431 protein-coding genes, 2 tRNA genes and 2 pseudogenes (2 of these 435 cut by a window edge) are annotated in these 453,875 nt (G+C 63.1%); 248 read left to right on the top strand and 187 right to left on the bottom strand.

Features of this window, described 5'->3' with window-relative positions; translation table 11 throughout:
* The 4 genes from ABVQ20_RS23175 to ABVQ20_RS23160 all read right to left on the bottom strand — a co-directional run.
* Window positions 1-428, bottom strand: the 5' portion of a protein-coding gene (locus ABVQ20_RS23175) for an ABC transporter ATP-binding protein (RefSeq protein ID WP_354461794.1). It extends 298 nt beyond the left edge of the window; the window shows 428 of its 726 coding nt (coding positions 1-428); the start codon lies at window positions 426-428; its stop codon lies off the left edge, out of view.
* A gap of 164 nt (window positions 429-592) precedes the next feature.
* Complete coding sequence (locus ABVQ20_RS23170) at window positions 593-1,177, bottom strand: helix-turn-helix domain-containing protein (RefSeq protein ID WP_354461793.1); 585 nt, start codon at window positions 1,175-1,177, stop codon at window positions 593-595.
* Between the two features lie 71 nt (window positions 1,178-1,248).
* Window positions 1,249-2,052, bottom strand: coding sequence for an N-formylglutamate amidohydrolase (locus ABVQ20_RS23165; RefSeq protein ID WP_354461792.1), 804 nt, complete (start codon window positions 2,050-2,052; stop codon window positions 1,249-1,251).
* A gap of 17 nt (window positions 2,053-2,069) precedes the next feature.
* The gene (locus tag ABVQ20_RS23160) at window positions 2,070-3,479 is read right to left on the bottom strand and encodes an aldehyde dehydrogenase family protein (RefSeq protein ID WP_354461791.1); all 1,410 of its coding nucleotides are present in this window, start codon (window positions 3,477-3,479) and stop codon (window positions 2,070-2,072) included.
* Between the two features lie 156 nt (window positions 3,480-3,635).
* Between ABVQ20_RS23160 and ABVQ20_RS23155 the strand changes: the two genes are divergently transcribed.
* Entirely contained in the window at window positions 3,636-4,394 is a 759-nt protein-coding gene (locus ABVQ20_RS23155) for an SDR family NAD(P)-dependent oxidoreductase (protein ID WP_354461790.1), read from the top strand.
* A gap of 57 nt (window positions 4,395-4,451) precedes the next feature.
* Here ABVQ20_RS23155 and ABVQ20_RS23150 read toward each other — a convergent pair whose 3' ends face one another.
* The 3 genes from ABVQ20_RS23150 to ABVQ20_RS23140 form a co-directional block, all read right to left on the bottom strand.
* Window positions 4,452-5,099, bottom strand: a complete 648-nt coding sequence (locus ABVQ20_RS23150) for a TetR family transcriptional regulator C-terminal domain-containing protein (RefSeq protein WP_354461789.1) — start codon at window positions 5,097-5,099, stop codon at window positions 4,452-4,454.
* A 100-nt stretch (window positions 5,100-5,199) separates the two neighbouring features.
* The gene (locus ABVQ20_RS23145) at window positions 5,200-6,594 is read right to left on the bottom strand and encodes an aminotransferase (protein WP_354461788.1); all 1,395 of its coding nucleotides are present in this window, start codon (window positions 6,592-6,594) and stop codon (window positions 5,200-5,202) included.
* 200 nt (window positions 6,595-6,794) lie between these two features.
* A complete protein-coding gene (locus tag ABVQ20_RS23140; RefSeq protein ID WP_354461787.1) occupies window positions 6,795-7,787 on the bottom strand; it encodes a sugar-binding transcriptional regulator in 993 nt (330 codons plus the stop codon).
* 204 nt (window positions 7,788-7,991) lie between these two features.
* Between ABVQ20_RS23140 and ABVQ20_RS23135 the strand changes: the two genes are divergently transcribed.
* Complete coding sequence (locus ABVQ20_RS23135) at window positions 7,992-8,759, top strand: 5'/3'-nucleotidase SurE (RefSeq protein ID WP_354461786.1); 768 nt, start codon at window positions 7,992-7,994, stop codon at window positions 8,757-8,759.
* 51 nt (window positions 8,760-8,810) lie between these two features.
* Here the strand turns inward: ABVQ20_RS23135 and ABVQ20_RS23130 are convergent, their stop codons facing one another.
* Complete coding sequence (locus ABVQ20_RS23130) at window positions 8,811-9,656, bottom strand: metallophosphoesterase family protein (protein ID WP_354461785.1); 846 nt, start codon at window positions 9,654-9,656, stop codon at window positions 8,811-8,813.
* A 189-nt stretch (window positions 9,657-9,845) separates the two neighbouring features.
* Between ABVQ20_RS23130 and ABVQ20_RS23125 the strand changes: the two genes are divergently transcribed.
* The 9 genes from ABVQ20_RS23125 (at window position 9,846) to lpdA (ending at window position 20,604) form a co-directional block, all read left to right on the top strand.
* Window positions 9,846-10,946, top strand: coding sequence for an ABC transporter ATP-binding protein (locus tag ABVQ20_RS23125; protein ID WP_354461784.1), 1,101 nt, complete (start codon window positions 9,846-9,848; stop codon window positions 10,944-10,946).
* 80 nt (window positions 10,947-11,026) lie between these two features.
* On the top strand, window positions 11,027-12,316 hold the full coding sequence (locus ABVQ20_RS23120) for an ABC transporter substrate-binding protein (RefSeq protein ID WP_354461783.1): 1,290 nt from the start codon (window positions 11,027-11,029) through the stop codon (window positions 12,314-12,316).
* A 77-nt stretch (window positions 12,317-12,393) separates the two neighbouring features.
* Window positions 12,394-13,269 carry a carbohydrate ABC transporter permease gene (locus ABVQ20_RS23115; RefSeq protein ID WP_354461782.1) on the top strand — a complete coding sequence of 292 codons (876 nt, stop codon included), beginning with the start codon at window positions 12,394-12,396 and terminating at the stop codon, window positions 13,267-13,269.
* Complete coding sequence (locus ABVQ20_RS23110; protein ID WP_354461781.1) at window positions 13,266-14,114, top strand: carbohydrate ABC transporter permease; 849 nt, start codon at window positions 13,266-13,268, stop codon at window positions 14,112-14,114. The genes ABVQ20_RS23115 and ABVQ20_RS23110 overlap by 4 nt, the downstream gene beginning before the upstream one ends.
* A gap of 231 nt (window positions 14,115-14,345) precedes the next feature.
* Window positions 14,346-15,674, top strand: a complete 1,329-nt coding sequence (locus tag ABVQ20_RS23105) for an NAD(P)H-dependent oxidoreductase (protein ID WP_354461780.1) — start codon at window positions 14,346-14,348, stop codon at window positions 15,672-15,674.
* 2 nt (window positions 15,675-15,676) lie between these two features.
* Window positions 15,677-16,705: a thiamine pyrophosphate-dependent dehydrogenase E1 component subunit alpha gene (locus tag ABVQ20_RS23100; protein WP_354461779.1), complete on the top strand. Its 1,029-nt coding sequence runs from the start codon at window positions 15,677-15,679 to the stop codon at window positions 16,703-16,705.
* Window positions 16,705-17,703, top strand: a complete 999-nt coding sequence (locus ABVQ20_RS23095) for an alpha-ketoacid dehydrogenase subunit beta (RefSeq protein ID WP_354461778.1) — start codon at window positions 16,705-16,707, stop codon at window positions 17,701-17,703. The genes ABVQ20_RS23100 and ABVQ20_RS23095 overlap by 1 nt, the downstream gene beginning before the upstream one ends.
* 3 nt (window positions 17,704-17,706) lie before the next feature.
* The gene (locus tag ABVQ20_RS23090; protein ID WP_354461777.1) at window positions 17,707-19,110 is read left to right on the top strand and encodes a pyruvate dehydrogenase complex dihydrolipoamide acetyltransferase; all 1,404 of its coding nucleotides are present in this window, start codon (window positions 17,707-17,709) and stop codon (window positions 19,108-19,110) included.
* A gap of 48 nt (window positions 19,111-19,158) precedes the next feature.
* Window positions 19,159-20,604: a dihydrolipoyl dehydrogenase gene (gene lpdA, locus ABVQ20_RS23085; RefSeq protein ID WP_354461776.1), complete on the top strand. Its 1,446-nt coding sequence runs from the start codon at window positions 19,159-19,161 to the stop codon at window positions 20,602-20,604.
* A 102-nt stretch (window positions 20,605-20,706) separates the two neighbouring features.
* On the opposite strand, the gene ABVQ20_RS23080 is transcribed toward lpdA, so the two are convergent.
* Window positions 20,707-21,381, bottom strand: coding sequence for an HAD family hydrolase (locus ABVQ20_RS23080; RefSeq protein ID WP_354461775.1), 675 nt, complete (start codon window positions 21,379-21,381; stop codon window positions 20,707-20,709).
* A 110-nt stretch (window positions 21,382-21,491) separates the two neighbouring features.
* Window positions 21,492-22,133 (bottom strand): hypothetical protein, encoded by a 642-nt coding sequence (locus ABVQ20_RS23075; protein ID WP_354461774.1) that lies wholly within the window; start codon window positions 22,131-22,133, stop codon window positions 21,492-21,494.
* Between the two features lie 209 nt (window positions 22,134-22,342).
* Here ABVQ20_RS23075 and ABVQ20_RS23070 point away from each other — a divergent pair, with 209 nt between their 5' ends.
* The 5 genes from ABVQ20_RS23070 to ptsP are packed head-to-tail and all read left to right on the top strand — an operon-like array spanning window position 22,343 to window position 27,067.
* Window positions 22,343-22,780, top strand: a complete 438-nt coding sequence (locus ABVQ20_RS23070) for a transcriptional regulator GutM (protein WP_354461773.1) — start codon at window positions 22,343-22,345, stop codon at window positions 22,778-22,780.
* A gap of 55 nt (window positions 22,781-22,835) precedes the next feature.
* A complete protein-coding gene (gene srlA / locus ABVQ20_RS23065; protein ID WP_354461772.1) occupies window positions 22,836-23,603 on the top strand; it encodes a PTS glucitol/sorbitol transporter subunit IIC in 768 nt (255 codons plus the stop codon).
* 17 nt (window positions 23,604-23,620) lie between these two features.
* A complete protein-coding gene (gene srlE, locus ABVQ20_RS23060; RefSeq protein ID WP_354461771.1) occupies window positions 23,621-24,625 on the top strand; it encodes a PTS glucitol/sorbitol transporter subunit IIB in 1,005 nt (334 codons plus the stop codon).
* Window positions 24,626-24,649: 24 nt separating this feature from the next.
* A complete protein-coding gene (locus ABVQ20_RS23055) occupies window positions 24,650-25,030 on the top strand; it encodes a PTS glucitol/sorbitol transporter subunit IIA (protein WP_354461770.1) in 381 nt (126 codons plus the stop codon).
* A gap of 57 nt (window positions 25,031-25,087) precedes the next feature.
* Window positions 25,088-27,067, top strand: a complete 1,980-nt coding sequence (gene ptsP, locus ABVQ20_RS23050) for a phosphoenolpyruvate--protein phosphotransferase (protein ID WP_354461769.1) — start codon at window positions 25,088-25,090, stop codon at window positions 27,065-27,067.
* 3 nt (window positions 27,068-27,070) lie between these two features.
* Here ptsP and ABVQ20_RS23045 read toward each other — a convergent pair whose 3' ends face one another.
* Window positions 27,071-27,877 carry a hypothetical protein gene (locus ABVQ20_RS23045; RefSeq protein WP_354461768.1) on the bottom strand — a complete coding sequence of 269 codons (807 nt, stop codon included), beginning with the start codon at window positions 27,875-27,877 and terminating at the stop codon, window positions 27,071-27,073.
* Window positions 27,878-28,035: 158 nt separating this feature from the next.
* Here ABVQ20_RS23045 and ABVQ20_RS23040 point away from each other — a divergent pair, with 158 nt between their 5' ends.
* Window positions 28,036-29,043: a sugar-binding transcriptional regulator gene (locus ABVQ20_RS23040; protein WP_354461767.1), complete on the top strand. Its 1,008-nt coding sequence runs from the start codon at window positions 28,036-28,038 to the stop codon at window positions 29,041-29,043.
* A 174-nt stretch (window positions 29,044-29,217) separates the two neighbouring features.
* Here ABVQ20_RS23040 and ABVQ20_RS23035 read toward each other — a convergent pair whose 3' ends face one another.
* From ABVQ20_RS23035 to ABVQ20_RS23020, 4 genes are all read right to left on the bottom strand, one after another.
* Complete coding sequence (locus ABVQ20_RS23035) at window positions 29,218-29,982, bottom strand: SDR family oxidoreductase (RefSeq protein ID WP_354461766.1); 765 nt, start codon at window positions 29,980-29,982, stop codon at window positions 29,218-29,220.
* Window positions 29,983-30,113: 131 nt separating this feature from the next.
* A complete protein-coding gene (locus ABVQ20_RS23030; protein WP_354461765.1) occupies window positions 30,114-31,148 on the bottom strand; it encodes an AI-2E family transporter in 1,035 nt (344 codons plus the stop codon).
* Window positions 31,149-31,609: 461 nt separating this feature from the next.
* Window positions 31,610-32,854, bottom strand: coding sequence for an arginine deiminase (gene arcA / locus ABVQ20_RS23025; protein WP_354461764.1), 1,245 nt, complete (start codon window positions 32,852-32,854; stop codon window positions 31,610-31,612).
* Between the two features lie 18 nt (window positions 32,855-32,872).
* Window positions 32,873-34,306, bottom strand: coding sequence for a basic amino acid/polyamine antiporter (locus ABVQ20_RS23020; RefSeq protein WP_354461763.1), 1,434 nt, complete (start codon window positions 34,304-34,306; stop codon window positions 32,873-32,875).
* A gap of 263 nt (window positions 34,307-34,569) precedes the next feature.
* Here ABVQ20_RS23020 and ABVQ20_RS23015 point away from each other — a divergent pair, with 263 nt between their 5' ends.
* The gene (locus ABVQ20_RS23015) at window positions 34,570-36,000 is read left to right on the top strand and encodes a basic amino acid/polyamine antiporter (protein ID WP_354461762.1); all 1,431 of its coding nucleotides are present in this window, start codon (window positions 34,570-34,572) and stop codon (window positions 35,998-36,000) included.
* Between the two features lie 97 nt (window positions 36,001-36,097).
* Here the strand turns inward: ABVQ20_RS23015 and ABVQ20_RS23010 are convergent, their stop codons facing one another.
* Entirely contained in the window at window positions 36,098-37,153 is a 1,056-nt protein-coding gene (locus tag ABVQ20_RS23010; protein WP_354461761.1) for a helix-turn-helix domain-containing protein, read from the bottom strand.
* Window positions 37,154-37,631: 478 nt separating this feature from the next.
* On the opposite strand from ABVQ20_RS23010, the gene ABVQ20_RS23005 reads away from it, so the two are divergent.
* The 8 genes from ABVQ20_RS23005 to ABVQ20_RS22970 all read left to right on the top strand — a co-directional run bounded on the left by ABVQ20_RS23005 (window position 37,632) and on the right by ABVQ20_RS22970 (window position 48,073).
* On the top strand, window positions 37,632-38,825 hold the full coding sequence (locus tag ABVQ20_RS23005) for a M14 family metallopeptidase (protein WP_354461760.1): 1,194 nt from the start codon (window positions 37,632-37,634) through the stop codon (window positions 38,823-38,825).
* A gap of 79 nt (window positions 38,826-38,904) precedes the next feature.
* Window positions 38,905-40,347 carry a metal-dependent hydrolase family protein gene (locus tag ABVQ20_RS23000; protein ID WP_354462254.1) on the top strand — a complete coding sequence of 481 codons (1,443 nt, stop codon included), beginning with the start codon at window positions 38,905-38,907 and terminating at the stop codon, window positions 40,345-40,347.
* Between the two features lie 290 nt (window positions 40,348-40,637).
* Window positions 40,638-41,336 carry an MgtC/SapB family protein gene (locus ABVQ20_RS22995; protein ID WP_354461759.1) on the top strand — a complete coding sequence of 233 codons (699 nt, stop codon included), beginning with the start codon at window positions 40,638-40,640 and terminating at the stop codon, window positions 41,334-41,336.
* 19 nt (window positions 41,337-41,355) lie between these two features.
* On the top strand, window positions 41,356-41,937 hold the full coding sequence (locus tag ABVQ20_RS22990) for an HdeD family acid-resistance protein (RefSeq protein ID WP_354461758.1): 582 nt from the start codon (window positions 41,356-41,358) through the stop codon (window positions 41,935-41,937).
* A 22-nt stretch (window positions 41,938-41,959) separates the two neighbouring features.
* Window positions 41,960-43,099 carry an efflux RND transporter periplasmic adaptor subunit gene (locus tag ABVQ20_RS22985; protein ID WP_354461757.1) on the top strand — a complete coding sequence of 380 codons (1,140 nt, stop codon included), beginning with the start codon at window positions 41,960-41,962 and terminating at the stop codon, window positions 43,097-43,099.
* Window positions 43,096-46,254, top strand: coding sequence for an efflux RND transporter permease subunit (locus ABVQ20_RS22980; protein ID WP_354461756.1), 3,159 nt, complete (start codon window positions 43,096-43,098; stop codon window positions 46,252-46,254). The genes ABVQ20_RS22985 and ABVQ20_RS22980 overlap by 4 nt, the downstream gene beginning before the upstream one ends.
* A 103-nt stretch (window positions 46,255-46,357) precedes the next feature.
* On the top strand, window positions 46,358-46,966 hold the full coding sequence (locus ABVQ20_RS22975; protein WP_354461755.1) for a L,D-transpeptidase: 609 nt from the start codon (window positions 46,358-46,360) through the stop codon (window positions 46,964-46,966).
* Window positions 46,967-46,969: 3 nt separating this feature from the next.
* On the top strand, window positions 46,970-48,073 hold the full coding sequence (locus ABVQ20_RS22970) for a helix-turn-helix domain-containing protein (RefSeq protein ID WP_354461754.1): 1,104 nt from the start codon (window positions 46,970-46,972) through the stop codon (window positions 48,071-48,073).
* A 55-nt stretch (window positions 48,074-48,128) separates the two neighbouring features.
* Here the strand turns inward: ABVQ20_RS22970 and ABVQ20_RS22965 are convergent, their stop codons facing one another.
* Both ABVQ20_RS22965 and ABVQ20_RS22960 read right to left on the bottom strand, forming a co-directional pair.
* Window positions 48,129-48,410, bottom strand: a complete 282-nt coding sequence (locus ABVQ20_RS22965) for a hypothetical protein (RefSeq protein ID WP_354461753.1) — start codon at window positions 48,408-48,410, stop codon at window positions 48,129-48,131.
* 87 nt (window positions 48,411-48,497) lie between these two features.
* Complete coding sequence (locus tag ABVQ20_RS22960) at window positions 48,498-48,647, bottom strand: BA14K family protein (protein ID WP_354462253.1); 150 nt, start codon at window positions 48,645-48,647, stop codon at window positions 48,498-48,500.
* Window positions 48,648-49,695: 1,048 nt separating this feature from the next.
* Between ABVQ20_RS22960 and ABVQ20_RS22955 the strand changes: the two genes are divergently transcribed.
* From ABVQ20_RS22955 to ABVQ20_RS22925, 7 genes are all read left to right on the top strand, one after another.
* Window positions 49,696-51,159, top strand: a complete 1,464-nt coding sequence (locus ABVQ20_RS22955) for a Do family serine endopeptidase (protein ID WP_354461752.1) — start codon at window positions 49,696-49,698, stop codon at window positions 51,157-51,159.
* Between the two features lie 510 nt (window positions 51,160-51,669).
* Window positions 51,670-52,650 (top strand): helix-turn-helix domain-containing protein, encoded by a 981-nt coding sequence (locus ABVQ20_RS22950; protein WP_354461751.1) that lies wholly within the window; start codon window positions 51,670-51,672, stop codon window positions 52,648-52,650.
* Window positions 52,651-53,294: 644 nt separating this feature from the next.
* On the top strand, window positions 53,295-54,455 hold the full coding sequence (locus ABVQ20_RS22945; protein ID WP_354461750.1) for a helix-turn-helix domain-containing protein: 1,161 nt from the start codon (window positions 53,295-53,297) through the stop codon (window positions 54,453-54,455).
* Window positions 54,456-55,059: 604 nt separating this feature from the next.
* Window positions 55,060-55,602: an HdeD family acid-resistance protein gene (locus ABVQ20_RS22940; protein ID WP_354461749.1), complete on the top strand. Its 543-nt coding sequence runs from the start codon at window positions 55,060-55,062 to the stop codon at window positions 55,600-55,602.
* Window positions 55,603-55,803: 201 nt separating this feature from the next.
* Window positions 55,804-57,483, top strand: coding sequence for an alpha/beta hydrolase (locus ABVQ20_RS22935; protein ID WP_354461748.1), 1,680 nt, complete (start codon window positions 55,804-55,806; stop codon window positions 57,481-57,483).
* 207 nt (window positions 57,484-57,690) lie between these two features.
* The gene (locus tag ABVQ20_RS22930; RefSeq protein ID WP_354461747.1) at window positions 57,691-58,212 is read left to right on the top strand and encodes a DUF1269 domain-containing protein; all 522 of its coding nucleotides are present in this window, start codon (window positions 57,691-57,693) and stop codon (window positions 58,210-58,212) included.
* Window positions 58,213-58,333: 121 nt separating this feature from the next.
* Complete coding sequence (locus ABVQ20_RS22925; protein WP_354461746.1) at window positions 58,334-58,678, top strand: hypothetical protein; 345 nt, start codon at window positions 58,334-58,336, stop codon at window positions 58,676-58,678.
* A 277-nt stretch (window positions 58,679-58,955) separates the two neighbouring features.
* On the opposite strand, the gene ABVQ20_RS22920 is transcribed toward ABVQ20_RS22925, so the two are convergent.
* The 3 genes from ABVQ20_RS22920 to ABVQ20_RS22910 form a co-directional block, all read right to left on the bottom strand.
* Window positions 58,956-59,150: a hypothetical protein gene (locus tag ABVQ20_RS22920; protein WP_354461745.1), complete on the bottom strand. Its 195-nt coding sequence runs from the start codon at window positions 59,148-59,150 to the stop codon at window positions 58,956-58,958.
* 71 nt (window positions 59,151-59,221) lie between these two features.
* Window positions 59,222-60,403 (bottom strand): alpha/beta hydrolase, encoded by a 1,182-nt coding sequence (locus ABVQ20_RS22915; protein WP_354461744.1) that lies wholly within the window; start codon window positions 60,401-60,403, stop codon window positions 59,222-59,224.
* A gap of 204 nt (window positions 60,404-60,607) precedes the next feature.
* Window positions 60,608-61,219, bottom strand: a complete 612-nt coding sequence (locus ABVQ20_RS22910; protein WP_354461743.1) for an META domain-containing protein — start codon at window positions 61,217-61,219, stop codon at window positions 60,608-60,610.
* A gap of 154 nt (window positions 61,220-61,373) precedes the next feature.
* Here ABVQ20_RS22910 and ABVQ20_RS22905 point away from each other — a divergent pair, with 154 nt between their 5' ends.
* The 6 genes and pseudogenes from ABVQ20_RS22905 to ABVQ20_RS22880 form a co-directional block, all read left to right on the top strand.
* A complete protein-coding gene (locus ABVQ20_RS22905; RefSeq protein WP_354461742.1) occupies window positions 61,374-61,643 on the top strand; it encodes a hypothetical protein in 270 nt (89 codons plus the stop codon).
* Between the two features lie 51 nt (window positions 61,644-61,694).
* Entirely contained in the window at window positions 61,695-62,852 is a 1,158-nt protein-coding gene (locus tag ABVQ20_RS22900) for a helix-turn-helix domain-containing protein (RefSeq protein ID WP_354461741.1), read from the top strand.
* Between the two features lie 8 nt (window positions 62,853-62,860).
* Window positions 62,861-63,919 (top strand): helix-turn-helix domain-containing protein, encoded by a 1,059-nt coding sequence (locus ABVQ20_RS22895; protein ID WP_354461740.1) that lies wholly within the window; start codon window positions 62,861-62,863, stop codon window positions 63,917-63,919.
* Between the two features lie 252 nt (window positions 63,920-64,171).
* On the top strand, window positions 64,172-65,719 hold the full coding sequence (locus tag ABVQ20_RS22890; protein WP_354461739.1) for a hypothetical protein: 1,548 nt from the start codon (window positions 64,172-64,174) through the stop codon (window positions 65,717-65,719).
* 681 nt (window positions 65,720-66,400) lie between these two features.
* Entirely contained in the window at window positions 66,401-67,192 is a 792-nt protein-coding gene (locus ABVQ20_RS22885) for a transporter (protein WP_435528426.1), read from the top strand.
* A gap of 139 nt (window positions 67,193-67,331) precedes the next feature.
* Window positions 67,332-67,530: pseudogene (locus ABVQ20_RS22880) on the top strand (esterase); the annotation flags it as partial.
* 274 nt (window positions 67,531-67,804) lie between these two features.
* Here the strand turns inward: ABVQ20_RS22880 and ABVQ20_RS22875 are convergent.
* The 4 genes from ABVQ20_RS22875 to ABVQ20_RS22860 form a co-directional block, all read right to left on the bottom strand.
* A complete protein-coding gene (locus ABVQ20_RS22875) occupies window positions 67,805-69,808 on the bottom strand; it encodes an acetyl-CoA carboxylase biotin carboxylase subunit (RefSeq protein WP_354461737.1) in 2,004 nt (667 codons plus the stop codon).
* 9 nt (window positions 69,809-69,817) lie between these two features.
* On the bottom strand, window positions 69,818-71,350 hold the full coding sequence (locus ABVQ20_RS22870; protein ID WP_354461736.1) for an acyl-CoA carboxylase subunit beta: 1,533 nt from the start codon (window positions 71,348-71,350) through the stop codon (window positions 69,818-69,820).
* 121 nt (window positions 71,351-71,471) lie between these two features.
* The gene (locus tag ABVQ20_RS22865; protein ID WP_354461735.1) at window positions 71,472-71,909 is read right to left on the bottom strand and encodes a RidA family protein; all 438 of its coding nucleotides are present in this window, start codon (window positions 71,907-71,909) and stop codon (window positions 71,472-71,474) included.
* The gene (locus ABVQ20_RS22860; RefSeq protein WP_354461734.1) at window positions 71,906-73,120 is read right to left on the bottom strand and encodes a pyridoxal phosphate-dependent aminotransferase; all 1,215 of its coding nucleotides are present in this window, start codon (window positions 73,118-73,120) and stop codon (window positions 71,906-71,908) included. The genes ABVQ20_RS22865 and ABVQ20_RS22860 overlap by 4 nt, the downstream gene beginning before the upstream one ends.
* A gap of 125 nt (window positions 73,121-73,245) precedes the next feature.
* Here ABVQ20_RS22860 and ABVQ20_RS22855 point away from each other — a divergent pair, with 125 nt between their 5' ends.
* Window positions 73,246-74,112 carry a LysR family transcriptional regulator gene (locus ABVQ20_RS22855; protein ID WP_354461733.1) on the top strand — a complete coding sequence of 289 codons (867 nt, stop codon included), beginning with the start codon at window positions 73,246-73,248 and terminating at the stop codon, window positions 74,110-74,112.
* 62 nt (window positions 74,113-74,174) lie between these two features.
* Here ABVQ20_RS22855 and ABVQ20_RS22850 read toward each other — a convergent pair.
* From ABVQ20_RS22850 to pxpB, 8 genes and pseudogenes are all read right to left on the bottom strand, one after another.
* A pseudogene (locus tag ABVQ20_RS22850) lies at window positions 74,175-74,861 on the bottom strand (fumarylacetoacetate hydrolase family protein).
* A gap of 24 nt (window positions 74,862-74,885) precedes the next feature.
* Window positions 74,886-76,088, bottom strand: a complete 1,203-nt coding sequence (locus tag ABVQ20_RS22845; protein ID WP_354461732.1) for a M24 family metallopeptidase — start codon at window positions 76,086-76,088, stop codon at window positions 74,886-74,888.
* Window positions 76,089-76,111: 23 nt separating this feature from the next.
* Entirely contained in the window at window positions 76,112-76,744 is a 633-nt protein-coding gene (locus tag ABVQ20_RS22840; protein WP_354461731.1) for a GntR family transcriptional regulator, read from the bottom strand.
* Complete coding sequence (locus ABVQ20_RS22835) at window positions 76,741-78,012, bottom strand: hydantoinase/carbamoylase family amidase (RefSeq protein WP_354461730.1); 1,272 nt, start codon at window positions 78,010-78,012, stop codon at window positions 76,741-76,743. Before ABVQ20_RS22835 ends, ABVQ20_RS22840 begins: the two co-directional genes overlap by 4 nt.
* A complete protein-coding gene (locus tag ABVQ20_RS22830; protein ID WP_354461729.1) occupies window positions 78,009-78,959 on the bottom strand; it encodes a hydroxyacid dehydrogenase in 951 nt (316 codons plus the stop codon). The genes ABVQ20_RS22835 and ABVQ20_RS22830 overlap by 4 nt, the downstream gene beginning before the upstream one ends.
* Complete coding sequence (locus ABVQ20_RS22825; RefSeq protein WP_354461728.1) at window positions 78,956-79,618, bottom strand: GntR family transcriptional regulator; 663 nt, start codon at window positions 79,616-79,618, stop codon at window positions 78,956-78,958. Before ABVQ20_RS22825 ends, ABVQ20_RS22830 begins: the two co-directional genes overlap by 4 nt.
* 16 nt (window positions 79,619-79,634) lie before the next feature.
* Window positions 79,635-80,654, bottom strand: coding sequence for a 5-oxoprolinase subunit C family protein (locus ABVQ20_RS22820; RefSeq protein WP_354461727.1), 1,020 nt, complete (start codon window positions 80,652-80,654; stop codon window positions 79,635-79,637).
* Window positions 80,651-81,403: a 5-oxoprolinase subunit PxpB gene (pxpB, locus tag ABVQ20_RS22815; protein WP_354461726.1), complete on the bottom strand. Its 753-nt coding sequence runs from the start codon at window positions 81,401-81,403 to the stop codon at window positions 80,651-80,653. Before pxpB ends, ABVQ20_RS22820 begins: the two co-directional genes overlap by 4 nt.
* 172 nt (window positions 81,404-81,575) lie before the next feature.
* Here pxpB and ABVQ20_RS22810 point away from each other — a divergent pair, with 172 nt between their 5' ends.
* From ABVQ20_RS22810 to ABVQ20_RS22755, 12 genes are all read left to right on the top strand, one after another.
* Window positions 81,576-82,346, top strand: coding sequence for a LamB/YcsF family protein (locus tag ABVQ20_RS22810; RefSeq protein WP_354461725.1), 771 nt, complete (start codon window positions 81,576-81,578; stop codon window positions 82,344-82,346).
* Window positions 82,347-82,357: 11 nt separating this feature from the next.
* Window positions 82,358-83,215: a D-amino-acid transaminase gene (locus ABVQ20_RS22805; protein ID WP_354461724.1), complete on the top strand. Its 858-nt coding sequence runs from the start codon at window positions 82,358-82,360 to the stop codon at window positions 83,213-83,215.
* Window positions 83,216-83,411: 196 nt separating this feature from the next.
* Complete coding sequence (locus ABVQ20_RS22800; protein ID WP_354461723.1) at window positions 83,412-84,017, top strand: DUF1989 domain-containing protein; 606 nt, start codon at window positions 83,412-83,414, stop codon at window positions 84,015-84,017.
* Entirely contained in the window at window positions 84,010-84,858 is an 849-nt protein-coding gene (locus tag ABVQ20_RS22795) for an amino acid ABC transporter ATP-binding protein (RefSeq protein ID WP_354461722.1), read from the top strand. Before ABVQ20_RS22800 ends, ABVQ20_RS22795 begins: the two co-directional genes overlap by 8 nt.
* Window positions 84,855-85,508 (top strand): amino acid ABC transporter permease, encoded by a 654-nt coding sequence (locus ABVQ20_RS22790; protein WP_354461721.1) that lies wholly within the window; start codon window positions 84,855-84,857, stop codon window positions 85,506-85,508. Before ABVQ20_RS22795 ends, ABVQ20_RS22790 begins: the two co-directional genes overlap by 4 nt.
* 112 nt (window positions 85,509-85,620) lie before the next feature.
* The gene (locus ABVQ20_RS22785) at window positions 85,621-86,415 is read left to right on the top strand and encodes a transporter substrate-binding domain-containing protein (RefSeq protein WP_354461720.1); all 795 of its coding nucleotides are present in this window, start codon (window positions 85,621-85,623) and stop codon (window positions 86,413-86,415) included.
* 79 nt (window positions 86,416-86,494) lie between these two features.
* Complete coding sequence (locus tag ABVQ20_RS22780) at window positions 86,495-87,670, top strand: M24 family metallopeptidase (protein WP_354461719.1); 1,176 nt, start codon at window positions 86,495-86,497, stop codon at window positions 87,668-87,670.
* Window positions 87,671-87,853: 183 nt separating this feature from the next.
* Window positions 87,854-88,711 carry an EamA family transporter gene (locus tag ABVQ20_RS22775; protein WP_354461718.1) on the top strand — a complete coding sequence of 286 codons (858 nt, stop codon included), beginning with the start codon at window positions 87,854-87,856 and terminating at the stop codon, window positions 88,709-88,711.
* 359 nt (window positions 88,712-89,070) lie between these two features.
* Window positions 89,071-90,426 carry a tyrosine-type recombinase/integrase gene (locus tag ABVQ20_RS22770; protein WP_354461717.1) on the top strand — a complete coding sequence of 452 codons (1,356 nt, stop codon included), beginning with the start codon at window positions 89,071-89,073 and terminating at the stop codon, window positions 90,424-90,426.
* A gap of 160 nt (window positions 90,427-90,586) precedes the next feature.
* Complete coding sequence (locus tag ABVQ20_RS22765; RefSeq protein WP_354461716.1) at window positions 90,587-91,207, top strand: GIY-YIG nuclease family protein; 621 nt, start codon at window positions 90,587-90,589, stop codon at window positions 91,205-91,207.
* Window positions 91,208-91,324: 117 nt separating this feature from the next.
* Window positions 91,325-91,504 carry a hypothetical protein gene (locus ABVQ20_RS22760; RefSeq protein ID WP_354461715.1) on the top strand — a complete coding sequence of 60 codons (180 nt, stop codon included), beginning with the start codon at window positions 91,325-91,327 and terminating at the stop codon, window positions 91,502-91,504.
* Window positions 91,488-92,051, top strand: a complete 564-nt coding sequence (locus ABVQ20_RS22755) for a hypothetical protein (RefSeq protein ID WP_354461714.1) — start codon at window positions 91,488-91,490, stop codon at window positions 92,049-92,051. The genes ABVQ20_RS22760 and ABVQ20_RS22755 overlap by 17 nt, the downstream gene beginning before the upstream one ends.
* 28 nt (window positions 92,052-92,079) lie before the next feature.
* On the opposite strand, the gene ABVQ20_RS22750 is transcribed toward ABVQ20_RS22755, so the two are convergent.
* Entirely contained in the window at window positions 92,080-92,607 is a 528-nt protein-coding gene (locus tag ABVQ20_RS22750) for a hypothetical protein (protein WP_354461713.1), read from the bottom strand.
* A 53-nt stretch (window positions 92,608-92,660) separates the two neighbouring features.
* Window positions 92,661-93,521 carry an Ea47 family protein gene (locus tag ABVQ20_RS22745; RefSeq protein WP_354461712.1) on the bottom strand — a complete coding sequence of 287 codons (861 nt, stop codon included), beginning with the start codon at window positions 93,519-93,521 and terminating at the stop codon, window positions 92,661-92,663.
* A gap of 260 nt (window positions 93,522-93,781) precedes the next feature.
* Between ABVQ20_RS22745 and ABVQ20_RS22740 the strand changes: the two genes are divergently transcribed.
* Genes ABVQ20_RS22740 through ABVQ20_RS22715 form a run of 6 tightly spaced genes read left to right on the top strand, consistent with a single transcriptional unit; the run spans window position 93,782 to window position 105,494 of the window.
* Window positions 93,782-94,960, top strand: a complete 1,179-nt coding sequence (locus ABVQ20_RS22740) for a DNA cytosine methyltransferase (RefSeq protein WP_354461711.1) — start codon at window positions 93,782-93,784, stop codon at window positions 94,958-94,960.
* A gap of 5 nt (window positions 94,961-94,965) precedes the next feature.
* Window positions 94,966-97,374 carry a hypothetical protein gene (locus ABVQ20_RS22735; RefSeq protein ID WP_354461710.1) on the top strand — a complete coding sequence of 803 codons (2,409 nt, stop codon included), beginning with the start codon at window positions 94,966-94,968 and terminating at the stop codon, window positions 97,372-97,374.
* The gene (locus ABVQ20_RS22730; protein WP_354461709.1) at window positions 97,371-98,231 is read left to right on the top strand and encodes a hypothetical protein; all 861 of its coding nucleotides are present in this window, start codon (window positions 97,371-97,373) and stop codon (window positions 98,229-98,231) included. The genes ABVQ20_RS22735 and ABVQ20_RS22730 overlap by 4 nt, the downstream gene beginning before the upstream one ends.
* Window positions 98,228-103,873: a DEAD/DEAH box helicase gene (locus ABVQ20_RS22725; protein ID WP_354461708.1), complete on the top strand. Its 5,646-nt coding sequence runs from the start codon at window positions 98,228-98,230 to the stop codon at window positions 103,871-103,873. Before ABVQ20_RS22730 ends, ABVQ20_RS22725 begins: the two co-directional genes overlap by 4 nt.
* Window positions 103,791-105,032: a PD-(D/E)XK nuclease family protein gene (locus ABVQ20_RS22720; protein WP_354461707.1), complete on the top strand. Its 1,242-nt coding sequence runs from the start codon at window positions 103,791-103,793 to the stop codon at window positions 105,030-105,032. The genes ABVQ20_RS22725 and ABVQ20_RS22720 overlap by 83 nt, the downstream gene beginning before the upstream one ends.
* Entirely contained in the window at window positions 105,033-105,494 is a 462-nt protein-coding gene (locus ABVQ20_RS22715) for a very short patch repair endonuclease (protein ID WP_354461706.1), read from the top strand.
* A 41-nt stretch (window positions 105,495-105,535) separates the two neighbouring features.
* Here ABVQ20_RS22715 and ABVQ20_RS22710 read toward each other — a convergent pair whose 3' ends face one another.
* Window positions 105,536-106,369, bottom strand: a complete 834-nt coding sequence (locus tag ABVQ20_RS22710; protein ID WP_354461705.1) for a hypothetical protein — start codon at window positions 106,367-106,369, stop codon at window positions 105,536-105,538.
* Window positions 106,370-106,473: 104 nt separating this feature from the next.
* Here ABVQ20_RS22710 and ABVQ20_RS22705 point away from each other — a divergent pair, with 104 nt between their 5' ends.
* Window positions 106,474-106,944, top strand: coding sequence for a transposase (locus ABVQ20_RS22705; protein WP_354461704.1), 471 nt, complete (start codon window positions 106,474-106,476; stop codon window positions 106,942-106,944).
* 664 nt (window positions 106,945-107,608) lie between these two features.
* Here ABVQ20_RS22705 and ABVQ20_RS22700 read toward each other — a convergent pair.
* From ABVQ20_RS22700 to ABVQ20_RS22690, 3 genes are all read right to left on the bottom strand, one after another.
* Entirely contained in the window at window positions 107,609-108,553 is a 945-nt protein-coding gene (locus ABVQ20_RS22700; RefSeq protein ID WP_354461703.1) for an AbiV family abortive infection protein, read from the bottom strand.
* Between the two features lie 5 nt (window positions 108,554-108,558).
* Window positions 108,559-111,639 (bottom strand): SIR2 family protein, encoded by a 3,081-nt coding sequence (locus tag ABVQ20_RS22695; protein WP_354461702.1) that lies wholly within the window; start codon window positions 111,637-111,639, stop codon window positions 108,559-108,561.
* Window positions 111,640-112,447: 808 nt separating this feature from the next.
* Window positions 112,448-112,729 (bottom strand): DNA -binding domain-containing protein, encoded by a 282-nt coding sequence (locus ABVQ20_RS22690; RefSeq protein ID WP_354461701.1) that lies wholly within the window; start codon window positions 112,727-112,729, stop codon window positions 112,448-112,450.
* Window positions 112,730-112,911: 182 nt separating this feature from the next.
* On the opposite strand from ABVQ20_RS22690, the gene ABVQ20_RS22685 reads away from it, so the two are divergent.
* The 3 genes from ABVQ20_RS22685 (at window position 112,912) to ABVQ20_RS22675 (ending at window position 114,362) form a co-directional block, all read left to right on the top strand.
* The gene (locus ABVQ20_RS22685) at window positions 112,912-113,118 is read left to right on the top strand and encodes a helix-turn-helix domain-containing protein (RefSeq protein WP_354461700.1); all 207 of its coding nucleotides are present in this window, start codon (window positions 112,912-112,914) and stop codon (window positions 113,116-113,118) included.
* 81 nt (window positions 113,119-113,199) lie between these two features.
* Window positions 113,200-113,727 carry a gamma-glutamylcyclotransferase family protein gene (locus ABVQ20_RS22680; protein ID WP_354461699.1) on the top strand — a complete coding sequence of 176 codons (528 nt, stop codon included), beginning with the start codon at window positions 113,200-113,202 and terminating at the stop codon, window positions 113,725-113,727.
* Window positions 113,724-114,362 carry a hypothetical protein gene (locus tag ABVQ20_RS22675; protein ID WP_354461698.1) on the top strand — a complete coding sequence of 213 codons (639 nt, stop codon included), beginning with the start codon at window positions 113,724-113,726 and terminating at the stop codon, window positions 114,360-114,362. Before ABVQ20_RS22680 ends, ABVQ20_RS22675 begins: the two co-directional genes overlap by 4 nt.
* A gap of 282 nt (window positions 114,363-114,644) precedes the next feature.
* On the opposite strand, the gene ABVQ20_RS22670 is transcribed toward ABVQ20_RS22675, so the two are convergent.
* The gene (locus tag ABVQ20_RS22670) at window positions 114,645-115,592 is read right to left on the bottom strand and encodes an MvdC/MvdD family ATP grasp protein (protein ID WP_354461697.1); all 948 of its coding nucleotides are present in this window, start codon (window positions 115,590-115,592) and stop codon (window positions 114,645-114,647) included.
* Between the two features lie 62 nt (window positions 115,593-115,654).
* Window positions 115,655-115,879, bottom strand: a complete 225-nt coding sequence (locus ABVQ20_RS22665) for a hypothetical protein (protein ID WP_354461696.1) — start codon at window positions 115,877-115,879, stop codon at window positions 115,655-115,657.
* Between the two features lie 137 nt (window positions 115,880-116,016).
* Here ABVQ20_RS22665 and ABVQ20_RS22660 point away from each other — a divergent pair, with 137 nt between their 5' ends.
* Together ABVQ20_RS22660 and ABVQ20_RS22655 are read left to right on the top strand one after the other, a co-directional pair.
* Window positions 116,017-116,844: a hypothetical protein gene (locus ABVQ20_RS22660; RefSeq protein WP_354461695.1), complete on the top strand. Its 828-nt coding sequence runs from the start codon at window positions 116,017-116,019 to the stop codon at window positions 116,842-116,844.
* A 179-nt stretch (window positions 116,845-117,023) separates the two neighbouring features.
* A complete protein-coding gene (locus tag ABVQ20_RS22655; RefSeq protein ID WP_354461694.1) occupies window positions 117,024-118,007 on the top strand; it encodes a glycosyltransferase in 984 nt (327 codons plus the stop codon).
* A 57-nt stretch (window positions 118,008-118,064) separates the two neighbouring features.
* Here the strand turns inward: ABVQ20_RS22655 and ABVQ20_RS22650 are convergent.
* Window positions 118,065-118,141, bottom strand: a tRNA-Arg gene (locus tag ABVQ20_RS22650).
* Window positions 118,142-118,551: 410 nt separating this feature from the next.
* On the opposite strand from ABVQ20_RS22650, the gene ABVQ20_RS22645 reads away from it, so the two are divergent.
* Entirely contained in the window at window positions 118,552-119,139 is a 588-nt protein-coding gene (locus ABVQ20_RS22645) for an IMPACT family protein (protein ID WP_354461693.1), read from the top strand.
* Between the two features lie 111 nt (window positions 119,140-119,250).
* On the opposite strand, the gene ABVQ20_RS22640 is transcribed toward ABVQ20_RS22645, so the two are convergent.
* Window positions 119,251-120,177 carry a DUF1003 domain-containing protein gene (locus tag ABVQ20_RS22640; protein ID WP_354461692.1) on the bottom strand — a complete coding sequence of 309 codons (927 nt, stop codon included), beginning with the start codon at window positions 120,175-120,177 and terminating at the stop codon, window positions 119,251-119,253.
* A 240-nt stretch (window positions 120,178-120,417) separates the two neighbouring features.
* Window positions 120,418-121,314 carry a D-alanyl-D-alanine carboxypeptidase family protein gene (locus ABVQ20_RS22635; RefSeq protein ID WP_354461691.1) on the bottom strand — a complete coding sequence of 299 codons (897 nt, stop codon included), beginning with the start codon at window positions 121,312-121,314 and terminating at the stop codon, window positions 120,418-120,420.
* 185 nt (window positions 121,315-121,499) lie between these two features.
* On the opposite strand from ABVQ20_RS22635, the gene ABVQ20_RS22630 reads away from it, so the two are divergent.
* The 3 genes from ABVQ20_RS22630 to ABVQ20_RS22620 all read left to right on the top strand — a co-directional run bounded on the left by ABVQ20_RS22630 (window position 121,500) and on the right by ABVQ20_RS22620 (window position 124,018).
* Window positions 121,500-122,603 carry a hypothetical protein gene (locus tag ABVQ20_RS22630; protein WP_354461690.1) on the top strand — a complete coding sequence of 368 codons (1,104 nt, stop codon included), beginning with the start codon at window positions 121,500-121,502 and terminating at the stop codon, window positions 122,601-122,603.
* Between the two features lie 368 nt (window positions 122,604-122,971).
* Window positions 122,972-123,601 (top strand): nucleoside triphosphate hydrolase, encoded by a 630-nt coding sequence (locus tag ABVQ20_RS22625; RefSeq protein ID WP_354461689.1) that lies wholly within the window; start codon window positions 122,972-122,974, stop codon window positions 123,599-123,601.
* 72 nt (window positions 123,602-123,673) lie between these two features.
* Window positions 123,674-124,018 carry a hypothetical protein gene (locus ABVQ20_RS22620; protein WP_354461688.1) on the top strand — a complete coding sequence of 115 codons (345 nt, stop codon included), beginning with the start codon at window positions 123,674-123,676 and terminating at the stop codon, window positions 124,016-124,018.
* Between the two features lie 40 nt (window positions 124,019-124,058).
* Here the strand turns inward: ABVQ20_RS22620 and ABVQ20_RS22615 are convergent, their stop codons facing one another.
* The 3 genes from ABVQ20_RS22615 to ABVQ20_RS22605 all read right to left on the bottom strand — a co-directional run bounded on the left by ABVQ20_RS22615 (window position 124,059) and on the right by ABVQ20_RS22605 (window position 126,432).
* Window positions 124,059-124,763, bottom strand: coding sequence for a glutathione S-transferase family protein (locus ABVQ20_RS22615; RefSeq protein WP_354461687.1), 705 nt, complete (start codon window positions 124,761-124,763; stop codon window positions 124,059-124,061).
* 205 nt (window positions 124,764-124,968) lie between these two features.
* A complete protein-coding gene (locus ABVQ20_RS22610) occupies window positions 124,969-126,177 on the bottom strand; it encodes a beta-ketoacyl-[acyl-carrier-protein] synthase family protein (protein WP_354461686.1) in 1,209 nt (402 codons plus the stop codon).
* Window positions 126,178-126,432, bottom strand: coding sequence for an acyl carrier protein (locus tag ABVQ20_RS22605; RefSeq protein ID WP_354461685.1), 255 nt, complete (start codon window positions 126,430-126,432; stop codon window positions 126,178-126,180).
* A 203-nt stretch (window positions 126,433-126,635) separates the two neighbouring features.
* Here ABVQ20_RS22605 and ABVQ20_RS22600 point away from each other — a divergent pair, with 203 nt between their 5' ends.
* From ABVQ20_RS22600 to ABVQ20_RS22540, 13 genes are all read left to right on the top strand, one after another.
* Window positions 126,636-127,478 carry an urease accessory protein UreD gene (locus tag ABVQ20_RS22600; protein ID WP_435528397.1) on the top strand — a complete coding sequence of 281 codons (843 nt, stop codon included), beginning with the start codon at window positions 126,636-126,638 and terminating at the stop codon, window positions 127,476-127,478.
* Between the two features lie 28 nt (window positions 127,479-127,506).
* Window positions 127,507-127,809 (top strand): urease subunit gamma, encoded by a 303-nt coding sequence (locus ABVQ20_RS22595; RefSeq protein WP_354461684.1) that lies wholly within the window; start codon window positions 127,507-127,509, stop codon window positions 127,807-127,809.
* A gap of 10 nt (window positions 127,810-127,819) precedes the next feature.
* Window positions 127,820-128,074, top strand: coding sequence for a DUF1272 domain-containing protein (locus ABVQ20_RS22590; RefSeq protein WP_354461683.1), 255 nt, complete (start codon window positions 127,820-127,822; stop codon window positions 128,072-128,074).
* Between the two features lie 32 nt (window positions 128,075-128,106).
* Window positions 128,107-128,694, top strand: coding sequence for a HupE/UreJ family protein (locus ABVQ20_RS22585; protein ID WP_354461682.1), 588 nt, complete (start codon window positions 128,107-128,109; stop codon window positions 128,692-128,694).
* A gap of 7 nt (window positions 128,695-128,701) precedes the next feature.
* A complete protein-coding gene (locus ABVQ20_RS22580) occupies window positions 128,702-129,007 on the top strand; it encodes an urease subunit beta (protein WP_354461681.1) in 306 nt (101 codons plus the stop codon).
* Window positions 129,007-130,722, top strand: coding sequence for an urease subunit alpha (gene ureC, locus ABVQ20_RS22575; RefSeq protein ID WP_354461680.1), 1,716 nt, complete (start codon window positions 129,007-129,009; stop codon window positions 130,720-130,722). Before ABVQ20_RS22580 ends, ureC begins: the two co-directional genes overlap by 1 nt.
* Before the next feature lie 95 nt (window positions 130,723-130,817).
* Window positions 130,818-131,411 (top strand): hypothetical protein, encoded by a 594-nt coding sequence (locus ABVQ20_RS22570; protein WP_354461679.1) that lies wholly within the window; start codon window positions 130,818-130,820, stop codon window positions 131,409-131,411.
* A 56-nt stretch (window positions 131,412-131,467) separates the two neighbouring features.
* Window positions 131,468-132,073 (top strand): glutathione S-transferase family protein, encoded by a 606-nt coding sequence (locus ABVQ20_RS22565; RefSeq protein WP_354461678.1) that lies wholly within the window; start codon window positions 131,468-131,470, stop codon window positions 132,071-132,073.
* Window positions 132,070-132,657 (top strand): urease accessory protein UreE, encoded by a 588-nt coding sequence (locus ABVQ20_RS22560; RefSeq protein WP_354461677.1) that lies wholly within the window; start codon window positions 132,070-132,072, stop codon window positions 132,655-132,657. Before ABVQ20_RS22565 ends, ABVQ20_RS22560 begins: the two co-directional genes overlap by 4 nt.
* A complete protein-coding gene (locus ABVQ20_RS22555) occupies window positions 132,650-133,321 on the top strand; it encodes an urease accessory protein UreF (protein ID WP_354461676.1) in 672 nt (223 codons plus the stop codon). Before ABVQ20_RS22560 ends, ABVQ20_RS22555 begins: the two co-directional genes overlap by 8 nt.
* Window positions 133,318-133,758 (top strand): DUF3995 domain-containing protein, encoded by a 441-nt coding sequence (locus ABVQ20_RS22550; protein WP_354461675.1) that lies wholly within the window; start codon window positions 133,318-133,320, stop codon window positions 133,756-133,758. Before ABVQ20_RS22555 ends, ABVQ20_RS22550 begins: the two co-directional genes overlap by 4 nt.
* Window positions 133,755-134,384: an urease accessory protein UreG gene (ureG, locus tag ABVQ20_RS22545; protein WP_354461674.1), complete on the top strand. Its 630-nt coding sequence runs from the start codon at window positions 133,755-133,757 to the stop codon at window positions 134,382-134,384. The genes ABVQ20_RS22550 and ureG overlap by 4 nt, the downstream gene beginning before the upstream one ends.
* A 98-nt stretch (window positions 134,385-134,482) precedes the next feature.
* The gene (locus ABVQ20_RS22540) at window positions 134,483-135,250 is read left to right on the top strand and encodes a class II aldolase and adducin N-terminal domain-containing protein (protein ID WP_354461673.1); all 768 of its coding nucleotides are present in this window, start codon (window positions 134,483-134,485) and stop codon (window positions 135,248-135,250) included.
* 77 nt (window positions 135,251-135,327) lie between these two features.
* Here ABVQ20_RS22540 and ABVQ20_RS22535 read toward each other — a convergent pair whose 3' ends face one another.
* Window positions 135,328-135,960 carry an HAD family hydrolase gene (locus tag ABVQ20_RS22535; RefSeq protein ID WP_354461672.1) on the bottom strand — a complete coding sequence of 211 codons (633 nt, stop codon included), beginning with the start codon at window positions 135,958-135,960 and terminating at the stop codon, window positions 135,328-135,330.
* A 278-nt stretch (window positions 135,961-136,238) separates the two neighbouring features.
* Here ABVQ20_RS22535 and ABVQ20_RS22530 point away from each other — a divergent pair, with 278 nt between their 5' ends.
* Window positions 136,239-137,198, top strand: coding sequence for a sugar-binding transcriptional regulator (locus ABVQ20_RS22530; RefSeq protein ID WP_354461671.1), 960 nt, complete (start codon window positions 136,239-136,241; stop codon window positions 137,196-137,198).
* Between the two features lie 21 nt (window positions 137,199-137,219).
* Here the strand turns inward: ABVQ20_RS22530 and ABVQ20_RS22525 are convergent, their stop codons facing one another.
* Window positions 137,220-137,405: a hypothetical protein gene (locus ABVQ20_RS22525; protein ID WP_354461670.1), complete on the bottom strand. Its 186-nt coding sequence runs from the start codon at window positions 137,403-137,405 to the stop codon at window positions 137,220-137,222.
* A gap of 110 nt (window positions 137,406-137,515) precedes the next feature.
* On the opposite strand from ABVQ20_RS22525, the gene gcvA (ABVQ20_RS22520) reads away from it, so the two are divergent.
* From gcvA (ABVQ20_RS22520) to ABVQ20_RS22480, 9 genes are all read left to right on the top strand, one after another.
* Window positions 137,516-138,421 (top strand): transcriptional regulator GcvA, encoded by a 906-nt coding sequence (gene gcvA / locus ABVQ20_RS22520; RefSeq protein ID WP_354461669.1) that lies wholly within the window; start codon window positions 137,516-137,518, stop codon window positions 138,419-138,421.
* Window positions 138,422-138,644: 223 nt separating this feature from the next.
* Entirely contained in the window at window positions 138,645-139,955 is a 1,311-nt protein-coding gene (locus tag ABVQ20_RS22515; RefSeq protein WP_354461668.1) for an ABC transporter substrate-binding protein, read from the top strand.
* A 128-nt stretch (window positions 139,956-140,083) separates the two neighbouring features.
* Window positions 140,084-140,956 (top strand): carbohydrate ABC transporter permease, encoded by an 873-nt coding sequence (locus ABVQ20_RS22510; protein WP_354461667.1) that lies wholly within the window; start codon window positions 140,084-140,086, stop codon window positions 140,954-140,956.
* Window positions 140,957-141,164: 208 nt separating this feature from the next.
* Window positions 141,165-141,989 carry a carbohydrate ABC transporter permease gene (locus ABVQ20_RS22505; RefSeq protein WP_354461666.1) on the top strand — a complete coding sequence of 275 codons (825 nt, stop codon included), beginning with the start codon at window positions 141,165-141,167 and terminating at the stop codon, window positions 141,987-141,989.
* An 82-nt stretch (window positions 141,990-142,071) separates the two neighbouring features.
* A complete protein-coding gene (locus tag ABVQ20_RS22500) occupies window positions 142,072-143,076 on the top strand; it encodes an ABC transporter ATP-binding protein (protein WP_354461665.1) in 1,005 nt (334 codons plus the stop codon).
* Window positions 143,073-143,843, top strand: coding sequence for an L-iditol 2-dehydrogenase (locus ABVQ20_RS22495; protein ID WP_354461664.1), 771 nt, complete (start codon window positions 143,073-143,075; stop codon window positions 143,841-143,843). The genes ABVQ20_RS22500 and ABVQ20_RS22495 overlap by 4 nt, the downstream gene beginning before the upstream one ends.
* 144 nt (window positions 143,844-143,987) lie before the next feature.
* Window positions 143,988-145,466 carry a mannitol dehydrogenase family protein gene (locus tag ABVQ20_RS22490; protein ID WP_354461663.1) on the top strand — a complete coding sequence of 493 codons (1,479 nt, stop codon included), beginning with the start codon at window positions 143,988-143,990 and terminating at the stop codon, window positions 145,464-145,466.
* Window positions 145,467-145,481: 15 nt separating this feature from the next.
* The gene (locus tag ABVQ20_RS22485) at window positions 145,482-146,165 is read left to right on the top strand and encodes an HAD family hydrolase (protein ID WP_354461662.1); all 684 of its coding nucleotides are present in this window, start codon (window positions 145,482-145,484) and stop codon (window positions 146,163-146,165) included.
* Window positions 146,162-147,748: an FGGY-family carbohydrate kinase gene (locus tag ABVQ20_RS22480; RefSeq protein WP_354461661.1), complete on the top strand. Its 1,587-nt coding sequence runs from the start codon at window positions 146,162-146,164 to the stop codon at window positions 147,746-147,748. Before ABVQ20_RS22485 ends, ABVQ20_RS22480 begins: the two co-directional genes overlap by 4 nt.
* A 16-nt stretch (window positions 147,749-147,764) precedes the next feature.
* On the opposite strand, the gene ABVQ20_RS22475 is transcribed toward ABVQ20_RS22480, so the two are convergent.
* From ABVQ20_RS22475 to ABVQ20_RS22415, 13 genes are all read right to left on the bottom strand, one after another.
* Entirely contained in the window at window positions 147,765-148,850 is a 1,086-nt protein-coding gene (locus ABVQ20_RS22475; RefSeq protein WP_354461660.1) for an ABC transporter ATP-binding protein, read from the bottom strand.
* Between the two features lie 6 nt (window positions 148,851-148,856).
* The gene (locus tag ABVQ20_RS22470; RefSeq protein ID WP_354461659.1) at window positions 148,857-149,903 is read right to left on the bottom strand and encodes an NAD(P)-dependent alcohol dehydrogenase; all 1,047 of its coding nucleotides are present in this window, start codon (window positions 149,901-149,903) and stop codon (window positions 148,857-148,859) included.
* Between the two features lie 15 nt (window positions 149,904-149,918).
* Entirely contained in the window at window positions 149,919-150,731 is an 813-nt protein-coding gene (locus tag ABVQ20_RS22465; RefSeq protein WP_354461658.1) for a carbohydrate ABC transporter permease, read from the bottom strand.
* A complete protein-coding gene (locus ABVQ20_RS22460; protein ID WP_354461657.1) occupies window positions 150,728-151,594 on the bottom strand; it encodes a carbohydrate ABC transporter permease in 867 nt (288 codons plus the stop codon). The genes ABVQ20_RS22465 and ABVQ20_RS22460 overlap by 4 nt, the downstream gene beginning before the upstream one ends.
* A 94-nt stretch (window positions 151,595-151,688) precedes the next feature.
* Window positions 151,689-152,960 carry an ABC transporter substrate-binding protein gene (locus ABVQ20_RS22455; protein ID WP_354461656.1) on the bottom strand — a complete coding sequence of 424 codons (1,272 nt, stop codon included), beginning with the start codon at window positions 152,958-152,960 and terminating at the stop codon, window positions 151,689-151,691.
* Window positions 152,961-153,201: 241 nt separating this feature from the next.
* Complete coding sequence (locus tag ABVQ20_RS22450) at window positions 153,202-154,119, bottom strand: AraC family transcriptional regulator (RefSeq protein WP_354461655.1); 918 nt, start codon at window positions 154,117-154,119, stop codon at window positions 153,202-153,204.
* Between the two features lie 204 nt (window positions 154,120-154,323).
* Window positions 154,324-156,102 carry an ABC transporter ATP-binding protein gene (locus ABVQ20_RS22445; RefSeq protein ID WP_354461654.1) on the bottom strand — a complete coding sequence of 593 codons (1,779 nt, stop codon included), beginning with the start codon at window positions 156,100-156,102 and terminating at the stop codon, window positions 154,324-154,326.
* A gap of 211 nt (window positions 156,103-156,313) precedes the next feature.
* Window positions 156,314-157,258 (bottom strand): acetamidase/formamidase family protein, encoded by a 945-nt coding sequence (locus tag ABVQ20_RS22440; protein WP_354461653.1) that lies wholly within the window; start codon window positions 157,256-157,258, stop codon window positions 156,314-156,316.
* A complete protein-coding gene (locus ABVQ20_RS22435) occupies window positions 157,248-158,843 on the bottom strand; it encodes an ABC transporter substrate-binding protein (protein ID WP_435528425.1) in 1,596 nt (531 codons plus the stop codon). The genes ABVQ20_RS22440 and ABVQ20_RS22435 overlap by 11 nt, the downstream gene beginning before the upstream one ends.
* A 100-nt stretch (window positions 158,844-158,943) precedes the next feature.
* Window positions 158,944-159,864: an ABC transporter permease gene (locus ABVQ20_RS22430; RefSeq protein ID WP_354461651.1), complete on the bottom strand. Its 921-nt coding sequence runs from the start codon at window positions 159,862-159,864 to the stop codon at window positions 158,944-158,946.
* Complete coding sequence (locus ABVQ20_RS22425) at window positions 159,861-160,769, bottom strand: ABC transporter permease (protein ID WP_435528396.1); 909 nt, start codon at window positions 160,767-160,769, stop codon at window positions 159,861-159,863. The genes ABVQ20_RS22430 and ABVQ20_RS22425 overlap by 4 nt, the downstream gene beginning before the upstream one ends.
* Window positions 160,747-161,346 carry an ANTAR domain-containing response regulator gene (locus ABVQ20_RS22420; protein ID WP_354461650.1) on the bottom strand — a complete coding sequence of 200 codons (600 nt, stop codon included), beginning with the start codon at window positions 161,344-161,346 and terminating at the stop codon, window positions 160,747-160,749. The genes ABVQ20_RS22425 and ABVQ20_RS22420 overlap by 23 nt, the downstream gene beginning before the upstream one ends.
* Entirely contained in the window at window positions 161,343-162,437 is a 1,095-nt protein-coding gene (locus ABVQ20_RS22415) for a transporter substrate-binding protein (RefSeq protein WP_354461649.1), read from the bottom strand. Before ABVQ20_RS22415 ends, ABVQ20_RS22420 begins: the two co-directional genes overlap by 4 nt.
* A 363-nt stretch (window positions 162,438-162,800) precedes the next feature.
* On the opposite strand from ABVQ20_RS22415, the gene ABVQ20_RS22410 reads away from it, so the two are divergent.
* The 3 genes from ABVQ20_RS22410 (at window position 162,801) to ABVQ20_RS22400 (ending at window position 165,480) form a co-directional block, all read left to right on the top strand.
* Window positions 162,801-163,655, top strand: a complete 855-nt coding sequence (locus ABVQ20_RS22410) for a MetQ/NlpA family lipoprotein (RefSeq protein ID WP_354461648.1) — start codon at window positions 162,801-162,803, stop codon at window positions 163,653-163,655.
* 99 nt (window positions 163,656-163,754) lie between these two features.
* Complete coding sequence (locus tag ABVQ20_RS22405) at window positions 163,755-164,843, top strand: methionine ABC transporter ATP-binding protein (protein WP_354461647.1); 1,089 nt, start codon at window positions 163,755-163,757, stop codon at window positions 164,841-164,843.
* Window positions 164,824-165,480 carry a methionine ABC transporter permease gene (locus tag ABVQ20_RS22400; RefSeq protein WP_354461646.1) on the top strand — a complete coding sequence of 219 codons (657 nt, stop codon included), beginning with the start codon at window positions 164,824-164,826 and terminating at the stop codon, window positions 165,478-165,480. The genes ABVQ20_RS22405 and ABVQ20_RS22400 overlap by 20 nt, the downstream gene beginning before the upstream one ends.
* Window positions 165,481-165,728: 248 nt before the next feature.
* On the opposite strand, the gene ABVQ20_RS22395 is transcribed toward ABVQ20_RS22400, so the two are convergent.
* The 4 genes from ABVQ20_RS22395 to ABVQ20_RS22380 all read right to left on the bottom strand — a co-directional run bounded on the left by ABVQ20_RS22395 (window position 165,729) and on the right by ABVQ20_RS22380 (window position 171,684).
* On the bottom strand, window positions 165,729-166,844 hold the full coding sequence (locus ABVQ20_RS22395) for an aminomethyl transferase family protein (RefSeq protein ID WP_354461645.1): 1,116 nt from the start codon (window positions 166,842-166,844) through the stop codon (window positions 165,729-165,731).
* A gap of 170 nt (window positions 166,845-167,014) precedes the next feature.
* Window positions 167,015-167,791: an ABC transporter substrate-binding protein gene (locus tag ABVQ20_RS22390; RefSeq protein ID WP_354461644.1), complete on the bottom strand. Its 777-nt coding sequence runs from the start codon at window positions 167,789-167,791 to the stop codon at window positions 167,015-167,017.
* Between the two features lie 112 nt (window positions 167,792-167,903).
* The gene (locus ABVQ20_RS22385; RefSeq protein ID WP_354461643.1) at window positions 167,904-169,598 is read right to left on the bottom strand and encodes a hydantoinase B/oxoprolinase family protein; all 1,695 of its coding nucleotides are present in this window, start codon (window positions 169,596-169,598) and stop codon (window positions 167,904-167,906) included.
* 1 nt (window position 169,599) lies between these two features.
* Window positions 169,600-171,684 carry a hydantoinase/oxoprolinase family protein gene (locus ABVQ20_RS22380; protein WP_354461642.1) on the bottom strand — a complete coding sequence of 695 codons (2,085 nt, stop codon included), beginning with the start codon at window positions 171,682-171,684 and terminating at the stop codon, window positions 169,600-169,602.
* A gap of 219 nt (window positions 171,685-171,903) precedes the next feature.
* Between ABVQ20_RS22380 and ABVQ20_RS22375 the strand changes: the two genes are divergently transcribed.
* The 5 genes from ABVQ20_RS22375 to ABVQ20_RS22355 all read left to right on the top strand — a co-directional run bounded on the left by ABVQ20_RS22375 (window position 171,904) and on the right by ABVQ20_RS22355 (window position 178,457).
* The gene (locus ABVQ20_RS22375; protein WP_354461641.1) at window positions 171,904-172,731 is read left to right on the top strand and encodes a ferredoxin--NADP reductase; all 828 of its coding nucleotides are present in this window, start codon (window positions 171,904-171,906) and stop codon (window positions 172,729-172,731) included.
* Between the two features lie 212 nt (window positions 172,732-172,943).
* Entirely contained in the window at window positions 172,944-173,999 is a 1,056-nt protein-coding gene (deoC, locus tag ABVQ20_RS22370; RefSeq protein ID WP_354461640.1) for a deoxyribose-phosphate aldolase, read from the top strand.
* A gap of 77 nt (window positions 174,000-174,076) precedes the next feature.
* A complete protein-coding gene (locus ABVQ20_RS22365; protein WP_354461639.1) occupies window positions 174,077-176,449 on the top strand; it encodes an aldehyde dehydrogenase family protein in 2,373 nt (790 codons plus the stop codon).
* Window positions 176,450-176,636: 187 nt separating this feature from the next.
* A complete protein-coding gene (locus tag ABVQ20_RS22360; RefSeq protein WP_354461638.1) occupies window positions 176,637-177,368 on the top strand; it encodes an SDR family oxidoreductase in 732 nt (243 codons plus the stop codon).
* Between the two features lie 243 nt (window positions 177,369-177,611).
* A complete protein-coding gene (locus tag ABVQ20_RS22355) occupies window positions 177,612-178,457 on the top strand; it encodes a fumarylacetoacetate hydrolase family protein (protein WP_354461637.1) in 846 nt (281 codons plus the stop codon).
* A gap of 12 nt (window positions 178,458-178,469) precedes the next feature.
* On the opposite strand, the gene ABVQ20_RS22350 is transcribed toward ABVQ20_RS22355, so the two are convergent.
* Together ABVQ20_RS22350 and ABVQ20_RS22345 are read right to left on the bottom strand one after the other, a co-directional pair.
* Window positions 178,470-178,694 carry a hypothetical protein gene (locus ABVQ20_RS22350; RefSeq protein WP_354461636.1) on the bottom strand — a complete coding sequence of 75 codons (225 nt, stop codon included), beginning with the start codon at window positions 178,692-178,694 and terminating at the stop codon, window positions 178,470-178,472.
* A gap of 138 nt (window positions 178,695-178,832) precedes the next feature.
* Window positions 178,833-180,836: a PhoX family protein gene (locus ABVQ20_RS22345; RefSeq protein WP_354461635.1), complete on the bottom strand. Its 2,004-nt coding sequence runs from the start codon at window positions 180,834-180,836 to the stop codon at window positions 178,833-178,835.
* A 249-nt stretch (window positions 180,837-181,085) separates the two neighbouring features.
* On the opposite strand from ABVQ20_RS22345, the gene ABVQ20_RS22340 reads away from it, so the two are divergent.
* The 4 genes from ABVQ20_RS22340 (at window position 181,086) to ABVQ20_RS22325 (ending at window position 184,317) form a co-directional block, all read left to right on the top strand.
* On the top strand, window positions 181,086-181,427 hold the full coding sequence (locus ABVQ20_RS22340) for a hypothetical protein (protein ID WP_354461634.1): 342 nt from the start codon (window positions 181,086-181,088) through the stop codon (window positions 181,425-181,427).
* 13 nt (window positions 181,428-181,440) lie between these two features.
* Window positions 181,441-182,139 (top strand): phosphatase PAP2 family protein, encoded by a 699-nt coding sequence (locus ABVQ20_RS22335; protein WP_354461633.1) that lies wholly within the window; start codon window positions 181,441-181,443, stop codon window positions 182,137-182,139.
* A gap of 92 nt (window positions 182,140-182,231) precedes the next feature.
* On the top strand, window positions 182,232-182,489 hold the full coding sequence (locus ABVQ20_RS22330; protein WP_354461632.1) for a helix-turn-helix domain-containing protein: 258 nt from the start codon (window positions 182,232-182,234) through the stop codon (window positions 182,487-182,489).
* A 91-nt stretch (window positions 182,490-182,580) separates the two neighbouring features.
* Entirely contained in the window at window positions 182,581-184,317 is a 1,737-nt protein-coding gene (locus tag ABVQ20_RS22325) for a SulP family inorganic anion transporter (RefSeq protein WP_354461631.1), read from the top strand.
* An 8-nt stretch (window positions 184,318-184,325) separates the two neighbouring features.
* On the opposite strand, the gene ABVQ20_RS22320 is transcribed toward ABVQ20_RS22325, so the two are convergent.
* The 3 genes from ABVQ20_RS22320 to ABVQ20_RS40515 form a co-directional block, all read right to left on the bottom strand.
* Window positions 184,326-184,844, bottom strand: a complete 519-nt coding sequence (locus ABVQ20_RS22320) for a hypothetical protein (RefSeq protein WP_354461630.1) — start codon at window positions 184,842-184,844, stop codon at window positions 184,326-184,328.
* Entirely contained in the window at window positions 184,837-185,184 is a 348-nt protein-coding gene (locus tag ABVQ20_RS22315; protein WP_354461629.1) for a hypothetical protein, read from the bottom strand. The genes ABVQ20_RS22320 and ABVQ20_RS22315 overlap by 8 nt, the downstream gene beginning before the upstream one ends.
* A gap of 172 nt (window positions 185,185-185,356) precedes the next feature.
* Window positions 185,357-185,968 carry a hypothetical protein gene (locus tag ABVQ20_RS40515; protein ID WP_435528395.1) on the bottom strand — a complete coding sequence of 204 codons (612 nt, stop codon included), beginning with the start codon at window positions 185,966-185,968 and terminating at the stop codon, window positions 185,357-185,359.
* A gap of 23 nt (window positions 185,969-185,991) precedes the next feature.
* On the opposite strand from ABVQ20_RS40515, the gene ABVQ20_RS22305 reads away from it, so the two are divergent.
* Window positions 185,992-186,405 (top strand): helix-turn-helix transcriptional regulator, encoded by a 414-nt coding sequence (locus tag ABVQ20_RS22305; RefSeq protein ID WP_354461628.1) that lies wholly within the window; start codon window positions 185,992-185,994, stop codon window positions 186,403-186,405.
* A 21-nt stretch (window positions 186,406-186,426) separates the two neighbouring features.
* Here the strand turns inward: ABVQ20_RS22305 and ABVQ20_RS22300 are convergent, their stop codons facing one another.
* The gene (locus ABVQ20_RS22300) at window positions 186,427-187,083 is read right to left on the bottom strand and encodes a DUF6622 family protein (protein WP_354461627.1); all 657 of its coding nucleotides are present in this window, start codon (window positions 187,081-187,083) and stop codon (window positions 186,427-186,429) included.
* 126 nt (window positions 187,084-187,209) lie between these two features.
* Between ABVQ20_RS22300 and ABVQ20_RS22295 the strand changes: the two genes are divergently transcribed.
* Entirely contained in the window at window positions 187,210-188,070 is an 861-nt protein-coding gene (locus ABVQ20_RS22295) for a LytTR family DNA-binding domain-containing protein (RefSeq protein WP_354461626.1), read from the top strand.
* A gap of 62 nt (window positions 188,071-188,132) precedes the next feature.
* Here ABVQ20_RS22295 and ABVQ20_RS22290 read toward each other — a convergent pair whose 3' ends face one another.
* Window positions 188,133-189,077 (bottom strand): CHAD domain-containing protein, encoded by a 945-nt coding sequence (locus ABVQ20_RS22290; RefSeq protein WP_354461625.1) that lies wholly within the window; start codon window positions 189,075-189,077, stop codon window positions 188,133-188,135.
* Window positions 189,074-189,547: a CYTH domain-containing protein gene (locus tag ABVQ20_RS22285; RefSeq protein ID WP_354461624.1), complete on the bottom strand. Its 474-nt coding sequence runs from the start codon at window positions 189,545-189,547 to the stop codon at window positions 189,074-189,076. Before ABVQ20_RS22285 ends, ABVQ20_RS22290 begins: the two co-directional genes overlap by 4 nt.
* A 93-nt stretch (window positions 189,548-189,640) precedes the next feature.
* Between ABVQ20_RS22285 and ABVQ20_RS22280 the strand changes: the two genes are divergently transcribed.
* From ABVQ20_RS22280 to ABVQ20_RS22265, 4 genes are read left to right on the top strand one after another with little or no spacing between them, the layout of a single operon-like run.
* Window positions 189,641-190,342 (top strand): CerR family C-terminal domain-containing protein, encoded by a 702-nt coding sequence (locus tag ABVQ20_RS22280; RefSeq protein ID WP_354461623.1) that lies wholly within the window; start codon window positions 189,641-189,643, stop codon window positions 190,340-190,342.
* Complete coding sequence (locus tag ABVQ20_RS22275) at window positions 190,339-191,289, top strand: HlyD family secretion protein (RefSeq protein ID WP_354461622.1); 951 nt, start codon at window positions 190,339-190,341, stop codon at window positions 191,287-191,289. The genes ABVQ20_RS22280 and ABVQ20_RS22275 overlap by 4 nt, the downstream gene beginning before the upstream one ends.
* Complete coding sequence (locus ABVQ20_RS22270; protein ID WP_354461621.1) at window positions 191,286-192,221, top strand: ABC transporter ATP-binding protein; 936 nt, start codon at window positions 191,286-191,288, stop codon at window positions 192,219-192,221. The genes ABVQ20_RS22275 and ABVQ20_RS22270 overlap by 4 nt, the downstream gene beginning before the upstream one ends.
* On the top strand, window positions 192,218-193,354 hold the full coding sequence (locus tag ABVQ20_RS22265) for an ABC transporter permease (protein ID WP_354461620.1): 1,137 nt from the start codon (window positions 192,218-192,220) through the stop codon (window positions 193,352-193,354). The genes ABVQ20_RS22270 and ABVQ20_RS22265 overlap by 4 nt, the downstream gene beginning before the upstream one ends.
* A gap of 8 nt (window positions 193,355-193,362) precedes the next feature.
* Here ABVQ20_RS22265 and ABVQ20_RS22260 read toward each other — a convergent pair whose 3' ends face one another.
* Complete coding sequence (locus ABVQ20_RS22260) at window positions 193,363-194,340, bottom strand: threonine/serine dehydratase family protein (RefSeq protein ID WP_354461619.1); 978 nt, start codon at window positions 194,338-194,340, stop codon at window positions 193,363-193,365.
* A 119-nt stretch (window positions 194,341-194,459) separates the two neighbouring features.
* Window positions 194,460-194,783, bottom strand: a complete 324-nt coding sequence (locus ABVQ20_RS22255) for a hypothetical protein (RefSeq protein WP_354461618.1) — start codon at window positions 194,781-194,783, stop codon at window positions 194,460-194,462.
* Window positions 194,784-194,958: 175 nt separating this feature from the next.
* Here ABVQ20_RS22255 and mbfA point away from each other — a divergent pair, with 175 nt between their 5' ends.
* Entirely contained in the window at window positions 194,959-195,942 is a 984-nt protein-coding gene (mbfA, locus tag ABVQ20_RS22250) for an iron exporter MbfA (RefSeq protein WP_354461617.1), read from the top strand.
* 157 nt (window positions 195,943-196,099) lie between these two features.
* Here the strand turns inward: mbfA and ABVQ20_RS22245 are convergent, their stop codons facing one another.
* The 3 genes from ABVQ20_RS22245 to ABVQ20_RS22235 form a co-directional block, all read right to left on the bottom strand.
* Entirely contained in the window at window positions 196,100-196,444 is a 345-nt protein-coding gene (locus tag ABVQ20_RS22245) for an antibiotic biosynthesis monooxygenase family protein (protein ID WP_354461616.1), read from the bottom strand.
* Window positions 196,441-196,773 carry an NIPSNAP family protein gene (locus ABVQ20_RS22240; RefSeq protein ID WP_354461615.1) on the bottom strand — a complete coding sequence of 111 codons (333 nt, stop codon included), beginning with the start codon at window positions 196,771-196,773 and terminating at the stop codon, window positions 196,441-196,443. Before ABVQ20_RS22240 ends, ABVQ20_RS22245 begins: the two co-directional genes overlap by 4 nt.
* 89 nt (window positions 196,774-196,862) lie before the next feature.
* Window positions 196,863-197,072, bottom strand: a complete 210-nt coding sequence (locus tag ABVQ20_RS22235; protein WP_354461614.1) for a DUF1127 domain-containing protein — start codon at window positions 197,070-197,072, stop codon at window positions 196,863-196,865.
* 68 nt (window positions 197,073-197,140) lie between these two features.
* On the opposite strand from ABVQ20_RS22235, the gene ABVQ20_RS22230 reads away from it, so the two are divergent.
* On the top strand, window positions 197,141-197,815 hold the full coding sequence (locus ABVQ20_RS22230; RefSeq protein WP_354461613.1) for an ArsR/SmtB family transcription factor: 675 nt from the start codon (window positions 197,141-197,143) through the stop codon (window positions 197,813-197,815).
* 215 nt (window positions 197,816-198,030) lie between these two features.
* Here ABVQ20_RS22230 and ligD read toward each other — a convergent pair whose 3' ends face one another.
* The gene (gene ligD, locus ABVQ20_RS22225; RefSeq protein ID WP_354461612.1) at window positions 198,031-200,541 is read right to left on the bottom strand and encodes a DNA ligase D; all 2,511 of its coding nucleotides are present in this window, start codon (window positions 200,539-200,541) and stop codon (window positions 198,031-198,033) included.
* A 12-nt stretch (window positions 200,542-200,553) separates the two neighbouring features.
* Window positions 200,554-201,420, bottom strand: a complete 867-nt coding sequence (gene ku, locus ABVQ20_RS22220) for a non-homologous end joining protein Ku (RefSeq protein ID WP_354461611.1) — start codon at window positions 201,418-201,420, stop codon at window positions 200,554-200,556.
* Between the two features lie 355 nt (window positions 201,421-201,775).
* Between ku and ABVQ20_RS22215 the strand changes: the two genes are divergently transcribed.
* The 4 genes from ABVQ20_RS22215 (at window position 201,776) to ABVQ20_RS22200 (ending at window position 204,370) form a co-directional block, all read left to right on the top strand.
* Entirely contained in the window at window positions 201,776-201,922 is a 147-nt protein-coding gene (locus tag ABVQ20_RS22215; protein WP_097576576.1) for a hypothetical protein, read from the top strand.
* Between the two features lie 179 nt (window positions 201,923-202,101).
* Complete coding sequence (locus tag ABVQ20_RS22210) at window positions 202,102-202,551, top strand: thiol-disulfide oxidoreductase DCC family protein (RefSeq protein WP_354461610.1); 450 nt, start codon at window positions 202,102-202,104, stop codon at window positions 202,549-202,551.
* Between the two features lie 200 nt (window positions 202,552-202,751).
* Window positions 202,752-203,126, top strand: a complete 375-nt coding sequence (locus tag ABVQ20_RS22205) for a YciI family protein (RefSeq protein WP_354461609.1) — start codon at window positions 202,752-202,754, stop codon at window positions 203,124-203,126.
* Window positions 203,123-204,370, top strand: a complete 1,248-nt coding sequence (locus ABVQ20_RS22200) for an RNA polymerase sigma factor (protein WP_354461608.1) — start codon at window positions 203,123-203,125, stop codon at window positions 204,368-204,370. Before ABVQ20_RS22205 ends, ABVQ20_RS22200 begins: the two co-directional genes overlap by 4 nt.
* A gap of 30 nt (window positions 204,371-204,400) precedes the next feature.
* On the opposite strand, the gene ABVQ20_RS22195 is transcribed toward ABVQ20_RS22200, so the two are convergent.
* The 6 genes from ABVQ20_RS22195 to hrcA form a co-directional block, all read right to left on the bottom strand.
* Window positions 204,401-205,027, bottom strand: coding sequence for a glutathione S-transferase family protein (locus ABVQ20_RS22195; protein ID WP_354461607.1), 627 nt, complete (start codon window positions 205,025-205,027; stop codon window positions 204,401-204,403).
* A 139-nt stretch (window positions 205,028-205,166) separates the two neighbouring features.
* Complete coding sequence (gene cysK, locus ABVQ20_RS22190) at window positions 205,167-206,147, bottom strand: cysteine synthase A (protein WP_354461606.1); 981 nt, start codon at window positions 206,145-206,147, stop codon at window positions 205,167-205,169.
* A 180-nt stretch (window positions 206,148-206,327) separates the two neighbouring features.
* Window positions 206,328-206,945: a LysE family translocator gene (locus tag ABVQ20_RS22185; protein ID WP_354461605.1), complete on the bottom strand. Its 618-nt coding sequence runs from the start codon at window positions 206,943-206,945 to the stop codon at window positions 206,328-206,330.
* A gap of 98 nt (window positions 206,946-207,043) precedes the next feature.
* Entirely contained in the window at window positions 207,044-208,390 is a 1,347-nt protein-coding gene (locus ABVQ20_RS22180) for a PQQ-dependent sugar dehydrogenase (RefSeq protein WP_354461604.1), read from the bottom strand.
* A gap of 84 nt (window positions 208,391-208,474) precedes the next feature.
* Window positions 208,475-208,672, bottom strand: a complete 198-nt coding sequence (locus ABVQ20_RS22175) for a hypothetical protein (protein WP_354461603.1) — start codon at window positions 208,670-208,672, stop codon at window positions 208,475-208,477.
* Window positions 208,673-208,847: 175 nt separating this feature from the next.
* Entirely contained in the window at window positions 208,848-209,933 is a 1,086-nt protein-coding gene (hrcA, locus tag ABVQ20_RS22170) for a heat-inducible transcriptional repressor HrcA (protein WP_354461602.1), read from the bottom strand.
* A 178-nt stretch (window positions 209,934-210,111) separates the two neighbouring features.
* On the opposite strand from hrcA, the gene rph reads away from it, so the two are divergent.
* The 5 genes from rph (at window position 210,112) to ABVQ20_RS22145 (ending at window position 214,061) form a co-directional block, all read left to right on the top strand.
* Complete coding sequence (gene rph / locus ABVQ20_RS22165; RefSeq protein ID WP_354461601.1) at window positions 210,112-210,828, top strand: ribonuclease PH; 717 nt, start codon at window positions 210,112-210,114, stop codon at window positions 210,826-210,828.
* A gap of 200 nt (window positions 210,829-211,028) precedes the next feature.
* Window positions 211,029-211,439: a VOC family protein gene (locus ABVQ20_RS22160; protein ID WP_354461600.1), complete on the top strand. Its 411-nt coding sequence runs from the start codon at window positions 211,029-211,031 to the stop codon at window positions 211,437-211,439.
* Window positions 211,439-212,101, top strand: a complete 663-nt coding sequence (gene rdgB, locus ABVQ20_RS22155; RefSeq protein ID WP_354461599.1) for an RdgB/HAM1 family non-canonical purine NTP pyrophosphatase — start codon at window positions 211,439-211,441, stop codon at window positions 212,099-212,101. Before ABVQ20_RS22160 ends, rdgB begins: the two co-directional genes overlap by 1 nt.
* The gene (gene hemW / locus ABVQ20_RS22150) at window positions 212,098-213,261 is read left to right on the top strand and encodes a radical SAM family heme chaperone HemW (protein ID WP_354461598.1); all 1,164 of its coding nucleotides are present in this window, start codon (window positions 212,098-212,100) and stop codon (window positions 213,259-213,261) included. Before rdgB ends, hemW begins: the two co-directional genes overlap by 4 nt.
* 476 nt (window positions 213,262-213,737) lie before the next feature.
* Window positions 213,738-214,061, top strand: coding sequence for a low molecular weight protein tyrosine phosphatase family protein (locus ABVQ20_RS22145; RefSeq protein WP_354461597.1), 324 nt, complete (start codon window positions 213,738-213,740; stop codon window positions 214,059-214,061).
* A 424-nt stretch (window positions 214,062-214,485) separates the two neighbouring features.
* Here the strand turns inward: ABVQ20_RS22145 and ABVQ20_RS22140 are convergent, their stop codons facing one another.
* Window positions 214,486-214,671 carry a hypothetical protein gene (locus tag ABVQ20_RS22140; RefSeq protein ID WP_354461596.1) on the bottom strand — a complete coding sequence of 62 codons (186 nt, stop codon included), beginning with the start codon at window positions 214,669-214,671 and terminating at the stop codon, window positions 214,486-214,488.
* A 148-nt stretch (window positions 214,672-214,819) separates the two neighbouring features.
* Between ABVQ20_RS22140 and rsmI the strand changes: the two genes are divergently transcribed.
* A complete protein-coding gene (gene rsmI, locus ABVQ20_RS22135) occupies window positions 214,820-215,731 on the top strand; it encodes a 16S rRNA (cytidine(1402)-2'-O)-methyltransferase (RefSeq protein WP_354461595.1) in 912 nt (303 codons plus the stop codon).
* Complete coding sequence (locus ABVQ20_RS22130; protein ID WP_354461594.1) at window positions 215,724-216,101, top strand: YraN family protein; 378 nt, start codon at window positions 215,724-215,726, stop codon at window positions 216,099-216,101. Before rsmI ends, ABVQ20_RS22130 begins: the two co-directional genes overlap by 8 nt.
* Window positions 216,102-216,197: 96 nt before the next feature.
* Here ABVQ20_RS22130 and ABVQ20_RS22125 read toward each other — a convergent pair whose 3' ends face one another.
* The gene (locus ABVQ20_RS22125) at window positions 216,198-217,493 is read right to left on the bottom strand and encodes a nucleotide sugar dehydrogenase (protein ID WP_354461593.1); all 1,296 of its coding nucleotides are present in this window, start codon (window positions 217,491-217,493) and stop codon (window positions 216,198-216,200) included.
* A 506-nt stretch (window positions 217,494-217,999) separates the two neighbouring features.
* Between ABVQ20_RS22125 and ABVQ20_RS22120 the strand changes: the two genes are divergently transcribed.
* From ABVQ20_RS22120 to ABVQ20_RS22105, 4 genes are all read left to right on the top strand, one after another.
* Entirely contained in the window at window positions 218,000-219,070 is a 1,071-nt protein-coding gene (locus ABVQ20_RS22120) for an NAD-dependent epimerase/dehydratase family protein (RefSeq protein WP_354461592.1), read from the top strand.
* Entirely contained in the window at window positions 219,067-220,347 is a 1,281-nt protein-coding gene (locus ABVQ20_RS22115) for a glycosyltransferase family 2 protein (protein ID WP_354461591.1), read from the top strand. The genes ABVQ20_RS22120 and ABVQ20_RS22115 overlap by 4 nt, the downstream gene beginning before the upstream one ends.
* Window positions 220,344-223,154: a DUF3131 domain-containing protein gene (locus ABVQ20_RS22110; protein WP_354461590.1), complete on the top strand. Its 2,811-nt coding sequence runs from the start codon at window positions 220,344-220,346 to the stop codon at window positions 223,152-223,154. The genes ABVQ20_RS22115 and ABVQ20_RS22110 overlap by 4 nt, the downstream gene beginning before the upstream one ends.
* A gap of 219 nt (window positions 223,155-223,373) precedes the next feature.
* On the top strand, window positions 223,374-224,777 hold the full coding sequence (locus tag ABVQ20_RS22105; protein ID WP_354461589.1) for an MATE family efflux transporter: 1,404 nt from the start codon (window positions 223,374-223,376) through the stop codon (window positions 224,775-224,777).
* 41 nt (window positions 224,778-224,818) lie between these two features.
* Here ABVQ20_RS22105 and ABVQ20_RS22100 read toward each other — a convergent pair whose 3' ends face one another.
* The 4 genes from ABVQ20_RS22100 to speB all read right to left on the bottom strand — a co-directional run bounded on the left by ABVQ20_RS22100 (window position 224,819) and on the right by speB (window position 228,076).
* The gene (locus ABVQ20_RS22100) at window positions 224,819-225,466 is read right to left on the bottom strand and encodes an amino acid ABC transporter permease (RefSeq protein ID WP_354461588.1); all 648 of its coding nucleotides are present in this window, start codon (window positions 225,464-225,466) and stop codon (window positions 224,819-224,821) included.
* The gene (locus ABVQ20_RS22095; RefSeq protein WP_354461587.1) at window positions 225,463-226,119 is read right to left on the bottom strand and encodes an amino acid ABC transporter permease; all 657 of its coding nucleotides are present in this window, start codon (window positions 226,117-226,119) and stop codon (window positions 225,463-225,465) included. The genes ABVQ20_RS22100 and ABVQ20_RS22095 overlap by 4 nt, the downstream gene beginning before the upstream one ends.
* A gap of 6 nt (window positions 226,120-226,125) precedes the next feature.
* Complete coding sequence (locus ABVQ20_RS22090) at window positions 226,126-226,932, bottom strand: transporter substrate-binding domain-containing protein (protein WP_354461586.1); 807 nt, start codon at window positions 226,930-226,932, stop codon at window positions 226,126-226,128.
* An 82-nt stretch (window positions 226,933-227,014) separates the two neighbouring features.
* Entirely contained in the window at window positions 227,015-228,076 is a 1,062-nt protein-coding gene (speB, locus tag ABVQ20_RS22085) for an agmatinase (protein ID WP_354461585.1), read from the bottom strand.
* 195 nt (window positions 228,077-228,271) lie between these two features.
* Here speB and gcvA (ABVQ20_RS22080) point away from each other — a divergent pair, with 195 nt between their 5' ends.
* The 8 genes from gcvA (ABVQ20_RS22080) to ABVQ20_RS22045 all read left to right on the top strand — a co-directional run bounded on the left by gcvA (ABVQ20_RS22080) (window position 228,272) and on the right by ABVQ20_RS22045 (window position 236,943).
* On the top strand, window positions 228,272-229,246 hold the full coding sequence (gene gcvA / locus ABVQ20_RS22080) for a transcriptional regulator GcvA (protein ID WP_354461584.1): 975 nt from the start codon (window positions 228,272-228,274) through the stop codon (window positions 229,244-229,246).
* Window positions 229,247-229,408: 162 nt separating this feature from the next.
* The gene (gene pncB, locus ABVQ20_RS22075; RefSeq protein ID WP_354461583.1) at window positions 229,409-230,713 is read left to right on the top strand and encodes a nicotinate phosphoribosyltransferase; all 1,305 of its coding nucleotides are present in this window, start codon (window positions 229,409-229,411) and stop codon (window positions 230,711-230,713) included.
* Window positions 230,714-230,771: 58 nt separating this feature from the next.
* Window positions 230,772-232,172 (top strand): hypothetical protein, encoded by a 1,401-nt coding sequence (locus ABVQ20_RS22070; RefSeq protein WP_354462250.1) that lies wholly within the window; start codon window positions 230,772-230,774, stop codon window positions 232,170-232,172.
* Window positions 232,173-232,325: 153 nt separating this feature from the next.
* Entirely contained in the window at window positions 232,326-233,630 is a 1,305-nt protein-coding gene (locus tag ABVQ20_RS22065) for an ABC transporter substrate-binding protein (protein WP_354461582.1), read from the top strand.
* Window positions 233,631-233,649: 19 nt separating this feature from the next.
* A complete protein-coding gene (locus tag ABVQ20_RS22060) occupies window positions 233,650-234,531 on the top strand; it encodes a branched-chain amino acid ABC transporter permease (RefSeq protein WP_354461581.1) in 882 nt (293 codons plus the stop codon).
* Entirely contained in the window at window positions 234,528-235,490 is a 963-nt protein-coding gene (locus ABVQ20_RS22055) for a branched-chain amino acid ABC transporter permease (protein WP_354461580.1), read from the top strand. Before ABVQ20_RS22060 ends, ABVQ20_RS22055 begins: the two co-directional genes overlap by 4 nt.
* On the top strand, window positions 235,487-236,212 hold the full coding sequence (locus ABVQ20_RS22050; protein WP_354461579.1) for an ABC transporter ATP-binding protein: 726 nt from the start codon (window positions 235,487-235,489) through the stop codon (window positions 236,210-236,212). Before ABVQ20_RS22055 ends, ABVQ20_RS22050 begins: the two co-directional genes overlap by 4 nt.
* A complete protein-coding gene (locus ABVQ20_RS22045) occupies window positions 236,209-236,943 on the top strand; it encodes an ABC transporter ATP-binding protein (RefSeq protein ID WP_354461578.1) in 735 nt (244 codons plus the stop codon). Before ABVQ20_RS22050 ends, ABVQ20_RS22045 begins: the two co-directional genes overlap by 4 nt.
* Here the strand turns inward: ABVQ20_RS22045 and ABVQ20_RS22040 are convergent, their stop codons facing one another.
* Window positions 236,944-238,404, bottom strand: a complete 1,461-nt coding sequence (locus tag ABVQ20_RS22040) for a sodium:proton antiporter (protein ID WP_354461577.1) — start codon at window positions 238,402-238,404, stop codon at window positions 236,944-236,946.
* Between the two features lie 157 nt (window positions 238,405-238,561).
* Window positions 238,562-239,176 carry a bifunctional nicotinamidase/pyrazinamidase gene (gene pncA, locus ABVQ20_RS22035; RefSeq protein ID WP_354461576.1) on the bottom strand — a complete coding sequence of 205 codons (615 nt, stop codon included), beginning with the start codon at window positions 239,174-239,176 and terminating at the stop codon, window positions 238,562-238,564.
* Window positions 239,177-239,450: 274 nt separating this feature from the next.
* Here pncA and ABVQ20_RS22030 point away from each other — a divergent pair, with 274 nt between their 5' ends.
* Genes ABVQ20_RS22030 through ABVQ20_RS22005 form a run of 6 tightly spaced genes read left to right on the top strand, consistent with a single transcriptional unit; the run spans window position 239,451 to window position 246,812 of the window.
* Window positions 239,451-240,314 (top strand): FAD binding domain-containing protein, encoded by an 864-nt coding sequence (locus ABVQ20_RS22030; protein ID WP_354461575.1) that lies wholly within the window; start codon window positions 239,451-239,453, stop codon window positions 240,312-240,314.
* Complete coding sequence (locus tag ABVQ20_RS22025; protein WP_354461574.1) at window positions 240,311-243,355, top strand: molybdopterin-dependent oxidoreductase; 3,045 nt, start codon at window positions 240,311-240,313, stop codon at window positions 243,353-243,355. Before ABVQ20_RS22030 ends, ABVQ20_RS22025 begins: the two co-directional genes overlap by 4 nt.
* Window positions 243,352-244,893, top strand: a complete 1,542-nt coding sequence (locus tag ABVQ20_RS22020; protein ID WP_354461573.1) for a 6-hydroxynicotinate reductase — start codon at window positions 243,352-243,354, stop codon at window positions 244,891-244,893. Before ABVQ20_RS22025 ends, ABVQ20_RS22020 begins: the two co-directional genes overlap by 4 nt.
* A complete protein-coding gene (locus ABVQ20_RS22015) occupies window positions 244,893-245,777 on the top strand; it encodes a UPF0280 family protein (protein WP_354461572.1) in 885 nt (294 codons plus the stop codon). The genes ABVQ20_RS22020 and ABVQ20_RS22015 overlap by 1 nt, the downstream gene beginning before the upstream one ends.
* Window positions 245,770-246,354 carry an amino acid synthesis family protein gene (locus ABVQ20_RS22010; RefSeq protein ID WP_227344022.1) on the top strand — a complete coding sequence of 195 codons (585 nt, stop codon included), beginning with the start codon at window positions 245,770-245,772 and terminating at the stop codon, window positions 246,352-246,354. The genes ABVQ20_RS22015 and ABVQ20_RS22010 overlap by 8 nt, the downstream gene beginning before the upstream one ends.
* Window positions 246,351-246,812: a MarR family winged helix-turn-helix transcriptional regulator gene (locus ABVQ20_RS22005; RefSeq protein WP_354461571.1), complete on the top strand. Its 462-nt coding sequence runs from the start codon at window positions 246,351-246,353 to the stop codon at window positions 246,810-246,812. Before ABVQ20_RS22010 ends, ABVQ20_RS22005 begins: the two co-directional genes overlap by 4 nt.
* 270 nt (window positions 246,813-247,082) lie before the next feature.
* Here ABVQ20_RS22005 and ABVQ20_RS22000 read toward each other — a convergent pair whose 3' ends face one another.
* The 3 genes from ABVQ20_RS22000 to ABVQ20_RS21990 are packed head-to-tail and all read right to left on the bottom strand — an operon-like array spanning window position 247,083 to window position 250,950.
* On the bottom strand, window positions 247,083-248,051 hold the full coding sequence (locus ABVQ20_RS22000) for a substrate-binding domain-containing protein (RefSeq protein WP_354461570.1): 969 nt from the start codon (window positions 248,049-248,051) through the stop codon (window positions 247,083-247,085).
* On the bottom strand, window positions 248,048-249,364 hold the full coding sequence (locus ABVQ20_RS21995) for an ABC transporter permease (RefSeq protein WP_354461569.1): 1,317 nt from the start codon (window positions 249,362-249,364) through the stop codon (window positions 248,048-248,050). Before ABVQ20_RS21995 ends, ABVQ20_RS22000 begins: the two co-directional genes overlap by 4 nt.
* Window positions 249,361-250,950, bottom strand: coding sequence for a sugar ABC transporter ATP-binding protein (locus ABVQ20_RS21990; protein WP_354461568.1), 1,590 nt, complete (start codon window positions 250,948-250,950; stop codon window positions 249,361-249,363). The genes ABVQ20_RS21995 and ABVQ20_RS21990 overlap by 4 nt, the downstream gene beginning before the upstream one ends.
* Window positions 250,951-251,169: 219 nt before the next feature.
* On the opposite strand from ABVQ20_RS21990, the gene ABVQ20_RS21985 reads away from it, so the two are divergent.
* Window positions 251,170-252,189 (top strand): LacI family DNA-binding transcriptional regulator, encoded by a 1,020-nt coding sequence (locus ABVQ20_RS21985; protein ID WP_354462249.1) that lies wholly within the window; start codon window positions 251,170-251,172, stop codon window positions 252,187-252,189.
* A 34-nt stretch (window positions 252,190-252,223) separates the two neighbouring features.
* Here ABVQ20_RS21985 and ABVQ20_RS21980 read toward each other — a convergent pair whose 3' ends face one another.
* The 5 genes from ABVQ20_RS21980 to ABVQ20_RS21960 all read right to left on the bottom strand — a co-directional run bounded on the left by ABVQ20_RS21980 (window position 252,224) and on the right by ABVQ20_RS21960 (window position 257,440).
* The gene (locus ABVQ20_RS21980) at window positions 252,224-253,003 is read right to left on the bottom strand and encodes an inositol monophosphatase family protein (protein ID WP_435528394.1); all 780 of its coding nucleotides are present in this window, start codon (window positions 253,001-253,003) and stop codon (window positions 252,224-252,226) included.
* 152 nt (window positions 253,004-253,155) lie between these two features.
* Complete coding sequence (locus tag ABVQ20_RS21975) at window positions 253,156-254,157, bottom strand: LLM class flavin-dependent oxidoreductase (RefSeq protein ID WP_354461566.1); 1,002 nt, start codon at window positions 254,155-254,157, stop codon at window positions 253,156-253,158.
* Between the two features lie 3 nt (window positions 254,158-254,160).
* Entirely contained in the window at window positions 254,161-254,988 is an 828-nt protein-coding gene (locus ABVQ20_RS21970) for an arylamine N-acetyltransferase family protein (RefSeq protein WP_354461565.1), read from the bottom strand.
* Window positions 254,989-255,058: 70 nt separating this feature from the next.
* Window positions 255,059-256,225 (bottom strand): AI-2E family transporter, encoded by a 1,167-nt coding sequence (locus tag ABVQ20_RS21965; protein ID WP_354461564.1) that lies wholly within the window; start codon window positions 256,223-256,225, stop codon window positions 255,059-255,061.
* 153 nt (window positions 256,226-256,378) lie between these two features.
* Window positions 256,379-257,440: an LLM class flavin-dependent oxidoreductase gene (locus ABVQ20_RS21960; protein ID WP_354461563.1), complete on the bottom strand. Its 1,062-nt coding sequence runs from the start codon at window positions 257,438-257,440 to the stop codon at window positions 256,379-256,381.
* Between the two features lie 289 nt (window positions 257,441-257,729).
* Here ABVQ20_RS21960 and ABVQ20_RS21955 point away from each other — a divergent pair, with 289 nt between their 5' ends.
* A complete protein-coding gene (locus ABVQ20_RS21955) occupies window positions 257,730-258,158 on the top strand; it encodes a DUF6481 family protein (protein WP_354461562.1) in 429 nt (142 codons plus the stop codon).
* A 141-nt stretch (window positions 258,159-258,299) separates the two neighbouring features.
* On the opposite strand, the gene sugE is transcribed toward ABVQ20_RS21955, so the two are convergent.
* Window positions 258,300-258,614, bottom strand: coding sequence for a quaternary ammonium compound efflux SMR transporter SugE (gene sugE / locus ABVQ20_RS21950; RefSeq protein ID WP_354461561.1), 315 nt, complete (start codon window positions 258,612-258,614; stop codon window positions 258,300-258,302).
* Between the two features lie 221 nt (window positions 258,615-258,835).
* Window positions 258,836-258,961 carry a hypothetical protein gene (locus ABVQ20_RS21945; protein WP_013528464.1) on the bottom strand — a complete coding sequence of 42 codons (126 nt, stop codon included), beginning with the start codon at window positions 258,959-258,961 and terminating at the stop codon, window positions 258,836-258,838.
* Window positions 258,962-259,172: 211 nt separating this feature from the next.
* Between ABVQ20_RS21945 and ABVQ20_RS21940 the strand changes: the two genes are divergently transcribed.
* From ABVQ20_RS21940 to ABVQ20_RS21930, 3 genes are all read left to right on the top strand, one after another.
* A complete protein-coding gene (locus ABVQ20_RS21940; protein ID WP_354461560.1) occupies window positions 259,173-259,982 on the top strand; it encodes a transglutaminase-like domain-containing protein in 810 nt (269 codons plus the stop codon).
* Window positions 259,983-260,162: 180 nt separating this feature from the next.
* Window positions 260,163-261,131, top strand: coding sequence for a cation diffusion facilitator family transporter (locus ABVQ20_RS21935; protein WP_354461559.1), 969 nt, complete (start codon window positions 260,163-260,165; stop codon window positions 261,129-261,131).
* Window positions 261,132-261,187: 56 nt separating this feature from the next.
* Window positions 261,188-261,592, top strand: a complete 405-nt coding sequence (locus ABVQ20_RS21930) for a GFA family protein (protein WP_354461558.1) — start codon at window positions 261,188-261,190, stop codon at window positions 261,590-261,592.
* A 15-nt stretch (window positions 261,593-261,607) separates the two neighbouring features.
* Here ABVQ20_RS21930 and ABVQ20_RS21925 read toward each other — a convergent pair whose 3' ends face one another.
* A complete protein-coding gene (locus ABVQ20_RS21925) occupies window positions 261,608-262,879 on the bottom strand; it encodes a DNA recombination protein RmuC (protein WP_354461557.1) in 1,272 nt (423 codons plus the stop codon).
* A gap of 103 nt (window positions 262,880-262,982) precedes the next feature.
* Between ABVQ20_RS21925 and def the strand changes: the two genes are divergently transcribed.
* From def to truA, 4 genes are read left to right on the top strand one after another with little or no spacing between them, the layout of a single operon-like run.
* Window positions 262,983-263,513 carry a peptide deformylase gene (gene def, locus ABVQ20_RS21920; protein WP_354461556.1) on the top strand — a complete coding sequence of 177 codons (531 nt, stop codon included), beginning with the start codon at window positions 262,983-262,985 and terminating at the stop codon, window positions 263,511-263,513.
* A gap of 4 nt (window positions 263,514-263,517) precedes the next feature.
* On the top strand, window positions 263,518-264,453 hold the full coding sequence (fmt, locus tag ABVQ20_RS21915; RefSeq protein ID WP_354461555.1) for a methionyl-tRNA formyltransferase: 936 nt from the start codon (window positions 263,518-263,520) through the stop codon (window positions 264,451-264,453).
* Window positions 264,450-264,956, top strand: coding sequence for a GNAT family N-acetyltransferase (locus ABVQ20_RS21910; protein WP_354461554.1), 507 nt, complete (start codon window positions 264,450-264,452; stop codon window positions 264,954-264,956). The genes fmt and ABVQ20_RS21910 overlap by 4 nt, the downstream gene beginning before the upstream one ends.
* Window positions 264,957-264,973: 17 nt before the next feature.
* On the top strand, window positions 264,974-265,744 hold the full coding sequence (gene truA / locus ABVQ20_RS21905; protein WP_354461553.1) for a tRNA pseudouridine(38-40) synthase TruA: 771 nt from the start codon (window positions 264,974-264,976) through the stop codon (window positions 265,742-265,744).
* Between the two features lie 26 nt (window positions 265,745-265,770).
* On the opposite strand, the gene ABVQ20_RS21900 is transcribed toward truA, so the two are convergent.
* Together ABVQ20_RS21900 and dapE are read right to left on the bottom strand one after the other, a co-directional pair.
* On the bottom strand, window positions 265,771-266,376 hold the full coding sequence (locus ABVQ20_RS21900; protein WP_354461552.1) for a transporter: 606 nt from the start codon (window positions 266,374-266,376) through the stop codon (window positions 265,771-265,773).
* Window positions 266,377-266,382: 6 nt separating this feature from the next.
* Window positions 266,383-267,570: a succinyl-diaminopimelate desuccinylase gene (dapE, locus tag ABVQ20_RS21895; RefSeq protein ID WP_354461551.1), complete on the bottom strand. Its 1,188-nt coding sequence runs from the start codon at window positions 267,568-267,570 to the stop codon at window positions 266,383-266,385.
* Between the two features lie 116 nt (window positions 267,571-267,686).
* On the opposite strand from dapE, the gene ABVQ20_RS21890 reads away from it, so the two are divergent.
* The gene (locus tag ABVQ20_RS21890; RefSeq protein ID WP_354461550.1) at window positions 267,687-268,715 is read left to right on the top strand and encodes a 2-dehydropantoate 2-reductase; all 1,029 of its coding nucleotides are present in this window, start codon (window positions 267,687-267,689) and stop codon (window positions 268,713-268,715) included.
* On the opposite strand, the gene ABVQ20_RS21885 is transcribed toward ABVQ20_RS21890, so the two are convergent.
* The 3 genes from ABVQ20_RS21885 to dapD form a co-directional block, all read right to left on the bottom strand.
* A complete protein-coding gene (locus tag ABVQ20_RS21885; protein WP_354461549.1) occupies window positions 268,696-269,400 on the bottom strand; it encodes a hypothetical protein in 705 nt (234 codons plus the stop codon). The two genes, ABVQ20_RS21890 and ABVQ20_RS21885, sit on opposite strands and share 20 nt — an antisense overlap.
* Before the next feature lie 21 nt (window positions 269,401-269,421).
* A complete protein-coding gene (locus ABVQ20_RS21880) occupies window positions 269,422-269,799 on the bottom strand; it encodes a DUF805 domain-containing protein (protein ID WP_354461548.1) in 378 nt (125 codons plus the stop codon).
* Between the two features lie 149 nt (window positions 269,800-269,948).
* A complete protein-coding gene (gene dapD, locus ABVQ20_RS21875; protein ID WP_354461547.1) occupies window positions 269,949-270,803 on the bottom strand; it encodes a 2,3,4,5-tetrahydropyridine-2,6-dicarboxylate N-succinyltransferase in 855 nt (284 codons plus the stop codon).
* Window positions 270,804-270,949: 146 nt separating this feature from the next.
* Between dapD and ABVQ20_RS21870 the strand changes: the two genes are divergently transcribed.
* A complete protein-coding gene (locus ABVQ20_RS21870) occupies window positions 270,950-271,795 on the top strand; it encodes an LOG family protein (protein ID WP_354461546.1) in 846 nt (281 codons plus the stop codon).
* Window positions 271,796-271,908: 113 nt separating this feature from the next.
* Here ABVQ20_RS21870 and ABVQ20_RS21865 read toward each other — a convergent pair whose 3' ends face one another.
* Window positions 271,909-272,613, bottom strand: coding sequence for a pyrimidine 5'-nucleotidase (locus ABVQ20_RS21865; RefSeq protein ID WP_354461545.1), 705 nt, complete (start codon window positions 272,611-272,613; stop codon window positions 271,909-271,911).
* A 161-nt stretch (window positions 272,614-272,774) separates the two neighbouring features.
* On the opposite strand from ABVQ20_RS21865, the gene ABVQ20_RS21860 reads away from it, so the two are divergent.
* The 3 genes from ABVQ20_RS21860 to ABVQ20_RS21850 all read left to right on the top strand — a co-directional run bounded on the left by ABVQ20_RS21860 (window position 272,775) and on the right by ABVQ20_RS21850 (window position 275,349).
* The gene (locus ABVQ20_RS21860) at window positions 272,775-273,536 is read left to right on the top strand and encodes a GGDEF domain-containing protein (protein WP_354461544.1); all 762 of its coding nucleotides are present in this window, start codon (window positions 272,775-272,777) and stop codon (window positions 273,534-273,536) included.
* A 224-nt stretch (window positions 273,537-273,760) separates the two neighbouring features.
* A complete protein-coding gene (locus ABVQ20_RS21855; RefSeq protein ID WP_354461543.1) occupies window positions 273,761-273,913 on the top strand; it encodes a hypothetical protein in 153 nt (50 codons plus the stop codon).
* Window positions 273,910-275,349 carry a GMC oxidoreductase gene (locus ABVQ20_RS21850; protein WP_354461542.1) on the top strand — a complete coding sequence of 480 codons (1,440 nt, stop codon included), beginning with the start codon at window positions 273,910-273,912 and terminating at the stop codon, window positions 275,347-275,349. Before ABVQ20_RS21855 ends, ABVQ20_RS21850 begins: the two co-directional genes overlap by 4 nt.
* 193 nt (window positions 275,350-275,542) lie before the next feature.
* Here the strand turns inward: ABVQ20_RS21850 and ABVQ20_RS21845 are convergent, their stop codons facing one another.
* Complete coding sequence (locus ABVQ20_RS21845) at window positions 275,543-275,710, bottom strand: hypothetical protein (protein WP_354461541.1); 168 nt, start codon at window positions 275,708-275,710, stop codon at window positions 275,543-275,545.
* Window positions 275,711-275,803: 93 nt separating this feature from the next.
* On the opposite strand from ABVQ20_RS21845, the gene ABVQ20_RS21840 reads away from it, so the two are divergent.
* The gene (locus ABVQ20_RS21840; protein WP_354461540.1) at window positions 275,804-276,295 is read left to right on the top strand and encodes a MarR family winged helix-turn-helix transcriptional regulator; all 492 of its coding nucleotides are present in this window, start codon (window positions 275,804-275,806) and stop codon (window positions 276,293-276,295) included.
* 140 nt (window positions 276,296-276,435) lie between these two features.
* A complete protein-coding gene (gene bchE, locus ABVQ20_RS21835; protein ID WP_354461539.1) occupies window positions 276,436-277,983 on the top strand; it encodes a magnesium-protoporphyrin IX monomethyl ester anaerobic oxidative cyclase in 1,548 nt (515 codons plus the stop codon).
* 14 nt (window positions 277,984-277,997) lie between these two features.
* Here bchE and argB read toward each other — a convergent pair whose 3' ends face one another.
* The gene (gene argB, locus ABVQ20_RS21830; protein WP_354462248.1) at window positions 277,998-278,891 is read right to left on the bottom strand and encodes an acetylglutamate kinase; all 894 of its coding nucleotides are present in this window, start codon (window positions 278,889-278,891) and stop codon (window positions 277,998-278,000) included.
* Window positions 278,892-279,099: 208 nt separating this feature from the next.
* Window positions 279,100-280,593: an amidase gene (locus ABVQ20_RS21825; protein WP_354461538.1), complete on the bottom strand. Its 1,494-nt coding sequence runs from the start codon at window positions 280,591-280,593 to the stop codon at window positions 279,100-279,102.
* A gap of 150 nt (window positions 280,594-280,743) precedes the next feature.
* Here ABVQ20_RS21825 and ABVQ20_RS21820 point away from each other — a divergent pair, with 150 nt between their 5' ends.
* The 4 genes from ABVQ20_RS21820 to msrB all read left to right on the top strand — a co-directional run bounded on the left by ABVQ20_RS21820 (window position 280,744) and on the right by msrB (window position 283,491).
* On the top strand, window positions 280,744-281,283 hold the full coding sequence (locus tag ABVQ20_RS21820; protein WP_354462247.1) for a sigma-70 family RNA polymerase sigma factor: 540 nt from the start codon (window positions 280,744-280,746) through the stop codon (window positions 281,281-281,283).
* Window positions 281,280-281,996, top strand: coding sequence for an anti-sigma factor (locus ABVQ20_RS21815; protein ID WP_354462246.1), 717 nt, complete (start codon window positions 281,280-281,282; stop codon window positions 281,994-281,996). The genes ABVQ20_RS21820 and ABVQ20_RS21815 overlap by 4 nt, the downstream gene beginning before the upstream one ends.
* Window positions 281,997-282,220: 224 nt before the next feature.
* Window positions 282,221-282,778 carry a fasciclin domain-containing protein gene (locus ABVQ20_RS21810; protein WP_354461537.1) on the top strand — a complete coding sequence of 186 codons (558 nt, stop codon included), beginning with the start codon at window positions 282,221-282,223 and terminating at the stop codon, window positions 282,776-282,778.
* 209 nt (window positions 282,779-282,987) lie between these two features.
* Entirely contained in the window at window positions 282,988-283,491 is a 504-nt protein-coding gene (msrB, locus tag ABVQ20_RS21805) for a peptide-methionine (R)-S-oxide reductase MsrB (RefSeq protein ID WP_354461536.1), read from the top strand.
* 177 nt (window positions 283,492-283,668) lie between these two features.
* Here msrB and ABVQ20_RS21800 read toward each other — a convergent pair whose 3' ends face one another.
* A complete protein-coding gene (locus tag ABVQ20_RS21800) occupies window positions 283,669-285,222 on the bottom strand; it encodes a DHA2 family efflux MFS transporter permease subunit (RefSeq protein WP_354462245.1) in 1,554 nt (517 codons plus the stop codon).
* Window positions 285,223-285,289: 67 nt separating this feature from the next.
* A complete protein-coding gene (locus tag ABVQ20_RS21795) occupies window positions 285,290-286,471 on the bottom strand; it encodes an HlyD family secretion protein (protein ID WP_354461535.1) in 1,182 nt (393 codons plus the stop codon).
* A 122-nt stretch (window positions 286,472-286,593) separates the two neighbouring features.
* On the opposite strand from ABVQ20_RS21795, the gene ABVQ20_RS21790 reads away from it, so the two are divergent.
* Window positions 286,594-287,325: a TetR/AcrR family transcriptional regulator gene (locus ABVQ20_RS21790; RefSeq protein ID WP_354461534.1), complete on the top strand. Its 732-nt coding sequence runs from the start codon at window positions 286,594-286,596 to the stop codon at window positions 287,323-287,325.
* Here ABVQ20_RS21790 and yihA read toward each other — a convergent pair.
* Both yihA and ABVQ20_RS21775 read right to left on the bottom strand, forming a co-directional pair.
* Window positions 287,322-287,981: a ribosome biogenesis GTP-binding protein YihA/YsxC gene (yihA, locus tag ABVQ20_RS21785; protein WP_354461533.1), complete on the bottom strand. Its 660-nt coding sequence runs from the start codon at window positions 287,979-287,981 to the stop codon at window positions 287,322-287,324. The two genes, ABVQ20_RS21790 and yihA, sit on opposite strands and share 4 nt — an antisense overlap.
* Before the next feature lie 175 nt (window positions 287,982-288,156).
* Window positions 288,157-288,471 (bottom strand): hypothetical protein, encoded by a 315-nt coding sequence (locus tag ABVQ20_RS21775; protein WP_354461532.1) that lies wholly within the window; start codon window positions 288,469-288,471, stop codon window positions 288,157-288,159.
* 175 nt (window positions 288,472-288,646) lie between these two features.
* Between ABVQ20_RS21775 and ABVQ20_RS21770 the strand changes: the two genes are divergently transcribed.
* From ABVQ20_RS21770 to ABVQ20_RS21760, 3 genes are read left to right on the top strand one after another with little or no spacing between them, the layout of a single operon-like run.
* A complete protein-coding gene (locus tag ABVQ20_RS21770) occupies window positions 288,647-289,111 on the top strand; it encodes a MarR family winged helix-turn-helix transcriptional regulator (protein ID WP_354461531.1) in 465 nt (154 codons plus the stop codon).
* Window positions 289,104-290,414: an HlyD family secretion protein gene (locus ABVQ20_RS21765; RefSeq protein ID WP_354461530.1), complete on the top strand. Its 1,311-nt coding sequence runs from the start codon at window positions 289,104-289,106 to the stop codon at window positions 290,412-290,414. The genes ABVQ20_RS21770 and ABVQ20_RS21765 overlap by 8 nt, the downstream gene beginning before the upstream one ends.
* Complete coding sequence (locus ABVQ20_RS21760) at window positions 290,411-291,958, top strand: DHA2 family efflux MFS transporter permease subunit (protein ID WP_354461529.1); 1,548 nt, start codon at window positions 290,411-290,413, stop codon at window positions 291,956-291,958. The genes ABVQ20_RS21765 and ABVQ20_RS21760 overlap by 4 nt, the downstream gene beginning before the upstream one ends.
* 154 nt (window positions 291,959-292,112) lie before the next feature.
* Here the strand turns inward: ABVQ20_RS21760 and ABVQ20_RS21755 are convergent, their stop codons facing one another.
* The 4 genes from ABVQ20_RS21755 to rpmH all read right to left on the bottom strand — a co-directional run bounded on the left by ABVQ20_RS21755 (window position 292,113) and on the right by rpmH (window position 295,178).
* Entirely contained in the window at window positions 292,113-292,673 is a 561-nt protein-coding gene (locus tag ABVQ20_RS21755; RefSeq protein WP_354461528.1) for a fasciclin domain-containing protein, read from the bottom strand.
* Between the two features lie 170 nt (window positions 292,674-292,843).
* A complete protein-coding gene (gene yidC / locus ABVQ20_RS21750; RefSeq protein WP_354461527.1) occupies window positions 292,844-294,658 on the bottom strand; it encodes a membrane protein insertase YidC in 1,815 nt (604 codons plus the stop codon).
* Between the two features lie 14 nt (window positions 294,659-294,672).
* Entirely contained in the window at window positions 294,673-295,026 is a 354-nt protein-coding gene (gene rnpA, locus ABVQ20_RS21745; RefSeq protein ID WP_354461526.1) for a ribonuclease P protein component, read from the bottom strand.
* 17 nt (window positions 295,027-295,043) lie between these two features.
* On the bottom strand, window positions 295,044-295,178 hold the full coding sequence (gene rpmH, locus ABVQ20_RS21740; protein ID WP_008833937.1) for a 50S ribosomal protein L34: 135 nt from the start codon (window positions 295,176-295,178) through the stop codon (window positions 295,044-295,046).
* Window positions 295,179-295,480: 302 nt separating this feature from the next.
* On the opposite strand from rpmH, the gene ABVQ20_RS21735 reads away from it, so the two are divergent.
* Window positions 295,481-296,968 carry an ATP-binding protein gene (locus ABVQ20_RS21735; protein WP_354461525.1) on the top strand — a complete coding sequence of 496 codons (1,488 nt, stop codon included), beginning with the start codon at window positions 295,481-295,483 and terminating at the stop codon, window positions 296,966-296,968.
* A 205-nt stretch (window positions 296,969-297,173) separates the two neighbouring features.
* Window positions 297,174-297,250 (top strand) — tRNA-Arg (locus ABVQ20_RS21730).
* Between the two features lie 87 nt (window positions 297,251-297,337).
* Here ABVQ20_RS21730 and ABVQ20_RS21725 read toward each other — a convergent pair.
* The gene (locus ABVQ20_RS21725) at window positions 297,338-298,579 is read right to left on the bottom strand and encodes an ATP-binding protein (protein ID WP_354461524.1); all 1,242 of its coding nucleotides are present in this window, start codon (window positions 298,577-298,579) and stop codon (window positions 297,338-297,340) included.
* Window positions 298,576-299,304 carry a response regulator gene (locus ABVQ20_RS21720; RefSeq protein ID WP_354461523.1) on the bottom strand — a complete coding sequence of 243 codons (729 nt, stop codon included), beginning with the start codon at window positions 299,302-299,304 and terminating at the stop codon, window positions 298,576-298,578. The genes ABVQ20_RS21725 and ABVQ20_RS21720 overlap by 4 nt, the downstream gene beginning before the upstream one ends.
* 214 nt (window positions 299,305-299,518) lie before the next feature.
* On the opposite strand from ABVQ20_RS21720, the gene ABVQ20_RS21715 reads away from it, so the two are divergent.
* The 6 genes from ABVQ20_RS21715 to ABVQ20_RS21690 all read left to right on the top strand — a co-directional run bounded on the left by ABVQ20_RS21715 (window position 299,519) and on the right by ABVQ20_RS21690 (window position 306,811).
* Window positions 299,519-300,205: a hypothetical protein gene (locus ABVQ20_RS21715; protein ID WP_354461522.1), complete on the top strand. Its 687-nt coding sequence runs from the start codon at window positions 299,519-299,521 to the stop codon at window positions 300,203-300,205.
* Window positions 300,206-300,317: 112 nt separating this feature from the next.
* A complete protein-coding gene (locus ABVQ20_RS21710) occupies window positions 300,318-300,560 on the top strand; it encodes a hypothetical protein (protein WP_354461521.1) in 243 nt (80 codons plus the stop codon).
* 8 nt (window positions 300,561-300,568) lie between these two features.
* Complete coding sequence (locus ABVQ20_RS21705; RefSeq protein ID WP_354461520.1) at window positions 300,569-300,889, top strand: hypothetical protein; 321 nt, start codon at window positions 300,569-300,571, stop codon at window positions 300,887-300,889.
* Window positions 300,855-302,123: an efflux RND transporter periplasmic adaptor subunit gene (locus tag ABVQ20_RS21700; RefSeq protein WP_354461519.1), complete on the top strand. Its 1,269-nt coding sequence runs from the start codon at window positions 300,855-300,857 to the stop codon at window positions 302,121-302,123. The genes ABVQ20_RS21705 and ABVQ20_RS21700 overlap by 35 nt, the downstream gene beginning before the upstream one ends.
* Before the next feature lie 4 nt (window positions 302,124-302,127).
* Window positions 302,128-305,307, top strand: coding sequence for an efflux RND transporter permease subunit (locus ABVQ20_RS21695; protein WP_354461518.1), 3,180 nt, complete (start codon window positions 302,128-302,130; stop codon window positions 305,305-305,307).
* Window positions 305,308-305,317: 10 nt separating this feature from the next.
* Entirely contained in the window at window positions 305,318-306,811 is a 1,494-nt protein-coding gene (locus ABVQ20_RS21690) for an efflux transporter outer membrane subunit (protein WP_354461517.1), read from the top strand.
* A gap of 60 nt (window positions 306,812-306,871) precedes the next feature.
* Here ABVQ20_RS21690 and ABVQ20_RS21685 read toward each other — a convergent pair whose 3' ends face one another.
* The 9 genes from ABVQ20_RS21685 to ABVQ20_RS21645 form a co-directional block, all read right to left on the bottom strand.
* Window positions 306,872-307,528 (bottom strand): 4'-phosphopantetheinyl transferase family protein, encoded by a 657-nt coding sequence (locus ABVQ20_RS21685; RefSeq protein WP_354461516.1) that lies wholly within the window; start codon window positions 307,526-307,528, stop codon window positions 306,872-306,874.
* Window positions 307,525-307,974 carry a GNAT family N-acetyltransferase gene (locus ABVQ20_RS21680; RefSeq protein WP_354461515.1) on the bottom strand — a complete coding sequence of 150 codons (450 nt, stop codon included), beginning with the start codon at window positions 307,972-307,974 and terminating at the stop codon, window positions 307,525-307,527. Before ABVQ20_RS21680 ends, ABVQ20_RS21685 begins: the two co-directional genes overlap by 4 nt.
* On the bottom strand, window positions 307,971-312,101 hold the full coding sequence (locus ABVQ20_RS21675; RefSeq protein WP_354461514.1) for a Pls/PosA family non-ribosomal peptide synthetase: 4,131 nt from the start codon (window positions 312,099-312,101) through the stop codon (window positions 307,971-307,973). The genes ABVQ20_RS21680 and ABVQ20_RS21675 overlap by 4 nt, the downstream gene beginning before the upstream one ends.
* 402 nt (window positions 312,102-312,503) lie before the next feature.
* Window positions 312,504-313,352 carry a carboxylating nicotinate-nucleotide diphosphorylase gene (gene nadC, locus ABVQ20_RS21670; RefSeq protein WP_354461513.1) on the bottom strand — a complete coding sequence of 283 codons (849 nt, stop codon included), beginning with the start codon at window positions 313,350-313,352 and terminating at the stop codon, window positions 312,504-312,506.
* Between the two features lie 3 nt (window positions 313,353-313,355).
* Window positions 313,356-314,906 carry an L-aspartate oxidase gene (locus ABVQ20_RS21665; protein ID WP_354461512.1) on the bottom strand — a complete coding sequence of 517 codons (1,551 nt, stop codon included), beginning with the start codon at window positions 314,904-314,906 and terminating at the stop codon, window positions 313,356-313,358.
* Complete coding sequence (gene nadA / locus ABVQ20_RS21660; protein WP_354461511.1) at window positions 314,903-315,877, bottom strand: quinolinate synthase NadA; 975 nt, start codon at window positions 315,875-315,877, stop codon at window positions 314,903-314,905. The genes ABVQ20_RS21665 and nadA overlap by 4 nt, the downstream gene beginning before the upstream one ends.
* A gap of 66 nt (window positions 315,878-315,943) precedes the next feature.
* Window positions 315,944-316,906, bottom strand: coding sequence for an NUDIX hydrolase (locus ABVQ20_RS21655; RefSeq protein WP_354461510.1), 963 nt, complete (start codon window positions 316,904-316,906; stop codon window positions 315,944-315,946).
* A 149-nt stretch (window positions 316,907-317,055) separates the two neighbouring features.
* Window positions 317,056-317,856: an inositol monophosphatase family protein gene (locus ABVQ20_RS21650; RefSeq protein ID WP_354461509.1), complete on the bottom strand. Its 801-nt coding sequence runs from the start codon at window positions 317,854-317,856 to the stop codon at window positions 317,056-317,058.
* Between the two features lie 26 nt (window positions 317,857-317,882).
* Entirely contained in the window at window positions 317,883-318,689 is an 807-nt protein-coding gene (locus ABVQ20_RS21645) for an IclR family transcriptional regulator (protein WP_354461508.1), read from the bottom strand.
* 257 nt (window positions 318,690-318,946) lie between these two features.
* Between ABVQ20_RS21645 and ABVQ20_RS21640 the strand changes: the two genes are divergently transcribed.
* The 3 genes from ABVQ20_RS21640 (at window position 318,947) to ABVQ20_RS21630 (ending at window position 321,719) form a co-directional block, all read left to right on the top strand.
* Window positions 318,947-319,780, top strand: a complete 834-nt coding sequence (locus ABVQ20_RS21640) for an ABC transporter permease (protein WP_354461507.1) — start codon at window positions 318,947-318,949, stop codon at window positions 319,778-319,780.
* Window positions 319,777-320,598: an ABC transporter permease gene (locus ABVQ20_RS21635; protein WP_354461506.1), complete on the top strand. Its 822-nt coding sequence runs from the start codon at window positions 319,777-319,779 to the stop codon at window positions 320,596-320,598. The genes ABVQ20_RS21640 and ABVQ20_RS21635 overlap by 4 nt, the downstream gene beginning before the upstream one ends.
* An 83-nt stretch (window positions 320,599-320,681) precedes the next feature.
* Window positions 320,682-321,719, top strand: coding sequence for an extracellular solute-binding protein (locus ABVQ20_RS21630; protein WP_354461505.1), 1,038 nt, complete (start codon window positions 320,682-320,684; stop codon window positions 321,717-321,719).
* 67 nt (window positions 321,720-321,786) lie between these two features.
* On the opposite strand, the gene ABVQ20_RS21625 is transcribed toward ABVQ20_RS21630, so the two are convergent.
* Complete coding sequence (locus ABVQ20_RS21625; RefSeq protein ID WP_354461504.1) at window positions 321,787-322,701, bottom strand: LysR family transcriptional regulator; 915 nt, start codon at window positions 322,699-322,701, stop codon at window positions 321,787-321,789.
* Between the two features lie 98 nt (window positions 322,702-322,799).
* On the opposite strand from ABVQ20_RS21625, the gene hglS reads away from it, so the two are divergent.
* From hglS to fghA, 4 genes are all read left to right on the top strand, one after another.
* Complete coding sequence (hglS, locus tag ABVQ20_RS21620; RefSeq protein WP_354461503.1) at window positions 322,800-324,197, top strand: 2-oxoadipate dioxygenase/decarboxylase HglS; 1,398 nt, start codon at window positions 322,800-322,802, stop codon at window positions 324,195-324,197.
* A 2-nt stretch (window positions 324,198-324,199) separates the two neighbouring features.
* Window positions 324,200-325,621 (top strand): FAD-binding oxidoreductase, encoded by a 1,422-nt coding sequence (locus tag ABVQ20_RS21615; RefSeq protein WP_354461502.1) that lies wholly within the window; start codon window positions 324,200-324,202, stop codon window positions 325,619-325,621.
* 31 nt (window positions 325,622-325,652) lie between these two features.
* Window positions 325,653-327,167: an L-piperidine-6-carboxylate dehydrogenase gene (gene amaB, locus ABVQ20_RS21610; protein ID WP_354461501.1), complete on the top strand. Its 1,515-nt coding sequence runs from the start codon at window positions 325,653-325,655 to the stop codon at window positions 327,165-327,167.
* Window positions 327,168-327,351: 184 nt separating this feature from the next.
* Window positions 327,352-328,188 (top strand): S-formylglutathione hydrolase, encoded by an 837-nt coding sequence (fghA, locus tag ABVQ20_RS21605; protein WP_354461500.1) that lies wholly within the window; start codon window positions 327,352-327,354, stop codon window positions 328,186-328,188.
* 40 nt (window positions 328,189-328,228) lie between these two features.
* Here the strand turns inward: fghA and ABVQ20_RS21600 are convergent, their stop codons facing one another.
* Entirely contained in the window at window positions 328,229-330,055 is a 1,827-nt protein-coding gene (locus ABVQ20_RS21600; RefSeq protein ID WP_354461499.1) for a dipeptide ABC transporter ATP-binding protein, read from the bottom strand.
* Between the two features lie 192 nt (window positions 330,056-330,247).
* Between ABVQ20_RS21600 and ABVQ20_RS21595 the strand changes: the two genes are divergently transcribed.
* The 5 genes from ABVQ20_RS21595 to ABVQ20_RS21575 are packed head-to-tail and all read left to right on the top strand — an operon-like array spanning window position 330,248 to window position 335,941.
* Window positions 330,248-331,606 (top strand): LLM class flavin-dependent oxidoreductase, encoded by a 1,359-nt coding sequence (locus ABVQ20_RS21595; protein WP_354461498.1) that lies wholly within the window; start codon window positions 330,248-330,250, stop codon window positions 331,604-331,606.
* A 10-nt stretch (window positions 331,607-331,616) separates the two neighbouring features.
* A complete protein-coding gene (locus ABVQ20_RS21590) occupies window positions 331,617-332,390 on the top strand; it encodes a DUF427 domain-containing protein (RefSeq protein WP_354461497.1) in 774 nt (257 codons plus the stop codon).
* Window positions 332,391-332,433: 43 nt separating this feature from the next.
* On the top strand, window positions 332,434-334,083 hold the full coding sequence (locus tag ABVQ20_RS21585) for an ABC transporter substrate-binding protein (protein WP_354461496.1): 1,650 nt from the start codon (window positions 332,434-332,436) through the stop codon (window positions 334,081-334,083).
* A 14-nt stretch (window positions 334,084-334,097) separates the two neighbouring features.
* Window positions 334,098-335,057, top strand: coding sequence for an ABC transporter permease (locus ABVQ20_RS21580; protein WP_354462244.1), 960 nt, complete (start codon window positions 334,098-334,100; stop codon window positions 335,055-335,057).
* On the top strand, window positions 335,054-335,941 hold the full coding sequence (locus ABVQ20_RS21575) for an ABC transporter permease (RefSeq protein ID WP_354461495.1): 888 nt from the start codon (window positions 335,054-335,056) through the stop codon (window positions 335,939-335,941). Before ABVQ20_RS21580 ends, ABVQ20_RS21575 begins: the two co-directional genes overlap by 4 nt.
* Window positions 335,942-335,985: 44 nt before the next feature.
* Here ABVQ20_RS21575 and ABVQ20_RS21570 read toward each other — a convergent pair whose 3' ends face one another.
* The gene (locus ABVQ20_RS21570) at window positions 335,986-337,110 is read right to left on the bottom strand and encodes a LacI family DNA-binding transcriptional regulator (protein ID WP_354461494.1); all 1,125 of its coding nucleotides are present in this window, start codon (window positions 337,108-337,110) and stop codon (window positions 335,986-335,988) included.
* A 559-nt stretch (window positions 337,111-337,669) separates the two neighbouring features.
* Between ABVQ20_RS21570 and ABVQ20_RS21565 the strand changes: the two genes are divergently transcribed.
* From ABVQ20_RS21565 to ABVQ20_RS21540, 6 genes are all read left to right on the top strand, one after another.
* A complete protein-coding gene (locus tag ABVQ20_RS21565; RefSeq protein ID WP_354461493.1) occupies window positions 337,670-338,632 on the top strand; it encodes a sugar-binding protein in 963 nt (320 codons plus the stop codon).
* Window positions 338,633-338,805: 173 nt separating this feature from the next.
* A complete protein-coding gene (locus ABVQ20_RS21560; RefSeq protein ID WP_354462243.1) occupies window positions 338,806-340,344 on the top strand; it encodes a sugar ABC transporter ATP-binding protein in 1,539 nt (512 codons plus the stop codon).
* A gap of 56 nt (window positions 340,345-340,400) precedes the next feature.
* Complete coding sequence (locus ABVQ20_RS21555; RefSeq protein ID WP_354461492.1) at window positions 340,401-341,396, top strand: ABC transporter permease; 996 nt, start codon at window positions 340,401-340,403, stop codon at window positions 341,394-341,396.
* Between the two features lie 83 nt (window positions 341,397-341,479).
* Window positions 341,480-342,259, top strand: a complete 780-nt coding sequence (locus tag ABVQ20_RS21550; protein WP_354461491.1) for an SDR family NAD(P)-dependent oxidoreductase — start codon at window positions 341,480-341,482, stop codon at window positions 342,257-342,259.
* Window positions 342,256-342,852 carry an SDR family NAD(P)-dependent oxidoreductase gene (locus tag ABVQ20_RS21545; protein ID WP_354461490.1) on the top strand — a complete coding sequence of 199 codons (597 nt, stop codon included), beginning with the start codon at window positions 342,256-342,258 and terminating at the stop codon, window positions 342,850-342,852. The genes ABVQ20_RS21550 and ABVQ20_RS21545 overlap by 4 nt, the downstream gene beginning before the upstream one ends.
* A gap of 182 nt (window positions 342,853-343,034) precedes the next feature.
* Window positions 343,035-344,075: a LacI family DNA-binding transcriptional regulator gene (locus ABVQ20_RS21540; protein ID WP_354461489.1), complete on the top strand. Its 1,041-nt coding sequence runs from the start codon at window positions 343,035-343,037 to the stop codon at window positions 344,073-344,075.
* Window positions 344,076-344,187: 112 nt separating this feature from the next.
* Here the strand turns inward: ABVQ20_RS21540 and ABVQ20_RS21535 are convergent, their stop codons facing one another.
* The 4 genes from ABVQ20_RS21535 to ABVQ20_RS21520 are packed head-to-tail and all read right to left on the bottom strand — an operon-like array spanning window position 344,188 to window position 347,971.
* Window positions 344,188-345,369 (bottom strand): mandelate racemase/muconate lactonizing enzyme family protein, encoded by a 1,182-nt coding sequence (locus ABVQ20_RS21535; protein ID WP_354461488.1) that lies wholly within the window; start codon window positions 345,367-345,369, stop codon window positions 344,188-344,190.
* A gap of 8 nt (window positions 345,370-345,377) precedes the next feature.
* A complete protein-coding gene (locus tag ABVQ20_RS21530; protein ID WP_354461487.1) occupies window positions 345,378-346,367 on the bottom strand; it encodes a transketolase family protein in 990 nt (329 codons plus the stop codon).
* Complete coding sequence (locus ABVQ20_RS21525; protein WP_354461486.1) at window positions 346,364-347,212, bottom strand: transketolase; 849 nt, start codon at window positions 347,210-347,212, stop codon at window positions 346,364-346,366. The genes ABVQ20_RS21530 and ABVQ20_RS21525 overlap by 4 nt, the downstream gene beginning before the upstream one ends.
* Window positions 347,213-347,215: 3 nt before the next feature.
* Complete coding sequence (locus ABVQ20_RS21520) at window positions 347,216-347,971, bottom strand: SDR family NAD(P)-dependent oxidoreductase (protein WP_354461485.1); 756 nt, start codon at window positions 347,969-347,971, stop codon at window positions 347,216-347,218.
* 154 nt (window positions 347,972-348,125) lie between these two features.
* Between ABVQ20_RS21520 and ABVQ20_RS21515 the strand changes: the two genes are divergently transcribed.
* The 11 genes from ABVQ20_RS21515 (at window position 348,126) to ABVQ20_RS21465 (ending at window position 361,460) form a co-directional block, all read left to right on the top strand.
* A complete protein-coding gene (locus ABVQ20_RS21515; protein ID WP_354461484.1) occupies window positions 348,126-349,346 on the top strand; it encodes a mandelate racemase/muconate lactonizing enzyme family protein in 1,221 nt (406 codons plus the stop codon).
* A gap of 131 nt (window positions 349,347-349,477) precedes the next feature.
* Window positions 349,478-351,874: a thiamine pyrophosphate-dependent enzyme gene (locus ABVQ20_RS21510; protein ID WP_354461483.1), complete on the top strand. Its 2,397-nt coding sequence runs from the start codon at window positions 349,478-349,480 to the stop codon at window positions 351,872-351,874.
* A 32-nt stretch (window positions 351,875-351,906) separates the two neighbouring features.
* A complete protein-coding gene (locus ABVQ20_RS21505; protein WP_354461482.1) occupies window positions 351,907-352,917 on the top strand; it encodes a C-terminal binding protein in 1,011 nt (336 codons plus the stop codon).
* An 8-nt stretch (window positions 352,918-352,925) separates the two neighbouring features.
* Complete coding sequence (locus ABVQ20_RS21500; RefSeq protein ID WP_354461481.1) at window positions 352,926-353,633, top strand: E3 binding domain-containing protein; 708 nt, start codon at window positions 352,926-352,928, stop codon at window positions 353,631-353,633.
* 141 nt (window positions 353,634-353,774) lie between these two features.
* Window positions 353,775-354,545 (top strand): GntR family transcriptional regulator, encoded by a 771-nt coding sequence (locus ABVQ20_RS21495; protein WP_354461480.1) that lies wholly within the window; start codon window positions 353,775-353,777, stop codon window positions 354,543-354,545.
* Between the two features lie 265 nt (window positions 354,546-354,810).
* On the top strand, window positions 354,811-355,875 hold the full coding sequence (locus ABVQ20_RS21490; protein WP_354461479.1) for a substrate-binding domain-containing protein: 1,065 nt from the start codon (window positions 354,811-354,813) through the stop codon (window positions 355,873-355,875).
* Between the two features lie 64 nt (window positions 355,876-355,939).
* Entirely contained in the window at window positions 355,940-357,007 is a 1,068-nt protein-coding gene (locus ABVQ20_RS21485) for a substrate-binding domain-containing protein (RefSeq protein WP_354461478.1), read from the top strand.
* Window positions 357,008-357,073: 66 nt separating this feature from the next.
* Window positions 357,074-358,576: a sugar ABC transporter ATP-binding protein gene (locus ABVQ20_RS21480; protein WP_354461477.1), complete on the top strand. Its 1,503-nt coding sequence runs from the start codon at window positions 357,074-357,076 to the stop codon at window positions 358,574-358,576.
* 57 nt (window positions 358,577-358,633) lie between these two features.
* Window positions 358,634-359,611 (top strand): ABC transporter permease, encoded by a 978-nt coding sequence (locus tag ABVQ20_RS21475; RefSeq protein WP_354461476.1) that lies wholly within the window; start codon window positions 358,634-358,636, stop codon window positions 359,609-359,611.
* Window positions 359,608-360,576, top strand: coding sequence for an ABC transporter permease (locus tag ABVQ20_RS21470; protein WP_354461475.1), 969 nt, complete (start codon window positions 359,608-359,610; stop codon window positions 360,574-360,576). The genes ABVQ20_RS21475 and ABVQ20_RS21470 overlap by 4 nt, the downstream gene beginning before the upstream one ends.
* 2 nt (window positions 360,577-360,578) lie before the next feature.
* Window positions 360,579-361,460: an SMP-30/gluconolactonase/LRE family protein gene (locus ABVQ20_RS21465; RefSeq protein ID WP_354461474.1), complete on the top strand. Its 882-nt coding sequence runs from the start codon at window positions 360,579-360,581 to the stop codon at window positions 361,458-361,460.
* A gap of 1 nt (window position 361,461) precedes the next feature.
* Here the strand turns inward: ABVQ20_RS21465 and ABVQ20_RS21460 are convergent, their stop codons facing one another.
* From ABVQ20_RS21460 to ABVQ20_RS21375, 18 genes are all read right to left on the bottom strand, one after another.
* Window positions 361,462-362,154 carry an amino acid ABC transporter permease gene (locus ABVQ20_RS21460; RefSeq protein ID WP_354461473.1) on the bottom strand — a complete coding sequence of 231 codons (693 nt, stop codon included), beginning with the start codon at window positions 362,152-362,154 and terminating at the stop codon, window positions 361,462-361,464.
* 3 nt (window positions 362,155-362,157) lie between these two features.
* On the bottom strand, window positions 362,158-362,823 hold the full coding sequence (locus tag ABVQ20_RS21455; RefSeq protein WP_354461472.1) for an amino acid ABC transporter permease: 666 nt from the start codon (window positions 362,821-362,823) through the stop codon (window positions 362,158-362,160).
* Between the two features lie 73 nt (window positions 362,824-362,896).
* Window positions 362,897-363,706 (bottom strand): transporter substrate-binding domain-containing protein, encoded by an 810-nt coding sequence (locus tag ABVQ20_RS21450; RefSeq protein ID WP_354461471.1) that lies wholly within the window; start codon window positions 363,704-363,706, stop codon window positions 362,897-362,899.
* 508 nt (window positions 363,707-364,214) lie between these two features.
* Entirely contained in the window at window positions 364,215-364,430 is a 216-nt protein-coding gene (locus tag ABVQ20_RS21445) for a hypothetical protein (protein WP_354461470.1), read from the bottom strand.
* Window positions 364,427-365,182, bottom strand: coding sequence for a COG4280 domain-containing protein (locus ABVQ20_RS21440; RefSeq protein WP_354461469.1), 756 nt, complete (start codon window positions 365,180-365,182; stop codon window positions 364,427-364,429). The genes ABVQ20_RS21445 and ABVQ20_RS21440 overlap by 4 nt, the downstream gene beginning before the upstream one ends.
* 80 nt (window positions 365,183-365,262) lie before the next feature.
* Entirely contained in the window at window positions 365,263-366,306 is a 1,044-nt protein-coding gene (locus tag ABVQ20_RS21435) for an ABC transporter ATP-binding protein (RefSeq protein ID WP_354461468.1), read from the bottom strand.
* Window positions 366,303-368,123 (bottom strand): ABC transporter permease, encoded by a 1,821-nt coding sequence (locus ABVQ20_RS21430; RefSeq protein ID WP_354461467.1) that lies wholly within the window; start codon window positions 368,121-368,123, stop codon window positions 366,303-366,305. The genes ABVQ20_RS21435 and ABVQ20_RS21430 overlap by 4 nt, the downstream gene beginning before the upstream one ends.
* Window positions 368,124-368,148: 25 nt before the next feature.
* A complete protein-coding gene (locus ABVQ20_RS21425; protein ID WP_354461466.1) occupies window positions 368,149-369,153 on the bottom strand; it encodes an ABC transporter substrate-binding protein in 1,005 nt (334 codons plus the stop codon).
* Between the two features lie 74 nt (window positions 369,154-369,227).
* Window positions 369,228-370,121 carry a MurR/RpiR family transcriptional regulator gene (locus ABVQ20_RS21420; RefSeq protein ID WP_354461465.1) on the bottom strand — a complete coding sequence of 298 codons (894 nt, stop codon included), beginning with the start codon at window positions 370,119-370,121 and terminating at the stop codon, window positions 369,228-369,230.
* A gap of 210 nt (window positions 370,122-370,331) precedes the next feature.
* On the bottom strand, window positions 370,332-370,961 hold the full coding sequence (phnN, locus tag ABVQ20_RS21415; RefSeq protein WP_354461464.1) for a phosphonate metabolism protein/1,5-bisphosphokinase (PRPP-forming) PhnN: 630 nt from the start codon (window positions 370,959-370,961) through the stop codon (window positions 370,332-370,334).
* Window positions 370,958-372,097 (bottom strand): alpha-D-ribose 1-methylphosphonate 5-triphosphate diphosphatase, encoded by a 1,140-nt coding sequence (locus ABVQ20_RS21410; RefSeq protein WP_354461463.1) that lies wholly within the window; start codon window positions 372,095-372,097, stop codon window positions 370,958-370,960. Before ABVQ20_RS21410 ends, phnN begins: the two co-directional genes overlap by 4 nt.
* A gap of 57 nt (window positions 372,098-372,154) precedes the next feature.
* The gene (locus tag ABVQ20_RS21405; RefSeq protein WP_354461462.1) at window positions 372,155-372,862 is read right to left on the bottom strand and encodes a DUF1045 domain-containing protein; all 708 of its coding nucleotides are present in this window, start codon (window positions 372,860-372,862) and stop codon (window positions 372,155-372,157) included.
* Between the two features lie 254 nt (window positions 372,863-373,116).
* Window positions 373,117-373,929: a 5-deoxy-glucuronate isomerase gene (iolB, locus tag ABVQ20_RS21400; protein WP_354461461.1), complete on the bottom strand. Its 813-nt coding sequence runs from the start codon at window positions 373,927-373,929 to the stop codon at window positions 373,117-373,119.
* A 5-nt stretch (window positions 373,930-373,934) separates the two neighbouring features.
* Complete coding sequence (locus ABVQ20_RS21395) at window positions 373,935-374,153, bottom strand: DUF3329 domain-containing protein (protein WP_354461460.1); 219 nt, start codon at window positions 374,151-374,153, stop codon at window positions 373,935-373,937.
* Window positions 374,154-374,197: 44 nt separating this feature from the next.
* Complete coding sequence (iolE, locus tag ABVQ20_RS21390) at window positions 374,198-375,115, bottom strand: myo-inosose-2 dehydratase (protein ID WP_354461459.1); 918 nt, start codon at window positions 375,113-375,115, stop codon at window positions 374,198-374,200.
* A 118-nt stretch (window positions 375,116-375,233) separates the two neighbouring features.
* The gene (gene iolD, locus ABVQ20_RS21385; RefSeq protein WP_354461458.1) at window positions 375,234-377,084 is read right to left on the bottom strand and encodes a 3D-(3,5/4)-trihydroxycyclohexane-1,2-dione acylhydrolase (decyclizing); all 1,851 of its coding nucleotides are present in this window, start codon (window positions 377,082-377,084) and stop codon (window positions 375,234-375,236) included.
* Between the two features lie 20 nt (window positions 377,085-377,104).
* The gene (locus tag ABVQ20_RS21380; protein WP_354461457.1) at window positions 377,105-379,039 is read right to left on the bottom strand and encodes a bifunctional 5-dehydro-2-deoxygluconokinase/5-dehydro-2-deoxyphosphogluconate aldolase; all 1,935 of its coding nucleotides are present in this window, start codon (window positions 379,037-379,039) and stop codon (window positions 377,105-377,107) included.
* Between the two features lie 142 nt (window positions 379,040-379,181).
* Window positions 379,182-380,027: a MurR/RpiR family transcriptional regulator gene (locus ABVQ20_RS21375; protein ID WP_354462242.1), complete on the bottom strand. Its 846-nt coding sequence runs from the start codon at window positions 380,025-380,027 to the stop codon at window positions 379,182-379,184.
* Window positions 380,028-380,181: 154 nt separating this feature from the next.
* On the opposite strand from ABVQ20_RS21375, the gene ABVQ20_RS21370 reads away from it, so the two are divergent.
* Window positions 380,182-381,291 carry a Gfo/Idh/MocA family protein gene (locus ABVQ20_RS21370; protein ID WP_354461456.1) on the top strand — a complete coding sequence of 370 codons (1,110 nt, stop codon included), beginning with the start codon at window positions 380,182-380,184 and terminating at the stop codon, window positions 381,289-381,291.
* A 24-nt stretch (window positions 381,292-381,315) separates the two neighbouring features.
* Here ABVQ20_RS21370 and ABVQ20_RS21365 read toward each other — a convergent pair whose 3' ends face one another.
* Window positions 381,316-382,014 carry a helix-turn-helix transcriptional regulator gene (locus tag ABVQ20_RS21365; RefSeq protein WP_354461455.1) on the bottom strand — a complete coding sequence of 233 codons (699 nt, stop codon included), beginning with the start codon at window positions 382,012-382,014 and terminating at the stop codon, window positions 381,316-381,318.
* Window positions 382,015-382,142: 128 nt separating this feature from the next.
* Here ABVQ20_RS21365 and ABVQ20_RS21360 point away from each other — a divergent pair, with 128 nt between their 5' ends.
* Window positions 382,143-382,778, top strand: a complete 636-nt coding sequence (locus ABVQ20_RS21360) for a LysE family translocator (RefSeq protein WP_354461454.1) — start codon at window positions 382,143-382,145, stop codon at window positions 382,776-382,778.
* 42 nt (window positions 382,779-382,820) lie between these two features.
* Here the strand turns inward: ABVQ20_RS21360 and ABVQ20_RS21355 are convergent, their stop codons facing one another.
* From ABVQ20_RS21355 to ABVQ20_RS21325, 7 genes are all read right to left on the bottom strand, one after another.
* Window positions 382,821-383,912 carry a 3-deoxy-7-phosphoheptulonate synthase gene (locus ABVQ20_RS21355; RefSeq protein ID WP_354461453.1) on the bottom strand — a complete coding sequence of 364 codons (1,092 nt, stop codon included), beginning with the start codon at window positions 383,910-383,912 and terminating at the stop codon, window positions 382,821-382,823.
* A 221-nt stretch (window positions 383,913-384,133) separates the two neighbouring features.
* The gene (locus tag ABVQ20_RS21350) at window positions 384,134-384,928 is read right to left on the bottom strand and encodes an SDR family oxidoreductase (protein ID WP_354461452.1); all 795 of its coding nucleotides are present in this window, start codon (window positions 384,926-384,928) and stop codon (window positions 384,134-384,136) included.
* Window positions 384,929-384,952: 24 nt separating this feature from the next.
* The gene (gene iolG / locus ABVQ20_RS21345; RefSeq protein WP_354461451.1) at window positions 384,953-385,954 is read right to left on the bottom strand and encodes an inositol 2-dehydrogenase; all 1,002 of its coding nucleotides are present in this window, start codon (window positions 385,952-385,954) and stop codon (window positions 384,953-384,955) included.
* A gap of 124 nt (window positions 385,955-386,078) precedes the next feature.
* Window positions 386,079-386,846 (bottom strand): ATP-binding cassette domain-containing protein, encoded by a 768-nt coding sequence (locus ABVQ20_RS21340; RefSeq protein ID WP_354461450.1) that lies wholly within the window; start codon window positions 386,844-386,846, stop codon window positions 386,079-386,081.
* A gap of 2 nt (window positions 386,847-386,848) precedes the next feature.
* Window positions 386,849-387,925 (bottom strand): ABC transporter permease, encoded by a 1,077-nt coding sequence (locus tag ABVQ20_RS21335; protein WP_354461449.1) that lies wholly within the window; start codon window positions 387,923-387,925, stop codon window positions 386,849-386,851.
* Between the two features lie 111 nt (window positions 387,926-388,036).
* Window positions 388,037-388,978: a sugar ABC transporter substrate-binding protein gene (locus tag ABVQ20_RS21330; RefSeq protein WP_354461448.1), complete on the bottom strand. Its 942-nt coding sequence runs from the start codon at window positions 388,976-388,978 to the stop codon at window positions 388,037-388,039.
* Window positions 388,979-389,278: 300 nt separating this feature from the next.
* Window positions 389,279-390,310 carry a LacI family DNA-binding transcriptional regulator gene (locus ABVQ20_RS21325; RefSeq protein WP_354461447.1) on the bottom strand — a complete coding sequence of 344 codons (1,032 nt, stop codon included), beginning with the start codon at window positions 390,308-390,310 and terminating at the stop codon, window positions 389,279-389,281.
* Window positions 390,311-390,481: 171 nt separating this feature from the next.
* Between ABVQ20_RS21325 and ABVQ20_RS21320 the strand changes: the two genes are divergently transcribed.
* From ABVQ20_RS21320 to ABVQ20_RS21310, 3 genes are read left to right on the top strand one after another with little or no spacing between them, the layout of a single operon-like run.
* Window positions 390,482-391,588: a fatty acid desaturase family protein gene (locus ABVQ20_RS21320; protein WP_354461446.1), complete on the top strand. Its 1,107-nt coding sequence runs from the start codon at window positions 390,482-390,484 to the stop codon at window positions 391,586-391,588.
* A 41-nt stretch (window positions 391,589-391,629) separates the two neighbouring features.
* Window positions 391,630-391,944 carry a Rieske (2Fe-2S) protein gene (locus tag ABVQ20_RS21315; protein WP_354461445.1) on the top strand — a complete coding sequence of 105 codons (315 nt, stop codon included), beginning with the start codon at window positions 391,630-391,632 and terminating at the stop codon, window positions 391,942-391,944.
* A gap of 4 nt (window positions 391,945-391,948) precedes the next feature.
* Complete coding sequence (locus ABVQ20_RS21310; protein WP_354461444.1) at window positions 391,949-393,178, top strand: NAD(P)/FAD-dependent oxidoreductase; 1,230 nt, start codon at window positions 391,949-391,951, stop codon at window positions 393,176-393,178.
* Window positions 393,179-393,417: 239 nt separating this feature from the next.
* Here ABVQ20_RS21310 and ABVQ20_RS21305 read toward each other — a convergent pair whose 3' ends face one another.
* From ABVQ20_RS21305 to hslV, 5 genes are all read right to left on the bottom strand, one after another.
* Entirely contained in the window at window positions 393,418-394,377 is a 960-nt protein-coding gene (locus ABVQ20_RS21305; RefSeq protein ID WP_354461443.1) for a DUF1402 family protein, read from the bottom strand.
* A gap of 161 nt (window positions 394,378-394,538) precedes the next feature.
* Window positions 394,539-395,852, bottom strand: a complete 1,314-nt coding sequence (hslU, locus tag ABVQ20_RS21300) for an ATP-dependent protease ATPase subunit HslU (RefSeq protein ID WP_354461442.1) — start codon at window positions 395,850-395,852, stop codon at window positions 394,539-394,541.
* 4 nt (window positions 395,853-395,856) lie between these two features.
* Window positions 395,857-396,450: a DUF2585 domain-containing protein gene (locus ABVQ20_RS21295; RefSeq protein ID WP_354461441.1), complete on the bottom strand. Its 594-nt coding sequence runs from the start codon at window positions 396,448-396,450 to the stop codon at window positions 395,857-395,859.
* Window positions 396,451-396,455: 5 nt separating this feature from the next.
* Entirely contained in the window at window positions 396,456-396,977 is a 522-nt protein-coding gene (locus tag ABVQ20_RS21290; RefSeq protein ID WP_354461440.1) for a GNAT family N-acetyltransferase, read from the bottom strand.
* A gap of 50 nt (window positions 396,978-397,027) precedes the next feature.
* A complete protein-coding gene (hslV, locus tag ABVQ20_RS21285) occupies window positions 397,028-397,579 on the bottom strand; it encodes an ATP-dependent protease subunit HslV (protein WP_354461439.1) in 552 nt (183 codons plus the stop codon).
* Between the two features lie 259 nt (window positions 397,580-397,838).
* Between hslV and hisB the strand changes: the two genes are divergently transcribed.
* From hisB to coaA, 9 genes are all read left to right on the top strand, one after another.
* Window positions 397,839-398,438 (top strand): imidazoleglycerol-phosphate dehydratase HisB, encoded by a 600-nt coding sequence (hisB, locus tag ABVQ20_RS21280; protein WP_354461438.1) that lies wholly within the window; start codon window positions 397,839-397,841, stop codon window positions 398,436-398,438.
* Window positions 398,439-398,441: 3 nt separating this feature from the next.
* Window positions 398,442-398,918, top strand: coding sequence for a DUF2628 domain-containing protein (locus tag ABVQ20_RS21275; protein WP_354461437.1), 477 nt, complete (start codon window positions 398,442-398,444; stop codon window positions 398,916-398,918).
* 1 nt (window position 398,919) lies between these two features.
* Entirely contained in the window at window positions 398,920-399,570 is a 651-nt protein-coding gene (gene hisH / locus ABVQ20_RS21270) for an imidazole glycerol phosphate synthase subunit HisH (RefSeq protein ID WP_354461436.1), read from the top strand.
* Between the two features lie 89 nt (window positions 399,571-399,659).
* Window positions 399,660-399,950 carry a DUF1330 domain-containing protein gene (locus ABVQ20_RS21265; RefSeq protein WP_354461435.1) on the top strand — a complete coding sequence of 97 codons (291 nt, stop codon included), beginning with the start codon at window positions 399,660-399,662 and terminating at the stop codon, window positions 399,948-399,950.
* A 4-nt stretch (window positions 399,951-399,954) separates the two neighbouring features.
* Entirely contained in the window at window positions 399,955-400,704 is a 750-nt protein-coding gene (gene hisA, locus ABVQ20_RS21260; RefSeq protein WP_354461434.1) for a 1-(5-phosphoribosyl)-5-[(5-phosphoribosylamino)methylideneamino]imidazole-4-carboxamide isomerase, read from the top strand.
* Entirely contained in the window at window positions 400,701-401,537 is an 837-nt protein-coding gene (locus ABVQ20_RS21255) for an arginase family protein (protein WP_354461433.1), read from the top strand. The genes hisA and ABVQ20_RS21255 overlap by 4 nt, the downstream gene beginning before the upstream one ends.
* Window positions 401,534-402,328, top strand: a complete 795-nt coding sequence (gene hisF, locus ABVQ20_RS21250; RefSeq protein ID WP_354461432.1) for an imidazole glycerol phosphate synthase subunit HisF — start codon at window positions 401,534-401,536, stop codon at window positions 402,326-402,328. Before ABVQ20_RS21255 ends, hisF begins: the two co-directional genes overlap by 4 nt.
* Window positions 402,329-402,398: 70 nt before the next feature.
* Window positions 402,399-402,722 (top strand): phosphoribosyl-ATP diphosphatase, encoded by a 324-nt coding sequence (locus tag ABVQ20_RS21245; protein ID WP_354461431.1) that lies wholly within the window; start codon window positions 402,399-402,401, stop codon window positions 402,720-402,722.
* A gap of 21 nt (window positions 402,723-402,743) precedes the next feature.
* Window positions 402,744-403,703, top strand: a complete 960-nt coding sequence (gene coaA, locus ABVQ20_RS21240) for a type I pantothenate kinase (protein WP_354461430.1) — start codon at window positions 402,744-402,746, stop codon at window positions 403,701-403,703.
* A gap of 57 nt (window positions 403,704-403,760) precedes the next feature.
* Here coaA and ABVQ20_RS21235 read toward each other — a convergent pair whose 3' ends face one another.
* The 4 genes from ABVQ20_RS21235 to ABVQ20_RS21220 form a co-directional block, all read right to left on the bottom strand.
* The gene (locus tag ABVQ20_RS21235; RefSeq protein WP_354461429.1) at window positions 403,761-404,747 is read right to left on the bottom strand and encodes a phosphatase PAP2 family protein; all 987 of its coding nucleotides are present in this window, start codon (window positions 404,745-404,747) and stop codon (window positions 403,761-403,763) included.
* Between the two features lie 93 nt (window positions 404,748-404,840).
* Window positions 404,841-405,464 (bottom strand): alpha-ketoglutarate-dependent dioxygenase AlkB family protein, encoded by a 624-nt coding sequence (locus ABVQ20_RS21230; RefSeq protein ID WP_354462241.1) that lies wholly within the window; start codon window positions 405,462-405,464, stop codon window positions 404,841-404,843.
* Between the two features lie 79 nt (window positions 405,465-405,543).
* The gene (arfB, locus tag ABVQ20_RS21225; protein ID WP_354461428.1) at window positions 405,544-405,981 is read right to left on the bottom strand and encodes an alternative ribosome rescue aminoacyl-tRNA hydrolase ArfB; all 438 of its coding nucleotides are present in this window, start codon (window positions 405,979-405,981) and stop codon (window positions 405,544-405,546) included.
* An 85-nt stretch (window positions 405,982-406,066) separates the two neighbouring features.
* A complete protein-coding gene (locus ABVQ20_RS21220; protein WP_354461427.1) occupies window positions 406,067-407,677 on the bottom strand; it encodes a phosphoenolpyruvate carboxykinase in 1,611 nt (536 codons plus the stop codon).
* A 342-nt stretch (window positions 407,678-408,019) separates the two neighbouring features.
* On the opposite strand from ABVQ20_RS21220, the gene ABVQ20_RS21215 reads away from it, so the two are divergent.
* From ABVQ20_RS21215 to ABVQ20_RS21155, 13 genes are all read left to right on the top strand, one after another.
* Window positions 408,020-408,721, top strand: coding sequence for a response regulator transcription factor (locus tag ABVQ20_RS21215; protein WP_010912942.1), 702 nt, complete (start codon window positions 408,020-408,022; stop codon window positions 408,719-408,721).
* A 56-nt stretch (window positions 408,722-408,777) separates the two neighbouring features.
* Window positions 408,778-410,562 (top strand): sensor histidine kinase, encoded by a 1,785-nt coding sequence (locus ABVQ20_RS21210; protein WP_354461426.1) that lies wholly within the window; start codon window positions 408,778-408,780, stop codon window positions 410,560-410,562.
* 149 nt (window positions 410,563-410,711) lie between these two features.
* Window positions 410,712-411,188, top strand: a complete 477-nt coding sequence (locus ABVQ20_RS21205) for an HPr kinase/phosphorylase (protein ID WP_354461425.1) — start codon at window positions 410,712-410,714, stop codon at window positions 411,186-411,188.
* A gap of 164 nt (window positions 411,189-411,352) precedes the next feature.
* Window positions 411,353-411,754, top strand: a complete 402-nt coding sequence (locus ABVQ20_RS21200) for a PTS sugar transporter subunit IIA (RefSeq protein ID WP_354461424.1) — start codon at window positions 411,353-411,355, stop codon at window positions 411,752-411,754.
* Entirely contained in the window at window positions 411,751-412,047 is a 297-nt protein-coding gene (locus tag ABVQ20_RS21195) for an HPr family phosphocarrier protein (protein ID WP_227343832.1), read from the top strand. The genes ABVQ20_RS21200 and ABVQ20_RS21195 overlap by 4 nt, the downstream gene beginning before the upstream one ends.
* 167 nt (window positions 412,048-412,214) lie before the next feature.
* Window positions 412,215-413,615 (top strand): adenosylhomocysteinase, encoded by a 1,401-nt coding sequence (gene ahcY, locus ABVQ20_RS21190; protein WP_354461423.1) that lies wholly within the window; start codon window positions 412,215-412,217, stop codon window positions 413,613-413,615.
* 198 nt (window positions 413,616-413,813) lie between these two features.
* Window positions 413,814-416,369 carry a sensor histidine kinase gene (locus ABVQ20_RS21185; protein ID WP_354461422.1) on the top strand — a complete coding sequence of 852 codons (2,556 nt, stop codon included), beginning with the start codon at window positions 413,814-413,816 and terminating at the stop codon, window positions 416,367-416,369.
* An 8-nt stretch (window positions 416,370-416,377) separates the two neighbouring features.
* Window positions 416,378-417,877: a tRNA (adenosine(37)-N6)-threonylcarbamoyltransferase complex ATPase subunit type 1 TsaE gene (tsaE, locus tag ABVQ20_RS21180; protein ID WP_354461421.1), complete on the top strand. Its 1,500-nt coding sequence runs from the start codon at window positions 416,378-416,380 to the stop codon at window positions 417,875-417,877.
* Complete coding sequence (locus ABVQ20_RS21175; protein ID WP_354461420.1) at window positions 417,874-418,641, top strand: nucleotidyltransferase family protein; 768 nt, start codon at window positions 417,874-417,876, stop codon at window positions 418,639-418,641. Before tsaE ends, ABVQ20_RS21175 begins: the two co-directional genes overlap by 4 nt.
* Window positions 418,642-418,701: 60 nt before the next feature.
* Window positions 418,702-421,824, top strand: a complete 3,123-nt coding sequence (gene addB / locus ABVQ20_RS21170; protein WP_354461419.1) for a double-strand break repair protein AddB — start codon at window positions 418,702-418,704, stop codon at window positions 421,822-421,824.
* Window positions 421,821-425,339, top strand: coding sequence for a double-strand break repair helicase AddA (gene addA, locus ABVQ20_RS21165; RefSeq protein ID WP_354461418.1), 3,519 nt, complete (start codon window positions 421,821-421,823; stop codon window positions 425,337-425,339). Before addB ends, addA begins: the two co-directional genes overlap by 4 nt.
* A gap of 74 nt (window positions 425,340-425,413) precedes the next feature.
* Window positions 425,414-425,737 carry a thioredoxin gene (gene trxA, locus ABVQ20_RS21160; RefSeq protein WP_111545430.1) on the top strand — a complete coding sequence of 108 codons (324 nt, stop codon included), beginning with the start codon at window positions 425,414-425,416 and terminating at the stop codon, window positions 425,735-425,737.
* A gap of 230 nt (window positions 425,738-425,967) precedes the next feature.
* Complete coding sequence (locus tag ABVQ20_RS21155) at window positions 425,968-426,249, top strand: cupin domain-containing protein (protein ID WP_354461417.1); 282 nt, start codon at window positions 425,968-425,970, stop codon at window positions 426,247-426,249.
* A gap of 158 nt (window positions 426,250-426,407) precedes the next feature.
* Here the strand turns inward: ABVQ20_RS21155 and ABVQ20_RS21150 are convergent, their stop codons facing one another.
* From ABVQ20_RS21150 to ABVQ20_RS21130, 5 genes are all read right to left on the bottom strand, one after another.
* On the bottom strand, window positions 426,408-427,733 hold the full coding sequence (locus ABVQ20_RS21150; RefSeq protein WP_354461416.1) for a bifunctional folylpolyglutamate synthase/dihydrofolate synthase: 1,326 nt from the start codon (window positions 427,731-427,733) through the stop codon (window positions 426,408-426,410).
* Window positions 427,734-427,849: 116 nt separating this feature from the next.
* Window positions 427,850-428,776, bottom strand: a complete 927-nt coding sequence (gene accD, locus ABVQ20_RS21145; protein WP_354461415.1) for an acetyl-CoA carboxylase, carboxyltransferase subunit beta — start codon at window positions 428,774-428,776, stop codon at window positions 427,850-427,852.
* A 93-nt stretch (window positions 428,777-428,869) separates the two neighbouring features.
* Window positions 428,870-429,709, bottom strand: a complete 840-nt coding sequence (trpA, locus tag ABVQ20_RS21140; RefSeq protein WP_354461414.1) for a tryptophan synthase subunit alpha — start codon at window positions 429,707-429,709, stop codon at window positions 428,870-428,872.
* Between the two features lie 2 nt (window positions 429,710-429,711).
* Window positions 429,712-430,962 carry a tryptophan synthase subunit beta gene (gene trpB, locus ABVQ20_RS21135; protein WP_354461413.1) on the bottom strand — a complete coding sequence of 417 codons (1,251 nt, stop codon included), beginning with the start codon at window positions 430,960-430,962 and terminating at the stop codon, window positions 429,712-429,714.
* 85 nt (window positions 430,963-431,047) lie between these two features.
* A complete protein-coding gene (locus ABVQ20_RS21130) occupies window positions 431,048-431,707 on the bottom strand; it encodes a phosphoribosylanthranilate isomerase (RefSeq protein WP_354461412.1) in 660 nt (219 codons plus the stop codon).
* Between ABVQ20_RS21130 and ABVQ20_RS21125 the strand changes: the two genes are divergently transcribed.
* On the top strand, window positions 431,694-432,038 hold the full coding sequence (locus ABVQ20_RS21125; RefSeq protein ID WP_354461411.1) for a hypothetical protein: 345 nt from the start codon (window positions 431,694-431,696) through the stop codon (window positions 432,036-432,038). The genes ABVQ20_RS21130 and ABVQ20_RS21125 overlap by 14 nt on opposite strands.
* A gap of 30 nt (window positions 432,039-432,068) precedes the next feature.
* On the opposite strand, the gene ABVQ20_RS21120 is transcribed toward ABVQ20_RS21125, so the two are convergent.
* From ABVQ20_RS21120 to ABVQ20_RS21105, 4 genes are all read right to left on the bottom strand, one after another.
* Window positions 432,069-432,827 (bottom strand): M48 family metallopeptidase, encoded by a 759-nt coding sequence (locus tag ABVQ20_RS21120; protein WP_354461410.1) that lies wholly within the window; start codon window positions 432,825-432,827, stop codon window positions 432,069-432,071.
* Between the two features lie 98 nt (window positions 432,828-432,925).
* Window positions 432,926-433,399: a DUF2852 domain-containing protein gene (locus ABVQ20_RS21115; protein WP_354461409.1), complete on the bottom strand. Its 474-nt coding sequence runs from the start codon at window positions 433,397-433,399 to the stop codon at window positions 432,926-432,928.
* Window positions 433,400-433,514: 115 nt separating this feature from the next.
* Window positions 433,515-434,657, bottom strand: a complete 1,143-nt coding sequence (locus ABVQ20_RS21110; protein ID WP_354461408.1) for a benzoate/H(+) symporter BenE family transporter — start codon at window positions 434,655-434,657, stop codon at window positions 433,515-433,517.
* 23 nt (window positions 434,658-434,680) lie between these two features.
* Window positions 434,681-435,445, bottom strand: coding sequence for an alpha/beta hydrolase (locus tag ABVQ20_RS21105; protein ID WP_354461407.1), 765 nt, complete (start codon window positions 435,443-435,445; stop codon window positions 434,681-434,683).
* Between the two features lie 206 nt (window positions 435,446-435,651).
* Between ABVQ20_RS21105 and infC the strand changes: the two genes are divergently transcribed.
* From infC to ABVQ20_RS21065, 8 genes are all read left to right on the top strand, one after another.
* Window positions 435,652-436,188 carry a translation initiation factor IF-3 gene (gene infC, locus ABVQ20_RS21100; protein ID WP_140491142.1) on the top strand — a complete coding sequence of 179 codons (537 nt, stop codon included), beginning with the start codon at window positions 435,652-435,654 and terminating at the stop codon, window positions 436,186-436,188.
* A gap of 106 nt (window positions 436,189-436,294) precedes the next feature.
* Window positions 436,295-436,924 carry a methyltransferase family protein gene (locus ABVQ20_RS21095; protein ID WP_354461406.1) on the top strand — a complete coding sequence of 210 codons (630 nt, stop codon included), beginning with the start codon at window positions 436,295-436,297 and terminating at the stop codon, window positions 436,922-436,924.
* Between the two features lie 391 nt (window positions 436,925-437,315).
* Window positions 437,316-437,519 carry a 50S ribosomal protein L35 gene (gene rpmI / locus ABVQ20_RS21090; RefSeq protein WP_006201248.1) on the top strand — a complete coding sequence of 68 codons (204 nt, stop codon included), beginning with the start codon at window positions 437,316-437,318 and terminating at the stop codon, window positions 437,517-437,519.
* Between the two features lie 93 nt (window positions 437,520-437,612).
* A complete protein-coding gene (gene rplT, locus ABVQ20_RS21085; RefSeq protein ID WP_023672281.1) occupies window positions 437,613-438,014 on the top strand; it encodes a 50S ribosomal protein L20 in 402 nt (133 codons plus the stop codon).
* A gap of 195 nt (window positions 438,015-438,209) precedes the next feature.
* Window positions 438,210-439,262 (top strand): phenylalanine--tRNA ligase subunit alpha, encoded by a 1,053-nt coding sequence (gene pheS, locus ABVQ20_RS21080; RefSeq protein ID WP_354462240.1) that lies wholly within the window; start codon window positions 438,210-438,212, stop codon window positions 439,260-439,262.
* Window positions 439,259-439,681, top strand: coding sequence for a GFA family protein (locus tag ABVQ20_RS21075; RefSeq protein WP_354461405.1), 423 nt, complete (start codon window positions 439,259-439,261; stop codon window positions 439,679-439,681). The genes pheS and ABVQ20_RS21075 overlap by 4 nt, the downstream gene beginning before the upstream one ends.
* A complete protein-coding gene (gene pheT, locus ABVQ20_RS21070; protein WP_354461404.1) occupies window positions 439,678-442,086 on the top strand; it encodes a phenylalanine--tRNA ligase subunit beta in 2,409 nt (802 codons plus the stop codon). Before ABVQ20_RS21075 ends, pheT begins: the two co-directional genes overlap by 4 nt.
* 93 nt (window positions 442,087-442,179) lie before the next feature.
* A complete protein-coding gene (locus ABVQ20_RS21065; protein WP_354461403.1) occupies window positions 442,180-442,782 on the top strand; it encodes a nucleotidyltransferase family protein in 603 nt (200 codons plus the stop codon).
* A 123-nt stretch (window positions 442,783-442,905) separates the two neighbouring features.
* Here the strand turns inward: ABVQ20_RS21065 and ABVQ20_RS21060 are convergent, their stop codons facing one another.
* The gene (locus ABVQ20_RS21060) at window positions 442,906-443,901 is read right to left on the bottom strand and encodes an aldo/keto reductase (RefSeq protein WP_354461402.1); all 996 of its coding nucleotides are present in this window, start codon (window positions 443,899-443,901) and stop codon (window positions 442,906-442,908) included.
* Between the two features lie 96 nt (window positions 443,902-443,997).
* On the opposite strand from ABVQ20_RS21060, the gene ABVQ20_RS21055 reads away from it, so the two are divergent.
* The 9 genes from ABVQ20_RS21055 to dapA all read left to right on the top strand — a co-directional run bounded on the left by ABVQ20_RS21055 (window position 443,998) and on the right by dapA (window position 451,443).
* Window positions 443,998-444,888, top strand: coding sequence for a LysR family transcriptional regulator (locus ABVQ20_RS21055; protein WP_354461401.1), 891 nt, complete (start codon window positions 443,998-444,000; stop codon window positions 444,886-444,888).
* Window positions 444,889-445,146: 258 nt separating this feature from the next.
* On the top strand, window positions 445,147-445,725 hold the full coding sequence (locus ABVQ20_RS21050) for a cytochrome b (protein ID WP_354461400.1): 579 nt from the start codon (window positions 445,147-445,149) through the stop codon (window positions 445,723-445,725).
* Between the two features lie 69 nt (window positions 445,726-445,794).
* Window positions 445,795-446,370, top strand: coding sequence for a YceI family protein (locus tag ABVQ20_RS21045; protein WP_354461399.1), 576 nt, complete (start codon window positions 445,795-445,797; stop codon window positions 446,368-446,370).
* A 288-nt stretch (window positions 446,371-446,658) separates the two neighbouring features.
* Complete coding sequence (locus ABVQ20_RS21040) at window positions 446,659-447,645, top strand: Gfo/Idh/MocA family protein (protein WP_354461398.1); 987 nt, start codon at window positions 446,659-446,661, stop codon at window positions 447,643-447,645.
* Between the two features lie 81 nt (window positions 447,646-447,726).
* Window positions 447,727-449,385 (top strand): FAD-binding dehydrogenase, encoded by a 1,659-nt coding sequence (locus tag ABVQ20_RS21035; RefSeq protein WP_354461397.1) that lies wholly within the window; start codon window positions 447,727-447,729, stop codon window positions 449,383-449,385.
* Between the two features lie 201 nt (window positions 449,386-449,586).
* Window positions 449,587-449,778, top strand: a complete 192-nt coding sequence (locus tag ABVQ20_RS21030) for a hypothetical protein (RefSeq protein ID WP_354461396.1) — start codon at window positions 449,587-449,589, stop codon at window positions 449,776-449,778.
* A gap of 20 nt (window positions 449,779-449,798) precedes the next feature.
* A complete protein-coding gene (locus tag ABVQ20_RS21025; protein WP_354461395.1) occupies window positions 449,799-450,020 on the top strand; it encodes a hypothetical protein in 222 nt (73 codons plus the stop codon).
* 42 nt (window positions 450,021-450,062) lie between these two features.
* Window positions 450,063-450,500 (top strand): hypothetical protein, encoded by a 438-nt coding sequence (locus ABVQ20_RS21020; protein ID WP_354461394.1) that lies wholly within the window; start codon window positions 450,063-450,065, stop codon window positions 450,498-450,500.
* Window positions 450,490-451,443: a 4-hydroxy-tetrahydrodipicolinate synthase gene (dapA, locus tag ABVQ20_RS21015; RefSeq protein ID WP_354461393.1), complete on the top strand. Its 954-nt coding sequence runs from the start codon at window positions 450,490-450,492 to the stop codon at window positions 451,441-451,443. The genes ABVQ20_RS21020 and dapA overlap by 11 nt, the downstream gene beginning before the upstream one ends.
* Here dapA and ABVQ20_RS21010 read toward each other — a convergent pair.
* Window positions 451,402-451,722, bottom strand: coding sequence for a hypothetical protein (locus tag ABVQ20_RS21010; protein WP_354461392.1), 321 nt, complete (start codon window positions 451,720-451,722; stop codon window positions 451,402-451,404). The genes dapA and ABVQ20_RS21010 overlap by 42 nt on opposite strands.
* 749 nt (window positions 451,723-452,471) lie before the next feature.
* On the opposite strand from ABVQ20_RS21010, the gene ABVQ20_RS21005 reads away from it, so the two are divergent.
* Window positions 452,472-453,146, top strand: coding sequence for a response regulator transcription factor (locus tag ABVQ20_RS21005; protein WP_354461391.1), 675 nt, complete (start codon window positions 452,472-452,474; stop codon window positions 453,144-453,146).
* Window positions 453,143-453,875: the 5' portion of a sensor histidine kinase gene (locus ABVQ20_RS21000; RefSeq protein ID WP_354461390.1), read on the top strand. The gene runs 668 nt beyond the window's last position; the window shows 733 of its 1,401 coding nt (coding positions 1-733); it begins with the start codon at window positions 453,143-453,145; its stop codon lies off the right edge, out of view. Before ABVQ20_RS21005 ends, ABVQ20_RS21000 begins: the two co-directional genes overlap by 4 nt.

The raw sequence follows: 453,875 nt of genomic DNA, 5'->3' as shown, positions 1-453,875 counted from the left end.
CGCTGGCTGCCATAGGACAGCGTGCCAGCCGGCACGTCGGCGAAGCCGTCCAACTGATACTGGGCAAGCAACTGGTCGACGCCGATGCGCGCTGCCGCGTCGGGGCGAACCGCCTGGCACGTGATATGGGCGACCTCGACATTCTGCCGGACGGTCAGGTCCTTGAACAACCGGATGGTCTGGAAGGTGCGGCCGACGCCGGCCCGTGCGCAATGTTCCGGGCCGCGTCCGGTGATTTCCTTTCCCGCCAGCCGGACACTGCCGGTGTCGGGCTTGAGCACGCCGGAGATGGCATTGACCAGAGTGGATTTTCCGGCGCCATTGGGGCCGATCAGGCCGAGGATCTCGCCGGCCTCGCACGACAGCGAAGCACTGCGCAAGGCCTGCACGCCGCCAAAGGTCTTGCTGACTGACTCAACCGACAGCATCGGTCATCTCTCCCATCCCGGCCGATGGCTATTTCTCCTGTCGGCCGGTCAAAGGGATGCTAACCCCCGGACTTTTCCATAACAAGTATTTTTTTCCATTTTAGAAAATATTCTTGGGACGCGACGTGTCCAACCAAACATCCAGCCGATCTGGCCGGTTGGGATCAGGCCCCGGCGCTGGCCGGAAGCCCGTCGCGCGGGACGGTGTTCGACATCAGCATCACCACCGGCGCGTCGCCCAGCGCGATATAGGCGTGCTGCATTTCACCGTCGAACAGGATGCTGTCGCCCGGCTGCAGCACGGTCGGATCGTAGTGGATCGTGTGCAGTTCCAGCCGGCCGCTCAGCACATGGATGAACTCCTCGCCCGAATGGCTGCGCCAGCCGCCATTCTCCTCGAGGCTCCTTGCACGCAGCGTCACGCGCCAGAAAATGTTGGTCTTGTCACGAAAATCGCTGCACAGGACCTCGAATTCCATGGCGTTGCCCTGGTGCAGGATGCCGCTGCCGGCGCGCGTGATCGATCGGCGCGCCTGCATGCCGGGCTTGGGGCTGAACAGGAAGGACGCCACCGGCACGTGCAGCACGCCGGCGATCATCAGCGCGACGTCGACCGTCAGCCGGGCCTTGCCGTTCTCGAGTTTCGACAGTTGCGACACCGAAAGGCCGGAGCGTTCGCTGAGATCGCGCAGCGTGATGTTCTGCTCCTTGCGCGCATCGCGGATCTTGCTGCCCACATTGCCCTGCATCATCCACGCCCTTGGCTGCCGTGTTTCCAATTCGACAAGCTCTAGCGGCGCGCCTCGGGGGCGTCCAGCCTTTAGACGGCTACGGCTGGTTTCGGCCATAGCGAGATCGCAACAGTGGCGAAGACGGTCTCGAGCGTGCGGCTGACGAGCTCGAATGTTTCCGGATCGGAAAGCAGGTCGTTGCGGACTTCCAGATAGAGGCAAGGCCGGCCTTGCTCCAGCCCGTGCTGGTTCAGCGTGTAGCCGATCGCCTGGCGCCAGTCGTAGGGCTCGTTGTCGCCGATCCTCAGGCCTGCCGCCGCGCCGTGCGCACCAAGGGTTTTCAGCACCGAAGTGACGAAGGGCGACTGCTCCCGCCAGAGTACACCGATGTCGACATTGCGCGTGATGCCGCCCATCACCGGGGTGAAGGAATGCACCGACACCAGCGCCTGCCTGCCCACAGCGGCCTCGACGATTGCCTGTTCGAGCGGCGCCCAGGCAATGCGGGTGCGCAACTGGCGGTCCGCCGTATCAGCGGCCAGATTGCCGGGCACCGGAATGCCGCCGAGGTCCGGGCGCATGAAATCCCACTCACCGGCCGGGCGGTTGTAGTCGAGGAACAGCCGCGAATAATGCGCGATCACGGCCGGCGCCCGAAGCGTCTGCGAGAGCCGGCGCGTCAGGGCATCGATGCCGATATCGACAGCGAAATGCGTGCCGAGATAGGGCACTGCCAGGCCAAGGTCACGCCATGGCGCGGGCACGAGATTGCCGGCGTGCTCGGCGATCAGCAGATAGGGGCTCGCCGCATCGATCCGCAGCCACTCCACGCTGGCGTCGGCCAGTGCGGCGACGGTTGCATCATCAAGCTTTCCAAGGCTCGCCGCGTTCAACAGGCCGCTCCCCCCGCTCAGCCGATAACCGAGCGGACATGGTACGACTTCGCCGCTGTCGCCTCCACCAGGCCGGCGCGGCCATTGGTGCGTCCCAACCCGGAATTCTTGATGCCACCCCAGGGCAAATGCAGGTCGGCATGGTCGCAGCGGTTGAGATAGACGGTGCCGGCCTCGACCTCGTCGAGCAGCGCCACGCCGCGATCGATATCCTTGGTCCAGATCGAGGCGCTCAGGCCGAAATCGCTGTCGTTCATCAGGCGGATCGCCTCGTCGTCGCTGTTGACCGACTGGACGCAGGCCACCGGCCCGAACAGCTCGTCACGCATGATCTGCATGCTGTGGTCAACGCCAACCAGCACTTCCGGCGCGACATAGGCGGCGCCCAGGCCAGAGGCCTTGAGCGTTCCATCCTGCGGCATCAAGCGCCTGGCCCCTGCCCGCACCGCGCTGTCGGTGAGACCACGGATGGTGTCGGCGGCACTCGCCCGCACCACCGGACCGACCATCGGCTTCTCGTCAAAGGGATGGCCGATGGACCATTTCGCCGTCTCGGCGACCAGCGCATCGACGAAGCGGTCATGGATCGCCTTGTCGACATAGATGCGCTCGACCGAGCAGCAGGACTGGCCGGCATTGGAATAGGTGCCTTCGGCGATTTGCCGGATCACTGCGTCAAGATCCGCGTCGGCGCGGACATAGGTCGGGTCCTTGCCGCCGAGCTCGAGATGCACCTGCGTGAACGTGCCGGCGGCGGCGGCATGCACGCGACGGCCGCCATTGACGGAGCCGATGAAATTCACCGCGTTGAAGGCGCCGGACGCGATCAGCTTCTCCGCATCGGCATGGTCGAGATGCAGGCTCTGGAACACGCCTTCGGGACCGCCGGCGGCGCGGAAGGCTTCCTCGGCCTGCTCGGCGATCAGCGGCGTCTGCGGCGAATGCTTGAAGATCACGACATTGCCGGCAGCAAGCGGCGACGTGACCAGATAGCCCAGCATGGCGGTGGGATAGTTCCAGGCGCAGATCGAAAGGTGCAGCCCGCCTGCCATCGGCTTGGCGTAGCGGCGGATGTTCTCATCCGAGGGGTATGGGATATCGGCCAGCGTTTCCGGCGCGACGCCGGCCAAAAGCTCGCCAACCAGCGCCAGGCGTGGCGTCTCGTCGGCCTGCCACAGCGGCCGGCCGATCTGCCACGCCACCATCTCGGCCAGCGGTGTTGCCCGGGCCTTCATCTCCTCGCCGAAGCGCAGCAGGATCGCCAGCCGGTCGGCCAGCTTCATGCGTCGCCAGGATGGCAGCGCGGCGCGCGCCCGGGTAAGCGCGCCCTCGATGGCTGCGCCATCCGCATAGGCGCGCGTCGTGTAGGTCGAGCCGTCGACGGGAGAGGTCACGGAAAAGATGCGCGCGCCGGAATGCAGGTTCATCGTCTTGAAATCCATCCGAGATGAGAGGTCATTGCGAGGCACGATATCGTGATTTTCCATTTTGGCAAATTTTTTCTAATCCCGCTTGATGGAATTTTTATCCACCCCTATTGTCCGCTCCATCGGCATTTCAGCAGAAGCAGACGAGGGGTTCAGATGATCGCTTACGATTTCACCGGCAGGCATGCGGTCGTCGCCGGCGCGGGCGGCGGCATGGGCGAGGCGATCACGCTGGCCCTGCTCGAGGCCGGTGCCTCCGTCACCGCCATCGACGTCAAGGCCCGTCCGGCTTCGCTGGCCTCCTATGACGACAGGCTCACCTTCGCCCAGGGCGATCTCACCGATGCCGACTTTGTTGGACAGGCGATCGGTGCGGCGGGCCGCGAACGTGGCGGCATCGACTATCTCGCCAATGTCGCGGGGGTGCTGTGGTTCGGCCGCGACAAGTCGGCGCTGGAGATGGATCTCGACGTCTGGGATGAGGTCTTCAACATCAATTTGAAGTCCTTCGTGCACACCGCGCGCTCCGTCGTTCCGCATATGCGGGCGGGCGGGCGCGGCGGCGCCATGGTGCATTTCTCGACCATCCAGTGGTATCGCGGCGACGCCAACCCGCAGGACGCCTACCAGGCATCGAAGGCCGGCGTCTGCGCGTTGTCGAAATCACTCGCCATGCAACTGGCCGGCGAGCGCATCCGCTCCAACGCCATCTGCCCGGGCATGGCGCTCACCCCGCTGCAGGCGCGCTGGGATACCGAGGAAAAGCGCTCGGCCGTGGCTAGCTACGCCCCGCTCGGCCGCATCGGAACGCCGCAGGACATGGCCAATGCCGCGCTGTTCCTGCTCTCGGATGCCGCGAGCTACATCACCGGCATCGAGCTTGCCGTCGATGGCGGCCTGCTCATGCGCATGTAGGTCGCCCGACCCGGTCCGGTATCCTGCCTCGGCCTCCGGCGGAGACGGGTGAACCGGTCAGAAATCGTTGGGAAAGATGGCCTTGAGATAGAACCGGCATGCCCGCTTCGCCATGTCGCGCCCGGCGGGGCCGGGGGCTGTGAACACCTGGCCGGAAATCCACAGCCCGTCGATCAGGGCGTTGAGGCTGCGGGCGACCAGGGCCGGGTCGAGATCGATCCGCCTCAGCTCGGCAAGGGCGGCGACATCGGCCATCACGATGGCATCGTAGCGGGTCTTCAGCTCGGCGCAGCGCCGGCGATACTCGGGATTGCGCGCCGACTCCGCCCAGAAGTCGGTGAAGACGGCGATGCGCCCGGCATTCGACATTTCGGTGTCGAAATCGAGTTCGATCATCCCCAGCAGGCGTGCGGCCGGCGAGTCGTTTTCGGGCCGGTTCAGGCTGCGATCGTACTCCTCGACCATGTGGTCGAGCGCGGCCAGCGTGATGCCTTCCTTCGATTTGAAATGGAACGACACGACGCCGTAGCTGCAGCCGGCTTCCTGGGCGATGTCGTTCATCGTGAAGCCGGCCAGGCCCTTGCGGGCGATGACCGTGAGCGCCGCCTCGATCAGCGAGCGGCGCCGCTCCAGCACCTGGTCCTCGCGCGTTGGCGCGCGCCGCTTGTCGGTCCGGTTCTCAGCGTGTGCCGCGGCTTGGTTCATGATCTCTGGTCTTGACCGGGATGTGCCGCGTCTGGATAGCAGCTTCGGCGAAGCCGGCACAAGACTTTGCCGCCCGGAGCCCGGGAAAGACGCTGTCGCGCTAGACGAGTTCGCCGGCCATGATCTCGGCCGCCGCCCGCTCTATGCCCTGGCGCAGGATGCCGATCATGTCGTCGATCTGCTCCCTTGTGATGATCAGCGCCGGCGACATCACGCACATATTGCCGAGCGGGCGCACGATCAGCCCGAGTTCGGCGCAATGGATGTCGATGCGGGCGCCGATCCGCTTGTCGAAATCGGTCACATTCGGCGACGACGTATCGACCAGGCATTCGACGCAGCCGACCAGACCGGAGGCGCGGACATTCGCCACCAGCGGCAGGTCGGCCAGGCTGTGAAGGCGCTCGGCGAAGTAACCGGAGATGTCGCGCACATGTTCCAATATGCCGTCCTTCTCGATCACCGCGATGTTGGCGAGCGCGGCGGCACAACTCACCGGATGGCCGGAATAGGTGTAGCCGTTCGAATAGTTGCTTCCCCTGGCGTTGTCGCCGCTGACCTTGTCCAGCAGGCGCTCGGAAATGGCGAAGCCGCCCAGCGGCACATAGCCGGAGGTGACGCCCTTGGCGAAGGTGATGATGTCGGGGACGACGCCGAACACCTTTTCCGACGCGAACCATTCGCCGCAGCGACCGAAGCCGGTGACCACCTCGTCGGAGATGTAGACGATGTCATGCTCCTCGCACACCGCCTTGAAGCGGGCGTGATAGCCCTTTGGCGGGATGATGACGCCGCCGGACGCCAGCAAAGGCTCGGCCAGGAACACCGCCACCTTGTCGGCGCCGACACGCGCGATCTCCTGCCGGAATTCGTCGACCAGAAAGTCCAGGAACGCCGCCTCGTCCTTGTCGCCGGCAAGGCGGATGTTGGGGCTGGAGATGAACGAGATCCTGTCGGAGATGATGTCGAAATTCGGCCAGTTGCCGGCGCGGCCCGAGCAGGCCGCCGTCAGCGCCGTGCTGCCGTGGTAGCCTTCGCGCCGCACGATGATGTGCTTTTTCTCCGGGCGGCCCAGCACATTGTTGTAGAACTCGACGAAGCGCAGCGCCGAATCGACCGCGGTCGAGCCGCCGGTGGTGAAGAAGACGCGATTGAGATCGCCCGGCGTCATCGCGGCGATGCGCGCCGCCAGTTCCGCCGACGGAGAATTCACCGTGTACCAGGGCGAATTGTAGGCCAGCTGCAAGGCCTGCTCGGCGATGGCGTCGGCGATCTCACGGCGGTTGTAGCCGATCTGCGTGCACCACATGCCGGCCGGGCCGTCGATCAGCCGGCGTCCCTTGGCGTCGATCACATAGATGCCGTCGCCACGCGAAAGCAGCGGGCGTGCCGACTGGCCGAGCTTTTCCATGGCTTCGGACGGCGACAGCAGATGCCGCCGCGCAGCCTCTTCCATCTCGGTGGCATTCCACTGCGACCCGACCGCCTTGTTCATGAAATTTCCTCCCTGTCCGTCGTTGCGCATCCTCGATCCCGACGCACATGACCTGGCGCTGCCGATCGCACTGCGATCCGCCGACGCTACAAGGAAGCTCACAAATTGATTGTCCAGTCAATCAGTTTTGGAGGTTGAAGGAATTGGAGCTGGCGATGATTGCCGCCGAGATTGTGGGGCTGAGCCGCCCCGAGCCTGCTTCAGGACTGCGAAAGAGCAGGCAGTTCCAGCAAGGCCTGGGCGGCGGCGACGTCGGTGATCAGCAGCTTGGCGTTGGTCGCGGCGATGCCGGCGCGGATGGCGTGGATCTTGCGCACGCCGCCGGACGAGATGATCACCTTCGGCACCTTGCGGATATCGGCGGGATTGATGGCCATGGCGCGATGGTTGACGGGATGATCGATGACATTGCCGTCGGCGTCGACGAAGTGGCACAGCACGTCGCCGACCGCGCCCGCATCCTTCAGGCTCTTGGCGTCCGACCAGTTCAGGATGCCCCGGCGGAAGATCGAGGCCTGCGTGCTGACGTCGCCGACGCTGAGCAGCGCGATATCGACGGCCCGCGCCCGCTCGTAGAGCTGCTTGAGGTCGTCCTGCTTCCACAGCGCATCGGCCAGTTCGCGGTCGGGCACGAACACCGGCGCGGTGATCTGGTAGAGTTCCGTGCGGTAGAATTCTGCGAAGCGCCAGGCCACGGCCGAAGGGTTATGCGCGGTGGCGTGGGTCAGGCCGCCGAGCAGCGAAATGACCGTCATGTCGTCGACCTCGCGCCAGATCAGCGAGCGCATGCAGACCTGCAGCGTGGCGCCCCAGCCGACCCCGATCGACAGCCCGTTGGTGACCTGCTCGGAAATGTAGCGTCCGGTGGCATGGCCGACGACGGCCGCGACGCTCTCTTCGTCCGGGCTGGATGCCGGGACGACGATCGCCTCGGAGAGGCCAAGGTGCCTTTCCAGGTCGCGCTGCAGGCGGATCAGTGATTCGGCGTGCGAATTGATGGTGATCTGGACAGTGCCGTCCTCGCGTGTCGCCGCCAGCAGGCGCAAGGCCTTGATGCGGCTGATGCCGAGATGCTGGGCGACCTGTTCCTGGGTCAGCCCTTCGACATAGTAGAGATAGGCGGCCCTGAGCTTGAGCTCGTCCTGGTCGGACTGGAATTTCGTCCGCCTCGGCTTCTTTTCAGAACCTGTCATGCCGCGTCCCCCAAGATAACTCCCATTAGACGATTTGCCGGCGGAGGGAAATCGCGCTGCCCGTTCGCGCCGGTCGGCCGATGGAAATCTGGCAAACTGAAAATAGCCGCGCCGAGCCTATGTTACAGAATTGTACAATAATTCTCAATATGGCATAAATGTTCGAATTATGAAGGCGCTTTGGCTCGGCCAGAAGGATACGATATGCGAATACTGCTCTCCAATGATGACGGAATCGACGCGCCCGGCCTGGCGATCCTGGAACGGGCGGCGGCGCTGTTGAGCGACGATGTCTGGACCGTGGCGCCCAGTGGCAACCGCAGCGGCTTCGGCCATTCGATCACGCTGCGGCAGGCCTTTACCGTCGAAGAGGTCTCGGCGCGCCGCTATTCCTGCACCGGCACTCCGGCCGATTGCGTCATCGCGGCGATGCACTGGGTGTTCCGTGACGGCGCGAAGCCCGATCTGGTGCTGTCGGGCATCAATGAAGGCCGCAACGTTGCCGAGGATGTTTCCTATTCCGGCACCATGGCGGTGGCGCGCGAGGCGGCGCTCTGCGGCATTGCCGGTGTCGCCTTCTCCATGCCGCGCGACAGCCAGGCCTATGGCGACGACGATGTGGCCTGGCTGGCCGCGCGCATTGAAGGCTTCTGGAACACCCGCGATGAATGGGCTCAGGAGGGGCATTGGCTGAGCGTCAACCTGCCGCGCAATGTGCCGGCGCCCATGCGCGCGGCGCGTATCGGCCGCGACAAATGCGCGACGCGGGTCGTCATCCATGCCGAGGACGCTCGCAGCGCCCGCATCGAGCCGCTAGCCGACCGCACCTACGCCACGACGCCGGGCGACGAGAACAGCCTGATCGATTCGGGCGTCGCCTCGGTCACCTGCCTCAACTGGATGGGGCATGCCGCGGTGCCGGCGGGCGCCTTGTCGGAGTTCGACGGCGCGTTTGAACAGGCGGTCGCCTGAAAAACAAAGGGCGCCGACATCAGCCGGCGTCCTTTCACTTCCGTTGTGACGTCAGTATTTCGGGTAGACCTCGAGCAGGCAATCGTCGAGATAGCTGTTGACGAAGCCGGGGATGGTCATCGCGCGGGTCTCGATGCTGCCGTCATCGTGAAGCACGTGCTCGAGATAGCCGACCTCGCGATTGCCGCCCATTTCCGGCACCAGCTCTTCGCGGGTCGTGAAGGCGATGGAAGAGCACCATTCGAGTCGGACGCCATCATGGCTGCGTGAGCGCTGCTGGTGCAGATGCCCGCTGGCGATCATCTTCAACTGCTTGTGCTCCATCAGCGCGCGCAATTTCTCGCGGCCGATCGGGTCGACGGTCCAGTAGGTCAGTTCCGTGCTTTCGGGCGTGTCGACGTAGAGCGGCTGGTGCGAGAAAACGGCCAAGTGCCTGTCGCCCATCGTCGCCAGCTGTTCGCCCATCCAGTCATATTGCTGCTGTTCGCCGTCGAGCCCCGAGCCGACGCGCAGCGAATTGATGCCGAGAAGCCGCCAGTTGCCGCGGTCGATAACCCATCTGTCGGCGCCATAGTAGCGCTCGTAGCGTTCGAGCCGGGTCGGGCTGATGGCGCTGCCCATGACGGTTTCGGGCTGCGACAGGCGCGGATTGTCGCCCACATCGTGATTGCCCGGGATGTAGCGGATGTCCTTGCCAGCCCGCTGCAGGAATTCGCGGCAGAACGGATAGTCTTCCTCGAAACGGATACCGTCGAGCGTGATGTCGCCAGTATGGACGATCAGATCGTGATCGGCGGCCTTCAGTACGTCGATCATGAGTTCGTTGTTCTCGTGAAAGCGGTGCGTTCGCGGCGACAGATGCGTGTCGGATATCTGCATAATTCGAATCGAGGCCATGGATCTCTCTTTTGCGGTGGGTCGTGGATCTGATGCGTAGCCGGCTCAGAAGTGTACAATTGTATTGACTTATAAAAGATAGTTCAATATTGGATTTTCAGCGATCGGCGGATCGCCAGCCTGATCGCGCATTTGCTGCGCGGGTTCCAGAGGGAACCGGGCGGGAGGCTACTGGAGGGGGAGGCGACCATGTCCGGCATTGAGATCAGGAATCTCAACAAGAGGTGGACGACCTTTGACGCCGTCAAGGATGTCAACTTCGAGGTGAAGCCCGGCTCGTTGACGGTCCTGCTCGGGCCGTCCGGCTGCGGCAAGTCGACGACGCTGCGTCTGATTGCCGGCCTGGATGCCGTCACCTCCGGCCAGATATTCATCGGCGGCAAGGATGTCACCGGCCAGCCGCCGGCCAAGCGCGGGCTGGCCATGGTGTTCCAGTCCTATGCGCTGTTCCCGCATCTCAGTGTCGCCGAAAACATCATTTTCGGTCTCAAGGTGCGGCGAGTACCGGCCGGGGAGCGGACGCGCCGCCTGAAGAAGGCTGTCGACATTCTCGGGCTGGGGGCGCTTCTTGACCGCAAGCCTTCCCAGCTTTCGGGTGGTCAGCAGCAGCGCGTCGCCCTCGGCCGGGCGATCGTCGCCGAAGCGTCGGTCTGTCTCATGGACGAGCCGCTGTCCAATCTCGACGCGCAGCTTCGCCACGAGATGCGCAAGGAAATCAGGACCATCCAGCAGGCGCTGGGCATGACCATGGTCTATGTCACCCACGACCAGATCGAGGCGATGAGCCTGGCCGACCAGGTCATCCTCATGCGCAATGGCCGCATCGAGCAGAAGGCGGACCCGGTCGGCCTGTATCTGCGGCCGGCGACGTCGTTCGCCGCACGGTTCATCGGCACGCCGCCGATGAACCTCGTCTCCCTGGCCGACGGGCCGGCCGGCGCCATCGTCAAGGGATCGTCGGGTCCGGCATTGATAGAAGGCAAGGGCGAAGGACTGTCTCTGGGCCTGCGGCCCGAGGAGATCAGGATCGAGCAGGATGGCGTCGTTCCCGCCGTCATCCGCAGCATCGAATATCATGGCGCCGACAGCATCCTCGAATGCAGCGTTGGCGACCAGATCCTGCAGGTGCGCGTCGAAGGCATCCGGCGGCAATCGGTCGGCGACCAGATACGGCTGGGCTGGCTGCCCGACGCCATGCATGTCTTCGACGAGAGCGACGGCAACCGTGTCGAGCGCAGGGTTCTGGTCGGCCAGGCGGCCGGCGAGCGTGCGCTGCGCGTAGTGCCCTGACCTTCAGGCTAGCTCCTGCCAGCCTTCCGATTTGCGGATCGGCTGAGAGGGTCAAAACCATCAGAAAACCGGAGGAAACGATGCTGAATATCAGTGGTAAATGGATCGGCGCCGCACTGTTGGGGGCAGGCCTGAGTTTTGGCGTGGCGCAAGCGGCGCCCGTCGAGATCAGCCTCTACTATCCCGTGGCCATTGGCGGCCCGGTGACCAAGATCGTCGACGACCTGATCACGCGGTTCGAGGCCGCCAATCCCGACATCAAGGTCAAGGCGATCTATTCGGGCACCTATTCCGAGACGATCAGCAAGTCGCTGACGGCGTTCAAGGCCGGCCAGCCGCCGGAACTGGCGGTCATGCTTTCGGCTGACGTCTTCACGCTGATCGACGAGGGCGCGATCGCGCCGGTCGACGACTTCACCAAGACCGACGACGACAAGGCCTGGCTCGCCGGCTTCTCGCCGGTCTTCATGCTCAACAGCAAGAACGAGGACAAGACCTGGGGCATCCCGTTCCAGCGCGGCACGACGATCTTCTTCTGGAACAAGGACGCCTTCAAACAGGCCGGCCTCAACCCCGATGTCGGTCCGCAGAACTGGGACGAAGTCGTCGACTTCGCCACCAAGCTCACCAAGCGCGACGCCGGCGGCAATGTCACGCAATGGGGCATGCAGGTGCCCTCGTCGCTGACCTCCTACTGGCTGCTGCAGGGCTATGTCGCCCAGAATGGCGGCACCATCGCCGACATTTCCGGGACCAAGACCTATTTCGACGCGCCCGAAGTCGTCGAAGGCCTGCAGTACTGGACGGACCTGGCGCTCAAGCACAAGGTGATGAAGCCAGGCGTGATCGAATGGGCGACCAACCCGAAGGACTTCTTCGAGGGCCGCGCCGCCATGATCACCATCACCAGCGGCAACCTGACCAACGTCAAGGCCAACGCGCCCTTCCCCTTCGGCGTGCAGATGCTGCCCGAGCACAAGAAGCGTGGCGCCCCGACCAGCGGCGGCAACATCTTCATCTTCAACGGCACCGCACCTGAAAAGCAGCAGGCCGCCTTCCAGTTCGTGAAGTGGCTGACCTCGGCGGATCAGGCGGCCGAATGGAGCATCAAGACCGGCTATATCGCGCCGCGAGACGATGCCTGGAACACCCCGGCCATGCAGGCCTATGTCAAGGAATTCCCGGGTGCGGCCGTCCCGCACGACCAGATTCCCTACATGGTGCCGGAGCTCTCGACGCATGAGAACCAGCGCGTCGCCCGCGTCATCGACGACGGCATCGAGGCCGCACTCACCGGCTCCAAGACGCCGGCACAGGCGATGAGCGACGCGCAGCAGGAAGCCGATCGCATCCTCAAGCAGTACCGCTAAGCAGGACGACGATCGGGTGGCGGGTCGAAGCCGATCCGCCGCCCGACCGATCACCGCCGACAGGAAAGGCTGTTCCCGTGACACAGGGACGAAATCAGATCACCGCATGGCTGCTGCTGTTGCCGGCCGTCGTGCTGCTGGCGGCGTTCACCCACATCCCGGCGGTGATGACGCTGGTCAACAGCTTCTACAACACGCCGCGCGGCGCGCGCCCGGCCAAGTTCGTCGGCGTCAGCCACTACACCGACATGCTGAGCGACCCGGTGTTCCTGGCCGCCCTGAAGAACAACGCCATCTATGCCATCGGCACCGTGCCGGTGGCGATCGGCCTGGCGATGCTGATGGCGCTGATCGTCAATTCGTCGATCCGCGGCAAGGGCCTGCTGCGCATGTCCTTCTTCCTGCCCACCATCCTGCCGATGATCGCGGTGGCCAACATCTGGCTGTTCTTCTACACGCCCGGCTACGGCCTCATCGACCGCTTCCTCGGCCTGTTCGGCTTCGCCGAACGCAACTGGCTGGGGGATGGTTCGACGGCGCTTGGCAGCCTGATGGTGCTGGCCGTCTGGAAGGAAGCCGGCTTCTTCATGATCTTCTACCTGGCGGCGCTGCAGCAGATCAGCCCATCACTCGGCGAGGCCGCCGCGCTCGAAGGCGCGGGCCGCTGGTATTTCTTTCGCCGCGTCACCTTTCCGTTGCTGATGCCGACGACGCTGTTCGTGCTGATCAATGCCATCATCAACTCGTTCCGGCTGATCGACCACGTTATCGTCATGACCCGTGGCGGCCCCGACAACGCCAGCACGCTGCTGCTTTACTACATCTACCAGACGGCGTTCCGCTTCTGGGACACCGGCTATGCCGCCGCACTGACCATGGTGCTGCTGGCGCTGCTCGCGGCGCTTGCGTTCGTGCAGTTCGGCATTCTCGACCGGAGGGTCCATTACAAATGACCGCCACCGCGCTTCCCCAGCCGATCCAGTCCCGCGAGCACGGTTTTTGGCACGCCGTCGAGGTCATCGGCTGCTATCTGCTCGGTGCGCTCTGGATCCTGCCGCTGCTCTATGCGGTCTGGATGGCGTTCCATCCGGCCGAATACGAGGTGCGCTTCGATCTGACGGCGCCGCTGACGCTCGCCAACTTCGTCCAGGCCTGGAACGCGGCACCCTTCGCGCGTTATTTTCTCAACACCTTCGTGCTGATCACGGTCATCCTGGTCTCGCAATTCGTCATCTGCACGCTCGCCGCCTATGCCTTCGCCCGCTACGATTTCCGCGGCAAGACGCTGGTGTTCATGCTGGTGCTGATCCAACTGATGATCATGCCCGAGGTGCTGATGGTCGAGAACTACCGCACCATGGTCAAGCTTGGGCTGGTCGACACCGTGTGGGCGATGGGCCTGCCCTACATGGCTTCGGCCTTCGGCATCTTTCTGCTGCGCCAGGCCTTCCTGACCGTGCCCAAAGAACTTGATGATGCCGCGCGCGTCGAGGGCGCGGGGCCGCTCGGCATCCTGCTCAAGGTCTATGTTCCCCTGTCGCGTCCGATCTATGTCGCCTACGGGCTGGTCTCGGTCAGCTACCACTGGAACAATCTGCTGTGGCCGCTGGTGATCACCAACTCGGTGTCGACCCGGCCGCTGACCGTCGGCCTGCAGGTCTTCGCCTCGCCCGACCAGGGCGTGCAGTGGAGCATCATTTCGGCCGCCGCCCTTATGACATCGGCGCCGCTGCTGATCGGCTTCCTGCTGTTCCAGCGCCAGTTCGTCCAGAGCTTCATGCGGGCCGGCATCAAATAGCCGGCTCCAAACAGACATCGGAGCCTTCCGCCTCGACGGTCTATTCTTAGCCGCACCGACAAGGCGAGCCGTTTGACAGCCGGCTTTCCAGCGGACCCGTTTTGGCTCGCGGCAGGCCTCCCAAAAGGGTCGCGAAAGCGCGGAATTTTGGACATTAGTCTTGACAGAAATACAGATGTTCAATACCCGTCATGCACTTGAACAGCCTGTATTGTGGGAGGAATGATCGCTATGGCTTCCAATGTTTCGTTGACGGGCCTCGCCCGCGATCTCGAGGAACGCGCCAAGTCCGGCAAGCCGATTCGCATCGGCCTGATCGGCTCGGGCGAGATGGGCACGGACATTGTCACCCGCGTCGCCCATATGTCCGGCATCGAAATCGGCGCCATCTCCGAACTCAACCTTCCCGCCGCCAGCAAGGCGGTCGATATCGCCTTCCAGGAAACCGGGCACGCCCGCGAAGTGTCGAACGCATCAGCGATGACCGCGGCGATGGAGGCCGGCAAGATCGCCGTCACCAACGATGCCAGCCTGGTCATCAACAATGATCTCATCGACGTCGTCATCGATGCCACCGGCGTTCCTGCCGTCGGCGCCGAGATTGGCCTGCGTGCCATGGAGCATGGCAAGCATCTGGTGATGATGAATGTCGAGGCCGACGTCACCATCGGCGCCTATCTGAAGAGCGAGGCCGACCGGCTCGGCGTCACCTATTCGCTGGGCGCCGGCGACGAGCCGTCCTCCTGCATGGAATTGATCGAATTCGTCTCGGCGATGGGTCATCCGATCGTCGCCGCCGGCAAGGGCAAGAACAACCCGCTCAACATCGACGCGATCCCGGATGATTATGCCGAGGAAGCCAAGCGCCGGCACATGAATGTGCGCATGCTCGTCGAATTCGTCGACGGTTCGAAGACCATGGTCGAGATGGCGGCGATCGCCAATGCCACCGGGCTGGTTCCCGACAAGGCCGGCATGCATGGCCCGGCGGCGACGCTTGGCGAACTGTCCAAGGTGCTTGTTCCCGAGAAGGATGGCGGCGTGCTGTCGCGCGTCGGCGTCGTCGACTACACGATCGGCAAGGGGGTCGCGCCCGGCGTCTTCGTCGTCGCCGACATGTCGCATCCGCGCATTTCGGAGCGCATGGAAGATCTGAAGATGGGCAAGGGCCCGTACTTCACCTTCCACCGCCCCTATCACCTGACCTCGCTCGAAGTGCCGCTGACCTGCGCCCGGGTCGTGCTCTACGGCAAGGCCGACATGGTGCCGCTGGCCAAGCCCGTGGCCGAAGTCGCGGCCGTCGCCAAGAAGGACATGCAGCCGGGCGAGAAGCTCGATGCGATCGGCGAGTACTGCTACCGCGCCTGGATCATGACAGCGCCGGAAGCACGTGCCGCCAAGGCCATTCCCTGCGGCCTGCTGCAGGGCGGATCGGTCACCGCGCCGATCAAGAAGGGTGAGCTCATCACCTATGCCAACGCCGCCCCCGCGCCGGGTTCCAAGATTGCCGAGCTGCGCGCGCGCCAGGACAAGCTCGTCTACGGCACAGTGGGAGCCTGATCATGCCCGAAGCCATCAAAGCCGTCGCGGACAGCCGCGCCAACCTGCCTTTCGTCTATCGCCAGTACAGCGCCGAGCAGCTCAGGCAGGTGCTCCACAAGATGTACCTCATCCGCCGCTTCGAGGAGGGCGCGGAAGAGTCCTACACGCGCGGCCTCATCCACGGCACCATGCACCTGTCGATCGGACAGGAAGCCAGCGCCATGGGAATCTGCATGCCGCTCGGCGATAATGACCAGATCACCTCGACCCATCGCGGCCACGGCCACTGCATCGCCAAGGGTGCTGAGGTGAAGCGCATGTTCGCCGAGTTCTTCGGCAAGACCACTGGCTACTGCAAGGGCCGTGGCGGCTCGATGCACATCGCCGATGTCGCCAAGGGCAATCTCGGCGCCAACGGCATCGTCGGCGGCGGCATTCCGATCGCCGTTGGGGCAGCACTTTCCTCCAAGATGATGAAGACCGGCAAGGTCGTCGTCTCCTTCTTCGGCGACGGCGCCAACAATGAAGGCGCCTTCCACGAGGCGCTGAACATGGCCGCGATCTGGAAACTGCCGGTCATCTTCGTCTGCGAGAACAATGGTTACGGCATGTCGACGTCGACGGCGCGCTCCACCGCGGTCAAGAACATCGCCGACCGCGCCGCCGCCTATTCGATGCCCGGCGTCATCGTCAACGGCAACATCTTCTCGGAAGTCGCCGAGGCCTCGCACAAGGCCGTCGAGCGTGCCCGCGCGGGCGAAGGGCCGACGCTGATCGAGTCCAAGACCTACCGTCATCGCGGCCACTCCAAGAGCGACCGCAACCGCTATCGCACCAAGGAGGAGATCGAGGACTGGATGTCGAACCGCGACCCGATCACCCTGTTCGAAAACGAGCTGCGCGAGTTCGGCTTCATCGACGACAAGGGCATCGAAGCCGTTCGCGAGGCCGTGGCGAAGGAAATCGCTGACGGTATCGAGTTCGCCAAGGCGAGCCCTTCCCCGGATGTCCGCGACACCGGCAATTATGTTTATACGGAGCAGGCGTGATGGACGCGATGGTGCGTGAGCTGAGTTATGCCCAGGCGATCCAGGAAGCCATGGCGATCGCCATGGACATGGACGAACGCGTCTTCCTGATGGGCGAGGATATCGGCGTCTATGGCGGTGCCTTCCAGGTCACCGGCGACCTGGTCGAGCGTTTCGGTCCGGATCGGGTGCTGGACACGCCGATTTCGGAACTGGGTGGCGCGGGCGTCGCGGTGGGTGCCGCCGTCACCGGCATGCGGCCGATCTTCGAGTTCCAGTTCTCCGATTTCGCTACGCTGGCCATGGAGCAGATCGTCAACCAGGCGGCCAAGATGCGCTTCATGCTTGGCGGCGAGGTTTCCGTTCCCGTGGTCATGCGCTTTCCCGCCGGTTCCGGCACGGGTGCCGCCGCGCAGCACAGCCAGAGCCTGGAGGCCTGGCTCGGCCACGTCCCCGGCTTGAAGGTCATCCAGCCGGCGACGCCCTACGATGCCAAGGGCATGCTGCTGGCGGCCGTCGCCGATCCCGATCCCGTCATGATCTTCGAGCACAAGCTGCTCTACAAGACGAAAGGCCCGGTGCCAGAAGGCTATTACACGGTGCCGATCGGCAAGGCCGACATCCGCCGTGAGGGCCGCGATCTGACCATCGTTGCCACCTCGATCATGGTGAACAAGGCGCTTGAGGCCGCGGCCACCCTGGAAGCCGAAGGCATCGACGTCGAAGTCGTCGATCTCCGGACCATCCGGCCGATGGACAAGCAGACGGTCATCGACAGCGTCAAGAAGACGTCGCGGCTGATGTGCGTCTACGAAGCGGTCAAGACGCTGGGCATCGGCGCCGAGGTCAGCGCGATGATCGCCGAGAGCGACGCGTTCGACTATCTCGACGCACCGATCGTCCGGCTGGGCGGCGCGGAAACCCCGATCCCTTACAATCCCGAACTGGAAAAGGCTTCGGTGCCGCAGGTTCCCGACATCATCGCCGCCGCGCGCGACCTCGTGAAGGGGGTTCGCTAGCTCATGCCGACCGAAGTCATTCTACCCAAGGTCGACATGGACATGGCGACCGGTCAGATCTCGCGCTGGTTCGCGACCGAGGGCGCGACCGTCAAGAAGGGCGACCTTCTGTTCGAGATCGAGACCGACAAGGCCGCGATGGAAATCGATGCCCCGGCCAGCGGCATCCTGCGCGATGTCACCGGCAAGGAAGGCGTCGACATTCCGGTCGGCGCGCCCGTGGCCTGGATCTATGCCGAGGGCGAGGCTTATAGCGACAAGGCGCCAATCTCCCCCCTCGAGGGGGAGATGTCGGCAAAGCCGACAGAGGGGGTCGCCTCAGAAGGCACCTCCTTTGGGCCGAGTCCGGTCGAACCGACCCCACCCGACCGGCCTGCGGCCGGCCACCCTCCCCTCGAGGGGGAGGGGAGAACCCGCGCGACGCCTTTGGCTCGTCGCTTGGCCCGAGAGGCAGGACTGAGCCTCTCCGGCATATCAGGCACCGGCCCATACGGCCGCGTCGTGAAAGCCGACATCGACGCAGCGCTTTCCTCCCCCCTCGAGGGGGAGGTGTCCGCGAAGCGGACGGAGGGGGTCGCCCCAGAAGGCACCTCCTTTGCGCCGAGTCCGGTCGAACCGACCCCACCCGACCGGCCTTCGGCCGGCCACCCTCCCCTCAAGGGGGAGGGGGACGTGCTTCGCCTGTTCGAGCAGGGTTCCTACGACCTCGTCCCGCACGACAACATGCGCAAGACCATCGCGCGGCGCCTGGTCGAGGCCAAGACCACGATCCCGCATTTCTACCTGACACTCGACTGCGAACTCGACGCGCTGCTGGCGCTGCGCACGCAGCTCAATGCGGCGGCACCGACGAAGAAGACCGACAAGGGCGAAGCGCCCGCCTACAAGCTGTCGGTCAACGACATGGTCATCAAGGCTTTTGCCGTGGCGTTGAAGGCGGTGCCGGATGCCAACGCCTCTTGGACCGAAACCGCCATGGTCAAGCACAAGCATGCCGATGTCGGCGTCGCCGTGTCGATCCCCGGCGGCTTGATCACGCCGATCATCCGCAAGGCGGACGAGAAGACGCTGTCGGTGATCTCCAACGAGATGAAGGATCTGGCGAGCCGTGCCCGTAGCCGCAAGCTGAAGCCGGAAGAGTACCAGGGGGGCACCACGGCGGTGTCCAACCTCGGCATGTTCGGCATCAAGGACTTTGCCGCCGTCATCAACCCGCCGCATGCGACGATCCTCGCGGTCGGCGCCGGCGAACAGCGGGCGGTGGTGAAGAACGGCGAGATCAAGATTGCCACGGTGATGTCGGTGACGCTGTCGACCGACCATCGCGCCGTCGATGGCGCGCTTGGCGCTGAACTGCTCGTTGCCTTCAAGGGCTTGATCGAAAACCCGATGGGTATGCTTATATAGTCCATCGTCGGTGTCGACCATCAAGCATGCGCGAGCAGGGGAATTCCCATGGCTGAGAACTATGACGTCATCATCATCGGCTCGGGGCCTGGCGGCTATGTCGCCGCCGTGCGCGCCGCGCAGCTCGGCTTCAAGACGGCGATCGTCGAGCGCGAGCATCTCGGCGGGATCTGTCTCAACTGGGGCTGCATCCCGACCAAGGCGCTGCTGCGCTCGGCCGAGATCATGCACTATTCGGACCATCTCAAGGATTATGGCCTGAAGATCGACGGCAAGGTCAGCGTCGACACATCAGCCGTGGTCGACCGCTCGCGAAAAGTGTCGCTGCGCCTCAACAACGGCGTCGGCTTCCTGATGAAGAAGAACAAGGTCGACGTCATCTGGGGCGAGGCCAAGCTGACCAAGCCCAATGAGATCGTCGTGTCGAAGACCTCCAAGAAGCCGATGGAGCCGCAGCCGCCGGTACCGAAGGGCGTCAAGGGCGAGGGTACCTACACCGCCAAGCACATCATTCTCGCCACCGGCGCCAGGCCGCGCGCGCTGCCCGGCGTCGAGCCGGACGGCAAGCTGATCTGGACCTATTTCGAGGCCATGGTTCCGCCGGAAATGCCGAAGTCGCTGCTGGTCATGGGTTCCGGCGCCATCGGCATCGAGTTCGCCTCCTTCTATCGCACCATGGGCGTCGACGTGACCGTGGTCGAACTGCTGCCGGCGGTGATGCCGGTCGAGGATGCCGAAGTCTCGAAATTCGCGCAGAAGCAGTTCGAGAAGCAGGGCATGAAGATCATTCTCGAAGCCAAGGTGACCAAGGTCGAGAAATCAGCCAATTCGATCACCGCTCATGTCGAGATGAAGGACGGCAAGGTCGAGAAAATCACCGCCGACCGGATGATTTCGGCCGTCGGCGTCCAAGGCAATATCGAGAATCTCGGGCTGGAAACGCTGGGCGTCAAGACCGAGCGCGGCTGCGTGGTCGTCGACGGCTACGGCAAGACCAATGTTGCCGGCATCTATGCCATCGGCGACGTCGCCGGGCCGCCGATGCTCGCCCACAAGGCCGAGCATGAGGGCGTCGTGTGCGTGGAAAAAATCGCCAATTTCCCCGGCGTGCACGCCATCGACAAGCTGAAGATCCCCGGCTGCACCTATTGCAACCCGCAGGTCGCCTCCGTCGGCCTGACGGAAGCCAGGGCTCTGTCGGAAGGCAAGGAGATCCGCGTCGGCCGCTTCCCCTTCGCCGCCAACGGCAAGGCCATTGCGCTGGGCGAAGACCAGGGTTTCGTCAAGACCATCTTCGATAAGAAGACCGGGCAGTTGCTGGGCGCGCATATGGTTGGCGCCGAGGTGACCGAGCTGATCCAGGGTTTCGTCGTGGCAATGAACCTCGAGACCACCGAGGAAGAGCTGATGCACACCATCTTCCCGCATCCGACACTCTCGGAAATGATGAAGGAAAGCGTGCTCGACGCCTATGGTCGTGCGCTGAACGCATAGGTCAAGGCCGGGTCGTAGTCAGAACGGCCAAATTGCTGCAGCCGCATGCGGGTGCCGTCCTTGCGGCACCCGATCAATCATCGAAAACTATGCCGGCGAAAACTATGCCGGAATGCCGAATTCGGCCAGTTGCAGGCTGACTTCCTGCCAGTCCGAACAGATGATGGAAGCACCCGCCGCCGCCAGCCGCGCCGCGTGCTCGGGATAGGTATGTCCGCCACCCGTGTAGCCGATCGCCATCATGCCGGCGGCAACCGCGCCCTGGATGCCGAAGGGCGAATCCTCGATCACCACGCAATCCGCCGGATCGGCGCCCATTTTCTCGGCGGCGAACAGGAAAATGTCGGGCGCCGGCTTGCCGTTCTTGACCATGGAGGAGCTGTAGATCGCGTCTCCGAAGAATTCAGCCAGTCCAGTCACCGCGAGACTGTGGTTTATGCGCTCGACGGAGGAGGACGAGGCAACGCAGCGGTCGCCCTTGAGCGCCTTCAGGAAGGTGGTGATTCCCGGCGTCGGCTTCAGTTCCTCGGAGAAAAGAATCTTGGTTTCCGTCCAGATATCGCCGTCCGCGGCCGCCGGAAACTGATGGCCGGTCAATTCCTTGATCCGGACGATGATGTCCGACTGCTTCATGCCGACGCATTGGGCGATGATACCGCCATGGACGCCGCTCATGCCGTGCTTTTCGTAGACACGTTCGTAAGCCTTCGCGGCCAGCGGCTCGCTGTCGACAAGAACGCCGTCGCAATCGAAAATGATGAGCTTTGAACGCGCCACGCGCTTCTCCCGAACCTCAATAGAATCCGCACATCGCTATCGATAAAAAGTCAAATGTTCAATAGCTGGCGCGCTCCGGCGCTTGGGGGAATGGCGGGAACGTTCAAAAATCAGAGCTGGCGGATGGCGTCGGTCGGGCGCTGTGTCCCAAGCGCCCGCTGCATGGCCTGCCGGGACTGCGCATGGTCCGGCGTGATCCAGTTCGGTTCGGCGCCGAGAAAACGGTCGAGGAAGGCCACGGCATAGGCCGGCATCTCCGTCACATTCTCACGATAGGACCACCAGGTGCGCAGATCGTCGGCGCATTTGTCGATGCTGGGCGCGCTGCCGAATTCCTGCTGATAGACGGCTGAAATCGCCGATACACAGTAGTTGGTATAGAGAAAGCCCTCGGGCCAGAAGCGGACGATCTCCATCGTCTTGGCGTTCGCCTCGGTTTCGATCAGCTGGGTGAGCCCGGATATCTCCTTTGCCGGCGCCTGCCGGATCAGCTCGCGCAGAACCAGCCCGGCGGCAAACACGATGAAGTCCGCTCGGTCGATCTCGGCAAAGCGCTTCTGCGCGTCCATGATCTCGATCCAGTCGAGAAAGGCCCTGGTGAGCTTGGTTTCGTCGATGTCGTAGCGCACGCCGAACGTGTCCGAGACCACCTTGGCGCTGCTGCGGAAGGTGGCGCGAAACCAGCGCAACTGCCGCAGCCGATGACCAAGATCGGGCATCAGGGCCAGTTCATCCTTGAAGGGCAGATCCATCTCTCATCCATCCTGTTTCGGCGGAAGCCAGGGCCCCGACCCTAGCACGCTTGTGTGATCGCCGAAATCAATCCGCGTTTCCTGTGGATGACGATCGCTGACGATATTATCATACATATTGACATTCTCGGAAACAAATGTTCTCACTTTGACGTTGCCTCGCACTGCTACAAGCTGCGAGTCGACGGAGCTTCGGGAGGAAAACCGAAATGGCGATCTGGCAGTGGGGACTGCTTCTGCTGGTTATTGTCTGGGCGCTGCAATCGCTCGGCGTCTGGCTGCAGATGAGACACTATTCCGATGTCTTCAGGGGCGTCACGGATCAGTACAAGGATGGATTTGTCGGCGCCGGCAATTTTCGCGGGCGGTTCGCCAAGGGCACCATAGCCCTGGTTGTGGTGACGCCCGATCTGGTCGTGCGTCGCCTGATGGTGATGACCGGCCGCTCGGTGTTCACCAAATTCAAGCGCCATGAAGAATTCGAGGGCGTTCCCCTCGATCGACTCCGGTCCAACCCTGCGATCATGGGGGAGGGGGAACCCGGTGTGGCCGAGGCCGTGAAACGGGCGATCGAACAGATCGACAAGACACGGTCGGAGCCGGGGACGAAGCCGGGCCTGTCCGGCTTGAATGTAGCAAGGGTATAGAGGACGCCGCGCGCCGACTGGGATCAAACCGGCAGGCGCGGCATAAGGAGGAGAAATGTCTGTATTTTCGTTGTTGGCGCAGCATGCCGACCTGGCGGTGCACAATCTGCATGTCGCAGGCACCATGGTTTCGGATGCTGCCTTGCATGGCAAGCTCGCTGTCGAGCATGCCTCTGATCATCTCGTGGTTCTGGCGCAGGCGCAAACCGACAGCGCGCCAGTCACCGCCGATCAGCTGAAGGAACAGCTGAAAAACGTGCAGCAGGAAGAGCAGCTCGGCTGGCTGACCGCCATCGGCAAGCACTTCATCGGTGTCTTCCAAAAGGGCGGCGAAGTATTCGCCGGTTTCGTCACCGGCATCATCCCCACGCTTGTGGTGCTGATGACGGCGTTCTACGCCATCACCGAACTGGTCGGCGAAGAGCGTGTTCACGGTCTGGCGCGTGGTGCTGGCCGCATCGCGCTGACCCGCTATACCGTGCTGCCACTGCTGGCGGTGTTCTTCCTAACCAACCCGATGGCCTACACGTTCGGCTCGTTCCTGGAAGAAAAGCACAAGCCCGCCTTCTACGACGCGGCCGTGTCCTACGTGCATCCGCCGCTCGGTCTGTTCCCGCACATCAACCCTGGTGAATATTTTGTCTGGGGCGGCATGCTCGTGGCCTTGCTCGACCTTGAGAAGCGGGGCGTCATCGCTCCCGGCTACCACGTCAAGGTGGCGATCTGGTACGCGATTGTCGGCCTCGTCGTCATCCTGCTCAAGGGCATGCTGACCGAGCGCATCACCGCCATCATGGCACGCCGCCAGGGCGTCGAGCTGTAAGGGCGGGGGAGGACATCATGGCCAAGACATACAAAGCAGTAAAGATCTCCCGGGGCAACACCGGCTGGGGCGGTCCGCTCGTGATCGAGCCGACCGCCCAACGCAACAAGGTGGTTTCCGTGACAGGCGGGGGTATTCACCCCGTGGCGCAGCTCATCGCCGATATGACCGGCGCAGAGGCAGTTGACGGCTTCAGGGCGCCGCCGATCGAAAGCGAGATGGCGGTCGTCGTCGTCGACTGCGGTGGTACCGCACGATGCGGCGTCTATCCGCGCAAGCGTATCCCGACCGTCAATTTGACGCCGGTCGGACAGTCTGGGCCGCTCGCCCAGTTCATCACGGAGGATATCTACGTTTCGGGTGTGAAGCCGGCCAACATCACAATGGCGGACGGATCCGAGGCGGTCACCACTGCGGGGGGAGCAGCATCGATGAGTTCAAGCAACAGCAATGCGCCCACCGCGCCGACACCTCTGCCCAGCGAAGGCGGGCTTATCGGCTTCATCAGCACGGTAGGCCGTGCCATGGGTCGTGTCGTCGGCATCTTCTTCAATGCCGGCCGCCGCACCATCGATCAGGTCATTCGCAACGTGCTGCCGTTCATGGCCTTCGTGACCATGCTCATCGGCCTGATCCTCTATACCGGCATCGGTGATATACTGGCGCAGCCGATGGGTCCGCTGGCCAACAACATCGTCGGCCTGCTGATCATCTCCGCCATCTGCGGCCTGCCGTTCCTGTCGCCCATTCTCGGGCCAGGCGCTGTTATCGCGCAGGTCATCGGCGTCGCCATCATCGGCCCGCAGATCGCCAACGGCACGATTTCGCCGGCAATGGCGCTGCCGGCGCTGTTTGCCTACAACACCCAGGTGGGGTGCGACTTCGTGCCGGTCGGTCTTGCGCTCGGCGAAGCCAAGCCGAAGACCATCGAGATCGGTGTTCCGGCGGTGCTCATCAGCCGCCAGATCATGGGCCCCGTGTCCGTGCTGATCGCATGGGTCGTCAGCCTGTTCGTTTTCTAGGATAACAAGAATGAGGTTCGCCATATGACGGTTCTGTTGAGAACACGGGTCACTGCCATCGGGCCCGAAGTGGCGGATCTCGCCGAAGGGGGCGTTGTCATCCTGTTCGCGGATGGCTCGCCGCCGGAGCTTGCCGAGGTTTCCGTGCTCCACAAGACGGAGCACGGACCGAGCGACGGCGCGCCCGCCAAGGGCGCGTCGATCACGCTCGGCGATGTTTCGGCCGTTATTACCGCCGTCGGCTCCAGCGCATGGAGCAAGGTCCTCGAGATGGGCCACGTCGTCATCTCGTTCAACGGCGCCACCGAGGCCGAGAGGCCGGGCGAGATCTGCGCGTCGCAAGTCGACAGCCAAGCGCTCGTGGCCGCCCTGAAGACCGGCGCGATCATCACCATCGCCGCCTGAAACCACCCGCGTCGCCACCTGAGTTGTGACGGCGCCAAGAAAAGCAGAGTATTTGCCATGGAACGCTCGACCATCGTCAGAGTGCATGAAGGTTTGCACGCCCGTCCCGCCACCCGCTTCGTCAAGCTGGCGAAGGGTTTCGAATCCGATGTCGAGATCATCAAGGACGGCAAGGCCGTCAGCGCCAAGAGCTCGGTCAAGCTGATGCTGCTGGGCGTCAAGGAGAACCAGGAAGTGGTCGTCCGCGCAACCGGCGCCGACGCCATCGAGGCCGTCGAAGCGCTGATCGGCTATCTCGAGAACCCCAAGGCGGGTCTCGACGATGAGTCGGAGTCACAGAGCCCGGCGAGCGGTGCAGCGGAAGCAGCAAGGCCTGTGCCAGCGCCCGAGTCGCCAAAAACTGCGCCCGCCGGCAGCCTGCGAGGCGTGGCTGCCAGCGAAGGCGTGGCCATCGGTCCGGCCTTCGCGCATTTTCCGCCCCAGATCACGGCCCAGGCACACCAGCTCAAGGCCGATGAGATCGACGGCGAGATCGAGCGCTTCCGCGCCGCCGTCTCTGCCGTCCAGGCGCGCATGGACCGCGCGTTGGCGCAGGACAGCCTGTCGGCCGGCGATCGCGGCATCATCGCGGCACTCAGGGATATCGCCGCCGACGACACCTTGACCGGCGAGGCCGAGAAACAAATCAAGGGCGGTACCGATGCGGTGTCGGCTGTCGTCACCGCCGCCGCCACCATCGCCAGCGATTTCAGCGCGGTCGACGACCACTATCTCAACGCGCGGGCCGACGACGTGCAGGCTGTCGGGCGCCAGCTGTGCCTGGCGCTGCTCGGGCAGGACGACGTCAGCCTCGAAAATATCCCTGAAGGCGCGATCCTCATCGCCGACGACATCGGCGCCTGGGACCTGGCGCGCGCGCCGCTCAAGCGAATCGGCGGCGTGGTCTGCGGCCATGGCGGCGCCACCTCCCATATCGCCATCATCGCCCGCTCGCACGGCATACCGGCGGTGCTGGGCCTCGGCGACAAGGTCAACGCGCTGCGCACGGCCCGCCAGGTGGCCCTCGACGGCAACTCCGGAGCCGTGATCATCGATCCCGACGCGGCCACGTCAGCTGATTTCGCAGAGCGGGTCGAGGCCGCCGCCAGGGAGCGCGCCGGGCTGACCGTGTTCAAGGGCGTGACGCCGAAGCTTGCCAACGGCACGGTGATCGAGGTCGCCGCCAACATCGGCTCGCTCGAGGAGATCGAGGCGGCGCTCGACGCCGGCGCCATGGGCATCGGCCTGTTCCGCACCGAACTGCTGTTCATGCGCCACATGCATCTGCCCTCGGAGGACATGCAGGCGGAAACCTATTCGGCGCTGGCCAAGGCCTTTGCCCGGCATCCGGTCATCGTGCGCACGCTCGACATTGGCGGCGACAAGCCGATTGCCGGCATAGAATTTCCCGAAGAGGAAAACCCCTTCCTCGGCTGGCGCGGCATCCGCATGTGCCTCGACCGTCCCGACATCTTCAAGCGCCAGCTGCGCGCGCTGCTGCGCGCCGCCGTGCACGGCAACATCAAGGTGATGCTGCCGATGGTCTCCGACATCGGCGAGGTCCGGCAGACCCGCATTCTGGTCGAGGAATGCGCGGCCGAGCTCAAGGCCGAGGGCGTTGCGCATGCCATGTTCGACCTTGGCGTGATGATCGAAACCCCGGCCGCCGTGCTGATCGCCCCGGCGCTGGCGAAGGAAGTGTCGTTCTTCTCCATCGGCACCAATGATCTGACCCAATACATCATGGCTGCTGACCGGCTGAACCCGACGGTGGCGAAACTCAACGATGTCACCAATCCGGCTGTCATGTCGGCGATCGAACTGACGGCGCGGGCCGGCGTCGCCGCCGGCATCATGGTCGGCATGTGCGGCGAGGCGGCGGGCCGTCCCGACCTGATCCCGATCTTCGTCAAGATGGGCCTGACCGAACTCTCGATGAGCCCGGCCTCGATCCAGCGCGCCAAGAAGACGATATCGGCGATGGTGGGCTCGGCCTGACGACTACGGCAGATGGGCGAGCAGCGTGGCGAAAACCGCCGTCAGCTCGCTCATCAGGTCGGCCTTCGCGCAGGCCTGAAGGATGCGGTCGTGGCGCACATTCGCCGCCAGCACCGCGATCTCCAGCATGTCGGGCTCGGACGAACCGTCGGTGGCGATGGTTGCCAGGCCGCAGGCCAGCGCCAGCGGCGCGAGGCAGCGTATATCCATAGCGTTACGCTGCACGACGGCCGGCGTGTCCACCGCCGCCTCGCTGAAGCGGATCGGCCGGTGGCCGAGAAATTCCATCAGCAGCGCCGAGCAGGCGGCCGCGACCGGCGAAAGCTGGCCGGATGGTTCGGCATTGTCGGCGAGGGCGGCAAGCAGATCGGCATGCCGCTTGCGCATCGAGGCGTGAACGGCGGCAAAATTCGCCTCATGGATGCGGGCGTCAACAACCTTCAGCTCAGCCAGTACGGCCTTGGCCAGATAATACATGTCGCGCCGGAACAGGCGCTCGCCGCCGAGCTGCTGGTCCTTGTCACCGGCCGGGAAATAGCTGCGCAGGCTCTTCACCGTCGTGCCGTCCACCTTGGCCGGGCGTTCATGCGGGACCAGCGATTCGGCCAGCGACAGCGCGTCATCGACGGCGCTCGCGGCATGGCTGAGCAGACCTTCGATGCCCTTACCCGGAAACGGCGGCAAATGGCTGGTGGCTTCGCGCAAGGCCTCGCCGGCGCCGTCATGGCGGCTCTGCCGGATGGCGTCGCGCACCTCGCGCAGCCGGTCCTTCAGGTTGACGCGGACATCCTCGGATATTTGTCGCAGCATCGCGGATCGCCTCAAAATTGTCTGCCAGGTGCGGCCATCGTGCCTGCCGCTAACCCTACATTGTTCCTATCGATTGGTCGATCAATAGGCGATACTAGACGCGCATGCAGAATCGGTGACAGCGGGTTGGCTGGCGCCGCAGGGGAGAGGGGACGGAATTGGGCAGGCGGCGACAGAGCGAAACCGAAGGCGTGGCCGAGACGCCAGAGCATCTCGTGAGCGAGAGCCGCACCGACCGCCTGAGGATCCGCGCCGCCTGGATGTATTTCGTCGAGCAGATGACGCAAAACGAGATCGCCGACGTGCTCGGCGTCGGCCGCGTCACCATCGTGCGCATGCTGGCCGAGGCGCGGTCACGCAACGAGGTCAAGATCAGCATCGAGAGCGAACTGTCGGAAATCGTCCGGCTCGAACGCGCGCTGGAGAAGACTTTTGGCCTGCAGCAGGCGCTGGTGGCGCCGCTTTCGGCCCCCAATGCCGACCCGATCCCGGCCATCGCCGCCAAGACCGGCAGTTTTCTGTCCGACATGATGAAATCCGGCATGCGCGTCGGCGTTGGCTGGGGCAGGACGCTGTTCGCGAGCCTACCCTTCATCAGCGCCAAATCGCTCACCGACTTCAAGGTCATTTCGCTGCTCGGCGGTGTCGGCGTCGTGCGGCGATACAACCCGGCCGAGTTCTCCTGGCGCTTTGCCCAAATCTTCCAGGGCGACGGCTACCTGATCCCGACGCCAGCTGTCGTCGACAGCGTCGAGACCAAGATCGCGCTGGTCGAGCGCTGCGGCCTGCAGGAGGTTTTTGAAATGGCCAACGTGCTCGATGCTGTTCTGCTGAGCGTCGGCGGCATCGCTTCGGCCACCACTTTCTCGCGCGGCGGCTTTCTAAAGGAAGCGGACCGGGAGACCCTGCTTGCGCGCGGCGCGGTCGGCGACCTTCTGTTCCACTTCTTCGACCGCAACGGCGACCTGGTCGACCACCCCATCAACAGTCTGGTCATGTCGGTGGATGTCGACCGGCTGCGCAAGGCGCCGATCCGCATCCTCACGTCGGGCGGCCCTGAAAAGATCGAAGCCCTGCTCGGCGCCATGCACCTCATCGCGCCGACCATTCTCATCACCGACGAGGACAGCGCACGGCGGATGCTGGAGGCGCATGGCGCTGCCTGAAGCAATTTCAGGAAAAGCGCAAAACGGTTCCGTCCGGAATTGCGTCAAAACAAGGAGATGGAGCGTTTCCGTGAAACGATGAAGCATTCCAGGCTGGCGCGCGGCAGGCGGGCTGCCCTTGATTGCACGAAGCCGGCTTACCAATTGCGACCACAAGTGAGATCCTGAAACCCGTCAGCCCTTGCGTTCGTGCAGGCTGTTGCCGCCGTCGACCACCAGCAGGGTGCCGTTGACATAGCTGGCGGCTTCGGAGGCCAGGAACACCACGGCGGCCGCGACCTCGTCAGGCTGTCCAGCCCGCCCAGGCGGCGTATGCCGCGCCGCCATCCGCTCCATCTCGCTCGATGCACCCGTCTCGATCCAGCCCGGCGCCACGGCGTTGACCGTGATGCCGCTTTTCGCCACTTCCAGCGCCAGTGTCCGTGTCAGGCCGACCATGCCGGCCTTCGCCGCCGAATAGGCGGCGGTGCCCTCGAACGACACCAGCGGCCCGGTGACCGATGCCACATTGACGATGCGCCCATAACCCGCAGCAACCATCGCCGGAAGAAACGCCTTTGTGACCAGAAACGCGGTCTTCAGGCTGACATCGATCCCCTGGTCCCACTCGGCCTCGGTCATCGACAGGAACGCCTTGTCGACAGAAGGCGAAGCCAGCGACCCCATCCCGGCATTGTTGACCAGAATATCCACCGCCCCGACGGCCTCCCGCAACCCAGCGACATCGGCGGCGACAGTGAGATCGGCGACCGCTGCAGCGGCATCGATACCTTCGGCCGAAAGCGCCGCGGCCCGATCAAGCACCCGCATGCTGGCGCCGGTGAGGAACACGGAATGCCCGGCCTTGCCGAGCTGGCGGGCAATGGCAAAGCCGATGCCGTCCGGGGCGCCGGCGCCAGTGATGAGGGCGCGCCGGGTGCTGGTGGTGCTTGCGGTCAAGTCGGGCTCCTTGGCGGGTAGCGCCGATCCGGCGCTAACAAAGCCGCTACGTGGAACGGCGACCACAATCAACCGGTTTCGACACAGCCTTTGCGGTCAGACACCACGCTATCGAGCGCGTCTTTGCGGGCTTAGGTTTCATCCCTGTTTTGGCTCGGCGGGCCAAGCAATTGAGCGATCCAGCGTGTCGATGGCGATTGCGTGCAATAGGTGAGCACTGCGATCGTGATGGGAACGCCTATGAACGCACCGAACGCACCCCACAGAAACGACCAGAAGAATACCGAGAACAAGACCACGAAAGGCGACACCGCCAATGCGTAGCCGGCGACCCGTGGCTCGATGTAGCTGCCGATCGCGAACTGGATGACATTGAGGCCGGCAAAGATCGATATGGCGGCCTGCGGCGAGCCGAATTGCGCCAAAGCGTAAAGCGAGGGCAAAGTTGTCGCGATGAACGGGCCTATGAACGGAATATAGTTCAGCGTGAAGGCGATAACGCCCCATTCGGCTGCAAATCTCAGGCCGAAGGCGGCTGACAGCGCCCAAACCATCAAGCCCGTTGCAAGGCTCATCAGCGTCCTGACCAGCATGTAGCGGCGCAGCTTCGATGCCGTCTGGGCACTTCCATTGATCAGCACGCTCGCGGTGCCGGGGCTTAACGCCGCACGGGCATTGTCAGCAATCGTTTGGGTGTCGAGCAGGCCCAGCAAGACATAGACGACAACCACGATCCAGAACGAGATCATGGTGTTCAGCCGCATCGTCACGCCTTGCGCTATCCGCACGAGCCAGCCGACGTTGAAATGGTCGGCCCATGCGCCGGCCACCATGATGCCGTGGCCCTCCAACCACTCGGCAAGCTGACCGTAAAGCAACTGGAAGCGGGCGCTGTCGGCTATGACCGATCGACCTATGCGGCTGAATCCCCAGGTCGCGGCCGATGCGAACACGAAAAAGCCAAGGACGACGAGGCAGACGACAACGGCCAGGGCGAGCAGCTTTGGGAGGAATCGTTGCAGGTTCCGTTGCAGAGGCCACACCAGCGCTATCAGGAACAGTGCACAGGCGACGGGCGCCAGAACCGCGGCCGCGGTATAGAGCGCTGACACCACGGCGATTATCGCCAGGATGTAGATAGGTGCGACAAGCGCTCGCTCTGTCATGATGTGGTTTTGGACCTCGCATGCGGCGATTGCAGCACAGATACTTCTAGGACATCGCGGGAAACAGTCGGGCTTTCGGAGCAACGATACAAGACAGCGCTATCACTGCGCAATCATACGATGACACCTGCTTCCAAAAGCCGGCAAACATAGCGTTGTTCGGGTCATTCGCGGCAGTATTAATTGCCGCTACGCGAAGGAGAAGAGGAGCCGACGATGCTTTGGCTCCAGTTCCGCCAAGCGCTCAGCAACGCACCATGACAGGTCGTCCGTTGCGGTCACGCATCTTGTGGCCCGACCGGTCGCGGGCCCCGCATTCGCGAGGTGCCGTGGCGGCGCCGACGATGGCGCCCGTGCCTCCGCCGATTGCCGCGCCCACGAGCGCGCCACGACTACCGTTGGCAAGGCCGCACCGGTGCCTGCTCCAGCCAAGGCGGTGCCTGCGGTCCGCTGTTCAGTGGTCAGTAATCGACAGCGTCGCGGATGATCGGGCAGGTCATGCAGTGACCGCCGCCGCGTCCACGCCCGAGCTCGGCGCCGGTGATGGTGATGACCTCGATGCCTTCCTTGCGCAGCAGCGTGTTGGTGTAGGTATTGCGGTCATAGGCGAACACCACGCCCGGCGAGGCACAGACAAGATTGGCGCCGCTGTCCCATTGGGTGCGTTCACGCATGTAGTCGTTGCCGCCGGTTTCAACGACGCGCATCTTCTTGAGACCAAGCGCGTCACGCACGGTCTCGACGAAACTGCCCTTGTCCTTGTGGAGTTCGACGCCGCCCTTTCCGTCAGGGCGATAGGAGAATGCGTCGATGCTATTGACGATGTCCGGATACAGCAGCACGCAGTCGCGATCGGCAAAAGTGAACACCGTGTCGAGGTGCATCGCCGCGCGCAACTTGGGCATTGCCGCGACGATCACGCGTTCGGCAGCCCCTTTCTCAAACAGGGCGGCCGCCACCTGGCTGATAGCCTGGCGCGAGGTGCGCTCGCTCATGCCGATAAGCACATTGCCCTTGCCGATCGGCATGACGTCCCCACCCTCGAATGTGGCAAGCCCCCAATCCTTGGTCGGGTCACCCCACCAGACATTGACCTTGCCGGCGAAGTCGGGGTGGAACTTGTATATCGAGGTGGTGAGGATGGTCTCCTCGTGGCGCGCGGGCCAGTAAAGGGCGTTCAGCGTCACGCCGCCATAGATCCAGCAAGTGGTGTCGCGGGTATAGAGCGTGTTTGGCAGCGGCGGCAGCAGATATTCATTGACGCCAGCCGCGTCACGGATCAGCGCCAGTTGTTCGCCGCCGATGTTCTCCGGGAATTCGAAGGTCGACAGCCCGCCGATCAGCGTTTCGGCGAGTTCGCGATTGGAGAGGCCCTCGAGATAAGAGCGGACCTCGTCGATCAGGCCGAGGCCGACCTGGTTGGGGACGACCTGCTGGTCGAGGATCCATTTCTTGGCTTCCGGAATGGCGACCGTCTCGGCCAGCAGATTGTGCATCTCGACCACCTCGACGCCTCTGTCGCGCATCTTGGTCATGAAGTCGAAATGATCGCGCTTGGCATTGTCCACCCAGAGCACGTCGTCGAAGAGGAGAGCGTCACAATTGCTGGGTGTCAGCCGCTGGTGGGCCCGGCCGGGGGCGCACACCAGGACCTTGCGCAACTGGCCAACCTCGGAATGAACGCCGAATGGAGTGTTGTTTGTCATGACCTTCCTGCTTTCTGTTCAAGGTGCGATGGTGCCCGTCAGCAGCCCGTAGGCTCCGACCAGGCCGGCGATGAGCGTGACGGCGAACACGAAGAGTTCGGCGAGCGTGAACAGCTGCAATTTCTGCTCGCGCCGCGCCCAGACGTAGAGGATGGTTCCGGGCACGAAGAGGACGGCGACGAGCAGCACGTATTTGAGCCCGGCGGCGACGAACATGAAGATCGTGTAGATCGCCGCGATCCAGGCGAAGATCTGGTCGCGGCCGCGCTGATCCGGCGTCTTTTCATAGCCAACGCCGCTGCGGGCGAGCAGGATGCCGTAGCCGGCCACCAGCAGGTAGGGCAGCAGCGCGGTGACGCTGGTCATATCGAGCATGAAGTTGAACGCGTCCCGGGACCAGTAGGTGGAGATCACGAAGAGCGAGACGACGATGTTGGTCAGCCAGAGTGCATTTGCGGGGACCCTGTTGCCATTCTGCGCCGCGAAGAGCTTTGGCATGTCCTCCGACTTCGCCGCCGCGAACAGCACCTCGGCGCAGATGAGGGACCAGGCAAGATAGGCGCCGAGCACCGAGATCAGAACGCCGATCGAGATGAAGACCGCGCCCCAGTGACCGACGACTGCTTCGAGAGCGCCGGCCATCGACGGCTGCTGGACACCGGCGATGGCCGATTGCGGCAGCGCCGCGTAGGGCAGCAGCGTGACCGCCACCATCAGGCCGGTGACGCCGACGAAGCCGAGGATCGTCGCCGTGCCGACGTCGGAACGCACCTTGGCAAAGCGGGAATAGACGCTCGCGCCCTCGATGCCAAGGAAGACGAAGACCGTGATCAGCATCGTGTCGCGGATCTGGGCGATCAGGGTCTTCGGCGGCATGTCGACGCCGCCGAAGAAATTCTCGCGGAACTGCCCGAAATGGAAGAAGAAGATCAGGAGCAGGATGAAGACCAGGATCGGCACGATCTTGGCGATCGTCACGATAGTGTTGATGAAGGTCGCCTGCTCGACGCCGCGAAGGATCATGAAGTGGAAAGCCCAGATGCCGATCAGCGACACGATGATGGCGAGGGCGCTGCTGCCGTCCCCGAAGATCCCGGGAAAGAACCGCCCCAGCGTCGAGCCGATGAGCACCCAGTAGAAGACGTTGCCCAGGCAACTGCCAAGCCAGTAGCCGAAGGCGGACAGGAAGCCCATGTAGTTGCCGAAGCCGGCCTTGGCATAGGCGAAGACGCCCGAGTCGATGTCCGGCCTCTTCTCGGCCAACGCCTGGAACACCCGCGCCAGCATGTACATGCCGGTTCCCGCAATTACCCAGGCGATGATCGCGCCGAACGGACCTGTCGCAGTCGCGAACCGGCCAGGCAGATTGAAAATGCCCGCGCCGACCATCGATCCGACAACCATGCTGGTCAGCGCAAACAGCGAAAGCTTCTGAGTCTCGTTTGAAGCCATGAACCTCTCTCCTGGCTGCGCGAACTGAAGTTCGCGATCAGACGCCTCGCCGACACGTCTCGATCCAGCAAGGTTATGTACGATCAGAAGCAGTAAATCCGGACGGCGGCAATCGGTGAAACGAGTCGCGGCAAAGGTTTGGGACGTCAGGTATACTGGCGGGATTTTATGCCAATCACATGGCCGTCAGACTCGAGCTAGGTTGCAGGCATGACAAAAACACCTCCTCGACCGCCATCTGCCAAAGCAATTGATCCGATTCGATGAATTCAGCCGTTCAGCAAAAATTCTCGATATGGACCCTGACGGCCATGGTCGTCGGCTCGATGGTTGGCGCGGGCATCTTCTCGTTGCCACAGGCCTTCGGTCGCGAAACCGGCCCGTTCGGAGCCTTGATCGCCTGGGCTATCGCCGGCGTCGGCATGCTGATGTTGGCTTTCGTCTTCCAGACCCTGTCGCTTCGCAAGCCGGATCTCGATGCGGGCGTATACGCCTATGCCAAGGCTGGCTTTGGCAACTATCTCGGCTTCCTCTCGGCCCTCGGTTACTGGTCAGCCGCCGTGCTTGGCAACGTTTCCTATTTCGTGCTGATAAAGTCGACGCTAGGCCTCTTCTTTCCTGTGTTCGGCGATGGCAATACTGTCGCGGCGATCGTCATTTCCTCGATGCTTCTGTGGATCGTGCATTCGCTGATCCTGCGGGGAGTCAAGGAAGCGGCGGCGATCAATACCGTCGTTACCTACGCCAAGATCATTCCGATCTTTCTGTTTATCGTCTTCGTGATCTACGGCTTCAGCGCCGACATCTTCACAGCCAATTTCTGGGGCGGGGAAGACGTCAGCGTTGGCAGCGTCGCGAGCCAGGTTCGCGGGACGATGCTGGTGACCGTATTCGTCTTTGTCGGAATCGAAGGAGCGAGCGTCTATTCGCGTTACGCACGCAACCGCGGGGATGTCGGGGTCGCGACGCTCCTTGGTTTTCTCGGCGTGCTCTGTCTGCTTGTGCTGGTGACCACCCCGTCCTACGGCATCATGCTTCGTCCCGAGTTGACGGCGCTGCGCAATCCATCCATGGCCGGGGTGCTGGAGGCGGTGGTCGGGCCATGGGGCGCCAAGTTCGTCAGCTTTGGCCTGCTGATCTCCGTTGCCGGCGCCTATCTGTCCTGGGTGCTGCTGGCCGCTGAAATCCTGTTCACCGCATCACATCACCAGACCATGCCGCGTTTTCTTGCGCACAAGAACAAGCATGGCGTGCCGTCGAGTGCGCTCTGGCTGACCAATATTGTCGTGCAGGTCTTTCTGGTCCTCACGCTCTTTGCTCAGCAGGCGTTCCGGCTCGCGCTCGAACTGACCAGTTCCATGATCCTCATCCCTTATCTTCTGGTCGCCGCCTATGGATTCAAGCTCGCATGGAGTGGTGAGAGTTACGAGAACGCCCCCGCGGCGCGGCGTGTCGATTTCGCAAGGGCAGCGATAGCATTGGTCTATACGGCCGGTCTCATCTACGCCGCCAGCGCCAAGCACCTGTTGCTCTCGGCCGCCATCTACGGACCGGGCACGATCCTCTTTGTCATGGCTCGGAAGGAGCGGGGGCAGAGGGTGTTTACTCCCGTCGAGATGGGGATATTCGTCGTCGCCGCACTTGGCGCGGTCGCGGCAATCTACGGCATCGTCGCGGGTCTCATCGCGGTCTAATGCATGTCGCCCAAAAGTGACCTCGGTTTTGGGAAGACGACATGCACAAACAGGGACCTAAAGCGCGGCGCATGAATCCGTTTCGACGCGACGCGCTTTAGTGCCCAAAGCTGTTTCGCAGCAGAAGACCGCTCAACGTGTGCACCCTACTGTCTGGCTGACTGATCTGCTGCAAGGTCGCTGCCTGGGCGCCTTGCCAGCCTTCCACGCGTGCCTCCTTTGGCGTAATGCCGAATTCCTTCCTGAACATCCGGCTATATGCAGATGGATCCATGAAGCCCCAATCCCCGGCAATGGTGGAGATCGGTCGCCCGTCCAAGCTGTCAGAAAGTATGTCGCGTGTCTTGAGCAGGCGTTGGTGGCGGATATAGTTAGAAACACCTCCAACCGGTTCAAACATCCGGTAGAGGCGGGAGCGGGACACGCCGAGGTCGCGGCAAAGCTTGTCGGGTGCCAAGGACTGATCATTCAACCTTTGTGCAATGATTTTGGCGGCGCGCTCGACGATCACGGCATCGATCACACGCTGCGCCTCGGTGACGCGGTCATGCGATGGTGACACGCACGCAGCCACCAGATTGGTGGTCGCAGTGGCAATGTGCGATACGCCCACCGCCCTCAGCTCGGAAAAAGAACGGTGCAGTAGAAGCATGTAGTCTGCCAAGAGCCTTTTCGACTCCTCGCGTAATTCAATCCTGGACGATTGGATGAAAGGCAGGTCGCGTGGCAAGAAAAGAGCAAGGAGGGCATCGTTCTCCGTCACGCACTCATAGGGCTCCGCAAAGGATTGCAGGGTCGTTTTCACGACCTGCCAATTTCCAGGATGCCTGCCCTTGGCCAAGGGCAGGCTCAAATACCAATTGTCTACCGAAGGGTTTTTCAAATGCCGCCAGCGACAGCGGTAGCCATTGCCAGGCAATTCCAGGAACATGACAGCCAAGGTTCCCAGATCCCATACCGTTTCATGTGCTGGAAACGAATGGCTCCGTTCTTGCAGAAGTTCAGTGTCGGCAACATCTTGATACCAGCTTCGAAACAGGTCGAATTGCTCGGCGGGTGGTGCCGAAGAGGTGTCGATGTCGACGGCGCATTGCAGGGGCTGCTCGGCATCTTCTCTTCCGGATCGCCCGGCTGCATCAACCCTGGCATCCATGGCAACTCTCCGTCTTATTGGCGCAACACGGATTATGGCGGCACGTCTGCTTCATGATAACGTAACCACTTCAAGCAGACCAGTCGCCAAGAACTGGTGTAACGCTTGCTTATTCACAGCATATAAATCCTATTAACCAATCGTTAACATGCTGTCCGGCCCGTCTGACCGGTCTGCTGGAAAATCCGCTGATCGATCCCGATCGCGCACGACGGAAGCCGCGGAGTGGTTGTGGTGGTTGTATAGTACCCGACGCTTTCACATGAGTTGTGGATGGCTGTCCTGTCAGTATGCAAAGCATCCCAATCATAGACCGCCAGTCCATTTTTGTTATTTGAGGCTGTACTCGCTGAAACGTCCGGTGGACTAATGCCCGGACATCACGCTCTCAACGGGAATCGGCAGGGATGATCTGGCCGCCCTTGTAGGCGTCATCGCGAGACCTCCAACATGATCCTCATCGGCAAGGGCCGCAGTCATGGCGAATGAAACCAGCGAGGGCCTCGGACGTCGCGACTTCATGATCGCGTCGGTCGCCACGATCGGCGCTGCCGCTGCGCTCATGACCGGACCGGCGCAGGCACAAACCGGCTCGGCATCTGCAAGCGCGTCACCCGCCGGGACATCGGGGACCGTCTACACTGGCGATGTCATCGACGGAAAGAAGGTTATCAGTTCGCTTGACATCTCGGATCTGGGACCAGGCAAGCACGGCTTCTATTTCCAGGGCGTACAGATGCCCACGGGCCAGCACTGGTACGTCTCGGTGATGGTGGCCAAGGGAGCGGCCCCGGGCAAACGGCTGGGGCTGATGAGCGGGGTGCATGGCGATGAAATGAGCCCCATTCACACCGTGCAATCCGTGATGCGGGAACTCGATCCGGCCGCCATGTCCGGATCCGTGATGGCGGTATTCGACATTTCGCGCCCCGCAATGGAGGGCATGGAACGGCGATGGCCGAATTCGGGGCGCGGGATCGACCTGATCGACATCAATCGGCTGTTCCCCGGCAATGAGGGCGCTCCCGACGCGCCGTCGCGCCACGCCGGCCTGGTGTTCAACCGGCTTCTGCGGTCAAACCTCGACTACGCGATCGATTTTCATACAGCCGCCACAGGTATGGACGCGACGGCGTTCCATCTTGCGCGCATGGATATCCCCGAAGTGCGGGCGATGGCGGAACTCTATCCCGTCGATCAGATCTTCGACAACTTTGGCGAGCATGGCCTTCTTGCCAATGCCCTCATCGATGCCGGCATTCCGGCCTTCACGCCCGAGATCGGCAAGCCGCGGATCTTCGATCACGCCATGATCGCCCTGTTCGTGGAAGGGACGATGAACGTCATCAAGCATCACGGAATAATTTCAGGCCCCATAGGCAAGACCAGCAAGGATTCGAATGTTTTCGTCGCGGACGGCATGTTTCCCGTCATCGCGACGCATGGCGGCTTCGTCGAGTTGCTGGTCGAGCTCAATGAAACCGTGCAGCCCGGCCAGAAAGTCGCCATCCAGAGGAACACCTTCGGTGAAGTCGTCGCGGAATATTCCGCGACCTTCGGCGGCAAGGTCGGCGCCAGGCGGACCGATGCAACAGCCGAATCCGGAACTCCGATCGTATTCCTCATCTTCGATAGCGCCAACCCTGTCGGCGGAGACGCGCTGGTCGAGTGAGGGGCCTGAAACAACAAGAACCGCGACACGAAGCGCCGTTCCGCAACGTGCCAGTGTCGCCCAACCGAAAGCAAAAGACATGCTGCGGCTAGGCTCGAAGTACAGTCACCTGGTTCACAGTTCCGGTTGCGGCTGTTTCAATCCCGATCTTCAAAAGGCTTCCCGTCGCCTGGAGGCCTTTTCACGGCGCAGTTTTCTTTCGGGCATTGGGGCGGCAACCATTGCCGGCGTGCTGGCCAGGCCCTCGTTCGCGCAGACGGCCGCGGCCCCCACCAAGACCCTGTTTCGCGAGGTCCGGCTCTTCGACGGCAAATCGGGCACGGTGAAGGATGGCGCTCAAATCCTGGTGGAAAACAACAGGATCTCCAGCATCGATATGACGAATGCGCCCGCGCCCAGCGACGCTACCGTCATCAAATGCCGCAACGGCGTGCTCATGCCAGGGCTCATCGACGCGCATTGGCATGCGATCTTCGCGGCGGTCCCGGTCAACATCCTGCTTAACGGTGATCCGGGGATTATCTTCGCCGCGTCCACCGCCGAGGCGGATCGCACGCTCAGTCGCGGCTTCACCACCGTACGCGATCTGGGAGGCCCTTCCTTCTCCTTCAAGCAGGCAATCGACACTGGGCTGATCCCTGGCCCGCGCATCTATCCCTCCGGCGCGATGATCACGACCTCCGGGGGGCACGCCGATCTTCGCCTGCCGAGCGAGATTCCGCGCGACGGCGGCAAGCTCAGCAAAGGTGAGCTTCTGGGGGGAGCGGCCATCGTCGACGATATCGGTGACCTGAAGATGCGGATCCGGGAGCAGCTTCTGCAAGGCGCGTCACAGATAAAGTTGGTGGGCGGCGGTGGTGTATCGTCGCCCCGCAGTCCGCTGGACATAGTTACCTTCAGCGAAGAAGAGTTGCGGGCAGGCGTCGAAGTGGCACAGGATTGGAACACCTACGTTACCGTGCACGCCTATACGTCTCGCGCGATACGACGCGCGCTGTTAGCTGGGGTGCAGTCAATCGAGCACGCGCATCTGATGGATGAGGACACGGCGGCGATGATCGCCGAGAAGGGCGCATGGCTCAGCACCCAGCCTTTCCTGACAGTGGACGACACCGGCCAGCTGACGGGACCTAGCGCCGACCGCGCCGAGCAGCTTTTCTCAGGCACGCCGAGGATATATGCCTTCGCTCGCAAGCACGGCATCAAGACGGCCTGGGGCTCCGACGTGCTATTCTCGCCTGCGTTGGGTCCGCGCCAGAGCATAATGCTCACGCATTTGGCCAACTGGTACAAGAACGCTGAAGTCCTGCAGATGGCTACCTCCGGCAATGCCGAGCTGCTTGGGCTTTCCAATCTTCGAAATCCATACCCCGGCAAGATCGGTGTCATCGAGGAGGGGGCGTTTGCGGATCTGCTCGTCGTGGACGGCAATCCAGTCGACGACATAAAGCTGCTCGAAGATCCGCAGAAGAACCTTGTGTTGATCATGAAGGATGGTCGGCTGCACAAGAGCGCCCTGTGAGCGTCGGCGGAAATTCCACATGCCGCATCCGCTTTACAGCGATCAGTTGACCCCTCTCGACTTCACGGTCTTGAGGAGCCGGCGATCGCGGAAAAGTCTCGGCGAACCAGTTGGTTCATCGAGAAATATCAGCACTTGCCTGCCCGATCGGCGCCCGGTCCGCCGGCCGGCGGACTTCTCGCTGAAATTGATCTTTGAACGCGTGGGCCAGCCGATGGCTCTCTTCGATACACCAGACATGACGATGTGCTCGTCTTCGACGACTGTGACATGAGGCATCGGCACCGCGAATGATAGCCAATCTGATAGCAGACCACTCGATCATGCTGAAGCTGGCGCTATCCCTGCTGCTTGGCATTCTGATCGGTGTGGAGCGCCAATACAAGCAGCGCCATACCGGGCTCGTGACCCATGCCCTGGTCGCGCTGGGCGCGGCGTCCTATGCGTCCTTGCCCGGTGCGCTTGGACTGGAACTGGATCTGCGCATGGGGTCCCAGGTGGTAACGGGCATCGGCTTTCTGGGCGCCGGCCTGATCATGAGGGACGGCACCAGCATTAGGGGGTTGAGCACGGCTGCTACCGTCTGGAGCACCGGGGCCGTGGGTGTGTTCGTCGGCTACGGCTTCCTGCTGCTCTCGGTGGAAACGACCTTGTTCGTGATCCTGTCGAATATCCTCCTGCCTCGGCTCGCTCTCCATGTGGCCGGATATTCTTCCCTGCCTACGAATAATGAAAAAGTCTATTTTGTAAAAATACAGTGCGATTTGCAGAAAGCAGACGTCGTAAAGTCTTCTATCGTCCAGGCAATAGCATTGAAAAATCTTCGGCTCATGTCCATGGATAGCGATATTGATGAAGAGAAAAGCATTTCAGAGATAAATGTCTCTGTTATTTCAGAAAAAGGGGAAGAAAGATCTATTGATGCGCTAATTGGTTTCTTGGCCATGAAAGAAATTGTTCATTTCGTCGGCCGTGAGGCCGATATCTAGGCGGGCGTGGAGCGGAGAGATGACCGGAAAATCAGATCAATCGCCTGCGACGCCAGCTGAAAGAGCCGAAATCGAGCAGGGCAAATGGCGCAGGTTTCTGCTCTTTGGGCTTCTCTTGCTTGCGGGTGGCGTGTTTTCCGTCTCTGTCCCGGCCGTTTCCAACTTCGCATCCAGTGTCGTGTTCGCCGTGGCATTGATGGCGGTCGGCGTCGTCAAGGTCATACAGTCCCTTTGGATCAAGAGCTGGGCCGGTTTCGTATGGCAAGAGCTGACCGGCTTCTTCGAGCTCATCGGCGGCATCATGATTTACTTCAATCCCGTAAAGGCGTCGGCTGCGATATCGCTATTCATAGCGTTTGTATTGTTAGTGCACGGAATTCTTCAGATCATGATCGCGATTGAGGTCAGGAAGTCGAGTCATTGGTATTGGTTCGTTGTTTCCGGGATTGTCGCTATATTTGCAAGCGTTTCCATAATTCTGAAGTGGCCAATGGTCAGAGAGATGCCGACTGGTCTTGTGGCCGGCTTCTCCTTGATGATTGCCGGGCTGGCGTATCTCGTCATTGCGCTGAGCGTGCGCAGGACGAAGATCTTGTCTTGAGAACAGGATGCGAGGATCCACGATGAGACGCAGTTTCGATTTTCGACCCACGGTCGTGGTGGCCGTATTGCTGGTCGGAGTGGCCGGCTTCGCGGGAACGGCGCGTACACAGAGCGCGCAACCGGCGGCGGCAATGCCGGTGGTGGTGCAAAAAATCCTGTCCGGCCCTGCAAGCCCACCGCTGACATATAACGCGCAGGTCGAGGCGATCGAGGCGGTCGACCTTCAAGCACGCGTCTCCGGCCTGCTGAAGGAGGTCAAGTTCTCGGAAGGCCAGGGCGTCAAGGAAGGCGATCTGCTTTTCGAAATCGAGCCGGATCAACTGTCGGCGGCGCTGATGTCCGCCCAGGCGCAGGTGGCAAGGATGGAGGCTACGCGCAATGCAGCGCAACAAAGCCTGTCACGCGCCAGGGACCTGTTCAACCGCAAGACCGTTTCGCAGGCCACGCTGGACGATGCGCAGGCAGCATTCGACATAGCCGCGGCGGACGTCCAAGGCGCCAATGCAGCGCTCAACACGGCCGAACTCAACCTTTCCTACGCCCAGATCAAATCGCCTATCGACGGGACCATCGGCCGCTCCCTGGCGACTCCCGGCAATCTCGTGGGGCCGGGCTCTGGACCCTTGGCGCGCATCGTGCAACTCGACCCTGTCCGCGTCGCATTCTCGATCGCCGACAGCACCTTGGTCGACATCAGGCAGAAACTCGCTGGCGGCCACAAGATCGACCCGAACAAGTTCGGCCTCACCCTGTCGCTTGCCAACGGCACGCAATTCACTTCGCCGGGCCGGGTGCAGTTCATCGACAATGAGGTCAACCAGCAGACCGGTACCGTCGCCGTGCGCGCTGTGTTTTCCAACCCCAACCATATATTGACGCCTGGCCAGTTCGTCCGGCTCACCGTCGTCGACGAAGAGGCCAAGGAACTGCCGCTGGTGCCGATGGCATCCGTGCTTCAGGACCGCCAGGGCAAATTCGTCTTCATACTCAACGACAATGACACGGTGACCAGGCAGGCGATTACGACCGGCGCGCGCATCGACAATCGCTGGGCGGTGACGAGCGGACTGAAGGGCGGCGAAACAATCGTCGTCGAGGGACTGCAACGCATTTCCGATGGTCAGCAGGTCACACCCCGTGAAGCGGAGAGCGCGCAATGATCTCCGATCTCTTCATCACCCGCACCAGGCTCGCGATCGTTATCTCGATCATCATTTCGATCGCCGGAGCGATCGCGGTGTTTTCCCTTCCCATACAGCAATATCCGCAGATCACGCCTCCGACGGTTACCGTGTCGGCTTCCTACCCGGGAGCAAGCGCGGAAGTCATTGCCGATGTGGTCGGCGGCCCCCTCGAGACGGCCATCAACGGCGTGGATCACATGATGTACATGTCGTCCACCAGTTCCAACGCCGGCCAGTACACGCTGTCGGTGACCTTCGAAGTTGGAACCGATCCGGAGACAGCGCAGATCAACGTGCAGAACCGCGCCCAGTTGGCGATTTCACGCCTGCCGGCGGCGGTCGCCCAGCAAGGGGTCTCCGTGCGTGCCCGCTCGCCGGATTTCGTCCTTGGCATCGCTTTCTATTCTCCGGACGACAGCCTCGATGCCTTGGCGATCACGAATTTCATCACCACGACGGTCGCCGACGCGATATCGCGCGTGCCGGGCGTGGGCGAGGCTTCCGTTGCCGGAGCTTCGGAATACTCGATGCGGGTGTGGCTCAATCCGCAGCGCATGGACGCGCTTGGGCTGACGCCCGACGATGTTTCGGCCGCCATCCAACGGCAGAATATCCAGGCGACGCTCGGGCAGGCGGGCGCGCCGCCGCAGGCACGGGGCTCCGAACTGCAATACACGCTGGTCGCGCAGGGGCGGCTGAGGAGCGCCGAGGACTTCGGCGACATCGTCGTGCGCACGGGCGAGTCCGGGGCCAAGGTCTACCTGCGCGACATAGCGCGGCTCGAGCTTGGCGCGCTGAGCTATGCTTCGAGCGCCAGCTTCGCCGGGCACGCGTCGGCGATGATGCAGGTCAACCAGTCTCCCGGTGCCAACGCCATCCAGACCGCAACGGCGGTCCGCGCCGAACTGGAGCGCCTTTCGCCGCGCTTCCCCAAAGGCATGCAGTATCACATCGTCTACGATGCGACCCGCTTCGTGAATGCCAGCATCTCGCTGACGACCAGAACCCTGCTTGAAGCCTTCCTGATCGTTCTCGCCGTCACCTATGTGTTCCTGCAGGATTGGCGCGCCACATTCATCTCGGCGCTTGCCATCCCTGTCTCCATGCTGGGCGCCGTGGCGGTGCTGTTTGCCGCCGGCTATTCGCTGAACATGATTTCTCTTCTGGCACTGGTGCTGGCAATCGGCCTGGTGGTGGACGATGCCATCCTCGTCGTCGAAAACGTCAAGCATGTGCTGGAGGATACGCCTGACATTGGAGTCGCCGACGCCACACGCAAGGCGATGCATCAGATCACCGGGCCGATCATTTCCACGACCCTGGTGCTGCTTGCCGTGGTGACGCCGACGGCGTTTCTCGGCGGCATAGGCGGCCAGCTCTACCGGCAGTTCGCTGTCACCTTGTCTTCGTCGCTGGTGATTTCCTCTTTCGTCGGCCTGACCCTGAGTCCCGCGCTGGCCGCACTGCTTCTGCGGCGCGATGTGGGCTATTTCAAACGTGGCCCGCTGGCCTGGTTCACGGCATTCATGAACAAGACGCGCGACGGCTATGGGCGCCTCGTCGGGTTTCTGGTGGGGCATTGGTATGTGCCGTTGGCGGGATTGCTTGCCTGTTTCGTTGCCGCCTATCTGATCTTCACCGGGCTGCCGTCGACTTTCTTGCCCGACGAGGACCAGGGGGCGCTGTTCGTCGACATCCAGCTGCCGAATGCCGCTTCACTCGACCGCACGAAGGCCATCGTGGAGGACGTGCGCAAGATTCTAACCGACACCGGCGGCGTGCAGGACGTCATCACGGTTGCCGGGTTCAGCATCCTTCAGTCGACGAGTTCGCCAAGCGGCGCAATGGCGGTCGCGGCGCTGAAGCCGTGGGACGAGCGCACGTCCAGGGAACTGCAGCTCGCCGGCATCCTGCAGGCGCTGCGGATGAAGTTTTCCCAGATCCCGGGCGCCAATGTCGCCGTCTTCGCTCCACCGGCGATTGCCGGCATCGGCTCGGTCGGTGGCCTGGACTTCCGCCTGCAGGCGCTTGAGGGGCAGCCACCGCAAGAGATCGCGCAGGTCGTCGGCGCCCTGCTTGGCGCCTTCAATCACCTGCCGGATCTCGGCGGGGCCGCTACCACCTTCAGCGCGAATGTCCCGCAGGTCTATGTCGACGTCGACAGGACGCGCGCCGAGGCACTTGGGGTAAGCGTATCGGACGTCTATTCCACCATCGGCGCGGCCTTCGGATCGCGCTATGTCAATGATTTCACGCTCAATGGCCGCGTGTTCCAGGTCAATCTGCAGGCCGATGCCGATTTCCGCGCCCATGCGGAGGACATTTTCAAGCTGCATGTGCGCAGCCGGAACGGCACCATGGTGCCATTGAGCAATCTGGCGTCGTTGACGACCATCCTGTCGCCGTTCGCCATCCAGCGCTACAATCTGTCGGTCGCCGCTCCCATAAACGCCATTACAGCACCCGGAAGCAGCAGCGGCGCCGCCATGGATGCCATGGAGAAGACGGCGGCCCAGGTGTTGCCGAACGGCTATGGCTTCGAGTGGTCGGGGCTGTCGTTTCAGGAGCGGCGCGGCAGTGGACAGGAGGGGCTGGTCTTCGCGCTGGCGTTCCTGTTTGCCTATCTCTTCCTTGTCGCCCAGTATGAGAGCTGGTCGCTTCCGCTGGTCGTCATCCTTTCGCTCGGAGCCGCTCTCTTTGGCGCCGTGGCGGCATTGTGGGCCTTCGGGTTGCAGAACAGCCTCTACGTGCAGATCGCCATCGTGCTGCTGATCGGGCTGGCGGCGAAGAATGCCATCCTGATCGTGGAATTCGCCAAGGAGCGGCGTGGTGAGGGACTAAGCATAATCCAGGCCGCGCGGACCGGAGCAGAGCAGCGCTTCAGGGCCGTCATGATGACCGCGGTCTCCTTCATTCTCGGCATCATTCCCCTTGTCGTATCGACAGGCGCCGGCGCGGGTGCGCGGCAGGCTGTTGGCGTTACGATCTTTGGAGGCATGATCGCAGCCACGACGATCGGCTTGCTGATCGTTCCCGCGATCTACTTTCTCGTGCAGGCAGCAACCGAACGCCTGTCATCGAGGGTGCCGGAAGATCATGCCCAACGAAATTCAATAAATCCACGGAATTGAATGTATAAAAAATTGCCTGAGGACTTGTCTGGGCTGAGATCAGGTTATGAACCCAATACGCTTTCCTCGGCTGACGCGATCTGATCGAGGGTAGGAGATTCATTTGGTAAATTCTTTAAACAGACGATCCGTGATTGTTGGAGGGATATCATTTCTGGCACTATTCGGTCGCGCGGAAGCCTCCCAGAAGAGTTGGTATATCGGGAGAATACCAGACAAGCCGTTCGACATTCCTCTTGTCGACAAGGCACGTGTTCCCCAGCACCTCCATCGGCAAATGGTGCCTTATTCGGGCAAGGAATCCCCCGGAACAATCCTTATCAACAAGCAAGAACGCTTCCTGTATTATGTCGAAGATGCCGGCAGGGCGATCCGCTTTGGGATTGCAGTCGGTCGGGACGGACAGAGATGGAGTGGAGAGGCAATAGTTGGACGAAGAGCCAAATGGCCAACCTGGACTCCTACCGCCAACATGCGACGCCGCAATCCAAGCTTACCGCAGCGCGTCCCCGGTGGCCCAAACAACCCTCTCGGAGCACGGGCGCTGTATCTGTATCGCAATGGCAGGGATACGCTCTATCGCATTCATGGGACCAATGAGCCGTGGACTATTGGCAAAGCCGCATCGTCCGGTTGCATCCGGATGTTGAACGAACACATTTTTGAACTCTACGGCACGGTGCGCAACGGCGCCCGTGTTATCGTTCTCTAGCGCATGATCCCGGAAAAGAGCCGGTTTTCGGAAAAGATCATGCTTGAACAAAGAGATAGAGCCTCATCTGGACAACCTGCCGAGGTAGCAGGCATTCACGAGACACTGAAACGCGCCATTGATCTCGATACCTTCTCGGCTCCATCCGCCGAGCAATTCGACCTGTTTCGAAGTTGGCATGAAGGTGTTTGCGAATTCGAGCCCGTGCAGGAAAAGTTCCAATCGTTTCCAGCGCGCCAAGTGGCGTGGAATCTCGGAACGATAACAACCGTGCGGCTAGGTTTGCCAGGTGAAGGCAACCGCTACCGTTGGCGCCACTTGAAAAGGGCCACAATTGACAATTGGTACTTGTTTTTACCGTTGTCCAAGGATCGGAGTTCCGGCGGGAAATGGAAGGCTGGGAAGCCGGTTATGGAGTCCTTGGCCGAACCTTTCGAGTATGTCGCGGAAGATAACGGCTGCGTTGCCCTTATGATGCCTCGCAGCCTGCCGTTCATCCGATCGTCTAGAGTTGAAATACGTGAAGAGTCGAGCCTGTTCCTGGTCGATTTCCTGCTTCTGCTGGATCGTTCCCTGCCCGATTTGAGGGTCGCGGACGCTCCACACATCGCTGCCGCGACGACAAACCTGCTCGCGGCCTGTCTGACCCTGTCGCGTGACCATATCGTCGAGGCCCGGAATGCGATCGACGCCGTGATCGTCGAACGTGCCTCCAAGATGATCGCACAGAAGTTGAACGACCCCGACCTGACGCCCGACAGGCTCTGCCGCGACATCGGCGTGTCCCGCTCCCGCCTTTACCGGGTTTTTGAGCCGGTCGGAGGCGTTTCGAACTATATCCGCCGCAAGCGCCTCCTCAAGACGCGCGACATACTGGCCGACAGTTCCGATGGGCGGCCGATCTGGATCGTTGCCGAGGAATGGGGCTTCACGGACCCCTCGATGTACAGCCGCATGTTCAGGAAGGAGTTCGGCATCACGCCCAAGGAGGCGCGCGCGGAAGGCTGGCGAGGCCGGTCGCCCGCGCTCTTGCAGCAGAGTAGTCCGCCGCATGACAAGGCGCACACGCTGGGTAACCTCCTGCTGCAGAACTCTTTTGGGCTCTAGAGCAATTCCAGGAAAAGTGTGAACGGTTTTCCGTCTGGAATTGCGTCAAAGATGCTCAACCGCCGGCGCATGCGGACGGCACAGCCCGGCCAACGCCCCACGACAGCTGTCCCTGTATGATGGTGAGTGTCCATTGGCCGTTCGAAAAAATCGTGCCTTCTGGCCCCATCGAGGGCAGATCAACCTCGGCCGCGTCGTTGACGGATACCGAAGCGCGATCACCGAGGAGACGCACTGCCAGACGCGTGCCGTCCTGGCATGTGTAGTTGCTGACGGGATAGGGATTGCCCGCGCCAATGGACGCGCCAGACGCGGAATGCTTGAAGCTTGCAATCATCAGGGCGCCAATTACCGCGATTGATAGGTTTCGCAGCACAATAGTCCTCCCAAACTGGCGCTCTCGAGAAGACCTGCGGGACATTGCTCAGAAGGGCGAGATGCACTGCCGGCGCGGGCCATTGTTGGGTTGCCAGCTATTGTCCGAAACCCGATAGGAGCGATAACGCTGCGAGCACCAGTTCACGTGGTTATTCCACGCGGTGTGATCGCGCTGGCGGGCAGCCGAGACCGCCATACCGCCGAGCAGCATCCCGCCAATCACGCCCGCCGCGACGGCGCCACTATTGTTCCTCGAATGACGGTGATGACGGTGGGGCCGATGATGGGGAGGCCTGTGGTGCGGTGGCCGTGCTCCGTGTCCCGGTCTATGGCGGGGAGGCCTCCTTAGATCGACGTTCGTGACCGTATCGGTAACTGACGGCCTCAGCGCTCCGACCGGCATTGCCCATGTAGGTGCTGCCATGCTTGCGATGAGCGCGGCGATGATGATGCGCTTCATATGCCTCTCCGTTAACTGTGTCCGCCGCCGTCCAACCTGTCGCCGCGGATGAGGTCAAATCGAAGTAATTTTAAGCCAGCACTTCGTCCTTTTGGAATATGCCGTGAATCCCAAACGTGGATAGGGCGTTTATTTTTTGCACTGCCTCTCCGTTAACTGTGTCCTCCGCAGTAGTCTGGCATGGGGGATGTATGGCAGCGATCTGTCGCAAGACCTTGAAACCGTATGCGCGTCCTCGATGCCCGCGACAGGCCGCCCGACCCCTCTCTCGTTGAGACGAAGATCACCCGTTAGACAGCGCCCTCATCCCACGAGAAATCACAGTCTAGAGCGGCTTTCTGGCGTCCTCGGGGAATGGCGGCAAAGACGAGCCTGATGCTATGCGCGCCGCTTTCAAATGCGCCGCCATACAATCGACGTATAGATAACTTGTGACGAAATTTGACCTGAAATCGCCATCGCACGATCCTCGAATCAATGTCGAGTAAACACCGAACAGATCGGATGGGATATTTGGTTTTTTTGATTTCGATATTGATTTTCGGGACATCGAACAATCATCGCTTTCGATGTGCTTGAATTACATATTATTCAAATATCCAAGTTACAATTTTGCAATCTTTCCCAAAAATAAGCCGATAGTGTCTTTATATACATGTGCTCTCAGTTTTTGAAAAATAACAAAACTTTCATGCAATGGAAATGGCGCCGTAATGTGCGCCCCTCTAGTCCTCCTGCCAGGACGCTCATCTGGAGCGCATCCCTTCCAAGAGGATCCCAACTCATGAATATCGCCCCCAATTCATATTCCAGCACCCGTCGGCGCCTGACGCTGGCTGCGGCGTCACTCGCCGTCATCGGCACTGTTGGCGCCACTGCGGTTCTCTCCGGAACGGCTCCCGTTCAGGCGGATGCCGTGCATGTCCAGGCGCCGCAGTCGACCGGCTTTGCCGATATCGTCGAACGCGTCTCGCCCGCGGTCGTCAGCGTCAAGGTCAAATCCACGATTCAGCCTGCGGCCGATGAAGGCTCCGACGACCAGGATGGGTCCGACAACCCGCAACAACGCGGCTTCAAGCATGGCGATGGCAAGCCGCGCCCGGTGGCGCAAGGCTCGGGCTTCTTCATCTCCGAGGACGGCTACCTCGTCACCAACAATCACGTCGTCTCGGAAGGCTCGTCCTTCACAGTTGTCACCAGCGACGGCAAGGAGCTCGACGCCAAGCTGGTCGGCACTGATCCGCGCACCGACCTTGCGGTGCTGAAGGTCGACGGCGGCGACAAGTTCACCTACGTCAACTTCGCCGACGATTCCAAGGTTCGTATCGGTGACTGGGTGGTGGCCGTCGGCAATCCGTTTGGCCTTGGCGGCACCGTTACGTCCGGTATCGTCTCGGCTCGCGGCCGAGACATCGGCGCTGGCCCCTATGACGATTTCATCCAGATCGACGCTCCGGTCAATCACGGCAATTCGGGCGGTCCGACCTTCAACCTCAACGGTGAGGTGATTGGCGTCAATACAGCCATCTTCTCGCCATCGGGCGGCAGTGTCGGCATTGGCTTCGACATTCCGGCCTCGACCGCCAAGCAAGTCGTCGAGGACCTTATGAAGGACGGTTCCATCAAGCGCGGCTGGCTCGGTGTTGAAATCCAGCCGGTCACCGCCGACATCGCCGACTCGCTTGGCCTGAAATCGGACAAGGGCACGCTGGTTTCGAACGCCCAGGACGCTGGTCCCAGCAAGAAGGCCGGCATCATCGCCGGTGACGTCATCACCCAGGTCAACGGCAAGGACGTCGACTCGCCGAAGGGACTCGCCCGCCTGATCGGCGCCTATGCGCCAGGCAAATCAGTCGATGTCACCGTGTGGCGCGATGGCAAGAGCCAGACGGTCAAGGTCGATCTGGGCACGCTGCCCTCCGGCGACAAGCAGGGCTCAAGCGATGACGGCAAGCAGGCCGCACCCGCCAAGGCCGACGCCTTGGCCGATCTCGGGCTGACCGTCACCAAGTCGGACAAAGGCAAGGGGCTGGTCGTCACCGATGTCGATCCCAGCAGCGACGCGGCCGACCGTGGCATCGAGCCCGGCGACGTCATCACCACGATCAACTCGGCCAAGGTGGGCACCACCGGCGACGTCGCCAAGGCCATGTCGGATGCCGCCAAGGCTGGCCGCAAGGCCGTGCTTATGCAGATCACCCGTGACGACACCAACCGATTCGTCGCTCTGCCCGTCGGCAAGGGCTGAGAGCGCACGCCTCGAGACCGCGCCTCCGAGACCACGCATGGCTTTCGGGGGCGCTTCAAAGCGCTGAAGCATCGCTGGCGTACTCACGCGGTGTGGGCGGCGCTTTCTGCCAACGACCTTCCTCGCAGCGATGTCTGCCGCCAAGCCGTTGCGGGGGAACAAGGAGCCGAACACATCAGTCAGTCGTGGTGTTTCGCTCCTGGCGGCAGCGGGCTCCCCTACGCCCGCTGCCGTTTCGGCGCCGATGTCGGCCGGTCCGTCCAGAACATCTGTCCAGCGCATGGCGTATCTGCTGGCCGGCATCAGTCACGTGGTTTGGCGTTATGTATCGTAACCTTGATTTGACCTCACCAACGACGAGCGGTTGATGATTTGTTTGCTGTCGCGGGAAATCGGCCTGTTGCGCGAAAGTAGGCCCGGTCGGCGAAACAAACTGAGGGCCGAGTTGGGCAAGAAAAGCGATTGCGTCCGGTATCACCCCACTTCGGACGACACGTGTGGAGACCATGGATGTTGGAGGCACCGAACTGGTACGCGCGTAAATACAACTCCGTCGTGGCCCGCACCCGCGAATCCGATCCCGATGCCGAATTCCATATCCAGCAGATCGGAGCACAGCGCCATGCATCGCGCCTGGCGACCATCGACTATGGCGACGCGTTCGTCCTCGACCTGCAGGACAAGGGTGGCATCGCGATGTCGGGGGCGATCAATGACGATGCGCTGACGGCGGTGTTCCTTTGGGGTGAAGGCACCACCTTCAACGGGCAACGCAGTGAAGTACCGCGGTTGCGGGTCATCGGCCCGGGAACGGAATTCAACCTGGAGATGCCCGGTAGCTATCGCCTTATGCGGATCGGCCTGCGTGGCTCTGCGCTCGATTCTCTGCGTACGGCATCTGCCTCCCACCCGGACCGGCGGGACTGGCTGATGCCTGGGGTGCACGGGCAGCGCTTCGCCCCGGCAACCGAACTGGAGCTTCAACAGAAGCTGCTGCTGACCGTCGGGTACGCGCAGGCTGCCGCGCGGCGTGGCCACGACCTTAGTGCCGGCCTGGCGGTTGCGGCGAGCGAGGCAGGCGCCGCGCTCGCGCAGGTGCTCTCCCGCACGCAGGGGCCGCCCGCCCGCGGCCTCGGTTCCGGCGATCGACGCGAAATCGTTGATGCCACTCTCGCCATCCTCGAGACGAAACCGCACGGTCCGGTTTCGGTCAGCGCCGTCTGCGGGATACTGGGCGTCGGCGAGCGAACGCTGGAACGCGCGTTTCAGGAACGCCTGGGGATCAATCCTCGCGCCTACGAGCGTGAGCGGCGGTTACGGGCGGCGCACGGTCTCATCCTGACGGAGGGCGATCGCCTCTCGATCACCGATATCGCCATGAGCTTTAGCTTCTGGCACCTGGGCCGCTTCGCCGGGGCCTATTCGGCGCTCTTCGGATGCTCGCCCAGCGAGACGCGGCGGCGCATCTGGGGGCATGCGCCGCAAGATTGATGGATGTCGTCGAACCTGCTGACGTGAGGAGGATTGGCACGTAACGCGGCCTGTCCCGGTGCATCTGATCGGGCATTCGAAGGGTTCATGTCCGGGGAAGGCCGGCTGCGAAAAGGCGAGGACGATCGGCCCAATCCAGCAGCGATCGGATCTTGAATTTCGGTCGCGCGCCTCGCGGCAATCGGCACAGGCATCGGGGAACAGGTGATCCCGTGATCATGCCGACACCATCCGCGCCATGATCCGCAGGATGAGGCAACGAAACGCATCACAGGTTCATCGCCATCCGACAGCCTCTGCGTCCTGTCGGAAAGTGGATAGAGATTGGCTGACCCTCAGGAGATTCTAGGGTGCGGCGTCGTTGACGCCGCACCCGCGCCGCTAATCCGCGGATGCCGGGAGCCAGTTTCGGCCGAGATGCAGGAGGGCAGAATGGTGCTCGATCAGCCTTTGTAGGCGCAGCCGCCTCGCCGTTCCCACCCACGTGCCCGCAGCGGCGCCGGCATCATCCTGATTACACAACGCTCGAATCCCGAGGCTGGAAGTCGGTGGGGCCGAAACGCCCACCGACAGATGGCTGGAAGCACGAAATGCAGTGGGTGCCCGACATGGGCCTCCATGGCGGCGGCGGGATAGGAGTCACAATGGACGCCAGACTAAGCGCACCCGGCATTCCCACCGATCCCTTCGCCGATGAGCATCTGAGATGCGCCATGGCAATGGACACCGCGTCAGCGCCGCCGGCCGAACAATTCGACCTCTTTCGGACGTGGTACACGGAGCTTGCCGAAATTCAGCTTCCGCGGGCCGAGCGCCACATATTCCCAGCCCGCCAGCAGGTATGGCAGTTGGGAGATCTGGCACTCGGCACAATCAGGCTTCCGGGTTCCGGCTTCGACATCCGATGGGAGCATCGCAGGCGGCCGCTGCTGGATCACTGGGTGCTGTCGATGCCGTTTTCACGGTCGCCCAGCGGTGCGATGGAAGCAGGAAAGCCCCGCATGAGGTGCCTGGCGTTGCCAGATGTCGGGCTGACCCACGATGACCTGATCGTCGCGCTCTTTCTGCCGCGCACCTTGCCGGCAACCAATTCGTCAAGACTTGAAGCCAGCGACGCCACTTTGAACTTCCTGGCGGACTATATGCTTCTGCTGCATCGCTCCCTCCCCAGCCTCAAGAAGGGGGATCTGCCGCACATCATGACGGCGACGGCCAATCTCTTCGCGGCCGCCCTTACGCCCTCAAAGGATCATCTTGCCGGGGCGCAAGGGCCAGTGGACGCCGTCACCACCGCTCGCATCACGAAAATCCTCATGGAGCGGCTGGCAGACCGGAATCTGACGCCCGACAAGCTCTGCCGCGCGGTCGGCGTCTCGCGGTCACGTCTTTACCGGATCTTCGAGCCGGCAGGCGGGATAGCCAACTATGTACGCCGCAAGCGGCTGCTCAAGACGCGCGATGTCCTGGCGGACAGTTCGGACAGACGATCGATCTCGATCATCGCCGAGCAATGGGGCTTCAGCGACGCCTCCGCCTACAGCCGGATGTTCAAACTCGAGTTCGGCCTCTCGCCCAAGGAAGCGCGCGAACTCGGATGGCAGGGCGTCAAGCACGCCACCTGGCTGAACATAGATCAGCCGATCGAGGACGCCTGTACCCTGAGCAGCCTTTTGATCAACAACTCTTTGGGATTGTCGCCTCAAGGCGATCCGGAAGCGGCGAAATCGAAACCGAAGCGCCTGGTCGGCATCGACACTTCGCCAGCGACTGAGATTACATTGCTAGCCGGCACAGCCACCTGCTAGCCGCGCCGGTCACGACCCAAATTACGCAAAAACCACGCGCTGGATTTCTTCGGTCTCGGCTCCCGGGACAACGGGCGGACCTCCGGACGAACAATTCGCAAAAAGCCTTCCGAGTCTCAGCCTTTTTCCGCCAAGCATGGACAGATAGTCCAGATCCTTGGCCTGGCGTCCCTAAAGCATCAAGGCACCATGCCAGCTTATTGACATCAGAACGGCCTGTGAACTGATGGTTCTCACAGTGCTTTCGTGGTGAGGCGAACATGTTCAGAAATACCCTGGCAGCTCTAGCAATCGCCATCAGCCTTACGGTGCCGACCGCGGTTCCGTCATTCGCGGAGATAGCGACGTTCAACATGCCGATCGGCTCCAGCCTCAACAGCGGCAGGGCGATCACATGCAGCCAAGGCCAGAGGCTGCTTCAAAACCGTGGCTTCCGAGATGTCCGCCGAACGAGCTGCCGGGGACCATTTTTCAAATATCACGCACGTCGTGGCGGCGGCCGATTTGAAGTGACGCTTAATTCCCGAACGGCTCGCGTCGTGGATATCCGCCGTGTCCGTCGGTGAGTTGCATTGCATTCGAAAAAGTCGGGAAGCCATCGACAATGACGGACCGGTCCACCGTTGAACAGCCAGCGCGATCCGCTTCCGCCAATTCTGCCATAGGGGTGGTGTTTATCCTTGCGGGTTTTTTCGTCTTGGCCGACGTGACCCTTGCCACCACCATAAGTACCCTTCTTCTTGGTGTCATCGTCATATGTGCCGGGTTCGTTGAGATCGCCATGGCCGTATGGGCCGGAGGATGGCGTGGCTTTCTGTGGCAGACGTTTCTCGGTATCCTGTATGTCATTTTCGGTTGCGTGCTGTTCAGCATGCCCGCTCTTGGATCTGTGATTCTTACGTGGATTTTGGGGGTCGCCCTTCTGGTTTCGGGGAGTGGAAGAATACTCCTGGGAAATCGCTACTTGCGTCATGGCAGGCGGCTGATGTTTGTTTCCGGCTTGTTCGGTCTGGCGGCAGGCCTCTTGATACTGGTTGGATGGCCCTCGACCGGAATCTGGGTGATAGGGGCACTTCTGGGGATCGACCTCATAGCGCACGGGCTGGGTTGGCTAGCCGCTGCGAGAGGGCCTGCTGTTTCGGCATGAAAGCGCGGTCTCATTTGGCGCTCCCGCTGTCTGGCGGCGTTGGTCATGAGTGCGCCAAGGCTGCTTGCGCTGTCCCTGGCGGCGCGATAATGCGGCGGTGACTGTGAATTGATTTCGGTGTTCCGAACTGTATCTTGAGATGCAAGGTAATTTCTGCCGAACACCTCTCCTATCCGACAAAGTAAAACTGGCAACGCAGGCATGGTAGCATTCGTCGCAACGCGGCTATCTGCCGACCTCATGGTGAGGTTCTTGCGCTCGCTTTCGGCCGGAGGCGTTGTCCTCGGCACCTTGTTCTTCGTGGCCTCGCTGACGCCCACGCTCATTCCCCGAACTTATGTGACACAGGGCATTCTCTCCGGCGGCTGCTTCGCAGCCGGATATGGGATTGGGGTCACGTGGCGGTGGCTATGGCGGTATATGGAATTGCCAGAGCCCCGTGGTCGCATCCAGAGATGGCTCAAGATCGCCTCGGCGCTGGTGTGTGCCGTCATCGCCGTATCATTCCTATGGCGAACGACCGAGTGGCAGAACTCGATCCGCGGGCTGATGAAACTCGAACCCGTGACGAGCGCCCACCCGTTCGAAGTCTGCCTGATCGCGGTCATCACCTTCGTGGCACTCATCGTGCTGGCCCGCCTCTTCAAGGCTGTCTTGCGCTTCACGTCGAACACCGTCGGCCGCTTTGTGCCGCCGCGGATTTCGCAAGTGATCGGCTTCGCCGTGAGCGCCCTGTTGTTCTGGACGATCGCGAACGGCCTTCTCATCCGCACAGCCCTGCATCTTCTCGACTCGTCCTTCGCGGCGTTCGACGCGCTCATCGAGCCCGACCGGGTACGTCCAACGTCCCCCCTCAAGACGGGCAGCGCGGCCTCATTGGTCGCGTGGGAGAAACTTGGGCGGGCGGGCCGCGAATTCGTCGCGGCCGGACCCAGTGCGGCGGAGATCCAGGCCTTTGCTCAAAGGCCTGCGCTCGAGCCGATCAGGGTCTATGTCGGGCTTGGGGCAGGCGATACTGTCGAAGAACGCGCCAAGCTGGCCCTCGATGAGCTGATACGCGTCGGTGGTTTTGACCGCTCGGTGTTGATCGTCATCACGCCGACGGGGACCGGCTGGATCGATCCCTCGGCGATGGATACGGTCGAATACCTGCACAATGGCGACGTGGCGAGCGTCGCCATGCAGTACTCCTATCTATCGAGCCCGCTGTCGCTGCTCGTGGAGCCGGGCTACGGCGCGGAGGCGTCGAGGGCGCTGTTCGCCGCTGTCTACGGTTATTGGACGACCTTGCCCAGGGACCATAGGCCGAAACTCTATCTGCATGGACTAAGTCTTGGCGCGATGAATTCCGAACGTTCGGCTGAACTCTTCGAAATACTCGGCGATCCGATCCAAGGTGCTGTGTGGAGCGGGCCGCCTTTCGAAAGCAGGATTTGGCGGCGGGCCACCGATGCGCGAAACGCCGGGTCGCCTGCGTGGCTGCCGCAATTCGGGGACGGCTCGGTTGTCCGCTTCATGAACCAGCATGGCGGCACGGTCGTGCCAGATACACGATGGGGACCCATGCGCATCGTCTACCTGCAGTATGCAAGCGACGCCATCACCTTCTTCGACTATCGGGATATCTACCGGCGCCCCGACTGGATGAACGCACCGCGCGGTCCCGACGTGTCACCGCAATTGCGGTGGTATCCGGTGGTGACGATGCTGCAACTGGCACTCGATATGGGCACGGCAACCTCCACGCCGATGGGGTACGGGCATGTCTACGCTCCCGAGCACTATGTTGATGCCTGGCTTGCCGTGACGGATCCCCAGGGCTGGACGCCCGACCGGATAGAACAGTTGAAACGATATCTCGTCCACCGCAGTGGAAGATAGCCGCACCCGGTGCAGCGGAGCGACGTGCAATCGCGATTAAAACGCTTATCAGAGATACCGTACGAAAAGCCGCCCAGCGGGAACTCGCCGAGCCTGATCCCAAAAATGGGACTGACGGCACATTGCTTGGATTTACGGCTCAATCCTTCGGCGTCTCGGCTGTGTAAGAAACCTCTACTGCGTACAGTCTCACCTTAGGGAGTTCACATGTCCGACTTGGTTGTCATCGTTTATCCGACCGAGGCCAAAGCTGAAGAAGTGCGCCAGCTCCTTCTGGCATTGCAGAAGGAATACATCATCAAACTGGGTGACGCGGTGATCGCGACCAAAACCGAAGCAGGCACGATCAAGCTGAACCAGCTGATGAATACGACTGCCACAGGCGCGATATCCGGCAGCTTCTGGGGGATGCTCGTTGGTCTCCTCTTCCTCAATCCGCTGGTCGGTCTTGCTGTCGGCGCCGCATCCGGGGCCATTGGCGGTGCGCTGACCGATGTTGGCATCAACGATGCGTTCATGCGCGATCTGTCGACCAGCATCCAGCCGGGCAACGCCGCGCTTTTCGTCCTTGTCCAGGACATGACGGCAGACAAGGTGCTCAAGGAAATCCAAGGTTTCGGTGGCGTGGTGCTCAAAACATCCCTGGACGAAACCAAAGAACAAGTCCTGCGCGACGCACTTCAGCGTGCGTCGGCGACGGCCGGGCAGGAGCCTGGCTCAAACGCGTGATGATCCGCTGCGTTGGAGTTTTTCCGGGACGCAGCCTCCGGCTTCCTAGAGCAATTACAGGAAAAGTGCGTAGCGGTTTTCCGTCCGGAATTGCGTTGAAACAAGGCCGCATCGATTTGACATGTCCGGCCCTGAAATAGCGATCCTGCTTCTGTTCGAAGCGGTTTGCGGAACCGCCGGAGCCGTGGCAGTGGCTCGGCTTTGGCGTACAATCGGCTTTGAATGGAAATCCATCGCTGCCATTGGCGCGTTTGGGGGCTTGATCCTGGCACTTCTTGCCATGCTGCTTCCAGGCCTGGCGCGCTTCGTCGGCTATATGGGGAGTGCTTTCGACGCCTTGTCACGTGGCTCCGGCGGGCTCACGCTCGAAGTGTTGATCGGTGTGGGTATTGCCGGACTTTTGGGCGGCATCATTGCGATCTGCATTGTTCGCCTTGCCCGGGGCACGAATCCTCCAGACCGATAGGCCGGCTCGAAAGGGGATCGACGGCATTGGCCGTCGTCGTATCAGCACCAACCGGCACCGTCGGAGCAATGGCCGGGCACGTAAACCCGGTCTGCGCCGGGATGGCTTGCGGATTGCCGTCGAGGACGCTTCCCAGCGAGCCTCGTGTCGAGCTGGCGCACCATCGAGCCGGAGCCGTTCAGCGATTGGTGGAATCTCGCGGAAACGCCGAACCGCTCCATCTCTTTGTTTTACGCAATTCCGAACGGAAAATCGCCGCGCACTTTTCCGGAGTTGCTCAAGGCATCTCGCTATTTCGACGGGCGATCTTCAGGATCAAGAGAATGACGCCGATAGCCAGGATAAGGCATCCACCCACCAAGGTTGAGGGCGAGCCATACCGGTAGCCAGATGCAAGAATGAGAAATCCCACAACCACGAAAACGATAGCGGTCAATTTGTTGACCAGCAGAGATCCTGAATTTGCAGCCATAGTCACCTCCATAGAAACGATGAGAGAAATTGAACACTTGTCATTTGCATTCCCGATCAGTCCTTCAAGCCCTATCTCGACACATTGCCAGCATCCGGAACCGGCCGAGATTGTCCGGTGCCCAGCCCTTCCAGAATTCTGACCGGTAGGTGGATCGCCAGGGCGGCATTTTCGAATACGGCCTGTCCCGCCTCCGCAACCTTGGTGCTAGCGGGTGCGTCTTCGTCAGTGATGAGGCGGCGCAGGAGACGGTTCGAGCCTAGCAAATGGATCAGCGTGCCCGAGCTCGCGAACCCGCTGTGTCCGCCTCCGTCGATGTCGGAGATATCGATCACCTGAACATTTTTCCTCTGGAGAAGCGGAATATTGGATCCGCTGCCGATCCTGGGGCCGCCGCCTGTCAGGCGCCTTGAAACGCTCAATGCGCGGTCGCGGCGCGAGACAACAATGGTAAATGGCTGCGGGAGCATTGGAATATCGTTGACCTGGCTGCTGAAGACATCCGGATCGATGTCTGGCGCGGCAAGCATGACGCCGCGGATCTTCGGAAAGATGTAGCCCTTGCCGCTCAGCGCCAGAGTACGCAGCGCCTCCATCACCACATACGCGCCCATTGAATGACCAACGATGACGATCCCGCTTGCGTTGGAGCGCGCCGCGATTTCGATGGTTTCCGCAAGGCCGGCCCTGGCCTGCAAAGCGCTGTCTCGGTCGAAAAGGTAGCCACTGAAGGATGCGGCGGACGCCCACGAAAAATGGAGCGGCACGGAGGAAATGTTGTAATCGTGAACGATCTGGGCGTTGCGAAACAAACCCTCGGCAAAGTTGTTGTTATAGCCATGAACAAAGATGAATATCTCCCGCTGTGACGGCGGGCGCTTTGCCAGCCGGGCGTTCAACAGGGACAGAAAGGACTTTTCGTCCGCAATACGGGTCAGATTGCGTGCCGAGAAATGCCGGGCGGGATCAGGTATGCCCGATGAGGTTTCGACCGAACCGGGCCTATGCGCCGCCGGCACCAGAACGTTCACCTGCGCAAAATTCAACGCCAAGGAGCGATCGCGGGAGTAAGGCGGTTCGGCTGTAGCGGACGCCGCCCGCGTGGTGGCTACCAGGATGGGGATCGTCGATAGATGCTGCGCATCCGACTGAGTGGGAGAGGCGAGGCCAGTGACGGCCCTGGAACCGGCGCAACCCTGCAGCAGCGCCGCCAACAAGGCGGCCAGAACGGCCCATATTGCGGCTTTCTTCATGCCGCTAACGGCACAGACCGTGCGGCTGCCCCGTGACCCCGTTCAGTTGCCGGCACGGCCATGACAAACTGGAAACACATAGTAGTCGTGCCACTAGGGAAAGACGGAGTGCGGAGTTCTTGATGAAGTGGTCATTCCCTGTACCCTTTCGCTGCGCGACCAGCCCAGCCCGCCTGGCGTTCGGGCTCTCCATGCCAAGAGTGTCTATTTCCCCAGGCTTATGAGCGTCTGGCCGTCCTTACCGAGAAGTCGCAATTGCCCCGTCGATGCGACCTCGAAGCGGCGAACTGCTTCGAGAGCACCCAGAAGACTGCGCTCCTGGTCCATGAGCGGTTGATCGCACATCATCATTGATGCGCCCGTCTCCGAAATCGTCAAACCTTCCCCGGTCACGGTGAATTTGCCAAAAAATCGGTTGCACGAGCCGTTCCCGTGGATGCTTCCGCCCGGATCGAAAGCAAGAGTGGGCTGGGACCCTGCAACAAGGCCCTTTCCGGCTATCATTCCGACAGGCCAGTCCCCGTGAAGCAGGTCCGCCGGTTCGCCGGCGCACCCTGCCAACTTGCGGTCATCCATCATCACGGTCGCGGTTTTCGGATATGGCATTCCCGTCATCGTGTCGGCGCACACCGCGGCCGCAACCGTCAGCGTGAAGTGTCGGCCATCAACGGTTGCTGTGTATACATCGGTGCCGTCCTTTGTCGTGGGCGTCGGCAGCGGTTCAATCGTGAAAGTCTCTCCCCCTAGTGCATGAAAGGTAATTGCCTTGTCGGACACCCTGATCTGCCAATTCGGCTCGTTGCCGCGCGCCGTCAAGGTGGCAGCCTGAGCACTGTCTGCCGCTGCAAGACAGAGTGCCAAAAATGGCGCGGCGATCCTAAACGGGGAGCACGGCTTTCTGGACAGAATTGCTACCTTCCATGATCGCCAGCCGACCATATTTTTCTGAGCGCGGATCGGGACCAGCCAAATGGCGGCCAATCACCAGCGGCTGTTCCAACCGAATGTTCCATGTCCGGACAAGAGTCCACGCTGCCGACTGGAGAACAAGCCAGGAACTGAAAAAATGGATGGAATGCCTAGACTTGGGATAGCCAGCGTACTGGCCGGATTTCCAGATCGTGAGCCACGAGAGGTCGATATTTTGCTCGATTGGCCTCATTCCGGCGTGCAAGAAATAAACGCCGGGTCCACGTTTGGGATTTACAGCATATTCCAAAAAAACGCGGTGCTGGCGTAAAGTTACCTCGATTTGATCTCATCCGCGGCGGCAGGTTGACGATCCGATTTGTTGTTGGTTTTCCTTGGCGGGAAATCGGCCTGTCGCGCAATGAACTGCCTAGATCATGGCAGTTCTCGTGCGGAACAGGAGTTTGTCATGGACGCAAGAGTAAGCGCAGCCGGTATTCCCACCGATCCCTACGCTGATGAGCCTCTGAAATGCGCCATCGACCAGAGCACCGCGTCGGTGCCTCCAGCCGAACAGTTCGATTTCTTCCGGACCTGGTACGCCGGAGTTGCCGAAATGCAGCTTCTTCGTGCAGAGCAGCCCCTGTTCCCGGCCCATCAGCAGGTGTGGCAGTTGGGAGATCTGGCATTGGGCACCATCGAGGTTCCCGGTTTCGGCTACGACATTCGATGGGAGCACCGGAGACGACCGTTGCTGGATCATTGGGTCCTGTCCGCGCCGGTTTCACGATCCCGCGGCGGCGAGATGGCCCTTGGAAAGCCACGCCTGAGATGCCTGGCGCTGCCCGATGTCGCGGTGACCAATGATGACCTGTTCATCATGCTCTTCCTGCCGCGTACGTGGCTGGCGGCCCGCTCGTCAAAAATCGAAGCGAGCGACGCGACGTTGAACTTCCTGGCCCACTACGCGATCCTGCTCCACCGCTCTCTGTCCGATCTGAAGGAAGGGAATCTGCCGCATATCGTGACGGCGACCGCCAATCTCTTCGCGGCGGCACTGATGCCCTCAAAGGATCATCTCGCCGCCGCTCAAGGGCCGGTAGACGCCGTTACCACCGCGCGTATCGCCAAAACCATTGTGGAAAGATTGACCGACCCCGATTTGACGCCCGCCAAGCTGTGCCGTGCGGCAGGCATCTCACGGTCGCGTCTCTATCGGATCTTCGAGCCGGCAGGCGGGATATCCAATTATGTGCGCCGCAAGCGGTTGCTCAAGACACGCGATGCCCTGGCCGACAGTTCGGACAGACGATCGATCTCCAGCATCGCGGATGAATGGGGCTTCACAGATCCCTCGACCTACAGCCGGATGTTCAAATTGGAATTCGGCATATCGCCCAAAGAGGCACGCGAGCTCGGATGGCAAGGGGTCAAGCACTCCACCTGGCTGAGCATCGATCAGCCGATCGATGGTGTCGGCAGCCTGGGCAACCTTCTCATCAACAATTCCCTGGGGTTGTCACTTTCTTCCAAGCGATGAGTTGCCTGATGCAGGACAAGGCACGAGTTATCAACGCAAGCGCCAAGATTGGAACCACGGAGCCTCTGAGGTGCGTCGTCGACATCGACACCTCGTCGGCGCCGCCCGCTGAACAGTTCGACCTTTATCGAAGCTGGCACTCCAACATTGCCGACATCGAATTGCTTCGAGACGAGTTTGATTCGTTCGCCGCGCGCGAGCGGGTGTGGCAGCTGGGCGGCCTCGTCCTGGCCTCCATCGAATATCCCGGAACCGGCTATCATCGCCGCTGGAGCAGCAAGAAGAATCCGGTCTTCGATCATTGGCTTCTATGCGTGCCGCAGACAATCCCTTCAGGCGGCGGGCCGCCCCGGACAGGACAGTTGCGTTGGCAGTGCCTGGCGGCGCCACATCAGGGTCAGGGCAAGGATGATGGCGTTATTTGTCTGTTCCTTCCGCGAGATTTCGCGTTCTCGCAGCCCTTCACGCTAGACATCCGCCAGGAGATGGCGGCGTTTGTCGCGGATTACATGCTTCTGCTTTATCATTCCCTTCCCAACCGCACGGACAACGATGTTCCCTACATCGCGGCAGCGACCACCAGCCTGCTCGCCGCGTGCATCTCTCCATCCCGGGATCACTTTTTCGAGGCCCAGGAACCGATCGATGCCGTCATCATGGCCCGCGCGAACAAGCTCATTGCCGCCAAGCTTGCCGATCGAGACCTGACGCCGGAAAAGCTCTGCCAGGAACTCTCCATCTCACGCTCCCGTCTTTATCGGATTTTCGAACCGGCTGGAGGCGTATCACACTATATCCGGCGCCAAAGGTTGCTGAGGACAAGGGATGTTCTGGGTGACAGCACGGACGGACGTGCGATCTCCAGTATCGCGGAGGAATGGGGTTTTGTAGACCCTTCGACGTACAGCCGAACATTCAGGAGAGAGTTTGGAATTTCACCCAAAGAGGCACGCGAAGCCGGTTGGCTGGGCATCAAGCATCCGCCTTTGGCGGAGCGGTCGGGCGACAGCAGACCTTCGTTAAACAGCCTTCTGGCCAGCAACTATCTACTCGGTCGCCACCTGTAGGCCCGCGCGAGCGCAACGCGCTGCAGCAATCAATGCCGCTGGATCACTGTCGGCTCCCTAAAATGAGCTGGTCCGGCCATTTTGAGAATGAAATCCAGTAATTCTGGGCTCTGTCCAATTTGTCCCAAACCTATGCATGGAGTTCATTTTTCCCGGATTGATGGTTAATCTCCATAAATCTCGAATTCCATGGCTTTCGACTTTCCGCGATGGGAAATATGCTTCCTAGTAACCTTATATGGGAGCTATCGAATGAAAAGGCGCACATTTCTGACTGGAAGCGCGGCTGCCGTTACCGGGCTATCCGTAGACCCCGTCTTTTCACATGCGGCCACCGCCGACCGCCAGCCGCTCACCGTCACGGACCTTGAAAACTCGGCCGCCCAGCTCCGAAGCCGTTTTTCTCGGGACTTCGATCCCGCTTATGTCGAAAACGCAATCCTTCCCTTCTTCCTGGTCAGCGTCTATCAGGGGGAGCGTGCGATGCTGCCGATGATCGATGAGGCGCTGAGCAAGGAAAACGCCCTTCCCACATATCTGTGGGGCCTGATCAGCGAGAGTTGGCGACCCGCTCCGGAGAAAGGCGTAACCGTCTTCCTTCAGGGTTTGGACAAGCGCGGCCCAGACAATCGCCGCAAGCGCATCTACATGAGCGCCGTCACACCGGATCTCTATCAGGAGATGTATAGCGACAAGGTGACGGCGTTCTTTGAAGGACTGCTGTCGAAGGGCAATGCCGGCAAGCCGTTGATGCGCCTGTACCTCGATACGTTCTGGGACATGTACTGGGACCTGCATCTGGGAGTCAGGGGCGATGCGATACCCCCGCAGGTGCGCCAAATCGGCATGAGCTTCAACACGGTTCTCGCCTATCTCGATCCGACCCAACGCATCGTCTACGAAAACTACATGGTCGTTCGGGACAATCTCGATTTCCTGAAGTCATGGATTGGGGAGCGGCTTGCCGATCTTGAGACGGGAAAGACGCTCGATCCACACAAGACATTTGCCTGGTACTGGCTCAAGAATGGCGAAGGTGACGACAATTTCGCTCACAAGGACGTGGTCTTTGAGTGCTTTCACAACTTCGTGGCGTTCAGCCAGTGGGGCAACTCGCTCTACAACATGATGTTGAAGCTCGGTGCGGCGACCGGCGACCCGGACACGCGGCAGTCGTTTGCAAAGACGATGGAGGGCAGCTTCGATAGCGCCGGCGAATCCGCGTTCAGCCCACTTGAGCGTTTCGTCATGGAGCTTTTTCGTATTATTTCGCCCAACAGCGGCAGCATCTCGTCGTTGCGGGAAACCTCTGCACCTGTGTTCGAGCGGTCCGGCTACATCATCAGCCCTCACACCTCGACCAGCCTCGACCCGGTTCACTGGAAGAATCCGGAAGAGTTCGATCCGTCACGATACGAGCGTGTCCCGACGAGTGCACAGATCGATGAGAAGCATGTCGAGCGGCTAGGGATGGCTCGGTGTCCCTTCGAAAAAACCAGCTTCGACGTGAAGGACGGCCGGAAGGCATCGATGCAAAACAGCGCGTTCGGAACCGTTTTTGGTGTTGCTGGAGGCAAGCCCCTGCCGGTGTGCGACCACGCGGGTTTCGCGCCTTTTGGTTTCGGCTACCGGCGTTGCCCCGGCGAGCAACTAACCATCAATGCGTTCGAGGACTTCCTTCGCACAGTCTGGAAAAACAAGATCGACTTCGTGAAACTCAACCTGGCCCAGGCAGAGGTGCTGCCCATCGGCCCGATGACAGTAATCCGCGATGACCTGGGATTCGCCAGATCCGCCTGACGGTGCGCGTGCGGTGGCTCCTAGCGGGTGTGGGATCAAATCACGCTCTGGAAAGAGCATTCGCAAGCGATGTGGCCAATTCCTGAGGTGACACGCCAGAATTCCGCGCGTTCCAATGTTCGTGGTTTGGTACCGAGATGGCGCGCCGGACGAGATGAAACTGGGCACAGCTATGTAACGGCTATGTAGTTTTTGCAACAGCGGTCCGCTTTGGATGGAAACGACCTCGCCGCGCTGGAAATACACGAAAGCAGGAGCCCGGCCCACCCCGCGGATCGGGTCCAGTTGGGCGATCGTGGCCAGCCGACTCTGGTCTCGTGCCTCCTAGGAGCGTCTCCGTCGGAGCGCCGGTATCGTCGAGGATGCCCACGAAAGGGCAGTAGGAACTGGCCGCGCGTCAAGGGATAGCCATCGGACCTCGCTGCAACCGGGATGATGCTTTTCCCAAAGCCGAAGCACGGGGGGTTCGCGACCGGCGAGAACGGAGCATAGCTGGTCGCGATTGGCGCGAAACGGCAAGACGGCCAAGCTGCGCATGCACAAAGTGCTCGCAGTGGGATTCGCCTGCCGATGACCGGGCCTTCATGCGTTTGCTCTGCGGCCAGGCCCTGGCGCAGGCGGACGAAGCTCAGCCCAAGGTGGCCGATGCGCGCCAGCCGGAAAATTTCAATCGAGGACATCATGAATCCGAAATCGCTCTTGCTCCTGATCGCAGCGACTATCCTGGCCGGTCCGGCTGCCGCGGATGATGCCGATCTTGCCAAGCAACTATCGAATCCCATCGCGTCGCTGATCAGCGTTCCGCTCCAGTTCAATCATGACAGCGGCTACGGTCCCACTGGCGGCCACAAGTCGGTTTTGAATATCCAGCCGGTTATTCCGTTCTCGATCAATGAAGACTGGAATGTCATTTCCCGTACGGTTGTTCCGGTCATCTCGCAGAACGATATCGCGGGGAATTCGGGCAGTCAGGCCGGTATCGGCGACGTCGTGCAAAGCCTCTTCTTTTCACCGAAGAAGCCGACCGCTGGAGGCCTGATCTGGGGCGTCGGGCCTGCCATTCTACTGCCTACTGCAACCGATCCGCTTCTGGGCGGAAAAAAATGGGGCCTCGGTCCGACGGCGGTCGTGTTGAAGCAGGAGGGGCCCTGGACTTATGGAGCGCTTGGCAACCATATCTGGTCCGTCGCCGGCAACAGCGATCGGCGCGACATCAGTTCCACGTTCCTGCAACCCTTCATCTCCTATACGACGAAGGATGCCTGGACGTTCGCGCTCGATACCGAGAGCACCTATGACTGGAAAAGCGAGAAATGGAGCGTGCCAATCAACCTTACGGTGTCGAAGCTCGTAATGTTCGGCAAGCAGCCGGTGAGTTTCTCGGGTGGCCCGCGCTACTGGGCTGTAGCACCCGAAAATGGGCCGAACGGTTGGGGCGTTCGCGGCAGCATCAGCCTTCTCTTCCCCCGGTAGTTCGCTCCTTCATGGGGCCACGCGCACCCTCGTTTCCTGTGGCGCATACTACGCACCCAGGGGACGGAGACTCCATGTGAAGAAGCTCATCCTTGCATGCCTCGCCATTCTGTCCGGGTGCGGTCAACCGACCAGAGTGATGGAACCGGTCGCCCTGACGGCGTCGACACCAAGACGTCCCAGGTCGATATGCTCGTGGTGACCACGCGCCAGCCGTCGGGCATCCGGCAACTTTGTTCAATGGCGAGCGCAGCCCGAAGCCCTAGATGATGGATATCACCGTTTCGATCCCGGCGAATCGCGACGCCGGGACGGTGCAGTGGCCAGAACGCCTGCCGGCGTCCTGCTAAATTATTGAATTTGGCGCGCCCGACAGGATGAACCCGAGAACTTGTATGTGATTGTTTCTGCTAAGTATCTTTAAGAACGCCGCGACGTTCGCGGGTGTCGCAGAGAGGTTGCATCTATAGCCGAGGAACTGAAACCCAACTTGCCCAGAAGACGGCTTAGCTGGGAAAGCCTTGCTGTTCCAACCGAAGGGGCACGCCAATCCCGGGTCAACTCTCAACGGAAATCAACATTAACCGCTTGTTGTGCAAAGCCCCAACCCTCTCACTCGAATTCCAGGATGAGTTCATCGACACCAAGGTTGACTCCGGTCTTCGCCCCGATCCTTCTGACAATTCCTTTGCGCTCGGCTCGCAGCACCGTCTCCATCTTCATCGCCTCGACGGTGGCAAGCGCCTGCCCCGCCTCGACCTGATCTCCCACCTTAACGGCAATGCTGGTAAGCATGCCTGGCATCGGGCACAGAAGCATTCTGGAGGTGTCCGGCGGCAATTTCACCGACATCAGCAGTGCGAGTTCGGCGACACGTGGCGCGCGCACATGCGCCACGACATCCATGCCACGCCAGCGCAGGCGCATGCCGGCGCCGATTGTCTCCACCTTGATCCCCGCCGCCTCGCCGTCGATGATGAAGCGCGCATGGACGTGGCCCGGTAGCCAATCGCTGACGATGCCGACTGACGGCCCTCCCTCGAAATCGACGATCGCACCGACGGCTTGCTCGCCAACAGTGAGCCTGAACCGGAAGCTGGCTAGTGTTGCCACCCAATTCGCCTCGACCTTGCGCCGATGGTCGTCCATCGTACCGGAAATCAGCACCGCGCGCTGTTCGGATCGCAGGCGCATGAAGGCCGCGGCCGCGGCCAGTTTTCGCGCATCCGCCTCGTTGGGAGCAACGCCGGCAAAGCCGGCTGGAAATTCCTCGGCAATGAAGGCCGTGGTCAATCGGCCTTCGCGAAACCGCGGATGGTCCATCACAGCCGAGAGGAACGGCAGATTGTGACAGATGCCTTCGACTTCGAAATCATCGAGCGCATGCGCCATGGCGTCTATCGCCGACAATCGGTCAGGAGCCCAGGTGCATAGCTTGGCGATCATCGGATCGTAATACATCGAGATTTCGCCACCCTCGAAGACGCCTGTGTCGTTGCGGACGACCGTGCCGTCATCACGCATACCTTCGACAGGCGGACGATAACGCGTCAGTCGTCCGATTGAGGGGAGGAAACTGCGATACGGGTCTTCCGCATACAACCTGCTTTCCACCGCCCAGCCGTTCAGCTTCACGTCACCCTGGGAAAGCCGCAGTTCTTCGCCGGCGGCGACACGGATCATCTCTTCGACCAGATCGATGCCGGTGATCAGTTCCGTTACCGGATGCTCGACCTGAAGCCGGGTGTTCATTTCGAGGAAGTAGAATCTCTTGTCCTGATCGACGATGAACTCCACCGTGCCGACCGAGAAATAGCCGACGGCCTTCGAAAGCGCGACGGCCTGCTCGCCCATCGCCTGGCGGGTGGCGGCGTCGAGGAAAGGTGACGGCGCTTCTTCGATGACCTTCTGGTTGCGGCGCTGGATCGAGCATTCGCGCTCACCCAGATAGACCACGTTCCCATGCTGGTCGCCCAGAACCTGGATCTCGATGTGGCGTGGCTGCGTCACGAATTTCTCGATGAAGATGCGGTCGTCGCCGAAGGACGATTTCGCCTCGTTTCTGGACGACTGAAAGCCTTCGCGGGCCTCGGCGTCGTTCCAGGCTATGCGCATGCCCTTGCCGCCGCCGCCGGCGGAGGCCTTGATCATCACCGGATAACCGATCGAGGCGGCGATACGGGCGGCCTCGTCCGCATCTTCAATCAGCTCCATATGGCCAGGCACCGTCGAAACGCCGGCGCTCGCCGCGATCTTCTTGGAGGTGATCTTGTCGCCCATCGCCTTGATCGCGACCGGCGGCGGGCCGATGAAGGCGACGCCCTCGGCCTTCAGCGCCTCGGCGAAGTTCGCATTCTCCGACAGGAAGCCATAGCCCGGATGAACGGCGTCCGCGCCGGTCTGACGGATCGCGTCGAGTATCTTGTCCATGACGATGTAGGATTGGTTCGACGGCGGCGGGCCGATATGCACCGCCTCGTCCGCCATCTTTACATGCAGCGCCTCGCGGTCCGCGTCGGAATAGACGGCGACAGCGGTGATGCCCAGCTTCCGCGCCGTCTTGATGACGCGGCAGGCGATCTCACCGCGATTGGCGATCAGGATTTTCTTGAACATCAATGGTCCTCAGAGCGGAATAGTGTCGTGCTTCTTCCAACGCGTTTCGACGCTCTTGCCGCGCAGTGTGGCGAAGGCACGGGCGATGCGCTTGCGCGAGGAATGCGGCATGATTACCTCGTCGATGAAGCCACGCTCGGCGGCGATGAACGGATTGGCGAAGCGCTCCTCATGGTCCTTCGTACGCTCGGCGATCTTCCCGGGATCGCCGAGTTCCGAGCGATAGAGGATTTCCGTCGCGCCCTTCGCGCCCATCACCGCGATCTCCGCGGTCGGCCAGGCATAGTTGACGTCCGCGCCTATATGCTTGGAGGCCATCACGTCATAGGCACCACCATAGGCCTTGCGGGTGATCAGCGTCACCATCGGCACCGTCGCCTGGCTGTAGGCGAACAATAGCTTGGCACCGTGCTTGATGAGGCCGCCATACTCCTGTTCCGTACCCGGCAGAAAGCCCGGAACATCGACAAGGGTGAGGATCGGGATCGAGAACGCGTCGCAGAAGCGCACGAAACGCGCGGCCTTGCGCGAACTGTTGATGTCGAGGCAGCCAGCCAGCACCCTCGGCTGGTTGGCGACGACGCCAACCGTCTGGCCTTCGATGCGCAGGAAGCCGGTGATGATGTTCCCGGCGAAGGCTTCCTGGATCTCGAAAAAATCGCCCTCGTCGGCAATCGCCAGGACCAACTCCTTCATGTCGTAGGGGCTGCTGGCGCTGACAGGCACGAGCGTGTCGAGCCGCATTTCGATACGCGACGGATCGTCGAAGAAGGGTCGCTCCGGGGGCTTTTCCCGGTTGTTGAGCGGCAGGAAGTCGAACAGTCGGCGGACCTGCTCCAGCGTCTCGATGTCGTTTTCATAGGCACCGTCGGCCACCGAGGATTTTTGCGTGTGGGTGTCCGCACCGCCCAGTTCTTCCGCCGTCACGACCTCGTTGGTGACGGTCTTCACCACGTCCGGGCCGGTCACGAACATGTAGGAGCTGTCGCGCACCATGAAGATGAAGTCGGTCATGGCGGGCGAATAGACAGCCCCCCCGGCGCATGGCCCCATGATGACCGAAATCTGCGGGATGACCCCGGACGCCTCGGCGTTGCGTTTGAAAACGTCGGCGTAGCCGGCGAGCGAGGCGACGCCCTCCTGGATGCGCGCGCCGCCACTATCGTTGAGACCGATAACCGGGGCGCCGTTGCGCACCGCCATGTCCATGATCTTGCAGATTTTCCGCGCATGCGTTTCCGACAACGAGCCACCAAGAACGGTGATGTCCTGGGAGAACACATAGACGAGCCGGCCGTTGATCGTACCCCAGCCGGTGACGACGCCGTCGCTCGCCATCTTCTGGCTCGCCATGCTGAAATCGGTGGCGCAGTGGGTGACAAGCATGCCGTATTCCTCGAACGACCCTTCGTCGAGCAGCACGTCGATGCGCTCGCGCGCGGTGAGCTTGCCTTTGGCATGCTGGGCGTCGATGCGTTCTTGCCCGCCGCCGCGGCGCGCCTCCGCGCGTCGGGTTTCAAGCTGATCGAGGATCGTGTGCATCAGGATGTACCCTTGGATCTGGTCCTCGCCACGCAGGCTGAAAGACGAGAGCGGCGATCATGGCCATGACAATGTCGGAGGCGGCGCGATCGCCACACCAGCTGCCTTGTTTTCCGCCGCTTCAGTTGGAAACGGTGGCGATCAGCTGGATTTCGACCGGTGCGTTTCCCGGCAGGGTCGCCACGCCAACAGCCGCGCGGCTGCCGATGCCGGCCTCGCCAAGCTCCTCGCATAGAAAAGCCGAGGCAAAATCGGCCAACCTGGAATGGAGGGTAAAGCCCGGCTCGGCGGCGATGAAGACCGTGAGACTCTGCACCGACGCAATCCGCTCTCCGGGCGCAAGCCGGTGTTGTGCGGCGGCGAGCGCGTTGCGGGCGGCCAATCGCACCGCCTCGCGCCAGTTCTCCACCGGATCGGCCGCTCGCACCGGCCCGGTGAACCGGAGTTCCCCGTTCAGGCGCGGCGTCATGCCAGAGGTGAAGATCAAATCACCGAACCGCGAGGCTGGGAGATATTGACCTTGTGGAACGGGCGAAATGGAAGAAGACTCGCCGCTCATGCTCGATAGCGACCAACGAGTTCGACCAGGCGTTCGACCGCATTCACGGCCGCCGCGTGGTCCTGCGAGAAGTTCAACCGCACGCTGTTTGCTGAATGTGGTCCGAATTCGGTGCCAGGCGTGACGATAACACCGGCCTGGAGCCGCAGGATGCGCACGAAGTCTGGCGGGGCCACGGCGAGTTCAGGCAGGCGCGGGAACAGGTAGCTGCCTGCCTGAGGGGCGCGGGCTTCGACGCCATCCGCGGCGCGCAGCACCTTCAGCAGATCATCACGGATGGCCTGGTGCAGGCGGATCCGCTCATCCATCCAGTTCCCGGGTTCCGAAAACCATGTTTGCAGCACGGCTTGATTGTAGCCGGCGGCGCGTAACGACACGATCGCCTGGAGCTTCTCCATGCGCTCGATCAGCTTCGGCGCGCCGAAGGCCACGCCAAGCCGGTAGCCGCTCAGCGATTCCGTCTTGGACGGACCCATGATGGTGATGACATTGGCGGGATTGATGCCGGTCGCGCGCAAGTGGGCATAGGCCACATCCGTATAGCGAAGGCGTGAATAGAGCTGATCGGCGATGACGGTGGCACCATAGATGTTCGCCAGGTCAGCGATCCGCCGGATCTCGGCTTCGGAATAGACCACGCCCGCCGGATTGTTCGGGTTGGAAAAGACGAACACCTTCGCCCCCTGCCGGAAGGCATCTTCCAGCTGATCGAGGTCGAGCCCAGCCGCGGCATCGGACTTCATGTAGTCGAGCCGCACAGGGACGATCTCGCCTTCAAAGAACTCGACCAGCTTGCGGTTGGCGAAATAGTCGGGCTGGACGATGGCCACCTTGTCGCCGCGCGTGACCGTGCTGGCGACGGCCAGAAACAGCGCGCCCTGCGTGCCGGGCGTCAGGATCATTCCGTTCGCCGCATCGACCGGAGCGCCGGTGAAGGCGGCCAGCTTGCCGGCCAATTCCTCACGTATCCGGCTGGCTCCGCGATATTCTGTATAGGCCTGCTGCCCGCCGCGACGAACACCGTCGGCGAAAATCTCGAAGGCGCCGGGCGTCGGCGTGAAGGCATCGACATCGCCATGCGAGAAATCGACGGGCACGCCCGGCAGAGTCTCGCCGCGCAACAATGTATTGAGGTCGCTCGACTGCTGGCGCACCTCCTGGCCGGGAGCATTGTCGGTGCCGAGCTTGCTGAACTTGTCCTGGATGGACATCGGGAACTCCTTGGATCTTGGGCCGGGGCATGGGCCGGTCAGCCCATTTGCCAACCATTGTAGATTGCGGCAACAGGCAGTAAAATCTCTGTTGTGCTAGCATTAGAAGATAGAAAATGTGACGTATGGACATACGCTTTCTGGAGAGCTTCGTGGAGGTTGCCAATTGCGGCTCCATTGCCGAGGCGGCGCGACGACTGAACCTCACCTCCGCGGCGGTGGCGCAGCGGCTGAAGGCGCTCGAGCAGGAACTGGGCCATTCCTTGGTTGGCCGCGCAGGGCGGACGGTACGGCCAACAGCCTCTGGCCTAGCCGTCCTGCAGAAGGCTCGCCAATTGATCGAGGGCGCGCGTGACCTGCGTGCCATCGCCGCCAATGATCTGCCCGCCGGGGAATTGCGGCTCGGTTCGACGGCGACGGGACTGACCGGCCTTCTGCCGGAGGTCATCGCCTCGATGAGCCAGCGCTATCCGCGCATCGAGTTCTTCATTCGGCCCGGCTCTTCCATGGACCTTTACCGCAGCGTTCTATCGGAAGAGATCGATGCTGCGGTGATCGTGCAGCCGCCTTTCCAGATTCCGAAGTCGACTGGGTGGATGACCCTGCGCGAAGAGCCACTTGTGCTGATCGTGCCCGAGGCTATGGAGGTTAGCCACCCCGAGGCAGCGATCAGGACCGCGCGCTTCATCCGCTACGACAGAAACCAGTGGGGCGGCCAGATCGTCGATGGTTACCTGCGGCAGCACAGGCTGAAGGTGCGCGAATGGCTGGAGCTTGACGCGCTGGACTCCATTGCCGCGCTGGTCAGCCGGGGACTAGGGGTGTCCATCGTGCCGGACTGGTCACCGCCCTGGCCCGAGGGGCTGCGGCTGCGCAAGATCCCCCTTGTCGAAAGCGAGCGCCGAAGGGTCGGCGTGCTCTGGACACGCTCCGGCCCCCGAATCGCTGCAATACGAGCTTTCGTTGAGACCTGCGAAGAAACCCGTTGGTAGGTGCCGGATCATCAAAGCCCGCCGATTTCGCTGCCGCAAACCAGTGCGAGGCCAGTCCCCCGTCAGACGACGGGGGTGATCAGGCTGCCGAGGCCCGCAATATCGACCCGCACGGTCTGGCCCCGTTCCACCGCGCCTACCCCGGCAGGGGTGCCGGTATATATCAGATCGCCGGGTTTCAATGTGACCGAGGCAGACAGCGCCGATATGATCTCGGCCACGGACTAGATCATGTCGGAAAGATCGGCCTCCTGCCGCTGAGCGCCGTCGACCAAAAGGGCGATCCGTCCGCGACCAAGATGGCCGACTGCCGCCACTGGGAACAGCGTGCCACAGGCTGCCGAAAAGTCGAAGCCCTTGGCAAGATCCCAGGGGCGTCCGAGCTTTTTCGCCGCGGCCTGAAGATCACGCCGCGTGAAGTCATTGCCCGCCGCATAGCCCCAGATGTGCTCCAGCGCTGCATCTTGCGGAATATCCTGACCGCCGGTCCCTAGCGCGACCACCAGTTCCGCCTCGAAATGCAGGTCATGCGTTTGCGGCGGATAGGGCATGCCCTGCCCATCGGTCAGCAGTGCATCCGCCGGCTTCGAGAAGAAGAATGGGGGCTCGCGCTCCGGGTCGTGGCCGAATTCGCGGGCATGTTCGGCATAGTTGCGCCCGACGCACCAGATGCGCCGCACCGGGAAACGCGCGGTTTTTCCCGCCACGGGAAGCGAAGGTTGTGCAGGTGGTGAGAATACGAAATCCATGTCGTGGCTCATGCGTCTGTCGGGTCAGCGAATTGTCATGGCCCGGGGTAAGTCGGACAGTGGCTCGACCCCCTTATTCGTCACGATGACGGTTTCCGACGCGCCTACTGTAAAGGCGCCGTAGCTACGCAGCGTAGCGGGCAGATGGAAGACCATGCCTGGCTCAAGCGGGCGCGACACATCTGAAAACAGCGATAGGATCGCACCTTCGCCCCAATCCGGCGCGAAGGCCGCCCCCATGGAATAGCCGATGCGCTTGCGGAAAGCCGCGTTATATCCTGCCGCGTCGATAACCGCCTGTGCCGCATTGTGCGCGGCCGCACAGGGTTCGCCCGGCCGCATGGCCGCCAGCGCTGCATCGAGTGCCCGCAAAGCGGCATCCATCATCGCCTGGGCCTCGGCGGGAGGGGGGCCTATCCAGGCGCTGCGCATCAGCGCGGCATGGTAGCGGTCGTGGCTGGCGGCCAGTTCCAGGAAAACCCCGTCGCCCGCATCCATCCTGCGCCGACGCCAGGTGGCGTGCGGAATGCCCGAGCGCGGACCGGATGAAACAAGTGGTTCCATTGCCATTGCCTCGGAGCCCGCGGAGATAGCAGCGGCCATCATCGCTGCCGCCACGTCATTTTCGCTGGCGCCCTCCCGGCAGGCCTCGATCGCGGCGACCATGCCGGCCTGCGCGTAGGCCGCCGCGCGACGAATCGCCTCCAGCTCGGCGGGCGACTTGATCGCCCGCAGTCCCTCGACCAGGCCAGAGCCATCGGAAACGCGAACCGTCGCCAGCGCTTCAGCGATCCGCTCGGCCAGTGCCTGGCTGACGAACCAGCCGTTCCGTTCGACCGCCAGATGGCGCAGGCCCAGCGCCGCCACCAGCGCGCCAAGCGCCTGTGCCGGGTCCTCGCCGTCCTGCCAGGCGCGGATGTCCGTCAACCAGGTCGAGGCCTGCGCACCCGTCATCTCCAGTTGGCGAACCAGTAGGACGGGCTCGCCCGAAAGCGGCACCACAAGCGCCTGAAAAGAAAAGTAGCCGGCGGTCTGCCGGCCAGTCGTCCAGAAGATGTTTTCCGGGCCGGTCAGCAAGAGCGCCTCGGCTCCGGTGGGGCGCAGCGCCTTCTGGATATTGGCGACGCGTTGCCTGAATTCGGCGGTGGAAAACACCGCCTGACTGCCCGTCAGTTCGTCGGGCGGTCCGACGGACAAGGCTGGGGCGTGAAGCGGGGCATGTGGCATTTCATCTCTCTCGAATGGGAAGGTCAGCGCGAGAGCCAGCCCAGGAACCGGGACCGGACATTCTCGAAATGCAGCTTCATGGCAGTGCGCGCGGCTGCACCGTCACCGGCAGCAATTGCGTCGATCACGGCGATATGCTCGCGCGCCTGGTCCGCGAAGCTGTCATGGGTGCGGGTGATCGTGCAGCGCCTTGCGATGGCACGCTGTTCGGCGAGTATGGCCGGCAGCAATTCCAGCCGCGCGGCGTGCGCGACGGCAAGATGGAACTTGTCATCCTCGGCCCAAAAGTCGTCGAAGGCAACGGTGCGGCCATTGGCGTAGGCCGCCATGACCTCACGCAATTCGACCAGTTCGGCCGTCAGGCCGAATTCGGCGGCGCGGGCGGCCGCGGCGCTTTCAAGCGTCTGGCGCAGCTGCACGATCTCGATCAATTGCTCGACGGAGACGGAGCGCACCAGCAGGACGCCATTCTGCAGGCGGCTGATGACACATTCCCTCTCCAGGCGCGAGAGCGCCGATCGCAGCGGCGTGCGTGAAATGCCCTGTTGCTCGGCAAGCTCGCGCTCGGACAGAACAGTGTCCGGCTTGATACGGCCCTGCAGGATATCCTGTTTGATCCGGCGGTAAGCCGCCTGCGCGAGCGTTTCCGAACTCATAAGCGCCCCTCCAAGCGTATGGCTTCATGCACGGATTCGACGGCGAGGGCGAGGTCTTCCAAGTCCATTCCCTCGTCGGGACAATGGCTGCCGTTCCAATTGCGGATGAACACCATGACGCTGTCCCAACCCGCGGCGGCAAAAGCGGCCGCGTCGTGCCCCCCGCCCGAAAGCATGCGGCGCGGGCTAACCCCCCGGGCCTCCGCGCCGCCCGCTATGAAACCCGCCATGGCCGCGGAAAGGTGCGCCGGCTGGCTACGGCTCTGCTGGCCGAGCTCGAAGCAGATGCCTGGACGAGCCGCCTCGATGCGGGCAATCTCGGCGCGAAACCGGCCATCTGCCTCGTCGAGCGTAGAGGCGTCGGACGAACGCATGTCGAGACAGAAGCCCAGCGTTCCGGCAACCTTGGCCATGGCGTGGGCAGGGCTGGTGGCATCCACGCGGCCGAAGGTGACGGTCAGGTCGGCTCCTTCGGCGAGCTTCTCCGCCCAGACCCGATCCATCGCCATGACAAGCTCCGAGAAGGCGACGACGGCATCCGCGCGTCCGTCGTAAGGGGCCGCGCCGGAATGCGCCCACACCCCATTCACCCGCGCCGAACGGTAGCGCAACCCACCGCGGATCGCAGTCACGATGCCGTAGGGTTCGCCCGCCATGTGCAGGACCGGCCCCTGTTCGATGTGGAACTCAAGGAAGCGGGCCGGCGGCGGCGGCACGAGATTGGCCACGGCTTCGGGATCAAAGCCCTGATCGCGCATATGCGCGGCCAGGCTGCGCTGCGTGTCGACCCGCTTCGCCTCCATCTCCTCGCGCGCGAGGCGTCCAAGTGCCGCGCGGGAACCGACATAGGAGACCGGAAACCACACGCTTTCCTCGGCCCGCGTGACTGTTATCACGAGGTCCGCCTCGGGCGTGTGGTCCTCCGCGCGCAGCGCGGCGGCGAGGGCCAGGGCACCGGCAACTCCGGCCTGCCCGTCATAGGCCCCGCCTTCCGCGACCGTATCCAGATGGGACCCCGCATAGAGCGGTATGGCTTGGGGGTTGCGGCCCTTCAACAGGGCAAAGAGATTGCCCGCAGCATCGCGAGAGACGGCCAGCCCCAACGCGAGAGCCTCTTCCTCGATCATCGTGTGGGCAGCACTTTCGAGATCGCTGTAGGACGGGCGGGTCCAGCCCGGTCCGCCAGCCGAAAGCGTGTTCACCCGGGTAACGACGCGCTCGACGGTTGCGCGGATGGTCTTGGCCGCAAGGGCGGAACGCGCGCTCATGCCCGAACCTTCCACACTTCAGGATTGAGAGTCGTCGGGGGAAAGGCACCAGCGAGCGCCGTCACCACGTGACCGGCCGCGGTCTCGGACACGCGGCGAAGCGCATCCTCGGTCGTCGCACCCAGATGAGGGGTGAAGATCACGTTCGGGAACGCCGAAAGCGGACCGGTGGGAGCGCCAGCCGAATAGACATCCAGCGCTGCGCCGCCCAATCGCCCGGTTCGCAGGGTCTCACACAGGGCATCCTCATCCACCAGGCCGGCCCGCGCCACATTCACCAGAATGGCTCCGGGTTTCATCAGGGCGAGCGTCTCGCGCCCAATCATGTGGGACGTCTCGGCCCGCATCGGGGTGTGAAGCGAAACGAGATCCGCTTCTGCGAGCCCCGCGGCGAGGGTGGCGGCGCGCTCGTAGCCGCCGATGTCCGGAGCCCTGGGAGAATGGACGACGATCCTCATACCGAAGGCCTGCTCCAGCATGCGGCCGACATCACGCCCGATAGCGCCCCAGCCAACGATCAATGCCGTCTTGCCCGAAAGCTCCGTGAACCGCGCCGATTCCCGGAAGCCCGCGCGGCCCGCGCGTTCGCCGCGGTCGGCTGCGGGAATACCGCGGGCCGCGGCTATCGCGAGGCCGACCGCCAGTTCCGCCACCGAGCGCGCATTGGCACCGGGCGTGTTGGCGACCAGAACACCCTTCGCTGCCGCTGCTGTCTTGTCTACCGAATCATGCCCGGTTCCGTGGATCACCACGATGCGCAGACGGTCGGCCGCGGCGAAGGCGACAGCCTTCAACCCGGCATCGCGGGTAATCACCGCGTCGCAACCGGGGATGTGGGCGGCGACGGTCTCCATGTCCGAGGAAGGGCAAAGGACAGGTTCGATCCCCTGCGTCTCGAGCAAGATCAAGCCAGCCTCGTGAATGGGCTGGACAACTAGACATTTCATGACGGACCCTGTGGTTGGGTTTGGATCTTCTGCAGGCGCGCGAGGATCGCGTCCCTCGCATGAGCAAGGTGCAGGGCCATGGCGGCCTCGGCCGCCGCACCGTCGCCGAGGCGGATAGCCTCGAGGATCTGGAGATGCTCCTGGCAGCCCTTCAGGAAGCGCTCCGGCACTTGCGTGTGATCGAAAATACACGTCCTGCGCTGCAGTCCGGCGATGACATCGGCAACGGTGCGATTGCCGCCCGCCCGGGCGATCATCTCGTGCAAGTCGTTGTCGATATGCCATTGCACGTCGTCTGGTTCGGCTTCCAAACCATCATGCATCAGGGCGCGCACACGTCTTTCGACCTCGGCTGTGTCGGACGGTGGCGTTGCAGCAGCAGCACGGGCGCAAGCTGGTTCCAATTCGAGCCGCAAGAAGAAGATTTCCTCGATCTCGGCCGCGCCCAGCCGCCGAACCCGGGTGAACCGGCCTTCGGTCACGGCCAGCCCCTCGCTTTCGATGCGCTTGATGGCCTCGCGTACCGGGGTGCGGGACATGCCTAGAACCTCGCCCAGGGATGCCTCCTGCAAGGCGTCTCCGGGTTTGAGCGCGCCTGCCAGGATCATCTCGATGATCCTGTGGTGAGCATCGCGTGCAAGACTTGGGACTGTGGTCATCGTGCCTCCTGTCCAGCTATGAGACGAATTCCTCTGACACGAAAACACCGCTGATCAGATTGCATGACAAGAGATATTCCGACTGCAAAACGCCCTCGGGTTTTGCTTGCAGGTCGGCAAGCCGAGCCCGCAGGGTTCTTGCCCGCGCGATCACGGCTTCCTCGGCTTCCTCGCGAGACACAACCGCGAAGCGGAACCGCGCTCCAACGGGCAGTTGCGCCAAGCGGGGCAGATCCGGCGTAATGACGGTGGCGATCTTTGGATAGCCACCGGTCGTCTGGCTTTCGGCCATGAGGACCATGGGCTGATGCGAGCCCGGTACCTGGATCGAGCCGGGAACGGTCGCGTCGGACACGGTGTCATGTCCGCGGGCAGCCGGGAGCTCCGCGCCGGCCAGAATCATGGCCATGCGGTCGCGTTGCGGCGTGACGGTGAACTCCGTTTGGGTCAGCCGAGCTATGATATCAACGGAGAAATAGTCGTCCTGGGGGCCCAGCACGATACGGATCGGACCGCCTGCTTCAGGCGCAAGAGGGTTTGCAAGGCGCAGGCAGCGGTCCACCGTCTTGTCCTCCCCTAGCGGTAGGATAGCGCCCACGCGCAGGGCGCGGCCCTGGAATCCACCCAATCCGCTGCGCAAATGAGTCGCGCGGGACCCCAAGACAGGCGGCACGTCGATGCCGCCGGCGAACGCGATGTAGCCCCACACGGCATCCCCCATCGCCCCGACTTTAAGCGTTTCGCCAGGGTTCAGCCGATTGCTCTCGCCCGGCAGGACGCGCCGGTCCTCGACGCGTATGTCGCAATCTCCCCCCGTCACGGCAAATCGGATCGGGCAGCTTGCGCTGAAACGGCCACCCATGCCGGCAAACTCCAAGGCCGCGGCATCCGACGCGTTGCCGCACAGCGCGTTGGCCAGCGCCATGGCGGGACCATCCATCGGCCCCGCCGTCGAAACGCCAAAACGCCTGAGCCCCTTCCTGCCCGCGTCCTGCACGGTCAGCATCGGGCCGGCGGCAAGAATCTCGACACTCATGCCGCTTCCTCAGGTTCGATCACGGTCTCGCCCGCGGCGGCGCGCGCTGCGAGCCGCTCACCGGCCTCCGGATCGATCGACGTAAAGCGCACTCGGTCGCCGCCCGCCAAAAGAAAGGGAGCTGCTCGCTGCGGGTCGAATACCCTGATCGGCGTCCAGCCAATAAAGCGCCAGCCCGAAGGTCCCGCGACCGAATTTACGCTAGCCTGCTGACCGCCGATACCGATGCTCCCGGCCGGGACGTATTGGCGCGGCTTCTGCAGGCGCGGCGTGTGAAGGATCGGCGGCAATCCGCCCAGATAGGCAAAGCCCGGCGCAAATCCGATCATGAACACGCGGTATTCGACGCTCGAATGCAGCGAGACCAGTTCTTCCGGCGAGAGGTCCTTCATGGCCGCGATCTCTTCCAGGTCCTGGCCGACTTCGCCACCATAGACGACGGGGATGGACCATCCGCGGCCCTTCTTCCCCGCTCCCTCGCCAGGTCGGGAGAACCCCGCCAGGCGTTGCTCGAGTTCCCGCCCCCGAATGATCTCGGGGTCATAGCGAACCAGAAGCGAGCGATAACTGGGCACGATCTCGACCAACCCGGGGATCGCCGCGGCGTCCACAGCCGCCGCGATGGCGAAAATGTCGGCATTCACCCGTGCGTCGATGCAGTCGCCCAGCTGGAGTACCAGCGCGCTGTCGCCGCAGGGCAGGAAGGCGGGAGCCACGGCCTCAGCCATGCCGCGCATAAGTCGCATCATCCATCGGCTTTCCTGCTGCTTTGGAGTGATCATCAAAAAGGCTTGCGATTTCAGTATACCACATGTATCCATTGTGAAACAGCCGGTGGCATCCTGTCAATCAGGACTGGTGCCGGCTCCCGCTTTTAACAGCCCTCAGGCGCGCGACGCGCCCGCCCCACAGGACCTAGGGATGACCAGGAAGCTCGATCTCAACTGCGACATGGGCGAAAGCTTTGGTGCCTATACGATCGGCGACGACGCGGCGATGCTTAAGCTGGTCAGCACGGCGAACATCGCCTGCGGGTTCCATGCCGGCGACCCGGTGGTGATGCGTCGCACGATCCGAATGGCACGCGAAAACGGCGTCTCGGTCGGCGCCCACCCCTCCTTCGCCGACCTCTATGGCTTCGGTCGCCGCCGCATCTCCGGCGAGAAGCCCGAGGACCTGGAGGCGCAGCTGATTTATCAGATCGTCGCCATGCAAGGCATGTGCGCGCTGGAAGGTCACCCGATGACCCACGTCAAGACCCATGGCGCACTGGGGAACATGGCCGCAGTGGATCCCGACCTCGCGGCGCTGTGCGTGCGGGCGGTAAAGGCGGTGAACCCCGCTCTCGTCTATGTCTCGCTGCCCTATTCCGAAACCTTCAAGGCCGCCGAGAAGGCGGGGCTTCGCGTCGCCTGCGAAGTCTATGCCGACCGCAGCTACACCGATGCGGGCGAACTGACGCCGCGCGGCCAGCCCGGCGCTGTCATCCACGATCCGCGGCAAAGCCTTGACCAGGTTCTGGAGATGGTCGTCGGCGGCCATATCCCCACCACGGGAGGCAAGCGGCTTCCCGTCGAGCCGGCAACGCTTTGCGTCCATGGCGATACGCCGGGCGCGGTTGAGATCGTCCGCACCCTGCGCGCGGCCCTTGTCCTGAACGGCGTGCAAATCGCGCCGTTTGCCAAACCCTGAAGGATACCGAGATGAGTCGAGTTGTTTACCTCAACGGCGCCTGGCTAGCCGAGGCGGAGGCTAAGGTCTCGGTCTTCGATCGCGGCTTCCTCATGGCCGACGCCATCTATGAGGTGACCTGCGTGCTTGACGGCAAGCTTGTCGAATACGCCGGCCATGCGGCACGGCTTCAGCGCTCGGCCCGCGAACTGGGCATCGTTGTTCCGCTGGACGATGAAGCGCTTCTGGCGGTTCATCGCGAGATCGTGGCGCGCAATTCGCTCGATCAGGGCATGATCTATTTGCAGCTGACCCGTGGCGTGGCCGATCGCGATTTCGCCTATCCGCCTCCCGATACGCCCCCCACGCTGGTCCTGTTCACGCAGGCGAAGAACGTACTGGAAAACCGCGCCGCCGAAACCGGCATCGCGGTCTCGCTGCTCCCGGACCTGCGCTGGGGGCGTCGCGACATCAAGACGATCCAACTGCTTTACCCGTCCATGGCCAAGATGGAGGCCAAGGCCCGAGGCGCCGATGACGCCTGGCTGGTCGAGGACGGTCACGTGACCGAGGCCACCGCCGCCAGCGCCCACATCGTCACCGATCAGGACGTGCTGGTCACCCGCGATCTCTCGCACGCGCTGCTGCCTGGGATCACCCGCGCCTCGGTGCTGGAACTGGCCGCACGACACGGCATCCGTGTCGAGGAACGCGCCTTCACCCCAGAAGAGGCCAAAGCCGCGCGCGAGGCCTTCATCACTTCGGCCACCAATTTCGTCGTGCCCGTCACCCGGATCGATGAGGCAGCCATCGGCGAGGGCGCACCCGGCCCGCTGACCCGCGACCTGCGACGGCTCTATGTCGAGTCTCGCCGTGGCGCAGCGATCTGAGCCGACAAAATCCCACCGGCCGGCGCCTGCAGCAAAGGGGCCGGCCGGGTTTCGCCTCTTTCCACCCACGGAAGCGGCCAGGTTCGGGAAAGCTGTCCGGAATTGGGAATTCTTTCGTTTGCGGCAAAAGAATTCCAGTGGTATACTGAAATAGGTCAATCGACGGAAGATCGAGGGCCCATCGGGGAACCAGTGCATGGAATGTCCAGGTCAAATCCTTCCAGCGGCACGAGGCGTCGCTGTCATGCTGCGGAGAGGGCAGGCGATCCGTATCGAGAACATTTTCGGCTCGCAGGTCGTCGACGCATGGGCGCTTTCGGCGGAGGACCCGCTGGAATATGCCTCGATCGAGCATACCCGCTCGTGGAACAGCAGCATCTTTGTCGAAAAGGGCATGGCATTGATCAGCATCAGGCGCCGGCCGATGTTGACCATGGTGGCCGACAGTTCGCCGGGTCGGCACGACACCCAGCTATGCCCGTGCAGCGCCGAGCTCTACCAGCAATTGAATTGCGGCGGACCGCATCGCAGTTGCACCGACAATTTCCATGAGGCGCTGGGGCGACTCGGCGTGACATTGCCTTTCACGCCCGCATCGCTGAACCTGTTCATGAACGTCCCCATCGCCGAGGATGGCGGTGTCACCCGGGTGCCGCCGGTCAGCAAGGCGGGTGACAGCGTGACGCTGCGCGCCGAAATGGACGTGACCGTCGTTCTTTCAGCCTGCCCCCAGGACATAACGCCCATCAACGGAGCCGACCATACGCCCCGCGACATTGGCTTCGCAGTGCTCGATGGCTGACAATCAGGATACAGCAATGACTGAAACTGAACACAAACCCTTGCTGCGGCTTCGAAATATCCGGAAAAGCTTCGGTTCGCTCGAGGTCATCAAGGGTATCGATATTGACGTGAAGGCCGGTGAGGTCGTCTCGATCATTGGCGCCAGCGGCTCGGGCAAAAGCACCTTCTTGCGCTCGATAAACGCCATCGAAATGGCAGATGGCGGGCTAATGGAGTTCGAGAACTTCCGTTTCGATTTTGCTGCTGGCTCCGCCAAACACCCAACCCGTCGCCAGTTGCAGGATTTGCGCTCACGCATCGGCATGGTGTTCCAGAGCTATAATCTCTGGCCGCATCTGACAGTGCTGCAAAACGTCATCCATGCTCCGATCAAGGTGCAGGGCCGTTCCAGGGCAGAAGCGATAGAGACCGCCGACGCGCTGTTGAACCGCATTGGCCTCTATGACAAGCGAGACAGCTATCCTTCGCGGCTTTCTGGCGGCCAGCAGCAGCGTGTGGCGATTGCCCGAGCGCTGGCGATGAAACCCAAGTTGATGCTTTTCGACGAAGTGACCTCAGCTCTCGATCCCGAACTGGTGCATGAGGTGCTTACCCTGATGGCATCGCTCGCCGCCGAAGGGATGACCATGCTTCTGGTGACGCATGAAATTTCATTTGCCCGTGACGTGTCATCCCGGGTGCTGTTCTTCGAAAACGGCGTCATCGCCGAGGACGGTCCCCCCAATGACGTGTTGCATAACCCCCAAAGCCCGCGGCTGAGGCAATTCCTGCACCGCATTCTGCACGACAATGTGAAAGCAGGCGCCGATGCGGCCGACAAGGAGCCCGTGCTGAAATGACGTTCTGGTCCGATGTGTCCACCTATGGCCCTGGTTTCATGGCCGCCGCCTGGACGGTGCTGTGGGTAACGATCCTGACCATTCTGCTCAGTTGGGTCTGCGGCCTCGCCGCGGCGCTGGGGCAAAGGTCACATTTTAAGGTTGTCCGGGCAAGCGCCGCATTTTACATTTGGTTCATTCGCGGCACACCTGCCCTGATCCAGATCTTCATCGTCTATTTCGGCTTGCCGCAGCTGGGCATCCGGCTTTCGCCCTTCACGGCGGGCGTGCTGGCGCTCGGCGTCAACAGCGGCTCCTATGTGGCGGAGATCATCCGATCGGGTCTGTCGGCAATTCCGCGTGGCCAGATGGAATCCTCGCTGGCCATGGGCTTCAGCCCGGCACAGACCATGCGCACCATCATCCTGCCGCAGGTCTTCCGCATCATCCTGCCCGCCCTGACCAATGAGGCGATCTCGATCCTGAAAAACACCTCGCTGCTCTCCACCATCACGGTGGTCGAACTGACGCTTTACGCGCAGACGCTGATTTCGGCGACATTCCGTCCCTTCGATTTCTACATCGCGGTCGCGGTGATCTATCTGGTGCTGACCTCGATGCTGACCCAATTGGCCAGCTGGCTGGAACGCCGTTACGGAAAGTTGAGCTGATCAAGCAACCCATTGCCGACAGTCGGTCGGCGACGGGTAACGAAAGGCGTTGCGCGGCCCGCCGCGCCCCGCTGGATAACTGTTAGCAAAACCTCAAAGGGGAATTATCGACATGAAACTCAAGATGCTTCTCATGGCGCTTGCCGCCATGGCACTCCTGCCCGTCGCCAATGCCGCCAAGGCGGACGACAAGCTGGAATTGCTTGTGCCCGGCGAAATCAGTGTCGCGACTGAAGGCACCTACCCACCCTTCTCGATGCGCGCCCCGAACGGCGATCTCGACGGTCTGGAAATCCGGGTGATGAAGGAGATCGCCCGCCGGCTCGGCCTGAACTACAGGCCAGTCCTGGTGAAATGGGAATCCGTGCTGATCGGGCTCGAGGCCGACCAGTATGACATCATCAGCGACGGGATGGACATCACCTCCGAGCGGCAGAAGAAGGTCACCTTCGCCGATGGCTGGCTGGAGTCGGGCGGGCGCATCATCGTCCACGATGGCTCCAATATCACCAAGCCCACTGACGTGAAGGGGCGCACCGTAGGAGCCCTGGTCGCCTCCAGTTGGACGAAGCTCGCCGAGGGCCTCGGCGGCGATGTGAAGACCTACAAGTCTGAATCCGATGCCATTCAGGACCTCGCCAACGGCAATATCGACGCGGTCATCACCGATTCCATCGCCGGCGCCTACGACATCAAGACCTCGGGCCTGCCGCTGAAGATGGTTGAGGAACCCATCAGCTCCATCCAGAAGGGCTTCGCCGTCAAGAAGGGCAAGCCGCACCTTGTGGCGGCCGTCAACAAAGCACTGGCCGACATGATCGCCGATGGCACCTATGCCAAGCTGACCATCGACCTGATCGGCGTCGATCCCGCGCCGAAAGATCCGATCCGCACCCTGGCCGACTAACTCGTCCGACCACCCAAGCGCGCCCAAGTTTCTTTGGATCTGGGCGCGCTTGGTTACCAAGCCAATCAGGACACAGGCCATGCTGCGCTATTTTCCGATCGAAGAATACCAGGACCGCTGGTCGAGAACCCTTGCCATCATGGAAGCGCAAGGCTTTGAAACCGCTGTCGTCTTTGGCCGTGGAGGTGGCACAACGGACAATTGTGGCGATGTCCTCTATCTGACCAATCACTACTCGGTCAGCGGCGGGACGGATTCCCTGATCTGGTCGGCGCGCTCGTTCTCCGGCATCATCCTGCGCAAGGGGCGGGAACCCGAGTTGCACATCGATGAGCCCGAGCCACGCGACGATCTCTTGTCGCTGACCAACGTCCATTGCGACAATCATCCCTTCCTCAGCATAGCAAAGGCGCTGCGGAAAAAGGGGGTTACCGGCCGCGTCGCCTTCTGCGGCAGCCAGTTCCTGCCGGTGAAATACTATCAGCAGCTGATTGAGAACACGCCCGACATCGAATGGGTGGCCTGCGACGATCTCGTTCGCCGGGCTCGCGCGGTCAAAAGCCCGCGTGAACTCGACTGCTATCGCATAGCGGGAGGAAGCGCGACCGAGGCCATGACCGTGCTGATGCGGGCACTGGTCGCCGGCGGGTCGGAGCGCGAGGCCGCGGGTGAGGCCGCCCGCGTCGTGGTTCGCCGCGGCGGGCGTATTCAGGCCATCGGCGCCAACCACGGCGCGACCATGGACCATGACTATCGCTTCCCGCTGACCGGCTCCAGCGCAGACACCCCGGCCGTCGGAGACATGGTGCGCGGCACGGTCCACGCTGCCTTTTGGCAGGGCTACTATCTGGACCCGGGCCGCACCGCGGTGCGCGGTCCTGCCAATCCGGAGCAGGCCCGCCTGATCGAGGCCACGGTCAATATCGTGGAGCGGCTGAGCGACATGATGCGACCCGGCATTCGTCTGCTTGATGTCGCCGCCGAGGGCGATCGTCTGACGGCCGAATTCGGTGGCGATGTTTCGCCGATCATGAAGAACTTCCCGTTCTTCGGTCACGGGATCGGTCTTTCCTTCGAGCAGCCTCGCATATCGACCGTGATGTCGCTGGCCGACGACATCGTGCGTGAGAACATGGTCTTTGGCGTCGAGGCTTTCCTCGCCACCGCGGGCATCGGCTCGGCCTTCGTCGAAGACATCATCATCATCGGCAAGGACAAAAACGAAGTGCTCACCAAGTCGCCCTATTTCTACTGAGCCGTCAGTCCATGAGACGATCTTCGCTGCTGCAGAGGCGGGCCGACGAAGCACCCGGCGCCTTCTCCAGCGATAGGAGCTGTGCTGGTCCATGGACGTGGTGTCAGCTGTTCAGCGATCGCCAGGCTGATGACATCGCCTAGTGAGCGTCGTCCGAATTCAGCCTGGCATGTGAAGGCTCCAATGTCCTCATTCGTACCTATTTTGGCGCTACTGGCCGCGATGCTGTCCTTCCAGGTCGGAGCAACGCTGGCAAAGACGCTGTTTTCGATATTCGGCGCCGAGGGAACCGCCGCCCTGCGGCTTTGCTTGGGCTCCTTGATTCTAATTGTCACATTGAAAGCCTGGAAAGCGCGGATAGACGCATCCAACTGGCAAGCCCTGCTTGGCTACGGCATCACGCTCGCGGGCATGAATCTCATGTACTATATGGCTGTGAGCCGGCTACCACTCGGCATCGCATCTGCGATCGCATTCCTGGGGCCACTGTCCGTTGCAGTCATCTTCTCGCGCAGGCCGATGGATTTCCTCTGGGTAGGCCTGGCTGCTATCGGGTTGCTGCTGCTGACCCCGCTGGGGGGACCGGCTCAAAATCTTGACCCCATCGGTATTCTGTGGGCATTGGGCAATGCGATCTGCTGGGCGCTGTACATCATTCTCGGGAAGAAAGCTGGCCAGCAACACGGCGGGCGTACAACGGCATTGGGCATGACGATCGCAGCCCTCATAGCCCTTCCCATAGGTTTGCATCAGACGGAAACATTCATGTTGGATTTCGGCCTCGTGCCTTTGGTGCTCGGCATGACGATCTTGTCGACCGCAATTCCTTTCACGCTGGAAATGTTCGCGCTCCGCAACCTGCCCTCTCGTTCGCTCGGTACTTTGATGAGCCTTGAACCCGCCATCGGCGCCTTGGCGGGCTTCGCCATCCTTAGCGAGCGGCTGACGATCTTGCAGGCACTGGCAATCGGCCTGATCGTTCTAGCATCCGTCGGGACAGCGATCTCGACACGGTCCCGTGAGATCAAGGCCGTTGGGTGAGACTTCCGGGCCGGCCTGGTGGCGCAGAAGATTCGCCGCAAACTCTGCGACAACCTTGGCTGCGGCATGAGAGCCCATGCTCGCGATGAACACGCCGATAAAGTTCGCAGTTTCGTCTCGACTGGCAGGGAGAATGGCGCACCCGACAGGATTCGAACCTGTGACCTCTGCCTTCGGAGCAATTTAGGTTAGCCCTCCGAATAACGCGAGAGGGTACGCCATGGTACGCTATCTATTTGAAAAAACTAGATTTATAGGAACTCTGCTTTCACGATCCTATCCGAAACTACGCTGCGATTTCCGCCCGCGTGCTTACGTGGTGCTTACGCGAGAAATCGGAGCCAATCGGAGAGAACGTCATGGCTAAGATCACCAAACGGGTCGTCGACGCCGCAGCGCCCGGCGAAAAGGACTACGTCATCTGGGATGACGACCTACCCGGTTTTGGTCTCCGCGTCTTCACCTCGGGCAAGCGGAGCTACGTCATCCAGTATCGCGCGGCCAGACGCTCGCGACGCTATACCATCGGCCTCCATGGGGTCTGGACACCAGAAACCGCCCGCCAGGAGGCGAAGGTTCAGTTCGGTCGTATCGCCGGCGGCGACAACCCCGCAGAAGAGCGGCAACTCGACCACAAGGCGATCACCGTCAAAGAACTCTGCGCTCTTTACATCACCGACCTCGGAGCCGGTCTCATCCTCGGGAAAGGTGGACGCCCGAAGAAGCCGACCACCGTCGGCACAGATACGGGCCGCATCCATCGGCACATCATCCCTCTGATAGGCACTCGAAGAGTGAGGGATCTCACCAAAGCCGACATCAACAAGGTCCTAAAGGACATCATGGCCGGAAAGACGCGCGGGTCCGTCAAGACGAGCAAGTTGCGTGGCCGGGCGATCGTGCGGGGTGGCGCCGGAACCGCGACCCGTACGGTCGGGCTGCTCGGTGGGATCCTCACCTACGCCGTCGAGGCCGGCATAATCGAACACAATCCCGCCCATGGTTTGCGGAAGCCGAAAGACCATGTCCGGGACCGCCGGCTCACAGAGGACGAATATCGCACCCTCGGCAAAATGCTCCGCGAAACCGCCGAGGACGAGAAGTATGCGATGACCGTGGATATTATTCGGCAGATCGCCCTGACCGGTTGCCGTCGAACCGAAATGATCAAGCTCATGTGGACGGAGGCCGACACAGCTTCCAGCTGCCTGCGCCTCGCCGACAGCAAGGAAGGAGCCTCAGTGCGCCCCATCGGTCTCCCAGTGGTCGAGTATCTGGAGAAACGAAGAAAGCACCGAGCCGGCACCTATGTCTTCCCCGGTCCGCGAATGGATGACGGCGCCTTTGGCAGTTTCGCCAACCATTGGGAACAGATCTTCGCCGGCTCGTCGCTAGCCGATGTAACACCCCATGTGCTGCGTCACAGCTTCGCCAGCATCGGCAACGACCTTGGCTTCACCGAGGTCACAATTGCGGCGCTGATCGGCCATTCAAAGGGGTCGGTCACAAGCAAGTACATCCACACCATCGACACGGCATTGATCATGGCAGCGGATACGATCGCGGGCTATATTCAGGGGCTTCTCGAAGGTGTTGAGTTCAAGCAAACGACCTACGCCCTCGACTTTGAGTCCCGCAAGGCGGCGCTCGCTCGCTTCCTCTTGCAGGCGGCGGGCGGAGATACCGGAACCGCCCCTTCTCGACTGGCGGCATAATCCGTAGGCGTGGAAGTTAACCTTTCAGCGACTGAGGATATGTGCGACGAATGCCAACCAACCGTTACTGCCACAAGAGGTCGGCGAGGATGGACCGAGTGCCGAACACGATGCCGCAACAGCCCGAGCGTCACGCGCTGATGTCGCACCTCGGCCGCAGATGAGGCCCGCCTCTTCCGTAATTGAAGCGCTGGAGACTAAGAGCGACAAAATCCGCGCGCTGTTACGCGAGGGCTACCTAAGGACCCAGGTCGCGGAGTTCCTCAATATTCGATACCAGCACGTCCGAAAGGTGGCAGTCGACGCTGGCATCGAGGCCGGCCTCCAGCGCGGCATCGTTGTCGTACCCAAGTCGAAGCCGATTCCCAAGGTTCGCGCGGACGTTGCGATCGATGTGCTTATTGACGCGGGGTTCGAGCGTCTGGGCATGTGGATCACCGACGGCGCTGGTGGAATCTCGCTCGACACCTCGGCGCCGCGCGATGCTGGCGTCTACGCCTTCGTGGTCGATGGTCTCATCAAGTACATCGGCGTGAGCAGAGCCGGCATCCGCAGCCGCATGTCGAACTACCGGCTCGGCCAGACCGGACAAAAGACCAGCGCCCGAGTGAACCAGATAATCAACGAACACATAACGGCTGGCATGGTGGTCGAAGTCTACATCGCGATGCCGCCCGCGCTCGAGTGGAACGGCTTGCCGGTGATCACCGCCGCTGGGCTGGAGGCTGGTCTGATCAAGATGATCCAGCCGCCTTGGAACAAGATGGGTGTAGAGGGCTAAATGGCGAAGCGGTGGCGACGAGTGGCTATAGATGCTGACGTAGTGGATCTCGGTGGACTGACGATCATTAGGATCACACGCGGGTCGAAGGGCGATGCCATGGCGAGCGTCCAACGCATGCACTGGTTCGAACCGGACGGCCACGAAAATACTGGCTATGCCGATGCCATGACGGACCGACGGCGACCCGCGGCAGAAGTGCTCGCCGAATATCGAAAAGCGGCGGCCGCGGTTGCCCTCGAAAGCGAGGACCTCTGGGACACGGCCTGGGGAGAATTGGATGACGAACTTGGCTAAGGTGAACAAGCTGGTCGAGATCTTTGCCAAGGCCAACTACGCGGTCGAGATGGTTGAGCAGGCGCAAGATTCTGCCCACCATCCCGGAGGCCTCTGGTACCATGCGATCGCGATGTTCAACGGCTACTATGCGATCATCGAGGAACTGCTGAATAGGACAAAGAACGGAAGCGACTCCGACCTCTCTGCCGCCGTGGATTCCTGGTGGGACGCAAATCGCCAGAAGGCCAATTCATATTTCCAGCGGGAACGAAACGTTGTGACTCACCAGGGTGAGATCGAGGTCGAGTACATCAACCAGTGGGAGATCGATCACTGGAACGACACCGAACGACCATTCCGAAGTGCCCGCGTGTCGATCAAGAGTTCCCTGTCCATTCAGGACATGCCGGCGACGGAATTCCTCGCGTTGTGCAAGCCCGCCATGGAGTTCATCCGAGGTGGCATCATTGCAATCGACAAGGACTACAAGTCACGGGGCGGGCAAAAGCACGCACTGCCGGAACCCGGGGATCTCTCTTTGATGTTCAACGAACTCAAACTCTAGGGCTAGCGTTCTATGAAGGTCGCCCAGCCTACTTAGCCCCAGATCGCTTGCGAGCGACTTCGAGCTCGATCGCTGTAAGCTCCCCATCCCACCACTCGATGGCGTCACTCAAGACGTCCCTAGCATCGATTCCTTCCCACGCGCCGCCGAGAAACGGTCTGTAGATATTCTCATCAATTTCAGCGATTTGAGCATATCTGACGGGAACACCGCCGCTCGCGGGCTGTGCCGAGAACTCGAATGCCAAGGCAACCTCCGCGTCCGGGTGAACATCGCTGCGATACTCCTTGAGCAGGTTGTTGCGCTCGCGCTCGATGAACTCGCGGAAGATCTCGTGCCTTGGATCCGCACCCTTCCACTGTTTGAACGCGGCGCTTGCTGCCTGCTTGATGATCGGATCCTCGCCATCCACTTTGTCGAGCACGTGGCCAACCGCACGTATCAGCGCGACGGACGCCGCCCAATGAACGCGCCACCTACGAACGTCTGTTTCATCCTCGAGCATTGACAGCCCGACACGGCAGTCATCAAGAACGTTGCGTGCTCTGAAGGTCACGACGTGCGATCCTACTTGTTGTCATAGTCCACTGGCTGGACGAGGGTTTACGGTCACGAGTCTCTCGCGCTGGCGTCGGAACCTCCACCAAGAAGCAGCTCCGCCGCGAGCTCAGCGGTAATAACGCGCCGCTCAGATCCTTCGAGCTGTCGTACCAACGATGTAAGGATCTGCTCGGAGAAAGTGGACGCAGGCACATCCGATGGCGGCGCTGCTTTCGGCTTCCAGTTCGCCTGTCGACTGATTGCAGCGAAGTCGACACCGTCCACATGTTCGCGCAGAACCTGGATGCGCCGGTCGCGGCTTGTTGGATCGCCGGTCTCCGTCCACCCGCGCGGAAATCCGAGCGACTCCTCTACCTGCTCTAGGGAAAGCTGCAGCGCAACGACTCCTTCGGGTGTCAGCGCCATCCGCGGGCAGCTCTGATACGGGAATGCTTCTGCACAGGACAGGACAACTCTTGCAAGCTTCCCTACATGCTCGTGGCAGCAGTCCGCGACGTCACGATGTAGCAAGGACGCCGGTACACGCTCTGAGTTTCCTGCGAACCGGTACGACCATCGGCCCCGGCCAAGTGAGCCGCCGACCACGGACACACGTCCCTCCTTCTGGGAAAAGTTACGCAGCTCTAGAAAGAACCTCGCGGCGGAGTCGTTCGAAAGATCGCGCCGCTGGCCGTCCCACCAATGGGCAAACCCGGGGACTCTGACCATCTCTTTCTGCACCAGGAAGGTTACGCTGCGTGCGGCCGCTAGGAACGCATTCAACTCGTAGCCGAACCTGTCCCTATCGTTCTGCTTCGCGAGCCGACGAGCAAAATACTTGGCTTCTAGGAGGCGCTCCTCAACCAGAAGGAGACTCGTAAGACGAGTTGGGGACAATGAGGCCACCGTATTATGCGGGCTGGAGAACATAGAGTTCTTCAGTCTATACTGTTTCGTGGGAAAAGCGCCTAGGATCACCACACGGATATCATTGCCTCGGGAAAGCGCCGTTCTACCGGCGCGCAGTGCGTCTGAAGTTTCGGGGGCCAGGCGCGGCTTGTAGCGAGGGAGGATCTGCGGGAGCCAAAGACTCGCAGGTCGTGATGGGGGACTATGGGGCGTAGCTCGTTCAAACGAATTCCAAACATCGGTCGCAGTAGACGCGGGCAAAGTCTAAAGGGCAGCACACAATGACGCTGACCGCTGTATCGCTGTTCAGCGGAGCGGGCGGATTCTGTGAGGGGGTGCGACTCGCAGGCTGGGATGTTGTTTGCGCTGTAGAGTCGGACGCTCAGGCGTGCCTGACTCACGCAGCCAACTTCGGCGACGTCGCGCTCTTCAAGGGCGACATTGTCCGCTTCCTGCACGATGAGCAGCCCGGCGTGCCGAACCTGGGCGAACTGGCTGCTCGACAGATCGACATGGTCTACGGCGGTCCGCCCTGCCAAGGTTTCAGCCAGATCGGCCCCCGCAACTTGGACGATCCGCGGAATCGCCTCTACGAGGAGTTCGTGCGCGTTGTGCGGGTTTTGCAGCCGCGCGCCTTCGTAATGGAGAATGTTCCCAACATGGTGGCCATGAAGAATGGCCACTTCAAAACGAAGATTGTCGACGCGTTTCGGGAAGCTGGATACTCGCGGACGGCGGTCCTTCCCGCTGTCGCTTCGGATTTTGGGGTTCCGCAACACCGGCGGCGCGTATTTGTATTTGGCATCCGGGATAACCAGCCGTTCACTGGGAACTTTGACGAGGTTCTTAAGGCTCTGGTCGAGCGTGAAAAGACTGGTGGCACCGTCACTGTCCACGAAGCACTATCCGACCTTCCTGGAGCGGTATCAGCAGACGACGGGCCACTCCGCTATCCAAAGAAGTCTGGCGGGCGGTATTCCGATTTCCAGAAACTCATGCGGCTGGACTGGGACCACGCCTTGCTCAGCTCCGCGAGCAAGCGGGCGAACATTTCCGAGGACGTGCTTCACAATCACCACACCAAGGGCATCGAAGCTCGGCGCAAAAAGATAATCGCGGCAATCCGGCCAGGCGCCCGTGGCGATTCACTTCCGGCAACCCTCTGGACAGGCACTCGCGGCCACAAGTGGCGCCGTCTCGATCCTAAGAAACCTTCCTACACAATCCTGGCCCAGATGCACCGCGACCTTTCGGAGTGGATACACCCGAAATTCGACCGGTGGATCACCGTCCGTGAGGCCGCGCGACTCCAGTCCTTTCACGACGGCTTTGTCTTCCACGGGAGCGAACGCCAGCAGTTGAAGCAGGTCGGCAACGCCGTTCCCCCTCTTATGGGGCGTGCTGTCGCCCGTGTCGTCTCGGGCCTGCTCATCCAACAGCCAGCGAACGCTGGCCGATAGCACTCATGGAGAAGCTTCTTCTTGTTTTTGGCGGGTTCTTGGAGGCGCTCACGAAAGCACTGGGCCGACGGGCTCCACGCTGGCTGACGCGCCTGAACGGCCTCAAGACAGGAGCGCGCGTTGCGACGGTCGCGGTTACAGCACCTGCCGAGCGTGCCGCCGACGACGGCGACGCAGACGGAAGCGACCACCTTGGCGGCGTATACCTGCGTCGAACGCAGAGTAGCGTAAGCGAGCCTGCATTGCGTTCTCCCATGAACGTCGTCCCTATCAACTCATGGACCGCAGTCTCGGTCGAAGCGGTCCTCGAGCAGGAAGTCGCTAACAGCGGATCCCTTTCAGTCGAGCCTATCGCGTCCGGCCCGCCACCAGGATCGCCGCCGATGGCAGTAGCCGAAGCGTCACTGGATCGGACGCCCACTCGCACCAGCGCGATCCGCATCGAGCAGGATATCATGTCGGCCGACCTCGACGAGGTCCCTCAGGTTCCCTTGGAGGAAATCCCGAGCATCCCAGAAGCGGCAGACCCGACGCGGGATTTCCCCAAGCGGGAATTGGCTGGTGGCTCGTTCCACCCGCCCGTACCGAGCATCTATGACCCGTCTCCAGAGTCGCCGGCAGGACCTGTCGCCGAAATACCGTTGGGTCCGATGCCCACGAGCACCGCGATGGTCCAAACCGAGCCGGCCCTGCTTCCTACCGACACCGGTAAGCCGCCTCAGCAAATGGAAGGCCCCGGCGTCGCAGCCGCGGCGGCCGGTGAGACCGCAACTCCCCTCGATGAGGATGTTGCCGCCCCGGTGGAAGCGGTGGACGATGGGGCGCTGCAGCTGGACTACACCACCATTGCGGCCGCAGATTGCATACCCGATCTCCCACACGACAATCTCGCCGACGATCTGGCCAGCTCCATTCACCAGGAAGCGCCGGACGTAGAATTGCAAGCCAGCGTCGATGCTACCGATGGGTCAACGCTGTCGGCCGTCGATGATCGCTCGACAGAAACTGACAACCTCGCCGGAAACGGAGCCACCGAGCCTCCGCCGGAAGCTCCCGCCCTGTTTGAGCCCCAGTCCAGACAGCCTGCCGTTCATAGGGACCGCCGAGGAAAACGCCGGACGGTTGCGCCGAGTGATCCACCAGCACAGCCCTACGCAGGTGCTCCGGGGCTGGCGCTTCCTCCACCAGCCGAAGCCAAGCTGCGCCTATCCCTTCGTCCGATCCGCCGCACGGCAAGGCTATCCGTGGTGATGACACGTCCAGATGGATTTCCCGCGCGCGTCACCGTTGTTGCGGCCGCCAGCCATACCGTGGAGGCGTATGACGAAAGACGCTATGATGACTTGGATCTCCCGTGGACGAGTGAGCTTCTGGAAGGCGAACTCCGCCTAGTAAGCACTGAGCGTCTCCAGTGGCTGCGCAGCGCACGACAGGTTCACGTTTTCGCTGCAGACCCCAACGAGCCCGACTTGATTTCAGTCAGCGCGGTAAGCGCTGGCATTGCGCATACCCTGCTTTGCCGTTCCACTGACGCGGAAGCCGTACGCGTCGCCGCGGAATCCACCGGGTCACCAGCCCCGCAACTGCTTGAGCACTGGCACGGCATTCCAGAAGGCTGGATAGTGCTCTCGGGCTATACGCCGATGCGTTCCGCCACGCCGCCGCTCCCGGCTGGCCTCCGTCCACTCGACCCGGGGAAGAACCTTGAGATCGTCTTTGATGGAGGTCTCGCGATCCGGCCGCGGGTCTATGCTGCCGGCCATCCGCCCGGCATTTCCATCAATCCAGCGCCGGGCGGCGCTTCGGTGACGATCGGCGACCAGCCAGCCACGCTTTCTTCCGACGGCACGTGGGTCGCACCTGGATGGGACACCCCTGGCCAGCACATGGTCGACGTCGTACCAGGCCCGTCCGTTTCGTACGAGATCGCGGCCGACCCCTGGCTGTCTGGCGGCTGGGATTTTTGGGATGCTTACCCGGCGCGCTTCGGAGAAAATGCCAAGGGTCCTTGGGCTCGGGCGCGAATTTGTGGTGCCCTAGTCCTTGGCCCAGCTGGCGAGATGGTAATCGCGCACGAGGCGTTGCACACGCTGGTAGCGCTAGGCGCAAGATCGGGTGCAACGCAGCTTAGGCAGCGCGACGATTTAGCCGTGTCTGTCGGCCTCACGGCTGAACCGCCCGCGTTCCTTCTTTCGGCGACAGGAGCGAGGCGGAAGCAAGGCCGGGTCGTCTGGCTCGGCTCGGCGCCAACACAGAACGCGTCCAAGCAGCATGACGCGGAGTGGGTTGCCACAGTGCGGAATGCGACTGCGCGACGCCTGCCGCTCATCAAGGCCGATGCACTCGGCGAGGATGCGTGGCGGAAGGCCAAGAAACGAGCCCGCCAGCTTCGGAGCAGGAGGCCTCACACATGACGGACCGCCTGCTCGAATGGATGTCCTTTCGCCGGACCGGCCGGCTGAGCGACGTACCCGCTGACCTTGCTGATGCTGGTGCTGTTCGCCGGACTGTCGACAACCTCGCGACGCTCGGGCATCTGGAAGTGCTGCCAAACAGCAACTGGAGGATTGCACCGCCGGTGCTCGCTGGCCTGCCCGAGCGTGCAGACGGTCTGGTCTCAGCGGTTCTGTGCGGAGCACGCACGCCGAGCGTCTTTGATTCGCTCGCAAGGGCAGGCGCGCAACTCGCAATCAACACGACCGGCACGCGTCCCGCGGTTGTCCGGCTGACAGGGGCTTCCAATGGAGAGCTCGCGGCTGTTGCGGCTGCGGCAGGCATTCCCCTGCAGATTGATGCCGCGCTTACCCTTCTGGCTTGCACCCCTACAATCCGCGACTGGCCCCGCATTCCGTGCCAAATGGTTGGCGGGCGCGTGGAAACAGTCCTCCGCTTTTCTCGCTCACGGATCGGCTGGGTCGAGTCCACAATCGGAGAGGCGTCAGCCGCCCAATCCGGTTTTTTTCGCATCAAGCGCGACTGGGACTGGGTGAGCCTCCTTAAGATGGACGTATCAGACTGTGCATATATTGATGACCGAGCCGGCCGTCTTGCTGCCGTCGCGAAGCTCAAGGCCGTTTCCTGGTCCTCCGCGTCGGAAACGCTCGATCTCCCCGGCCAGCTGCTTCCACCAGCCCCAATCGCCCGAGCCCTTGCTCTCTGCAGTGGGGCGCTGCCGCACTATGATGTCGCCGCCCGGCGAATTTCGTTCACCGGCATCCCGCTTGAAATCTTGAGACTGACGCTTGCCATCACGGGGCTAAGACTCGCATGAGCGATCCAATCCAGACGTTCCAAAGCCTAAAGGCTGCATATCTGCGCTATTTCGACAGCCCCTTCGACCTGCGCTTTGAGGAACTAGTCCAGGCGCGGCGACAGCTGCTTGACCGCGATGGCGTACTCTACCGCGAGCCGCTTATCGAGCCGCAGCCCCCCTACGCTGGCAGCGGACATGACGTCCGGTCCGCTGTTACCACCGAACTTGGCTCAGCTGCCGGCTGGGCGGCGTCGTCAGTAGGCGACTTTGCGGGCATTGCCGAGCGGGGCCTCTTTTTGCCTCGAGCTAGCGTTCCGATCGAACTGTACACACACCAAGTTGAAATGTTGCGTTCGAGCGTGGTCAACGGCGACGATTCCGTCATTCTTACCGGAACTGGATCGGGAAAGACCGAGTCGATCTATCTTCCTGTCCTCGCAGCACTCACCAAAGAGTCCGCCGCCTGGCCCGTGCTTCCAGCTGCACCGCGGAACGACTGGTGGACGATGCCACCGCCACCCGGTTCGGGGAACCGGCGCTATCATCCAAGAATTTCCCAGCGCGCGCATGAGCAAGGGGGCCGTCTGCCTGCGATGCGGGCGCTGGTTCTCTACCCACTGAACGCCCTTGCCGAAGACCAGATGGCCCGGCTGCGGCTGGCACTCGATGGCGATCAGGTTCGTGCTTGGCTCGGCGCGAACCGTCCAGGCAATCGCTTCTGGTTCGGCCGCTATACCGGCTGGACGCCGATCGCCGGGCGGCCCGACCGCAATAGCGCGGAAGGCGATCTGCGCACCGAGCTGCAGCGGCTCAGCGGGCTGGCTGCGAGGGTCGCGGGCACCGACGCGGAACGCTTCTTTCCGCGCTTCGACGGCGGCGAGATGTGGAGCCGGTGGGATATGCAGGATGCACCACCAGACGTGCTCATCACCAACTACAGCATGCTGAACATCATGCTGATGCGCGACGTCGAGGTTCCGATCTTCGAACAGACTCGCCAATGGCTGGAGGCTGACGAGGCCAACATCTTCCATCTCGTCGTCGATGAGCTCCATAGCTATCGAGGTACCCCGGGCACCGAGGTAGGTTACATTCTGCGTGTTCTCTATGATCGCCTCGGGCTGCATCCAGACCATCGGCAGCTGCGCATTCTGGCGTCCAGCGCGTCGCTGGGCGAAGACGAACCCCGTGCGCAGGACTATTTGCAACAGTTCTTCGGACGGTCACGCCCCTTCAACCTGGTAAGAGGCGGCGCAATTCCTCTGTCGCCCGGTGCCACGGACCGGCTGCGCCCCCTCGGGGCCTCGCTGGCGCACCTTGGACATCAAGTCGCCAATGGCGGGGGGATAAGTCTCGCCGCCGCCGCCGGCACTTTCGCGGCCGCGGCAGGTCTCCCGGCCCCCGATCCGGCCCTGCCGGAAGCACAGCAGCTTGGCGCTGTGCTAGACGCCGCGGGAGTTAGCGAAGCCGTTCGCGCTGCCTGCAACGGCGGGTCGGATGAGAGTCCAACCATTGTGCCCCAAACTCTCGGTGCGCTCGGCGCCACACTCTTTCCCGCCGACTCGCCTCAAGATGCGACAGCCTCGGCTGCAGGCATCGTGGCGGCCATGGCACCTGCACAGTCCGCCGGCAGCACACCACTGCTTCCGGTTCGGGTACACCTCTTCTTCCGCAACGTCCAAGGGGTCTGGGCGTGCAGCAATCCCCAGTGCACCCAAGCGTCCTGGGCAGATGCAAGTATTCCTGTCGGACGCCTTTTCGACCGGCCGACAACCACGTGCGCGTGCGGATCGCGTGTGCTCGAAATGCTCTACTGCGAGCCCTGCGGCGATATCTTCCTCGGCGGCTACCGCCGCACGCTACAGCCAAACGTCTGGTCGCTCGTGCCGGATGATCCGAACATCGAAAAAGCTCCGGATCATTCGGCGAACGACCGCGACTACGACAACTACGCCATCTATTGGCCGGCTCGGATGCCCGACGGAACGTTGCGCCAGCCGCAGCGCGACAGCTGGGTCCAGGAGGGCGTCACGCGCCGATGGCGCATGGCTGCCTTCGACCATCGCACGGGGGAGATCCAGGTCGCGAGCAGGCGCACGGACGCGACGGGCTGGATCTACCATGTTCCCGACCTTCATCAAAATCCCGTGCCGCTCCGCGCTGCCGTTCCGAGTGCCCGCAACGAGCGGCCATCGGTGTGTCCCCACTGCGAGGCCAATTGGAGCGGAATGGCTAGCTCGGCTCCGATCCGGACCCAGCGTACCGGCTTCCAGAAGGTCGCGCAGGTGCTGTCGGACTCGCTGCTGCGCGAGATCGCACCGCCTCAACCAACTGCCGGGTCGCCACCTGAGGATGTGCGCCGCAAGCTGGTTCTTTTTTCGGACAGCCGGCAGGACGCGGCCAAGCTTGCGGTCGGCGTCGCCAAATCTCATTGGCTCGATGCCTTGCGGCAGACGCTGGTCGACGGCATGGCCGATAGCGCGCGTGCGGTGCTGCTCTTCGAGCGCCAGGCGCAAGGCGGCGCGCTGAACCCGGAGGAGACGGTACTCGCCGGCCGGTTTGCGGTTTCGCGGCAAAGCGAGGCCCAGGCCATCCTCTCTGCCCAGCATCCCGTCATGCGCACGTTGCCCTCAGCCGTCGGCGGCCTGACGATGGAGCAGCTTGCGGTTCAGGTGCTGGCACGCGCAAGTGCAGGCCTCTCCCGCGTCACGGATCTAGAGGACGAAGCATCGCGCCGCCTGCTTACCACCGGGATGAATCCCGGCGGTGTCGACCGCAGCGTCATGTGGACCGATCTCGACGAGCACCAGGGCGAATGGCAGCGTCTTTTCGACTGGACCCGGTTCCCCCCAGACTACCGGCCCGCTCTATCGGGAGAGGAGCAGGCTCACCGCACCCGCATCCAGGTCGCGGCCCGCGAAGCCGTTGCCGAAACTCTATTCTCGGGGGGACGGCGGGACCTTGAATCGCTGAAGTTGGGGTACCTCACCTTCGACCGCATGCGTTACGCTGGCGCGTCCGCGGTCATGCAGGAGGCAGCGGACAGCTGCATCCGCATGCTGGGCAAGCGGCGGCGGATCGATACCCATCGAGCCACAGTTGATGACACGCGACTTCCGAAATACGCACGGGATTATCTTGAAGCCGTCGCACTCCTGAACGGCCTGGTCGTTGCTGATTTCGAGCGCGACGTCACCGACCTTCTGACCAGGGCGGGTGTATTCGATCAGGGGCTGCTTCTCTTCCGCGGCCTCTTCGTCGCCGACGCGGGCGACATCTATTATGAGTGCGACCGTTGCTCACGCATCCACCTACACGCAAGTGGCGGCATCTGCAGCGGGTGCCACGCCCATCTCCGGACACCGTTGCACATTGGCGTCGACGATGCCGGTCAGGAAGCGGACTATTACCGGTGGCTCGCAGTGAGCGCGGGCCCTGTTTTCCGCCTCAACTGTGCAGAATTGACCGGCCAGACCGATAAGCTGCTCGCGCGCGACCGCCAGCGGCTCTTCCAGAACATAACGGTCGGCGCTGAGGTGCCCCTCACAGACAATGTCGACCTGCTCAGCGTCACCACGACCATGGAGGCCGGCGTCGACATCGGCTCCCTACTTGCGGTGATGATGGCCAACATGCCGCCTATGCGTTTCAACTACCAGCAGCGCGTAGGGCGTGCAGGACGTCGCGGTGCTGCGCTTTCGCTCGCGCTCACGCTGTGCCGCGGCCGCAGTCACGACGACTATTACTTCCAGCGCCCCGAGCGGATCACCGCTGATCCGCCGCCACCACCCTATGTCGATACGAACCGGCCGCAGATCCTTCTACGTGTCCTGGCGAAGGAAGTGCTTCGACGTGCTTTCTCAGAACTGAACCTGTTCACAGGCACAGCCGGCGACAGTGTGCACGGCGAATTCGGGGCCTACGACGCTTGGACACTGCCACCGCCCAATCCGCCTGCCGGCTACATAGGAACCACCGTCGCCGACATCATTCAGGAATGGATCGGAAACAATGGCGCGGCTGTCACACACATCTGCGACGCACTGCTCGTCGGGACACGTCTCTCCGGATCCGCTGCTCAGCAGCTCGCCGCGATCAACTGGATCGCAACTCGGCTTGTTGGTGAAATCACGGCTGCGACGCAGGATCAAAGCCTCATACAGATTCCGCTAAGCGAACGTCTCGCAAATCGCGGCATCCTTCCCATGTTCGGCTTTCCGACCCGCGCGCGGCTGCTCTATCACAAGCAGCCGACGAACTGGCCGCCACGACAGGTCGTTGACCGCGACCTCGAGCTGGCGGTCAGCATGTTCGCGCCCGGCGCGGAGACCGTGAAAGAGCGCACCATCTACACCGCCATTGGTGTCGCACACTATCGGCCTCAAGGACCCCGCGCTGTCGAGGATGCCAATCCACTAGGGCCATCCGTCCGCATTGGGCTTTGCGGCAACTGCCAGCATGTCGAAACTGCAACACCCGACGTACCCGCCTGCCCAGTATGCGCGTCGCCAGCAGGGCCCAACGACCGCGACTATCACCCCATGGATCTCCGGCAACCAAAGGGATTCGTGAGCTATTTCACGAAGGCCCGCGACTATGACGGGGTGTTCGACTTCGTTCCCCGCGCGGCGCGTCCGAAAGTAGGAAGACCCGCTTTCGCCATTGCGCCGCACCTCAATTTCGACGTCGGTGCCGGTCAGGGACGGCTGCACGTGGTCAACGACAATGCCGGCAGGCTCTTCCAATTCTCGCAGGAGCGCTGGGCGGGCACAGATGCAATGATTGACGTCGCTGCGGCCACGGCGGCCGAGGAAAAGCATGCCGCCTCGGTGGGCCGGCGACCGGCCCGTCCGCTTGCGCCGACAGCTCCCATAGTGGAGTGCGCGCTGGCAGCAATCAGCGAGACCGACATGCTGCTGCTGGGCATCCGCGACTACGGCCCAGGACGAAGTGCCGATCCGAGGACGCCACAGGGACGTGCGGCTCTATACTCCCTAGCCTTCATGCTCCGGCGCGCCGCTGCTGTGTACCTTGATATTCAGGACTATGAGCTGAAGGCCGGCATTAGGAGCCAGGAGGATCCAGCCCTAGGCACCGTCGTGGGTCAGGTGTTCCTCTCCGACACACTAGAAAATGGTGCGGGCTATGCCACCCACCTCGGGACTCCGGTGGTCATGCAGGAGCTCCTGGAAATGATCGCGCAGCCGACACCGCGCGAATTTCACGACCATCTGGTTGCCCATGCTCATGCAGACGCCTGCGATACATCCTGTCCAGACTGCCTGCGTAGCTACAGCAATCTCGCCTATCACAATCTGCTCGACTGGCGCCTCGCCGTTGATATGGCGCAGCTTGCTCTCAATCCCGCAGTGCCCCTGCTGCTATCGTCTCCGAGGTGGAGCCGCGTCGCCGATGTCGCGGCAGTCACGCTGGAAGCGGCGCGACCTGGCTTTACCCGGACGGTTCTCGGCGGCTTGCCCGCCCTGACGGATGGAACCGAGGCGCTCATCGTCACGCATCCGCTGTGGAACACGGACAGGGCAGCGCTAGGCCCCGAACTCGCCGCCGCTTGGGACGATGCCGAGCGCGGCCGTGGTCTCAGGGTCGACCCGCAGCGCAGCTTCATCTCCGTTTTCGAGGCGTTACGGCGTCCGGTATAGTATGCTCAACCAGATTGTCCTCGCGCCTCTCGACCGGACGGGTCCAACGCTGTGGTCCCACATGCGGCTGTGCGCCCTGCGAGGAGCCTTGAGTACATCGCACGCAGCGAACACCTGGGTCTTGCATGACCCGCGCGTATGGCTCGGAACGGCGTTCCACAGGGTGATGGAGGTTGCAGCGCGGCCGGACGCGACGGACGCAGCCGTTGAGCAAGCATGGACCGAGGCCGTCGCGGAGGCAGCTACAGCCGCCGCTGCTCATCCTCTGGACGCGCGCTATTCGGTGCCGGACCGCTGGCCGAACTATTTTCTCGTGCGTCAGCGTGCAATGTCTTCGGCACGGAGTGCCATCGCGGCGAATATCGGGAGCAAGCAGGGAGCACTGCGCGGCGGCACCTCGTTTACGGAACGCCTGCTGGTCGCACGAGGAGGCCGCCTTGCCGGTCGTCCGGACCGATTCGATGGCCGCGTCCTTACCGAATACAAGTCTTCGATCCCCGATACCGCGTGGCGGGGAGCCGCGGCGGTTCTTGAGGGGTTCCGCCGGCAGCTGCGGCTCTACGCGGCCATCATCGCGGACGGACGGGGTAACTGGCCGATAGAGGGACGGGTTGTTGCTGCATCCGGCCAGACCATGAACGTCCCTCTCGAGCCTGCGACCTGTGAAGCGGAAGCCGATGCCGCGCTCGCTGCATTGGACGAGTTGAATCACCACCTTGCAGCAGGCGGGCCGCCCGAAGCGCTCGCGCAGCCCGGTGAGGAAGCTTGCGGCGGCTGCCCGTTCCAAGCGCTTTGTCCGGCATTCTGGCCCTGGTTAGCGGCTTCGGGTTCCGAACGCCTGCCCGAGACCGCGGCCGCGGGCATGCTTGACCGGATCGAACTGGGCCAGGATGGGGATCTCTATACGGCATATCTTGCTGTCCACCAGCCAGCCATGCCACCGGGACTACACCCGCTCGTTCTGCGCCGAAGCATTCACGGGGATCTCACCGCTTCGTCGAGAGGTGCGAAATGGAGAGTTGTCTCAGCTAACTTAAAGCCCGACGGAAGGCTCCGCGCGGACTTGTCGACCTGCGTCTTCTCCCTGGATGACCTTCCGGACATCGTAGCGTCAAATGCGCCCGCGGGTGCGATTCAACCCCGATCAATGGGCAACTGAATGGCCAAGTCGTCCCCGGTCGCCAAGATCCTACCACGACGGATGCGCGAGCCACTTACGCGCTCCCAGATGATGGGGCGGATCCGTTCCAAGAATACTAAACCAGAGGTTCTTGTCCGATCCGCTCTGCATGGCCTCGGACTTCGCTTCCGCAATCACGCCGACGACCTTCCGGGCAAACCGGACATTGCGAACAAGACTCACAAATGGGCAATCTTCGTCCACGGCTGCTTCTGGCACTCACACGCTGGCTGCAGGCTGGCATCGTCGCCGAAGTCGAACGTCGGCTACTGGATCGAGAAGCTTGCTCGCAACCAGGCTCGCGACACGGAAAAGATTGCAGCGCTAGAATCCCAAGGCTATCGGGTTCTCGTTGTCTGGGAATGCGAGGTTCGCGACGGCGATCAGCTGCAGCGCGCGCTTGAAGCATTCGTAGCTTTCAAAGTCGGCCAGAGATCGTGAGGGAGCTGCGTGCGTCGCCGCTCGTCTCCGCGCGGCCACGGTCATTGTGCGGCAGGCGTTCGCGCTGCCTCGAGTGCCCGAGACAGGTTCAGAAACATCCATTCCGCCTTACGGTCGGCGGTGAGAAACCCGTCGTAATACGTCCCGTACACCACAAAACTCAAGTCGATCAGGTCATTCCGTATCCGGTCGATGCGCTCCAGTTTCGGGCTGCCAGTCCTAATCCACCAGAGGAGATGGATGACGAGACCTAGGGCGTACCGGAAAAGATAGGCGCGCATGGTGTGGTGGCGGAGCATCGATCTCCAGGGCAGACCATACCCCTCCGCCAATGTTTCCCAGATCTGCTCGGCGGCACCGAAGATGCTAGCGAACATCTCCTCAGTGTAGCGCCCGTTGGTGCGGATGATCCTTATCTCGTGGTGCGAAAACATCTGCTCAGACATCTCCGGGAGAGACGCCACGATGTCGATCGCTCCCTCATGCATGGCATCGAGACTGACGGCAGCCGAGCTCCACAGATTCCTCAATTGCTGGAGGACGATTGGATCGCCACGTCGTGGTCCGTTCATGATGTCGGCCATTTCGCGGATCAGCGGCGCTACACCCTGATGCTCCATGACCGCGATCTCGCTCGGAGGGCCAAGGTTCAGTCTCGCGATCTCTCCTCCAGATTTCAGAACGATGATCTGCTCGGGAAAATCGCCGATGACCGAGAGAAGGGCTACGACTGCATCCACGGTCTCCTGCTTGTAGACTTCGAACCACACGAAGTCCGGAAGCACAGCTAGGTTCGCCGCGTTTGCGCTGAGGAACTCGCGCAACTCGGCCGATTGCAGCTTGCTGCTGTCGATGATCAACCTCGTACCGGTCAACGATAACCCCTGCTTTACGATGCGACGAGCGACCTTCGAGCGCTTCGAAGGTTGTACAAAGTGCTCTTGAGGTTATCCAGCATGAACAGACCTGCCGTCGGTTGATGACAGTGCCAAGCGTGGATCCAGTTGCAGCAATGTCGTTTAGAGTTGGCGTCGATAACCCCAGTCGTTTCGCGCGTTCGCGAACAGTCGGGGCGCCCTTTGGCTTGACACCGATGCGACATCAGTCAGGAACATCCATCGACTACGAAGGTCACATCACAAAGCAAGGTGACATAGCTGCACGGGAGGCGCTGTGGGAAACGGCTGCGCGTCTTCTGCTGCGGGACAGAGAACGGTCGACCCTGCGCGCATGGGCGCCTCGCATTCGCCAAGCGGTCCAGGATGTTGTTCGCGATCGTCGCGGTCGCACGCAAACTTGCAGGAATTCTGCACCGGATGTGGATCAACGAAACCGACTTCCACGTCGGCTTCGGCGCCAAGATCACGCAACGCCTCAGATTGAGGCCGGCGCAATGACTGCGACTTCAACGAAAAGGAAGATCAGCGCCGGCCTGCAGTCCGCCTGCTGAGGAGAAGCGAAAACTAGAAATCCGCGCGCGCGGTGAGCGTCCCCTGGCGGGGCTGCGAAATGGGGAATGTCCGCTATTTTCTCGCCTACTGCCATCCTTGGAATGAGCGCCATGCTGCTTGGACAGCCCTGTTTGCGAACCCGATGAAGAGTATGCGACGGCCTTGGTGCTGATCGCGAAAGAGCGCATGGAAGCCGCCTGGTGAATGCAGACCGTCGTCGCGGCTGTGGCCAATTTTGTGCTCGATCGATGCAAGGACGCAGAGATGGCTCGAATACGAGATGTCGTAGAAAAGCGTAGGAACGGTCTGACTTTAGATGCCCGATTAGGACGGCAAGATAAAAGCGCATGCACACAAACCGCCAAGTCTCTGACGAGACTTGCGTTTTGGCGTGCACACTTGTCGGTCGCGGGCATGCAGCCCGGTTTTTCTCAGGAAATACAAAGCTCGCGCATGCACAGGCCCTAAAGTGGCCTCGCGGGGGCCGCGGCAACAGCGATTTCTCAGCGTCTTCCTGGCTTGGTGCGATGGGCGTCGGCTCGACCGGCCCTTGAAAGGGCTGGGATCGGGAAAGGGGGCGTGGTGAGATGACCTCTGAGATGGGCCTTCTTCCACCGATAACGAACTGGTGGATAAACAACGTCAGAATCACTTCGACCAAGCCTAGCGACGCTCGATCTTCTTCTCGGGCAGGCCGAGCTGGCGTTCAAAGGCGACGACGTTCACCATCATCCGCTCGAATTCCCACGGAAAGTGCCCGAGGATCTCGGCCATCAGCTCGCCTGCCAGGATGGTAAGCTCGCGCGCACGAGGCTCGCCGATCCTCTCGGTTGGGGTGACGGCGCGCCCCTCCGCCATGTCGATGTAGAGGCACCGTTGCCGTGTCTTCTCCAGCTCGTCGCTCTCGGCCTCATGAAGCACGCGTCGGACGGTGTTCTTCCCCAGGATGCGCTCCAGTCGGGCGTTGACCAGCGCGCCGGACATGACGCTCATGAAATGCTTCCTGCGATGACTCTTCTCGACGACCGGGTGGCCGGCAATCGGCAACGGCGCATCGAGATAGATCAGCTCATCTGCCAGCCGCGTGAGCTTGCCAACTTCCTCGATGACGAGGATCGACATGAACGCCGTCATTGGGAAGTTGCCGCGATGGAAGAGCTCGCAGGCATCCGCCCAGAGCTTTTCGACGTAAGCGATGAGACCCGTGTACTGCTCAAGCCGTTCGGGAAAGGTCTTCGCTGTGAGCAACGAAGCCTGCGTGTTGATGGCATCGGCTCGCTCGGAGAGCAATTTGGGGAACCGTCTTGCGCCGTCCTTGCGCGCGAGTTCGTTGTCGATGTCGCGGTTGTCCGGGTCGGCGCCCGCTTCGATCATCTTACCGCGCATCTCCACCATGAGGCGTTCAAGGACACGACGGTCCGCCATCAGCATCCGGGACAAGCGTGCCTGCTGCACGAAAGCGAAATAGTCGCCCTCCGGCGCGGAGCGCATGATCTCCATCACGGACACACGGCCCGCGGCGATCTCTTCGACCAGTTCGTTGAGCGGCGCCATGGCATCCGCTGTGTCGGGCGCGGGCGGTTCCATCTGTACTGTCTCGGTCGCCATCGCCACTACATCAACAGCCGGTAGTCATAATTCGCCTCACCAAAATTTTCCATCAAACGCCCGATGCGCGCGATCTGACCGGACGTCTCGAGGGTGGCGGGCACCTGGGTGTAAAGATCGAAACTGTTCCAGTTCATCTTTGACAGGCCGAGGATCTCGGTCGCCAGCGTCTGCAGGTCGGTCGCACCGGCGTGCCGGCGGATCCGCAGCGGCGCGGGGATGCGTCGCTTGCCTTGGTAGTAGCGCCAGTTGTTGCGTATCGCCGCGGCGCTGCCATGCACCCACAGCAGCGCTTCCTGGTCGCCTATTGGAATGACGGTTCCTCGGGCAACCGGGAACTTGTCGACCTCAAGCTTGCCCGAATACATCTTGGAATTCACGTAGCGGAACGCATCGTCGACGGTGATCTCAACCATATCGACCTCGGCTATACCGGTGAGGCCTTCAAGCAAGCCTTCGCGCTCGTCCCGCCGGAACTCGAAGCGCTTATGGATGACGACGCGGCGAGGCAGGGCGCTGCGAGCCTCAAAGAATAGCTGGCGAATGGATTCGCCAACGCGCCGCGCATCGTCGCGGGACAGGAACGCGTTGCGCTGGCGGCGGTCGAAGCTTGGGTTCTCGACCTTGCTCAGACGGTACTGCAGGCCTTGGCCCTGCTGGTTGAAGATGTGGCTGCAGCCGAGCACGACCTTGCGGCCGTGTGGGCCGTGACGGTCGATGCTGGTACCGAGGCCGACATAGGCGGTGTCGGCGCCTGCCGCCTGCAGGACGAACGGGGTGCGGAAGCTCTTCGCGTACAGGGCCAGCGACAGCCACCACCGGATGCGGCAGGTCTGCGGATCGGTCAGGGTATCCTCGTCGAGGAATTGCGTCGCGATGCCTTTGCGGGCGCAATAGGCCTTGACGAAATCATGCAGGTCGAAGCGTTCGTCGTCGGTCTCGAAGGAGCGCCAATTCGCCCAGCGCAGCGGCGTGACGATCAGGATGACGTTCACGCGCTGTGCGCTGCGTAGTTCATCGATGGCCTGTATCACAGCACGCGCCGCGAAGCGGGTGCCGCGCTCCTTCGTCAGGTCCGGGGACGGCTCATCGGGCGCGCGCCATGACAGGTCCTGCGGTCGCGGGATGACGAGCGGTAAGCCGAATGCCTGCGAGAACCCCGGAAAGTCCAGGAGGTAATCCTTTTCAGTTTCACTGGGGCTTGCCGCTTGCTCCAGCATGGTCAGCCGCGCCGCCGTGGTGGAGGCCTCGGGCTGTGGGCAGATGACCCCGAGCTTGATGTCGTGCGCCATGCCAGAACGCGTGAGGCTGAAGTCGAACGGGCGGTTCGACACCAGGCCCCGCACCGGGTGCGGGTCATTAACCATGCCTGTGTTACCCTTGCTGGCGAATAGCAGGTTTGGCTCCCTGATCCTGAAACCCTTCTGCACCGATTTCGCGGCGGCCTTGTCGGGGATCGCGGTCTCTCCCGGCGCTGCCACAATCGCCGCGGACACGGGCGCGCGGTCGATCGTGAAGACGAAGCCGCTATCCTCGCCCGGCGGGCAACTGAACAGCGTGCCCTCGCCGAACAGCTGGCGGCGCCAGCGTTCGACGGCCGCGTCGAACTTGTCGTTGTGCTGATAGCCGAAAATGCCGAGCTTGATCGCCTTCTCGTCCTCCTTCGGGGCCGGCGAGCCATCGGCAGCAAGGACCTTCACCGTAGGCTTCAGGACCAGGAACGTGTCCCGGCCGGCGCGACGGATGAACAGCAGGACCGCGTCATGGACCTTGTAGCTGCGGCCATCGAGCTGCCTGCGCTGTGGCTTTTCCGGATCCCACAGCAAGGGTCCCTCCGATGGCAGGTTCCGGGCGCCGGCGACCGCAAGGGCGAGGGAATGCACAAGCAGATGCGTGACCGCGCCGTCCTCATGGCGCAGTTCGCTGATGTCGATCGGGACGCGAATAGGCGCTTCGGCCATAGGGTCCTCGAACACCTCATGGATACTGGTCAGGGTGCCAAGCGCCCACACCCTTCCCCTGTAGGGCACGGCCACTAGGTCGCGGCGTTCACCGATCGCCTCGCGCACCCATCGCCATACGCCCTGCTCGGGCATCGAGGCGGGTTTGAAGGAGTAAGCTTCGACCGGGCAGCGGAGCCTGAAGGCTGTGCTCTTGACGATACCGCCGATCGCCCCCGCCGGCACGGTGAAGGGCGTCGAGGACGGCTGTTCTGTGCCCGTTTTGGCGATGATGCCGAGCACATCCTCGCGGTCCGCACCACTCAAGGTGGCCAGGGCCAGGCGACGCATGACATCATCGAAGGCGGCACCCGGGACATAGAACGCGGTACGGCCGGCCTTGCGCGCAGCGACGATGAGGGTGGCAACAGCTTCCGGCGGCGGCCCGTCGCCGAAGCCACACCAGTAAAGCACGCCCGCACCGGAACGCGAGTAGCAGTCGGTCAGAGCTTCCATGATCGAGTTGTCGCGGCCGCTATAGCCGAGCACGATAAGCGGGGAGGCGACTGACTGGTCGACAAGTGCCTGCCGCAATTCTCCGTCGAGGCGCTGCACTTCGGAGTCGGTGTTGCGAAGGGCGTCGTAGCGGTAGTCCCCATGCAGAGCGACGCAGTTCAGTTCGCCGGCGCGGTTGGTGCGCACGATCCTGTTGGTCGAATCGAGCCCGATCTCCACCGGGGTGACGGACGTCTCGGCGAGCGCTCTTGCAATGAGGCCGTCGAAGTTGGTGGTCCAGGCCAGCCGGAACAGGTTGTTCTTGGCTAGGCGCGCAACAATCCGGTAGCCGCTGCTCAGTTTCGCGCCCTGGATGTGCCGCTGGAAGAACGAGCGGCGATCCTCGATGCGCGGATAGCAGCGGTCGATATAGAACCCGTACTCCTCTGCATCGCCGGCACGCGGGAAGCCCGGCTGCGTGTCGAGCCAGTCCTGGATACGTTCCTGCACCATGCCGAGTGACAGCTCATCGAAATTGCGCTCCATCCCGGGATGGTTGGACAGGAAGATCGATCGCTTCCATTGCCAGATACAGGTCGACGCGGACGGAATGCGCGATGATATCGACGCGCCAGCGCCGAGCAGCAGCATGTGGCCCACCTCGGTGTTGACGGAGATCGAACGGACGAACGCGTCGAGGGGGAGGACGCTTTCATCGCGACCGGCGGTGCGAGCGAGGGTATGATCCTGGTGGTTCATCGTCACTCCGCCGGCTCAAGCAAATGGCCAAATTGTTAGGATACCCGCGCGATTCCTTCCAGTATTGCCACTCGGAGCATGCTTTTCGGATCGGATAGTTTCAATCCCACATCAGAGAATCGGCGGAGCCCCGCAAGAATCGCAGCAGTAGTCTCGTCGAAATAGCACCCCGAGCGTCGGCTTTCGTCAAGGTGGAACGACAGCTTCTCGCGACTTCATCCCCAAAACCTGTCAGTCCGCTCCCGGCCAACTACGGTCATTCAAGAGCTCGGGGCGGATTGACCGGCGCGTATCCTACGCATCGAGGCTGCGGATTTTTGCTACGGCTGCGGGAACCGTTGGCCAAGTGAAATCACATCAGGACAGAAAGCTACCGTCAGTTGATGTTGCCGGCGCCTTCGCTGCAAGGCCAGTTCATACCTGCGCTGCGCCTGCTGCCACCGTCTCGGGGCGTCGTTTTCAACAACGCGCGCCCTCTTAAAAGTTAGATTCTATGTTAGATTAAGTTAAGGGGCCGATTTTCGTTGCCCATTCAGTGGGTTAATCCCTATTTCGGTTCCCGATAGCACGTGTCTGGCGTTCCCGATAGCACGATAGTCCGGTTCCTGATAGCACGAGTCTGTCCACAGGTTCTGACTGGCTCTCAGGGAAGACCTCGCGTGGACAACATCGGATGCGAATTCGATATCGCCCCGTTGAGCTAGTGGAGGGCCACGCGAGCCAGTTCGCGGTAGCCGTGCTCCGTCATCCAGCGGGCGCGGGCAAGATGGGTGTCGTAGACGCGGCGGGCCCGTTCGGGTTCGAGGGCAGTGGTGATCCCGAAGAGGATCGAAACCGCTTCTTGCCAGTCCGCGCCATCGGCCGCTGCATCCAGAAGACGGATGTACAGTTTCATATGTGCTCGATCGTAAGCGGTGATCTCTGGGCTATCTGGTGGCTGGTCGAGGAAGGTTGGTGTCATGCCGATCTCCCGCTTGCTCATGTGAAGATTAAACCTGTCGGCAGCGCGTCTCGGGACGAGCTGAACGTGACCCTTACCCCTTTGTTTGGGTGAGAATGCCATAATACCCGATTTTGGGGTACATCGATTTGGGGTTTTATTGAAGAGCTGGTTTCCACGCTGGCGCTTCCGTGTCCTCACTTCGTTCGGATCTCTACCGCAAAATGATCGAGCTTCTCGTCGAAGCGCGAAAGGACGCTGGCGTTACCCAGGTAGAACTAGGTAAGCGGATCGGGCGGCGGCAGACATTTGTATCGAAATTCGAGCTGGGTGAACGCCGCCTGGACGTCGCAGAGTTCGTCACGGTGACCAGGGCGGTCGGCGCGGACCCGCTTGCGATCATAAAGGCGGCGGAAGCAGACCGTCGCTAGTTGACAGGCCTTCGCTGAAGGCGACCGGGCCTGGCAAACCTGTCAATACGGTTAGGCCGGCTTCCGTGGTAGTCTCGTCAAATGGCTACGCTGCTGTACTTTGCTTACGGCTCAAATATGCTCACAGCCCGTCTTCAGGCGCGCTGCCCTTCGGCAAAGGTCAGGCGGGTTGCGACCGCAGACAACCATTCGCTGGCATTCTTCAAGCGGGGCCAAGACGGGTCTGGGAAGGCCACGCTTGCCCCCGACACTCGCGTTGGGCAGCGGGTTGTGGGGGTGGTGTTTGAGCTTGATGAATGCGAACTGTCGCAGCTTGACCGCTTCGAGGGCGCAGGCAAGGGATATGATCGAATTGAACGGTTTTGCGTGCAAACTGACGACGGAACGGGAAAGCTCGAGGCCTTCACTTACATTGCCAGTGATGGCTTTCTCGATCCCGGTTTGAAGCCTTATGACTGGTATCTGCGCCTCGTGGTGGCCGGAGCCCGCGAACACGCCTTGCCTGAGGAGTATGTCGCTGCAATCGAGAACACTCAGACGGCAGGCGACCCAGTCCAGGATCGTCCATCGCGAAAAGAGGCTCTGGCGCTGTTGGGAGGAACCTGGTGAGGCTTCACAGAGATACCCGCATCGCCGGTGACAAAACGGTAGGCGATTGGTCCGCAGCCAGGCGCCGGCTCTTAAGATCGAAGAACCCGCAGCTCTGGAGGGACGCTTTCGATGACTTCTTCTTGGCGCGCCTGAACAGCAGGTACTTTGAGCCGGTTAGGGCATTGGACAATATGCCCGAGAAGGCGGGCGAAGGATTTGCTATAGTCACCCTTCACTGTTCGCTGATTGAATTTCTGGCCTCGACGCTGGAGGGTAAATCTTATCGCTACCGGCGAAAAGGTGATCCGCCATTGGGTGCCGACGAATATTCGGATAGTGCCAATATGTTTGTGGGCTTCCTTGAGGCGAATGAGCCCTTCAAAACTATGTTTGCGCGCGCCGGAACTGCGAGGGAGTTCTATGCTTTTGTCCGGTGTGGGCTGCTACATGAAGCGCGGACAAAAGGGCGGTGGCGTATACAGGTAGATTCGTCAGCGAAACAGGCTATCGATACAAGCGTTCCGGTCATTTATCGGAATCGTTTGCAACCTGCGTTCAATGATTTCGTCAAATCGTACGGACGTCAGCTCACGAGCGACAAGTCACTTCAAGAAGCCTTCATTCGAAAGTTCGATAGCCTCTGCAAAGGCTAGTTCGCACCTTCTCAGGTCAATTGGCGCGCCCGAGAGGATGAAACTGGGAACCGCTATATCATTATTTGCGCTATATAGTTTTGGAGCGCGTATTCTATAGCTGTTCGGGTCGCTCGCCACTAACACTCCGGCGTGGCGACCCTGGCTCCGTGCGGGACCGCCTTTTCAGTACTGTCGCGCCGAACGCTTCGTTTCCCAGAATTTCTTGCCATTGTAGATCGAGAGAAACAGTTCACGGTTTGGGTCGGCGGGCGAAAACCGAATGAGCTCATTCGCGATTGCCTAGCCAATGTCTTGACCTGTCCGCAACTGAACCCAAAGCCACTGGCCGTTGGGGTTCATCTCTAGGAAGACCGGCTCCCCGCCGCCTTTCGGCACGATGAAATCGAAGCAACCGAAATGTAGGCCGAACGCTTTCATGTACGCATGCATGCGGTCGGTGAGGTCGGGGCGCTCCACCGCCTCGTGCGGGAGGTTCGGGGTGTCAAAGCGGTAGTCGTCGTTCGTCACGTCTCCCGGTCTGCCGCGAATCTCGCACGCGAAGACCTCGTCGCCAACGCATGTGATTCGCAACTCCGCCTCCTTCTCGATGAACTCCTGAAAGAGCGTCGGCATGTGGCCGATCTTGTCGCGGTGCTCCTTCATCTCGTTGTCGGTGATCCGGCGCGTGAAGATACCGTACTGTCTCGCCTGCTCAGCCTCCATCCGAGTTACGCAGATTGCGCCGAGGGACTTGATTGCCAAGTCACCATTGACCTGGTGAGCGAAATCCAAAGCCGCCGCGGGCCGATTAGTCACGATCGTCTGAGGGACGGCAAAGCCGACTTTCGCTGCCGTCTTTAGCTGAAGCAGCTTCCTATGGGCGATGCGGGTGCGGAGGGGGTTGTTGATCCAATAAGCGCGATCCAGCAACGCATACAGCCCATGGACGACTTCGTTAAACTCCGCCTCCACATAGTCCAACGCTGCGGGGTCCCCTATCTCGAAGTGCTGAACGGCCACTGGGTCGGGCTTTCTGTACCAGACGGCTCCTATGTCCTCCAACATGACCTCTTTGCCACTGTCCTTTACAAAGAGTCTGCCGGCTCCCTTGGTCGGGTGAACGTCGACTTCGACGTTGGTTGCGAAGTCCTCGATGTTGATGCGGACCCAAGGAACGCGGGTCTCGCTTATATGTTTGGCCACAGCGTCTACGTGACCGTCACGCTTGCTTGTCACAATCAAGATCATGGTAGTGTTCTCCTTGATGAATGTGTGCCGCCGGGCGGTGCTGCACCCGGCGGCGATGAGAACTAGTCGTCCTTCTTGGTATCGGACCTCGACTTACCGAAGAACGGATTGACGCTTTCGTCCTCCCGGCTGGTCGAGAAGTTACGGCCGGCGTAGACGGTCAACTGGGTGCCGGGATCATATTGGACAGCTCTCTCCTGAGGCTCGTCCGCCATGATGGCGTACGGTAGGGCCGCCATGAGCGGGACAATCGCATTTGTGGCAATTGCCAAACGTTGTGCGTTCATTTCTAATTCTCCCTTCTTGGGACCGCTGGTCGCACAATTGCTTCCAGTCAGCAGCTAGATGCTAGTTTTGGATTGGTGCGCACCGATACGCGCGATTTAGGCATTGATGCGCACGCAAGATCGACGGAGGGGGTGTGGTGCGCAAAGGCAAGCAGCCTCAGAAAAAGGTCCGACTCCCGGAAGGCTGGTGGCCTCGCTTCAACAGCCTTTACCGATCACGCTGGATGAAGCACGAGCCGCTTGCGTCGCGGCCCAAGGTGCATCTGGATATCTTTGCGGCAACAGAAGTTAGCCGGCGGTCGTTTTCGTCTGCCAGAAAAAGCAACGAGATGACCGAATCGCTCTTCGGGAGACTGGCGGATAAAATCGGGCTTGATCCAGACTTCCTACTGGAGAATCTACGACCGAAAGGCAGCCGCCTACGGATGTCAAAGCCTCCTCCTTCGGAATTCATACTAGCAACGCAAAAGTCAAACCCACAGGGGGCGGACTATCGAGATTTTTCAGTTGGCTTGGCACGCCCTTGGGTTCTGCGGTGTGATATCTCAACGGAATCGCCGTACTTCAGATTCGGTTTCAAGCTGCTTACCGAAGATGGACGCTTGTTTGGTGACGCCCTCATCATTTCCTTCGATGAGAACCTTGTAGTGCATATCGGTCGCAACAATTGGCACCGTCACCACCTGGGTATCGCGGCCGATGACATCTTTATTGTCGCGTATATGAATGGGATCGCAATCGAGGATGACCGGTTTCTGTTCAAGTCGACGGGAAGACTCGTGCTTCCAGTCGAACTGATGATCGACAGAGCCTATTGCGCGATTCTCTCTATCGCCGGGAAGGAGTGCTTTCGGCGAATTGTCCCCCCCGCCCTCTGCCATCGCGTCGCCATGTACGCCTGGGGTGACCGAGAGGAATTTCTGGTTGAGGTAACGGACATCGCGTTAGAGGCGAAAGACGCATAACAAACGAAACAGCACCAATGCGCGGACAAACGGCAATCCCTCGGAAGCCCATTGCACACGTATCCACGTTCCCCCCGTTGAGGTGCGGAATAGCATCCTTCGCCTCTGACCTCGTTGCGGCGACGCCTGACTTCGAGCACATTTGCCACGCGCTGCGCTACGACGACGCTGAGGTCCATATGAGCACCTCCGCGAACGTAAACTCACGGGACGCGTTGGCCGATCTTGCAACCGCAATCTCGGAGAGTGGCTGTGTACTTGTCAGCATTCAGCACGAGTTCGGGATTTGGGGTGGGAATGAGGGCGAGAATATTCATGCATTTCTAGACAACTTGACGAAGCCGTTTGTGACTGTATTGCATACTACCTTTGGGCCGAATGTTAGGACCCAACGCCAAGCTGGCATCGTCCGTCGGCTTGTTGAGCAAAGCACGAAGGTTGTCGTCCTTACCGAGAAGTCGAAGGAAAGCACGGAGGCGCTTCTCGGAAGGCTCGAACCGAAGGTAGTGGTAATTCCGCATGGCGTCCCCGATCTCCCATACGTCCCACCACCAGCAACATGGATGAGCGTCGGACACGATCAGGCTCGTCCTATTCGTATGATCACGCCCGGCTTCTTTCGAGAAGACAAAGGGCTGGAGGTGATCCTCTGTGCACTGCACATTCTGCGGAATCACGGCTACAGCGTATCGTACTGCATCGCTGGGGAGGCACAGCGCCAGTTCGAAGGTCAGGCCCAATACCGAGCCCGAATAGAAGGCATGATTGAATCGCTTGGCCTGAGCGGCGAAGTTCACATCGAGGGCCGCTATTTGACAGTTTCGGAGCAGGCTGCGGCCATTCAATCAGCTCATCTGGGGATATTTGGCTACCAGGAGCCGACACAGGCATCGAGCGGGACCGTGCCGCTCGTCTTGAGCTTAGGGCGGCCGGTACTATGCACGCCATTCGAGTATGCAGTGGCGAAGGCGAGAGAAGGCTCGGGGGTTTTCCTCGCGAGCGGTTTTGATCCTTCCTCAATCGCTGACTCGATCGAGCGGCTTATCCAGAGTGGCGAATGTGCGACCCTTGCTAAGTCAATATTCGACAACACGCGACTATGGACGTGGACGTTAGTAGGCGAGCGCTATAGCGAGTTATTTTCAGATTGTCTTGAGCGTTAGCGTCTGCGCCGCAGCGGAAAATGGAGTTCCCAGTTTTGTTCTGGAGTGGTGGGAATTTGGCGCACCCGACAGGATTCGAACCTGTGGCCTTCGCCTTCGGAGGGCGACGCTCTATCCAGCTGAGCTACGGGTGCATCCTGCTTACGCAATGCTTACGCGGGATTTCCGCATTTGTGAAGGGCTGGACACCCTTTGCGTAAGTCATTGAACTCCTAAGTACTTTTTCTCTTCCGTCGCGGCCCAGCGGACTTGACACATGCCTTCGGAGGGCAGCGCTCTATCCAGCTGAGCTACGGGTGCTTTCAGGATCGGCGACCCGGAAAACGAACCAGCCGGTAAACCGGCAAGTCACGGCTTCTTAGCGGAAGCCGGCGCAGGCTTCAACGGTGAAATGGAATGGCGCTGTCTACTCAGGTCACTGGCTCGAATCCTGTCGGGTGCCGTGATGTGCCGGATGTCATTCGGACTGCGCTGCCAATGGACCAGGCGCTACCAATGGGGCGTGGGCTGCGGTATCTGCGGTTCGGCAACGGAAAGGGGCGCGATGTTCAGCATTGAGCAGCCTGTGACCTTCAGGCAGGAGATAAAGAAAAGCCGGTTCCTCGCGGTCGCTGGACCTGTGTCAACCGAGGAAGCCGCAAGGCAATTTGTCGCCGCGCACTCGGATCTCGGCGCGAACCACAATTGCTGGGCATGGCGCATCGGTGTGAATTACCGGCTCTCAGATGACGGCGAACCAGGCGGGACGGCTGGAAAGCCAATTCTCCAGGCGCTCGACGGTCAGTCGCTGGACAGTATCGCCATCGTGGTCACGCGCTGGTTCGGCGGCACCCTGCTCGGCAGCGGCGGGCTTATGCGCGCCTATGGCGGCACCGCCTCTGCTTGTCTTCGAGCGGCTATCAAAATTCCAATCGTCGCGACCGTCGAAGCGACTATCACATGTGGGTTTTCCGATCTGGCCCTGGTCCAGGCGCGGCTGGCAACATCGCCTGGGGTTAGAGTCCTGCATGAGAACTTCATCGCGACTGGTGCGGAACTCACCGTGGCGATGCCAGCAGCTGAGGCCGTTTTGATCGGGCAAATGGTCACCGATCTCTCCAATGGTCGCGCAACGGTCCTGCTGCCGGATTGAGATCCTGCGGTATGGCGCCGAGATGAGTGCCGGAGAATGTCTGACAAAGATGGGATGATCCCGCTCGTCAGCCGCATCCGCGAGGTCAGCGACAGCGCGTTAGCTTGGCGCCTACTGCACCGCCTTGCTCTTCAGCGCCCGCCGCCGGCGTGGCGCGCGCTTCTGCGTCTTGGCGCCGGTCAGTTCGTGCATGGCGTCGAGTTGCATCTGCTGCATTTCGGCCAGCCGCGTCCACTGGCGCGAGATCAGATAGTCCAGCTTCTCGTGCAGGTGCCGCACTTCGAGCTCGGCCTTGAGGTTCACCCGGTAGTCGTTGAAAGAGCGCAGGCGGTCCTTGGTCTCCTGCCGCTTCTGGCTCATCATGATGATCGGCGCCTGGATGGCGGCAATGCAGGAGAGCAGCAGGTTGAGCAGGATGAAGGGGTAGGGATCGAAGGCGCTCACCGTGCCTTCGATCAGGTTGATGCAGATCCACACCAGCAGCACGCCGCCGAACGAGATCAGGAACCACCAGCTGCCGCCAAAGGCGGCCATGTTGTCGGAGACGCGGTCGGCAAAAGTCCGGTGCTCCTCGAACTCCTCCTCGCTGTTTTCGGAAATCGTGTCCTGCCGGGCGATCGATTCCACCACCTGCCGGTCCAGCTCGGAGAATTCGCCGTGTTCCTGCTGAAGCAACTCCTCCGTGTAGCGCATGCGGTAGCGGCCGAGCTCCTCGCGGCTGATGCGGGCGCCGGCCGGCAGGTCCGGATGATCGGTGCGGATCCGGTGCGCCAGGCTTGGGCGCAGGTCGTCGACCCGCACGAGGTCGCGCTTGTGGAATTTCTTGCCTGATATCGCCGATGACAGCTTCTTCGGCTTCCCGCGTGTGGCTCCGGGTCCGGTTGGCTCCGAGTCCGGCACCTCCGGCGCCTCCAGGTGTTCGTCCGAAATCCCGCTCGCGTCGTGCGACCCGATGGTGGGCGCCTCCAGATATTCGCCGCCGGTGTCATTTTGGTTGGCCGCGGCCTTCGCCTCGGGCGCCTTGGGGACGGTGCTCATGGTGCGGGCTCCTGCTGTCGCGCTGCGAGAGACAATACGCCAATGGCGGATGATATCCACCGCCGGCGCGTATTCCATGCCCTATGCCATGTTTTTTAGTCGGTTATATGAACGTCGCGGCCGCGAGGCCGCCAGCCCCTTCAAGAGGTCCGTCGGGCTTTTGATGGGCGCCTTCCCACCAGCCGCTCGGAATGCTCGGCCATGGGCTTCTCGACCGGCCGCCGCCGTGAACTTAACGGACTATTGCTGCTCGGCGAACATCAGCCTTGTCTTTGCGTCCGCCGTCGCCGGCGACAGGCTGCGCTGGATCAGCGCCTCGACATGGTCGTTGCGCTGGCGCGCGCTGTCGGCGCCCATCACCACCACGATCAGCTGGCGGCCGTCGGCATCATAATGGGTGACGATGTTGAAGCCGGAGGCGCGGATATAGCCGGTCTTGATGCCGTCGACGCCGCGCACGCGGCCCAGCATGTCGTTGTGGCCGCGCACCAGCTTGCCGCGGAACATGAAGTCGCTTTCGGAGAAATAGTGGAAATGCTGCGGGAAGCGGCTATGCAGCGCCATGCCCAGCACCGCCATGTCGCGCGCCGTCGTGTGCTGGTCATCGTCGGGCAGGCCGGATGCATTGCGGAACACGGTGCTGGTCATGCCGATCTGGCGCGCCTTGGCCGTCATCATGGCGGCGAACTGGTCCTCGCTGCCGCCCAGATATTCGCCGACGGCCACCGCCACGTCATTGGCCGACTTGACCACGATCGCCCGAATCGCCGAATCGACGTCGATCGTCTCGCCGCGCCGGAAGCGCATCTTCGTTGGCGGCTGCGCGGCGGCACGGTCGGAAACCGGGATCTGCGTCGTCTTGCTGACGCGGCCGGAGTCCATCGCCTCGAACAGGAGATACAGCGTCATCATCTTGGTCAGCGACGCCGGATAGCGCTGCGCCGTCGAATTCACCTCGAACAGCTGCTTGCCGGTCTTGGCGTCGACCACGATCGCCGCATAGCGCGCCGCCGGCGCCGGCACGGACAGCACCGCTTCCGGCGGCGGCGCCGTGGTCGCGCAGCCGGCGACGAACGCGGCCAAGGCAAGCGCCGCGAAGAGTTTCGGGAAGATCGAAAGGAAGCGCGAATGGGGCAAGGCGTATCTGTTCTGGAAGCAGGCTGTTTGCTGGGCGAACGCTAGCGTAACCCATCCGCTGCGTCCATTTGGTTAACGCGCGGTCCACCGTTCGCTTCCGGTGCTTGATGTGAAATGCGGGCCATGGCGCTTGCACAATGAGCATCGAACGGGTTCTGCTGGCGGCATCAGAATCGAGGAGCGCAATGGACACCATCACGATCAAGGCAGAGGGCATCTCGGTTTCGGTCGACCTCGCGGTTGGCCATCTCGCCGACATGGTCATCGACAGGGACGGGCGCCAGCTGAAGCCGCTGCATCGCGCGCCCTGGGTTGGGGAACCGCGCGCAACGCTGCCGCAGGACCTGCCGGAAGGCACGGTGCATCTCTCCGGCGATTTCCTCTGCGCGCCGTTTTCGCGCAGCGATGTCGAGGCTGCCCCCCTGCATGGCTGGCCGGCCAACAGCGCCTGGGATGTCGTCGACAGCAAGGCGACGGTGGACGGCTGGCGTGCGGTGTTCCGGCTTCAGCGCAAGGTCATGGGCGCCAGCGTCGACAAGATCCTCACCTTGCGCGACGACCATCCTTTTCTTTACCAGGAGCATGTCTTTACCGGTGGCTCCGGCGCGATTTCCGTCGCCCATCATCCGATGACGTCGATGAAGGACGGCGGCAGGCTCGCCTTCTCGCCAAAGCGCTTCGCCGAGACACCCGCCGACCCGCTGGAACCGGATCCTTCGCGCGGCCGTTTCCGGCTCGCCTATCCAGCGCGCTCCGCCGACCTCGCCCATTTCCCGGCCAAGGACGGCGGCACGATGGACCTTGCCGATTATCGCATGGACCAGAAACGGGAGGATTTCATCACGCTGGTCGAGGCCGACCATGGCGGGCCGGGCTGGACGGCACTGGCGCGCCATGCCGAGGCCGATCTGGTGCTGGTGCTGAAGAACCCGGCCGAACTGCCCATCACCATGCTCTGGGTCAGCAATGGTGGGCGCGACTATGCACCGTGGAACGGCCGCCACATCGGCGTGCTCGGTATCGAGGACGGCCGCACCGCCGTTGGCCACGCCGCATCGATCGGCGACAATTGGCTGAAGCGGGAAGGGGTTGCGACGGCCTTTGCGCTGGGCGAAGGCCGCGATGTCTCGTTCCGGCATGTCATTGGCGCCGTGCCTCTGTCCGGCGGGGAGCCGCCGCGGGAACTCACGATGGCGGATGGCCGCATGCGGCTGGCGGCTGGCGGCTCAAAATGGGAGGTTGCCTTCGACAGCGATTTCCTGCGCATTGGCCGGCCGGTGGCTGGTTGATTGGCTATTCGTTCCGAACGATGGCGCCGCCCCTCACCGCCTGCCGGCGTTCGTCGTTCGAAAAGCCAATTGCTTGGCTTTCGTCCGCCGCGCGGACCACTCCTCAACTCCCCGTATAGTGACGGGAGAGGTGCGCTCTCATCGATGGTTTCGCCAATTGCCAGCGTTGCAAGAAGAACGCCAGCGTTGCGGCCGGCTACTTTCTGCCCGTCACTATACGGGGAGAAATGCCCGGCAGGGCAATGAGGGGCGGCGCGGATTTTCACAATTGACCGTCCTACATTGAGTAAAATCCCGGTTTGAAATTTCCGCGAACTGTCGCCAAGATGCGGCCGCAAACATCGCGCCGACCAGGCAAGAGAGGCCCCATGTCCGAAATCGCCCATCTCGCCGCCACCATCTTCAAGCGCGCCGGCAAGGCGCCGCGCTTCATTGTGGCCATTGCCGGCCCTCCGGGCGCCGGCAAGTCGACGCTCTCGGCCGGGCTGCACGGCCTGCTGCCGGAAGGCACGGCGGAAGTCGTGCCGATGGATGGCTTCCACTATGATGATGTCGTGCTCGAGCAGCGTGGCCTGCGGGCCCGCAAGGGCGCGCCCGAAACCTTCGACTTTGCCGGCTTCGAAACCTTGCTGAAGCGTATCCGGGCGGCCGAGCCGGACATCGCCATCCCGGTGTTCGACCGCGGCATGGAGCTGTCGCGCGCTGCCGCCGCCATCGTCTCCGCCAATACCAAGTTCATCCTGGTCGAGGGCAATTACCTGCTGCTCGACGAAGAGCCCTGGTCGCGCTTGGCGCCGCTGTTCGATTTCTCGATCTTCGTCGACGTGCCGCGCGCCGAGCTTGAGCGCCGCCTGCTTGAGCGCTGGCACGGCCATGGCCGTTCCGACGCGGATGCCCGCGCCTGGATCGCCTCCAACGACATGCCCAACATCGACCGCGTCCTTGCCCGCCGTCGAGCGGCCGATCTGGTGATCGACGATTCGGTAGGATTTGCCTGAAACCGTTGCAGGAACCTTAAGACTTTCCAGTCGTTATCCCGACACGGCATGGTGCCGGGACAAGGGACTCTCATGGCTACCAAGGCAAGAAAACCCGCGCTCGCCAAAGCCAAGGCAGTTCAACCGAAAACAGCTGCCGGTGATGCTTCCCGCGCCAAGGATGCGGCAAAGCCCGCCTTCGGCAAGGCGGCGCCAAAGAAGGTGATCCCTGCTGCCGCCAAGGCCGCGCCGAAGTCCGCGAAGCCGAAAAAGCCGGCCGGTGCCGACGGTTCGTTGGCGGGCAGCGCCATGCGCACGGTCAAGGCCACCGCCAATGTCGCGGCTGGTGCCGTCGTCGTTGCCGCTCGCGGGGCCGCCTCGCTTGCTGCCTCCGTCATGGGCAAGGGCGGCTCGAAAGCCAAGGCGAAGTCCAAGTAGCGGACTACCGTTTCCGACAACCCCGGCCGGTCGGCCCGCGTCAGCCCCTGGTTGGAATATTCAGGCCAGATTGCACCGCAGGCCGCGCAAGGCCCCGCTCCAGCCACGCCGCCACATTGGCGAAATCGTCGAAACCGACCAGCTCGCGTGCGTCGTAGAAGCCGATCAGGTTGCGCACCCAGCCGAGCAGCGAGATATCGGCGATCGTGTAATCGTTATCCATGATCCACTTGCGACCCTTCAGCCTGGTATCGAGGACGCCGAGCAGACGTTTCGATTCGTCTCGATAGCGCTCCAGCGGCCGCTTGTCGGCGATTTCCCGTCCGGCGAATTTGTGGAAGAAGCCGACCTGGCCGAACATCGGCCCGACCGAGGCCATCTGGAAGAACACCCACTGGATGGTCTCATAGCGTCGTGTCGGATCGGCCGGGATCAGCTTGCCGGTCTTGTCGGTGAGGTAGAGCAGGATCGCGCCGGATTCGAACAGCCCGATCGGTTTGCCGCCCGGTCCTTTGGGATCGATGATCGCGGGTATCTTGCCGTTGGGGTTGAGCGACAGGAATTCCGGCGTCCAGCTCTCGTTCTTGCCGATGTTCACCGCATGCGCCTCATAGGGCAGGCCGAGTTCCTCGAGCGCGATCGAAATCTTCACTCCGTTCGGCGTCGGAGCCGAGTAAAGCTGGATACGATCGGGATGGCTGGCCGGCCAGCGCGTCGCGATCGGAAAAGCGGACAGATCGGTCATCGAAACTCCAGGATGAGATTCGCGCCGAACGGCGCGATCATGGCGGGTGTGCAAGAACTAGGCCGGCGTCGCATCATGATCAATATGGCGATCAGCGTTTCGCCGTGCGCGCACAGTCAACCCCAAGCGGACAGCCTCGAGTCTGGCCGCCCTTGGATCAAGCTACCCCGGAATCAGGCTACCCCGGAATCAGGCTGCCCCGGAATCAGGCTGCCTTGAACGCCAGCACCGCATTGGTGCCGCCGAAGGCAAAACCGTTGCTGAGCGCGGCGCGCACCTTGCGCTCCCGCGCCACGTTCGGCGTGATGTCGAGATCGCAATCGGGATCGGCCTGCCGGAAATTGGCGGTTGGTGGCACGACGCCTTCGCGGATCGCCATCACGCAGGCGATCATTTCCAGCGCGCCCGAAGCGCCCAGGCAGTGCGCGTGCATCGACTTGGTCGATGACACCGAAAGCTTGTAGGCATGGTCGCCGAACACACGCTTGATCGCCGCCGTTTCGATCTGGTCGTTGGCCTTGGTACCGGTGCCATGGGCGTTGAGGTAGTCGACATCTTCGGGATTGAGCCCGGCGTCGGCCAGGCAGGCGCGCATCGCCGCCTCCGGTCCCTCGATGGTCGGCGCGACGATGTCGGACGCATCGGCGGACAGGCCGGCGCCGGCAATCTCGGCAAGAATGGTGGCGCCGCGCGCCACGGCATGTTCATAGCTTTCGAGCACAGCCATGCCCGCGCCCTCGCCCAGCACCAGGCCCTGGCGGTCGGCTGAGAACGGCCGGCACGTGTCAGGTGACAGCACCCGCAACGCTTCCCAGCCCTTCAGGATGCCCCAGACCAGCGGTGCGTCAGTGCCACCGGCAAGCATGACATCGGCACGGCCGAGACGGATCTGGTCGATCGCCGACGTAATGGCGTGGTTGGAAGAAGAGCAGGCGGAGGTGATGCCGAAGACCGGCCCACGCAGGCCGAGATGCATGCTGACCTGGCCGGCCGCGGCGCCAGGCATCACCTTAGGCACGGTGAAGATACCGGCGCGGTTCTTGCCCTCGAGCAGGATGGCGCGGTAATTCTCCTCGATCGCCTCCCAGCCGCAGACGCCGACGCCGACGATGGCGCCCATCCGATAGGTGTTGGCCTCGTTCGAGGTCAATCCGGCCTGTTGGGCGGCTTCGCGCGCGGCGATCGTCGCCAGCAGGCTGAAACGGTCCATCGACACCAGCTGCTTGCGCTCGATGCCGTGCTCGGGAAGCGTCTTGATCTCGCAGCCGACCCGCACTTTCAGGTCATGGAGTTCCGAGTTGGTGATCGGGCCGATGGCAGAGCGGCCATTGCGCATCTCGTCCCAGATGGCGGACGTATTGGTGCCGAGTCCGCAAATGCCGCCCAGGCCGGTGATGACGACGCGTTTGCGCATTCAGGCTTTTTTCGCAATCAGCGCGCGAACAGCCTCGATCATGTCGCCGACATTCTTCAGGTTGCTCCAGGCGTCGACCGTGTTCATCTCGATCTCGATGCCATATTCTTCCTCGAGGTCGAAGATGATCTCGGTCAGTTCCAGCGAATGGATGCCAAGCGCGGTCAGTTCGGTACTGGGGGTGATTTCCTCGCCGCCGGGCTCAGCGTGAGCCTTGATCTTAGCGATGATATCCGTTGCCAGCTGGTCAGCCATTCGGTTTCTTCCCCAACCTTGTCGTTTCCTGACGCCATCTGATGAGCGCGTCTTTCGTCCTCGGATCAATCCGCAATCGTCGCCTTTTACGCCCTCCAGGCGCTGCACGACCGTTCCAAGGTGGCTCCCTCTATAGAAAGGGAAACGCCGTCAAGCAACAAGCTATATATCGACAAAGCCGCCGGAGTGCTTAACGTTGTGGCGTGGACACGACGGAACATACGAGGATTTCGGCGCCGGCGGCCCAGCGTGTCGCCGGCCTGGCGAGGCTGGCATGCGGCCAAAGCGTCGGGCGCACACGCCTGCTGCGCCTCTATCAGGACGGTTCCGCCAAGATAAGGATGCCGGCCGTTTCGGCCGATCCGCTGGAAGCCGTGCTGATCAACACCGCTGGTGGCCTGACCGGCGGCGACCGTCTCGGCTGGGAGATCGATGTCGGCGCGGCTGCCTCCGCGACGATCACAACCCAGGCCTGTGAAAAGATCTACCGCGCAGCATCCGACCGAGCCGAAGTGCGGGTCAGGCTGACCGTTGGCGAACAGGGCCGCATTGCCTGGCTGCCGCAGGAAACCATCGTCTTTGACCGGTCCGATTTTGCCCGCACGCTTGATGTCGAGCTTGCCCCCGGCGCGGAAGCGCTTGTGCTGGAGGCCACCGTCTTCGGCCGGCTGGCAATGGGCGAACGCGCCGCGCAGGGCAATTTCCATGACCGCTGGCGTGTCCGGCAGGGCGGGGCGCTCGTCCATGCCGAGGATTTTCGAATTGGACCCGACATCGCGACCACTCTCGGCCGCCCTGCCGTGGCAGGCGGCGCCATCGCGGTGGCGACGCTGCTGATGGTTTCGTCCCGCGCCGAGACCTTTCTGGATACGGTCCGTGACATCATTGGCGACCACGGCGACGCCAGCGTCTGGAGCGTGAACAAATCTGGCAAGCTTCTTGCGAGGCTTTACGCCGGGGATGGCTACCAGCTCCGCAAGCGGCTGGTGCCGCTGGTCGAATTGCTCAACGGGCGGGCGGGTCTGCCCAAATTATGGTCACTTTGATTCTGTCCGCATCATTTCAGGGAAACGCATGAACCTGACGCCAAGGGAAAAGGACAAGCTGCTCATCGCCATGGCGGCGATCGTGGCGCGCAGGCGGCTCGAACGCGGCGTCAAACTCAATCATCCGGAGGCGATCGCGCTGATCACCGACTTCGTCGTCGAGGGTGCTCGCGACGGGCGCCCGGTCGCCGAGCTGATGGAGGCCGGTGCCCATGTCGTCACCCGCGCGCAGGTCATGGAAGGCATCGCCGAGATGATCCACGATGTGCAGGTCGAAGCGACCTTTCCCGACGGCACCAAGCTGGTGACTGTGCACGAACCCATCAGGTGAGGAGAGAAAAATGCTTGAGCTGCGCCCCAATTGCGAATGCTGCGACAAGGACCTGCCGCCCGAGGCCGCGGATGTCATGATCTGCACCTTCGAATGCACCTTTTGTGCCGACTGCGTTGAAACCGTGCTGGGCGGCGTCTGCCCCAATTGCGGCGGCAATTTTTCCGCGCGGCCGATCCGCCCTGCTTCGAAGCTGGGAAAATATCCCGCTTCGACCAAACGCGTCCTCAAGGCCGAAGGCTGTGGTCCCCGCAAGGCTGCGTGAACACCCGACACCGCAAACGAAAGGCACGTAGAATGATCCCTGCCAAACGCCTATGCCTCTCGGCGATCCTGCTTCTGGCCGCTTCCATGCCCGCCTATGCGCATGTCGGCATCGGCACGACGTCTTCCTTCGCGGCCGGCTTCATGCACCCGCTCTCCGGCCTCGACCATATGACGGTGATGATCGCGGTCGGCCTGTGGGCCGCGCTCAAGGGCGGCAAGGCGATATGGGCCTGGCCGCTGGCCTTTGTCGGCGTCATGCTGGTCGGCGGCGCTCTCGGCATGCTGCATATGCCGTTGCCCTTCGTCGAACCGGGCATACTGGCCTCGGTCGTGGCGCTCGGGCTGCTGGTGGCGCTGGCGGTCGATCTGCCTGTCTTGGCCGGCGCCGCCATCATCGGCCTGTTCGCCCTGTTCCACGGCCACGCCCATGGCACCGAGGTTCCCCAGAACGCCGGCGGGCTTGAATACATGGCCGGCTTTGCCGCTGCCACTGTCTTGCTCCATACCACAGGCATCGCTGTCGGCCTTGGTCTCGGCATCAGATTCCGCGGTCTTGCCCGTGCGGCGGGTGCGGCCTGCGCGGCTGTTGGTGTCGGCCTCGCCTTCGGCGTCCTGTGAGGCCGCGATGATCCCGGGCGAAGTCATCACCAGGGACGGCGATATCGAGCTGAACAAGGGCTTGCCGACCGTCACCCTGAAGGTCGCCAACAGCGGCGACCGGCCGATCCAGGTTGGCAGCCACTACCATTTCTTCGAGACCAACGAGGGGCTGAAGTTCGACCGCGAGCGTGCGCGTGGCATGCGCCTGGACATCGCCGCCGGCACCGCCATGCGCTTCGAGCCGGGGCAGGAGCGCGATGTCACGCTGGTGCCGCTTGGCGGCAAACGCGAGGTCTATGGATTCCAGCGGAAGGTGATGGGAAAACTCTGATGCCAGCAAGGATTTCCCGCGCCGCCTACGCCCAGATGTATGGCCCGACCGTCGGCGACAAGGTGCGGCTTGCCGACACCGAACTGTTCATCGAGGTCGAGAAGGATCTCACCATCCATGGCGAGGAGGTGAAATTCGGCGGCGGCAAGGTCATCCGCGATGGCATGGGCCAGAGCCAGGTGTCGCGGGCACAGGGCGCGGTCGACACCGTCATCACCAACGCGCTGGTCGTCGATGCAAGTGCCGGCATCTTCAAGGCCGATATCGGCCTCAGGGACGGGCGCATCGCGGCGATCGGCAAGGCCGGCAATCCGGACACGCAGGATGGCGTCACCATCATCATCGGCCCCGGCACCGAGATCATTGCCGGCGAAGGCAAGATCCTCACCGCCGGCGGCTTCGACGCCCACATCCACTTCATCTGCCCGCAGCAGATCCAGGAGGCGCTGATGTCAGGCATCACCACCATGCTTGGCGGCGGCACCGGCCCGGCGCATGGCACGCTGGCGACCACCTGCACGCCGGGGCCATGGCATATGGCCCGCATGATCCAGTCCTTCGACGCCTTCCCGATGAACATCGGCCTGTCCGGCAAGGGCAATGCCTCCCTGCCGGCCGCACTTGAGGAAATGGTACTGGGCGGCGCCTGTTCGCTGAAGCTGCACGAAGACTGGGGCACGACGCCGGCGGCCATCGACTGCTGCCTGTCGGTCGCCGACGACTACGACGTGCAGGTGATGATCCACACTGACACGCTGAACGAGTCAGGCTTTGTGGAAAATACAGTTGCGGCGATCAAGGGCCGCACCATCCACGCCTTTCACACCGAGGGTGCCGGTGGCGGCCATGCGCCGGACATCATCAAGGTCTGCGGCCTGCCCAACGTCATCCCGTCCTCGACCAATCCGACGCGGCCCTACACCGTCAACACGCTGGCCGAGCATCTCGACATGCTGATGGTCTGCCATCATCTGTCGCCGTCGATCCCCGAGGACATTGCCTTTGCCGAAAGCCGCATCCGCAAGGAGACCATCGCGGCGGAGGACATCCTGCACGACATCGGCGCCTTCTCGATCATCTCGTCGGACAGCCAGGCGATGGGCCGTGTCGGCGAAGTGGCGATCCGCACCTGGCAGACCGCCGACAAGATGAAGCGCCAGCGCGGTTCGCTGCCGCAGGAAACCGGCGACAACGACAATTTCCGCGTCCGCCGCTACATCGCCAAATACACGATCAACCCGGCCATCGCGCATGGCCTGTCGAAGGAGATCGGCTCGATCGCGGTGGGAAAACGCGCCGACCTTGTGCTGTGGAATCCCGCCTTCTTCGGCGTCAAGCCGGATATGGTGCTGCTCGGCGGCATGATCGCCGCCGCCCCGATGGGCGACCCCAATGCCTCGATCCCGACGCCGCAGCCGATGCACTACCGGCCGATGTTCGGCGCCTTCGGGAAGGCTAGGACCAACTCGTCGGTGACCTTCGTTTCGAAGGCCGCGCTCGAGTCCGGGTTGCATGGCAGGCTTGGCGTCGACAAGCAGTTCGTTGCCGTAGAAAACACGCGTGGCGGCATCGGCAAGCACTCCATGGTGCTCAACGACGCCACTCCACATGTTGAAGTCGACCCCGAAACCTACGAGGTTCGCGCCGACGGCGAACTGTTGACTTGCGAGCCGGCAACCGTGCTACCGATGGCGCAGAGGTATTTTCTGTTTTGATGTGAAGGGGCGATACAGCCGACCAAGCAAATCCGTTGCAGGCTGTTTCGCGACACAGCAATATGCGGTCACGAGCATCCGCATCGGGATCAAGCATGGCCACCGAAATAGCATCAGCCCACGACGTCTTTCCGCATATCCGCATCGTCATGGGCATGGTGATCGGTCTTGGTCTCGCCCGCCTGCTGTCCGGGGTCGCCCGCATCGTCCAGCATCCCGGCCAGTACCGGCTCTATACCGTGCATCTGGCCTGGGTGGCCTCGGTGCTGTTGATGCTTGTGCATTTCTGGTGGTGGGAGTTCGGGCTCTACACCATCGAGACATGGACGTTCGGCAAATACCTTTTCATCATCTTCTACGCCATCACGCTGTTCCTGCTGTGCGCGCTGCTGTTTCCGGATTCCATGCTGGACTACACCAGCTACGAGGATTTCTTCTATTCGCGCCGCGCCTGGTTCTTCGGCCTGCTGGCCGCGACCTATCTGCTAGACGTCATCGACACGCTGCTGAAAGGGCCGGAGCATTTCGCCCATTTCGGCAACGAGTACCTGTTCCGCACGCCGGTCTTCGTCGGGCTGTGCATCGCCGCGATCCTGGTGCGCGATCGGCGGTTTCACATTACCTTTGTCGCGGCCACTTTGGTCTATCAGATCTCGTTCATCCTGCGGCTCTTCGACACGATCGTCTGAGCGGCATTGGGCTAAGGTTCGCTATCGTCTAGGCTCGGTTGGAAAAGGCAGTTTGCATGTACAAGGCCGTCGGATCGCGCGGATCCCGGGTCAGCCGCGTTCTCTGGATGCTCGAGGAACTCGGGCAGCCCTATGAGTTCGTCGAGGTCAAGCTTCGCTCGCCGGAAGCCTATGCGCTCAACCCGTCGGGCAAGGTTCCTATCCTGATCGACGGCGATCTCAAGGTCACGGATTCGGCGGCAATCTGCGTCTATCTCGCCGACAAGCATGCCGAAAAAGACATGGGCGCCAATCCTGGGCTCGCCGGCCGCGCCGAGATGGATTCCTGGACGCATTTTGCCCAATCGGAGTTCGAAGCGCCGCTGTGGAACAAGTTGCGCCATCGCTTCCTGCTGCCGAAGGATGTGCGGGTCGATGTCGGTCCGGCCGCCGCGTATGATTTTGCCTCGGAGGTCAAGGCGCTGGATCGCCGGCTTGGTGATCGGCCGTTTGCACTAGGTGACCGGTTTTCCGCTGTCGATGTGCTGCTTGGCGATATGGGTGGCTGGGCACGCGCCGGCCGTTTCCCGATCGAATCCGATCGCGTCAGCGCCTATTTCGACCGCGTGCTGGCGCGACCCGCCCGCGCAAGGGCGCAAGCCAATGGGGGATCCATGAAATGAAGCTCGATATCCGCACCGACTTCACCAAATTCCCGCGTGCCGTATCCGTGCTACCAGCCGGCGAAGCAGGAGCAACCGTGCCTTATGGCCGTGCCGTGCTCGCCCATGACGAACGGCATCTGCGCCGCCGGGCCATCGAGCTTTCCGGCGGCGGCAAGGTGCTGGTCGACCTTGCCGAGCCCGTTGCCTTGAACGATGGCGACCGGCTGGTGCTGGAGGACGGTCGCCATGTCGAGATCATCGCGGCGCGAGAAGAGGTCTACGATATCCGCGCCCGCGATGGCGTGCATCTGACCGAGCTTGCCTGGCATATCGGCAACCGCCATCTGGCGGCGGGCATCGAGGCCAACCGCATCATCATCCTGCGCGATCACGTCATCAAGGCGATGCTCGAAGGGCTGGGCGCCACGGTGACCGAGGTGTCGGAACCATTCAGGCCGGTGCGCGGCGCCTATTCCGGCGGGCATGATCACGGCCATGCGGATGCCGAGGCGCATGCGCACAGCCATGCGGAAGGGCATTCCCACGCGCACAGCGAATCGCATTCGCACAGTCACGCCGGCCACCACCACGATCATGACTGACCAGCCGTCGAACATCGCCTTGCTGCGGCTGATGGCGTGGCTGTCGCCGGCCTTTCCGGTTGGCGGTTTTTCCTACAGCCATGGTCTTGAGCGTGCGGTGCATGACGGGCTGATCGTCGATAGGGAGAGTCTGGCCGGTTGGCTGGAGACGCTGGTCGAAATGGGCTCGGGCTGGAACGATGCGGTGCTGTTCGCTGAAAGCTGGCGCCGTGCGCGCGAAGATGGTGATCTCGATGAGATTGCAGCGCTCGCCGAGGCCCTGGCCGGCTCGCGCGAGCGTCACGCCGAGACCATGCTGCAGGGTGCGGCCTTCGTGAAAGCGGCTGCTGCCTGGCCAACCCCGGTGCTGCGACGTCTGCCCGCCGAATGCGCCTACTGTGTTGCCGTCGGCTCCATTGCCGGCGGCAATGGCATTGCGCTTCAGGACGCACTGTCGGCCTTCCTGCAGGCTTTTTTCTCCAACCTTGTCCAGGCTGCTATCCGGCTCGGCGTCGTCGGCCAGCATGCCGCAACGACCTTGCTCGCCGGTTTCGAGCCGTTGGCCCTGGCGACCGCCACGCGGGCTGCGGGCTCGACGCTCGATGATCTCGGCGGCTGCGCCTTCGTCTCCGACGTCATGGCGATGAAGCATGAAACCCAATACTCGCGGCTGTTCCGTTCATGATCATTCTCGCCTTCGCGCTTTCGTTCGTCTTGCTGCTGATCACCACACTGCATGTCTATTGGGGCATTGGTGGTATCTGGCCGGGCAGGGATGCCGCCTCCTGCGCCCGCGCCGTCGTCGGCTTTCGCGGCGTCGACGAGATGCCGACGCCCTTCGCCAGCTTCGCCGTTGCGGCGTGCCTTGCCTTGGCGACGCTGTGGCCGATGGCGCTCGAGGGCGTATTTGCCTCACCCTTTCCCAAGGAGGGGCTTGCCGCAACTTCGTTGCTCATCGGGCTGGTTTTCCTCGGGCGCGGCATTGCCGGCTTCACGCCGTGGTGGCGGCGGCTGGCGCCGGAACAGCCTTTCGCGCGGCTTGATGTCCGCTACTATTCACCGCTGTGCCTGTTGATCGGGCTTGGCTTCGCCGTTCTTGCCATCACGGAGTTCCCCGCATGACGCAGACCAATGGTCCCCTTCGCATCGGTATCGGCGGCCCCGTCGGCTCTGGCAAGACGACGCTGACCGAAAAGCTCTGCAAGGCGCTGCGCGACGAGTTCTCGATCGCCGTCGTCACCAACGACATCTACACCAAGGAAGACGCCATGATGCTGGCCCGGCTGCAGGCGCTGCCCGAGGACCGCATCATGGGTGTCGAGACCGGCGGCTGCCCGCACACCGCCATCCGCGAGGACGCCTCGATCAACCTGCAGGCGATCGCCGAGATGAACCGGAAGTTCCCGGATCTCGACATCGTCTTCATCGAATCCGGCGGCGACAACCTCGCCGCCACCTTCTCGCCGGACCTCGCCGATCTGACACTCTATGTCATCTCGGTCTGCCAGGGCGAGGAGATCCCGAGGAAGGGCGGCCCGGCGATCACCCGTTCCGACTTCCTGGTCATCAACAAGAGCGATCTTGCGCCTTATGTGAACGTCAATCTCGACGTCATGGAAAGCGATGCCGCCCGCATGCGCGGCAAGCGCCCCTTCGGCTTCACCGACCTGTCGCGCGGCAAGGGCCTGCAGGAGGTCATCGATTTCATCGTCGAACATGGCGGGCTGCGGACCCGTTCGGCCGCCTGACGCATCGTGGCGGTGGGGCGTAGTTCCTGCACCAACCGAAACCGGTTGCACGTGCATTCGGCGCACGGCATCCTGCGGTCTTTCACGGAGTATTCTCGATGAGCATCGCGCGCCTGCAGAAGGAAACGCTGACCAACCTGCCGTTCTACGAAGAGCGCGTCGATCTTGCCGCCGCCTTCCGCTGGACAGCGCGGCTCAACATGCACGAGGCGGTGGCCAATCATTTCTCGCTGGCCATCAATGACGACGGCACGCAATTCCTGATGAATCCCAACCAGATGCATTTCTCGCGCATCAAGGCGAGCGACATGCTGCTGATCGATGCCAATGATCCGGATACGCTCTCGGGCCCGAATGCGCCTGACCCGACCGCCTGGGGTCTGCATGGCGCCATCCATCGCAATGTGCCCCAAGCGCGCTGCGTCATGCATGTGCATTCGATCCACGCCACCGTGCTCGCTTCGCTGGCTGATTCGAGGCTGCCGCCGATCGATCAGAATTCAGCGACGTTCTTCAACCGTCACGTCGTCGATGCCCACTATGGCGGGCTGGCCTTCGAAGAAGAAGGCGAGCGTTGCTCGCAGCTTTTTGCCAATCCGAAGGACAAGGTGATGATCATGGGCAACCATGGCGTGCTGGTCATCGGCGATACCGTCGCCGACGCCTTCAACCGCATGTTCTATTTCGAACGCGCCGCCGAGACCTACATCAAGGCGCTGTGGACAGGCCGTCCGCTGCGCGTGCTCTCTGACGAGATCGCCGAAAAGACCGCCAAGGAAATGGATGACTATCCCGGCCAGGCCGACCGGCACCTTTCCGAACTCAAGGCGATCCTCGACGAGCAGGAGCCGGCCTACAGGAACTGAATATTCTTACCTCTCCCCGTTTACGGTAGAGGTGCCGGCAGGCGGATGAGGGTCGGCGCCGGCGTGGGCGGGTTTCTTCAGAGTCCTAATTGCTTCCGCAACTCTTCGGCGCTGTCGATGACGATGGCGCCGGGCGGTCCGGCCATCGGCGCTTCCGGCCAGAAGATCGTCTTCATCCCTGCCGCCAGCCCTGCCATGGCTCCCGTCCAGCTGTCGTCGACGGCGACCGCCTGCGAAGGGTCAACGTCCGCCAGCCAGGCGGCGCGCAGGAAGGGCTCCGGATGCGGCTTGCCTTCGCGCACGTCATTGCGGCTGACCGTCTTCATGCCGGGATAGCTCAGCCCGACCACCCGCAGATTGGCGTCGACGACCAGGCGGTCGGAATTGGACACCACCGCCTGCGCCACGCCAAGCGCGCGCAACTCGTTGAAGATCTCGATCGCACCGGGGCGCGGCTTCAGCGTCGCGGTCAGCGGCAAATAGTGATCGTATTTCCGGCTGATCCACTCGTCGAACGGCACGTCCAGGCCGAACTCGTCGCGCAGCATCTCGTAGACGGGCCATGCGGCGACGCCGAGCACCCGCTGATGCAGGTCGGCTGGCGGCGCGACGCCGGCGTTTCGCAGCGCCGCGATCAGGGCGGCTTCGTGCAGCGGCTCGCTGTCGACCAGCGTTCCGTCCATGTCCCAGAAAACCGCTTTCGGCGTCATGCTAGATTCCTCTTTGCGATTCCCTTAATGCATGTCGCCCAAAAGTGCTCGCGGTTTTGGGAACACGACATGCACAAAAATTCAGATCTGTGTCGCGAGATAAACCGCCGGACCCGCCCATGCGGTTCTTTCCTTCGTCTCTGGAATGGTTGCCAGGATACCATGCTCCATCGAAAGCATCAGGCAATTGCCCTGCTGATTGGCAATTGCGCGCCAGCGCATTCCCTGCGAGACTATAGCACCGTCTCGATATTCGGCGGGCTCTCTGGAGGCAGGACTTGAATTCCCGGCAGGACGGCGGCAGCAACAGGTTGGACGACGCGGCGCGCGCCGGCTGGCTTTATTATGTTGCCGGCAACACACAGGACCAGATCGCCTCCACGCTCGGCATCTCCCGGCAGACGGCGCAGCGCCTGGTGTCGCTGGCCGTGTCGGAAGGCCTGATCAAGGTCCGCGTCGATCACCCGATCGCCAATTGCCTCGATCTCTCGGCCCGGCTGAAGTCGCGCTTCGCGCTCGATCTGGTCGAGGTTGTGCCGAGCGATCCCTCTTCGTCCTCGACCACGATCGGCATCGCCGAGGCTGCCGCCGCCGAGATCGAGCGTCGCTTGCGCTCGCCGACCCCGATCGTCATGGCGATCGGCACCGGCCGCACGCTGAAGGCCGCGATCGAACAGTTGCCGCCGATGGAATGCCCGCAGCACAAGGTCGTGTCGCTGACCGGCAACATCTCGCCCGACGGCTCGGCCGCCTTCTACAACGTCATCTTCACCATGGCCGACAGGGTCAAGGCACGATCCTTCCCGATGCCTTTGCCGGTCATCGCCTCTTCGCCGGAAGAGCGCGAGATGCTGCTCAACCAGTCGATGATCCAGCCGACGCTGGCGCTTGCCGCCGAGGCCGACGTCACCTTTGTCGGCATTGGCGATCTCGGCCCCAAGGCGCCGCTCTATGAGGACGGCTTCATTTCGGAAGGTGAACTGAAGGCGCTGCAGAAGGCGGGCGGGGTCGGCGAAATCGTCGGCTGGGTGTTCGATCGTGATGGCCGCATGATCGACGGCATCACCAACGACCGCGTGTCATCGGCGGCGCTGCCGTCGCGCGAAAAGTCGCTGGTCATCGCGCTTGCCATGGGCGAACGGAAACTGCCGGGCATCCTCGCCGCCGTGAACCGGCGGCTGGTCAATGGCCTCATCACCGACGAGCGGACCGCATCCGCCCTGCTTGCAGCCGGCTGATCCGGGATAAGGCCAGCGAGGCTATTTGTGCCGCCCGAAAGGGTCGTTGCCATCGAGGAAACCCAGGTCACGCTGCAGATGCGGCGACAGGTCCCTGATATCGAGATGCGCCCGTTTCCGGATCGCGAACCAGCCAAATCCATCCGCAAGCCACGAAATCCAGCGATGATCTGGAGCGGGAGTGCACTTCTGCTGCGCCATGGTCATGATCGTCAACCTCCGCTATCCTGGACCCGAATGACGGGTTGACCCTGAATGTCGGTCCTGACGGTCGCCTTTGCCAATCGAACGTCGATAACGACCCATAAGGAGGCCTTATGCCGGACCTCGGCTCGCGACAGGTTTCGCAACTCCCTCCGCTGCAAGCGGTCAGGGTGTTTGAAGCGGTCGCGCGGCATCTTTCCTTCACCAAGGCGGCGGCCGAACTCGGCATGACGCAGGCGGCGGTCAGCTACCAGATCAAGGTGCTGGAGGAGCGCGTCGGCGCACCGCTGTTCCTGCGCCGGCCGCGACAGATCGCATTGACCGAGGCCGGGCAGCGCCTTGCGCCCGCCGTCAGCGAGGCCTTCGCCATTCTCGGCCAGGCCTACGCCGCGGCGCGCGGCGGGGCAGACGGGTTGCTGTGCGTTACCACGGTGCTGACCTTCGCCTCGAACTGGCTGGCGCATCGGCTGGGCTCGTTCCAGATCGCCCATCCCGCCCTTGCCGTGCGGCTGGAGACGTCGAGCCGGCTGACCGATTTCGCCCGCGAGGATGTCGATATCGCCATCCGCTCGGGCGGCGGCAATTGGCCGGGCCTTGAAGCGTACAAGCTGCTCGACGCCGATTTCACGCCGATGCTGAGCCCGAAGCTCGCGGCGAGCATAGGCGGCGTCAACGAGCCCGCCGATCTCCTGCGATTGCCGATCCTCGACCCCGGCGACATCTGGTGGAATCAGTGGTTTGCCACTGCCGGTGTCCACACGCACGACCTTGCCAGCCGGCCCGGCAGCAGCATGGGCGCGCAAGCCTATGAGGCCAATGCGGCCATCGCCGGCCATGGCGTGGCGATCCTGACCAGGGCACTGTTCAAGAACGAGCTCGCCGACGGTCGCCTGTTCCAGCCTTTCGACCTGGTCGGCGACGATGGCCATGCCTATTGGCTGGTCTATCCCGAAGCGCGACGCAATGTGCCCAAGATCCGCGCCTTCCGCGACTGGGTCCTGGCCGAGATCGCCTGCTGACAAAGGCCTTCGGCCAACGTGCTGAAATCCGGCAAGCCCTTCCGCAAATCATTCCTTGCCGTTCCAGTGACGGAACGAACCTGCTTCGTCATGCCCTCGTGCCCCGCCATTCGGCGTCATGTGCTGCGCTGCAGCATCGAATCCGGCTTGACATAATTAACGCCAAGTGAGTAATTGCTCAAAGCCAAGGCAAATGCTCATCTTGGTCCATGGGAGGAATTTGATGAAACTTCGCACGCTCACCTTGGGCTTGTGCTCGGCCAGCGCTTTAGCGTTCGCCGCACACGCCGAATCCATCACCATCGCCACCGTCAACAATGGCGATATGGTCCGCATGCAGAAGCTGACGGACGACTTCACCAAGGCGAACCCCGACATCCAGCTTCAGTGGGTCACGCTCGAAGAGAACGTGCTGCGCGAGCGCGTCACCACCGACATCGCCACCAAGGGCGGCCAGTATGACGTGATGACCATCGGCACCTATGAAGTTCCGATCTGGGCCAAGCAGAGCTGGCTGTTGCCGCTCGACAAGCTCGGCGCCGACTATGACGCCAAGGACATCATCCCGGCCATCGCCGGTGGCCTTTCGGTCGACGGCAAGCTTTACGCAGCGCCCTTCTACGGCGAGAGCTCCTTCGTCATGTACCGGAAGGATCTGATGGACAAGGCGGGTCTGAAGATGCCCGACGCGCCGACCTGGGACTTCATCCGCCAGGCCGCCGACAAGATGACCGACCGCGCCAATGGCGTGAACGGCGTCTGCCTGCGCGGCAAGGCCGGCTGGGGCGAGAACATGGCCTTCCTGACGGCGATGTCGAACTCCTTCGGCGCGCGCTGGTTCGACGAGAACTGGAAGCCACAGTTCGACCAGCCCGAGTGGAAGAAGACGCTGCAGTTCTATGTCGACCTGATGAAGGCCGACGGCCCCGAGGGCGCATCGTCCAACGGCTTCAACGAGAACCTGGCGCTGTTCCAGCAGGGCAAGTGCGGCATGTGGATCGACGCCACCGTCGCCGCGTCCTTCGTCTCGGATCCGAAGAACTCGACCGTTGCCGACAAGGTCGGCTATGCCTTGGCGCCAGACAATGGGCTGGGCAAGCGCGGCAACTGGCTATGGGCATGGTCGCTCGCCGTTCCCGCCGGCACCAAGAAGGCTGACGCCGCCGAGAAGTTCGTGTCCTGGGCAACCAGCAAGCACTACGCCGAGCTCGTCGCCTCGAAGGAAGGCTGGGCCAACGTGCCTCCGGGCACGCGCTCCTCGCTCTACGCCAATGCCGACTACCAGAAGGCGGCTCCGTTCGCCAAGATGACGCTGGACTCCATCAACGCGGCTGACCCGACCCATCCGACCGTCAAGCCGGTGCCCTATGTCGGCGTCCAGTTCGTCGCCATTCCTGAATTCCAGGGCCTTGGCACCACGGTTGGCCAGCTCTTCTCGGCGGCGCTTGCCGGCCAGTCGAGCGTCGACGATGCGCTGAAGCAGGCTCAGGACGCGGCCACCGCGACCATGACCGAAGGCGGTTATATCAAGTAAGGCTCCTCCCGGTGCCGAATGCCGGTCGCATACCATGACCGGCAACGGCCGCCCGAGTTCCCAGTTCGGGCGGCCGCCTTTATAGTCCCAATTCTGAAAATTCAGTCTGACCTTGAAGGGTGACCGTCATGGCTACTCAGCAGACCCGTTCGCTTGCCCGTTTCATGATGGCGCCATCCGTGGTGTTGCTGCTGGTGTGGATGATCGTCCCGCTGGCGTTCACGCTGTGGTTCTCCTTCCAGCAATACAATCCGCTGAACCCGATCCGTGACGGCTTCGTCGGCTTCTCCAACTACGCCCTGTTCTATTCCAACCCGGCGTTCCTGCAGTCGATCCTCAACACGCTCACCATCGTGGTCAGCGTGCTGCTGATCACGGTGATCGGTGGCATCCTGCTGGCGCTGTTGCTCGATCAGCCGATGTGGGGACAGGGGATCGTGCGCATCCTCGTCATCTCGCCGTTCTTCGTCATGCCGCCGGTGGCCGCATTGGTCTGGAAGAACATGATCATGCATCCGCAATACGGTGTCTTTGCCGATATTGCGCGCTTCTTCGGCGCCCAGCCGATCGACTGGTTCGGCCAGCATCCGCTCACCGCCATCATCATCATCGTCGCCTGGCAGTGGCTGCCCTTCGCAACGCTGATCCTCTTGACCGCGCTGCAGTCGCTTGATGGCGAACAGAAGGAAGCCGCCGAGATGGACGGCGCCGGCTTCGTCAGCCGCTTCATCTATCTGACGCTGCCGCACATGTCGCGCGCCATCACCGTCGTCATCCTGATCCAGACGATCTTCCTGCTGTCGGTCTATGCTGAAATCCTCGTCACCACCAATGGTGGCCCGGGTTACGCCTCCACCAACCTGCCGTTCCTCGTCTATCAGAAGGCATTGCTGGAGTTCAAAATCGGCCAGGCATCCGCCGGCGGTATCATCGCCGTCATCCTCGCCAACATCGTCGCCTTCTTCGCCATGCGCGCCGTCGGCAAGAACTTGGACAAATAAGGGAGGGTACGATGTCGCGTGCGCTGAACCACCCCCACTCCGTCCCGCTGCGCGGGACACCTCTCCCCCTGCCCGGGGGAGAGGAAACGCCTGCATCGAAGCCGCGCCCTTCCTCTACCCCGTCGATCGGGGGAGAGGTGGTTTGCGCAGCAAACCGGAGTGGGGGTCGACCTTGCCGCCAACATCGCCCATACGGGAGGACCTGATCATGGCACGTGCAGTCACCAACCGGCACAAGACGATCGCGACCGCGGCCGCCTGGATCGTCGCGCTGCTGATCTTCTTCCCGATCCTCTATACGATCATCACCTCGTTCAAGTCGGAGCAGGAGGCTATCCAGGGCTTCAGCCTGATCCCCTCGGGAACGTTCGAGAGTTATTCCGAGGTCCAGGCGCAGAGCGGCTATTTCAAGTTCTTCCTCAACTCGGTGATCCTGTCGGTCGGCTCGACCATCATCGCTTTGCTGGTCGCCATACCGGCGGCCTGGTCGATGGCCTTCTCGCCGACCAAGCGGACCAAGGACATCCTGATGTGGATGCTGTCCACCAAGATGATGCCGGCGGTCGCCGTGCTGTTCCCGATCTACCTGATCTTCCGCAACCTCGGCCTGCTGGATTCCCGCATCGGCCTGATGATCATGCTGATGCTGATCAACCTGCCGATCGTGGTGTGGATGCTCTACACCTACTTCCGCGAGATCCCCGGCGAGATCCTCGAAGCGGCCCGCATGGACGGGGCATCGCTGTGGAACGAGATCATCTATGTGCTGACGCCGATGGCAGTGCCCGGCATCGCCTCGACCATGCTCTTGAACATCATCCTGGCCTGGAACGAGGCGTTCTGGACGATCCGGTTGACCACCACCGACGCCGCGCCGCTCACCGCCTTCATCAGCTCCTTCTCCAGCCCGCAAGGCCTGTTCTGGGCCAAGCTTTCGGCGGCCTCGACGCTGGCCATCGCGCCGATCCTGATCATGGGCTGGTTCAGCCAGAAGCAGCTGGTGCGCGGCCTGACCTTTGGCGCAGTCAAATAATGGGCGGTGCCGTGAAGTAGCGGCAGGCACGGTCAAACACGAGCAAAAAGACGACGGACAATAACCCCTCGGGGAGGAAACCATGGGAAACATCACGCTCAAGAACGTCTCCAAGTCCTTCGGGGCGACGTCGATCATCCCCGGCCTCGACCTGGTGATCGAGAACGGTGAGTTCGTCGTCTTCGTCGGCCCGTCGGGTTGCGGCAAGTCCACGCTGCTGCGGCTGATCGCGGGCCTGGAGGACACCAGCGGCGGCACCATCAACATCGATGGCCGCGACGTCACCGGCGAGGCGCCGGCCAAGCGCAAGCTGGCCATGGTGTTCCAGTCCTATGCGCTCTACCCGCACATGACGGTGGCCAAGAACATCGGCTTCCCGCTGAAGATGGCGGGCGAGGATCAGGCGACCATCGACAAGAAGGTGAAGGACGCAGCACGCGTCTTGAACCTCACCAATTATCTCGAACGCCGTCCCGGCCAGCTCTCCGGCGGCCAGCGCCAGCGCGTTGCCATCGGCCGCGCCATCGTGCGCCAGCCCTCGGCCTTCCTGTTCGACGAGCCGCTGTCCAACCTTGATGCAGCGCTTCGCGGCACAATGCGGCTGGAGATCAGCGAACTGCACCACCAGCTCAAGACCACCATGGTCTATGTCACCCACGACCAGGTCGAGGCGATGACCATGGCCGACAAGATCGTGGTGCTGAACGCCGGCAACATTGAACAGGTCGGCTCGCCCATGGAGCTCTACAAGACCCCGAAGAACCTGTTCGTCGCCGGCTTCATCGGCTCGCCGAAGATGAACCTCATCGAAGGCGCGCCCGCCGCCAAATACAGCGCCAAGACCATCGGTGTCCGTCCCGAGCATATGCAGATTTCGACGACGGCCGGCGACTGGAAAGCGGTCGTCGGCGTCGCCGAGCATCTCGGCTCCGACACGTTCCTGCATGTGCAGGCGGAAGGGGTCGGTCCGTTGACGGTGCGCGCCGATGGCGAACTGGCCGTCCGTCACGGCGACACGATCTACCTGACGCCCGACAAGGCCAAGCTGCATCGCTTCGGCCCCGACGGCAAGGCGATGGCGCAGTGAGGCTGAACGGCAAATCGGCGCTGGTCACGGGATCGGCGCGCGGCATCGGCAGGGCCTTCGCCGAAGCCTATGTGCGCGAGGGCGCCACGGTCGCCATTGCCGACATCAATCTGGAAGCAGCGGAAAAGACGGCTGCCGAGATCGGCGACAAGGCCTACGCGGTCAAGCTCGACGTCACCGATCTCGTCTCGATCGAGGCGGCGGTGAAGGCCGTCGAGGAAAAGACCGGCGGGCTGGACATACTGATCAACAATGCCGCCCTGTTCGACCTGGCGCCGATCGTCGAAATCACCAAGGCGAGCTACGACAAGCTGTTTTCCGTCAATGTCGCCGGCACGCTGTTCATGCTGCAGGCGGCGAGCCGCTCGATGATCGCGCGGGGCAAGGGCGGCAGGATCATCAACATGGCGAGCCAGGCCGGGCGGCGCGGCGAGGCGCTGGTCGGCGTCTATTGCGCCACCAAGGCCGCCGTCATCTCGCTCACCCAGTCGGCGGGGCTCGACCTGATCAAGCATCGCATCAACGTCAACGCCATCGCGCCGGGCGTGGTTGATGGCGAGCACTGGGATCACGTCGATTCCCTGTTCGCCAAATACGAAAACCGCCCCAGGGGCGAGAAGAAAAAACTTGTCGGCGAGGCGGTGCCTTATGGCCGCATGGGTACGGCGCAGGACCTCACAGGCATGGCGGTCTTTCTCGCCAGCGAGGACGCCGAATACATCGTCGCCCAGACCTACAATGTCGATGGCGGCCAGTGGATGAGCTGAGGGGGATGGCCTCTGTTGCTCGTTCCTCCACGGGTAGCAGAGGCCGCTATCAAGATGAAATGCCGCACTGACCTTGGGACGTGTGGCACCCCGACCTTGTTCTCGTGAACGAAGGCCGTAGCCCGGCCAAAAGGGTAAAAACAGATGACCGTGAAACTCTCCTCCTCCAATCTCTCCAGGCTGCCCGCCAAGGTCGCCGGTCCGAAATACGACCGCTCCAGCCTGAAGGCCGGCATCGTGCATTTCGGCGTTGGCAATTTTCATCGTTCGCACCAGGCCGTCTATCTCGACGATCTGTTCAATTCCGGCATCGGCCATGATTGGGCACTGGTCGGCGCCGGCGTGTTCGAGGGGGAGAAGGTCGGCCGCGTCAAGCTGGAAGAACAGGATTGGCTGACCACCGTGGTCGAGCAGGACAGCGGTCACATGAGCGCCCGTGTCACCGGCGCCATGATCGATTTCCTGATGCCGGGTGATGCGGCTGGCACCATCGAGCGTTTGGCCGATCCGGCGATCAAGATCGTCTCGCTGACCATCACCGAAGGCGGCTATTTCATCGATCCGGCTTCCGGCGTGTTCAACCCGACGCATCCCGATATTGTCGCCGACGCTCAGCCAGGTGCGACGCCCAGGACGGTGTTCGGCATCATCCTCGCCGGACTGGTGCGCCGCCGCGACGAAGGCACCGCGCCGTTCACCGTCATGTCCTGCGACAACATCCCCCACAACGGCCATGTCACCTCGGACGGCGTCATAGGCCTCGCCCGGCTGATCGACGAGGACCTGGCGAACTGGGTCAGCGATCATGTCGCCTTTCCCAATGGCATGGTCGATCGCATCACGCCGGCCACCACCGACCGCGAACGCGGCATTCTGGCTCAAGATTTCGGGCTGGAGGACAACTGGCCGGTGTTCTGCGAACCGTTCCGGCAATGGGTGCTGGAAGACCATTTCACCGCGGGACGCCCGGCGCTGGAGAAGGTCGGCGTGCAGTTCGTCAAGAATGTCGCGCCTTACGAGCTGATGAAGATCCGGATCCTCAATGGCGGCCACGCGACCATCGCCTATCCCGCCGGCCTGATGGACATCCATTTCGTCCATGAGGCGATGCAGGAACCGCTGGTCAGCGGCTTCCTGGCAAAGCTCGAGCGCGAGGAAATCATCCCGACCGTGCCGCCGGTGCCGGACACCGTGCTGGAGGAGTATTACCAGCTCATCGAGAGCCGCTTCTCCAACCCCAAGATCGGCGACACCGTGCGCCGGCTGTGCCTCGACGGCTCCAACAGGCAGCCGAAATTCATCATTCCGACCATCGCCGACAGGCTGAAGGCGGGAAAAGGCGTCGCCGGCCTCGCGCTGGAGTCGGCGCTCTGGTGCCGCTACTGCTTCGGCACGACGGATTCGGGCGCTGTCATCGAGCCCAACGACCCCAGCTGGGACCGCCTGAAGGCGACGTCGAAGGCGGCGAAGGATACGCCGGCCGCGTGGCTCGCCATGGAGGACATCTATGGCGATGTCGGCCGCTCCACTGTCTTCGCGCAAGCCTTCGCCCATGCGCTCGACGTGCTGTGGTCGAACGGCGCGCGCGCTACCCTGACGCGCTACCTCGCCGGCCAGCTCTGAGAACCATTCCAGGCCATGGCGCCCGAACTGGTCATCTTCGACTGCGACGGCGTGCTCGTGGACAGCGAAGGGCTCTCCGTCTCCGCCCTGCTCGGCATGATCAAGCTTGCCGGTGGCACCATCGACGAGGATACCGCCTACGAGCATTTCCTCGGCAAGAGCATGAAGAGCGTCCGCGAGATCCTTGGCCGTGACTTCGGGCTTGATATCACCGACAGGCAGCTGACCGAGATGCGCGTCGAGCTGATGCGCAGGTTTCGCGAGGAACTGAAGCCGGTGGCAGGCGTCAGGGAGATGCTGCCGAGGCTCGTCACGCCCTGCTGCGTCGCCTCTTCCGGAACCCTCGACCGCATCCGCCACGCACTCGACGTTACCGGGTTGCTGGGCCTGCTGGAACCGCATCTGTTCAGCGCGGCCATGGTCGCGCGAGGCAAGCCAGCGCCCGACCTCTTCCTGCACGCCGCCAAGGCCATGGGTGCTGAACCACAAAATTGTCTGGTTATCGAGGACAGTCCGGCGGGCGTCGAGGCGGCGCGGGCGGCGGGCATGCACATCTTTGCCTTCACCGGCGGCTCGCATGCCGGCCAACCGGCGCTTAAAGCACGGCTTGCGTCGATGCAACCGGACTTTATATTCGCTGACATGCTGCAATTGCCCGATCTCATTGCAGGCCTGGGAGCGAGAGTCAGAGCATCTTGACGAAACAGTTTGTTTGCGCGGTCGATGTCGGCACCGGGAGCGCCCGCGCGGGCATTCTCGACACAAGGGGCGCCTTGCTCGGCCGCGCCGAACATCCGATCGCCATGAATCAGCCGAAGCCGGATCACGCCGAGCATGATTCTCGTGATATCTGGTCGGCGGTCTGCACCGCCGTGCGTGCCGCCCGGGCCAAGGCAGGCGTCGCCGCCGAGGATGTCGTCGGCATGTCCTTCGACGCCACCTGCTCGCTGGTTGTGCGAGATACGCATGGCGGCCAGCTCAGCGTCTCCGTCACCGGCGACAAGCGCTGGGACACCATCGTCTGGCTTGACCATCGTGCCATTGCCGAGGCCGACGAATGCACGACAAGCGGCCACGCCGTGCTCGACTACATCGGCGGCGTCATGTCACCGGAAATGGCGACGCCGAAGCTGATGTGGCTGAAGCGAAACCTGCAGAAAACGTGGAATGAAGCCGGCTATCTATTCGATCTGGCCGATTTCCTCACGTGGCAGGCGACAGGCTCACTGGCCCGGTCGCAATGCACGCTGACCGCCAAATGGACCTATCTCGCGCATGAAGAAACCGCGTGGCAGCGCGACTTCTTCGACATCGTTGGTCTTGGCGACCTTTTCGAGCACGGCAACCTGCCGGAGAAGGCGAGCCCCGTCGGCGCCGATATCGGCCCGCTGACCGCGCGGGCGGCAGCGGAGCTTGGCTTGACGGAGAAATGCCGCGTCGGCGCCGGGGTCATCGATGCCTATGCCGGCGCGCTCGGCGTGCTCGGCGGCTTTGCCGGCGACGCTGAGAATATCGGCCGGCATCTGGCGCTGATCGCCGGCACATCGAGCTGCGTCATGGCGATGTCACCGGATCCGCAGCCTTTCGCCGGCGTCTGGGGTCCCTACTATGGCGCGGCGCTGCCGAAGCTGTGGCTCTCGGAAGGTGGCCAGTCGGCCACCGGCGCCTTGCTCGACCACATCATCCGCTGGCACGGCGCCGGCGGCGAGCCGGACGCCGCCATGCACGCCAAGATCGCACGACGCGTCGCCGAACTGCGCGCCGCCGAGGGTGACAATCTCGCCGCAAGGCTGCACGTGCTGCCGGATTTCCACGGCAACCGCTCGCCGCTCGCCGATCCGCATGCCGTCGGCGTCGTCAGCGGGCTGACGCTGGATTCCTCCTTCGACAGCCTGTGCAAGCTCTACTGGCGTACCGCCGTCGGCATCGCGCTCGGCGTACGCCATGTGCTGGAGGCGCTGAACGAAAACGGCTATCTGATCGACACGCTGCATGTCACGGGCGGCCACACCAAGAACCCGCTGCTGATGGAGCTCTATGCCGACGCCACCGGCTGCACGGTGATCGAGCCGCTGGCCGACGAAGCCGTGCTGCTCGGCACCGGCATGGTCGCCGCAACCGCCGCCGGGCTTTTCCCCGATCTCAACGCCGCCTGTCTTGCCATGCAGCAGGGCGGCCGGACACGCGCTTCGAACCCGGCCTCAGGCCCGCGCTTCGAGCGCGACTACCGGATTTTCCTGGAGATGCACCGGCAAAGACAGATGCTGGATGCCATCAGGTAGAGCCCAACCGGCGACATCACCTCAGCAATGATACGCCGGATTTCGCATCGAACAGATGAATGCTGGTTTCGTCGATCGTGTAGCGCACGCGGCTGCGAATAGCCGGGCATTCGCGGCTTGGCACCAGCGCACTGATTTCCTTGCCGCCCAGGCTAAATGTCACCAGCGCATCGTTGCCATGAAACTCGATCAGGTCCGCCGTACCCTGCAGAAGGTTGCGACCATCATCGTGGGCGGCCGTCTTCAGGTCGGGAGGCCGGATTCCGAGGACGGCCTGTTCGATGCCGCCGAGACTGAAGCGGGAGCCTTCGATGGAAAAGACCGTTCCGGCGGCGGTCAATGTCCATTGGTTGCCGCTTCGGCCGACCGTCACGTCGATGAAATTCATGTTCGGCGTGCCGATGAACCCGGCCACGAAGAGGTTGCCTGGCCGCTCGTAGATCTCCGCCGGCGAGCCGATCTGCTCGATCCTGCCGTCGCGCAGCAGCACGATGCGGTCGGCGAGCGTCATCGCTTCGAGCTGGTCGTGGGTGACATAGACGGTGGTCGTCTTCAGCGACTGGTGCAGCCTGGCGATCTCGACGCGCATGTGGTTGCGCAGCTTGGCGTCCAGATTGGACAACGGCTCGTCGAACAGAAACACTTTCGGTGTCTTGATCATGGCGCGCGCGATCGCCACGCGCTGCTGCTGCCCGCCGGACAGTTCGGCCGGCTTGCGGCCGAGATAGGGTTCGAGGCCCAGCGTCTTCGAAACCGCTTGGACACGCTGCTGTATCTCGGCCTTCGGTACCTTCTGCCGCTTCAGGCCGAAGGCGATGTTGTCGAAAATCGTCATATGCGGATAGAGCGCATAGTTTTGGAACACCATGGCGATACCACGGTCGCCCGGATCGAGATCGTTGACCACTTTGCCGCCGATCGAAACCTCGCCACCGCTGATGTCCTCAAGCCCCGCCAGCATCCGCAGCAAGGTCGACTTGCCGCAGCCGGAAGGCCCGAGGAAAACGACGAACTCGTGATCCTCGATCGACAGGTTCAGGTCGCGGATGACCGTGGTTGCGCCATAGGATTTGGCGACATGGGAGCAGACAATCGCGGACATGGTCGTTCAGCCCTCCTCGCCTGACATCAGTATCTGCAGCTTGACGTCGTCGGGGCGTGCCGATGCCGCGCGTTCGAACGCCTCTATGCTGTCGCCGAAAGCATAGGTGCCGGTGATCAGCGGATTGAGATCGACCTTGCCCGACGCGATGAGCTGCAGCGCGCGGTCGAAGATATTGGCGTAGCGGAACACGGTTTCGATCCGCACTTCCTTGGAGATCGCAGCCGGCACGTTGATGTCCACCGGTTCGACGGGGAGGCCGACCAGAACGACCGCGCCGCCCGGGCGCACGATGTCGAACAGGTTGGCGAATGCCTTTGGATTGCCGCTGGCCTCGAACACGATGTCGGCACCCCAACCGTCCGTCGCCACCCGGATGGCATCGACAAGCGACTGCTCGCCGATATTCACCGGGACGATACCGGGATACTGCGCGGCGATCTTCAGCTTTGGCGCGGAGAAGTCGGAGATGAACACCCTGGAGCAGCCGCCGGCGAGCGCCGCAAGCGCGATCATGATGCCGATCGGCCCGCAACCGACGACAACGGCCACGTCGCCCGGAACGATGCGCGCGCGGGCGGCCGCCTGCATGCCGATGGCGAAGGGCTCGACCATCGCCCCCTCGGCGAACGAGACATTGTCCGGCAGCCTGTAGGTGAACGCTGCCGGGTGGACGGCATAGGGCGCCAGCACGCCGTGAACCGGCGGCGTCGCCCAGAAGGTCACGTCCGGGTCGACATTGTAGATGCCGAGCTTCGTCGCTCGCGACGACATGTTCGGCACGCCCGGCTCCATGCAGACGCGGTCGCCGACCTTCAGCGTTCTGACATTGGCGCCGATCTCCACCACAGTGCCGGACGCTTCGTGCCCGAGCACCATCGGCGCGCGCACCACATAGCTGCCGATCGCACCATGGGTGTAGTAGTGCACGTCGCTGCCGCAGACGCCGACCGTATGGATGGCTATCCTGACGTCGTCAGGCCCGACGTCGAGCGGCAGCGCGATGTCGCGCAAGGACAGCTCGCCCTTCTTCTCAAGAACCAATGCCCGCATCGTATCGTCCTCGCTTCAAGTCTTTTTCTGCCGGAAAACGGAATTCAGGAAGCCGCTGAGCACGCCGAGAAACAAAAGTGGCGGCAGCGACAAAAGCACCACCGAGGCGTTCAGGATTCCCCACGGCACGTTCATGCCTTGCTGGGACAGTTCCGAGGCGACGATCGGCAAGGTCTTGGCGTTCGAACTGGATAGCATCAGCGCAATCAGAAACTCGTTCCAGACCAGCACGAAGCTGAAGGCGACCGCACCTATGAGCGAGCGCGCCGCGACCGGCAGCGCGATCTTCCAGAACACCGAATAGGCGCCATAGCCGTCGACAAAGGCGGCTTCTTCGACCTCCTTGGGCACGGCCTGGAAGGCGGGAATGGCCAGCCACATGATCACCGAGATGGTGAGCAGCGAATAGGTGACGATCAGCGCGGCCAGCGTGTCGTAGAGCCCAAATTGCAGCCAGATCACCATCAGCGGAATCGCCACCGCCACCGGCGGCAGGAAACGCAGCGACAGCACGAAGAACTGGATGTCGCCGGCCCAGCGGTTCGGGTAGCGGGCCACCGCATAGGCCGCGGGCAGGCCGAGCACGATGCCGATCAGCACTGCGACGCCGCAAGCGACCATCGAATTGTAGAGGCCGGTCATGACGCTGTCGCGGCCGAGAATGTAGCTGATGTTGGCAAGCGTCGGCGTGAACACCACGCGCGGGACGCGGGTGATGATGTCGACATTGTTCTTCAGCGAATTGAGCGCCGTCCACAACAGCGGAAACACCGCCATGAAGCCGGCAAACGCCAGCACGGTCTTGCCGATCAGGCGGCCGGGCCTCATGATTGCACCCGCTTCCACAGCATGGTGAAAGTGATGACGGTGGCAATCATCATCAGCACGGCCATCGCTGAGGCATAGGACACTTTGCCCGACTCGATGAACCCTTGCGAGAACGCGTACATGTCGAGCGTTTCGGTGGCCACGCCCGGTCCGCCCCTTGTCATCACATAGATCAGGTCGAAGGAACGCAGCGACTCGATCATCTTGACGAACATCAGGCTGATCAGCGGCGCCTTGAGCATCGGCAGGGTCACGTAGGCATGGATCTGCCAGCGCTTGGCGTGGTCAAGCCGGGCCGCCTCGATCGGCTGGGGTGGCAGGGTCTCCAGTAGCTTCAGCACGATGACGGCGAAGAACAGGCCCCATTGCCAGACATCGACCGACGCGACGGCGAACAGTGCCGTTGACGGCTTGGACAGAGGATCGAAGATCAGGCCGCCGGTCAGCAGCCGATAGGGGTAGGTGGCGATGCCGTAGAGCGGGTGGTAGGCGAATTTCCACACGAAGGCCGCCGAGACGCGCGGCAGCAGGACCGGGATGATGAACAGCAGGCAATAGACATTGCGCAGGCGCGGCGACGCGACCTCGAACATCAGCACGCCAAGGCCGATGGCAACGGCCATCGTCGCGATGACGGTGACGAACTCCCATTTCACCGACACCCATACGGCGTTCAGGAAGCGGCGATCGAAAAACAGGTCGGCGAAGTTCGAGAACCAGACATAGGAATAGTCCGGAGAGCTCAGCTCACGGTTCTGCAGGGCGATGATGATCGCATAAAGCGTCGGCACCATCGACAGCACCAGCAGGATGAGGAGCGTCGGCACAACGAAGGTGACCGGCAAGGATGAACGTCGAGGCATCTGTATGATCTCGATTGCGTCTCAAAGACCTGCGACACGCAATCCCGACATTCGATCGAATGCCGTGGACCGCGCGCCGCAGGGGGAGGATGGCTTATTTCTTCACCAGCTGATTGGCATAGGCATCAAGCTCGTTGAGGCTGCCCTTGATGTCGGTGCGCGTGCCGGCAACCAGTTCCTCCAGGATGATGCCCCAGCGGTCGCCGAGATCCGGCCAGCGCGGGTCCTGCCAGAAGTTGACCGCCGTGACCTTGCCCGTCGCGGCCAGCGCCTGGCCGAGGTCGGCGCCGTAGATATCGGCGAATTCCTTGCTGGCCAGGATGCTGGTCCGGTTCAGCTCACCGAACTGGTGGGCGTCGAGCCGGCGTTTCTCATTCTCCTTCGACGTCGCCCAGGCGATGAACAGGCCCGCGCATTTCTTCGAAGCATCGTCGGCATTGGCTTTCGCCGCGATGGCAAGGCCATGGCCGTAGCCGCCGCCGGGTAGCGGCGAGGGCGGCGGCAGGAAGCCGATCTTGCCGACCACCTGTGACGTCTTCGGATCGACCGCCATGCCCGACAGCGGCGTCGACTCGACGAGGATGGCGACCTGGCCGGACAGGAACGCGCCGGTCGATTCATCCCAGCTGCCGGTCTGCGTGCCCGGAGCCGAATCCTTGAACAGCTTCAGATAGGTCTCGGTCGCCTTGACGGCGGCGTCCGAGTTGAAGACCGGCTTGTCGCCGTCGAACCACTGGCCGCCATAGGCTTTGAAGAAGGGCATCCAGCGCCAGACATTGGCGCCCGAACCGCGTGCGCCACGTAGCGCAATGCCATACATGCCCTTGTCCGGATTGGTCAGCTTCGGCACGTCGGCGATCAACTCGTCCAGCGTCTTCGGCGGCTGGATGCCCGCGGCTTCCAGCACATCCTTGCGATAGACCATCAGGTCGCCGCCGCCGGTCAGCGGTGCGAACCAGACCTTGCCGTCATAGGTGGCGACCTTCTGGCGGCCCGGATCGAAGTCGGCGTAGTCATAGTCCGGCGGATAGTAATCGGTCAGCGGCACGATCCATTTCGACGAGGCAAACAGCGCGACGTTGGCCTCGTCGACATAGTAGACGTTGTAGTTGCCGACGGTGGATGCATCGGCGCGCGATTTGGCCCGACGGTCGTTCTCGTTCAGATAGTCGATCTGGAAGCTCGCGCCGGCAAGTTTCTGGAACTCGGCCTTCGAGTCCTCCAGAAGCGTCAGGCCGTCGCGTGGCTGTGCCAGAACCTTGACCGGCGCCGAGCAGACCGGCGCCTGTGCCAGGGCGATGGTGGAAACGGTAGCGGAAAGCATAAAAGCTGCGCTCAAGCTCGCAGCGAGCCGAATTGGTTTCATGGTCGTTCTCCTCCAGGAACACTTCGCGGGAAGCCGAAGCCCTCGGATTATGCGATCCTCACCATCGCCCGAGTGACATGCCACCCATCGCCAAGATGCGGAGTTGCAGCAGACGTTGCTAGAAGCATCGTTGCATGCGACCTGTACTTTTATGCATTGTGCGCTGCAAAATACTGGATCCGGATGCGGAGCCCATCACATGAGTATCGATCGGGTCTGAAACGGTCTTTTCAGGAAGCGCTTATGCGCGAAGTGTCAGCCGCTGGCGTGACAGCCGTCGATAGGATGACGGCGTCATCCGGTGCTTGCGCATGAAGGCCCGGTTGAAGTTCGAGATGTTCATGTAGCCGACCTGGAAACAGATGTCGGTGATCGGAATATCGGTGTCCGCCAAGAGCTTGCAGGCCTGCCAGAGTCGGAGCTTCGCAAGGTGGTCGCTAAAACTGTTGCCGGTGTTCTTCTGGAAGAAGCGCGAGAATGTGCTTTCGGTCATGCCGGCGATTTCAGCCACGTCCGGCAACTTCAGATCGTCGGTGAAATGCTGGAACAGATAGGTCAGCGTGCGCTGGATGATGTCCAGCGACGCAGCATCGAGAAGCGGCGAGAAATCCGGCGAAGACAACAATTCATATTCATCGGTCCGGGCGAGAAGATCGACCAGGCGCAGGAAGAGACAGAACCTGCCTAGCCCGCTAACCTCCCCCATCCGCTCCATCAGTTCGGCGCCTTCCAGCGCCGTCCGGCCGTGAAAGACCATGCCGCGCAACGATCGTTCGAGAAACGGCTCCAGTTCGCGCAGTTCCGGCAACAGGCCCGCCGAGCCCCGTAACCTCTCGGCGTCGAATTGCAGGACGATGTCACGGCCCTGGATCAACTCGCCCGGCTGCACCGCTGTCACCCAATCGTGCGGCAGCCCGCCGCCGACAATGGTCAGGTAGCCCGGCCCGAACTCGCCGATATGGTCGCCGACCAGCACCACGCCGGAAGACTTTCTTAGCAGGTGGATCTCGTACTCCGGATGGAAGTTCCAGACATTGCGCTCCCACGGATAGTCGTCGAGCCGCCAAAGGAAACTCTCGCTTGCCTCGGTGACGATATGCTCGAAGGCCGGCGCCGTCCGGGGGATGGCGGCCGTGTTCTGCCTGCGCCTGAACTGCATCCTGGATGTCCTCCCGGCACATTCGGTCGTCGAACCTGCCCCCGCGCAATTCGTAGCAGCCTGTTGCTTACTTGTGAAACAGCCGGGCCATGTTCCGAGATGGGAGCCGGCTTCCGGCCTTTGGCGACGGGGCGCGATCGGTGGCCAATATCCGCGATCGAAACCGGTATGCGAACCACGGAAAACACTGGAGTTATGCGGACCTCAGGCCTCGGCGGCGACCAGGTGCCCGTTGCCAAAATCCTGCAGGATCAGCTTCATCGGCGCCTCGCCGATCTTGCGGGTGGCGCTCGGGATCTCCTGCTCGAGCCGGGCGAAGCGGCTCCTTCGCCTCGCGGGATCGGGCACCGGCACGGCTTCGATCAGGCGTTTCGTGTAGGGGTGGCGTGGGTTGGTGAAGACCTGGTCGCGTGTGCCCATCTCGACGATCTGGCCGAGATACATGACGGCGACACGGTCGGAAATATTCTCGACCACCGCCATGTCATGCGAAATGAACAGATAGGCGACGCCGAACTCGCGCTGCAGCTCTTTCAGCAAGTCGAGCACGCGCGCCTGCACGGAGACGTCGAGCGCCGAGACGCTCTCGTCGGCGATGATCAGCTTCGGCCGTAGCGCCAGCGCACGCGCAATGCAGACGCGCTGGCGCTGACCGCCTGAGAATTCGTGCGGATAGAGTTCCATCTGGTCGGCCGTCAGGCCGACGCGCTCGAAAAGCGCCGCCACACGCTCTCTGCGCTCTTCCTTCGAAGCGATGCCGTGGATCACCAGCGGCTCGGCGACGAGGTCGCCGACGCGCATGCGCGGGTCGAGCGAGGCGAAGGGGTCCTGGAAGATCATCTGCACGTCGCGGCGCACCGCCTTGCGCTCGTCGCGGCCAAGACCCGACAGGTTGCGCCCGCCAACGACGATGTCGCCGCTGTAAGGCACCAGCCCGGCCAGCGCCTTGGCGGTCGTCGACTTGCCGCAGCCGGACTCGCCGACCAGCGCCAGCGTCTCGTTCGGTGCGATCGAAAAGCTGACGCCTTCGACGGCGTGGACACGGCGGTTGACTCGGCCGAAGAAGCCGCCATGCAGGTCGAAGCGGACATGCAGGTCCTTGACCTCGGCGACATTTGCCGATGCCGCCGCTTCAGTGTCCCTGGATTCCTGTCGGCCAACGCCGGCGCCGATGCGCGGCACGGCGGCCAGCAATTCCCTGGTGTAGGCGGCCTGCGGCCGGGCAAAGATGTCGGCGGCCTTGCCTTCCTCGACCATGCGGCCATGCCGCATGATGATGACGCGGTCGGCCATTTCGGCGACCACGCCCATGTCGTGGGTGATGAGGATGACGCTGGTGCCACGTTCGCGCTGCAGGTCGCGCAGCAGTTCCAGCACCTCGCCCTGAACGGTGACGTCGAGCGCCGTCGTGGGCTCGTCGGCGATCAGCACGTCGGGCTCGAGCGCCAGCGCCATGGCAATCATCACGCGCTGGCGCATGCCGCCGGAGAGCTCGTGCGGAAACTGTTTCAGCCGGCTTTCGGCTTCGGAAATACGCACCGCCTTCAGCGCGTCGATGGCGCGCCTGCGCGCCTCGGCTGGCGACAGGCTGGTATGCGCCTCGATGGATTCGGTCAGCTGGCGGCCGATCGACAGCACCGGGTTCAGCGATGTCATCGGCTCCTGGAAGATCATTGCGATGCGGTTGCCGCGGATGCGCCGCATCTGCCGTTCGTTGAGACCAGTCAGTTCGGTATCGCCCAGACCCTTGTCGTGAAGCCGGATCGTTCCGGCGGAGATGCGGGCCGCCGGCTGCGGCAGCAATTGCATGATCGCCAGCGACGTCATCGATTTGCCGGAGCCCGATTCGCCGGCAATGCAAAGCGTCTCGCCGCGCGAAAGCCGCAGCGAAAGACCGGACACGACCTCGCGCTCACCATCCTCGCCGCGCACGCTGACGCAGAGGTTGGCGATGTCGAGGATTGTTTCGCGAGCTGAGGTCATTGGGAGTGTGGTCCGGAGAGGAATTTACTCCGGCACGCCCCCCTATGGCCTGCCGGCGATCTCCCCCGCAAGGGGGGAGATCGGAGGTCACCCCGGCTTTCGCCAATCACCACCGCCTGAGAAAAGGCGCAGCGGACAAATTGCCAATCTCCCCCCTTGCGGGGGAGGTGCCCGGCAGGGCAGAGGGGGGTGCCTTGGCGCCGACGCAGCATCATTCAAACACGCAGCGCGGGAAGTAGAACGACACCACCCAGTTCGGCATGTCGACGATCTCGCTGATGCGCAGGTCGCCGCAGACCGAGGCCAGCATATAGGCTTCGACGGGGTCGATCTGGTAGCGGCCGGCAAGCAGGTCGACCATCTGGGCGACCGCTTCCTTGGCGCCCGCCATCAGGTCCGGCCCGATGCCGGTCGTCACCTCATAGCCCTTGGCGTCGAGATGGCGTGTCACCGGCCCGGGCGTGGTGAAGCGCGGCGTCTTCAACCTGGCGTCCTTGACGAGATCGAGTTTGAGCACGACGTCCATCGGGCTTTCGATCGCCGTGCCGCAGACCTCGCCGTCGCCTTGCGCGGCGTGCGTGTCGCCGACCGAGAACAGGGCGCCCGCCACTTCGACGGGCAGGTAAAGTGTAGTGCCGGCGGCGAGATCGCGGATGTCGAGATTGCCGCCGACACGCCGCGGCGGCACCACCGAGTGATGGCCCTTTTCACCCGGCGCATTGCCGATGGTGCCGGCAAACGGCTTCAGCGGCACGCGACCGTTCTTGCCGAACAAAGCCGGCTCGAGCGAGGCGGGATCGTACTTCCAGATGTTCAGCGCCGGCTCCTTGAAGTCGTCGGCGAGCAGGCCGAATCCCGGAATGTTCGCCGTCCAGCCGAAGCCGGACGGTTTGAACATCTCGATCGTCACCTTGAGCGCATCACCCGGCTCGGCGCCGTCGACGAAGATCGGCCCGGTCACCGGGTTGATCTTGCCGAAGTCGAGCTTGGCGATGTCGCCGACCGTGCTGCCCGGCGTCAACTGGCCGCCTGACGAATCGAGACACTGGAATTCGATGGTCGAACCGGGCGCCACCGTCTCGGCCGGGACGAAGGAATTGTCCCAGCCGAAATGATGGTGGCGCCCGTGGATGGTGTAATCGCAGTTATTGCACATCTTTTACGTACACATTGTCATAGTTGATCGGGATATGGACCGGGTCGACATAGAGGTTGTCGGCGCCGCCCATGCGCGCGGATTTCATGGTGAAGCGCTGCTCGTTGAACACCGGCGCCCAGGGCGCGTCCGCCATCACCTTTTCATAGATCGCGCTCCACATCTTGTCGCGCTCGCCGGCCTTGGCCGGGTCGACCATGGCGTCGGCCTCGGCCGCCTTGGCGTCGAGATCCTTGTTGCAGTACCACGACCAGTTCCAGCCGCCCGGAACAGCACCCGCGCAGCCGAGGATCGGGCCGTAGAAGTTGGACGGATCCGGGAAGTCGGCGATCCAGGCCATGCCGCCGGACCAGATCATCGGCGCGCCGGCCTTATCGCCGCCGGCGGCGATGACGTTGGCTTGCGCCAGCGACTGGATGCTGGCCTTGATGCCGATCGCCGCCAGATCCTGCTGGATCGCCTGGGCGATACGCGGGTTCGGGTCGGTGTTCATGACGAACAGTTGCGTCTCGAAACCATCGGCGTGGCCGGCCTCGGCCAGCAGCGCCTTGGCCTTGGCGACGTCATAGGGATAGCCCTTGAATTCCTTGTCGTAGCCCGGCATCGACGGCGGCAGCGGCTGGTTGGCCGGCACGGCGCGGTTGTTGATGATCTGGACGACGCGTGCCTTGTTGATCGCCATGTTGACGGCCTGGCGCACCTTCACATTGTCGAAGGGCGCCATGGTGGTGTTCATGGTGACATAGCCGGTGTGCAGTTGGCCGCCCTCGACGACGCGCGCCTTCTGCTCGGGATCGGCCATCACTTCCTGGAACTTGGCCGGCGGAATGCCGTCGCCGGGCACGTCGATCTCGCCCTTCTGCAGGCGCAGCAGCGCCACGATCGGCTCCTGGCCGATTTCGAAGGTGATCTTGTCGAGATGCGGCAGGCCCTTGTGCCAGTAATCCGCATTGCGCTCGAAGACGATGCGCTGTCCCAGCGTCCACTCAGCGAGCTTGAAGGCGCCGGTGCCGACCGGATGCTTGCCGAAATCGGCGCCATATTTCTCGACCTCTTCCTTCGGCACGACATGCGAGAAGTTGATGGCCATGACATGCAGGAAGGTGGCGTCGGGGCGGGTCAGCTCGAACTTGACCGTATAGGGATCGACGACGGTGACGCCGGAGAGGCTTGTCGCCTTGCCGGCGGCGACATCGTCATAACCCTTGATCGAGCCGAAGAAGCCGGCGCCGGGGCTCTGCGTCTTCGGATTGGTGACGCGGTCCAGCGAATATTTCACGTCGTCGGCGGTCATCTCGCGGCCATTGTGGAATTTCACCCCATGGCGCAGCTTGAAGGTGAAGGTCTTGCCGTCGGGCGAGATGTCATAGCTTTCGGCGAGATCGGGCTTCAGGTTGGTGGTGCCCGGCTCATAGTCCATCAGCCCGTCGAACAGGCTCTTGATCATCGACCAGTTCTGCCAGTCATAGCCGATCGCCGGATCGAGGGTCGCGACATCGTCCTTGTAGGTGATGGTGATGGCGCCGCCCTGCTTGGCGTTGGGATCGATCGTGTCTTCGGCGCGAACGCTTGTCATGCCGAGCATCAGCGCCAGCGCCGATGCCGCCACGGTGGAGGCCAGAAACTTCTTCATTTTATGTTCCCTTTCATTGGCTTGTTTTCTTGGTTTCATCTGAGCTTGATGCTCATCTCAGTTTGATACGGGGGTCGATGAAGGGCGCGATGATGTCGGCCAGGAGGTTGCCGAGCACGATGGCGCAGGCCGAGACCAGCGTGACGCCCATGATGATTGGAATGTCGACGCGCTGGATGGCCTGCCAGGCGAGCTGGCCGATGCCCGGCCAGCCGAACACGCTTTCGACCACCACGATGCCGCCCATGAAGATGCCGATGTCGATGCCGATCATGGCGATCACCGGCAGGATGGCGTTGGGCAGGGCGTGGCGGAAGAGGATGGCGCGGCGCGCCAGGCCCTTGGCGCGCGCGGTGCGCACATAGTCCTGCCGGAGCACGTCGATCATCGACGAGCGCATCATGCGCGCGTACCAGCCGGCGCCGAGTATGCCCATGGTCAGCGACGGCAGCACCAGGTGGCGCCAGGTCCCGTAGCCGCCGATCGGAAACCAGCCGAGCCGCACGGCAAACACGTAGAGCAGCAGCAGGCCGACGACGAATTGCGGCGCCGACACGCCGACGAAGGAGGCGACCATCAGCGACTGGTCGGTTGCGGTGCCGCGCTTGATGGCCGCGATGAGACCCATGGTCAGGCCGATCGCCAGTTCGCACAGGATGGCGCCGACCATCAAAAGCAGGCTCGCCGGCAGCCGCGAGACGATGAGCTCGGTGACCTGCGAGCGCTGGATGTAGGAGCGGCCGAGGTCACCGCTGAGCAGGCTGGTCAGGTAGTGCCAGTACTGGACGACGAAAGGCTGGTCGAGGCCGAGCTGGCGGCGGATATTCTCGACGGTTTCGGGCGTGGCGCTGCGGCCGGCGATTTGCCTCACGGGATCGGCGGGCAGCAGATAGAGCAGCGCGAAGGTGATCAGCGAGACGCCGAGCAGGATCAGCGCCGACTGGATGATGCGGCGGCCAAGATAGGCGATCATGCCCGGCCTCTTTGCGTCGGGTCGAGGATGTCGCGCAGCGCATCGCCGATCAGGTTGAAGGCCAGCGCCAGCGCCAGGATCGCCGCACCCGGGAAGAACACCAGCCAGGGCGCTGCCTGGAAATAGGTCTGGTTCTCGAAGATGATGTTGCCCCAGGATGCGGTGGGCGGCTGCACGCCTATGCCGAGGAAGGAGAGCGTCGCTTCCAAAAGCACCGTGGTCGAGATGCCCAGCGTGCCCCAGACGATGATGGTCGGCAGCAAATGCGGCAGGATGTGGCGAAACAGGATGCGCGGTGCGCTGGCGCCGATGGTGCGCTCGGCGTCGATGAACTCGCGCTCGGACAGCGAACTGGTTTCCGTGTAGATGACGCGTGCCGTCTGCACCCAGTTCACCAGCGCGATGACCATGGCGACGATCCACAGGCTCGGCTGGAACACCGCCGCCAGACAAATCGCCAGCAGCAGCGCCGGAAAGGCCATCATCAGGTCGGTGAACCGCATCAGCACGCTGCCGATCCAGCCGCGGAAATAACCGGCGGTCACGCCGACCAGCGTGCCGATCAGCAGCGCCACGCCATTGGCGACGACGCCGATGATCAGCGATGTGCGCGCGCCGTAGAGGATGCGCGTCAGCAGGTCGCGGCCGAGCAGGTCCGTGCCCAGCCAGAAATGAGCGCTCGGCGGCAGCGGCGAGCCCTCGATGGTCAGGCCGTCGAACATCTGCTCGTTGGGATCATAGCCGGTCAGCCACGGCGCCAGGATGGCGCCACCCACCACGATGGCGACGATCAGCAGGCCGATCAGCGCCAGCGGACGCTGCAGCAGCCGACGCCAGACGCCGGCCCTTGGCTTGCCCGGCATGCGCGCTGCTGCCGGAAGATCAGGCGCGATGGGATTGGTCATCGCTGCCCTCCTTATCCGTCATCGCCACGATGCGGCGCGCGGCCTCCTCGATGCTGATCTGCCAGCTCATGGCCAGCGAGCGCAGCTGTGCGTAGGCGCGGCCGTCTTCCGCGCCTTTCGACAGCGCCTCGACCGCGCGCACGATGGTCTGTCGCTCCGCGACACGCTGGCGAAGCGCTGCAATCTCGCTAGCCAGGTGTTTTCGCGCTTCAAAGCTCTGGCGCGCGATCAAAAGCGCGCTGTAGACGCCGGCATTGCCGACCGGCTTCAACAACTGGGCATCGGCCTTGTGCGACAGCGCCCATTCGATGCGGCCCGGCGCCTCCGAGCCGATCAGCGCCACCAGCGGCATCGGCGCCTCGCCCGGCTTCCAGGGAAACTGTTCGTCGAAGCCGAGGTCGGCGTCGAAGAAGACGAAATCGGCGGCCAGCGCCTCGGCCGGCAGCTCCGGCCAGCAGTCCACTGTGTTCAGGCCGATGGCCGACAATTGCCGGGTGATCGCCTGCACCGTCGGATGCGGGCGATGCAGGACGAAGGCCCTGGCGCCGCCCAGATTGGGAATGCGTGTCCTGGTCACGACACCACCCTCAGGCGCGGGCGGCCGAACGTCTTGGCGGGGTCGTAGCGCGACAGATACGGGTCCGGCGCAACCTCGTCCTCGCGGCTGACGACTTCGAAGAACCCGTCCGCGATCCGGCCGATGATCACCGGCAGCGTCGCGTGCTGGGTGTTGGCGTCGATGGCGATCGGTCCAAGCCGGGTGGAGAAGCGCCGTTCGGCGAAAGCTTTTGAAAACTCCGCCGGACCGGCCTCAGGATCGCGGGAAAGCACGTCGGCCATCACTTGCACGGACGCATAGGCGGATGCCTCGAAGGACGAGGCGAAGGCGGCTGGCCGCGGCGCGAAATACGGCCCGACCGACAGATGTCCTTTGCCGGATTCGCCGATCGCCGGCAGCTCGCCTTCGGTGAGGTTGCAGGAGATGACGGGACAGGTTTCGGGGCTGAAGGCCGCATCCTCACCCGCCAGCTCGCGATAAGCAGCCAGGAAGGCATAGGACGATGTGCCGATCAGGTTGTTGAGGATGAAGTTCGGCCGCGTGGCCCGGATTTCAGCGATCAGGCGCGACACGTCGGTCTCGCCGATGCGCAGATAGCGCTCGCCCAGGACCTTGCCGCCGGCATCCGCGATCAGGTCGCGCGCGACGCGGTTCATCTCCCAGCCCCAGATATAGTTGGAGCCGAGCAGGAAGCCGTTGGCGCCGAAGCGCGGCACGACATGGGCCATCAGCGGCACCAGGTGCTGGTTGGGGCAAGCGTGCATGTAGACGACGTGCTCGTTGGCCTCGAAGCCTTCATAGGGGCAGGCGTACCAGAGCATGCCGCCCGCCTTCTCCAGCACGGGGATCGTTTCCTTGCGGCTCCAGGAGGTAACGCAGCCGACGACATGGCGGGCGCTGCTCGTCTTGAAGATGTCCTCGCACAGCGTCGCGTAGCGGTCGGCATTGCTTTGCGGATCGCGCTCGACCGGCACCAGTTCGATGCCTGAGCTGCGGTCGGCGTTGATGTCGGCGATCGCGCGCATCGCGCCCATCCGGCACGCATCCGACACGAGCTGATAGCTGCCCGAGCGGGAATAAAGGATGCCGATCTCGATACGCCGTTTCAAACGAGGCCCCAAAATGAACAATGCCCCGCAGCCGCCGCCGTGGAAGGCGAGGCATACGAGGCATTCTTGCCGTCCGGCGGTCAGAGCCGGTATTTTCGATCAAAGCGCGATGCGCTTCGGAAACTTTCTTTCATTAGCCTATTCGGAACGGCCCGCCAGTCAAGCGGTAAAGTGCCGCGCCTGGGGTGCCAACCCTGGAATGCCGCTGTGCTCTCAGTCCGGGAATCTTTGAGAGAATATTCCCGGCTATCCGATCGTTTGGGGAACAGCGTTCTTTGATAAAATCGATAGAGTTTGTGATTTTGTGATCAAGCTCGGGCAATCCGCCCGGCTGCCACGACTTGACAACCACAGAGATCAATCATGTCCGACTTCAGAAACACTTTGCCCTCTCTCTTTGCGTCAACCCTTACAAGGCGCGGTGGTCTTGCGTTGCTGTTCGCGTCAGCGGTCGCCCTTGGCGGCCTGGTGGCGCCCAAGGCGTCGTTCGCCGAGGACAAGAAGGCGATCAAGGTCGGCATCATCAGCGGCGAGGACGAGGATGTGTGGCGCGTCGTCACCGCGCAGGCGGCCGAAAAGGGCCTCACCATCGAGACCGTGGTGTTCAACGATTACACCCAGCCCAACGAGGCGCTGGAGCGCGGCGAGATCGACGCCAACGCCTTCCAGCACCAGCCCTATCTCGACAACCAGATCAAGACGCAAGGCTACCATATCGTGCGCGTCGGCTATACCGGCGTCTGGCCGATCGGCCTTTACTCCAAGAAGTTTACGAAGGTCGCCGACCTGCCCGAGGGCGCGGTCATCGGCGTGCCCAATGATCCGTCCAATGAAGGCCGGGCGCTGCGTGTGCTGCAGAACGAGGGCGTGATCAAGCTGAAGGACGGCACCGGCATCCTCGCCACCACCGCCGACATCGCCGAAAACGCCAAGAAAGTCGTGATCAAGGAGCTGGACGCCGGCATCGTCGGACGCTCGGTCGAGGATCTCGACGCGGCCGTGGTCAACACCGACTGGGCGCTGAAAAGCGGCCTGACGCCGGAAAACCGCATCGCGCAGGAGCCCATCGCCGACAACCCGTACCGCAATTTCATCGCGGTGAAGGCCGGCAATGAGAACGAGGCCTGGGTGAAGACGCTGGTGGCTTCCTACCAGAACGATGCGGTGAAAGCCGAGTTCGACAAGGTCTACAAGGGCACGGGCCTGAGCGCCTATTGAGGCCGTCAGCGTCGACGCGCCTGGTTCGATAACGATTGCGGTCCGCGCTCAACGCGCGGGCCGCGATCGTGTTTCCGGCGGGCTGAATAGGGAGCACATATGAACCAGCATTTCATCGCAACCGCTGATGGGAAGCCGGCCACGGCCGGATCCGCGGAGGATGTCGTGCGCCTTGTCGACCTGAAGCGCCGCTTCGGCGCCACGGCGGCCCTGGACGGCATCTCGCTGACCGTGCGCAAGGGCGAGATCCTCGGCATCATCGGCCGCAGCGGCGCCGGCAAATCGACGCTGATCCGCTGCCTGAACGGTCTGGAGCGACCGGATTCCGGTCAGGTCTTCATCGAGGGCCGCGAGATCAGCCGGCTCGGCGAACGCGACCTGCAGCCGCTGCGGCGACGGATCGGCATGATCTTCCAGCACTTCAACCTGCTGTCGGCCAAGACCGTCGAGGACAATGTGGCCCTGCCGCTGAAGATCGAGGGCCGCCCCAAGGCCGAGCGGCTGGCGCGTGCGGCCGAACTGCTCGACCTCGTCGGCCTATCGGAGAAGGCCAAGGCTTACCCAGCGTCGCTGTCGGGCGGCCAGAAGCAGCGCGTCGGCATTGCCAGGGCGCTGGCAGCGCGGCCGGCACTGCTGTTGTCGGACGAAGCCACCTCGGCGCTCGACCCGGAGACGACGCGCTCCATCCTCGCCCTACTCAAGGACATCAACCGCCGGCTTGGCCTGACCATCCTGCTGATCACCCACGAGATGGAGGTGATCCGCTCGATCGCCGACCGCGTGGCGGTGATCGACGCCGGACGCATCGTCGAGGAGGGGCCGGTCTGGTCGGTGTTTGCCGATCCGCGCTCGGATATCACAAAAAGCCTGCTCGGCGCCATCCGGCCGCAGCTGCCGCCCGAACTGGCAGCCCGTTTGGCGCCGTCGGCCGGCGCTGAAACCATCCTGCGTGTCGACGTGGCAGGCGAGGTCGCGAGAGGTCCATTGCTCTCGGATCTGGCGGCAATCGTCCCTGGTCCATTCCGCCTCGTCCATGGCGGCATCGACCATATCCAGCAGCAGCCCGTCGGAACGCTGTTTCTCTCTGTCCCCGGCAGCGATGCAAGGCATCTCGCCGAGGTGATCACATTCCTGAAATCCCGCCAGGCGCGGGTGGAGGTGCTTGGCCATGTCGCCGGTTCTGTTTGAGCTCCTTCTGCGTTCGATCTGGGAGACCGTCCTGATGACCGGCGCCTCCGGCCTCATCTCGCTGGTCTTCGGCCTGCCGCTGGGGCTGGCGCTGATCGCCACCGAACGCGGCGGCATCGCCGAAAGCCTGTGGGTCAACCGCGCGCTGGGTGCGGTCATCAACGGCTTCCGCTCGGTGCCTTTCATCATCCTGCTGGTGGCGCTGATCCCGGTGACTAGGCTCATCGTCGGCACCTCGATCGGCACCTGGGCGGCCATCGTGCCGCTGTCGATCGCCGCCACGCCCTACTACGCGCGCATCGCCGAAGTGTCGTTGCGCGAGGTCGACCACGGCTTGATCGAGGCGGCGCGCGCCATGGGCGGCAATCGCTGGACCATCATCCGCGAGGTGCTGGTGCCCGAGGCGCTGCCCGGCATCGTCGCCGGCTTCACGGTGACGTTGGTGACGCTGATCGGCGCCTCGGCCATGGCCGGCGCCATCGGCGCCGGAGGGCTGGGCGACCTCGCCATCCGCTATGGCTACCAGCGTTTCGAGACGTCGGTGATGGTCGCCGTGGTCATCGTGCTGATCATCCTGGTCTGCGGCATCCAGTGGGTGGGCGACCGGTTGGTGGCGCGGCTGGATCGGCGGGGCTAGGGAGCAATCTTACCGTTGGCGCCGCCCCTCACTGTCCTGCCGGACATCTCTCCCCGTAGAACGGGGAGAGATGGGCTGGCCGCAGCGCTGGCGTTCTTCCTGCAACGCCAATGGCTTGCGAAGTCGGTGATGAGAGCGCCCCTCTCCCCGTCACTATACGGGGAGAGGATGCCGGCAGGCAGGTGAGGGGCAGCGCCGATAGCTGGCCACTATGACGCTGTAGGAACTATTCGCCTGCCAAGCCCAGGCTACCCCCGCAACCGCGCCCCTTCGGGATCAAAGAACGGCATCGGCGCCACCACCGCGCGGGTCGGCACGCCATCGATGTCGATGCTGAGTTCGGTGCAGACGGCCGTGAACGGCAGCCGCAGATGCGCGGTCGCCAGCACCTTGCCCAGCGAATAGCCATGGTCGCTGTAGGTGACGACGCCCGCGTCCTCGCCGTCAGCCAGAACCCGGGCATCCGTAGCAGCCGGCTTGTCACCGTCGAGGATCAGTCCGGTCCAGCGTTCATCGAGCCCCTTGTCGCGGATCTTGAGCAAGGCTTCGCGGCCGATGAAATCGCCCTTGTCGAACTTGATCCAGCGATCGAGCCCGACATGGAACGGCGTGCGGGTCTCGTCCATGTCGATGCCGTGCGCCGGATAGGCCTTTTCCAACCCCAGCGTGAACATCGCCAGCACGCCGTAAGGTTTCAAACCGAAATCCCCGCCAGCATGCATCAGTCTTTCCCAGACTGAGGCCGCCTCGTCGGCCGGCACGAACAGTTCGAAACCGAGTTCGCCGGTCACCCCGGTGCGCGAGATCAGCAGCTTGGTGTCGCCGATGCGCCCTGAGGTGAATGCCCAGCGCTTCAGCCCGTCCAGATCGGCATCCGAAACCAGCGCCTTCAGCAGTTCGCGCGAGCGTGGGCCCTGGATGGTCGGGAAGGCGACGGCCGCTGTGATGTCGGTGACATAGGCCTTGCGCCCCCCGGCATGATGCTGCAGCCAGGGCAGCATCTTCAGGCGATTGACGGAGCCGGTCACCAGCATGAAGTGCTCCGGCGCCAGCCGGAACACGGTGAGGTCGTCCATGATGCCGCCATCGTCGCGGCAGATGGTGGAGTAACGCACCTGCCCCGGCTTCATCGCGGCGGCGTCGTTGACGATGACATGGTTGACCAGCGCCTCGGCGTCCGGCCCCTTGATGTCCATCTTTCCCATGGTGCTGAGATCCTGCACGCCGACATTCCTGCGCGTGTTCAGATGCTCGTCGGCAATGCCGGAATAGTACTTGGCCGAGATGAAATCGCCGCCGACCCGACCCATGGTCGCGCCCAGTCCGACAATGCTGCTGTAGAAAGGGGATCGCCGCTCAGCCAAGAAAATCTCCATTATTTAATTGCGGTCCAGAGACTGTTTCGAAACTCGCTCTGGTGAGCCATATGACGGTGATTTCGAGAACCGGAGCGCAGCGGACATTTGGGTCCGTGAGCACCGGAAGCGCAGAAATCGCCTTCAGATGGCCGCCAGAGTAGAGTTTCCAAACGATCTCAGTTGCCGTAGACATCGAAGGCAAAATACCTGTCGTTGATGTCCTTGTATTTGCCGTTGGCGCGCAGCGTATCTATTGCCGCATTGAGCTTGTCGGCCAGCTCCTTGTTGCCCTTCTGCAGCGCGATGCCGACGCCGGGGCCGTGAATGGCCGGGTCGGCCGTCAAGGTGCCAAGCAGCTTGCAGCAGGCGCCGTCGGGCTTCTTCAGCCATTCTGTCAGGATGATCGAGCCATCCATCATCGCATCAAGCCGGCCATTGGCCATGTCGGTGCGGGCGTCGTCGCCGGTCGGATAGGCCTTGATGGTCGAACCGCTGTATTTCTGCTCGGCGAACTTCTGGTGGATGGTCGCGGTCTGCACGCCCAATGCCTTGCCCTTCAAATCGTCCGGCGACGTGCCGGTGATGGTCGAATCCTTCGGCACCGCGATGGCCGGCGGCGTCTGGTAGTATTTGTGGGTGAACTCCACCTTCTCGGCCCGCTCGGGCGTGATGGTGATGTTGATGATCGCATCGAACTTGCCGGCCTGAAGTGCGGGGATCGAGCCGTCGAAATCCTGCACGATGAACTCGCACTCGGCCTTCATCTCAGCGCACAACGCCTTGCCGAGATCGATGTCGAAGCCGCCCAGCGTGCCGTCGGCATTGGCATAGTTGAAGGGCGGATAGGCGCCCTCGGTGCCGATCCTCAGCTTCTTGTCCTGGGCGGAAGCGGCCCCCGTGGCCAGCGCAAGGGCGACGGAAGCGGCAAGCACGAAACGACCGAAAAGACGCATGTTCCAGATCTCCGTTGACCCGGGAAGTCTACGGGCTTTCAAGCTCTCGGCGGAGACGGAAACGACATGCGCTGCGGCGATCACGGCGCGGCGAGAGCGCTGCTCAGTCCAGTCACGTCCCTTGTGCCGTGACCCCGAACATGTCTCGGGCCTGCTCGGCCGTATAGTAACCAAGCCTGACGTCCTGGGCGACCAGGTCCGGGTCGCGCTCGCGCGGATCGCCATAGCCGCCACCGCCTGGCGTGCCGACGCGCACGCGGTCGCCGGCCTTCAACGCGATATCCTGTTCCTTGGAGAGGTGCGGCGGCACATGCGCCTCGCCATCGCGAAAGACGGTCACCGTGTTGACCGCGCCATCCCGGCCGCCGAGCGCGCCCTGCGGGCCAAAACGACCATGGTCCATGACGAAGGAGGCGCGGGCGTCGCCGCGCAGGATTTCGACCTCATAGGCGAGCCCGAAACCGCCGCGATGCTTGCCGGCGCCGCCTGAACCCTCACGCAAGGCATAATGACGATAGAGCACCGGAAAGGCCTGCTCCATGATCTCGACCGGCGGCGATTTTGAGATGCCGATGGTCGAGCAGCCATTGGTCAGTCCGTCATGGCCAGCATTGCCGCCATAACCGCCGCCGGAGATCTGGTACATGACATAGTCGCGGCCGCGCGCCGGATCGTTGCCGCCGAGCGCGAAATTGCCGCTGGAGCCGGCGGGAGACGCCGTCACCTTGTCCGGCAGCGCCTGCACCATGGCCGCGAATACCGCCTCGGCGATGCGCTGGGAAACCTCTGCCGCACAGCCCGATACCGGGCGCGGATACTTCGCATCAAGGAAGGTGCCTTCCGGCCGCTTGACGATCAGCGGCTCAAACGCGCCGGCGCTGATCGGCACATCCGGGAAGATATGGCGCATGGCGAGATAGACCGAGGACAAGGTCGTCGCCAGCACGCTGTTCATCGGCCCGGCGCAGGGCTTTGACGAGCCGGCGAAATCGAAGGTCAGCGTATCGCCCTGCTTCTCGACGGCGAGCGCGATGGTCAGCGGCTCGTTCACCACGCCGTCGGAATCCACAAACGCCTTGGAATGGTAGGTTCCATCAGGAATGTCTGATATGTTGGCGCGCATCTGCTCGGCGGCACGACGGCGTAGTTCGGCGATCGCCTCGACGACGGTTTCGTCACCGTAACGATCCAGGATTCCATTGAGCCGGTCCTGGCCGATCAGCAGCGCCGCCGCTTGGGCGCGGATGTCGCCGATGCGCTGGTCGGCGACGCGGATGTTCGAGCAGATGATGGCGTAGATCTCGCGGTCGAGCACGCCCTTCTTGAATAGTTTTACCGGCGGCAACCGCAGGCCTTCCTGCTCGACCGCCGTCGCGGAGGCCGAGAAGCCGCCGGGCACCGAGCCGCCGATGTCGGGCCAGTGGCCGGTGTTCGACAGCCAGCAGAAGATCTTGCCGTCCCGGTAGACCGGCATGGCGAAGCGCACATCCATCAGATGCGTGCCGCCGAGATAAGGATCGTTGACGATGTAGATGTCGCCGGGCTCCGGGGCCAAGCAGCGGCCATCGGTGATCATCTCGATCACCGTGCTGGTCGAATATTGCATGACGCCGACGAACACCGGCAGGCCTTGGCTGCCTTGCGCGATCAGCGAGCCATCGACGGCCGAATAGATGCCGTCGGAACGGTCATTGGCCTCGGCGATCACCGGCGAGAAGGCGGCACGCGAGAAGGTCAAATCCATCTCGTCGCAGACCTGCTGCAGCGCTGCCTGGAGAACCGAAAGCGTGATGGCGTCGAGCTTCATCTCATGCCTCGCCAATGTCGATGATGATGTTGCCGTCGGCGTCCGCGCGTGCCCGGTCGCCGGGCTCGAGCACGGTCGTCGCGTCCATCTGTTCGAGGATCGCCGGCCCTTCGATCACGGCATCGAGCGGCAGCTTTTCGCGTGAGTACACCGGCGTATCGTGCCATTGGCCGGCGTACCAGACCGGCCGGATCTCGCGCCGCGCTTCGTCCAGCGTCTTGGCGCGCCCGGCCGGGTCGATCAGTCGTGACAGGTCGATCGCCGGACGCACGCCGGTCACCGACGTGTTGAGGTTGACCAGGTTGGCGCGGATTTCCGGCAGTTCGACCTTGAAGCGGGCGAAATAGGCTTTTTCGAACAGCTGCTGCAGCGTTGCGCGCGTCACCGACGACGACGGCAGCGGCACGTTGATGATATGGGTCTGGCCGACGAACTGCATGTCGGCGGAGTGGGTGACACGGATCGTCTCCGGCTTCACCGCTTCCTTGCCGATCAGATCCTCGCCTTCGTTCCGGTGCCGTTCCAATACAGCGTGAAGCTGGGCTTCGTCTAGCATGGCTACCGGTTGGTTGACCGTGTTGACGAAGTCGTGGCGCAGGTCGGCGACGACGCAACCGAGCGCGTTGGTGATGCCGGGACGCGCCGGCACCAGCACGCGGGGCAGGCCGAGTTCGCGCGCCAATGCTGTCGCATGCAGCGGACCCGCACCGCCAAAGGCAAACAGCGCGAAGTCACGCGGATCATGGCCGCGCGACACCGAGACCATGCGGATCGCACCGGCCATCTTCATGTTGCCGAGACGCAGCACCGCGCCGGCAGCTTCGACGCCGGACAGGCCGGTGGCCTTGCCGATCTTGTCCTCGAATATGCCGGTGACCCGATCGACCGTGACCGGGTTTTCGACCGCCAGCAGCTTCTTCGGCGCCAGCCGTCCCAGCACCAGGTTGGCGTCGGTGATGGTCGGCTCCAGGCCGCCGCGCCCGTAGCAGATCGGGCCGGGATTGGCGCCGGCACTTTCCGGACCGATCTGGATCAGGCCAGCGGCATCGACGCGGGCGATCGAGCCGCCGCCGGCGCCGACCGTGTGAACCGCCACCATCGGCACATGGATCGGCATCGCGTACTCGATCTCGATCTCGTTGGAGACGGCGGGTTCGGCGTTGCGGATCAGCGCCACGTCGGTCGAGGTGCCGCCCATGTCGTAGGTGACGAGGTTTTCGAAACCGGCGCGTTTTCCCGTATAGGCGGCGGCGATGACGCCGGAGGCCGGGCCGGACATCACCGTCTTGGCCGATTCGCGGGTGACGAAGCGGGCAGAGATCATGCCGCCATTGCCGTTCATGATCAGGAAGTCGCGGGCATAGCCTTTTGCATCCAATTCCTTGCGCAGTCGCTCGACATAGCGCTCGAGGATAGGCTGCACCGAGGCGTTGACCGAGGCCGTCACGCCGCGCTCGAACTCGCGCGCTTCCGACAGCAGCGCATGGCCAGCCGTGATGTAGCCGTTCGGCCAAAACTCGGCGGCGATCTCGGCCGCGCGGCGCTCATGCGCCGGGTTGGCGTAGGAATGCAGGAAGTGGATGACGAGGGATTCGCAGCCGGCCGCAATCAGCGTCTTCACGGCATCGCGCATTTCGGCTTCATCGAGCGGCGTGCGCACGGTCCCGGAGGCCTCGACGCGCTCCGACACTTCGAGCCGCAGATTGCGCGGGATGATCGGCACGAAGCTGCCGGTCATGCCATAGGCCTGCGGCCGTGTTCGCCGGCCGAGCTCGATCACATCGCGAAAACCGCGCGTGGTAATCATGCCGGTTTTCGCCAACCTTCGCTCAAGCACCGCGTTGGTGGTCGTCGTCGTGCCATGCACGATGAGGTCGATGCCGTCGATCGGAAATCCGGTGGCGCCAAGTGCCGAAACGACGCCGAACGCCTGATTGTCGACCGTGGTCGGGGTCTTGGCGATATGCACCCGGCCACCGTCGCGGCCATCGATCAAAAGCAGGTCGGTGAAGGTTCCGCCGACATCGATGCCGGCGACGACGTTGCCCAGGGAATCCTGCGGCTGCACCGAAAAATTCTCTTTCATTGTCGAAACCCGAAATGCACGGACTACGGATATGCAGCAGTTTGGAAAGGTGTTTCGCGGCGGTATCTTGACGCAAATATCGTTTGTATACTAATAAATTCCCGACACAAGAGCTTACCGCTTCGGAGTGTGCCGAGCACGCCGGGACCTGAACGGTCCGGACGCGCAGGAGAAGGTTTGGCGCCAACGCCCGAAGGTTGCGCCGGAAGGTTGGATTTGATGAACACCACACCCGCGTTCAACACCGCCGACGCCCGGCCGCTGCAATTCCCGATTCCGGCCAATGTCTATGCGCAGACCGTCGTCTCGGTGAAGCACTATACCGACCGGCTCTTCTCGTTCCGCATCACCCGTCCGCAATCACTGCGCTTCCGCTCCGGCGAGTTCGTCATGATCGGCCTGCCCAATGCCGAGAAGCCGGTTTACCGCGCCTATTCGGTGGCCAGCCCCGCCTGGGACGAGGAGCTGGAATTCTTCTCGATCAAGGTGCCGGACGGCCCGCTGACCTCGGAGCTGCAGAAGATCCAGGTCGGCGACACCGTCATCATGCGCCAGAAGTCCACGGGCACGCTGGTGGTCGACGCGCTGACTCCGGCCAAGCGCCTGTTCATGATCTCGACCGGCACCGGCATCGCGCCCTTCGCCAGCCTGCTGCGCGACCCCGACACTTATGAGAAGTTCGATCAGCTCATCCTGACCCACACCTGCCGCGACATCGCGGAGTTGACCTATGGCCAGGAGTTGGTCGCGGCGCTCGAAAACGATCCGCTGATCGGCGAACTGACCGGCGGCCGCGTCACCCTCTACAATTCGACGACCCGCGAGGAGTCGCCACGCATGGGCCGCATCACCGCACTGATCGGTTCCGGCAAGTTCTACACCGATCTCGGTATCGAGAAGCTCAATCCGGAGACGGACCGCATCATGATCTGCGGCTCGATGCACATGCTGAAGGACGTCAAGGAACTGGCCGAAAGCCTCGGTTTCCACGAAGGCTCGCTCAGCCATCCGTCGAGTTTCGTCGTCGAGCGCGCTTTCGTCGGCTGAGGTCCCGAAGGCTTCGCTCGAAAACCGGGTTTTGACCTTCCGGTCAAAAATGTGCTGCCGTCGCGGCCTTTTTCAGCTATCACTCGCCTGAGGACTCGTGAAGCGTGGCTTCGCGGGCTATCTTCGTGCGTGTCGCCCAAAAGCGTCGAGCGGTTTTGGGACATGAAGCGGGCCAAGAGACAAGCGCACGCCGCTGAACGAAAGGGCAGGAGATGAGCAGCACGATCCGCGAAGCCGATCTCGGCGCCAGCGCCTCCAAGGTGACCTCGCTGCCGGCGCGCGCCGCGGCCAACAATCCCGTCCAGCTCGGCCACGGCATTGCCCGCAATCCCGGCATGAAGCTCGACCTCGGCTTCATGGAATCGATGCGCAGCGTCAACCGCTCGGCGCTGGAACGGCGTGTCGCCAGCCTGACCAAGCGGCGCTCGATCAAGGCCGACAACCAGGCGGCCTGGCTGTTGCGCGCCATCGCCTGCATGGACCTGACCACGCTGAACTCCAACGATACCGAAGAGCGCGTGCGCCGGCTCTGTGCCAAGGCGATCAATCCCCTGCGCCGCGATATCATCGAAGGCCTCGGCATTGCCGGCGAGATCATTCGCCCGGCCGCCGTCTGCGTCTACCATCCCTTCGTCGCCACCGCCGTCGACGCTGTGCGTGGCACCGGCATCCATGTCGCCGCCGTCTCCACGGCCTTTCCGCATGGCCTTACGCCGCTGTCGACCCGCCTGCAGGAGATCGAGGCCTCGGTAAAGGACGGCGCTGACGAGATCGACGTCGTCATTCCGCGCGGGCTGGTGTTTGGTGCCAAGTGGCGTGAGCTTTACAACGAGATCGTCTCGATGCGCGCCGCCTGCGGTGACGCGCATCTGAAGGTCATCCTCGGCACCGGCGACCTCGCCACGCTGCGCAATGTCATGCTGGCCTCGATGGTGGCGATGATGGCGGGCGCCGATTTCATCAAGACCTCGACCGGCAAGGAAAGCGTCAACGCCACGCTGCCCGTCGGCCTCGCCATGGTTCGCGCCATCAGGGCCTATTTCGAGGAGACCGGCTATCTCATCGGCTTCAAGCCGGCCGGTGGGATTTCGACCGCGAAGGTCTCGCTCGACTGGCTGGTGCTGATGAAGGAAGAACTGGGCCGTCCGTGGCTCGAGCCGACCCTGTTCCGCTTCGGCGCATCGAGCCTTTTGACCGACATAGAGCGGCAGCTCGAACACCATTTGACTGGTCACTATTCAGCCAATCATCGCCACGCGATGGCGTGAAGACCGGGTCAGGGATTTGAACGTGGAGTTCCTTCGGAGCACTCCCTAGAAAGAAATCTCCTCCCAACGGAGCACCCATGAACATCCTCGAACGCTATCACGCCATGGAATACGGCCCGGCCCCGGAAGCCCGCAACGAGGCCGATGCCTGGCTTGCCGCGCGCGACTTCTCCAAGGCGCTGTTCATCGGCGGCGACTGGAAGGCGGCCACAAGCGACAGGACCTTCGACACCAGCGATCCCTCTTCCGGCAAGCTGCTGGCCAAAGTGTCTGACGCGGGTGCCGCGGATATCGACGCGGCCGTTGCGGCCGCCACCAAGGCGCTGCCGAAATGGTCGGCGTCCTCAGGCTACCAGCGCGCCAAGGTGCTCTATGCCATCGGCCGCGCAATGCAGCGCCACCAGCGCCTGTTCGCGGTGCTGGAATCGATCGACAACGGCAAGCCGATCCGCGAAAGCCGCGACATCGACGTGCCGCTGGCCATCCGCCATTTCATCCATCATGCCGGCTGGGCGCAGGCGCTGGACAGGGATTTTCCCGGCCAGAAAGCCGTTGGCGTCGTCGGCCAGATCATCCCGTGGAATTTTCCGCTGCTGATGCTGGCCTGGAAGATCGCGCCGGCGCTCGCCGCCGGCTGCACGGTCGTGCTGAAGCCGGCTGAATTCACGCCGCTGACCGCCATCCTGTTCGCCGAGATCTGCGAGCGCGCCGGCGTACCCAAGGGCGTCGTCAACATCGTCCAGGGCGGCCCGGAAGCCGGCGTGGCCATCGTCAATCATCCCGGCGTCCAGAAGATCGCCTTCACCGGTTCTTCCGAGGTCGGCAAGATCATCCGCAAGGCCACGGCGGGATCAGGGAAAAAACTGTCGCTGGAGCTTGGCGGCAAGTCTGCCTTCATCGTCTTCGAGGATGCCGACCTCGACAGTGCCGTCGAAGGTCTGGTCGATGGCATCTGGTTCAACCAAGGCCAGGTCTGCTGCGCCGGCTCGCGTCTCCTGGTGCAGGAAGGCATAGCGGACGCCTTCATCGCCAAGGTCAAGGCGCGGATGAGCCGGCTGCGCGTCGGCGCGCCGCTGGACAAGAACACCGATATCGGCCCGCTGGTCGATCTGAGCCAGCTCGACCGCGTCAAGGGCCTGGTCGCCGAGGGCGCCAGGCAGGGCGCCGTGTGCTGGCAGCCGGATGTCGCGTTGCCGCCCTCCGGCTACTACCATTTGCCGACGCTCGCTACGGGTGTTTCGCCGGCTAATATTCTTGCTCAGGAAGAAGTGTTCGGGCCGGTTCTGGCGACCATGACCTTCCGCAACACCGAGGAAGCGATCGAGCTTGCCAACAACACGCGCTATGGGCTGGCCGCCTCGGTGTGGAGTGAGAACGTCAATCTCGCCCTCCACGTTGCACCCCAGCTGAAGGCCGGCGTCGTCTGGGTCAACGGCACCAACATGTTCGACGCCGCCTGCGGTTTTGGCGGCTACCGTGAAAGCGGCTTTGGCCGTGAAGGCGGCCGCGAGGGCATGTTCGAGTATCTGGTGGCAAAGCTGCCGCTTGGCCCGGTCATCAAACCGGCAACAATTTCGGCCCAACCGGTAGAGCAATCGGACGGCGGCGCCATCGACCGCACGGCAAAGCTCTTCATCGGCGGCAAGCAGGTGCGCCCGGACGGCAATTATTCGCTCGCTGTCGCCACCGCCAAGGGCAAGCTGGCCGGCGAAGTCGGGCTGGGCAGCCGCAAGGATATCCGCGACGCCGTCTCGGCCGCGCGGGCCAGCAAGGCCTGGCCGGAGGCGACGGCCTACAACCGTGCCCAGGTGCTGTACTATCTGGCCGAGAATCTTTCCGGCCGTGCCGACGAATTCGCCGCTCGCCTTGTCCAACTCACGGGCGTTGCCGCCAAGGCCGCGCGTGAAGAGGTAGACCAGTCGATCGAACGCCTGTTCCTCTATGCCGGCCTCGCCGACAAGTTCGAGGGTAGGGTACATCAGCCGCCGGCTCGCGCCGTGACACTGGCGCTGCACGAGCCGGTCGGTGTTATCGGCATCGTCGCGCCCGACAATGCGCCCTTGCTTGGCCTGATCTCGCTGGTCGCACCGGCGCTTACCATGGGTAACACGGTCGTTGCGGTGCCTTCGGAAAAATACCCGTTGCTGGCCACCGATCTCTATCAGGTCATCGAATATTCCGACGTGCCGGCCGGTGCCATCAACATCGTCACCGGCCGCACAGCCGAACTTGCCGGCGTGCTGGCCAAGCATGACGACGTCGACGGGCTCTGGATATTCGCCGATGCCGAGACCTGCGCCAAGGCGGAAGCCGAGTCCATCGGCAATCTCAAGCGCGTCTGGAGCGGCAATGGCCGGACCCTCGACTGGGCATCGGAGGAGGCTGCAGGCGACGCCTTCCTGCGCCGCGCCGTCGAGGTCAAGAACGTCTGGGTGCCCTACGGCGACTGACGTCTTGGTTGCCATGCAAGTGATCCCTGTTCGGGCTTGACGCCCGGACAGATGTTCTTTAACGAGAAAAAACATCTTTATCTGTGAGCACAGTGGCGCAGGCCGCACAATGGTGCCTGACTGGTACAGGACGCCTTGGCCGGCTGCCGATAAACCCGGACGATCACAAGCGGCGAGGAGAAGAAACATGGCGGATCTGGCAGGCAAGGTGGTTGTCGTCACGGCGGCGGCGCAAGGCATCGGCAAGGCGAGCGCGCTGGCCTTCGCCAAGGCTGGTGCCACCGTTTACGCCACCGACATCAACGAAGTGCTTCTCGCCGAACTCGGCAAGACGCCGGGCATCAAGACCCGCAAAGTCGATGTGCTGAATGACGCGGCCGTGACCTCGGCCTTCGCCGAGATCGGCACCGTCGACGTGCTGTTCAACTGTGCTGGCTTCGTCCATTCCGGCTCGATCCTCGAGATGAAGGACGCCGATCTCGATTTCGCCTTCAACCTCAATGTCCACGCCATGATCCGCACCATCCGCGCCGTGCTGCCCGGCATGCTGGAACGCGGCGACGGTTCGATCATCAACATGGCGTCGCTGGCGAGCTCGACCAAGGGTGTGCCGAACCGCTTCGTCTACGGCTTGACCAAGGCGGCCGTCATCGGCCTGACCAAGTCGATCGCCGCTGATTATGTCGGCAAGGGCATACGCTGCAACGCCATCTGCCCCGGCACCGTCGAGAGCCCGTCGCTGCAGGACCGCATGCATGCGCAAGGTGACTATGACGCGGCGCGCGCGGCCTTCATCGCCCGCCAGCCCATGGGCCGTCTTGGCACGCCCGAGGAAATCGCCGACCTCGCCGTCTATCTGGCCGGCGCCACCTATACGTCCGGGCAGGCCTACAATATCGATGGCGGCTGGTCGATCTAGAGCATGATCCCGAAAGGTGGAATCCGGCTTTCTCGGACAAACGGTCCCCGTTTGTTCAGAGATCATGCTCAAACAAACAGATAGAGCCCCATCCCGATTTCATCGGGATGGAAAAGGCTCTAGAGCAATTGCAGGAAAAGTGCGTAGCGGTTTTCCGTCCGGAATTGCTTTAAGACAAAGAGATAGAGCGGTTCCGTGAAACGATGAACCGCTCCAAATCAATCTGACTGAGGAGAGGTTACCATGAAACTGCTGCGCTATGGCGACGTCGGGAGCGAACGCCCCGGCCTGCTCGATGCGGATGGAACGATCCGCGATCTCTCCGCTCATGTCGCCGATATTGCCTGCACCACACTTCATCCGGCCTCGCTGGACATGCTGTCGAAGCTCGATCCGAAGTCGCTGCCGGTGGTTTCGGGAAAGCCTCGGCTCGGCGCCTGCGTCGCCGGAACCGGCAAGTTCATCTGCATCGGCCTGAATTATTCCGACCACGCCGCCGAAACCGGCGCCACCGTGCCGCCGGAGCCGATCATCTTCATGAAGGCCAGTTCGGCCATTGTCGGTCCGGACGATGACGTGCTGATCCCGCGCGGTTCCGTGAAGACCGACTGGGAAGTCGAACTCGCCGTGGTCATCGGCAAGACAGCCAAATATGTCAGCGAGGCCGATGCGCTTGATTATGTAGCCGGCTACTGTGTTGCGCATGACGTCTCGGAACGCGCCTTCCAGGCAGAGCGCCAGGGCCAGTGGACCAAGGGCAAGAGCTGCGACACCTTCGGCCCGACCGGCCCGTGGCTGGTGACCAAGGACGAAGTGGCCGACCCGCAGAACCTCAAGATGTGGCTGACGGTCAACGGCAAGACGATGCAGAACGGCTCGACCAGGACCATGGTCTATGGCGTCGCCTTCCTGGTGTCCTATCTCAGCCAGTTCATGTCGCTGCACCCCGGCGACATCATCTCCACCGGCACGCCGCCCGGCGTCGGCCTCGGCATGAAGCCGCCAGTCTTCCTCAAGGCTGGCGACGTCGTCGAACTCGGCATCGAAGGGCTCGGCCAGCAGAAGCAGACGTTCAAGGCGGACGTGTAGCGCGGGGGTTCGTCAGGCCGATTTAGGCTCGAGCCGTCGGAAGCCGACGGCTTCCATCAGCATGTCCTCGTCGACCATGCCGGCATTGTGAAGGGCAAGCAGGGTGAGCGCGATTTCGCGGGCTTCGGGCGATTCCGGCTGCGCTTCGCGGCGCCGGCAGGCCTCGTCGAACACGCGCTGCAGCCTGGCGATATCGGCAGGCTTGAGCAGGCCACGGTCATAGACGGACTTCGGCATGGTGACGGTCTCCTGATCATGACCTAGGGCACTACATGTAAATTACCAATCTTTCCCGAGGCTTGAATGATTCGTGCGAAAAAGGGGGACTTCGGATCGCCGAAGTCCCCCTTCCAGATCGCAACGTCTCGCCGGATATCAGACCGCGATCTTGCCGCCGCCCTGCTTGGTGATGGCGACGACCGCCGGCCGCACCGGCATGTCCTGCTTGAAGTCGGGCCAGCGGGTCGACGGGTCCTCATAGTAGGACGGACGGCCGAACGCTTCCCAGTCCTCGCCGCCATCGCCGGGATGCTGGACGGCGACGAAGGCGGTCTGGTCGTCCGGCGCAAACAGCGGGCCGCACATTTCGGCGCCGATCGGCACGCGGAAGAACAGTTTCGAGGTCGCCCGTGCCGCGCCCTCGGTGTCCACCGCCCACAGGCCATCCGTGCGGCCGGTGGCCTTCGGGCCCTGGCCGTCGGTGGCGACCCAGAGACGGCCCGCCGAATCGACCGCGCAATTGTCGGGCATGCCGAACCAGCCATTGGCCGTCGTTGCCGTCGAGAAGGTGGCGCCGACATCGGCCACGGCCGGGTCGCCGCATTTCAGCAGCACCTCCCACTTGCCCTTGGCGGCAGTGAAATCGCCATCGTTCTCGGCGATCTCGATGATATGGCCGAAGGCATTCCCGGCACGCGGGTTGGCGGCATCGACCTGATCGGCCTTGCGCTTCGAATTGTTGGTCAGCATGACATAGACCTTGCCGTTGACGGCATTGGGCTGGATGTCCTCGGGGCGGTCCATCTTGGTGGCGCCGAGCAGGTCTGCGGCACGCCGCGTCTCGATCAGCACGTCGGCTTGGCTGGCAAAGCCGTTTTCGGCGGTCAGCGGGCCCTGGCCGAAGACGATCGGCAGCCATTCCACCGTGCCGTCCTCGGCGAACCTGGCGACATGCAGCGTGCCGTCGTCGAGCAGGTCCTTGTTGGCGTTGCGATCGTTGGCGTTGAAGGTGCCCTTGGTGACGAACTTGTAGACATAGTCAAAGCGCTCGTCGTCGCCGAGATAGAAGACGACACGGCCATCCCTGGCCACGATCGATTCGGCACCCTCATGCTTGAAGCGGCCCATGGCGGTGCGCTTCTTCGGCACGGATGTCGGATCGTCGACATCGATCTCGACGATCCAGCCAAAGCGATTGGGCTCGTTCGGTTCCTTGGCGAGGTTGAAGCGATCATAATGCGCCGCCCATTCATAGGCGCCTTCGGGAATGCCCAGACGCTTGTAGTTGGCGGCTTCCTTGTGACCCTCCGGCAGGTCGCCGGAGAAATAGCCATGGATGTTTTCCTCGGCCATCACATAGGTGCCCCAGGGCGTGACGCCGCCGGCGCAATTGTTGACGGTGCCGAACACCTTGTGGCCGGACGGGTCGGCATTGGTCTTGACACGGTCATGGCCGGCGACCGGGCCCGACAGCGCCATTTCGGTGTTGGAGGTGATGCGGCGGTTGAGCTTGCCGTCTCGGACCACCTGCCATTTGCCCGAGGCCTTGCGGACCTCGACGATGGTGCCGCCATGCGCCGCCATCTCGACATCGACCTGCTCCTTGCTGAGCGGTGCGACCTCGGCCGACTTCTTGCCGTCCTTCTCGACGATCTTGACGATGCCCGGAAACATCAAATGCGGGTTGGTGTATTCGTGATTGACCACCAGCAGGCCATGTTCGGCCGAGCCGTCGATCGGAATGTAGCCGACATAGTCATTGTTGTAGCCGAACTGTCTCGCCTGGGCCTGCGCCGACTGTTTGGTCGGGTCGAATTCCGGCGAATCGGCGAACAGCGGATCGCCCCAGCGCAGCAGCACATCGGCGTCATAACCCGGCGCGACATGATGCTTGTCGTCGATGCCGGCTTCGAGTTCGTCGAACTTGAAGGCCGAGCCTTCGGCGGCGCGAGCATCGTCTGCGGCGATCATGGCCAGCGGGCTGACGGTGGCGGCTATGGCCGCGACAGCCAGGGAACCCCTCAGAAAACCCCGGCGTGAGAACCGCGCGGCGATGATCTCGCCCATGGTGCGGTTGTCGGTCGGGTTGGTGCCCGCGCCTTCGTTTTCCTCGAGCAGGCTGGTGCGGAATCTTGTGTCGGGGGAGCGATCTTCGGTCATAGGCGTGCCTCTGGCTTTTGAGTGGCTGGAGCGGGGGGTGCCTGTTCAACCCCTTATTATCGATCGATCACATTTTCGTGACAATGCCGGGTTCTTTCAACCGCGACTGGCATTCGCCGGGCAAAGCCGCCGGTTGCAGCATTCGGCCGCGGTCTGTCCGGCACCTGGACTTGGCCCGATGGACCTTGCTTGACGTTCCCGCACGGTTCGGAAACAAGGACTGCCAAAACTGTCATTGAGGGGCGAGAAGTGAGTTTTTCCGGATTACTCCAGCTCGGAATTTCAACGGTCATCTTCCTGCTGGCTGCCACGGCGGCAAAGCAATGGGGGCTGGCGCCGAGCCTGGGCAAGATCGTGCTGACGCTGGCGCTCTATTCGCTGGGCAATCTGATCATGCTGAGGCTGATCCGCGAATTCGGCATGTCCGTTTCCTTCAGCCTGTCGGCGGTCATCCAGCTTGTCTCGGTGAACGTCGTGGCGCTTATGTTCTTCGGCGAGCGTGTCAATGCGCTGCAGGCAACCGGCATCGTGCTGGCGATCGCGGCGGTGGCGCTGATCACGCTCGGGCCCTATCTGCAGGGAAGATTGTAGGACGACTGGCCCTATGAAGACTGCCGCACGCACGCTAACCAGCTGGATCGAATTCCCGGTGCTGTTGGCCGGTCTGGTCATCGCCGGCGCGTTGTGGGGTTTCGAGGAACTGATGGAGGTGGCGCGTGCCACCACGCCGCACGCCTTCGACACAGAAATCCTGCTCGCCTTCCGCGAACCGGGCCTGCCAAACAATCCGATCGGACCGCCCTGGCTGGAGGGCGCCGTGCGTGACATCACCAGTCTCGGCAGCGCCAGCGTGCTGGTGCTGATCACGGCTGCGGTGATCATCTATCTGTTGCTGGCGCGCCGGTGGGGAACGGCGCTTTTCATGTTCGTGGCGGTGGCGGGCGGACAAGTGCTGTCGAGCCTGCTGAAGTTCGGGGTCGACCGGCCTCGACCCGAACTCGTCTCGCATCTTGTCAACGAGACGTCGCTGTCCTTTCCGAGTGGCCACGCCATGCTGTCGGCGGTGACTTATCTGACGCTGGGTTCGCTCGCGGCCCGCTTCCTGCATGGCCGGGCGACGAAGATCTATGTTTTGTCGCTCGCCGTGCTGACGACAGTGCTGGTGGGCGTCAGTCGCATTTATCTTGGCGTCCATTGGCCGTCGGATGTGTTGGCCGGCTGGTGCGCCGGCTTCGCCTGGGCGATGCTGTGCTGGTTGGTGGCACGGGCCTTGCAGCGGCGCAAGGTGGTTGACGATGCGTGAGTCCATGTTTGATATATGCATTATGATGCTTGAAACATCATAATGATCGTATTATACATTCATACTGCAGACTCAGACGGGAGTTTCGACCGATGATCACTGCCGCGCAGATGCGCGCCGCAAGGGCGCTGGCCGGCATCGATCAGAAGACGCTCGCCGAGCGCGCCGGGGTTTCGCTTCCCACCATCCAGAGGATGGAGGCAAGCGACGGCGTGGTCAGGGGCGTGGTCGATACGCTGATGAAGGTCATCCAGGCACTCGACGAAGCCGGGGTGGAACTGATCGGCGAGAACCAGACCAGCGAGCGCGGCGGCAGGGGCGTACGTCTCAAGCCAGTCGCGCCGCGCTAAGGCTCCCGCGCTCGGGTCGGCAGAAAAGTCGCGACGGCGACCGCCGACACCCTGCCGACGATCCCGCCGCCTTCAGAGCGGAAGGCAGTCCATGGATCAGGTTCGGCAGACAATCCCTCAACCGGCCCATCAATCGGCGAGACCGACATTTTCAGAACTGTTCACACCGAAGCTGGTGACGGTGCTGCGCGAGGGCTACACGCTCGAGCACTTCAAGGCCGATTTCATCGCCGGGTTGACCGTCGCCATCGTCGCATTGCCGTTGTCGATGGCGATCGCGATTGGCTCCGGCGTGACACCGGAGCGTGGGCTCTACACGTCCATAATCGGCGGTTTCATTATCTCGGCGCTAGGTGGCAGCCGCTTCCAGATCGGCGGCCCGGCCGGCGCCTTCATCGTGCTGGTGGCGGCCACGACTGCGCGCGTCGGCGTCGACGGCTTGCTGCTGGCGACGATGATGGCCGGTGTCTTCCTGCTTGCCATCGGTTATCTCCGCCTCGGCACCTACATCAAGTTCATCCCTTATCCGGTGACGGTCGGTTTCACCGCCGGCATTGCCGTCATCATCTTCTCCGGGCAGATCGTTGAACTGTTCGGGCTCACCTTGCCGGGCAAGGAGCCCGGGCCGTTCGTGCCGAAGCTGATCGCGCTTGGCGAGGCAGCCGGCACGATGAACATCGCCGCCACTTTCGTGGCGGCGCTGACCATCGTCACCATTGCCTTGTTGAAGCGGTGGCGGCCGAAATGGCCGGCCATGCTGATCGCCATTGGGCTGGCGTCGCTCGCCGTGGCGATGTTCGCGCTTCCGGCCGAGACCATCGGCACGCGTTACGGAGGCATCCCGCGCAGCCTGCAATGGCCGGTGCTCCCGCCCGTCAGCCTCGGCCGGATGGTCGACGTCCTGCCGGACGCGATAGCCTTCGCGCTGCTCGGCGCGATCGAATCGCTGCTGTCGGCCGTCGTCGCCGACGGCATGACCGGACGGCGGCACCGATCCAATTGCGAGCTCGTGGCGCAAGGCTTCGCCAACATCGCCTCGGCCCTGTTCGGCGGCATTTGCGCCACCGGCACCATCGCCCGCACCGCGACCAATGTGCGGGCCGGCGCGCATGGGCCGGTCTCCGGCATGATCCACTCGGTCATCCTGCTCGTCCTCATGCTGGTGGCGGCGCCGCTCGCCAGCTACATCCCGCTCGCCGCCCTTGCCGGCGTGCTGGCGGTCGTCTGCTGGAACATGTTCGAAAAGCAGGCCTTCGCCACGCTGCTGCGGGCTTCGCGCGGCGACGCGCTGGTGCTGATGGCGACCTTCCTGATCGTCGTCTTCCGCGACCTGACCGAGGGCATCGTCGTCGGCTTCGTGCTCGGCTCGATCCTGTTCATCGACCGCATGTCCAAGTCCATCGCCGTGGAAGTGGATCAACCGCTGGTGCAGGAAGACATAGCGGATGGTTCGACCGCCTATGATGCCGGCGAGGCGAGCGATGCCAACACCGTCGTCTACCGCATCTCCGGCGCGTTCTTCTTCGGCGCCGCATCCACGGTCGGCACGGTGCTGGACCGCATCGCCGACCAGCGCAAGAACTTCATCCTCGACTGCTCGGCCGTACCGTTCTTCGATTCGACCGCCGCCAATGTCATCGAGGGCGCGGCGCACAAGGCCAGGCGCGCCGGCGTGCGCTTCATCATATCCGGGGCGTCGCCGCGGATACGCCGTATGCTGATCAATCACGGTGTCAAGCGACCGCTGGTGACCTACGCCGCCTCGATCAAGGATGCGCGGGCGCAATTGGCCAGCGAAAGCGCGGGCATGGCTGGCCGTGCCGGTTGATCGGCAGGCTATTGCTGCCGAATCGTCGGATCGAGGATGAGGTCGCGGATCCTTGGTGTCAGGGGTCTCACGATATCCGCGAAGGGACGGCCCTCGGCACGCAACACCATCAGGCCGTCGATCTGTTCGTCGATGGCAGAGATCGTTTCACCCTTCTGCGTGTCGCTTAGCTCCCCCATGTCGGAAATCGCCTTCTTCATCCTGCCGAGGATCGGATCGAGTTCCGCGATCGGGATAGTGGCCAGGAACCCTCGCACGGTCTCGCCCAACGCGACCTCCCAGCTTTCGGCGGTAAAGCCGGCGGCGGCGATCAGCCCCTTGTCGGCCGCGTCGCGTTCGTACCAGTCGGCGGCGATCTCCTCGTCATAGGCGAATTGATCGAATTCAGGCTGAAGAGCCGCGATCAGGCCGACGACGGCGGAGGCATCGCGCGAGGTCAGCGCCACGGCCCGGGAGGTTGGAAATATGATGCCGAGAACCAGTATGAGCGCCCCCACCCGGCATATTGTCGCCGGGAGATCAACCATAACAGTTCTCCGAGATGCCGGCCGGGGTCTTGCCGGCGGCCTGCGACTGCAGCACCGAGCCACCGATCGAGGCGGCCTGGCCGGCAATGACCCCACCATTGCCAGCCAGACCGCCAAGGCCCCCCGCCACTGACAGAACACCGCCAAGCAGGGCCGCATTGGTCTTCGCCTGCGCCGCCTTCTGGGCGGCCTCGGCGCAAGCAGCTTCCTTTCTCGTCGCCTTGTGCTGGATCTTCTTGCTGTTGCCCGCGCTCGGGGCCGGCGATGGTTCAGCCTCGATCTGGCCCGTTTGGCATCCGGCCAACGCGATGGTCAGCGCCAGGAAAATTCTCTTCGTCATGTCGGTCCTCATACCCGGACAGCGGCGCCTGCTTCACGTCGTGATGATCGCCGCTGTCTTGCCCCCCGCGCGGTTCCGTGTTCGGAAGCGCGCCGCAAACTAGGTTCGACGAAAGACGGGTGCTTGGACAAAACGGCCCCAAACACGGCCAAAATGGCCCTGCATTGACGTTTCAGGGGCCTCGGCGCATATCAGCGCCCTCCTGGGCATGGGGGTGCCGATGACTGCGACGATGGGGCCGTCCGCTTCGTTCCGACTGACCACGGACATGGTTCCGGAGCGGGATCGTGTCGAGGTCATGCGTGAGGTCTATGGCCGCACGGTCCTGAAGGTCGACCTTGATCCTCTCGCACCCGCGGAGGTCGACATGCGGGTGCGCGCGTTGCCCGGCCTCGGTATCGCCACCGGCAGCTCCTCGGAATTCAGGGTGCATCACTCGACATCGCTGATCGACAGCGATGATCTCGTTCTTCTGGCGGCGCTCGACGGAATGAGCCTGATGAAGCATCGCGGTCGCGAGGAGCCAGTCGGCAATGGCCAGGCGCTGATGATGAGCGGTGAAGAAGTCGGCCTCAACCTGATCGGCCCCGGTGGGTTTCGCTTCGTCAATATGAGCTTCTCGCTGAAGCAGCTTTCGCCGCTGATCGGCGATCCGGCATCCGTGCTGATGCGGCCCCTGCGGACGGATGCCGGGGCGATGCGGCTGCTGCTCGACTATGTCCAGTCGGTCCAGGATGCCGGCGATACATTGACGGCCGAGGCCTGGCACCTTGCGACGACCCATATCTTCGACTCACGGCGCTCGCTTTGGGCGCGACAAGGGACGCGGCCGAAATCGCCAGGGGGCGCGGCGTGCGTGTCGCCCGGTTGCGGGCGATCAAGGCCGACATCGTCGCCCATGGCGGGCATGTCACCCTGTCGGCCGAGGACGTCGCCGCCCGCCATCGTCTTTCGTCGCGCTATGTACGCAAGCTGTTCGAGAGCGAAGGCACGTCGCTGTCGGATTTCATGCTGCGCCAGCGGCTGGTTCGCGCGCATCGCATGCTCGGCGACATCAGCCATGCCGGCAGCAGCATCACCGCCATTGCCTACGAGGCCGGCTTCAACGACCTCTCTTACTTCAACCGGGCATTCCGAAGACGCTACGACGCCACGCCTTCGGATGTGCGCGCCGCGCTGGCCAGGTCGCTGCGCGCGGCGACGGACGAGGGCAAGCCGTAACCTCTATCCCGCTGGGCAAATCTACAGCGAGTTGGCGACTTCATCCGACCGCCTCGCTTCGTTGCGCAAGAAGCCCGACGGAAGGACGCCGATTGTGCGAGCGATCATCATTGCGGCGAAGAAGCCCGACAGGAAGGCGCTCGCCAGCACGAAACCGGGCACTTCAGCCAGTGCGGGGTCCACGCCCAGGGCGACGCCCTTGGCATAGCGGATGACGATGATGGCAGCGATGAGGGCCAGCGGCACCCAATCGCCCTGCAGCGCCAGCCGGCCGTCGGCGAGCATCGTGGCGGGACGGCGACGCGCCACGGCAATACCCGCCAAGGCGCCGGCCACGGCGCCGCAGGCGAAACCGAGCAGCCCGCTGGCCGAGACACCGGACGAAGCCAGATTGTAGAGTGCAAGACCCGTGATGAGCGCTGGCATGACGAAAAGCCGCTGCGGCGCCACGATGCGAGCCTGGGTCCGTTTCCAGCCGATGAGCAGGGCGTAGAGGATCAGCGGCCACACCCAGATCGGCGTGTGGGACAGTATGCTGGCCGCGCTGGGGACATCTGTCCCGGCGGCAAGGGCACCGCCACTGAAGGCCAGGACGAGGGCACCAACAAGACCGGGAAAGGCCAGCCTGCCGACAGGGACCGAAATCATCCGGCAGCAACGGGCGAGATGAAGGGACATTGCGCATCTCCGTCTGATGTTGAAGGGTTGCCGCCGGCGCGATATCAGCTTGGCGGGTTCGCCTGGCACCATGGCGGCGCGGAGCCGGCGTATCAAACGCCTCTTCGGCAAGGGACGGACGGCTACGTGAAAGACACGCTGTTGCATTCCACGCTTCGCCAAATGCAGGCTTTGCTGTTCTCGCCGCGCTTCTGGGGCGCTCTTGTGGCCGTATCGGCGATCCTTGGTCTCACCGGGCCGTTCGGCACCTACCAAGAGCTCGAGCTTCTGCCGCGCTTCGCTTACTGGCTGGCGTTGGCCCTGGTGACGTTCGTCGCCGGCTATCTGGCCATGCGGCTGACGCTCGGTATTCTATTCGGCAATGCCGGTGCGCAGCCGGTCCGTACCGTGGTGGCCGGCATCGCGGCTGGGGTGCCGGTGACGTTGGTTGTGCTGCTGTTCAACCACGCGCTGTTCGGCGGGCCTGTTCCCCAAGTGGCCGAGGTTGCAAAACTCTTCGTCAATTGCAGTCTGATCGCGGCGGCGATTTCCTTCCTTTCCACCTTGGCCGGCAGAGGCGCGCGGGACGTTCCGGCCAATGCCGATGCACCCGCCACCGAGCCCGCCGGCAATGATGCGAAGGAAGGTCCGCCGGAGCGATCCCCGCCTTCAGTCTCGCCTCCGTCGCAATCCGCGCAATCGGCCCTGAACGACCGGTTGCCGCATGCCATACGCGGAAAGCTCGCCTATCTGTCGATGCAGGATCACTATGTCGAGGTGCACACCGACAAGGGGACGACGCTCGTCCTGATGCGGCTTGCCGATGCCATCCGCGAGGCCGGCGATATTCCCGGCCTTCAGATTCATCGTTCGCATTGGGTGGCGTTGGATGCCGTCACCGGCAACCGGCGCAAGGACGGCAAGCTGTTCCTGAAACTGGGAGAGAGCGTGCTGTTGCCGGTCAGCCGGTCCTATGCCAATGCCGTGCGCAAGGCAGGGCTTGCCTAAAGGCTGATCGGCGGGTTTTGCCTGTGAGGCCTCAGGCGCGTCACTCCGGCCCGCGACAGCGATCAGGCCGCGGCTGGTGTATCCTCTTCATGCATTGTCGCACCAGCCAGATCGTCGCGCGCCTTGCGGGCAAGCTTCCTTGCCGACCGCTTGGGGCTGTCCCCGAACAGCTCGGCGGCCTCTTTAAGACAGGCTTTTTTCAAATGCTTTTCCGAGCGCTTCAGCAGCTTGGCCAGCAGCCGCGTCTCCTTTGGCGGTCCGAGCGGCCGGTCCTCCGCATCGAGAAGGGCGCGCATGACCAGCACATCATGGAGTTCGCCCAGTCTTTCGCCGAGTTCGTCAACCGCCTTGCGCCTGGCCTTGATCGGCGTCGGCCAAAGCCGGCCAAGCAGCGACAGATGCATGCCGTGGGTCTTGGCGGCCTTGCGCAGATCGTGGAAATCGTTGGCCTCGCCACGCGATCCCGCCGTGTCCAGTGCCTTCCTGGCGCGACGCAAGGTAAGGCGGGCGCCCTCGGCCAGTATATCTGCGGCCTGTTCGGGCAGATCGGGCAAGGAAAGCATGGCGATGCGGCTCCTGCCGGCCTCGCAGGCGGCGATTGCGGTGTCGATCGTCGCGGCGAGGTCGTCGCCGGCGTGCAGCGCCTGCTGGCGTGCGACGAGCCGCTCGCGCACCGCATCCAGTCCGCCATCGGCGCAATCTTCCGGGAAAGCCGCTGCCAGCCGGTCGACGGTCTCGATCAGTGCCGTCGCTTCGCGCGGTCCAGCAAGCAGTCCCGCCACATCGCGGTAACACTGGTTTTCGGCCACGCAGAATGTTTCATCCCCGGAATGAACAAGGCGCAGCAACGCGCGCACGTTCTTCAGCCGCTTGCGGCATTTGTGCAGCGCCTGGTCCAGCTGGCCGGGCGCCGCGTCCAGATGGACAAGCGCCTTGCCGATTTCCTCGGCGAGGATACGCCTGACCTCGCCGGTCAACGGCAGGCGCGGATCGATGCGGAAGCTCATGCGGCGATCTCCGGAATCCCCCCGAGGGCGAGCGACGCGTTGTAAAATCCCTGCTCGCCGGTGACTTCGCGGCCGAGCCAGTCTGGCAGCATTTCGTCCTGTACGTCGTCGGGTGTCTCAAGCTCGGCGACCACAAGCCCTGCAAGCGCGCCGCCAAAGACATCGACTTCATAAAGGTAGCCGCCATGCCTAACATGGTGGCGTGTCTTCTCGATGACACGCCCGATGGCGAAAGCCAGCATCTCCTCTGCCTCGGCCAGCGGGATCACATATTCGAATTCGTCGCGCTCCCGGGCCTTGCTGCCGAATTTGAGCGTCAGCTTGGCTGACGTGCCATCGCTGATGCGCACGCGCACCGTACGACCGGGCGCGGCGGCAAGGTAGAATTGCCGGATGCGGATATCCGCCTCGGCCAGCGTCCGCCATGCGACGCCAGAGACCAGGAACTTGCGCTCGATTTCCTTTGCCATGGGCCGGCACTAAAGCGCGCGCTGCCGGAGATGGCAAGTCGAAGATGGTCTAGTTGGATTGACTTTAATCAATCGATTGATTAAATATTTTGTATGAACAAGACAGAAGGCGCTGGGGTTCCATTGCGGGAAACGACGCAACCTCCCGCCGAACCAACGCGCGCGGCCCTTGTCCAGGCCGCGCTCCGGCTTTTCGGCCAGCAGGGCTTTGACGGCACCTCGACACGCGAGCTCGCGGCCGAAGCCAAGGCCAATATCGGGTCGATAGCCTATCATTTCGGCGGCAAGGAAGGGCTTCGCATCGCCACCGCCGACTACATTGTCGAAACGATGCAGAAGATCGCCGGGCAGGCAATCGGCGATCTGCCACCACTGGCGGCGGGAATATCCAGTCGCGAGGCGGCCCAGGCGCAGCTGTTCATGGCCCTGGAGCACATGGTGGGTTTCGTCGTGGTAAGCCCGCAGGCAGGCGCGATCGTGCAGTTCGTGCTGCGTGAGCTCTCGCACCCGACCGCGGCGCTCGATCGCATCTATCAGGGCGTGTTCGAGCCGACGCACCGGCGGCTCTGTCTGATCTGGGAACAGGCGACCGGCGAGCCGGCCGAGAGCGAGACGACCCGGCTCACCGTGTTCACGCTCATCGGTCAGGTCATCTATTTCCGCATTGGCCGCGAGGCCGTGATGCGCCGCATGGGCTGGCAGGCAATCGGCGGCGCCGAGGCAAGCAAGATCGCGGCGGTGGTGACGGGCAATCTCGGCGCCATACTGGCCGCCAGGAAGGGATATGAACCATGAGCTTCCTCTGTTCTCTCCCGCTCGCCGCCCAGCTTTTCAGTGCCTGTTCGCAGGCGCCGCTCGCTGTCGGCTATGTCGAGGGCGATTACGTGCTGCTGGCGCCGATCGAGGTAGCGCAAGTCGAAACGGTGTCGGTGAAGCGCGGCGATCGCGTCATGCCGGGCACGCCGGTGGTGACACTGGAGGATGCCGACGCCAGGATCGCGGTGGCGCAGGCCCAGGCGGCCCTTGCACAGGCCCAGGCGCAACTCGCCGACCTGCAGGTGGGCAAGCGGCCTGAAGAGATCGCCGCGCTCAAGGCCGCCCTCGACATGGCCAAGGCGCAAGCCGCCGACGCCAAGCGCAAATATGACCGCGCCAGCGACCTGTTCAAGCGTGGCGCCGGAACGCAGGCCGACTATGATACGGCCGCCGCCACGCTGGAGACGGCCGACGCGCAGGTCGGCCAGGCCGAGGCCAATCTGGCCGTCGGTGGCTTGCCGGCGCGTCCCGCGACGATCAAGGCCGCCGACAACCAGGTCAAGCAGGCCCAGTCGGCGCTGGACCAGGCGCAGTGGCGGCTGTCGAAGCGCTCGCTCGCCGCACCGTCCCCCGGTCGCGTCAATGATGTCATCCGCAACCCCGGCGACACGGCGGGGCCGACCGCGCCGGTGATCTCCATGCTGCCGGACGGCGCCGTGAAGCTCAGCGTCTACATACCCGAAAGCGCGTTCTCGTCGGTGAAGATAGGCACGATGCTCAGCGTCCGGTGCGATGGCTGCGAGGCCGGGCTCAAGGCGCGCGTCAGCTATGTCTCGCCAGACCCGGAGTTCACGCCGCCGGTCATCTACTCGCTCGAGAACCGGCAGAAGCTGGTCTATCTGGTCGAGGCGCGGCCGGAGGGCGACAAGGGTGTGCTGCAGCCTGGGCAGATCGTCGATGTCGATCTCGCGGATCTCGGAAAATGAACGCCATCGACGTCCACGGCCTGGTCAAGCGCTTCGGCGACAAGACCGTCGTCGACCACGTGACGATGTCGGTGGCCGAGGGCGAGATCGTCGGCTTTCTTGGCCCGAACGGCTCGGGAAAGACCACCACCATCCGCATCATGTGCGGTCTGCTGACGCCCGACGAGGGCGAAGGCACGGTGCTCGGTTTCAACATCCGCACCGACAGCCTGAAGATCAAGCTCGAAGTCGGCTACATGACACAGAAATTCTCGTTCTACGAGGACCTGACGATTGGCGAGAACCTCGAATTCGTGGCGCGGCTCTACCGGTTGAAGCCCGTTGGCGACTATGTCGACAGGACGTTGGAGGAGCTTGGCCTGACCTCGCGCCGCAACCAGCTGGCCGGAACGCTCTCCGGCGGTTGGAAACAGCGGCTGGCACTGGCTGCCTGCATCATGCACAAGCCCAGGCTGCTGCTGCTCGACGAGCCGACGGCGGGCGTCGACCCCAAGGCCAGGCGTGAATTCTGGGACGAGATCCATCGGCTCGCCCGTGGCGGGCTGACGGTCCTGGTCTCCACCCACTACATGGACGAGGCCGAGCGCTGCCACCGGATCAGCTATATTTCCTACGGCAAGATGCTGGCCAGCGGCACCGTGGACGAGGTGGTGAAGAATGCCGGGCTGACAACCTATGTCGTGCAGGGGCCGCGTCTCGATCTGGTCTCGGCGGCATTGGAAGGCCGCGCCGGCGTCGACCAGGTGGCGCCGTTCGGCGCGACGCTGCATGTCGTCGGCTCCGACAAGGCCGCACTTGAAGCAGCTCTCGCCGATGTCGAGAAAGAGCACGAGGGTGTCACCGTGACGCCGGGCGAAACCAGCCTGGAGGATGTCTTCATCCAGTTCATGGCCGGCTCCAAGGACAATATGGCCAAGGATAGTCCGGGATGAACGCCATATTCTCCTTCGCCAGGCTTGGTGCGCTGCTGATGAAGGAATTCATCCAGATGCGGCGCGACCGCATCACCTTCGCCATGATGCTGGGCGTTCCGCTGATGCAGCTGGTGCTGTTCGGCTTTGCCATCAACAGCGACCCAAAGAGCCTGCCGGCGGCACTCGTGGCCATGAGCAACGACCAGTACACGCGCGCCATGGTCTCCGCCCTGCAGGTGACCGGCTACTACCGGTTCGACTATGTCGCTCACAGCGCCGAGGAGGCCGAAGAGCTGATGGCCAAGGGCGCGGTCTCCTTCGTCGTCACCATTCCGGCCGATTTCGCCAGACGGGTCGAGCGCGGCGACAACCCGCAGATCCTGATCGAGGCCGACGCCACCGATCCGTCGGCGGCGAGCGGTGCCGTCTCGACGCTGAGCACCGTCGCCAGCCAGGCATTGCTGCGCGCACAAGGCATGCAGGAAACGGCCGCTGAAAACGCCAGGGGGCAGCTGCAGGTGGTGGTTCACCAGCGCTACAATCCGGAAGGCATCTCGCAATACAACATCGTGCCCGGCCTGCTCGGCGTCATCCTGCAGATGACCATGGTGATGATGACGGCCATGGCGCTGACGCGCGAGACCGAGCGCGGCACGATGGAGAACCTCCTGGCGATGCCGGCAAGCCCGGCCGAGATCATGCTGGGCAAGGTGCTGCCGTTCCTCGTCGTCGGTGCTGTTCAGGTGGCGGTGGTGCTGGTGGCGGCGAAGCTGCTGTTCGCCATCCCCTTCGTCGGCTCGCTGACGCTTCTCCTGTCGGCGGTGCTGGTCTTCGTGCTGTCGCTGGTGCTGCTCGGCTATACGATCTCGACCATGGCGCGCACGCAGATGCAGGCGATGCAGCTGACCTTCTTCTTCTTCCTGCCGTCGCTGCTCCTGTCCGGCTTCATGTTCCCCTATCGCGGCATGCCGGGCTGGGCGCAGGTTCTCGGCGAGATCTTCCCGCTCACGCACTTCCTGCGCATCACCCGCGCGGTCATGCTGAAGGGCGCCGACTTCAATGCGATCGGCGGCGAGATCGCCTGGCTGGTGCTGTTCGTGGCGGTGTTCGCCGGTACCGCACTGCTGCGCTTCCGCCGGACGCTGGATTAGCTTGTCAGCTAGGCTGCGGCCATGATCCGCGCATAGGTGCTGTAGTCGACATTGCCGCCGGACAGCACCACCACGATGCATTTGCCTGACAGCTCGATCTCGCCGGACGAAAGTGCTGCCAGCCCCACGCACCCACCGGGCTCGACCACCAGCTTGAGATAGGCCATGGCGTCGCGCACTGCCTGTTCGGTCGCTGTGTCGGAGACGGCAATGGCGCCGGCGAGGTTCCTGCGGTTGATCTCGAAGGTGATCGCGCCCGGCTCGGCAGTCAGGATCGCGTCGCAGATCGATGTGTGACCCGGTTCGTTCGAAACTCGCGCACCCTTGGCCAGCGATCGGCGGGTGTCGTCGAAATGCTCGGGCTCGACTGCCCAGACGGCCGTGCCAGGCGAAGCGTCCTTGACAGCGACGGAAATGCCGCTGATCAGACCGCCGCCGCCGCATGGGACCACCACCGCGTCGAGGCTCACCCCGAGCGCCTTTGCCTGTGCCGTCAGCTCGAGGCCGATCGTGCCCTGGCCGGCGATGATGGCCGGGTCGTCGAAGGGTGGCACCAGGACCATGCCCTGTTCCATGTAGGGGCGAACGACGGTCATGCGGTCATCGCGAAAACGGTCGAACGGCACCACCTCCGCGCCCATCTTGCGGACATTGCCGATCTTCATCGCCGGCGCGTCGGCCGGCATGGCGATGACGGCCTTGACGCCGAACATTGCCGCCGAGGCGGCCACGCCCTGCGCATGGTTGCCCGACGAGAAGGCGACGACGCCATGGCTGCGCTCCTCTTCGCTCAGCGACGACAGCTTGTTGTAGGCGCCGCGAAACTTGAACGAGCCGGTGCGCTGCAGCGTCTCCGGCTTGAACAGGATACGGGCACCGAAACGCTTGTTCAGCTCCGGCGACTCGATCAGCGGTGTCTCGACGATCAGCCCGGAAAGCCGGGCTGCGGCGTGGCGGATGTCGGCGATGCCGGGAAGCGTGGTCATGGCGGATCCTGCGGAGATGCAATCCGCCCATGGTGCACGGAAAGGGCCGAGCGACGCCAACGAAAAAATGTGACCGTTACAAAGTCTGGGGGGCGCTGCTCCGCGGGCGCCCGCAAGTCTCACCCCAGCAATGCCCGTTGCCGCTTCGTCCCACCCAGCTTGCGCCAGTTGTTGAAACGGTGGGTCGCCGCGGCAAAGGAGATCTTCATCTGCTGGGCGACCGTGTAGCGCGACTTGCCTTCGTCGAACAGCCGGTAGCAGCACTCGACGCCCTCCTCCGTCAGCTTGCCGTCGGGAGCCTTGTTGTGGGGATTGGCGGGATCGAATTTCTCGACCTGCTGTTCGACCAGGCCTTTCAGGCGCTGCAGATCGGCTTCTATGCTGGCGATGAGGTCGAGAACGGGCTTCGGATCAAAGGCTTCTTCATGCGGTTTTGCCGGCATCCGCGAATTCCTTCTTCTTGGTTGATGTTTGCTAATATAGGTGAACATTAACCGATAGTGAAGAGACGGTCACCGCGCCCGACTTCAACAATTCTTGACATCGGCCAACCGTGCGGTTGACCGGGAGCACGTCAAACCCTAGTTTAGAACTATTCTAAACTAGGGTGAATTCCTCATGCTTTCCCGTGTTTTCGGCTTCGGCCGCCGCCCCTTCGAATCGCTCTCGGAACAGGAGATCCTGGCGCTTGCCATCTCATCCGAGGAGGATGACGGGCGCATCTACCGCGCTTACGCCGACGGGTTGTTGGAGCGTTTTCCGCAATCGGCAAAAGTGTTCGAGGAGATGGCCGAGGAGGAGGATAGCCATCGCGACGCGCTGATCGAACTCTTCCGCAAGCGTTTCGGCGAGCGCATCCCGCTGATCCGACGCGAGCATGTGAAGGGCTATTTCGAGCGCAAGCCCGACTGGCTGGTGAGGCCGCTTGGCATCGAGCATGTGCGCAGCCAGGCCGAGGCGATGGAGCGGCGCGCCTATCTTTTCTACGTCGAGGCGGCAAAGCGCACCACCGACGCTTCGACGCGAAAGCTGCTCGACGATCTCGCGGTGGCCGAACAGGGTCACGAAACACTGGCGCAGCGCCTGGAACAAAAGCACGTGCCGGGCGAGGTGAAGGACGAAGAAGCAGCGGCCGAGCAGCGCCAGTTCATCCTGACCTATGTGCAACCAGGATTGGCCGGACTGATGGATGGATCGGTGTCGACACTGGCGCCGATCTTCGCCGCCGCCTTCGCCACGCATGACACCTGGCAGACCTTCCTGGTCGGGCTCGCCGCCTCGATCGGCGCCGGTATCTCGATGGGCTTCACCGAAGTCGCTTCCGACGACGGCAAGCTTTCTGGCCGGGGCTCGCCGATAAAGCGCGGCATCACCACTGGCGTCATGACGTCGGCGGGCGGCCTTGGTCACGCGCTGCCCTATCTCATCCCGCACTTCTGGACGGCGACCGCCGTGGCCGCGGTGGTCGTGTTCTTCGAATTGTGGGCCATAGCCTTCGTCCAGAACCGCTACATGCAGACACCGTTCCTGCGCGCTGCCTTCCAGGTGGTGCTGGGCGGCGCCCTGGTGTTCGCGGCCGGCGTGCTGATCGGGAATGCGTGAGCGGCCTTTTTACCTTCTCCCCCCTGTGGGAGAAGGTGGATTGGCGCGCAGCGCCAAGACGGATGAGGGGTGTTGCAAGGAATGAGGCATTGGTGCTTTCTGGAGCACCCCTCATCCGTCGCCTTCGGCTCCCCCCACAAGGGGAGAAGGGGGAGCTTCACCCATTCACCGCCCGGCTATCCGCGGGCGCCTCGGCTCTTTCCGTCAGCCCATAGTCGCGCACCACGTGCGCGATCCGCAGCCGATAGCCGGCAAAGATACCGCCGCGCCCGGCCTGCTGCGCCTGCCGGTGCTCCTCGGTGTTGCGCCACGCCTTCACCGCCTCCTCGTCGCGCCAGAACGACAGCGACAGGATGCGGTTCGGGTCGACCAGACTCTGGAAGCGCTCGATCGAAATGAAACCGTCGATGCCGTCGAGCAGCGGACGAAGGTTTGCGGCGATGCCCAGATAGGCATCGCGTTTGCCCGCCGCCGGCTCGACCTCGAAGATGACGGCGATCATACTTTCACCAGAGGCGCGTGTGGTCCGGACGCCAGTTTCAGGAACATGCGATCCTCCTTGAGGATGAATCTTTCGCGGCGGGCGAACTCGTAGTTTGCCTTGCCGGCGGGATCGGCGGCAAGCCGTGCGCGATAGGCTTCGTAGGCGGCCAGGCTTTCGATGTTATAGGCGGCATAGGCTGTCGTGGCCGAGCCCTCATGCGGCGCGAAATAGCCGATCAGGTCGGCGCCGCAGCGCGGAATGGCCTGGCCCCAGTTGCGGGCATATTCCTCGAACGCCGTTTTGCCGAACGGGTCGATCTCGTAGCGGATGAAGCAGGTGATGGTCATGGTCGTCTCCTTGAGCGTGTCTTGCGTCGACAATTCGAGCGGCGTCGAAGCTTCCGGTGGGCGGATCTGCTAGGCAATTCCCTGGCTGGTCATGTCCGCCAGAAGGACTTCGCGCATTCGCGACGCACGTCCTGCGGCGTCAGGCCAAGGTCGCGCAGCAGGTGGTCGTCGATCTCGGCGAGGTCGCGACGCTGCAGGTGGCGGTCATACCACCGGGCCAGCAGCCGCGAGCGGAACCAGGTGACGAACGGGAGCGATCGGCGGCTTTCGAACGGTGCGGAGGTGGAAGCGGGCGTCATCGTCGTCTCCTTGATCTGGCCGGAGAATAGTGATTATCTGACAAGAATGCTTCGATGGAGAACGAACTATGCGTGAGGGACCCGACATTGCCCGCATCGCCAGCCTGGTCGGTGACCCCGCCCGGGCAAACATGCTGACCGCGCTGATGGGCGGCACGGCGCTGACCGCAAGCGAACTGGCGCTCGAAGCCGGCGTGTCGCTCCCGACAGCCAGTTCGCATTTGTCAAAACTGATGGAGGGCGGCTTGCTGACGTTGGCCAGCCAGGGGCGGCATCGCTACTACGGCCTCGCCGGCCCGCAAGTGGCCGGCATGATCGAGTCCATCATCGGGGTTGCCGCGTCGGTCGGCCCGCAGCGTGTGCGGCCAGGCCCGCGCGACACGGCCATGCGCGTGGCCCGCGTCTGCTACGACCATCTCGCCGGCGAGCAGGCCGTGGCAATGCTCGACCGCCTTGTCGCCAAAAACGTGCTGGTCCGAGACGACAACGAGATCAGCCTGGCGCCGTCGGCCGCATCGCATTTCGCCGCCATCGGCATCGATGTCTACACCAAGCCGCGGCGGCCTGTCTGCCGCGCCTGCCTCGACTGGAGCGTGCGGCGCTCGCACCTCGCCGGCACGCTGGGCGCCGCCATCCTCGACAAGATCCTCGCCGAAAAATGGGCCCGCCGTGAGAAGGATAGCCGCGCGGTGATCTTCTCGCCGCCGGGCAAGCAGGCGTTTGAGAGGGTGTTTCTGGCTTGATGGTCTGCGGAGACGTCGGCGGGACAGAGCCCCTCTCTGTCCTGCCGGACATCTCCCCGACATGGGGGGAGATCGGACGTCACACCAGCTTTTGCCAATCTCCTGCGGTGCAAGGAGTGCGAAGCGCCGAAGCTGCCAATCTCCCCACTCGTGGGGGAGATGGCCGGCAGGCCAGAGGGGGCGCGAAGGATCGCTACGCTGACAAATTGCGCTGCCTACCCCCGCTTCAGCACCTTCCCCTGCTTGAAGAAATCCGCCCACGGATCGGCTTCCGCCAGCCGCTTCAACGTCGTCTTGTCGCCCATCGGGAACGCGTTCGGCGCCAGCCCGGCCTCGATCTCCGCCCAGGTCACCGGCATCGACACGGTGGCGCCCTTCTTGGCCCGCGACGAATAGGGCGCGACCGTCGTCGAGCCCCTTCCATTGCGCAGATAGTCGACGAAGATCTTTCCCGTGCGCGCCTTCTTCGACAGCGTCGCTGTGTAGCGGTCTGGCGCGCCTTGCTCCAATGCCTTGGCAAAATCATGGGCGAAGGTTTTAACCTGATCCCAATCCGCCGAAGGTTTCAGCGGCACCAGGACATGGTAGCCCTTGCCGCCCGAAGTCTTGACGAAGTTTGGCAGCGACAGCTCGTCAAGCTTGCCCCTGATATCGAGCGCCGCCTCGCGCACTGCCTTCACGTCCACGCCTTCATCGGGGTCGAGATCGAAGATGATCTGGTCGGGCTTCTCCAACTCGTCGACGGTGCAGCCCCAGATATGGATCTCGACCACGCCGTACTGCACAAGCGCGGCGACGCCATCGAAATCGCGGATGAACAGGATCTCCTCGCCATCCGTCGGGTCTTTCATCCGGGCGATCTTGTCGTTCATGCCGGCCGAGGCGTGCTTTTGGAAGAAACGCGGGCCGCCGACGCCTTCTGGCGCCCGCACAAGGCTGAGCGGCCGGTTCACGACGAACTGTTCCATGCGCGGCCACACAAGCGCGTAATGGTCGAGCAGTCCCTGCTTGGAGATGTTTTCCTCGGGCCACAGCAGCTTGTCGGGATGGGAAAGCTTTACCGTGGTGGTCATCGCTCCGGCGGGTTTGGCCGCACTTGGCGCCGACCTTGTCTTGGCCGGCCCTTTGCCTGTCGCTGCCTTTGGTTTTTCCTGCACGACTTCCTCCGCCGGCTTGTCCTCGCGCAACCCCTGGAACGAGGCATGGCGTATTATACGGTCGGACGTCCAGCTGCGAAACTCCACTTCGCCGACAAGCTCAGGCTTGACCCAGACCAGGCCCTTGCCTTTCGGCACGGCGGCATCGAAGGGCGATGACTCTGCCTTCAGCGCGTCGAGTCTTGTCTTCAGATCAGCAGCGCCTTTGGTGGAGAACCCGGTGCCGACGCGACCGGCATAATGCAGCTTGCCGTCTTCGTGATAGCCGACCAGCAGCGAGCGCAGCCCACGTCCTGTCTTTTCCGACGGCAGATAGCCGCCGATGACGAATTCCTGCCGCGCCGTGCATTTCGACTTCACCCATGACCGGCCGCGCCCGCTGCGATAGGGCGCATCGGCGCGCTTGGAGACGACACCTTCCAGCCCCATGCGGCAGGCATGCTCCAGCATGACCTTGCCGGGTTCGGCGAAATGGTCGCTGAAACGGATCGCGGGATTTTCGGCTTGCTTGCCGAGCAGTTCCTGCAAGGCCTGCTTGCGCTCGACCAGCGGCTCGCCACGCAAATCCCGGCCGTCGAGCCGCATCAGGTCGAAGACATAATAGATGAAGCGGTTGGTTCGATTGGCGGACAGGTCCTGCTGCAGCAGCGAGAACGAGGACACACCGCTGTCGGCCAGTACGACGATCTCGCCATCGATGATCGCATCGCTGCATGTCAACGCCGCGAGTTCCGCGACGATCTCGCCGCCGAATTTCTCCGTCCAGTCGAGACCGGTGCGAGTCAGCAGCCGCACATCCGTGCCGGCGATTTGCGCCTGCATGCGATAGCCGTCAAACTTCACTTCGTGCAGCCAGTCCTTGCCCGGCGGTGCGTCCCGCTCCAGCGTCGCCAGCTGCGGCTCGATGAATTCGAGTTTGCGGCCTGCGGTTTTTTCCTTCCCGGCGGCCGACTTGTTGGAATGCCAGACCTTCGGCTTCTGGCCTCCGGCGGTCTTGCCCTCGCCGACCTCCTCGATCGTCAGGCCGGATTTCACCGATTCCGGCGCTTCCTTGAGAATGTCCTCGCCGGGACGTGCGGCGGCATCATCCGACTTGATCAGCAGCCAGTTTTCACGTTTCTCGCCGGCGCGGGGCTTCAGCCGCACCAGGTGCCACAGACCATGCAGCTTGTGGCCGTGCAGCTCGAAGCTGATATGGCCCTTCTTCATCGCCTTGGCCGGATCCATTTCGGGAACCCAGGTTCCTTCATCCCAGACAATGACCGAGCCGCCGCCATATTCGCCCTTGGGAATGATGCCCTCGAACGGCGCGTAGTCGATCGGATGGTCCTCGACATGCACGGCCAGCCGCTTCTCATGCGGATCGAGGCTCGGGCCGCGCGTCACCGCCCAGCTCCACAGCACGCCGCCGTGTTCGAGGCGAAGGTCGTAGTGCAGCCGGGTCGCCGCGTGCTTGTGGATGACGAAGATGCCGCCCGCCTTGGCGTTCTTGCCGCGCGCGACCTTGCCTGCCGGCTCGGACGTCTTCTTGAAATCGCGCTTGGAATGATACTGATCGAGGCTGGCCATCGCTTCGCGTCCTCAGGCCGATTTGCGGTTCGACGCGCCGGCTTTCGGCTTGGCGCGTTTGGCCGCCGGTTTGGTTTTCGACGATGCAGCCTTCGCGGAGCCTGCATCCGCCGAAAGGCTCTTCTTCAGCGCATCGAACAGATTGACGACGTTGGAGGGCTTGGGCGCTGCCTTGGCCTTGGGCGCCTTGCGTCCCGCTTTCTTGGCGCGGATCAGTTCGAGCAGGGCGTCTTCGTATTTGTCGTCGAACTTGGAAGGATCGAACGTCGCCTTCTTTTTGTCGATGATGAGTTCGGCGAGATCGGTCATCTCCTGGTCGGTCTTCACCGCCTTGATATCGCCGAACACGGTGTCAGGCTGCCGCACCGTGTTGTCGTAGCGCAGCGTCGTCAGCACCATGCCCTTGCCCAGCGGCTCGATTACCACCGGGCGTTCGCGGCTGTAGAGCACGATGCGCGCCAGCCCCGCCATCTTCTTGCCCGCCATTGCGTCGCGGATCACGGCAAACGCCTCCTCCGACACCTTGTCGGCCGGCGCAACATAATAGGGCGTGTCGAGATAGATCTGCTGGATCGAGGCTTTGTCGACAAAGCCGTCGAGCGCCATCGTGTGCGAGGATTCGATCTGGACGGCCTCGATCTCGTCCTCCTCGATATGGATGAAATCGCCGTCGTCCTCATAGCCCTTGATCTCGTCGCCGTCGTCGAGCGGCTTGCCGGTCTCGGAGTCGACATAGATGCGTTTCACCGTGTTGCCGGTCTTGCGGTTCAGCACCCGGAACGAGACCTTCTCGGTGTGGGTGACGACATTGGTCAGCTCGACCGCACAAGTGACCAGCGAAAGCTTCAGATAGCCCTTCCAGGCAGGACGCGGCGCCATGACAAATCCTCTCCGTGAGAGGCGAGAACGGGCAAATTCCCATCCAGTTCCGGCCCGACGTTTCGGCAAGGCCGGCCACACGAACCGCAAGGCGGAGAATTTTCGCAGCCGTCGAAAAAACTGAAACAAAATCGCGCGCAGGCGACATTAAAACGAAACATATGTGATGCAAAAGTCACAGCGGCCGGAATGCAGCCTTACTGCACGGAAAGACCCCGAAACAGCCGCATTCCAGCCACGATGCACGGCATTTTTGGGCAAAGATTAACATCGCGTTCACCGACTATTCACGCCTAGACGCTATGATGCCGGTAATTCGGAAAGAGATCCGAAAATCGGACAGGGACCTGGTACTATGAACTTCCTAACGCACCTCATCGGCTATGCCGCCGCCATCCGGGAATTCGTCGCGCCGACCTATCGGCCCGAGCGCTACTACATGCGTGGCCCAGGCCCGGCTTGCGCCCGTCGCGGCAACTCGCTCGGCATCAGCGCGCACTGATCATGACGTTCGAGAGCCGCCACAACAGCCGGATCTGCAGGCCGGCCGCCGATTCCCGGGCAACCACCTATCGCGCCGAACGTCCAACGTTCGTCGCCAGACAGCGTGCGACATCGCCACGGCTTTGATGCCGCGATCGGCTGGCTTAATGTCTTGGGGCATAAGCCGCCGAGGCCCGCGTGACCGACCTCACCAAGCCGACCCATTTTCCTGAACCACCAGCCTTCGATGCAAGCCATCCGCTGATTGTCTTCGACGGTGTCTGCGTGCTGTGCTCCGGCTTCGCCCGCATGGTGGTCAGGCTCGATCGGCAAAACCGCTTCCGCTTCGCCACCGCGCAGTCGCCACTCGGCGAGGCGCTGTTTCGTCGGCATGGGCTGCGGACGGACAGCTACGAGACCAATCTCGTCATCATCGACGGTGCCGCCTTCACACGCCTGGAAAGTCTCGTCGCGGTCATGTCCGAACTCGGCTGGCCGTGGCGGACGGCAAGGCTGCTGCTCCTCCTGCCGCGCCCGCTTCTCAACTGGCTCTATGAGCGCATTGCCCGCAATCGCTATGCACTGTTCGGCAGGAAGGACAGCTGCGATATTCCTTCCGCCGAACTGAGGGGGCGTTTGGTCGGCTAGACACGATCCCGAGACGCGAAAGCGATTTCGCCAGGGATCATGCCCAGGCAATAGATTGATGCCGATGCCGGAAAGCTGCGTCTTGCGCAACGCGTGGCCAAGGGCGAAGATTTTTCCGATGCCTGTCGAAATCGGACACGCCCGCGCGACATACGTTCGGCCCGCAACGACGCGGTCCCTGAAAAACACGGGAGATGACCATGCAGTACCTGCTTCTTATCTACAACAGCGAGGCCGGAATGGCAGCTGCCTCAAAGGAGGCGGCCATCCAGATGAGCGCCGCTTATGGCGCCTACACCGAAGCGATGAAGAAGGCCGGCGTGTTCGTTGGCGGCGAGCGGCTTAGGTTCACGTCGACGGCAACCTCCGTGCGGGTGGCCGGCGGCAAGACCAACGTGATTGACGGTCCCTATGCCGACACCAAGGAGCAGCTCGGCGGCTATTACATGATCGACGTGCCGGACATGGATGCGGCTATTTCCTGGGCGGCACGCTGCCCCGGTGCCGGCACCGGCACGATGGAGGTGCGGCCGGTCTGGCCGATGGCGGAATACATGACAGAATATACTTCGTGACAGCGATCGGGTCAGATATCGCGCGGGCGGTGGCGGAGGCGGCCGCCCGGCAAAGCTACGGCAAGCTGATCGCCTATCTCGCCGCACGGTCCCGCGACGTGGCTGGCGCCGAGGACGCGCTGGCCGACGCCTTTGCCGCGGCGCTCGAACAGTGGCCGCGATCCGGCGTGCCCGAGAGGCCGGAGGCCTGGCTGCTCGCGGTGGCGCGGCGGCGCAGCGTCGATGCCGTCAGGCGGCGGCTGACCAGGGAGGCCAACCGCGACCATCTGAAATTGATCGCCGAAGAGATGGAGGCGCGCATGGTCGACGAAGACCTGCCGGACGAACGTCTGAGGCTGATGTTTGCCTGCGCCCACCCGGCGATCGAGGCGAGCATACGCGCGCCTTTGATCCTGCAGACTATCCTGGGCTTCGATGCGGCGACGATCGCCTCAGCCTTCCTGGTGTCGCCGGCGGCGATGAGCCAACGCCTGGTGCGCGCCAAGGCCCGCATCCATGAGATCGGCATTCCATTCCGGATACCCGAGCGCGCCGAACTCGGCGAGCGGCTGGACACGGTGTTGGAGGCGATCTACGCCGCCTTCGCCGAAGGCTGGTCCGATCCGGCCGGCACCGAAACACAGCGCCGCAATCTCGCCACCGAAGGCATCTGGCTCGGCCGCCTCGTTGCCTCGCTGATGCCGGATGAACCGGAAGCGCTCGGCTTGCTGGCCCTGATGCTGTTTGCCGAGGCAAGGCGGCCGGCGCGTCGCAATGCGGCGGGAGACTACGTGCCGCTGGCCGAGCAGGATCTTGCGCTGTGGGACGGCGCCTTGATCGACGAGGCGGAGGCCTTGCTTAGGCACGCGGCGACGATGGAGCTTATCGGCCGTTATCAACTCGAGGCGGCGGTTCAGTCCGCCCATGTAGCGCGACGGCTGACCGGCCACACCGACTGGGTGGCGATCCGCGAGCTCTACGACGCGCTGCTTTCGATCGTGGGATCGCCGGTGGTGGCGATCAACCGCGCGGTGGCGATCGCCGAGGCTGAGGGCGCGGTGGCGGGACTGGCGGCGCTTTACGTGTTGGGCGACGACAAGCGGCTCAATGAGTATCAGCCCTACTGGGCGGCGCGAGCCGGGCTTTTGGCCAGGCTTGGCAATGTATCCGAGGCGACCGAAGCCTATGACCGGGCGATCGGCCTTGAACGCGACCCGGCGGTGCGTCGGTTCCTGCAGGGAAAACGGGCAGTCCTCAGAAATTGAGCCTCGCGGGACTGACCGCCCTCAGTCCGTTCAGGCCGGCCACATCTCGTGCGACGTGTTGAGCTTCTTCAACAGCGGATGCTCGCGCAGCGCGGACCACAGGCGCTCGATGTTCGGCCACGCCGATCGCGCTTTGTCGACGTCGGGATGCCAGGCCACCAGCATGACGAGGTAGATGTCGGCCAGCGACAGCTGGCCGCCGACCAGCCAGTCACGGCCCTGCAACGCTGCATCGACAATGGCGAAACCGCGATCCATCTCGGCGACGGCGGCCTGCTTGACCGCTTTCGTGCCGTCGGCATCGGCCGTGTAGCGCGGGGCATAGTAGAAACGCAGGACGGCCGGGTAGAGCACCGACGACATGAACGCCATCCAGCGCAGGAAGTCGGCGCGGGCAGGGGCGTCGACGGCGGGCGCCAGATTGGCCTGCGGATGACGCTCGGCAAGCAGAATGCAGATCGCCGCCGATTCGGTCATGGAGCGGCCGTCCGGCAAGGTCAGGACGGGAACCTGGTTCAGCGGGCTGATGGCCAGGAAGGCCTCTCCGGGCTGGTCGGTCTTGGGAACATCGATCTGGTCGAAAGGTGCTCCCGCCAAGGCGAGTGCCGCCTCGACGACGAAGCCGCCGCTGCCGGGACGTGTGTAGAGCTTGTACATGAAATCCTCCGCCGGTACGCACAAAGCGCCCGGCGGCGATATGACAGGTAAGTGGTGAACCGCTCAAGCGAGCGCCGGTTGCCACGAGCGGTATTTTCGGCGGTCCAGCCCGATCCCACGCTGCCTGATATGAGGCAGGCTAGGCGCCCAGTCCCTCGAACAGGATCGTCGACAGGTAGCGTTCGGCGAAGGACGGGATGATCACGACAAGGTTCTTGCCCTTGTTCTCCGGCCGCGAGCCGACGACGATGGCCGCCTGCAGCGCCGCGCCCGACGAGATGCCGACCGGCACGCCTTCGAGGCGGGCGACTAGCCGTGCATTGGCGATCGAATCCTCGTTGGAGACCTTGACGATCTCGTCATAGATCGTCGTGTCGAGGATCTTTGGCGCGAAGCCGGCGCCGATGCCCTGGATCTTGTGCGGGCCAGGCTGGCCGCCCGACAGCACCGGCGAGGCCTCCGGCTCGACGGCGACGACATGCACCGAAGGCTTGCGCTTCTTCAGCACCTGGCCGACGCCGGTGATGGTGCCGCCGGTGCCGATGCCAGCGACGAAGATGTCGACATCGCCCTGCGTATCGTTCCAGATCTCCTCGGCCGTGGTCGTGCGGTGGATCTCCGGGTTGGCCGGATTTTCGAACTGCTGCGGGATGATGGCGTTGGGGATCGTCGCGGCCAGTTCGTCGGCCTTGGCGATGGCGCCCTTCATGCCTTTGGGTCCTTCGGTCAGCACCAGCTCTGCGCCGAGCAGCGCCAGCATTTTCCTGCGCTCGATCGACATTGTCTCCGGCATGGTCAGGATCAGCTTGTAGCCCTTGGCGGCGGCGGCGAAGGCGAGCGCGATGCCGGTATTGCCCGATGTCGGCTCGACCAGCGTCGTCTTGCCGGGGGAAATCTTGCCGGCCGCCTCCAGCGCCTCGATCATCGCCACGCCGATGCGATCCTTGACCGAAGCGATCGGGTTGAAGAATTCGAGCTTCGCCATGAGATTGGCGACGATGCCCTTTTCCTTGGCGAACTTGTCGAGCCGCACCAGCGGGGTGTCGCCGATGGTCTCGGTGATCGAATTGTAGACGCGGCCTCTGCCGGGCACGCGTGCGGAGGTGACGGGCTTGTTCATCGGTTTCGCTCCCAGGATTTCAGGCAGGTGGATTCAAGCCTCGCAAGATACGGCTTTCAGCCGCGCAAGATAAGCTGTCGGTCGAAAATATCCGAGTGGGGCATGTGCCTAAAACACGCCCGCCTCGGAAAAGCATTTCCTGAAGCGGGGCCCATCTGGAATGATTTGGCGAGAAGGGCCCTATTGGCGCGCGGCGATCGCGGCTGCGGCGCCAACCATGAAAACGGCGGCGGTGCGGTTGAGCGCCCGCAAGGCGCGCGGCGATTTCAGGAACCAGCGGGCCTTGGCCGCCAGCGCCAGATAGGGAACCAGCACGACCAGCAGCACGACGATGGTGATCGCGGCGAGAATGCCGTAATCGGCCAGCGTGATCGTCTTCAGGTCGACGATGGTGGGCGTGATGGCGAGATAGAAGATCATCGTCTTGGGGTTGCCCAGCGTGACGGTCAGCCCCGCGATGAAACTCGACACCAGCCCGCCCTTGGCCCTTCTTGCCTCCACCGTTTCGGGCGTGATGCCGCTGGTCCAGAAGCGCCAGCCGAGGAAGGCAAGGTAGGCGACGCCCAGCCATTTGATCGCCAGGAAGACCATGCCGAAAGTGTGGGCGACAAAGGCAAGGCCAAGCACCACGGCGGTGAGATAGGTGAGGTCGCCAAGCATCAGTCCGAACGACATGGCAAGTGACGAGCGGAAGCCGGAGCCGAGCGCGCGCGCAATCAGTGCGGTCAGGCCTGGACCGGGAATGGCGGCGGCAACGCCGAGCGCCGCACTATAGGCAAGGAATCCGGTGAGGGTCATGGCGGTCACTTTTCAGGAGGACCGCTCACGTGTCGCACATATGCGGCAAGAGGTGAATTGCCTGCGGGCTGGATTCGTTTGCACCAGCGGGCCGACGTTCAGGACGGGCCGTTGCCATGGGTGATGCGCCAGATGGTGCCGTTGCCGTCCTCGGTGACGATGAGCGCGCCATCCTTGGCCACGGCAACGCCGACCGGCCGACCCCAGACGTCGCCGCTGGGGGTGACGAAGCCGGTCATGAAGTCCTCATATTCGCCGGTCGGCTTGCCGTCCTTGAACAGCAGCCTGACCACCTTGTAGCCGGTCCTGTTGGCTCGGTTCCAGGAGCCGTGCAGGGCGACAAACGCGTCTCCCTGATACTGCGCCGGAAAATTCTTGCCGGTGTAGAAGGCGATGTTGAGCGGGGCGGAATGCGCCTGCATCAGCACATCGGGAATATCGGCCTTGCCGGCGAGGTCGGGGCGCTCGCCCTTGTGGCGGGGGTCCTCATTGTCGCCGATATAGTACCAGGGCCAGCCATAGAAGGCGCCTTCCTTGACCGCCGTTGCATATTCGAACGGCACATTGTCGCCCAGCGCGTCGCGCTCGTTGACGACGCACCAGAGCGTGCCAGTGGCCGGCTGCACGGTCATGCCCGAACAGTTGCGCAGGCCCGTCGCGACGATCCGTCCATTCTTGCCGTCAGGGTCGAAAGCCATCACATCGGCCCGGCCGTATTCCGAACCCCAGGTGGCGCCGAGAGGCTTCGACTTGATCCATGCGTCGAGCCCGCCCTCCGGTTTCTTCGCCATGCCTTCGGCGACGTTCGATCCCGAACCGACCGACAGATAGAGCGTCTTGCCGTCGGGCGAGAAGGCAATATCGCGCGTCCAGTGATGGTTCGAAGGGATGGCGTCGACGAGGACTTCCGGCGCGCCGGAGGCCTTCATGTCTCCAGCATGATAAGGAAAGCGAACGATGCTGTCGCTGTTGGCGACATAGACCCATTGCGGGTTGTCCGCCGGGTAAAAGGCGATGCCGTAGGGTTGGGTCAGGCCGTCGGCGAAGATTGTGTCGACAGGCGTCGCACCGCCCTCGGCGAGACGGTAGACGCGGATCTGGTTGGCCTCGCTGTCAGCGACGAACAGGTCGCCATTCGGTGCGACGCGAACGACGCGTGGGTTGTCGATGCCCGACGCGATCAGCTGCGCCGAGAAACCAGGCGGCAGTTGCGGCATGGCGCCTTTCGGCCTGTCCACGAGTCCGGCGCCGTTCGACGCCGATTTCGTGGCATAGGCCTTCGGCAAATCTTCCGGCTTGATGAAGCGGCGCACGCCCGGCCTGTCGGCACGCCAGTCGCCAAAGGCGGCTTGCCCCTTCAGCACAGGCTGATCCGCCTGTTGGGCGAATGCCGCCGTGGCGAGAAACAAGGCGGAAATTGCTGTCGGGCCTGCAAACCGGATCATCCTGTCCTCCAAGGATCGGTCGCGAAGACAGGAAACGGGCGGCACCGGCGGTCGTTCCAACTCACACGAGGAGTTGAATGTGGCTCAATTCCCGGCCGCGTAGAAATCGTCGTCGAGGCGCTTTTCCAGTTCCACCAGATCGGCCGGCAACGGCAGGCCCATGGCGCGCATTGCTCTCAGCTTTTCGCGCAACTGCTCCTGCACTTCGTGCTGGTCCTCGGGCTGGTTGACCATCTCCTCGAGCAGCAGGCTGATCTGGGCCTTGATCTCTTCGAGCGCCATTGTTTTTCTCCTTGTCAGCCTTCCGCTAGGGATAAGGTGTATTGAGATACAGGTCAGGCCGCGCCGAAAATGGTGGCTTCCGAAAACCGGAGCGGAGCGTACTTCTCGTACGCGAGCACCGGAAGCGCAGGTATCAGCCGTTTGCGGGCCGGCATCACCTGAATACCAATACACCTTAGCGCAGCATGCGGGAAATAAGTTGCGCCGTATAGTCGACCATCGGCACGATGCGCGCGTAGTTCAGCCGCGTCGGGCCGATGACGCCCAGCGCGCCGACGACACGGGCATCCTTGTCGCGATAGGGCGCGACGACCAGCGACGAGCCCGACAGCGAAAACAGCTTGTTTTCCGAGCCGATGAAGATACGCACGCCCGATCCCTCCTCGGCCAGATCGAGCAACTGGATCAGCCCGTCCTGCGTCTCCATGTCCTCGAACAGATGCCGCAACAATTCGATGTCGGCCTGGGCCGTGACGTTCTCCAGAAGATTGGCGCGGCCGCGTACGATGAGACGCGCCGGCAGGCCGCTATCGGCGCCGGCCCATACCGCCAGTCCCTTCTCGACCAGATCCTGCGACAGTGTGTCGAGGGCCGCCCTGGTCTCTTCCTTGATGCGGGCGATCTCGACCCGCGCCTCGGCCAGCGTGCGGCCGCGAATATGGGCGTTGAGGAAATTCGAGGCCTCGTGCAGTTGCGAAATGGTGATGCCGGCGGGCAGGTCGACAACCCGGTTTTCGACATCGCCGTTCTGCGACACCAGCACCGCCAAGGCCTTGGTCGGTTCGAGCTGGATGAACTCGATATGCTTCAGCGCCACCTCGTTCTTGGCAGCAAGCACGAGACCGGCGCCGCGCGACATGCCCGACAGCATCTGGCTGGCTTCGGTCAGCATGTGTTCCAGCGTGGCGCCTGAACCGGACGCGCGCACCTGCGCCTCGATGGCGCGGCGCTCCTCGTCCGAGAGATCGCCGAGTTCCATGAAGGCGTCGACGAAGAAGCGCAGGCCAGCCTGGGTCGGCAGCCGGCCGGCCGAGATGTGCGGCGCGTAGATGAGGCCGAGATGTTCGAGGTCGCTCATCACGTTGCGGATGGTGGCTGGCGATAGCGAGGACGGCAGGATGCGCGACAGGCTGCGCGAGCCCACGGGCTCGCCATCCTTCAGGTAGGAATCGACGATGCGCCGGAAGATGTCGCGCGAACGCAAGTCCAGCGATTGAAGAGCGGGCGATTGCACAATGGGATCGGCGACTGCTTTGGTCATGCGTGCCAAAAACCTCCTTACCAAGGATATAGACTTCGGCCATGCCCGCGCAACCCGGTGTCTGTGTCAGATCGCCCGGTGTCTGTGTCGGATCGCTCGGCCATTTTCCTTTGCGCCATGCGCCTCGTGCGGCTACAAGCCGGCCACGATTCCGAAAAATGACAAGAAAGAAGCCTGAATGCGCCCTTCCAAACGCCAATTCGACGAAATGCGCGCCATCTCCTTCGAGCGCGGCGTCTCCAAGCACGCCGAAGGCTCATGCCTGGTGAAGTTTGGCGATACGCATGTTCTGTGCACGGCGAGCCTGGAGGAAAAGGTGCCGGGCTGGATGCGCAATTCGGGCAAGGGCTGGGTGACGGCCGAATACGGCATGCTGCCGCGCTCGACGGGCGAGCGCATGCGCCGCGAGGCCTCCGCCGGCAAGCAGGGCGGCCGCACGCTGGAGATCCAGCGGCTGATCGGCCGTTCGCTGCGTGCGGTTGTCGATCTGCAGGCGCTGGGCGAACAGCAGATCACCGTCGACTGCGACGTGATCCAGGCCGATGGCGGCACCCGCACGGCATCGATCACCGGCGGCTGGGTGGCGCTGTATGATTGCCTGCGCTGGATGGAAGCCCGGCAGATGGCCAGCGTTTCCAAGGTGCTGAAGGATCATGTCGCGGCGATTTCCTGCGGCATCCATGATGGCCAGCCGGTCATCGATCTCGACTATGTGGAGGATTCCTCGGCTGGCACCGACGCCAATTTCGTCATGACCGGCAAGGGCGGCATCGTCGAGATCCAGGGCACGGCCGAGGGCGAACCCTTCTCCGAAGAGCAGTTCGCGTCCTTGATGGGCCTGGCCAAGAAGGGCATCCAGCGCCTGGTCAGCCTGCAGCAGATGGCGGTGGCTTAGGTTCCGATTGTAAGGCGATAAAGGTTGGCGATCCTTCCCACCCCCCTCTGGCCTGCCGGCCACCTCCCCCGCAAGGGGGAAGATCGGCTGTCGCCGAAGCTTTCGCTAAACCCTAGCGCTGCAGAGTGGGCTGTGACGCTGAAGCTGCCAATCTCCCCCCATGCGGGGGAGATGCCCGGCAGGGCAGAGGGGGGTGTCTCGTGACTCCTTCCACAATCTTGGAATCCGCCCTCTACGTCACCGATCTGGCGGCGGCCGAAAATTTCTACACCGATATCCTCGGCCTCCGCCTCCTCGGCAAGGTCGACGGCCGGCACCTCTTTTTCCGCTGCGGTGCCGGTGTCCTGCTCATCTTCAACGCCGAAGCGACGAAAGTGCCGCCCGCGCCCGACGCGAGACTGAAAGTGCCGCCGCATGGCACTGTCGGCGAAGGTCATCTCTGCTTTGCCGCCAGCGCTGTGGAAATCGCGGGCTGGAAGGCGCATCTAGAGGCGAAGAAGATTGCCATCGAAAGCGAATTCGAATGGCCGCAGGGCGGTCGTTCGATCTATATCCGCGATCCCTCGGGCAATTCCATCGAATTTGCCGAGCCACGAATCTGGGGCCTTTGATGCATACGCTTGACGGGAAAAAGATCGTTGTCGCCAGCCACAATGCCGGCAAGCTGCGCGAATTCGCCGACCTGATGGGGCCGTTCGGCTTCGAGGCGAAATCGGCCAGGGATTATGGCCTGCCGGAACCGGACGAGACCGGCACCACTTTCGAGGAGAACGCCTACATCAAGGCCTTGGCCGCGGCCAAGGCCACGGGCCTGCCGGCGCTGTCGGATGATTCCGGCCTTTGTGTCGATGCGCTCGACGGCGCGCCGGGCGTCTACACCGCCAACTGGGCTGAAAAAGCCGACGGTTCACGCGATTTCGGCATGGCCATGCAGCGCACAGAGGTGGCGCTGCATGAAGTCGGCGCGGCCTCGCCGGAGCAGCGCAAGGGCCGCTTCGTCGCCGTCATCTGCCTCGCCTTTCCCGACGGCGATGCCGAATACTATCGCGGCGAGGTCGAGGGCACGCTGGTGTGGCCGCCACGCGGCGAACTTGGCTTCGGCTATGACCCGGTGTTCCTGCCTGGTGGATTCGAAAAGACCTTCGGCGAGATGAGTGCCGAGGAAAAGCACGGCTGGAAACCCGGCCAGCCGACGGCGCTGTCGCACCGCGCCCGCGCCTTCCAGAAATTTGCCCAGGCACGCTTGAATCTGGCCCGATTGGGTTCGACATGAACATGCTGCTCGACCGTAGCCCCGGCTTCGGCGTCTACATCCATTGGCCGTTCTGCGCGGCCAAATGCCCCTATTGCGACTTCAACAGCCATGTCCGCCACCAGCCGGTTGATCAGGATCGCTTTGCCAGCGCCTTCGAGGCCGAACTGGCAACAATGCGCCAGCGCACCGGTTCGCGCGAGGTGACCAGCGTTTTCCTCGGCGGCGGCACGCCGTCGCTGATGAAGCCGGAAACGGTGGCCAGGGTTTTGGACGCCGTGGCGAAGAACTGGACGGTGCCTGATGGCATCGAGGTGACGCTGGAGGCCAATCCGTCATCGGTCGAGGCCGAGCGTTTTCGCGGCTACCGGGCAGCCGGCGTCAACCGCGTCTCGCTCGGCGTGCAGGCGCTGAACGACAAGGATTTGCGTTTCCTTGGTCGGCTACACAATGTGTCGGAGGCACTCCATGCGATCGGCCTGGCGCGCGAAATCTTTCCGCGCCTCTCCTTTGATCTGATCTATGCCCGGCCCGGCCAGACCCCGGAAGACTGGCAGGCCGAGCTCGAACAGGCGATCGGCCACGCGGCTGATCATCTGTCGCTCTACCAGCTGACCATCGAGGAAGGCACGCCCTTCCACGCCCTGCACGCGGCGAAGAAATTCATCATTCCCGACAATGACCATGCCGCCGACCTCTATGCGTTGACGCAGGAGATTACATCGGCGCACGGCCTGCCGGCCTATGAGATTTCCAACCACGCCAGGCCGGGCGCCGAGAGCCGGCACAATCTGACCTATTGGCGCTATGGCGAATATGTCGGCGTCGGTCCCGGCGCGCATGGCCGCTTCGTCGAAAGCGGGCGTCGCGTGGTGACGATCGCCGAGAGGATGCCGGAAACCTGGGCCAATCTGGTCGAGGCCAAGGGCCACGGCATCACCGGCGGCGAGATCCTGACCCGTTCGGAAGAGGCCGACGAATTTCTGCTCATGGGGCTGAGGCTGGCCGAGGGTATCGACCTTTCCCGCTACGAGGCGTTTTCCGGGCGGGAGCTTTCGACGAGGCGCCTGTCGACCCTTCAGGAGGAAGGGCTGGTGGCGCCGATCGGCAATGCTCGCCTGCGCGCCACGCCGGCGGGCATGATCGTGCTCGATGCCGTCGTGGCCGATCTGGCGAGGTAAGCCCAGAGGTCAATTGGCTTGACTGTGGTGGACGATTTATCGGCTCGACCAAGGATGCTAGGAGTTCGGTTTACTCAGCCGAAAGGCCATTGCGCCGCATCCAATAGGTCTTGCCATGAAGTTCCTGATCCATGAGACGCTGCGGACATTGAACACGGATGATGTGTTCGAGTTTGGATTGACCGAAATTTGGAAGGCCGACGACGATTTTTATCAAGCCGATGCCGTGATTATAAAAAATCAGAAGGTTATATCGAAAGTGAAGCCCTCAGGCATGACGGAGTTCGATGTAATTCGGGGGTTTTCTTACCTATGTCGGTATAAACCTGAGGGTACTGCCGCGCGAGCATGCGGTAGAATTTCAACTCTACGGACTGACGTTTGACGAGTACATACCGCTGTCCAAATCGGTACGCGAAATCTTAGATGAGTAGTATCGTAGCCGAAGTGCCGCTGTACCAGGAGGCCGCGAGCCGGTGAAGAACGTCCTCTTCGTCTGCAGCCAGAACCGCTTGCGCAGCCCGACCGCCGAGCAGGTGTTTTCCAAACGCAGGGACATCGAGGTCGCATCGGCGGGAACAAACCACGATGCCGATACGCCGCTGACGAACGAGATGGTCGCGTGGGCCGACATCATCTTCGTCATGGAAAAGGCGCACCGCGCCAAGCTGCAGAAGAAATTCAAGTCGAGCCTGAAGAAGGCCAGGGTCATCTGCCTCGATATTCCCGACGATTATGAATTCATGGACCCGGCTCTTGTTCGCCTGCTGGAGGCGAAGGTCCCGCGATATCTCGGCTGAGGATATGGCCGAGTGCCGGTAACCGCGCCTTCGTCATCCTCGGGCTTGACCCGAGGAACCAGGCCGCGACCCTTGCCGAGGAATGCGGCGGCATAACTCTGATCCGTCGCGACGCTTCGATGTCGCGGCATGGATCCCGGGGTCTGCGCCGCGTCGCTTCGCTCCTTGCTACGCCCCAGGATGACGAAGAGGCTGTGGTCTCCGCCGATCTCGGACGTTTGCGGTAGCTCAGGCATCGTGCTTGTGGCGGTGCTTGGCGCGGCCTTTCTCTGAAGGGGCCTCGCCCGAACGGGTTTGCTTCGGGTCGTTCTTGTCGCGGCGGGCCCGTTGTTGATCGCCTATCGGATGCGGTGGGGCGCCATTGCGGGCGGTCTGCGTTTCAAGGCGGGTGATGAAAATATCGAATCTATTGGGCATCGTCCGGTCAGTGCTCCGTCGTGCTATAGGTTTCGGTCGAAAGCCTGATTTCAGATGGCAAACGGCTCGTTGGCGGTTTGCTGGCTCGGCTTTCATCGACTTTGGCAGGCCGGGCCTTGTCTGCTGGTGAGGCAAAGCGCCGGCGGCCGACATAATAGGGCTCGAAAGCGTCCTGTATCTTCAGGCTGTCCATCCTGTCCTCCTTGGGAATCAGGGGCTAAATCTGCCAATCCCGGTTTCGTTCCCTACTGTGGCAAAGGAATGGCGGTCACTTTACATCGACATGGGCTTTTGCAAGCGGCCATCAGCCATGCCAAACAGAGCCGAACGGAGAATGTTTGGTGACCGGTGAAATCGTAAAACGCAGCTATGTGGTCGGACAGGCCGAAATACCAGCCCGGCCGCTCGAGCCTGCGCTCTATCTGGTGGCGACGCCGATCGGCAATCTCGGCGACATCACGCTGCGCGCGCTGGAGACGCTGGCCGCCGCCGATATCGTCGCTTGCGAGGACACGCGCGTTTCGCGCGTGCTGCTCGATCGCTACGGCATCCGCCGCCGCACCACCGCCTATCACGAGCACAATGCCGGCGAGGCCGGGCCGAAGCTGATCGCAGCGCTTCAGGCCGGGCAGAGCGTGGCGCTGATTTCGGATGCCGGCACGCCGCTGGTGTCCGATCCCGGCTATCGGCTGGTCGGCGAGGCCCTGGACGGTGGCATTCGCGTTGTGCCGATCCCCGGCCCATCGGCGCCACTCGCGGCGCTCACGGCATCCGGCCTGCCATCCGACGCTTTCATGTTCGCCGGCTTCCTGCCGGTGAAGACAGGCCAACGGCAAACCCGGCTGGAAGCTCTGAAAGCCGTGCCGGCGACGCTGATCTTCTTCGAATCGCCGCGCCGGCTGGCCGAGACGCTTGTCGGGATGGTCGAAGCGCTGGGCGGCGACCGCAAGGCGGCGATCGGCCGCGAGCTGACCAAGACTTTCGAGGAAATGCGAACGGGCACGCTGCAAACGCTCGCCGACCATTACGCGGCGGCCGATACACCGAAGGGCGAGATCGTCATCTGCGTCGGTCCGGCGGAGGCCAAGGCCGACCAACCAGCGGATATCGACCGGCTTCTGCTGTCGCTCGCCGCCGAGATGCCGGCTTCCAAGGCCGCGGCCGAAGCCGCGAAGATGACCGGCGGACAGAAGCAGGCGCTCTACCGGCGACTGCTCGAACTCAGGGATGCCTCTGGAGAGGGCGGTGACTGAACGCACCAGCGCCAGCCGCCAGAAGGCTTATCGGCGCGGCCATCGCGGCGAATGGCTGGCGGCAGCGTCGCTGATGCTCAAGGGGTATCGCATCCTCGCTCGCCGCCACCGCACGCGCTTCGGCGAGATCGACCTGATTGCGCGGCGTGGCGACCTTGTTGTCTTCGTCGAGGTCAAGGCTCGTCGCACGTTGATGGAAGCCATGGAGGCGATCAGCCATGAATCGGAACGCCGTATCGAGGCTGCGGCCGATGTCTGGCTCTCGCGTCAATCCGATTATGGCAGACTGTCGATGCGCTTCGACATGGTGGCGGTGCTGCCGTGGCGCTGGCCGGTGCATGTCGAGAATGCGTTCTACGGGCGAAGCTGAGGCGCTTGTCGTGCGTCCGCTCGGTATTGCCCGCTTCTCCGTCAGGTTGAGCGCAGCGTCACGGCTGTCCGGGGCCGGACAGTCGGGGCTCAGAACCTACGCCTTCACAACACGATCACAGACAATGCCGTTGCGCTGCATGGCGTTGCGCGTGTCGATGATCAGCCGCGAATGGTTTGCCAGCAGTCCATAGTCGATCCCGTCGTGATCGGTGACGATGACGACCGCGTCATAGGCGCCGATCGAATCCCGGCTGAGGCGAATGCAATCCTTGCCGGCAAGCATCGGATGCTTGCGCGTCTTCGGTATGCGCGCGACGTGGGGGTCATGGTAGGCGATGTCGGCCGCCCGTGATTCCAGCAACTCGATCAACTTCAGCGCCGGGCTTTCGCGCACGTCGGAGACATTCTTCTTGTAGGCGACACCCACGATCAGGATGGACGCCTGGCTGAGGGGAATGCCAAGACGCGTGTCCAGCGCTTCCGACAGCTTCGACATCACATAGTGCGGCATGGAGACATTGATCTCGCCGGCAAGCTCGATGAATTTCGTCGAAACCTCGAACTCGCGCGATTTCCATGTCAGGTAGAAAGGGTCGATCGGTATGCAGTGGCCGCCGAGACCTGGCCCTGGGTAAAACGGCATATAGCCGAAAGGCTTGGTCTTGGCCGCTTCGATCACTTCCCAGATGTCGATCCCCATGGCGCCGTAGATGACCTTGAGTTCGTTCACCAGCGCGATGTTCACGGCACGGAATATGTTCTCCGTGAGCTTTACGACTTCCGCCACCTTGATCGTCGATACGGGCACGACCGTCTCGACGATGGCGCCATAGAACAGCGCGACCAGTCTGGCGGCGACCGGACCGTCACCGGCGACGACCTTAGGAATGGTGGCGGTTTCGAAGCCTGCGCTTCCGGGGTCCTCCCGCTCGGGCGAATAGCCGAGGAAAAAGTCCCGCCCGGATCTGTATCCGCGCGCTTCGAGAATAGGTTTCATCACTTCATCGGTCGTGCCCGGATAGGTGGTGGACTCCAGAATGATCAGTTGGTCCTTCCTCAGATACGCGGCGATGGCGCGCGTCGTATTCTCGACGAAGGAGAGATCGGGCTCGCGTTGCTTGGTCAGTGGCGTCGGCACACAGATCGAGATGACATCGCATTCGGCAAAGACCGAAAAGTCGGACGTCGCCCGCAACGATCCATCGGCCATGACCGACTGCAGTGCCTCGTCGCTGACGGCGCCTATATAGGATCGGCCCGTCTTCAACTTTTCAATCTTGCTGTGGTCCACGTCGAAGCCGATCACCTTGAAGCCGGCGCGAGCCGCCGCCGCCGCGAGCGGCAGCCCGACATAACCAAGTCCAACGATTCCGACCGTGGCCGTACGCATATCCAGTTTCGAAAGAAGTATCGCCCCTCGGGCCTGATCCGCCAGAATGTTCAATTGCGCCTCCACTGATGCAGCCGGCCGCTTGCGGCTGCTGTCATGCGATGCCCGCGAGTCGCTGTAGCGGGATTTGACGAGCCTTTCCCGGCACCACGGCTTCACGGTTTTCGAGATGACCAGCGCAACCTTTGTGCCAGTTGTTCCCAGCGCGGGGCGCCGGCTCAAGAAAGGGCTCAGGAGGTAGGGTTGCGGCATTTTCAGCTGCGTCGGAAGACAGGTGGTGTCAAGTCCGCCGCCTGTCCCATTTTTGAACACTATTGTTGCAAGATAGCTCATACAAGGAGTGATGACCGAAAAAAATCAACAATTACAATGCGGTAATTAACCACTGTTGTTTAGCATATTGTTAACTATCAGTTGCGTTGTCTGTGGAAATGCCCTTTCCATGCACAAAAGCGCACATTGAGGGGTGCGGCTTTCCTTCCTATTCAACGCAGGATTGTCGCCATATGAATACGTGCAAGACCGAAGAAATCAGATGCCTTGTCGCTGGCGGCGCGGGGTGTCTGGGAACCAACCTGACGCTCCGCCTGCTCGATCAGGGCGCCTTCGTGGATGTCGTCGACAATCTTTCGACCGGGCGAAAAGCCAATGTCGAGGAGTTGTCGCGGTATCCAAATTTCAGGTTCATCAAGATGGACATCACGGACGCGGCCCTCTGCACGCGATTGCAGCGGCGGCGCTATACCCATGTCTACAATCTGGCTTGCCCGACCGGCGTTCCCAACATCGCCTTGCTGGGCGAGGAAATGCTCATGGCCTCGTCCGTGGGAGCGCTCAATCTTCTCAAGGTCGCGCGCCGGTCAAAGGCAAAATACCTGTTTGCCAGTACAGCGGAGGCCTACGGCGACCCGGAAGTCTTTCCGCAGCCGGAGACCTATGTCGGAAGGGTCGACCCGGTGGGCCCGCGCAGTCCCTACGAGGAGGGCAAGCGGTTCGGCGAAGCGCTGACCCGCTTCTGGGGCCGCAAGCACAAGGTCGATGTCCGCATCGTGCGCATTTTCAATACCTACGGCCCAGGAATGTCGCCGGCCGACCAGCGTGTCATTCCGCAGATGCTCTCGCATCTCATCGCCGGGCAGCCTGTTCCACTCTTCGGCGACGGCTCGCAGACTCGTACATTCCTGCATGTCGACGACCTCGTCGACGGCCTGCTGACGGTGATGGAGAAAGGCGAGTGCGCCGAGGTCTATAATATCGGGGGTGCCACCCAGCTCTCCATCCGCGAATTGTTCGACCTGATCAAGGAGGCAACCGGCCTTCCCGGCAGCGTCGTCTTCAAAAAGCACTTCATCGCCGATCATCGCGGCCGTTGGCCGGACACCGGCAAGATCGAGGCGCTGGGCTGGCGCCAGAAGGTTTCGCTCACGAAGGGCATCCGCCAGAGCTACCAGGACCTGCTGGCTTCGATCCAGGAGGCAAAGCGCGCCAAGGCAAGGACTGCATCGTCCGAACGCAGGTTCGTCGGTTATCAGGAACGGCCCAGCGGTCGGGGTCAGGTGGGAACGATGCTTCCATGACCGGGATCGCCGCCACCAACATCACGATGATGGTTCTCAGCGCATCGCTGGGCATCAACATCGCGTTCTGGTGCGTCGTCGGCGTCATCCGGTTTGTCAGCGAGATCGGTTCGAATGCGAAAGCCGGTCACTTTCAGGAAGCGGTACGGGTATCCGATGTTGCCGTGGTCATTCCCGCCCACAATGAAGCAATCGCACTGCCGAAATGCATCGGAGCGCTGAAGGCCATCATTCCGGCAAGGCAGATCTATGTCGCCAGTGACGGGTCGCGCGACGCCACCGTCGCCATCGCGCGTGCTGCCGGCTGCAGGGCGCTCGACATCCAGCCCAACCGGGGAAAGGCGCGCGCAATCGACAAGGCGATCCGCAAGTATCGACTGTGCGACCGCTACAAGGCGGTGCTGATCCAGGATGCGGATTCAGAGATCGACCCCGGTTATTTCGAACACGCACTGCCGCTGTTCAACGACCCCAAGGTGGTGGCCGTGGCTGGCCATGTGTTGTCACGCTGGCGCGACCAGCGCTGGCCCACCCTCGACATGCTTTTCGCTGCTTACAGGACACGTCTCTACCGGATCCTGCAGACGGCCTTCCAGTACGGCCAATCCTGGAAATGGACGAGTGTGAGTTATATCGCGCCCGGCTTCGCCAGCATCTACCGAACAAGCGCGCTACGCCAGATCGACATCACCGCGCCAGGGCTCGTCATCGAGGATTTCAACATGACATTCGAAGTCCAGCACAAGCAGCTGGGTCGTGTTGCCTATTCGCCCAGGGCGCGGTGCTCGTCGGAAGATCCTTTCACGCTCGGCGATTACCGCAAGCAGGTTCAACGCTGGTATCTCGGCTTCTGGCAGACCGTGCGGCGTCATGGCTTTTGGCCCAGCCGCTTCTGGCTGTCCCTTGGCGGGCTGCTGGCCGAACTTCTGATAATATCCGTCTTCGCCCTGGGCTTGCCGATTGCCGCGGTCGCCTACCTTGTCACAGGTATCGAGGTCCCGGCGATGTCGCTTGGGGACCTCGCGGTAAGGCCGGTCTCGCCACTTGAGCTGTTGGCCCTGTTCCTCGCGGTGGACTACGCGCTCACCGTCATTGTCGCGGTGATAGAACGCAGGCCGATCCTGCTCCTCTATGGCCTCGCGTTTCCCGCGATCCGGCTCCTCGATGCCGCGCTTTTCCTGCGCGCTTTGTTCAAGTCGTTTTCAGCGAAGTCCGACGGCCGCTGGATCAGTCCGCAACGTTACGCCGTTTCCGTTCCCCATGGGAGGCAAGCATGAACATAACCCGCCGCTCCGTTCTTCTTGGTGGCCTGACTGTACCGCTGCTGGCATCGGCCGGCAAAGGCGTCTCATGGGCCGCAGCCAAGGAGAAACTGCCCAACCCGCTGGTCGTCACGATCAGTGGCGTGGACGCACAGACAACGCCGACCAGGCTTTCCGCCGTCGCCGACCCGTTCTTGACTCGCAAGGTGCCGATCACCGTAACGGTCGCCCCCATCGATGCCGCTGGGAAAATGCTGGATTACAATTCCAGCCTGGCTCTCCGGCTTCGCCAGGCGGTTCGGCTCAATCCGGACGGTATCGAATTCGGCGCCCATGCCGACCTGATCCAGTCGGACGTTCCCTATCTGCAAGCGCGCCAGGCAAGTGAAATCCAGGCGGCGTTTTCCTACCTGATCAATGAGTACCAGAGGTACCAGTCGAAGGCCGTGCTCACGGCCTTGACCTTGACCACCAATTCACCATTGCGTTCGGCGCAGGATGCGGCGTCGATGCGCATGGCGGGTTTTCGATCGGTCATTCGTCTTCGGGCAGGGATAAAGGATCCGGTGGGCCTGCAGCCCGACAGCGGTGGTTATTGGTCGACCGATACAGGTCTGGTGAACCTTTTCGCGTCCCCGCTCAGTTCAACGGGGCTGCAGCCCTCCGGCGGCCGGCTTCTCGGTGCGCCTGCCCTAGGCGCGAACATCGCAAAACTGGGCGCCGGCGACGATCCGATCATTGTCGACCTTCCGTTCGCGGCGCTGGCGGGGCTGAGCGACAGCGATGCGGCCAGCTATGCGGCCGAGATCGCCCAAACCGTGCTTGCCGCATCCGCCGGCGGCGGGTTCCGAAGCATTCTTCCACAACAGCTCTATAAGCAAAGCCGGGATGTAAGCCGGCTCATCGTCGTCCGCGTCGATGATCTCAGGGTGGATACCGACACAGATCCAAGCCACATGGCGTTTGTGCGCCATCTCATCGGAGCCGGCTACCCGGTTACGGACGCTATCATCCCGGCACCGAAGTCTTTCCTGCTCTCGGCGGACAAACCAGCCAAGTCATACCTGCAAGCCATGTCCGTCGATAAACGCTTCGATATTGCCGCCCATGGCTGGAACCACACGCCCTCGGAACTTCTGGGCAATTCGCCCGGGAAGGATCTGGACCTGATCCGGGGTGGTATCAGCGAGATCTATCGCTCGACCGGCAGGTTCCCCACGTCCTACATTCCGCCCAATGACGCATTCGACGACAATACGCTCGATGCACTGGCCGCCACCGGAGCGCCTGTATTCAGCGCCGAGAAAGGCGATCTGCGCTGGTTCAATGGTTTGGACAGCCGAGGCATCCTCCACGTCTCGAACACGATGAAATTCGAGAAGGCCTGGAGCGAAGATATCCCCTACTTCACGAAGGACGAGGTCTTCAGCTATTTCGGGACCGACAATGATGCTGTTTTCTGCATCCATCCCGATACCGCCAACTCGCCCAAAAAGAAGGCGGTCATCCTTGAGACGCTTGCTGAGCTGTCCGCTCAGCGTGGCACCAGGCTGGTGAACTTCGACGAGTATTACCGCGCCGTCACGCCTTCCATGCCGGAAGTCCAACGCATTCAAGGCGCGCGCGCCGACGTCGCGGTGCGCGATTGGAGGAAGCCGGATCAGGACCTGCTGGACCGTGGCATCCTCAAGGCCGACGCCGAGCTCGCATGGACCTATTTCGATTGGGGCGCCAGGAACTTCAACGGCATCGTGCCGGCGACGTCATGGATGGAATTCGGCAAGCAGGCGGGCTACCCGTTCACCACGATGTGGGACGTGGGAACACATATTCTTGCCACTCTGTCCGCCCAGCAGCTGGGCATCATCGATCAACGCGAATTCGAAACGACGATCAGTCGAATCCTGGAGTTCCTGGGCCAGACGAGCTTCCAGTATGCCGGCGGGAACCTGCCGCATACCGAGCGCGCGTTGAGCGCGAAGGATGACGAGCGCGAAGGTTTCGACAGCGCCGATACCGGACGTCTTTTGATCGCGCTCAAAATTCTCGATCAGCATACGGCCGGCGCCTTCCCCGTCTTCAAGCTCGTTTCCAACTGGTCGTTCGGGCCGATCCTCAAGGACGGCGAAATGCACGTTGTGAGCGCGAACGGCAAGATTTCGTCCGTGCACGCAAACAGCTACGCCGGCTATGCCGGTCGCGGCTACAGCCTTTGGGGCCAGTCGATCAAGCCCGTCTTTGACACTGGCGATCCCGATCGCAGCATGGATGCCGCGACCGCCGCTCTGGCGGAAATTCAGCGGCGAGGGCGGATTGCCACCGAACCCCACGTTACCGAGGAAATCGAACTTGGAGGGTCGCCGCACGGCCGCCTCATGGCCGACATTCTCTACGCCGCCCAGATGAAACGGTATCGCGAGACAGGCATTCTCACTTGCGTTTCGGAATCGGCGATGGCTGGCCCTCCCTACTTCACCTACCAAGGCTACCAACTGACGGACGATGGCGGCGACTTCGCGGTCGACACGATGAAGACCTCCGACAAGGAGGCGACGGCAAAGCAGGCGAATTCGCTTCGTCTGGTCAGTGCGAAAGGTGCCTATCTCTGGCACGCCACGCGGCCAGGCGACTATTCGCAGAAGCTTGTCGCCTTTGTGAGGAATCGGGCCAAGATGCCGGGAATGGGTTTTTCATCCGGCGTGTCCGAGCGGACCGGAAAGCTGATCCAGGTGACCGATGTGAACACAAATGGCATCATCCTTGAATCCATTGCGTACATCTTGGGCGGCCGCAAACCGCTTCTTCCGACGGAAGAGGCATAGCCTGCGGCTCTTCTGGTCGCGGTGCGCACGGTAGGACGGAGCCGGTGTCTGCCCTGCCGAGTCTCGCCCTGGCTCAATCGCTCGTTGCGCCTCCTCTCTTGCCTTCATGTCGCGTTTCGTCCAAAAGCTGGCGCAAACGCTGCGAGACCGAAGGTTTTGCCGTTTGAAATGCGGCTTCCGGCTCGATGCCGACGCGCCGCACTCGGAAAGAGCGGAACAATGTCTGCGATCGAAGCCGGCGCGCGCGCGCCGGGAAGCCTTTGGCGTCAGGAAATCAGGGCGACGCTGGCGCTCGCCTGGCCGATGGTGCTGACCAATCTCGGCCAGACAGCGATGACCGCGACCGATGTCATGATGATGGGGCGTCTCGGGGCCGATACGCTGGCCAGCGGCGCGCTCGGCGCCAACCTCTATTTCATGCCGCTGATCTTCGGGCTCGGCCTCATGCTGGCGACCTCGCCGATGATCGCCACCGAGCTCGGCCGCAACAGGCATTCGGTGCGCGACCTGCGCCGCACCGTGCGCCAGGGCCTGTGGCTGGCGATCCTCATCTGCATTCCGATCTGGATCGTGCTTTGGCACGGCGAGGCAATTCTGCTGGCCATGGGCCAGGAGCCGGCGCTGGCGCATCAGGCCGGCATCTATCTGCGCTGGCTCGAATGGGCGGTGCTGCCCTTCTACGGCTACATCATCCTGCGTTCCTTCATCTCGGCGCTGGAGCGGCCGGGCTGGGCGCTGGTCATCGTCTTCGTCGCCGTCGCCTGCAACGTCTTCTTCAACTGGGTGTTCATGTTCGGCAATCTCGGCGTCAGCGCCATGGGCATTGCTGGGTCCGGCCTCGCAACCTCGCTGTCCAGCGCGCTGATGTTCTTCGGCATGGTCGCCGTGGTGATGCTGGAACCGAAATTCCGTCGCTACCGCCTGTTCGGACGCTTCTGGCGCTCCGATTGGCCGCGCTTCAAGGGATTGCTGCGGCTCGGCCTGCCGATCGCCGGCCTTCTCGCCTTCGAGGTGACGATCTTCAACGTGGCGGCCCTGCTCATGGGGCTGATTGATGCGGATTCGCTTGCCGCGCACGCCATCGCCATCCAGATCGCTTCGGTCACCTTCATGGTGCCGCTTGGCCTCAACCAGGCGGTGACGGTGCGTGTCGGGCTTGCGCATGGCGCCGGCAATCCGGCTGGCGTTTCGCGCGCCGGCTGGACCGCCTATGTCATCGGCGTCTCGTTCATGGCGCTGATGGGGCTGGTCATGATCCTGTGGCCGCATCTGCTGATCGGCGCCTTCATCGATCTCGGCGATCCGGCCAATGCAAGGGTGATCGCGCTTGCCGTATCGTTCCTGGTCTTTGCCGCGCTGTTCCAGATCTTCGATGGCGCGCAGGCCGTCGCTGCCGGCATGCTCAGGGGTCTGCACGACACCAAGGTGCCGATGATCTACGCGGCCATCGGCTATTGGGGCGTTGGCCTGCCGCTTGGCGTGGTGCTGGCCTTCCATTTTGGCTTGCACGGCGTCGGCATCTGGATGGGGCTGGCGCTGGGACTGGCCGTGGTGGCGGCGATGCTCCTGGCGCGCTGGCTGCGGCGCGACAGGATCGCCTCGCCGCTCACCTTTGGTCGCTGAAACAAAACGCCGCCGGGTGTCCGGCGGCGTTTTGTGTGGGGTCAGCGGGCCGCCGCGCGTTGCTCGAGCTTGCGTGCGTACTGTGTCAGCGGAAAGCACATGACGAAGAAGATCAGCGCCACCAGCCCGTAGACCTTGAACGGCTCGAAGGTCGCGTTGTTGATGGCGTTGGAGGTCCGCACCAGTTCCTCGAAGCCGATGATCGATGTCAGCGCCGTCGATTTGATGAGCTGAACCAGGAAACCGACGGTCGGCGCCCGGGTGATCGAAAACGCCTGCGGCAGGATGATCAGCCTGAGCTCCTGCAGGTAGTGCAGGCCAAGGCTGGCGCCGGCGTCCCATTGGCCGAGCGGCAGTGCGTCGACGCCGGAGCGCCAGATCTCGGCGAGATAGGCGCTGGCGAAGAAGGTGAGGCCGAGCACCGCCGCTGTCCACGGCTCGATGCGCAAGCCCAGCATCGGCAGGCCGAAGAACATCAGGAAAAGCTGCATGAGCAGCGGCGTTCCCTGGAAGAGCGCGATGTAGCCGGAGGCAATGCGCCGGCTCCATTTATTCTTGGCGATCCTGAAGAACAGGATGACCATGCCGACCACCGCGCCGCCGACGAAGGCGGCCAGCGACAGAAGCACCGTCCAGCGGGCGGCGAGCAGAAGATTGCGCACGATATCCCAGAAGGTGAATTCGATCATGACACACCAGCCCCGAGTACGCGCCGTCCGCCGGTGACCAGCAGTCGCCGCAATGCCATCGACAGGACGAGATAGACCACCGTCACGACAAGATAGGTCTCGAAGGAGCGGAACGTGCGTGCCTGCAGCATGTCCGCTTCATAGGTCAGTTCGCGCACGGCGATCTGCGACACGACGGCGGACTCCAGCATCATGATGACGATCTGGCTGGTGAGCGCCGGATAGATCACCTTGAGCGCCTGCGGCAGCACGATCTTGATGAAGACCTGGCGTGGCCTGAGCCCAAGTGCCAGAGCTGCTTCCGTCTGCCCGCCAGGCACGGCGTCAAGCCCGGCGCCGACGATCTCGATCGTGTAGGCCGCCATGTTGAGCGTCATGGCCAGCATGGCGGCCAGCACCGGGTCGAGCCGTATGCCGAGGCTGGGCAGCCCGAAGAAGATGAAGAACAGCTGCACCAGGAACGGCGTGTTGCGGACGACCTCGACATAGACGCCGATCGCCCGCTTGAGCAGCACAGGGCCGTTTCGTCGTCCCGCGGCACCGAGGATGCTGAGGAACGTTCCCGCGAGCGTGGTCACGGCGATCAGCAGGATCGTCGTGGCCGCGCCGCGCGCTATGTCGCCTAGAGCACCCGGGAGCCAGGCAAAGGCCACGGGAACTCAATCCTTGAGATTGTCGGGATTGAGCGGGGTCTTCAGCCAGGCTTTCGAGCTTTCGTCCAGCTTGCCGTCCACCAGCATCTTGGCGACGGCGTCGTTGACCGCCTTCTTGAGGCTGTCTTCACTCTTGTTGAGACCGATATGCGAGGGCGATGTCAGAAGCTGGAACTTCTGCTCGGGCTTCAGTGCGTCCTGCTTTGCCAGAACCTGCGCGCCGACATCATTGCCGACGACCATCAGCTGGGTCTGGCCGGAGATGAAGGCCTGGATCACGGCGTTGTAGTTGTCGAAGCGCTTGATGTCGGCCGATGCGGGTGCCGCCTCGGTGAGCGAGGTGTCCTCCAGCGTGCCGCGATTGACGGCGATCGACTTGTCGGCGAGGTCTTCCTTGCCTTTGACCGTCATCGCCGCGGGCCCGATCACCGCGATGTAGTAAGGCGCGTAGGCGGCGGCGAAGTCGATGACCTGTTCACGCTCCTTCGAGTAGCCGACGCTCATCAGGATGTCGACGCGATGGTCGTTCAGATAGGGAATGCGGTTCTGGCCGGTGACGGCGACCGGGTTGAGCTTCACCTTCAGCGTGTCGGCGATGTATTGCGCGACGTCCATGTCGTAGCCCTTGAGGCTCATGTCGGCGCTGGCCGAGGAGAAGGGCGGGAAGTCGGCGAAGACGCCGACATTGATGGTGCCGGCCTTGGTGATGTCTGCCAGCGCGTCGGCGTTGGCGGCCTGGATGGCGAGGCCGAGACCGGCGGCTCCCATGAGGACGGCGGCGATGGATGATCTGAGTGTCGTGTGTATCGTCATTTTTATTCCCCTGTCTGGAAGCTTTGTTTGTTTGGGTCGGCCGCCGGCTCCAGTGCGGCGGCCGCCTTTTCTGTTTTAGACGTCAGGCTCCCTTGCCGGTGATCGCCGGGCTGAAAACCATCAGGCTCAGTATCTCGAACAGCACCTGGGCGCCGGCATGGGCGGTGTTGGTGGTCGCGTCATATTGCGGCGCCACCTCGACGACGTCACCGCCGACGATGTTGAGGCCCTTCAGGCCGCGCAGCAACTCAAGAACTTCCCGCGTCGTCAGCCCGCCGACTTCCGGCGTGCCGGTGCCCGGCGCGAAGGCCGGATCGACGCTGTCGATGTCGAACGACACATAGGTCGGGCCGTCGCCAACTATTCTACGCGCCTTCTCGATGATGGCGGGAATGCCGAGCCCCGTCACCTCTTCGGCGTGAACCACGGTCATGCCGGATTCGTAGGTGAACTCCCACAGATACTCGGCCGAGCCGCGAATGCCGATCTGGATGGTGCGCGACGGGTCGAGCACGCCGTCCAGCACTGCGTTGCGGAACGGCCCGCCGTGGTGGAACTTGGTCATGTCGAACAGGCCGCTGGTGTCGCAGTGGGCGTCGATATGGATCAGCCCGACCGGAGCCTTCTTGCCGACAGCCTTCAGGATCGGATGGCTGATCGAATGGTCGCCGCCGACAGACAGCGGGATGACGCCGGCGTCGACGATCTGGTTGGCGCGCCGCTCGATATCCTCATGGCTGGTCTCCAGCCTGTAGCGGCTGCGGAACGGCACGTCGCCGATGTCGGCGACCCTGAGTTCATGCGTCGGGGCGCATTCCAGCACGTGGTTGTAGGGGCCGATGCGCTCGATGGCGCGCAAGGCCCTGGGCCCGAAGCGCGATCCCGGCCGGTTGGTCACGCCGAGGTCCATCGGCACGCCGATGATCGCCACCTGCAGATCGCCGAAATCCGGATTGTCGGCGGCAATTTCACGGTAGGGCGCAGCGAGGAATGTCGGGATGCCCGAATAGGGCGCCAGGCGTGTGCCGCTCTTGGAAAAGATCTTGTCCGCCACGCGCTGGAACTTCGGGTCGAACATTTCGCCGCCATGGCTTTCGCCATATTTGCGACGCAACGCTTCGAGCTTGCCGCGATCATAACCCATGTCTGTCCTCCTGCATGGCTTGATGCCGCAGCCCGTGGCGACGCTTGCGGCCGTCGTTCGGCCTGGTCGTTTTCCGTGGGCTGCGTGCCGATTTCATACTATTCCCAGGCAAAGTGTCGGGTAGGCGCATTGAAAAATCAATTGATATTGTTAGGCTGTTGTGCGTGAGAAAAACTCACAAACTTCTGAAAGCCAATGGCCAAGCGTCTGCCTCCCCTCAATCCGCTGCGTGCCTTCGAGGCAACGGCGCGGCATGCCTCGCTGACCAAGGCGGCAAGTGAGCTGAGCGTCACCCATGGCGCCATCAGCCACCAGATCAAGGCGTTGGAACAGTCGCTCGGCGTCAAGCTGTTCGAGCGCGTCGGCCAGCGGCTGAAACTCACGCCGCACGGCGCCGAATTGCTGCCGGCGGTATCCGCGGCCTTCGATGGCATCGCCGCCGCCACCCAGCGCATGACAAGGCCGGCCAGCACCGGTGCCCTGTCGGTGTCCTGCGTGCCGGCGCTGCTGTCGCTGTGGATGATCCCGCGACTGGGCAGCTTCACGTCCCAATATCCGGATGTCCGGCTGACGCTCATTCCGTCCAACGATGCCAGGGACATCCGCGCTGCGCATATCGACGTCTGCCTGCATTATGGCGACGGCGGCTGGACCGACTGCTGGATGCGCAAATGGTCGGGTCTCGAGTTGTTTCCCGTGGTCAGCCCGACGCTGATCAACAATCGCCCGATACGCGCGGTGCGCGATCTAGCCGACCATGTCTTCCTGCATGGCGACGACGGCCGGGAATGGCATACCTGGCTGGCTGCCGCCGACGGGCTCGACCTTGAACGCGGCCGCCGCCACTATCTTGGCGACGCGCGCATGGCGACCGAGGCTGCTGTCCACGGCCACGGTGTGGCGCTTGGCGATACGGTGACGGCGAGCGCGCTGCTTGCCAGGGGCCAACTGATCGCGCCGTTCAGCCTGTCGGTGCCGGCGGTCGACGATTTCTATGTCGTCTGCCGCAACGAGATGAAATCGGCACCGATCGCACAGGTCTTCATCGATTGGCTGTTCGCCGAGAAAGCGCTGGATGACGGGCGCGCCAGCGCGCCGGTGGCAGGCCGGATCGGGGTCCGCCGGAAGCGGCCGGCACTCAGGGTCGTTGGCGCCAGGACCGCCTCCTGACAACGGCTTGCGGCGGCGTCGCTGTTGCCGCCTTGCTTGCGGTCGACGGCAGGGTTTCCTTTTTGTCGGGCCAGCCAGCAAACCGGGCAGCGCTTTGCCCAATTCGATGCTATGAGGCCTGTCGCGGTTGTGGATGGCAGGCAGCGAAGGCAGCATTGAGACATGGCAAAGACCGATATAGCGCGGCGCGTCTACAACCACACCTGGAAGCTTGACCCGATCGTCCGCAGCCTGCTCGACACCGATTTCTACAAGCTTCTGATGCTGCAGATGATCTGGGGCATGTACCCCAAGGTCGACGCCACCTTCTCGCTGATCAACCGCACCACCTCGGTCCGCCTTGCAGATGAGATCGACGAAGGCGAGCTGCGCGAACAGCTGGATCATGCCCGCACGCTGCGGCTCAGCAAGAAGGAGATGATCTGGCTCGGCGGCAACAATTTCTATGGCCGCAAGCAGATCTTCGAGCCGGAGTTCCTTGCCTGGCTGGAAGATTTCCAGCTGCCCGAATACGAGCTTTCCAGGCGCGACGGCCAGTATGAACTCACCTTTGGCGGACCGTGGATGTATACCACGCTGTGGGAAATCCCGGCGCTCGCCATCATCAACGAATTGCGCTCGCGCGCCGCCATGCGGGCATTCGGCCCCTTCGCGCTCGATGTGCTCTATGCCCGCGCCAAGGCCAAGATGTGGGCCAAGACCGAGCGCCTGAAGGCGCTGCCCGGCATCCGCATTTCGGACTTCGGCACGCGCCGCCGCCACTCCTTCCTGTGGCAGCGCTGGTGCGTCGAGGCGCTGAAGGAAGGCATCGGCGATGCCTTCACCGGCACCTCCAACGTGCTGCTGGCCATGGACAACGACCTCGAGGCGCTCGGCACCAACGCGCATGAATTGCCGATGGTGTTCGCCGCACTCGCCAATTCCGAAAAGGAATTGAAGCAGTCGCCCTACAAGGTGCTGCAGGACTGGCAGCGCTACTATGGCGGCAATCTGCTGATCGTTCTTCCCGACGCCTTCGGCACGGCGTCGTTCCTGCGCGATGCGCCGGACTGGGTCGCCGACTGGACGGGCTTCCGTCCCGACAGCGCGCCGCCGATCGAGGGCGGCGAGAAGATCATTTCCTGGTGGCGTGAGAAGGGCAGGGATCCCCTGCAGAAGCTGCTGATCTTCTCCGATGGGCTCGAGGTCGAAACCATCGAGGAGACCTATCGCCACTTCAAGGGCAAGGTGCGCATGTCCTTCGGCTGGGGCACCAACCTCACCAATGATTTCGAGGGCTGCGCGCCAACCGAAACCAGCAGGCTGGACGCCATATCGCTGGTATGCAAAGTCACCGAGGCCAATGGCCGGCCGGCGGTCAAGCTTTCCGACAATCCGGCCAAGGCCACCGGCGACGAAAAGGAGATCGAACGCTACCTGCGGATCTTCGGAGAAAAAGATCGCGTGGAGCAATTGGTCAAGGTGTGAAGCGAGGGGACGCTTGGGCAGGACAGAGGGAAGCGCCGTAGAAGGCAGTCGTACGTCAATTCAATTTTTTTACCGTCTCGCTCCGGCCGCGCTGTTTGCCTGGCCCGTGGCGGCCTTTGCTCACGCCTCCGACCGTGGCCATGTCCTGCTTCTGCCCACCGGCTACTACGTGGCCGCTGGCGCCTTTGCCGTCGCCGTCAGCTTCCTCATGCTCTCGGCGCTGTCGCCAGATGTCCTCGATCGCTTCGGGCGGCGGCGCCTGTGGCTTTTCGCATTCGGCGACGGCGCCCGGGTGGCCGTCAGCACGATATCCTTTGCCGGCTTCGCAATTCTGGTCGCCGCCGGTATCTTCGGCAGCCGCGATCCGCTTTCCAATCCGCTGCCGCTGACCATATGGACGCTGCTGTGGGTCGGGCTGGCGTTGATGCAGGGGCTTCTCGGTGACCTCTGGTCATGGCTCAACCCGTGGTATGGGCCGTGCCGTATCGTCTCGCTCCTGCCTGGCAGGGACAAAGGACCGGTGTGGCGGCTCCCCCAATGGCTCGGCTGCTGGCCAGCCTTCGTGCTCTTCTTCGCATTCGCCTGGTTCGAACTCATCGACCCGGCTCCCGACGATCCCTGGCGGCTGGCGGTGGTCGCCGGGCTCTACTGGCTGCTCAGCTTCCTGTGCATGCTGGCGTTCGGCCACGACGACTGGCGCCGGCGGGGTGAATTCCTGAGCCTCTTCTTCTCGATGGTGGCGCGCTTTGCCGTCGTGGAACGCATCGGGGACGGTCGGGTCAGGCTGTGCTGGCCGGGCGCGAAACTGCTCGATGCCGAGCCGCTGCCGGTGAGCGGCATTGCCTTCCTGTTGCTTGCCTTGTCATCGGTATCCTTCGACGGCCTGTCGAAAACCTTCTTCTGGTTGGGCCTGTTCGACATCAATCCGCTCGAGTTTCCGGGACGCACGGCGGTGATGGGCATCGGCAGCCTGGGGCTGGTCGTGTCGTTTGTCCTGCTGGCAGCCATATTCATGCTTGCCGTTTTCGTGGGACAGCGGCTTGCCGGCAGTCCCGATACCCTCGAGCAGGCCGCCGGGCTGCTGGTCTGGTCGATCGTGCCGATCGCGCTCGCCTATCATTTCGCGCACTATCTGACGGCGCTGCTCGTCGATGGGCAGTACGCGGTTGCAGCGCTTTCCGACCCGTTCGCGCTGGGCTGGAACCTGTTTGGAACCGCCGACATGCAGATCGAGGCCGGCGTCATCGCAGGCGCTGCTTCCGCCTGGTGGCTGTGGAATTTTCAGGCCGGCGCCATCATCCTCGGTCATATGCTCGCGGTGCTCCTCGCCCACGGCTTCGCCTGGCGGTTGCACCCAGGCCCCGCGGGCGCCGCGATCAGCCAGTTTCCGCTCACCCTGCTGATGATCGGCTACACGGTGTTCGGTCTCTGGTTGCTTGCCACGCCGACTGCCGGGTGAGACAAGAACCGGCTTTCGTTGCCCCAGGGGAAGCGTGCTTGCCAGGCCTCGGCTTTGGTGATTTAGTTTGTACACATGCAATCTCACCCTCATGTCCGGGGTGATCCGTTTCGTCCCAGCCATTGGTCAAAACTCGAAAACAGGGGAACTGCCGTGACTGACAAGAATGGGTTCTTTGATCTCTCGAAAACCGGTCTCACCCGCCGCACGGCGTTGAAGGGACTGGCCGCGGGCGCCGGCCTCGCGGTGGCGCCGGGCTTCGTCCGCTATTCCCAGGCGCAGAGCTCCGCACCGGTCAAGATCGGCTTCCAGTCGCACCGCACCGGTATCGGCGCCGCCTACGGCCGCTGGTACGAGAAGACAACCGCGGCCGCCATCAAGGCGATCAACGCGGCCGGCGGCATCAATGGCCGTCCGGTCGAAGTGGTCATCGAGGATGACGGCACCGATCCGGCGCGTGGCGCCGAAGTGGTCGCCAAGTTCGCCACCCAGCACAAGACCGACATCGTTTTCGGCACGCTGTTCTCGCATGTCGTGATCGGCTCGGCGCCCGCCGCCGGCGAGGCCAAGATCCCCTACTTCGTCGTCAGCGAAGGCCATCATGTCGCTTCGACCAAGCTGAACCGCTATGTCTTCCAGCCCGGCATCACCGACGTGAAGAGCCAGATCCAGTCGATGGCGCCGTGGATCTCCGCCAATGTCGGCAAGAAGGTCACCATGATCTACCCGGATTTCGCCTTCGGCTACGATCACCGCGACTATCTGCCGCCGGCGCTGAAGGCGCAGGGCGCTGATGTCATCGCCCAGATCGCCATCCCGCCGACGGAATCGTCCTTCACCAAATACTTCCCGCAGATTCCCGCCGAGACCGAGGTGATCTACCACGTCATGGTCGGCCCGGCGGTGCTCACCTTCGTCAAGGAGCTCGGCGAGTTCTACGGCTCCAGCCGGCCGCAGCTGTTCGGTTTCATCGATTCGCTCGAAGCGACCGACATCAACAGCCCCGGCCTCGAATTCCTCGACGGCAGCCATTTCTGGGAGGGCTCGCCGCGCTACGCCCAGCCCGATGATTCCGCCGCCCAGAAGGCCTATCGCGCCGCTGTCGGCATCGACGACAATGGCGCGGCCGTCGGCGACCCCAAGGACGTCTCCACCGCCGCGCACATGTTCGGCTGCTGGGAGACTCTCTATGTCGTCAAGAAGGCGATGGAAGACGCCGGCTACAAGGGGCCGGAAGACCGTGCCAAGCTGGTCGAGGCGACCGAAGCGCTGACCGCTTTCGCCGAAGGTCCGGAGCATCCGCAGGGCGCAAAAACCTTCAACGGCAAGATCCACCAGTGCTTTGGCATCCAGAACATCTCGAAAGTCGAAGGCGGCAAGCTGAAGGTCGTCCACAAGACCAAGATCGAGGACGGACTTTACGAGGCAGAAGGGGATTATACGACGCAGGCGCTGTGAGCTTGGCTCTTTAAGCACAGTGCACTTCGGACCCCACCTCCTCCTCGCCACCCTTGAAGGCCTCGTCACCTCCGCCGTGCTGGCGCTGACGGCGCTCGGCCTGTCGCTGGTGTTCGGCGTCATGCGCGTGGTCAATGTCGCCCATGGCGAGTTCTTCATGCTCGGCGCCGTGCTCGCCTGGGCGATCACATCAGCCATCGGTGGCCACCCGGCGCTCGGCTTTCTGGCCGCCCTCGTCCTGGCGCCGCTGATCGTCGGCGCCATTGCGCTTGTCGCCGAACGGCTGGTGCTGCGCCGGCTCAACTACAATCCGGAAGCCACCATCGTCGCCACAATCGGCATGCTTTACATCATCCAGCAGCTGGCGCTGACCTTCTACGGTCCTGAGGCCAGGCCGGTGCAGCCGCCGTTCAGCTATCGCATCCTGCTGCCATGGTTCGGCTATTCCGGCTACAAGCTGTCTGTTATCGCCGCCTCCGCGCTTCTACTCATCGGGACCTGGCTGGTGCTGACCCGCACGAAGATCGGCCTCATCATGCGTGCCACGCAATATGACAGCGAGACGGCGCAGGCCTTCGGCATTCCGGTGGGCCGTGTCTATGGCGGCGTCTTCGCGCTTGGCGCCATGCTGGCGGCCGTTGCTGGCGTGCTGATCGTGCCGATCAGCCAGGCGCATTATCTGATGGGGCAGGACCCGCTGCTGCTGTCCTTCATCGTCGTCATCATCGGCGGCCTCGGCTCGTTGCGCGGCACCGTCGTCGCCGCCGTGCTGATCGGCATGTCCGACGGCATCATCTCGATGTTCTTCTCGCCGACGCTGGCCAAGATCATCGCCACGCTACTGGTCGCCATGGTGCTGGTGTTCCGGCCGCAAGGCCTGTTCGGGACACAGGCACGATGAGCGAAGCTTCGCCGGCAAAGGCCTACGCCCTGCATTTCGGCGTCATCGCCCTGCTCTTCGTGTCGAGCTTCCTGCTGCCGGAATACTATCACGGCCTGCTCGCCCGCATCATGGTGCTGGCGGTCTTCGCCATGGGCTACAACATGCTGTTCGGCTATGTCGGCCTGCTCAGCCTCGGCCACGCCATGTTCTTCGCCGCCGGGCTCTATGGTGCCGGCCTTGCCGTCATCCAGCTCGGCTGGAGCGTGCCGGCGGCATTCGCCGCGGGCCTTGCCTGTGGTGTTGTTCTTTCCCTGGTCATTGGCCTGCTGGCGCTGCGCACCACGGGCGTAGCCTTCATGATCGTCACCATGATGTTCGCCCAGGTGTTCTATCTCGTCATCCTCTATTTTTCCGTCTGGACCGGTGGAGACCAAGGCATGGTCGTGCCGCAGCCGGCACGCGTCCTCACTTTCGGCGCCACCGCGCTGGACCTCACCAATCCGACCGTGCGCTACATGAGTGCGCTGTCGCTGTTCTCGCTCGCGCTGCTCGTTACCCTCGCAATCGTCCGTTCGCGATATGGCCGCGTGCTGGTCGCCATCCGCGAGAATGAGGAGCGCACGAAGATGCTGGGCTACGACACGTTTTCCAACAAGCTCGCCGCCGTCATTGTCTCCGGCACCATCTGCGCGGCGTCCGGTGCCGCCTATGCGCTGCTGTTCGGCTATGTCGGCTCGAACTTCGCTTCGGTGCAATATTCCATCCTGCCGCTGCTGTGGGTGCTGCTCGGCGGCGCCGCCACGACGCTTGGACCGCTGCTCGGCACGCTGTTCATGTATTATGTCATCGACGTCACCAGCGGCTACACCTCCGCTTATCTGCTGATCGTCGGCATCGCGCTGATCCTGCTGGTGCTGTTCTTTCCGAAGGGCATTTTGGGCACCGCCCGGCAGCGCTGGCTCGGGTGGCTGCCATGATGCCGCTGCTGACCACCAAGGGCCTGTCGCGCAATTTCGGTGGCCTGCGCGCCGTCGACAATGTCGATTTCACTTTGATGCCGGGCGAGGTCCGCGCCGTCATCGGTCCGAACGGCGCCGGAAAGACCACTTTCGTCAGCCTGGTCAGCGGTCGCATTCAGCCATCCTCGGGCACGATCGTCTTCGACGGCGCCGACATCACCGGCCTGCCGGCATACGCCCGGGTTCGCCTCGGCATCGCGTATACCTTCCAGCTCACCAGCGTCTTTGCCAATCTTACCGCCTACGACAACGTCGCGCTGCCGGTGCAGCTCACGCTGAGCGACCGCCGCTCGAAGGGCGCCGTAGATGCCGGGGTCATGGCGGCGCTCGAGCGCACCGGCCTTGCCGACCGCGCCCGCATGCCGGCCGGGCAGCTGTCCTACGGCCACCAGCGCCTGCTGGAAGTGGCAATGGGACTGGCGCTGACGCCGCGCCTGTTGATCCTCGATGAGCCGACGCAAGGCCTGTCCGATAGCGAGATCGACAATTTCATCGGGCTTGTGCGCGAGATCGCCAAAAACGCCACCGTGCTTCTGATCGAGCACAACATGCCCGTCGTCATGCAACTGGCCGACCGCATCACCGTCTTCAACGCCGGCAAGATCCTGGCCGAAGGCACGCCCGAAGCGATCCGAAAAAACGCTGCGGTGCAGGAAGCCTATCTGGGGACGGCCCCATGATTGAAACAAACAGGACCGAGGCGAAGTCTCAAGCACTTACCATCTCGGGGCTGGACTGCTTCTATGGCGCGGTCCAGGTGCTCTATGGCCTCGACCTCGCGCTGAACAAGGGCGAGGTGCTCTGCCTGTTCGGCCGCAACGGCGCCGGCAAGACGACCACGCTGAAGGCCATCATGGGCCTGGTTCCGGCCAGCGCCGGCTCGATCAGGCTCGGTGACCAGGAATTGACCGGCCTGCCGGCGCATGAGGTGCCGAAGGCCGGCGTCGCCTATGTGCCGCAGGGAAGGCGGCTGTTCGCAGAGATGACGGTGGCTGAGAATATCGAGATCGGGTTGATGGCACGCGGCAAGGGCAAGACGACGCGCGAAAGCGTGCTCGACCTCTTCCCGCTGCTGCGCCAGCGGCTGAGGCAACGCTCCGGTACCCTGTCGGGCGGCGAACAGCAGATGCTGGCCATGGCGCGTGCGCTCTGCCTGGAACCAGAGGTGCTGCTGCTCGACGAGCCGACCGAAGGGCTGATGCCGTCGATGATCGCAAAAATACGCGAGACGGTGTCGAAGCTCCGCGACATGGGTGTATCGACCATTTTGGTCGAGCAGCGGGTCGATGCCGTGCTGTCGGTCGCCGACCGCGTTGCGTTCATCGAGAACGGCCGCAACCGCGAGACGGTCGATGTCGAAGAACTGCGCGCCGACCCTTCGGCGGTTCGGCGATACGTGGGCGTCGGTTGATCACCCGAAGAACAGAAAACCCGCAACCAAAAATGTCGGGATCAGCACCAGCCCGGACCACAGCATGTAGCCGAAGAAGCTGGGCATGTTGACGCCACGCTGCCGGGCGATGGCATAGACCATGAAGTTGGGCGCGTTGCCGACATAGGTGTTGGCGCCCATGAACACGGCACCCGCCGAGATCGCGGCAAGCGTCGAGGCCAGCTCGGTCATCAGGTGGCGTGGATCGCCGCCGGCAAGCTCGAAGAACACCAGATAGGTCGGCGCATTGTCGAGGAAGGATGACAGCGCCCCGGTCAGCCAGAAATAGGCGAGGTCGTTGGGCGCGCCTTGCGGCGAGGTGACGAGCGCGACCAGCGGCGCCAGCGCGCCGTCGTGGCCGGCTCTCAGGATCGCGACCACCGGCACGATGCAGATGAAGATGCCGGCAAACAGTTTCGCCACCTCCGCGATCGGCCCCCAGTTGAAGCCATTCGCCTCGCGATACTCCTTGCGCGAGACGCCCAGCGAGATGAAGGCAAGCGCCAGGATGATGGCGTCGCGCACCAGGTTCTGCAGTTCTAGGGTCACGCCCTGGATGGAGAAACTCACGCCGGGTTTCCAGGTGGCTGAAAGCAGGATGGCGCCGATGACGCCGGCAAGCAACGGGATGTTGGGCAAGCCACGGACGCGGATCTTCGTATCCGGTGTCGGATCCTTGATCTTCGGCGCTCCGGCCTCGCGGCGATGCAGGATGATGTCGACGATCAGGAACACCGCCAGCACCACGCCACCGACGAACAGGGTCTCCCGGTAGAGATTGGTGGTCGTCCAGAAGAAGTCGACGCCACGCAGGAACCCGACGAACAGCGGTGGGTCGCCCAGCGGCGTCAGCGAGCCGCCGATGTTGGAAACCAGGAAGATGAAGAAGACGACGACATGGGCATTGAACGGCCGGTTGTCATTGGCGCGGATGATCGGCCGGATCAGGATCATCGAAGCGCCCGTCGTGCCGACGACCGAGGCGAGCAACGCGCCAACCAGCAGCAGTCCGGCATTGACCAGCGGCGTGCCGTGGATGTTGCCGGCCACCAGAATGCCGCCCGAAATGGTGAACAGCGCAAACAGCAGGATGATGAACGACATGTATTCGGTGAGCAGCGCATGCAGCACCGCTTCGGTGGCAGATGGAGTGCCGAAGGCCAATGCCAGCGGCACGATCACCAGCGCCGCCCACAGTGCCGATATCTTGCCGTAGTAGTGTTCCCAGACATGCTGGAACAGCAGCGGGCCGGTGGCGATCGACAGCAGCAGGCCGGCAAAGGGCAGCGCCCACCACAGCGACATCGAGGCGCCTGGCAGGCCGTGTTCTTCTGCGGCTAGGGCATGCTCGGGAAATAGGATCGCAAGAGCCGTCACGACGATTGCGGCCAAGGCGTTCAAGGAGCAGAGGCTGATCTCGTATGAGAAAAGCCGCCTCATCCGGCCGCTGCGCGGCCACCTTCTCCCCAACGGGGAGAAGAGCCAAGCGCCACCGCTGCCGGCATCCTCTCCCCTTGGGGAGAGGTCGGATTGCTCCGAATTGCCCTTTGCAATTCGGTTGGCAATCCGGGTGAGGGGGTTCTGCCCCACGATCCGTTCAGTCCGACAGATGGTCTTCAAGCGTCACGCCGGCGTCGCGCATCCGATGCAGCATCGTCTCGACCGAACCGTTGAGATCGATGCCTCGACAGGCATCGAGCCGCACCGTGGTCTTGAAACCCTGGCTGACGGCATCCAGTGCCGAAAAGGCGACGCAGAAATCGGTCGCCAGCCCGACCAGGGTGAGCGTGTCGATGCCGCGCTCGCGCAGGTAGCCGGCAAGACCGGTCGGCGTCGTCCGGTCGTTCTCGAAGAAGGCCGAGTAGCTGTCGATGGCAGGCCGAAATCCCTTGCGGATGACGAGTTCGGCCTTGGTCCAGGCAAGGCCGGAGTGGAAATCCGACCCGAGGCTTCCCTGGATGCAATGATCTGGCCACAGCGTCTGCTGGCCGTAGGGCATGTCGATCATCGTGAAAGGCTGCGCGCCCGGATGGCTGGAGGCGAAGCTCGAATGGCCGGCGGGGTGCCAGTCCTGCGTCAGCACGACGTGCTCGGCACGGCGGATCATATCGTTGACCAGCGGCACAATCTCGTCGCCACCGGCCACCGCCAGCGCGCCGCCTGGACAAAAGTCGTTCTGCAGGTCGATGACAACAAGCGCTTCGTCGGCCATGCGGCCTCCTTCTTCTCTGTTGGGATCAGGCTCCAGGTGAAAGATGCCGCTGACGCGACCGGACGCAGAAACTTGACCAGATGGCCGGCTGCGTCAACCTCCGATGGCCAACAAATGCTTGCCGGCGGCGCGGGCGGGAGCACGACGCAAAACTCTGGCTTTGACAATTCGTGCCGGCTTGATATCATTTGCATACGAATGAATTTGGCCGGCTCGAAGTACCGGAAAGATTGCTCGGCAAGTTTGCGAAGGCCTCTTTTCTGGAAGGCAAAGCGTGATCCGTTACGCCAAACCCACCACGGTCGACGAAGCGCTCGCTTTGCTTGGCGATGGCGCGTGGCGCATTCTTGCCGGCGGCACCGATTTCTACCCCGCACAGGGCATCAAGCCCTTCCGCGATGATGTCCTGGACATCAACGGCCTCGCCGAATTGCGTGGCATCGCCGAGACGGACGGCCATCTTGTCATCGGCGCGCGCACGACCTGGACCGATATCATCCGCCATCCCCTGCCGCCGGCCCTCGACGCGCTGAAACAGGCGGCACGGGAAGTCGGTTCCGTGCAGATCCAGAACGTCGCTTCCGTCGCCGGCAATCTCTGCAACGCTTCCCCGGCCGCCGACGGCGTCCCTAGCCTGCTCACGCTCGATGCCGAGGTCGAATTGCGTTCGGCTGCGGTGACACGTCGTCTGCCGCTGCAGGATTTCATTCTCGGCAACCGCCGCACGGCCTTGCAGCGCGATGAGATGGTCACGGCCATCCGCGTGCCGAAGCCTGCGTCCACCGGCACCTCGGCTTTCGTGAAGCTCGGCGCGCGGCGCTACCTGGTTATATCCATCGCCATGGTGGCGGCGCGTCTGGTCGTCGAGAACGGTATCGTGAGAGAAGCGGCGGTCGCGGTCGGCTCCTGTTCGGCTGTCGCCAAGCGGCTTGCCGGTGTCGAGGCTGCGTTGCGCGGGCGGGCGGCGGACGGCGGACTCGCCGATGCGGTTCAGTCCGCGCCGATGGCTGAGCTGTCACCGATCGCCGATGTGCGCGGAAGCGCCGAATACAGGCTCGATGCGGTGCGCGAGATTGTTGCCCGCGCTGTTCTGCAAGCCTCCGGACAGATGAGCGACCACGGGATGGTGGCGGCATGAGCCAGGTCTTGCCTGAAGAAATCAGTGAAGCTCTCCCGGACCTGGGTGGGATTCAGCCGGGTCTTGGCCTTCAGCGCGCTGACATCGCCTTCGAGGTCAATGGATCAGCCATCTCGGTCAACGTGCCGCCGTTGCGCCGGCTGTCCCTGGTGCTGCGTGACGAATTGCTGATGACCGGCACCAAGGTCGGTTGCGACGCCGGCGATTGCGGCGCCTGCACCGTGCTGGTCGATGGCGATCCTGTCTGCGCTTGCCTGATGCCGGTGGCGTCCGCTGCCGGAGCGTCGGTGACGACGGTGGAAGGTCTAGCCAACGGCAGGCTGTCGGCCTTGCAGGCCTCCTTCCTCGCGCATGGCGCGGCGCAGTGCGGCATCTGCACGCCGGCGTTGCTGGTCGCGGCGACGGCATTGCTGGACAAGAAGCCTAGCCCGACCGAGACCGAGGTGCAGGATGCGCTGGGCGGTATTCTGTGTCGCTGTACTGGCTACCGGAAGATCATCGCGGCGGTGATGGATGCCGGGCGGTTCGCAATTGCATCATCGACTGCCGGCGCTGCCCCTCATCCGCCTGCCGGCGTTCGTCATTCGGAAAGCCAAGCAGTTGGCTTTCCTCCGCTGCGCGGACCACTTCTCACCTCCCCGTATAGTGACGGGGAGAAGGGACAAGCTCCAGCGTCGACGCCCCCTCTCCCCGTCTCTATACGGGGAGAGGGTAAGGGTGAGGGTGAGGGGCAGCGCCAACGCTATTCATTTGACCTCGGTCTTGATCGTAGAATGCCACTTTCTGGTAGCGCCGTAGGCTCCTCACCGGTCCGGCTCGACGGCATACCAAAGGTCACCGGCGGCGAGAAATTCGGCGGCGATTCCTTCCCGGCCGATGCGCTTTCCGTGCTGGTGATCCGTTCGCCGCACTACCATGCCAGCTTCGCTTTCGGCGACTTGGAAGGCTGGGCAAAGAGGCATCCCGGCATCGCCGGTGTCTTCACAGCGGCCGACATTCCCGGGAAAAACTGTTTCGGCGTCATCGGGCCGTTCGCCGACCAGCCGGCGCTTGCCGAAGGCTTTGCGCGGCTTCGCGGCGAGGCGGTGGCGCTGGTGGCTGGCGAGCGTGAGGCGATCCTCGATCTCGACCTGTCGGATTTCCCTATCCGCTGGACCGAATTGCCGCATTTTCTGCAGCCCTGTGAAGCGCAGGCCGAGGGCGCGGCACTGATCCATGACAGCCGCCCAGCCAATCTTTTGACCAAGGGCTTTGTCGAGCGTGGCGATCCCGAGGCAGCCCTTGCCGATGCTGCCGTGACCGTGTCTGGCACGATCGACACCTCCTATGTCGAACACGCCTATATCGAACCGGAAGCCGGCTATGCATACCTGGACGGCGATACGCTGGTCGTCTTCGCCTGCACGCAGGCGCCCTATATGGACCGCGACGAAACCGCAAAAATTCTCGGCCTTGCCGTTGACAAGGTGCGTATCGTGCCGACCGCGACCGGCGGGGGTTTCGGCTCGAAGCTCGACGTGTCGCTGCAACCGCTGATCGGCCTTGTGGCGCTGAAGACCGGGCGGCCGGCAGCGCTCGCCTACACCCGCAATGAATCGATGATGTCGACCACCAAGCGCCATCCCGCCGAGATGAAGGCGACCATCGGCGCCGATGCCGATGGCCATGTCACCGGCATGATCTTTACCGGCGATTTCAACACGGGCGCCTATGCCAGCTGGGGGCCGACCGTGGCCAACCGCGTGCCGGTTCACGCGTCAGGTCCCTATGCGACGCCGAACTATCGCGCTGAGGGCCGCGCCATCCACACGCATGGGCCGATCTCCGGCGCGTTCCGTGGCTTCGGCGTGCCGCAAGCGACCATCATGCAGGAGACGCTTTATGACGAGTTGGCCGGCAAGCTCGGCATGGACCGGCTCGACTTTCGCTTGAAGAACTGCCTTCGCGATGGCTCCGAAACAGTGACCGGCCAGCGGCTGGAATCGGGCGTCGGCATTGCCGAATGCCTGGAATCGCTGCAACCGCATTGGGATCGTGCGAAGGCCGATACTGAAGCATTCAACATTGCCAATACGAACAAGAAACGCGGCGTCGGCGTCGCGTCCTGCTGGTATGGCTGCGGCAACACCTCGCTGCCCAACCCGTCGACCATCAGGGTCGGCATCGCGGCTTCGGGCGACATCATCCTGCACCAGGGCGCCGTCGATATCGGCCAAGGCTCGAACACCGTCATCACCCAGATCTGCGCCGACGCACTCGGCCTGCCGCTGGAAAAATTCCGACTGAAAAGCGCCGACACGGCGATCACCCCGGACGCCGGCAAGACATCGGCCTCGCGCCAGACTTTTGTGACCGGCAAGGCCGCGGAAAAGGCCGGTCGCGCATTGCGCGAAAAGATCCTGCGCTTCGCCAATGTCTCCGAAAAGGCCGCGCTGCAACTCGACGGCTCGGCGATCGTCATTCGCGAAGGCGAGGCCGCCCGCCGCATCGATCTCGCCGCCCTCGACGCGGATGCCGACGGCTTCGTCTTCCGTGCTGAAGAAACCTATGATCCGCCGACGCTGCCGCTCGATGCCAAGGGTCAGGGCAAGCCTTACGCTGTTTACGGCTATGGCGCGCAGATCGCCGAACTGGAGGTCGACCTCAAGCTCGGTACGGTGAAGCTGATCAAGATCACCGCCGCGCACGATGTCGGCAAGGCGATCAACCCGCTGCTGGTCGAAGGCCAGATCGAAGGCGGCATCGCCCAGGGCATCGGCATGGCGCTGATGGAGGAATACATCCCCGGCCGCACCGAGAATCTGCACGACTATCTCATCCCGACGATAGGCGACGTGCCGCCGATCGAGACCATCCTGATCGAGGTTCCCGATCCGGAGGGGCCGTTCGGTGCCAAGGGTCTGGGCGAACATGTGCTGATTCCGACGGCGCCAGCGATCCTCAACGCCATCCGCCACGCCACCGGTGTTCTCATCACCAAGGTCCCGGCGACGCCGACGCGTATCCGAGCCGCCATCCGCGAGAAGGATGCCCGCACATGAGCGAGCTTGCCGAACGCTTCGAAACGCATGATCCCGGCGAGAAGCTGGTAGCGGAGAAGATCCGCTGCGATGCTTGCCCGGTCATGTGCTACATCGCCGATGGCCGCACCGGCGCCTGCGACCGCTACGGCAATGTCGGCGGCAGGATCGTGCGCATGGACCCGCTGACCATCCTCGACCATGCGGCGGAGACGGGCGCCGCCATGGTGCCTTTCGTCGCCGAGGGCGAGGCATGGGACGGCGAACTGATCAACACCGGCCGCCGCTTCGTCACGGCAATAGGCGCCGGCACCACCTATCCCGATTACAAGCCGGCCCCGTTCATCGTCAGCCAGCAAGTCGAGGGCGTCGATCTCGTCACCGTCGTCACCGAAGGAATCTTCTCCTACTGCGGCGTCAAGGTGAAGATCGACACCGACCGTCACATCGGCGATGAGACAGCCATCGTACGATCGCAAGGCGAGGCGATCGGCCATGTCACCACGGGCGAATATGGTTCGCAGATGCTGTCGCTGGGCGGCGTGCACCACCTCACCGGCGGCTCCAAGGCGGAAGGGCGCGCCACCTGCGACGCGCTGCTCAATCTGTGCAACCGCAAGCCGGTCGAACTGGCCATCGATGGCGGCGCCACCATCATCGTCGAAGCTGGCAAACCACCGGTCATCGACGGCAAGGTCGAGCACCGCATGCGTGTCGGCTGCGGCTCGGCCACCATCGGCATGTTCGCCACGCAATGGCGCGGCCTGGTCGACGAGGTCGTGGTGGTCGACGACCACATCACCGGCGTCGTCTCCGAGCATCAGGCCGGCAAGGTGCTGGGCTGGCAGGACACCGGCATAAAGATCATCGGCCGCCGCTCGACGCCGGGCCGCTATTTCAAAGTGTCCGACCCCGGCCTTGGCTGGGGCGGCACCAGCATTTCCGATCCGCTGTCTATCCTTGGCGAATGGAACGCCAAGAAAGGAGCGCGTCCTGGCCTGTCGCTGCTGATGGTTTCGACGACCGGCGAGCAGTTCGCCTATTATGAACTCGATGACGATCTGAAGCCGGTCGAAAAGCCGTTTCCCGAGCGGCTGCAAAAATCCGTAGGGCTGATCGAGGACAATTGCGAGCCGGCGCTGTGCACGGTGCTGTTCATCGGCGGCGCCGGCGGTTCGCTGCGCGCCGGCGTCACCGAAAACCCGGTCAATCTCACCCGCTCTGTGCAAGGCTTGAAAACCTATGTCACGGTCGGCGGCGCCCCGGTCTATGTCTGGCCGGGCGGCGGCATCACGCTGATGGTCGATGTCACACGGGTGCCGGAAGGCGCCTTCGGCTATGTTCCGACGCCGGCATTGGTGGCGCCGATCGAGTTCACCCTGCGCCGCGACGACTATGTCGGGCTTGGCGGCTACGAGGCCGAGATCCGCAGCGTCGATGACATTGTCGCCAAGGGTGGCGAATACCTCAATCCGCGCCGCGGCACCGGTGCCGCGGTCGGCAATCCATGGCCGCCGCTGGCGCAGTTGCGGCGCGCGGCGTCGAACGAGGCCAAATGATGGACGGCCCGCAAGCGCATTGGCTGCAGGACGGCAAGCGGCTGCATCTCAACCATGGGCCGATCGACCTGATCGTCGAGGCTTTCGGCGAGGTGCAGGAATGCCGCTTGGCCTATGAGCAGGCCGTCGCGCGGTTCCAGACGATCCTGATCGAACTGGTCAAGGAACTTCCCGAACTACGGCTCCCGGCGTTTTTCTTGGCGCCGCGCGCCTTTGATGGCCCGACGGCGCGTCGCATGGAAGCGGCCGTCATCCCCTTGGCGGAATGTTTCATAACGCCGATGGCCGCCGTTGCCGGATCGGTAGCCGACGAAATGATTGCCGCACTGCTTGCTGGACGCAAGCTCGATCGAGCCTATGTCAACAATGGCGGCGATTGCGCTCTTCACATCGGCAAGGGCCAGTCGATGGGCTTGGCGGTCGCCGGCACCGGCCCCGACATCGCCGACCGGATCACGATCCGCTCGTCGGATAATGTTCGCGGTGTCGCCACCAGCGGTTGGCGCGGCCGCTCTTTCTCACTTGGCATAGCCGACGCCGTCACTGTGCTCGCGCGGACCGGCGCCGAGGCCGACGCGGCGGCGACGCTTATTGCCAACGCGGTAAATCTGCCCGGCAATCCCGCGATCAAGCGCACTCCCGCATGCGAATTGTCGCCCGACAGCGATCTCGGCGCGCGGCTGGTGACACAAAGCGTTGGCACGCTTGCGCTTGGCGAAGTGGCGCGGGCGCTGGACAACGGCCTTGCCGTCGCAGAAGATTTTCGCCGACGCGGCTTGATTGCCGCAGCGGCGCTGTTTCTTGGCGGTGAGACCCGCATCAGTGGTTCGATGGCGCTTGCCGCGCCCAACAAAAGTCCAGGGAAGGAAGTTGCCCATGCCTGAGTTTCCGATCCGCAAGATCGCGGTTCTGACCGAAGAGATCTTTCACGAGGGCGGGCCGGTCGCCAAGGTGCCGCGCCGGCGCGCCGCCGCCATGGCGCTGGTGAAAAATCCCTTCGCCGGACGCTATGTCGAGGATCTGCAGAGCGCCATGGACGACCTCAAGCCGCTTGGCCTGCTGCTCGCCGACAGGCTGATCGCGGCGCTCGGTGGCGACGTCAAGCAGATCGACGGCTATGGCAAGGGTGCTATTGTCGGCACGGCGGGTGAGCTGGAGCACGGCGCGCTCTGGCACGTGCCGGGCGGCTACGCCATGCGCGAGCGGCTCGGCGACGCCAAGGCGATCGTGCCGTCGGCCAAGAAGGTCGGTGCCTTCGGTTCGCGGCTCGACGTGCCGCTCGGCCACATCAACGCCGCCTATGTGCGCAGCCATTTCGATGCCATGGAAGTCGGCATCAGCGATGGGCCCCGTCCCGAGGAAATCCTGTTCTGCCTTGCCATGACCTGCGGCCCACGCGTGCACGACCGCATGGGCGGTCTGGCGGCCGATGGTATCAAGGCCTGGGACGGGCTGCGGTGAGCGGCGAGGACAATCTGCTGAAGCTGGTCGAGGTCGAGGAGGCCGACGATCACGATTACCACCTGCAGGAGCAGGTCGGCTTCATCCTGCGCAAGGCGCACCAGCGCCACGTCTCGATCTTCGCCGCGCATATAGACGACCTGACGCCGCCGCAATTCGCCGCACTGGCCAAGCTGCGCGATGTCGGCGAGACCTCGCAGAACCAGTTGGGAACGCTGATCGCCATGGACGCAGCGACGGTGAAGGGCGTCATCGACCGCCTCAAGGCGCGGGGTCTGGTCGATCTCTCCAAGCATGAGGTCGACAAGAGGCGGCTGCTGGTCAACCTGACCGCCGAGGGCCGCGACGCGGTCGAGCGGCTGATCCCGCTGGCACGCCAAATCACCCAGGAAACGCTGGCGCCGCTCTCGCCCAAGGAGATCGCCATTTTCATGAAGCTGCTGGCCAAGCTGGCGTAGGTACTGCCTTTTGCGTGGGTGCGTTAAGGCAGGAGCATCTACATTGTCATGTTGGCGCCGCCCCTCATTGTCCTGCCGGACATTTCTCCCCGTATAGTGACGGGGAGAAAGACGCTGTCATCGACGGTTTTGCCAATTTTCAGCATCGCAAAAGGACGCCGGCGTTGCGGCCGTCTCCCTTCTCCCCGTTCTACGGGGAGAAGGTCCTGGCAGGGGGATGAGGGGCAGCGCTAAGCTATGCCCCTCTGGCGCTTGTCTCCGGCGAAAACCTCAGAGGCCGTTATCCTTCAGCACCTGCGCGGCATTCTCCTTGGTGATCTTCTGCGTCGGCAAGGTGATGGTCTTTTCCACCTTCTCGCCGTTCAGGAACTTGATCGCCTGCCGCAGGCCTTCGGCGCCTGGCGTCACATAGGTGAAGGTCGCCGTCAGTTCACCCTTGTTGACCAGTTGCACGCCCTCATTGGGCAGGCCGTCGATGCCGATGAACTTGATGTCCTTCTCGCGGCCGACATCCTTGGCGGCGAGATAGGCGCCATAGGCCATCGGGTCGTTGTGGCCGTAGACGAGATCGATCTTCTCGTTGTTGCGCAGCGCGGTAGCCATGATGTTGTAGGCCTGGTCCTGCTTCCAGTCGCCGGACTGCTGATCGAGCAGGTATTTGATGCCCGGCTCCTTGTCGGTGAATTCATGGAAGCCGTCATGGCGGTCATGCGCCGGCTCGGTGCCCATGCCGCCCCAGATCTCGACGACATTGCCTGATGCCTTGCCCTTGCCGCCTAAAAGCTCGACGGCATATTCGCCGGCCGCGCGGCCGATCAGCTTGTTGTCGCCGCCGACGAACTGGGTAAAGTCCTTGGTGTCGACATTGCGGTCGAGCACGAAGACCGGGATCTTGGCGTCGATCGCCTGCTGCACGACGCCGGTCAGTCCGGCCGACTCCTTGGGCGAGATCAGCAGCGCGTCGACTTCCTGGCGGATCAGGTTTTCGACATCGGCGACCTGCTTCTCGGTCTTGTCCTCGCCGTCGGTGACGATCAGCTCGACATTCGGGTGTTTGGCGGCTTCGGCCAGGATGTCCTTGTTGAACTGGGCGCGCCAAGGTTCGATGGTGGTCACCTGCGAAAAGCCGATCTTCCACTTCTTGTCCTGCGCATAGGCGTTGCCGGTGGTCAGCAGCGCGGTCGTGGTCAGCAGTGCCGCGCCAAAGGCGGCAAGCTTCAGCATGTCACGTCGTTTCATTTCTTGTTTCCTCCAAGATTCAGAGACGGGGTCTCTTGTGACGGCCGCTTTGTCGCGGTCGTTTCCTTGTGCGCCGCTTGTCCGCCGGGCAGGCGCAGATAGGCCAGGAGATCACCGGCGTTGCGCTCCTGCACGAGCACGGTGCCGATGATGATCATCCCCTTCAGCACCAGCTGAAGGTTTGAATTGATGTTGTGAAGCTGCAGGATGTTGGACAGCAGGCCGAAGATCAGCACGCCGCAGAAGGTGCCGGTGAGGCTGCCGCGTCCGCCCATCAGGCTGGTGCCGCCGATGACCACGGCGGCGATCGCATCGAGCTCCAGCCCGGCGCCGGCATCGGGCTTGCCTTGCCGGTACTGCGCCACATAGAGCACGGCGGCGATGCCGGCGAGCAGTCCGGATACGGCATAGGTGACGATTTTCACGCGGCCGGCGGCGATGCCGGAAAGTCGCGCTGCCTCCTCATTGCCACCAATGGCATAGACATAGCGGCCGAAGGGCGTGAAGCGCAGCACCGCGCCGTAGATCAGGATCGCGCCGAGGAAGAACAGGCCGGGCATCGGGATCACGCCGAACACCAGCGAGCGCAGCATCTCGAAATCGGCGGTGGCGTTCGAGCCGGTATAGACCGGCAGCACCGCATTGTTCTGGCCGGCGGTCAGCCGCGCGATACCGAGCGCCGTCACCATCATCGCCAGCGTGACGATGAAGGGCTGCAGCCGCCCGGCGACGATAATGAAGCCGTTGAGCGCGCCGAACAGCAGGCCGACGCATGGCGCCACCAGCAGCACGCCGAGCACGCCGAATTTCGGTTCGATCTGCGGCAGCAGGAACCACAGCGCAAGGCAGCACAGGATCACGCCGACGATGCCGGGCGTGACCAGTCCGCGAACGCCATCCAGCCTGACGTCGCGAACGGCGTCGGCGCCGGCGCGGGATTTTGCAAGGTTGAGGAAGATGAAGCGGGTGACGACGAAACCGAGGCAGAGCGCGACCACGGCGACCGTCGGCACGCCCAGAACCACCGCCGGCGTGACGCCGGGAACCGTCAGCAGCATGGCGCAGACCACCGAGCAGATCGCCATCAGCGAGCCGACGGAAAGGTCGATGCCGCCGGTGATGATCACCGCCGTCATGCCGGTGGCTATCAGGCCGGTTGTCGACACCTGGCGCAGCACGTCGAGCAGGTTGCCGTAGGACAGGAAAATGTTGTTGCCCTTGGAACTGATCGGCGATCCCAGCACGCCGATCAGGAAGATGGCGATCAGGCCCCAATAGAGCTTGGTCCGGGACAGGAGTTTCAAGGCATTCATGCGGCTGGTCTCGAGATCGTCCGGCGCGGCGCCGCGAGGCGCATGATCGCCTCTTCGCTCGCCGCCTCGCGGGAAAGAATGCCGGTCTGGCGGCCGTCGGCCATCACCAGGATGCGGTCGGAAAGATGCAGCAGTTCCGGCAGTTCGGAACTGATGACGGCGATGGCAAGCCCGTCCCGTGCCAGCTTGAAGATGAGGTCGTAGATCTCGCGCTTGGCGCCGACATCGATGCCGCGCGTCGGCTCGTCCAGCAACAACACTCTCGGCCTTGTCGCCAGCCATTTGCCGATGACGACCTTCTGCTGGTTGCCGCCGGACAGCGTGCCGGCCGGCTGGTCGATGGTCCCGCAGCGTATGCCAAGCGCCTTCACCGCGTGCCGCGCCAAGCCTTGTTCGCCGGCTATTGATCGGATTCCGAACCGCGCCAGCGCGCCGACAAGCGGCAGCGCGACATTGTCGGTGATCGATGCCTGCAGATGCAGTCCCTGCGTCTTGCGGTCCTCGGTCACCAGCGCGATGCCCAGCCGCCTAGCGTCGCGGGGCGACCGGATATCCGCGGGCGCGCCGTCGAGCCGGATTTCGCCGCCGGTCCTGCCGTCGCTGGAACCGAAGATCGCTTCCAGGATTTCCGTGCGGCCCGAGCCCAGCAGCCCGCCAATGCCAAGGATTTCGCCTGCGGCAAGATCGAAGCTGACGCCGTCGATCACCGCTCGCCAGCCTTGGCGGTCGGACTTCGCCAGCGACAGGTTGCTGACCGAAAGCACGGTCTTGCCGCGGGGACCCCGCTCGTCTTGGGAGGATGCGAGCAGGTCCCGCCCGACCATCGCCGAAATGATGGCATTCTCGTCCAACTCGGCCATCGGTTCGGTCAGCACATGGCGCCCGTCGCGGAACACGGTGACTCGGCCGGCCAGATGCATGACCTCGTCGATGCGGTGCGAGATGTAGACGATGGCGACGCCGCTTTCGGCAAGCTGGCCGATAATGCGGAACAGCCGCTGGCATTCGGCCGGTGACAGCGCCGAGGTCGGCTCATCCATGATCAGGATGCGCGCCGACATCGACAGCGCCTTGGCGATCTCGACCAATTGCTGTTCGCCGACGCGCAGGGAGCCGACCCGCGCCTCCGGATCGAGTTCGATGCCAAGCCGTTGCAAAAGCGCGGCGGCGGCACGGCTGCTCGCCTTGCGATCGACGATCAGCCCGGCGATCAGCTTCTCGCGCCCGAGAAAAATGTTGTCGGCGACACTGAGCTCGGGAACCAGGTTGAGTTCCTGGTGGATGATGGCGATGCCGGCATCCTCGGCGTCGCGGACGCCGGCGAAGCTGACCGGGCGGCCGTCGATGCGGACCGTGCCTTCGTAGCCGGTATAGACACCTGAAAGGATCTTCATCAGCGTCGACTTGCCGGCGCCGTTTTCGCCCATCAGGGCGTGGACCTCGCCGCGGCGCAGGTTGAAGCCAACGTCGGTAAGCGCTGCTATGCCGCCGAAGCTCTTGGAAATATGCTCCGCGCTCAGAACCGTGTCCGAACGATCCGGCGCTGCGGCATTGTGCTGCGAGGAAAGGGAACGGCTGTGTTCCATGACAATGGCGGCCTCCCTTCCGTCGTCGTCAACGTCCTCAAACGCTAATCTAAACGTTTCGATCGTGTCAAGCCGATATCTGATAACCCAGGATTGACCCATTTCAATTCTTGCGAAAAACCGCGCTATTCCGTAGGTATAGCGTACGGAAGGGTGGCGAAACGTTTCGAAATGGCAGCATCCAAACGGACAAGGCAGCGGAAATCCACCGCCCCCACCATGCTTCATGTGGCTGAAGCGGCGCGTGTCTCGGTCGCCACTGTGTCGGCGCTGATCAACGGCACGGCGACCGTCAGCCCGGAGCTTAGCCAGCGCATCGAACAGGCGATCCGCGACATCGGCTACAAGCGCAACGCGATCGCCCGCAGCCTGAAGATGGGCACGACGCGCACCATCGGCTTGACCGTGCCGCACATCACCAACCCGTTCTTCACCGACGTCGTCTCGGTCATACAGCAGGCCTTCGACCGCGCCGGCTATGCCGTCATGCTGTGCTGCACGGACGAGGACCTGAACACCCAGGACGACCAGATCAGGCTGCTGCTCGACCGCATGGTCGACGGTCTGATCGTGGCCCGCGTCGGCGACGGCGCGATCCTCAAGGGGATCGTCGATGACGCCAATGTGCCGGTCGTGCTGCTCGACCGCGTCTGCGAGGGTGTCGACACCGACACGGTGGTCCTCGACAACCAGCGCGCGGTGTTCGACGCCATCACCTACCTGATCAATCTCGGCCATCGGCGCATCGGCTACATCACCGGAACATCCGACATTTCGCCCATGCATGACCGTATGACGGGATATCGCGAGGCGCTTCACGCAGCCGGCCTGCCGGTGGCCGAGGAGTTGATTCGCTCAGGCAATTTCCACGAGATCGACGGCTACAACGCCACCATGCAATTGCTGTCCTCGCACGATCGGCCAAGCGCGATCTTCTCGGCCAACAATCCGATGGTGATCGGCACCATGAAGGCGATCCGCGACATCGGCCTGTCCTGCCCGGATGATATCTCGGTTGCCTGTTTCGACGATTTCCCGTGGTCGGATGTCTTTCAGCCGCAACTGACCACCGTGGCGCAGCCGGTGCAGGCGATCGGCGAACAGGCGGCCAATCTCCTGCTCGACCGTCTCGCCGGCAACAGGGACGCGCCGCCGCGCAAGCTGGTCCTCAAGGGCCGCCTGATGATTCGCAATTCATGCCGCCCGCTGGGGACAATGGTGCAGAGCGCGAGCGCGTAGTTCCTCTTCGCGCTCGTCATCCTCGGGCTTGACCCTACGATGACGAAGCCGCGAACACCCCTGAACAAAGCTCCCGCAGTTTCGGAAAGATGTCCTTTCCACCGGCGATCACCATGGTCCCGTCCTGCAGCACCGTCTTCGGATCGGGCTTGACGATCGCGCCGCCGGCTTCCTCGACCAGCAGCAGGCCGGCCAGGCAATCCCAGGCGTTCATGTGCTCTTCGACATAGCCAAGCAGCCTGCCGGCGGCCGCATAGGCCAGCATCAGCGCGCCCGACGCATTGCGGAAGAAGACGCCGCCTTCGGCCAGGATGAGGCGGATCAGCACGCCGATATTGTCGGCCTCCGCCCGGTTCGAAAACCCGGTTCCCACCGAGCCGTCCTCGAGGCTGGCGGCGATGCTGGCCTTGATCGGCCTGCCATTGACGAAGGCGCCGCCGCCACGCCGGCAATGGAATGTCTCGCCGGTCGAAGGCTCATGGATCACGCCGACGACGGTCTCTCCATCCTTGGCGCAAGCAATCACCACGCACCAGGCCGGAATGCCGCGCACGAAGTTGGCCGTACCGTCGATAGGGTCGATCACCCAGACATATCCCGTCGATCCGGCAACGCTGGCATGTTCCTCGCCGACGATGCCGTCCTGCTTGTATTCGGCGGCGATCGCGGCGCGCACGAACAGCTCCACCTCGCGGTCGCCATCCGAGACCAGGTCCTGATGGCCCTTGCTCTCGATGATCAGGCTGTCGAGGTCGCGGAAATACTTCAGCCCGAGTTCGCCCGCGCGGCGCGCCAGTTCGATGGCGAATAGCATTCGCGCGTCATGGTCATTTTTCACAGGCGGGACTCGATCTTGAGGGAGATGTTCCGCCCTTAGCAAAAGGATGCCGTCGGCAAAAGTGTCCTGAAGCAATTCCGGGAAAAAGAGCGAATGCTCCGCGCCCGGAATTGCAGGAAAACAAATAGTTAGGCGGCTTGCGCCAGGGATTTGTGAGCGTCGGCCAGGATCTCGAAGGACCGCAAGCGGGCGGCATGGTCGAAGATCTGCGCGGTGACCATCAGCTCGTCGGCGCCGGTGCGCCGCACGAAGGCGTCGATGCCTTGCCGGACTGTTTCGGGGGAGCCCACGACGGCGCAGGACAGCGCCTGGCCAAGCATGCTCTTGGCCATCGGGTCGAGGTCGCGTTCATAACCTTCGACGGGTGGCGGCAGCCTGCCGGGGCGGCCGGTGCGCAGATTGACGAAAGCCTGCTGCAACGAGGTGAACAACAGCCGCGCCTCGGCGTCGGTGGCAGCGGCAAAGACATTGAGGCCGAGCATGACATAGGGTTTGTCGAGCTGTTCCGACGGCTGGAACCGCGAGCGGTAGGTGTCGAGCGCTTGGTCGAGCTCGGCGGGCGCGAAATGCGAGGCGAAGGCGTAGGGCAGGCCGAGCATGGCGGCAAGCTGCGCGCCATAGAGGCTGGAGCCGAGTATCCAGACCGGCACGTTCTGGCCTTCGCCGGGCACGGCGCGGATGCGCTGGCCCTCCTCGGCCGGCTGGAAATAGCCCATCAACTCGATGACATCCTGCGGGAAATTGTCGACGCCCGCTTCAAGGTTGCGGCGCAGTGCGCGTGCGGTGCCCATATCGGTGCCGGGCGCGCGGCCGAGGCCGAGATCGATACGGCCGGGATAAAGAGCCGCCAGCGTGCCGAACTGCTCGGCAATGACCAGCGGCGAATGGTTGGGCAGCATGATGCCACCGGCGCCGACACGAATGGACTTCGTGCCGCCAGCGACATGGCCGATGACGACCGCCGTGGCAGCACTCGCGATGCCGGGCATGTTGTGGTGCTCGGCCAGCCAGTAGCGTTTGTAGCCCAGCCGCTCGGCATGGCGGGCAAGGTCGAGCGAATTGGCCAGCGACTGCGAGGCATCGCTGCCTTCGACTATCGGTGACAGGTCGAGAACGGAAAGAGCGGCCATTGTCTAGGTCTCCACGATTTTCTTCTGCCGTAGCTTGGCCTCGAAGGCCGCACGGTCTGGGATGATGATCTCGAGCAGATGCTCCAGCGTCTCCGTCAGCTCGACAGCTGTCGTCAGCTCCTTCTGCTCGGTGCGGCCACCAAGATGATGGATCGACAGCCGGTTGCCGCGAAGCGCGTAGCGCCGGTCGGGCAAGGCGCGCGCCGCGACGATGGTGGACAGGAAATGCGAGGTCGGATGAGTCGACAGGAAGTAATTGGCGACCGAATAGTCGATCTCATACTGCTGCTGCATGTCGAAGCGGTAGAGCGTGCGCCAATCGCTGCCAACATTGGCCTGCAGCCGGAAATGGTCGCCCGTCTCTACGATGCGGTACGTTTCATGGGGCGTCTGCTGTTCCAAGCCCGGTTCGAGCAGCAGCGGCGCGGTCAGGGTCATCCCGCCAAAGCCGACATCGGCGATATGGGTTCGGCCGCCGAGTTCGACACGCAGCAGCATGTGGCTACGCGCGGTGACGGCATCCTCAGGCTGGCCCCATAGCACGCGTGCGGCAAGGCCGCTGACTTCAAGACCGAGTGCCTTCAACGCATGCATCAAAATCAGATTATGTTCGAAGCAGTAGCCGCCCCGGCGATCGGCGATGATTTTCTTCTGCAGCGACGCGAGGTCGAGCTGAACCGGCTGGCCCAGGAACGGATCGACGTTTTCGAAGGGGATCGCTTGCGGATGCAGCCGATGCAGCGCCTGCAGCGTTGCCAGCGACGCGTCACTCCCGCCGGTGTGGCCGATGCGGGCGAAATAGGCGTCGATATCGAAGACGGCATCGGTCATGGGGGGATCCGGACTGTGACCGGCTCGATATAGGCATTCGGTCCGGGCCTCGCAAACAACCGGTGCCGATCTATCCGGCTTTGTGGGCCTCTTCGACGGGCTCGTCCTCGACCACGGCCGTCTGTTGCGCGGCCAGGAAATTGCCGACATGGGTCAGTCCGTCGAAATGGTCGCAGAACACCTTGATGACGACCAGCAGCGGCACCGCCATCAACGCGCCGACGAAGCCCCACAGCCATGACCAGAAGGCGATGGCGATGAAGATCGCCACCGCGTTGATCTCGAGGCGTCGGCCGACCACCATGGGCGTCACGAACTGGCCTTCGATGATGTCGCACAGCAGCACGAAGGCCGGCGCCAGCAGGGCATAGGAGATCGTGTCGAAGCTGATCAGGGCGATGACCGCGACAAGCACGAGCGTCATCAGCGCGCCGACATAGGGCAGGAAATTGAGCAGGGCCGCGGCAGCACCCCATACCAGCGGATTGGGCATGCCGAGCGCCCACAGGCCAAGGCCGATGACCGTGCCAAGCCCGGCGTTGATGATGGTGACGGTGAGCAGATAGTGCGAGATTTCGCGCTCGACGTCGAAGACGACGCGCAGCGCCCGCTTCTTCTCACTCAGGCTGGTGAAGGACTGGATGATCTTTTCATAAAACATCGTGCCCGAGGCGAGCAGGAACAGCGACAGTACGAAGATGATGGTAAAACTTGTTCCCGCCGACAGGACATTGCTGGCTGCCGAGGACAGAATGCCGGACTGCGCCATCGCGACCCTCTGGATGCCGGGTTCCTGAGTTGTCTCGGTCAAACCTTCCAGCTGGTGCGAAATCTCCATGATCTTCTCGAACGGACGGCGCAGCTGCGCCAGGCGCTCCGTCAATTGCTGGCCGATCGTGGAGGTGTTGTTGATCAGATCGATGACAGGGCCGCTCAGGAGATAGCCGGCGCTGACGACGATGAAGAGTGACAGAACCACCAGAAGCGTCGCCGACAGCGCTTCGGGGATGCCGCGTTTGCGCAGGAAGCGGACGATCGGCGTCAGCGTCAGCGCCAGCAGGAACGCCAGGATCACCGGCATGAAGAAGGCCTTGGCGAAGTCGAGCGCGTAGATGGCCATGAAGATGAATATGCCGATGAGCAGCGAACGCATCAGCTGCATGTCCGCGCGCGCCTCGCCCCGGGCGTCCTCGGAAATATGGGTTCCGGCCCCCGGGGCCGCGGATTCAGCTTTCATGGTACCCCTCGCGGCCCATCGCGTGTCGACGCGTGACAGGCTTGCGTCAAAACGCGACATTCCTTGCAAGGTTCCATGAGCCGGCTTGGGACGTGGTCTTGTTCCCACGTCCCTCCCAGAGCGCTTCGCGCTATCTGGCGCGCCGTGCTGAAATCAGGCGGCCGGGGCGGCCACGGCGGGAGTGGCCTTTGCCGTTTCCCTGCGCACGATCGGCGCCACCCTGGTGCCGTAGAGTTCGATCGCCTTCATGATCTTGGCGTGCGGCATGGTGCCGATCGCCATCTGCAACAGAAATCGGTCGTTGCCGAAGATCTTGTGCTGGGCGACGATCTTCTCGGCCACCTGTTCGGGATTGCCGACGAACAGCGCGCCCTTCGGGCCACGCGACTGGTCGAAATGGGCCCGCGACGTCAGGCCCCAGCCACGCTCGCGGCCTATGCGGTTCATCACTTCGGCCTGCGGGCCGTAGAAATCATCAGCCGCCCGTTCCGTCGTCTCGGCGATGAAGCCGTGCACATTGATGCTGGTGGCTAGTCCCGCCGGGTCACTGCCGGCCCGCTTGGCCGCCTCCCGGTAGACATCGAACAACGGCGCGAACCGCGCCGGCTCACCGCCAATGATGGCAAGCGCCAAGGGCAGGCCGAGCGCGCCGGCGCGAGCGGCCGATTGCGGCGTGCCGCCAATCGCGATCCACACCGGCAACCTGTCCTGGAAGGGACGCGGATAGACGCCGCGATCGTTGATCGGGGAACGCAGATTGCCGGACCACGTCACCTTCACGCTGTCGCGGATGGCAAGCAGCAGGTCGAGTTTTTCGGCGAACAGCTCGTCATAATCCTCGAGATTGTAGCCGAACAGCGGGAAGGACTCGATGAACGAGCCGCGTCCGGCCATGATCTCGGCCCGTCCGCCTGACAGAAGGTCGAGCGTCGCGAATTGCTGGAAGACGCGAACCGGATCGTCGGAAGACAGCACCGTGACGGCGCTGGTGAGCTTGATGCGCTTGGTGCGCTCGGCTGCCGCGGCCAGAGCCACGACTGGCGCGGAAGCGGCATAGTCGGGGCGATGGTGCTCGCCCAGCCCAAAAACGTCGAGCCCGACCTGATCGGCCAGTTCGACCTCCTCGATCAGGTTGCGCAGCCGCTCATAGGGGCCGACTGCATCGAGGCCCGGTTCCGGGCTGACGTCAGCGAAAGTGTAGAGACCGAGTTCCATGTCGTATCATCCTGGTGGGCGAATCCCATAATTCGCACAGTGTGAAGCAGATGTGACGAACGGATGCCCGGTTCGACACACCAGTGTCTTGTTTGTCGCGCTAGAGGTAGCGAGCCGCCCGCGGTGCTGCCAGAGGGCGGCGGTGAACAGTGGATGTCGGTTTCGGTCGAAAAAGGCGTCTCCCGCCTGCAACAGCCCAGAATTTCATGGCTGGCATGCCGTTTTGGCGCTTGAACTCTCGGTTTTCGGGCGTATGTAAGCCTCGCGAATTGACTTCAGGGAAGTGGACTTGGCTATCTACAGGGAAAAAGACGTTTTCGAGCGGCGCAATGCCGCAAACGAGGCAAAGAAGGCGCTTCTGGAGCGCTTCAAGTCAAAGCCGGCGGCGGATGATCCCGCAGTGCTGGCGCGACAGGCCGAACGCAAGGCAATCCTCGAGGCTCGTGCGATACGTGAGGCCGAGAAGGCCAGGCTGAAGCAGGAGAAGCTGGCACGCGAGGCGATCGAGAAAGCCGAGCGCGAAGCTGCGGCCGAAGCAGCGCGCATCGCCGCTGAAGAGGCGGCGCAGGCGGAAGCCAGGCTTCGGGAAGCTGATGAGAACGAGCGCATTGCCCGTTTGCTTGCCGACGAGGCCGAACGCAAGGCCAAGCGCGACGCACGCTATGCGGCGCGCAAGCAGCGCACCGGCAGGACGCCTCCGGGCTTCTCCGCCCGCTAGCGTTTCCAGGCAGTTGAAAGATCAGGGTCGCCTTGCAGCGGCCCTGAACGTGTTTGTGCTCCAAACTGGAGCCGGTCCATCACGGCAGGATCATGGCCAGCCTGGTTGACCATGATCTTTCCGCGGGCATGCCTTTTGGGGTTACGCCGCGAGCTTCAATCCCATGATGCCGCAGACGATCAGCGCGATGCAGCCCAGGCGGATAGCGGTCGCGGGCTCGCCCAGCAACCAGATGCCGAGCAGTGCCGTGCCGACAGTGCCGATGCCGGTCCACACCGCATAAGCCGTGCCGACTGGCAGCGCCTTGAGCGCCAGACCGAGCAAGGCAAGGCTGACGATCATCGAGGCAACCGTCAGAACGGTTGGCAGCGGTTTTGAAAATCCGTCAGTGTATTTGAGGCCGATCGCCCAGCCGATTTCGAACAGGCCAGCGATAAAAAGAAAAATCCAGGACATTGGAACGCTCCGTTGAGTTAGCGGGTCGTCCCGGCCGGTTTTCGGGGGAGAGCGCGAGGCCGTCCTCGCCGCGTCGATATAGGAGGTCTTGCGCGCTCAATCAACAATTTCGGCGGGGCACACCGAACGTCGAAGCGGCGCATAAGGCTTCCGAAAATCAGAGTCTGATTTTCGGGCCCATGCGCCGCCTCGGATCAAAGCATGTAGAAGAAATGGCCGGCTTACTTGTCCTTGAGCTTCATCGCCTTGACCGGCGGCGCCTTCAGGGCCGGGGCCGGGGCGGGCTTCTTCGCATCCTTCTTCGGCTTGCGGGCTTCCTTGCCTGCCTTCATCGCGCCTTTAGCCATGATTCGTTCCTCCGTTGATGATGTCGAAGTGAAACAAGAGATTGGCCGCGCCGCAAGAGGTTGCTGGCCGTCATCGGCTTGGCTCGGTCTCCGTCAACGACTTTTCTATTCCCCTCGCAAACGACGCGGGTCCGTGTCATGGTCTTCTTTCGCACTGCAGCATCGATCGTGCCTTCGCCGGCGATGAACGGGCAGTCCGGTCAGGATGACAATGCGAATCCATATCGGCTGCGAGATGAGCTTCGACTTTCCGCAGGAAACGCCGCTGATCGCGATGCTCAACGTCCACTATTCCCGCGCCTCCGATCTTGAGCGGCCGGATTTCCTGGTCTCCAATCCACCGGTGCCGATCCAGAGTTATCGCGACAGTTTCGGCAACTGGTGCAACCGTTTCGTCGCTCCGCCGGGAAGGTTTACTTTCGGCACCGACGCCGTGATCCGCGATCCCGGCACCTTCGAGATGGGCGACCTGATGGCCTGGCAGCACGAAGTGTGGGACCTGCCTTCGGACACGCTGCTGTTCCTGTTGCCCAGCCGCTTTTGCGAAAGCGATCTGCTGGCGACCGAGGCATGGCGGCTGTTCGGCCACACGCCGCTCGGCATTCCACGTGTGCGGGCGGTCTGCGATTTCGTCCACAATCATATCATCTTCAACTATGGCAATGCGCGGCCGACGCGCACCGCGGCCGAAGCCTATCGCGAACAGAGCGGCGTGTGCCGCGACTTCGCGCATCTCGCCGTCACCTTCTGCCGGGCGCTCAACATCCCGACGCGCTACTGCACCGGCTACATCAGCGACATCGGCATGCCGAAACCGTGGTCGAGCATGGATTTCGCCGCCTGGATGGAGGTCTATCTCGGCGGCCGCTGGCATGTCTTCGACCCGCGCAACAATTCGCCGCGCATCGGCCGCGTCCTCATCGCCTCCGGCCGCGATGCCGCCGATGTGCCGCTGACCCATATTTTTGGACCCGGCACGCTTGCCGGCTTCAAAGTGTGGACCGACGAACTCGTCGAGTAGCCGGCGTTTTCGCCCGCAAGTCTTTGACGCCGACGTGAACGTCCCGACAGTTCGCGCGTTGTGATGCCTGTGGAGCATCGGCGGCAGGGCCGCTAGAGTTTGTTTTGACGCAATTCCGGACGGAAGACCGTTTCACGCTTTCCTGGAATTGCTCTGGGCGCCTCGGAGGGACGACACGGCATGGCCGGGCATGGCGGCTCGAAAAAGGTTATCTACGCGGCGCTCGCCGGCAATCTTGCCATCGCGCTGACCAAGTTCGCCGCCGCCTTCTTCACCGGCAGTTCGGCGATGCTGTCGGAAGGCGTGCACTCACTGGTCGATACAGGCAATGGCGGCCTGCTGCTCTACGGCATGCATCGTGCCGCGCGGCCTGCAGATCGCACGCATCCGCTGGGTCATGGCCGCGAGCTCTATTTCTGGAGCTTCATCGTTGCGCTGCTGGTCTTCGCGCTCGGCGCTGGCGTGTCCTTGTACGAAGGCGTTGTGCACGTTTTGGCGCCCGAACCGGTCGTCAACGCCAAGGTCAACTACATCGTGATCGCGATATCGGCGCTGTTTGAAGGCGCCTCGTGGCTAGTGGCGCTGAAAGAGTTCCGCAAGAGCAAGGGCAAGCTCGGTTGGTTCGCCGCGATACACCGGAGCAAGGATCCAAGCGTCTATACTGTTCTGTTCGAGGACAGTGCGGCGCTTTTGGGCCTGGTCTTCGCCTTTGCCGGGATCCTGGCGGCGGAACTTCTGGACATGCCGGCGCTCGATGGCGCTGCCTCGGTCGGTATCTCGCTGATCCTCGCGGCGACGGCAATCTTCCTGGCACGCGAGAGCAAGAGCCTGCTGATGGGCGAGCCGGCGTCACCCGAGGTGCAGAGGAAAGTGCTGGCCATCGCCCAGCAGGATTCGGCGGTACAGCGCGCCAATGGCGTGCTGACAGTTCATATGGGACCGGATGAGATTGTTGCGGGCCTTAGCATAGAGTTCGAGGATCATCTGTCGGCGCCAGAGATCGAGGCCTGTGTCGAGCGCATCGAGGCGCGGCTGAAAGCGGAGATGCCGGAGATCACCAGGTTGTTCGTCAAACCACAGACAGGCGGCACGTGGGAGAAACGGCGCAAGGTCATTGAAGCCGCCTCTGGAGAAGAGCTGGCAGGGTGAAAATTGCATGGCGCGGCCGACGCCGGCTATCATTGCGAGGACGAGGAGAAGCAGACATGAAAATCGACGGCGGCTGCCATTGCGGCGCTATCACTTACGAGGCCGAGGTCGATCCTGAAAAGACCTCGATCTGCCACTGCACGGACTGCCAGAAGCTGACCGGTACGGCTTTTCGTGTATCGGTGCGGGTGCCCGAGGAGAACTACCGGATCACCAAGGGCACGCCAAAGGTCTACGTCAAGACCGGGTCCAGCGGCGCCAAGCGCGCCCAGGGCTTTTGCGGCGAGTGCGGCTCCCATCTCTACGCGACATCGGTTGGCGATGGGCCGAAGGTCTATGGCATCCGGGTCGGCACGGCACGCCAGCGCGATGAACTGGTTCCCCGAACGCAGTACTGGCACCGTTCGGCACTGCACTGGCTACCGGAACTTCAGGGCACGACGATCGTGGAGGAGCAGTAGCGGACCGCCGGCGGTTCAGTCGTCGCCTTCGACGACCCTCAGCCTGAGCTGTCCTGTTTTGGAATCTGCCGTGCGCGCGCCTGCATCGACCTTTGCAGCGGCAGCCCGTGACGCGGCGCCCTGGCCCGCATCGCCGTCGGGTTGCGCGCCGAACTCCAGCGCCTCGATCTTCTGGCCGCGCTTGGTCACTTTGGACGTCGAAACAAGGATGTCGTCGACATCCTTGGCGGATTGGCTGAAATGCACCTGCAGCTTGCGCACGCGCTCGTCGAGACGTCCGACATCCTCCATCAGCCGGATGACCTCACCCTGGATCAGATGCGCCTGTTCGCGCATGCGCGCGTCCTTGAGGATCGCCTGGATGACCTGGATCGACAGCATCAGCAGCGACGGCGAGACGATGACGATGCGGGCGCGGTGCGCCTTGTGGACGATGGCCTCGAAATTCTCGTGGATTTCGGCGAACACCGATTCCGACGGCACGAACATGAAGGCGGTGTCCTGCGTCTCGCCCTGGATCAGGTATTTTTCCGAGATATCGCGGACATGGATCTCGATGTCGCGGCGGAAGGCCTGCGCCGCGACCTTCTGCAGGTCGGCGCCATCGGCGGCGCGGATGGCATTCCAGGCTTCCAGCGGGAATTTGGCATCGATGGCAAGCGAGGGCGCGCTGTTCGGCATTTTCACCAGGCAATCGGGCCGGCTGCCATTCGACAAGGTCGCCTGGAACTCATAGGCGCCATGCGGCAGTCCGTCGGCGACGATCGCCTCCATGCGCGACTGGCCGAAAGCGCCGCGCGTCTGCTTGTTGGAGAGGATCGCCTGCAGCTGCACGACCTGCCCGGCGAGCGACTGGATGTTACCTTGCGCCGTATCGATGATCGCCAGCCGCTCCTGCAGTTTGGCCAGGCTTTCATGTGTCGATTTGGTCTGCTCGGTCATGGTCTGGCCGATACGGCCGGTCATGGCGTCGAGCCGCTGTCCGATTGATTGCGTCAGTTCCGCTTGCCTCGCGCCGAACACTTCGGCAATGGCCCCCATGCGGCCCTGCATCTCGGCTTGGCTCTGCAAAATGCCGGCCATGCGGGCCTCGGCATCGCGGGCAAGGTCGGCGGCATCCGTTGCGGCAATGGTCCGCGCCCGGGCTGACCGCCACAACGCGACGACGAGCGTCACGAGCAGGCCAACAAACAGGATCGCGCCGAAAGCCAGGGCGAGGCCAAGCGTGACCGTGGTGGCACCAAGCCGGGCGATGGGCTGCGAAAGGATCGGTGCTAGGTCATTCATGTGGACAGCATAGATGATTCGGCATGCCCGGACAGATCAAAACGTGAACGTTAGCCGGACGCCCCGGTTGACGCTTTTCGCGGGAGGTCTTAGGTGGAACGCCATGTCGATCAAGCCGCTCATCATCCTTCCCGATCCCATCCTGCGCCAGCTTTCCAAACCGGTGGAGCGCGTCGACGACGCTTTGCGCAAGCTTGCCGACGACATGCTGGAGACCATGTATGACGCGCCCGGCATCGGGCTGGCGGCGATCCAGATCGGCGAGCCGCTGCGCATGCTGGTGATCGACCTTGCCAAGGAAGACGAGACGCCGGCGCCGCATGTCTTCATCAATCCGGAAGTCCTCGAAAGCGCCGATCAGCGCTCGGTCTACGAGGAGGGCTGCCTGTCGATCCCCGACTATTATGCCGAGGTCGAACGCCCGGCCGCCGTCCGGGTGAAATATCTCGATCGCGACGGCAAGCTCGCGGAGATCGAGGCCGAAGGCCTGATGGCGACGTGCCTGCAGCACGAGATCGACCATCTCAACGGCGTGCTGTTCATCGACCACATTTCGAAGCTGAAGCGCGACATGGTGGTGAAGAAGTTCAAGAAACTCGCCAAGGACAAGGTGCCGGGCAAACTGGTGGGATAGGGCAATGCCCCTTCGCGTCATCTTCATGGGCACGCCGGAATTTGCCGTGCCGACGTTGCGCGCGATCGCTGAAGCCGGGCATCTGATACCAGCCGTCTATACGCAGCCGCCCCGCGCCGCCGGCCGCCGCGGGCTGGAATTGACGGCGTCGCCGGTCCAGCGCGAGGCGGAGCGGCTGGGCATCGAGGTACGCACGCCAGTGTCGCTCAAGGGCGAGTCCGAGCAGGCCGCGTTCCGCGCCGTCGAGGCCGATGTCGCAATCGTCGTGGCCTATGGCTTGCTTTTGCCCAAACCCGTTCTCGATGCGCCGAGACTCGGTTGCCTGAACGGCCATGCCTCACTCTTGCCGCGCTGGCGTGGTGCAGCTCCCATCCACCGCGCGATCATGGCCGGCGACAGCGAAACCGGCATGATGGTGATGCGGATGGAGGAAGGTCTGGACACGGGTCCGGTGGCAATGGTTGAAAAACTGGTCATTGGACCCGATATAACAGCCGGCGATCTGCATGATCGGCTGATGGATGTTGGCGCTGCGCTGATTGTGGAAGCGCTGGCGCGGCTGGAAAGGAACGCCCTGACATTTACCACGCAGGCAATGTCGGGGGTGACCTATGCCAGAAAGATCGATAAATCCGAGACGCGCGTGGACTGGACACGGCCTGCCGCCGAAGTCCACAATCATATTCGCGGCCTGTCGCCCTTTCCCGGCGCCTGGTCGGAGACTGAAATTGGCGGCCGTATGGAGCGGCTGAAACTGCTTCGCTCGACGCTTTCGCAAGGCGCCGGCGAGTCGGGAGGAATTCTCGATGACCGGCTGACGGTCGCCTGCGGGGCAGGCGCGATCAGACTGGTCGAAGTTCAACGGGCGGGCGGAAAGCCCGCCGCCGCGCAGGAGTTTCTGCGCGGGGCCAAGATCGAAAAAGGAATGAAGTTCTCATGAGCATGATGTCAATACGCGCGGCGACGCCGCGGGACCGCGAGGCTATTCGCCTCGTCGAGGAACACGCTTTCGGCCAGCAGGCGGAGGCCGGACTGGTCGACGCGCTGGTCACCGGCGGCGATGCTGTTGTTGAGCTGGTGGCGGAAGAAGATGGACAGGTCGTCGGACATATCCTGTTTTCGCGGCTTTACGTGCGCAATGGCGGCAAGAGTTTCCCGGCTGTGGCGCTAGCGCCCCTGGCGGTGGAGCCGTCGTTCCATGGCAGCGGCATCGGTGGTGCGCTGATCCGCGAAGCGCATATCCGCTTGAAGGATGCCGGCGAGACACTGGCCGTGGTGCTGGGCGATCCCACCTATTACGGCCGTTTCGGCTATAGCCACGCTCGCGCCGAACACTTCGAAAGCGAGTACCAGGGCGAGGCGCTGCAGGCGTTGGCATGGGGCGAAGCGCCCGAAGCCGGCAAGCTGGTCTACGCCTCTGCCTTCACCGCGCTCGCTGCCTAGGCGAGCGCTCATCGCCTATGCCGCGTTTTCGCCTCGACATCGAATATGACGGCAGCCTCTATGCCGGCTGGCAGCACCAGGCGGATCAGCCTTCGGTGCAGCAGGCGATCGAGCGGGCGGTCGAAAAATTCTGCGGCGAGCAAGTAAGATTGCGCGCCGCCGGCCGCACCGATGCCGGCGTCCACGCGACCGCCCAGGTCGCGCATGTCGATCTCGTCAAGGCGTGGCCCAATGACAAGGTACGCGACGCCATCAACGCGCATCTGCAGATTTCCGGCGACCGCATCGCCATTCTCAGGGCCGCCGCGGTACCAGACGGTTTCGATGCGCGCTTCTCGGCGACCGGCCGCCATTATCTCTACCGCATCGTCAACCGCCGCGCGCCTGCCGCGCTCGACAAGGGCAAGGTGTGGTGGGTGCCGAAGCGGCTCGATGCCGCTGCCATGCACGAGGCGGCAAAACAGCTGCTGGGGCGGCACGACTTCACCACCTTTCGCTCGACCCAGTGCCAGGCCAACAGCCCGGTCCGCACGCTGGAGCGGCTTGAGGTGAATCGCATAGGTGACGTGATCGAGATCCGCGCCTCGGCGCGGTCATTCCTGCACAATCAGGTGCGATCGATGGTCGGCTCGCTGAAACGCGTCGGCGAAGGTGGCTGGACCGCCGCCAAACTCAGGGCTGCCCTCGACGCCCATGACCGCGCCGCCTGCGGCCAGGTGGCGCCGCCGGACGGGCTCTTTCTGGTGGGTGTCGATTATCCCGATACGGAGAGCGTCCACCCGGATTGAACGCTGCTCGCGCGGGCAGTTTCTTGTCAGGCGCTCGTATAGTCGGGCACGTCGATGCCGAGCAAAAACTGCAGGCCGAACAGCACCAGAAGCGAGGCTATGAACATGCCGACGAAAACGGCGGTTCCGACAGCCGCACCCTTGCCGATGGCCGCATTGGTCATGCGCCAGGTCAGCACCATCGACAGGGCGAACAGAAACAGTGAAACAAGGCCGGAAAACGCGTTGGAAGGCGGCAGGAAAAGCCTGATCAGCGCCGACGGCAGCATCAACCAGGCGGTAATGGCCGAGGCCCAGTTGCTGGCCACGACATAGTGGACGAAACGCCCACCCACCCCCAGACGCGGCGCGACCAGCGCCAAGCCGACGAGGGGCAGAACCCAGGAGCCGATGTCGACCGTCGCCAGGCGGATCAGCATGCTGAAACGTCCGGCGAAAGCATCGGGATCGCCGATCTCGTTGGCAACGCCGACCCAGCCGACGATCAGTGCCGGCGCGGCAACGACGATGGCGAAGAAGGAATTCCAGAAGCCGTCCGCCGACAGATCAAGCAGGCGCAACCCATCGGTTTTGCCCAGCATCAGCCGCCAGGCGCCGTTGAGCGAAGCATGTGTCTCGTCCGCCGAAAGCATGCTGTCCTATCCGAACCAGTCTTCGATGAAGCGCAGGTAGATTTGTGTCAGCGTCTCGAGATCCGCAACTGCGACACGTTCGTCGACCATGTGCATCGTCTTGCCGACCAGCCCGAATTCGACGACAGGGCAATGGTCCTTGATGAAGCGTGCGTCGGAAGTACCGCCTGATGTCGAGAGCGCCGGTTGCCTGCCGACCACCGCCTTGACCGAACCGCTGAGCGTCTCGATCAGCTTCTCGTCGCGGGTGAGGAAGACATGGCTCGGCCTGTCGCGCCAGATGATGTCGTAGTCGACTGGCGTCTTCTTGCCCGTCCGGTATTTCTTGCGCTTGGCCGCCTGGTCGAGGCGGTTGTGGATTTCGGCCTGGATGGTCTCGGCCGTCCAGCTGTCGTTGAAGCGGATGTTGAAGGTCGCGGTTGCCTTGGCCGGGATCACATTGGTGGCGGGATTGCCGACATCGAATGTAGTCACCTCCAGGTTGGTCGGCTGGAAATCCTTGGTTCCCTTGTCGAAGACCGGGTGCAGCAGGGCGTCGACCAGCGTCATCAGCCCGCGCACCGGATTGTCGGCAAGATGCGGATAGGCGACGTGCCCCTGGCGTCCATTGACGGTGATGCTGCCGGACAGGGAACCGCGCCGGCCGATCTTGATCATGTCGCCAAGCGCGTCCGGGTTGGTGGGCTCGCCGACGATCGCGGCATCCCACGTCTCGCCCTTGGCAACGGCCCAGTCCAGGAGCTTGACCGTTCCGTTGATCGCCGGCCCTTCCTCGTCGCCGGTGATCAAGAGCGACATCGAGCCTTTCGGGCCGCCCTTCTGCTCGACATGACGCGCCACCGCGGCGATGAAGCAGGCGATGCCGCCCTTCATGTCGACGGCGCCACGGCCATACATCTCGCCCTTGGCAATCTCGGCGGCGAAAGGCGGGTGCGTCCATGCCGCTTCGTCGCCCACCGGCACCACGTCGGTGTGCCCGGCAAACATCAGGTGCGGGCCGTTGCCCGAGCGCCGCGCGTAGAGGTTCTCGATGTCCGGCGTGCCGTCCTCGGAAAACACCGGGCGCTCGACCGAGAAGCCGAGCGGCTTCAGCATTGTTTCCAGCGCCGTCAGCGCGCCGCCTTCGGCGGGCGTCACGGAAGCGCAACGAATGAGGGCGGCGAGGTTTTCGGCGGGATCGGTCGGCAGAGTCATGGCAAAAGCGATAGTCGAAAGCGCGGGGCCTGTCACGGCCAGACATGAGGGCCAGTGATGGCGCCGACAATATGGTTTTCATGTCGTATAGTCGCGGGATCGGGCGGAATCACGTGATGATCAGCGCAAGGAGCACGATCGCCATTGCCGGTGCCGGCAGCATCGGCTGCTATGTCGGCGGCTGCCTGGCGTTGGCCGGGCGGCAGGTGATTCTGCTGGCGCGCCCGCGCATCCAGGCAGCGCTGCGCGAAGGCGGATTGCACATCACCGACCTTGACGGCCTTGACCGATTGCTGGGGCCGGGAGAGCTTTCGGCCACCGCCGATGCGGCGGTTGCGTTGGCCAGGGCGGACGTGATCCTGGTGACGGTCAAGAGCGGCGCGACCAGGGAGATGGCCGGAATCATCGCGGCTCATGCTCGCCCGGAAGCGATCGTGGTCACTTTCCAGAACGGCGTCGACAATGCCGAGACGCTGCGGGCCGTGCTTGGCCAGCGGCGTGTGTTGGCTGGCATGGTGCCGTTCAACGTGGTGCAGTCGCCGGAGGGTGATGTGCCGCTTCGCGTGCACCGCGCCAGCGACGGCAAGGCGCTGGTCGAGGATGGCGCGCCCGGCCTTGTCGAACTCCTCGATGTCGATGGGTTCGGGGTCGAGCTTCACGCCGACATGAAGGCGGTGCAGTGGGGCAAACTGTTGATGAACCTCAACAACGCGCTGGTGGCGCTTTCCGGCCTGCCGCTGGCGAGCGAACTCGCCGACCGGCGCTGGCGGTCGATCCTGGCTGGCCAGATCGACGAGGCGCTTGCGGCGATGAAAGCCTGCCACATCGTGCCCGCTGGGATCACCGGCCTGCGTCCCGCGCTGTTGCCGAAAGTGCTGCGGCTGCCGGACTGGCTGTTCAAGCTGCTGGCGCGTCGGATGCTGGCCATCGATCCGCGGGCACGCTCGTCGATGTGGGACGATCTCCAGCGCGGCCGGGCAACAGAGGTTGACGAGCTGCAGGGCGCGATCCTGCGGCTGGCGCAGACGGCTGGCACGCCCGCGCCCTTGATCGCGCGGGTTGCGGCGTTGGTGCGCGAGGCGGAAGCGCGCAATCATGGCCCGCCCTGCTTGATGCCGGAGGAAGTTAGCGCAACGGCGCGTTGATCAGCGTGATCTTCTGCCAGATTTTTCGCGACAGGTTGGAGCTCAGGTTCTCGATGTCGTTGACGCCGTCGATGACAACGTCGTCATTGACCGACTGGGCGAAGAGCGCGGCGATCTTGCCGGTGATCGACAGCATCTCGGAACAATAGTCGAGATAGCGCGCCAGGTCGGCGGCGTTGGTGATGCGGGCGGGCGAACTCGCGGTCGGCTTGAAGTTGGCCGAAAGCGTTGCCGGGTCCTTGGTCAGCTGGTGCATGTCGATGACGTGGATCAGCGAGCGCAGCCCGTGCAGCTCGCGGAAGACCCGCTTGCGCTTGATGCGTTCCTCGGTGCGGATCAGGGCGAGGAAGCCGAGCACCGCCAGGATGATGGTGTTGAGCGAGGCCTCGATGCCTTGCACCGACTGGACCGCGTCGTCGGCTCCCGAGATACGGTCGAGCGGCAGGATGGTGCCGACGAACAGGAACATCAGGACACCGGCGAGGAAGGCCGCGCTGATGACGCCGCGCAGCCACCAGATCGGCGCTTCCAGCGCTTGCGCGGCCTTGGCCAGATCGCGCGACAGCGACACCAGCTCGGCCGCGACGCCACGCAGGCCGGCTTCCGGAAAACGATCGGCGATCCGCCCTTCCAGCCGCTCCGCCGTCTCGATGATCAGTTTCGGATCAAGCGTGCGGTAGCGCATGGCGGATGTCCGGTCGCTTCCCTATGATTCGGCTGGCGCGTTGGTGCGTCTGCCGTAGCGGTTGGGGCCTGGCTGCCCCGGAAACAGGCAAAGCACCAGGAAGGCGATGATCGAAACGACGGGCACGAACAGGATCAGCGACGCGATGCCTGGCTTATCGAGGTCATGCAGTCGCTTCACCGCCAGCACGATGTTGGACCAGAGCGAGGCGATGAAGGCGATGAAGAAGATGAACGACCACATATTGCTCTCGGGGGAGCCTTCCGGCACCAGCGTGAAGCGATAAAGCGGAAAGGCCTGTATTATGGCGACGAGCAACCCGCCGAGAAAATAGGCCGCGCGGCTGACGCGGCCCGATGTCTTGAAGAAAAGCCAGGTAAGGTCTGATTTGTCAGGCAAGCGGGTCCGATCCATATTGATTGGCACCCTTTGTGCCTGGGATGTCGAGACATATCGGAATGCATCTCATTCCATGCCACCCCTTTGATCGACATCCTGGCGCGACCCTTGGCCGCGCTGGCTGAAGGTGCGCTCGCCCTTGGGAAAGATCAATCGCGCAGCAATTCGTTGATCGAGGTCTTGGAACGGGTCTTGGCATCGACGCGCTTGACGATGACGGCGCAGTAGAGACCTGGGCCTGGTTCACCATTGGGGAACGGCTTGCCTGGCATCGAGCCGGCGACGACGACCGAATTGGGGGGCACCTCGCCGTAGAAGACTTCGCCAGTGGCGCGGTCGACGATCTTGGTCGACTGGCCGATGAAGACGCCCATGCCGAGCACCGAGCCTTCGCGCACGATGCAGCCTTCGACCACTTCCGAGCGCGCGCCGATGAAGCAATTGTCCTCGATGATGGTCGGGCCTGCCTGCATCGGCTCCAGCACGCCGCCGATGCCGACGCCACCCGACAGATGCACATTCTTGCCGATCTGGGCGCAGGAGCCGACCGAAGCCCATGTGTCGACCATGGTGCCGGTATCGACATAGGCGCCGACATTGACGAAGGACGGCATCAGCACGGCGCCCGGCGCGACATAGGCCGAGCGGCGCACGATCGACGACGGCACGGCGCGGAAGCCCGCCTTCTCGAAATCGACAGCACCCCAGCCGTCGAACTTCGACGGCACCTTGTCCCACCACACAGCCTCGCCCGGGCCACCCTTGATGATCTCCATCGGGTTGAGCCGGAAGGACAGCAGAACGGCCTTCTTCAGCCACTGATTGACATGCCACTTGCCGTCGGCCTGACGCTCGGCGACGCGGGCAGCGCCGCGATCGAGCAGGTCCAGCGCCGACTGGATGGCGTCACGCGTCTCGCCGCGCGTCGCCGTCGAAATCGTGTCACGCTCCTCGAAGGCCTTTTCGATGGTCTTTTCGAGGCTCGCCAGATCGGGCTTCGACATGAATTCGCTCCATTACCAAGCTGTTAAGGGGCAACGCCTTAACCTGTTTTCAAAGTCGCGCGGACCCTATGTGAAGCCATGGTGAGGGTCAATCGCGGGTGCGTCATGGGACGGCGCAAGTGAAAGAATTGGACGGGTAAAAGCATATGACACCTATGGAAAAGGCGGGATGGACGCCGCTGCCGCATTCGGACGAGGATCTGGAGCGGTCAAAGAGCGTGCCGGACACGCCGCAGACACGCGCCGAAACGTACCGGCTGGCATGGAACGATCCTGATTTCATGACGCGGCGCGAATTGCGCGCGGTGCGGCTGCAGCTTGAGCTGCTGAAACCGGAAATGATCCTGGCCGAGCGCGGCATCCGCTCGACGGTGATCCTGTTTGGCGGCGCGCGCCTGCCTGAGCCCGGCGGCGAGGCCTGGGCGGCCAAGAACGAGACGCAGAAGAAGAATCTCGAGGAAAACAGCAAATATTACGAAGAGGCGCGCAAATTCGCGCGGTTGTGCTCGCAGCAATCAGCCGGTTCCTATTACCGCGAATATGTCGTGGTGACCGGCGGCGGCCCAGGCGTCATGGAGGCGGGAAACCGCGGTGCCGACGATGTCGGCGCACCATCGATCGGCCTCAACATCGTGCTGCCGCACGAACAGGCGCCGAACATCTACGTGACGCCGGAGCTCTGTTTCAACTTCCACTATTTCGCCATCCGCAAGATGCATTTCGTCATGCGTGCCAAGGCGGTGGCGGTGTTTCCGGGTGGCTTCGGCACGATGGATGAGTTCTTCGAGACGCTGACCCTGATCCAGACCGGGCGCATGGAGCGCGTGCCGGTGATCCTGTTCGGCAAGTCGTTCTGGAAACGGGCGATCGACCTCGATTTCCTCGCCGAGCAGGGCACGATCAGCCCCGGCGACCAGGATATCATCGATTTCGTCGACACCGCCGACGAGGCCTGGGGCATCATCAGCCGATTCTATAAATTAGGGGAGTAGGCAGTAGGCAATAGGCAGTAGGCAGCAGCGGAAATTGTCTGCTAGGCGGAGACGGCAAGCGCCTTATTCTTCTACTGCCTACTGCCTACTGCCTACTGCCTACTGCCTACTGCCTATTCCCTTCCAACTATCGTCGTGAGGAAAGTGGCGAGATCGTCGGTGACGAAATCCACATCGTCTTCCTCGGCGGCGTCGCGCTCCCAGATTTCCGAGAAGGTCGGCTCGAAATTGCGGGGCACGATCAGCACCGTGGTCATGCCCAATGACTTCGGCACGGACAGGTTGCGGGCGAGATCCTCGAACATCACCGCATTGTGACCGGTCACGGCGTGGAGCGCGGCGAACTTCTCGTAGGTCTGGCGCGCCGGCTTGGGGTTGAGCCCGGCGGCGACGATGTCGAAGATGTCATCGAAATGATCGAGGATGCCGAGCTGGCGCGCGGTGCGTTCGGCGTGCCGCCTGTCACCGTTGGTGAAAATGAACTTGCGGCCCGGAAGCTGCCGGATGGCGGTGCCCAGAACCGGATCCGGCACCAGCCAGGAATAATCGATGTCATGGACTTTTTCGAGAAAATCGTCGGGATCGATGCCGTGGCGGGTCATCAGCCCGTTCAGCGTCGTGCCGTACTCGCGATAAAGCTCTTTCTGCAACTTGCGCGCATCGTCGCGCGGCAGGGACAAAAGCTCCCCGACATAGGCGGTCATCTTCACGTCGATCTGCGAAAACAGATTCGAATGGTGCGGATAAAGCGTGTTGTCGAGGTCGAATACCCAATCGGTGACATGGGCGAAACGGGCGGGATCAGGGAGCGTGGTCATATGATCCTTATGGCATGAATTGGCGGTTCCGCCAGAGGCTTTATCCACAACTTGCACGCGCTGGGAGTGGCAAAATCGCTCTCACGATTCAAATTTTAGCCATCCCGGAAAGGCTGCCTTCAGGCCTTGCTGGCACTTAGGCAGTCCAGTGGGAGCAAGCGATGAATCGCATATTTCTGAAGTCCGCCGCCATTGCTTTCGCTTCCGTCGCGGCTTCGCTTTTGTTGACGCTGATCGTCGTCCCCGCCATGGGTTTCTCCGTCAACCGCACGATCTGGTTGACCTCCACGGTGTGCCCGCTCGTCCTTGCCTGGATCGCCGGCGCCTACACGTTCTGGCAGAGCGACAAGCTGAAGTCAGCGCATCGCGATCTCGCCCGCACACACGCCCAGCTTGCGGCCACGCATCGCCGCCTGGCGGAGAAGGCGAGCCGCGACGACATGACCGGCATGCTAAACCGTGAGAGCTTCTTTGCGGCGCTCGACGGCTCCCGGCGCAAATCCGATCGCGGCGCGCTGCTGATCATCGACGCCGACCACTTCAAGGCCATCAACGACAGCTACGGGCACCTGACCGGCGATGAAGCGCTGCTGCTGATCGCCAGCGCCATCGAACGCGGCGTGCGCAGCGGCGATGTGCTGGGCAGGATCGGCGGCGAGGAATTCGGCGCGTTCCTGATTGGCGCCACCGAACAGGAAGCCAAGCGCGTCGCCGAGCGCATCCGCCGCGAGGTCGAGCTGATCCGCTTCCGGCCGGTCGACGAACGAACGGTTCCGCTCACGGTCAGCATCGGCGGCACGGTTTGCGGCGAAGACAGCAATGTCTCGGAACTGATGCGTGCCGCCGACCGACGCCTCTACCAGGCCAAGCATCGGGGCCGCAACCAGACGATCCTCGACAAGGATATTTCCGAGGCCGCCTGAGTTTCGGATGGCCGCCAGGGCGCAAGCGCACCATTGAGGAGTTCGAGGTTTGCGATGCCAACCGCCATTAAGAAAGCCCTAACCCTGTTCGCATTCGGCCGTGCCGTTTATCCGGTTTGAAGCGGGTTCATGGCTAGGCTTGGCACGAAATTGGCTTCTGCCTCGGCGCGTGTGCCGTTCGGGGAACGCCATGCGTGGATCGAAGCCCCATCGAGAGACGTGTCATGAGTTTCTTCAAGAAAATATCGCGCCGCGGGGTCGTGCAGGCGCTTGTCGCACTGCCCGCCTTGTCCCTGTTTCGCAAGCTTCCCGATACCGCCCCCGATGAGATCGTCGAGGTCAATGGCTGGATCCTGAAGCGGAGCGACCTCGCATGATCTTCGGCAGCTACGAGGCGTTTCGCGCGGCTAATTTCAAACCCAGGGTCTGCATCCTGGGTTCAGGCCCGGCCGGCACCACAATTGCCAGGAAGCTCGGCGCCGCCGGCGTCCCGGTCGTGGTGCTGGAGGCCGGCTCACGCGAATTCAGCGATGAATCGCAGGATTTCTACCGCGGCACCACGGTCGGCGATCCCTATTTCGATCTCGACATCACCCGGCTGCGTTTCATGGGTGGCAGTTCCAACCATTGGGCCGGCTGGTGCCGCGTGCTCGACAAGCAGGACTTCGAGCCGAAGGCCTGGGCGCCTGATACAGGCTGGCCGATCAGCCGTGCCGACATCGAGCCCTTCCTGCCGGAGGTGCACGACATTCTTGAACTGCCTGACTTCCGGCCAGACGTGCCGATCTCCGATGACATTCGCTGGGTGCAATTGATCAAGAGCCCGGCGGTGCGGTTCGGCGAGAAGTTCGCCGACGAACTGGACAAGAGCAGCAACATTGCCGTCGTCCTCAACACCTATGCCACCGAGCTTGCTGGCGACGGCAAGCGAGTGACCGGCGCCAGGCTGTGGTCGAACGGACAGGACGCCGGCTCCTTCACTGCCGATTATTTCATTGTCTGTACCGGTGGGCTGGAGAATTCACGCCTGCTCCTGTGGTCGAACCAGCGTTCGAACGGCGGCGTGGTGCCGAACGCAACAGCACTCGGTCGCTATTGGATGGAGCATCCGACCTTCGAGGGCGGCAATGCCATTCTGGCTGACTACGGCGAATTCGACGTCGATGCCGTCAACGAGGCGTTTTTCTCGCCGACGCTTTCCGCGATGGAACGGCTCCAGATCATGAATTTCGGCATCAGGCTGATCGAGACGCCTTATGCCGGGGTCAAGCATGTCATCGCCGACCTCGCCTGCACGGCCCCGGACATGGCCGAATGGGTGGCCAACAAGCTCAGCCAGAACCTGCGCTGCGCGGCCCAGCTCTATGTCGCCTGGGAGCAGGCGCCGCTGGCCTCCAACCAGATCGAATTGTCAAAGACCGATGTCGATCATGCCGGCGTGCCGCGCATCGAATTGCATTGGAAGAAGTCGGCGCTGGAACGCCGCACCATCCTGGAAGGCCTGAGGCTGTTCGGCGCCACGCTTATCGACAAGAATCTCGGCCGCGTCCGCCTCATCGACTGGCTTGCCAATGGCGAGGACTATCCGACGAACGAGGAAACCGCTGGACACCATCACATGGGCGGCACGCGCATGGGCACGGACGTGACCAGGAGCGTCGTCGACAGCAACTGCAAGGTCCATGGCATGGACAATCTCTATGTCGGCGGCTCATCGGTGTTCTGCACGTCTGGTCAGGCCAACCCGACGACGACGATCACCGCCCTGGCCTGCCGGCTGGGCGAGCATCTCAGCAAGATCCTCGCTGTCTGATCGGATGCATGTCGCCCAAAACTGCCCGGCGGTTTGGGGCGAGGCCATGCACGGAACCGATGATCTCAGAAGGCCGGCCTTCCGAGTGAATTGAGGTCGGCGCGATAACGCGTTGTCGCCCGCGTCGTGCGCGAACCCTGCCGGATGAAGAACGCCGGCGCCGATGATGGCAACCGGCAATGCTTCGCCATTGCTATAGGCCGTAGATGGCGATGCGCACCAGGACAGCGGCGGCGGCCAATGCCACCAGCAAAATGCCGAGCCCAATAGGGGATCCCCAGCCATACCATTCCATGGCCAGTTTGGCGTATTTGAACTCTTCCTCCTGCGAGAGGGGTGCGCGCTGTTGAATCAAGCTCATTTTTCGCTCCTTGTTGGCGGCGGCTCTTGTCTTGTCCGAGGTGCGGCCGCATATTGCGGCGGCGGTCTAAATGTTAGACAGATTGATAGTTAGATGATAGAATTAAATTCGTCAAGCGAAAATCGCGACGAAATGGCCAGGGACATCGGCCTCGCCATCATGCAGTGGCAGGACGCGACGCAGGCCTATGACGAAGCAGTTGGGGCGAGGCTTGGGCTGAACATGGCCGAACGCCATTGCATCGGACTGCTTTACGGCGGCCCGCAATCGGCCGGTGCGATCGCCAGAGTGACTGGATTGACGCCGGCCGCGGTGACCGCACTGATCGACCGGCTGGAGGCGCGCGGCCTGTTGACGCGCACGCGCAGTCTCGAGGACAGGCGCAAGGTGGTGATAGAGGCAACCGAGGCCACGCGGGAATTGTCGGCACGCTACTATGGCGCTATCGCCAGGGAAGGTGAAAAGGTCATCGCCACGTTCAGCGACACCGAGCTTGCCACGATATCGCGCTTCGTCAACGCCGCACTCGACCTGCAACGTGACCAGTTGGCACGGCTGAAGGCCGAGGCTCCCGAAAAACCCTGAGGCAGCACCGCCTCGAACGCGGGCGTGACTTTGCCCGCCCTTGCGCATTCTTGCGGAAAAGCTGCACGCTAACTGCTGAAACGAGCCAAGCGCACGTCGATATCGCTGGCCAGCATGCGCGGACCCATTGGAGGTCCGCCATGAAAATCGTCCTGATCAATCCACCGCACACCGCCATAGGCAGCCGCGTTCCCGACGATCATCTGCCGCCGCTTGGCCTCCTGGCGCTTGGCGGGCCGCTGATCGATGCCGGTCATGAGGTCCGGCTGGTCGATGCCGAGTTCGGGCCGATGGGCTTGCCCGTTGTCGTCGAGAAGGCCTTGAGCGATCATCCCGATTTTGTCCTGATCGGCCATTCCGGCTCGACCTCGGCGCATCCGACTGCCTTGCTTCTGGCTGGGATGATCAAGGAACGCGAACCGGCCACCATCATCATCTATGGCGGCGTGTTCCCGACCTATCACTGGCGCGACATCCTGGCTGAGACGGACGTCTTCGATTTCATCGTGCGCGGCGAGGGCGAGGCGACAGTGGTCGCGCTGGTCGAAGCGCTGGAAATGCACCAGCCGCCGGCGAGCGTGGCCGGCATCGCCTTTCGCGACGATTTGCGCCGGCCCTTCGCCACCCAGCCGGCAAGCACGATCAGCGATCTCGACGCCTACCGCGTCGGCTGGGAATTGATCGACCACAGACGCTACAGCTACTGGGGCGGCAAGCGCGCCGTGGTCATGCAGTTTTCGCGCGGCTGCCCGCATCTGTGCAATTATTGCGGCCAGCGTGGTTTCTGGACCCGGTGGCGGCATCGCGATCCAAAAAAGTTCGCGCAGGAGATCGCCTGGCTGCATCACGAGCATGGCGTCGAACTGGTCAACCTCGCCGACGAGAACCCAACGGTGTCTAAGAAGGCCTGGCGCGCCTTTCTCGATGCGATGATCGCCGAGAGCGTGCCTGTGCTGATCGTCGGCTCGACCCGCGCCGACGACATCGTGCGCGATGCCGACATCCTGCATCTCTATCGCAAGGCGGGCGTCATCCGCTGGCTGCTCGGCATGGAAAACACCGACGAGCACACGCTTCAATTGATCCGCAAGGGCGGCAGCACCTCGTCGGACCGCGAAGCGATCCGGCTCTTGCGTCTCAATGGCATCCTGTCGATGGCGACCTGGGTGGCCGGTTTCGAGGATGAGGGCTTTCGCGATCTTTGGCGCGGCTTTCGCCAGCTCATTGCTTACGATCCCGACCAGATCCAGGCGCTCTATGTGACGCCGCATCGCTGGACGCCGTTCTTCCGGATCGCTCGGGATCGCAAGGTGATCCAGCAGGATGTCCGCCTGTGGGATTACAAGCACCAGGTGCTGAAGATGACCCGGCTGAAGCCGTGGATGCTGTTCTTCAGCGTCAAGCTGATCGAGCTCGCCGTGCAGTCGCGGCCGAGAGCCCTGGCGCGCATCCTGTTGCACAAGGACCCCGAGCAGCGCCATTCGATGCGCTGGTACACGCAAATGGGCCGCCGTGTCTGGTTCCGCGAAGTCTGGGGGTTCCTGGCCCGCGACCGCCGGGTGGAAGACGGACCGACGCTTGCCGAATTCTGGGGCGCGCCGCAGGACGCGGAAGAGGAATCGATGGTGGTTGCGCGGCGGGTCCCAAAACCCGCCGATGCCGCCGTCAGGATTTCACGCAGCGCCTGAGATGACCTTCCCGCTCAGGGCACGATCAGCGTACCGGCGCCGTGTTCGGTGAACAGTTCCAGCAGCACCGCGTGCGGCGTCTTGCCGTTGAGGATGACGACGCCCTCGACGCCGCGCTCGATCGCCTCGATGCAGGTCTCGACCTTCGGGATCATGCCGCCCGACACCGTGCCGTCCTTGATCAGGGCCCTGGCCTCAGTGACGGTCAGCTCATCGATCAGCTTCTTGTTCTTGTCGAGCACGCCAGGCACGTCGGTCAGGAACAGCAGGCGCGTTGCCTTGCAGGCGCCGGCGATGGCGCCGGCGAAAGTGTCGGCATTGATGTTGTAGGTGTGGCCATCGCGGCCGGGCGCCACCGGCGCCAGCACCGGGATCATTTCGGAGCGCGCCAGAAGATCGAGCAAGGTGCGGTCGACCTCGACCGGCTCGCCGACGAAACCAAGGTCGAGCACGCGCTCGATGTTGGAGTCCGGATCGATCATGGTCTTGCGGGCCTTTTCGGCGAACACCATGTTGCCGTCCTTGCCGCACAGGCCGATCGCCCACTCACCCTCGGCGTTGATCAGCGCCACGATCTCCTTGTTGATCGAGCCGGCCAGCACCATCTCGACGATCTCGACCGTCTTCTGGTCGGTGACGCGCAGGCCGCCTTCGAATTTCGATTCGATGCCCATCTTGGCCAGCATCGCGCCGATCTGCGGGCCTCCGCCATGCACGACGATCGGGTTGACGCCGGATTGCTTGAGCAGCGCGATGTCGCGTGCAAACGCCTTGCCGAGTTCGAGGTCGCCCATGGCGTGGCCGCCATATTTCACCACGACCGTCTTGTGCTCGTAGCGCTGCATGTAGGGCAGGGCTCGTGAAAGCAGGGCGGCCTGCATTTCGGCGGTGGCGGTGATCTCCGTCATCGGCATGGTTCCCGGCTTGGTTTCATGCATGTCATTACCCAAAACCGTTGGGCGACATGCACTTGGCTTATGCATGTCGTTGTCCCAAAACCGCTAAGCACTTTTGGGCGACATGCACTTGGAAAGGACGGCGGCGTCTTAGCGGGAAACGGGGCAGGCCGCAAATGGCATTGCTGTCATATTCCATGGCCTCACGACGACGTCATCATCAGGGCACCATCAGTGGCGCTCGACGGGCCTGCCAACCTGAGATCTTCTCCATCTGCGCGGCAAGCGACAAGAGCGTTTCCTCGTCGCCCGGCCGCCCGGCGGCCTGGATGCCGAGCGGCAGGCCGGCATCGGTGACGTGGACGGGCAGTGCGATCGACGGCTGGCCGGAGACATTCTGGATCGACGGCCAGTGCGTGAACCACAGGCTCTTGTCCATCAATTGCCCGAACAAAGGCTTGATCTTCAGCAAGGGCGTGAGGTGCAGTTTATCGAGCACGTTTTCGATGAATTCGTCGGCGCCCTTCGGGTCCATGGCGCCGCAGGCGAGCGGCGGGTGGGCGATGATCGGCATCAGCACCGCATCATATTGCGTGGTCTCGGAGATCAGCCGACGAGCAGCGGAATGCAGCCGCTGGACGCCGGCATAGACCTCCCCGGCCGACAGCATTTCGCCCAGGCGGCCGAGCACGCGCGTGGCGCGCTCGACGTCGCCGGAGACCGATCGGCCGACGCGTTCGGCTTCGCCTCGCATGGCGCCTGCGACCGCGGCGGCGACCGTCCTGGCGAAATCGGCGATGAAATCACGACCGATATAGGGCAGGTCAATCTCTTCCACGCTGTGGCCGCCCTCACGCACCAGCGCCACGGCGGTGTCCAGCGCCTTCAGCGTCTCGCTGGAGATCGGCAGGCCAAGCGGTGACCCTCTGTAGACGGCGAGATTGAGCCTGCCGGGGTCGCGCGCCGCCGCTGCGGTGAAAGAGCCCTTCGGGGGTCGGGCGGCGTAGGGCGACAGCGGATCGGGCCCGTGGGTCAGGTCGAGCAGCAATGCGCAATCGCGCACCGAGCGGGTGACGGCGTGGTCGACGACCATGCCGTACCAGCTTTCGCTGACCAGTGGCGTCAGCGGCACGCGGCCGCGCGAAGTCTTCAGCCCGACCAGCCCGGTGCAGGCGGATGGAACGCGGATCGAGCCGCCGCCATCCGAGGCATGCGCCACAGGCACCACCCCGGCGGCGACAAGGGCTGCTGCCCCGCCGGACGAGCCGCCTGTCGTGTGGCCGGTGTTCCACGGGTTGCGGGTCACGCCGAACGCGGCGGATTCCGTCATCAGCCGCAGCCCGTGTTCGGGCGTGGTGCTGGTGGCGATCGGGACAAGGCCGGCGGCGAGGTAGCGTTCGGTCATCACCGAGTTGAAATCGGCCGTGAAAGCCGGAATGCGGCTGCCGCCATGCACCGGCACGCCCTTCATGACGATGCCGAGGTCCTTGATGGCAAAAGGAATGCCGGCGAGCGGCAGCTTGCGGTCGACGGTTTTCGCGCGGGCCCGGGCCGCGTCGTACAGCGGCTCCGCGATTGCATTGATTTCAGGCCGGGTGGCCTCGGCGCGTGTGATCGCTGCCTCGGTCAGCTCCGCCGGTGAAATCTCGCCCTTGTGGATCAACTCGGCGAGGCCGGTTGCATCTTGTTCCCAAAGGACACGTTCAACCGACATGCTCGTTCTCCCGCTATTCGGCACGCTAGCGGGTGGCGATTTCCTTGGCAATCGAAGCAGATAACCCATGTGGGCCGAAGCCGGGAACTTTAGGTGCACAAGGCTGTTTCCGTCGTTGCAAATACATCGCAATTGCCTAATTTGGTTCACATGACGCCGCAGGACATCACCAAGCTGATCGTCCGGACTTCAATGAAGGATCGGGCTGCGTTCGACCTGCTCTACCGGCAGACCAGCGCGAAACTTTTCGGCGTCTGCCTTCGTGTATTGAATGACCGGGGAGATGCGGAAGAAGCGCTTCAAGAGGTCTTCGTCAAGATTTGGACGAAGGCCGACCGTTTCGCTGTTTCCGATCTGAGCCCGATTTCCTGGCTGGTGGCGATCGCACGCAATCACGCGATCGATCGCATCAGGGCGCGGCGCAAGCCTGCCGCCGATATCGATGCCGCGCTCGATGTGGCCGATCCGGCGCCTGGACCGGAAGCAATGGTGGTCGCAGGCGGCGAATCCGAGCGTATCTATCACTGCCTGGATGAACTGGAAAAGGACCGGGCGGCGGCTGTCCGGGGAGCCTATCTCAAGGGCGAGAGCTATGCCGAACTGGCGGAGCGCTACAACGTGCCGCTGAACACGATGCGTACCTGGCTGCGCCGCAGCCTGCTTAAATTGAGAGAATGTCTGGAAAGATGACGCTGGAACAGGACAACGGACCGGAACATGGAGGCGACGACCTGCTTGCCGCCGAATATGTTCTTGGCGTCCTGCCGGCGAACGAACGCCAGACTGCTTCCCGCCGCATCGACACCGAAGCTGTTTTCGCGCGGATGGTGGATGGCTGGGAGGTACACCTCTCGCCGATGGGCGCTGCCTATCCGGAAATCGAGCCGCCGGCTTCGGTCAAGGTTGCTGTCGACCGCCGGCTGTTTGCGTCGCCAACAACCGCGCCGGTACAAACGCGCGCCAGCCTTTGGTCCAGCCTCGCCTTCTGGCGCGGCCTCGCCACCGCGGCGATCGCGGCATTGGCGATTTACATTGCCTTGCCCTACATCAATCCGCCGGTCGAACAGCCTCGTCTTGTCGCATCGCTGGCAGCCGAAGGCAGCGATGTCAAATATCTCGCCGTCTACGACGCCGCCCATCACGAGGTCAGTCTGTCTCACGTCTCTGGTGAGCGCGCTTCGGGCAAGGATTTCGAACTCTGGATGATCGAGGGCAAGAACGCGCCGGTCTCGATGGGTGTTATCCCCGCTGGTGCGACCACGCGTCTGACCATCTCGCCGGCCGTCCAGCAGAAGCTCGCGCAAGGCGCGGTGCTGGCGGTCAGCCTCGAGCCCGCCGGCGGTTCGCCGACCGGCCAGCCGACCGGACCCGTGGTTGCCGCGGGCGATCTGAAGAGCATCTGATCGGTCTCTTCGCGCCGGGAAAATCACAAAAGAAGACTCAAAGTCTATCTGCGGCTGTGCATGTCTATGCGTGCATGTGAGCCGGCAAATCGTTAAACGCCGAAAATCTCGTTTGTGGCGCAAATAAAATAAAAAATCCTGATATTCTGAAACTCACGCATTTGTTTTCCGTATCTCCTCGCGTCCCCAGGAATGGGAAGAGAAACCCCGAGGAGTTTGACATCATGCGTAATTTCGCCACCCTTTTGCTTGCCGGCACGATCGCCGTTTCCGCTCTCGCGACCGCGGCCTATGCCGAGAACCCGATGGTCGGCGGCGCCGCCATGTACGCCAAGAAGAACATCGTCGAGAACGCCGTCAACTCGAAGGACCACACCACGCTCGTCGCCGCCGTCAAGGCTGCCGGCCTGGTCGACACGCTTCAGGGCGCTGGTCCCTTCACCGTCTTTGCGCCAACCAATGAAGCCTTTGCAGCGCTTCCGGCCGGCACGGTCGACACGCTGCTGAAGCCGGAGAACAAGGACAAGCTGGTCAAGATCCTCACCTGCCATGTCGTCGCCGCCAAGGCGATGTCGGCCGACGTGATGAAGATGGTCAAGGATGATGGCGGCGCCCACAAGGTCAAGACCGTCGGCGGCTGCGAACTGACGCTGAAGGACACCGGCGGCAAGGTCACCGTGACCGACGAGAACGGCAACGTCGCCAATGTGACGATCGCCGATGTCGAACAGTCGAATGGCGTCATCCACGTCATCGACAAGGTTCTCCTGCCGAAGATGTAACAAACGGCTGGTTGCCGACGAAGATGTCGGTAACGGCTCCCTGTTGATTGCGCGGCTCTTGCTCCCGTGGCCACGCAATCGCTCCGCACTCCGCGCCGTCCATGCAAAACATGGGACCGGCGCGGAGTGTCGCTTTCAGGGCCTGTCACCGGCTTTTGATTTCCGTGTGACGGCAGAATTTGGCAAAGGACAACAGAAGGAATTGTGTCATGAACCGTCGCGACTTTCTTTTGAGCGGTGCCGCGACCGCCGCATTGCTGGTCAGCACCGCGGCACTTCTGCGCATGGGTGGACCGCAGGATGCCCGCGCCGCGGAAACCTTCGAGGTCACCAAGACCGACGCCGAATGGAAAGCCATCCTCTCTCCCGCCGCCTTTGACGTGCTGCGCAAGGAAGGCACCGAATATCCCGGCACCAGCCCGCTGCTCAACGAGCACCGCAAGGGCGTTTTCGCTTGCGCCGGCTGTGACCTGCCCGTCTATCCGTCCGAGACCAAGTTCGATTCCGGCACCGGCTGGCCGAGCTTCTGGCAGGAGATTCCCAATGCCATCGGCAAGACGGAAGACCGGTCGCTTGGCATGACCCGCACCGAGGTGCACTGCCGCCGTTGCGGCGGCCATCTCGGTCACGTCTTCGATGACGGCCCGGCACCGACCGGCCTGCGCCACTGCATCAACGGCGTGGCATTGACCTTCAAGCCCGCCACGGCCTGACAAAAATCCACCTGGAATAATAAAAACTCCGGGCTTTGCGGCCCGGAGTTTTTTGCGTGGTCAGGGCTTGCCGGCCTGGACTGGAGGAGCAGGCCGAAAGCCGCTGCGCACGTTTGGTGTTCTTATTTTGACGCAATTCCGGACGGAAAACCGCCGCGCACTTTTCCTGGAATTGCTTTAGTGCCCGCCGCCACCTCCGCCGACTGCCGCCGGCTTCTTGATCAGCATGGCGAACAGGCCAAGCGTCGCGAACAGCACAGTCAGCATGTAGAACACGTCCATGAAGGACAGCAGCGCCGCCTGTTGCTGGACGATGCCCGACAGCTTGGAGATCGCAGCACTTGTAGCGTCCAGGCCGTTGGTCTGCTGGAAGGTAAGCGTCATGTTCTGCAGCTTGGTCTGCGCGGCGGCACTTCCCCATTGCACATGCTCGGAGAGCCTTGCGTAGTGGAAGGCGTTTCGGTTGATCAGCACCGTGTTGATGAGGGCGAGGCCGACGGCACCGCCAAGGTTGCGGGTGAGGTTGAACAGGCCCGATGCATTCTTCAGTCGCTCTGGCGGCAATGTGCCGAGCGCGATGTTGTTGATCGGCACCATGCACAGCATCATCGAACAGCCGCGCAGGATCTGCGGTATCAGCAGTTCATAGAAGTCCCAGTCGGCGGTGAGATGCGTCATCCACCACGTGCCCGTGGCAAAGCCGAAGAAACCGACCATCATCATCACGCGCAGGTCCATCTTGCTCGACAAGAACCCGGAGATCGGCGCGGTGAAGAACATGGCCAGGCCGCTGACGAACAGCGCTTGGCCGATCATCATCGAATCGTAGCCGCGGATGCGCCCGAGGAACACCGGGTAGAGATAGGTCAGGCCGTAAAGGCCAATACCGATGACGAAGGAGAATACGGACCCGAAGGCGAAGTTGATATTGGTGAAGGCCTTCAGATCGACGATCGGTTCCTCGGCGGTGAAGGCGCGCCAGAAGAACAGCACCGCGCCGACGGTCATGACAATGGCGCAGATGAACACGGCCTGGTCTTGCAGCCAGTCATTGTTCGGTCCTTCCTCGAGCACGTACTCCATGCACCCCAGGAAGGCCGCCATGCCGGCGAGGCCCCACCAGTCGAACTTGCTGAACAGCTTGAGATTGGGCTTGTCGAAATCGATCAGCGACCAAGCGGCCGTCGTCACCAGGATGCCGGGCACGACATTGACCAGGAACAGCCAGTGCCATGAAAAGGCATGGCTGATATAGCCGCCGACGGTCGGGCCGATGGTCGGCGCCAGCGTCGCCACGAGGCCGATCATCGGCGAGACGATGGCGCGCCGCGACGGTGGAAAGATGGTGAAGGCTGCCGCGAAGACGCTGGGGATCATGCCGCCGCCGATAAAACCCTGGACGGCGCGATAAACGATCATCTGGTCGATGTTGGTCGCCGTCGCCGCCAGCGCGCTGGCCGCGGTGAAGCCCGCCGCGGCGACCGTGAACAGCACGCGGGTCGACAGCATCCGGCTAAGGAAGCCCGACAGCGGGATCATGACCACTTCGGCGATCAGGTAGGCTGTCTGCACCCACGGGATCTCGTCGGAGCTGGCACTCAGGCCAGCCTGGATCTCGGCCAGCGAGGCCGACACGATCTGGATGTCCAGGATCGCCATGAACATGCCGAACACCATCGCCAGGAAGGCGATGACGCGCCGCGTCGAGATGGTGTCCGGCACGGCCGGCATCGCCGGCGGGGGCGCCGATCCTGCTGTAAGGGTTGCCGTTGCCATTGCCTTGCTCCCGGAAGATCGCTCAGTTCGAGGCGGCAGGCGCGGTGCGGCTGTCGACGGCGACGATGACGCTCAGGCCAGCGCGCAGCTTGCCCGACTTCAGCACGTCGGCTGGCACGTCGATGCGGACCGGCACGCGCTGCACCACCTTGGTGAAATTGCCGGTGGCGTTTTCCGGCGGCAGCAGCGAGAACACCGCGCCCGAGGCTGGAGCCAGGGACGACACGGTTCCCTCGAACGACGGGCCGTCGATGGCATCGACCGAGACCCGGACCTTCTCGCCGGGTACGATCCTGGCAAGCTGGGTCTCCTTGAAGTTGCCGACGATGTAGAGCTTGTCCATCGGCACGATGACGGCGAGCTTCTGGCCGGGGCTGACGAGGTCGCCCTGTTCGACGGAGCGGTTGCCGACGACGCCGTCATACGGCGCCTTGAGAACGGTGAAGGAAAGGTCGCGCGCGGCCTTGTCCTTGCTGAGTTGCAGCGAAGCCAGCGTGCTTGCCGATTCCGCGCGCTGCGCCTGCAGCACGCCGATATTGGCTTGCGCCGTGGCGATCTGCGCGTCGGCCCCGACGAGGGCGGCATTGGCCTGGTCCAGCGCTGTCTGGGCGTCGTCCAGTTGTGCCTGCGTGCCGACATGCGTCTTGAGCAACTGCGCGGCGCGTTGCTGGGCACGGGCGGCATTGTCGGCCGCGGCCTGGTCGGCGACTTTCTGAGCCTGTGCCTGCTTGAGCGATGCGCGTGCGGCCTCGGTCTGTGCATCGATGCGGTCGAGTGTCTTGCTCAAGGTGGCGATCTGGGCCTCGGCCTGGGCAACCGCGATCTTGTAGTCGCCGTCATCGACCACCAGCAGCGGATCGCCGGCCTTGACCTGCTGGTTGTCGATCACCTTGACCTGATCGACATAGCCGGAAATCTTTGGCGAGATAAACGCCATGTCGGCCTGGACATAGGCATCATCCGTTGAAATCATGAAGCGTCCGTCGACCCAGTAGTCATAGCCGTACCAGGCGCCGCCACCAAGCAGCCCAAGCGCGATGATGGGCAGCAAGAACGAGCGCACCGAACGCTTCTTCTTGGCCGGCGCTTCGGCCGGAGGCGCGGTCACGGGCTCGATCGGGGCACTCGGCGCTTCGATCGCGGGGGCGACTTTGGCGTTTGGGAACGGACGGACCTCGGCGGTGGCTGGCGTGTTCGAAGACATTGGGATCTCTCTATAACGGACTGAACCGTTCGGTTCGAATTGGACATTGACTTAGCGCGTAAAGAGGCCCATATCAAGGGGCAATCGAACCGGTTGGTTCGAATTATTTTCGAGGTGACGTTATGGGCGAGATATTACCCAAAATCGGCGATGATCCGTGCGACCTGCTGGAAATCCTTCCTCGCGGTCGTCCGGCGGCGGGACAGGATCCCATCAAGCGCGGGCAGATCATCGACGGCGCGCGCCGTGTCTTCATCGACAAGGGCTTCGAAGCGGCGTCGATGAACGACATCACCCGCGAAGCCGGCGTTTCCAAGGGCACGATCTACGTCTACTTCGCCAACAAGGAAGAACTGTTCGAGGCGCTGATCGAGGAAGAGCGCAGCACGATCTTCAAGAACATGTATGATGTTCTCGATCAGATCGGCGATCTTCGGGCGACGCTGGTGAAGTTCGGCAAGGTGCTTTCGGCCAAGATCACCTCGGCCAAGGTCATCCAGGCGCAACGCACCGTCGTCGGCGCGGCGGACCGAATTCCGGAACTTGGCACGCGCTTCTACGAGCGCGGTCCCAAGCGCGGACACGACAAGATCGTGATCTTTCTCAACGCCGCCATCGAGCGCGGTCTGCTGAACATAGCCGATGTTGACCTGGCCGCGTATCAGTTCACCGAACTCTGTCTGGCCGGTCTTTTCCGCCAGTGCATCTTTAACTATCGCACCAAGGCGCCGAGCTCAGCCGAGATCGAGCATATCGTCAGTTCGGGTGTCGATATGTTCCTGAAGTTCTATGGCACCGAGCAGCTTGCAACGGAAGAAAGCGACCAGGTGATCGCAAAAGAGGCAAAGCTCTAGCCGCCATTGGCGGCAAGCACGATCGCAGCCTGCAACTCTTCGAGACCTTCGGCTTTTTCCGAGGACGTCGCCAGAACGAACGGGAACGCCGCGGGCCGTCGCTTGATCTTCAGAAGCGTTTCCTCGATCAGTCTCGGCACGCCCGCGGCCTTGATCTTGTCGGTCTTGGTCAGCACGATCTGGTAGGACACGGCCGCCTTGTCGAGCAACGACAGCACCTCGTCATCCTTGGCCTTGATGCCATGGCGGGCATCGATCAGCACGTAAACGCGCTTCAGCGTGACGCGGCCCTTGAGATAGTCGAAGACCAGCTTCGTCCACTCGTCGACCTTTTCCTTGGGCGCGGTCGCATAGCCGTAGCCGGGCATGTCGACGAGCGCCAGGGGTGGCAGATCCGCGCCTTCGCCCGAAAACCCATCCGGCACGAAATAATTGAGCTCCTGCGTCCGCCCCGGCGTGTTGGAGGTGCGCGCCAGTCCCTTCTGATTGACCAGCGCGTTGATCAGCGACGACTTGCCGACGTTCGAGCGGCCGGCGAAGGCGATTTCGGGCGGCCCTTCCGGCGGCAGGAATTTCATCGCCGGCACGCCGCGGATGAAGACCCACGCCTTGGTGAACAGTTCGGTGCTGATCGTGGTCCCGTTCAAAGTGTTCAAACCGTTGCCTCCAGAAGAGAGATGTTGGCGCCACGAATGGCATCGAGGTTACGGCTGATTTTGTCCACCGGCCAGTCCCGCCAGGCTGATGCGGCGAAATTCGCATGCATTCAAAATAGCGTGATCCGCCCTATAGCACCAATCGGCTGATGAGCTAGCCTTACGCGGCTTCCGCTCAATTGGCATCCCTGCAGATCACGATCGGATCGGACAGCGCGCTGTCGAAACCACTGCCCTGGTAGATTGTGACGTTCGCGGCCCCTGGCGGCAACATGAAGGTGCCTTCAACGACTTTCTGGTCACCAGCCGTTGTGTGCAAGGCCCAGCTAAAGGTGCAGAACTGGTTTGGCGCCTTGGGATTGACGTGGCTGCAGTTCAATTGCGCCCCACCCAGCATGGCGGCGCCACCGCAACTGGCAGCACCCTGCGCGACCGCTAGGCTCGGGTATCCTGCCAGGGTCACCAGGGTCGCGATCTTGAGCCAATTCATCATCATGTCCTCGCCGGAAATCCGACATTACCGCAACTTTTGCTGCACGCAGCACGTGCGACATTTTTTACCAAACGGGTTAATCCGTCTTGTGCGCGGCGTCCAGCAGGATTATAAGCATAGGTGATAATAAGCATGCCTACTAAAAGTCGCGTCAACAACCCCGACACTCCCCATGGCATCTTCACCCAACATCAGCTTCGTGCTGCACGATGTGGCGCGCCTGCTCAGAAAGCGGTTTGAGCAGCGTTCCCGGACCTTCGGACTGACCCGGACCCAATGGCAGGTCCTGGCCTATCTGTCCCGCAACGAAGGCATCCACCAGACCAAGCTGGCCGACCTCGTCGAGACGATGCCGATCACGCTCGCCCGGCTGCTCGACAAGATGGAAGCCAAGGGGCTCATTGAACGGCGGCCCAATCCCGCCGACCGCAGGGCATGGCTGCTCTACCTCACCCCCAAGGCGCATCCGCTGCTCGATATCATGCGCGACAACGGCCAGAAAACGCGAAACGAAGCCTTTGTCGGCCTTTCGGATGATGAGCAGCAGCACCTGCTGCAAACCCTTTGCCTGATGAAATCCAATCTGTTCGAGGCTTGCGTCCAGCCAGTCGTCGGCCGGGAGAAAGTACATGACTGATTCAACCTCACCCAAGAAATATGAAGAGGAACCGGTCGAGGGGGCCTCATCCGCGCCCCGCGCCGGCGATCAGGTGATCCGGCTCGACAGCGAGCGCGAACAGAGGAAGGCCAGTCCCGTCATCGTTGACGACGAGCCGGAAACACCCGTTGCACTGGCGCCGGCGGCACTGGAGGCTCCGGCCACGCAGCCCCAGCAAGCACCGGTTGCCGTTGCACCGCCGCCGGCACCGGCGCCGGTCAAGCCCAGGCGCAGCCTGAGGCGACCGATCCTTTTTGCCCTGCTTCCGGTCGCGCTGGTCATCGGCGGCTATTATTATGTTACCGGCGGCCAGGTGATGACGACCGACAATGCCTATATCCAGGCCCAGTCGCTCGGCGTTTCCACCGATGTCTCCGGCACGGTCTCCGAAATCAATGTGCACGACAATCAGGCGGTCAAGAAGGGCGACGTGCTTTTCCGGTTGAGGCCGCCCTCTTTCGAAACCGCTCTCGCCGCTGCTCAGGCCCAGCTCGGAACTGTGCGCAACCAGGTGCTGACCTTGCAGGCGAGCTACCAGCAGTCGCAGGCACAGATCGAGCAGGCTGAGGCCGATATTCCCTATTACGAGGCCGCCTTCGCCCGCCAGCAGGATCTTCTCAAGACATCCACGGCCTCCAAAGCGACCTTCGACAGCGCCCAGCACGACCTCGTGGCGGCCCGCCAGAAAGTGTCTGTCGCCAAGGCACAGGCACAGGCGATGCTTGCCCAGCTCGGTGGCGACGCCAACCAGCCCATCGAGAAGAACCCCTTCTATCTCCAGACCCAGTCGGCCGTTGACGACGCCCAGCGCAATCTCAATGATTCCATCGTCAAGGCGCCGTTCGACGGCATCGTCACCAATGTCGACGCGCTTCAGGTCGGTCGGTACCTGCCGGCTTCGCAGCCCGCATTCAGCCTGGTGTCGTCAACCGACCTGTGGATCGCGGCGGAGCCGAAGGAAACCGAGCTGACCTATGTCCGTCCCGGGCAGACGGCGACCATCAGCGTCGACACTTATCCTGGCACGGTCTGGCATGGCACGGTCGCCAGCATCAGCCCGGCTTCGTCGTCGAGCTTCTCGTTGCTTCCCGCGCAGAACACCACCGGCAACTGGGTCAAGGTCGTGCAGCGCATTCCCATGCGCGTCACCGTCGATGATCTCCAGGACAAGCCGCCGCTCAGGGGCGGAATGAGCGTCGTCGTCGGCATCGATACCGGCCATGCGCGCGGCCTGCCGGACTTCGTGACGGATCTCATGAAAAGGTTCGGGTTGGCATCATGACCAGCACGTCCGCGACAGGTGGCACATCGGTGATCGCCAATCGCGGCGCCATCACCGCCTGCGTGATCCTGGCCGTCATCATGCAGGCGCTGGACACGACCATCGCCAACGTCGCGCTGCCCTACATCCAGGGCAGCGTGTCGGCGAGCGCCGACCAGATCAATTGGGTGCTGACCTCCTACATCGTCGCGGCGGCCGTCATGACGCCGCCTTCCGGCTACCTTGCCAATCGCTTCGGCCGCAAGCGCATCCTGCTGACGTCCATCACCGGTTTCGTCGTCGCCTCGGTGCTTTGCGGCTTCGCGCAGTCGCTGCCGCAGATCGTCGGCTTCCGTCTGCTGCAGGGTCTGTTCGGCGCCGCTCTCGTCCCGCTGTCGCAGAGCATCCTGCTGGATATCTACAGCGTGGAAGAACGCGGCTCGGCCATGGCGCTGTTCGGTGTCTCCGTCATGGTCGGACCGGTGCTCGGGCCGGTCATCGGCGGCTGGCTGACCGAAAATGTCAGCTGGCGCTGGGTCTTCTACATCAATGTGCCGATCGGCGCCCTGGCTTTCGCGGGCGTGTGGATGTTCGTCCAGGAAACGAAGGTGGACATCAGGGCAAGGCTCGACTGGCTGGGGTTCAGTATGCTCAGCATCGCCATCGCGGCCCTGCAGATGTTTCTCGATCGCGGCGAGCAGCTCAACTGGTTCTCATCGTCCGAGATCATCATCGAGGCGCTGGTTTGCGCATCGGCCTTCTATATCTTCCTCGTCCACACCTTCACCGCCCGCAACACCTTCGTGAATCCAAGACTGTTCCTCGACAGGAACTTTGCTGTCGGCATGGTCTTCATTTTCATCATCGGCATCACCTATCTGGCCTCGCTGGCCTTGATGACGCCCTATCTGCAGACGCTGATGGGCTATCCTGTGGTGACCGCTGGCATCGTCATGGGTCCGCGTGGACTTGGCACCATGGCGTGCATGTTCCTGGTCGGCAAGCTGATCGGCAAGGTCGACACGCGCTGGCTGCTGCTGACCGGCCTGCTGGTTACCGCCTGGGCCATGTACGACATGACCGGCTGGACACCCGACGTCTCGCAATGGACGATCATCAGCACCGGCTTCATTCAGGGTGCGGGGCTCGGCTTCCTGTTCGTTCCGCTGACGACCATCACCTTCGCCACGCTGGCTCCGGAGCGGCGCTCTGAAGGAACCGGCCTCTACAATCTGTCGCGAAACATAGGCTCCAGCGTGGGCATATCGGTCGTCACCGCGCTTCTGACGCAGAACGTGCAGATCAACCATGCCAACATCGCCACCTATGTGACGCCCTACAACCACGCGTTCGGCAACCCGGCGATCTTCCAGGCCATGAACCCCTATACCGCGGCGGGTCGTGCCGCGCTCGACGGCGTGGTCACGCTGCAGGCGACGATCATCAGCTATATGAACGATTTCAAGCTGATGATGATCCTGTCGCTGGCCGCCATCCCGCTGGTTCTGCTGCTGCGCAAGCCGACGACGCCGGCCAAGGTCGACCACAGCGCCATCGCGGAATAAGGCTGCCGCATCATCGACGGCACACAAAAAACCGGGGCTCCGCAGGATATGCGGAGCCCCGACCGTTGCCGAGACGGCTCCCCCAAACCTTGCCTCTCGCGAAGCTGGGAAGGCGGCCCAGGAGGCCGAGGGGCGCCTTCCCCCACTGGAGCCGTTACTTCGGCAACAGCACCTTGTTGACGACGTGGATGACGCCGTTCGACTGGTTGACGTCGGCGATCGTCACGCGGGCTTCACCGCCGGAATCATCCACGATGTAGAGCTTGCCGCTCTTGACCTCGGCCGTCAGCGTATCGCCGCTGACGGTCTTCATCTCATATTTGCCGCCCATTGCCTTGGCCTTCTTCATCATTTCGGCGCCCGAAATCTTGCCGGCAACGACATGCGCGGTCAGGATCTTGGTGAGTTTGCCTTTGTTCTCAGGCTTCAACAGTGTGTCGACCGTGCCCTTGGGCAATGCGGCAAACGCCTCGTTGGTCGGCGCAAAGACGGTGAACGGGCCGGCGCCCTGCAGCGTGTCGACAAGCCCGGCGGCCTTGACCGCGGCGACCAGCGTCGTGTGATCCTTGGAGTTGACGGCGTTCTGGATGATGTTCTTGTTGGCGTACATCGCCGCGCCGCCGACCATCGGATCCTTGGCATAGGCGGGGGCGAGCATCGTGGCGCTGGCGATGAATGCCGAAAACGCAATGGTTCTGAACGACTGGAAACGCATGACTTCCTCCGTGCAATGGCTCGCCGAAATTGACGGCCCTGGAATTTTGCTACGGAAGCAGTCACGGCATGCGGCGAGGCAAAGTTTCACGGCTCGCCAGAAACATCGGCCGCCGTGCCAACAAAAAAGCCCCGGGCGGACCGGGGCTTTTGGATTATCGGGAGCGCGGTCTATTCCGCCGGTGATGGTTTCTTTCGAAACAGCGCGACCAGATTGTCCCACAATTCGATCTTGGCACCCTGGCGCTTCATGATCACGCCCTGCTGCAGGATCGACAGCGTGTTGTTCCAGGCCCAGTAGATGACGAGGCCCGCCGGGAAACCGGCCATCATGAAGGTGAAGATGACGGGCATCCAGGTGAAGATCGCGGCCTGCGTCGGATCTGGCGGCGTCGGGTTCATGCGCATCTGCAGGAACATGGTGACGCCCATGATCAGCGGCCAGACGCCGATCATCAGCATGTGCGGCAGGGTGATCGGAACGAGGCCGAACAGATTGAAGATCGAGGTCGGATCCGGCGCCGCCAGATCCTGGATCCAGCCGAAGAACGGCGCGTGCCGCATCTCGATGGTGATGTAGAGCACCTTGTAGAGCGAGAAGAAGACCGGAATCTGCAGCGCCACCGGCCAGCAGCCGGCGAGCGGGTTGATCTTCTCGGTCTTGTACAGCTCCATCATCGCCTGCTGCTGCTTCATCTTGTCGTCCGCGTATTTCTCGCGGATTTCCAGCATCTTGGGCTGCACCTTCTTCATGTTCGCCATCGACGCGTAGGACTTGTTGGCGAGCGGGAAGAAGATGGCCTTGACGATGACGGTCGTCGCCAGGATGGCGAGGCCGAAATTGCCCAGGAATTTGTAGAGCGTATCGATCAGCCAGAACATCGGCTTGGTGATGAAGTGGAACCAGCCCCAGTCGATCAAGAGGTCGAACCGCTTGATGTGGCGGTCTTCGGCATAGGCGTTGATCTTGGCGACTTCCTTGGCGCCGGCGAAGACCGCGGTCTCGACGGTCGCGGACTGGCCGGCATCGATATTGATCGGGTCGGTGAGGAAGTCCGACTGGTAGCGATGGCGGCCGTCCTCGAAAAAGGCGAAGCGCGGCTGGAACGGCTGCTTCTCGCTCGGAACTAGCGTCACCGCCCAGTATTTGTCGGTGATGCCCAGCCAGCCATCGGTCGACTTGCCCGGCGTTACCTGCTTGTCCTTCTCGATGGAGGCATATTTGTGCTCCTGGAGGCCCTCGGTGCCGGTGAAGCCGATCAGGCCCTCATGCAGCACGTAGGTGCTGGCCACGGCCGGCTTGTCGTAGCGGGTGACGCGGCCATAGTTGAACAGCGAAACGGCGCTGCTCCCGGAATTCTGCACCGTATCCGAGACCGTGAACATGTAGTTGTCGTCGACGGAGATGGTGCGCTTGAAAGTCAGGCCCCTGTCGTTGGTGTAGGTGAGCGTCACCGGCGTCGACGGGGTCAGCGTCGGATTGCCGTCCACGCTCCACACCGTCTCCGCGCCTGGCACCGCACCGGTCTTTTCGTTGCCGACAAAGCCTATCTCGGCGAAATAGCCGGTGGGCAGTGCCTGCGGGTTCAGCAGCGATATCTCGGGCGAATTCTTGTCTACGGTTTCGGTGTAGTGCTTGAGCTTGAGGTCATCGAGACGCGCACCGACCAGGTTGATCGAGCCTTCCAGGCTCGGTGTGTCGATCTTGACGCGCTTTGAAGCCGTCAGCGCCTGGTCGCGGCTGGCCGCGGTCACGGCTTCGCCGCCGGACGTGTTCGGAATGGTGCCTTGCGGCGTCGGCGTCGGCGTCCCGGAGGCGCCTGGATTGGCGCCAGTCGTCTTCTTCTGCTCCTCCACGCGCTGCTGCTCGACCTTGGCGGCCTCGCGCTGCGCCTCCACGCGCGGGTTCATGTAGAACACCTGCCATAGAGTGAGGATCAGCACCGACAGCGCGATGGTGATGAAGAAGTTACGGTTGTTTTCCATCGAGAGCCCTTGGCCTATCGTGTTCCGCGAATTCGGCGGGAGAGTTCGGCCTTCAACTGGCCGAAGGGGGCGGAGAGCACATCTTCGCGTCCGACGATGACATAATCATTGCCGGGCACCATGTCATCTGCGGCATGGATGCGTACGGCTTCCCTGAGCCGCCGCCTGACGCGGTTGCGCACGACTGCGTTGCCCACCTTCTTGGTGACGGTGTAACCGACGCGCGGCGCCTCGCGGTCGCCGCGGTCGAGGACCTCGACGAGGAAAAGCCGCCCGCGTCGCTTTTCACCACGACGGACGGCCAGGAATTCCGCGCGTTTCAGAAGCCGCTTGGGATTTGGCCCCACTGGCTTGCCGGTTGCGGACAACGATTTCGTCTTCCGCTTTAGGCGCTGAGCCGCTTGCGACCGCGATTGCGGCGAGCTGCGACGACGCCACGACCACCCTTGGTGGCCATGCGGGCACGGAAGCCGTGCCGGCGTTTGCGGACGAGTTTGGACGGTTGGTAGGTACGCTTCATTTGTTTTAATACCGCGGGGTGCGGCCCTTCTTGTGTCTGTCACTTTGTAACAGGAGCTTTGCCGGGCCGGTTTTGGCGCGATCGAAACCGCGCCGGGACGAATGGCCCGAGCGTGTGCGGGCTTATAGAAAGAAGGCTTTTGGAAGTCAATCCAGCGTTGACAGGGTCGATCGCCCGACGTCGTCACGTCGATGGCACCAGATGCTTGCCTGTGCGTTTGTGTCTCGATGAAGGATGAAATTGGCAAAAAAGCCGTAATCGCCTAGTCTTGGCTGATCAAGTGATCGTGAAGACAGAATCGCATGAGTGAAACCGTCCCCGCGGAAGAAGGCACCGGACCGGCGAAAACCGCCGCCCGGCGGGTGCCCTTGTCGCGCGGACTGTCGACAAAGCTGCTGCTGCTCACCATCGTTTTCGTGCTGCTGGCGGAAGTTCTGATCTTCCTGCCCTGGATCGCCAGCTACCGGCTGAGCTGGCTGAAGGAGAGGCTCAGCACCGCCGCCGCCGTGTCCATCGTCCTGGTTGAGGGTGAATCCCCGTCCCTGTCACGAGCGGCCCAGAACGACGTGCTGATGTCGATCGGCGCCAAGGCCATCGCGGTGCGCGACGGCGGCGTCTCGCGGCTGCTGGTGGTGGCCGAGATGCCGCCGCAGGTCGACGAGCACATCGATCTCGCCAGCATAGGCATGATCAAGGGAATGACCGGGGCGCTGGATACGCTGTTCTTCGGCGGCGACCGCATGCTGCGCGTCTTCGGGCCGGTCGGCGAGAGCGACAAGGAGTTCGAGCTGATCATGCCGGACTACAGGTTGCGCAACGCCATGCTCGTCTATTCGCGCAATGTCGCCTTCGTCTCGCTGCTGATCTCGCTGTTCACCGCGATGCTGGTCTACGCAGCCATCGACCTGATCATGATCGGGCCGATCCGGGCGATGACGCGCTCCATGCTGTCCTTCTCCGAGGCTCCCGACGATCCCAGACGCATCATTCATCCGGCTGATCGCGCCGACGAGATCGGCGTCGCCGAGCGTGAACTGTCGCAGATGCAGGAGCGCCTGCAGAAGATGCTGTCCGAGCAGAAGCATCTCGCCGACCTTGGACTCGCCGTGTCGAAGATCAACCACGACATGCGCAACATCCTGGCTTCGGCGCAGCTGATGTCGGACCGCCTGCGCCAGGTGAAAGACCCCACCGTGCAGTCGTTCGCGCCGAAACTTCTGCGCGCGCTCGACCGGGCCGTCTCCTATTCGGAAGGCGTGCTGGCCTATGGTCGCACGCAGGAGCCGGCGCCTTCGCGTCGCAGGGTGCGGCTGCGCCAATTGGTCGAGGATGTGCACGGCCTGCTCGACATCGGCGAGGGCATCGAGTTCGTCAATGGCGTCGAACCGGCCTTCGAGGTGGATGCAGACTCCGACCAGCTGTTTCGCGTGCTCACCAATCTGTGCCGCAATTCCGTGCAGGCCATGGCGGCGGACAGCGAAAACGCGCTGATCCGGCGTCTAGCCGTGTCGAGTGAGCGCCTGGGCAGTGTCAGCCGCATCGTCGTCACCGACACCGGGCCGGGCCTGCCGCCAAAGGCCCGCGAGAACCTGTTCGCGGCGTTCCGTGGCTCGGCGCGCAGCGGCGGCACTGGGCTGGGCCTGGCGATCGCCCATGAATTGATCCGCGCCCATGGCGGGACCGTGGAGCTTGTCGAGAGCATTGGCGGCCGCACCACATTCGCGGTCACCATCCCCGACCAGCCTGTCCGGCTCGATCAGGCCCGCAACGGCCTGCGCCGCCCGGCCTGATCAGTTATTTCGTGCGGCGCCTGTCGCGCGGCCTCTGATGCTGGCGCCGGCTCCGTCAGCCTTGCCGTCATTTGATTGACACATCCCTGGCAAAACTTTTGCACAGCGGCTTGCTTTTCGCAAAATCAGTCGCTAGTGAACGCTTCATGTTCGTGACCGGTCGTCAGGATCGGTTCGCGAGGCCATGCAATGTATGGCCTGTTGCGCGCCCGTAGCTCAGCTGGATAGAGCACCAGACTACGAATCTGGGGGTCAGGAGTTCGAATCTCTTCGGGCGCGCCATTTGACTCTGCAAACTGTCCCCTTGGGTCAAACCGGCTTTGCTTGCTTCCAATAAGCCGTCCGTCCGTGGGGCCGTAGGGCGCCCGTTCAAACAGCGGCGAAAACGACCTTCTGGGAGAGGCCGCCGCCAGGGCGGTTCTCCAACACAATGGTTCCGCCATAGCGTTCGATGATTTCCTTGGCGATGGCGAGGCCGAGGCCCGCGCCCGGGACGGATTGCCGGCGGGCGGGATCGACGCGGAAAAACGGCTCGAATGCCTTGTTCAGCAGTTCCGCCGGGATGCCCGGCCCGTTATCGGCAATGGTGAGCACGGCCTGTCCGCCCGTGGCGGACAGCGAGACGTCACAGCCCTTGCCATGCGTGGCGGCGTTGACGATCAGGTTGCGCAACGCCCGGCGCAGGCCAAGCGCGCCGGCCCGCACGAAGACCTTGTCGAGATGCCGCATCGATACCGCATGTCCAAGCGAGGTCATCTCGGTTTCGAGATCGCGGACCACTCTTTCCAGATCCACCGGCTCGACCGCGTCCTGGTCCACCTCCTCGCGGACCAGCCGGATGGCGCTGTCGGCGATGCGGTCGAGCTCATCGAGATCGTGAAGCCATTTGTCGCGTTCCTCTTCGAGGAACTCGGCGCGCAGGCGCATGCGCGTCATCGGCGTGCGCAGGTCGTGGCCGGCGGCGGCGACCAGGCGCATGCGGCTCTCCATGGCTGTCCGCAGCCTGGATGACAGCTGGTTCAGCGCATGCGCCGTCGCCTTGACTTCGGCCGAGCCCACTTCCGGAACCGCCGCCAGCACGCCATCCGATCCGATCTTGGAGACAGCGGTTTCCAGCATTTCGAGTGGCCGGATGAGCACGGCGGTGAAATAGACCGAGACGGCCGTGGCGCCGGCGACGATCAGCGAGATCCAACCGGCGAGAACCAGCCACTCGCGCCTTGGCGGACTGATGTGGGGAACTTCCAGGATCGCCCAGCGATTGTCGGGCAGGCGCACCGATGCAAGCTGCCCGGGTTCATCCCCCTTGTCGGTGACAAAAGCCAGAAGGTCGAGACCCCGGCGGCGCAGTATGTCGTTGAGCATCCCCGTTTTTGGGCGGTCCACCTTGCCGCTTGCGGGATGGTCGCTCAGTTGTACCCGCAGAACGTCCGGAATCTGATCAGGCGCAAGCCGGACCACGAGTTCCATCTGTTGGGCAACCCATGGCACGGTCAATTCCGGGGGCGGTCCTCCACCCCGGACGCTGAGTACTGCGACTGTTGCCAGGCCGACCACGCCGACGATCGAGGCGACCAGCAACAGGATGAGGCGCCGGCGTAGCGAGTTCATGCCCCGGTCTCCGCCGCCTCGACGCGCGCGGTGAGCTGGTAGCCGCCATTGCGCACCGTCTTGAACAGCGGCCCGTCGCCGGTTTCCGTGAATTTGCGGCGCAGCCGGCTCATCAGCACATCGACGGAGCGTTCGAGCGGATCGCGCCCGCGGCCTTGCGTCAGATCGAGAAGCTGGTCTCGCGACAAAAGCCGGCCGGGACGGTCGAGAAACACCTGCAGCAGGTCGAACTCGGCGCCGGTGAGATCGATGGCCACGCCTTGCGCATCCGTCACCTTGCGGGTGTCCGGCTCCAGCCTGTAGCTGGCGAAGCGATAGATACGTGGGCGTGGTGGCGCTGGCGCGTCGTCGGGCGCCGAGCGCCTCAGCACGGCGCGGATACGGGCGGTGAGTTCGCGCGGATTGAAGGGCTTGCCGAGATAGTCGTCGGCCCCAAGCTCCAGGCCGATGATGCGGTCGACATCCTCCTTCAGCGCCGTCAGCAGGATGACGGGGATATGCGGTTTGCGGTCACGCAGGCCGCGGCAGATATCGAGCCCCGAGCCGTCTGGCAGCATGACGTCGAGCACCATCAGGTCGAACTGGCTCGAGCCAAGCTTCTGCTCGCATTCGCGCCGGTCCGCGGCCGCCGAGACGCGAAAGCCCTGCCCGTCGAGATAGCGCTGGAGAAGTGTCCTGATCTCGCGGTCGTCGTCAACGACGAGGATATGGGGTTGTGACTGCATTGCCCTGCCGTTCTGCCTTGCCTGCTCTCGATTATAGGGAGAGTGGCGCCCCGCGGCATGGAAATTTGCAACGCAATGTTTCCGGCTGGGCACGGGAAACATTCGGAAACAAATTGCCCTTTTGCGGAAACCTTCGGCAACAAACCGACGCGAAGCGGAAAAAGTCGCCTCCTATCTTCCTGCCCACCGAAGCATGAGAGAAAGGAACAACATGATGCGAAGCAGACTTCTTGCGCTCGGCCTGTTTTCTGTCGCGGCCGTCCATCCGGCGCTGGCGGCGCAGCCCGATCCCGGGCCGGGTGAGCAGCCACCCGCCATGGCAATGCAGGATGGACCGGATCATGGCCCGATGGCTTGGTTCGGCCAGAATGGGGTTGGCCCGCATGGACCGATGCGGGCCGGTCCGCAAGGTTTTAGGCCCGAAGGCTTTGGACCCCGCCGCATGGGGCCGCCGCCGGAATTCATGCTCGCGGCCCGGCTTTCGGCGCTGGAGACCCGCATTGGCATCCGTGCCGAGCAGCTCGATGCGTGGCGCGACTACACCAGCGCGCTGCAGGCCGTGCTTTCACCGGCACGGCCCGACCATGGTCGTGGTGGACCAGGCGACCCGGATGCCGCAGGCCCGGAAGCCAAGCGTGACCCCTTTGCCTTCCAGGAAAGGCTGGCTGACGACGTCACCGCTCGCGCGGTTTCGGCCGCCAAGCTGAAGGATGCGATCACGGTGCTGCGCACCACACTGACACCCGAACAGCTCGAAATCCTTGCTTCGGCGGATAGGCCACATGGACCACCCCCCGGTCTGTTGGCCAACCCGCCGGATGACGCAGCCGGCTCCGAAGGTCCGTCCGACAATGGCAGACAGCTTCCGCCTCCCCCACCCCGGGAAGGCGAGCAGCTCTGACCGGCTGCGCCGGCCGGCCCGTGGGCCCAACCGTGTCGGGCCGGCCGGCTCTTCGCCAGATAGCGGCGTATCCCGCTATCGGATCGTTCAAATCATGGAATGGAGCACGTCAATGTGGGAAGCCATGATGATGCTGCGGCTGATCGCATCGGCCAGTCCAAGGTTGTCGGTCAGTCGTGCCGGCCGCGGCCTGCCGCTGGCCGGACGCGGCTTGCCGCTGGCCGGACGCATCACACCCCCGGCCTTGCCGGTCGACACGCTAAAGGGCGCGATCCGACTGAACTTCGCCGCGTGGCGCCTGTCGCTTCCGCTTTCGCAGCCGCCCCACGGACATCATGACCGCAAGACCGCGTAAGGCTTGGCATGTCGCCGCGGATCGGGATATTGATGGCGATGGGCATCGCGGCCGGGAACTCGATCATCGAGTACGCCCCGGCCGCGAAGAAGGAGCGTGACATGAGCCGCTTCGAAGCATTGCTCGGCACCGCCCATAGAGGGGCGCGGCCTGTCGTCATGACATCGACTGCCTTGACCGGCAGGTTCACCCGCTCGACCTCGCCTCTGTTGGCCCGCATCCAGGCTCCGCTCCTGGCGGAGCGGTCCGGTGCCGGCGGCCACGCGACCGCAACTCCAGGGAAAGATCCAGGACATGCCCATCCCCAGCCCGTTTCCTTTGTCGGCTAATCCATTCAGGCGCGCGCCCTGGGCTGCAATGCTTGCCGCCGCCGTTTTCCTGGCTGCCTGTTCGCAGGAACAAAGCAAGGCTCCCGCCGGCATGGGCGGTGCAGGCAAGCCCGAGGTCGGCGTCGTCACCGTGCATCCGCAATCGGTGGCCATCACCGCCGAGTTGCCGGGACGCACCACGGCCTCGCTGACCGCGGACGTGCGTCCGCAGGTGAACGGCATCATCCAGGCGCGCCTGTTCAAGGAGGGCAGCGAGGTGGTGGCCGGGCAGCCGCTCTACCTCATCGACCCCGCGAGCTACCAGGCAGCCTATGACAGCGCGGTCGCGGCCCAGCAGAAGGCCGAAGCGGCAGTGCCTACGGCGCAGGCCAAGTTCGACCGCTATGCCGGATTGCTGAAGCAGAATGTGGTCTCGAAACAGGATTACGACGATGCCGCGGCCACGCTGGCACAGGCCAACGCGGATGTGGCGTCCGCCAAGGCCAGTGTCGAAGCCGCGCGCATCAATCTCGACTACACCAAGATCACCGCGCCGATCGCCGGCCGCATCGACAAGTCCTCGCTGACGCCAGGAGCCCTTGTCACCGCCAACCAGGATACCTTGCTCACCACCATCCGTGCGCTCGATCCGATCAATGTAGATGTCACGCAATCGAGCACCAATCTGCTCAATCTGCGCCAGGCGATCTCGGCGGGCCGGCTGAAGTTCAGCGGCCCCAATGTCAGCGTCAAGCTGAAGCTCGAGAACGGCACCATCTATTCGCAGACCGGCAAGTTGGAATTCTCCGGCGCCAATGTCGACCAGACCACCGGCACCTTCGCGCTGAGGGCCGAGTTCCCCAATCCGGACCGCCTGCTTCTGCCCGGCATGTATGTGCGGGCCCTGGTCGAGGAGGGTGTCGCCCAGAACAGTTTCCTGGTGCCGCAGCGCGCCGTCAGCCGCAACACCAAGGGCGAGGCGACGGCCATGGTCATCAATGCCGCGGGGAAGGTCGAGACGCGCGTCCTGACCGTGCGCAACACCATCGGCAACAATTGGCTGGTCGACGCAGGCGTCGGCGACGGCGACCGCGTCATTGTCGAGGGCATGCAACTGGTGCGCCCCGGCGGTGATGCGACGGGCGTCGAAGTGACGATCGACGAGACGACCGGAGAGGTCAAGGACCGCGCGCAGGGGACCTCGCAGGCATCGTCTCCATCCAAGATGGCCAGCAACCAGTCGACCGGGAACTGAGCCGATGTCCGCATTCTTCATCAACCGGCCGATCTTCGCCTGGGTGATCGCCATCGTGATCATGCTGGGCGGCCTCCTGGCGCTCACCACGCTGCCGATCTCGCAATATCCGCAGATCGCGCCCACCACGGTGAGCATCAGCGCGACCTATCCGGGCGCCGACGCCCAGACCGTCGAGAATTCGGTGACCAAGGTCATCGAGCAAGGCATGACCGGCATCGACAATCTCGACTACATGACGGCGACCTCGACCTCGACCGGCGCGGCCTCGATCATCCTGACGTTCACCAGTGCCGCCGATCCCGACACCGCCCAGGTGCAGACGCAGAACAAGCTGCAGCTGGTGCAGTCGCAACTGCCGCAGGTGGTGCAGAGCAACGGCATCACCGTCTCCAAATCCTCGACCGGCTTCCTGATGGTCATCGGCTTCGTCTCGAGCGACGGCAAGATGAACTCGACCGATCTCGCCGACTATATCAACGCCACCGTCAACGACACGCTGAAGCGCGTCGCGGGTGTCGGCTCGACGCAGCTGTTTGGCTCCGGCTATGCCATGCGCATCTGGCTGGATCCCGACAAGCTCGCCAAATATGCCTTGATGCCGAGCGACGTGGCCGCGGCGATCCAGGCGCAGAACACGCAGGTCTCCGCAGGCCAGCTCGGCGGCCGGCCGGCGCGCAAGGGCCAGCAGCTCAATGCCACGGTGACGGCCAAGAGCCGGCTGCAGACCGCCGAACAGTTCCGCAACATCATCCTGAAGAGCCAGACGGACGGCTCGCTGGTCCGCCTCAACGATGTCGCCACTGTCGAGCTCGGCGCCGAAAGCTATACGACATCGGCCAACTACAACGGCAAACCCGCGGCCGGCGTCGCCATCAATCTGGCCACCGGCGCCAACGCCATCAACACCGCCGAGGCCGTGCGCTCGACGATCAACCGTCTGAGTTCGACCTTCCCGCAAGGGGTCGAGGTCGTCTACCCCTACGACACCTCGCCTTTCGTTCGGCTGTCGATCGAGGAGGTGGTCAAGACGCTGGCCGAGGCGATCGTGCTGGTGTTCCTGGTGATGTTCATCTTCCTGCAGAACCTGCGCGCGACGATCATCCCGACCATCGCCGTGCCCGTGGTGCTGCTCGGCACGTTCGGCGTGCTCTCGCTGTTCGGCTATTCCGTCAATACGCTCACCATGTTCGCCATGGTGCTGGCCATCGGCCTGCTCGTCGACGACGCCATCGTGGTGGTCGAGAATGTCGAACGCGTCATGCAGGAGGAAGGGCTGCCGCCGAAGGAGGCGACGCGCAAGTCGATGAACGAGATCACCGGCGCGCTGATCGGCATCGCCACCGTGCTGTCGGCCGTTTTCGTGCCGATGGCTTTCTTCGGCGGCTCGACGGGCATCATCTACCGGCAATTCTCGGTGACCATCGTCTCGGCGATGGTGCTGTCCGTGCTGGTCGCGCTGGTGCTGACCCCGGCGCTGTGCGCCACGATCCTGCGGCCGCCCAAGGACCATGCGACGCAGACGGGTCCATTCGGCTGGTTCAACCGTGTCTTCGACCGCGGCACGACGGCCTACCGCGACGGCTCGCACGGCATCATCAACTGGGGCAAGCGCTTCCTCGTCGTCTTCCTGGTCATCGTCGTGGCGATGGGCTGGATGTTCGCCCGGTTGCCAAGTTCGTTCCTGCCGGAAGAGGACCAGGGCATCCTGATCACCAGCGTGCAATTGCCGGTCGGCGCGACGCAGGACCGCACCGACCGTGTGCTGGCGGAGGTCACGGATCATTATCTCAAGGAAGAAAAGGACGCGGTCGAGGGGGTCTTCACCGCCTCTGGCTTCGGCTTCGGCGGCGCCGGGCAGAATGTCGGCATCGGCTTTGTTCGGCTGAAGGATTTCAGCCAGCGCAAATCGCCGGCTTTGGCCGCACGGGCGATCGCTGGGCGCGCGATGGGCGCCTTCTCCAAGATCAGGGATGCGCAAGTCTTCGCGCTCGCTCCTCCCGCCATCCAGGGGTTCGGCAACACCAACGGTTTCGATTTCTACCTGCAGGACGTCAATGGCGCTGGCCATGACGCACTGATCCAGACGCGCAACCAGCTTCTGGGTCTTGCCGCGCAGAGCAAGCTGCTCACCAGCACGCGCCCCAACGGGCAGGAGGACCAGCCGCAATTCTCGGTCGACATCGACCAGGAGAAAGCCAGCGCGCTGGGCGTCAGCCTCGCCGACATCAACAACACGCTTTCGACCGCCTGGGGCAGCAACTACGTCAACGATTTCATCGATCGCGGGCGGGTGAAGCCGGTCTATATGCAGTCGGACGCGGACTTCCGGATGCAGCCGGAAGACCTCGACAAATGGCAGGTCCGCAATGCCAACGGCGCCATGGTGCCGTTCTCGGCCTTCGCCTCCAGCCACTGGACATTCGGCTCGCCCAGGCTCGAACGCTACAATGGTTCGGCGGCGGTCGAGATCCAGGGCGCGGCGGCCGCCGGCGTGAGTTCAGGTGCCGCCATGGACGAGATCGACAAGCTCGTCGCGCAACTGCCTGCCGGATATTCCCACGAATGGACAGGGCTGTCGCACCAGGAGCGGCTTTCGGGCAACCAGGCGACGTCGCTCTATGCGATCTCGGCACTGGTCGTGTTCCTGTGCCTGGCCGCGCTCTATGAGAGCTGGTCGATCCCGTTCGCGGTCATGCTGTCGGTGCCGATCGGCATCTTCGGCGCGCTCGCGGCGGCCACTCTGTTCGGTCAGACCAACGACGTCTACTTCAAGGTCGGCTTGCTGACCACGATCGGTCTCGCCGCCAAGAACGCCATCCTCATCGTCGAGTTCGCCATCGAGCGGCAGGCGGCCGGCATGGGACTTGTCGAGGCGACGCTGGAGGCGGCGCGACAACGTCTGCGACCGATCCTGATGACCTCGCTGGCCTTCATCCTCGGTGTCACGCCTCTCGCCATTGCCAGCGGCGCCGGCTCGGGGGCGCAGAACTCCGTCGGTATCGGCGTGATGGGCGGCATGATCGCGGCGACCGTGATCGGCGTGTTCCTGGTGCCGCTGCTGTTCGTCACGGTGCGCCGCATCTTCAAGGGCAGGGCGGCCAAGCCGGAGGCTGGGCCGAATACTGGGCCTGAGACTGGGCAAGATAAGGGCGAGACGCCGGCACCAGCCAACCAGCAATAAGGGTTTTCACATGACAGGTTCAGAACGTGGCCCGGTGGCCGCGAGGCGGCTCCTTGCGCCTATTTTCAGCGCAGCCCTTCTCGCCGGATGCGTCGTCGGCCCCGACTATCAAACGCCCATCCTGCCGATGCCGGCGAACTGGAGCGGCCAGAAGCCGGCGAAGTCTGCTCAACCGGCGCAGCTGGCGCGATGGTGGCAGCGGCTGCGCGATCCCGAGCTGGACAGTCTTGTCGAGGAAGCGGTTGCCGGTAATCTCGACGTTGCCACGGCGAAAGCCAAGATCCGCGAAGCGCGGGCAAGCTATCGCCAGAGCGCCGGTGCATTGCTGCCCTCGGTGGACGACTCCGGATCGGTCACCCACAACAAGTCGGCCGTGACGACGTCCGGCAGCAACGACATCTACAGCGAATACCAGGCGGGCTTCGACGCCAGCTGGGAACTCGACCTGTTCGGCGCCAACCGCAGGGGCGTCGAAGCCGCCCGCTATGGTTTGGACGCGTCCCAGGAGGAGCTGCGCTCGACCCTGCTGACCCTGGTTGGAGATGTCGCATCTTACTATGCCCAGGCGCGCGGCTATCAGGCGCGCATTGCGCTGGCCCGGCGCTCGGCCGCATCGCAAAGGCAGACCGCCGAACTGACCCGGCAGATGGCGCTGGCGGGCACGGCAACCGCGGCCGATGTCGCCAAGGCCATGGGGCAGGCCAGCAGCACGGAAGCCGCGATTCCGACGCTGGAAGCAAGCTATGCAGAGGCCATGCACCGTCTTTCGGTGCTCATCGGCCGGCCGCCGGCCGCACTTAGCGAGCGGCTGAAGCGCGGCGCCCCGATCCCGGCGCCGCGCCTGCCGATGCCGACCGGAATTCCCGCCGACATTCTGCTGTCGCGTCCCGACGTGCGCATGGCGGAACGCCAGTACGCGCAATATACCGCCAAGATCGGCCAGGCCGACGCGGCTCGCTATCCCTCGGTCAGCCTGACGGGAAACATCAGCACGGCCGCGCTGAAGCTCGGCGACCTCGGCAAGAGTTCGTCGATCGGCTGGTCGTTCGGGCCGGAGCTCAGCATGCCATTGTTCAACGCCGGCCAGTTGCAGGCGGCCGTCGATGTCGCCAAGGCCCAGCGCGACCAATATTTCATCGCCTACCGCTCCTCCGTGCTGACGGCGCTCGAGGATGTGGAGAATGCTCTTGTCTCGCTGTCGCAGGAGCGCATCAGGGTCGGCAAGCTTGCCTCCTCGGCGAAATCCTATGGCGAGGCGGCCCGCCTCGAAACCACGCTTTTCAAGGCCGGCGAGGCGAGCCTACTCGAAGTGCTCGACGCCGAGCGTTCGCTCTACACGGCCGAGGACACCATGCTGCAAAGCCGCGTCCTGGTCGCCACGCAATACATCGCGCTCAACAAGGCGCTGGGCGGCGGTTGGGACGGGACGGTCGACGCCGCGAAGCCCGAGATCGTCGACGTCAAGACCGGTCCGCGACTGGCGTCCAAGTCGGCGACGCAGTGAAAGGCCCGCGGTCCAGTCCTGTCGGGGCAGGCCCTGATGGTGCTGACCGGAACGCGGGACCTAACCGGGGACAAAGGCCAGGACAACCACGCGCGGAGCAACGCAGTAAGCGAGCCTCGCCCTGCGCCCCGTCGTCGTCGTGGCGAACCCTGCGTTCAGGTCGACGGCGATATCCTCATAGCCCAGGATCTGGCGATCAAGCGGATAGACAGCCTTGTAGACGGCTTCCTTGGCTGAAAACAGGATGCGGCCGGCAAGGTCCCGGTCCAACGCGTCCGTCACATCCGCATGGGTTGCAACGAGTGCCAAAATGTCATCCGGGAGCGGCTGCGCGGGCTCGACGTCGATGCCGAGGGAACCGATGTCGGAGGCAGGCGCAACCGCCGCCACGGCCATTTCGTTGTCATGCGCGAGCGAGCCCGTTATCCCACGGGGCCACGCCGGCGCGCCCGACGGCGCGCGCAGGATGGTGAAGTCGTTGAAGCCGATATCCGCCAGCAGCCCATGCGCGATCCAGCGTGCCGCACCGCTCGCGCGCCGCATGGCCGGCTGGCGAGCCGGGATCGAAAGCGCTTCCTCGGGCAGCAGATGGGCTTCATCGCCTTCGCGGATCAGCCGGCATCCGACCTGGACACCGCTCGGCGCGATCGCGGCCATCGCCCGCAGCAGGGCTGTTTCTTCCAGTGAACTCGCCACGGAAGAGGGCGGCGGCGTCAACGATCGCCCACCGGCAGGATGGCGATCATTTCGCCGTCCTCGTCGAGCCCCTGTTCCACGAAGCCGGCGGCGCGATAGAGCTGTCGCGCGGCCTCATTCTCGGGCTCGTAGCAGATCGATATCTCTCTCACGTGGCCGAGGTCCCTGATCTCGTCGAGCAACGCGCGCAACGCTGCTTTGCCATAACCTTTGCCCTGGTGGGCGCGGTCGATCATGAAGCGGTAGATCTGCGCGTCGTCCTCCGACGCGTCATACATCAGGAAACCGACGACACGGCCGTCAGCCATCACGACACGTGGCCGCGCGTCCTTATCACTCTTGGCCTCTTCCAGGGAGTCGGCATTGCCAGCGACAAGATCCATCTGTTCGGGGGCGAGTTGCAGAGCCGTGACCAGGGCCCGGTTGGCCCTGGTCACGGAAACGAGGCGGATTTCGGCGGGCTTCAAGCCGTTGTCCCGGAACCGCCGTTCGTAACCGGCGTGACGAACCGGTGCAATTTGGCCGGATTGCCCCGCCATAGGGAATAGGGCTCCAGCTCTTCGCCCTTCATCACGAAGGAATCCGTATCGGCCACGGACCCTTCGCCCATCACGACGCCGTAATGGATGAAGGCGGACGGTCCGAGCGTGCAGTCCTTGCCGATGCGGATGAAATCGGACTTGAAGGCGCCTTCCTCCAACGAATGGGCCTGGATGACGCAGCCCTCGTTGAGGGTGACGTCATCGCCGATCTCCACCAGGGAGCGTTCGGTCAGGTTGCTGCCGCCGTCATAGACCCGCTTGCCCACCTTGACGCCCAGCAGGCGCAGGATGATCGGCCGGAACGGCGTGCCGCCGAACAGCCGCGTAATCGGCGAGTCCGACAGTTTCCAATGACGTTCGTGGCGCCAGAATTTGACGTCATAGATCGTCGTCATCTGCGGCTTCAGCCTGCCAAAGCCGAGGCTGGCCCGCTCGATCAGGATGTAGAACGGAATGCTGATCGCCGAGGTCAGCAGCACGGCGACGAACAACGCCACCTCCGCCCAGTCGGTATAATAGTTGAGCGCGCGGTCCCAGATCACCAGCGTGGCGAACAGCGTGGTCCACTGAACCGCCACGAACAGAAGCACCGTCACCGCGTTGTAGAAATTCTTGTACCGGATGCGTTTGCGCCGCTCTTCCTCGCTTATGCCGGCGATCAGTTCCTTGTCGCGGTTCACCATGCGCGGGATTTCAAAGGAGGGCGAACCCAGCAGGCCGACATTCTCGCGCATCGGCCCGTCGATCGGCACCATCACCTTGGTGCCGAGCAGGCAGTTGTCGCCGGTGCGGCCGTCCGGGGGATAGTAGATGTTGTTGCCGAGATAGTTGCGCTCGCCAATCCGGGTCTGCTCCAGCCTGAACGCGGTGGCGGACTTGTGCATATTGATCATGAACAGACCGTCCGACACCATGGTCTGGCTGCCGATGTCGCAGAGCAGCGGATTTTCATGCTGCTGGTTGCTGCCGAAGTTGGAGCCGGTCTGCACCACCGTGTTCAGGTTCCAGCCGATGGCGCGCATGTAGTGCACGATCGCCGAGCTGTCGCCGAACAGGAGATTGAGGACGCGGGAATTGCTGGAGAATTCGGCGACGGTCTGCAGCCAGTAGCGGAAACCGTAGAGCGTGTAGGTGCGGCCGGGCTTCAGAAGCAGGCTCACCACCCGTGGCACCAGCGTTGCCGCGAGGAAGGCCACGGCGATATAGCCGAAAAGCGTGACCACGGTGCCGATCGCGACAATGCCGATCGTCTCCTGATAGTCGTCGCTGACATTCTGCCAGTAGCTGTGGAACAGAAGCGGCAGCGGGGTGACGAGGGTAAACAGCACCACCAGTTGCGCCGTCTCGTAGAGCACGCGCCGGACATGGGACGGATTGACGTTGCGGACCTTGCAATAGTCGGCCGTGGTCGGCACCGGTGGCGATCCATGCCAGTGCTCGCCGTCCGGAATGCTCTGCCCACGCTGCAGCGAGGATGAATGGCCGAGCTGGGCGTTGTCGCCGATCCTGGTGTCGATATCGATCGTGCAGCCCACGCCCACGAAGGCACCGCGGCCGATGGCGATCGGCCCGGTATGGATATAGCCGGACTGGGCGCGGTAGCCGAGAACCATCGATTCCTTGCGCAGGATCGTGTTGTCACCAATCGAGATCAGATCCGTGCAGACGGGCACGGAGCGGGATTCGATGACGGCGTTGCGCCCAAGCCTGGTGCCGAGAAGCTGCAGATAGATGCTGTAGAGCGGGCTGCCGCGGAACAGGACGACGGGCGCCGTGCGGATCAGTGTCTTGACCACCCAGAAGCGATAATAGCGCAGGCCCCAGATGGGAAATGCTTCCGCCTTCCAGCGGCCGACGAGCACCCATTTGGCAAGCACGGCAAAGCCCGTCATGCCGAAGAACACGCCAGCCGAAAGCAGCACGCAGCGCAGGTAGAGTTTCAGCGGTTCGTCGAGGGCATCATAGACCCAGTTGAGGCCGTAGTTGAGCGACCACAATCCAACGTAGCTGTAGAGCCCGTAGAACGCCAACTGCGCCATTCCGCAGGTCCAGTAGACGAGGTTCGATGTCCGGTGGGTCAGGACCGGCTCGTTGCTGGCCATCGTCATCTCTTCCGGCACGCACAGATGTTTCGCCAGGCGCGCCACTGTCGGATAGAGGTAGATGTCGCGCATCGACGTCGTCGCCCATTCCTTCCTGGTGCGCACGCGCGCGCAGAAATGGGCCATCAGCAGCGAGTTGGCGCCGAGATCGTCGAAGAAATTATCCTCGACGGACACCTCGTCGAATTTCAGCACGTCGGCCAGCGCCTCGGCCAGGAAGCGCTCATCGTCATTGCCGGGGGGCACCATCGCCTGGTCGGCCGACAACCGAACGCTCGTCGGCTTCGGCAACTGGCGAAGGTCCACCTTGTTGGAGACCGTCATCGGGATCGCCGGCAGTTCCTCCAGATAGGAGGGCACCATGTAGTCCGGCAGGCGTCGCTTCATCGTCTGGGCAATATCGGCACGCGATATCGCCGCTACGCCGGTCTTGGGTGCATAGTAGGCGACGAGTTCGACGCGGCCGGGCTCGATCTCCCAGGTGGTGACGGCGGCCTGCGCGATGTCGGGCTGCTCCAGCAGCACCGCCTCGATCTCGCCGAGTTCGATACGGTAGCCGCGGATCTTCACCTGGGTGTCGATTCGCCCGTTATACTCGATCTCGCCGTTGTCGTTGATCCGCCCAAGGTCACCCGTCCGGTAGATGCGCTTCGACGGGTTGTTCGGCAGGTCGAGGAAGTCGGCAATGAACTTCTGTTCGGTCAGGTCGGGCCGGTTGAGATAGCCGACGGCGAGCCCGATGCCGGCAATGCCGATCTCGCCCAGTTCACCAGGCGCGGCAAGTTCCGACACTGTTGGGTCGAGAATGACGATCGAGTAGGTCGGCAGCGGAGCACCGATCGTGACAGCGCTGTCGGGCGTCAGCACGCCCGTTGTTGCCGTGACGGTCGCCTCTGTCGGGCCATAGGTGTTGAGGATTTGCCGTCCGGGCTTCGTCCAGCGCACCACCAGATTGTGCGGGCAGGCCTCACCGCCCACCAGCAGGGTGCGCAGGCTCGGCACGTCGCTCGCCATCGACGACAGAAGCGTCGGGCTGCAGGCCATGCAGGTGATGTCGTGGTGGCGCAGGAAATCCGCGAGTTCCTCGCCCACGAGGGGCAACTGGCCGGGCGCCGGCACGACAGTCGCGCCGGCGACGAAGGGCACCCAGATCTCCTCGGAGGAGAAGTCGAAGGCGATGGTCATGCCCTGATAGACGCGATCGCCCGGCCGGTATCCGTAGGAGGCGGCGGCGACCCGTACGAAGTTGACGAAGCTCTGGTGCTTGACGACCACGCCCTTGGGACGGCCGGTGGTGCCCGACGTGTAGAGGATGTAGCAGGTGTCGTCGGCTGCAGCGGGCACCTTGTGCGGCTTCAGCGGCGCGTCGGACTGCGCGGAGATCTCGGAAGCGGCGCTGTCGATCAACACATGGGGGACAGGCAACTGGTCGGCCCGCGACGCATAGGCGGCGATGGTGACGATCAATCCCACGCTGGCGTCTTCGATGATGAGCGTCATGCGCTCTTGCGGGAAGGCGGTGGCCAGCGGAACGAAAGCCGCGCCTGCCTTCATCACCGCAAGCACGGCAATATAGGTTTCGGCCGACCGGTCGAGAATGAGCCCGACACGGTGCCCCGGCCGCACGCCGCGCTTGATCAGCAGGCGGGCGAACTGGTTGGCCCGCTTGTTCAGCTCCTGATAGGTCCAGGTACGCCCGTCCGAGATCACCGCCGGCAATGAAGCAAAGGTCGTGGCCAGTTGCTCGAAGACTTTATCGAGCCGCTCATCGGGCTGTCCTTCCCCGGCAAAGTCGGCGCCGGTCAGAATCTGGGCGCGCGCGGTCATGCCGGGAGCAGCGATAACCCTTGCCGTGGCATCCGAGCCGGTCTTTCCTTGGGGCTGGCCGCCAGAAATTGACGCTGCGCTCCGGCCGAGTTCGGCCCCATCAACACTATGGTCCATTTCCATACTTTCCAGTCATAAGCCGAACTTCGTCGGTCATATGTTTTCACGCGGAGCGTTGTGCCGCTTGTCCCAGCAAGCATCGTCTGTCGGCTGACTTTGCCCAACTGTACTTGATCTCTCCTCCATGGCGATCCGCATGGAAGAAGAGTTCGCAATTCTAAGCGGCAACTGTCGGTCCACCCCCGACTCTCGCCCATCTGAGGCGGCCGATATCACAAAAAACGATGATCGGGAACGCGATGGGCTGTCCGAAAGCAGTATTCTATGGCCGATTCTTGACCGACTGAGACATTTCTGCGCGCCTTCGTCGCTGAAGGGCGGGTAGAGGCTCTGAAACACGGAAGTGTGAAGCGGCCTCCCGTCCGGAATTGCGTCAAAACAAGAGCCCTAGTCAAAACAAGAGCCCTAGCGGCAATCCAGCCCGATATCGAGCACGGGCGCACTGTGGGTCAGCCAGCCGATCGATATGAGATCGACGCCGGTGGCGGCGATGGCCGGCGCTGTCGTGGGGGTAACTCTTCCGGACGCTTCGGTGATCGCCCGACCGTCGACCATCGCAACAGCCTTGCCGAGATACTCCAGCGACATGTTGTCGAGCAGGACGGCGTCAACGCCGAGGCTCAAGGCCTGGTCGAGCTGATCCAGCGTATCGACCTCGACTTCGACCTTGACCAGATGGCCGACGCTGGCGCGCACCCGTTCGATCGCCGGGCGGATGCCCTTGGCGATGGCGACGTGGTTGTCCTTGATCAGCACCGCGTCGTCGAGGCCGAAGCGGTGGTTCGAGCCGCCGCCGGCGCGCACGGCGTATTTCTCGAGCGCCCGCAGGCCGGGTGTCGTCTTGCGGGTGCAGACGATCCTGGCCCTGTGTCCACGCACGGCCTCGACCACCGAGCCGGTGGCCGTGGCGATGCCGCTCAGATGGCTGAGGAAATTGAGCGCCGTGCGCTCCGCTGTCAGCAGACCCCGGCCAGGACCGCTGACGGTCGCGATGACATCGCCCGCCCGGACCGCACTGCCGTCGGGTCGCTCGACGTTGATCTGGATGGCCGGGTCGATCAGCCGGAAGGCAAGGGCCGCGAGGTCGAGGCCGGCGACGATGCCCGGCTGGCGAGTGACCAGCACCATGGTTTCCAGATGATCCGCTGGGACGATGGCATTGGTCGTCACGTCGCCAGCACGACCAAGGTCCTCCAGAAGTGCCGCGCGCACCAGCGGTTCGAACATGATCGCGGGAAGTGGAGGAAGGCTCATGGTTCAGGCGCTCCGGGCATGTGGGAATGTCGTTTCAGAGGACAAGGCGCGCGCCGTGTCGAGCGCCTCGTCGAGGCGCAAGCGCGAGCGCTGCGCGTTAGTGGCCTTCTGCGGGAAATCCGTCCTGAAATGCGCGCCCCGGCTTTCCTCGCGTTGCAAGGCCGCGATCGCGATCATCAGGCCGACGATCGCCGGGTCTGACGCAGCGGTGTGACCCTGGGCGATGGGAAGCAGAGAGGCGATGGCGCTGCCGAGGTCCTCACCGGTTCGCAGAACGCCGAGGGCACGTGACAGGATCGGGCGTATGGAGGCGGGATCGGGCCGCGGTGGCATGGTCGTGGCGACTGGTTGGCGTGCGCTCTGGCGCACTGTGCCGGCAACGCTTTGCGCCACCTGTCTGGAGCAAACCACGGCCTCCGTCAGAGAATTGCTGGCCAGCCGGTTGGCGCCGTGAAGACCGGTGCAGGCCGCTTCGCCGCAAGCCCACAGTCGGTTGACGGAGCTCCGCCCGTCCCCATCCACCGCGATGCCGCCCATGTGGTAGTGCGCGGCGGGGCGGATCGGGATGGGGCCGTTCGCCGGGTCGATGCCGACACTCCTGCAGAAGGCATGGATGGCCGGAAAGCGGGACGCGAAGTCGCGGCCGGGTCTTTGGCGTGCATCGAGATAGACCTTGTGATCCTCTGCCAGATGTTTCCAGACCGCGCGGGCCACGACATCGCGCGTCGCAAGATCGGCTCCCGGCACACCCTCGAGAACACGCCGGCCGGCCTCGTCGATCAGGATTGCGCCTTCGCCGCGCACGGCCTCGCTGACCAGAGGCATGGGCCGTGCCGGACCATCGAGCGCCGTTGGATGAAACTGGATGAACTCCATGTCGGCGAGGTCCGCGCCGGCCCGCGCCGCCAGCGCCAGGCCCTGGCCGATGCAGCCAAGCGGGTTTGTCGTATCGCGGAACAGGCCGCCAATGCCACCGGTGGCGATGACGACACGCTGCGTGGCCAACAGCACCGGACCTTTGGCACCTTCGGCAAGCACGCCTGCGATGGCGCCATCATGCGTGATGAGCCGCCGCGCCTCCATGCCCGTGACCACTGTGATGCTCGGCGTGTTGTGGACGGCGGCGATCAATGCCCGCACGAGTTCGCGGCCGGTGCCATCTCCAGCGGCATGAACGATGCGGTGCCGTGAATGCGCGGCCTCCAGGCCAAGCTGTGGCCTTCCGCCCTGATCGCGATCGAAGCGAACGCCAAGACCGGCCAGCGCTTCGACCTCGGTTGCGGCTGCGTGCACGATGCTGCTTGCGGCATGGATGTCACAGAGACCATCGCCGGCGGCGAGTGTATCGGCGAGATGCAGAGCCGGATTGTCGTCGACGCCAAGGCTGACCGCCAGGCCACCCTGTGCCAGGGTGCTCGATGCCTCCGCGCCCAGCGCGGATTTCGACAGGAGGAGCACGGGCTCCGGCGCCAGGCGAAGCGCCGTCATCAGCCCCGCGATTCCCCCGCCGATGATGACCGGTCGGCCGTCACCTGCATGAACATCCACGTTCATATCGCCAGCATCCGCTCGACGGCGAGCCGCGCCCGGCCGGCGATCCGGGGATCGATGCTCACGATATGCCGGTTTTGCTCCAGGGCCTCGCGGATGTTGCCCAGCGTGGTTCGCTTCATGTGCGGGCACAGGTTGCAGGGGCGGATGAACTCGACGTCGGGATGATCGACCGCGACATTGTCGCTCATCGAGCACTCCGTCATCAGCACGACCCGCGTCGGCTTTTTTTGTCCGACATAGTCGGACATGGCGGCCGTGGAGCCGGAGAAATCGGCTTCGGCGACCACTTCCGGCGGACATTCGGGATGGGCCAGAACGGTCACGCCAGGATGGTCTTCGCGCAATTGGCGGATATCGGCCGGGCTGAACCGCTCATGCACCTCGCAATGGCCTTTCCAGGCAATGATCTTCACGGCGGTCTGGGCGGCGATATTCTGGGCCAGATATTCATCCGGCAGCATGATCACCTGCGGCACGCCGAGCGCTTCAACGATCGCCTTGGCATTGCCCGACGTGCAGCAGATGTCGGACTCCGCCTTCACGGCGGCGGATGTGTTGACATAGGTGACGATCGGCACCCCGGGATAACGCTGCCGCAGGAGCCGGACATCCGCGGCGGTGATGGAGTCGGCCAGCGAACAGCCGGCTTGCGTGTCCGGAATGAGCACGGTCTTGTCCGGGTTGAGCAGCTTGGCCGTCTCGGCCATGAAATGCACCCCGGCGAGAACGATCACGTCTGCTTCGACCGTCATCGCCTTGCGGGCGAGCGCCAGGCTGTCGCCAACGATGTCGGCGACGCAGTGGAAGATCTCCGGCGTCTGATAATTATGCGCCAGGATGACCGCGTTTCTTTGCCGTTTGAGGTCAAGGATGGCCTCGACATCCCCCGCAAACACCGGCCATTCGATGGGAGGAATGACGCGCTTGACCCGATCGTACAGGGCGGCGCTGCGTGCGGAAGGGGTAGACATCATGGCTCTCATTATGCTCCGGTTGAGTATAACAAGGGCATATGCTTAACTTGAGCATAAGGAAAGTCAAGCGCGCGAAAGTGGTAATTTCGTACCTGCGACAGCCCGTTCCGCCAGCACCGTCTGGCGGAAGCGGAAGCGCTTGGCGGGGCGTCCGCCGGTGTCGGACATCGTCTCGCCGGTTTCCTCGACAAGGTCCTGCTGTTCGATGAGCCGCCTGAAATTCTGCTTGTGCACCAGCCCGCCGGACAGCGCCTCCACGGTGCGTTGCAGTTGCAGCAGGGTAAATGCCGGCGGCATCAGTTCGAACACGACAGGGCGGTATTTGATCTTGGTTCGAAGCCTGGCGATGCCCGTCGCCAGGATACGACGGTGGTCGGCAATCATCGGCTGGCCTGGGACAGCCGGCGTGCTGCCGGCAGCTGATCCTCGCAAGGCCTCCGCCACCAGCGCGGCCTCGTAGAGCAGTTCATAGCGCTGCAGGACAAGTTCCTCGTTCCAGGCACGGCCGTCCAGGCCAAAGGCGATCGCCGCACGCTGCCAGCGGTCATGCCGCATGTCGGGGTGTTCAGCATCGTCGGCCCATGCCTGCAGCCGAGGCATCAAGATAGCCGGCAAAACAGCCGGCACGCCGGCACGGTGATCTTCCCAGGGGAAGTAATCATACCAGTTGCGCCAGCTATGTGTTGTCGGTCCGACAGCCGGCTCCTCGCGCGTCAGTCCGAGATAGCTGATCGAGATCACCCGTTGCACGGGTTCGTCGCCGGCCCGGTCGCGGTCGGCGAATGTATAGAGCTGTTCGATGTAGCCCAGCGGATGGTGGGTCAGCCGCTCCACCCATGCCCTGAGGCCGGACTGCAGGGAGCGATGGCCGAGTTCGAACGGACCAGATGGCAGGGCGCCTTCGTGGCCAACGGTCAGCACGCGTGGCTTGCCATCCGTCACGGCGATCACGACGGCGATCAGGTCTGCGCTGACAGTCTGGCTGCGGTTATCTCCAGCGGGCTGTTTGGCGGCTTGTCTGGTCATGTCCTGCACTGGTTTCAACGGAATTGCGGGTATGAAATCGCCCGAGGGAGCGAGCCAGGCAAAAAGTGGACTGCTGCCTTGCGCCCGTCAACATTGCAGCCGTTTCAGACCCAGCTCCGCATATGATGGCATTTACCGCCTGCCTAGGGTTACCTTGTCTTTCCCCGAGCATCGACGATCGCGCGCAACGGCGCTCCGATGCCCGGCGTGCAGGCGAAAACGGCCAGGCCGTGCTGTCCGTCCCCGACAAGCGGAAAACCGGTCGTGCAGCCGCCGGCCTCTTCCACCAGCAGCAACCCCGCCAGCACATCCCAGGCGAAGAGATGGGCTTCGACATAGGCGTCGATACGCCCCGAGGCGACCTGCGCAAGGCCGCGCGCCGCCGACCCGAACTGCATGAATTCGCAACCGGCATCGAGAAGACGGTCGAGCAGGGCCAGATAGTCGGCCAGCGGTGCCTTGCGCGAATAGCCGGCTTCCACGGCAGCCTGCCGGATGTCCTGCGTAGCGCTGACATGCATCGGCGCGCCATTGCAGAAAGCACCGTGGCCGCGCCATGCCGTGAACATCTCATCCGCCACGGGATCGAACACGATGCCGATCCGTGCGATGCCTCCGACGCAGAAGGCGATGGAAATCGCGAAGCTTGCTATGCCGCGCGCGAAATTTCCGGTGCCGTCGATCGGGTCGATCACCCAGGTAGCTTGCGCGATCTTGCCTCCCGATTCTTCGGTGAGAATGCCGTCATCGGGAAAGTGCTCCCCAATCGAATGGCGGATCAGGCAATCGACGTCATGGTCCGCGATGGTGACTAGGTCCTGCGGGCCTTTCTCGACCGTCCGCAAATCTCCACCCTTGCGAAAGTAGTGCATGGCGACGGCGCCCGCCTGCCTGGCCAACGCAACGGCGAAGTCGAAACGCTGAGCAAGCTCGATCTCATTCGAGGGCATTGGCTGATAGTCTCCGGCAGGTAGGGTCATGCCTTCGCCGGCCATGACGCCGCTGCCGGCAAGCCGCCAAGCGCCACCGAGATTCGGTCCGCGTGTTCTATCAGCGCGTGGGTCAACGGCGGCAAAGCGTGGTCCGGCAGCAATTGCTTGAGCGTGGTGACGCTGATCGCGCCGATGGCCGCGCCGTCATGGCCGAAGATCGCGGCCGCGATGCAGACGACCCCTGCATGATCTTCCTCGTCGTCCAGCGCAAAATGGCGGGAGACGACCGTGTCGAGCGCTGACGTGAGCGCCGGTATCGTGCTGAGGGTCTTGGGTGTCCGTGCCGGATAGCCGACACGCTCAAGTATGTCGATCGCCTGCTGGCGAGGCATTGCCGCGAGAAAGATCTTGCCGACCGCCGAACAGTGCGGCCGCTCGCGTCGTCCGAGCGCGGCATCGAAACGAATGGCGTCGGGCGCATCGGCGCGGCCGACGACGACAGCCGCATCCTCGTCCCATATCGCCACACGCGAGGTGATGCCGGTCGCCTGCGTCAGCTGGCGCAGGATCGGCATCGCGACTTCGGCCACGCCTGTGCCGGCTGCCGCAAGATCGCCAAGCCGAACCAATGCAAGACCGAGCCGGTAGCGCTTGCTCATGCCTTCACCGGTGTCGGACACGATGCCTGCCGCCTTCAGGCTGAGCAGGATCGCATAGGCGGCTGCCTTGGTGATTCCCGCCGCCAGCGCCAGGTCGGTCAAGCGGGCACCGTCTTTTCCCGCGTTGGCGATCTTGTCGATGATGTCGAGCGCGCGGCCGACACTTTGCACCCGATATCGGTCTCCGGTCATCGAACAATCCTGTCGGGCGTCATCAAACAGACATGCACCTCATGCATTAATAATAAACACTATTTAGTATTACTAAACAATAGCGCGATCCATCATTTTTGACCGGTGCAGCGCCGGGCCTGAAAAACCACGGAACAGATCATGCTGTTGATAGTCGCGACATCGCGGATTGGGCATTCCGCTGCCGACCAAAGCCATTTCGATGATCGCTTTGACAGCAACGGCAACGCCCTTGCGGTTGCATGATGATACGCCGCATGAATCGTCATTGGCTCACCTGGATCGGTCTGGCGCCGTTCCTGGCTTTTGTCCTGGCTTTCGAAATCCTGCCGGTCCTCACCCTGCTGCGGTCCAGCCTGACCGGAGAGGGCGGCCCGACGCTGGACAATTTCGCACGCGCCCTGACGCCGACGACGCTGACGGCTTTTACCAACAGCCTGAAACTGGCCGTCGCTACGGCATTCGGCGGCACGCTCTTCGGCTCGGTGGTCGCCTACGCCATCGTCACGTCCCACAGTCCCGCGATGCGGCATGCCATGACGGCGCTCGCCAATGTCGCGGCGAATTTCGGCGGTGCGCCACTGGCTTTCGCTTTCGTGATCACGCTGGGATCCACCGGTTTCGTCACGCTTCTGCTCGGCTATCTCGGAATTCAGCTCTATCCGGATTTCCGCATCTACTCGATCACTGGGCTCGGCATCGCATACCTCTATTTCCAGACCCCACTCGCCATCCTGCTGGTGATGCCGGCGCTTCTGGGGCTGCGGCCGGAATGGCGGGAAGCCGCCGAGATACTCGGCGCCACGACATTGCAATATTGGCGGCGTGTCGCCCTGCCGATCCTGGCGCCGGCGATATCGGCAAGCTTCTTCCTGGTGTTTGCCAATGCCTTTGGCGCCTACGCGACCGCCTGGACGCTGACCGGGTCCGACGTCAATCTCATACCCGTGCAGATCGCCGCTCTGGTGCGCGGGGAAGTCGTGCTCGATCCGGCGCTCGCGGATGCACTTGCCATTCTCTCGCTGCTGGTGATGGCCGCCTGCCTGCTCGCCTACCAGTATTTCGCGCGCCGGATGAGGCGCACGGCATGAACGCGGGCTCTCTAACATGGCGAGCGCCGGTCATCGGCGTCTTCGTCGCCTTCATGACCGTCCCGGTGGTCGCCACCGCGCTGTTTTCCGTCGCGACGCGCTGGGACCGCACTCTGTGGCCGGAGGGCCTGACACTGAATTGGTGGATCAAGGTCGCGTCGCGCTCCGCCTTCACCGATACGCTGCTGAATTCATTCTGGGTCGCCATGACATCGATGCTGGTTTCGCTGATCATCGTGGTGCCGGCGGCCTATGTCGCTCACACAAGACTTCCGCATGCGAAACCATGGCTCGAATTCCTGTCGATCGTGCCGTTTTCCCTACCGGGAGTCGTGCTGGCGCTCGGCCTGATCCGGCTCTACTCGAAACTGCCGCTGCCGCTCATCAACACGCCCAACATCCTGATCGCGGCCTATGTGATTGTCACGCTACCCTTCATGTACCGCGCCGTCATGAACACGCTGGAAAGCGTGGACACGCGCCTGCTTGTCGAGGCGGCGCAAAGCCTTGGCGCGAATCCCCTGCAGGTCCTGGCCTGGGTCATCGTGCCCAACATCGCCTCCGGCATCGTCAATGGCAGCCTGCTGGTGCTCTCGGCGGTCTTTTCGGAGTTCGTCCTGGCCAACCTGCTGATCGGCACTCGGCTGAAGACATTCCCGATCTATCTCGTCGAATTCACGCGTTCCGATGCGCGGCAGGCCAGCGCGCTGGCGCTGATGAGCTTCGTGATCGCCTGGATCATTTCGCTCGCCATCCTGTGGACGGCCGGGCGGCCGGCCAAGCGGCGACAAGCCGACAGCCCAGTCCGAGGCCGTTAGCGCGGAAACCCAGCATCCCAGACATGCCGTCGCGAGCGGGCGCGAAGGCAGACCGAGATCGACCCGCATTTGGAGAGACGAAAATGAACAAGAGACTGTTAGCCGTGCTTCTTGGCGCCAGCGCCTTTGCGTTTCAGGCGTTGCCGGCAATGGCCGAAGACACGCTCACGGCAGCCAAGGCCGAGGGGCAGTATGTCAGCTACGGCATGTCGGATGACTGGGTCAATCTCGGCGCGATCTTCGGCGAGATCGAGAGCAAGTTCGGTCTCAAGCATGTCGACACCGACATGACCTCGGCCGAACAGATCACCCATCTCCTGGCGGAAAAGGACGCGCCGGTGATGGACATCGCTGATATCGGCTATGATTTCACCGAACGTTTGCTGGAGAACGGCCTCGCCGCCAGCTACAAGAATGCGTCGTGGGACAGCATCAAGCCGCAATACAAGGATGCCGATGGCCGCTGGGCCTCGTCCTACTGGGGCGCCATCGCCTTCCTGGTCAACACCGACAAGGTCAAGGTCGCGCCGCAGACGTGGAACGACCTGCTGAAGCCCGACTACAAGGACATGGTCTGTAGCCGCGACCCGCGCATCTCCAGCTATGCGACTGCTTCGGTGCTGGCCGCGGCCTACGCGAATGGCGGCGGCGAGGACAATGTGCAGCCGGGCCTCGACTGGTTCAAGCAGCTGCGCGACAGCGGCAATCTGCGCAACGGCGTAGTGCTGAACGTGGCCTCCGTGCAGAAGGGCGAATGCCCGATCTCGATGGTCTACGACTTCGACGGCTTTGCCAAGCGCGACGCCACCGGCCTGCCGCTCCAGGTGATCATACCAACCGACGGCACCGTCGGCATGCTGTTTGCCCAGTACATCAGCACGGCCGCTCCGCACCCCAATGCCGCCAAGGTCGCCATTGACTTCCTGTTCTCGGACGAAGGCCAGCACCTGCTGGCCGAGGGCTATGCGCACCCGACCCGCGATATCGCATTGTCCGACGCGGTGAAGGCCAAGATGCTGCCGGCAAGCGCCTATGAGAGGGTTCGCTTCCCGACCAACCTCGCCAGCTTCTCCGGCGCGATCAAGAACATCGCCGAAGGCTGGGACAAGCTCGCGAAGTAAGACTTGTTGGCTGATACCGCCGCCCGCGCACTAGACTGCGCGGGCAGTGCGGTCGGTAATTTGCCGGCTACAGAGTTGGAGGAGCCTCGGTCTGTGAAACCTTGCCGGCGATCCAGTCATAGAACCGGTTTGCCAGGGGATGTTCGAGCTTGCCTTCCGGCATCACGAAATAATAGCTGTTCTCGGTCGTCATCGGCAGGTCGAACACCACCTGCAACTGGCCTTCATCAAGCTCCTTTTCGATGAGATAGCGTGGCAGCAGCGCGAAGCCTAGCCCTGCCGCGGCGGCCTCGATGACCATGGTGAACTGGTCGAAACGGTGACCGTGATAGGCCCCGTCGCCATCCATGCCGGTCGACTGGAACCAGTTGACCCAGGCCTTCGGCCGCGTCGCCAGATGCAGCAATGGCCCGGCTGCGAGATCGGTCGGGCTGTCGACGGACTGGCCGGCGAGGAAGCCGGGACTTGCCACCGGTAGGATCACCTCGCGGCAGATGTAGCGGCAGCGCGCATTCGCCCAGACCGGCTTGCCATAGTGGATGGCGGCGTCGAAGGCTTGCTCCTCCAGGTCGAACGGCGCCGAACGTGATGCAACATTGACGACCACGCCGGGATTGCCGGCCAGGAAGTCCGGCAGGCGCGGCACCAGCCAGCGGCTGCCGAATGTCGGCAAGGTCGCTAGGCTGAGGGAGGTCGCTTGCGATCCGGTCATGGCGCGCAGCATGGTTTCTTCCGTGTCGGCAAGCAGCCTGCGCACCTCCGGCAGGAATCTATGCCCAACGCTCGACAGAACCACGCGCTGGCGCACGCGCTCGAACAGAAGCACTCCCAGCTGCGCTTCCAGCTCCTTGATCTGGCGACTGACGGCGCTCTGCGTCAGGCTGAGTTCCGCTGCCGCCTGCGTGAAACTGCCGTGCCGTGCCGCGCATTCGAAGGCCTGCAGCTTTTCGATGTCGGGGATCAGTCGCCTGTTGGAGATCATTCCATTCTCGCATCAACCCAGTCGAATCTATCGCAACTTGACGATTAAGGAAAACGATATGATCGCGTCACGGAATGATCATAGCGAGAAGTGCGCCCATGACCAGCAACCAGTTCATGTCGTCGGACGACATCCGCGCCGCCTTTTCGGCTGCCATGTCGGCCATGTACCGCGCCGAGGTGCCGGCCTATGGCTCCCTGCTGTCGCTGGTGGCCGAGGTCAATGCCCGCACGCTCGCGCAAAAGCCGGCCCTGCGCGCCAGTTTGGCGGCGACCGGCACGCTAGACCGCGTCTCGGAGGAGCGCCATGGCGCCATTCGCCTTGGTACGGATGCCGAGCTTGCCATGATGCGCAGGGTTTTTGCCGTGATGGGCATGTTTCCCGTCGGCTACTATGATCTGAGCGAGGCCGGCGTGCCCGTCCATTCGACCGCCTTCCGTCCGGTCGGTGATGCGGCATTGCGGCAAAACCCTTTCCGTGTCTTCACCTCGCTGCTGCGGCTCGACCTGATCGAGGACGAAGGGCTGCGCGAGGAGGCTCGGAAGGTACTGGCGAAGCGGGGTATCTTCTCCGATGCCGCCGTATCGCTGGTGGAAAAGGCGGAAGCCGATGGCGGCCTGGATGCAGGGGATGCCACACGCTTCATCACGGAAGTGCTGAACACCTTCCGCTGGCACCAGCAAGCGAGCGTCGATCGTGAGCTCTACGGCCGGTTCCATGATGCGCACCGGCTCGTCGCCGATGTCGTTTCCTTCAAGGGACCGCATATCAATCATTTGACGCCGCGCACGCTCGACATCGATGCCGTGCAGGGGCTGATGCCCGATCACGGCATCGCGCCCAAGGCGGTGATCGAAGGCCCGCCGGCGCGCAATTGCCCGATCCTGCTGCGCCAGACCTCCTTCAAGGCGCTCGAGGAAAGCGTCTCCTTCCCGGATGCCGACGGCTCGTTCCAGGCGGGTTCGCATACCGCTCGTTTCGGCGAGATCGAGCAGCGCGGCATCGCCCTGACACCGAAGGGTCGTGCGCTCTACGACCGCTTGCTGAACGAAGCGCGGACCCATGTGCGCCCTGCGCCGGATGGCTCGAATGCGGACGAGTATCGCGCGGCGCTGCAAGTTGCGTTCCGGGCCTTTCCGGATGATTGGGACGAGATCCGGCGGCGCGGTCTCGGCTATTTCACATATCGCCATGCCGGTGCCGATGGCCGCATTCCCGCGGATGGCGGTGATCTGGAGGTGATGGTGGCGGCAGGAATCATCCGCTTCGACCCTATCGTCTACGAGGATTTCCTCCCGGTCAGCGCTGCCGGTATCTTCCAGTCCAATCTTGGCGATGGCGCCGGGCAGGATTTCGTCGCCAGCCCCAACCAGAGGCGCTTCGAGCAGGCGCTTGGCGCCAAGGTGCTCAACGAGTTCGACCATTATGCCGGCATCGAGAAGGCATCGATCGCGCAGTGCCTGGCGCGGCTGGAGACAGCCGGCAGCCCAAACTGACCATGGTTCTTGAAACGCACATCGCCGAACTACGCGGCCTGCTCGGTGCGGGCGGCTTGCTCAGGCAGCCCGAGGACTTGGCTGCCTACCAGACCGGCGCCCGCCACGATCGCGGGCTGGCCGCCTTCGTGGCGCGGCCGGCGACGACGGAGGACGTGTCCGCGCTGCTGGCGTATTGCTGCCGCCACGGAATCGCGCTCGTCCCGCAAACCGGCAATACCGGCCTCGTCGCCGGCTCGACACCGGATATGAGCGGCCTGCAGGGCGTCCTCAGCCTCGACCGCCTGCGAAGCGTGTTCGATCTTGATCTCGACAATCGTTCGGTGCGTGTCGGCGCCGGGCTCAGGCTGTCGGAGATCAACGGCCGGCTTGAACCGCACTCGCTGTTCTTCCCCATCGATCTCGGCGCAGATCCCTGTGCCGGCGGCATGGTCGCCACCAACACCGGCGGCGCCCGTTTCCTGCGCTTCGGCGACGTGCGCCGCAATACGCTCGGCCTCAAAGTCGTGCTCGCGGACGAGCAGGGCACGGTGCTCGATCTCGGCGATGGCCTGCGCAAGAACAACACCGGCGTCGACTGGAAGCAGTGTTTCATCGGCACGTCCGGCGCCTTCGGCGTCATCACCGAATGCGTCTTCAACCTGGAGCGCCTGCCACGGCAGACCGCCACCGCTTTCCTGGTGCCGAAAAGCGATGGTCATGTCATGGGCATTCTCGCTGACATGGAGGCGCAGCTTGGCGCTTACCTCTCGGCCTTCGAGGACATGTCCAAGGCCGCCATCAGTTGCGCGCTGGAACATGTGCCTTCGCTGCGCAATCCGTTCCCGGGCGGCGCCATACCGGACCATGTGATCCTGGTGGAAATCTCCCGCTCCTGGGCTCCGCGCGAGGGCGAGCAGTCGCTCGACGCCGTGCTCGAAGCGGTGCTGGGCGAGATCTGGTCGCGGCCGGATGAGCCGCTGGCTGACGCCTTTGTCGGTCGCCCGCACGAGATGTGGGCACTGCGGCACGCCCTTTCCGAGGGCGTCAAGGCGGCCGGCCATCTCGTCGCCTTCGACCTCTCCTTCCGGCGCGGCGACGTCATGCGCTTTCGCGAGCATATGCGCACTGAGCTTGCAGCGAGCATGCCCGCCGTGCGGGTCTGCGATTTCGGCCATGTCGGCGACGGTGGCCTTCACTTCAATCTTCTTGTTGGTTCGCGCGACGCGGAGCCACCAAGTGCTGCAACCGTTTCGGAACTGCGCGACCGCGTCATTCGTGTCGCCGTCGAGACGTTTGGTGGCAGCTTCAGCGCCGAGCATGCTATCGGCCGGACCAACCAGCCCTTCTACGACCGTTACGCCAGCGACAAGCTAAAGGCGATGGCGTCGGCGTTCAAGCAGCAGACATCGCCGGGGCCTATCGGCGCGGCGCGATTTGGTTAGAACAGATTTCAGGAAAAAAGGAAGAAAAAACATGACGATAGCGAAGGAAACGGCAGAGCTTCTGGGCAAGCTTGGTGTTGCCAGTGATGTGCTCAAGGGCGGCGACCTGATCGTGCGGAGCCCGGTGACGGGCGAAAAGATCGCGGCGCTGAAGACGATCTCGCCGGCCGATGCGGCCAAGGCGATCGATGGCGCCCACAAGGCGTTCCAGACATGGCGGCTGGTGCCTGGTCCCAAGCGCGGCGAACTGGTGCGGCTGCTGGGCGAAGAACTGCGCGCCCACAAGGCCGAGCTCGGCCGCCTGGTGTCGATCGAGGTCGGCAAGATACCGTCCGAAGGTCTGGGCGAAGTGCAGGAAATGATCGACATCTGCGATTTCGCGGTTGGTCTGTCGCGCCAGCTCTACGGCCTCACCATCGCCACCGAACGTCCGGGCCATCGCATGATGGAAACCTGGCATCCGCTCGGTGTCGTCGGCGTCATCTCCGCCTTCAATTTCCCTGTCGCTGTGTGGTCGTGGAATACGGCACTCGCCCTGGTCTGTGGCGATGCCGTGGTGTGGAAGCCGTCGGAGAAGACGCCGCTCACCGCACTCGCCTGCGAGGCCATCTTTGCGCGCGCGGTCAAGCGTTTTGGCACTGACGCGCCAGAAGGCCTGCTTTCAGTGCTGATCGGCGACCGTGCCGTCGGCGAGATCCTGGTCGATCATCCAAAAGTGCCGCTGGTGTCGGCCACCGGCTCGACGCGCATGGGCAGGGATGTCGGCCCGCGCCTGGCCAAGCGCTTTGCCCGTGCGGTGCTGGAGCTTGGCGGCAACAATGCCGGCATCGTGGCGCCCTCCGCCGATCTCGACATGGCATTGCGCGCCATCGCCTTCGGCGCCATGGGCACCGCGGGACAGCGCTGCACCACGCTGCGGCGCCTGTTCGTCCATGACAGCGTCTATGACCAGCTCGTGCCGCGCCTGAAGAAGGCCTATCAGAGCGTCTCGGTCGGCAATCCGCTGGAGACCACGTCGCTGGTCGGCCCGCTGATCGACAAGGCGGCGTTTGACGCCATGCAGAAGGCGCTCGCCGAAGCCACCGCCCATGGCGGCAAGGTGACCGGCGGCACGCGGGTCGAGAACGGCCATCCCGATGCCTATTATGTGCATCCGGCCCTGGTCGAGATGCCCAAACAGGTATCGCCGGTGACGGAAGAGACCTTTGCGCCGATCCTCTATGTGATGAAGTATTCCGACTTCGACGCGGTGCTCGACGAGCACAATGCGGTGGGGGCTGGTCTTTCCTCCTCGATCTTCACGCGCGACCTGCAGGAATCCGAGCGGTTCCTTGGTGTCGATGGATCGGACTGCGGCATCGCCAATGTCAATATCGGCACGTCCGGCGCCGAGATCGGCGGTGCGTTCGGTGGCGAGAAGGAAACGGGCGGCGGTCGTGAATCGGGTTCGGACGCCTGGAAGGCCTATATGCGCCGCGCCACCAACACGGTGAACTACTCCAAGGCCCTGCCGCTCGCCCAGGGTGTTTCGTTCGACATCGAGTGAGGGCGCAGAGCCTGACTTGCAGCCGTGATGGGCTGACGTTGGCTTCGCGCTGGCCAGCCCGTCACGATCCCCTGCAACGTTGACCAGCGGCGCGAACGATGGTTCTAGAGCATCGTCTTCGCGCTCCGGTCATTCTCTTGTGGCCGGCTCGCTTCCCGCAGGTCCGAGATGAGAGGAAAGCCGCATGAAAACCATTTCCCAGGCGAAGTCGCACGGCGGCGTGCAGGGCGTCTATTCCCATGCGTCCGATGTCTGCGCCTGCGACATGACCTTCTCGGTTTTCGTGCCGCCGCAGGCAGCACAAGGTCCGTTGTCGGTCGTCTGGTATCTGTCCGGTCTTACTTGCACCCATGCCAATGTCATGGACAAGGGCGAGTACCGCCGCATGGCCGCCGAACTCGGCCTGATCATTGTTTGCCCCGACACCAGCCCGCGCGGCGCTGATCTTCCCGACGAGAAGGACAATTGGCAGTTCGGCAGCGGCGCCGGCTTCTATGTCGATGCCACGCAAGAGCCCTACGCGAAGAATTATCGCATGTACTCCTATGTCACCGAGGAACTGCCGGCGCTGATCGCACGGGAGTTTCCCGCCGACATGACGCGCCAGGCGATCTTCGGCCACTCGATGGGCGGTCACGGTGCGTTGACGATTGCGCTCAAAAATCCCGAGCGGTTCAAGAGCTGTTCCGCCTTCGCGCCGATCGTCCAGCCCAGCACCGCGGGCTGGTCGAAGCCGGCTTTCGAAAAGTATCTTGGTGGGGATGAGGCATCATGGCGGACCTACGACACCACCTCGCTCATCGAGGATGGACGCCGCTTCCCGGAATTTCTCGTCGACCAGGGCACGGCTGATGGCTTCCTCAAGGATGGGCTGCGGCCGTGGTTGCTGGAAGAGGCCTGCGCCAAGGCCGGCATCCCGCTGACCTTGCGCATGCAGGACGGATACGATCACTCGTATTTCTTCATCTCGACCTTCATGGACGACCATCTGAGATGGCACGCGCAGAGACTGTCCGCATAGGCATTTGACAGCTGAGGCGCGCCGAATATGGTTCGCCTCATCACAGCTCCTCGACCTGCCTCCAGCACGCGATCAGGTGACCTGGACCGGCCTGCCGGATCGGCGGCTGCGCCGTTCTGCAGTCGGCGACAGCCAGCGGGCATCGATCGGCGAAGGAACACCCGCCTTGCGGGGCATCGGCGGCCAATACTTCGGTCTGGGCCGAAATCTTCGGCGCGGCTTCATCGGACGAAGCTGCCAGCAACAGTTTGGTGTAGGGATGGTTCGGTCCCAGGAAAATCTGGTCGGATGAACCGACTTCCACGAGCCGGCCGCGATAGAGCACGCCGATCCTGTCGGCCATGTAACGGATGACCCGAAGATCGTGGCTGATGAACACGTAGGTCGTATTCTTATCCCGCTGCAGGTCGTTGAGCAGGTTGAGGACCGTCGCCTGCACGGAGACGTCGAGTGCCGAGGTGGGCTCGTCCAGCACGACGACCTTCGGTGCGCCGGCGAAGGCGCGCGCGATGGCCGCCCTCTGCCGCTGGCCGCCTGATAGCGACCGCGGCTTCTGGTCGGCGGTGGTGCCGGTGAGGCGAACCGACGCCAGCAGGTCGCCGACACGCTGCCGCACTGCGCTCCGCCGCAGGCCGGAGAGCCGGCGCAACGGGCGGCCGAGGATCCTGCCGATCCTGTGGCGCGGATTGAGCGTGCGATCCGGCGACTGGAACACCATCTGCACGTCGCGCCGTTCGTCAGGGTTTCTCTTTTCCACACGCGCCGCGACCGGGTTGCCGAACAGTTCGACCGACCCGGCACTCGGCGTCTGCAGGCCGGTGATGATCCTTGCCAGCGTCGATTTGCCGGAACCGGACTCGCCGATCAGCCCGAAGGTTTCCCCCTGGCCAATCTCCAGGTCGATGCCATGCAGCACGGCCTGGCTGCCGAAGGAATGGGTCACCGCGCGGCAGGCGATTGCCATATCACGTTCTTTTGCCGGCAAATCATCACGCTGGGCTTCGTGAGTCCGAGAGTGCGAAGACAGCCCATCCTCATTGATGGTCCCCTCCGCCAATCGTCCGTCTCGCTTCGTGAAGCTGAGCGCAGGAATGGATGCGATGAGCGCCCTCGTATAGGCGTGGCGGGGGTCGTCGAAAACCTCGTTTGCCGCGCCGCTCTCGACCACCGTTCCGGACTGCATGACGGCCACCCGGTCGCAGGAGCGGCGTATCATGTTGATGTCGTGGCTTATCAGAAGGATGCTTGTCCTGTGGTCCCGGCGCAAATCGTCGAGGACGGCGATGATCTCGGACTGGACGCTGGCGTCGAGCGCCGTCGTTGGCTCGTCCAGCACCAGCAGCGACGGATCGAGTGAAATGGCCATGGCGATGTTGGCCCGCTGCTGCATGCCACCGGACAGTTCGTGCGGATAAAGCTCCAGGACTCGGCCGGGATTGCTCACCCTGACCCGCCCCAGCAGGTCGGCTGCCCGCCCATGCGCTTCCTCGTGACGAACCTTGCGATGCCGCATGATTGTCTCGGTGATCTGCCTGCCAATCGTCATGCTCGGGTTGAGTGCCGCTCCCAGATGCTGGTAGACGGCGGCAATATGGTCGCCCCGCAACCGGCGCAGTTGCTCGGCCGAAAGATCGCGGATTTCGCGGCCCTGGAAGGTGAGCGCCGAAGCCTCGATCCTGGCACCCTTCGGCAGATAGCGCAGTATGGCCATGGCCACCGAGCTCTTGCCCGATCCCGACTCGCCGACCAGCCCGAGCGCTTCGCCCTCCCTTATGTGAAGCGACACGTCCTTGACGGCCGGATGTGACCCCTTGCGACCGCCATAGGAGACGGAGAGGCGCTCTACGTTCAGAATTGAGGAGGACATTGTTGGGCTTGAAACCACTTTCTTCCGGCGTCGCCATCCAGGGCAATCGCTTCCGCTTTCCTACAATATAATCTCTATAAAATTACTCGAATTAAGCCGGAAGGCAATCTAGCTTTTGCCAATCAGGAGATTGAAGGGTCGCTGACTGTGTCGGTGCCCGGGGTCTCCAGCCAAGATTGGAAGGAAGCTGGCATGGCTCGAGACCACATGATCCTGAGCGCGTTCTTCTTCAACCCGCAGGGCGATCATCGCATGTCATGGCGCCATCCGCGCGCGCCGGGGCGGGATGTGTTCGACTTCGACTATTATCGTGAGCTGGTGCAGACGGCGGAGCGGGCGAGGATCGATACGATCTTCGTCGCCGACCACGTCGCCATCTGGGATTCGGTAAAGAGCGGCGTTGCGCATTACGCCAATGCCCGCCTCGAACCGCTGACGCTGCTGTCGGCGCTGGCCGGCGTGACCAGGCATATCGGCCTGATCAGCACGGCGTCGAGTTCCTACAGCGAGCCCTACAATGTCGCGCGCATGTTCGCTTCGCTCGACCATATCAGCAAGGGCAGGGCGTCGTGGAACGTCGTCACCTCGGCGATGGACGAGGAAGCCCGCAATTTCGGCCGCGACGGCAACATCGAACACGCCTTCCGCTACGAACGCGCCGGCGAATTCCTCGATATTGTCAAGGCGCTTTGGGACAGCTGGGAGGATGAGGCGCTCCTCATCGACAAGGCGACCGGCTATTTCGCCGACCCCGACAAGGTCCATCCCATCGACCACAAGGGCAGGCACTTCAAGGTGCGCGGGCCGCTCAACGTGTCGCGGCCACCGCAGGGCCATCCGCTGATCGTCCAGGCCGGATCGTCCGAGGACGGCAAGAATTTCGCCACCGCCCAGGCGGACGTGCATTTCGCCATCTTCAGCACCAAGGAAGACGGCATCAAGTACCGGCAGGACATCAACGAGCGACTGGCCCGCCATGGCCGGCGGCCGGAGAGCTTCAAGATCCTGCCGGGCATCCTGCCCATCGTCGCGGCCTCCGAAGCCGAGGGGCGCGAAAAGCAGGAGTACCTGCAGACGCTGCTCCCTGACCAGGTCGGCATCGACCTGCTGTCGAGCTGGAGTGGCATCGACCTCTCCGCCTATCCGCCGGACGGGCCGCTGCCGCCGCTGCCGGACGAAAGCACCTTCAATGGCGGGCGCACTTCGCTCAACCGGGTCAAGCAATGGTCGCAACAGAATCTGAGCCTGCGCGACATAGCCCGCAAGCTGGCCAACAGTGGTTCGGTGCCGACGGTTGCGGGTACGCCAAAACAGATCGCCGACCAGCTGGAGGACTGGTTCGTTTCCGGTGCGGCCGACGGCTTCAACCTGATGTTCCCGCTGCTGCCCGAGGACTGGGTGAACTTTGCCGAGCAGGTGGTGCCGGAACTGCAGCGGCGCGGCGTCTTCCCGACCGAATACGGGCCAGGCACTTTGCGCGACCGCTTCGGCCTCGCCCGTCCCGCCAACCGCTTCGCCGAGCAGCGCGCCAACGCGCGCGCCGTATCCTGAGGGAACAGCCATGACAGCCGCGCCAAACCTTCAACCCCGCGAAGCGACCGCTCCGCGTCTCGTCAACGTCCTGCACAGCCCCAAGCGCATCCGCGTGAAATTTGGCGGCCGCACCATCGCCGACAGCCGCAATGTGCTGGTGCTGCGCTCCAACCATTTCCTGCCGATCTATTTCTTCCCGCCGTCATCGGTCGACCCGTCTGTGCTGAAACCCTCGTTGCATCGCGAGCCGCACGCGGTCGGCGGCGAGACCGCCTACTGGGACATCGACACCGGCGACATAAGTGCCGCCAATGCGGCGTGGTCGTTCGTCTCGCCGCCGGATGAAAACCTGTCGCCGCTCGCCGGCCGCATCGCCTTCACCTGGAAATCGGTCGACCAGTGGTTCGAGGAGGAAGAGGAAGTCTTCGTCCATGCCCGCGATCCCTATGCGCGCATCGATGTGCTGCAAGGTTCCAGCCATGTGCAGGTCTGGTTCGACGGGGACATCATCGCCGACAGCCACCGCCCGGTGCTGCTGTTCGAGACCCATCTGCCGACGCGCTTCTACCTGCCCGCGGAAGACATCCGGCTTGAGCGGCTGACGGCGTCGAATTCGACGACGCGATGTCCCTACAAGGGCATCGCCTCCTACTGGTCGGGTCTTTTGAAGGACGGTTCGGTTCGCCCCGACATCGCCTGGAGCTACCGCGACCCGATCGACGAAATGCCCAAGATCAAGGGACTGATCGCCTTCTATCCGCAGGCGGTCGACCGCATCCATCTCGACGGCCAGCCGGTCTGACGGCGGCTTTCTCCCCCATCCTCCAATTCAAGAGAGACAGACAATGACGAAACGTTCCGACATCGATTTCCTGCGCAACCAGTCCGGGCACAATCACACCGGCGACATCTGGAATGTCGCGGTCGACGAATATGCGCAAGGCTTCCTCAAGCGCCGCGACCTTCTGAAATACGGCGCACTGCTCGGTCTGACCGGCTTTGCCGCCTCGCAGGGGCTCTTCACATCAGGCGCACGTGCGGCGACCACAGGCGGCACGGTCCGCGTCGGGCTCGGCCAGCCGACTAAGGCGATCGATCCTGTCTCTGTCACCGATCCGGCCAGCATCGGCGTGATCAGCCAGGTCGGCGAATACCTCATCCTCGACGATCCGAAGGACGGGCTCGAGCCGAAGCTCGCCTTGTCGTGGGAAGCCGATGAGACGGCCAAGCGCTGGACGTTCAAGCTGCGGCCCGGGGTGAAATTCCACGATGGCCGCACTGTTACCGCCAAGGATGTGGTTGCGAGCTTCGAGCGGCTTGTCGACCCCGCCAGCGGCTCGTCGGCGCTGTCGGCCTACAAGGGCATCCTGTCCAAGGGCGGCGCCAAAGTCGTCGACGACGAGACCGTCGCCTTCGATCTCGATGGTCCAAACAGCAACTTCCCCTTCTATGTCTCCTCCGACGTCTACAACGCTGTCATCCTGCCGGCCGACTATGCCGGCGATTTCGAGAAGAATTTCAACGGCACCGGGCCGTTCAAGCTCGAATCCTTCCGTCCCAAGCAGGGCGCCAGCTTCGTGCGCAACACCGACTATTGGGGTGACAAGGCACTGCCCGACCGGGTCGAGATCAAGTTCTTCGATGACGAGCAGGCGCAGGTGCTGGCGCTGCAAGCCGGCCAGCTCGACGTCATCCCCAGCACGCCGCGCCTGGAATTGTCGATCGACGGCAACCCCAATTTCAAGCTCCTCAGCGTGCAGGCGAGCTCGCATGACCAGGTGCATCTCAGAACCGACCAGGCGCCATTCACCGACAAGCGCATCCGCCGCGCGCTGGCGCTCACCATCGATCGCGAGGCGGTGGTCAAGGGCCTGTTGAAAGGCCGCGCCATCGTCGGCAACGACACGCCATTCGCGCCGATCTTCCCCTCGGCCGACACGTCGGTGCCGCAGCGCAAGCAGGACATTGCTGAAGCCAAGCGCCTGCTTGCAGAGGCGGGCGTTCCCAACGGCTTCCAGGTGACGCTGACCACCGAACGGGCCTACGACATTCCCGACTACGCGGTGCTGATCCAGAACTTCGCCAAGAAAGCCGGCATCGACATCAAGCTCAACGTTCTGCCGCAGGATGCCTATTACGGCTCGGCCACGTTCGGCAGCTCGCCATGGCTGGATTCCAATCTCGGCATCACCGATTTCGGCCACCGCGGCACGCCCGACATCTTCCTCAATGCCACGCTGAAGAGCACGGGAGCCTGGAACGCGGCGCATTTCAACAACCCGGCCTATGACGCGCTGCTGCTCGACTACAGCAAGGCGCGCGACCTCCAGGCGCAGAGGGTTGCCGCCGGCAAGATCCAGACCCTGCTGCTCGACGAAACGCCGCTGATCATCGGCTATTTCTCGCAATACAGCCGCATCGTCAGCACGAAAGTCGAGGGCGTGCGTTTCACCGCCATTTCGCACCTGCTGCTCGACAGGGTGTCGTTCGTGTGAGCGCCACCCGCTCAATGGCGGTCGCCCGGCATTTGACGGCACGCGCAGGCTCGCTGCTGCTCACGCTGTGGCTGGTCAGCATCCTCGTCTTCTGGGCCGGGCAGGTTCTGCCCGGCGATGTCGGCCGCGTCATGCTCGGCCCGTTCGCGGATGCGCAGGCCGTTGCCGAGTTGAACAAGCGGCTGGGGGCGGATCAGCCCGTCCTCGTCCAGTATTGGCACTGGTTCAGCAAGGCGATTGCCGGTGATTTCGGGGATAGCCTGGCGATGCGCGCGCCTGTCGCGCCGTTCGTGCTCGAAAGCATGCGGAAGTCCGCCGCCCTTGCCGGCGTCATCCTGGTCTTCCTTGTCCCGCTGGGTGTCGGCGCGGGCGTGATTGCCGGTCTCAATGCCGGCCGCCTCGTCGATCGCCTGATCGTGCTGGCGGGCGTCTCCTTGGCCATTGTGCCGGATTTCGTGTCCGGCCTGCTGCTTCTGATTGTTTTCGGCCTGTGGCTGAGCTGGTTCCCGATCAATGGCGTCGCCCCGGACGGGGCCGGTTTCTGGACCAACGGCTACTACCTGATACTGCCGGCACTTCCCCTCGTGTTGAACCTTGCCGGCTACATAGCGCGGATGACGCGAGCCGGTGTGATCGAGGCGATGGCCGCCGACTACACGCGAACAGCCGTCCTGAAGGGGCTCGACCGCCGCGAGGTCGTCGTCAGGCACGTGCTGCGCAACGCGCTGACGCCGACGATCGCGGTGCTGGCGACCCAGAGCGGATTCCTGCTGGGCGGGCTTGTGGTGATCGAGGCGCTGTTCGGCATCCAGGGTCTTGGCAATCTGGTCCTGAATGCCGCCAAGGCGCGCGATTTCCCCATGCTTGAAGCGGGCGTCCTGGTGATGGCGGCGATTTTCGTGCTGTCGGCGGCTGTCGGCGATGTCCTGCAGGCGTTGCTCGATCCGCGACAGCGGCGCCGGGTGTCGCCATGATCGAGCTTGTGGGGTTTCCCGTGCCGCAAGGCGCCACATTCACAATGCAGGCTGACACCAGGATTCGCGCCGCATTTCAAAGACTGTCGCCGTCGGTCGTGATCGGGTCTCTGCTACTGCTGTTCTGGGTCGCATGCGCCCTGTTCGGCAATCTCTTCGTTCCCTTCGATCCCTATGCCGAAGACTTCCTCGCCATGCTGACGCCGCCCGACGCGATGCATTGGTTCGGAACCGACCAGCTCGGCCGCGACGTGTTGTCCAGGATCATCGTCGGCTCCCGCGACATCCTCGTGGTCGCACCGCTTGCGACATTGACCGGCGTCACCGCCGGCAGCCTGATCGGGCTTGTGCTCGGTTATTTCGGCGGTCTCGTCGACGCGGTGGGTGCCAGGCTGCTGGACTCGGTCATGGCGCTTCCCTTCATCGTCCTGGTCACCATGACGCTGGTGGCATTGGGACCATCCAACGCCACGGTCATCCTGGTGATAGGCATCGCCTATGCGCCGCTCGTCGCAAGAACCGTCCGGGCCGCCGTACGCGAGCAGCGTGAGCGCGAATATGTCAGCGCCGCCCGGCTCGCCGGCGAAGGCCCATTGGGCATCATGTTCCTGGAAATCCTGCCCAATGTGAGGGAAACCATCCTCATCGAGCTCGTCACCCGGCTGGGCTATGCGTTCTTCTCGATCGCCACATTGAGCTTTCTCGGCCTCGGCATCCAGCCTCCATCCGCGGATTGGGGACTGGCCATCGCCGAGGGCTACGGTTTCCTCACCGGCGGGAAATGGTGGATCGTCGTCTTCAATTCCGGAGCGATCATTTCGCTGGTCATGGCAACCAACCTCGTTGCCCAGGGCATAGGCGCTTTTGAAAGCAAGGACGGGTGAATTCGAGGCCGGCTCTATTGTTGGGCGGGCAGCGCAGCCAGGTGTCAGATATGTGAGCTGGTGGACGTGCCGGCCACGGTGCTGACCGAGTCCCGCTCCACCAGCGGGCATTCGAGCTTGGTGATCGGGTAGCGGCCACGTCCGGGAGGTGCCGGGACTTCCAACTGCTCGATCGCCCATTGTCCCATCGCCATATGCGGCAGGATCGACGTTGTCAGCGGCGGGAACAGATGGCGAGCGATTTCCTCGTCATCGTAGCCGATGACGGAAATGTCCTGCGGAATGTGCAGGCCGGCTTCCTTCAACGCCTCGTAGCAGCCGATCGCGGTGCGGTCGTTCTGGCAGAAGATCGCGGTCGGCCGGTCCTTGAGGGTCAGCAGCTTGACGGTCGCGGCATAGCCGGCACTGGCCGACCAGTCGCCCTCGACCACCAGTTCCGGGTCGAAGGGAATATCGGCGGTTGCCAGCGCGCGGCGATAGCCCTTGAGCCTGTCCTGCGCGGCCTGCATCCAGGGTTCGCCGGTGATGGTGCCGATGCGGCGGTGGCCATGGTTGATCAGATGCCGCGTGGAGCTCTGGCCGCCGGCGATCTCGCTGGGCACCACGGCGGGGAAGGCATAGTCGGCGGTGTAGCAGTTGAGCAGGATGACCGGGATGTCGAGGCCGTAAAGATAGTCCGGCGCTGATATTTCGCGGGTGAAGATGGTCATATAGATCAGCGCCGAAATGCCCCGCTTGGTCAACGCCTGTATCGCTCGCGGCTCCATGACGGAATCGCCCAGTGTCTGCGCCACCAGCAGCACATTGCCGGCATTCCATGAGGCCTGCCGCGCCCCTTCTATGGCAACCACGGCTTCGGGGCTGGTCGCCAGCTGGTCGACGGCGAAGCCGATCACCCCATCCAGTCCGTCGAATGCGGGAAGCGGCTTCTGCAGCGCCAAGAAGGCCGGCGGCGAATAGCCGAGCGTGCGCGCGGCCTCGATCACCCGTTCGCGGGTCTGCTGCGACAGCCTGATGCCTGGCGTGTTGTTGAGGACGAACGACACGGTTGCCTGCGAACAGCCGGCGGCCCTGGCGATGTCGGTCATGGTGACGCGACCCTTGGGCTTTGCCGGCACCTTGCGGCGCCTCGACGTGTCGGGATCGCCTGGATCCGTCGGTTCGCTCATGCCACTCCCCATCCCGTCTCAGTGTCTAGACAGCCGCCGTCGGCACCGCAAGGCCATCGGACACCGATTGCTTATAGTTCGGCGAGGTACAATAATAAATATTATCATCCATTAGAGGTCGAGATTCCAGCCTGAGTTAGGGGTCGTCAGCTGCGGCGCGGGACGGTTTCTGGTCAAATGCTCAGCTTTCGCCTGACCTCGGCGGTCGGGCCGACGCCTGACGTCGTTCAGCCTGACCGTTTGTTTGATGATCCCTCCGGTCAAAACTAATAACTATTTACTGATACCCGGAAGCCCTATAATGTCAAATCGTCAAGTCCGCTTCGGGTCGATCTGGATGCGACGAGCAGGCAGGCATGAAGCCCATTTCCGGTGGAGGATAGCCGACATGGCATCGTGTCTGCCAATCAAATGTCAGACAAATCAGATTATTTACGAGCGCCGCATGAGTCTGTAAGGTCAACATCGTGACTGGCTTCCGGGAGGAGGTCGAAGCCACATCGGCGAGTTCTGCTCAAGCGAATATCCAACGGGCGAAATGCCAAACGGGAGGTTGAACATGAAATCTGTCATTCGAAATGCGTCGGTCGCTGCTGCAGCCCTGCTGCTCGGCCTGTCGGCGACTGCAATCGCGCGCGCCGACGACAAGCCGACACTGGCCTTCGTCGTCAATGGCGCTTCCGATTTCTGGAAGGCCGCCGAAGCCGGCGTCAAGAAGGCGCAAGGCGAACTGCCGGGCTATACTCTGGAGCTCAAATATCCCGAGCAATCCTCGGTCGCGATCCAGCAGCGGCTGATGGACGATCTGGTGACGGCCGGCGTCAAGGGCATCATGGTCTCGGCCGTCGACCCCAAGACCTCCACCGACGGGCTCAACAAGATTGCCTCCGAAACGGCGCTGTTCACCACCGACAGCGACGCCCCGCAGACCAAGCGTGTCGCCTATATCGGCTCGTCCAATGTCGATGCCGGCAAGCAGGCGGCCGAGATCGCCAAGAAGGCAATGCCCAACGGCGGCAAGTGCCTCGGCTTCGTCGGCCTGCTCGGCGCCGACAACGCCAAGGAGCGCATCCAGGGCATGAAGGACGGTCTTGCCGGCACCAAGATCGAGCTCGTCGACGTTCGCGGCGACGACATCGATCAGGCCCGCGCCAAGAAGAATGTCGAGGATGCACTCGTCGCCAGCCCCGACGTCACCTGCATGGTCGGCTTCTACTCCTACAACACGCCGCGCATCTATGAAGCGCTGCGTGATGCCGGCAAGCTCGGCTCGATCACCGTCGTCGGCTTCGATGACGATCCGATCACGCTGGGCGGCGTCAAGGAAGGCACCATTGCGGCAACCGTCGTGCAGCAGCCCTTCGAATGGGCCTATCAGGGCATGAAACTGATGGCCGCCTATCTCAAGGGCGACAAGTCGGGCATCCCGGCCGGCAACCTCATCATCATCCCCACCAAGATCATCGGCAAGGATGACGTCGACGCCTATGCCGCCAATCTGAAGGCGATGGCTGGAAACTGAGACCACAAACAGTTCAGCCGGCTCAAGGTCGCCTTGAGCCGGCTGCTCGCATTGACGAACCCGGGCGGGTTCGTCAGTCTGCCTAAAGGCCACGACATGATCCCGAAAAGTGGGAACCGGTTTTCGGAAAAGATCATGCTCAGGAATTGGCCCGCCAACTGCTGTCAGGCATGATGAATTATACCGACACATCCATTGCCGCGACCACCCCGTTCCTCAGCCTCGAGAACGTGCGCAAGACCTATCCGGGCGTTGTCGCGCTGGACGGTTTTTCGATGGAGGTCAGGCCAGGCGAGGTCATCGGCCTGGTCGGTGAGAACGGCGCCGGCAAATCGACCTTGATGAAAATCCTCGGCGGCGTCACCACGCCGGACACCGGTACCATCACGGTCGACGGCGCAACTCACAAGGGCCTGACCGTCGAAGGTAGCCTGGGTTCCGGCATTGCCTTCGTTCACCAGGAACTCAACCTGTTCGAAAACCTCGATGTTGCCGCCAACATCTTCTTCGGCCGCGAGCCGTTGCGCGCCGGCCCGCTCAAGCTCGTCGACCGCGCAAAACTGCGCACCATGGTGGCGCCGCTGTTGAAGCGCGTCGGTGCCAATTTTTCGGCCGATACGCAGGTCGCCGACCTGTCGCTGGCCCAGCAGCAGATGGTCGAGATCGCCAAGGCGCTCTCGATCAAGGCAAGGCTGGTCATCCTCGACGAGCCGACCTCGAGCCTGCCGATCGCCGAAACCGACAAATTGCTCGACGTCATCAAGGCGCTGAAGGCCGACGGCATCAGCGTCATCTTCATTTCGCACCGCTTGCACGAGATCGAGCGTGTCGCCGACCGCGTCGTCGTGCTGCGCGACGGCATGCTTGCCGGCACGCTGCAAAAGCGCGACATCAACCACGACCAGATGGTCAAGCTGATGATCGGCCGCATGCTGAAGGAGCGCGAAAAGGCCTCCGAGGCCGCGCGCGCGCCCGGCGCCGTCGCTCTCTCGGCCAAGGCCATCCGCACCCCAGCCTATCCCGGCCGGCCGGTCGATCTCGACGTCAGGCACGGCGAAATCCTTGGCCTTGCCGGGCTCGTCGGCTCTGGCCGCACCGAACTGGCGCGGGTGTTCTTCGGCATCGATAGTGCCCTTGGCGGCGTAGTTGAGCTCGATGGCAAGCCGTTTGTGTTCGGTTCCGCGGCCGATGCCGTTGCGCACGGCATCTTCCTGGTGCCGGAGGACCGCAAGCTGACCGGCATCCTGCTCGATTTGTCGATCGCCCAGAATATTTCCCTGCCCAACCTGCCGGCGCATGCGCGGCGCACGCTGGTGTCGGCAAGCTCCGAGGCCGCCACGGCGGAGAAACAGAAAAGCAATCTCGGCATCAAGGCGCCGTCGGTGCAGACGCGCACCGGCACCCTGTCGGGTGGCAACCAGCAGAAAGTCGTGCTCGGCAAGTGGCTGGCCATGAACCCCAAGGTGATGATCCTCGACGAGCCGACGCGCGGCATCGACATCGGCGCCAAGGCGGAAATCTATGGGCTGATGCGCGCTCTGGCCGATGCCGGCGTCGCCGTGCTGATGATCTCCAGCGACATGGAAGAGGTGATCGGCGTGTCCGACCGCATCGCCGTCATGCATGAGGGGCAGATCTCCGGCATTCTCGACAAGGACCGGTTCAGCCAGGAAAACGTGCTGCTGCTGGCGGTGGGCAAGCAGCCGAAATAGTTTTGCAGGTTTCGCGCTGGCGCGAGCGCGCCCGGGCGGGCATTGGGGAGAAGACGATGACCAAGAAAGATCTCGGCCTGCTGATCCTGATCCTGGTGGTCGGTGCCATCGTGGCGATCATCAATCCGCGCTTCCTCTTGCCGATCAACCTGGCCAACACCTCGAACCTCATCGGTCTCTTCGGCATCCTGTCGATCGGCCAGGCCTTCGTCATCATCACCGGCGGCATTGAGCTGTCGGTCGGCTCGGTTGTCGCGTTGCTTGGAACCCTGTTCATCGACTTCATAGCCACGCGTGGCATGGGATGGCCGGTCGCCTTCGTGCTCATCCTGGTGCTCGGCGCCATCATCGGCATGGCGCATGGCTGGCTGATCACAAGGCTGAAATTGCAGCCCTTCGTCGTCACCCTGTGCGGTCTTCTGATCTATCGCGGCGTCGCCCGCTTCTACACCGCCGACGGCACCGCCGGCTTTGCCTTCGGCCAGAATTTCCCAGAGCTGGAATTCCTCACCGCCGGCCGCTCATATGGCGTGCCCAACAGCTTCATCGCGCTGATCGTCATCGCCATCGTCATGTGGGTGGTGCTGCACCGCTCGGTGTTCGGCCGCTACCTCTACGCCATCGGCAAGAATGAGGAGGCGGCGAAATATTCGGGCATCCGCACCGGTCGTGTCGTCATGGCGGCCTATGTCATCTGCGGCGTGCTGACGGCGCTGTCGGCGATCTATTTCGCCATGTACACGCGCTCGATTTCGCCGGCCAGCCACGGCCAGTTCTACGAGCTCTACGCCATCGCCGCCGCCGTGCTCGGCGGCTTCTCGCTGCGCGGCGGCGAGGGGTCATTGATCGGCGTGATCCTGGGCACAGTGCTGCTGCAGGAGCTCCAGAACCTCGTCAACCTGCTCGGCATTCCGTCCTCGCTCAATTTCGCAGTGATGGGCGGCGTCATCCTCATCGGCGTCCTGGTCGACCAGCAATGGGGCGTGTTCCGGGCCCGGCGGCTGATGGTCGATGCCGCCCGCAAGAACGTCGCCGGCGCGGCGGCGGAATAACGCCTTGGAACCACGCAACTGCTTGTCCGCGCTTTGAGATTATTATAATAGCATAACCCGGACTGGTCGGGGGCGGACGGGACATGCGCTGCGATTTGCGAGGCAAGGTGGCGTTGGTTACTGGAGCCGCGGGCGCAATAGGCAGTTCCATTGCCAAGCGCCTGTCCGACAATGGCGCCGCGGTGGTTGTCGCCGATATCGACAGCGAAGGCGCGGCGCGGGTCGCGGCAGGTTTGGGCAATGCGATGGCGTGTGCCGCCGACATCCGCAATGCAGCATCGGTGGACAGTGCGATCGCGGCCCTCATGGATCGCTACGGCCGGCTCGACATCCTCGTCAACAACGCCGGCGTCAACACGCTGGCGCATCGGGTCACCATCGACGAATTTCCACCGGACGAATGGGACCGTATCACCGGCATAGATCTCGACGGCCTCTACATCATGAGCCGCGCGGCGCTAGGGCCCATGCTCGCGGCCGGCAAGGGCGGGCGCATCGTCAACATCGCCTCGGTGGTCGGCCTTGCCGCCATGCGTCTGCAAAGCCCGTTCGTCGCCGCCAAGGCCGGCATCATCCACCTGACGCGATCGATGGCGATCGAACTCGGAGGGAAGGGCATCCTCACCAATGCGGTTGCGCCGGGCTCGGTGATGACGGCGCTGACCGCGAAACTGTTTTATGGCGATGACGGCAAGTTTGCCGGACGCACGCAGGAATTCCTCGCCCACGTGCCGCTCGGCCGGCCGGCCCAGCCGGAGGAGATCGCCGAGGCGGTGCTGTTCCTTGTCTCTCCCGCCGCCAGTTACGTCAACGGCCAGGTGCTGGCTGTCGATGGTGGCTGGACGGCGGGATACATGATGTGAGCGTTGACATGGAAATCGATCTCGCCGGTGCGACAATAGCCCTGGAAGGCGCAGGCAATCCGGTTGTCGAGGCGGCGCTCGCCGCCTTGCGCGCCAATGATGGCCGACTTGTCGAAGGGATGCAGGCGCGGTTCGCCGACATTCTGCTGATATCGTGCCCATTGCGTCCGGGAGCGACAGCGGAAAATCCCGGCACCTTCTATACGGCCGCACGCAGGGCTGCAGTCGCCATGACCGAGCGCGGCAGCGGCCGTATCATCTTCCTGCTCTCGGCGGCGGCCGGCATGCCGATGCGCCGGCATCCGCGCTTTTCCATGGAGAACGCCTCGATCCTCGCCGGCATGCGCACGCTGGCCATGGAGTTCGGCCCAAAGGTGCTGGTCAATGCCGTCGGCGTCGGCGCGGTCGAGGATGAGACCATGGTCTCCGGCGACAAGGCAATGCTCAGCCACACGCCGGTCGGGCGCGCGGGCAACATCGAGGAAGCGGTGGCAGCCGTGCTGTTCTTCTGCGACCCGCTCAACACCTACACCACCGGCCAGATGCTGGCCGTCGATGGCGGCTGGACGGCGGGCTACGGCCGCAACTTCTGATCGCTGTCGCCCAAGCCTGTGGATCGGCGGCAGCATGTGTTCGCTGCGCTGGTGCGGCACTGATCTCGATCGCGCAATAGCCGTCGACGTCGCTGGAAAGCATTTGTCGCAACCGCTATGAATGAGCACTTGTCGCGTGACCCGAAGGTTGCTGCCGGATCGCGCATTGGTGGAGCATGGTGATGACCGACGGGTCCGAGGATGGCGCGGACGAGAAGAAGCCGACGGCGCGGCTTGGCGTTCGCGAGATCGCCAAGCGCGTCGGCGTCGCGCCGATGACGGTCTCGCGTGTGCTCTCCAATCCCGACATGGTGTCGCCGGAAACACGCGCCAAGGTTCTGCAGGCGATCGAGCAGGCCGGCTTCGTGCCCAACCGGCTTGCGTCGAGCATGCGCGGCAATGGCCGCATGATCGGCACCGTTGTGCCGCCGCTGATCAATTCGGGCATCGCCGAGCAGGTGCAGGGCATGTCCGACGAATGCCATGAGAGCGGCTATTCGATGCTCCTGGCGCAGGGCGAATTCACGCAGGAGGCCGAGGAAAAGGCGATCCGAACCCTGCTCGGCTGGCGTCCTGTCGGCATGATCCTGCAGAGCTTCGTGCAAAGCGAAACGGCGCGCGCCTTGCTGACCAGCAGTGGCGCGCCAGTGGTCGAGATTTCCGAGATCAAGGGCCGCAAGCCGCTCGACATGGTCGTTGGCGTCTCCAACTTCGAGACCGCTTACGCCATGACCATGCATCTGGCGGCCAAGGGCTACAAGCGCATCGGCTTCGTCTCGACGCCGGTCCATGGCAATGACCGGCTGCAGCAGCGCCGCACCGGCTACAACGCCGCGCTGGCGGAACTCGGCTTCAAGAACCGTGGCGACATGGAAGTCGAGGTGCCGATCACAGCGCAGGGCGGCGCCGAGGCGCTGGTGACGTTGACCTCCCGCCACAAGGACATCGACGCCATCTTCTTTTCCAGCGACACGCTGGCCGTCGGCGCCGTGCAGGAGTGCCACCGGCGCGGCTGGGCGGTGCCCGGCAGGATCGCCATCGCCGGCTATGGCGACATCGATCTGGCCGCGCAATTGTTTCCGCCACTGACCACGGTGAAGGTCAATCGCTACGAGATGGGCCGCCGCGCCGTGCGGCAATTGCTGGCAAGGCTTGGTGGCGACACCAAGGTGCCGACCATCACCAGCCTCGGCTTCGAGATCGTCGACCGTGACAGCGCCTGATTTTCTTCCTTGTTGACCGAGGCTCCTCAGCTTCGTCATCCTAGGGTCTGCGCTGCGTCGCTTCGCTCCTTGCTACGCCCTAGGGTGACGAACGGACAGGAGGCTTGCTTGTCTAAGGGCCACGCTTCCCCGCTTCTTCCTGCCGCCCAAGGCGCTTCTCCCAACCCTCGGCATGGACGTTGAGATAGGCGTTGGGATCGTAGGGATGATCCTTGATCGCATCGATGTTGAGATCGATGCCGAGTCCCGGCGCATCCGGCAGCGACAGATGGCCGTTCTTCGGACTGACGGTCGGGTGCCACGTCACGAGATCGCGCGTCCACGGATCGTTGAAGGCGTCGAAATGCTCCTGGATGAGGAAGTTCGCCACCGCCGCCGCCAGTTGCAGGCACACCGCCGTCGCCACCGGTCCGCCGCTCTGGTGCGGAGCAATATGGCTGCCATGGGCAAGCGCCAGGTTGGCCACCTGAATCGACGGCGCGATACCGCCCAGCGACATCGGCTCGGGCTGGAAGATGTTGACGCCCCCGCCGGCGGCCAGCGCGTAGAACTGGCCGACCGTGTCGTACATCTCGCCCGTCGCCACCGGGATCGGCGAACGATGCGCCACTTCGTGCACGGTTTCCTGCCGGTCGCGCGAGGTCGGCTCCTCCCACCAATAGATGTCGAGATCGGCGAATTTTTGCGCCGCTTGAAGTGCCGCGATCTCGGTGAAGCGGGCATGCACGTCGATCAGGATCAGCGTGTTCTTCGGCAACTCATCGCGCAGTGTCCGGCAGATGGCGTAGGAGAGGTCCAGTTCCTCGCGCGAAATAAAACCTTGCGCGGTACCGAACGGGTCGAGCTTGAACGCCCTGAAGCCCTTGGCCAGCACCGCCTTGGCGGCTTCAAGAAAGGCTTCCGGCGTGCGCTCGGTACGGTACCAGCCATTGGCGTAGCCGAGCACGCTGTCGCGCACCTGGCCACCAAGCAGCTGGTGGATGGGAACGCCGAGGCTCTTGCCCAGAATATCCCAGCAGGCGACCTCGATCGCCGCGATGACCGTGCGGTGGATATGGCCGCCGTCGAGCGACACGCTGTCCAGCATGCGCTTGGCCAGAGCGTTGATGCGGCGCGGATCCTGGCCGATGGCGAGATGCTTGAGCTCATGTACACCGGCTTCGGTGGTCTTGATGAAGCCGTTGAGCGTTCCCTCGCCGATGCCGTGGATGCCGCTGTCGGTATGCACCCTGACGAACAGCCAGTTCTTCCAGCCGGCGCCGACGGCAAACGTCTCGATCTCGGTGATCTTCATGCGAAATCCTAACCCAGAGCGGCAATCCTGGCGATTATGGCCTCGGTCGTCAGGCCGTATTTCGCCTGCAAGGTCGGTACCGCGCCGCATTCGATATAGCGGTCCGGCAGGCCGATGCGCGTCACCTTTTTCGCAATGCCGGCGTCGAACAAGGTCTCGACCACAAGGCTTGCCAGCCCACCGACGACGACATGGTTTTCGGCCGTGACGATATGGCTACTGCCGGCCGCGAAGTCAGCCACCGTCTCGGTGTCGAACGGCTTTATGGTCGGCACATGCAGCACACCGGTGGAGATGCCACGCTTTTGCAAGGCGTCCGCCGCATCCAGCGCCCGCTCGGTCATGAGGCCGGTGGAGATGATGCCGACATCCCTGCCTTCCCGAAGGCGCCGCGCCTTGCCGATCTCGAATGTGTAGCCCGGCTCGAACACGACGGGCACGCTGCCGCGCAGCAGCCGCATATACACTGGCCCCTGATGCTCGGCGATGGCTTCGGTAGCGGCCTCGATCTCCGTCGCATCACAGGGGTCGATGATGGTCAGCCCGGGGATCATGCGCATCAGCGCCAGGTCCTCGATCGCCTGATGCGTCCCGCCATAGCCGGTGGTCAGGCCAGGCAAACCGGCGACGATCTTGACGTTGAGGCTGGAGTGGGCAAGCGCGATGGCGACGAAATCATAGGCGCGCCGCGTCGCGAACACCCCATAGGTGGTGGCGAACGGCACCTTGCCGGTGCGGGCCAGCCCGGCGGCGACGGCGACGAGGTTCTGTTCGGCCATGCCGACATTGAAGAAACGGTCGGGGAAGGCATCGCGGAAGGGGAGAATGTCGGTGTATTTGCCGAGGTCGGCGGTCAGACCGACAATGTCGGGGCGGCTCTGGCCAAGCCTGGCAAGCGCCCGGCCGAACGGCGCTTCCACGCTTTGCCGGCCACCAACAACCGCTTCGTCCTGGCCCATGGCCAGCGTGCGTCCGGCCTTGATCGCGGCGCCGCTCATGGCTGTGTTCCCACGCTTTTCTCGAACTCGGCGATGATGCCGTCCCATTGCGCCACGTCGATGCGGAAGAAGTGCGATTTCTCGCTGCTCTCGATGCGCGGCACGCCCTTGCCCGGCAGCGTGCGCAGCACGATCGCCTTCGGCTTGCCGTTGCGCTGGCGCGCATCGGTCAGCGCGCCGACCACGGCCTTCATGTCGTTGCCGTCGATCTCGGACGTTTCCCAGCCGAAGGCGCGCCATTTGCCGGCTACAGGTTCCATGTCGAGCACGACGGGCCCGTCGGCCTGGATGCCGTTGCAGTCGATCAGTGCCACCAGCCCGTCGAGTTTGAAATGGCTGGCCGACATCGCCGCTTCCCAGGTCGAGCCTTCCTGCATCTCGCCGTCGGACAGCTCGACGAAGACGCGCGCATCGGAGCGGTCGAGGCGCAAGCCCAGCGCCTGGCCGACGCCTTGCCCCAGGCCATGGCCGAGCGAGCCGCCGATCATCTCGACGCCGGGCGTGGTGTCGAGCGTCGACATTTCCAGCCGGCTGTTGTCGGCGCCGTAAGTGACCAGTTCCTCGATCGGAATGATGCCGGCCTCGGCCAGCGCCGCCCACAGCGCGATCGAGTAGTGGCCGGTCGACAGCAGGAAGCGGTCGCGGTCCGGCCAGTTTAGATTGTGCGGGTCGTAGCGCAATTCGTGGAAATAGAGCGCGGCCAGCGCATCGGCGATGCCGAGCCCCTGGCCGATATAGCCCTGGCCCTGGTCGCGCGCCATGGTCAGCATGTGGCGGCGCAACCGTGTCGCCTTGCGTTCGAGCGCGCCGATGTCGGCGGCGCCAGGAGGGGAGTTTCGCAGCATCGATCAGTCCTTGTCGAGCCCGCCCGACATGTTGAGCCGCTCGGCGGTCATGTATTTCGGGGCATCGAGGCAGAGCCAGACGACGGCTTCAGCAACTTCCGCGATCTCGGCGCGGCGGCCGAACGGGATGCGGCGGGTGCGTTCGTCGAGAAAGGCCTGCAGATCATTGCGGCCGCTGGCGCGCGCGAGGTCAACCTCGGTCGAGCGCTGCATCTCGGTGTCCATCATGCCCGGCGCCAGGCTGTTGACCTGCACGCCATAGGGCGCAAGCGCCACCGCCGCCGCTCGGGTTATGGAATCGACGCCGGCCTTGCTCGCCGTGTAGGCGGTGTAATCGGGCAGCGCCATGCGCGAACCCGGAGAGGTGATGTTGATGATGCGCCCCGAACGCTGGTCGCGCATCACGCGGCCCGCCGCCTTGCAGGCCATGGCAAGCGCGGTGACATTGAGCGCCAGCGTGCGCGTCCACGCCTTGTAGGTGGCCTCGAGGAACGGCTCGATCACGCCATAGCCGGCATTGTTGACGAGGACGTCGATGCCGCCCCAGCGCGCGACCACTTTTTCCACGGCCGCTTCCGGCGCGCCCTCCAAGGTGAAATCGCCGATGATGGTTTCGGCTTTCGCGCCGATTTCGTTGATTTGCCGGGCGGTCTCGGTCGCTCCCTCGCCATTGATGTCGGTAATGGCGACCGCACAGCCGCGCCGGGCCAACTGGATCGCCACCTCGCGGCCGAGGCCGCCCGCGGCTCCGGTGACCAATGCTCTCCTTGGCGTTGTGTTTTGATTTTCGGCTGGCAAGCGAGCACTCTCCCGGTGGTCATCTTGACGTGTTTGATACCGGTACCATAAATGGCTGTCAACGGGGATGTGCTATTGTCCGCTGGGCCACGGTCTGTCGGCATGGGGAGGAAAAATGAAGGTCGTTGCGCTCGAAACACTGCAGCTGGCGGAGTTCCCGTTCCTGTTCTGGCTGCGCATCCACACCGACGCCGGCCTCATCGGCACCGGTGAGACGTTCTGGGCGCCGGGGCCGGTCGCCTCCTACATCCACGACAATGTTGCCGCCTATCTTCTGGGCAAGGATCCGCGCGACATCGAGCTGCATGATCGGACGCTGGGCAACGTCTATGTCGGGGCGCGCGATTCCGGCGCCGAGATGCGCGGCAATTCCGCCGTCAACATCGCACTGTGGGATATCTATGGCCAGGCGCTCGGCGAGCCGGTGTGGCGGCTGCTCGGCGGACGCACCCACAAGGCCGTGCCGATCTACAACACCTGCGCCGGCTACAAGCATGTGCGCGCCACAAAGAGGAACGCCCTGTTCGAGCGCGGCGAGGACTGGTCGCTGAAATCGGGCGATTCGAACGAAGGCCCTTATGAGGATTTGCTGGCCTGGCGCTACAATGCCGGCGACCTCGCCAGGAGCCTGAAATCGGAAGGCATCGGCGCGATGAAGATATGGCCGTTCGACATCGCCGCCGAGGCGTCGAACGGCACCCGCATTTCACTTGCCGATCTCGACAAGGGGCTGGAGCCGTTCCAGAAGATTCGCGATGCCGTCGGTCGCGACATGGAAATCATGGTCGAGCTGCATGGGCTGTGGACCTTGCCGCCGGTGCTGCGCATCGCCGAGGCGTTGAAACCCTACGACGTCGCCTGGCTGGAGGAGCCGATCCGTTACAATGAACTCGACGCCATGGCCGAGCTTGCCCGCCACACCTCGATCCCCATCGCCGCCAGCGAGCGGCTGGCCTCGCGGCAAATGTTCAAGCAACTGATCGACAAGCGCGCGGCCAGCGTGATCATGATCGACCTCGCCTGGTGCGGGGGCTTGAGCGAAGCCCGCAAGATCGCCAACATGGCCGAGGCCAGCGAACTGCCGGTGACCCTGCACGACTGCACCGGGCCGATCGTCTATGCCGCCAGTTGCGCGCTGTCGGCCACCTTGCCGAACGTCAACTACCAGGAAGCGGTGCGCGCCTATTTCACCGGCTGGTACACCGAGATCGTCGCCGACATCCCGCCCGTCAGCAATGGCCATGTCACGCCGCTCGAAGGGGCGGGGCTTGGACTCAGCCTGCGGCCGGAGCTGTTCCAGCGGCCAGACGCCACGGTGCGCATCACCAAAATCTAGCGAAGCACCGGCTCGTTTTAGAGCCAGTAGACATTATGCTATTATAATCTATTATCGACCGAAGCGAGCGGCCAACAAGCTCGCCGCCGGTGCCGTCTGCCCCGGTGCGGATACGGACCAGGGAGGCCCCGGTGGCAATTTCAGCGGCGCGAGCGCGCGACGATTTCAAGAGCGCTCCAAACCTGCCCGACAAGCAGGTTCTGCTCGACCTGTTCGAGCGCATGGTGCTGTTGCGCCGTTTCGAAAGCATTGCCCAGATCGCCTGCCGCAAGGGCGAGACGCCCGGCTTCCTGCATCTCTATATCGGCGAAGAGGCGACAGGTGTCGGCGTCTGCGCGCATCTGCGCCGGACCGACTGGGTGACATCGACCCATCGCGGCCACGGCCATGCGCTGGCCAAGGGCGCAAATCCCGGGCGAGTGATGGCCGAACTGTTCGGCAAGGCCGACGGCATTTGCGGCGGCCGCGGCGGCACCATGCATCTCTACGACCGTTCTGTAGGCCTGTTCGGCACCAACGGCATCGTCGCGGCCGGCATCGGCCATGCCGTCGGCATCGGCATGAGCGCCCGCCAGCAAGGACGTGACGACATCGGCGTCGCCTTCTTCGGCGACGGCGCCGCCAATCATGGCGGCTTCCACGAAGCGCTCAACTTCGCCGCCGTGCAGCGGGCGCCGGCGGTGTTCGTCTGCGAGAACAATCTTTACGCCACCGCCACACCGCTCAAATCCATAACGCTCAACCCAGAAATCGCCACCAAGGCCGCGTCCTACGGCATGCCCGGTGTCGCGGTCGACGGCAACGACGTCTTCGCCGTCTGGCTGGCGATGAAGGAAGCGACCGAACGCGCCCGTTCAGGCAAGGGGCCGACGCTGATCGAGGCCAAGACCTATCGCACTGTCGGCCACCATGAGGGCGATCCCGTTATCGGCACCTACCGCACGCAGGAGGAGCTCGACGCCTGGATCAAGCGCGATCCCATCGACATGTTCCGCAAGAAGCTGATCGAGGATTACGGCATTGCCGATGCCGAGGAACTTGCCGCCATCGAGGCGCGGATCGAGAAGGTCGTCGAGCAAGCCCTGGCCTTTGCCCGCAATTCGCCCGAGCCTGACCCGGCAACGGTGCGCCTGCATGTCTTTGCCGATCCGATCAATCCACCGGCTGCCCTGCAGCCGCGTGCCATCGGCGAGACGCGCACGCAAGGCTGGCTCGAGGCGGTGCGCGACGGCATTGCCGAGGAGATGCGTGCCAATCCGGCGATCCTCTATTTCGGCGAGGGCACTGGCGAGCGTGGCGGCAGCTTTGCCCACACCAAGAGCCTCTGGCAGGAGTTCGGCGCCGAGCGCATGGTCGACACGCCGATCTCCGAACAGGGTTTTACGGCGGCTGCAGTCGGCGCCTCGGCGACCGGCGCGCGGACCGTCTCGGACCTGATGTTCGCCGACTTCGCTTTCGAGACCGCCGGGCAGATCTTCCTGCAGGCGGCCAAACTGCGCTACATGACCAGCGGCCTGATGAGCGCGCCGATGGTGGTGCGCGTCGGCGCCGGCGCGCTGCGCAGTTCCGGGCCGCACCACAGCGGCATCTACCATCCGGTCTTCGCCCATATGCCCGGCCTCATCGTCTGCGTGCCCTCGACGCCTGCTGACGCCAAAGGCCTGATGAAGACGGCGCTGCGGGCCGGCGACCCCGTCATCATGCTCGAACCCAAGGCGCTGTTCGCCTCAAAGGGCGAGGTACCGGTTGGCGAACATTATGTGCCGTTCGGCGTCGCGCGCATTGCCCGCGCTGGCACCGACATCACCATCGTTGCCGCCGGCCAGATGGTGCAGCGCACGCTGGAAGCGGCGGAGATGCTGGCCGCCGAAGGCATCGAGGTCGAGGTCATCGACCCCCGCACCATCATGCCGCTGGACATCGACACCATCGTCGCCAGTGTCCGCAAAACCCATCGCCTGCTCATCGTCGACGAAGCCTGGGCGATGTGCGGCCTGGGCGGCGAGATCGCCCAGGCGATCAACGAACTTGCCTTCGACGAGCTCGACGCCCCGCCCGGAAGGCTGCACACCGCGCCGACCTCGCATCCTTTCGCGCCGGTGCTGGAGCGCGCCATGCTGGTTGATGCGCCTCGCATCGCGCAGGGTGTTCGCGACGTCATCGCAGGGCGGCCGCCGGTACCGGATCACTGGTACACGGTCGGCTTGAAAAGTGCTGCGCCGGCTAAGTCGGCGCCTGCGCCGGCCAAACCGACGCCCTCGGCACCAGACGCTACCACTCCCGGTGCCAGTGACGACGAGCCGATAACAATGCCGTTCGGCGATCTCACCGTCAGCGAAGGCACCGTCGTCAAATGGCTGAAAGCGGTCGGCGACGCGGTCAAGCAGGGCGAACTGATCGCCGAGATCGAGACCGACAAAGCCGTGGTCGAGATCGAGGCGCCGATCAGCGGCACCCTTGTCAAGATCGACCAACCGGTCGGCGCCGTCGTGCCGATGGGCGGCCGGATCGGCGGCATCAAGAAATAACCCACCTTTCCACGTGAATCCGAAGGGCAAGCATGAAGATCCTGTGCGCCAACTGGCAAGCCGCCGACGAGGCAGAACTCGAACGCGAACGCTATCCCGACATCGAGTTCATCCTCGCCCGCTCGACCAACGGCAAGGCAGCTGAGCTCGATCCGGCCATCTGCGAAGCGGTCGACGCCGTCATCAACTATTCGCCCACCCACAATGTCGCCGCTGCTCCGACAGCGTTTCCCAGGGCGCGCATCGCGGTGCGCTCCGGCGTCGGCTTCGACAACATCGACACGGTGGGCTGGGGCGCGCGCAAAATTCCGGCCTGCAATGTTCCGGACTACGGCACGACAGAGGTCGCCGACCATGCCATCGGCCTGATGCTGGCGCTGACGCGCGGCACGTCGGCCTATGGACCCGAGCTTTCCGACAAGGGCGCCGAAGGCTGGCATTTCTCCAAGGCGCCGCTGGTGCGCCGGCACAAGGGCGCCACCTTCGGCATTGTCGGCCTCGGCCGCATCGGGCTGGCCACAGCGCGCCGTGCCGCGGCCTTCGACATGAAGGTGGTGTTTTACGACCCGCATCTTCTGTCAGGCGTCGATCTGTCGACCGGCTACGAGCGTGTCCATTCGCTGGCCGAACTGATGGGGCGATCGGACGTGGTCAGCGTCCACGCACCGTTGAGCGAGGAGACCCGCAAGCTGCTCGGCGCTTCTGTCTTCGCCACCGCCAGGCCTGGCCTTGTGCTGATCAACACCGCTCGCGGGCCGATCGTCGACCTCGACGCGCTAGAGGCGGCAATGCGCGGCGGCACCGTCGCTGGCGCGGGGCTGGATGTGCTGCCGAACGAACCCGGCGATCTCGATCATCCGCTGCTGGCAGCATGGCGTCGCCGCGAGCCGTGGATCGCCAACCGGCTGATCGTCACCCCGCACGCCGCCTTCTACAGCCCGGCATCGATGCGCGATCTCCGGCTGAAATCGATCGAAGTCGTACACACCTACCTCGCGCAGGGACGGCTCACCAACTGCGTCAATGCCGAGTATCTGAAATGAACATAGCGGTGGCGCAGACGCGGCGGCTGGCCGTTTCGCCCTACGCGCGCCGTCTGGCGCGCGAGCGTGCTCTCCCGCTTGAAGTCCTTCGGGGCAGCGGTCCGGGCGGCCGCATCCTGGCCGTCGACGTGCTTGGCTTCGTCCCGTTAGCCGAGCCCGTCAACCCGCCGACTGTCGCCGCCGCCCCTTCCGTCGCCGCGCCCCGCATCGCCGCCTTTGCCGCATCAATCGCGCTCGGCACTCTGAAAGAGCTGCTGGCTGTGCTGGAGAGCGCGGGGAAAACCTTTGACATCGACGATATCCTGCTGCGCGCGGCGGGACGTGCCTTCGCTGAAACCCCCGAGATCGCCAAGGTCGCCGGCGCGCCTGTGGCGTTGGAACCGGCGGGCCGGCAAGCGGTGTTCGCCACGGTTCCGGAGATGCCCCTGACGTCGCTGCGCGCATCGAGGCTTGCGGCACTGGCTGACAACCGCGACGACACGGAAAGACCGGCCGCACTGTCCTTGTGGCTTCTCCCGGCAGGCGACATCCGGCCGGTGATGATGCCGCTCCTGTTAGGCCGCGCCATGCGCTTGACCGTCTCAGTCAACGCGGCAGGCGATCACGCCGAATGCTTGCTGACAGCGGATACGGCAAGCGTTGACGAGGCGGCAGTGGCCGCGTGGCTCATCGCCTTGAAGTCCACGATCGAACACCCGCTTCGGCTCTTCGTCTGAGATGGTTGATCATCTCGGCGTTCAGTCCTTGACTTTAGGCATGTCGTTATCCCAAAAACCGGATCCACTTTTGGGCGACATGCAATAGCCTCAGGCGATGGAAGCTATTATAAAAGCTTCGACACAGGCGCGACGAGGCTCATGGACCATTCCGTTCCCACCATCGACAGTCTTCCCAGGCGCACGCTCGGCCGCTCGAACGGCCCGCTCTATCGCCAGCTCGCCGACATCCTGCGCGAGCCGATCGGCAACGGCACCTTTCCCGTCGGTGGCGAACTGCCGAAGGAAGCGACCATAGCCGAGCATTTCGGCGTCAGCCTGATCACCGTGCGACAGGCCTTGCGCGATCTCGAGGCCGATGGACTGATCAGGAAACGCTCGGCCAAGCCGGCGGTGGTCGCGGCGCGCAGCCCTTCGGTCAATCTGAGCTGGAAGTTCAAGAATTTTGCCGACATGGCGGCCTTCACGAAGGACGCTGAGCTGACGGTGAAATCCTACCGCAAGGAAGTGTCTCCCGTGCTCCAGCGCCATTTCGGCATGGGCAAGGACGAGGCCGGCTATTGCCTGCGCAGTGTGCTGTCGATCGGAGAACAGAGGAAGGCGCAGATCACCACCTATTTCCCGCCCGACATCGGCGCCCGACTGAAGCGGGAAGACTTTTCCGATGTGCTGATCTTCCGCTCGGTGCAAAAACATCTCGGCCTGCGGCTCGATGTGGCCCATGTCACGGTGCGCGCCGAGATCGCCGACGAGGCTGTCGCCGCCGACCTCGGTGTTGCGCTCGGCAGCCCGGTGCTGACGGTGGAGATGCTCTATCAGTCGGCGGACCAGCGCAGCATCGAATTCTCCGTCGCCCGCCACCCCGCCGATATCTTCAGCATCACCTACGACGCGCCGAACGACCTGTCCTGAAGCGTACCCGACCAGCATTTTCTAATGCTGGTCGCATAGACAGGCCTATAAAATTATAATAGCATGATAGCTAGGCTGAAGTGCCGGCTATGGGAGGAGTCGCAAGGGAGGAGATCCTGCGAAATTCCGCTCGCGAACGCAGCCTCGGTGGAAGCTCGGTCAAAATTGACATCCGAATTTGGTACCGGTATCAATTTGCAGTCTTCACCCGATCAAGATGGCGCAATCCATCGCCGGTTGGGCAGGAAACCAGTGGGAGGAGACCATGACATTGAGGAGCCTGTGCGCCAGCTTCGTGGCGCTTGCCGGGTTCGTAGCCGCCGTTGGGGCGACACCCGGCCATACCGAAGACAAGAAGCCCTACCTCATCTATCTCTCGAACAATTTCGTCGGCAATGACTGGCGCCAGCAGATGGAGCGCGTCGCCAATGTCGCGGTCAACAAAGGGCCGCTCAAGGGCCGTGTCGACCTCAAGGTCGAGAATGCCGAGAATACGGTTCAGGCGCAGATCAATTCGCTGAACAACATCATCCGGCAGAAACCAGCCGCGATCCTCATCGACGCGTCGTCGGCGGAAGCGCTCAATCCGACCATCAAGAAAGCCTGCGACGCCGGCATCATCGTCGTCAGCTTCGACCAGACCGTGTCGGCTGATTGCGCCTACAAGCTGCACTCCGATTTCGATATCATGGCCAACAACCAGGCCGAATGGATGGCATCCATCCTCGGCGGCAAGGGCAAGGTCTTCATGGATCGCGGTCTCGCAGGCGCGCCGATTTCCGAGCAGTTCGAGAAGAACTTCGGCGCCGTGCTGAAGAAATATCCCGATATTCAAATCGTCGGTTATTTCAACGGCAATTATGCCGCCGGGCCAGAACAGGAAGGTGTTGCCAGCCTGCTTGCCGCCCATCCGGAAGTCGACGGCATCTTCTCGCAGGGCTACGGCACCGGCGCCATCAAGGCGTTGCAGAATGCCGATCGTCCCTTGGTGCCGATCGTCGCCGCCGCCTTCAACGGCACCGGCGTCACCTGCGCTGAGACCAAGGGCGCGAAATGCTGGCTGGGCGCCAATCCGCCGTCCCTTTCAGCCGAGGCGATAAAGCTCGCGGTCGACATACTCGACACTGGCAAGAAGCCGGCCGACACGACCGTGCTGTTCAACTCACCCGGCCTGACCACCGATATGGTCGATGCCAAATACGCCCCGAATTCCTCGGCGGTGAAGATTGAACTTGGCAAGACGGTGTTTGCCGATCTGGCGCCGGGCCTGTCCCTGCCGGTCACGCCCAGCTGGGTCGAGATCACCCCCAAGGAGGCGTCGGGCAACTGAGCTGGCCAACGCCGTGCGCCGATGGCCGGCGCCGATATTCGAAAAGAAACGGGAGGAGAAAATCATGAAATCGTTGAGCCGTAACATCGGTCTTGCAGCCCTCGCCACCGCCATGATGGCAATCGGCATGCATGCCGGCCACGCCGAGGACAAGAAGCCCTACACCATCTATCTCTCGAACAATTTCGTCGGCAACGACTGGCGCCAGCAGATGGAGCGTGTCGCCACCGTGTCTGTGAACAAGGGGCCGCTGAAGGGCCGCGTCGACCTGAAGATCGAGAATGTCGAGAACACCGTCCAGGCGCAGATCAATTCGCTGAACAACATCGTCCGCCAGAAGCCCGACGCCATCCTTGTCGATGCCGGTTCGGATTCGGCGTTGAACCCGACCATCAAGAAGGCCTGCGACGCCGGCATCGTCGTCATCAGCTTCGACCAGGTGGTGACCGAGCCCTGCGCTTTCGCCGTCGCCTCCGACTGGGACCGCATTCCCTCGGTGATGGCCGAATGGATGGCCACGCAGCTCGGCGGCAAGGGCAACATCATCCTCGACCGGGGCCTGGCCGGCGCGCCGATCTCTGCGCAGCTTCAGCAGGGCTATGAGAAGGTGCTGGCCAAATATCCCGACATCAAGGTCGTCGGCTACTACAACGGCAACTATGCGCTTGGACCGGAACAGTCGGGCGTCGCGGCCCTGCTTGCCGCCAATCCCAAGATCGACGGCATCATGACGCAAGGCTACGGCTCGGGCGCCATCCAGGCGCTGAAGGATGCCGGGCGGCCGATCGTCCCGGTCGTCGGCTTCTCCTACAATGTCGCGGCTCTCACCTGTGCGCAGACGCAAGGTGCGAAATGCATCCTCGGCTCCAACCCGGCCTATCTGTCGTCGGAAGCCATCAAGCTGGCGGTCGACATTCTCGACACCGGCAAGAAGCCAGCCGAACGCTCCGTTTCGGTCAAGGGTGACTTCGTCACCACCGATCCCTTCGAGTCCAAGCTCTACCCGGGCACCAAGATGATCAAGATCGCGGTCGGCGAAAACGCCTTCCCCGATCAGGCGCCCGGCCTGACGCTGCCGATCACGCCCGACTGGGTCGAGATCACCGCCGCCGAAGCCGCCGGCACCAAATAAGATCCGTACCACGACCCTGTCTCCCGGCATCGCAAGATGTCGGGAGAGCTTTTCGAGAGTAACCTCATGGACCTCGTCACCGTCACAGGCCTGTCCAAACGCTATGGCGGCATCGTTGCGCTGAGCGAGGCGACATTCAGCGCGCGCGCCGGCGAAGTGCACGCTTTGCTGGGCGAGAATGGCGCGGGAAAGAGCACCTTCATCCAGATCCTGTCCGGCGCGGTGAAGCACGATGGCGGCTCGATCCTGGTCCACGGCAGGGATTATCGCCCGGCCAATCCGGATGCTGCCCAGGCGCGCGGTATCGCCGCCGTCTTCCAGGAGCTGTCGCTGATCCCCGATCTCAGCGTCGAACAGAACATCTGGTTCCGACACGAGCCAAGAACAATGCTGCGGACCGTCAACCGTGCGGAGATGCGCCGCAAGACGCTGGCGTTGCTCGACAAATACAATTTTCCGCCACTTCGTCCCGACCAGGAATTGCGGCGGCTGACACTGGCGGAACGGCAGATCGTCGAAATCGCCAAGGGGCTGGCCAAGGACCCGCGCATCCTCATCCTCGATGAGGCGACGTCGGCGCTGCCCGCGCGCGAAGCCGAGTGGTTGCTCAACCTCACCCGGCAACTGGCCGCGGAGGGCCGGCTGGTCATCTTCATTTCGCATCGCATGGCCGAGGTGCGCGCCATCGCCGACCGGCTGACCATTTTTCGTAATGGCAGCACCATCGCGGTGCACGAGGCCAATGCGGTGTCGGACAACGAGATCGTCACCCAGATGATCGGCCGGCACCTAGACCGGCTCTATCCCGAGCGCGTAGCCACCGCGACCGATCGCATCGCGCTCAAGGTCAAGGGGTTTTCCAGCGGCAGCCGGCTCTCCGGTGTTGACCTTGCCTTGCGCGAGGGCGAGGTGCTCGGGGTCGGCGGCCTGCAGGGCCACGGCCAGCGCGAGCTGTTCCAGGCGCTGTTTGGAGCGACCAAGGCCAGCGGCGCCATCGAGCTGTGGGGCAAACCCGTCTCGATCAACAATCCGCGCCAGGCCCTGACCGGCAAGGACGGCATCGCGCTGGTGCCGGAGGATCGACGCGGCCAGGGCCTGCTTCTGACCAAGAGCGTGCGCGAGAACCTCACCCTGTCCGTCATCAAGCGCTTCACGGAAAACGGCTTTCTAAGCCGGCAAAAGGAGGCGGCGCTGGTCAAGGAGATGGTCGACTTCCTGCACATCAAGGCCGGCACCTCAGAGCAGCTTGCCGGCACCTTGTCCGGCGGCAACCAGCAGAAGGTGATCTTCGGCAAGATGCTGTTGACGCAAGCGCGCGTGCTCCTGCTCTACGACCCGACGCGCGGCGTCGATGTCGGCACGAAGGGCGAGATATTCCAACTGATGCGTGATCTCGCGGCCAAGGGCTACGCGATCCTGTTCCATTCCAGCGACATGCCGGAACTCGTCCACGTCGCCGACCGCGTGCTGGTGATGCGCAACGGCCGTGTCGCCGCGACGCTCGAAGGCGACCGCATCTCGGAGGCGGGCATTTTGCGCGCCGCCATGCTTGAAAGCGAGGCTGCTTGAGGCATGGTGATGTCCGTCGCTGAGAGACCTGTGGAAATGGCGCAAAGGCCTGCTGAAATGAATCAAGCCGCGCCGGGCATCGATTGGCGTGGCCGCGTGCTCGACCGCGCGCCGTTCCTGGTCGCTTGCCTGATGCTGGCCTTGATCGTCGCCATCTATGGCAGCTTGCAGTCCGGCGTCTTTTCGCTGGATGAACTCAACCTCGATACGGCCGCGGCAATGACGCTGATGCTGGCGGCGACCGGCCAGACCATCGTGCTGGTGCGCGGCGGCATCGACCTGTCGATCGGCGGCATGATCAGCCTCGGCACGGTGATCGCGGCAACGCGCTTCACCGATGATCCATCGACCACGGCGCTCGGGATGCTGATCATCCTGGCGCTTGGCTTCCTGATCGGTGCGCTCAACGGCCTTTTGATCTCGCTGCTCAAGCTGCAGCCCTTCCTGGTGACGCTCGCCACTTGGTCGATCCTCAACGGTGTCGCCATGATCATCCTGCCGACGGATGGCGGCAGCGTTCCCGCCTGGTGGGTCAGCTTCGCCTCCGCACAACTCATCGGCCTGACCAGCCCGGTCTGGATGCTTCTGGCACTTCTGCTGTTCTGGTGGTGGTTCCGCGCGACGCGGGTCGGCATCGCCATCCAGGCGACCGGCTCCAACGAGAAATCGGCCTTCCTGTCGGGGGTCTCGATCACCCGCGTCAACCTCATCACCTACGGCCTCTCCGGCCTGTTCGCGGCGGGCGCTGCCCTCTTCCTGGTGACGCAGACCGGCGCCGGATCGCCGACCATCGGCAAGGACTACATCCTGCCTTCGGTGGCGGCGGCGGTGATCGGCGGCGTCAGCCTGTTCGGCGGCCGGGGCCATCTCGCCGGCACGCTGATCGGCGCCTTCGTGCTCACCCTGATCGGCAACCTGGTCTTCGTCCTGCATGTGTCGAGCTACTGGCAGCCGGTCGCTTCCGGCGTTATCCTGCTGCTCTCAGTGCTGGCCAGTTCCGTCGCCGAAAAGGCCGCAAGGAGCCGCGTCCAATGAGCGCCTTCCTCGCCCGCAACCGGCTCATCGTGCTCGCCTATGCCGGCATGGTGGTGCTGCTGCTGGTCACGGCGCTGTTCTCGCCGGGCTTCCTCTCGGTTTCCAACATGCGCTCGACGATCGTGTTGGCCGCCTTTGTCGGCATCGTCGCGCTTGGCCAGACCGTCGTCATCATCGGCGGCGGCATCGACCTGTCGGTGCCCTGGGTGCTCAATTCGGCGGCCATCGTCATGGCGCTGCTGTGCGGCGGCCAGGACCTGCCGCTGGCCTGGGTCATGCCGCTGCTGCTTGCCGGTGGTGCCTTCATCGGGCTGATCAACGGCGTCGGCGTCGCCCGGTTCGGCGTGCCGCCGATCATCATGACGCTGGCCACCAATGTCATCCTGCAAGGCCTGATCCTGGTGCTGACCGGCGGCTCGCCGACACCCTCGGCGCCTGCCTTGATCCAGTTCCTGTCTGTCGGGCGCGTCAGTGGCTTCCCGGTCATCGCGGTGATCTGGCTGGCCTTGACGCTGGTGGCGACCCTGCTGCTCTCCAAGGCGGCGTTCGGCCGCCATCTCTATGCGCTCGGCACCAGCGCCACGGTGGCCGAATTCTCCGGCGTGCCGACGGCGCGCACCACCATCCTGACCTATGTGATCTCCGGCCTCACCGCCGCCTTCGCCGGCATGCTTCTGACCGGCTATTCCGGCCAGGCCTATCTCGGCATGGGCGACGCCTATCTGTTCACCTCGATCGCGGCGGTCGCCATCGGCGGTGCCTCGATCCTCGGCGGCAGCGGGCATTATCTGGGCACCGTCGCCGGTGCCATGGTGCTCACCATCCTGACCGGCCTTTTGCCGGCGCTGAACCTGTCGAGCGGTGCGCTGCTCATCGTCTATGGCGCGGTGATCCTGCTCACCGTGTCGATCGGCAGCGAAACCTTTGCCGGTCTCGGCGGCAAGCTGCGCGGAAAAGAGGGCTGACCATGGTCGAAATCACCTGTGTCGTCGATGCCAGGGCTGAACTCGGCGAAGGCACGCTGTGGGACCCGAAGGCCGGCGTGCTCTGGTGGATCGACATCTGGAAGAAGCTGATCCACCGCTATGACCCCGCGACGGGCAAGGACGAGGTCTTCGAGACTGCCGAATATCTCGGCTGCCTTGGCCTGCGCGAGAAGGGCGGCCTGGTGCTGACCATGACCGACGGCTTCCATTTCTTCGACCCGGCAACCGGCAAATTCGAGGCGATCGTCGATCCGGAAGCGCATATGCCGAAGACCCGCTTCAATGATGGCAAGCCGGACCGCCAGGGTCGCTTCTGGTCGGGCTCGATGTTCGAGGTGCCGGGCCAGCCGATCGAATTCATCGGCGCGCTCTACCGGCTCGATCCCGACCTTTCGGTGCACAAGATGATCGACGGCATCGGCTGCTCCAATGGCCTGGCCTGGAGCCCGGATTCGAAGACGATGTATTTCTCCGACAGCCATGCCGGCGCCGTCTGGTCCTATGATTTCGACCCCGCCACCGGCGACATCGAAAACCGCCGCACCTTCATCGACATGACGGCGACCGGCGGCGTCGCCGATGGCGCCACGGTTGATGCCGAGGGCTGTTACTGGGTGACCATCCCGGTGACCAGCAAGGTCTGCCGCTACGATCCTGATGGCGAGCTGATGGAGACGGTGGTTCTGCCGACCGACCTGCCGACCTGCTGCGAATTCGGCGGCAAGGATCTCGACATCCTCTATGTCACGTCGGCCGTGCTCAGGCGTCCAGCCAGCCATTTCGTCGGCCAGAAGAATCCGGGTGGATTGTTCGCGCTCGACGTCGGCGTCAAGGGCCTGACCCTGCCGGCTTTCAAGGGCTGACTCAAACAGCCGACATGACCAGCGGCTTCTCGACCTTACGGGTCATACCGGTGGCGAAACGACGCTCGAGATAGCCGGCATAAAGCGACAGCGGCCAGCACAAAGCAAAGTAGATCAGCGACACCGTGCCGAACACCATCACTGGCTGGAAGGTGACGGTGTTGACCTGCGTGGCGGCGCGGGCGAGTTCGGTCAGCCCGATCAGCGAGGCGATGGACGTCGTCTTGACGATCTGCACCATGAAGCCGACGGTCGGCGGCAGCATCAGCCTTATTGCCTGCGGGATGATCACCAGCCGCAGTGTCCTGACAAAGCGGAAGCCGAGCGCTGTCGCGGCTTCCCATTGTCCACGGGGGATCGCCTCGATGGCGCCGCGAAAGATCTCGCCGAAGAAAGCGCCGCCGTTGAGCGAGAAGGTCACGGCGGCGGCCACCCACGGGTCCGGCCGGTAGCCGAGGAAGGATGCGCCGTAGTAGGCCATGAACAGCTGGATCAGGATCGGCGTGCCCATGAAGAACTGGATGTAGCCGGCGGCCAGCCAGCGCAGCGGCCGCGTCGGCGCCACGCGGATCGCCGCCACCACGAGGCCGATCAGGCCGCCGCCGGCAAAGGCGACCAGCGCAAGCAGGATCGTCCAGCGTGTCGCCAAGAGCAGGAACATCAGCTCGTTGGGGCCGAAATCGCGCAGGCTCATCGCTCAGGCCTTCCAGCGGAACATGAGCTTGCCTATGCCGGCGAAGAGCAGGCTGGCGGCCTGCACCAGTACGAAATAGATGATGGCGATGATGATGTAGACCTCGAAGCTGCGGAAGGTCTGCATGACCAGGTTGTTGGCGACCGCCGTCAGTTCCTCCGCCGCGATGGCGCCGACGATCGAGGTGCCCATGATCTGCAGGATGAATTGCGCCGACAGCGACGGGTAGACAGCGCGCGCCGCCGGCACCAGCACGACATGGCGGATGATGCGGTAGCGGCCGAGGCCGAGCGATTTGGCGGCCTCGATCTGTTCCCCCGGAATGGCTTCTATGCCGGCGCGTAATATCTCCGTCGCATAGGCGCCGAGATGGATCGACAGCGCGACGATAGCGGCCGTGTTGCTGGACAATTTGAAGCCGAACAACGGCAGCGAGAAGAACACGAAATAGAGCTGGATCAACAGCGGCGTGTTGCGGATCAGCTCGACATAACAGGCGATCGGCCACGACAAAAAGCGCGGGCCGAAGCTGCGGCCGACGGCGCCGAGGACGCCTATGGCGGTGCCAAACAGGATCGACATTACAGCCAGCTGGATAGTCTTCTCCAGGCCGCGCAGCAACAGGTCGAGATGGACAAGGATCGGGCCGAATTGCAGGGCGGTTTGCATGGGCATCCCGTCACGAGGTCAGGGAAGCGGGGCCGATGCAACAACGGCCCCGCCCGGACTGGCAATGGATGGGTCAGAATACCGGCAGAACAGGGAGTGGCTGATTGCGGTATTTCACCGACAGCGCGTCCAGCGTGCCGTCGGTCTTCATGGTGAACAGCCAGGTGTTGATCCACTGGCGCAGATTGTCGTTGCCCTTGGCGACGCCAATGCCGAAATAGAAGGTCTTCAGCACGTATTTCTGTTCGAAGGCGTCGCCATTCTGCGCCTTCTTCAGGTAGATCTCGCCATAGTCGCCGCCGCCCATGGCGTCGATCTGGCCGGACACCATCGCCTGCAGCAGCGAGGAGTAGTCATCGAAGCGCAGGATCTCGATGCCTGGGTTGGCTTCTGCGGCCTTGGTCAGCAGACCGTCCTCGCCGGTGCCGCGTGTCAGGCCGACCTTCTTGCCGACCAGGTCTGCGACGCCCTTGATGCTGCTGCTCTTCGGCGCGATCACCACGGCCGACTGTCCGGCATAGGGGATGGAATAATCGATCTGGATGGCGCGCGCCGGCGTGATCGAGAAGATCGAGATCACCGCGTCGACCTGCTTGGTCAGCAGCGCCGGAATGCGGCCCGGAGAGGTGACGGTAACGAATTCGACGGGTACGCCGAGCGCTTCGCCCATCTTGTTGGCGACCTCGATATCGAAACCGGTCGGCTTCAGGTTGGCGTCGAGAAAGCCGTAGGGCGGTGTCGTGGTGTCGATGGCGACGACCAGCTTGCCGCGCGAAATGATCTCGTCGACCGATTGCGCCGAGGCGATGGATGGCAGCAGCGCTGATAGCGCCAGTACGATGCCGGCGAGCAAAGCGCCGGCCCCTCCCAGGAAAGTCCGCATGTTTTCCTCCCGTGCTTTTTGACAGCGCCTTGGGTCGGCGTCGCTCGCGCGGGACGCAAGCCGCGCGACGACGTAAAACAGGATCGACATTTCGCTCGCTGATTTCCCTTGCAAACCGGGGATCCAGCGCTCCTCCGCGAGTTATAATGGTATGCTATTATAATATTAAGTGCCTGTCCATGCACGCGCCCGCAGGAAGTTTTTAGATAGGGAGGCGCCAGTGCCAGTGCCTCGCACCGAGTGTATCGTGACAAGGGATGATGACCGGTCCGCGTAGCGGCTGGCGCTTTTTTCAGCCTGCCCGGCACGACGCCTGCGACGAGATCAAGCACGATCTGTCAGGCAAGGCCGCCGCCATCGCCCGCGAGTGGTTTACCGCCATCTCACGCCGACCGCGAGCGCCGCGCAATCTCGCACGGCGCCTTCGATGTGATGGCCTGGCCGCAGGCCATCACTGGATCAGCCGGCCTGGGCCGGAGCCTATCCGGCAAGGAAACGCATGCCGCCGCTACCGATTGGTTCCACGTGCCGCGCGGCGGACGCTTTGCAACAGGATGGCGAGGCAGCCCACCAGCAGCAAGGCGCCGCCGAGCAGCGGCGGCAGCGCCAGCAGCTTCACCGCCGCCGCGATGATGGCCACCAGGAGCAGGGCCAGCAGCGCCAGACTGCCATCGTCGACAAACATGCCGAAGAATTCCTTGGCAATAAGACGAATGACGTTCATCGGGCGAGCCCTCCAGCGGATGCGGGATAGGCGCTGCGCAGCCCGCGCACCATGGCAAAGGACGCCAGCGCGACGATGGCGAAAATGGCGAGCAAGGCGAGATCGGCGCCCGGCCAGTCGGCGCCGATGCCTTCGCCGGTCCAGAAGATACCGAAGCTGGTCAGCATCAGCCCGACCACGAATTTGAGCGCATTCTCCGGCACCCGCGCCAGCGGCCTGTGTACCGCGAGGCCGATAAGCACGACCAGGACGAACGCCGCCAGCGCGCCCAGGCTTGCGTAGAGCGTCTGTCCATGGGCCGCACCGACAGCAATGACGATGAACACAACCTCGACGCCCTCCAGCAGCACCGCCTTGAAGGACGCCAGCCCGGCGAGATAGTCGGCGCGGCGGTCGTTGGCCAGCTGGTGCAAGGCGGCGGTCTCCTTGGAGAAGGCCGCCGCCTCGTCATGCAGGGCGATGACGCCGACGCTGCGCAGGATGGCCTTTCGCAGCCAGCGCATGCCGAACAGGATCAGCAGCACGCCGACGACGAACTGCAGCGTGGTGATGGGTATCAGCGCCAGCAGCGGGCCAAACGCCAGCACCAGTGCCGCCAGCACCGCCAGTGCCAGTGCGGCACCGGTCAGGGCCGGGCGCCAGCTCCGCGTCACTCCTACAGCAAGCACGATGGTGAAGGCTTCGACGACCTCGACGACAGACGCCAGGAATGCCGCTGTTATCGTCGAAAGGATGGGTGTCAGACTATGCATGAAGGCTTCCTGTGTTGTCTCGTTTGACCATGATCTTTTTGGAAGGTCATTTCCACCTCTCGGATCGTGGCCCAGAATCACTATGCCGTCAGCACCACACAGCGCTCCGGTGGCAGCGAAAAAGCAAGTGAGGCGCCAATCGGCGGAGCTTCGGGCCAGTCGAGCCGTACGCGCTGGGGCCCGAGATCGACCGCCAGCCGCCAGCATCGACCCTGGAAGGCGCTCGACAGAACCCTGCCTTGCAGGCGATTGCCGGGGTAGGCCTCGGCCGGGCGCGCGTCCTCGGGGCGAATGACCAGCATGCCGGCACCGGACCGGGCGCCTGGCGTGCGCACTGTTTCGGCATCGCTGTCGGCGATTGCAAACAGTTCGTCACGGACCTGCCCCCGAACGATCGAAAAGCCGCCGATGAAGCTTGCCACGAAGGAATCGGCTGGCGTCTCGTAGATCGCGCGCGGTGTATCGAACTGGACGATCTCGCCTGCCCGCATGATGGCAATGCGATCGGAGACCGCCATGGCCTCCGCCTGATCATGCGTCACATAGACGACGGTGATGGCCTCGCGGCGCACCAGCTCCATCATCTCGATGCGCATGTCCTCGCGCAGCGCCGCGTCGAGATTGCTCAGCGGCTCGTCGAACAGCATCAACGCCGGACGCGCCGCAAGGCAGCGCGCGATGGCGACACGCTGCTGCTGTCCTCCGGACAATTCGCTGGGGTAGCGGTCCCTGTAGGGGCCAAGACGAGTGACGTCGAGCGCATGGTTGAGCCGCTGGGCGATGTCCTGATCCGAAAGCCGCTGCGAGCGCAGCCCGAAGGTCAGATTGTTGGCGACCGTCATGTGCGGCCACAGCGCATAGTCCTGGAAGACCATGCCGATCCGCCGCTTCTCAGCCGCTATGATCGACTTTTCGCTCCACACGACACGCCCGTCCAGTGTGATCAGCCCTTTCTCGGGCTCGACCAGTCCGGCAATGATGCGTAGAAGCGTGGTCTTGCCTGACCCGCTGGCCCCGAGAAGGGACACCACTTCGCCAGCGTCGATCTTGAGATCGAGATCGGTCAGGACGGCGCGGCCGCCGAGCGACTTGCAAATGCCGGCACAATGCAGGGAGGCGGTCATGGCGAGGTTCCCGTTTCAGCGATTGGACTGCTGCCCGCATGGACATGCCCTGCACTTCGGCGCGGTTTGACGAACCGCTGCAGCGGGTACCAGACCAATGCCGCGCCAATGCCCGCGGCGGCCATGGCGACAAGCGCGATCGCGGATGCCAGTCCGTCCCGGTCGTGGCTGAACAGCCTCAGGATGAGCGTCGGCGCCGGCGGGCCGCTTTGGGGAATGAGCATCTGCGAGATCGGCAGTTCGAACACGGTGCGGATGAACGTCAGCAGGAAAGCCGTCACCACGCTCAGCAAGACAAGCGGCAAGGTGATTGCCAGCAATCGTCGGACTGTCCCGACGCCGTTCAGCCGCGCCGCATCCGTCAGGCTCGGCGCCAGCTGGCCGATGGCCGCAAGGATAACCACTAGGCAGTAGGGAAGCGCTGCCGCGACATAGCCCATGACCAGAAGCGACCCATTGCCGTAGTGGGGAAACGGCCAGTCGCGGAAACCGGGCAGGCGGTTCCAGACAAGGATATAGCCGAAGCCCAGCACTATGCCCGGTATCGCCACCGACCCCAGAGACAGGCCGATGACGGCGGTGCGCAGGACTGGGCTCGCGCGTTCGAGTTGCGCCGACAGGAGAAGGGCAAGCGCGCTGGCGATGACTGCCGTGAGCCCGGCATAGAAGAGGCTGCGCAGCAGGCCGTCATTGGCCTCGGTGTTCAAGCTAAGCGCTGCCACCACATTGGCCGAGGTGAAATTGCTCCAGATGAGTCCATGGCCCAGTGTTTGCGTAAGGGCGCGCGCGGCGATCGCGGTGAGCGGCAACACGAGCGCCAAGAGCGCGACGGCAAGGGCTGCGGCCATGGCAAGCCGGTGCCATTTGCCGAGATTGTAAAGCCGAGCCGGCCTGGAGCGGCCCGAAATCAGGCGTGGGTCGGCGCGGCGACGCAGCAGCCGGTCCGCCACCACGACGAGCAGGACAAGGCCAAGCAGGACGAGAGCCTGGGCGCCGGCGGCTGGAAAGTCGACGGGATATTCGCTGGCCGCCGCGTAGATGCCATAGGTCAGGACACCGAAATTCGACATCCTGGCGATGGTCGAGGCAAGCCCGAAATCGGACAACACCTCGGCGAAGGTGGCGATGAAACTCAAGGCAATGGCCGGCGCCAGCAAGGGACCGTTGATGCGCAGCCATATCCTGAGCGGAGCGGCGCCGGAAAGCCGCGCGGCATCCTCCAGTTCGCTGCCCAGTCCGGCGAGCGCGTTGCCGATGATGAAGACAGCCAGCGGAAACAGACTGAGCGTGTGAACAAACACCAGGCCGGTGAGGCCGAAAAACGACGAGCCCAGCCAGGAGGGCAGCAAGCCGAACTGCGCCAGATAACCACCGGGCGACATCAGCAGCACCCAGGCGAGCGCCTTCAGATAGGACGGCGTCAGGAAAACCAGCCACGGCACCGTTGAAATCGCTGTCCGCAGCGGGATGTCGCAGCGTTGGACCAGGACCGCGAAGGCACCGCCCAGGGCCGTCGTTGTGCAAGCGACAAGCATGCCGAGTTCGAGCGAATGCAGGACCGAGCTGGCGACATGGGCCGAGTTGAAGACGCGGGCCAAGGGCTCGAAGCTTAAAATGTTGCTGCCATCCTGCACGGCAAACAGGCCCGGCATGACTGCCTGGACCAGTACCAGGGCAAGCGGCAATCCGATCAGCAAGGCAAACACGGCGTAGATGGCAAACGGTCCAGCGCAGCGAACGAGCACCGCCCGTCCGCCTTGCAGCAGCCTTCCAGTGCCGACGCCGCGGGCAGAAGCCGCGACGTCGGTATGCTGCATGGTTGTCATTGCTGGAACGGCCGGGTCACTGGACGAAGGTTTCCTTGTACCACTGCTTCCATTCCTTCTCGTGGGCGGAGGCCGCGGCATCGTCGAGATGCGTATAGGTGATGTTGGTTTCGCGACCGGGCTTGGCATGGATGCCCTTGATGATCGGGATGTAGAAGAAGTCGGTGTCGTCGCCATTCAGCATGACGGCCTGGCCCTCGGCGCTGGTGACGAAATCGATGAATTTCCGCACCGCGTCCATATGCTGGGTCTTGGCGCTGATGCCGAGGCCTTGCGGCAAGGATACCGAACCTTCGCTCGGGTAGACCGCGACGACGGGTTCGCCCGCCGCGATCTTGGAAAAGATCGAACTGTCCTGGTTGATGCCGACCGAGGCGTCTCCGGTAAGCACTGCCTTGTCCACCTTGCCGCCGCTCGACAGGCCGGCAAACGTCTTGTTGGTCAGGGTTTTGGTCAGCAAGGCCTTGCCCGCGTCAACGCCATTCGTCTGGAAGAAGCCGGCCAGCCACTGATAGGCCGGGCCGGAGAGATTGGGATCCTTGGCCGCGACGCTGCCGGCAAACGACTGAAGGTCGGCCCAGGATTTGGGCATCTTGTCTGCGGGCACCTTCTTGGTGTTGACCTCGATGGCGGTGGTGCTTGTGCCGGTCGGCAGGAAGGCGTGGCTTTGCGGGACCAGCGACTTGCCGAGATCGGTGAAGGCCACCTTGTCGTAGGCGGCGGCGGGAACGGCCTGCAGCACGTGGTCGGCGGCCATGCGCTCCATGACGGCGGAGCCATCGAGCCAGACGATGTCGAATTGCGGATTGTTGCCCTCGGCGGCGATCTTGCCCAGCGTCTCGCCGGTGCTGCCCGGTTCGACGACGTCAACGGTGAGGCCGGTCTTGGCCTGGAAAGCCTTTGCCACGGGGCCGGCGAAATCAAGCGCGTCGTAAAGCACTAGGTCGGATGCCGAAGCAGGCGCCGCCATGGCTAGCGCGCTCAAGCCGATCGCGAAGCAGAATGTCGTGCGGATTTTCATCTTGTTCTCCAGTAGACTGTTGATGGCATAATAAGTCCCATTGTATCATACGTGATTCACTTGAAGTTTTTGTGTCATCCGGGAGTATGTTTTGATCTGTTCTTTCGAACGCCTCGCTTTACCCACGCCTTGTCAATTGAGCCGCGTAAGGTGCTCAGCCGCTCGAGGCTGTCAAAGGCTGCCTGGCTGTTGCGCTTCGCCAGCCCGATGATCATCGCCTCGATGAGAACGATGGTGCCGCCATGCATTGCCAGATGATCTGCCTTGCCGCGCGGAACCGGCAGCGTTTCGGCCACCTTGCCGGAAACCAGTGGGGCCAGGTTGTCGCTGATCAGCACGACCGGAATGTCGAGCCGCATGGCCTGCTCGAGCACGATCTCCACCTCGCGATAGAGTGGCGCGTAGGCCATCATCAGCACGGCATCGCCCTTGCCGAGCCACAGCAAGCGGTCGGCCAGCGCAATTCCCGACATCGACAGCGCGCTGGTCGGCAGCCCGATCCGGTTGAACTGCAGGCTGGCATAGTCGGCCATGGCGCCTGATGGGCCGATGCCGAACACATGGCGGCGACCGGCCCGCGCCAGAATGTCGACGCTGCGCTCGAATGCGTCAGCCATCTCCGGGCGCTTGAGCACGTCGAGCACGCTCTCATGCAGGTCGATCACATGCCGCAAGGCGCCGGCGCCGTCGTCGCCGGTTTCCTGCAGGGTTCGCGCCAGGCGCTTGCCGGGAGATGGGGTGCCGGTCAGGTCCGACAGCAGCATCTGGCGAAGCGCGGAGAGGCTCTCAAAACCAAGCGAACGTGCCGTCCGCACGACGGTCGCATCGCTGGTGCCGGCAAGCTCGGCGATCTCGGCCGCCGAACCCAGCAGCACAGATTGTTTCTGGTCGACGAAGAACCGCGCCATGCGCTGTTCGGCGGGCGGCAGGCTTTCAAGCGCCGCCTGAACACGGGCCTCGACCGTCATCTTGCGATCTCCCGAGGTATCATAAGTCATGAAGGTTGGTTCACCCGGCTGTAGTGATTGCAACGGACGCCAACATCCGAAATGTTCATTACAGGGGTGTGACAGCGACGGCCGGCCGCAAGCGAACAGCTTAGCCTGTCAAGAAGGCGAACGGCGACGGGCCGCCAGGAGCGGCGGCCGTGACGTCCTGATGAGTCGAAATCTTGAGGTCTAGATCAGGCCCGATATGTCCGAGAAGGCCATCGCCTTGCGCAGCACCTCGACGAAACGCTCGCCCGCCACGTCGCGGGGGCCGCCATTGTCGATCGAGGTGACGCCGGGACCGGACAAGGTGACGCTGGCGCTGCGCGCCAGCCGCGCCAGCACTTCGCCGCGCGATTCGCGGCCGCGAGTGGCCAGCCGTTCAGCCAGGATTTCCGGCGAGGCGGTGATCTCGACTACAGCCAGATTGGCATAGCGTTCGCGCAGCACGGGGATGATCGCGCGCGACACATTCGCCACCGCGACGCGGCCATTGGAGACGGACCAGTCGACATCGGCGGGTATACCGTAGCGCAAGCCATGCGCCTCCCACGATACGGCGAAGGCGCCGTCGGCTTCCGCCTCGATGAAGGCGGCCTCGGCCAGCGTGTCGTGATCCTCGCTGCCCGCGTCGCTCGGCCGGGTGATCACCCGGCGCACGAACTCGAGCCGGCTCTCATCGGCAAAGCGCGTACGGGCATAATCGATGATCGTATCCTTGCCGGCGCCGCTCGGCCCGACCACGGCGACGAAGACGCCGTCGCGGATCGGAAAGGTGGCGGAGGACAACTCGCGCTCGATCAAGGCCGACACCATCATGCGACCCGGCGCCCCTGGCGCCAGACCGTGCGCACGACCGGAACGTGGTCGTCGACGCGCACGCGAACCAGGTCGGCGCGCCGGCCCTGTTCGATGACGCCGCGATCGGTGAGGCCGATCGCATCGGCCGGGTTCTTCGAGACCATGGCCACTGCCTGCGGCAGGGAAATGCCGTCGACCATGTCGCCCAGGAAGAAGGCCGACTGGATCAGGCTGAAGGGGATGTAGTCCGACGACAATATGTCGAGCAGGCCGTCGCTGGCCAATGTCCGGGCTGAGACATTGCCGGAATGCGAGGCGCCGCGCATGACATTGGGCGCACCCATCAGCACGCCAAGGCCGGCTTCCTTCGAAGCCCTGGCCGCGGCTTCCGTGGTCGGGAATTCGGCGACGCGCACGCCCTGTTCGATCGCCTCGTCGACATGGCCGACAGTGGCGTCGTCATGGCTCGCCAGCACGATGCCGCGCTCGTGGCAGGCGGCGGCGATGACCGCACGGTTCGGACCGGAATTCGCCGCCGATTCCGCCATCCGCTTTTCGCAGAACAGCTTGAAGTCACGGTCCGTCAGCTTCAGTTTGCGCTGGTAGTAATAGGCATAGGTCTCGAGATTGACGAACTGGCGCTGGCCGGGCGCATGGTCCATCAGCGAGGCCAGCCTGACCCTGTCGTCGCCGTCGAAATTGGCGAAAGCCTGGAGGCAGTCCGGCGCCGAGACCTCGCAGCGCAGATGGAGGAAGTGGTCGGCACGAAGGCGATCCTGCTGGACGCTGTCCTCGATGGCGTCGGCCAGCTTGCGGATATCGGTCGAAGTCAGGTCGGCGTCCTCGTCCATGCCGACGCGCAAGGCGTCGAGCACAGTTGTGATGCCGGCGGTCGCCACTTGCGCGTCATGAGCTAGCACGGCCGCGATCGGGTTCCAGCGCACCTTGGGGCGGGGCGCATAGTGGCCTTCGAGATGGTCGGTGTGGAGTTCGACCAGTCCTGGAATGACGTAGTCGCCGCCCATGTCTTCGCCGGTCCGGCTGGCGCCGGCTTCGATCCCGGCGATAAAGCCGTCACGCAGCACCAGGGAACCTTCGACGATCTCGTCGGCAAGCACGATGCGGGCGTTGGTAAGAACAGTCTCGGCGGTCATTTCAGGCGGTCCTTGATTATTCCAGATTATTCCAGCCGGAAGTATTCCGGCGATCGTTCAGGCGGTTTTTCTGGCCGGGCGGCGGCCGAGCGCGTGGTGCGACAGCACCATGAACGGCGCGCCAGGTTCGGTTTCGACAAACAGCGTCAGCGCATCGACCAGCACCGGCTTTTGCAGCACCTCCGCGAACAGGCTGTCGATTGCCGCGCGAAGACGAGGGGCTTCCTGTGGCCCGGCCCTGCCCGACAGCGTCATGTGGAAGCGGAAGGTCTCGAAGACATAGGGGTAGCCCCATTGGCAGAGATTGCGGAACTCGCTCGGCTTCAGGGAATCGGGGCTGCGCCGCTCGATCTCGGCTTCCGTCAGCGGTGCGCGGAAGCGGTCGAAATCGCGCACCACGTCATCGGCGAAACTGTTGAGCGCCGGCAGCGGCCCTTCCGGCACCAGCGCGAAGAAACCGTCGATCTGGCTGACGATCAGACGCGGGATAGTCACCACCGGCGTCGCTTCGGCGAAGTTGTCGAGGGCTGCGCGCAGCGAAGCCTCGGTCTCGTTCGCGGCGAGCCGGAACGGCGCCTTCAGCGTGGCGTGAAAGCCGTAGCGCCGCGCCGAAGCGGTGTGGAACGCCACCTCCGCCGCCGACAGGTCCACCACGGCCTCGACCGGCCGTGTGGCGGCGCCGAACGGGTCGCGGCCTAGCCAGTTGGCAGCGATCCGCGCCAGCGGTTCGTCCTGCCGGGGGGTGAAATAAACGGCGTAACGCATGGGAAGTCCTCGTTAAAGCGCGCCGCGTCGGAAGCGATGGTGCGACGCGCTTTAAGTCTTCATTTGTTGCATGTCGTCGTCCCAAGACCGCTGCGCACTTTTGGGCGACATGCATTAGCCCCGCTGCCATAGGTGATTTCCATGACGGATTGACGAAGCTTTGAAGGGTTTTCTAAGGCAAATCGAGCCGGGCGGTCCTTAGCCGACGATTTTTCCGTTCTGGACCAGCCGCTTCAGGCGGAAGGACCAATCGATCACGCTTTCATCAACCATTCGTGCTCGGCGGCGTTGTGGAATTTCCACGTCCGTTTCGGCCCGGCCATGACATTGAGATAGTAGAGATCATAGCCATGGCAGGCGGTGCAGGGGTGGTATCCCTTGGGCACCAGCACCACATCGCCATCCTCGATCGCCATGGCTTCGTCGAGCGCGCGGTGGCCGTTGCCGTCGGCGTCTGTATAGACGCGCTGGAAGGCAAAGCCCTGCGGCGGGTTAAGGCGATGATAGTAGGTTTCCTCAAGATAGGATTCGGCCGGCAGATTGTCCTGGTCGTGCTTGTGCGGCGGATAGCTCGAGGTGTGGCCGCCAGGTGTGATGACCTCGACCACCAGCAATGAATCGGCCGGCTTGCCCTCCGGCAGGATGTTGGTGACGTAGCGCGTGTTGGTGCCCTTGCCGCGCACCTCCTTGCCGAGATCGTCCGGCGCGATGACCCGCACCGGCAGGCCGCCGCCCAGGCCAGGCGCCGAGCAGACCGCGAGTTCCAGTTCGGTATCAGCGGTCACCGACCAGTCCGACCCCTCGGGCACGTAAACCGACCATGGCTTGCCTTCGAAGGGCGACATGCGCTCGCCGAGCAGGCCGAGGCCCTTGCCGCCGGCCGTCGCATTGCCTTTGCCGGTGACGAACACCAGGCAGACCTCGCGATCGCCCGTTTGCCCGGAGGCTGTCTCGCCGGGCTTTAGCCGATGCAGATCGAAGCCGACATAGGTCCAGCCGGCGCTTTTCGGCGTCACATGGGCGACGCGGCCATGGCCCTTGTTGGCTTTGACGAGCAGCTTCGACATTCGGGTTATTCCTTCGATTCGGCCTCGGTCGCGGCCTTGGTCTCATCGGCCGGCTTGTAGAGGTAGAAGAACTGCCAGACCGCGTAGCCGGCGAAGCCAAGCGCGATGACGCCCCAGAATGGCGTGCCCGTCACGAACTCGATCGCGGACCAGATGACGCAGACCGCGACGACCGCAACGCGGCGCCAGAGTGGACGGAAAAATGGATGTTCGGAATCTTTCATCCGGCCAACTTACAGCAACCCGGCGTCACCGAGAACCACCGCGCTCAGACATTGGGAAAGCCTTGAGTCTCCACCGTATAGCCGGCCGCCGTCATCACCCGCATCAATTCCTTGTAGCCGACCTCAGCCATCTTGAGCGGCGGGTTCTTCTTCGGATCCTGCTCGGCCTCGACCACGAACCAGCCTTCATAGCCATAATCAGCAAGCTTCTTGACGATGGCGCCAAAATCCAGCGAGCCATCGCCCGGCACGGTGAAGGCGCCGAGCGCCACGGCGTCGAGGAAGGACTGTTTCGTGCGGTCGAGCTTGTCGATCACGGCCATGCGCACATCCTTCACATGCACATGGCTGATGCGCTTGTGGTGGTTGTCGATGGCGCGCAACACGTCGCCGCCGGCAAAAACCAGATGCCCGGCGTCGAGCAGCAGGGGGATGCCTTCTCCCGAATGACGCATGAAGGCATCGAGCTCCGGCTCCGTCTCGACCACCGCCGCCATGTGGTGATGGTAGGACAGCGGCATGCCCTGTTCGGCGCACCATTCGCCGAATTCGGTGAGGCGCCTGGCATAGGCCTTCATCTCGTCGTCCGACAGCTTCGGCTTGGTCGCAAGCGGCTTCGAACGATCGCCCTGGATCGAGCGGCCGACCTCGCCATAGACGATGCAAGGCGCATCCACTGCCTTGAACAGGTCGATCATCGGCTGGATTCGATCCTTGTTGTCAGCCATGTCTCCATTCACCAGCGTTCCGGAGAACCAGCCGCCGCACAGCGTGACATCCGCCTTTTTCAGGATCGGCAGCATGACCTTGGGGTCGTTGGGAAAACGCCGGCCCATTTCCATGCCGGTGAACCCCGCCGAACGCGACTGGCGCAAACACTCTTCCAGCGACACGTCATCGCTGAGTTCCGCAAGGTCGTCATTCCACCACGCGATGGGGGACATGCCCAGTCTGGCTTTCACGTCGTCACTCCAGTTTAGAACAATTTCACTCTTGATCGTCGGCGCTGCCCCTCATCCGCCTGCCGGCACCTTCTCCCCGTATAGGGACGGGGAGAAGAGAGAAGCTCCAGCGTTGGCGTCAGTCGCCAATGGTTTGCATCTGCCGCTTTTCGTCATACGCCTTGCGCGCGGCGTTCACCTGGCTGCGCGCGCTGACCTCGGGCACGGCGACATCCCACCATGTGCCGCCGGCATCGGTCGAAACCAGGGGGTCGGTGTCGATGACAACAACCGTGGTGCGCGTATTCTTCTTGGCTTGCTTCAACGCCGTTTCCAACCCGGCGATGGACGCAACCTTTTCGGCAATGGCGCCGAGGCTTGCCGCATGCGCGGCAAAGTCGATATCGGGCAGGACCTCGTGGCGCGAGTCCTTCAGGAGATTGTTGAAGTTGGCGCCGCCGGTCGCCATCTGCAGCCGGTTGATGCAGCCATAGCCACGGTTGTCGAGCAGCACGATGGTCAGCTTCAGGCCCAGCATCACCGATGTGGCGATCTCGGAATTCAGCATCAGGTAGGAGCCGTCACCGATCATGACGACGACCTCCTCGTCCGGTTTGGCCATCTTGGTGCCGAGCCCGCCGGCAATTTCGTAGCCCATGGTCGAGAAGCCGTATTCGGCGTGATAGGAACCCGGCGCGCCGGCCTGCCATAGCTTGTGCAACTCGCCCGGCAGCCCGCCGGCCGCATGCAACAGCGTCACGCCTGAACCCATGGCACGCTGCACGGCGCCGATCACTTGCGCGTCCGACGGGTAGGCGGCGTTGGTCGATGCCGTCACCTTGGCCGCATCGGCTTGCCAGTCCTTCTTGCCCTTGGCCGCATTGTCGGTCCAGGCAGACGGCGCCTTCCATCCCTTCAGTGCCGCTCCGATTTCGGCGAGCCCCTCGGCCGCATCGGCGACCAGCGGCAGCGCGCGATGCTTGCCGGCGTCGAAAGGCTGGACGTTCAGCCCGACAATGGTCTTGCCCGCGTTCTTGAACAGCGACCACGAGCCCGTGGTGAAATCCTGCAGGCGCGTGCCGACCGCCAGCACCACGTCGGCCTCTTCCGCCAGCCGGTTGGCGGCCGAGGTGCCGGTGACGCCGACAGCCGCCATGTTGAGCGGATGATCGTCCGGCAGCGAAGACTTGCCGCCTTGGGTTTCGCAGACCGGAATGCCGGTGCTATCAGCCAGATCAGTCAGCTCGTCGGAAGCCTGCGAATAGAGCACGCCGCCGCCGGCGATGATCAGCGGCTTCTTCGCACCCTTGAGCGCAGCAATGGCGGCCGCCAGTTCCCGGCGATCCGGGCGTATCCTGCGCGGCGTCCAGACCCGTTCGGCAAAGAAGCTCTCGGGATAGTCATAGGCCTCGGCCTGCACGTCCTGGCAGAGCGACAGCGTCACCGGCCCGCATTCTGCCGGATCGGTCAGCACCTGCATGGTTCGGGCAAGTGCCGGGATGATCTGCTCGGGACGGGTGATACGGTCGAAATAGCGCGACACGGGCCTGAAACAGTCATTGACCGTCGCGGTGCCGTCGGAAAAATCCTCGGCCTGCTGCAGCACCGGGTCGGGGATGCGGTTGGCGAAGACGTCGCCGGGCAGGAGCAGGACCGGCAAGCGGTTGACGTGTGCCAATGCGGCGGCCGTCACCATGTTGACGGCGCCGGGGCCGATTGAACTTGTCGCCGCCATGAAGCGGCGGCGGAAATTGGCCTTGCCATAGGCGATCGCCGCATGCGCCATCGCCTGTTCATTGTGGGCGCGGAAGGTCGGCAGCGCGTCGCGCACCTGATAGAGCGCCTCGCCGATCCCCGCCACATTGCCATGGCCGAAGATCGCCCAGACGCCGCCGAAGATCGGCACAGTCTTGCCGTCGATCTCGGTCATCTGCTGGCTGAGAAAGCGGGTCAGCGCCTGCGCCATCGTCAGGCGGATTGTCTTGGTCATGTCGTCTCCTCCCGCGGTTCTTATGCTGCCTTGCGGCCACGCGCGGCAAGCCACGCCTCGGTCAGTTGTTCAAAGCGCGATGCCATGTCGGCCACGGCCTCGTCATCCGACATCTTGCCGGCGAGCCACTGTTCGGCCGCATGGACGAAGATGGTGCGGCCAACGGCAAAGCCCTTGACGATGGGCGCCTTGGCGGTGGCGGCAAACGCTGCTTCCAGCTCGTCCTGCGGCGCCTCCAGGCCGAGCAGCACAATGCCACAGCACCACGGGTCGTGCTTCAGGATCACCGCTTCGATCTTGGCCCAGGCGCCGGCCGAAGCCTGCGGTTCGAGCTTCCACCAGTCGGGCTTGATGCCGAGCGCATAGAGCTCTTCCAGCGCGCGCGGGATCGTCGTGTCGTCGAGCTTGCCGTGCTTGCCAGCGATGATCTCGATCAGCAGTTCTCGCCCTACTTTCCGCGCGGCCTCGAACAGTGAGCGCAGCTTCTGCTGCTGTTCTTCCTTGAGCGCAGCCGGATCATCCGGGTGATAGAAGCACAGGCACTTGATGCAATGCTCGACCGGCCATTCAACGAGCTGCGAGCCGATGTCCTGCGAAAACTCGAACCGAAGCGGCCGCGAGCCCGGCAGTTCCACCGGCCGTCCCAGCCAGCTGAACGGATGATGCGCAAATTCGAACATCGCCTTGCGACCATATTTCTCGTCGATCAGCATGCCGTAACCGTCGCGACCGGCCGCGACTTTTGCCGCGGCCTTCACCGCCAGCACCTTGAAGGCGGGGACGCGTGAGAGGTCGGCACCGGCCTTTGCCGCGATATCCTCCAGCTGGACACGGTGGTCGCAGGCCAGCGCCATCAGCGAGGGAATGTCGCGCCGGCGCGTGGTCGCCCAGTGGATGTGGTTGATCGCCTCGTCCTTGCGCAAGGCAAGGTGCTTGCTGCCGTTCTTGAGGAAGAATTGCAGCTCTTCGAAAGTCGGATATTCCGGAGCGCAGAGCAGGCGTGACACGGCGAACGCGCCGCAGGCATTGGCCCAGGTCGCTGATGTCGCCAGGCTTTCGCCGCCAAGCCAGCCGCGCAGGAAGCCCGACATGAAGGCGTCGCCGGCGCCCAGCACATTGTAGATCTCGATCGGAAAGCCCTTGCCGACGATGCCGTCTTCGAGATCGTCGCTGATCGGTCCGTCATAGACGATGCAGCCCATGGCGCCGCGCTTCAGGACGATGGTTGCCGATGACAGTGAGCGGATCGTCTTCAGCGCGCTCAGGCAATCATCGGCGCCCGATGCGATCATGATCTCTTCCTCGGTGCCGACGATGAGATCGCAGTCGGGCAGCACCGTCTTCAGCTGGGCCGAGACCCGGTCAGACTTCACATAGCGCTCGAACCCTTCGGCGTGGCCTGCAAGGCCCCACAGGTTCGGCCGGTAGTCGATGTCGAACACCACCTTGCCGCCACTGGCCTTGATGGCGCGGATCGCCTTGCGCTGCGCGGCATCGCTGTTGGGCCGCGAAAAATGCGTGCCGGTGACGACGATGGAACGGGAGGAGGCGATGAAAGCTTCGTCGATATCCTCTTCCGAAAGCGCCATGTCGGCGCAGTCGGTGCGGTAGAAGATCATCGGCGAGACGCCTTCGTCCTCGACCGAAAGCAGCACCAGCGCCGTCAGCCGGTCAGGATCGGTCTTCAGCCCATCGACGCAAACCCCCTCCCGCGTCAGCTGCTCGCGGATGAAGCGGCCCATCTGCTCATTGCCGACACGGGTGAGCAGTGCCGAGCGCAGGCCGAGCCTTGCGGTGCCAACCGAAATGTTGGCCGGACAACCACCGACCGATTTGGCGAAGGAGGTGATGTCCTCCAGCCGCGAGCCGATCTGCTGGCCATAGAGATCGACGGAAGCACGACCGATGGTGATGACGTCGAGCGGCGCCTGTTTCGCGTCCACGGCTTCGCTCATTGGAACCTCCCGTCGGCTTTGTTGTCTTGGGGTACACGCGCGAGCGGCAGCGTGGCGCCACCGATATGAAATAATAATTCCAATCCATAGTCAATATGGAATGAGCGTTCCCTAACTTAAATCTGGCGTTTCGTGCGCATGGTCAGGCCTTGCGCTTGCGGCCTGTGTCGCGCCGCTTCTCGCCGACGCCGACGGTCAGCGCCATGGCCAGCGCCATGGTCGCAGCCAGCGAGCGGAAGCCGGCAAAGTCCGCCTCGGCAACCTCGAACCAGACGCTGGCGAACTGGGCCAGCGGCGAGAACGAACTGTCGGTGATCGCCACGATCGGCACGCCTTGCTCCGAAATGGTACGGGCTTCCTCGATGGTGGCGGCTGCATAGGGCGAGAAACTGATGGCGATGACGGCGTCGCGCGGCGATGCGAAGCCGATCATTTCGGCGTTGAGGCCGGCGGCCGATTCGATCAGCTGGTTGCGGATGTTCAGCTTGCCCAGCGCATAGGCGATGTAGGAGGCCACGGGATAGGACCGCCGCTTGGCAAGGACATAGATGGTCTCGGCCTTGGCAAGCAGCGCGATCGCATCTTCGAGATGCGCCTCGTCCAGCGTGCGCGAAATGTCGTTGAGGGAAGTGCTGGCGGCGGCGACGAAGCCGTCGAAGATCGCCCGGTGGCCGGCACCTTCCTCGGCCTTGGCACGCAATGCCAGCAGCCTTTCGTCATAGGACGAGTTGCGTTCCCGCAGACGCTCGCGAAACACCGATTGCAGGCTGGTGAAACCGTCGAAGCCAAGCTGCTGGGCAAAACGGATCAAGGTCGATGGCTGAACGCCGGCCGAGGCGGCGATGCTGGCCGCCGTGCCGAAGGCGATGTCGTCGGGATTGTCGAGCGCGTACGCGGCAATCTGTGCAATGCGCTTCGGCAGGCTTTCGCGCCGATCCAGGATCGTGGCGCGCAGCGTCTCGAAGTCGCGAGGTACCCGTTCGTCCATCGTCGCTCTGTCCAGGCTCATCTATGGATGCCCTCTCTGCCCCATCATAACGAGACTGCGCAAGAACGCCATAAAAAATGAGGCAGACATTCCATTCGTCAGAAAAATGGACTAATTCATCCATCGAACGCTTCAGGCAGTGGAGAAACGGAAGATGGTTGGCGTAGGTCTTATCGGCACGGGCTTCATGGGCAAGTGTCACGCCATTGCCTGGAATGCGGTGAGCACCGTCTTTCCGGATGTGACCAGGCCCAGGCTTGTCCATCTCGGCGAGGTCAATGCGGACCTTGCCAAACGCCGCGCTTCCGAATTCGGCTTTGCGAAGGGCTCGGGCGACTGGCGCGCCGTCGTCAACGATCCCGAAGTCGATATCGTTTCGCTGACCACGCCGAACCAGTTCCATCCGGAAATGGCCATCGCCATCCTCGAGGCCGGCAAGCATCTGTGGTGCGAAAAGCCGATGGCGCCGGCCTTTGCCGAAGCCGAGGCCATGGCGGCAGCGGCGAAGAAATCGGGCAAGGTGGCCGCCCTCGGTTACAATTATATCCAGAATCCCGCGATCCGGCACATCGGCGCACTGCTCGACGAGAAGATCATCGGCGAGGTCAACCATCTGCGCATCGAGATGGATGAGGACTTCATGGCCGATCCGGAAGAGCAGTTCTACTGGAAGCATGAGGCGACATCGGGCTATGGCGCGCTCGACGATTTCGCGGTTCACCCGCTGTCGCTGGTTTCGGTGCTGTTCGGCCGCGTCGCACGTGTCATGTGCGACATGTCCAGGCCCTATGCCGATCGCCAGCTCGCCTCGGGCGGGCGCCGCGCCGTCGAGACCTACGACATCGCCAGCGTATTGATGCATCTGGAAAACGGGGTTGCCGGCACGCTGCTGGTCAACCGTTCGGCCTGGGGCCGCAAGGGCCGCATCGCCATCCAGATTTTCGGCTCGAAAGGCTCGATCCTCTACGACCAGGAGCGGATGAACGAATTCCAGCTCTACCTCACATCGGACCGCCCGACCGAACAGGGCTATCGCACCATCCTGGTGGCGCCGCACCACAAGCCCTATGACGCCTTCGTGCCGGCGCCTGGCCATGGCCTGGGTTTCAACGATATCAAGATCATCGAATGCCGGGAATTGCTGACGCGGCTTGCCGGCAAGCCCGCGCGGATCATCGATTTTGCCGAAGGGCTGGAAATCGAGCGCACTGTGCACGCGATGGCGCGCTCGTTCGAGGAGCAGCGCTGGGTGGATGTAAGGTAGCCCTGCTATTTCGCGGTGCGTTTTTCAGCCGGTGGTCGAACTGTTCGGCTCCCAGCCGTCCACCCAGATTTGCCGCAAGTGATCGCCTTCGCCCTTGAACCGTAGCCCCGTCGGTAGGCAATCCTCGATCCTGTCGCTGCGAAAATTGCGGATCGCCTGGCGCAGTTCGCACCAGGCAACGATGTTGGCGGTTTCGGCGTAGTAGATCAGCGCAATCGGGCGGATGAGGCGCTCGGTGGCGCGGCCTTGTTCGTCGCGATAGGAGAGGTCGAGCTTCTCCTCGTCACGGATGGCGCGGCGCACCAGCGCCAGATCGACCGTGCCGACCGAGGGCGCGGCGAACCCCCATGCATGCAGTGCATTGGCCTCGAATGCCTGGCGCAAGGGCGGCGGCACCGCGCCGGCGATCTTGGCGCTCACACGCTTGGCCGCCTGCTTGAGTTCGCTGTCTCCCGTGCGTTCCAGTAGCGCGAGAGACAAGACAATCGCCTCCATCTCCTCGATCGAAAACATCAGCGGCGGCAAGTCGAAGCCGGGGCGCAGTATATAGCCGATGCCGCGCCCGCCCTCGATCGGCACGCGCATCGCCTGGAGTGCGGCAATGTCGCGATAAATCGAGCGCACCGTCACCTCCAGCTGCTCGGCAATCATCGCCGCCGTCACCGGGTTCCGCGCCAACCGCAGGATCTGGATGATCTCGAACAGGCGTGACGCCTTGCGCATTCTTCACTCCGCCCCGGAAGGCAACTGACAATACCCCGTCAGTTGGACTGACTTATAGGACCGCCTATCGAGTTGAAAATCAACAAATTCCCCGGTGGGTTGCCTGCACGGGACGAAAGACAACTGACATGGGTTATGCCGAGAATCTCTGGCTTTTCTTTATCCTCCTGTTCGGCATCATCGCTGTCCCGGGCATGGACATGCTCTTCGTGCTTGCCAATGCGTTGACCGGTGGACGCGACAGAGGCCTTGCCGCGACCGGCGGCATCATGCTCGGCGGCATGGTGCATACGCTGAACGGCGCTGTTGGCGTCGGCCTGCTGATGCATTTCGTGCCGATCCTGTTCAAGCCGCTGCTGATTGCCGGCGCCGCTTACATGGCCCTTATCGGCGTCATGCTGATGCGCAGCTCCATCACCGTCGGCCCGGACGGGCCAGCCGGCAGCCGCTCCGCCTGGAAAGCCTTTCGCCAGGGTCTCATGACCTGCCTGATCAACCCCAAAGCCTACCTGTTCGTCCTTGCCGTCTATCCGCAGTTTCTGAAGCCGGACTATGGTCCGATCTGGATGCAGGCAACCGTCATGGGCCTGATGACCGTGCTGACCCAAGCCGCGATCTATGGCGGGCTTGCGATATCAGCCGGTCGCAGCCGCAACTTGCTGATCGCCAATCCGCGAGCGACCGTTCTCGCAGGCCGGGCGGCCGGACTGCTGCTCGTTGCGGTCTCGGTATTCGCCGCATGGGAAGGACTGAAGGCGGCGTAACCCAAACCGGAAAGCGCCGCCCTCTCCATGTCGCGGGTCGGATCAGGCAGCTCCCTGACGGTTGTCCATCATGGCGCGGCGTGCTGACCGGCGCCACTCGACAGCGCCGGCGAGGCCGTGCAGCACCGTCTCGGTGGTCGCCCAGTCGATGCAGCCATCGGTGATGCTCTGGCCATAGGTGAGCGGCTTGCCGGGAACGACGTCTTGCCGGCCGGCGACGAGGTTGCTCTCGATCATGACGCCGACGATGCGCTCGTCACCCGCGGCCACCTGGCCCGCGACGTCAGTCGCCACCTTCGGCTGGTTCTCGGGCTTTTTGCCGGAGTTGGCGTGGCTGACATCGATCATCAGGCGAGGCGCAACGCCGATGCGGGCGAGTTCCACGCTGGCGGCCTCGACGCTCGTCGCGTCATAATTGGGCGCAATGCCGCCGCGCAGGATGACGTGGCAGTCCTCATTGCCGGTGGTCGCCGCGATGCCGCTGCGTCCGCCCTTCGTCACCGCCAGGAAATGGTGCGGCTGGGCAGCCGACTTAACCGCCTCGACGGCGATCCGCAGATTGCCGTCGGTGCCGTTCTTGAAGCCGACCGGGCAGGAGAGGCCTGACGCCAGCTCGCGGTGGATCTGGCTCTCGGTCGTGCGCGCGCCGATGGCGCCCCAGGCGACGAGGTCGGCAATGTATTGCGGGGTCGTCATGTCGAGGAATTCGGTGGCCGCGGGCAGGCCGAGATTGTTGACCGCAGAAAGCACGTTGCGCGCCATCCGCAGCCCCTTGTCGATGTTGAAACTGCCATCGAGGTCCGGATCGTTGATCAGGCCCTTCCAGCCGACCGTCGTGCGCGGCTTTTCGAAATACACCCGCATCACGATCTCCAGCCGGTCCGACAGGCTCTCGCGCAGCGCCGCCAGACGGCTGGCATAGTCGACTGCCGCGACCGGGTCGTGGATCGAACAGGGACCGACGACGACGACCAGCCGATCATCGGTACCGTTCAAGATAGCGTGGATCGCGTTGCGTGACGACGCAACGGTGCGTGTGGCCGTCAGCGTGCGCGGTATCTCCCGCATCACCTGGTCCGGCGTACTCAATTCCCTGATTTCCTTGACCCGAAGGTCATCTGTGGTGGTCAACACGGCTTTCTGCTCCTGATTGGAGACCTGCCGGCTGATACAAAAAAGCCGCCAGGTCTGGCGGCTGTTCGGATCTTGTTGCTGCAATCTTCAGATCGAGCGCAATCCTCCCGCCGCCAGCGAGCTGCTAAAGTACCAATACGTGGCGGTCAGGTGGATCATCCGGCTCATATAGTCGAAGCCGAAGCGTTTGTCACGCGTCTGATGAGGCGATGCAGTCGATGTTATTCCGGCGACGACCCGGCAATGCTCTGGTCATAGTCGACCAGCGATCCCGTCATGACGCCCGATTGCGGGCTGACCATGTAGCTGATCAGTCGCGCCAACTGGTCCGGCTTCACCAACTGGCCCATCGGCTGCGCCGCTTCCGCCTTTGCCAGCCAGTCGTCCGGCGCGTCGTGCCATTTCTTCTGCACGATGTCCTCGCCCTCCGTATCCATCCAGCCGGGCAGCACGGCGTTGCAGCGGATGCGGTTGAAACGATGGGCATTGGCGACATTCTTGGTCAGGGTCATCAGCGCGCCCTTGCTGGTCGAATAGGCCGTCAGGAACGACTGCCCGCAATGCGCCGACATCGACAGCACGTTGACGATCGAGCCCGGCGCCTTGCGCTCCAGCAGATGCGCCACCACGCCCTGCATCAGGAAAAACGGGCCGCGCACATTGGTGTCGAAGATCGTGTCGAAAAGCTCTTCGCTGGTCTCGACCAGCGAGCCGCGTGCCGAGGTGGCGGCGGCGTTGACCAGCGCGTTGATGGTGCCGAAATGCGAGATCGCGGTCGCGACCGCGCGCTTGCAATCCGCGACTTTTGACACATCGGCGCTGATGAAGATCGCGTCGACGCCCGCTTGTCTGAAATGGGCGACAGCCTTGTCGCCCTTCTCCTGCGAGCGCCCGACCAGCGCCAGCGCCCGGCAGCCCTCGTCGACCAACGCCTCGGCGACGGCGAAGCCGATGCCCTGTGCGCCGCCGGTGACGATGGCGCGTGTTTGTGAATTGCGATCGGCTGAACCGCTCATCGCTCTGCTCCTGTGCCTGGGATCTTACTTTGCCGTGTCGAGACGGACGGTCTTGCCTGTGGTCGCCGACTTCAGAGCGGCATCCGCCAGCCGAAGCGCGATGAGCCCGTCGGCACCGCTCGGTGCAGCCTTCTTGCCGGACGTCGCCGCGGCGATGAAGGCGGCGATCTCGTTGGCATAGGCGTCGAGATAGCGGGTCATGAAGAAGTCGTGCAGCGGCGGGCGCGTATAGCCCTTGTCGTTCGCCACTTCGATCGACACCGGCCGCTGGTTCTCGGCCGCGACCATGCCCTTCGAACCATGCACTTCGATGCGCTGGTCGTAGCCATAGGTGGCGCGGCGCGAGTTGGAGATGATGGCCTGCTTGCCTGATGCGGTTTCGAGGATGACGCTGACCGAGTCGAAATCACCGGCTTCGCCGATCTTCTTGTCGACCAGCACCGAGGCATGCGCGCTGACCGCCACCGGCTCCTCGCCGAGCAGGAAGCGGACCATGTCGAAATCATGGATGGTCATGTCGCGAAAAATGCCGCCCGAGCGGGCGATGTAGTCGAGTGGTGGCGGGCCGGGATCGCGCGAGGTGATGGTGACCATCTCGACAGTGCCGATGGCGCCGTCGTCAATCGCCTTGCGCACGGCGGCGAAGTGCGGGTCGAAGCGGCGGTTGAAGCCGACCATCAGCGTCGCCTTGGTCTTTTCGACCACGGCCAGGCACTTTTCCACGCGCTTCACACTCAGGTCGATCGGCTTCTCGCAGAAGATCGCCTTGCCGGCCTTGGCGAAACGCTCGATCAGGTCGGCATGGGTGTCGGTCGGCGTGCAGATGACGACGGCGTCGATGTCATTGGACTTCTCGATGGCTTCGATGCTGCGCACCTCGGCGCCATAGGCCGACGCCAGTTCTTTTGCCGCCTTCTCAAAGGCGTCGGCCACGGCGACCAGTTTGGCTTGCGGGTTGGAACCCACGGCGCGGGCATGCACCTTGCCGATACGGCCGGCACCGAGGAGGGCGAAGCGAACAGTCATGGATATTTCCTCTAAGGGATGGTTCGAGAGAGTTGTGTCCGCACCTTCCTGTCAGGGAAAGGTGACACGGTTGTTTCTTAGCCCGGCGGATCGTCCCTGGACGGGGGTGACCCACCGCCCGGCTCTAGGCCGCGAGTTCCGCCTCTCCGGTCTTGGCGCCGGTGATGTAGGAGACGATATCCTGCCCGTCGGTATTCTCTTTGCGCAGGTTGGCGACGATGCGGCCACGCCGGAACACGACAACGCGATCGCAAAGGTCGAACACCTGGCGCATATTGTGGCTGATCAGGATCAGCGGCTCGCCATTCTCCTTCAGCGTGCGGATGATGTTTTCGACCTGCGCCGTCTCCTGCACGCCCAGTGCCGCCGTCGGCTCGTCCATGATGATCAGCTTGGAGGCGAAAGTCGCGGTCCTGGCGATCGCCACGCACTGGCGCTGGCCGCCCGACATGTGGCGAATGGTGTTGGAAAGGTTGGGGATCTTGACCGCCGTGCGGACCAGTGCCGCTTCGGTCGCCTTGCGCATGTACTTGCGGTCGAGGATCGAAAACGGCCCGAGATTGAACAGCACCTTCTCGCGGCCGAGAAAGAGGTTCGACGGCACGTCGAGATCATCGGCAAGTGCCAGGTTCTGGAACACGGTCTCGATGCCGGCCTCTCGCGCCTCGATCGGTCCGGCGAAATTCACTTCCTTGCCGTCGAACCACATCTTGCCGCTGGTGCGTTGCTCGACACCGGTGATCTGGCGCACGAAGGTCGATTTGCCGGCGCCATTGTCGCCCATGATGGCGACATGCTCGCCCTTGCGCAGCTCGAAGGTCGCCCCCACCAGCGCATGCACGCCGCCATAATGCTTGGTCAGGTTTTCGGTCTTCAGGACGATGTCTGACATGGTCATGCCCTCATTGCCCGCAGGCGTTGGCGCCACTGGTCGAGAACGACTGCACCGACGATGATCACACCCTTGACCATCTCCTGGTAGTAGGCGTCGAGGCGCAGGAAGGTGAAGCCGGAGATGATGACGCCGAAGATCAGCGAACCGATCACCGTGCCGATGATCGAGCCACGGCCACCCGACAGCGAGACGCCGCCGATGACCGCCATGGCGATGGCGTCGAGCTCGTACATCACGCCCATGCCGGACTGGGCGGTCAGGTTCTTGGAGCTCAGCACCACGGCGGCGAGCGAGGCGAGTATGCCTGCGATGACGTAGACGAGGATCTTGTGGTTGGCGATCTTGATGCCGGACATGCGCGCGGCGTCCTCATTGGAACCGATGGCGTAACAGTGCTTTCCATACCGGGTGTAGGTCATGATCAGCTGGAACAGCACCGCCAGCGACAGGAAGATGATGACGGGCATCAGGCCCTTGCCGATCGCTGCGAAACTGTCGGTGGGAAATGAGATTGGCTGCCCCTTGGACCACCATTTGGCAATGCCGCGCGCCGTCACCATCATGCCGAGCGTGGCGATGAACGGCGGAATGCGCGTGTAGGCGATCAGTGCGCCGTTGATGAAACCGGCGAGCAGGCCGCAAGCGATGGCGACCAGCAGCGGCACGATGACCGGCAGGTCGGTCCAGCCCTGGGCCAGGAACATCGCCTTGGGGTTCGGATTGCCATTGACCGTGGCGACCTGTGCGAAACTCATGGCGATCATGGCCGTGGCGCCGACGATCGAGCCGGAAGAGAGGTCGATGCCGCCGGAGATGATCACCTGCGTCACGCCGATGGCGATGATGCCGACGATCGAGACCTGCAGGATGATGATCTGCAGCCGCGCCTCGTTGAAGATGCCGCCGACGTCGCCGCGGGTGTTGAACAGGAAGCTGTCGCCAAGAAAGATCCGCCCGATCAGTTCAAAAATGACGACGAGGATGACGAGCGCCAGGAAAACATTGAACTCGGCAGGCCATGAGCGTTTCTTCGCATCATAGGTAAGCCCTCCGACACCATGAGATGACTGTGCCACGTCTTCTATCCTCCAAAAGCTGCGGTCGTCCCTGTCGCCTGTTCAAGCGAAGAGGGAGAAGAGGAGCGGCGCTGTCGTTGAGCGCCGCCCCGGATCGAACTGCTCGCAGCCTCAGTTCTTCTTCATGAACTTGTCGATGTTGGCCGGCGTCACCAGCTGGAACGGGATGTAGACCTTGCGGTCGACCTTCTCGCCCTTGGCCAGCTTCAGCGCCGCGTCGAGCGCGCCTGCGCCCTGGCCGGCAGCATCCTGGAAGACCGTTGCGGCGAGGTCGCCCGCTTTCATCGCCACAAGCGCGTCCTGGGTGGCGTCGACACCACCGACAATAACGGTTTTCATGTCGATATTGGCAGCCTTCATGGCCTGGATCGCGCCGATGGCGCTTTCGTCGTTGTTGGCGATCACGCCATCGAACTTCTTGCCGGTCGACAGCCAGTTCGTCATCAGGTTCTGGGCCTCATCACGGTTCCAGTTCGATGTCTGCTTGTCGATGATCTTGATGAAGCTGCAATCCGGCGTGGCGATCACGTTGTCGATGTCCTTGGTGCGCTGCACCGCTGCCTGGTTCGACAGCTCGCCCATGATCACATAGACATGGGCCTCCTTCTTGCCGGCTGCCTTGAACAAGCGGCAGATCTCTTTGGTTTCAAGAGTGCCGGAGTCGGACTCGTTCGAGGCGACGAAAGCCTGGGTGGCCGGCAACGTGTCGACATTGACCGGCTCGCGATTGACGTAAACCAGCGGAATCTTGGCGGCGGCGGCGGCATCGGACATCGCCTGCGTGGCCGAGGTGTCGACCGGGTTGACGATGATCGCATCGACGCCCGAAGCCGCGAAGTTCTTGATCTGGTCGAGTTGCTTGGCGACGTCGTTCTGCGCGTCCTCGACCTGCAATTGCACGCCGCTCATGCCCTTGGCTTGCTCGATCATGCCGTTACGGAGCACGGTGAGGAAATTGTCGTCGAACTTGGCCATTGAAACGCCGATCTTGGCGGCCATAGCGGACGAACTCATCAGCGCCGCGAAGGCGACGCCCAAAAGCAGTTTCTTCATTGTGTTTCTCCTCCACATTTTGGTGTCCGGTTGCACCGATCTAGCCGGAATCCCCGGTCACCCGGGGAATCTCTCCCGATTTCGCTTTTGCTCCGGACGGCGTCCTTCACGTTGGCTGGAACGCCAAGCCTCTTATTTGAAACAGTTGCTCCGGAACGAAAGAACCAAAATACCTAGTTGGTGAAATATTTATTCCATTTCGCGGCAAGGCGTCAAGGGCGATTCCGAAATCGGGTGTCGGATTCTCGGGGTCCGCTCGACAGGTTTGCACTCCACCCGGCAGGGCAGGAGTGCCAGCCGCTAGATGTTTTCCGGCAGGTAGATGTCGAAGGGCAGGAAAGTCTGTCCCGGCGCGTTGGCGGCACCCGCTTCAAGGGCGTGACCCATCAGCGCGACGAGCTCGCGGCAAAGTGCCGCCAGCGGCGTGGAGATCACCATCGTGAGGATATCGTCGGCCAGGGCGGCGCGTGATTGCGCGGTGATCTCGTTGCAGATGACCGCCGGCATCTCGGCCGGCTTCGCCTGCCTCAGCGCGGAGACCGCACCCTCCATGCCGCCGCCGGCGACGTAGAGGCCGACCAAGTCCGGATGGCGTTCCAGAAGGTCAATGATGGCGTCATGCGTGATCTGGTTGGCTTCCAGATTGACCAGTGTTTCAAGCAAGGTGAATTCCGGCGCCTGCTCGCGAAAGAACGAGCGAAAGCCGATCTCGCGCAGTTCGTGACCGTGAAAGCGGTGGCTGCCGACGAAGAGCGCGACCTTGCCCGGCCGCTTCGCCGCCTTCGAAATCATCCAGGCCGCGGTGCGCCCTACCTTGCGATTGTCGAGGCCGACATAGCCCTCACGGATGCCGGACGCGAAGTCGGAAAGCAGGGAAAACACCGGCATGCCCTTGGCTTTCAAGGCCTCGACGGCGACGGTGAGCGCCGGATGATCCGGCCCGACCAGGGCCACCGCCCGGGATTTCGCCGCCAGCTTGCGCATCCGCTCGACGATCTCGTCGGGCGCCAGCGAATCGGCGAAGTCGATGGTGGCGACGCCACGAAAGCGCTGGGTCTGGGATACCGCTAGATCGAGCTCCCGGGCGAATTCGCTGTAGAAGACGTCTTCCCGCCGCAGCAGCAGGAAGCCTAGCCTGTACTCCGGCAGCTCGTGGCGCATCCGCTGCTTGATCAGCCCGGCGGCGTGATAGCCGATCTCGGTCGCGGTCTCGTAGACACGGCGCGCCGTGTCCTCGCGGACCGGCAGGCGATTGTTCAGAACCCGGTCGACGGTGGCGACACTCACGCCCGAAATGCGCGCCAGGTCTGTGATGGTCGGCCGTTTTGACATGAGTTTCCTGCCTGATTGCCTGACTCAACGATACATCATTCTGATGGGAAATGATAGAAACTATCTTTCTGATATTGAGCCTATCATCGCTTGGCGTTATTTTGCGGGGAATAAACACCTGTGATGCGGGAACTCGCCCTCACGGATGTCGTGCCCACGGAGGCAATCACGATGGAAGCAACATTATCCGCATCCGCAACGCCGTCCCGGCGCGATTACAGCCTGATCGGCCGCGATGCGAAGCTCGCCGTCGAGAACGGGCTATCGGCCGCCGAATGGTACCATACCGACATCCCGCGCAAGCAGATGAAGGAGCTGATGCAGCGCTCCGACGGCCCTGCGATCCGCGACACCATCATCTGGCTCGCCGCCCTGATCTTGAGCGCCGCCGGTGGCGTCTGGTTCTGGGGCACATGGTGGTGCGTGCCGTTCTTCTTCGTCTATGGCGTCCTCTACGGCTCCTCGACGGATTCACGCTGGCATGAATGCGGCCATGGCACCGCCTTCAGGACGCAGTGGATGAATGATGTGATCTATCAGATCGCCTGCTTCATGATCATGCGCAACCCGGTGACCTGGCGCTGGAGCCACACGCGCCACCACACCGACACGATCATCGTCGGCCGCGACCCCGAGATTTCCGTCATGCGACCGCCGGATCTGCTGCGCGTCATCCTCGGTTTCGTCGGCGTGCTCGACGCGTGGCGTGCCATGAGCGATATGCTGCGCAACGCGGCCGGCATCATCAGCCCGTCGGAAAAGACCTTCATTCCCGAGCAGGAGCAGCCAAAGGCGATCCGCATCGCCCGCATCTGGACGGCGATCTATGCCGCGACCATTGCGTTGGCTGCCTATACAGGCTCGTTCCTGCCCCTGATGCTGGTGGGCCTGCCCAGGCTCTATGGTGCCTGGCATCACGTCATGGTCGGCCTGCTGCAGCATGGCGGCCTGGCCGAGAACGTCACCGACCATCGGCTGAACAGCCGCACCGTCTACATGAACCCGATCAGCCGCTTCATCTACTGGAACATGAACTACCATGTGGAGCATCACATGTTCCCGATGGTGCCCTATCACGCGCTGCCGAAGCTTCACGCGCTGATCAAGCATGATCTGCCGGCGCCGACGCCATCGATCCTCGCCGGCTATCGCGAAATGATCCCTGCCTTCCTGCGCCAGTTGCGCAATGAAGACTATTTCATCAAGCGCGAGCTGCCGCCGACCGCAAAGCCCTATCGCGAGGATTTTCACACCGACGCCGCGATGGCCGCGGAATGACATCAGCCCGGGCCGGGCACAGAGTTCCATCGGGAGGATCAATGAGCGACTGGGTCGAGGCGTGTGACGCCACGGATATCGACGAAGAGGATGTGATGCGGTTCGATCATGGCGGCCGCACCTTCGCCATCTACCGTTCGCCGGACGACGAATTCTTCGCCACCGATGGCCTGTGCACGCATGAGAAGGTGCACTTGGCCGACGGGCTGGTGATGGACGACATCATCGAATGCCCCAAGCACAATGGCCGCTTCAACTACAAGACGGGCGCGGCCCGGGGCGCGCCGGTCTGCGTCAACCTCAAGACCTATCCGGTCAAGGTCGACGCCGGCAAAGTCCTCGTGCAGATCGGATGATGGCATGACGAAGGGGATGGTCATCATCGGCGCCGGCGAATGCGGGGGGCGCGCCGCCCTTGCGCTGCGAGACCTCGGCTATGAGGGGCCGGTGACGCTGGTCGGCGACGAGCCGCATCTGCCATATGAGCGGCCACCGCTGTCCAAGGACGCGATGGTCGGCGATGCGCCCGCGATCAAGGCGATCGTCAGCGACGAGATGCTGGCGAAGCGCTCGATCCGGCATATCCATACCATTCAGGCCGTGGCGATCGACCGCGCCGCGCACACGGTGCGCCTGTCGGACGGCTCGGTCCTTGCCTATGACAAGCTGCTGCTGGCGACAGGCTCGACGCCGCGCAAACTGCCGATGCCGGGCCTGGGTTCGCGCTGCGTTTATCTGAGGACCTTCGCCGACGCGCTGGCCATCCGTGCGCATCTGAAGTCCGGCAACCGCATCGCGATCGTTGGCGGCGGCTTCATCGGCCTGGAGCTGGCGGCCGCCGCGCGCAAGCTGGGCGCTGATGTCAACGTCATCGAGGCGCAGCCGCGCATCCTGATGCGTGGCGTGCCGGCCGAGATCGCCGAAATCATCCATCAGGCGCATGTCGCCGAAGGCGTGGACATAGTTTGCGGCGATGGCATCGCAGCCATCCTCGATGACGGGGCGCAAGTTCGTATCTCGCTGACCGGCGGCCGGGATGTCGTCGCCGACCTTGCTGTGATCGGCATCGGCGCGGTGCCGGTGACCGCGCTCGCCGCCGAGGCCGGCCTGACCATCGAAAACGGCATCGCCGTCGATGCCGAGCTTCGCACCGGCGATCCCGATATCTTCGCCGCCGGCGACTGCTGTTCCTTCCCGCTTGCGGTCTATGGCGGCCGCCGCGTGCGGCTGGAAGCCTGGCGCAATGCACAGGAACAGGGCGCGTTGGCAGCGAGGAATATGCTGGGCGCCGGCGAGGCCCACGCGGCGGTGCCGTGGTTCTGGTCGGATCAATATGGCCTCACCCTGCAGATCGCCGGGCTTTCGGATGAGGGAAGCAGCGTTGTCCGCCGCGATCTCGGCGACGGCGCCTTCATCCTGTTCCATCTGGCTGAGGACGGCAGGCTGGTCGCGGCCAGCGGCATCGGCCCCGGCAACGCGGTCGCCCGCGACATCAGGCTGGCCGAGATGCTGATCGGCAAGCGGGCGAAGCCGGCGCCGGAGGCGCTTGGCTCGCAAGAGGTCAAGTTGAAGTCCTTGCTGGCGGCGTGAACTATCGGGGTCAATTGCAAGCGTTGGCGCTGCCCCTCATCTGCCTGCCGGCACCTTCTCCCCGTATAGTGACGGGGAGAAGGTGCCGCAACCTCGGCGCTCTGCAACGTTGAAAATTGGCGAAAACATCCGCGAAAACGTCTTTCTCCCCGTCACTATACGGGGAGAAATGCCCGGCAGGGCAATGAGGGGCGGCGCAGACCTGTTTGAAGGGTCGCTCCCGTCTCGAGCTCCTACGCCTAAAACAGAGCCTTGAGCTCCGGCAGCTTATCGTTCACCAGCCAGCCGTAGTAATTCTCCTCGGGCAGCTTTTCCGGTTCGCCGGCGGCGCGGCGCTTGTCGTTCTCGGCCTTCAGCGCATAGGCGCGCTGTTCCGGGTTGCCGACATTGTAGAGCGTGGCGGTGAGGCCGGGGTTGCCGGAAATATCGAAGCCGGCGATGCTCTTGTAGGCATCGATCGACTTCCTGATCGTGGCGGCCACATAGGGCAGCGTCAGGTCCGGATCCATGATGGTCTTGTAGACGGCATTGGGATCACTGACGTCGAGCTTCGGCAGGCCTGAAATCCTGTGCACGAGATCGCTCATCTGCAGGGCGGTCAGGGGATTGAGCTGGCCAAGTCCGAACGTCTGTCCGGCATAGTAGGGTTGGAAGAAGGTGGCGCCGAAACGGTCGTCGGGAAAGCTTGTGCCCCCGACGCTCTTGCCGCGGAAGGAATGGTTCCACACCTGCTCGCGGCACTCCCACAGATCGTAACTGTCCGACATTCCAGCGCATGTCTTGAATTCGGGCCTCTGCACGAAATCCGTGATGTCTTCACCGCTATAGGCGAAGGAGAGCTTGCTGGTCAGATAGGAGATTGCCTTGACGTAGTAGGTCTGCAGCCGATCGTAGGCATCGACATTGTAGGTGTGCTCGCCAACGATGGCGCCGACAATATGCATTGGATCGATGCCATAGGCGGTTGCAGCCTTCCTGATCTTGGCGCGGAGATCGGCGTCACTCTGCAGCAGCGCGTAGACCTTGCGGTATTTCGCCTGGAAGGTGGTGTTTGTCGCCTGCGTGCGCCGGCTCGAGGCTCCCGGTATGTCCGGCTGCTCGGCATTGCGGTTTCCCGGCGGCACCAATGTCGCTGCTTCCGCGGCGAACAGCGTCGCCGCAAGCGTCAAGCCAAGGATGACAAGGATCAGTTTCTTCATGCGCCGCCGCCTGTAAGTCTTGCGGGGCAAACTAGGTAAAGCCGCCTGGCGAGTCGAGGGCTGCATGCTTCAGCAAGGCAAAAGCTGGCCAGTTGCTTCCATTTGGCCACACATCTATCGGCAGCGCCGGAACAAGCCCGGCGCTGCAATTCTGCCGTCCTTTACAGAATGAATCGCGACAGGTCGGTGTTTCGCGACAGGTCGCCGACATGCTTTTCCACATAGGCGGCGTCGATGGTGACAGAGGTGCCATTGCGGTCGGGCGCGTCGTAGGAGATCTCGTCCAGCACCCGCTCCATCACCGTCTGCAGCCGCCGGGCCCCGATATTCTCGACGCTGGCGTTGAGGTCGACGGCGATGCCGGCGAGCGAATCGATGGCATCATCGGTGAAGGTCAGATCGACGCCCTCGGTCTTCATCAGCGCGATATACTGCTTGATCAGGCTCGCCTCGGTCTCGGTCAGGATGCGGACGAAATCGTCCTTCTCCAGCGCGCGCAACTCGACGCGGATCGGCAGGCGTCCCTGCAGCTCGGGCAGCAGGTCGGATGGCTTCGACACATGGAACGCGCCGGAGGCGATAAACAGGATGTGGTCCGTCTTCAACGGTCCGTACTTGGTTGCCACCGTGGTGCCTTCGATCAGCGGCAGCAGGTCGCGCTGCACGCCTTCGCGAGAAACGCCGGCGCCCATGCCGCCTTCACGCGACGCGATCTTGTCGATCTCGTCGAGGAAGACGATGCCGTCATTCTCCGTGGCGTCCAGTGCCCGGCGCACGACCTCGTCCTGGTCGAGCAGCTTGTCGGATTCGTCGCCAACCAGCAGCGCGTAGGATTCCTTCACCGTCGTCTTGCGCGACTTGGTCTTCTTGCCGCCCATCGCCTTCGACAGCATGTCGTTGATGTTGAGCACGCCGATATTGGCGCCCGGCATGCCGGGGATCTCGAAGCCGGGCATGCCGCCATTGCCGGTATCGGCCACCTCGATCTCGATCTCCTTGTCGTCGAGTTCGCCGTCGCGCAGCTTCTTGCGGAAGCTATCGCGCGTCGCCGGGCTCGCCGTCTTGCCGACGAGCGCTTCCAGCACGCGTTCCTCGGCGTTGATGTGGGCGCGTGCCTTGACGTCCTCGCGCATCTTCTCGCGTACCAGGCCAATGGCGATCTCGACGAGATCGCGGATGATCTGCTCGACGTCGCGGCCGACATAGCCGACTTCGGTGAACTTGGTCGCCTCGACCTTGACGAAGGGTGCTCCGGCAAGCCGCGCCAGGCGGCGCGATATTTCGGTCTTGCCGACGCCCGTCGGGCCGATCATCAGGATGTTCTTCGGCATCACCTCTTCGCGCATCTGGCCTTCCAGCTGCTGGCGACGCCAGCGGTTGCGCAAGGCGATGGCCACGGCGCGCTTGGCGTCCTTCTGGCCGATGATGAAGCGGTCGAGTTCCGAAACGATTTCGCGGGGGGAGAATGTGCTCATATCACTAAATTCCACTTTGCCACTGCTTGATGGCCTCGAACGGATGCAGCAGCATGATCACGTTGAGTGTCAGATTGTCCCGGATCAGATAACCGGTACCCAGTTCGAAGAGGATGGCGAGGCTGACGATCACCCATATAGGTAGCCTTCGCGCCATCACAAATCCCAGCACCATGGCCAGCGTGTCGGACACCGAATTGATGATGCTGTCGCCATAGTAATCCAGCGAGATCGTGCCGGCGCGGTAGCGCTCGATGATGAACGGGCTGTTCTCCAGCAGTTCCCAGCCGCCCTCTATCGCGACCGCGAATGCCAGCCTCAGCCCGATCGGCGAGTTGGGGAACAGGTACCGGGCCAGGGCATAGAACAGGAAGCCGTGGATGATGTGCGAGAAGGTGTACCAGTCCGTAATGTGCTGGGAGTTCTCCGAGCTGTTCACCACGCCGTGCCAGAGCTTGACGTAGCCACAGGTGCAGATCGGCGGGTGGCCCATGAGGTAGAGCGCTACGGCCTGGAAAAGGATCAGGCCGGTAACGATCAGCAGGCCCATGCGCCAGCTGTTTTCATAGGCCGAAAGGTCCTCGCCCGCTGCTTTCATGCCCGTTATTCCCCCTCTTGCGCGTCGTCCTCGGCATCGATTGCCATCAGCACGACATCGCCATAGACCGATTGCCTTCGATCAATGGCCCGGAAACCCGCCTTTTCATAGGCGCGGATGGCTCGCCCATTGGCGGGGTCCGGATCGATGATCACACGCGGCGCGCCTTCCTCGAACAGCTCCTCGACGAATTGGCTGATAATCGCCGGCCCGTGCCCGAGGCCGACCAGCTCCGGCCGGCCGATCGACAGATCTATTCCCAGCGTACCGAAAGGCTGGTCGGCATAGGGATGGCCGTCCTCCATGTGCGGGTCATAGCTCTGTAGATAGGCGATCGGCTTGCCGTCGAGTTCGACGATCAGCGGCTCGACCGAGATGCTGTCGATATGCTCGCGGATCCGGGCGATCTCCGTCTCCGGATCGTCCCACCATTCGGCGACATGCGGCTCGGCCAGCCACGCCGCGATCATCGGCAGGTCCCTTTTGGTCACCGGCCGAAAATCGTAGTTATGGTCTGGCTGGGCCATGGTCTCTTCCGAAAACCGGCTTCCATTTTTCGGGAGCATGGCCGACCGCTTCAGGCGGCATCGATCGTTTCGACGACGAAATTGTTGTTGGTGTAGACGCAGATATCCGATGCGATCTGCATCGCCCTGCGGGCGATCTCCTCGGCATCCTTGTCGGTGTCCATCAGGGCGCGTGCGGCGGCAAGCGCGTAGTTGCCGCCCGAGCCGATGGCCATCACGCCGTGTTCGGGCTCAAGCACGTCGCCATTGCCGGTCAGCGCCAGCGAAACCGACTTGTCGGCAACCAGCATCATCGCCTCCAGCCGGCGCAGGTAGCGGTCGGTGCGCCAGTCCTTGGCAAGCTCGACGCAGGCGCGCGTCAGCTGGTCGGGATACTGTTCGAGCTTGGCCTCAAGACGTTCCAGAAGGGTGAAGGCGTCCGCTGTGGCGCCCGCGAAACCGGCGATGACATTGCCGCCCTTGCCGATGCGGCGCACTTTCCTGGCGTTGCCTTTCATGATGGTCTGGCCGAGACTCACCTGGCCGTCGCCGGCGATCACCACCTTGCCGCCCTTGCGCACCGTCACGATGGTCGTGGCGTGCATGGTCAGTTCATTCGACATCTATTGGCTCCGACTAGCATCAATCCCAGGGAGGCGATTGACGCGTTACGAGTGACTTTGATCGGCCATATGTATGCATGGGACCAGCGATTGCAAACGGCCTTGCCCAGGGCTCGATACCGCCCGGCATGGCAACTGGCAATCGCCGGATCATGCTGCTAGAAGGCTCTCGTTTTCAAGCATGGAACGCTTGAAGCCCTGAAACGCTTGAAGCTCCGAAACGCTTGAAGCCCTGAAACTCTGGGACAAGGACAAGGTCATGTCGCCCCGTTCCGCCGAAGTCAGCCGCAAGACCAGGGAAACCGATATCTCCGTGTCGGTCCATGTCGACGGATCGGGCAAGTCCGACATGGCGACCGGCGTCGGCTTCTTCGACCATATGCTCGACCAGCTGTCGCGTCATTCGTTGATCGACATGACCGTCAGGGCCAAGGGCGACCTGCATATCGACGACCACCACACGGTCGAGGACACCGGCATTGTGCTCGGCCAGGCGTTGACCAAGGCGCTGGGTGAGCGGCGCGGCATCATGCGCTATGCCTCGATCGACCTTGCCATGGACGAGACGCTGACGCGGGCGGCGGTCGACGTCTCCGGCCGCCCCTTCCTGGTCTGGAATGTATCGTTCTCGTCGCCGAAGATCGGCACGTTCGACACCGAGCTGGTGCGCGAATTCTTCCAGGCGCTGTCGCAGCATGCCGGCATCACCTTGCATGTGACCAACCACTATGGCGCCAACAATCACCACATCGCCGAGACCTGCTTCAAGGCGGTTGCGCGGGCGCTGCGCGCCGCCCTCGAACGCGATCCGCGCCAGCCCGACGCGGTTCCCTCCACCAAGGGCTCTCTGAAGGGATAGACCATGGCCAGCTATGTCGTCATGGAGCCGCCGGGCCGTAGCGAAAAGGTCGACACGACCACCTTTGTTCGCGATGGCTTCACCTGGCTCGGTTTCCTGGTGCCGCCGCTCTGGCTCGCCTGGCACAGACTGTGGGTCGAAGCGGGGCTGATTTTTGTCGTCATGGGCCTTCTTTCGATGCTCGGCGAAAGGCTTGGCCTCGGGCTGGCCGGTTCACTGCTGTCGCTGCTTGTGTCGTTCTATGTCGGCCTGGAGGGGCAGGGCCTGCGGATCGCCTCGCTTCGCCGCCGCGGCTGGCATGAATGGGGCGTGGTCGCCGCCGGCGGGCTCGATGACGCCGACACGCGCTATACGCTGGAAACCGACACCCCGGCGGAAGCGCGGGCGCCGGCGCAACGGATCGTTCCGGATGCCGCCCTGGCGCGTCCCACGCAGATGGGCATGGCCCTCGGGCTGACCCACACACCGGGAAAACACTGAGATGCGGGTTGCCATCATCGACTATGGTTCGGGCAATCTTCGCTCGGCCACCAAGGCCTTCGAGCGCGCCGCGCGCGAAGCCGGCATCGCCGCCACGATCGAGCTGACCGCCGATGCCGAGCGCGTCAGAACCGCCGACCGCATCGTCCTGCCCGGCGTCGGCGCCTATGCCGACTGCGCGGCTGGCTTGCGCGCCGTCGACGGCATGTGGGACGCGGTCGAGGAAGTCGCTATCACCAAGGGGAGGCCTTTCCTAGGCATTTGCGTCGGCATGCAGCTGATGTCGCAGCGTGGCCTGGAAAAGACGATCACCAACGGCCTTGGCTGGATTGCCGGCGACGTCAAGGAGATCACGCCGGTCGACCCGGCGCTGAAGATCCCCCAGATCGGCTGGAATACGATCGAGCTCAATCGGAAACATCCACTGTTTTCCGGCATTCCCACTGGTGCAAGCGGATTGCACGCCTATTTTGTCCATTCCTACCATCTGGATGCGCTGAAGCCCGAAGAGGTGCTGGCGGTGGCCGACTATGGCGGCCCGGTGACGGCCGCTGTCACCCGCGACAACCTTGCCGGCACGCAGTTCCATCCCGAAAAGAGCCAGACGTTGGGCCTGGCGCTGATCACCAATTTCCTGCGCTGGAGGCCCTAGAGCATGATCCCGAAAAGTGGATCCCGGTTTTCTCGGACGAACGGTTTTCCCGTTTGTCCAGAGATCATGGTCGAACAAGGGGACTTACCATGAGCAAGAAAGGCTATTGGATGGCGATGATCGATGTCCGCGATCCCGAAATCTACAAGCAGTATATCGAGGCGAACGCGGTGGCGTTTGCGAAGTATGGCGCCAAGTTTGCCGTGCGGGCCGGCCGTCATGAAAATCCGGAGGGGCAGACCGGCAATCGCCACGTGCTGGTCGAGTTCGAATCCTACGGCAAGGCGGTCGAATGCTATCATTCGCCTGAATACCGGCATGCTTCGCAGTTCCGGCTTGCCGCCTCGACCGGCCATTTCGTCATCGTCGAGGGTGCCTGAACGGATGATCCTTTTTCCAGCGATAGACCTCAAGGACGGCCAGTGCGTGCGGCTGAAGCACGGCGACATGGCCACCGCGACCATCTACAACGAGGATCCAGCAGCCCAGGCCCAGGCCTTCGAGGAACAAGGCTTCGAGTGGTTGCATGTTGTTGACCTCAACGGCGCGTTCCAGGGCCAGAGCGTCAACAGCGCGGCGGTCGGCGCCATCCTCAAGACGACGAAGAATCCGGTGCAGCTTGGCGGCGGCATCCGCACTCTGCCGCAGATCGAGGACTGGCTCGATCGTGGGCTTGCGCGCGTCATACTGGGCACGGTCGCCGTGCGCGATCCCGACCTGGTCAAGCAGGCCTGCAAGGCATTCCCCGGCAAGATCGCCGTCGGCATCGACGCCAAGGGCGGCAAGGTCGCCGTCGAGGGCTGGGCCGAGGCGTCCAGCCTCGGCGTCATCGAACTGGCGAAAAAATTCGAGGGCGCCGGAGTCGCCGCGATCATCTACACCGACATCGACCGCGATGGCGTGCTGACCGGCATCAACTGGGATGCCACCATCGACCTCGCCGAGGCGGTGTCGATCCCGGTCATCGCTTCCGGCGGGCTCGCCTCGATCGCCGACATCGTGCGCATGACCATGCCCGATGCCTGGAAGCTCGAAGGTGCGATCTCCGGCCGCGCACTCTATGACGGGCGCATCGATCCGACCGAGGCGCTGGCGATCCTGCGCGGCAGGCCCGGGGCGGAGACGACAGCGTGAAAATCTCGATTATCCTGGCGTCCTATGACAGCGGCCACTATCACGGCGGCTGCGGCCAAGGCCCGGATGCGCTCATCGCCGGCGGGCTGGTCGAAGCCTTGACGCTTGCCGGACACGAAGTTTCCGTCGGGGATATCGGCCGGTTGGGCGACGGGCAGGAGCGCGAGATCGCCACTGGCTTCGCGGTCTGCAATGCGGTGTCGGGCGAGGTCCGTATTGCCCGAGACAGAGGCCGGTTTCCCATCGTTCTCGCGGGCAATTGCCTGACATCAGCCGGTGCGGTGGCGGGTGGAGGCGCGGACGGCATCATCTGGGCCGACCAGCATGGCGACCTCAACACGCCGGAGACATCCACAACCGGCTTTCTCAACGGCATGGCGCTGGCGACCGTTCTGGGCCTGTGCTGGCGGCCAATGGCCAAGGCCATTCCCGGCTTCCAGCCGATCGACCCTTCGCGTTGCGTGCTCGTCAATGCGCGCGACCTCGACCCGGCGGAGACGCAGTTGCTGGAGAGCTTGCCGGTCGTCCGCACGGAGTGCCCCAATGCGGCAAGCTCGGCCGAAAGGCTGACGGCCGCGGGCGCGAAACGGGTGCACCTACATATCGACCTCGATGTCCATGACCCCGAAAAACTCCAGGCCAACCGCTACGCGGATCCGGGTGGCCCGGCCCCGGACCAGTTGCGCCAGGCGGTTTGCGGCATGGCGCTTTCGGCGCCGCTGGTTGGCATCACCATCTCCGCCTACGACCCGGCATTCGACGCGCAGGCGGATGTTCCGCCGCTGGTCGGTCAGTTGCTGAACGATCTCCTCACGACCATAGAGGCCCGGTGATGTTGAAGGCTCGCGTCATCCCTTGTCTCGACGTCAAGAACGGCCGCGTCGTCAAGGGTGTCAATTTCGTCGATCTGATCGATGCCGGTGATCCCGTCGAGGCGGCCAAGGCCTATGACGCCGCTGGCGCCGATGAACTCTGCTTTCTCGACATCACCGCTTCGTCGGACAATCGTGAAACCATTTTCGATGTCGTCGCGCGCACGGCGGAGCAATGCTTCATGCCGCTGACCGTAGGCGGTGGCGTGCGCCAGGTCGCCGACATCAGGAGGCTGCTGCTGGCCGGCGCCGACAAGGTCTCGATCAACACCGCGGCGGTGAAGAATCCGGATTTCGTCGCCGAAGCCGCCGACAAGTTCGGCAACCAGTGCATCGTCGTCGCCATCGACGCCAAGAAAGTGTCTGGCGCCGGCGAGGCCGACCGCTGGGAGATCTTCACCCATGGCGGACGTGAGAAGACCGGCATCGACGCGGTCGAGTTCGCCCGAAAAATGGTCGATCGCGGCGCCGGCGAAATCCTTTTGACGTCGATGGACCGCGACGGCACCAAGGCCGGCTACGACATTGCGCTGACCCGCGCGGTCGCCGATGCGGTGCGCGTCCCGGTCATCGCGTCCGGCGGTGTCGGTACACTCGATCACATGGTCGAAGGCATCCGCGACGGTCATGCTGGCGCGGTTCTGGCGGCCTCCATCTTCCATTTCGGCACCTACACCATAGCGCAAGCCAAGGCGCATATGGCCGAGGCCGGGCTGCCGATGCGGCTGGACTCGCTGGGTAATCGGTCTTAAAGCATGATCCCGAAAAGTGGGAACCGGTTTTCGGAAAAGATCATGCTTAAACAAGCATATAGATGACGCTATGACCGAGTTTTCGCTCTCCGATCTGGAAAAAATCGTTGGGGAACGCGCGCATTCCGGCGACCCGGACTCGTGGACGGCAAAGCTGTTCGCGCGCGGCATCGACAAGGCGGCCCAGAAGCTCGGTGAAGAGGCGGTCGAGACCGTGATTGCCGCCGTCAAGGGCGACAAGCAGGGCCTCGTTTCGGAAAGCGCCGATCTTATATATCATTGGCTCGTCGTTCTCGGCATAGCGGGCATTCCGTTGAGCGATGTGCTCAAGGAGCTTGAAGGCCGTACCGGGCGTTCGGGCATCGCCGAAAAGGCATCCCGGCCGCAGGGCTGATCACGGGAGGTAGAAGACTCGATGGACCAGCTCGCTCCCACCGAGAAATATTCGCCCTTTCGTTTCTTCTCGGCCGAGCAGTGGTCGCACTTCCGTGCCGATACGCCGCTCACGTTGAGCGAGGACGAATTCCGCCGCTTGCGGTCGCTCAACGACCCTGTCGACCTCGAGGAGGTCAAGCGCATCTATCTGTCGCTGTCGCGGCTCCTGTCCGCCCATGTCGAGGCGAGCCAGCTTCTGTTCCGGCAGCGCCAGGCCTTCTTCAACGCCGTCGATATCGTCAAGACGCCCTTCATCATCGGCATCGCCGGCTCGGTTGCCGTCGGCAAGTCGACCACGGCGCGCGTGCTGAAGGAATTGCTGGCGCGCTGGCCGTCGAGCCCCAAGGTCGATCTCATCACCACCGACGGCTTTCTGCTTCCCAACGAGGTCCTGCGCCGCGAAAACCTGATGGAACGCAAGGGCTTTCCCGACAGCTACGATGTCGGTGCGCTGCTGCGCTTTCTGTCTGGCATCAAATCGGCGCAGAGCAGTGTCAGCGCTCCGGTCTATTCGCATCTCACCTATGACGTCATTCCCGGCGAGTTCGTCACCATCGACCGGCCGGATATCCTGATCTTCGAAGGCATCAATGTCCTGCAGCCGGGCAAGCTGCCGCACGACGGCAAGATCGTCCCTTTCCTGTCGGACTTCTTCGACTTCGCCATCTATATCGATGCCGACGAGAAGCTCATCCACAACTGGTATATTTCCCGCTTCATGCGGCTGCGCGAAACCGCTTTCCGCAATCCGGACTCCTTCTTCCATCGCTACTCGCAGCTGTCGGAGGATTCGGCGCGCGCCATCGCCGAAGGCCTGTGGACCAACATCAATCTGAAGAACCTGCGCGAGAACATCCTGCCGACGCGCGCGCGCGCCGATCTCATCTTGCGCAAGGGCGCCGACCATCTGGTCGAGGAAGTCGCGCTGCGCAAACTTTGACCATGGCGGCGGTGCGAGCGATAGCCGTCCTCGACCTTCCCTGGAAGGGGAACTCCCTTAGGGCAGAGTCGATGGTCTGCTTTCGCTTTGCTTCTCGCAAGTGACCAGCGCCCAGACGGCGGACGGCGGCAGGACAGTCCATTGCGCCTGCTGCATCCGGTGGAGTACTTCGCTTACCAGATAGATCGAGACGCTGCCGATGGCGACCCCGGCAATCACGTCGACGAGGTAGTGATTGGCGTGAGAGATCGCTGAAATCCCCATGAGGATATTCCAGGCGATGAGGGGATAACGCACCGGTTTGAGGTCCCACGCAGCCCAGGCGCAGAGGAGCGCACAGGCGGCATGAACGGAGGGGAACGTTACTATCCCCGACGCATTGGCGGCAGACAGGGTGAATTCAGCCTGTTCGCGAACCGCATTGAAATCATGGAGGAAGGCGAAACCGTAATATGCGTTGATGTCGTGAAGCTGCTCCTGCATGATGCCGTAGACGGAGTAGGTCCCGAGCGCGGGGAACCAGATCGAGATGAAGCTGGAGACATAGCAGAGCACGCCATAGGAGAGAATCATCACATAGGTGCGCGCGTGGCGACCAGTCGCCCCGAGGATCAAGGGCAGCATCAGCAGCTGAATGCCTAGGGAACTGTAGGCCTTGGCAAGGATCTCGGCGAAGGCCGGATGCGCATCGACGAACTGGATGAAGGCGACCCAATGCAGGCCAAGCGCCGCGTCGGCGCGCATCAGCGGAGCATCCATGAGCGGCATATCAAGCGACGCGGCAAGATAGGTCGATATGAGGATGGGAACCGTCATGAAAACGCCGATTGCGAGCGCCTCCAATGAAGAGGCAAGACGAAACATCTTGCGTTTCCAGCAGTAGACCGAAAGCGCGAAGAAGCTGGCGAAGAGGTAGCTCAGGTGCCCGAGGTCGTGGTAGGCGAAGCTGACCTTGCTGAATGGCAATAGGGTCAGCACCACGAACGTGGATATCAACGTGAACCAGATCGTCAGTCGGCGCGCGTTCGTCGCGTAAGCGTTCATTGCTCCCACCCGTATCATCCGCCAAGTGTGGACTGTAAGAGAAGCTGTTTAAAACAACGCTACGAACTTCTCTGAAATGGGAGCGATCCGCGCTCAAGTCATTGCATAACGATTGACACGCCGTAGCGTCAGATTGATCCGCCCGCCGTTCCTGAGCAGGGCGGAAGTCGATGGATAGATGCGGTCGACACCGTGGAAGCAGAGGCGCCCTTCGCCGCCGAGCACCACGACATCGCCGCTTTTGAGCTTGAACGACTTGGTACCGCCTTCGCGCGTCGTCTGGCCGACACGAAACAGGCAGTCGTCACCCAGCGACACCGAGACGACGGGCGCGGAGAAATCGGTCTCGTCGCGGTCCTGGTGCAGGCCCATCCTGGCATCCTCGGTATAGAAATTGACCAGGCAGGCCTCCGGCGGATGCGGATAGGCCGACACCTGCCGCCATAATTCCAGCAGCGCCTCGGGGATCGGCGGCCAGGGCATTCCTGTCAGCGGATGCGTCGGCTGGTAGCGATAGCCCCGCTCCTTGTCCGTGACCCAGCCGAGCGCGCCGCAATTGGTCATGCGCACGCTCATCTCCTTGCCGGTGCGCGGCATCGCCGGCACGAACAGCGGCGCCTCCTGAACAACCCGTCTTACATCCTCGACCAGTGCTTCCTGGGCGGCACGCGGCAGGTAACCTGGCATGTGGCGGACGCCTTTGGGCAAGACGAGCATGGTCTGAGCGATGGTCCGGTTGGCAGCATGAACAGGCATGCCACTATGATGCGTGAGCGACGATCCGAAAAGCCTTCGGTCAGTCGTCGCCGATCTTGCCGCGCAGCTTCTTGATCGTGCCGCGCCCGGCCTTCGTCTTGAGCCGGCGTTCGACCGCGCCTTTCGACGGCCTGGTCTTCTTGCGTGGCGGCGGCGGCGGTTCGGCGGCCTTGGCGACCAGCGCTGTAAGCCGTGCCCGTGCATCCGCGCGGTTCTGTTCCTGCGTGCGGAAGCGCCCGGCTTCGATGACGATGACGCCGTCCTTGGTGGCGCGCTGGCCGGCCAGCTTTATGGTCCGCTCGCGCACGCGCTCCGACAGGCCCTGCGCATTGGCCGCGTCGAAGCGCAGTTGCACGGCCGTCGCCACCTTGTTGACGTTCTGGCCGCCCGGACCCGACGAGCGGATGAAGTCCTCATGCAGGTCATCGGGATGGATGACCGCGCCATTGGCTATGATGATCGTATCGTCGGCACTCATGGTGCAGTCATGGCGCGGCGGCCGGAAAAAGAAAAGGCCCGATCGAAACCGGGCCTTGCTGTGAACCTCGGACTGCCGGGGGATGTTACTCGGCGGCCTCCCGCATGCCAGGCGCGGCGCCCAGCACGGCGGCGTCGACATGGCTTTCGAATTTTCCGAAATTGACGGTGAACATGCCGGCCAGCCTTGCCGCTTGCCGGTCATAGGCTGCCTTGTCGGCCCAGGTCGAGCGCGGGTCGAGGATGGCGCCGTCGACGCCGGGAACTTCTGTCGGCACTTCGAAACCGAAATTGGCGTCGGTGCGGAACTCCGCCGTCTTCAACGAGCCGTCGAGGGCCGCCGCAAGCAGGGCCCGCGTCGCCTTGATCGGCATGCGCTTGCCGGTCCCGTAGGCGCCACCGGTCCAGCCGGTATTGACCAGCCAGCAATCGGCGCCATGGCGGGCAATCAGCTCCCGCAGCAGATTGCCGTATTCCGATGGATGGCGCGGCATGAACGGCGCACCAAAGCAGGTCGAGAACGTCGCTTCAGGCTCGGTCACGCCCTTTTCGGTTCCGGCCACCTTGGCCGTGTAGCCGGAGAGGAAATGATACATCGCCTGCGCCGAGGTCAGCCGCGCGATCGGCGGCATCACGCCGAAGGCATCGGCGGTTAGCATGATGATGTTCTTCGGATGGCTGGCGCGTCCCGTCTTGCTGGCATTCGGGATGAAGTCCAGCGGATAGGCGCAGCGCGTGTTTTCGGTCAGCCGGCCGTCGTTGAAATCGGGCACGCGGTTCTCGTCGAGAATCACGTTTTCCAGCACCGTGCCGAAACGCTGCGTCGTGGCGAAGATTTCAGGCTCGGCCTCCGCCGAGAGCTTGATCGTCTTGGCGTAGCAGCCGCCTTCGAAGTTGAAGATGCCGTGCGGACCCCAGCCGTGCTCGTCGTCACCAACCAGCGTGCGCGATGGATCGGCCGACAGCGTCGTCTTGCCGGTCCCGGAAAGCCCGAAGAAGATGGCCGCGTCGCCATTGTCGCCTTCGTTGGCCGAGCAATGCATCGGCATCACGCCCTTCGTCGGCAACAGATAGTTGAGCATGGTGAACACCGACTTCTTCATCTCGCCGGCATAGGAGGTGCCGCCGATCAGCACGATCTTGCGCGAAAGGTCGACGGCGATGATCGTTTCGGTGCGGCTGCCGTGGCGGGCCGGGTCGGCACGGAACGACGGCAGGTCGATGATCGTCATCTCCGGCACGAAATGCGCGAGCTCGTCGGCTTCCGGACGTATCAGCAGGTTGCGGATGAACAGGGAATGCCAGGCGAGTTCCGTGACGACCCTTGTCGTCAGCTTCAGCTCCTCGTCGGCGCCGCCGATCAGATCCTGCACATAGAGGTCCTTGTCCGCCGCGTGGGCGCGAAAATCGGCGAGCAGCGTTTCGAACTGGGCCGGCGAGATCGACTTGTTGTTGTCCCACCATACGTGCAGGCCGGTCGCCTCATCACGAACGACAAACTTGTCCTTCGGCGAGCGGCCGGTGTGCTGGCCGGTTTCGGCCATCAGCGCGCCCTGTGCGGTCAGCCGGGCCTCGTTGCGCCGGATCGCTTCCTCATAAAGCGCGGCCGCGCCGAAATTGTAGCGCACGACGCCAGTGGTTTTCAGGCCGATCTGATCGATCGCGCAGGCTAAATTGCGTTTGCCGGCTTCCGACATCAAGTGTCCCTTCTTCGATTTGCCGCATCGTGGCCGGCGAATTCCCGGCAGCCCACTGCGGGGCTGGGAGGGTCAGAACCAGAAAAGTCGAATGATATCAAATCATTAATCGATTTAAAAAATTTGAAAGTTGTTTAAATCGTTTATATGTGCAAAAAGTCCGGTGGTTGCCCAAAGGATTGGCGGCGTTTATTCGTCCAATCCATGTAGAGGTACGTTTGTGGTCGCCACTATGCCGCTCGTGACAGCGGTCGAAGCCTATGCCACATTTTGTACCTAATTTGTCCTGCAAAAGCCCCTTCTCGACGAAAGAAGGGACAGCTCATGAGGGAGCCGCTTGAAATGGCAACAATCGCGCTTGTCGATGACGACCGCAACATTCTGACGTCGGTGTCGATCGCTCTCGAATCGGAGGGCTATCGCGTCGAAACCTACACGGATGGTGCGTCAGCGCTGGAAGGACTGGCGGCGCGTCCGCCGAATCTCGCCATCCTCGATATCAAGATGCCACGCATGGACGGCATGGAACTGCTGCGCCGGATGCGCCAGAAATCCGACCTGCCGGTGATCTTCCTGACGTCCAAGGATGATGAGATCGACGAGCTTTTCGGCCTCAAGATGGGCGCCGACGATTTCATCCGCAAACCCTTTTCGCAGCGTCTCCTGGTCGAGCGCGTGCGTGCCGTGCTGCGCCGTGCCAGCGCTCGCGAGGCCGCGGCCAAGGCGCCCAGCCAGCAGGCGCGTTCTCTCGAGCGCGGCCAGCTTGTCATGGACCAGGAGCGTCACACCTGCACCTGGAAAGGCGAACCGGTGACGCTTACCGTCACCGAATTCCTGATCCTGCATTCGCTGGCACAGCGTCCCGGTGTTGTAAAAAGCCGTGATGCGCTGATGGATTCGGCTTATGACGAACAGGTCTATGTCGACGACCGCACCATAGACAGCCACATCAAGCGGCTGCGCAAGAAGTTCAAGGCCGTCGATGACGACTTCGAGATGATCGAAACCCTTTACGGAGTCGGATACCGGTTCCGCGAAGCATGATGCATGCCGCACGACGATATGCATCGAAATAAAGACTAGGCAGGGCCTGCTATTCGATGGCAGTGGAGGCACAGCGAACAAGACCGGCGGGCGCTGCCAGGCGGCCGTCGCGCATCATGCCATCATTCGTGTCGAAATTCACGGTGCCGATGCGGCGCTTCCTCGGCCATCATATCTTCTCGAGCCTGACGCGGCGCATCCTCTTCCTCAATCTCGCCGGGTTGGCCGTCCTTGTCATCGGCATTCTCTACCTCAACACCTTCCGTGACGGGCTGATCGACGCCCGCGTCGAAAGCCTGATGACGCAGGGCGAGATCATCGCCGGCGCCATCGCCGCGTCGGCCACGGTCGAGACGGATTCGATCAGCATCGATCCGGAAAAGCTGCTGGAGCTGCAGGCCGGCGAGAGCCTTGGTCCTGGCTCCGACCAGCTCGACAATCTGGATTTCCCGATCAATCCGGAGCGGGTGGCGCCGGTGCTGAGAAGGCTGATCTCGCCGACGCGCACGCGTGCCCGCATCTACGACCGTGACGCCAATCTGCTGCTCGATTCCCGCCATCTCTATTCGCGTGGCCAGATCCTTCGCTACGATCTGCCGCCGGTCGAAGAGGAGCAGCCCGATCTGGTCGAGCGTATCCAGAAATTCATCTTCGATTTCTTCCGCAACACCGAACTGCCCATCTATCACGAGCAGCCTGGCGGCAACGGGGCGGCGTTCCCGGAGGTGGTCAAGGCACTGACCGGCAGCCCATCGACCATCGTGCGCGTCAGCGAGCAGGGCGAGCAGATCGTTTCGGTGGCCGTGCCGATCCAGCGCTTCCGCGCCGTCCTCGGCGTGCTGATGCTGTCGACCGAAGGCGGCGACATCGACAAGATCGTCGCCGCCGAGCGCAAGGCGATCCTGCGTGTCTTCGGCATCGCCGCCCTTGTCACCGCTATCCTGTCGATGCTGCTGGCATCCACCATCGCCAACCCGCTGCGCCGCCTGTCGGCGGCGGCGGTGCGGGTGCGGCGCGGCGTCAAGAGCCGCGAGGAAATCCCGGATTTCTCCGACCGGCAGGACGAGATCGGCAATCTGTCGATTGCCGTGCGCGACATGACCAATGCGCTCTACGCCCGCATCGAAGCGATCGAAAGCTTCGCGGCTGACGTCTCGCACGAGCTGAAGAACCCGCTGACGTCGCTGCGCAGCGCGGTTGAAACCTTGCCGCTGGCCAAGAACGACAATTCGCGCAGCCGGCTGATGGAGATCATCCAGCACGATGTCAGGCGGCTGGACCGCCTCATCACCGACATCTCCGATGCCTCCCGTCTCGACGCCGAACTGGCGCGTGAAGACGCTGGCACGGTGGATCTGAAGAAATTCATCACCGATCTCGTCGCCGTTTCGCGTGAGGCGACGCGCAACAAGAAGGCCGTCGAGATCGAGCTCAGGGTCGCCAAGCTGCCGCAGGGCGTCAAAGGCTATTTCGTCGTCGGCCATGACCTGCGCATCGGCCAGGTGATCACCAATCTGATCGAGAATGCCCGTTCCTTCGTTCCCGATGAGCGCGGCCACATCATCCTGTCGCTGGCGCGCGCCGGCAAGTTCAACATCGTCACCATCGACGACAATGGACCCGGTATCCGCGCCGACAACATCGATCGCATCTTCGAGCGCTTCTATACGGATCGGCCTGCCGGCGAGGCCTTTGGTCAGAACTCGGGCCTCGGCCTGTCGATCAGCCGCCAGATCGTCGAGGCCCATGGCGGCACGCTGACCGCCGAGAACATCCCGGGCACCAAGCCCGGTGAGATCAAGGGCGCGCGTTTCGTTGTCACCCTGCCGGCCGAAGCATGATCCCGAAAAGTGGGAACCGGTTTTCGGATGAGATCATGCTTCAGCCAAAAACCATGATCCCGAAAAGTGGGGACCGGTTTTCGGATGAGGTCATGCTTCAGCCAAAAACCATGATCCGGGGAAGTGGGCACCAAAAACCATGATCCCGAATGCCTGAGCCAGTCACGCAGCCAGAAGTCACGCAGCCCGAAAACATCCACGCGACGGCGATCCTGATCGGCGAGCGCGGTGTCCTCATCACCGGGCCATCCGGTTCGGGCAAGACAACGCTGGCACTCGCGCTTGTCGATCATCTTTCCCGGCGCGGTTTCTTCTCACGCATCATCGGCGACGATCAGCTCTATGTCGCCGGTCATGCCGGGCGGCTGTTATGCCGGGCGCCGGCCACGATCGCCGGCCTCGCCGAAGTGGCGGGACTGGGGCCTCGGCCGCTTGCCTTCGAGCCGGCGGGCATCATCGACCTTCACATCAGGTTGGTGGAGGAGGCCGAGATGGAACGATTTCAAGAGGAGGTCAGCGAACCCATCGCCGGCTGTCCGGTGCCGCGGATCGATCTTGTCCGGCGCAGCGTTTCCACGGCACTGCCGGCCGTGATGTCGCGGCTGTCGATCTCGCCTTTTTTATGATCCGGTTTCGATTTCTTGCTGCAATGCGTCAAAATGGCCAGCACCTTCGCAATTTTGGGCTTGTCAACGCGCCTCGCGTCGACAAGATAGCGCTCCCGCCGCCTGGAATGGCTGGCGAGCATAAAATGCGCCTGTGAAGCGGCGATGACGGGAGCCACCAAAGAATGATCGGACTCGTGCTCGTAACGCACGGTCAACTGGCCGCCGAGTTCCGACATGCCGTGGAACATGTCGTCGGGCCACAAGACAATTTCGAGACCGTGGCGATCGGTGCCGACGACGATATGGAGCAGCGTCGCCGCGACATCGTTGACGCCGTGGCCCGTGTCGACACCGGGGCAGGGGTCATCGTGCTGACCGACATGTTCGGCGGCACGCCTTCCAACCTTGCCATTTCCGTGATGGAGTCCGGCCGCACCGAGGTCATCGCCGGCATGAACCTGCCGATGCTGATCAAGCTGTCCTCGGTCCGCAAGGGCGACAACATGATGGCCGCGGTTGACGAGGCGCAGGCGGCGGGTCGCAAATACATCAACGTGGCCAGCCAGCTTTTGAGCAGCAAATGAACGCGCTATCCCCGGAAAAGGATCAGATCGTCCGGGACTTTCCGATCGTCAACCAGCGCGGCCTGCATGCACGCGCTTCGGCGAAGTTCGTTCAGCTTGCCAGTGGCTTCAACGCCTCGGTCCATGTCGAGAAGGATGGCGTCAAGGTCGGCGGCACCTCGATCATGGGGCTCATGATGCTGGCGGCGAGCCCTGGCTACTCCATCCGCGTCACCGCCAGCGGACCGGAAGCCCTGCAGGTCATCGACGCGTTGGAGCAGTTGGTCGCCTCCCGCTTCGGCGAGGAGTGCTGATCCCCGACGTCCCAAAAGCATGTCCAGGGGGACATGCAGGGATAAAGATTTCTTTATATCCCATTGTCGCCCGAGCCCTGATCTGCTAGTCAGGCCGGCAATTCGCGCCCTTCAACAGGCCTCCTGGGCTGGGCGCGCCCGCAACCAATTCGCATCGGAGCACTGCCATGACGGGTAGCAAGGACTATGTGGTCGCCGACATTTCGCTTGCCGGCTGGGGCCGCAAGGAGATCGAGATCGCCGAAACCGAAATGCCGGGCCTGATGGCCTGCCGCGAGGAATTTGGCGAGAAGCAGCCGCTCAAGGGGGCGCGCATCACCGGTTCGCTGCACATGACCATCCAGACGGCGGTGCTGATCGAAACGCTGAAGGCGCTCGGCGCCGATATCCGCTGGGCCTCCTGCAACATCTTCTCGACCCAGGATCATGCCGCGGCGGCGATTGCCGAAGCCGGTATCCCGGTATTCGCCATCAAGGGCGAAACGCTGGAGGATTATTGGGTCTACACCGACCGCATCTTCCAGTGGACCGATGGCGGCACCTCCAACATGATCCTCGATGATGGCGGCGACGCCACCATGTACATCCTGATCGGCGCCCGCGCCGAGGCTGGCGAGGACGTGTTGTCCAATCCGGGCAGCGAGGAAGAGGAAATCCTGTTCGCGCAGATCAAGAAGCGCATGAAGGCTTCGCCGGGCTTCTTCACCAAGCAGAAGGAGGCCATCCGCGGCGTCACCGAGGAGACCACGACCGGCGTCAACCGGCTTTACCAGTTGCAGAAGAAGGGCCTGCTGCCCTTCCCGGCGATCAACGTCAACGACTCGGTCACCAAGTCGAAGTTCGACAACAAGTACGGCTGCAAGGAATCGCTGGTCGATGGCATCCGCCGCGGCACCGACACGATGATGGCCGGCAAGGTCGCGGTCGTCTGCGGCTATGGCGATGTCGGCAAGGGCTCGTCGGCTTCGCTCAAGGGCGCCGGCGCCCGCGTCAAGGTCACCGAAGTCGACCCGATCTGCGCGTTGCAGGCGGCGATGGACGGTTTCGAAGTCGTCACGCTGGAAGACGCCGCCCCGACCGCGGACATCGTCATCACCACCACCGGCAACAAGGACGTCATCACCCTCGATCACATGCGCCAGATGAAGGACATGGTGATCGTCGGCAATATCGGCCACTTCGACAATGAGATCCAGGTCGCCGCGCTTCGCAACCTGAAGTGGACCAACGTCAAGCCGCAGGTCGACATGATCACCTTCCCGGACGGCAAGCGCATGATCCTGCTGTCGGAAGGCCGCCTGCTCAATCTCGGCAACGCCACGGGTCATCCGAGCTTCGTCATGTCGGCATCCTTCACCAACCAGGTGCTTGCCCAGATCGAGCTGTTCACCAAGCCTGGCCAGTACCAGAACCAGGTCTATGTCCTGCCCAAGCATCTCGACGAAAAGGTCGCGCGCCTGCATCTCGACAAGCTCGGCGCCCGCCTGACCGAACTCTCCACGGAACAGGCTGCCTATATCGGCGTCACCCAGCAGGGGCCGTTCAAGCCGGAACACTACCGCTATTAACCAAAGCTGAATTTACTACCAGATATTGACGCCGGGCGATTGACATTTCGCCCGGCTTTATTTTTGCGCGGGATGCGCCTTCACGGCGATTCGGCGAGGGGTTATTGTCAGGTGATTCGCGACGCTTCCACCTGCAGGGGGCAAGGAGAGGCGCGCTTCAGGGCGGTCTTGCATTCAGGCGGCGGAGAGGACCAAGACATGCCGGGGCAACACCCGCACAAGGCGGGACGGGCCGTTTCCGGCGGCCATGACGATTCGAGGACCATCGGCTCCGCCATGACCGGCGGGAAGCCTTCATGGCGCGCCCGCGCAGGCATGTTTCTTGCCACTTCCGCGCTCGCCAGCCCGCTTCTTGGTGCGGTGGCGTATGCGCAAGCCGCCGGCGCCAAGCAGGCTGGACCTTCCTTCAACACCGTCGAGGTGATGCAGCTCGCCGTGTTCGTCGGCGTCATGGGGGCAGCGCTCCTGTCGGCAATCGTCCTCATCCGCGAACGGGCACGCACCTCGGCGGAGAATGTCGAGCTCAGGACCCGCGTCGCCGATGTCAACGCAGCCCTGCGGCGCTCCGAGGCGCTGCTCAACATGCGCGACCAGCGCGTGGTGGTCTGGGCCGCGGAAAACAAGAAGCCCGAACTCGTCGGCACTTTGCCGGTCGAGAGCGGTGCGCCGGAGGAGCGCGCCGCTTTCCTCGCCTTTGGTCGTTGGCTGATGCCGCGCTCCGCGGCGGCGCTTGAGCATGCCATCGCGGCCTTGCGGGAGAAGGGCAAGTCTTTTGATCTCGTCATCGAATCGCAGGCGGGCGCACCGCTCGAAGTGCATGGGCGCAAGAGCGCCGCGCATGTGCTGGTGCGTTTCGTCTCGCTTTCCGAGACGCAACGAAGCCAGGCCCGGCTGAAAATCGAGAACCAAGGGCTCGCCGCTGACTACGACACCATGATTGGCCTTCTGGATGCGTTGAAGATGCCGTCATGGCTGCGCACGACGGATGGGCGGTTGAAATGGGTCAACCGCGCCTACGCCGACGCGGTCGAGGCGGAAAACCCTGAAGCCGCCGTTCGCGATGCGAAGGAATTCCTGGGCGGCCAGGCGCGCGATGCCATCGCTGCCCAGCACAACTCGCGTCCTGTCTTCGAGCAGACCCTGTCCACAGTGATCGGGGGCGACCGCCGCATGTTCGCCGTGACCGACGTTGCCGGCGCCGACGGTTCGGCCGGGTTGGCCCACGACACCAGTGCCACCGAAGCCATTCGCGGCGAATATGAGCGGACGGTGCGAAGCCATGCCGATACGCTCGACCAGCTCAACACCGCCGTTGCGATCTTCGATACCGACGAGAAGCTGCGCTTCTTCAACCAGGCGTTCCAGAAGCTCTGGGGCCTCGACAGCGGCTTCCTGCACAGCGCACCCGACAACGCCCTGCTGCTCGACCGGCTGCGCAGCGAAGGCAAGATCGCCGAGCAGCCCGAATGGCGTCGCTGGAAGGAAGGCCTGCTCAGCGCCTATCGCGCCGTCGAATCGCAGGAACATTGGTGGCATCTGCCTGACGGAAAGACCATCCGCGTGGTCGCCAACCCGCAGCCCAAGGGCGGCGTGACCTGGGTGTTCGAGAACCTGACCGAGAAGATGGACCTCGAAAGCCGTTACCAGACCGCGGTACGCGTCCAGGGCGAAACACTCGACAACCTCGCCGAGGGCGTGGCCGTCTTCGGTCCTGACGGACGGCTGAGGCTGTCGAACCCGGCTTTCGCCGCACTCTGGGGATTGAGCGACGACGTCGCCAAGCCGAATGTCCATGTCTCGGCCATCCGCGATCTCTGCAACCAGCGCGCCGCCGACAACCCCTGGGGAGGGTTCGTTGCCGCGATCACCGGCTTTGACGATGAGCGCCGCGATCGCCACGGCCAGACAGAACTCAACAACGGCAATGTGCTGAGCTACGCCGTGATACCGCTGCCCAATGGGCAGGTGATGATGACCTTCGTCGATGTCACCGACAGCGTCCACGTCGAGCGGGCGTTGAAGGACAGGAACGAGGCGCTGGAAAAGTCCGACCAGCTCAAGAACGAGTTCGTCCAGCACGTCTCCTACGAATTGCGCTCGCCGCTGACCAACATCATCGGCTTCACCGAGCTTCTGGCGCTACCGTCGACCGGGCCGCTGAACCCGAAGCAGCGCGAATATGTCGGACATGTCGGCTCGTCGTCGGCGGTCCTGCTCACCATCGTCAACGACATACTCGACCTGGCCACGGTCGATGCCGGCATCATGCAGCTCGACATTTCCGAGGTGCATGTCGACCGGACCATCAGTGCCGCCGCCGACCTCGTCGCCGACCGGCTGGAGGAGCACTCGATCAAGCTCAAGGTCGATGCCGCCGCCGCGCCGAAGACGTTCCATGGCGACGAGACCCGCGTCCGCCAGATCCTCTACAATCTCCTCAGCAACGCCGTGAATTACGCGCCGGAGGCGAGCACCATCACGCTCTCTTGCCGCCAACTTGCCGAAGGCGTGGAATTCTCGGTTCACGACAATGGTCCCGGCATGCCGCCGGACGTGCTCGATTCGGTGTTCCGCCGCTTCGAGCCGCGAACCAATGGCGGCCGCCGTCGCGGCGCCGGCCTCGGCCTGTCGATCGTCAAGAGTTTCGTCGAACTGCATGGCGGCAGCGTCCGCATCGAGACCGGCAAGGACAAGGGTACGACCGTCATCTGTACCTTCCCCGACACGCCGGGCATCCGCGCCGCGGCCGAGTAACGGTGCTGATGCTGGAGCGTTTGCTAGCCGACGAAACGGAGACGGCGCGGCTGGGTGAGGATCTCGCCATGGCGCTGCGCCCCGGTGACGTGCTCGCCCTCAAGGGCGACCTCGGCGCCGGCAAGTCGACCCTGGCGCGGGCCTTGATCAGGGCGCTGGCCGACGATGCCGGCCTCGACGTGCCGAGCCCGACCTTCACCCTCGTCCAGAGCTACGACACCCGTATTCCCGTTCATCACTTCGACCTCTATCGCCTGTCCTCCGCCGCCGAGATCGACGAGCTGGGCTTCGACGATGCGCTTGCGCAAGGTGCCGCCCTGGTTGAATGGCCCGAACGGGCAGAGGCCTATCTGCCGAAGACGACAATCCTGATCGAACTCGTCCATGATGGGGACGGCCGCCTCGCGCGGTTCTCTGGACAAGGCCCGGCTTTCGAACGCATCGCGCGGTCGCTGGCCATGCGCGACTTTCTCGAGCGCGCCGGTTGGGGCGAGGCGCAGCGACGCCATTTCATCGGCGACGCCTCGGCCCGTTCCTATGAAATCGTTTCGCTCCCTGGCCCGGCGCCACGTGTGCTGATGAATTCGCCACGGCTGGTGCTCGGGCCGCCCGTCCGCGACGGCAAACCCTATGCCGAGATCGCTCATACCGCGCAGTCCGTCTCGGCCTTTGTCGCCATAGACCGGGCGCTGGAAGCGGGCGGCGTCAGCGTGCCGCGGATTTATGCCGAGGATCAGGATCAGGGGTTTCTCCTGCTCGATCATCTGGGTTCCGAAGGGTTTCTTGGCGAGCAAGGCCAGCCCGTGGCCGAGCGCTACGCCGCGGCGGCCGAACTGCTGGCCATGATGCATGGCCGGACATGGCCCGACCGGATGGAAACGGGGCAAGGCGCCTTCCACCATGTTCCGCCCTTCGACCGCGCCGCGATGGTGATCGAAGCCGATCTGCTGGTCGATTGGTATGTGCCGGCGATATCGGGCAGTCCGGCAAGCGATGATCTGCGCGCTGGCTACCATCGCGAATGGAATGCGGCCCTCGACCGGTTGGGGGGCCGCGAATACACGCTGATGCTGCGCGATTTCCATTCGCCCAACATCATCTGGCGCGGTGACCGCACCGGCCACGACCGCCTGGGCATCGTCGATTTCCAGGACGCGCTGATCGGCCCTTCGGCCTATGACGTCGCCTCGCTCGCCATGGATGCTCGCGTCACCATGTCACCGGACATCGAGAAGCGGACGCTCGACGCTTATGTCGCCGCGCGCCATGCAGCCGGCGCCTTCGCTGAAGCAAGCTTCCTGGAAGCCTATGCAATCATGGCGGCACAGCGCAATTCCAAGATCCTCGGCATTTTTGTCCGCCTCGAAAAGCGTGACGGCAAGCCCTATTATCTAAAACACCTGCCGCGCATCCGCGACTATCTGCGCCGGGCGCTGGCGCATCCGGCTTTGGCCGGACTGCGGGATTTCTACAGCGAGCACGGTTTGCTGGAGGAGCGAGCGCTGTGACTGCAAGACCAGACACCGCAATCGTACTTGCCGCAGGGCTCGGCAAGCGCATGCGGCCGATCACCGACGCCATTCCCAAGCCCCTGGTCAGGATAGCCGGCAAGACCTTGCTCGACTGGGGTCTCGACAGCCTGTCCGCTGCAGGTGTCGGCAAGGCCGTGGTCAACGTCCATTATCTTCCCGAACAGATCGTTGCGCATGTGGCCGCGCGCCGCGCACCGCGCATCGTCATTTCCGACGAAAGCGATGTGCTTCTCGATTCCGCAGGCGGCATCGTCAAGGCACTGCCGGAGCTCGGCGAGCAGCCCTTCTACATCCTCAACGCCGACACCTTCTGGATCGACCACGGCCCCCTCAATCTCGGCCGTCTCGCCCTTGCATGGGACGCGGCGAAAATGGATATTCTGCTGATGCTGGCGGATCTCCATCAGGCAACCGGACACTGCGGCAGCACCGATTTCCTGGTGGCCCCGGATGGCGCCTTGCGGCGCTCGAAGGGTGATCGGGCGGGTCTGATCTATGCCGGGGCGGCGATCGTCCATCCGCGCCTGTTCGAAAACGCGCCGGCCGGCCCGCATTCGCTCAATGCCTATTTCGACACGGCCATCGCCGCCGGTCGCCTGTTCGGCATGCCGATGCACGGCCATTGGATCACCGTCGGCACGCCCGATGCCATTCCGCTCGCCGAAGCAGCGGTCGCCGGCGCGCTAGCCACCGCATCGGCCCGAAAATCGGGATCGATTTTCGGAAAGCACGATGCGTAGATTCAAAGGGTTAGATCGTCCTTTGTGCGCCCAGACGGGCGCACTGCGATCTAATGCGCAATGAGCGGCTCAAGCCGCGTTTTCTCGATCCCGCCCGGAGCGCCGTTTCTGCCGACGCTTGCCGAGGCGCTGCTTGGCGGTCGTCTCGTTCCGGGCTTTCGTTTCGACGGCGACCCGTTGGCGCTGGCCGATGTCACCATCTACGTGCCGACCCGCCGTGCCGCGCGGGCCTTGCGGGGTGTCTTCGTCGACATGCTGGGTGGCCGCTCTGTCATCCTGCCGGTCATCCGCCCGCTCGGCGAGTTCGACGAGGATGAAGCGGCTTTCGAGGCCGAGGCATCCGCGGCGATCGATCTTGCCCCGCCGATCGCCTCCATCGAGCGGCTGTTGCTGCTCGCGCCGCTTGTGCGCGCCTGGAAGCGCCGCTTGCCCGCGCATGTCGCTGCAATGTTCAACGAGGAAGTCGTCGTGCCGGCCTCCTCCGCCGACGCGATCTGGCTGGCGCGCGATCTCGCGGGGTTGATGGACGAGATCGAGACCGAAGGCGCCGACTGGACAAAGCTTGGCGACCTGGCAACGGGGAACCTCGCCGGATGGTGGCAGGTGACGCTTGATTTCTTGAGCATCGTCACCGACGCCTGGCCGAAATTCCTGGCCGAGAATGACCGTTCCAACCCCGCGGCCCACCGCAGCGCGCTGATCGAGCACGAGGCGGCGCGGTTGAAACGCAATCCGCCTGGTGGTCCCGTCATTGCCGCCGGCTCCACCGGCTCGATCCCCGCCACCGCCGAACTGCTTTCCGTCATTGCCCGTCTGCCCAGCGGCGCCGTCGTGCTGCCTGGCCTCGACCGCAAACTGGATGAACCGTCCTATGAGGCGATTGCCGCACCCGGCGCGCGTCCGGCGCTGCTTGGCCATCCGCAATACGGCCTGGCCAGACTGATCGGCAAGATCGGCGTCCTGCGCGGCGATGTCGACGAGATCGGTGTCGTGCAGAAGTCGCTGGCGCTTCGCGCCGCCCTGGTTGGCGAAGCCCTGCGGCCGGCCGAAACCACCGAACTGTGGGCGCAGACACGCGCCGACTTCGAAGCCGATGATATTGCCGCAGCGTTCAGCGACGTGACCTTGCTGGAGGCCGCCAGCGAACGCGATGAAGCCGTGGCGATCGCGATTGCGCTCAAGCGTGCCGTCGAACAGCCCGGCCAGCGTGCCGCGCTCGTCACCGGCGATCGCGCACTGGCGCGCCGTGTCTCGTCCGAACTCCTGCGCTTTGGCGTGGTCGCCGACGATTCGGGCGGCGCGCCGCTCGCCAACACTCCGGCCGCCAGCCTGCTCAGGCTGGCGCTTCAGGCCGTGTTCCGGCCCGGTGATCCCATCGGCCTGCTGTCGCTGCTGAAACACCCCCTGCTTGGCCTTGGCCTCGACCGGGCGACAGTGCGCCACGCGGCTGGCATCATCGAGCTGGTGGCATTGCGCGGCGGCACCGGTCGTCCCGACATAGCATCGCTGCCCGATCTGTTCGAGGCTAGGCTCACGGATCTCGGTGGCGATAGCCGGCAACCCTTCTGGTTCGCCCGGCTGACCGTTGGGGGCATCGAGCAGGTGCGCGACCTGCACAAGCGCCTTGCGGATGCATTGGCACCGCTGGCCGCCTTGCGCGGCCAGCCAGATGCCGATCTTGCCACGCTAGTCCGCACCAGCGTCACAGCGCTCGAAAGCCTCGGCAGGGCGGCGGATGGCAGCCTGAGCGAACTCTATGCCGGTGACGCCGGCGAAAAGCTGGCCGACCTTCTGCGCGGGCTGGTCGCGGCATCAGCGTCGTTCTCTTTCGCGGCCGACGAATGGCCGGATGTGATGGACGCGCTGATCGCACCGGAAACCGTCAAGCCGGCGCAAGGCACCGACCGCAACATTGCCATCTGGGGCGCGCTCGAAGCCCGCCTGCTGAGCGTCGACACGCTGGTGATCGGCGGCCTCAACGAAGGTGTCTGGCCACGCAAGCCGGAAAGCGATCGGTTCATGTCGCGGCTGATGAAGACCGGCATCGATCTTGAGCCGCCCGAACGGCGCATCGGCCTTGCCGCACATGATTTCCAGATGGCGATGGGGGCGAGGAAAGTCGTGCTGTCGCGTTCGGCCCGCTCGGGCGACGCACCTGCCGTTCCGTCGCGCTGGCTGCAGCGCATCCTCACCTTCATAGGTGGGGATCACGCGCCGGTGCTTCGCCGGCGTGGCGACGAATTGCTGGCCTGGGCGCGCGCGCTCGATGCCGGTGAAAAGCAGGATTTTGCGCCGCGCCCGCAGCCGAAGCCGCCACTGGCGGTGCGGCCACAGCATTTCTCGGTCACCGAGATCGAGACGCTGCGCCGCGACCCCTACGCGGTCTATGCCCGCCGGATTCTGCGCCTGATGCCGCTCGATCCGGTGATCCGCGATCCCGGCGCCGCCGAGCGCGGCACGCTGTTTCACGCCATCCTGCATCTGTTCTCGGCAAAAGTGGCCGATCCGCGCGCGCCCGAGGCCCTGGATGGGCTCATCGCCGCCGGACGGGCCTGCTTTGCCGAGGCAGCACTTCCCGCCGATGTCGAGGCCGTATGGTGGCCGCGTTTCGAAAAACTTGCCGACAGCATCATCGAATGGGAACGCGGCCGCGCCGCTACTGTGACGCGTCGGCATGCCGAGGAGCGTGCCGAAAAGACCGGTGTCGGTCGGTCCGGCGTGACATTGTCAGGCTATGCCGATCGCGTCGACCTTCTGGCTGGCGGCATGGCTGATATCCTGGACTACAAGACCGGCTCATCGCCGTCGAAGGCGCAGGCGCATACGCTTCTGGCGCCCCAACTGGCGCTTGAGGGCGCGCTGCTGAGGCGCGGCGCTTTCAGGGGGCTTGGCGTGCGCGAGCCGTCGCAACTGGCTTTCGTCAGGCTGAAGCCGAATGGCGAAGTGTTCGAGGAATCGATCCTTGATTACAACCGCAAGCCGCGAACCGCCGCCGATCTCGCCGAAGAGGCCTGGGCACGGCTGGAGCAACTGTTGATCCACTATGCCGACCCGGCGACCGGCTATCTGTCACGCGCGCTGCCGTTTCGCGAGGGCGAGACCGACGGCGACTACGATCATCTCGCTCGCGTGCTCGAATGGTCGGCCGGCGGCGATGCCGGTGATGAGGGAGGGGAGGCATGAAGAAGGCCTATCCCATTCCAACCGACACGGCGGCCAGCCAGGCGAGTGCCGCCGATCCCGACAATTCCGCCTGGGTGTCGGCCAATGCCGGCTCCGGCAAGACCCATGTTCTGGCGCAGCGCGTCATCCGTCTTCTGCTGCGCGGCACCGATCCGTCGAAGATCCTCTGCCTCACCTATACCCGCGCCGCCGCCGCCAACATGTCGAACCGCGTGTTCTCGACGCTGTCGGAATGGACGACGCTTGGCGATGACGAGCTGGCGACGAAGGTCGAGGCGCTGGAGGGGCGGCGTCCCGGTCGCGACACCATGCGCCGGGCACGCCGGCTGTTCGCCGAGGCGCTGGAAACGCCGGGCGGTCTGAAGATCCAGACCATCCACGCCTTTTGCGAATCGGTGCTGCACCAGTTCCCGCTCGAGGCCAACATCGCCGCGCATTTCGAGATGCTCGACAGCCAGATGGAGGCGTCGCTGTTCGCGACTGCACGCCGCGAGATGATCTCGGGCACGACTGCTGGCAATGTGGCGCTCGCCGAGGCTTTCGCCACGGTCCTGGAGCGTGGCGGCGAAGCCGGGCTCGACGCATTGCTTGGCGAGATCGTGCGCAAGCGCGACGGCTTGCGCGGCTTCATCGACGCGGCCGGGCAGGGAGGCACCGACTTTCAGGCGCTGTTCGACGAGTTTCATTTCCGTGCCGGCGTGACCGCCGAGGACATTGCGGCGTCTGTCTGGCCGCTGCCCGGTTTCCTGCCGGATTATTTCGCCGGCTTCGCCCAGGCTGCGGAGGCGGCCGACGCCCGCATCGTGCTGAACAACATCCTGCCCTATGCGCGGCTGGCTTTCGCCGAGAGCGAGCCGGTGCGCCGCCTGCAATTGCTTTCCAGAGCTTTTCTCAAGACCGATGGCGATGCCTACGATCCGGCGAAGGCCTTCAAGAAGGTTCTGGTCGATCGGCTGCCGGACCTGGCGGAGCACTATCTCTCGGCGACCACGGCAATCGTCGAAACCGTCGACCGGCTGGCGCTGTTCCGGATGCTGGAGGGCACGCGCGCCGCGCTGACCATCGCCGACTGGATGATCGCCCGCTACGAGCAGCTGAAGCGCGGGCGGGGCTTCCTCGACTTCAACGATCTCATCACGCGCACGGTCAACCTCCTGGCCCGGCCGGATGCCGGCCCCTGGGTGCAATACAAGCTCGACCAGGGCATCGACCATATCCTGCTCGACGAAGCGCAGGACACCAGCCCCGACCAGTGGGAAGTGGTGAAGCGGCTGGCCGAAGAGTTCTTTGCCGGCCAGGGCGCGAGAGACGGCGTTCATCGCACTGTCTTCGCCGTCGGCGATGAAAAGCAGTCGATCTATTCCTTCCAGGGCGCGGCACCCGATTCCTTTGCCGACAGCAGGCTTCTGTTTGCCGGACGCGTGCGCGAAGCCAATGCTTCCTTCGCCGATCTCAAGCTGACCTGGTCGTTCCGCTCGACGGACGATGTCCTGGCCGCCGTCGACCGCGTTTTCGCCGATCCCGTCGTGCGGCGCGGCATCAGCCATGACCCCGATCCGCTGGATCACAAGGCGATCCGCAATGACGCGCCGGGCTATGTCGAGGTCTGGCCGTCGGTCGGCGCCGACGTCGTCGACGAACCCGACGACTGGACGCAGGCGATCGACCATGCCCATGCCCCTGCGGTTCGCGTTGCCGAAAACGTCGCCGCGACCATTGCCGGCTGGATCGGCTCCGGTGAAGTCATCGAAGGCCGTGGCAAGACGCTTCGCCCCGGCGATGTGCTGGTTCTCGTGCGCAAGCGCGACCGCTTCGTCCACGCGCTGACGCGGGCGCTGAAGCGCCGCGACATCCCGGTCGCCGGTGCCGACCGGCTGAGCCTGCCCGGCCACATCGCCGTCAAGGATCTGATCGCGCTCGGCCATTTCCTCATCCAGCCGCAGGACGACCTGTCGCTCGCGGCGGTGCTGCGCAGCCCGATCTTCGACGCCTCCGAAGAGGTGCTTTTCAGGCTTTCTGGCGAGCGGCCGCCGGGTCTTTCGCTGATCGCGTCGTTGCGTGAGCATGCCGCCGAAGATGCTGGTCTGGCCGATATCATTACCCAACTGGACATCTGGACCGGCGAGGCCGCCTTCAAGCCGGTGTTCGAATTCTATGCCGGCATGCTTGCCCGCGACGGCCTGCGCAAGAAGATGATCGCGCGGCTGGGCCCCGAAGCAGGCGACATCCTCGACGAGTTCCTGAATTTCTGCCTGGCCGAGGAACGAACCGGTTTGCCCGGACTGGAATCCTTCCTGGCGACACTGGAAAACGCCGGTCCCGAGATCAAGCGCGAGATGGACCAGACGCGCGACGAGGTTCGCGTCATGACGGTCCATGCCGCCAAGGGCCTGGAGGCGCCGGTGGTGTTCCTGGTCGATGGCGGTTCCGCCCCGTTCAGCGACCAGCATCTGCCGAGACTGATGCCCTTCGAGGGCTCTGGCCGGTGCTGGGATGGCAAGGGTTATCTGTGGCGCTCGGCCAGCGACGTCGCCAATGGTTTTTCGAAGGCCGCCGCCACGCGTGCCCGCGACCTCGCCGATGATGAATATCGCCGGCTGCTCTATGTCGGCATGACCCGCGCCGAGGACCGATTGATCGTCTGCGGCTATCACGGCAAGCGGGCGCCGAACGCCGGCACCTGGCATTCGATCGTCGGCCGCGCGCTGATCGGCGCGCCCGAAAGCGAGCAGCGGGCCCATCCCGCCGATGGCGACCCCGTGCACCGGTTTCATGTGACCAAGCTGCCACCCGTCGCGCTGGCATCCGGCGGGGAGGTCCGGCAGGCAGAGGATTTCGCACCGTTGCCCGCAGTTCTGTTCCGGCCTTTGCCGCCCTACGAGGACCTGCCACGGCCGCTGTCGCCTTCGGGTGCATCGGCTCTCATCGAGGAGGAAAAACAGGGAGAGGTCGACACCAGCTCGCCGGTGCTGGACATCGAGGCAGAGCCAGGCTTTGCTGTGATGCGCGGGCTGGCGTTGCACAAATTGCTGCAGATGCTGCCAGGCGTCGTTGAGAGCGAGCGCCAGATCGCGGCGCAACGCTATCTCGCGCGCGCCGGTGCGCAATGGACGGATATCGAGCGGGAAAAGGCCTTGGCCTCCGTGGAGGCGATCCTCACCGACACCCGCTTCGAACAGCTGTTTGCACCGTCATCACGCGCCGAAGTCTCCATCATGGGCAGCCTCGAGGTGAAGGGCAGGAAGCGTTCCATCTCCGGCAAGATCGACCGGCTGGCGGTGACGCCGGGCAGGGTATCGATCGTCGACTACAAGACCAATCGGCCGGCACCGGCCACCCTGGCCGATGTTCCCACCGCCTATATCCTGCAACTGGCGCTCTACCGCGCATTGCTCCAGCCGCTTTACCCGGGGCGGGAGGTTTCAGCAACGCTGTTGTTCACGGAAGCGCCGCGCCTGATCGAGCTACCCGCCACGGCCATGGACGATGCCCTTGCTCGACTCACAGGAGCGTGACACAACACCTGCTTGAAGAAGGGCTCGCACACCACCACATTTGGTGGGACAAAAACTCTCGAAAGGATTCCCGCATGACCACCGTCAAGGTCGACAAGAGCAATTTCCAGGCCGATGTGCTTAACGCCAGCGTACCGGTCGTCGTCGATTTCTGGGCGGAATGGTGCGGCCCTTGCAAGATGATCGCGCCGGCACTGGAAGACATCGCCACGGAACTAGGCGCGAAGGTGAAGATCGCCAAGCTGAACATCGACGAGAATCCCGAGCTTGCCGCCCAGTTTGGCGTGCGCTCGATCCCGACGCTGATGATCTTCAAGGGCGGCGAAGTGGCCGACATGAAGGTAGGCGCCGCGCCCAAGACCGCACTGTCGCACTGGATCAATGGCAGCCTTGCCTGATCTATCTGAAATTCAAATCAAAAGCCCGGCCTCGCGCCGGGCTTTTTGTTGGCGTCACCTACAGCGCCGCGGGTCCTTCGGACGCGCAAAGGACGCTGTAGCAATTAGATTGGCGCATGATCCTTCAGAAAATCGATTCCGATTTTCTGGGTCATGCGCTGGGCCGCTCTGGCCCTCACGTCAGGCCACTCCATGTCATCTGTTGGCAAGCAGAAGCAGGGAGAAACGATATGACCGGATCCGCCAAGGCCACCGTCTTCATCGACAATGAACGCGTCATCGTCACCGAATACCGCTTCGCGCCGGGCGACAACACCGGCTGGCACCGCCACGGCCACGACTATGTCGTCGTGCCGCTGATGGACGGCAAGGTGAAGCTGCTGACCAAGGACGGCGAATCCTTCGCCGAGATGAAGAAGGGTGCGCCCTATTTCCGCAAGGAAGGCGTCGAGCACGACGTCGTCAGCGCCAACGAGGGCGAATACGCCTTTATCGAGATCGAGCTGAAGTGAGCAGTTCGTTCTGAGGGCGATGCGCACTTAGGCGATATTGGAACGCCGCGCTGCCCCTCATCTGCCTGACGAACGTCCGGCAGGACAATGTGGGGCCGCGCCGACCGACGATGAGCAGTAAAACCGCCTCGCAAGAAGCGGTCACCGCAAGCCCTGTCTCAAGTCGGCGGCGTGCCGTTCTCGGCCAGCACTGCCCCAGCCAGATAGAGCGACCCCCCGATCAGGATGCGCGGTGCCGGACCGTCCCAGGTGTCGCGCAGCAGCATCAGCGCGCTGGCGACGGAACTCACCGGCTCGGCCGACAGGCCAGCCTCCGTGGCGCGGATTGCCAGTTCATCATTCGGCACGCCAGCGTCGCTCATGCTCACCGGCACCGTATAGACGTGACGAGCCAGCCCCTTGAAAGCGCGAAAATAGCCGCTCTGGTCCTTGGTGTTGATCATGCCGGAGATGAGGAAAAGCGGACGCGGGTTCTTTTCTTCCTGCTCGGCCAGCGCTTCGGCAACCACGACGCCGGCGCCCGGATTGTGGCCGCCGTCGAGCCAGATGTCGGCGCCCTTCGGCGCCAGCTCCGCCAGCTTGCCCTGCGCCAGCTTCTGCATCCGGCCGGGCCAGGCGACGCTTGTCATTGCCTTTTCAGCGGCGCGGTGGCTGATCTGGAATCCCGCCGCTTTGACCGCCGCGATCGCCGCCGCCGCGTTGGCGAACTGATGGCGCCCAGGCAGGCGAGGCGGCGGCAGGTCCATCAACCCGTCTTCGTCCTGATAGACCATGCGGCCGTTTTCCTCATAGGCGAGGAAATCCTGGCCGTAGACGAAGTCGGGACAGTCGAGCCGTTCGGCGGTCTCGATGAGAACCTGCTGCGCAGTCTCGCTTTCCTGGGCGCCGATGACGACCGGGCAGCCGCGCTTCATGATCCCGGCCTTTTCGGCGGCGATCAGCTCGACCCGGTCGCCAAGATAGGCCTCGTGGTCGAGCGACACCGGCATGATCACCGAGACGGCGGGTTCCTTGACGACATTGGTGGCATCGAAGCGGCCGCCGAGACCCACCTCGATGATGGCGGCGTCCGCCGGATGTTCGGAAAAAAGCACGAAGGTAACGGCGGTCAGGATTTCGAAGACGGTTATCTTCTGGCCGTCATTGGCCTTGGCGACACGGGCGATAGCTTCGGCGAAGACCTTGTCCTCGACCAGTTTGCCACCGCCATCGGCGGCCAGCCGGTAGCGTTCGTGCCAGCTCACCAGATGCGGCGAGGTGTGGACATGGACGCGATAGCCGGCGGATTCGAGCAGGGCCCGCGAAAAGGCGGCGCAGGAGCCCTTGCCGTTGGTGCCGGCGATATGAATGACTGGTGGCAGCCGGTCCTGCGGATTGCCCAGCCGATCCAGCAGCCGCGTAATGCGGTCGAGCGAAAGGTCGAAGCCTTTCGGGTGAAGCGCCATCAGGGCTTCGATTTCGCGGTCGGCGGCGAGCGTCGTCATGGAAGAATCCTAGCATGGCCCCGAAAACCAGAATCGGCTCGAAAAAGACCGTGGCAATCAAAAGCTACAGCGCCACATCCCCTGTGCAATCGCGGTTCGCGGCGTTTCGTGTCGCGTCAGACTTGCGGGCGTGTTTCCGCGGAGACCACCGAAGGCGGCAGGGTTTCCGGCTCCAGCGGCTTTTGCTCCTCGGGCATCTTGAGCAGCATTTTCAACAGCCTTGCGATCGTGGCGCGCATTTCCAGCCGCGACACCACCATGTCGACCATGCCGTGGTCCATCAGATATTCGGAGCGCTGGAAGCCGTCCGGCAGTTTTTCGCGGATCGTCTGTTCGATGACGCGCGGTCCGGCAAAGCCGATGAGCGCGCCGGGTTCGGCGATGTGCACGTCGCCCAGCATGGCGTAGGAAGCGGTGACGCCGCCCGTGGTCGGATTGGTCAGGACGACGATGTAGGGCAGGCCGGCTTCCTTCAGCCGGTCGACGCCAACCGTGGTCCTCGGCAGTTGCATGAGCGACAAGATACCTTCCTGCATGCGCGCGCCGCCCGAGGCCGCGAACAGGATCAGCGGCCGCTTGCGCTGCAGGGCCACTTCGAACCCGTGCACGATGGCGTCGCCGGCAGCCATGCCGAGCGAGCCGCCCATGAAAGCGAAATCCTGCACCGTCACCACCACCGGCAGGCCTTCGATGGTCCCCAGCGCATTGATGATGGCATCTTCCAGGCCGGTCTTGGCCTTGGCGTCCTTCAGCCGGTCGACATAGCGTTTCTCGTCGCGGAACTTCAGCGGATCCTGCATGACCTTGGGGTTTTCCAGGGTCTCGTACTTGCCGTCGTCGAAGAAGAATTTCAGCCGTTCCTTGGCCGATATCTTCATGTGATGCCCAGAGGACGGGATAACGAACTGGTTCGACTCCAGATCTTTGTGGAAGACCATCTCGCCGGTTTCCGGATCCTTGATCCAGAGATTTTCCGGCATGTCGGTGCGCCGGCCGAGCATCGAGTTGATCCTCGGGCGAACGTAGTTGGTGATCCAGTTCATCGCTTCGGCTCCTGTCCTGACGAAGAGTTAGTGCATGTCGCCCGGAAATGGGAACCGATTTTGGGCGACATGCACTGACTTGATCTAGGAAGATTATTCGGCGGCAGCAAGGCGGGCGCCGCGCACACCCTGTGCAAGTCCGCTGACCAGCGTGGCGACAGCCTCGGCCGGATCGGCGGTTTTCTCGCCCTTCGGCCCCAGCACATTGGCGACCGCATTGACGATTGCGGTGCCGACGACGACGCCGTCGGCCGACGCGCCGATGGTGCGCGCCTGTTCGGCGGTCTTGACACCGAAGCCGACACAGACCGGCAGGTCGGTATGGCCCTTGATGCGCTTGACAGCTGCTGCAACCTTGCCGGTATCGGCAAGCGCCGAGCCGGTGATGCCGGTCATCGACACGTAATAGACGAAGCCCGACGTGTTCTGCAGCACCTTGGGCAGGCGCTTGTCGTCGGTGGTTGGCGTCGCCAGGCGGATGAAATTGATGCCCGCCTTCAGCGCCGGAATGCACAGTTCCTCATCCATCTCCGGCGGCAGGTCGACGACGATCAGCCCGTCGATGCCGCTGGCCAGCGCATCCTTGAGGAAGCGGTCGACGCCGTAGACGTAGATCGGGTTGTAGTAGCCCATCAGCACGATCGGCGTTTCATTATCGCCGGCGCGGAAGTCGGACGCCATCTTCAGCGTCTTGACCAGCGTCTGGCCGCCTTTCAGAGCACGCAAACCAGCAGCCTGGATCGCCGGGCCGTCGGCCATTGGATCGGAGAACGGCATGCCGAGTTCGATAATGTCGGCTCCGGCCTTTGGCAGCGCCTTCATGATCGACAGCGAGGTGTCGTAGTCGGGGTCGCCGCCCATGAAATAGGTGACGAGCGCCGGGCGGCCTTCAGTCTTCAGCTTCGCCATGCGGCGGTCGATGCGCGTGGTCATGATCAGATCTCCATGCCCAGCATCGAGGCCACCGTGTGCACGTCCTTGTCGCCACGGCCGGACAGGTTGACGATGACGATCTGGTCCTTGTCCATTGCCGGCACGATCTTCACCGCATGTGCGATGGCGTGTGCTGATTCCAGCGCCGGAATGATGCCTTCGACGCGCGTCGTCAGCTTGAACGCCTCCAGCGCCTCGTCGTCGAGGATTGGCACATATTCAACGCGGCCGGAGTCGCGCAGCCAGGAATGCTCGGGACCGACGCCTGGGTAATCGAGGCCGGCCGAGATCGAATGGCCGTCCATGATCTGCCCATCGGCATTCTGCAGGAGATAGGTGCGGTTGCCGTGCAGCACGCCCGGCGAGCCGGCATTCATCGAGGCGCAATGCTCGATGCCGTCGAGACCGCGCCCACCGGCCTCGATACCGATGATGCGAACATCCTTGTCGTCGAGGAAGGGATGGAACATGCCGATGGCATTCGAGCCGCCGCCGACAGCGGCGATGATCGTGTCGGGCAAGCGGCCTTCCTGCTCGAGGATCTGGGCGCGTGCCTCGGTGCCTATCACCGACTGGAAGTCGCGCACCAGCTCCGGATAGGGGTGAGGGCCGGCGGCGGTGCCGATCAGATAGTAGGTATCCTCGACATTGGTCACCCAATCACGAAGGGCTTCGTTCATGGCGTCCTTCAGCGTGCCGTGGCCGGCGGTCACCGGTCGCACCTCGGCGCCCAGCAGCTTCATGCGGAAGACATTGGGGCTTTGGCGGGCGACGTCGGTCGCACCCATGTAGACGACGCAAGGAAAGCCGAAACGCGCCGCCACCGTGGCCGAAGCGACACCGTGCTGGCCGGCACCGGTTTCGGCGATGATCCGCTTCTTGCCCATGCGCTTGGCCAGGAGGATCTGGCCGAGGCAGTTGTTGATCTTGTGCGAACCCGTATGGTTCAGGTCCTCGCGCTTGAAATAGACTTTTGCGCCGCCCCCGAGGCCCTTCGCCGAGGAAACCTCACGAAGATGCCTGGTCAGGCCTTCGGCGAAATAGAGCTTCGACGGGCGCCCGGCATAATGGGTCGAAAGGTTCTGCAGTTCGGCCTTGAAATCCGGATCGTTCTTGACCTCGTTCCAGTTCCGTTCGAGGTCGAGGATCAGCGGCATCAGCGTCTCGGCGACGAAGCGCCCGCCAAAGATGCCGAACATGCCCTGTTCGTCGGGTCCGGTGCGGAAGGAATTGGGTGTCGCCGGCTTGTTCATCGCCGATCTCCTACGTCCTGATGTGCGGCATGCCCTTGTCGGAAAACCGGTTACCGATCTTCCGCGGCATGCTCTGGTTCGATCGTCAGGCGGCGCGATTGTCGGTCGCTGCCCTGACGGCCCGGAAAAACTGTTCGATCAGCACCGGATCCTTGACGCCCGGCGCGCTCTCCACGCCCGACGAAATGTCTATTCCTGGCGGGTTTGCTAGCCGAAGGGCATCGCCGATATTGGCGGCGTTGAGCCCACCGGAAAGCATGTAATCGACGCCAGCGTCAAGGCCGGTGAGAATATCCCAATCGAAAGAGACGCCATTGCCGCCCGGCAGTTCGGAACCTTTCGGCGGCTTTGCATCGAACAGGAAGCGGTCGGCGATGCCAATGAAGGGCTTTACCCGTTCCAGGTCGGCGGTCTGGCTGACCGACAGCGCCTTCATCACCGGCAGGCCGTAGCGCGCTTTTACTGCGGTTAGCCGTGCCGGGCTTTCCGAGCCGTGAAGCTGCATCATGTCGGGACGCATCTTCTGGACGATTTCATCCAGGAACGCATCGCTGGCATCAACCGTGACGGCGACCGCGCTGGCCTTGCCGGTTGCGGCTTCGCGCAGGCGGCCGGCTTCCGAAGGCTCGATGAAGCGGGGGCTCTTGGCGAAGAAAATAAAGCCGACATGGCTGGCCCCGCCGGCCAGTGCCGCGGCCATTGCCGTGTCGGTCTTCAACCCGCAGATCTTGATGTCGAGCGCCATGGGGCGGGAATTGGCACGAAACGGCAAAAGAGTCGAGAAAAAGCATGCTGTTTGCCAGCAACGCCAAAGGCGCTACCTATTGACGGACAGGACGCAAGGCGGGAGCACAATCATGGCCGACAGAACCGTTGCCGAACTCAGCCAGAAGATCGCACAGGCGCGCGAGGTCATCGCCCATCTGATGGACAAGGCCGCATTCAACGGCGCCGAGGCGCATCGCGCGCTCGAGTATTTTGGCGGAGATGCCTTTGACAGCAACTTTCTGCCATGGCCGCATCATGGCGATGAGGGCTTGCGGCCTGAGGATTTGAACGCGGCGAATGATGACTGACCGGGCGCGGGCTTAGGCCGGCCAGCCGAATTACTCGAACACGATCGCCTGCAGCGCGCCGCCATTGCGCTTCAGCCAGGCCTTGCAGCGCTCGGTGTCCGGGCAAAGCTCTTCGCACAGGGCCCAGAAGTCCGGGCCATGGTTCATCTCCTTGAGATGTGCCACTTCATGCGCGACGAGGTAGTTTATCACCGGCGCCGGCGCCATCATGATGCGCCAGGAAAAGGACAGGCTGCCGTCTGAGGTGCAGGACCCCCAGCGGCTTGACGTGTCCTTGAAGCGGACCGCCTTGGCTCGTTTGCCCAGCGCTCCGGTGTGTTTCAGCACCAGCGCCTCGATCTCGCGCTTGGCTTCGCGCTTGAGGAAGTCGGCGATGCGGCGCGGCAAATGTATGCGATCGCCATGGACGACCAGCGTCGGCCCAGCGGCGTCGTTCTCGACCGAGACCGTGCCGCGCTTGCCCGGCTCATGAACGATGAGATGCGGCACGCCGCGCAGGGGAATCTTGATGCCGGGTCGCACTTGCGGCCGGTCGGGCACTTTGGCCAGCCGCTGCTCCAGCCAGCCCTGATGCCGATGCAGGAATTTCTCCACCTCGCCCCGGCGCAGGCCCGGCGGGACGGTGATGCGCAGGCCGCGGCCGCCGGAATCGATGCGCAGCGTCAGCCGCCGCGCGCGGTCGTTTTCAACGATCTTGAGCGGCAGTGAGCGGCCGGCAACCACATGCTCGCGCTCCTCGACCGGCGCGGGCTTGGGCTTGGTCAGATTGCGGAAGAAGCCGAAGGACATTGGCGCAACGTTACGCGATTCGAGGAAACGAGTAGAACAAAAAAGAAACGGCGCCGCTTTCGCGACGCCGCCATTTGTGGAGTGGCCGGTCGCTGGTCTCAGTCGTCGAGCAGGCCCGAGCCCTTGCCGCCACGCTTGGTGGTCGTGGTGTCGGTCGTCGTGGGAGCCGTCGACTTGTTGCGGTTCGCCATGAAGCGATCGAACTCGTCCTGGTCCTTGGCGCGACGCAATTCGCGGGCGTATTCGTCGAACTGGGTCAGCATCTCGTCGAGCTTGCGGCGCTCTTCGTTGAGCCGTTCGAGTTCCTTCTCGCGCCAGTCGTCGAAAGCGACGTTGCCGGTGCGGGCGGAACCATGGCCCCAGCGCGAGGCCTTGTCGGAACCGCGGCGGCAGCCGGCGAAGATACCGTCCGTTGCCCGGTTGACGTCGCGCTTGAAGCCATCAAGCCGGTCGCCCCAGATAATGTAGGCAAGCATGGCGAAGCCGAGCGGCCAGAACACCATGAAGCCGATGACCATCAACGCGATGGTCGCCGGCGTCCAGGCCGGACGGATCAGTGCGGATGTGTTCATTTTCTCCGATTCCTTCGGTTGGAGACAGCCATCTGGCTGCGTGGAATCGAAATGGGATCGGGAAAACGGCGATTCAAGACAGCTTCAGCCAAAACCGGACAAGGGCCTGAAATGATTATCGCTTTTTGAGTATATCGAGGAAAAGCAATGCCAACCCGGCAACCAGGCCCCAGAATGCGGCGCCAACGCCGAACAGCGTCAGCCCTGATGCGGTGACGACGAAGGTCACCGTGGCGGCCATGCGCTCACCCTCGTCCTTCAGTGCGATCGCCAGCGCATTGGCCAGCGACGCCATCAGCGCCAGGCCGGCGACAAGCACGATCAGGCTCTGCGGCAGGACGGCGAAGATCGCCACCAGCGAAGCGCCGAACATCGCGAAGATGATATAGGCAAGCGCATAGAACGGCCCTGTCTTCCAGCGCTCGGCGGGGTCCGGATGGACGTCTGGTCCCGTGCAGATCGCCGCCGAGATCGCCGCCAGATTGGTGGTAGCCGCGCCGAATGGCGCCGACAGCAGCGAAAGCAGGCCGGTGACGCTGATCAGCGGGCCGGGCTCGGGGTGGTAGCCGGCGGCGCGCAGCACCGCGAGGCCCGACAGGTTCTGCGAGGCCATGGTGACGAGATAGAGCGGCAGCGCCAGGCCGATAATCGCCTTGACGGTGAAGTCAGGCGCAATCAGCGTCAGTGTCGACAGTTCCGGCGTCGGCAGGCCACCGACACGGCCGGTTAGGAAGGCGGCAAGCCCGCCGCCGACCAGCACGGCCAGCACAGAAAGCGCAGGGTTGAACAGGCGGATGACGAAAAACGCCGCGATCAGCGGCAGGATCAGCCACGGATCCACCGGAATGGTTTTCACCGCATTGATCGCGAAGGTGACGACGATGCCGGCCAGCATCCCGGATGCGACCGACGCCGGTATCCTGGCGATCAGCTGCGTCAGTGGCCGAAACAGGCCGGTGGCGATCAGAAGGATGCCAGTGACGATGAAAGCGGCGACGGCCTCGCGCATTGAAAAGCCGCTGGAGGCCGCGATCAGCGCCAGGCCGGGCGTCGACCAGGCGGTGATGACAGGCATTTTCGTGCGCCATGACAGCCACAGGCACTCGATTGCCATCGCCAGGCAGATGGCGGTTACCCAGCTCGCCGTTTCGATCTGCGTCGCGCCGACCGCCTTGGCGGCGGCAATGACAATGGCCAGCGTGCCGCCAAAGCCGACGATCGCCGCGACGAAGGCTGATACAGGAATGGAAACGCGCATGTCTTTACCCCGCCTGCCCAGTCTTACCCTGCGTGTCCGGCCATGGCGCCCACCGCGCGAACCAGCATGTCGAGATCCTGCGGCCGAGACAGCCGGTGGTCGCCATCGGGAATGAGCGAAAGCGTCACGTCGTCGGCCGGCAGCAGGCTGACCAGTTTCAAGGCATGGCTTGCCGGCACGTCGGGGTCGGCCAGCCCCTGCAGGATGTGGACGGGGCAATGCGTGTCGATCGGCCCGGTCATGACCCGGTTCTCGCGGCCATCCTCGATCAGGGCACGCGTATAGATGTAGGGCTCGGGCGAATATTCAGATGGTTCGCCAAAAAAACCCTTTTCGGCAAGGTCGTGCTTCTGCGCCTCGGTCAGCACCGGTTCGATCAGCTCGGCGGTGAAATCGGGCGCCGGCGCCAGCAGCACCAGGCCGGCGACACGATCGTCTCCTGCCTTGCGCAACTCCTGCACCATGCGCAGCGCGATCCAGGCGCCCATCGATGAGCCGACCAGGATCTGTTTGCCCCTGGTGAAATGGCGGAAGACCGCGAGGCTCTGCGAAAGCCATTTCGAGATCGTGCCATCGGCAAAGGCGCCACCTGATTCGCCATGGCCGGAATAGTCGTGGCGCAGGAAGGCGCGGCCTTCCCCTTCCGTCCATTTCGACAGCACCTCGGCCTTGGTGCCCAGCATGTCGGATTTGTAGCCGCCGAGCCAGACGATGCCGGGCTCCATGCCCGTGGCATGCCTGACGGCAATGCGCGATCCGTCGACGTCCAGAAAAATCGGGGCGGTCATGGCTTGTTCCCTCACCCCGGTCTTTTGACACAGGCTTGGCCGGTGCGAAAAGTGGCCTTGATCTTTCTTTGCTTGGTACAGGCTCGCGATCAGGTGATTTCCTGTGAGCGCTGTGCTATTGACTCCGCCCGCGCGCTTACCACATTGGCGCATCCAGAGATTTGAACTGAAGAACCCTGAACGAAACGGCCAAGGAGACCACGACCATTCGCAGACCTTTCAAAGCAGCGGCGCCTACCAAGGATGGCCCGCGCTCCAATCGCGACATCCGGGTTCCCCGGGTCCAGCTTATCGACGCCGAAGGCCAGAACCGCGGCGATGTCTCCATCAACGACGCATTGCTGCTCGCCGAAGAGGCCGGGCTCGATCTGGTCGAGATATCGCCCAATGCACAGCCGCCTGTCGTCAAGATCCTTGATCTCGGCAAGTTGAAATACGCCAACCAGAAGAAGGCGGCCGAAGCGCGCAAGAATCAGAAGGTCATCGAGATCAAGGAGATCAAGATGCGCCCGAACATCGACAGCCACGATTACGAGACCAAGATGAAGGCCGTTCGGCGCTTCTTCGAGGAAGGCGACAAGGTCAAGCTGACATTGCGCTTCCGTGGCCGCGAGATGGCGCATATGGAGCTCGGCATGCAGCTTCTGAACAAGGTGCGCGAGGAGGTGGCGACCATCGCCAAGGTCGAGGCGGAACCAAAGCTCGAAGGTCGCCAGATGATGATGGTGTTGGCGCCCCGCTAAAATCCGCCTGAATCGTGCCGCAAGGGCGTTCCGGCGATCGGCGGGACGCCTATTTTACAGGCCTCGCTGCGATCGCCGGCAACGTTCCTCGACGATCGGATTCGACATGAGCGATAACGAAATCAAGCACGCGCTGGGCAACTATCAGCGGACGCGCAGGCTTATGATCGCGGTACTTGTTGTCGTTCTGTTCGCCATCTTGCTTGTCGGGCAGTCGTACTTTCCTCCCGACACGCCGGTGCACGAGCTGCTCGAGACGGTCGGCGTCGTGCTGATCTTCCTCGGCATCATCGGCCGGCTGTGGGCGACGCTCTATATTGGCGGGCGCAAATCCGCCGAGGTGGTGTCCGGTGGTCCATATTCGATCACGCGCAATCCGCTCTATGTGTTCTCGAGCATTGCCGCTTGTGGTGTCGGCGCGCAGCTTGGCTCGATCACCACCACGATCGGCTTTGGCGTGATCTGCGCCGCCGCCTTCCATATCGTCATCCTGCGTGAGGAGAAATTCCTCAAGGAAGCGCTGGGTGCGCCATATCTGGCCTACATGGCGCGGGTGCCGCGCTTCTTCCCCAAGCTTTCGCTGTACGAGGAGGGGGATACCGGCAGCTTCAAGCCGCGCGTGCTCTTGATCACGCTGATGGACGGCCTGGTGTTCCTCGTCGCCCTACCGGCCTTCGAACTGGTGGATAGCGCGCAGCAGGCGGGCATTTTGCCGGTGCTGTTCCGCTTTCCTTGAGGCCGACCCGGGCGCAGGCCACGAATGCCGCGCTTCCAGAACGAGCGGCGCGCTAAAGCATGATCCCGAAAAGTGGGAACCGGTTTTCGGTAAAGATCATGCTCAAACAAGAAGATAGAGCCGCATCCCGATTCCATCGGGATGGAACAGGCTCTAGGTGTTGCGCGCCGGCTCACTTTGACGTATAGGACCGCCGTCTCGCGCATCCGCCTGAACAGCTTTTGTTTTTGGCGACCATGATGCGGGGGTTCAAGACATTAGAGCGACGCAAGGCGTTCTAAGAAAAACCGCCCGGCAGGGCATGCCGTGGCGGTTTCATTTGCTTTTCAGGCTTTGGTCGGCCTGAAGCGAACAAAAAGCGCGATAGTGCGCAACGATACGGAGTAGCAAAATGCCCAAGATGAAGACCAAGTCCGCCGCCAAAAAGCGGTTCAAGATCACAGGTACTGGTAAAGTCCTGTCGGCTGCGGCCGGCAAGCGTCACGGCATGATCAAGCGTTCCAACAAGTTCATTCGAAATGCCCGCGGCACGATGGTTCTGGCTGAACCGGATGGCAAGAAGGTCATCAAGAATTTTCTGCCGAACGGCCTCTAAGGCATTCGGTCTGGACACGCATTTGTTTTACGCAATTCCGAACGGAAAACCGCTTAGCACTTTTCCTGGAATTGCTTTTAAGGAGATCATGACATGGCACGCGTAAAAAGAGGCGTCACCTCGCACGCCAAGCACAAGAAGGTCCTGAAAGCCGCGAAAGGCTTCTACGGCCGTCGCAAGAACACCATCCGCATCGCCAAGCAGGCGGTGGAAAAGTCGATGCAGTACGCGTATCGCGACCGCAAAAACCGCAAGCGCTCGTTCCGCGCTCTGTGGATCCAGCGCATCAACGCCGCGACGCACGAGCATGGCCTGACCTATGGCCGCTTCATTGACGGCCTCAACAAGTCCGGTATCGAAATCGATCGCAAGATCCTGTCGGACATGGCCATCCACGAGCCGCAGGCTTTCGCCGCCCTGGTCGCCAAGGCCAAGGTCGCGCTCGAATATCTGAAGAACACCACGCCGAACGCTTTTGAAAGCGCTGTCGCCTAAGACCAGCGCTTCCCAAGCATTCGAAATTCTGATTTGGGGAACCCGCGCTGGCACGGCTGGCGCGGGTTTTTCTTATGCCTCTCATGCCTGAACTTTCAATTTTAAAGTGACTTTCACTTTAGGCTGACTTCCAACGTAGCGAGCTTGACCGTGAACGACGCAACCAATGGCCTGGAAACTCTCGAAAACGCCCTGATGGCCGACATAGCGTCGGCCGCCGACGAGCAGGCGATCGAAGCTGCGCGCGTCGCTGCGCTTGGCAAGAAGGGGTCGATCTCCGAGATGCTGAAGACGCTGGGTGCGATGAGTGCCGAGGAGCGCCAGGTGAAGGGCCCGGCCATCAACGGCCTCAAGAACCGCGTCACCGAGGCGCTTGGCGCCCGCAAGGCCGAACTGAAGGACGTGGCGATTACCGCCCGCCTGGCCGCCGAGAAGGTCGACGTGACCTTGCCGGTGCGGCAATCGCCGGCCGAGCGCGGCCGCATCCATCCGATCAGCCAGGTCATCGACGAAATCGCCGCGATCTTCGGCGACCTTGGCTTCGCCATCGCGGAAGGCCCGGATATCGAGACCGACTACTACAATTTCACCGCGCTGAATTTCCCCGAGGGGCATCCGGCGCGCGAGATGCACGACACCTTCTTCTTCCAGCCGGACGAGAAGGGCGAGCGCAAGCTTTTGCGCACGCACACCTCGCCGGTGCAGATCCGCACCATGGAGACGCAGAAGCCGCCGATCCGCATCGTCATCCCCGGCAAGACCTACCGGCAGGATTCCGATGCCACCCACTCGCCGATGTTCCATCAGGTCGAGGGGCTGGTGATCGACAAGACGGCGAATGTCGCCAACATGAAGTGGGTTCTGGAGGAATTCTGCAAGGCCTTCTTCGAAGTGCCTTCGGTCAAAATGCGCTTCCGTCCTTCCTTCTTCCCATTCACCGAGCCCAGCCTCGAGGTCGACATCCAGTGCGACCGCTCCAGGCCCGGCGAAGTGCGCTTCGGCGAAGGCTCCGACTGGATGGAAATCCTCGGCTGCGGCATGGTGCATCCCAACGTGCTGAGGGCCGGCGGTCTTGATCCCGACGAATACCAGGGCTTTGCCTGGGGCATGGGCATCGACCGCATCGCCATGCTGAAATACGGCATGCCGGACCTGCGCGCCTTCTTCGACGCCGATGTGCGCTGGCTGTCGCATTACGGCTTCCGTCCGCTCGACATGCCGACCCTGTTCGGAGGCTTGAGCGCATGACAGCCGCCCACGCCGGCGGCTGCCGCTGCGGCGCCGTGCGGTTCGAGGCCTCGGCCGAACCGCACCACGTCAGCTATTGCCATTGCGGCGATTGCCGGCGGGCCAGCGGCGCGCCGGTATCGGCCTTTGTCGGCTTCCTGGTCGATCAGGTTGCCTTCACCGGCAAGGCGCTGAAGATGTTCGAGAACGGCCCGGTGACGCGGTCCTTTTGCGGCATTTGCGGCTCACCCATCGCCTATGTCGACGAGCGGCTGGAGGACGACATCTACTTCATGCTCGGCGCGATGGACATGCCCGCTGGTTTCCGGCCGACGCAGCATGCCTATGTCAGCGAGCAGCTTCCTTTCCTGCACATGTCCGACGACTTGCCGAGACATTTGAAAACAAGCGTCAAAAGACCAGACGGAACACAGTCATGAAATTCACGCTCTCCTGGCTCAAGGATCACCTCGAGACCGACGCTTCGCTCAACGAAATCGTCGAGCGCCTGACCTCGATCGGCCTCGAAGTCGAGCATGTCGACGACAAGTCGAGCCTGAAACCCTTCGTCATCGCCAGGGTGTTGACGGCTGTGCAGCACCCGGATGCGGATCGTCTGCGCGTGCTGACCGTCGACACCGGCGACGGCAAGGCCCCCGTGCAGGTCGTCTGCGGCGCGCCCAATGCGCGCGCCGGCCTGATCGGTGCCTTTGCCGCGCCCGGAACCTATGTGCCCGGCATCGATGTGACGCTTGCCGTCGGCAAGATCCGCGGCGTCGAAAGCCACGGCATGATGTGTTCCGAGCGCGAGCTGCAACTGTCCGACGAGCACAATGGCATCATCGACCTGCCTGAGGATGCGCCGGTCGGCACCAGTTTCGCCGCTTATGCGCATCTCGACGATCCGATGATCGAGATCAACCTGACGCCGAACCGGCCGGATGCGACAAGCGTCTATGGCATCGCCCGCGATCTGGCGGCGAGCGGGCTCGGCCGCCTCGTTGGCGGCGCGATCATGCCGCATGTCGGCAGCGGCATGTGTCCGGTCAAGGTGACGATCGAAGCTCCGGAGCTCTGCCCGGGCTTTGCGCTTCGGCTGGTCAAGGGCGTCAAGAACGGCCCGTCGCCGAAATGGCTGCAGCAGCGGCTGATCGCCATCGGGCTGCGCCCGATCAGCGCGCTGGTCGACATCACCAATTACGTCACCTTCGACCGCGGCCGCCCGCTGCATGTGTTCGACGCGAAGAAGGTCGCCGGCAATCTTGTCGTGCGCCGCGCGCGCGACGGCGAGAAGGTGATGGCGCTCGACGGCCGCGAATACACGCTGACGCCGGACATGTGCGTCATCGCCGATGACAACGGCGTCGAGTCGATCGCCGGCATCATGGGCGGCGAGCATTCCGGCTGCGATGAGAACACCACCGACGTGCTCATTGAGTCGGCGCTTTGGGACCCGATCACCACCGCGCGCACCGGCCGCACGCTCGGCATCATCACCGATGCGCGCTACCGCTTCGAGCGCGGCGTCGATCCCGAATTCATGGTGCCCGGCGTCGAACTGGCAACGAAACTGGTGCTCGATTTCTGCGGCGGTACGCCGACGGAGATCGAGGTGGCCGGCTATGCCGGTCACAAGCCCAAGATCGTTTCCTTCCCATTGTCGGATATCAAGCGCCTGACCGGGATCGAGGTCCCAAAGGCTGAGAGCCTCGGCATTCTTTCGCGCCTCGGTTTCACGCCGGATGGATCGGGTGACGTCGTCAACGTGACCGTGCCGTCCTGGCGGCCGGATGTCGACGGCAAGGCCGATCTGGTCGAGGAGGTCATGCGCATCCATGGCGTCGACAACATCGCGCCGCAGCCGCTGGGCGCTCATGACGCGGTCAACGGCAAGATCCTGACCGTGCTGCAGATCCGCACCCGCGCCGCCAAGCGCGCGCTTGCCGTGCGCGGCATGATGGAAGCCGTCACCTGGTCGTTCATTCCGGCAAAACATGCCGAACTGTTCGGCGGCGGCCAGACGGCGCTGAAGCTCGCCAACCCGATCGCCGCCGATATGTCCGACATGCGGCCGTCGCTGCTGCCCGGCCTGATCGCCGCCGCCCAGCGCAATGCCGACAAGGGCATTGGCGATGTGGCGCTGTTCGAGGTCTCGGGCACCTATGAGGGCGACGGCGCCGACCAGCAGCGGCGCGTGGCCGCCGGGGTTCGTCGCGGCACGGCCAAGCTCGACGGTTCCGGCCGCAACTGGGCCGGCAATGCAGGTCCCGTCGGCGTGTTCGACGCCAAGGCCGATGCGATCGCGGCGCTCGAAGCCTGCGGCGCGCCGGTCGACCGGCTGCAGATCGAGGCGGGCGGTCCGGCCTGGTATCATCCCGGCCGTTCCGGCACGATCAAGCTCGGGCCCAAGACTGTGCTCGGCACCTTCGGCGAATTCCATCCGAAGACGCTCGAGGGACTGGACGTTTCAGGCCCGCTCTGCGGCTTCGAAGTGTTCGTCGATGCCGTGCCTGAGTCCAAGGCCAAGCCGACGAAAACCAAGCCGAAGCTCGAGCTTTCCGCTTTCCAGGCGGTGAAGCGCGACTTTGCCTTCGTCGTCGACAGAGCGGTCGAGGCCGGCACGCTGGTGCGCGCGGCGCTGGCCGCCGACAAGAAGCTGATCACCGGCGTTTCGGTCTTCGACATCTTCGAGGGTGCGTCGCTCGGCGAGGGCAAGAAGTCGATCGCCATCGAAGTCTCGATCCAGCCGGTCGAGAAGACGCTGACCGACGAGGATTTCGAGGCACTGGCCAAGCGCGTCGTCGACAATGTCGGCAAGCAGACCGGTGGGACGCTGCGAGGCTGAAGCAATTCCAGGAAAAGTGCGTAGCGGTTTTCCGTCCGGAATTGCGCAGGACCAAGGCTTGCGAGCAGATGGCGAATCGCCCTCCAAGGGGCGATGGACCATCTGCGCCATTCCGGCCTTCCTTTCGAAGCGCAACGCACGGCTTTTCTCGACATTGTCTCGGGCGATCCGCTCATTGGCGAGACGCTGTCACGGGCGAGAGCGCTTGAGCTTCCCGATTGGCTCATCGTGTCCGGTGCGCTCTACAACAGCATCTGGAACCACCTGACGGGAAAGCCACCGGGCTACGGCATCAAGGACATCGACCTGTTCTATTACGACGCCTCGGACCTTTCCTACGAGGCCGAGGATGCGGTCATCCGAAAGGCGGCGAAGCATTTTGAGGGGCTCACATTGCCAGTCGAAGTGCGCAACCAGGCCCGCGTGCATCTCTGGTACGAGGCGCGCTTTGGCGATGCCTATCCCCTTCTGTCCTCATCTGCCGAAGCCCTTTCCTATTTCGCTTCGAAAACCCATGCGGTCGGCGTCCGCTTCGATGCGGCAGGGCAACTCAACCTTGTGGCGCCGTTCGGCCTTGACGACATTTTCTCGTTTCGCATTACCCCGAACCACGCGCTGAACAACCAGCGAACGCATGAGGCCAAGGGTGGTCGGGCGAGGGAGAACTGGCCGGAGATTGCCGTCCTGCCTTGGTAGGTAGGTCTGCAGCAATTGAAAAGTCGGCGGGACAGCGCCCGCCGACATCTTGCAACCTGTGCAGCGCACGGCGCTTATATAAAAGGGACGCCGAAGCGCCCCCTTTTGTTTCCGCTGTAACGCTCACCCATTGACCAGCGCCAGCGCCTCCTCGGTGTAGCGCCTGCCAGTGACTTTTTCCGGCGACAGCGCATCACCGATGGCCCGCACTTCGGCGTCGCTCAACTCGATCTGCGCCGCTGCCGCATTCTGCTCGAGATGGCGGATTTTTCGTGCGCCGGGGATCGGCACGATGAAATCGCCCTGGTGCAGAACCCAGGCCAGTGCCAGCTGCGCCGAGGTCACGCCTTTTTCAGCCGCCATCTTTTCCAGCGTGGCGATGACAGCCGCATTGGCAGCCATCGCGTCGGCCTGGAACCGCGGCAGGGTGTGCCGCCAATCGTCGGCGCCGAGCGCTTCCGGTTTGGCGATCGTGCCGGTCAGCAGGCCACGGCCGAGCGGGCTGTAGGGGACGAAGCCGATGCCGAGTTCACGGCAGACGGCGAACACCTCGTCTTCCGGTTCGCGGCTCCAAAGGGAGTATTCGCTCTGAACGGCGGATATCGGATGCACGGCATGCGCCCGGCGGATGGTCGCGGCACTGGCCTCCGACAGGCCGAGCGCGCGCACCTTGCCCTCGCGCACCAGTTCGGCCATGGCGCCGACCGTATCCTCGATCGGTACGCTGGGGTCGACGCGGTGCTGGTAATAGAGGTCGATCACATCGGTGCCCAGGCGCGTCAGCGAGGCCTCGGCGACAGCCTTGACATGCTCCGGGCGGCTGTCGACGCCAACCATGCGCTCGACGCCATTGCCTTCTTCGAGAATCTTGAAGCCGAACTTGGTTGCGATCGTCACGCGATCGCGCACCGGCTTCAGCGCCTTGCCGAGCAGGATTTCGTTCTCGTAGGGGCCGTAGACTTCCGCCGTGTCGAAGAAGTTGACGCCGATCTCGACGGCGCGGTGTAGCGTGGCGATCGCGTCGGCTTCCGCCTGGCCGCCATAGGCGAAGCTCATACCCATGCAGCCGAGGCCGACGGGATAGACATTCAATTCAGTTCCAAGCTTGCGGGTTTGCATCACCGATCTCCTTGTTGTGATGCAAAGGAGATAGCGCCTACCTTTGCGTTCGATAATCGGCTTCCGTACGCACGGGCTGTTCTATAAAATAGATCAATGAACCGAACACATCTTTCACAACTTGCGGTGCTGGCAACCGTCGCTCAATGCGGCAGTTTTCGCGGCGCGGCCAGGGAACTGGCCATAGCGCCGTCGGCCGTCAGCCACGCGGTGTCCAGCCTAGAAGCACGGCTGGGCGTTCGTCTCTTGTCGCGCAGCACGCGCAGCGTCGCGCCCACCGAGGAAGGCGCACAGCTGCTGGAACGTCTGCGGCCGGCGCTGTCGGAGATCGACCTGGCCATGGAGACGGCAATCGAGGCGCGCGACCGGCCGGCCGGCAATCTCAGGCTCACCGTGCCACGCACCGCCGCGCAGCTGACGCTGGCGCCACGGCTCGGGGCGTTTGCGCGGGCCTTTCCCGATATCGTGCTTGAGATCGTCGTCGAGGACCGTTTCACCGACGTGGTAGAGGGCGGTTTCGATGCCGGCGTGCGGCTGGGCGAAAGCTTGCAGCGCGACATGATCGCGGTGCGGATTGGCCCGCCGATCCGTGGCGCCGTGGTTGCCTCCCCGTCCTATTTCGAGGCCATACCGTGTCCGACCCACCCACGCGATCTGGCAGCGCATCGCTGCGTCCGTTTCCGCTTTTCGAGCGGTGTGCTTTACCGCTGGGAGTTCGAAAAGGATGGCGAGGAACTGGAGATCGCCGTGGAGGGCCCGCTGATCGTCGGCGAGGATCGCCTCAATGTCGAAGCGGCGATCAACGGCGCCGGGATTACATTCGTGTTCGAAGGCTATGTCAGCGACGCCATCGCCGACGGCAGGCTGGTCCGCGTGCTGGAGGACTGGTGCCCGCCCTTCGACGGTTTCTTCGTCTACTATCCCAGCCGCCGCCAGATGCGGCCGGCGCTGCGGGCTTTCGTCGATTTCTTCAAGGTGAGTGGCTAGAGTCTGGCAATGCAACCGCTTCAGGTCCGAAAGCGCGCATCACCAAAAGCCCCTCGCCTGCCTGCCGGCATCCTCTCCCGGTAAACGGGGCGAGGGACGCTCCCGCCGACGCTTTCGCCAACCACTAATGTGGCGGAAAGAACGCCGACAGCGGCACTGCTTCTTTCTCCCCGTTCACGGGGAGAAATGCCCGGCAGGGCAATGAGGGGCAGCGCTGGCGTTGGGGAAGAAAGCTTCATTCGCCAACGTTCTTCACCCATGCAGGCATCGATCACAAACAGCACGAGCCGCTATGGCTGGGGTGCGATACTCCTCCACTGGCTGATTGCGCTGATCTTCATCGCCCAGTTCGGGCTTGGCTTTGTCATGGTGCGGCTCACCAGCCAGCGCACCGCCTTCCAACTGATCCAGTGGCACAAATCCTTCGGCTTCCTGCTGCTTGGGCTGATCATCCTGCGCATCGCCTGGCGTCTCGGCAATTCCGCGCCAGCGCTGCCGGATTCGGTTGGTGCCCTGGAGCGCCGGACAGCGCCCCTCGCGCACCTCGCTCTCTATGCGTTTCAAATCGCCTTGCCTTTGTCCGGCTGGGCGCTGGTCTCGGTGTCGACGCTGGATATCCCCAGCATGCCGTTCGACCTGTTCGTCATGCCGAACCTGCCGATCGGCGAATCCGATGCGGCTGAAAGCTTCTGGACGGCGGCGCATTGGTATCTCGCCTATGCCGGCATCGCATTGGTGGCTGTTCATGTCGCGGCGGCGCTGCGTCATCATTTCCAGCTTGGGGATGCCGTGCTCACGCGCATGATCACACCTTCGTCAGATCGCAACGGGGAATAGAGCGGACGGTTCATTCGTTCACGGGGCGAGGGCGCAGGAAATGCGCTGCCTCCAACAAGGAACAACCCTATGTATGCGCGCATCCTCGGATTTGCGGCGGTCGCCGCTTGCCTTGCCATGCCTGTTGCAGCGGCCGTCGCGCTTGGCGACGCCGCCGGCGGCTACACGATCAGCCCGGCCAGTTCCAGCATCCGCTTTTCCATCGGCAAGGCCGGTGGCGGCGGCTTCAATGGCGCCTTTGCCCGCTTCAAGGGCTCGATCCGCATCGACAACGCTGATGTCGGGCGCTCGCAGGTCAATCTAACCATCTTTCCCGAAAGCGTCGGCACCGGACAGGGCCGTATCGATGCGTTCCTGCGCTCGGATGCCGTGTTCGACGCCGCCAACAGCTCGGAGATCCAGTTCCGTTCGACCAGCGTGCAGCGCACCAGCGACACCTCGGCGCTTGTCACCGGCCGATTGACGGCACGCGGCAAGACGTTTCCGGAAAAATTCACGGCGGAGCTCGATGGCCTCAAGGGCGGCACGATCAAATTCCATGTCACCGGCAAGGCGCTCAGGTCGCGCTATGGCATGGATGTCGGCACGCCGCTCTATTCCAACATTGTCGATTTCGACATGACGCTGACGGGGAAGAGGGGATAGCCATCGCAGGACTTGGGTTCCTCGCCCCCGCAACGTGGGGGAGCGGTGGCCCGGCGAAGCCGGGACGGAGAGGGGGGCGACGACCGCGCCACCAGTATCCTGCAAAGGATTAAGCGCGAGACGATGCGTTAAACAGCACTCCCCCAACCGCTGTGAAGACCCCTCTCCGCCCCGGCTTCGCCGGGCCACCTCTCCCCACTTCGTGGGGCGGGGAACCTGGCAACCGCATTGGCTTTTCTCCTGATTTCGGGCAAACCTCGTTGCCTGTAACCGACATGGAGAAGCGTGATGTTCCGATGGGGTGTGTTGTCGACGGCCAAGATCGGCCGCGAGCATCTGTTGCCGGCAATGGTCGAGGCCGACAATGGCATGTTGTCGGCGATCGCCAGCCGTGACCTGTCGAAAGCCCGTGCGCTGGCCGAACGCTTCGGCGCGCGCCATGCCTTCGGCTCCTATGAGGAACTGCTCGCTTCAAAAGAGGTCGACGGCGTCTACATCCCCTTGCCGACATCGCAGCATGTCGAATGGGCGGCGAAGGCCATCGAAGCGGGAAAACATGTGCTGGTCGAAAAGCCGCTGGCGCTCGACGCCAAGGACATCCTGCCGCTGATCAAGCTGCGCGACCAGAAGAAGGTGCTGGTATGCGAGGCCTTCATGGTCATCTACCATCCGCAATGGATCAAGGTGCGCGACCTCATCGCCAGCGGCGCCATCGGCCGGCTGCGCCATGTGCAGGGCGCGTTCTCCTATTACAATGTCGATCCCAACAACATGCGCAACCAGCTCGACCTCGGTGGTGGTGCGCTGCCCGATATCGGTGTCTATCCGACGGTATCGACGCGGTTTTCGACCGGCAAGGAGCCGTTGCGCGTCCAGGCGACGATCGAGCGCGACAAGACCTTCGGCACCGATATCTACTCCTCGATCCGCGCCGATTTCGGCGACTTCGAACTTTCTTTCTACCTGTCGACGCAGATGGCGGCGCGGCAGGTGATGGTGTTCCACGGCGAGAAGGGCTTCATCGAAGTGTTCTCGCCTTTCAACGCCGGCCTCTACGATCATCACCGCGTCGAACTGCACAACCAGAACCACACCGAAGCGCAGGTGTTCCGCTTCCCCGGCACGCAGCAGTACCGGCTAGAGGTCGAGACCTTTGCCAGGGCGGCACAGGGCGGCAAGGAGCGTGTCTTCACGCTCGAAGAATCCGTGCTGAACCAGAAGGTCATCGACGCCATCTTCCGCGCCGGTGGCAAGGACGGCTGGGAGGCCGTCTGACACTTTGTGATGCAATTCCTGACTGAAAGCCGTTTCACGCTTTTCCCGGAATTTCTTTAGCCGGCTAATGGGGTGGGGAAAATGGCCGACGATGCGGATGTGGTCATTGTCGGCGCCGGCCTCGCCGGCCTCGTTGCCGCCGCCGAACTGGCCGAGGCGGGCAAGAAGGTTGTCATCGTCGATCAGGAGCCGGAGCAGTCGCTGGGCGGCCAGGCATTCTGGTCGTTCGGCGGCCTTTTCCTCGTTGATTCGCCCGAGCAGCGGCGCATGCGCATCCGCGATTCACATGATCTGGCGCTCGAGGACTGGATGGGCACCGCCGCCTTCGACCGCCCGGAGGATTTCTGGCCACGCAAATGGGCCGAGGCCTATGTCGGTTTCGCTGCCGGCGAAAAACGCTCCTGGCTGATGCAACGCGGAACAAAATTCTTTCCCGTGGTTGGCTGGGCCGAGCGCGGCGGCGGCAATGCCGTCGGCCACGGCAATTCGGTGCCGCGCTTCCACATCACCTGGGGCACCGGCCCCGGTGTGCTCGAACCTTTTGTCCTGCGCGTACGCGAGGCGCAAAAGCGTGGATTGATAGACTTCAGGTTCCGTCACCGGGTCAATGAACTGACGCGGACGGGCGCTGTTGTAACCGGCGTGCGCGGCGACATCCTGCAGCCGAGCACCGTCGACCGTGGCCGCAAGAGTTCGCGCGAGATTGCCGGTGATTTCGAGCTCAAGGCGCAAGCGGTCATCGTCGCTTCCGGCGGCATCGGTGCCAACCACGGGCTTGTCCGGCAGAATTGGCCGCGGCGGCTGGGAACCGCGCCAAGGCGGATGATCGCCGGCGTTCCCGACCATGTCGATGGCCGCATGCTGGCGATCACCGAACAGGCGGGTGGCTCGATCATCAACCGCGACCGCATGTGGCATTACGTCGAGGGCATAAAAAACTGGGCACCGATCTGGACCGGCCACGGCATCCGCATCCTGCCCGGACCGTCGTCGCTGTGGCTCGACGCGCGCGGCAAGCGGCTGCCGGTGCCGCTCTATCCCGGCTTCGACACGCTGGGCACGCTCAACCACATCATGGGCACCGGCTTCGATTATTCCTGGTTCATCCTGACCAAGAAAATCATCCAGAAGGAGTTCGCGCTGTCAGGCTCCGAGCAGAACCCGGACCTGACCGGCAAGAGCTGGCGCCAAGTGATCGGCCGCGCCACATCGGGCATTCCAGGCCCGGTGAAGGCGTTCATGGAGAAGGGCGAGGATTTCATCATCGAGGCCGAGCTGCCGGCGTTGGTCGCTCGCATGAACGCGCTCGCCGGCGGCGAGCCATTGCTCGATCTCGGGCAAGTTGAGCGCGAAATCCGCGCCCGCGACCGGCAGCTCGACAATCCGTTCTCGAAGGACATGCAGATCACCGCGCTGCGCGGCGCCCGCGCCTACCTAGGCGACCGGCTGATCCGCACGGCCAAGCCGCACAAGATGCTCGATCCGGCAAACGGGCCGCTGATCGCGGTCCGCCTCAACATCCTGACCCGCAAGACGCTGGGCGGCCTGCAGACCGATCTCGACAGCCGCGTGCTGGGTGCCGATGGCCAGCCCGTCGAAGGGCTCTATGCGGTGGGCGAGGTCGCCGGTTTCGGCGGTGGCGGCATGCATGGCTATGCGGCGCTCGAAGGCACGTTCCTGGGCGGCTGCATCTTTTCCGGCCGCAGCGCTGGCCGCGCGGCGGCTTGTTCGGTGGCCTGAGACGACGCGTCCTAAGCCCGCATTCCAGCCTGGGACGCATATACGCCCCGGCGATAAACATATGACTTTTTTATATTTTTCAGTTTCGAGCCGCCTCGAATACAAATGCGGATGCTTTTATCTTTCAGGACGTAGCCGGCCCTGGGCCGCTGCAGGAAGTCGCCACCTCGCGGCGACAACCAGGAAAGAAGGAAGTCTCCGATGTTTCTCTCCGACGGGCTTTATCTGCCCACCCATCGTCCGCTGCCGGCGTCGCAGGTCGAACAGGCCCGGCTTGCGGCCAACAACAATCGCCGGCCGGCCAGCCTCGTGGCGCCATTCACACCGACATGGTGGTTGCTGGTAGCCGGCGCTTTGCTGGCGGCCGCGACACTCGCTGCACTTGTTTCCTGATCGCAAGGCAGGAGATGACGATGCCAAGTTCCCACATTTCAGCGATTGCAAACGCCCTTCACCGGTTCGTGGTTGGACGCGACGGCGAGGGCCACTGGATCGCCCGGGATGAAGAAGGTGTGACTGGCGGCGTTTTTGCCGACAGGAGTTCCGCCGTGCGTTTCGCCGCGATGGAAAGCGGCCATCGGGCGGGCGCGATCCGCTTCGCGCCGGCAACCGTGCGCCTTTCATTGTTCAACTGACCCGATTGCGTCCGTTTCCGCGTTCTTCGGAACGGTCTGACCATGGACAATCCCAACGCTCCCGACCTAGCCCTGCTGCTCGACCGCGTGAAGCATGTCGGCAAGCTGCTCGAGCACCAGCTTTGGCAGGCAGCGCTCGATTTGTCGCTCGACAAGTCGTCTCGACCGGGCCGGCGATTTGCCGGTCTGGTCGAGGCCGGCGCCATGCTCGATGCCACGCTCTTGCTGGTCATGCTGTCAGAACCGCGGCGATCGGTGACGGACATCAGGAAGGCCGGCGATACCTGGGCATGCAGCATCCAGGTCACCGGGGCATGCCCACCGGCCAGGGCCAGGAAATTCAAGGCGGAACATGCGGATCTGCCTGCGGCGGTGCTGGCGGCCCTGCTGTCTTCGCACCTGGACAGGCCCTTCGAAGCGCAGCTGAAAAATACATTTCACAAGAAATACCAAGGAGACTTTGAATCCCATGACACCTGACCAATTACGTTCGCGCCTGAACGGAGCGATGACCGCGCTGGTGACGCCGTTCACGGATGGCGAAGTCGATCTGAAGCAACTGGCCACGCTCTTGCGCTGGCAGATCGAACAGGGGATCAACGGGCTGGTCCCCTGCGGCACCACGGGCGAGGCGCCCACACTGTCGTGGGAAGAACGCCTCGACATCATCGCGCTCTGCGTGAAGGTCGCCGGCGGCAGGGTTCCGATCATCGTCGGCACCGGCACGAACAACACCGAAACGACGATCGCCTTTTCGACGGCCGCCGAAGCCTTTGGCGCCGACGCGGCCCTCATTGTCACGCCCTACTACAACCGGCCAAGCCAGGAGGGTATTTTCCGCCACTTCGAAGCCGTGGCCAGCAAGGTCAGGATACCGATCATCGTCTACAATGTGCCGGCACGAACCGGTGTCGATCTGTTGCCGGAGACCATCGAGCGCCTGGCGCAGATTCCGACCATCATCGGCATCAAGGATGCCACAGGTGATGTGAGCCGGCTATCCTCTCTTCCCGCAGTGCTGAGGCGCCGCCTCATCTGTCTTTCCGGTCACGACGCGACGTCGTTCGGCTTCAACACGATGGGCGGGCGCGGGACCATCTCCGTGGTCTCCAACGTCGCGCCGCGATTGTGCGTCGAGATGCATGATGCCTGCAGGCAGGGCGATCACCACACCGCCCGGGCCATCCATCATCGCTTGCGGCCGTTGATTGCGGCGCTTGAACTCGAGAGCAATCCGGTTCCGGTCAAATACGCCTTGCACCTGGCGTTGGGGCTGAGCCCGGACGTTCGCCTGCCACTGACGCCTGTGCGCCCCGAAACCGAAACCGCCATACGGGAGGCCATGCTGGCCCTCAGCGACAGCGTAGCCGGTGTCGCGCGATCAGGGCCGGTTCTGGCCACGCCCGCGCCGGGGCGGTTTTGACGGAGGCGCCTTGCCGTCAGCGGCATAGACCAATCCGGGCTGGACGATCCATTCGCCGGTGCGGAGCGCTTCGACATCGAAGCGTCCGCTGCGGTCGCGCGGCGCGACGCCGACGAAATGGTATCGCAGTCCGCTTGCGTCGACCACTGTATCAGTAATTGGATGGTCGGCGAGCCGGCCGATGACCGCTCCCCGTTCCCGGAGATTTGCCAGGACGAAATACTCCGTCGGCACCCGATGGCTGACCCCTGAAGTCAGCCAGACTGAATGTGATTTCATGCTCGTTTGAAGCCAGTTGTCCTTCTGGCCGCCAATCAAGCGGCGGCCCGCGACTACATAGTCGCGGGCCGCATAGGAATTCGAGAGGAGCTTTTGGCCTGATTTATAAAGGCCGCATATGTCTGGTCGAGCTTTCCATCAGGGATCCTGCCGGCGTGGGCGGCGCGGCTCGATACAGTCCGGCGACGGCGTCGTCGCCGGGCCTCCACGACAATCCGGTCCACCTGGCTGAATGTCCGGCCGGGGCGCGCAATCAATTGCGGGTCCACCGACGCAATCGGGACGCCCTGGGCGGTCCGGCCTATCCGGCCTATCTGGCCGGCCGGGCCAGTCTGGCCTGCCGGGACGATCCGGGCGATCTGGCCAGTCGGGTCGATCGGGCCTATCCGGCCGACCCGGCCTGTCAGGGCGCCATGGCCCGTCCGGCCGCCAGGGGCGATCGGGCCTATGGTCACGGTCCCGCCAATGGTGGTCGCGCCAGGGCCGGTCGCGATAATCGTTCGTATCGACACATGCGCTGAGCGTTGCCGCGCAAAGGATGAGCGCCAACGCGCTTCCGAGCCTGGTCATGTCTGTAATTTCCTTGCTGTCAGTCCCTGCGGGTCCGTCTGCCCGGCAAGCATTGCGCCTGCATTGCGCCTCGTGCGAATGAACCGCGAAATCCGCGGACAAGAGGGCGGCGTCGCCTTCGTAATGTTCCCGCAATCATGAGAGCGGAGATGTCCGGCAGAAGCAGCAATGGATCCAAGATGCGCCTCCTCCTTGTCGAAGACGAACCGCAGATGGCCGATGTCCTCACCACGGCCCTGTCGCGTTACGACATCATCGTCGACCATGCACCGACGCTTTGCGTGGCCGAGGATGCCGTGCGCGAAAACGTCCACGATATGATCGTGCTTGACCGGCAGCTTCCCGACGGCGACGGCATCGCGCTGATCTCGCATCTGCGCTCCGTCGGCCTGAACATTCCGGTCATCGTACTGACCGCAAGAGGGGCTGTGGCGGATCGCGTGCACGGGCTCGACATGGGCGCCGACGACTATCTAGCCAAGCCCTTTGCGGTCGAGGAGCTCTTGGCCCGCGTCCGCGCGCTGCTTCGCCGCCCGCCCGCGATGGACTCGATCGTAGCGCGCATCGGCGCGCTCGAATTCAGCCTCGACAACCGCGAGGTGCGTGTCAACGGCGAGCCGCTGGAGTTGCCGCGACGTGAACTGCTCGTCCTTGAAGCTCTGATCCGGCGCCAGGGCCGCACGGTCCTGCGCTCGGCACTCGAGGAAGCCGTCTACAATTTCGATGACGAGATCCAGTCGAATGCACTCGATTCCCATGTTTCGAGGCTTCGCAGGAAATTGTCGGAAACCGAGGCCGGGGTGGAGATCCACAGCATGCGTGGCGTTGGCTATCTCCTGAGGCCGGCGCGTTGAGGTGGCTGCGGAAAAGTTCGCTGAGGCGAACACTCATCGTCCAGCTGCTCGCCTGTCAGATCGGCGTTCTCCTGCTTGCCGTCGTGCTCCTGGCAGCTTTTCTCATCAATGCCGGCCTTGGTGGTGTGGTCGTCGATCCGGAAGTCACCGAGATCGTGGCAAGGGCAATTTCGCGCGATGCGGACGGCCGCCTCAAACTGGTTGAAACCGAGGAATTGCAGGAACTTCGGCGATCTGTTCCGGACCTGTGGCTGGTCGCACGGGATGCTCAGGGCAACATGCTGAGCCACGGCTCGGTGCCGGAACCCTACCAGATGTTTGGAACACATCTCGACAAGTTGGCTTTCGCGGATATCCGTGACGCCGTCGCGCCCTATGCCTTGGCCGCGGTGGTGCGCAAAGCTTCCGGCCCGGCTGGAGAACTCAACGTACTGGCAGGCACGCGCATGTTCAGTACCACCTACATCGTCATGGTTCTGTCGAACCTTGTGTTGATCCCCGTGGTCATTGTGCTCGTGCTGATCACCGTTATCTCGGTTCCCTGGATCGTTGGCCGCTCGCTCTCCAGCCTGTCCTTGGTTGCGCAACGCGCCGGCGCCATCGATATAGATCGTCGCGGCGACAGGTTGCCGGAGGCAGGGGTTCCGGGCGAGGTGCAGCCGCTGGTGCAAGCGGTGAATGGCGCCTTGCATCGGCTGGATGAAGGCTATGAACGCCAACAGCGTTTCA

The sequence above is a fragment of the Mesorhizobium shangrilense genome, from assembly GCF_040537815.1.
GTDB lineage: Bacteria > Pseudomonadota > Alphaproteobacteria > Rhizobiales > Rhizobiaceae > Mesorhizobium > Mesorhizobium shangrilense.
This window is presented reverse-complemented; position numbering and strand designations above follow the sequence as displayed.

Bases quoted from the DNA above. Each gene is read 5' to 3' on its own strand.
- ABVQ20_RS23170 (WP_354461793.1), bottom strand. From the start codon at position 1,177: ATGCAGGGCAATGTGGGCAGCAAGATCCGCGATGCGCGCAAGGAGCAG.
- ABVQ20_RS23160 (WP_354461791.1), bottom strand. From the start codon at position 3,479: ATGAACCTGCATTCCGGCGCGCGCATCTTTTCCGTGACCTCTCCCGTC.
- ABVQ20_RS23155 (WP_354461790.1), top strand. From the start codon at position 3,636: ATGATCGCTTACGATTTCACCGGCAGGCATGCGGTCGTCGCCGGCGCG.
- ABVQ20_RS23150 (WP_354461789.1), bottom strand. From the start codon at position 5,099: ATGAACCAAGCCGCGGCACACGCTGAGAACCGGACCGACAAGCGGCGC.
- ABVQ20_RS23145 (WP_354461788.1), bottom strand. From the start codon at position 6,594: ATGAACAAGGCGGTCGGGTCGCAGTGGAATGCCACCGAGATGGAAGAG.
- ABVQ20_RS23140 (WP_354461787.1), bottom strand. From the start codon at position 7,787: ATGACAGGTTCTGAAAAGAAGCCGAGGCGGACGAAATTCCAGTCCGAC.
- ABVQ20_RS23135 (WP_354461786.1), top strand. From the start codon at position 7,992: ATGCGAATACTGCTCTCCAATGATGACGGAATCGACGCGCCCGGCCTG.
- ABVQ20_RS23130 (WP_354461785.1), bottom strand. From the start codon at position 9,656: ATGGCCTCGATTCGAATTATGCAGATATCCGACACGCATCTGTCGCCG.
- ABVQ20_RS23125 (WP_354461784.1), top strand. From the start codon at position 9,846: ATGTCCGGCATTGAGATCAGGAATCTCAACAAGAGGTGGACGACCTTT.
- ABVQ20_RS23120 (WP_354461783.1), top strand. From the start codon at position 11,027: ATGCTGAATATCAGTGGTAAATGGATCGGCGCCGCACTGTTGGGGGCA.
- ABVQ20_RS23110 (WP_354461781.1), top strand. From the start codon at position 13,266: ATGACCGCCACCGCGCTTCCCCAGCCGATCCAGTCCCGCGAGCACGGT.
- ABVQ20_RS23105 (WP_354461780.1), top strand. From the start codon at position 14,346: ATGGCTTCCAATGTTTCGTTGACGGGCCTCGCCCGCGATCTCGAGGAA.
- ABVQ20_RS23100 (WP_354461779.1), top strand. From the start codon at position 15,677: ATGCCCGAAGCCATCAAAGCCGTCGCGGACAGCCGCGCCAACCTGCCT.
- ABVQ20_RS23095 (WP_354461778.1), top strand. From the start codon at position 16,705: ATGGACGCGATGGTGCGTGAGCTGAGTTATGCCCAGGCGATCCAGGAA.
- ABVQ20_RS23090 (WP_354461777.1), top strand. From the start codon at position 17,707: ATGCCGACCGAAGTCATTCTACCCAAGGTCGACATGGACATGGCGACC.
- lpdA (WP_354461776.1), top strand. From the start codon at position 19,159: ATGGCTGAGAACTATGACGTCATCATCATCGGCTCGGGGCCTGGCGGC.
- ABVQ20_RS23075 (WP_354461774.1), bottom strand. From the start codon at position 22,133: ATGGATCTGCCCTTCAAGGATGAACTGGCCCTGATGCCCGATCTTGGT.
- ABVQ20_RS23070 (WP_354461773.1), top strand. From the start codon at position 22,343: ATGGCGATCTGGCAGTGGGGACTGCTTCTGCTGGTTATTGTCTGGGCG.
- srlA (WP_354461772.1), top strand. From the start codon at position 22,836: ATGTCTGTATTTTCGTTGTTGGCGCAGCATGCCGACCTGGCGGTGCAC.
- srlE (WP_354461771.1), top strand. From the start codon at position 23,621: ATGGCCAAGACATACAAAGCAGTAAAGATCTCCCGGGGCAACACCGGC.
- ABVQ20_RS23055 (WP_354461770.1), top strand. From the start codon at position 24,650: ATGACGGTTCTGTTGAGAACACGGGTCACTGCCATCGGGCCCGAAGTG.
- ptsP (WP_354461769.1), top strand. From the start codon at position 25,088: ATGGAACGCTCGACCATCGTCAGAGTGCATGAAGGTTTGCACGCCCGT.
- ABVQ20_RS23045 (WP_354461768.1), bottom strand. From the start codon at position 27,877: ATGCTGCGACAAATATCCGAGGATGTCCGCGTCAACCTGAAGGACCGG.
- ABVQ20_RS23030 (WP_354461765.1), bottom strand. From the start codon at position 31,148: ATGACAGAGCGAGCGCTTGTCGCACCTATCTACATCCTGGCGATAATC.
- arcA (WP_354461764.1), bottom strand. From the start codon at position 32,854: ATGACAAACAACACTCCATTCGGCGTTCATTCCGAGGTTGGCCAGTTG.
- ABVQ20_RS23020 (WP_354461763.1), bottom strand. From the start codon at position 34,306: ATGGCTTCAAACGAGACTCAGAAGCTTTCGCTGTTTGCGCTGACCAGC.
- ABVQ20_RS23015 (WP_354461762.1), top strand. From the start codon at position 34,570: ATGAATTCAGCCGTTCAGCAAAAATTCTCGATATGGACCCTGACGGCC.
- ABVQ20_RS23010 (WP_354461761.1), bottom strand. From the start codon at position 37,153: ATGGATGCCAGGGTTGATGCAGCCGGGCGATCCGGAAGAGAAGATGCC.
- ABVQ20_RS23005 (WP_354461760.1), top strand. From the start codon at position 37,632: ATGGCGAATGAAACCAGCGAGGGCCTCGGACGTCGCGACTTCATGATC.
- ABVQ20_RS23000 (WP_354462254.1), top strand. From the start codon at position 38,905: ATGCTGCGGCTAGGCTCGAAGTACAGTCACCTGGTTCACAGTTCCGGT.
- ABVQ20_RS22995 (WP_354461759.1), top strand. From the start codon at position 40,638: ATGATAGCCAATCTGATAGCAGACCACTCGATCATGCTGAAGCTGGCG.
- ABVQ20_RS22990 (WP_354461758.1), top strand. From the start codon at position 41,356: ATGACCGGAAAATCAGATCAATCGCCTGCGACGCCAGCTGAAAGAGCC.
- ABVQ20_RS22985 (WP_354461757.1), top strand. From the start codon at position 41,960: ATGAGACGCAGTTTCGATTTTCGACCCACGGTCGTGGTGGCCGTATTG.
- ABVQ20_RS22980 (WP_354461756.1), top strand. From the start codon at position 43,096: ATGATCTCCGATCTCTTCATCACCCGCACCAGGCTCGCGATCGTTATC.
- ABVQ20_RS22970 (WP_354461754.1), top strand. From the start codon at position 46,970: ATGATCCCGGAAAAGAGCCGGTTTTCGGAAAAGATCATGCTTGAACAA.
- ABVQ20_RS22965 (WP_354461753.1), bottom strand. From the start codon at position 48,410: ATGATTGCAAGCTTCAAGCATTCCGCGTCTGGCGCGTCCATTGGCGCG.
- ABVQ20_RS22960 (WP_354462253.1), bottom strand. From the start codon at position 48,647: ATGGCGGTCTCGGCTGCCCGCCAGCGCGATCACACCGCGTGGAATAAC.
- ABVQ20_RS22955 (WP_354461752.1), top strand. From the start codon at position 49,696: ATGAATATCGCCCCCAATTCATATTCCAGCACCCGTCGGCGCCTGACG.
- ABVQ20_RS22950 (WP_354461751.1), top strand. From the start codon at position 51,670: ATGTTGGAGGCACCGAACTGGTACGCGCGTAAATACAACTCCGTCGTG.
- ABVQ20_RS22945 (WP_354461750.1), top strand. From the start codon at position 53,295: ATGGACGCCAGACTAAGCGCACCCGGCATTCCCACCGATCCCTTCGCC.
- ABVQ20_RS22940 (WP_354461749.1), top strand. From the start codon at position 55,060: ATGACGGACCGGTCCACCGTTGAACAGCCAGCGCGATCCGCTTCCGCC.
- ABVQ20_RS22935 (WP_354461748.1), top strand. From the start codon at position 55,804: ATGGTAGCATTCGTCGCAACGCGGCTATCTGCCGACCTCATGGTGAGG.
- ABVQ20_RS22930 (WP_354461747.1), top strand. From the start codon at position 57,691: ATGTCCGACTTGGTTGTCATCGTTTATCCGACCGAGGCCAAAGCTGAA.
- ABVQ20_RS22925 (WP_354461746.1), top strand. From the start codon at position 58,334: ATGTCCGGCCCTGAAATAGCGATCCTGCTTCTGTTCGAAGCGGTTTGC.
- ABVQ20_RS22920 (WP_354461745.1), bottom strand. From the start codon at position 59,150: ATGGCTGCAAATTCAGGATCTCTGCTGGTCAACAAATTGACCGCTATC.
- ABVQ20_RS22915 (WP_354461744.1), bottom strand. From the start codon at position 60,403: ATGAAGAAAGCCGCAATATGGGCCGTTCTGGCCGCCTTGTTGGCGGCG.
- ABVQ20_RS22905 (WP_354461742.1), top strand. From the start codon at position 61,374: ATGGCGGCCAATCACCAGCGGCTGTTCCAACCGAATGTTCCATGTCCG.
- ABVQ20_RS22895 (WP_354461740.1), top strand. From the start codon at position 62,861: ATGCAGGACAAGGCACGAGTTATCAACGCAAGCGCCAAGATTGGAACC.
- ABVQ20_RS22890 (WP_354461739.1), top strand. From the start codon at position 64,172: ATGAAAAGGCGCACATTTCTGACTGGAAGCGCGGCTGCCGTTACCGGG.
- ABVQ20_RS22885 (WP_435528426.1), top strand. From the start codon at position 66,401: ATGAATCCGAAATCGCTCTTGCTCCTGATCGCAGCGACTATCCTGGCC.
- ABVQ20_RS22875 (WP_354461737.1), bottom strand. From the start codon at position 69,808: ATGTTCAAGAAAATCCTGATCGCCAATCGCGGTGAGATCGCCTGCCGC.
- ABVQ20_RS22870 (WP_354461736.1), bottom strand. From the start codon at position 71,350: ATGCACACGATCCTCGATCAGCTTGAAACCCGACGCGCGGAGGCGCGC.
- ABVQ20_RS22865 (WP_354461735.1), bottom strand. From the start codon at position 71,909: ATGAGCGGCGAGTCTTCTTCCATTTCGCCCGTTCCACAAGGTCAATAT.
- ABVQ20_RS22860 (WP_354461734.1), bottom strand. From the start codon at position 73,120: ATGTCCATCCAGGACAAGTTCAGCAAGCTCGGCACCGACAATGCTCCC.
- ABVQ20_RS22855 (WP_354461733.1), top strand. From the start codon at position 73,246: ATGGACATACGCTTTCTGGAGAGCTTCGTGGAGGTTGCCAATTGCGGC.
- ABVQ20_RS22845 (WP_354461732.1), bottom strand. From the start codon at position 76,088: ATGCCACATGCCCCGCTTCACGCCCCAGCCTTGTCCGTCGGACCGCCC.
- ABVQ20_RS22840 (WP_354461731.1), bottom strand. From the start codon at position 76,744: ATGAGTTCGGAAACGCTCGCGCAGGCGGCTTACCGCCGGATCAAACAG.
- ABVQ20_RS22835 (WP_354461730.1), bottom strand. From the start codon at position 78,012: ATGAGCGCGCGTTCCGCCCTTGCGGCCAAGACCATCCGCGCAACCGTC.
- ABVQ20_RS22830 (WP_354461729.1), bottom strand. From the start codon at position 78,959: ATGAAATGTCTAGTTGTCCAGCCCATTCACGAGGCTGGCTTGATCTTG.
- ABVQ20_RS22825 (WP_354461728.1), bottom strand. From the start codon at position 79,618: ATGACCACAGTCCCAAGTCTTGCACGCGATGCTCACCACAGGATCATC.
- ABVQ20_RS22820 (WP_354461727.1), bottom strand. From the start codon at position 80,654: ATGAGTGTCGAGATTCTTGCCGCCGGCCCGATGCTGACCGTGCAGGAC.
- pxpB (WP_354461726.1), bottom strand. From the start codon at position 81,403: ATGATGCGACTTATGCGCGGCATGGCTGAGGCCGTGGCTCCCGCCTTC.
- ABVQ20_RS22810 (WP_354461725.1), top strand. From the start codon at position 81,576: ATGACCAGGAAGCTCGATCTCAACTGCGACATGGGCGAAAGCTTTGGT.
- ABVQ20_RS22805 (WP_354461724.1), top strand. From the start codon at position 82,358: ATGAGTCGAGTTGTTTACCTCAACGGCGCCTGGCTAGCCGAGGCGGAG.
- ABVQ20_RS22800 (WP_354461723.1), top strand. From the start codon at position 83,412: ATGGAATGTCCAGGTCAAATCCTTCCAGCGGCACGAGGCGTCGCTGTC.
- ABVQ20_RS22795 (WP_354461722.1), top strand. From the start codon at position 84,010: ATGGCTGACAATCAGGATACAGCAATGACTGAAACTGAACACAAACCC.
- ABVQ20_RS22790 (WP_354461721.1), top strand. From the start codon at position 84,855: ATGACGTTCTGGTCCGATGTGTCCACCTATGGCCCTGGTTTCATGGCC.
- ABVQ20_RS22785 (WP_354461720.1), top strand. From the start codon at position 85,621: ATGAAACTCAAGATGCTTCTCATGGCGCTTGCCGCCATGGCACTCCTG.
- ABVQ20_RS22780 (WP_354461719.1), top strand. From the start codon at position 86,495: ATGCTGCGCTATTTTCCGATCGAAGAATACCAGGACCGCTGGTCGAGA.
- ABVQ20_RS22775 (WP_354461718.1), top strand. From the start codon at position 87,854: ATGTCCTCATTCGTACCTATTTTGGCGCTACTGGCCGCGATGCTGTCC.
- ABVQ20_RS22770 (WP_354461717.1), top strand. From the start codon at position 89,071: ATGGCTAAGATCACCAAACGGGTCGTCGACGCCGCAGCGCCCGGCGAA.
- ABVQ20_RS22765 (WP_354461716.1), top strand. From the start codon at position 90,587: ATGAGGCCCGCCTCTTCCGTAATTGAAGCGCTGGAGACTAAGAGCGAC.
- ABVQ20_RS22760 (WP_354461715.1), top strand. From the start codon at position 91,325: ATGCACTGGTTCGAACCGGACGGCCACGAAAATACTGGCTATGCCGAT.
- ABVQ20_RS22755 (WP_354461714.1), top strand. From the start codon at position 91,488: ATGACGAACTTGGCTAAGGTGAACAAGCTGGTCGAGATCTTTGCCAAG.
- ABVQ20_RS22745 (WP_354461712.1), bottom strand. From the start codon at position 93,521: ATGTTCTCCAGCCCGCATAATACGGTGGCCTCATTGTCCCCAACTCGT.
- ABVQ20_RS22740 (WP_354461711.1), top strand. From the start codon at position 93,782: ATGACGCTGACCGCTGTATCGCTGTTCAGCGGAGCGGGCGGATTCTGT.
- ABVQ20_RS22735 (WP_354461710.1), top strand. From the start codon at position 94,966: ATGGAGAAGCTTCTTCTTGTTTTTGGCGGGTTCTTGGAGGCGCTCACG.
- ABVQ20_RS22730 (WP_354461709.1), top strand. From the start codon at position 97,371: ATGACGGACCGCCTGCTCGAATGGATGTCCTTTCGCCGGACCGGCCGG.
- ABVQ20_RS22725 (WP_354461708.1), top strand. From the start codon at position 98,228: ATGAGCGATCCAATCCAGACGTTCCAAAGCCTAAAGGCTGCATATCTG.
- ABVQ20_RS22720 (WP_354461707.1), top strand. From the start codon at position 103,791: ATGCCGAGCGCGGCCGTGGTCTCAGGGTCGACCCGCAGCGCAGCTTCA.
- ABVQ20_RS22715 (WP_354461706.1), top strand. From the start codon at position 105,033: ATGGCCAAGTCGTCCCCGGTCGCCAAGATCCTACCACGACGGATGCGC.
- ABVQ20_RS22705 (WP_354461704.1), top strand. From the start codon at position 106,474: ATGACAGTGCCAAGCGTGGATCCAGTTGCAGCAATGTCGTTTAGAGTT.
- ABVQ20_RS22700 (WP_354461703.1), bottom strand. From the start codon at position 108,553: ATGGCGACCGAGACAGTACAGATGGAACCGCCCGCGCCCGACACAGCG.
- ABVQ20_RS22695 (WP_354461702.1), bottom strand. From the start codon at position 111,639: ATGCTGCTGCTCGGCGCTGGCGCGTCGATATCATCGCGCATTCCGTCC.
- ABVQ20_RS22690 (WP_354461701.1), bottom strand. From the start codon at position 112,729: ATGAGCAAGCGGGAGATCGGCATGACACCAACCTTCCTCGACCAGCCA.
- ABVQ20_RS22685 (WP_354461700.1), top strand. From the start codon at position 112,912: ATGATCGAGCTTCTCGTCGAAGCGCGAAAGGACGCTGGCGTTACCCAG.
- ABVQ20_RS22680 (WP_354461699.1), top strand. From the start codon at position 113,200: ATGGCTACGCTGCTGTACTTTGCTTACGGCTCAAATATGCTCACAGCC.
- ABVQ20_RS22670 (WP_354461697.1), bottom strand. From the start codon at position 115,592: ATGATCTTGATTGTGACAAGCAAGCGTGACGGTCACGTAGACGCTGTG.
- ABVQ20_RS22665 (WP_354461696.1), bottom strand. From the start codon at position 115,879: ATGAACGCACAACGTTTGGCAATTGCCACAAATGCGATTGTCCCGCTC.
- ABVQ20_RS22655 (WP_354461694.1), top strand. From the start codon at position 117,024: ATGAGCACCTCCGCGAACGTAAACTCACGGGACGCGTTGGCCGATCTT.
- ABVQ20_RS22645 (WP_354461693.1), top strand. From the start codon at position 118,552: ATGTTCAGCATTGAGCAGCCTGTGACCTTCAGGCAGGAGATAAAGAAA.
- ABVQ20_RS22640 (WP_354461692.1), bottom strand. From the start codon at position 120,177: ATGAGCACCGTCCCCAAGGCGCCCGAGGCGAAGGCCGCGGCCAACCAA.
- ABVQ20_RS22630 (WP_354461690.1), top strand. From the start codon at position 121,500: ATGGACACCATCACGATCAAGGCAGAGGGCATCTCGGTTTCGGTCGAC.
- ABVQ20_RS22625 (WP_354461689.1), top strand. From the start codon at position 122,972: ATGTCCGAAATCGCCCATCTCGCCGCCACCATCTTCAAGCGCGCCGGC.
- ABVQ20_RS22620 (WP_354461688.1), top strand. From the start codon at position 123,674: ATGGCTACCAAGGCAAGAAAACCCGCGCTCGCCAAAGCCAAGGCAGTT.
- ABVQ20_RS22615 (WP_354461687.1), bottom strand. From the start codon at position 124,763: ATGACCGATCTGTCCGCTTTTCCGATCGCGACGCGCTGGCCGGCCAGC.
- ABVQ20_RS22610 (WP_354461686.1), bottom strand. From the start codon at position 126,177: ATGCGCAAACGCGTCGTCATCACCGGCCTGGGCGGCATTTGCGGACTC.
- ABVQ20_RS22605 (WP_354461685.1), bottom strand. From the start codon at position 126,432: ATGGCTGACCAGCTGGCAACGGATATCATCGCTAAGATCAAGGCTCAC.
- ABVQ20_RS22595 (WP_354461684.1), top strand. From the start codon at position 127,507: ATGAACCTGACGCCAAGGGAAAAGGACAAGCTGCTCATCGCCATGGCG.
- ABVQ20_RS22590 (WP_354461683.1), top strand. From the start codon at position 127,820: ATGCTTGAGCTGCGCCCCAATTGCGAATGCTGCGACAAGGACCTGCCG.
- ABVQ20_RS22585 (WP_354461682.1), top strand. From the start codon at position 128,107: ATGATCCCTGCCAAACGCCTATGCCTCTCGGCGATCCTGCTTCTGGCC.
- ABVQ20_RS22580 (WP_354461681.1), top strand. From the start codon at position 128,702: ATGATCCCGGGCGAAGTCATCACCAGGGACGGCGATATCGAGCTGAAC.
- ureC (WP_354461680.1), top strand. From the start codon at position 129,007: ATGCCAGCAAGGATTTCCCGCGCCGCCTACGCCCAGATGTATGGCCCG.
- ABVQ20_RS22570 (WP_354461679.1), top strand. From the start codon at position 130,818: ATGGCCACCGAAATAGCATCAGCCCACGACGTCTTTCCGCATATCCGC.
- ABVQ20_RS22565 (WP_354461678.1), top strand. From the start codon at position 131,468: ATGTACAAGGCCGTCGGATCGCGCGGATCCCGGGTCAGCCGCGTTCTC.
- ABVQ20_RS22560 (WP_354461677.1), top strand. From the start codon at position 132,070: ATGAAGCTCGATATCCGCACCGACTTCACCAAATTCCCGCGTGCCGTA.
- ABVQ20_RS22555 (WP_354461676.1), top strand. From the start codon at position 132,650: ATGACTGACCAGCCGTCGAACATCGCCTTGCTGCGGCTGATGGCGTGG.
- ABVQ20_RS22550 (WP_354461675.1), top strand. From the start codon at position 133,318: ATGATCATTCTCGCCTTCGCGCTTTCGTTCGTCTTGCTGCTGATCACC.
- ureG (WP_354461674.1), top strand. From the start codon at position 133,755: ATGACGCAGACCAATGGTCCCCTTCGCATCGGTATCGGCGGCCCCGTC.
- ABVQ20_RS22540 (WP_354461673.1), top strand. From the start codon at position 134,483: ATGAGCATCGCGCGCCTGCAGAAGGAAACGCTGACCAACCTGCCGTTC.
- ABVQ20_RS22535 (WP_354461672.1), bottom strand. From the start codon at position 135,960: ATGACGCCGAAAGCGGTTTTCTGGGACATGGACGGAACGCTGGTCGAC.
- ABVQ20_RS22525 (WP_354461670.1), bottom strand. From the start codon at position 137,405: ATGACCATGGCGCAGCAGAAGTGCACTCCCGCTCCAGATCATCGCTGG.
- gcvA (WP_354461669.1), top strand. From the start codon at position 137,516: ATGCCGGACCTCGGCTCGCGACAGGTTTCGCAACTCCCTCCGCTGCAA.
- ABVQ20_RS22515 (WP_354461668.1), top strand. From the start codon at position 138,645: ATGAAACTTCGCACGCTCACCTTGGGCTTGTGCTCGGCCAGCGCTTTA.
- ABVQ20_RS22510 (WP_354461667.1), top strand. From the start codon at position 140,084: ATGGCTACTCAGCAGACCCGTTCGCTTGCCCGTTTCATGATGGCGCCA.
- ABVQ20_RS22505 (WP_354461666.1), top strand. From the start codon at position 141,165: ATGGCACGTGCAGTCACCAACCGGCACAAGACGATCGCGACCGCGGCC.
- ABVQ20_RS22500 (WP_354461665.1), top strand. From the start codon at position 142,072: ATGGGAAACATCACGCTCAAGAACGTCTCCAAGTCCTTCGGGGCGACG.
- ABVQ20_RS22490 (WP_354461663.1), top strand. From the start codon at position 143,988: ATGACCGTGAAACTCTCCTCCTCCAATCTCTCCAGGCTGCCCGCCAAG.
- ABVQ20_RS22485 (WP_354461662.1), top strand. From the start codon at position 145,482: ATGGCGCCCGAACTGGTCATCTTCGACTGCGACGGCGTGCTCGTGGAC.
- ABVQ20_RS22475 (WP_354461660.1), bottom strand. From the start codon at position 148,850: ATGTCCGCGATTGTCTGCTCCCATGTCGCCAAATCCTATGGCGCAACC.
- ABVQ20_RS22470 (WP_354461659.1), bottom strand. From the start codon at position 149,903: ATGCGGGCATTGGTTCTTGAGAAGAAGGGCGAGCTGTCCTTGCGCGAC.
- ABVQ20_RS22465 (WP_354461658.1), bottom strand. From the start codon at position 150,731: ATGAGGCCCGGCCGCCTGATCGGCAAGACCGTGCTGGCGTTTGCCGGC.
- ABVQ20_RS22460 (WP_354461657.1), bottom strand. From the start codon at position 151,594: ATGCCTCGACGTTCATCCTTGCCGGTCACCTTCGTTGTGCCGACGCTC.
- ABVQ20_RS22455 (WP_354461656.1), bottom strand. From the start codon at position 152,960: ATGAAACCAATTCGGCTCGCTGCGAGCTTGAGCGCAGCTTTTATGCTT.
- ABVQ20_RS22450 (WP_354461655.1), bottom strand. From the start codon at position 154,119: ATGCAGTTCAGGCGCAGGCAGAACACGGCCGCCATCCCCCGGACGGCG.
- ABVQ20_RS22445 (WP_354461654.1), bottom strand. From the start codon at position 156,102: ATGACCTCAGCTCGCGAAACAATCCTCGACATCGCCAACCTCTGCGTC.
- ABVQ20_RS22440 (WP_354461653.1), bottom strand. From the start codon at position 157,258: ATGTGCAATAACTGCGATTACACCATCCACGGGCGCCACCATCATTTC.
- ABVQ20_RS22435 (WP_435528425.1), bottom strand. From the start codon at position 158,843: ATGCTCGGCATGACAAGCGTTCGCGCCGAAGACACGATCGATCCCAAC.
- ABVQ20_RS22430 (WP_354461651.1), bottom strand. From the start codon at position 159,864: ATGATCGCCTATCTTGGCCGCCGCATCATCCAGTCGGCGCTGATCCTG.
- ABVQ20_RS22425 (WP_435528396.1), bottom strand. From the start codon at position 160,769: ATGACCAATCCCATCGCGCCTGATCTTCCGGCAGCAGCGCGCATGCCG.
- ABVQ20_RS22410 (WP_354461648.1), top strand. From the start codon at position 162,801: ATGTCCGACTTCAGAAACACTTTGCCCTCTCTCTTTGCGTCAACCCTT.
- ABVQ20_RS22405 (WP_354461647.1), top strand. From the start codon at position 163,755: ATGAACCAGCATTTCATCGCAACCGCTGATGGGAAGCCGGCCACGGCC.
- ABVQ20_RS22400 (WP_354461646.1), top strand. From the start codon at position 164,824: ATGTCGCCGGTTCTGTTTGAGCTCCTTCTGCGTTCGATCTGGGAGACC.
- ABVQ20_RS22390 (WP_354461644.1), bottom strand. From the start codon at position 167,791: ATGCGTCTTTTCGGTCGTTTCGTGCTTGCCGCTTCCGTCGCCCTTGCG.
- ABVQ20_RS22385 (WP_354461643.1), bottom strand. From the start codon at position 169,598: ATGAAGCTCGACGCCATCACGCTTTCGGTTCTCCAGGCAGCGCTGCAG.
- ABVQ20_RS22380 (WP_354461642.1), bottom strand. From the start codon at position 171,684: ATGAAAGAGAATTTTTCGGTGCAGCCGCAGGATTCCCTGGGCAACGTC.
- ABVQ20_RS22375 (WP_354461641.1), top strand. From the start codon at position 171,904: ATGAACACCACACCCGCGTTCAACACCGCCGACGCCCGGCCGCTGCAA.
- deoC (WP_354461640.1), top strand. From the start codon at position 172,944: ATGAGCAGCACGATCCGCGAAGCCGATCTCGGCGCCAGCGCCTCCAAG.
- ABVQ20_RS22365 (WP_354461639.1), top strand. From the start codon at position 174,077: ATGAACATCCTCGAACGCTATCACGCCATGGAATACGGCCCGGCCCCG.
- ABVQ20_RS22360 (WP_354461638.1), top strand. From the start codon at position 176,637: ATGGCGGATCTGGCAGGCAAGGTGGTTGTCGTCACGGCGGCGGCGCAA.
- ABVQ20_RS22355 (WP_354461637.1), top strand. From the start codon at position 177,612: ATGAAACTGCTGCGCTATGGCGACGTCGGGAGCGAACGCCCCGGCCTG.
- ABVQ20_RS22350 (WP_354461636.1), bottom strand. From the start codon at position 178,694: ATGCCGAAGTCCGTCTATGACCGTGGCCTGCTCAAGCCTGCCGATATC.
- ABVQ20_RS22345 (WP_354461635.1), bottom strand. From the start codon at position 180,836: ATGACCGAAGATCGCTCCCCCGACACAAGATTCCGCACCAGCCTGCTC.
- ABVQ20_RS22335 (WP_354461633.1), top strand. From the start codon at position 181,441: ATGAAGACTGCCGCACGCACGCTAACCAGCTGGATCGAATTCCCGGTG.
- ABVQ20_RS22330 (WP_354461632.1), top strand. From the start codon at position 182,232: ATGATCACTGCCGCGCAGATGCGCGCCGCAAGGGCGCTGGCCGGCATC.
- ABVQ20_RS22325 (WP_354461631.1), top strand. From the start codon at position 182,581: ATGGATCAGGTTCGGCAGACAATCCCTCAACCGGCCCATCAATCGGCG.
- ABVQ20_RS22320 (WP_354461630.1), bottom strand. From the start codon at position 184,844: ATGGTTGATCTCCCGGCGACAATATGCCGGGTGGGGGCGCTCATACTG.
- ABVQ20_RS22315 (WP_354461629.1), bottom strand. From the start codon at position 185,184: ATGACGAAGAGAATTTTCCTGGCGCTGACCATCGCGTTGGCCGGATGC.
- ABVQ20_RS40515 (WP_435528395.1), bottom strand. From the start codon at position 185,968: ATGGGTCGTCGCAAGGTGCCAGGCCTCGGCCGTCAATGTATCGCCGGC.
- ABVQ20_RS22300 (WP_354461627.1), bottom strand. From the start codon at position 187,083: ATGTCCCTTCATCTCGCCCGTTGCTGCCGGATGATTTCGGTCCCTGTC.
- ABVQ20_RS22290 (WP_354461625.1), bottom strand. From the start codon at position 189,077: ATGAGCTTCCGCATCGATCCGCGCCTGCCGTTGACCGGCGAGGTCAGG.
- ABVQ20_RS22285 (WP_354461624.1), bottom strand. From the start codon at position 189,547: ATGGCAAAGGAAATCGAGCGCAAGTTCCTGGTCTCTGGCGTCGCATGG.
- ABVQ20_RS22280 (WP_354461623.1), top strand. From the start codon at position 189,641: ATGAACAAGACAGAAGGCGCTGGGGTTCCATTGCGGGAAACGACGCAA.
- ABVQ20_RS22275 (WP_354461622.1), top strand. From the start codon at position 190,339: ATGAGCTTCCTCTGTTCTCTCCCGCTCGCCGCCCAGCTTTTCAGTGCC.
- ABVQ20_RS22270 (WP_354461621.1), top strand. From the start codon at position 191,286: ATGAACGCCATCGACGTCCACGGCCTGGTCAAGCGCTTCGGCGACAAG.
- ABVQ20_RS22265 (WP_354461620.1), top strand. From the start codon at position 192,218: ATGAACGCCATATTCTCCTTCGCCAGGCTTGGTGCGCTGCTGATGAAG.
- ABVQ20_RS22260 (WP_354461619.1), bottom strand. From the start codon at position 194,340: ATGACCACGCTTCCCGGCATCGCCGACATCCGCCACGCCGCAGCCCGG.
- ABVQ20_RS22255 (WP_354461618.1), bottom strand. From the start codon at position 194,783: ATGCCGGCAAAACCGCATGAAGAAGCCTTTGATCCGAAGCCCGTTCTC.
- mbfA (WP_354461617.1), top strand. From the start codon at position 194,959: ATGCTTTCCCGTGTTTTCGGCTTCGGCCGCCGCCCCTTCGAATCGCTC.
- ABVQ20_RS22245 (WP_354461616.1), bottom strand. From the start codon at position 196,444: ATGATCGCCGTCATCTTCGAGGTCGAGCCGGCGGCGGGCAAACGCGAT.
- ABVQ20_RS22240 (WP_354461615.1), bottom strand. From the start codon at position 196,773: ATGACCATCACCTGCTTCATCCGCTACGAGATCGACCCGTTCGGCAAA.
- ABVQ20_RS22235 (WP_354461614.1), bottom strand. From the start codon at position 197,072: ATGACGCCCGCTTCCACCTCCGCACCGTTCGAAAGCCGCCGATCGCTC.
- ABVQ20_RS22230 (WP_354461613.1), top strand. From the start codon at position 197,141: ATGCGTGAGGGACCCGACATTGCCCGCATCGCCAGCCTGGTCGGTGAC.
- ligD (WP_354461612.1), bottom strand. From the start codon at position 200,541: ATGGCCAGCCTCGATCAGTATCATTCCAAGCGCGATTTCAAGAAGACG.
- ku (WP_354461611.1), bottom strand. From the start codon at position 201,420: ATGGCGCCGCGTCCTGCCTGGAAGGGCTATCTGAAGCTTTCGCTGGTC.
- ABVQ20_RS22215 (WP_097576576.1), top strand. From the start codon at position 201,776: ATGAACTTCCTAACGCACCTCATCGGCTATGCCGCCGCCATCCGGGAA.
- ABVQ20_RS22205 (WP_354461609.1), top strand. From the start codon at position 202,752: ATGCAGTACCTGCTTCTTATCTACAACAGCGAGGCCGGAATGGCAGCT.
- ABVQ20_RS22195 (WP_354461607.1), bottom strand. From the start codon at position 205,027: ATGTACAAGCTCTACACACGTCCCGGCAGCGGCGGCTTCGTCGTCGAG.
- cysK (WP_354461606.1), bottom strand. From the start codon at position 206,147: ATGAACAAGCCCGTCACCTCCGCACGCGTGCCCGGCAGAGGCCGCGTC.
- ABVQ20_RS22185 (WP_354461605.1), bottom strand. From the start codon at position 206,945: ATGACCCTCACCGGATTCCTTGCCTATAGTGCGGCGCTCGGCGTTGCC.
- ABVQ20_RS22180 (WP_354461604.1), bottom strand. From the start codon at position 208,390: ATGATCCGGTTTGCAGGCCCGACAGCAATTTCCGCCTTGTTTCTCGCC.
- ABVQ20_RS22175 (WP_354461603.1), bottom strand. From the start codon at position 208,672: ATGGCGCTCGAAGAGATCAAGGCCCAGATCAGCCTGCTGCTCGAGGAG.
- hrcA (WP_354461602.1), bottom strand. From the start codon at position 209,933: ATGACCAAAGCAGTCGCCGATCCCATTGTGCAATCGCCCGCTCTTCAA.
- rph (WP_354461601.1), top strand. From the start codon at position 210,112: ATGCGCCCTTCCAAACGCCAATTCGACGAAATGCGCGCCATCTCCTTC.
- rdgB (WP_354461599.1), top strand. From the start codon at position 211,439: ATGCATACGCTTGACGGGAAAAAGATCGTTGTCGCCAGCCACAATGCC.
- hemW (WP_354461598.1), top strand. From the start codon at position 212,098: ATGAACATGCTGCTCGACCGTAGCCCCGGCTTCGGCGTCTACATCCAT.
- ABVQ20_RS22140 (WP_354461596.1), bottom strand. From the start codon at position 214,671: ATGGACAGCCTGAAGATACAGGACGCTTTCGAGCCCTATTATGTCGGC.
- ABVQ20_RS22125 (WP_354461593.1), bottom strand. From the start codon at position 217,493: ATGCGTACGGCCACGGTCGGAATCGTTGGACTTGGTTATGTCGGGCTG.
- ABVQ20_RS22120 (WP_354461592.1), top strand. From the start codon at position 218,000: ATGAATACGTGCAAGACCGAAGAAATCAGATGCCTTGTCGCTGGCGGC.
- ABVQ20_RS22115 (WP_354461591.1), top strand. From the start codon at position 219,067: ATGACCGGGATCGCCGCCACCAACATCACGATGATGGTTCTCAGCGCA.
- ABVQ20_RS22110 (WP_354461590.1), top strand. From the start codon at position 220,344: ATGAACATAACCCGCCGCTCCGTTCTTCTTGGTGGCCTGACTGTACCG.
- ABVQ20_RS22105 (WP_354461589.1), top strand. From the start codon at position 223,374: ATGTCTGCGATCGAAGCCGGCGCGCGCGCGCCGGGAAGCCTTTGGCGT.
- ABVQ20_RS22100 (WP_354461588.1), bottom strand. From the start codon at position 225,466: ATGATCGAATTCACCTTCTGGGATATCGTGCGCAATCTTCTGCTCGCC.
- ABVQ20_RS22090 (WP_354461586.1), bottom strand. From the start codon at position 226,932: ATGACGATACACACGACACTCAGATCATCCATCGCCGCCGTCCTCATG.
- speB (WP_354461585.1), bottom strand. From the start codon at position 228,076: ATGGGTTATGATCGCGGCAAGCTCGAAGCGTTGCGTCGCAAATATGGC.
- gcvA (WP_354461584.1), top strand. From the start codon at position 228,272: ATGGCCAAGCGTCTGCCTCCCCTCAATCCGCTGCGTGCCTTCGAGGCA.
- pncB (WP_354461583.1), top strand. From the start codon at position 229,409: ATGGCAAAGACCGATATAGCGCGGCGCGTCTACAACCACACCTGGAAG.
- ABVQ20_RS22055 (WP_354461580.1), top strand. From the start codon at position 234,528: ATGAGCGAAGCTTCGCCGGCAAAGGCCTACGCCCTGCATTTCGGCGTC.
- ABVQ20_RS22050 (WP_354461579.1), top strand. From the start codon at position 235,487: ATGATGCCGCTGCTGACCACCAAGGGCCTGTCGCGCAATTTCGGTGGC.
- ABVQ20_RS22045 (WP_354461578.1), top strand. From the start codon at position 236,209: ATGATTGAAACAAACAGGACCGAGGCGAAGTCTCAAGCACTTACCATC.
- ABVQ20_RS22040 (WP_354461577.1), bottom strand. From the start codon at position 238,404: ATGAGGCGGCTTTTCTCATACGAGATCAGCCTCTGCTCCTTGAACGCC.
- pncA (WP_354461576.1), bottom strand. From the start codon at position 239,176: ATGGCCGACGAAGCGCTTGTTGTCATCGACCTGCAGAACGACTTTTGT.
- ABVQ20_RS22025 (WP_354461574.1), top strand. From the start codon at position 240,311: ATGAGCCAGGTCTTGCCTGAAGAAATCAGTGAAGCTCTCCCGGACCTG.
- ABVQ20_RS22020 (WP_354461573.1), top strand. From the start codon at position 243,352: ATGAGCGAGCTTGCCGAACGCTTCGAAACGCATGATCCCGGCGAGAAG.
- ABVQ20_RS22015 (WP_354461572.1), top strand. From the start codon at position 244,893: ATGGACGGCCCGCAAGCGCATTGGCTGCAGGACGGCAAGCGGCTGCAT.
- ABVQ20_RS22010 (WP_227344022.1), top strand. From the start codon at position 245,770: ATGCCTGAGTTTCCGATCCGCAAGATCGCGGTTCTGACCGAAGAGATC.
- ABVQ20_RS22000 (WP_354461570.1), bottom strand. From the start codon at position 248,051: ATGAAACGACGTGACATGCTGAAGCTTGCCGCCTTTGGCGCGGCACTG.
- ABVQ20_RS21995 (WP_354461569.1), bottom strand. From the start codon at position 249,364: ATGAATGCCTTGAAACTCCTGTCCCGGACCAAGCTCTATTGGGGCCTG.
- ABVQ20_RS21990 (WP_354461568.1), bottom strand. From the start codon at position 250,950: ATGGAACACAGCCGTTCCCTTTCCTCGCAGCACAATGCCGCAGCGCCG.
- ABVQ20_RS21985 (WP_354462249.1), top strand. From the start codon at position 251,170: ATGCTTCATGTGGCTGAAGCGGCGCGTGTCTCGGTCGCCACTGTGTCG.
- ABVQ20_RS21980 (WP_435528394.1), bottom strand. From the start codon at position 253,003: ATGCTATTCGCCATCGAACTGGCGCGCCGCGCGGGCGAACTCGGGCTG.
- ABVQ20_RS21975 (WP_354461566.1), bottom strand. From the start codon at position 254,157: ATGGCCGCTCTTTCCGTTCTCGACCTGTCACCGATAGTCGAAGGCAGC.
- ABVQ20_RS21970 (WP_354461565.1), bottom strand. From the start codon at position 254,988: ATGACCGATGCCGTCTTCGATATCGACGCCTATTTCGCCCGCATCGGC.
- ABVQ20_RS21965 (WP_354461564.1), bottom strand. From the start codon at position 256,225: ATGAAAGCTGAATCCGCGGCCCCGGGGGCCGGAACCCATATTTCCGAG.
- ABVQ20_RS21960 (WP_354461563.1), bottom strand. From the start codon at position 257,440: ATGGAACTCGGTCTCTACACTTTCGCTGACGTCAGCCCGGAACCGGGC.
- sugE (WP_354461561.1), bottom strand. From the start codon at position 258,614: ATGTCCTGGATTTTTCTTTTTATCGCTGGCCTGTTCGAAATCGGCTGG.
- ABVQ20_RS21945 (WP_013528464.1), bottom strand. From the start codon at position 258,961: ATGGCTAAAGGCGCGATGAAGGCAGGCAAGGAAGCCCGCAAGCCGAAG.
- ABVQ20_RS21940 (WP_354461560.1), top strand. From the start codon at position 259,173: ATGCGAATCCATATCGGCTGCGAGATGAGCTTCGACTTTCCGCAGGAA.
- ABVQ20_RS21935 (WP_354461559.1), top strand. From the start codon at position 260,163: ATGGCCGGGCATGGCGGCTCGAAAAAGGTTATCTACGCGGCGCTCGCC.
- ABVQ20_RS21930 (WP_354461558.1), top strand. From the start codon at position 261,188: ATGAAAATCGACGGCGGCTGCCATTGCGGCGCTATCACTTACGAGGCC.
- ABVQ20_RS21925 (WP_354461557.1), bottom strand. From the start codon at position 262,879: ATGAATGACCTAGCACCGATCCTTTCGCAGCCCATCGCCCGGCTTGGT.
- def (WP_354461556.1), top strand. From the start codon at position 262,983: ATGTCGATCAAGCCGCTCATCATCCTTCCCGATCCCATCCTGCGCCAG.
- fmt (WP_354461555.1), top strand. From the start codon at position 263,518: ATGCCCCTTCGCGTCATCTTCATGGGCACGCCGGAATTTGCCGTGCCG.
- ABVQ20_RS21910 (WP_354461554.1), top strand. From the start codon at position 264,450: ATGAGCATGATGTCAATACGCGCGGCGACGCCGCGGGACCGCGAGGCT.
- truA (WP_354461553.1), top strand. From the start codon at position 264,974: ATGCCGCGTTTTCGCCTCGACATCGAATATGACGGCAGCCTCTATGCC.
- ABVQ20_RS21900 (WP_354461552.1), bottom strand. From the start codon at position 266,376: ATGCTTTCGGCGGACGAGACACATGCTTCGCTCAACGGCGCCTGGCGG.
- dapE (WP_354461551.1), bottom strand. From the start codon at position 267,570: ATGACTCTGCCGACCGATCCCGCCGAAAACCTCGCCGCCCTCATTCGT.
- ABVQ20_RS21890 (WP_354461550.1), top strand. From the start codon at position 267,687: ATGATCAGCGCAAGGAGCACGATCGCCATTGCCGGTGCCGGCAGCATC.
- ABVQ20_RS21885 (WP_354461549.1), bottom strand. From the start codon at position 269,400: ATGCGCTACCGCACGCTTGATCCGAAACTGATCATCGAGACGGCGGAG.
- dapD (WP_354461547.1), bottom strand. From the start codon at position 270,803: ATGTCGAAGCCCGATCTGGCGAGCCTCGAAAAGACCATCGAAAAGGCC.
- ABVQ20_RS21870 (WP_354461546.1), top strand. From the start codon at position 270,950: ATGACACCTATGGAAAAGGCGGGATGGACGCCGCTGCCGCATTCGGAC.
- ABVQ20_RS21865 (WP_354461545.1), bottom strand. From the start codon at position 272,613: ATGACCACGCTCCCTGATCCCGCCCGTTTCGCCCATGTCACCGATTGG.
- ABVQ20_RS21860 (WP_354461544.1), top strand. From the start codon at position 272,775: ATGAATCGCATATTTCTGAAGTCCGCCGCCATTGCTTTCGCTTCCGTC.
- ABVQ20_RS21855 (WP_354461543.1), top strand. From the start codon at position 273,761: ATGAGTTTCTTCAAGAAAATATCGCGCCGCGGGGTCGTGCAGGCGCTT.
- ABVQ20_RS21850 (WP_354461542.1), top strand. From the start codon at position 273,910: ATGATCTTCGGCAGCTACGAGGCGTTTCGCGCGGCTAATTTCAAACCC.
- ABVQ20_RS21845 (WP_354461541.1), bottom strand. From the start codon at position 275,710: ATGAGCTTGATTCAACAGCGCGCACCCCTCTCGCAGGAGGAAGAGTTC.
- ABVQ20_RS21840 (WP_354461540.1), top strand. From the start codon at position 275,804: ATGATAGAATTAAATTCGTCAAGCGAAAATCGCGACGAAATGGCCAGG.
- bchE (WP_354461539.1), top strand. From the start codon at position 276,436: ATGAAAATCGTCCTGATCAATCCACCGCACACCGCCATAGGCAGCCGC.
- argB (WP_354462248.1), bottom strand. From the start codon at position 278,891: ATGACGGAGATCACCGCCACCGCCGAAATGCAGGCCGCCCTGCTTTCA.
- ABVQ20_RS21825 (WP_354461538.1), bottom strand. From the start codon at position 280,593: ATGTCGGTTGAACGTGTCCTTTGGGAACAAGATGCAACCGGCCTCGCC.
- ABVQ20_RS21820 (WP_354462247.1), top strand. From the start codon at position 280,744: ATGACGCCGCAGGACATCACCAAGCTGATCGTCCGGACTTCAATGAAG.
- ABVQ20_RS21815 (WP_354462246.1), top strand. From the start codon at position 281,280: ATGACGCTGGAACAGGACAACGGACCGGAACATGGAGGCGACGACCTG.
- ABVQ20_RS21810 (WP_354461537.1), top strand. From the start codon at position 282,221: ATGCGTAATTTCGCCACCCTTTTGCTTGCCGGCACGATCGCCGTTTCC.
- msrB (WP_354461536.1), top strand. From the start codon at position 282,988: ATGAACCGTCGCGACTTTCTTTTGAGCGGTGCCGCGACCGCCGCATTG.
- ABVQ20_RS21800 (WP_354462245.1), bottom strand. From the start codon at position 285,222: ATGCCGGCCGTGCCGGACACCATCTCGACGCGGCGCGTCATCGCCTTC.
- ABVQ20_RS21795 (WP_354461535.1), bottom strand. From the start codon at position 286,471: ATGTCTTCGAACACGCCAGCCACCGCCGAGGTCCGTCCGTTCCCAAAC.
- ABVQ20_RS21790 (WP_354461534.1), top strand. From the start codon at position 286,594: ATGGGCGAGATATTACCCAAAATCGGCGATGATCCGTGCGACCTGCTG.
- ABVQ20_RS21775 (WP_354461532.1), bottom strand. From the start codon at position 288,471: ATGAATTGGCTCAAGATCGCGACCCTGGTGACCCTGGCAGGATACCCG.
- ABVQ20_RS21770 (WP_354461531.1), top strand. From the start codon at position 288,647: ATGGCATCTTCACCCAACATCAGCTTCGTGCTGCACGATGTGGCGCGC.
- ABVQ20_RS21765 (WP_354461530.1), top strand. From the start codon at position 289,104: ATGACTGATTCAACCTCACCCAAGAAATATGAAGAGGAACCGGTCGAG.
- ABVQ20_RS21760 (WP_354461529.1), top strand. From the start codon at position 290,411: ATGACCAGCACGTCCGCGACAGGTGGCACATCGGTGATCGCCAATCGC.
- ABVQ20_RS21755 (WP_354461528.1), bottom strand. From the start codon at position 292,673: ATGCGTTTCCAGTCGTTCAGAACCATTGCGTTTTCGGCATTCATCGCC.
- yidC (WP_354461527.1), bottom strand. From the start codon at position 294,658: ATGGAAAACAACCGTAACTTCTTCATCACCATCGCGCTGTCGGTGCTG.
- rpmH (WP_008833937.1), bottom strand. From the start codon at position 295,178: ATGAAGCGTACCTACCAACCGTCCAAACTCGTCCGCAAACGCCGGCAC.
- ABVQ20_RS21735 (WP_354461525.1), top strand. From the start codon at position 295,481: ATGAGTGAAACCGTCCCCGCGGAAGAAGGCACCGGACCGGCGAAAACC.
- ABVQ20_RS21725 (WP_354461524.1), bottom strand. From the start codon at position 298,579: ATGAACTCGCTACGCCGGCGCCTCATCCTGTTGCTGGTCGCCTCGATC.
- ABVQ20_RS21720 (WP_354461523.1), bottom strand. From the start codon at position 299,304: ATGCAGTCACAACCCCATATCCTCGTCGTTGACGACGACCGCGAGATC.
- ABVQ20_RS21715 (WP_354461522.1), top strand. From the start codon at position 299,519: ATGCGAAGCAGACTTCTTGCGCTCGGCCTGTTTTCTGTCGCGGCCGTC.
- ABVQ20_RS21710 (WP_354461521.1), top strand. From the start codon at position 300,318: ATGTGGGAAGCCATGATGATGCTGCGGCTGATCGCATCGGCCAGTCCA.
- ABVQ20_RS21705 (WP_354461520.1), top strand. From the start codon at position 300,569: ATGTCGCCGCGGATCGGGATATTGATGGCGATGGGCATCGCGGCCGGG.
- ABVQ20_RS21700 (WP_354461519.1), top strand. From the start codon at position 300,855: ATGCCCATCCCCAGCCCGTTTCCTTTGTCGGCTAATCCATTCAGGCGC.
- ABVQ20_RS21695 (WP_354461518.1), top strand. From the start codon at position 302,128: ATGTCCGCATTCTTCATCAACCGGCCGATCTTCGCCTGGGTGATCGCC.
- ABVQ20_RS21690 (WP_354461517.1), top strand. From the start codon at position 305,318: ATGACAGGTTCAGAACGTGGCCCGGTGGCCGCGAGGCGGCTCCTTGCG.
- ABVQ20_RS21675 (WP_354461514.1), bottom strand. From the start codon at position 312,101: ATGGAAATGGACCATAGTGTTGATGGGGCCGAACTCGGCCGGAGCGCA.
- nadC (WP_354461513.1), bottom strand. From the start codon at position 313,352: ATGAGCCTTCCTCCACTTCCCGCGATCATGTTCGAACCGCTGGTGCGC.
- ABVQ20_RS21665 (WP_354461512.1), bottom strand. From the start codon at position 314,906: ATGAACGTGGATGTTCATGCAGGTGACGGCCGACCGGTCATCATCGGC.
- nadA (WP_354461511.1), bottom strand. From the start codon at position 315,877: ATGTCTACCCCTTCCGCACGCAGCGCCGCCCTGTACGATCGGGTCAAG.
- ABVQ20_RS21655 (WP_354461510.1), bottom strand. From the start codon at position 316,906: ATGACCAGACAAGCCGCCAAACAGCCCGCTGGAGATAACCGCAGCCAG.
- ABVQ20_RS21650 (WP_354461509.1), bottom strand. From the start codon at position 317,856: ATGCCCTCGAATGAGATCGAGCTTGCTCAGCGTTTCGACTTCGCCGTT.
- ABVQ20_RS21645 (WP_354461508.1), bottom strand. From the start codon at position 318,689: ATGACCGGAGACCGATATCGGGTGCAAAGTGTCGGCCGCGCGCTCGAC.
- ABVQ20_RS21640 (WP_354461507.1), top strand. From the start codon at position 318,947: ATGAATCGTCATTGGCTCACCTGGATCGGTCTGGCGCCGTTCCTGGCT.
- ABVQ20_RS21635 (WP_354461506.1), top strand. From the start codon at position 319,777: ATGAACGCGGGCTCTCTAACATGGCGAGCGCCGGTCATCGGCGTCTTC.
- ABVQ20_RS21630 (WP_354461505.1), top strand. From the start codon at position 320,682: ATGAACAAGAGACTGTTAGCCGTGCTTCTTGGCGCCAGCGCCTTTGCG.
- ABVQ20_RS21625 (WP_354461504.1), bottom strand. From the start codon at position 322,701: ATGATCTCCAACAGGCGACTGATCCCCGACATCGAAAAGCTGCAGGCC.
- hglS (WP_354461503.1), top strand. From the start codon at position 322,800: ATGACCAGCAACCAGTTCATGTCGTCGGACGACATCCGCGCCGCCTTT.
- ABVQ20_RS21615 (WP_354461502.1), top strand. From the start codon at position 324,200: ATGGTTCTTGAAACGCACATCGCCGAACTACGCGGCCTGCTCGGTGCG.
- amaB (WP_354461501.1), top strand. From the start codon at position 325,653: ATGACGATAGCGAAGGAAACGGCAGAGCTTCTGGGCAAGCTTGGTGTT.
- fghA (WP_354461500.1), top strand. From the start codon at position 327,352: ATGAAAACCATTTCCCAGGCGAAGTCGCACGGCGGCGTGCAGGGCGTC.
- ABVQ20_RS21600 (WP_354461499.1), bottom strand. From the start codon at position 330,055: ATGTCCTCCTCAATTCTGAACGTAGAGCGCCTCTCCGTCTCCTATGGC.
- ABVQ20_RS21595 (WP_354461498.1), top strand. From the start codon at position 330,248: ATGGCTCGAGACCACATGATCCTGAGCGCGTTCTTCTTCAACCCGCAG.
- ABVQ20_RS21590 (WP_354461497.1), top strand. From the start codon at position 331,617: ATGACAGCCGCGCCAAACCTTCAACCCCGCGAAGCGACCGCTCCGCGT.
- ABVQ20_RS21585 (WP_354461496.1), top strand. From the start codon at position 332,434: ATGACGAAACGTTCCGACATCGATTTCCTGCGCAACCAGTCCGGGCAC.
- ABVQ20_RS21580 (WP_354462244.1), top strand. From the start codon at position 334,098: ATGGCGGTCGCCCGGCATTTGACGGCACGCGCAGGCTCGCTGCTGCTC.
- ABVQ20_RS21575 (WP_354461495.1), top strand. From the start codon at position 335,054: ATGATCGAGCTTGTGGGGTTTCCCGTGCCGCAAGGCGCCACATTCACA.
- ABVQ20_RS21570 (WP_354461494.1), bottom strand. From the start codon at position 337,110: ATGAGCGAACCGACGGATCCAGGCGATCCCGACACGTCGAGGCGCCGC.
- ABVQ20_RS21565 (WP_354461493.1), top strand. From the start codon at position 337,670: ATGAAATCTGTCATTCGAAATGCGTCGGTCGCTGCTGCAGCCCTGCTG.
- ABVQ20_RS21560 (WP_354462243.1), top strand. From the start codon at position 338,806: ATGAATTATACCGACACATCCATTGCCGCGACCACCCCGTTCCTCAGC.
- ABVQ20_RS21555 (WP_354461492.1), top strand. From the start codon at position 340,401: ATGACCAAGAAAGATCTCGGCCTGCTGATCCTGATCCTGGTGGTCGGT.
- ABVQ20_RS21550 (WP_354461491.1), top strand. From the start codon at position 341,480: ATGCGCTGCGATTTGCGAGGCAAGGTGGCGTTGGTTACTGGAGCCGCG.
- ABVQ20_RS21540 (WP_354461489.1), top strand. From the start codon at position 343,035: ATGACCGACGGGTCCGAGGATGGCGCGGACGAGAAGAAGCCGACGGCG.
- ABVQ20_RS21535 (WP_354461488.1), bottom strand. From the start codon at position 345,369: ATGAAGATCACCGAGATCGAGACGTTTGCCGTCGGCGCCGGCTGGAAG.
- ABVQ20_RS21530 (WP_354461487.1), bottom strand. From the start codon at position 346,367: ATGAGCGGCGCCGCGATCAAGGCCGGACGCACGCTGGCCATGGGCCAG.
- ABVQ20_RS21525 (WP_354461486.1), bottom strand. From the start codon at position 347,212: ATGCTGCGAAACTCCCCTCCTGGCGCCGCCGACATCGGCGCGCTCGAA.
- ABVQ20_RS21515 (WP_354461484.1), top strand. From the start codon at position 348,126: ATGAAGGTCGTTGCGCTCGAAACACTGCAGCTGGCGGAGTTCCCGTTC.
- ABVQ20_RS21505 (WP_354461482.1), top strand. From the start codon at position 351,907: ATGAAGATCCTGTGCGCCAACTGGCAAGCCGCCGACGAGGCAGAACTC.
- ABVQ20_RS21495 (WP_354461480.1), top strand. From the start codon at position 353,775: ATGGACCATTCCGTTCCCACCATCGACAGTCTTCCCAGGCGCACGCTC.
- ABVQ20_RS21490 (WP_354461479.1), top strand. From the start codon at position 354,811: ATGACATTGAGGAGCCTGTGCGCCAGCTTCGTGGCGCTTGCCGGGTTC.
- ABVQ20_RS21485 (WP_354461478.1), top strand. From the start codon at position 355,940: ATGAAATCGTTGAGCCGTAACATCGGTCTTGCAGCCCTCGCCACCGCC.
- ABVQ20_RS21480 (WP_354461477.1), top strand. From the start codon at position 357,074: ATGGACCTCGTCACCGTCACAGGCCTGTCCAAACGCTATGGCGGCATC.
- ABVQ20_RS21475 (WP_354461476.1), top strand. From the start codon at position 358,634: ATGAATCAAGCCGCGCCGGGCATCGATTGGCGTGGCCGCGTGCTCGAC.
- ABVQ20_RS21470 (WP_354461475.1), top strand. From the start codon at position 359,608: ATGAGCGCCTTCCTCGCCCGCAACCGGCTCATCGTGCTCGCCTATGCC.
- ABVQ20_RS21465 (WP_354461474.1), top strand. From the start codon at position 360,579: ATGGTCGAAATCACCTGTGTCGTCGATGCCAGGGCTGAACTCGGCGAA.
- ABVQ20_RS21460 (WP_354461473.1), bottom strand. From the start codon at position 362,154: ATGAGCCTGCGCGATTTCGGCCCCAACGAGCTGATGTTCCTGCTCTTG.
- ABVQ20_RS21455 (WP_354461472.1), bottom strand. From the start codon at position 362,823: ATGCAAACCGCCCTGCAATTCGGCCCGATCCTTGTCCATCTCGACCTG.
- ABVQ20_RS21450 (WP_354461471.1), bottom strand. From the start codon at position 363,706: ATGCGGACTTTCCTGGGAGGGGCCGGCGCTTTGCTCGCCGGCATCGTA.
- ABVQ20_RS21445 (WP_354461470.1), bottom strand. From the start codon at position 364,430: ATGAACGTCATTCGTCTTATTGCCAAGGAATTCTTCGGCATGTTTGTC.
- ABVQ20_RS21440 (WP_354461469.1), bottom strand. From the start codon at position 365,182: ATGCATAGTCTGACACCCATCCTTTCGACGATAACAGCGGCATTCCTG.
- ABVQ20_RS21435 (WP_354461468.1), bottom strand. From the start codon at position 366,306: ATGACCGCCTCCCTGCATTGTGCCGGCATTTGCAAGTCGCTCGGCGGC.
- ABVQ20_RS21430 (WP_354461467.1), bottom strand. From the start codon at position 368,123: ATGCAGCATACCGACGTCGCGGCTTCTGCCCGCGGCGTCGGCACTGGA.
- ABVQ20_RS21425 (WP_354461466.1), bottom strand. From the start codon at position 369,153: ATGAAAATCCGCACGACATTCTGCTTCGCGATCGGCTTGAGCGCGCTA.
- ABVQ20_RS21420 (WP_354461465.1), bottom strand. From the start codon at position 370,121: ATGACGGTCGAGGCCCGTGTTCAGGCGGCGCTTGAAAGCCTGCCGCCC.
- phnN (WP_354461464.1), bottom strand. From the start codon at position 370,961: ATGATGGTGTCGGCCTTGATCGAGCGCGAGTTGTCCTCCGCCACCTTT.
- ABVQ20_RS21410 (WP_354461463.1), bottom strand. From the start codon at position 372,097: ATGACCGCCGAGACTGTTCTTACCAACGCCCGCATCGTGCTTGCCGAC.
- ABVQ20_RS21405 (WP_354461462.1), bottom strand. From the start codon at position 372,862: ATGCGTTACGCCGTTTATTTCACCCCCCGGCAGGACGAACCGCTGGCG.
- iolB (WP_354461461.1), bottom strand. From the start codon at position 373,929: ATGTCGAAGCTGCTCGTCAAAGCCAACAAGGGCCATGGCCGCGTCGCC.
- ABVQ20_RS21395 (WP_354461460.1), bottom strand. From the start codon at position 374,153: ATGAAAGATTCCGAACATCCATTTTTCCGTCCACTCTGGCGCCGCGTT.
- iolD (WP_354461458.1), bottom strand. From the start codon at position 377,084: ATGACCAAGACAATCCGCCTGACGATGGCGCAGGCGCTGACCCGCTTT.
- ABVQ20_RS21380 (WP_354461457.1), bottom strand. From the start codon at position 379,039: ATGAGCGAAGCCGTGGACGCGAAACAGGCGCCGCTCGACGTCATCACC.
- ABVQ20_RS21375 (WP_354462242.1), bottom strand. From the start codon at position 380,027: ATGGACGAACGGGTACCTCGCGACTTCGAGACGCTGCGCGCCACGATC.
- ABVQ20_RS21370 (WP_354461456.1), top strand. From the start codon at position 380,182: ATGGTTGGCGTAGGTCTTATCGGCACGGGCTTCATGGGCAAGTGTCAC.
- ABVQ20_RS21365 (WP_354461455.1), bottom strand. From the start codon at position 382,014: ATGCGCAAGGCGTCACGCCTGTTCGAGATCATCCAGATCCTGCGGTTG.
- ABVQ20_RS21360 (WP_354461454.1), top strand. From the start codon at position 382,143: ATGGGTTATGCCGAGAATCTCTGGCTTTTCTTTATCCTCCTGTTCGGC.
- ABVQ20_RS21350 (WP_354461452.1), bottom strand. From the start codon at position 384,928: ATGAGCGGTTCAGCCGATCGCAATTCACAAACACGCGCCATCGTCACC.
- iolG (WP_354461451.1), bottom strand. From the start codon at position 385,954: ATGACTGTTCGCTTCGCCCTCCTCGGTGCCGGCCGTATCGGCAAGGTG.
- ABVQ20_RS21340 (WP_354461450.1), bottom strand. From the start codon at position 386,846: ATGTCAGACATCGTCCTGAAGACCGAAAACCTGACCAAGCATTATGGC.
- ABVQ20_RS21330 (WP_354461448.1), bottom strand. From the start codon at position 388,978: ATGAAGAAACTGCTTTTGGGCGTCGCCTTCGCGGCGCTGATGAGTTCG.
- ABVQ20_RS21325 (WP_354461447.1), bottom strand. From the start codon at position 390,310: ATGTCAAAACGGCCGACCATCACAGACCTGGCGCGCATTTCGGGCGTG.
- ABVQ20_RS21320 (WP_354461446.1), top strand. From the start codon at position 390,482: ATGGAAGCAACATTATCCGCATCCGCAACGCCGTCCCGGCGCGATTAC.
- ABVQ20_RS21315 (WP_354461445.1), top strand. From the start codon at position 391,630: ATGAGCGACTGGGTCGAGGCGTGTGACGCCACGGATATCGACGAAGAG.
- ABVQ20_RS21310 (WP_354461444.1), top strand. From the start codon at position 391,949: ATGACGAAGGGGATGGTCATCATCGGCGCCGGCGAATGCGGGGGGCGC.
- ABVQ20_RS21305 (WP_354461443.1), bottom strand. From the start codon at position 394,377: ATGAAGAAACTGATCCTTGTCATCCTTGGCTTGACGCTTGCGGCGACG.
- hslU (WP_354461442.1), bottom strand. From the start codon at position 395,852: ATGAGCACATTCTCCCCCCGCGAAATCGTTTCGGAACTCGACCGCTTC.
- ABVQ20_RS21295 (WP_354461441.1), bottom strand. From the start codon at position 396,450: ATGAAAGCAGCGGGCGAGGACCTTTCGGCCTATGAAAACAGCTGGCGC.
- ABVQ20_RS21290 (WP_354461440.1), bottom strand. From the start codon at position 396,977: ATGGCCCAGCCAGACCATAACTACGATTTTCGGCCGGTGACCAAAAGG.
- hslV (WP_354461439.1), bottom strand. From the start codon at position 397,579: ATGTCGAATGAACTGACCATGCACGCCACGACCATCGTGACGGTGCGC.
- hisB (WP_354461438.1), top strand. From the start codon at position 397,839: ATGTCGCCCCGTTCCGCCGAAGTCAGCCGCAAGACCAGGGAAACCGAT.
- ABVQ20_RS21275 (WP_354461437.1), top strand. From the start codon at position 398,442: ATGGCCAGCTATGTCGTCATGGAGCCGCCGGGCCGTAGCGAAAAGGTC.
- hisH (WP_354461436.1), top strand. From the start codon at position 398,920: ATGCGGGTTGCCATCATCGACTATGGTTCGGGCAATCTTCGCTCGGCC.
- ABVQ20_RS21265 (WP_354461435.1), top strand. From the start codon at position 399,660: ATGAGCAAGAAAGGCTATTGGATGGCGATGATCGATGTCCGCGATCCC.
- hisA (WP_354461434.1), top strand. From the start codon at position 399,955: ATGATCCTTTTTCCAGCGATAGACCTCAAGGACGGCCAGTGCGTGCGG.
- ABVQ20_RS21245 (WP_354461431.1), top strand. From the start codon at position 402,399: ATGACCGAGTTTTCGCTCTCCGATCTGGAAAAAATCGTTGGGGAACGC.
- coaA (WP_354461430.1), top strand. From the start codon at position 402,744: ATGGACCAGCTCGCTCCCACCGAGAAATATTCGCCCTTTCGTTTCTTC.
- ABVQ20_RS21235 (WP_354461429.1), bottom strand. From the start codon at position 404,747: ATGAACGCTTACGCGACGAACGCGCGCCGACTGACGATCTGGTTCACG.
- ABVQ20_RS21230 (WP_354462241.1), bottom strand. From the start codon at position 405,464: ATGCTCGTCTTGCCCAAAGGCGTCCGCCACATGCCAGGTTACCTGCCG.
- arfB (WP_354461428.1), bottom strand. From the start codon at position 405,981: ATGAGTGCCGACGATACGATCATCATAGCCAATGGCGCGGTCATCCAT.
- ABVQ20_RS21220 (WP_354461427.1), bottom strand. From the start codon at position 407,677: ATGTCGGAAGCCGGCAAACGCAATTTAGCCTGCGCGATCGATCAGATC.
- ABVQ20_RS21215 (WP_010912942.1), top strand. From the start codon at position 408,020: ATGGCAACAATCGCGCTTGTCGATGACGACCGCAACATTCTGACGTCG.
- ABVQ20_RS21210 (WP_354461426.1), top strand. From the start codon at position 408,778: ATGGCAGTGGAGGCACAGCGAACAAGACCGGCGGGCGCTGCCAGGCGG.
- ABVQ20_RS21205 (WP_354461425.1), top strand. From the start codon at position 410,712: ATGCCTGAGCCAGTCACGCAGCCAGAAGTCACGCAGCCCGAAAACATC.
- ABVQ20_RS21200 (WP_354461424.1), top strand. From the start codon at position 411,353: ATGATCGGACTCGTGCTCGTAACGCACGGTCAACTGGCCGCCGAGTTC.
- ABVQ20_RS21195 (WP_227343832.1), top strand. From the start codon at position 411,751: ATGAACGCGCTATCCCCGGAAAAGGATCAGATCGTCCGGGACTTTCCG.
- ahcY (WP_354461423.1), top strand. From the start codon at position 412,215: ATGACGGGTAGCAAGGACTATGTGGTCGCCGACATTTCGCTTGCCGGC.
- ABVQ20_RS21185 (WP_354461422.1), top strand. From the start codon at position 413,814: ATGCCGGGGCAACACCCGCACAAGGCGGGACGGGCCGTTTCCGGCGGC.
- tsaE (WP_354461421.1), top strand. From the start codon at position 416,378: ATGCTGGAGCGTTTGCTAGCCGACGAAACGGAGACGGCGCGGCTGGGT.
- addB (WP_354461419.1), top strand. From the start codon at position 418,702: ATGAGCGGCTCAAGCCGCGTTTTCTCGATCCCGCCCGGAGCGCCGTTT.
- addA (WP_354461418.1), top strand. From the start codon at position 421,821: ATGAAGAAGGCCTATCCCATTCCAACCGACACGGCGGCCAGCCAGGCG.
- trxA (WP_111545430.1), top strand. From the start codon at position 425,414: ATGACCACCGTCAAGGTCGACAAGAGCAATTTCCAGGCCGATGTGCTT.
- ABVQ20_RS21155 (WP_354461417.1), top strand. From the start codon at position 425,968: ATGACCGGATCCGCCAAGGCCACCGTCTTCATCGACAATGAACGCGTC.
- ABVQ20_RS21150 (WP_354461416.1), bottom strand. From the start codon at position 427,733: ATGACGACGCTCGCCGCCGACCGCGAAATCGAAGCCCTGATGGCGCTT.
- accD (WP_354461415.1), bottom strand. From the start codon at position 428,776: ATGAACTGGATCACCAACTACGTTCGCCCGAGGATCAACTCGATGCTC.
- trpA (WP_354461414.1), bottom strand. From the start codon at position 429,709: ATGACCACGCGCATCGACCGCCGCATGGCGAAGCTGAAGACTGAAGGC.
- trpB (WP_354461413.1), bottom strand. From the start codon at position 430,962: ATGAACAAGCCGGCGACACCCAATTCCTTCCGCACCGGACCCGACGAA.
- ABVQ20_RS21125 (WP_354461411.1), top strand. From the start codon at position 431,694: ATGTCGAGCGCCATGGGGCGGGAATTGGCACGAAACGGCAAAAGAGTC.
- ABVQ20_RS21130 (WP_354461412.1), bottom strand. From the start codon at position 431,707: ATGGCGCTCGACATCAAGATCTGCGGGTTGAAGACCGACACGGCAATG.
- ABVQ20_RS21120 (WP_354461410.1), bottom strand. From the start codon at position 432,827: ATGTCCTTCGGCTTCTTCCGCAATCTGACCAAGCCCAAGCCCGCGCCG.
- ABVQ20_RS21115 (WP_354461409.1), bottom strand. From the start codon at position 433,399: ATGAACACATCCGCACTGATCCGTCCGGCCTGGACGCCGGCGACCATC.
- ABVQ20_RS21110 (WP_354461408.1), bottom strand. From the start codon at position 434,657: ATGCGCGTTTCCATTCCTGTATCAGCCTTCGTCGCGGCGATCGTCGGC.
- ABVQ20_RS21105 (WP_354461407.1), bottom strand. From the start codon at position 435,445: ATGACCGCCCCGATTTTTCTGGACGTCGACGGATCGCGCATTGCCGTC.
- ABVQ20_RS21095 (WP_354461406.1), top strand. From the start codon at position 436,295: ATGAGCGATAACGAAATCAAGCACGCGCTGGGCAACTATCAGCGGACG.
- rpmI (WP_006201248.1), top strand. From the start codon at position 437,316: ATGCCCAAGATGAAGACCAAGTCCGCCGCCAAAAAGCGGTTCAAGATC.
- rplT (WP_023672281.1), top strand. From the start codon at position 437,613: ATGGCACGCGTAAAAAGAGGCGTCACCTCGCACGCCAAGCACAAGAAG.
- pheS (WP_354462240.1), top strand. From the start codon at position 438,210: ATGGCCGACATAGCGTCGGCCGCCGACGAGCAGGCGATCGAAGCTGCG.
- ABVQ20_RS21075 (WP_354461405.1), top strand. From the start codon at position 439,259: ATGACAGCCGCCCACGCCGGCGGCTGCCGCTGCGGCGCCGTGCGGTTC.
- pheT (WP_354461404.1), top strand. From the start codon at position 439,678: ATGAAATTCACGCTCTCCTGGCTCAAGGATCACCTCGAGACCGACGCT.
- ABVQ20_RS21065 (WP_354461403.1), top strand. From the start codon at position 442,180: ATGGACCATCTGCGCCATTCCGGCCTTCCTTTCGAAGCGCAACGCACG.
- ABVQ20_RS21060 (WP_354461402.1), bottom strand. From the start codon at position 443,901: ATGCAAACCCGCAAGCTTGGAACTGAATTGAATGTCTATCCCGTCGGC.
- ABVQ20_RS21055 (WP_354461401.1), top strand. From the start codon at position 443,998: ATGAACCGAACACATCTTTCACAACTTGCGGTGCTGGCAACCGTCGCT.
- ABVQ20_RS21050 (WP_354461400.1), top strand. From the start codon at position 445,147: ATGCAGGCATCGATCACAAACAGCACGAGCCGCTATGGCTGGGGTGCG.
- ABVQ20_RS21045 (WP_354461399.1), top strand. From the start codon at position 445,795: ATGTATGCGCGCATCCTCGGATTTGCGGCGGTCGCCGCTTGCCTTGCC.
- ABVQ20_RS21040 (WP_354461398.1), top strand. From the start codon at position 446,659: ATGTTCCGATGGGGTGTGTTGTCGACGGCCAAGATCGGCCGCGAGCAT.
- ABVQ20_RS21035 (WP_354461397.1), top strand. From the start codon at position 447,727: ATGGCCGACGATGCGGATGTGGTCATTGTCGGCGCCGGCCTCGCCGGC.
- ABVQ20_RS21030 (WP_354461396.1), top strand. From the start codon at position 449,587: ATGTTTCTCTCCGACGGGCTTTATCTGCCCACCCATCGTCCGCTGCCG.
- ABVQ20_RS21025 (WP_354461395.1), top strand. From the start codon at position 449,799: ATGCCAAGTTCCCACATTTCAGCGATTGCAAACGCCCTTCACCGGTTC.
- ABVQ20_RS21020 (WP_354461394.1), top strand. From the start codon at position 450,063: ATGGACAATCCCAACGCTCCCGACCTAGCCCTGCTGCTCGACCGCGTG.
- dapA (WP_354461393.1), top strand. From the start codon at position 450,490: ATGACACCTGACCAATTACGTTCGCGCCTGAACGGAGCGATGACCGCG.
- ABVQ20_RS21010 (WP_354461392.1), bottom strand. From the start codon at position 451,722: ATGAAATCACATTCAGTCTGGCTGACTTCAGGGGTCAGCCATCGGGTG.
- ABVQ20_RS21005 (WP_354461391.1), top strand. From the start codon at position 452,472: ATGCGCCTCCTCCTTGTCGAAGACGAACCGCAGATGGCCGATGTCCTC.